General features: G+C 73.1%; 400 protein-coding genes, 3 tRNA genes, 7 pseudogenes and 1 riboswitch (2 of these 411 cut by a window edge). Of the genes and pseudogenes, 228 read left to right on the top strand and 182 right to left on the bottom strand.

The window, feature by feature from the left end:
• Positions 1-1,283, top strand: partial view of a phosphocholine-specific phospholipase C gene (locus AB5J87_RS06540; protein ID WP_369374957.1) — the 3' portion only. Its footprint begins 775 nt before the window's first position; 1,283 of the gene's 2,058 nt are visible here — the last part of the coding sequence; the start codon falls outside the window, past its left edge; the stop codon is at positions 1,281-1,283.
• A 206-nt stretch (positions 1,284-1,489) separates the two neighbouring features.
• A complete protein-coding gene (locus AB5J87_RS06535; RefSeq protein WP_369374955.1) occupies positions 1,490-2,896 on the top strand; it encodes an FAD-dependent oxidoreductase in 1,407 nt (468 codons plus the stop codon).
• 20 nt (positions 2,897-2,916) lie between these two features.
• On the opposite strand, the gene AB5J87_RS06530 is transcribed toward AB5J87_RS06535, so the two are convergent.
• Entirely contained in the window at positions 2,917-3,378 is a 462-nt protein-coding gene (locus tag AB5J87_RS06530) for a MarR family winged helix-turn-helix transcriptional regulator (protein WP_369374953.1), read from the bottom strand.
• A 189-nt stretch (positions 3,379-3,567) separates the two neighbouring features.
• Between AB5J87_RS06530 and AB5J87_RS06525 the strand changes: the two genes are divergently transcribed.
• From AB5J87_RS06525 to AB5J87_RS06505, 5 genes are all read left to right on the top strand, one after another.
• Positions 3,568-4,371: a CoA transferase subunit A gene (locus AB5J87_RS06525; RefSeq protein ID WP_369374951.1), complete on the top strand. Its 804-nt coding sequence runs from the start codon at positions 3,568-3,570 to the stop codon at positions 4,369-4,371.
• Positions 4,368-5,135 carry a CoA-transferase subunit beta gene (locus AB5J87_RS06520; protein WP_369374949.1) on the top strand — a complete coding sequence of 256 codons (768 nt, stop codon included), beginning with the start codon at positions 4,368-4,370 and terminating at the stop codon, positions 5,133-5,135. Before AB5J87_RS06525 ends, AB5J87_RS06520 begins: the two co-directional genes overlap by 4 nt.
• A gap of 141 nt (positions 5,136-5,276) precedes the next feature.
• Complete coding sequence (gene pcaH, locus AB5J87_RS06515; protein ID WP_369383371.1) at positions 5,277-5,945, top strand: protocatechuate 3,4-dioxygenase subunit beta; 669 nt, start codon at positions 5,277-5,279, stop codon at positions 5,943-5,945.
• Positions 5,942-6,481, top strand: coding sequence for a protocatechuate 3,4-dioxygenase subunit alpha (locus AB5J87_RS06510; RefSeq protein WP_369374947.1), 540 nt, complete (start codon positions 5,942-5,944; stop codon positions 6,479-6,481). Before pcaH ends, AB5J87_RS06510 begins: the two co-directional genes overlap by 4 nt.
• Entirely contained in the window at positions 6,468-7,604 is a 1,137-nt protein-coding gene (locus AB5J87_RS06505; protein WP_369374945.1) for an alpha/beta fold hydrolase, read from the top strand. The genes AB5J87_RS06510 and AB5J87_RS06505 overlap by 14 nt, the downstream gene beginning before the upstream one ends.
• Before the next feature lie 95 nt (positions 7,605-7,699).
• Here the strand turns inward: AB5J87_RS06505 and AB5J87_RS06500 are convergent, their stop codons facing one another.
• The 3 genes from AB5J87_RS06500 to AB5J87_RS06490 form a co-directional block, all read right to left on the bottom strand.
• A complete protein-coding gene (locus AB5J87_RS06500; RefSeq protein ID WP_369374943.1) occupies positions 7,700-8,470 on the bottom strand; it encodes a hypothetical protein in 771 nt (256 codons plus the stop codon).
• Positions 8,470-9,744: a VWA domain-containing protein gene (locus tag AB5J87_RS06495; protein ID WP_369374941.1), complete on the bottom strand. Its 1,275-nt coding sequence runs from the start codon at positions 9,742-9,744 to the stop codon at positions 8,470-8,472. The genes AB5J87_RS06500 and AB5J87_RS06495 overlap by 1 nt, the downstream gene beginning before the upstream one ends.
• Before the next feature lie 119 nt (positions 9,745-9,863).
• A complete protein-coding gene (locus AB5J87_RS06490; RefSeq protein ID WP_369374939.1) occupies positions 9,864-10,541 on the bottom strand; it encodes a helix-turn-helix domain-containing protein in 678 nt (225 codons plus the stop codon).
• Between the two features lie 290 nt (positions 10,542-10,831).
• Here AB5J87_RS06490 and AB5J87_RS06485 point away from each other — a divergent pair, with 290 nt between their 5' ends.
• The 4 genes from AB5J87_RS06485 to AB5J87_RS06470 all read left to right on the top strand — a co-directional run bounded on the left by AB5J87_RS06485 (position 10,832) and on the right by AB5J87_RS06470 (position 14,920).
• Positions 10,832-11,569 carry a hypothetical protein gene (locus AB5J87_RS06485; protein WP_369374937.1) on the top strand — a complete coding sequence of 246 codons (738 nt, stop codon included), beginning with the start codon at positions 10,832-10,834 and terminating at the stop codon, positions 11,567-11,569.
• 199 nt (positions 11,570-11,768) lie between these two features.
• Complete coding sequence (gene tdh, locus AB5J87_RS06480) at positions 11,769-12,797, top strand: L-threonine 3-dehydrogenase (protein ID WP_369374935.1); 1,029 nt, start codon at positions 11,769-11,771, stop codon at positions 12,795-12,797.
• 30 nt (positions 12,798-12,827) lie between these two features.
• The gene (locus AB5J87_RS06475; RefSeq protein WP_369374933.1) at positions 12,828-14,009 is read left to right on the top strand and encodes a glycine C-acetyltransferase; all 1,182 of its coding nucleotides are present in this window, start codon (positions 12,828-12,830) and stop codon (positions 14,007-14,009) included.
• Entirely contained in the window at positions 14,006-14,920 is a 915-nt protein-coding gene (locus tag AB5J87_RS06470) for a LysR family transcriptional regulator (RefSeq protein WP_369374931.1), read from the top strand. The genes AB5J87_RS06475 and AB5J87_RS06470 overlap by 4 nt, the downstream gene beginning before the upstream one ends.
• 66 nt (positions 14,921-14,986) lie before the next feature.
• Here AB5J87_RS06470 and AB5J87_RS06465 read toward each other — a convergent pair whose 3' ends face one another.
• Both AB5J87_RS06465 and AB5J87_RS06460 read right to left on the bottom strand, forming a co-directional pair.
• Positions 14,987-15,421 (bottom strand): hypothetical protein, encoded by a 435-nt coding sequence (locus AB5J87_RS06465; protein ID WP_369374929.1) that lies wholly within the window; start codon positions 15,419-15,421, stop codon positions 14,987-14,989.
• Complete coding sequence (locus tag AB5J87_RS06460; RefSeq protein ID WP_369374927.1) at positions 15,415-15,879, bottom strand: ATP-binding protein; 465 nt, start codon at positions 15,877-15,879, stop codon at positions 15,415-15,417. The genes AB5J87_RS06465 and AB5J87_RS06460 overlap by 7 nt, the downstream gene beginning before the upstream one ends.
• Positions 15,880-16,062: 183 nt before the next feature.
• Here AB5J87_RS06460 and AB5J87_RS06455 point away from each other — a divergent pair, with 183 nt between their 5' ends.
• Positions 16,063-16,923 (top strand): helix-turn-helix domain-containing protein, encoded by an 861-nt coding sequence (locus AB5J87_RS06455; protein ID WP_369374925.1) that lies wholly within the window; start codon positions 16,063-16,065, stop codon positions 16,921-16,923.
• The gene (locus tag AB5J87_RS06450; protein WP_369374923.1) at positions 16,924-17,160 is read left to right on the top strand and encodes a DUF397 domain-containing protein; all 237 of its coding nucleotides are present in this window, start codon (positions 16,924-16,926) and stop codon (positions 17,158-17,160) included. It begins immediately after the preceding gene.
• 72 nt (positions 17,161-17,232) lie between these two features.
• Here AB5J87_RS06450 and AB5J87_RS06445 read toward each other — a convergent pair whose 3' ends face one another.
• Positions 17,233-19,017 carry an FAD-dependent oxidoreductase gene (locus AB5J87_RS06445; RefSeq protein ID WP_369374921.1) on the bottom strand — a complete coding sequence of 595 codons (1,785 nt, stop codon included), beginning with the start codon at positions 19,015-19,017 and terminating at the stop codon, positions 17,233-17,235.
• Between the two features lie 147 nt (positions 19,018-19,164).
• On the opposite strand from AB5J87_RS06445, the gene AB5J87_RS06440 reads away from it, so the two are divergent.
• Both AB5J87_RS06440 and phsA read left to right on the top strand, forming a co-directional pair.
• On the top strand, positions 19,165-19,584 hold the full coding sequence (locus AB5J87_RS06440) for a YchJ family protein (protein ID WP_369374919.1): 420 nt from the start codon (positions 19,165-19,167) through the stop codon (positions 19,582-19,584).
• 71 nt (positions 19,585-19,655) lie between these two features.
• A complete protein-coding gene (phsA, locus tag AB5J87_RS06435; protein ID WP_369374917.1) occupies positions 19,656-21,569 on the top strand; it encodes an O-aminophenol oxidase PhsA in 1,914 nt (637 codons plus the stop codon).
• A gap of 131 nt (positions 21,570-21,700) precedes the next feature.
• Here phsA and AB5J87_RS06430 read toward each other — a convergent pair whose 3' ends face one another.
• Entirely contained in the window at positions 21,701-23,791 is a 2,091-nt protein-coding gene (locus AB5J87_RS06430) for a DHA2 family efflux MFS transporter permease subunit (protein ID WP_369374915.1), read from the bottom strand.
• A 72-nt stretch (positions 23,792-23,863) separates the two neighbouring features.
• A complete protein-coding gene (locus tag AB5J87_RS06425; protein ID WP_369374913.1) occupies positions 23,864-24,889 on the bottom strand; it encodes an urea transporter in 1,026 nt (341 codons plus the stop codon).
• 249 nt (positions 24,890-25,138) lie between these two features.
• Here AB5J87_RS06425 and AB5J87_RS06420 point away from each other — a divergent pair, with 249 nt between their 5' ends.
• On the top strand, positions 25,139-27,046 hold the full coding sequence (locus tag AB5J87_RS06420) for a long-chain fatty acid--CoA ligase (protein WP_369374911.1): 1,908 nt from the start codon (positions 25,139-25,141) through the stop codon (positions 27,044-27,046).
• Positions 27,047-27,108: 62 nt separating this feature from the next.
• On the opposite strand, the gene AB5J87_RS06415 is transcribed toward AB5J87_RS06420, so the two are convergent.
• Positions 27,109-28,407, bottom strand: coding sequence for a helix-turn-helix domain-containing protein (locus tag AB5J87_RS06415; protein ID WP_369374909.1), 1,299 nt, complete (start codon positions 28,405-28,407; stop codon positions 27,109-27,111).
• Between the two features lie 714 nt (positions 28,408-29,121).
• On the opposite strand from AB5J87_RS06415, the gene AB5J87_RS06410 reads away from it, so the two are divergent.
• The 17 genes from AB5J87_RS06410 to AB5J87_RS06330 are packed head-to-tail and all read left to right on the top strand — an operon-like array spanning position 29,122 to position 45,037.
• On the top strand, positions 29,122-30,618 hold the full coding sequence (locus AB5J87_RS06410; protein ID WP_369374907.1) for a DUF6801 domain-containing protein: 1,497 nt from the start codon (positions 29,122-29,124) through the stop codon (positions 30,616-30,618).
• Between the two features lie 14 nt (positions 30,619-30,632).
• The gene (locus AB5J87_RS06405; protein ID WP_369374905.1) at positions 30,633-31,604 is read left to right on the top strand and encodes an ABC transporter ATP-binding protein; all 972 of its coding nucleotides are present in this window, start codon (positions 30,633-30,635) and stop codon (positions 31,602-31,604) included.
• The gene (locus AB5J87_RS06400; RefSeq protein WP_369374903.1) at positions 31,601-32,431 is read left to right on the top strand and encodes an MlaE family ABC transporter permease; all 831 of its coding nucleotides are present in this window, start codon (positions 31,601-31,603) and stop codon (positions 32,429-32,431) included. The genes AB5J87_RS06405 and AB5J87_RS06400 overlap by 4 nt, the downstream gene beginning before the upstream one ends.
• 1 nt (position 32,432) lies before the next feature.
• On the top strand, positions 32,433-33,299 hold the full coding sequence (locus AB5J87_RS06395; RefSeq protein WP_369374900.1) for an MlaE family ABC transporter permease: 867 nt from the start codon (positions 32,433-32,435) through the stop codon (positions 33,297-33,299).
• Positions 33,296-34,612, top strand: coding sequence for an MCE family protein (locus AB5J87_RS06390; RefSeq protein WP_369374898.1), 1,317 nt, complete (start codon positions 33,296-33,298; stop codon positions 34,610-34,612). The genes AB5J87_RS06395 and AB5J87_RS06390 overlap by 4 nt, the downstream gene beginning before the upstream one ends.
• Positions 34,609-35,643 (top strand): MCE family protein, encoded by a 1,035-nt coding sequence (locus tag AB5J87_RS06385; RefSeq protein ID WP_369374896.1) that lies wholly within the window; start codon positions 34,609-34,611, stop codon positions 35,641-35,643. The genes AB5J87_RS06390 and AB5J87_RS06385 overlap by 4 nt, the downstream gene beginning before the upstream one ends.
• Positions 35,640-36,707 carry an MCE family protein gene (locus AB5J87_RS06380; protein WP_369374893.1) on the top strand — a complete coding sequence of 356 codons (1,068 nt, stop codon included), beginning with the start codon at positions 35,640-35,642 and terminating at the stop codon, positions 36,705-36,707. Before AB5J87_RS06385 ends, AB5J87_RS06380 begins: the two co-directional genes overlap by 4 nt.
• Positions 36,707-37,759: an MCE family protein gene (locus tag AB5J87_RS06375; protein ID WP_369374891.1), complete on the top strand. Its 1,053-nt coding sequence runs from the start codon at positions 36,707-36,709 to the stop codon at positions 37,757-37,759. The genes AB5J87_RS06380 and AB5J87_RS06375 overlap by 1 nt, the downstream gene beginning before the upstream one ends.
• Positions 37,756-38,904, top strand: a complete 1,149-nt coding sequence (locus tag AB5J87_RS06370) for an MCE family protein (RefSeq protein ID WP_369374889.1) — start codon at positions 37,756-37,758, stop codon at positions 38,902-38,904. Before AB5J87_RS06375 ends, AB5J87_RS06370 begins: the two co-directional genes overlap by 4 nt.
• Complete coding sequence (locus tag AB5J87_RS06365; RefSeq protein ID WP_369374887.1) at positions 38,901-40,130, top strand: MlaD family protein; 1,230 nt, start codon at positions 38,901-38,903, stop codon at positions 40,128-40,130. Before AB5J87_RS06370 ends, AB5J87_RS06365 begins: the two co-directional genes overlap by 4 nt.
• Entirely contained in the window at positions 40,127-40,639 is a 513-nt protein-coding gene (locus tag AB5J87_RS06360; RefSeq protein ID WP_369374885.1) for a hypothetical protein, read from the top strand. The genes AB5J87_RS06365 and AB5J87_RS06360 overlap by 4 nt, the downstream gene beginning before the upstream one ends.
• A gap of 8 nt (positions 40,640-40,647) precedes the next feature.
• Positions 40,648-41,208 (top strand): hypothetical protein, encoded by a 561-nt coding sequence (locus tag AB5J87_RS06355; RefSeq protein ID WP_369374883.1) that lies wholly within the window; start codon positions 40,648-40,650, stop codon positions 41,206-41,208.
• Positions 41,209-41,228: 20 nt separating this feature from the next.
• Positions 41,229-41,867 carry a hypothetical protein gene (locus AB5J87_RS06350; RefSeq protein WP_369374881.1) on the top strand — a complete coding sequence of 213 codons (639 nt, stop codon included), beginning with the start codon at positions 41,229-41,231 and terminating at the stop codon, positions 41,865-41,867.
• A 13-nt stretch (positions 41,868-41,880) separates the two neighbouring features.
• Positions 41,881-42,543, top strand: coding sequence for a hypothetical protein (locus tag AB5J87_RS06345; protein WP_369374878.1), 663 nt, complete (start codon positions 41,881-41,883; stop codon positions 42,541-42,543).
• Positions 42,544-42,574: 31 nt separating this feature from the next.
• The gene (locus AB5J87_RS06340) at positions 42,575-43,159 is read left to right on the top strand and encodes a hypothetical protein (RefSeq protein ID WP_369374876.1); all 585 of its coding nucleotides are present in this window, start codon (positions 42,575-42,577) and stop codon (positions 43,157-43,159) included.
• A gap of 49 nt (positions 43,160-43,208) precedes the next feature.
• The gene (locus AB5J87_RS06335) at positions 43,209-43,829 is read left to right on the top strand and encodes a DUF5819 family protein (RefSeq protein ID WP_369374874.1); all 621 of its coding nucleotides are present in this window, start codon (positions 43,209-43,211) and stop codon (positions 43,827-43,829) included.
• Positions 43,830-43,858: 29 nt separating this feature from the next.
• Positions 43,859-45,037: an HTTM domain-containing protein gene (locus tag AB5J87_RS06330; protein WP_369374872.1), complete on the top strand. Its 1,179-nt coding sequence runs from the start codon at positions 43,859-43,861 to the stop codon at positions 45,035-45,037.
• 26 nt (positions 45,038-45,063) lie between these two features.
• Here the strand turns inward: AB5J87_RS06330 and AB5J87_RS06325 are convergent, their stop codons facing one another.
• The gene (locus AB5J87_RS06325; RefSeq protein ID WP_369374870.1) at positions 45,064-46,449 is read right to left on the bottom strand and encodes a DUF6801 domain-containing protein; all 1,386 of its coding nucleotides are present in this window, start codon (positions 46,447-46,449) and stop codon (positions 45,064-45,066) included.
• A gap of 272 nt (positions 46,450-46,721) precedes the next feature.
• On the opposite strand from AB5J87_RS06325, the gene AB5J87_RS06320 reads away from it, so the two are divergent.
• Complete coding sequence (locus AB5J87_RS06320) at positions 46,722-47,726, top strand: DUF6801 domain-containing protein (RefSeq protein WP_369374868.1); 1,005 nt, start codon at positions 46,722-46,724, stop codon at positions 47,724-47,726.
• A gap of 69 nt (positions 47,727-47,795) precedes the next feature.
• Here the strand turns inward: AB5J87_RS06320 and AB5J87_RS06315 are convergent, their stop codons facing one another.
• Together AB5J87_RS06315 and AB5J87_RS06310 are read right to left on the bottom strand one after the other, a co-directional pair.
• The gene (locus AB5J87_RS06315; RefSeq protein WP_369374866.1) at positions 47,796-48,851 is read right to left on the bottom strand and encodes a DUF916 domain-containing protein; all 1,056 of its coding nucleotides are present in this window, start codon (positions 48,849-48,851) and stop codon (positions 47,796-47,798) included.
• A 102-nt stretch (positions 48,852-48,953) separates the two neighbouring features.
• Positions 48,954-50,195 carry a DUF6801 domain-containing protein gene (locus AB5J87_RS06310; protein WP_369374864.1) on the bottom strand — a complete coding sequence of 414 codons (1,242 nt, stop codon included), beginning with the start codon at positions 50,193-50,195 and terminating at the stop codon, positions 48,954-48,956.
• A gap of 752 nt (positions 50,196-50,947) precedes the next feature.
• On the opposite strand from AB5J87_RS06310, the gene AB5J87_RS06305 reads away from it, so the two are divergent.
• The 6 genes from AB5J87_RS06305 to AB5J87_RS06280 are packed head-to-tail and all read left to right on the top strand — an operon-like array spanning position 50,948 to position 65,790.
• Positions 50,948-57,862, top strand: coding sequence for an SDR family NAD(P)-dependent oxidoreductase (locus tag AB5J87_RS06305; RefSeq protein WP_369374862.1), 6,915 nt, complete (start codon positions 50,948-50,950; stop codon positions 57,860-57,862).
• Between the two features lies 1 nt (position 57,863).
• Positions 57,864-62,288 (top strand): beta-ketoacyl synthase N-terminal-like domain-containing protein, encoded by a 4,425-nt coding sequence (locus tag AB5J87_RS06300; RefSeq protein ID WP_369374859.1) that lies wholly within the window; start codon positions 57,864-57,866, stop codon positions 62,286-62,288.
• The gene (locus AB5J87_RS06295) at positions 62,285-62,638 is read left to right on the top strand and encodes a phosphopantetheine-binding protein (protein ID WP_369374857.1); all 354 of its coding nucleotides are present in this window, start codon (positions 62,285-62,287) and stop codon (positions 62,636-62,638) included. The genes AB5J87_RS06300 and AB5J87_RS06295 overlap by 4 nt, the downstream gene beginning before the upstream one ends.
• Entirely contained in the window at positions 62,629-63,504 is an 876-nt protein-coding gene (locus tag AB5J87_RS06290; RefSeq protein ID WP_369374855.1) for an alpha/beta fold hydrolase, read from the top strand. Before AB5J87_RS06295 ends, AB5J87_RS06290 begins: the two co-directional genes overlap by 10 nt.
• The gene (locus AB5J87_RS06285) at positions 63,501-64,745 is read left to right on the top strand and encodes a glycosyltransferase (protein ID WP_369374852.1); all 1,245 of its coding nucleotides are present in this window, start codon (positions 63,501-63,503) and stop codon (positions 64,743-64,745) included. The genes AB5J87_RS06290 and AB5J87_RS06285 overlap by 4 nt, the downstream gene beginning before the upstream one ends.
• Positions 64,732-65,790, top strand: coding sequence for a class I SAM-dependent methyltransferase (locus AB5J87_RS06280; protein WP_369374850.1), 1,059 nt, complete (start codon positions 64,732-64,734; stop codon positions 65,788-65,790). Before AB5J87_RS06285 ends, AB5J87_RS06280 begins: the two co-directional genes overlap by 14 nt.
• 77 nt (positions 65,791-65,867) lie before the next feature.
• On the opposite strand, the gene AB5J87_RS06275 is transcribed toward AB5J87_RS06280, so the two are convergent.
• A complete protein-coding gene (locus AB5J87_RS06275) occupies positions 65,868-66,938 on the bottom strand; it encodes an ATP-dependent DNA ligase (RefSeq protein ID WP_369374847.1) in 1,071 nt (356 codons plus the stop codon).
• A gap of 65 nt (positions 66,939-67,003) precedes the next feature.
• Between AB5J87_RS06275 and ligD the strand changes: the two genes are divergently transcribed.
• Positions 67,004-68,059: a non-homologous end-joining DNA ligase gene (gene ligD / locus AB5J87_RS06270; RefSeq protein WP_369374845.1), complete on the top strand. Its 1,056-nt coding sequence runs from the start codon at positions 67,004-67,006 to the stop codon at positions 68,057-68,059.
• A gap of 61 nt (positions 68,060-68,120) precedes the next feature.
• On the opposite strand, the gene AB5J87_RS06265 is transcribed toward ligD, so the two are convergent.
• Positions 68,121-68,858, bottom strand: coding sequence for an IclR family transcriptional regulator (locus AB5J87_RS06265; protein WP_369374843.1), 738 nt, complete (start codon positions 68,856-68,858; stop codon positions 68,121-68,123).
• Between the two features lie 274 nt (positions 68,859-69,132).
• On the opposite strand from AB5J87_RS06265, the gene AB5J87_RS06260 reads away from it, so the two are divergent.
• Positions 69,133-69,381 carry a WhiB family transcriptional regulator gene (locus AB5J87_RS06260; protein ID WP_369374841.1) on the top strand — a complete coding sequence of 83 codons (249 nt, stop codon included), beginning with the start codon at positions 69,133-69,135 and terminating at the stop codon, positions 69,379-69,381.
• Between the two features lie 125 nt (positions 69,382-69,506).
• On the opposite strand, the gene AB5J87_RS06255 is transcribed toward AB5J87_RS06260, so the two are convergent.
• From AB5J87_RS06255 to AB5J87_RS06245, 3 genes are all read right to left on the bottom strand, one after another.
• Positions 69,507-70,481, bottom strand: coding sequence for an acyl-ACP desaturase (locus AB5J87_RS06255; RefSeq protein ID WP_369374839.1), 975 nt, complete (start codon positions 70,479-70,481; stop codon positions 69,507-69,509).
• A gap of 227 nt (positions 70,482-70,708) precedes the next feature.
• Positions 70,709-72,352, bottom strand: coding sequence for an ABC-F family ATP-binding cassette domain-containing protein (locus AB5J87_RS06250; RefSeq protein WP_369374837.1), 1,644 nt, complete (start codon positions 72,350-72,352; stop codon positions 70,709-70,711).
• Positions 72,353-72,691: 339 nt separating this feature from the next.
• Positions 72,692-73,108, bottom strand: coding sequence for an SsgA family sporulation/cell division regulator (locus tag AB5J87_RS06245; protein WP_369374835.1), 417 nt, complete (start codon positions 73,106-73,108; stop codon positions 72,692-72,694).
• 256 nt (positions 73,109-73,364) lie between these two features.
• On the opposite strand from AB5J87_RS06245, the gene AB5J87_RS06240 reads away from it, so the two are divergent.
• Positions 73,365-74,462 carry a WD40/YVTN/BNR-like repeat-containing protein gene (locus AB5J87_RS06240; protein WP_369374833.1) on the top strand — a complete coding sequence of 366 codons (1,098 nt, stop codon included), beginning with the start codon at positions 73,365-73,367 and terminating at the stop codon, positions 74,460-74,462.
• A 45-nt stretch (positions 74,463-74,507) separates the two neighbouring features.
• Here AB5J87_RS06240 and AB5J87_RS06235 read toward each other — a convergent pair whose 3' ends face one another.
• Positions 74,508-74,810, bottom strand: a complete 303-nt coding sequence (locus AB5J87_RS06235) for a YciI family protein (protein WP_369374831.1) — start codon at positions 74,808-74,810, stop codon at positions 74,508-74,510.
• Positions 74,811-74,878: 68 nt separating this feature from the next.
• On the opposite strand from AB5J87_RS06235, the gene AB5J87_RS06230 reads away from it, so the two are divergent.
• Positions 74,879-75,577: an endonuclease V gene (locus AB5J87_RS06230; protein WP_369374829.1), complete on the top strand. Its 699-nt coding sequence runs from the start codon at positions 74,879-74,881 to the stop codon at positions 75,575-75,577.
• 111 nt (positions 75,578-75,688) lie between these two features.
• Here the strand turns inward: AB5J87_RS06230 and AB5J87_RS06225 are convergent, their stop codons facing one another.
• Positions 75,689-76,897: a trans-acting enoyl reductase family protein gene (locus AB5J87_RS06225; RefSeq protein WP_369374827.1), complete on the bottom strand. Its 1,209-nt coding sequence runs from the start codon at positions 76,895-76,897 to the stop codon at positions 75,689-75,691.
• A 158-nt stretch (positions 76,898-77,055) separates the two neighbouring features.
• Here AB5J87_RS06225 and AB5J87_RS06220 point away from each other — a divergent pair, with 158 nt between their 5' ends.
• From AB5J87_RS06220 to AB5J87_RS06205, 4 genes are read left to right on the top strand one after another with little or no spacing between them, the layout of a single operon-like run.
• On the top strand, positions 77,056-78,246 hold the full coding sequence (locus AB5J87_RS06220; protein ID WP_369374825.1) for a CaiB/BaiF CoA transferase family protein: 1,191 nt from the start codon (positions 77,056-77,058) through the stop codon (positions 78,244-78,246).
• Entirely contained in the window at positions 78,243-79,385 is a 1,143-nt protein-coding gene (locus tag AB5J87_RS06215; RefSeq protein ID WP_369374823.1) for an acyl-CoA dehydrogenase family protein, read from the top strand. Before AB5J87_RS06220 ends, AB5J87_RS06215 begins: the two co-directional genes overlap by 4 nt.
• Positions 79,386-79,407: 22 nt before the next feature.
• A complete protein-coding gene (locus AB5J87_RS06210) occupies positions 79,408-80,622 on the top strand; it encodes an acetyl-CoA C-acetyltransferase (RefSeq protein ID WP_369374821.1) in 1,215 nt (404 codons plus the stop codon).
• Positions 80,623-80,662: 40 nt separating this feature from the next.
• Positions 80,663-82,837, top strand: coding sequence for a 3-hydroxyacyl-CoA dehydrogenase NAD-binding domain-containing protein (locus AB5J87_RS06205; protein WP_369374819.1), 2,175 nt, complete (start codon positions 80,663-80,665; stop codon positions 82,835-82,837).
• Positions 82,838-82,957: 120 nt separating this feature from the next.
• Here the strand turns inward: AB5J87_RS06205 and AB5J87_RS06200 are convergent, their stop codons facing one another.
• Both AB5J87_RS06200 and sph read right to left on the bottom strand, forming a co-directional pair.
• Positions 82,958-83,695 carry a MerR family transcriptional regulator gene (locus AB5J87_RS06200; protein ID WP_369374816.1) on the bottom strand — a complete coding sequence of 246 codons (738 nt, stop codon included), beginning with the start codon at positions 83,693-83,695 and terminating at the stop codon, positions 82,958-82,960.
• Positions 83,696-83,792: 97 nt separating this feature from the next.
• Positions 83,793-84,785 carry a sphingomyelin phosphodiesterase gene (gene sph / locus AB5J87_RS06195; protein WP_369374814.1) on the bottom strand — a complete coding sequence of 331 codons (993 nt, stop codon included), beginning with the start codon at positions 84,783-84,785 and terminating at the stop codon, positions 83,793-83,795.
• A gap of 262 nt (positions 84,786-85,047) precedes the next feature.
• Between sph and AB5J87_RS06190 the strand changes: the two genes are divergently transcribed.
• Entirely contained in the window at positions 85,048-85,962 is a 915-nt protein-coding gene (locus tag AB5J87_RS06190; RefSeq protein ID WP_369374812.1) for an oxygenase MpaB family protein, read from the top strand.
• Here the strand turns inward: AB5J87_RS06190 and AB5J87_RS06185 are convergent.
• Both AB5J87_RS06185 and AB5J87_RS06180 read right to left on the bottom strand, forming a co-directional pair.
• Positions 85,925-86,956: a LacI family DNA-binding transcriptional regulator gene (locus tag AB5J87_RS06185; protein WP_369374810.1), complete on the bottom strand. Its 1,032-nt coding sequence runs from the start codon at positions 86,954-86,956 to the stop codon at positions 85,925-85,927. The two genes, AB5J87_RS06190 and AB5J87_RS06185, sit on opposite strands and share 38 nt — an antisense overlap.
• Positions 86,957-87,134: 178 nt before the next feature.
• Positions 87,135-88,631, bottom strand: a complete 1,497-nt coding sequence (locus tag AB5J87_RS06180; protein ID WP_369374808.1) for a M1 family metallopeptidase — start codon at positions 88,629-88,631, stop codon at positions 87,135-87,137.
• 191 nt (positions 88,632-88,822) lie between these two features.
• On the opposite strand from AB5J87_RS06180, the gene AB5J87_RS06175 reads away from it, so the two are divergent.
• Together AB5J87_RS06175 and AB5J87_RS06170 are read left to right on the top strand one after the other, a co-directional pair.
• Complete coding sequence (locus AB5J87_RS06175) at positions 88,823-90,817, top strand: Xaa-Pro dipeptidyl-peptidase (protein ID WP_369374806.1); 1,995 nt, start codon at positions 88,823-88,825, stop codon at positions 90,815-90,817.
• Complete coding sequence (locus AB5J87_RS06170; protein ID WP_369374804.1) at positions 90,814-92,088, top strand: M14 family metallocarboxypeptidase; 1,275 nt, start codon at positions 90,814-90,816, stop codon at positions 92,086-92,088. Before AB5J87_RS06175 ends, AB5J87_RS06170 begins: the two co-directional genes overlap by 4 nt.
• Before the next feature lie 15 nt (positions 92,089-92,103).
• On the opposite strand, the gene AB5J87_RS06165 is transcribed toward AB5J87_RS06170, so the two are convergent.
• Positions 92,104-93,033 (bottom strand): FAD-dependent oxidoreductase, encoded by a 930-nt coding sequence (locus tag AB5J87_RS06165; protein WP_369374802.1) that lies wholly within the window; start codon positions 93,031-93,033, stop codon positions 92,104-92,106.
• A gap of 66 nt (positions 93,034-93,099) precedes the next feature.
• Between AB5J87_RS06165 and AB5J87_RS06160 the strand changes: the two genes are divergently transcribed.
• From AB5J87_RS06160 to AB5J87_RS06135, 6 genes are all read left to right on the top strand, one after another.
• The gene (locus AB5J87_RS06160) at positions 93,100-94,116 is read left to right on the top strand and encodes an oxidoreductase (RefSeq protein ID WP_369374799.1); all 1,017 of its coding nucleotides are present in this window, start codon (positions 93,100-93,102) and stop codon (positions 94,114-94,116) included.
• A gap of 100 nt (positions 94,117-94,216) precedes the next feature.
• Positions 94,217-95,854: an ABC-F family ATP-binding cassette domain-containing protein gene (locus tag AB5J87_RS06155; RefSeq protein WP_369374797.1), complete on the top strand. Its 1,638-nt coding sequence runs from the start codon at positions 94,217-94,219 to the stop codon at positions 95,852-95,854.
• An 81-nt stretch (positions 95,855-95,935) separates the two neighbouring features.
• Entirely contained in the window at positions 95,936-97,063 is a 1,128-nt protein-coding gene (locus AB5J87_RS06150) for an ATP-binding protein (RefSeq protein ID WP_369374795.1), read from the top strand.
• Positions 97,060-97,752, top strand: coding sequence for a response regulator transcription factor (locus AB5J87_RS06145; protein ID WP_369374793.1), 693 nt, complete (start codon positions 97,060-97,062; stop codon positions 97,750-97,752). Before AB5J87_RS06150 ends, AB5J87_RS06145 begins: the two co-directional genes overlap by 4 nt.
• Before the next feature lie 136 nt (positions 97,753-97,888).
• Entirely contained in the window at positions 97,889-99,019 is a 1,131-nt protein-coding gene (gene wecB, locus AB5J87_RS06140; RefSeq protein WP_369374791.1) for a non-hydrolyzing UDP-N-acetylglucosamine 2-epimerase, read from the top strand.
• A gap of 157 nt (positions 99,020-99,176) precedes the next feature.
• A complete protein-coding gene (locus AB5J87_RS06135; RefSeq protein ID WP_369374789.1) occupies positions 99,177-100,505 on the top strand; it encodes a glycosyltransferase in 1,329 nt (442 codons plus the stop codon).
• A gap of 156 nt (positions 100,506-100,661) precedes the next feature.
• Here AB5J87_RS06135 and AB5J87_RS06130 read toward each other — a convergent pair whose 3' ends face one another.
• A complete protein-coding gene (locus AB5J87_RS06130; protein WP_369374787.1) occupies positions 100,662-103,040 on the bottom strand; it encodes a Tex family protein in 2,379 nt (792 codons plus the stop codon).
• 94 nt (positions 103,041-103,134) lie between these two features.
• Entirely contained in the window at positions 103,135-103,998 is an 864-nt protein-coding gene (locus AB5J87_RS06125; RefSeq protein ID WP_369374785.1) for a hypothetical protein, read from the bottom strand.
• Positions 103,999-104,115: 117 nt separating this feature from the next.
• On the opposite strand from AB5J87_RS06125, the gene AB5J87_RS06120 reads away from it, so the two are divergent.
• Both AB5J87_RS06120 and AB5J87_RS06115 read left to right on the top strand, forming a co-directional pair.
• Positions 104,116-105,075: a GlxA family transcriptional regulator gene (locus AB5J87_RS06120; RefSeq protein ID WP_369374783.1), complete on the top strand. Its 960-nt coding sequence runs from the start codon at positions 104,116-104,118 to the stop codon at positions 105,073-105,075.
• Positions 105,076-105,107: 32 nt separating this feature from the next.
• Positions 105,108-105,743 carry a DJ-1/PfpI family protein gene (locus AB5J87_RS06115; RefSeq protein WP_369374780.1) on the top strand — a complete coding sequence of 212 codons (636 nt, stop codon included), beginning with the start codon at positions 105,108-105,110 and terminating at the stop codon, positions 105,741-105,743.
• Here the strand turns inward: AB5J87_RS06115 and AB5J87_RS06110 are convergent.
• Positions 105,733-106,485: an enoyl-CoA hydratase/isomerase family protein gene (locus tag AB5J87_RS06110; RefSeq protein ID WP_369374778.1), complete on the bottom strand. Its 753-nt coding sequence runs from the start codon at positions 106,483-106,485 to the stop codon at positions 105,733-105,735. The genes AB5J87_RS06115 and AB5J87_RS06110 overlap by 11 nt on opposite strands.
• Before the next feature lie 74 nt (positions 106,486-106,559).
• Between AB5J87_RS06110 and AB5J87_RS06105 the strand changes: the two genes are divergently transcribed.
• Both AB5J87_RS06105 and AB5J87_RS06100 read left to right on the top strand, forming a co-directional pair.
• The gene (locus AB5J87_RS06105) at positions 106,560-107,195 is read left to right on the top strand and encodes an HdeD family acid-resistance protein (protein WP_369374776.1); all 636 of its coding nucleotides are present in this window, start codon (positions 106,560-106,562) and stop codon (positions 107,193-107,195) included.
• A 139-nt stretch (positions 107,196-107,334) separates the two neighbouring features.
• On the top strand, positions 107,335-107,835 hold the full coding sequence (locus AB5J87_RS06100; protein WP_369374774.1) for an ATP-binding protein: 501 nt from the start codon (positions 107,335-107,337) through the stop codon (positions 107,833-107,835).
• Here the strand turns inward: AB5J87_RS06100 and idi are convergent.
• Entirely contained in the window at positions 107,810-108,403 is a 594-nt protein-coding gene (idi, locus tag AB5J87_RS06095) for an isopentenyl-diphosphate Delta-isomerase (RefSeq protein ID WP_369374771.1), read from the bottom strand. The two genes, AB5J87_RS06100 and idi, sit on opposite strands and share 26 nt — an antisense overlap.
• A 198-nt stretch (positions 108,404-108,601) precedes the next feature.
• On the bottom strand, positions 108,602-109,543 hold the full coding sequence (locus AB5J87_RS06090; RefSeq protein ID WP_369374769.1) for a cation diffusion facilitator family transporter: 942 nt from the start codon (positions 109,541-109,543) through the stop codon (positions 108,602-108,604).
• A gap of 432 nt (positions 109,544-109,975) precedes the next feature.
• Here AB5J87_RS06090 and AB5J87_RS06085 point away from each other — a divergent pair, with 432 nt between their 5' ends.
• From AB5J87_RS06085 to AB5J87_RS05995, 19 genes are all read left to right on the top strand, one after another.
• Complete coding sequence (locus AB5J87_RS06085; protein WP_369383369.1) at positions 109,976-111,814, top strand: DUF5941 domain-containing protein; 1,839 nt, start codon at positions 109,976-109,978, stop codon at positions 111,812-111,814.
• The gene (locus AB5J87_RS06080; protein WP_369374767.1) at positions 111,811-112,548 is read left to right on the top strand and encodes a sugar phosphate nucleotidyltransferase; all 738 of its coding nucleotides are present in this window, start codon (positions 111,811-111,813) and stop codon (positions 112,546-112,548) included. Before AB5J87_RS06085 ends, AB5J87_RS06080 begins: the two co-directional genes overlap by 4 nt.
• Positions 112,536-113,597, top strand: coding sequence for an iron-containing alcohol dehydrogenase family protein (locus AB5J87_RS06075; RefSeq protein WP_369374764.1), 1,062 nt, complete (start codon positions 112,536-112,538; stop codon positions 113,595-113,597). Before AB5J87_RS06080 ends, AB5J87_RS06075 begins: the two co-directional genes overlap by 13 nt.
• Positions 113,575-114,354, top strand: a complete 780-nt coding sequence (locus AB5J87_RS06070) for a CDP-alcohol phosphatidyltransferase family protein (RefSeq protein ID WP_369374762.1) — start codon at positions 113,575-113,577, stop codon at positions 114,352-114,354. The genes AB5J87_RS06075 and AB5J87_RS06070 overlap by 23 nt, the downstream gene beginning before the upstream one ends.
• Positions 114,351-115,235, top strand: coding sequence for a glycosyltransferase family 2 protein (locus AB5J87_RS06065; protein ID WP_369374760.1), 885 nt, complete (start codon positions 114,351-114,353; stop codon positions 115,233-115,235). Before AB5J87_RS06070 ends, AB5J87_RS06065 begins: the two co-directional genes overlap by 4 nt.
• Before the next feature lie 108 nt (positions 115,236-115,343).
• Positions 115,344-116,225, top strand: a complete 882-nt coding sequence (locus AB5J87_RS06060) for an ABC transporter permease (protein WP_369374758.1) — start codon at positions 115,344-115,346, stop codon at positions 116,223-116,225.
• A gap of 13 nt (positions 116,226-116,238) precedes the next feature.
• The gene (locus AB5J87_RS06055) at positions 116,239-117,021 is read left to right on the top strand and encodes an ABC transporter ATP-binding protein (protein ID WP_369383367.1); all 783 of its coding nucleotides are present in this window, start codon (positions 116,239-116,241) and stop codon (positions 117,019-117,021) included.
• A gap of 429 nt (positions 117,022-117,450) precedes the next feature.
• Entirely contained in the window at positions 117,451-118,344 is an 894-nt protein-coding gene (hpnC, locus tag AB5J87_RS06050) for a squalene synthase HpnC (RefSeq protein ID WP_369374756.1), read from the top strand.
• The gene (gene hpnD / locus AB5J87_RS06045) at positions 118,341-119,291 is read left to right on the top strand and encodes a presqualene diphosphate synthase HpnD (protein ID WP_369374754.1); all 951 of its coding nucleotides are present in this window, start codon (positions 118,341-118,343) and stop codon (positions 119,289-119,291) included. The genes hpnC and hpnD overlap by 4 nt, the downstream gene beginning before the upstream one ends.
• A gap of 136 nt (positions 119,292-119,427) precedes the next feature.
• Entirely contained in the window at positions 119,428-120,810 is a 1,383-nt protein-coding gene (gene hpnE, locus AB5J87_RS06040) for a hydroxysqualene dehydroxylase HpnE (RefSeq protein ID WP_369374752.1), read from the top strand.
• Positions 120,807-121,910, top strand: coding sequence for a polyprenyl synthetase family protein (locus AB5J87_RS06035; RefSeq protein WP_369374750.1), 1,104 nt, complete (start codon positions 120,807-120,809; stop codon positions 121,908-121,910). The genes hpnE and AB5J87_RS06035 overlap by 4 nt, the downstream gene beginning before the upstream one ends.
• Before the next feature lie 114 nt (positions 121,911-122,024).
• Positions 122,025-124,022 carry a squalene--hopene cyclase gene (shc, locus tag AB5J87_RS06030; RefSeq protein ID WP_369374748.1) on the top strand — a complete coding sequence of 666 codons (1,998 nt, stop codon included), beginning with the start codon at positions 122,025-122,027 and terminating at the stop codon, positions 124,020-124,022.
• Positions 124,019-124,672: a 1-hydroxy-2-methyl-2-butenyl 4-diphosphate reductase gene (locus tag AB5J87_RS06025; protein WP_369374746.1), complete on the top strand. Its 654-nt coding sequence runs from the start codon at positions 124,019-124,021 to the stop codon at positions 124,670-124,672. Before shc ends, AB5J87_RS06025 begins: the two co-directional genes overlap by 4 nt.
• Positions 124,673-124,677: 5 nt before the next feature.
• Positions 124,678-125,700, top strand: coding sequence for an adenosyl-hopene transferase HpnH (gene hpnH, locus AB5J87_RS06020; protein WP_369374744.1), 1,023 nt, complete (start codon positions 124,678-124,680; stop codon positions 125,698-125,700).
• 4 nt (positions 125,701-125,704) lie between these two features.
• Positions 125,705-126,874: a flavodoxin-dependent (E)-4-hydroxy-3-methylbut-2-enyl-diphosphate synthase gene (ispG, locus tag AB5J87_RS06015; RefSeq protein WP_369374742.1), complete on the top strand. Its 1,170-nt coding sequence runs from the start codon at positions 125,705-125,707 to the stop codon at positions 126,872-126,874.
• 44 nt (positions 126,875-126,918) lie between these two features.
• Positions 126,919-128,826 (top strand): 1-deoxy-D-xylulose-5-phosphate synthase, encoded by a 1,908-nt coding sequence (gene dxs, locus AB5J87_RS06010; protein ID WP_369374740.1) that lies wholly within the window; start codon positions 126,919-126,921, stop codon positions 128,824-128,826.
• Positions 128,823-130,220, top strand: a complete 1,398-nt coding sequence (locus tag AB5J87_RS06005; RefSeq protein ID WP_369374738.1) for an aspartate aminotransferase family protein — start codon at positions 128,823-128,825, stop codon at positions 130,218-130,220. Before dxs ends, AB5J87_RS06005 begins: the two co-directional genes overlap by 4 nt.
• A 68-nt stretch (positions 130,221-130,288) precedes the next feature.
• Complete coding sequence (locus tag AB5J87_RS06000; protein WP_369374736.1) at positions 130,289-130,897, top strand: helix-turn-helix domain-containing protein; 609 nt, start codon at positions 130,289-130,291, stop codon at positions 130,895-130,897.
• 11 nt (positions 130,898-130,908) lie between these two features.
• A complete protein-coding gene (locus AB5J87_RS05995) occupies positions 130,909-131,055 on the top strand; it encodes a DUF6126 family protein (RefSeq protein WP_369374734.1) in 147 nt (48 codons plus the stop codon).
• A 28-nt stretch (positions 131,056-131,083) separates the two neighbouring features.
• On the opposite strand, the gene AB5J87_RS05990 is transcribed toward AB5J87_RS05995, so the two are convergent.
• On the bottom strand, positions 131,084-131,929 hold the full coding sequence (locus AB5J87_RS05990; protein ID WP_369374732.1) for a tyrosine-protein phosphatase: 846 nt from the start codon (positions 131,927-131,929) through the stop codon (positions 131,084-131,086).
• Between the two features lie 173 nt (positions 131,930-132,102).
• Here AB5J87_RS05990 and AB5J87_RS05985 point away from each other — a divergent pair, with 173 nt between their 5' ends.
• The 3 genes from AB5J87_RS05985 to AB5J87_RS05975 all read left to right on the top strand — a co-directional run bounded on the left by AB5J87_RS05985 (position 132,103) and on the right by AB5J87_RS05975 (position 136,639).
• Positions 132,103-134,208, top strand: coding sequence for an alpha-galactosidase (locus tag AB5J87_RS05985; RefSeq protein ID WP_369374730.1), 2,106 nt, complete (start codon positions 132,103-132,105; stop codon positions 134,206-134,208).
• 443 nt (positions 134,209-134,651) lie between these two features.
• Positions 134,652-134,815, top strand: a riboswitch (cyclic di-AMP (ydaO/yuaA leader).
• Positions 134,816-134,819: 4 nt separating this feature from the next.
• Positions 134,820-135,716, top strand: a complete 897-nt coding sequence (locus AB5J87_RS05980) for a peptidoglycan DD-metalloendopeptidase family protein (protein WP_369374728.1) — start codon at positions 134,820-134,822, stop codon at positions 135,714-135,716.
• Positions 135,717-135,847: 131 nt separating this feature from the next.
• Entirely contained in the window at positions 135,848-136,639 is a 792-nt protein-coding gene (locus tag AB5J87_RS05975; RefSeq protein WP_369374726.1) for an SGNH/GDSL hydrolase family protein, read from the top strand.
• Positions 136,640-136,690: 51 nt separating this feature from the next.
• On the opposite strand, the gene AB5J87_RS05970 is transcribed toward AB5J87_RS05975, so the two are convergent.
• The 4 genes and pseudogenes from AB5J87_RS05970 to AB5J87_RS05955 form a co-directional block, all read right to left on the bottom strand.
• A complete protein-coding gene (locus AB5J87_RS05970; RefSeq protein ID WP_369374724.1) occupies positions 136,691-137,683 on the bottom strand; it encodes an NAD-dependent epimerase/dehydratase family protein in 993 nt (330 codons plus the stop codon).
• Between the two features lie 126 nt (positions 137,684-137,809).
• Complete coding sequence (locus tag AB5J87_RS05965; protein ID WP_369374722.1) at positions 137,810-138,601, bottom strand: polysaccharide deacetylase family protein; 792 nt, start codon at positions 138,599-138,601, stop codon at positions 137,810-137,812.
• Positions 138,602-139,420: 819 nt separating this feature from the next.
• Positions 139,421-140,203, bottom strand: a pseudogene (locus AB5J87_RS05960) (pentapeptide repeat-containing protein); the annotation flags it as partial.
• Between the two features lie 515 nt (positions 140,204-140,718).
• On the bottom strand, positions 140,719-140,895 hold the full coding sequence (locus AB5J87_RS05955) for a hypothetical protein (protein ID WP_369374720.1): 177 nt from the start codon (positions 140,893-140,895) through the stop codon (positions 140,719-140,721).
• A gap of 147 nt (positions 140,896-141,042) precedes the next feature.
• Here AB5J87_RS05955 and AB5J87_RS05950 point away from each other — a divergent pair, with 147 nt between their 5' ends.
• The 7 genes from AB5J87_RS05950 to AB5J87_RS05920 all read left to right on the top strand — a co-directional run bounded on the left by AB5J87_RS05950 (position 141,043) and on the right by AB5J87_RS05920 (position 146,859).
• The gene (locus AB5J87_RS05950; RefSeq protein ID WP_369374718.1) at positions 141,043-141,483 is read left to right on the top strand and encodes a PPOX class F420-dependent oxidoreductase; all 441 of its coding nucleotides are present in this window, start codon (positions 141,043-141,045) and stop codon (positions 141,481-141,483) included.
• 107 nt (positions 141,484-141,590) lie between these two features.
• The gene (locus AB5J87_RS05945) at positions 141,591-142,784 is read left to right on the top strand and encodes an MBL fold metallo-hydrolase (protein WP_369374715.1); all 1,194 of its coding nucleotides are present in this window, start codon (positions 141,591-141,593) and stop codon (positions 142,782-142,784) included.
• Positions 142,785-142,980: 196 nt separating this feature from the next.
• Positions 142,981-144,882, top strand: a complete 1,902-nt coding sequence (locus AB5J87_RS05940) for a sensor histidine kinase (protein WP_369374713.1) — start codon at positions 142,981-142,983, stop codon at positions 144,880-144,882.
• Positions 144,883-144,889: 7 nt separating this feature from the next.
• The gene (locus tag AB5J87_RS05935) at positions 144,890-145,324 is read left to right on the top strand and encodes a roadblock/LC7 domain-containing protein (RefSeq protein ID WP_369374711.1); all 435 of its coding nucleotides are present in this window, start codon (positions 144,890-144,892) and stop codon (positions 145,322-145,324) included.
• A gap of 2 nt (positions 145,325-145,326) precedes the next feature.
• Positions 145,327-145,698 carry a DUF742 domain-containing protein gene (locus AB5J87_RS05930; protein WP_369374709.1) on the top strand — a complete coding sequence of 124 codons (372 nt, stop codon included), beginning with the start codon at positions 145,327-145,329 and terminating at the stop codon, positions 145,696-145,698.
• Complete coding sequence (locus AB5J87_RS05925) at positions 145,676-146,290, top strand: ATP/GTP-binding protein (protein ID WP_369374707.1); 615 nt, start codon at positions 145,676-145,678, stop codon at positions 146,288-146,290. Before AB5J87_RS05930 ends, AB5J87_RS05925 begins: the two co-directional genes overlap by 23 nt.
• Entirely contained in the window at positions 146,287-146,859 is a 573-nt protein-coding gene (locus AB5J87_RS05920; RefSeq protein ID WP_369374705.1) for a GAF domain-containing protein, read from the top strand. The genes AB5J87_RS05925 and AB5J87_RS05920 overlap by 4 nt, the downstream gene beginning before the upstream one ends.
• A gap of 26 nt (positions 146,860-146,885) precedes the next feature.
• Here AB5J87_RS05920 and AB5J87_RS05915 read toward each other — a convergent pair whose 3' ends face one another.
• Positions 146,886-148,091 (bottom strand): acyl-CoA dehydrogenase family protein, encoded by a 1,206-nt coding sequence (locus tag AB5J87_RS05915; protein WP_369374702.1) that lies wholly within the window; start codon positions 148,089-148,091, stop codon positions 146,886-146,888.
• Between the two features lie 610 nt (positions 148,092-148,701).
• Between AB5J87_RS05915 and AB5J87_RS05910 the strand changes: the two genes are divergently transcribed.
• The 3 genes from AB5J87_RS05910 (at position 148,702) to AB5J87_RS05900 (ending at position 152,423) form a co-directional block, all read left to right on the top strand.
• The gene (locus tag AB5J87_RS05910) at positions 148,702-149,886 is read left to right on the top strand and encodes a Gfo/Idh/MocA family protein (protein ID WP_369374700.1); all 1,185 of its coding nucleotides are present in this window, start codon (positions 148,702-148,704) and stop codon (positions 149,884-149,886) included.
• Between the two features lie 86 nt (positions 149,887-149,972).
• A tRNA-Pro gene (locus tag AB5J87_RS05905) sits at positions 149,973-150,049 on the top strand.
• Between the two features lie 151 nt (positions 150,050-150,200).
• A complete protein-coding gene (locus AB5J87_RS05900) occupies positions 150,201-152,423 on the top strand; it encodes an NADP-dependent isocitrate dehydrogenase (protein ID WP_369374698.1) in 2,223 nt (740 codons plus the stop codon).
• A 176-nt stretch (positions 152,424-152,599) separates the two neighbouring features.
• Here AB5J87_RS05900 and AB5J87_RS05895 read toward each other — a convergent pair whose 3' ends face one another.
• From AB5J87_RS05895 to AB5J87_RS05845, 11 genes are all read right to left on the bottom strand, one after another.
• Positions 152,600-153,856, bottom strand: coding sequence for an MFS transporter (locus AB5J87_RS05895; protein ID WP_369374695.1), 1,257 nt, complete (start codon positions 153,854-153,856; stop codon positions 152,600-152,602).
• Positions 153,857-153,967: 111 nt separating this feature from the next.
• Positions 153,968-154,330: an ArsR/SmtB family transcription factor gene (locus AB5J87_RS05890; RefSeq protein ID WP_369374693.1), complete on the bottom strand. Its 363-nt coding sequence runs from the start codon at positions 154,328-154,330 to the stop codon at positions 153,968-153,970.
• A 96-nt stretch (positions 154,331-154,426) separates the two neighbouring features.
• Positions 154,427-155,152 carry an SDR family NAD(P)-dependent oxidoreductase gene (locus AB5J87_RS05885; RefSeq protein WP_369374691.1) on the bottom strand — a complete coding sequence of 242 codons (726 nt, stop codon included), beginning with the start codon at positions 155,150-155,152 and terminating at the stop codon, positions 154,427-154,429.
• A 64-nt stretch (positions 155,153-155,216) separates the two neighbouring features.
• Entirely contained in the window at positions 155,217-156,593 is a 1,377-nt protein-coding gene (locus AB5J87_RS05880) for an aldehyde dehydrogenase family protein (RefSeq protein WP_369374689.1), read from the bottom strand.
• Positions 156,593-157,690, bottom strand: coding sequence for a phenazine biosynthesis protein (locus tag AB5J87_RS05875; RefSeq protein ID WP_369374687.1), 1,098 nt, complete (start codon positions 157,688-157,690; stop codon positions 156,593-156,595). The genes AB5J87_RS05880 and AB5J87_RS05875 overlap by 1 nt, the downstream gene beginning before the upstream one ends.
• 215 nt (positions 157,691-157,905) lie before the next feature.
• The gene (locus AB5J87_RS05870) at positions 157,906-158,778 is read right to left on the bottom strand and encodes an inositol monophosphatase family protein (protein WP_369374685.1); all 873 of its coding nucleotides are present in this window, start codon (positions 158,776-158,778) and stop codon (positions 157,906-157,908) included.
• A 4-nt stretch (positions 158,779-158,782) separates the two neighbouring features.
• Positions 158,783-159,640, bottom strand: coding sequence for an NAD(P)H-binding protein (locus tag AB5J87_RS05865; protein WP_369374682.1), 858 nt, complete (start codon positions 159,638-159,640; stop codon positions 158,783-158,785).
• A gap of 2 nt (positions 159,641-159,642) precedes the next feature.
• On the bottom strand, positions 159,643-160,329 hold the full coding sequence (locus AB5J87_RS05860) for an FmdE family protein (protein ID WP_369374680.1): 687 nt from the start codon (positions 160,327-160,329) through the stop codon (positions 159,643-159,645).
• Between the two features lie 58 nt (positions 160,330-160,387).
• Positions 160,388-161,005: a hypothetical protein gene (locus AB5J87_RS05855; RefSeq protein WP_369374678.1), complete on the bottom strand. Its 618-nt coding sequence runs from the start codon at positions 161,003-161,005 to the stop codon at positions 160,388-160,390.
• Positions 161,002-162,462 carry an adenylosuccinate lyase family protein gene (locus AB5J87_RS05850; RefSeq protein WP_369374676.1) on the bottom strand — a complete coding sequence of 487 codons (1,461 nt, stop codon included), beginning with the start codon at positions 162,460-162,462 and terminating at the stop codon, positions 161,002-161,004. The genes AB5J87_RS05855 and AB5J87_RS05850 overlap by 4 nt, the downstream gene beginning before the upstream one ends.
• A gap of 5 nt (positions 162,463-162,467) precedes the next feature.
• On the bottom strand, positions 162,468-163,685 hold the full coding sequence (locus AB5J87_RS05845) for a Glu/Leu/Phe/Val dehydrogenase dimerization domain-containing protein (protein WP_369374674.1): 1,218 nt from the start codon (positions 163,683-163,685) through the stop codon (positions 162,468-162,470).
• Between the two features lie 191 nt (positions 163,686-163,876).
• Between AB5J87_RS05845 and AB5J87_RS05840 the strand changes: the two genes are divergently transcribed.
• Positions 163,877-164,350 carry a MarR family winged helix-turn-helix transcriptional regulator gene (locus tag AB5J87_RS05840; RefSeq protein ID WP_369374672.1) on the top strand — a complete coding sequence of 158 codons (474 nt, stop codon included), beginning with the start codon at positions 163,877-163,879 and terminating at the stop codon, positions 164,348-164,350.
• Between the two features lie 396 nt (positions 164,351-164,746).
• On the opposite strand, the gene AB5J87_RS05835 is transcribed toward AB5J87_RS05840, so the two are convergent.
• Both AB5J87_RS05835 and AB5J87_RS05830 read right to left on the bottom strand, forming a co-directional pair.
• Positions 164,747-165,922: a nitric oxide synthase oxygenase gene (locus tag AB5J87_RS05835; protein WP_369374670.1), complete on the bottom strand. Its 1,176-nt coding sequence runs from the start codon at positions 165,920-165,922 to the stop codon at positions 164,747-164,749.
• A 520-nt stretch (positions 165,923-166,442) separates the two neighbouring features.
• Positions 166,443-166,539: transfer RNA gene (locus AB5J87_RS05830), tRNA-Arg, on the bottom strand.
• 222 nt (positions 166,540-166,761) lie between these two features.
• On the opposite strand from AB5J87_RS05830, the gene AB5J87_RS05825 reads away from it, so the two are divergent.
• Positions 166,762-167,436 (top strand): GDSL-type esterase/lipase family protein, encoded by a 675-nt coding sequence (locus AB5J87_RS05825; RefSeq protein ID WP_369374668.1) that lies wholly within the window; start codon positions 166,762-166,764, stop codon positions 167,434-167,436.
• Positions 167,437-167,527: 91 nt separating this feature from the next.
• The gene (locus tag AB5J87_RS05820) at positions 167,528-168,460 is read left to right on the top strand and encodes a phosphatidylglycerol lysyltransferase domain-containing protein (protein WP_369374666.1); all 933 of its coding nucleotides are present in this window, start codon (positions 167,528-167,530) and stop codon (positions 168,458-168,460) included.
• A gap of 52 nt (positions 168,461-168,512) precedes the next feature.
• Here AB5J87_RS05820 and AB5J87_RS05815 read toward each other — a convergent pair whose 3' ends face one another.
• From AB5J87_RS05815 to AB5J87_RS05805, 3 genes are all read right to left on the bottom strand, one after another.
• Positions 168,513-169,274 carry a BTAD domain-containing putative transcriptional regulator gene (locus AB5J87_RS05815; RefSeq protein WP_369374663.1) on the bottom strand — a complete coding sequence of 254 codons (762 nt, stop codon included), beginning with the start codon at positions 169,272-169,274 and terminating at the stop codon, positions 168,513-168,515.
• 232 nt (positions 169,275-169,506) lie between these two features.
• Positions 169,507-170,403: a hypothetical protein gene (locus AB5J87_RS05810; protein ID WP_369374660.1), complete on the bottom strand. Its 897-nt coding sequence runs from the start codon at positions 170,401-170,403 to the stop codon at positions 169,507-169,509.
• On the bottom strand, positions 170,400-171,410 hold the full coding sequence (locus tag AB5J87_RS05805) for an SPFH domain-containing protein (RefSeq protein ID WP_369374658.1): 1,011 nt from the start codon (positions 171,408-171,410) through the stop codon (positions 170,400-170,402). The genes AB5J87_RS05810 and AB5J87_RS05805 overlap by 4 nt, the downstream gene beginning before the upstream one ends.
• A gap of 816 nt (positions 171,411-172,226) precedes the next feature.
• On the opposite strand from AB5J87_RS05805, the gene AB5J87_RS05800 reads away from it, so the two are divergent.
• Positions 172,227-174,359: a TIM-barrel domain-containing protein gene (locus tag AB5J87_RS05800; protein ID WP_369383366.1), complete on the top strand. Its 2,133-nt coding sequence runs from the start codon at positions 172,227-172,229 to the stop codon at positions 174,357-174,359.
• Positions 174,360-174,436: 77 nt separating this feature from the next.
• Here the strand turns inward: AB5J87_RS05800 and AB5J87_RS05795 are convergent.
• From AB5J87_RS05795 to AB5J87_RS05785, 3 genes and pseudogenes are all read right to left on the bottom strand, one after another.
• Positions 174,437-174,550: pseudogene (locus AB5J87_RS05795) on the bottom strand (CGNR zinc finger domain-containing protein); the annotation flags it as partial.
• 82 nt (positions 174,551-174,632) lie between these two features.
• Positions 174,633-175,517, bottom strand: a complete 885-nt coding sequence (locus AB5J87_RS05790; RefSeq protein ID WP_369374655.1) for a DMT family transporter — start codon at positions 175,515-175,517, stop codon at positions 174,633-174,635.
• Complete coding sequence (locus AB5J87_RS05785; protein ID WP_369374653.1) at positions 175,514-176,419, bottom strand: phosphatase PAP2 family protein; 906 nt, start codon at positions 176,417-176,419, stop codon at positions 175,514-175,516. Before AB5J87_RS05785 ends, AB5J87_RS05790 begins: the two co-directional genes overlap by 4 nt.
• Before the next feature lie 169 nt (positions 176,420-176,588).
• Between AB5J87_RS05785 and AB5J87_RS05780 the strand changes: the two genes are divergently transcribed.
• Positions 176,589-177,188 (top strand): TetR/AcrR family transcriptional regulator, encoded by a 600-nt coding sequence (locus AB5J87_RS05780; RefSeq protein ID WP_369374651.1) that lies wholly within the window; start codon positions 176,589-176,591, stop codon positions 177,186-177,188.
• 28 nt (positions 177,189-177,216) lie between these two features.
• Here AB5J87_RS05780 and AB5J87_RS05775 read toward each other — a convergent pair whose 3' ends face one another.
• On the bottom strand, positions 177,217-177,996 hold the full coding sequence (locus AB5J87_RS05775) for a DeoR/GlpR family DNA-binding transcription regulator (RefSeq protein ID WP_369374649.1): 780 nt from the start codon (positions 177,994-177,996) through the stop codon (positions 177,217-177,219).
• Between the two features lie 148 nt (positions 177,997-178,144).
• On the opposite strand from AB5J87_RS05775, the gene AB5J87_RS05770 reads away from it, so the two are divergent.
• The 6 genes from AB5J87_RS05770 to AB5J87_RS05745 all read left to right on the top strand — a co-directional run bounded on the left by AB5J87_RS05770 (position 178,145) and on the right by AB5J87_RS05745 (position 184,222).
• Entirely contained in the window at positions 178,145-179,029 is an 885-nt protein-coding gene (locus AB5J87_RS05770; protein WP_369374647.1) for an SIS domain-containing protein, read from the top strand.
• A gap of 42 nt (positions 179,030-179,071) precedes the next feature.
• Entirely contained in the window at positions 179,072-179,929 is an 858-nt protein-coding gene (locus AB5J87_RS05765; RefSeq protein WP_369374645.1) for a ketose-bisphosphate aldolase, read from the top strand.
• A 155-nt stretch (positions 179,930-180,084) separates the two neighbouring features.
• Complete coding sequence (locus AB5J87_RS05760) at positions 180,085-181,305, top strand: cytochrome P450 (RefSeq protein ID WP_369374643.1); 1,221 nt, start codon at positions 180,085-180,087, stop codon at positions 181,303-181,305.
• 66 nt (positions 181,306-181,371) lie between these two features.
• Positions 181,372-182,127 carry a (Fe-S)-binding protein gene (locus tag AB5J87_RS05755; protein ID WP_369374641.1) on the top strand — a complete coding sequence of 252 codons (756 nt, stop codon included), beginning with the start codon at positions 181,372-181,374 and terminating at the stop codon, positions 182,125-182,127.
• A complete protein-coding gene (locus tag AB5J87_RS05750; RefSeq protein ID WP_369374639.1) occupies positions 182,124-183,542 on the top strand; it encodes a lactate utilization protein B in 1,419 nt (472 codons plus the stop codon). The genes AB5J87_RS05755 and AB5J87_RS05750 overlap by 4 nt, the downstream gene beginning before the upstream one ends.
• 50 nt (positions 183,543-183,592) lie before the next feature.
• A complete protein-coding gene (locus AB5J87_RS05745; protein ID WP_369374637.1) occupies positions 183,593-184,222 on the top strand; it encodes a lactate utilization protein C in 630 nt (209 codons plus the stop codon).
• Between the two features lie 27 nt (positions 184,223-184,249).
• Here AB5J87_RS05745 and AB5J87_RS05740 read toward each other — a convergent pair whose 3' ends face one another.
• The gene (locus AB5J87_RS05740; RefSeq protein ID WP_369383365.1) at positions 184,250-184,729 is read right to left on the bottom strand and encodes a DUF309 domain-containing protein; all 480 of its coding nucleotides are present in this window, start codon (positions 184,727-184,729) and stop codon (positions 184,250-184,252) included.
• Positions 184,730-184,837: 108 nt separating this feature from the next.
• Here AB5J87_RS05740 and AB5J87_RS05735 point away from each other — a divergent pair.
• Positions 184,838-184,911 (top strand) — tRNA-Pro (locus tag AB5J87_RS05735).
• Between the two features lie 177 nt (positions 184,912-185,088).
• Complete coding sequence (locus AB5J87_RS05730) at positions 185,089-186,906, top strand: ABC transporter ATP-binding protein (protein ID WP_369374634.1); 1,818 nt, start codon at positions 185,089-185,091, stop codon at positions 186,904-186,906.
• Between the two features lie 222 nt (positions 186,907-187,128).
• On the opposite strand, the gene AB5J87_RS05725 is transcribed toward AB5J87_RS05730, so the two are convergent.
• Positions 187,129-188,133 (bottom strand): AraC family transcriptional regulator, encoded by a 1,005-nt coding sequence (locus AB5J87_RS05725; protein WP_369374631.1) that lies wholly within the window; start codon positions 188,131-188,133, stop codon positions 187,129-187,131.
• 246 nt (positions 188,134-188,379) lie between these two features.
• On the opposite strand from AB5J87_RS05725, the gene AB5J87_RS05720 reads away from it, so the two are divergent.
• Complete coding sequence (locus AB5J87_RS05720) at positions 188,380-189,639, top strand: hypothetical protein (protein WP_369374629.1); 1,260 nt, start codon at positions 188,380-188,382, stop codon at positions 189,637-189,639.
• 27 nt (positions 189,640-189,666) lie between these two features.
• On the opposite strand, the gene AB5J87_RS05715 is transcribed toward AB5J87_RS05720, so the two are convergent.
• Genes AB5J87_RS05715 through AB5J87_RS05705 form a run of 3 tightly spaced genes read right to left on the bottom strand, consistent with a single transcriptional unit; the run spans position 189,667 to position 191,596 of the window.
• Positions 189,667-190,335 carry a phosphatase PAP2 family protein gene (locus AB5J87_RS05715; protein ID WP_369374626.1) on the bottom strand — a complete coding sequence of 223 codons (669 nt, stop codon included), beginning with the start codon at positions 190,333-190,335 and terminating at the stop codon, positions 189,667-189,669.
• Positions 190,332-190,913, bottom strand: coding sequence for a phosphatase PAP2 family protein (locus AB5J87_RS05710; protein ID WP_369374624.1), 582 nt, complete (start codon positions 190,911-190,913; stop codon positions 190,332-190,334). Before AB5J87_RS05710 ends, AB5J87_RS05715 begins: the two co-directional genes overlap by 4 nt.
• The gene (locus AB5J87_RS05705) at positions 190,913-191,596 is read right to left on the bottom strand and encodes a DedA family protein (protein ID WP_369374622.1); all 684 of its coding nucleotides are present in this window, start codon (positions 191,594-191,596) and stop codon (positions 190,913-190,915) included. The genes AB5J87_RS05710 and AB5J87_RS05705 overlap by 1 nt, the downstream gene beginning before the upstream one ends.
• Before the next feature lie 125 nt (positions 191,597-191,721).
• Between AB5J87_RS05705 and AB5J87_RS05700 the strand changes: the two genes are divergently transcribed.
• From AB5J87_RS05700 to AB5J87_RS05680, 5 genes are all read left to right on the top strand, one after another.
• Positions 191,722-192,231, top strand: coding sequence for a BlaI/MecI/CopY family transcriptional regulator (locus AB5J87_RS05700; RefSeq protein WP_369383363.1), 510 nt, complete (start codon positions 191,722-191,724; stop codon positions 192,229-192,231).
• Positions 192,228-193,160, top strand: a complete 933-nt coding sequence (locus AB5J87_RS05695) for a M56 family metallopeptidase (RefSeq protein WP_369374620.1) — start codon at positions 192,228-192,230, stop codon at positions 193,158-193,160. Before AB5J87_RS05700 ends, AB5J87_RS05695 begins: the two co-directional genes overlap by 4 nt.
• Before the next feature lie 148 nt (positions 193,161-193,308).
• Entirely contained in the window at positions 193,309-193,878 is a 570-nt protein-coding gene (locus tag AB5J87_RS05690; protein ID WP_369374617.1) for a DoxX family membrane protein, read from the top strand.
• A gap of 361 nt (positions 193,879-194,239) precedes the next feature.
• Positions 194,240-194,671, top strand: a complete 432-nt coding sequence (panD, locus tag AB5J87_RS05685) for an aspartate 1-decarboxylase (RefSeq protein WP_369374615.1) — start codon at positions 194,240-194,242, stop codon at positions 194,669-194,671.
• Between the two features lie 170 nt (positions 194,672-194,841).
• Positions 194,842-195,477, top strand: a complete 636-nt coding sequence (locus tag AB5J87_RS05680; RefSeq protein WP_369374613.1) for an aspartate/glutamate racemase family protein — start codon at positions 194,842-194,844, stop codon at positions 195,475-195,477.
• 64 nt (positions 195,478-195,541) lie between these two features.
• Here AB5J87_RS05680 and gndA read toward each other — a convergent pair whose 3' ends face one another.
• On the bottom strand, positions 195,542-196,984 hold the full coding sequence (gene gndA / locus AB5J87_RS05675; RefSeq protein ID WP_369374611.1) for an NADP-dependent phosphogluconate dehydrogenase: 1,443 nt from the start codon (positions 196,982-196,984) through the stop codon (positions 195,542-195,544).
• A 164-nt stretch (positions 196,985-197,148) separates the two neighbouring features.
• Between gndA and AB5J87_RS05670 the strand changes: the two genes are divergently transcribed.
• Complete coding sequence (locus tag AB5J87_RS05670) at positions 197,149-198,345, top strand: transglycosylase family protein (RefSeq protein ID WP_369374609.1); 1,197 nt, start codon at positions 197,149-197,151, stop codon at positions 198,343-198,345.
• Here AB5J87_RS05670 and AB5J87_RS05665 read toward each other — a convergent pair.
• Positions 198,335-199,276 (bottom strand): DMT family transporter, encoded by a 942-nt coding sequence (locus AB5J87_RS05665; RefSeq protein ID WP_369374607.1) that lies wholly within the window; start codon positions 199,274-199,276, stop codon positions 198,335-198,337. The two genes, AB5J87_RS05670 and AB5J87_RS05665, sit on opposite strands and share 11 nt — an antisense overlap.
• Before the next feature lie 297 nt (positions 199,277-199,573).
• On the opposite strand from AB5J87_RS05665, the gene AB5J87_RS05660 reads away from it, so the two are divergent.
• Positions 199,574-200,266, top strand: a complete 693-nt coding sequence (locus tag AB5J87_RS05660; RefSeq protein ID WP_369383362.1) for a (2Fe-2S)-binding protein — start codon at positions 199,574-199,576, stop codon at positions 200,264-200,266.
• 165 nt (positions 200,267-200,431) lie between these two features.
• Positions 200,432-201,967 carry an SDR family NAD(P)-dependent oxidoreductase gene (locus tag AB5J87_RS05655; RefSeq protein ID WP_369374605.1) on the top strand — a complete coding sequence of 512 codons (1,536 nt, stop codon included), beginning with the start codon at positions 200,432-200,434 and terminating at the stop codon, positions 201,965-201,967.
• A 257-nt stretch (positions 201,968-202,224) separates the two neighbouring features.
• Here the strand turns inward: AB5J87_RS05655 and AB5J87_RS05650 are convergent, their stop codons facing one another.
• The gene (locus AB5J87_RS05650; RefSeq protein WP_369383361.1) at positions 202,225-202,755 is read right to left on the bottom strand and encodes an inositol oxygenase family protein; all 531 of its coding nucleotides are present in this window, start codon (positions 202,753-202,755) and stop codon (positions 202,225-202,227) included.
• A 383-nt stretch (positions 202,756-203,138) separates the two neighbouring features.
• Here AB5J87_RS05650 and AB5J87_RS05645 point away from each other — a divergent pair, with 383 nt between their 5' ends.
• The 4 genes from AB5J87_RS05645 to AB5J87_RS05630 all read left to right on the top strand — a co-directional run bounded on the left by AB5J87_RS05645 (position 203,139) and on the right by AB5J87_RS05630 (position 207,704).
• Positions 203,139-203,312: a hypothetical protein gene (locus AB5J87_RS05645; RefSeq protein WP_369383772.1), complete on the top strand. Its 174-nt coding sequence runs from the start codon at positions 203,139-203,141 to the stop codon at positions 203,310-203,312.
• Positions 203,313-203,490: 178 nt separating this feature from the next.
• On the top strand, positions 203,491-204,726 hold the full coding sequence (locus AB5J87_RS05640; RefSeq protein WP_369374603.1) for a DUF6777 domain-containing protein: 1,236 nt from the start codon (positions 203,491-203,493) through the stop codon (positions 204,724-204,726).
• Positions 204,727-204,757: 31 nt separating this feature from the next.
• Positions 204,758-206,833, top strand: coding sequence for a SpoIIE family protein phosphatase (locus AB5J87_RS05635; protein ID WP_369374601.1), 2,076 nt, complete (start codon positions 204,758-204,760; stop codon positions 206,831-206,833).
• A gap of 10 nt (positions 206,834-206,843) precedes the next feature.
• Positions 206,844-207,704 (top strand): Fpg/Nei family DNA glycosylase, encoded by an 861-nt coding sequence (locus tag AB5J87_RS05630; RefSeq protein WP_369374590.1) that lies wholly within the window; start codon positions 206,844-206,846, stop codon positions 207,702-207,704.
• Positions 207,705-207,719: 15 nt separating this feature from the next.
• Here AB5J87_RS05630 and AB5J87_RS05625 read toward each other — a convergent pair whose 3' ends face one another.
• A complete protein-coding gene (locus AB5J87_RS05625) occupies positions 207,720-208,367 on the bottom strand; it encodes a zf-HC2 domain-containing protein (protein ID WP_369374585.1) in 648 nt (215 codons plus the stop codon).
• A 307-nt stretch (positions 208,368-208,674) separates the two neighbouring features.
• Between AB5J87_RS05625 and AB5J87_RS05620 the strand changes: the two genes are divergently transcribed.
• Positions 208,675-209,424 carry a LytR/AlgR family response regulator transcription factor gene (locus AB5J87_RS05620; RefSeq protein WP_369374583.1) on the top strand — a complete coding sequence of 250 codons (750 nt, stop codon included), beginning with the start codon at positions 208,675-208,677 and terminating at the stop codon, positions 209,422-209,424.
• Between the two features lie 29 nt (positions 209,425-209,453).
• Here AB5J87_RS05620 and AB5J87_RS05615 read toward each other — a convergent pair whose 3' ends face one another.
• Positions 209,454-209,945 carry a hypothetical protein gene (locus AB5J87_RS05615; RefSeq protein WP_369374581.1) on the bottom strand — a complete coding sequence of 164 codons (492 nt, stop codon included), beginning with the start codon at positions 209,943-209,945 and terminating at the stop codon, positions 209,454-209,456.
• Between the two features lie 120 nt (positions 209,946-210,065).
• On the opposite strand from AB5J87_RS05615, the gene AB5J87_RS05610 reads away from it, so the two are divergent.
• Entirely contained in the window at positions 210,066-210,254 is a 189-nt protein-coding gene (locus AB5J87_RS05610; protein WP_369374579.1) for a zf-HC2 domain-containing protein, read from the top strand.
• Here AB5J87_RS05610 and AB5J87_RS05605 read toward each other — a convergent pair.
• Positions 210,173-210,757, bottom strand: coding sequence for a sigma-70 family RNA polymerase sigma factor (locus AB5J87_RS05605; RefSeq protein ID WP_369374577.1), 585 nt, complete (start codon positions 210,755-210,757; stop codon positions 210,173-210,175). The genes AB5J87_RS05610 and AB5J87_RS05605 overlap by 82 nt on opposite strands.
• Positions 210,758-210,968: 211 nt before the next feature.
• Here AB5J87_RS05605 and AB5J87_RS05600 point away from each other — a divergent pair, with 211 nt between their 5' ends.
• Positions 210,969-212,174 carry a CapA family protein gene (locus tag AB5J87_RS05600; RefSeq protein WP_369374575.1) on the top strand — a complete coding sequence of 402 codons (1,206 nt, stop codon included), beginning with the start codon at positions 210,969-210,971 and terminating at the stop codon, positions 212,172-212,174.
• 27 nt (positions 212,175-212,201) lie between these two features.
• On the opposite strand, the gene AB5J87_RS05595 is transcribed toward AB5J87_RS05600, so the two are convergent.
• Positions 212,202-212,651 carry a universal stress protein gene (locus AB5J87_RS05595; protein WP_369374573.1) on the bottom strand — a complete coding sequence of 150 codons (450 nt, stop codon included), beginning with the start codon at positions 212,649-212,651 and terminating at the stop codon, positions 212,202-212,204.
• Between the two features lie 72 nt (positions 212,652-212,723).
• On the opposite strand from AB5J87_RS05595, the gene lysX reads away from it, so the two are divergent.
• Together lysX and AB5J87_RS05585 are read left to right on the top strand one after the other, a co-directional pair.
• Positions 212,724-216,011 (top strand): bifunctional lysylphosphatidylglycerol synthetase/lysine--tRNA ligase LysX, encoded by a 3,288-nt coding sequence (lysX, locus tag AB5J87_RS05590; RefSeq protein WP_369374571.1) that lies wholly within the window; start codon positions 212,724-212,726, stop codon positions 216,009-216,011.
• Between the two features lie 108 nt (positions 216,012-216,119).
• Positions 216,120-216,962, top strand: a complete 843-nt coding sequence (locus tag AB5J87_RS05585) for a polysaccharide deacetylase family protein (protein ID WP_369374569.1) — start codon at positions 216,120-216,122, stop codon at positions 216,960-216,962.
• Between the two features lie 22 nt (positions 216,963-216,984).
• Here AB5J87_RS05585 and AB5J87_RS05580 read toward each other — a convergent pair whose 3' ends face one another.
• Positions 216,985-217,644, bottom strand: a complete 660-nt coding sequence (locus tag AB5J87_RS05580; protein ID WP_369374567.1) for a class F sortase — start codon at positions 217,642-217,644, stop codon at positions 216,985-216,987.
• A 343-nt stretch (positions 217,645-217,987) separates the two neighbouring features.
• Between AB5J87_RS05580 and AB5J87_RS05575 the strand changes: the two genes are divergently transcribed.
• Positions 217,988-218,467 (top strand): hypothetical protein, encoded by a 480-nt coding sequence (locus AB5J87_RS05575; RefSeq protein ID WP_369374565.1) that lies wholly within the window; start codon positions 217,988-217,990, stop codon positions 218,465-218,467.
• Positions 218,468-218,560: 93 nt separating this feature from the next.
• Here the strand turns inward: AB5J87_RS05575 and AB5J87_RS05570 are convergent, their stop codons facing one another.
• From AB5J87_RS05570 to AB5J87_RS05560, 3 genes are all read right to left on the bottom strand, one after another.
• Entirely contained in the window at positions 218,561-219,121 is a 561-nt protein-coding gene (locus tag AB5J87_RS05570) for a hypothetical protein (protein ID WP_369374563.1), read from the bottom strand.
• A gap of 179 nt (positions 219,122-219,300) precedes the next feature.
• The gene (locus AB5J87_RS05565) at positions 219,301-220,065 is read right to left on the bottom strand and encodes a hypothetical protein (protein WP_369374561.1); all 765 of its coding nucleotides are present in this window, start codon (positions 220,063-220,065) and stop codon (positions 219,301-219,303) included.
• Between the two features lie 100 nt (positions 220,066-220,165).
• Positions 220,166-220,732: a hypothetical protein gene (locus AB5J87_RS05560; protein WP_369374559.1), complete on the bottom strand. Its 567-nt coding sequence runs from the start codon at positions 220,730-220,732 to the stop codon at positions 220,166-220,168.
• A 227-nt stretch (positions 220,733-220,959) separates the two neighbouring features.
• On the opposite strand from AB5J87_RS05560, the gene AB5J87_RS05555 reads away from it, so the two are divergent.
• The 3 genes from AB5J87_RS05555 to AB5J87_RS05545 all read left to right on the top strand — a co-directional run bounded on the left by AB5J87_RS05555 (position 220,960) and on the right by AB5J87_RS05545 (position 225,264).
• A complete protein-coding gene (locus tag AB5J87_RS05555) occupies positions 220,960-221,943 on the top strand; it encodes an SCO0930 family lipoprotein (protein ID WP_369374557.1) in 984 nt (327 codons plus the stop codon).
• A gap of 337 nt (positions 221,944-222,280) precedes the next feature.
• Positions 222,281-223,093, top strand: coding sequence for an SAM-dependent methyltransferase (locus tag AB5J87_RS05550; protein ID WP_369374555.1), 813 nt, complete (start codon positions 222,281-222,283; stop codon positions 223,091-223,093).
• A complete protein-coding gene (locus AB5J87_RS05545; protein ID WP_369374553.1) occupies positions 223,090-225,264 on the top strand; it encodes a putative bifunctional diguanylate cyclase/phosphodiesterase in 2,175 nt (724 codons plus the stop codon). Before AB5J87_RS05550 ends, AB5J87_RS05545 begins: the two co-directional genes overlap by 4 nt.
• Before the next feature lies 1 nt (position 225,265).
• Here AB5J87_RS05545 and AB5J87_RS05540 read toward each other — a convergent pair whose 3' ends face one another.
• Positions 225,266-226,171, bottom strand: coding sequence for a LysR family transcriptional regulator (locus AB5J87_RS05540; protein WP_369374551.1), 906 nt, complete (start codon positions 226,169-226,171; stop codon positions 225,266-225,268).
• A gap of 82 nt (positions 226,172-226,253) precedes the next feature.
• Here AB5J87_RS05540 and AB5J87_RS05535 point away from each other — a divergent pair, with 82 nt between their 5' ends.
• The 3 genes from AB5J87_RS05535 to AB5J87_RS05525 are packed head-to-tail and all read left to right on the top strand — an operon-like array spanning position 226,254 to position 229,672.
• Positions 226,254-226,961: a succinate dehydrogenase gene (locus AB5J87_RS05535; RefSeq protein ID WP_369374549.1), complete on the top strand. Its 708-nt coding sequence runs from the start codon at positions 226,254-226,256 to the stop codon at positions 226,959-226,961.
• A complete protein-coding gene (locus AB5J87_RS05530; protein WP_369374547.1) occupies positions 226,962-228,920 on the top strand; it encodes a fumarate reductase/succinate dehydrogenase flavoprotein subunit in 1,959 nt (652 codons plus the stop codon).
• Positions 228,917-229,672: a succinate dehydrogenase/fumarate reductase iron-sulfur subunit gene (locus AB5J87_RS05525; RefSeq protein ID WP_369374545.1), complete on the top strand. Its 756-nt coding sequence runs from the start codon at positions 228,917-228,919 to the stop codon at positions 229,670-229,672. Before AB5J87_RS05530 ends, AB5J87_RS05525 begins: the two co-directional genes overlap by 4 nt.
• 75 nt (positions 229,673-229,747) lie before the next feature.
• Here the strand turns inward: AB5J87_RS05525 and AB5J87_RS05520 are convergent, their stop codons facing one another.
• From AB5J87_RS05520 to AB5J87_RS05510, 3 genes are all read right to left on the bottom strand, one after another.
• Positions 229,748-230,419, bottom strand: a complete 672-nt coding sequence (locus AB5J87_RS05520; protein ID WP_369374543.1) for a hypothetical protein — start codon at positions 230,417-230,419, stop codon at positions 229,748-229,750.
• 198 nt (positions 230,420-230,617) lie between these two features.
• On the bottom strand, positions 230,618-232,984 hold the full coding sequence (locus tag AB5J87_RS05515; RefSeq protein WP_369374541.1) for an ATP-binding cassette domain-containing protein: 2,367 nt from the start codon (positions 232,982-232,984) through the stop codon (positions 230,618-230,620).
• 9 nt (positions 232,985-232,993) lie between these two features.
• The gene (locus AB5J87_RS05510) at positions 232,994-234,013 is read right to left on the bottom strand and encodes an MsnO8 family LLM class oxidoreductase (RefSeq protein ID WP_369374539.1); all 1,020 of its coding nucleotides are present in this window, start codon (positions 234,011-234,013) and stop codon (positions 232,994-232,996) included.
• 47 nt (positions 234,014-234,060) lie between these two features.
• Between AB5J87_RS05510 and AB5J87_RS05505 the strand changes: the two genes are divergently transcribed.
• Positions 234,061-234,549, top strand: coding sequence for a hypothetical protein (locus AB5J87_RS05505; RefSeq protein ID WP_369374537.1), 489 nt, complete (start codon positions 234,061-234,063; stop codon positions 234,547-234,549).
• Between the two features lie 52 nt (positions 234,550-234,601).
• Here the strand turns inward: AB5J87_RS05505 and AB5J87_RS05500 are convergent, their stop codons facing one another.
• Complete coding sequence (locus AB5J87_RS05500) at positions 234,602-234,823, bottom strand: dodecin (protein WP_369374535.1); 222 nt, start codon at positions 234,821-234,823, stop codon at positions 234,602-234,604.
• Positions 234,824-235,038: 215 nt separating this feature from the next.
• Here AB5J87_RS05500 and AB5J87_RS05495 point away from each other — a divergent pair, with 215 nt between their 5' ends.
• Positions 235,039-236,331 (top strand): extracellular solute-binding protein, encoded by a 1,293-nt coding sequence (locus AB5J87_RS05495; RefSeq protein WP_369374533.1) that lies wholly within the window; start codon positions 235,039-235,041, stop codon positions 236,329-236,331.
• Between the two features lie 102 nt (positions 236,332-236,433).
• On the opposite strand, the gene egtD is transcribed toward AB5J87_RS05495, so the two are convergent.
• From egtD to egtA, 4 genes are read right to left on the bottom strand one after another with little or no spacing between them, the layout of a single operon-like run.
• Positions 236,434-237,405, bottom strand: coding sequence for an L-histidine N(alpha)-methyltransferase (egtD, locus tag AB5J87_RS05490; protein WP_369374531.1), 972 nt, complete (start codon positions 237,403-237,405; stop codon positions 236,434-236,436).
• The gene (gene egtC, locus AB5J87_RS05485) at positions 237,378-238,157 is read right to left on the bottom strand and encodes an ergothioneine biosynthesis protein EgtC (protein ID WP_369374529.1); all 780 of its coding nucleotides are present in this window, start codon (positions 238,155-238,157) and stop codon (positions 237,378-237,380) included. The genes egtD and egtC overlap by 28 nt, the downstream gene beginning before the upstream one ends.
• A complete protein-coding gene (gene egtB / locus AB5J87_RS05480; protein WP_369374527.1) occupies positions 238,157-239,488 on the bottom strand; it encodes an ergothioneine biosynthesis protein EgtB in 1,332 nt (443 codons plus the stop codon). Before egtB ends, egtC begins: the two co-directional genes overlap by 1 nt.
• Positions 239,488-240,774: an ergothioneine biosynthesis glutamate--cysteine ligase EgtA gene (egtA, locus tag AB5J87_RS05475; protein ID WP_369374525.1), complete on the bottom strand. Its 1,287-nt coding sequence runs from the start codon at positions 240,772-240,774 to the stop codon at positions 239,488-239,490. Before egtA ends, egtB begins: the two co-directional genes overlap by 1 nt.
• A 98-nt stretch (positions 240,775-240,872) precedes the next feature.
• On the opposite strand from egtA, the gene AB5J87_RS05470 reads away from it, so the two are divergent.
• Positions 240,873-241,697: a TIGR02452 family protein gene (locus AB5J87_RS05470; protein ID WP_369374523.1), complete on the top strand. Its 825-nt coding sequence runs from the start codon at positions 240,873-240,875 to the stop codon at positions 241,695-241,697.
• A gap of 151 nt (positions 241,698-241,848) precedes the next feature.
• The gene (locus tag AB5J87_RS05465; RefSeq protein WP_369374521.1) at positions 241,849-242,889 is read left to right on the top strand and encodes a glycosyl hydrolase family 18 protein; all 1,041 of its coding nucleotides are present in this window, start codon (positions 241,849-241,851) and stop codon (positions 242,887-242,889) included.
• 84 nt (positions 242,890-242,973) lie between these two features.
• On the opposite strand, the gene AB5J87_RS05460 is transcribed toward AB5J87_RS05465, so the two are convergent.
• From AB5J87_RS05460 to AB5J87_RS05450, 3 genes are all read right to left on the bottom strand, one after another.
• Positions 242,974-243,402: a hypothetical protein gene (locus AB5J87_RS05460; RefSeq protein ID WP_369374519.1), complete on the bottom strand. Its 429-nt coding sequence runs from the start codon at positions 243,400-243,402 to the stop codon at positions 242,974-242,976.
• Positions 243,403-243,557: 155 nt separating this feature from the next.
• Positions 243,558-246,248, bottom strand: a complete 2,691-nt coding sequence (locus AB5J87_RS05455) for an exo-beta-D-glucosaminidase (RefSeq protein WP_369374517.1) — start codon at positions 246,246-246,248, stop codon at positions 243,558-243,560.
• 113 nt (positions 246,249-246,361) lie between these two features.
• Positions 246,362-247,546 carry an ROK family protein gene (locus AB5J87_RS05450; RefSeq protein WP_369374515.1) on the bottom strand — a complete coding sequence of 395 codons (1,185 nt, stop codon included), beginning with the start codon at positions 247,544-247,546 and terminating at the stop codon, positions 246,362-246,364.
• Between the two features lie 165 nt (positions 247,547-247,711).
• On the opposite strand from AB5J87_RS05450, the gene AB5J87_RS05445 reads away from it, so the two are divergent.
• Positions 247,712-249,160 (top strand): APC family permease, encoded by a 1,449-nt coding sequence (locus tag AB5J87_RS05445; RefSeq protein WP_369374513.1) that lies wholly within the window; start codon positions 247,712-247,714, stop codon positions 249,158-249,160.
• Positions 249,161-249,217: 57 nt separating this feature from the next.
• Here AB5J87_RS05445 and AB5J87_RS05440 read toward each other — a convergent pair whose 3' ends face one another.
• Entirely contained in the window at positions 249,218-250,726 is a 1,509-nt protein-coding gene (locus tag AB5J87_RS05440; protein ID WP_369374511.1) for a flotillin family protein, read from the bottom strand.
• Positions 250,727-250,871: 145 nt separating this feature from the next.
• Complete coding sequence (locus AB5J87_RS05435; protein ID WP_369374509.1) at positions 250,872-251,102, bottom strand: hypothetical protein; 231 nt, start codon at positions 251,100-251,102, stop codon at positions 250,872-250,874.
• 108 nt (positions 251,103-251,210) lie between these two features.
• On the opposite strand from AB5J87_RS05435, the gene AB5J87_RS05430 reads away from it, so the two are divergent.
• A complete protein-coding gene (locus AB5J87_RS05430) occupies positions 251,211-252,242 on the top strand; it encodes a LacI family DNA-binding transcriptional regulator (RefSeq protein ID WP_369374507.1) in 1,032 nt (343 codons plus the stop codon).
• A gap of 126 nt (positions 252,243-252,368) precedes the next feature.
• Entirely contained in the window at positions 252,369-252,632 is a 264-nt protein-coding gene (locus tag AB5J87_RS05425) for a hypothetical protein (protein WP_369374505.1), read from the top strand.
• Here AB5J87_RS05425 and AB5J87_RS05420 read toward each other — a convergent pair.
• Entirely contained in the window at positions 252,596-254,062 is a 1,467-nt protein-coding gene (locus AB5J87_RS05420; protein ID WP_369374503.1) for an IclR family transcriptional regulator C-terminal domain-containing protein, read from the bottom strand. The genes AB5J87_RS05425 and AB5J87_RS05420 overlap by 37 nt on opposite strands.
• A 133-nt stretch (positions 254,063-254,195) precedes the next feature.
• Here AB5J87_RS05420 and AB5J87_RS05415 point away from each other — a divergent pair, with 133 nt between their 5' ends.
• From AB5J87_RS05415 to AB5J87_RS05405, 3 genes are all read left to right on the top strand, one after another.
• Complete coding sequence (locus AB5J87_RS05415) at positions 254,196-255,380, top strand: acetyl-CoA C-acyltransferase (RefSeq protein WP_369374501.1); 1,185 nt, start codon at positions 254,196-254,198, stop codon at positions 255,378-255,380.
• A 235-nt stretch (positions 255,381-255,615) separates the two neighbouring features.
• On the top strand, positions 255,616-257,052 hold the full coding sequence (locus AB5J87_RS05410) for a benzaldehyde dehydrogenase (protein WP_369374499.1): 1,437 nt from the start codon (positions 255,616-255,618) through the stop codon (positions 257,050-257,052).
• Positions 257,053-257,184: 132 nt separating this feature from the next.
• Positions 257,185-258,108 (top strand): AEC family transporter, encoded by a 924-nt coding sequence (locus AB5J87_RS05405; protein WP_369374497.1) that lies wholly within the window; start codon positions 257,185-257,187, stop codon positions 258,106-258,108.
• A 5-nt stretch (positions 258,109-258,113) separates the two neighbouring features.
• Here AB5J87_RS05405 and trxA read toward each other — a convergent pair whose 3' ends face one another.
• Positions 258,114-258,509, bottom strand: a complete 396-nt coding sequence (trxA, locus tag AB5J87_RS05400) for a thioredoxin (protein ID WP_369374495.1) — start codon at positions 258,507-258,509, stop codon at positions 258,114-258,116.
• A 137-nt stretch (positions 258,510-258,646) separates the two neighbouring features.
• Between trxA and AB5J87_RS05395 the strand changes: the two genes are divergently transcribed.
• A complete protein-coding gene (locus AB5J87_RS05395) occupies positions 258,647-260,080 on the top strand; it encodes an NAD(P)/FAD-dependent oxidoreductase (protein ID WP_369374493.1) in 1,434 nt (477 codons plus the stop codon).
• Between the two features lie 21 nt (positions 260,081-260,101).
• Here AB5J87_RS05395 and AB5J87_RS05390 read toward each other — a convergent pair whose 3' ends face one another.
• On the bottom strand, positions 260,102-260,962 hold the full coding sequence (locus AB5J87_RS05390) for a nuclease (RefSeq protein WP_369383360.1): 861 nt from the start codon (positions 260,960-260,962) through the stop codon (positions 260,102-260,104).
• Between the two features lie 230 nt (positions 260,963-261,192).
• Between AB5J87_RS05390 and AB5J87_RS05385 the strand changes: the two genes are divergently transcribed.
• Together AB5J87_RS05385 and AB5J87_RS05380 are read left to right on the top strand one after the other, a co-directional pair.
• Positions 261,193-261,738, top strand: a complete 546-nt coding sequence (locus AB5J87_RS05385; protein ID WP_369374491.1) for a DUF1990 family protein — start codon at positions 261,193-261,195, stop codon at positions 261,736-261,738.
• 46 nt (positions 261,739-261,784) lie between these two features.
• Complete coding sequence (locus AB5J87_RS05380) at positions 261,785-262,264, top strand: GNAT family N-acetyltransferase (RefSeq protein ID WP_369374489.1); 480 nt, start codon at positions 261,785-261,787, stop codon at positions 262,262-262,264.
• 54 nt (positions 262,265-262,318) lie between these two features.
• On the opposite strand, the gene AB5J87_RS05375 is transcribed toward AB5J87_RS05380, so the two are convergent.
• The 3 genes from AB5J87_RS05375 to AB5J87_RS05365 all read right to left on the bottom strand — a co-directional run bounded on the left by AB5J87_RS05375 (position 262,319) and on the right by AB5J87_RS05365 (position 265,056).
• Complete coding sequence (locus AB5J87_RS05375; protein ID WP_369374487.1) at positions 262,319-263,368, bottom strand: M4 family metallopeptidase; 1,050 nt, start codon at positions 263,366-263,368, stop codon at positions 262,319-262,321.
• A gap of 130 nt (positions 263,369-263,498) precedes the next feature.
• Positions 263,499-264,581 carry a magnesium and cobalt transport protein CorA gene (locus AB5J87_RS05370; RefSeq protein ID WP_369374485.1) on the bottom strand — a complete coding sequence of 361 codons (1,083 nt, stop codon included), beginning with the start codon at positions 264,579-264,581 and terminating at the stop codon, positions 263,499-263,501.
• A gap of 124 nt (positions 264,582-264,705) precedes the next feature.
• Positions 264,706-265,056, bottom strand: coding sequence for a tetratricopeptide repeat protein (locus AB5J87_RS05365; protein WP_369374483.1), 351 nt, complete (start codon positions 265,054-265,056; stop codon positions 264,706-264,708).
• Positions 265,057-265,190: 134 nt separating this feature from the next.
• Here AB5J87_RS05365 and AB5J87_RS05360 point away from each other — a divergent pair, with 134 nt between their 5' ends.
• Both AB5J87_RS05360 and AB5J87_RS05355 read left to right on the top strand, forming a co-directional pair.
• On the top strand, positions 265,191-266,156 hold the full coding sequence (locus tag AB5J87_RS05360; RefSeq protein ID WP_369374481.1) for a pirin family protein: 966 nt from the start codon (positions 265,191-265,193) through the stop codon (positions 266,154-266,156).
• A gap of 224 nt (positions 266,157-266,380) precedes the next feature.
• A complete protein-coding gene (locus tag AB5J87_RS05355) occupies positions 266,381-267,106 on the top strand; it encodes a phosphatase PAP2 family protein (protein ID WP_369374479.1) in 726 nt (241 codons plus the stop codon).
• A 112-nt stretch (positions 267,107-267,218) separates the two neighbouring features.
• On the opposite strand, the gene AB5J87_RS05350 is transcribed toward AB5J87_RS05355, so the two are convergent.
• The 23 genes from AB5J87_RS05350 to AB5J87_RS05240 form a co-directional block, all read right to left on the bottom strand.
• Positions 267,219-268,562, bottom strand: coding sequence for a glutamate-1-semialdehyde 2,1-aminomutase (locus AB5J87_RS05350; protein WP_369374477.1), 1,344 nt, complete (start codon positions 268,560-268,562; stop codon positions 267,219-267,221).
• Between the two features lie 4 nt (positions 268,563-268,566).
• Positions 268,567-269,118, bottom strand: a complete 552-nt coding sequence (locus tag AB5J87_RS05345) for a dTDP-4-dehydrorhamnose 3,5-epimerase family protein (protein WP_369374475.1) — start codon at positions 269,116-269,118, stop codon at positions 268,567-268,569.
• Positions 269,115-270,344, bottom strand: a complete 1,230-nt coding sequence (locus AB5J87_RS05340; protein WP_369374473.1) for a polysaccharide pyruvyl transferase family protein — start codon at positions 270,342-270,344, stop codon at positions 269,115-269,117. Before AB5J87_RS05340 ends, AB5J87_RS05345 begins: the two co-directional genes overlap by 4 nt.
• Complete coding sequence (locus AB5J87_RS05335) at positions 270,341-271,288, bottom strand: glycosyltransferase family 2 protein (RefSeq protein WP_369374471.1); 948 nt, start codon at positions 271,286-271,288, stop codon at positions 270,341-270,343. The genes AB5J87_RS05340 and AB5J87_RS05335 overlap by 4 nt, the downstream gene beginning before the upstream one ends.
• Positions 271,285-272,595 carry a hypothetical protein gene (locus tag AB5J87_RS05330; protein WP_369383359.1) on the bottom strand — a complete coding sequence of 437 codons (1,311 nt, stop codon included), beginning with the start codon at positions 272,593-272,595 and terminating at the stop codon, positions 271,285-271,287. Before AB5J87_RS05330 ends, AB5J87_RS05335 begins: the two co-directional genes overlap by 4 nt.
• A gap of 5 nt (positions 272,596-272,600) precedes the next feature.
• A complete protein-coding gene (locus AB5J87_RS05325) occupies positions 272,601-273,875 on the bottom strand; it encodes a DUF4910 domain-containing protein (protein WP_369374469.1) in 1,275 nt (424 codons plus the stop codon).
• Positions 273,872-274,897: an NAD-dependent epimerase/dehydratase family protein gene (locus AB5J87_RS05320; RefSeq protein ID WP_369374467.1), complete on the bottom strand. Its 1,026-nt coding sequence runs from the start codon at positions 274,895-274,897 to the stop codon at positions 273,872-273,874. The genes AB5J87_RS05325 and AB5J87_RS05320 overlap by 4 nt, the downstream gene beginning before the upstream one ends.
• A gap of 3 nt (positions 274,898-274,900) precedes the next feature.
• Complete coding sequence (locus tag AB5J87_RS05315; protein ID WP_369374465.1) at positions 274,901-275,548, bottom strand: PIG-L deacetylase family protein; 648 nt, start codon at positions 275,546-275,548, stop codon at positions 274,901-274,903.
• Positions 275,545-276,354, bottom strand: a complete 810-nt coding sequence (locus AB5J87_RS05310) for a glucose-1-phosphate cytidylyltransferase (protein WP_369374463.1) — start codon at positions 276,352-276,354, stop codon at positions 275,545-275,547. The genes AB5J87_RS05315 and AB5J87_RS05310 overlap by 4 nt, the downstream gene beginning before the upstream one ends.
• On the bottom strand, positions 276,351-277,586 hold the full coding sequence (locus AB5J87_RS05305) for a methyltransferase domain-containing protein (RefSeq protein ID WP_369374461.1): 1,236 nt from the start codon (positions 277,584-277,586) through the stop codon (positions 276,351-276,353). The genes AB5J87_RS05310 and AB5J87_RS05305 overlap by 4 nt, the downstream gene beginning before the upstream one ends.
• Positions 277,583-278,824: a glycosyltransferase gene (locus tag AB5J87_RS05300; protein WP_369383358.1), complete on the bottom strand. Its 1,242-nt coding sequence runs from the start codon at positions 278,822-278,824 to the stop codon at positions 277,583-277,585. Before AB5J87_RS05300 ends, AB5J87_RS05305 begins: the two co-directional genes overlap by 4 nt.
• 8 nt (positions 278,825-278,832) lie before the next feature.
• On the bottom strand, positions 278,833-280,119 hold the full coding sequence (locus AB5J87_RS05295) for an O-antigen ligase domain-containing protein (protein WP_369374459.1): 1,287 nt from the start codon (positions 280,117-280,119) through the stop codon (positions 278,833-278,835).
• 1 nt (position 280,120) lies between these two features.
• A complete protein-coding gene (locus AB5J87_RS05290) occupies positions 280,121-281,650 on the bottom strand; it encodes a right-handed parallel beta-helix repeat-containing protein (protein WP_369374457.1) in 1,530 nt (509 codons plus the stop codon).
• 16 nt (positions 281,651-281,666) lie between these two features.
• On the bottom strand, positions 281,667-283,631 hold the full coding sequence (locus AB5J87_RS05285; RefSeq protein WP_369374455.1) for an alginate lyase family protein: 1,965 nt from the start codon (positions 283,629-283,631) through the stop codon (positions 281,667-281,669).
• On the bottom strand, positions 283,628-285,808 hold the full coding sequence (locus tag AB5J87_RS05280; RefSeq protein ID WP_369374453.1) for a bi-domain-containing oxidoreductase: 2,181 nt from the start codon (positions 285,806-285,808) through the stop codon (positions 283,628-283,630). The genes AB5J87_RS05285 and AB5J87_RS05280 overlap by 4 nt, the downstream gene beginning before the upstream one ends.
• Positions 285,809-285,824: 16 nt before the next feature.
• Positions 285,825-287,759 carry an asparagine synthase (glutamine-hydrolyzing) gene (asnB, locus tag AB5J87_RS05275; protein ID WP_369374451.1) on the bottom strand — a complete coding sequence of 645 codons (1,935 nt, stop codon included), beginning with the start codon at positions 287,757-287,759 and terminating at the stop codon, positions 285,825-285,827.
• A gap of 3 nt (positions 287,760-287,762) precedes the next feature.
• Complete coding sequence (locus AB5J87_RS05270) at positions 287,763-289,316, bottom strand: Wzz/FepE/Etk N-terminal domain-containing protein (RefSeq protein WP_369374449.1); 1,554 nt, start codon at positions 289,314-289,316, stop codon at positions 287,763-287,765.
• Positions 289,313-290,680, bottom strand: a complete 1,368-nt coding sequence (locus AB5J87_RS05265) for a Wzz/FepE/Etk N-terminal domain-containing protein (RefSeq protein ID WP_369374447.1) — start codon at positions 290,678-290,680, stop codon at positions 289,313-289,315. Before AB5J87_RS05265 ends, AB5J87_RS05270 begins: the two co-directional genes overlap by 4 nt.
• Positions 290,677-291,942, bottom strand: coding sequence for a glycosyltransferase family 4 protein (locus tag AB5J87_RS05260; RefSeq protein ID WP_369374445.1), 1,266 nt, complete (start codon positions 291,940-291,942; stop codon positions 290,677-290,679). The genes AB5J87_RS05265 and AB5J87_RS05260 overlap by 4 nt, the downstream gene beginning before the upstream one ends.
• Positions 291,932-293,248 carry a nucleotide sugar dehydrogenase gene (locus tag AB5J87_RS05255; protein ID WP_369374443.1) on the bottom strand — a complete coding sequence of 439 codons (1,317 nt, stop codon included), beginning with the start codon at positions 293,246-293,248 and terminating at the stop codon, positions 291,932-291,934. Before AB5J87_RS05255 ends, AB5J87_RS05260 begins: the two co-directional genes overlap by 11 nt.
• 82 nt (positions 293,249-293,330) lie before the next feature.
• Entirely contained in the window at positions 293,331-294,809 is a 1,479-nt protein-coding gene (locus tag AB5J87_RS05250) for a sugar transferase (protein ID WP_369374441.1), read from the bottom strand.
• 741 nt (positions 294,810-295,550) lie between these two features.
• Entirely contained in the window at positions 295,551-296,846 is a 1,296-nt protein-coding gene (locus AB5J87_RS05245) for a hypothetical protein (protein WP_369374439.1), read from the bottom strand.
• 143 nt (positions 296,847-296,989) lie between these two features.
• Positions 296,990-297,607 carry a TetR/AcrR family transcriptional regulator gene (locus AB5J87_RS05240; protein WP_369374437.1) on the bottom strand — a complete coding sequence of 206 codons (618 nt, stop codon included), beginning with the start codon at positions 297,605-297,607 and terminating at the stop codon, positions 296,990-296,992.
• 220 nt (positions 297,608-297,827) lie between these two features.
• Here AB5J87_RS05240 and AB5J87_RS05235 point away from each other — a divergent pair, with 220 nt between their 5' ends.
• From AB5J87_RS05235 to AB5J87_RS05200, 8 genes are all read left to right on the top strand, one after another.
• Positions 297,828-298,826 (top strand): fumarylacetoacetate hydrolase family protein, encoded by a 999-nt coding sequence (locus tag AB5J87_RS05235; RefSeq protein WP_369374435.1) that lies wholly within the window; start codon positions 297,828-297,830, stop codon positions 298,824-298,826.
• Positions 298,823-300,061, top strand: coding sequence for a thiolase family protein (locus AB5J87_RS05230; protein ID WP_369374433.1), 1,239 nt, complete (start codon positions 298,823-298,825; stop codon positions 300,059-300,061). The genes AB5J87_RS05235 and AB5J87_RS05230 overlap by 4 nt, the downstream gene beginning before the upstream one ends.
• Entirely contained in the window at positions 300,058-301,611 is a 1,554-nt protein-coding gene (locus tag AB5J87_RS05225) for an AMP-binding protein (RefSeq protein WP_369374431.1), read from the top strand. Before AB5J87_RS05230 ends, AB5J87_RS05225 begins: the two co-directional genes overlap by 4 nt.
• A gap of 6 nt (positions 301,612-301,617) precedes the next feature.
• Complete coding sequence (locus AB5J87_RS05220) at positions 301,618-302,418, top strand: cyclase family protein (protein WP_369374429.1); 801 nt, start codon at positions 301,618-301,620, stop codon at positions 302,416-302,418.
• 279 nt (positions 302,419-302,697) lie between these two features.
• Entirely contained in the window at positions 302,698-303,444 is a 747-nt protein-coding gene (locus AB5J87_RS05215) for a hypothetical protein (protein WP_369374427.1), read from the top strand.
• A gap of 198 nt (positions 303,445-303,642) precedes the next feature.
• A complete protein-coding gene (locus AB5J87_RS05210; protein WP_369374425.1) occupies positions 303,643-307,692 on the top strand; it encodes a type I polyketide synthase in 4,050 nt (1,349 codons plus the stop codon).
• A 78-nt stretch (positions 307,693-307,770) separates the two neighbouring features.
• Entirely contained in the window at positions 307,771-308,997 is a 1,227-nt protein-coding gene (gene ccrA / locus AB5J87_RS05205) for a crotonyl-CoA carboxylase/reductase (protein WP_369374423.1), read from the top strand.
• A 169-nt stretch (positions 308,998-309,166) separates the two neighbouring features.
• The gene (locus AB5J87_RS05200; protein WP_369374421.1) at positions 309,167-310,621 is read left to right on the top strand and encodes a glyceraldehyde-3-phosphate dehydrogenase; all 1,455 of its coding nucleotides are present in this window, start codon (positions 309,167-309,169) and stop codon (positions 310,619-310,621) included.
• A gap of 66 nt (positions 310,622-310,687) precedes the next feature.
• Here AB5J87_RS05200 and AB5J87_RS05195 read toward each other — a convergent pair whose 3' ends face one another.
• Positions 310,688-311,758 carry a hypothetical protein gene (locus AB5J87_RS05195; RefSeq protein WP_369374419.1) on the bottom strand — a complete coding sequence of 357 codons (1,071 nt, stop codon included), beginning with the start codon at positions 311,756-311,758 and terminating at the stop codon, positions 310,688-310,690.
• Between the two features lie 204 nt (positions 311,759-311,962).
• Here AB5J87_RS05195 and AB5J87_RS05190 point away from each other — a divergent pair, with 204 nt between their 5' ends.
• The 3 genes from AB5J87_RS05190 to AB5J87_RS05180 all read left to right on the top strand — a co-directional run bounded on the left by AB5J87_RS05190 (position 311,963) and on the right by AB5J87_RS05180 (position 315,288).
• Complete coding sequence (locus AB5J87_RS05190) at positions 311,963-312,130, top strand: hypothetical protein (protein ID WP_369374417.1); 168 nt, start codon at positions 311,963-311,965, stop codon at positions 312,128-312,130.
• Positions 312,131-312,183: 53 nt separating this feature from the next.
• Positions 312,184-315,087: a class IV lanthionine synthetase LanL gene (gene lanL / locus AB5J87_RS05185; RefSeq protein ID WP_369374415.1), complete on the top strand. Its 2,904-nt coding sequence runs from the start codon at positions 312,184-312,186 to the stop codon at positions 315,085-315,087.
• A gap of 75 nt (positions 315,088-315,162) precedes the next feature.
• Positions 315,163-315,288, top strand: coding sequence for an ALQxL family class IV lanthipeptide (locus tag AB5J87_RS05180; protein ID WP_369374413.1), 126 nt, complete (start codon positions 315,163-315,165; stop codon positions 315,286-315,288).
• Between the two features lie 52 nt (positions 315,289-315,340).
• Here the strand turns inward: AB5J87_RS05180 and AB5J87_RS05175 are convergent, their stop codons facing one another.
• Entirely contained in the window at positions 315,341-316,294 is a 954-nt protein-coding gene (locus AB5J87_RS05175) for a GlxA family transcriptional regulator (RefSeq protein ID WP_369374411.1), read from the bottom strand.
• A 222-nt stretch (positions 316,295-316,516) separates the two neighbouring features.
• Between AB5J87_RS05175 and AB5J87_RS05170 the strand changes: the two genes are divergently transcribed.
• Positions 316,517-317,005, top strand: a complete 489-nt coding sequence (locus AB5J87_RS05170; RefSeq protein ID WP_369374409.1) for a hypothetical protein — start codon at positions 316,517-316,519, stop codon at positions 317,003-317,005.
• Positions 317,006-317,023: 18 nt separating this feature from the next.
• Here AB5J87_RS05170 and AB5J87_RS05165 read toward each other — a convergent pair whose 3' ends face one another.
• Together AB5J87_RS05165 and AB5J87_RS05160 are read right to left on the bottom strand one after the other, a co-directional pair.
• On the bottom strand, positions 317,024-317,488 hold the full coding sequence (locus AB5J87_RS05165; RefSeq protein WP_369374407.1) for a cyclic nucleotide-binding domain-containing protein: 465 nt from the start codon (positions 317,486-317,488) through the stop codon (positions 317,024-317,026).
• 112 nt (positions 317,489-317,600) lie between these two features.
• Positions 317,601-318,248: a TetR/AcrR family transcriptional regulator gene (locus tag AB5J87_RS05160; protein ID WP_369374405.1), complete on the bottom strand. Its 648-nt coding sequence runs from the start codon at positions 318,246-318,248 to the stop codon at positions 317,601-317,603.
• A 173-nt stretch (positions 318,249-318,421) separates the two neighbouring features.
• Between AB5J87_RS05160 and wrbA the strand changes: the two genes are divergently transcribed.
• On the top strand, positions 318,422-319,018 hold the full coding sequence (gene wrbA / locus AB5J87_RS05155) for an NAD(P)H:quinone oxidoreductase (protein WP_369374403.1): 597 nt from the start codon (positions 318,422-318,424) through the stop codon (positions 319,016-319,018).
• 93 nt (positions 319,019-319,111) lie between these two features.
• Here the strand turns inward: wrbA and AB5J87_RS05150 are convergent, their stop codons facing one another.
• The 4 genes from AB5J87_RS05150 to AB5J87_RS05135 form a co-directional block, all read right to left on the bottom strand.
• Positions 319,112-319,504: a hypothetical protein gene (locus AB5J87_RS05150; protein WP_369374401.1), complete on the bottom strand. Its 393-nt coding sequence runs from the start codon at positions 319,502-319,504 to the stop codon at positions 319,112-319,114.
• A gap of 316 nt (positions 319,505-319,820) precedes the next feature.
• Positions 319,821-321,641 (bottom strand): alpha/beta hydrolase, encoded by a 1,821-nt coding sequence (locus AB5J87_RS05145; RefSeq protein ID WP_369374399.1) that lies wholly within the window; start codon positions 321,639-321,641, stop codon positions 319,821-319,823.
• A gap of 8 nt (positions 321,642-321,649) precedes the next feature.
• Positions 321,650-322,075, bottom strand: coding sequence for a hypothetical protein (locus AB5J87_RS05140; protein WP_369374397.1), 426 nt, complete (start codon positions 322,073-322,075; stop codon positions 321,650-321,652).
• A gap of 209 nt (positions 322,076-322,284) precedes the next feature.
• The gene (locus tag AB5J87_RS05135; RefSeq protein ID WP_369374395.1) at positions 322,285-323,247 is read right to left on the bottom strand and encodes an FG-GAP-like repeat-containing protein; all 963 of its coding nucleotides are present in this window, start codon (positions 323,245-323,247) and stop codon (positions 322,285-322,287) included.
• 282 nt (positions 323,248-323,529) lie between these two features.
• Here AB5J87_RS05135 and AB5J87_RS05130 point away from each other — a divergent pair, with 282 nt between their 5' ends.
• A complete protein-coding gene (locus tag AB5J87_RS05130) occupies positions 323,530-323,751 on the top strand; it encodes a hypothetical protein (protein ID WP_369374393.1) in 222 nt (73 codons plus the stop codon).
• Positions 323,752-323,765: 14 nt separating this feature from the next.
• Complete coding sequence (locus AB5J87_RS05125) at positions 323,766-324,194, top strand: VOC family protein (RefSeq protein WP_369374391.1); 429 nt, start codon at positions 323,766-323,768, stop codon at positions 324,192-324,194.
• A 123-nt stretch (positions 324,195-324,317) separates the two neighbouring features.
• Here AB5J87_RS05125 and AB5J87_RS05120 read toward each other — a convergent pair whose 3' ends face one another.
• From AB5J87_RS05120 to AB5J87_RS05075, 10 genes are all read right to left on the bottom strand, one after another.
• On the bottom strand, positions 324,318-324,716 hold the full coding sequence (locus tag AB5J87_RS05120; protein WP_369374389.1) for a hypothetical protein: 399 nt from the start codon (positions 324,714-324,716) through the stop codon (positions 324,318-324,320).
• Positions 324,717-324,823: 107 nt separating this feature from the next.
• Entirely contained in the window at positions 324,824-325,780 is a 957-nt protein-coding gene (locus tag AB5J87_RS05115) for an alpha/beta hydrolase (protein WP_369374387.1), read from the bottom strand.
• 152 nt (positions 325,781-325,932) lie between these two features.
• A complete protein-coding gene (locus AB5J87_RS05110; RefSeq protein WP_369374385.1) occupies positions 325,933-326,577 on the bottom strand; it encodes a TetR/AcrR family transcriptional regulator in 645 nt (214 codons plus the stop codon).
• 233 nt (positions 326,578-326,810) lie between these two features.
• Positions 326,811-327,644: a YwqG family protein gene (locus tag AB5J87_RS05105; RefSeq protein ID WP_369374383.1), complete on the bottom strand. Its 834-nt coding sequence runs from the start codon at positions 327,642-327,644 to the stop codon at positions 326,811-326,813.
• Positions 327,645-327,770: 126 nt separating this feature from the next.
• A complete protein-coding gene (locus AB5J87_RS05100) occupies positions 327,771-329,354 on the bottom strand; it encodes a sensor histidine kinase (RefSeq protein WP_369374381.1) in 1,584 nt (527 codons plus the stop codon).
• Positions 329,355-329,370: 16 nt separating this feature from the next.
• Positions 329,371-330,105 carry a response regulator transcription factor gene (locus AB5J87_RS05095; RefSeq protein WP_369374379.1) on the bottom strand — a complete coding sequence of 245 codons (735 nt, stop codon included), beginning with the start codon at positions 330,103-330,105 and terminating at the stop codon, positions 329,371-329,373.
• Positions 330,106-330,146: 41 nt separating this feature from the next.
• Positions 330,147-331,019: a hypothetical protein gene (locus AB5J87_RS05090; protein WP_369374377.1), complete on the bottom strand. Its 873-nt coding sequence runs from the start codon at positions 331,017-331,019 to the stop codon at positions 330,147-330,149.
• 29 nt (positions 331,020-331,048) lie between these two features.
• Positions 331,049-332,266: an ABC transporter permease gene (locus AB5J87_RS05085; RefSeq protein WP_369374375.1), complete on the bottom strand. Its 1,218-nt coding sequence runs from the start codon at positions 332,264-332,266 to the stop codon at positions 331,049-331,051.
• Positions 332,263-333,189, bottom strand: coding sequence for an ABC transporter ATP-binding protein (locus AB5J87_RS05080; protein WP_369374373.1), 927 nt, complete (start codon positions 333,187-333,189; stop codon positions 332,263-332,265). Before AB5J87_RS05080 ends, AB5J87_RS05085 begins: the two co-directional genes overlap by 4 nt.
• Positions 333,186-334,562 (bottom strand): efflux RND transporter periplasmic adaptor subunit, encoded by a 1,377-nt coding sequence (locus tag AB5J87_RS05075; protein ID WP_369374371.1) that lies wholly within the window; start codon positions 334,560-334,562, stop codon positions 333,186-333,188. The genes AB5J87_RS05080 and AB5J87_RS05075 overlap by 4 nt, the downstream gene beginning before the upstream one ends.
• Before the next feature lie 483 nt (positions 334,563-335,045).
• On the opposite strand from AB5J87_RS05075, the gene AB5J87_RS05070 reads away from it, so the two are divergent.
• Positions 335,046-335,669, top strand: a complete 624-nt coding sequence (locus AB5J87_RS05070; protein ID WP_369374369.1) for a hypothetical protein — start codon at positions 335,046-335,048, stop codon at positions 335,667-335,669.
• Between the two features lie 28 nt (positions 335,670-335,697).
• Here AB5J87_RS05070 and AB5J87_RS05065 read toward each other — a convergent pair whose 3' ends face one another.
• Positions 335,698-336,957 carry an MFS transporter gene (locus AB5J87_RS05065; RefSeq protein WP_369374367.1) on the bottom strand — a complete coding sequence of 420 codons (1,260 nt, stop codon included), beginning with the start codon at positions 336,955-336,957 and terminating at the stop codon, positions 335,698-335,700.
• Between the two features lie 131 nt (positions 336,958-337,088).
• Here AB5J87_RS05065 and AB5J87_RS05060 point away from each other — a divergent pair, with 131 nt between their 5' ends.
• Positions 337,089-337,679, top strand: a complete 591-nt coding sequence (locus tag AB5J87_RS05060) for an ABATE domain-containing protein (protein ID WP_369374365.1) — start codon at positions 337,089-337,091, stop codon at positions 337,677-337,679.
• Positions 337,680-337,714: 35 nt separating this feature from the next.
• On the opposite strand, the pseudogene AB5J87_RS05055 reads toward AB5J87_RS05060, so the two are convergent.
• Positions 337,715-337,879, bottom strand: a pseudogene (locus AB5J87_RS05055) (HAD family hydrolase); the annotation flags it as partial.
• 178 nt (positions 337,880-338,057) lie between these two features.
• Complete coding sequence (locus tag AB5J87_RS05050) at positions 338,058-338,438, bottom strand: hypothetical protein (protein ID WP_369374363.1); 381 nt, start codon at positions 338,436-338,438, stop codon at positions 338,058-338,060.
• A gap of 399 nt (positions 338,439-338,837) precedes the next feature.
• Between AB5J87_RS05050 and AB5J87_RS05045 the strand changes: the two genes are divergently transcribed.
• Genes AB5J87_RS05045 through AB5J87_RS05035 form a run of 3 tightly spaced genes read left to right on the top strand, consistent with a single transcriptional unit; the run spans position 338,838 to position 341,285 of the window.
• Positions 338,838-339,476, top strand: coding sequence for an ABC transporter permease (locus tag AB5J87_RS05045; RefSeq protein WP_369383357.1), 639 nt, complete (start codon positions 338,838-338,840; stop codon positions 339,474-339,476).
• 34 nt (positions 339,477-339,510) lie between these two features.
• Positions 339,511-340,185: an ABC transporter permease gene (locus AB5J87_RS05040; protein ID WP_369374361.1), complete on the top strand. Its 675-nt coding sequence runs from the start codon at positions 339,511-339,513 to the stop codon at positions 340,183-340,185.
• Entirely contained in the window at positions 340,182-341,285 is a 1,104-nt protein-coding gene (locus tag AB5J87_RS05035) for an ABC transporter substrate-binding protein (RefSeq protein WP_369374359.1), read from the top strand. Before AB5J87_RS05040 ends, AB5J87_RS05035 begins: the two co-directional genes overlap by 4 nt.
• Positions 341,286-341,314: 29 nt before the next feature.
• On the opposite strand, the gene AB5J87_RS05030 is transcribed toward AB5J87_RS05035, so the two are convergent.
• Positions 341,315-342,004, bottom strand: coding sequence for a GNAT family N-acetyltransferase (locus tag AB5J87_RS05030; RefSeq protein WP_369374357.1), 690 nt, complete (start codon positions 342,002-342,004; stop codon positions 341,315-341,317).
• A 165-nt stretch (positions 342,005-342,169) separates the two neighbouring features.
• Between AB5J87_RS05030 and AB5J87_RS05025 the strand changes: the two genes are divergently transcribed.
• The 3 genes from AB5J87_RS05025 (at position 342,170) to AB5J87_RS05015 (ending at position 344,372) form a co-directional block, all read left to right on the top strand.
• On the top strand, positions 342,170-342,877 hold the full coding sequence (locus AB5J87_RS05025; protein ID WP_369374355.1) for an RraA family protein: 708 nt from the start codon (positions 342,170-342,172) through the stop codon (positions 342,875-342,877).
• Between the two features lie 117 nt (positions 342,878-342,994).
• Positions 342,995-343,720 (top strand): ankyrin repeat domain-containing protein, encoded by a 726-nt coding sequence (locus AB5J87_RS05020; RefSeq protein ID WP_369374353.1) that lies wholly within the window; start codon positions 342,995-342,997, stop codon positions 343,718-343,720.
• Positions 343,721-343,832: 112 nt separating this feature from the next.
• Positions 343,833-344,372, top strand: coding sequence for a DinB family protein (locus AB5J87_RS05015; protein ID WP_369374351.1), 540 nt, complete (start codon positions 343,833-343,835; stop codon positions 344,370-344,372).
• A 67-nt stretch (positions 344,373-344,439) separates the two neighbouring features.
• Here the strand turns inward: AB5J87_RS05015 and AB5J87_RS05010 are convergent, their stop codons facing one another.
• From AB5J87_RS05010 to AB5J87_RS04995, 4 genes are all read right to left on the bottom strand, one after another.
• Positions 344,440-345,282: a hypothetical protein gene (locus AB5J87_RS05010; RefSeq protein WP_369374349.1), complete on the bottom strand. Its 843-nt coding sequence runs from the start codon at positions 345,280-345,282 to the stop codon at positions 344,440-344,442.
• A 34-nt stretch (positions 345,283-345,316) separates the two neighbouring features.
• Positions 345,317-346,066 carry a DUF6345 domain-containing protein gene (locus AB5J87_RS05005; RefSeq protein WP_369374347.1) on the bottom strand — a complete coding sequence of 250 codons (750 nt, stop codon included), beginning with the start codon at positions 346,064-346,066 and terminating at the stop codon, positions 345,317-345,319.
• A gap of 316 nt (positions 346,067-346,382) precedes the next feature.
• Positions 346,383-347,810 (bottom strand): sensor histidine kinase, encoded by a 1,428-nt coding sequence (locus AB5J87_RS05000; protein ID WP_369374345.1) that lies wholly within the window; start codon positions 347,808-347,810, stop codon positions 346,383-346,385.
• Entirely contained in the window at positions 347,803-348,480 is a 678-nt protein-coding gene (locus tag AB5J87_RS04995) for a response regulator transcription factor (RefSeq protein ID WP_369374343.1), read from the bottom strand. The genes AB5J87_RS05000 and AB5J87_RS04995 overlap by 8 nt, the downstream gene beginning before the upstream one ends.
• 134 nt (positions 348,481-348,614) lie before the next feature.
• Here AB5J87_RS04995 and AB5J87_RS04990 point away from each other — a divergent pair, with 134 nt between their 5' ends.
• Positions 348,615-349,211, top strand: a complete 597-nt coding sequence (locus AB5J87_RS04990) for a hypothetical protein (RefSeq protein WP_369374341.1) — start codon at positions 348,615-348,617, stop codon at positions 349,209-349,211.
• A gap of 321 nt (positions 349,212-349,532) precedes the next feature.
• Here AB5J87_RS04990 and AB5J87_RS04985 read toward each other — a convergent pair whose 3' ends face one another.
• Both AB5J87_RS04985 and AB5J87_RS04980 read right to left on the bottom strand, forming a co-directional pair.
• Entirely contained in the window at positions 349,533-349,799 is a 267-nt protein-coding gene (locus AB5J87_RS04985) for a hypothetical protein (RefSeq protein WP_369374339.1), read from the bottom strand.
• Positions 349,800-349,804: 5 nt separating this feature from the next.
• Positions 349,805-350,386, bottom strand: a complete 582-nt coding sequence (locus tag AB5J87_RS04980) for a DUF5994 family protein (protein WP_369374337.1) — start codon at positions 350,384-350,386, stop codon at positions 349,805-349,807.
• Positions 350,387-350,671: 285 nt separating this feature from the next.
• On the opposite strand from AB5J87_RS04980, the gene AB5J87_RS04975 reads away from it, so the two are divergent.
• The 3 genes from AB5J87_RS04975 to AB5J87_RS04965 all read left to right on the top strand — a co-directional run bounded on the left by AB5J87_RS04975 (position 350,672) and on the right by AB5J87_RS04965 (position 352,098).
• Positions 350,672-351,139, top strand: coding sequence for a DUF5994 family protein (locus tag AB5J87_RS04975; protein ID WP_369374335.1), 468 nt, complete (start codon positions 350,672-350,674; stop codon positions 351,137-351,139).
• A gap of 80 nt (positions 351,140-351,219) precedes the next feature.
• A complete protein-coding gene (locus AB5J87_RS04970; RefSeq protein ID WP_369374333.1) occupies positions 351,220-351,507 on the top strand; it encodes a hypothetical protein in 288 nt (95 codons plus the stop codon).
• 96 nt (positions 351,508-351,603) lie between these two features.
• Positions 351,604-352,098 (top strand): STAS domain-containing protein, encoded by a 495-nt coding sequence (locus tag AB5J87_RS04965; RefSeq protein ID WP_369374331.1) that lies wholly within the window; start codon positions 351,604-351,606, stop codon positions 352,096-352,098.
• Here the strand turns inward: AB5J87_RS04965 and AB5J87_RS04960 are convergent.
• Together AB5J87_RS04960 and AB5J87_RS04955 are read right to left on the bottom strand one after the other, a co-directional pair.
• Positions 352,079-352,795, bottom strand: coding sequence for an ANTAR domain-containing protein (locus AB5J87_RS04960; RefSeq protein ID WP_369374329.1), 717 nt, complete (start codon positions 352,793-352,795; stop codon positions 352,079-352,081). The genes AB5J87_RS04965 and AB5J87_RS04960 overlap by 20 nt on opposite strands.
• Before the next feature lie 86 nt (positions 352,796-352,881).
• A complete protein-coding gene (locus AB5J87_RS04955; RefSeq protein ID WP_369374327.1) occupies positions 352,882-353,640 on the bottom strand; it encodes an ANTAR domain-containing protein in 759 nt (252 codons plus the stop codon).
• A 65-nt stretch (positions 353,641-353,705) separates the two neighbouring features.
• Here AB5J87_RS04955 and AB5J87_RS04950 point away from each other — a divergent pair, with 65 nt between their 5' ends.
• Complete coding sequence (locus tag AB5J87_RS04950) at positions 353,706-354,044, top strand: hypothetical protein (RefSeq protein WP_369374325.1); 339 nt, start codon at positions 353,706-353,708, stop codon at positions 354,042-354,044.
• A gap of 62 nt (positions 354,045-354,106) precedes the next feature.
• On the opposite strand, the gene AB5J87_RS04945 is transcribed toward AB5J87_RS04950, so the two are convergent.
• Positions 354,107-355,270, bottom strand: coding sequence for a betaine/proline/choline family ABC transporter ATP-binding protein (locus AB5J87_RS04945; protein WP_369374323.1), 1,164 nt, complete (start codon positions 355,268-355,270; stop codon positions 354,107-354,109).
• 154 nt (positions 355,271-355,424) lie between these two features.
• Here AB5J87_RS04945 and AB5J87_RS04940 point away from each other — a divergent pair, with 154 nt between their 5' ends.
• The 15 genes from AB5J87_RS04940 (at position 355,425) to AB5J87_RS04870 (ending at position 371,062) form a co-directional block, all read left to right on the top strand.
• Positions 355,425-356,744: an alpha/beta fold hydrolase gene (locus tag AB5J87_RS04940; RefSeq protein WP_369374321.1), complete on the top strand. Its 1,320-nt coding sequence runs from the start codon at positions 355,425-355,427 to the stop codon at positions 356,742-356,744.
• 71 nt (positions 356,745-356,815) lie between these two features.
• Positions 356,816-357,556 (top strand): PIG-L deacetylase family protein, encoded by a 741-nt coding sequence (locus AB5J87_RS04935; protein ID WP_369374319.1) that lies wholly within the window; start codon positions 356,816-356,818, stop codon positions 357,554-357,556.
• Positions 357,557-357,587: 31 nt separating this feature from the next.
• Complete coding sequence (locus tag AB5J87_RS04930; RefSeq protein WP_369374317.1) at positions 357,588-358,172, top strand: helix-turn-helix domain-containing protein; 585 nt, start codon at positions 357,588-357,590, stop codon at positions 358,170-358,172.
• A 115-nt stretch (positions 358,173-358,287) separates the two neighbouring features.
• Positions 358,288-359,253, top strand: coding sequence for an NADPH:quinone oxidoreductase family protein (locus AB5J87_RS04925; RefSeq protein ID WP_369374315.1), 966 nt, complete (start codon positions 358,288-358,290; stop codon positions 359,251-359,253).
• Entirely contained in the window at positions 359,253-360,437 is a 1,185-nt protein-coding gene (locus AB5J87_RS04920; protein ID WP_369374313.1) for an acyl-CoA dehydrogenase family protein, read from the top strand. The genes AB5J87_RS04925 and AB5J87_RS04920 overlap by 1 nt, the downstream gene beginning before the upstream one ends.
• Positions 360,434-361,537 (top strand): acyl-CoA dehydrogenase family protein, encoded by a 1,104-nt coding sequence (locus AB5J87_RS04915; protein ID WP_369374311.1) that lies wholly within the window; start codon positions 360,434-360,436, stop codon positions 361,535-361,537. Before AB5J87_RS04920 ends, AB5J87_RS04915 begins: the two co-directional genes overlap by 4 nt.
• A 97-nt stretch (positions 361,538-361,634) precedes the next feature.
• Positions 361,635-363,239 carry an ABC transporter substrate-binding protein gene (locus AB5J87_RS04910; RefSeq protein ID WP_369374309.1) on the top strand — a complete coding sequence of 535 codons (1,605 nt, stop codon included), beginning with the start codon at positions 361,635-361,637 and terminating at the stop codon, positions 363,237-363,239.
• 23 nt (positions 363,240-363,262) lie between these two features.
• Positions 363,263-364,228 carry an ABC transporter permease gene (locus AB5J87_RS04905; protein WP_369374307.1) on the top strand — a complete coding sequence of 322 codons (966 nt, stop codon included), beginning with the start codon at positions 363,263-363,265 and terminating at the stop codon, positions 364,226-364,228.
• On the top strand, positions 364,221-365,111 hold the full coding sequence (locus AB5J87_RS04900; RefSeq protein ID WP_369374305.1) for an ABC transporter permease: 891 nt from the start codon (positions 364,221-364,223) through the stop codon (positions 365,109-365,111). Before AB5J87_RS04905 ends, AB5J87_RS04900 begins: the two co-directional genes overlap by 8 nt.
• 41 nt (positions 365,112-365,152) lie before the next feature.
• The gene (locus AB5J87_RS04895) at positions 365,153-366,064 is read left to right on the top strand and encodes an ABC transporter ATP-binding protein (protein ID WP_369383356.1); all 912 of its coding nucleotides are present in this window, start codon (positions 365,153-365,155) and stop codon (positions 366,062-366,064) included.
• Entirely contained in the window at positions 366,057-366,713 is a 657-nt protein-coding gene (locus tag AB5J87_RS04890) for an ABC transporter ATP-binding protein (RefSeq protein WP_369374303.1), read from the top strand. Before AB5J87_RS04895 ends, AB5J87_RS04890 begins: the two co-directional genes overlap by 8 nt.
• 153 nt (positions 366,714-366,866) lie before the next feature.
• Positions 366,867-367,733 (top strand): phosphatidylinositol-specific phospholipase C/glycerophosphodiester phosphodiesterase family protein, encoded by an 867-nt coding sequence (locus AB5J87_RS04885; RefSeq protein ID WP_369374301.1) that lies wholly within the window; start codon positions 366,867-366,869, stop codon positions 367,731-367,733.
• Positions 367,734-367,868: 135 nt separating this feature from the next.
• Positions 367,869-368,063: a hypothetical protein gene (locus AB5J87_RS04880; protein ID WP_369374299.1), complete on the top strand. Its 195-nt coding sequence runs from the start codon at positions 367,869-367,871 to the stop codon at positions 368,061-368,063.
• Positions 368,060-369,238, top strand: a complete 1,179-nt coding sequence (locus tag AB5J87_RS04875; protein ID WP_369374297.1) for a winged helix DNA-binding domain-containing protein — start codon at positions 368,060-368,062, stop codon at positions 369,236-369,238. Before AB5J87_RS04880 ends, AB5J87_RS04875 begins: the two co-directional genes overlap by 4 nt.
• 246 nt (positions 369,239-369,484) lie before the next feature.
• Positions 369,485-371,062, top strand: a complete 1,578-nt coding sequence (locus AB5J87_RS04870) for a hypothetical protein (RefSeq protein ID WP_369374295.1) — start codon at positions 369,485-369,487, stop codon at positions 371,060-371,062.
• Positions 371,063-371,073: 11 nt separating this feature from the next.
• Here AB5J87_RS04870 and AB5J87_RS04865 read toward each other — a convergent pair whose 3' ends face one another.
• The 5 genes from AB5J87_RS04865 to AB5J87_RS04845 form a co-directional block, all read right to left on the bottom strand.
• Positions 371,074-371,460: a DUF779 domain-containing protein gene (locus AB5J87_RS04865; protein WP_369374293.1), complete on the bottom strand. Its 387-nt coding sequence runs from the start codon at positions 371,458-371,460 to the stop codon at positions 371,074-371,076.
• 84 nt (positions 371,461-371,544) lie between these two features.
• Entirely contained in the window at positions 371,545-372,645 is a 1,101-nt protein-coding gene (locus AB5J87_RS04860; RefSeq protein ID WP_369374291.1) for a mechanosensitive ion channel family protein, read from the bottom strand.
• 288 nt (positions 372,646-372,933) lie between these two features.
• Positions 372,934-373,815 (bottom strand): DUF4436 family protein, encoded by an 882-nt coding sequence (locus AB5J87_RS04855; protein WP_369374289.1) that lies wholly within the window; start codon positions 373,813-373,815, stop codon positions 372,934-372,936.
• A gap of 2 nt (positions 373,816-373,817) precedes the next feature.
• Entirely contained in the window at positions 373,818-374,990 is a 1,173-nt protein-coding gene (locus AB5J87_RS04850) for an agmatine deiminase family protein (protein ID WP_369374287.1), read from the bottom strand.
• A 265-nt stretch (positions 374,991-375,255) separates the two neighbouring features.
• A complete protein-coding gene (locus AB5J87_RS04845; protein ID WP_369374285.1) occupies positions 375,256-375,882 on the bottom strand; it encodes a TetR/AcrR family transcriptional regulator in 627 nt (208 codons plus the stop codon).
• A gap of 199 nt (positions 375,883-376,081) precedes the next feature.
• Between AB5J87_RS04845 and AB5J87_RS04840 the strand changes: the two genes are divergently transcribed.
• From AB5J87_RS04840 to AB5J87_RS04790, 11 genes are all read left to right on the top strand, one after another.
• Entirely contained in the window at positions 376,082-376,663 is a 582-nt protein-coding gene (locus AB5J87_RS04840) for a TetR/AcrR family transcriptional regulator (protein WP_369374283.1), read from the top strand.
• 269 nt (positions 376,664-376,932) lie between these two features.
• The gene (ureA, locus tag AB5J87_RS04835; RefSeq protein ID WP_369374281.1) at positions 376,933-377,670 is read left to right on the top strand and encodes an urease subunit gamma; all 738 of its coding nucleotides are present in this window, start codon (positions 376,933-376,935) and stop codon (positions 377,668-377,670) included.
• Positions 377,667-379,403, top strand: coding sequence for an urease subunit alpha (locus tag AB5J87_RS04830; protein WP_369374279.1), 1,737 nt, complete (start codon positions 377,667-377,669; stop codon positions 379,401-379,403). Before ureA ends, AB5J87_RS04830 begins: the two co-directional genes overlap by 4 nt.
• A gap of 212 nt (positions 379,404-379,615) precedes the next feature.
• On the top strand, positions 379,616-380,638 hold the full coding sequence (locus AB5J87_RS04825) for an agmatine/peptidylarginine deiminase (RefSeq protein WP_369374277.1): 1,023 nt from the start codon (positions 379,616-379,618) through the stop codon (positions 380,636-380,638).
• Between the two features lie 94 nt (positions 380,639-380,732).
• The gene (locus tag AB5J87_RS04820; RefSeq protein ID WP_369374275.1) at positions 380,733-382,412 is read left to right on the top strand and encodes an ABC transporter substrate-binding protein; all 1,680 of its coding nucleotides are present in this window, start codon (positions 380,733-380,735) and stop codon (positions 382,410-382,412) included.
• Positions 382,409-383,377 (top strand): ABC transporter permease, encoded by a 969-nt coding sequence (locus AB5J87_RS04815; protein WP_369374273.1) that lies wholly within the window; start codon positions 382,409-382,411, stop codon positions 383,375-383,377. Before AB5J87_RS04820 ends, AB5J87_RS04815 begins: the two co-directional genes overlap by 4 nt.
• Positions 383,374-384,258 carry an ABC transporter permease gene (locus AB5J87_RS04810; protein ID WP_369374271.1) on the top strand — a complete coding sequence of 295 codons (885 nt, stop codon included), beginning with the start codon at positions 383,374-383,376 and terminating at the stop codon, positions 384,256-384,258. Before AB5J87_RS04815 ends, AB5J87_RS04810 begins: the two co-directional genes overlap by 4 nt.
• Positions 384,255-385,286, top strand: coding sequence for an ABC transporter ATP-binding protein (locus tag AB5J87_RS04805; protein WP_369374269.1), 1,032 nt, complete (start codon positions 384,255-384,257; stop codon positions 385,284-385,286). The genes AB5J87_RS04810 and AB5J87_RS04805 overlap by 4 nt, the downstream gene beginning before the upstream one ends.
• Complete coding sequence (locus AB5J87_RS04800; protein WP_369374267.1) at positions 385,279-386,130, top strand: ABC transporter ATP-binding protein; 852 nt, start codon at positions 385,279-385,281, stop codon at positions 386,128-386,130. The genes AB5J87_RS04805 and AB5J87_RS04800 overlap by 8 nt, the downstream gene beginning before the upstream one ends.
• A 12-nt stretch (positions 386,131-386,142) precedes the next feature.
• Positions 386,143-387,243, top strand: a complete 1,101-nt coding sequence (locus tag AB5J87_RS04795; RefSeq protein WP_369374265.1) for an agmatine/peptidylarginine deiminase — start codon at positions 386,143-386,145, stop codon at positions 387,241-387,243.
• Between the two features lie 189 nt (positions 387,244-387,432).
• Positions 387,433-388,392: a helix-turn-helix domain-containing protein gene (locus tag AB5J87_RS04790; RefSeq protein WP_369374263.1), complete on the top strand. Its 960-nt coding sequence runs from the start codon at positions 387,433-387,435 to the stop codon at positions 388,390-388,392.
• 22 nt (positions 388,393-388,414) lie between these two features.
• On the opposite strand, the gene AB5J87_RS04785 is transcribed toward AB5J87_RS04790, so the two are convergent.
• The 6 genes from AB5J87_RS04785 to AB5J87_RS04760 all read right to left on the bottom strand — a co-directional run bounded on the left by AB5J87_RS04785 (position 388,415) and on the right by AB5J87_RS04760 (position 394,376).
• On the bottom strand, positions 388,415-389,056 hold the full coding sequence (locus tag AB5J87_RS04785; protein WP_369383355.1) for an acetate uptake transporter family protein: 642 nt from the start codon (positions 389,054-389,056) through the stop codon (positions 388,415-388,417).
• Between the two features lie 185 nt (positions 389,057-389,241).
• Positions 389,242-391,119, bottom strand: a complete 1,878-nt coding sequence (locus AB5J87_RS04780) for an amidohydrolase (RefSeq protein WP_369383354.1) — start codon at positions 391,117-391,119, stop codon at positions 389,242-389,244.
• Between the two features lie 86 nt (positions 391,120-391,205).
• Positions 391,206-392,168, bottom strand: coding sequence for an alpha/beta hydrolase (locus tag AB5J87_RS04775; RefSeq protein ID WP_369374261.1), 963 nt, complete (start codon positions 392,166-392,168; stop codon positions 391,206-391,208).
• A gap of 99 nt (positions 392,169-392,267) precedes the next feature.
• Positions 392,268-393,098 carry an alpha/beta fold hydrolase gene (locus AB5J87_RS04770; RefSeq protein WP_369374259.1) on the bottom strand — a complete coding sequence of 277 codons (831 nt, stop codon included), beginning with the start codon at positions 393,096-393,098 and terminating at the stop codon, positions 392,268-392,270.
• A 118-nt stretch (positions 393,099-393,216) separates the two neighbouring features.
• Positions 393,217-393,708: a DoxX family membrane protein gene (locus tag AB5J87_RS04765; protein ID WP_369374257.1), complete on the bottom strand. Its 492-nt coding sequence runs from the start codon at positions 393,706-393,708 to the stop codon at positions 393,217-393,219.
• Between the two features lie 5 nt (positions 393,709-393,713).
• On the bottom strand, positions 393,714-394,376 hold the full coding sequence (locus AB5J87_RS04760; RefSeq protein ID WP_369374255.1) for a hydrolase: 663 nt from the start codon (positions 394,374-394,376) through the stop codon (positions 393,714-393,716).
• Positions 394,377-394,766: 390 nt separating this feature from the next.
• On the opposite strand from AB5J87_RS04760, the gene AB5J87_RS04755 reads away from it, so the two are divergent.
• Positions 394,767-395,441, top strand: coding sequence for a DUF4232 domain-containing protein (locus AB5J87_RS04755; protein ID WP_369374253.1), 675 nt, complete (start codon positions 394,767-394,769; stop codon positions 395,439-395,441).
• Between the two features lie 141 nt (positions 395,442-395,582).
• Here the strand turns inward: AB5J87_RS04755 and AB5J87_RS04750 are convergent, their stop codons facing one another.
• Both AB5J87_RS04750 and AB5J87_RS04745 read right to left on the bottom strand, forming a co-directional pair.
• Positions 395,583-397,334: an RICIN domain-containing protein gene (locus AB5J87_RS04750; protein WP_369374251.1), complete on the bottom strand. Its 1,752-nt coding sequence runs from the start codon at positions 397,332-397,334 to the stop codon at positions 395,583-395,585.
• Positions 397,335-397,667: 333 nt separating this feature from the next.
• Positions 397,668-398,768, bottom strand: a complete 1,101-nt coding sequence (locus tag AB5J87_RS04745; RefSeq protein ID WP_369374249.1) for an IS701 family transposase — start codon at positions 398,766-398,768, stop codon at positions 397,668-397,670.
• On the opposite strand from AB5J87_RS04745, the gene AB5J87_RS04740 reads away from it, so the two are divergent.
• The 5 genes from AB5J87_RS04740 (at position 398,769) to AB5J87_RS04720 (ending at position 401,722) form a co-directional block, all read left to right on the top strand.
• Positions 398,769-399,260 carry a phosphotransferase gene (locus tag AB5J87_RS04740; protein ID WP_369374247.1) on the top strand — a complete coding sequence of 164 codons (492 nt, stop codon included), beginning with the start codon at positions 398,769-398,771 and terminating at the stop codon, positions 399,258-399,260.
• A gap of 44 nt (positions 399,261-399,304) precedes the next feature.
• Positions 399,305-399,715: an FAD-binding protein gene (locus tag AB5J87_RS04735; protein ID WP_369374245.1), complete on the top strand. Its 411-nt coding sequence runs from the start codon at positions 399,305-399,307 to the stop codon at positions 399,713-399,715.
• A 335-nt stretch (positions 399,716-400,050) separates the two neighbouring features.
• The gene (locus tag AB5J87_RS04730) at positions 400,051-400,206 is read left to right on the top strand and encodes a hypothetical protein (RefSeq protein WP_369374243.1); all 156 of its coding nucleotides are present in this window, start codon (positions 400,051-400,053) and stop codon (positions 400,204-400,206) included.
• 32 nt (positions 400,207-400,238) lie between these two features.
• Positions 400,239-400,739, top strand: a complete 501-nt coding sequence (locus tag AB5J87_RS04725; protein ID WP_369374241.1) for a hypothetical protein — start codon at positions 400,239-400,241, stop codon at positions 400,737-400,739.
• 170 nt (positions 400,740-400,909) lie between these two features.
• Complete coding sequence (locus tag AB5J87_RS04720) at positions 400,910-401,722, top strand: SAM-dependent methyltransferase (protein ID WP_369374239.1); 813 nt, start codon at positions 400,910-400,912, stop codon at positions 401,720-401,722.
• Positions 401,723-401,741: 19 nt separating this feature from the next.
• On the opposite strand, the gene AB5J87_RS04715 is transcribed toward AB5J87_RS04720, so the two are convergent.
• Positions 401,742-402,710 carry a helix-turn-helix domain-containing protein gene (locus AB5J87_RS04715; RefSeq protein ID WP_369374237.1) on the bottom strand — a complete coding sequence of 323 codons (969 nt, stop codon included), beginning with the start codon at positions 402,708-402,710 and terminating at the stop codon, positions 401,742-401,744.
• 82 nt (positions 402,711-402,792) lie between these two features.
• On the bottom strand, positions 402,793-403,032 hold the full coding sequence (locus AB5J87_RS04710; RefSeq protein ID WP_369383353.1) for a DUF397 domain-containing protein: 240 nt from the start codon (positions 403,030-403,032) through the stop codon (positions 402,793-402,795).
• Between the two features lie 568 nt (positions 403,033-403,600).
• Here AB5J87_RS04710 and AB5J87_RS04705 point away from each other — a divergent pair.
• The 4 genes from AB5J87_RS04705 to AB5J87_RS04690 all read left to right on the top strand — a co-directional run bounded on the left by AB5J87_RS04705 (position 403,601) and on the right by AB5J87_RS04690 (position 409,911).
• A complete protein-coding gene (locus AB5J87_RS04705) occupies positions 403,601-404,884 on the top strand; it encodes an ammonium transporter (RefSeq protein ID WP_369374235.1) in 1,284 nt (427 codons plus the stop codon).
• Between the two features lie 549 nt (positions 404,885-405,433).
• Positions 405,434-408,247: a BTAD domain-containing putative transcriptional regulator gene (locus tag AB5J87_RS04700; protein WP_369374233.1), complete on the top strand. Its 2,814-nt coding sequence runs from the start codon at positions 405,434-405,436 to the stop codon at positions 408,245-408,247.
• A gap of 188 nt (positions 408,248-408,435) precedes the next feature.
• Positions 408,436-409,224, top strand: coding sequence for a M15 family metallopeptidase (locus AB5J87_RS04695; RefSeq protein WP_369374231.1), 789 nt, complete (start codon positions 408,436-408,438; stop codon positions 409,222-409,224).
• 144 nt (positions 409,225-409,368) lie between these two features.
• On the top strand, positions 409,369-409,911 hold the full coding sequence (locus AB5J87_RS04690; protein WP_369374229.1) for a DM13 domain-containing protein: 543 nt from the start codon (positions 409,369-409,371) through the stop codon (positions 409,909-409,911).
• A 130-nt stretch (positions 409,912-410,041) separates the two neighbouring features.
• Here AB5J87_RS04690 and glnII read toward each other — a convergent pair whose 3' ends face one another.
• From glnII to AB5J87_RS04670, 4 genes are all read right to left on the bottom strand, one after another.
• On the bottom strand, positions 410,042-411,061 hold the full coding sequence (gene glnII / locus AB5J87_RS04685; RefSeq protein WP_369374227.1) for a glutamine synthetase: 1,020 nt from the start codon (positions 411,059-411,061) through the stop codon (positions 410,042-410,044).
• A 180-nt stretch (positions 411,062-411,241) separates the two neighbouring features.
• A complete protein-coding gene (gene glsA / locus AB5J87_RS04680; protein WP_369374225.1) occupies positions 411,242-412,837 on the bottom strand; it encodes a glutaminase A in 1,596 nt (531 codons plus the stop codon).
• A 711-nt stretch (positions 412,838-413,548) separates the two neighbouring features.
• Entirely contained in the window at positions 413,549-416,425 is a 2,877-nt protein-coding gene (locus AB5J87_RS04675) for an AAA family ATPase (RefSeq protein WP_369374223.1), read from the bottom strand.
• Between the two features lie 508 nt (positions 416,426-416,933).
• Positions 416,934-417,875, bottom strand: a complete 942-nt coding sequence (locus AB5J87_RS04670; RefSeq protein ID WP_369374221.1) for an NAD(P)H-binding protein — start codon at positions 417,873-417,875, stop codon at positions 416,934-416,936.
• A 125-nt stretch (positions 417,876-418,000) separates the two neighbouring features.
• Here AB5J87_RS04670 and AB5J87_RS04665 point away from each other — a divergent pair, with 125 nt between their 5' ends.
• Entirely contained in the window at positions 418,001-418,612 is a 612-nt protein-coding gene (locus AB5J87_RS04665) for a TetR/AcrR family transcriptional regulator (protein WP_369374219.1), read from the top strand.
• Between the two features lie 79 nt (positions 418,613-418,691).
• Here the strand turns inward: AB5J87_RS04665 and AB5J87_RS04660 are convergent, their stop codons facing one another.
• Positions 418,692-419,366 carry a Pr6Pr family membrane protein gene (locus AB5J87_RS04660; RefSeq protein WP_369374217.1) on the bottom strand — a complete coding sequence of 225 codons (675 nt, stop codon included), beginning with the start codon at positions 419,364-419,366 and terminating at the stop codon, positions 418,692-418,694.
• 309 nt (positions 419,367-419,675) lie between these two features.
• Here AB5J87_RS04660 and AB5J87_RS04655 point away from each other — a divergent pair, with 309 nt between their 5' ends.
• Positions 419,676-420,344, top strand: coding sequence for a restriction endonuclease (locus tag AB5J87_RS04655; protein ID WP_369374215.1), 669 nt, complete (start codon positions 419,676-419,678; stop codon positions 420,342-420,344).
• Between the two features lie 204 nt (positions 420,345-420,548).
• Here AB5J87_RS04655 and AB5J87_RS04650 read toward each other — a convergent pair whose 3' ends face one another.
• Positions 420,549-421,115 (bottom strand): signal peptidase I, encoded by a 567-nt coding sequence (locus AB5J87_RS04650; RefSeq protein WP_369374213.1) that lies wholly within the window; start codon positions 421,113-421,115, stop codon positions 420,549-420,551.
• A 339-nt stretch (positions 421,116-421,454) separates the two neighbouring features.
• Here AB5J87_RS04650 and AB5J87_RS04645 point away from each other — a divergent pair, with 339 nt between their 5' ends.
• The 3 genes from AB5J87_RS04645 to AB5J87_RS04635 all read left to right on the top strand — a co-directional run bounded on the left by AB5J87_RS04645 (position 421,455) and on the right by AB5J87_RS04635 (position 424,937).
• Positions 421,455-422,108: a hypothetical protein gene (locus tag AB5J87_RS04645; RefSeq protein ID WP_369374211.1), complete on the top strand. Its 654-nt coding sequence runs from the start codon at positions 421,455-421,457 to the stop codon at positions 422,106-422,108.
• 241 nt (positions 422,109-422,349) lie between these two features.
• On the top strand, positions 422,350-423,090 hold the full coding sequence (locus AB5J87_RS04640) for a hypothetical protein (RefSeq protein WP_369374209.1): 741 nt from the start codon (positions 422,350-422,352) through the stop codon (positions 423,088-423,090).
• Entirely contained in the window at positions 423,087-424,937 is a 1,851-nt protein-coding gene (locus AB5J87_RS04635; protein WP_369374207.1) for a hypothetical protein, read from the top strand. Before AB5J87_RS04640 ends, AB5J87_RS04635 begins: the two co-directional genes overlap by 4 nt.
• Before the next feature lie 184 nt (positions 424,938-425,121).
• On the opposite strand, the gene AB5J87_RS04630 is transcribed toward AB5J87_RS04635, so the two are convergent.
• Positions 425,122-425,709, bottom strand: coding sequence for a hypothetical protein (locus AB5J87_RS04630; protein ID WP_369374205.1), 588 nt, complete (start codon positions 425,707-425,709; stop codon positions 425,122-425,124).
• A gap of 398 nt (positions 425,710-426,107) precedes the next feature.
• Here AB5J87_RS04630 and AB5J87_RS04625 point away from each other — a divergent pair, with 398 nt between their 5' ends.
• Positions 426,108-426,815, top strand: a complete 708-nt coding sequence (locus AB5J87_RS04625) for a response regulator (RefSeq protein WP_369374203.1) — start codon at positions 426,108-426,110, stop codon at positions 426,813-426,815.
• 301 nt (positions 426,816-427,116) lie between these two features.
• A complete protein-coding gene (locus AB5J87_RS04620) occupies positions 427,117-428,358 on the top strand; it encodes a sensor histidine kinase (protein WP_369374201.1) in 1,242 nt (413 codons plus the stop codon).
• Positions 428,359-429,002: 644 nt separating this feature from the next.
• On the opposite strand, the gene AB5J87_RS04615 is transcribed toward AB5J87_RS04620, so the two are convergent.
• Complete coding sequence (locus AB5J87_RS04615) at positions 429,003-429,881, bottom strand: helix-turn-helix transcriptional regulator (protein ID WP_369374199.1); 879 nt, start codon at positions 429,879-429,881, stop codon at positions 429,003-429,005.
• Positions 429,882-430,176: 295 nt separating this feature from the next.
• Here AB5J87_RS04615 and AB5J87_RS04610 point away from each other — a divergent pair, with 295 nt between their 5' ends.
• The 7 genes and pseudogenes from AB5J87_RS04610 to AB5J87_RS04580 all read left to right on the top strand — a co-directional run bounded on the left by AB5J87_RS04610 (position 430,177) and on the right by AB5J87_RS04580 (position 436,818).
• The gene (locus AB5J87_RS04610; RefSeq protein WP_369374197.1) at positions 430,177-430,620 is read left to right on the top strand and encodes a methylglyoxal synthase; all 444 of its coding nucleotides are present in this window, start codon (positions 430,177-430,179) and stop codon (positions 430,618-430,620) included.
• Positions 430,621-430,669: 49 nt separating this feature from the next.
• A complete protein-coding gene (galE, locus tag AB5J87_RS04605) occupies positions 430,670-431,653 on the top strand; it encodes a UDP-glucose 4-epimerase GalE (RefSeq protein WP_369374195.1) in 984 nt (327 codons plus the stop codon).
• 49 nt (positions 431,654-431,702) lie between these two features.
• On the top strand, positions 431,703-432,800 hold the full coding sequence (locus AB5J87_RS04600; RefSeq protein ID WP_369374193.1) for an NADH:flavin oxidoreductase/NADH oxidase: 1,098 nt from the start codon (positions 431,703-431,705) through the stop codon (positions 432,798-432,800).
• Positions 432,801-432,891: 91 nt separating this feature from the next.
• A complete protein-coding gene (gene fabG, locus AB5J87_RS04595) occupies positions 432,892-433,599 on the top strand; it encodes a 3-oxoacyl-ACP reductase FabG (RefSeq protein ID WP_369374191.1) in 708 nt (235 codons plus the stop codon).
• A 240-nt stretch (positions 433,600-433,839) separates the two neighbouring features.
• Complete coding sequence (locus AB5J87_RS04590; protein WP_369374189.1) at positions 433,840-434,958, top strand: competence/damage-inducible protein A; 1,119 nt, start codon at positions 433,840-433,842, stop codon at positions 434,956-434,958.
• Positions 434,959-434,967: 9 nt separating this feature from the next.
• A pseudogene (locus tag AB5J87_RS04585) lies at positions 434,968-435,182 on the top strand (FUSC family protein); the annotation flags it as partial.
• 286 nt (positions 435,183-435,468) lie between these two features.
• Positions 435,469-436,818 (top strand): lipase family protein, encoded by a 1,350-nt coding sequence (locus AB5J87_RS04580; protein WP_369374187.1) that lies wholly within the window; start codon positions 435,469-435,471, stop codon positions 436,816-436,818.
• Between the two features lie 516 nt (positions 436,819-437,334).
• Here AB5J87_RS04580 and AB5J87_RS04575 read toward each other — a convergent pair.
• The 4 genes and pseudogenes from AB5J87_RS04575 to AB5J87_RS04560 all read right to left on the bottom strand — a co-directional run.
• Positions 437,335-437,612, bottom strand: a pseudogene (locus AB5J87_RS04575) (transposase); the annotation flags it as partial.
• 399 nt (positions 437,613-438,011) lie between these two features.
• A pseudogene (locus tag AB5J87_RS04570) lies at positions 438,012-438,134 on the bottom strand (IS5/IS1182 family transposase); the annotation flags it as partial.
• A gap of 107 nt (positions 438,135-438,241) precedes the next feature.
• Positions 438,242-440,023: a reverse transcriptase domain-containing protein gene (locus tag AB5J87_RS04565; RefSeq protein WP_369374185.1), complete on the bottom strand. Its 1,782-nt coding sequence runs from the start codon at positions 440,021-440,023 to the stop codon at positions 438,242-438,244.
• A gap of 533 nt (positions 440,024-440,556) precedes the next feature.
• Positions 440,557-441,247: pseudogene (locus tag AB5J87_RS04560) on the bottom strand (IS5 family transposase); the annotation flags it as partial.
• Positions 441,248-441,327: 80 nt separating this feature from the next.
• Between AB5J87_RS04560 and AB5J87_RS04555 the strand changes: the two are divergent.
• Positions 441,328-442,338, top strand: coding sequence for a major capsid protein (locus AB5J87_RS04555; RefSeq protein ID WP_369374182.1), 1,011 nt, complete (start codon positions 441,328-441,330; stop codon positions 442,336-442,338).
• A 34-nt stretch (positions 442,339-442,372) separates the two neighbouring features.
• On the opposite strand, the gene AB5J87_RS04550 is transcribed toward AB5J87_RS04555, so the two are convergent.
• From AB5J87_RS04550 to AB5J87_RS04525, 6 genes are all read right to left on the bottom strand, one after another.
• Entirely contained in the window at positions 442,373-443,572 is a 1,200-nt protein-coding gene (locus tag AB5J87_RS04550) for an IS256 family transposase (protein ID WP_369383352.1), read from the bottom strand.
• Positions 443,573-443,761: 189 nt separating this feature from the next.
• Entirely contained in the window at positions 443,762-443,890 is a 129-nt protein-coding gene (locus tag AB5J87_RS04545; protein ID WP_369374180.1) for a hypothetical protein, read from the bottom strand.
• The gene (locus tag AB5J87_RS04540) at positions 443,887-444,384 is read right to left on the bottom strand and encodes a hypothetical protein (RefSeq protein WP_369374178.1); all 498 of its coding nucleotides are present in this window, start codon (positions 444,382-444,384) and stop codon (positions 443,887-443,889) included. The genes AB5J87_RS04545 and AB5J87_RS04540 overlap by 4 nt, the downstream gene beginning before the upstream one ends.
• Positions 444,385-444,422: 38 nt before the next feature.
• On the bottom strand, positions 444,423-444,641 hold the full coding sequence (locus AB5J87_RS04535) for a hypothetical protein (RefSeq protein WP_369374176.1): 219 nt from the start codon (positions 444,639-444,641) through the stop codon (positions 444,423-444,425).
• Positions 444,641-446,029: a hypothetical protein gene (locus AB5J87_RS04530; RefSeq protein ID WP_369374174.1), complete on the bottom strand. Its 1,389-nt coding sequence runs from the start codon at positions 446,027-446,029 to the stop codon at positions 444,641-444,643. Before AB5J87_RS04530 ends, AB5J87_RS04535 begins: the two co-directional genes overlap by 1 nt.
• Positions 446,029-446,634 carry a hypothetical protein gene (locus AB5J87_RS04525; RefSeq protein WP_369374172.1) on the bottom strand — a complete coding sequence of 202 codons (606 nt, stop codon included), beginning with the start codon at positions 446,632-446,634 and terminating at the stop codon, positions 446,029-446,031. Before AB5J87_RS04525 ends, AB5J87_RS04530 begins: the two co-directional genes overlap by 1 nt.
• Positions 446,635-446,841: 207 nt before the next feature.
• On the opposite strand from AB5J87_RS04525, the gene AB5J87_RS04520 reads away from it, so the two are divergent.
• Positions 446,842-447,711: a glycosyltransferase family 2 protein gene (locus AB5J87_RS04520; protein ID WP_369374170.1), complete on the top strand. Its 870-nt coding sequence runs from the start codon at positions 446,842-446,844 to the stop codon at positions 447,709-447,711.
• On the opposite strand, the gene AB5J87_RS04515 is transcribed toward AB5J87_RS04520, so the two are convergent.
• From AB5J87_RS04515 to AB5J87_RS04505, 3 genes are all read right to left on the bottom strand, one after another.
• Entirely contained in the window at positions 447,704-448,342 is a 639-nt protein-coding gene (locus tag AB5J87_RS04515; protein WP_369374168.1) for an NAD-dependent epimerase/dehydratase family protein, read from the bottom strand. The two genes, AB5J87_RS04520 and AB5J87_RS04515, sit on opposite strands and share 8 nt — an antisense overlap.
• 150 nt (positions 448,343-448,492) lie before the next feature.
• Positions 448,493-448,996, bottom strand: coding sequence for an ATP-binding protein (locus AB5J87_RS04510; protein WP_369374166.1), 504 nt, complete (start codon positions 448,994-448,996; stop codon positions 448,493-448,495).
• Positions 448,993-449,799, bottom strand: a complete 807-nt coding sequence (locus AB5J87_RS04505; RefSeq protein ID WP_369374163.1) for a TauD/TfdA family dioxygenase — start codon at positions 449,797-449,799, stop codon at positions 448,993-448,995. Before AB5J87_RS04505 ends, AB5J87_RS04510 begins: the two co-directional genes overlap by 4 nt.
• 171 nt (positions 449,800-449,970) lie before the next feature.
• Between AB5J87_RS04505 and AB5J87_RS04500 the strand changes: the two genes are divergently transcribed.
• Complete coding sequence (locus AB5J87_RS04500; protein WP_369374161.1) at positions 449,971-450,435, top strand: NUDIX domain-containing protein; 465 nt, start codon at positions 449,971-449,973, stop codon at positions 450,433-450,435.
• A 63-nt stretch (positions 450,436-450,498) separates the two neighbouring features.
• Positions 450,499-451,362, top strand: partial view of a helix-turn-helix domain-containing protein gene (locus AB5J87_RS04495; protein WP_369374159.1) — the 5' portion only. The gene runs 273 nt beyond the window's last position; only the first 864 of its 1,137 coding nucleotides appear in the window; its start codon is at positions 450,499-450,501; its stop codon lies off the right edge, out of view.

Below are 451,362 nucleotides of genomic sequence, written 5' to 3'. Positions count from 1 at the left end.
CCAAGCCCGGCGACGCGCTCTACGAGAAGGCGCGCACCGGCACCAACGCCAAGGCGGGCGACGGCCTCTTCGACGTCCTCAAGGCCGATGTGAAGGCCGGGAAGCTGCCGCAGATCTCCTGGATCGCCGCGCCCGAGGCGTTCACCGAGCACCCAAACTGGCCCGCCAACTACGGCGCCTGGTACATCTCCCAGGTGCTGGACGCGCTCACCTCCAACCCCGATGTGTGGGCGAAGACCGCGCTGTTCATCACGTACGACGAGAACGACGGCTTCTTCGACCACGTCGTGCCGCCGTTCCCGCCCTCCTCGGCCAACCAGGGGCTCTCCACGGTCTCGACCTCGGCCGACTACTACGGCGGCAGCATCGGCTACGCGGCCGGTGCCTACGGGCTGGGTCAGCGCGTCCCGATGCTCGTCGTCTCGCCCTGGTCCACCGGCGGCTACAGCTGCTCCGAGACCTTCGACCACACCTCGATCATCCGGTTCATGGAGCGCCGCTTCGGGGTCGCCGAGCCCAACATCTCGCCCTGGCGCCGCGCCATCTGCGGCGATCTGACCTCGGCGTTCGACTTCGGCAAGGCCAGCAGCGCGCCCGCCTCGCTGCCCTCCACCGCCGCCTATGTGCCGCCGGACCGCGACCGGCACCCCGACTTCGTGCCGGTGCCCCCGGCGACCGGCAGCATCCCCAGGCAGGAGCGCGGCTCGCGCCCGACCCGGCCGCTGCGGTACGCGCCGTACGTGGACGGCTCGGCGAGCGTCTCCACCGGCAAGTTCACGCTGACGTTCAGCGGCGGCGCCTCGGCGGGCGCCCAGTTCCTGGTCACCTCCGCCAACCGCACCGACGGGCCGTGGACGTACACCGCGGAGGCGGGCAAGACGCTCTTCGACGCCTGGAACACCACGTACTCCAAGGGCACCACGGACCTCACCGTCTTCGGCCCCAACGGCTTCCTGCGCGCCTTCCGCAACGCGGGCAGGACCGCGGGCGCCGAGGTGACGGCCCGGCACAACGCGGCCACCGGCAACCTCGACCTGACCCTGACCAACGCGGCCACCGCCACCGCGAAGCTCACCGTCACCAACGGGTACGGCGGCGCGTCCCAGGCGCTGAGCGTGGCGCCGGGCGCGACCGTCAAGTACACGGTCGACCTGTCGGCGAGCAGGCGCTGGTACGACGTGTCGGTGGTGGCCGCCGCCGACGCCACCTTCCTGCGCCGGTTCGCCGGACACGTCGAGACGGGTGCGGCGGGCGTCAGCGACCCGGCGATCCTGACGGCCTGACCCGTCCCGCGCGGCCGGACCGCCCCTTCACCGGGCGGCCCGGCCGACCCGCCGGTGTCTCACGCACCACCCGCACCACCACCTACCGCGTCTCCGCGAGCCAAGGACGGCTGGATCGGGCCAAAACGTATGACTCAGGCAGGTACCGGGCCATGCGGGCGCCATACTGGTCGGCCGGGGATCACGGCGGACGAGGGGGAAGCGCGTTGGCTGACACGGTGAACGGGACGGGCGCGGGGCGGCACGCCGTCGTCGTCGGGGCGAGCCTGGCGGGGCTGCTCGCGGCCCACGTGCTCGCGGAACACGCGGAGCGCGTCACGATCGTGGAGCGCGACCGGCTGCCCGAGGGGCCCGAGCCGCGCGCGGGAGTGCCGCAGAGCCGCCACACGCACGTACTGATCCCGGGCGGCCAGAGCGCCTACGAGACCCTGCTGCCCGGCTTCACCGAGGAGCTGCGGGAGCACGGCGCGCCCCGGGTCGGCACGCCCGACGACATCGTGCAGTGGCAGGCGGGCCGCTGGTTCCGCCGCACCGAGGAGACCGCCCACTTCGTCACCCCCACCCGGCCGCTCTTCGAATGGCTGGTGCGCCGCCGGGTGCTGGCCGGTTCCCGGATCGAGGTCGTCGACGGCACCGAGACCGTGGGGCTGATCGGCGACGCGGCCCGGGTGCGCGGAGTGCTGGTGCGCGAGCGCGGCCCGGCCGCCACCGGCCGCGAGCCCCGGCCGCTCACCGCCGACCTGGTGGTCGACGCCTCCGGGCGCGGCACCAGGGCCGCCGACTGGCTCACCCGCATCGGCGCCGAGCCGCCCGCCGAGGAGGTCCTGGAGACGGGCCTGGCCTACGCGAGCCGGATCTACCGCACAAACGGGGAGGCCCCCGGCGGCACCGACGCGCGGGGGCAGTTCGTCGTCCCCAACCCCGGCCAGACGTTCGGCGCGGTGGTGCTGCCGATCGAGCACGACCGGTGGACGGTCACGCTGTGGGGGCTGCGCGGCGCCGAACCCCCGCTGGACGACCGGGGGTTCACCGAGTACGCCGACCGCCTGCCGCACCCGGTGGTCCGCCGCTGGCTGGACGCGGCCAAGGCCGACACGTCCGCCCTCGCCTACCGCACCACCGCGAACGTGCGCCGCCGCTACGACCGGCCGGGCCGCCGCCCCGCCGGATTCCTGGCCACCGGCGACGCCCAGTGCGTCTTCAACCCGATCTACGGCCAGGGCATGACCGTCGCCGCCCTCAGCGCCCTCGCGCTGCGCGACGCGCTCGGTGAGCGCCGCCGCACCCCGACGACGCGGCGCGTGCAGCGGGCGATGTCCGCGGTGGTGCGGCAGGCGTGGGACATCTCGGCCGGGTCGGACAAGAACATGCCGACCGCGTCGGGCAGTGCCGCCCGCAGCACCGCCGCCGACCGGATCTCCGGGTGGTACCTGGGCCGGGTGGAGGCCCGCGCCCCCGGCGACCCGGAGGTGAGCCGGGCCTTCCGCGACGTGCTCTACCTGGTCCGCCCGGTCACCTCGCTGTTCGCCCCGCGCATCGCCCGGGCGGTGCTGTTCGGCCCGGTGCGGCCGGCCCCCTCGGAGCCGCCGGCGCGGCGCGAGGGCACCGGCTGACGGCGGCCCGCGCGAGCGCGTCAGCTGGCGCGGGCCTCCTCGCCGCCGGTGCGGAACCCCTCGGCCGCGTCGGCCACCCGGCGCAGCAGGTCGAGGAAGACGCCCTGCTCGGCGGGGGCCAGCGGGGCGAGGAAGACCTCGTTCATCGCGGCCGTGCGCGCCGTCAGCTCGCGGTGGGCGGCCAGCCCCTCCTCGGTGACGGTGAGCAGTGAGCGGCGGCCGTCGCGCGGGTCGCGCGCCTTGCGCAGCAGCCCGCGCCGGGTGAGCCGGGTGACCACCTCGGCGATGGTCGAACGGTCGAGGCCGACGCGCTCGCCCACGGTCCGCTGGTCCAGCCCCGGGGCGGCGACCAGGGTGTTGAGGACCGCGTACTGCGGTGAGGTGGTCTGCTCGGAGACCAGGGTGTTCCAGAGCAGGTAGTGGGCCTGCTGCAGGCGCCGGGCCAGATGTCCGGGATGGCCGCTCAAGTCGACTGCGGACACGGCGTGTTCCTCTCGTACGGCCGCGAACGGCGAGCGCTTTCGGTCAACCGTGGGCGGTCAAGTGTTCAGCATACGGTCGGTGTTGACCCATACCGCCCACCCGGTTAGCTTCGGAAGCGGAAGGTACTCAGTGCACTGACCAATCACTGAGCCTACCGCTACGGGGTAATCAGGGGGCAGGGGGAAGCAATGGCCGAAATCCGTGGGCTGCGGGACGCCGTGGCCGATCTGATCCACGACGGCGACACCGTCGCGATGGAGGGGTTCACCCACCTCATTCCGTTCGCGGCGGCCCATGAGGTCATCCGGCAGGGCATCACCGACCTGACGCTGATACGGATGACCCCGGACGTGATCTACGACCAGCTCATCGGCGCGGGTCTCGCCAAGAAGCTGGTGTTCTCCTGGGGCGGCAACCCCGGCGTCGGCTCGCTGCACCGCTTCCGCGACGCGGTCGAGAACGGCTGGCCGAGACCGCTGGAGCTGGACGAGCACAGCCACGCGGGCATGGCCAACCGCTATACGGCGGGCGCCTCCCGGCTGCCGTTCGCGCTCCTCAACGGCTACCGGGGCGGCGACCTGGGCCGCCGCTCGACAACGGTGTCAACGGTCAGCTGCCCCTTCACCGGCGAGGAGCTGGCGGCGGTCGCGGCCGTCAACCCGGACGTCACCGTGATCCACGCCCAGCAGGCCGACGCCGAGGGCAACGTCCAGCTCTGGGGGCTGGCCGGGGTGCAGAAGGAGGCGGTCCTCGCGGCCGACCGGGTCCTGGTCACCGTCGAGGAGCTCGTCGAGGAGCTGGAGCCGCGCCCCGGCGGGGTGGTGCTGCCCGGCTGGGTCGTCGACGCCGTCGCCTGGGTGCCGGGCGGCGCCCATCCGTCGTACGCGGCGGGGTACTCGGAGCGGGACAACGACTACTACCGCGAGTGGGACCGCGTCTCGCGCGACCGGGGCGCGTTCACCCAGTGGCTCAAGGAGTGTGTCACCGGATGAGGCCGGGACCGGGCCGGGACCCGCGCGCCGCCGACGCGGTGCTGGAGGTCAACGCGGCGCGGGCGCTCGCGCACGCGCGGACCTGCTTCGTCGGGATCGGCCTGCCGTCCACGGCGGCCAATCTCGCCCGGCGCGTCCACAACCCCGGCCTGGTCCTCGTCTACGAGTCCGGCGCGATCGGCGCCAAGCCGTCCCGGCTGCCGCTCTCCATCGGCGACGGCGAACTCGCCGAGACCGCCGACGCGGTCGTCCCGGTCCCCGAGCTGTTCGCCTACTGGCTCCAGGGCGGCCGGATCGACGTCGGCTTCCTCGGCGCCGCCCAGCTCGACCGGTACGCCAACATCAACACGACCCGGGTGGCCGGCGGCCCCGGCCGCCCGGACGTGCGGCTGCCGGGCGCGGGCGGCGCGCCCGAGATCGCGGCGCACTGCGGCGAAGTGCTGATCGTGCTGCGGCACTCGCCGCGCGCCTTCGTCGAACACCTCGACCACATCACCACACTGGGCCACGGCGGCGGCCCCGGCGACCGGGCCCGCCACGGGCTGCGCGGCCGGGGCCCGACCGCCGTCATCACCGACCTCGGCATCCTGCGCCCGGACCCGGCCACCGCCGAACTGGTCCTGGTGTGCGTGCACCCCGGGGTCACCGTCGAGCAGGTGCGCGCCGCGACCGGCTGGCGGCTGCGGACGGCCGAGCGGGTGGAGGTGACCGAGCCGCCCACCGAGACCGAACTGGTGGAGCTGAACGCACTGAAGTCGGCCTGATGAGGGCCTGTCCGCCCGTCCGTCCAGAGAGGAGAACGGATGACATCTCGTCAGCGGCACGGGGCGCTGCCCGGACTCGACCGGCACGTCACCGACCCGGACACCACCAGGTCCCGCACCGCCGCGCCGGACACCGCACGGATGCCGGGCACGATCCCCCCGTACGAGGGCGAGCCCCTGCGCCACCCCGCGCGCGCACCCGTACCGGTGCTCGACCCGGACGCCGTGGAGCTGTGGGGGCCGGTCTTCGGCCCCGCCGACGTGGGCGTCCTCGACCACGACCTGACCGCACGCCACCGGGGCGAGCCGCTCGGCGAGCGCATCACCGTCAGCGGGCGGGTCCTGGACGGCCGGGGGCGGCCGGTGGCCGGGCAGCTGGCCGAGATCTGGCAGGCCAATTCGGCCGGGCGCTACGCCCACGACCGCGATCGCCACCACGCGCCCCTGGACCCCCACTTCACCGGGGTGGGCCGCACCCTCACCGACGCGGACGGCCGGTACAGCTTCACCACCATCAGACCCGGCGCCTACCCGTGGGACCACTACCCCGGCGCCTGGCGCCCCGCGCACATCCACTTCTCGCTCTTCGGCACCGCCTTCACCCAGCGCCTGGTCACCCAGATGTACTTCCCCGGCGACCCGCTGCTCGCCCTCGACCCGATCCTCGACTCGGTGGGCGACCGGGCGCGCAACCGTCTGGTGGCGGCCTACGACCCGCAACTCTCGCGCCCGGAGCACTCGTTGGGCTACCGCTGGGACATCGTGCTGGACGGCCCGGCGGCCACCGCGTTCGAGGGGGGCGCCCGATGAAACCACCCCCACCGGCGGCGCGCCCCACCCCCGCCCAGACCATCGGCCCCTTCTACGGCCACGCCCTGCCCTTCCCGGGCGGCGCCGCGATGGCCCCGCCCGGCCACCCCGACACCGTCACCCTGCACGGACACGTCTACGACGGCGGGGGCGAGCCGGTGCCGGACGCGCTCCTGGAGTTCTGGCAGCCCGCGCCCGACGCGTCCCGGCGCGGCCGGCCCGGCTCGCTCGGCCGCGACGGCATCGCCTTCACGGGCTTCGGCCGGGTCCCCACGGACGCGGCCGGCCACTGGACCCTGCGCACCCTGCCGCCGGGCGGCGTGCCCTACCTCTCGGTCGCCGTCTTCGCCCGGGGACTGCGCCACCACCTGTTCACCCGGGTGTATCTGACGCCGGGTCCGGACCATCTGCTGGACTCCCTGGAGCCGGAGCTGCGCCGCACCCTGCTCGCCCGGCCCGACCCCGCCGCCCGGGGCCACCGCTTCGACATCCACCTCCGGGGCGAGAAGGAGACGGTCTTCCTTGAGTTCCGCTGAGCCCGCCGTGCCGCACCACCGCCAGGAGGGCCCGGCGGGCGGTCCGGCGCTGCTCCTGGGGCCCGCGCTGGGCACCTCCACCGCCGTCTGGGACGGCGTCGCGCCGGGGCTCGCGGCCACCCACCGGGTGGTGCGCTGGGACCTGCCCGGCCACGGCGGCTCGCCCGCCGCACCGGCCGGCCGCGCGGCCACCGTCGGCGCCCTGGCGGAGCTGGTGCTCCGGCTCGCGGACTCGCTGGGCATCCGCGCCTTCTCCTACGCGGGCGTCTCGCTGGGCGGGGCGGTGGGGATGTGGCTGGCCGCGCACCACCCCGACCGGGTGGACCGGCTCGCCGTGGTCTGCGCCTCCGCCGACTTCGGCGGGCGCGAGCCGTGGCGGGGGCGCGCCGCCGTGGTGCGGCGCGAGGGGCTGGAGCCGGTGGCGGCGGGCGCGGCCGGGCGGTGGTTCACGCCCGGCTTCGAGGCCCCGGGGCCGCTCGCGGACCTGCGGGCCACCGATCCGGCCGGATACGCGGCGGGGTGCGACGCGCTCGCCGCGTACGACCTGCGCACCGAGCTGAAGAAGATCGCGGCGCCGACGCTGGTGGTGGCCGGGCGGGCCGACCCGGTCACCCCGCCCGCGCACGCGCGCGAACTCGCCGACGCGGTACCGGGCTCCTCGCTGGTGGAGATCGCGGGCGCCTCCCACCTGGCTCCGGTGGAGCGGCCCGGGGCCGTACTGGACGCGCTGCGCGCCCACTTCGCCCCGCCGCCGGCGCACGGGGCGGCGATCCGCCGCGAGGTGCTGGGCGACGCGTACGTGGACCGGGCCGAGGCGCGGACCGACGCGTTCACGGGCCGCTTCCAGGACCTCGTCAACCGGTACGCCTGGGGCGAGGTCTGGGGCGATCCGACGCTCACCCGGCGCGAGCGCAGCCTGATCACGCTGACCGCGCTGGTGGCCCGGGGGCAGCTGGAGGAGCTCGCCCTGCACGTCCGGGCCGCGCGGCGCTGCGGACTCGCGCCGGAGGAGATCGGGGCGGCCCTGCTGCAGACCGCCGTGTACTGCGGGGTGCCCGCCGCCAACTCCGCCTTCGCGGTGGCCCAGCGGGTGCTGGCCGAGGGCGAGGCGCGGCGGGAGTGAGGACCCGTCCTGATGACCCGTCAGACGCTCCGCCCCCGACCCCCGCCGCCCGCCGGGGCGGGGGCGAGGGGCCGGGGCCGGGTCCTGATGATCCGTCAGGCGTTGCGCGGGACGTGTGCCGGGCGGCCCCGGCCGCGGGTCAGGGCGTAGCCCCCCACTCCGGCGAGTGCGGCGAGCACACCGCCGGCGCCCGTCCAGATCCAGCGGTCCGTCCACCAGCCCGACGACCAGCCGTCCTCGGGCTCGACCTTCGGCCCGCCCGCCCCGAGCGGGGTCGACAGGGAGCCGTCGACCGCCTGCGAGCCGCCGGTCTCCTTGGTGGTGGCCCGCAGCTCCGCCTTGACCGGCAGGCCCCGCTCGGTGGCGGGCAGCCCGACGGCCGTGAGCCGCACGTAGTAGCTGCCCGGCAGCGGGTCGGTGGACCAGCTGTCGGCCCAGGCCCGTACCGGTCGCAGGGTGCAGGACAGCGCCACGGTGGTGGCGTCGGCCGCCGCCGCGCGGGACTGCGCGCCGTACATGCACGGCTGGCGGCGGCGCAGCCCGTCGTACACGTCGATCCGCCAGGTCGTCGCCTGCTGGCGGCCGGTCGAGGGCAGGGTCACCGTCGCGTCGACGGCCGGCCGCTGCCCCGCGTCGGCCGGGAAGACCCAGTACAGGTAGTCGCCGCTGGAGGCGTCGGCGGTGGCCTTCTGCCCCTGCTCGACGGGGGTCGCGGTCCGGAAGGTGGTGCCCGCCACGGTCGGCGCGCCCTTGTCCTTGTCCTTGGTCGCGCTCGGCGACGGGGTGTCCGCCAGGGCGGGGGCCGCCGTGCCCAGCAGTGCGGCGCCGGTGAGCAGCGCCGCCGCCAGCATCCTCGTGGTACGCATCAGTTGGTCCTCCAGACAGCCACGCGCCAGCGCGAGATCCAGCCCCACAGCAGTCCGGCCAGGAAGCCGGTGAGCACCAGGGCGCCGAGCAGCCACCAGCCCCGGCCGAGGCCGAAGGCGGCGACGTCCGAGGGCTGGTCCGGGCCGTCCACGACGTCCACGGTCAGTTCGACGGGCATGCCCGGCGTGGTCTTCACCGACGCGGGCGCCGAGAAGGAGTTGCTGACCTGGAGGCAGACGGTCTCGACGGTGTTCTTGTCGGCGTCGTCCTTCGCCTTCGGCTTGGCGTAGCGCAGACCCGTGGAGATGAGGTCGGTGCGCCCGTCGCCGGCCTCGGAGCCGCGGACGATCTCCCGGCCGTGCCGGGTCACCGCGCGCAGCAGGACCCCGTAGTCGTTGTTGACGGCGCGGTCGGCGCCGATGCTGACGGCCGCGCGCAGCTCCTGGCCGGGCTTGACGTCCACCCGGTACCAGCGGTGCTCGCCGAACGTCTCGCGGTCGGTGTAGAGGCCGGGCTTGAGGCCGGGCGCGCTCTCGCAGCTCGCGGCGCCGTTGGTGGCCACCGGGACGGCCACCGGGTCGGCGGCGCGGTCCACCGACTGCTTGACGCGGTCCTTGAGTTCGTCCTTGTGCTTGACCGAGGTGTAGGTGCCGCCGGTCGCCTGCGCGATGCAGGTCAGCTGGTCGCGGGTCTTGGCGTCGGGGTTGAGGCCGAGCGTGTCGATCACCAGGTGGATGCCCTGGGCGGCGATGTCGCGGGCCACCTCGCACGGGTCGAGCGGGGCGCAGGTGTCCTCGCCGTCGGTGATGAGCACGATCCGGCGGGTCGTGTCGCCGCCCTTGAGGTCCTGCGCCGCGCCCTGGAGCGCCGGGCCGATCGGCGTCCAGCCGGTCGGGGCGAGGGTGGCGACGGCGGTCTTGGCCTCGGTGCGGTCGAGCGGCCCGACCGGGTACAGCTGGCGGGTGTCCTTGCAGCCGACCTTGCGGTCCTCGCCCGGGTAGTTGGCGCCGAGCGTGCGGATGCCGAGCTCGACCTCCGGCGGGACCGAGTCCAGTACGTCGTTGAACGCCTGCTTGGCCACGGAGATCCGGGACTGGCCGTCGATGTCGCGGGCCCGCATGGAGCCGCTGACGTCGAGCACCAGCTCGACCTTGGGTGCGGCCTTCTGCGCGGGTTGGCCGTCGGCCGCGACCGCGTCGGCCGGGAGGATACCGGTGGCGAGGGTGGCGAGCAGCGCGCACACCCCGGCCGCCAGCCGTTTTCTGGTGATCATCGCCGGATCCTATGGAAGGATCGGAGCACCGCCCAAATCCAGCGATCCGGCGCCCGGTTCCGTACGGGTTCGTCACCGCGGGGCGGACCGGCGCCCGGCGCGGGCGGTGGTGAGCGCCGTCAGGGGTCGTTGCGCCTGACGTTCTCCAGGAGCATGTCCAGCCACTCGGTGACCTTGTCCCGGTGCTTGTCCGTGGGGAGTTGGGCGGCCCGCCAGGCGATGCCGCGCACCCCGTGGTCCTGGAGCAGCCGCTCCAGCGGGTCCTGGCCGGCGGGGGAGCGGGCGTCGAGCTCCCGTTCGCGCTCCTGCTCGCGGGCGGCGAAGGTGTGCAGCAGCTCCTGCTCGGTGCGGAGCAGGGCGTCGGCGAGCGCCTCGCTGTCCTCGGCGGTGAGGTATCCGGCGTGCACCTTGAAGAAGCGCTGGATGGCGTCGCAGTGCTCCATGGTGGGGCGGCGGTCACCGTTGATGAGCGCGCCCGCCTGCTGCCGGGACATGCCGGCGCCGTCGGCGATCTCCTGCTGGGTGTAGGGGCGGCCGTTGGGTTTCAGCCGTGAGCGACGCAGCGCCGAGAACCGCTGCAGGAACCGGGCCTGGAGGTCGGGTTCACCGGCCGCACGGCCCTCCAGCAGGGCCGCGACGACCTCGGCGGGCACCCCCGATCCATCGGAGAGCTGGTGGACGTCGAAGACCTCGTCCTGGCTCATTCCGAGCTTGCGGGCCAGTTCGCCGACGCGGGCGGTGATGTCCACCAGGGGTCCCGCGGCCGTCGGTCCCGGATCCGAGAAGCCGTCCGTCACCAGTAATTCTCCTAGATCACACGAGTTGCTCCGCACAGCTCGGACACAGGGTGAAGCTGTCCGGAGGCTACTTGCTCCCCTACGATACGACCAGAACTTGCCACAGCTGTGGCGTATTTGAGGCGTTCTCGGGCTGGAATGCCACGATGGTTGACATCCTCTTGTGGGCGGGAGCAGGATCGCAGCACGGTGCGAAGATCGACCTCTGTGCCACGAGGACGGCCGGGGGACGGCAGGCGCACCGCGTGCCTGCAAGAGGAGTCGCGTTCTCGATGGTGAAAGATCCGTTGGTGAACAGGTCAGTAGGCCCCGTTCGAAAGAGCGGACGGGGTGTCACCGCCACCGCCACCGACCAGTGGGACGCCGAGACGCGTGCCTACCTCGACGACCACATCGCGATGATGGACGCGACGGACCTGCCGTCGTTCCTCGTCGACCGCAGCTGGAACGTCGTACACGCCAACCCCGCGTACGAGAAGCTCTTCAAGGCCGTCGGCCCGCACCCCACCGCGATGCCACGGGACAACTTCCTGCGCTTCGTCCTGTTCCACCCCCACGCGGGCTCCGTGCTCGCCCAGCACGAGACGGGTTGGTGCCTCCCCATGCTCGCGCAGCTCTCGTCCGCCCTGGAGAAGGACCCCCACGACCCCGAACTGCGGGCCGTGCGGCGGGAGATCGCCGACGACCCGCTGATGAGCGCGGCCTACCAGCAGGGCCTGCCGCACTGGATGCGCCAGGTCGGCCGGGCCGCCGTGCACCACGACGGGGCCGTGCGCGCCGTGCGCCACCCCGACCCGGGCTGGGACGCGGTGGAGTGCCGGGTCCTCGACGAGTCCTCCGGCACCCTGGGCGAGCTGGGCCTGCGCCGGGTGACGCTGGTGCTGCGGCGCGCCCCGGCCGCGCGTTCCCACGGCCCGGGGCCCGCCGTCGCCCGTCCGGTGGCGGCCGTCCGCCCGGCGGTCGCCGCCCGCCGCGGGCGCGGCCATCTGAGCGTGGTCCGCCCCGGCCCGGCCCCGGCGCCCAGCTGACGCCCGCGCCGCCCCGTCCCCCCGCTCGTACGGGCGTGAACGGTGGGCCGGGGGATGTCCGAGGGGCGCGCGTGAAGCTCGGCTGTTGGCCCGCTTAAGAAAACCTCGATGGACGCGAGAGGCTCCCGCTCGGCAGATTGGTGATCAGCCATGGAACCATGGCTTTCGCCCCTCTTTGTACGCCCGGGAGCCGCAGCCCATGAAGGCCCTTGTCAAGCAGCACGCCGAGCCCGGTCTCTGGCTGATGGACGTGCCGGAGCCCGAGACCGGCCCCGGCGATGTGCTGATCAAGGTGCTGCGCACCGGGATCTGCGGCACCGACCTGCACATCCGCTCCTGGGACGGCTGGGCGCAGGGCGCGGTGAAGACGCCCCTGGTCCTCGGCCACGAGTTCGTCGGCGAGGTGGCGGCGATCGGCGCGGACGTCCAGGACATCGCGGTCGGCGACCTGGTCAGCGGCGAGGGCCACCTGGTCTGCGGCAAGTGCCGCAACTGCCTGGCGGGCCGGCGCCACCTGTGCCGCTCCACCGTCGGCCTCGGGGTCGGCCGCGACGGCGCCTTCGCCGAGTACGTGGCGCTGCCCGCGAGCAACGTGTGGGTGCACCGCACCCCGGTCGACCTCGACGTCGCCGCGATCTTCGACCCGTTCGGCAACGCCGTGCACACCGCGCTCTCCTTCCCGCTGGTCGGCGAGGACGTGCTGATCACCGGCGCGGGCCCGATCGGCATCATGGCGGCGGCCGTGGCCAAGCACGCCGGCGCCCGCAACGTGGTGATCACCGACGTCAGCCCCGAGCGCCTGGAGCTGGCCCGCAAGGCGGGCGCCACGCTCGCGGTCAACGTGGCGGAGTCCTCCATCGCCGACGCCCAGCGCCGCCTCGGGCTGCGCGAGGGCTTCGACGTGGGCCTGGAGATGTCGGGCCGGGGCGAGGCCATGCGCGACATGATCGACAACATGACGCACGGCGGCAAGATCGCGATGCTCGGCCTGCCGGCGCAGGAGTTCCCCGTCGACTGGGCGAAGATCGTCACCTCGATGATCACGGTCAAGGGCATCTACGGCCGTGAGATGTTCGAGACGTGGTACGCGATGACGGTGCTGCTCGAAGGCGGCCTCGACCTCTCGCCGGTGATCACCGGCAGCTACTCCCACCGGGACTTCGACGCGGCCTTCGACGAGGCCGCCACCGCCCGCAGCGGCAAGATCATCCTCGACTGGACCGCCTGAGTCCGTTTCACGGCATCTAGGAGCCTGAGCATGTACGCGTCCGTCCGTGACGACCTCCAGAACACCCTCGACGAGATCCGCGAGGCCGGTCTCTTCAAGCCCGAGCGGGTGATCTCCACCCCGCAGAGCGCCTCGGTCTCGGTGCCCTCCGGCGAGGTGCTGAACTTCTGCGCCAACAACTACCTGGGCCTGGCCGACCACCCCGAGGTCGTCGCCGCAGCCAAGGAGGCGCTCGACCGCTGGGGCTACGGCATGGCCTCGGTCCGGTTCATCTGCGGCACCCAGGACGTCCACAAGGAGCTGGAGGCCCGTCTGTCGGCGTTCCTCGGCCAGGAGGACACGATCCTCTACTCGTCCTGCTTCGACGCCAACGGCGGTGTCTTCGAGACCCTCCTCGGCGCCGAGGACGCGGTGATCTCCGACGCCCTCAACCACGCCTCGATCATCGACGGCATCCGCCTCTCCAAGGCCGCCCGCCACCGCTACGCCAACCGCGACATGGCCGAGCTGGAGGCGAAGCTGAAGGAGGCGTCGGGCGCCCGCCGCCGTCTCATCGTCACCGACGGCGTCTTCTCCATGGACGGCTACGTGGCCCCCCTCCAGGAGATCTGCGACCTCGCCGACCGCTACGACGCCATGGTCATGGTCGACGACTCGCACGCGGTGGGCTTCGTGGGCCTCGGCGGCCGGGGCACCCCCGAGCTGCACGGCGTGATGGACCGCGTCGACATCATCACCGGCACCCTCGGCAAGGCCCTCGGCGGCGCCTCCGGCGGCTATGTGGCGGCCCGCGCCGAGATCGTCGCCCTGCTGCGCCAGCGCTCGCGCCCGTACCTCTTCTCCAACTCGCTCGCCCCGGTGATCGCCGCCGCCTCCCTCAAGGTCCTCGACCTGCTGGAGTCGGCGGGCGACCTGCGCGACAAGCTCGCCGCCAACACCGCGCTCTTCCGCACGCGGATGACCGAGGCGGGCTTCGAGATCCTGCCCGGCGACCACGCCATCGCCCCCGTCATGATCGGCGACGCCGCCGAGGCCGCCCGCATGGCCGAGCTGCTCCTGGAGCGCGGCGTGTACGTGATCGGGTTCTCCTACCCGGTCGTCCCGATGGGCGCGGCCCGCATCCGCGTCCAGCTCTCCGCGGCCCACTCCACCGAGGACGTGGAGCGGGCGGTGGCGGCGTTCACCGACGCTCGGGCGACAATGGCCGGGTGATCGACCCGCGCCGGCTCCGCATCCTGCGCGCCGCGGCGGACCACCGTACGGTGACCGCCGCGGCCGCAGCGCTCTATCTGACCCCCTCGGCCGTCTCCCAGCAGCTCGCCGCCCTGGAGCAGGAGACCGGCCACACGCTGCTGACCCGCAGCGGCAAGGGCGTACGGCTCACCGCGGCCGGCGAGATCCTGCTCGGGCACGCCAACGCGGTCCTGGAGCAGCTGGAGCGCGCCGAGGCGGAGCTGGCGGCGTACGCGGGCGGCGCGGCCGGGGACGTCACCGTCGCCGCCTTCGCCACCGGCATCGCCGAGGTGCTGGCCCCGGCCGTGGCGGGGCTGCGCGCCGAGCACCCGGCGATCCGGGTCCGGGTGCGGGACGCCGAGGGCGACGAGGCGCTGCCGCTGGTCCTGGACGGCGAGGCGGACGTGGCGCTGGCCGTGGAGTACCGGGGCGCCCCGCGCGCGGACGAGCGCCGTCTGGTGCGGGTCCCGCTCTACGCGGAGCCCTTCGACGCGGTGCTCCCGGCCGGGCACCCGCTCGCGGGGGAGTCCGAGGTGCGCCTCTCCGCCCTCGCCGAGGACGACTGGATCGGCCCCTACCCCGGCAACCCCTGCCACGACGTGGTGCTCCTCGCCTGCGAGCAGGCGGGCTTCGAGCCGCGGCTGCTGCACTCCTCGGACGACTTCCGCGCGGTGGCCGCCCTGGCGGGGGCGGGCGCGGGAGTCGCCCTGGTGCCGCGCTCGGCGCTGCTCGGGATGGAGCAGCGGGGCACGGTGGTGCGCCCGGTGGCGGGCCCGGCCGCGACCCGCCGGGTCTTCGCGGCGGTGCGCGGCGGGGCCGAGCACCACCCCCTGATCAGCCCGGTCCTGGCCGCCCTGGCCCGGGCGGCGCGAGGTCTGACGACCGGCTGAGCGCCGCGAGGGCGTCCGCGAAGGGGCCGGGAGCCACGTCCCAGCCGGGGTCGGCGAGCGAACAGATTACGTCCATGCCGGTGCCGTTCCAGTCAGCTGGCATACCACCAGGTACAGCGGGATCGGAGGGGTGTACGGGGCGGGGCCGTCGGGGCTGTGGATCAGCCGCCGTCCGGGCCGCTCCGGAACCCTGGCCTCCCGCGCGTAGTGCGCGGGGGAGGGCCAGGACAGCTCGTGGTCGGAGCCGCTGGGCACGATCCACCACCAGCAGTCGGCGTCGGCGAAGACGCACCCCGACCGGGGCAGCCGGGCCAGGACCCGGAAGCCGTACGGCGCGGGCACCCCGACCGCGTCGTGGCCGAGCGGCGCCGGGAGCGACGGCGGCAGCACCAGTCGGCTGCCGCCGGTCGCCCCGGCGCCCCCTTGCGGGCCAGGCCCCCGAGGCCCCCCAGCCTCCTCCTGGCCGCCTCTGGAAAGCAGAGTGTGCGGGCCCATCAGCATGTACGGCCCGCTCCGAGCCGGGCCCAGACGATCCGGCCCGGGCCGTGCGGCGCGTCGTGCGCGCCCCAGGCCACGCTGAGCGCGTCGACGAGGAGCAGTCCCCGGCCGCGCTCCTCGCCCTCGGCCGCGTCGCACAGGACGGGCCCGTCGCAGCCGTACCCCTGGTCCTTGACGGCGACCGTCAAGTGCCCGGCGCTGAAGGAGAGTTCGCAGGTGACACGGGTGCCCGCGGTGTGGACGACCGCGTTGGTGACGAGCTCGGAGATCACCAGCGCCGCCTCGTCGCCCAGCTCGTCGCCGAGCCCCCAGCGGACCGTGAGCTCCGCCGTGTGGCGGCGGGCCGCGGCGGCGGACTCGGGCCGGGCCGCGAGGTCGAAGGCGTACCGGCGGACGTCTGGGACGGGCAGGGCGGGGGCCGCGCCTATGAGCTGCGGGACGAGCGCATTTCCAGGTGCCACGACCGGTTCCTCACAGTGGGGAAGCGGCGTCGCGCGCGACAGCCGCATGTGCTGGCGTTCACCGACCTACCTTCCACCCATCCGTGACACTTGGCAAGGGGCACTCTGAAAAATGCAGAGTGCTGTGTTCTGGGCTGAGCCGACATGGCACACTGCTCGCAACAGGGTTAGGGGAGGTCTGACGTGAGTGAACCCCGGTCCGCCCCGACCGTGGGGCAGGTCGTGCTGGGCCGGCGTCTGCAGGACCTGCGTGAGCGCGCCGGTCTCCGCCGCGAGGAGGCCGCCAAGGTGCTCCGCGTCGCTCCCGCCACGATCCGCCGCATGGAGACGGCCGAGGTCGCGCTGAAGATCCCGTACGTCCAGCTGCTGCTCAAGGCGTACGGCATCGGGGAAGCGGAGACGGAAGGTTTCGTCGAGCTCGCCGAGGAGGCCAACAAGCCGGGCTGGTGGCAGCGCTTCCACGACATCCTGCCCGACTGGTTCAGCATGTACGTCAGCCTGGAGGGGGCCGCCTCACTCATCCGGACGTACGAGCCGCACTTCGTTCCCGGGCTGCTCCAGACCGAGGAGTACGCCCGCTCGGTGATGATCAGCGGCGCGCTCGGCCAGACCCGGGCCGCCGACATCGAGCGGCACGTCGCGCTGCGCATGGAGCGCCAGTCCCTGCTCACCCGGCCCGACGCGCCCAGGTTCTGGGTGATCATGGACGAGACGGTGGTCCGCCGACCGGTGGGCCCCCGCGCGGTGATGCGGGCCCAGCTCGACCGGCTCCTGGAGGCGGCCGAGCTGCCGCACGTGACGCTCCAGCTGGCCGAGTTCGCGACCGGCCACCACCCGGGAACGTACGGCCCGTTCGTCCTGTTCAGATTTGCCGTGCCGGAACTTCCGGACATGGTCTACAGCGAGTACCTGACCGGCGCGGTCTATCTGGACGCGCGCCCCGAGGTGGCGACCCACCTGGAGGTCATGGATCGCATGGCGGCCCAGGCCGCGACTGCACGACGCACGAAGGAGATCCTGGCGGATCTCCGCGAGGAGCTGTGAATGGATCACATATACAACGGAATGCCAGCCCGTGAGCTCGGGACCGAGGGCTGGCACAAGCCGTGGAGCGGCGGCAACGGCGGCAACTGCGTCGAGGCGATGAAGCTGGCCGACGGCCGGATCGCGATGCGGCAGTCGGCCGACCCGGAGGGCCCCGCTCTGATCTACACCAGCAACGAGATCGCCGCGTTCATCCGCGGCGCCAAGTCGGGCCAGGCCGACTTCCTGCTGACGTGATCCACCGGACGGCCGCCGCCCGCAGCCCCCTCGGGGCCGGGGCGGCGGCCGAGTCGTGCGGGGCCCCGGCCCTCAGCCCACGTCGAACACGTTGGGCAGCCCCAGACGGTGGCGGAAGCGGTCGTCGCGCTTGAGCAGATCCAGCTCCGGGGCGCTGTAGAGCGGGGTCACCGAGCAGCGCGGGGCGGGCGAACCGGTCCGCTCCAGCAGGGCGTTGGCGGCCAGCCGGCCCGAGGTGTTGGCGCCCTCCATCGTCGCCAGGTCGATCGGGACCGCCACGTAGTCCCCGGCCAGATAGAAGTTGGGGATCCGGGTGGCCGCCGAGGGGCGGTTGTGGAAGGTGCCCACCGGGTGGATGAGCAGTTCGTCCTCGTTCCTCGGGTCCGGGGTGCCGATGCCCAAGACGCCCGGGTCCAGGAACCACGAGTGCAGTCCGCCGTCGCTGAGCACCTGCTTGCCGGTGTCGTTGACGGCTGCCTTCAGCTGCGCCCACACCTCGCGCGCGACCTCCTCGCGGGTGCACTGCTTGGCCGTCTTCCCGTACAGCATCCCGGGCTTGTCCCACTCGGAGATGTCCACCGAGAGGCAGTCGGCCACCGTGCCGTCGCCGAAGTCGGCCCGGAAGTCGTGGTGCGGCCAGTGCTCGGCCTGGGCGATGGCGGTGAGCGACCAGGGCGAGTCGATGCAGTCGAAGTGGCCGTGCACACCGTCGGGCCGCTCGGTCAGATAGAACTGGATGCCCGTCATCCAGTCCGTCCGCAGCCGGTCGCAGCGGGCCAGCTGCGGGTCGGCGGCGCGCATGGCCGCGCTCCAGGTGGGCCGCGCGTGCTCGACCGGGAGCGCGCAGACGTAGTGGTCGGCGACGGCCGTGGTGCGCACCCCGGCCGGGTCCTCGACCACCGCCCCGGTCACCTTCCCGCCCGCGTACGTGAACTCCCGCAGCGCCGGGCCGACGCGGAACTCCACGCCGAGGGCGCGCAGCCGCGCCACCCAGGGGTCGATCCACGCCTCGTTGGTGGGGGCGTTGAGGATGCGGTCGAGGGGGCCGTCGGCGCCCCGGCCCAGCGCGTTGAAGACGAACGCCTCCAGGAGCGAGCCCACCGTGCGGGTGCTGGCCTCCTCCGCCTTGGTCGCCACGATGTTGCGGGTGACGCCGACGGCGAGGATGCGCTGGTACTCGTACGACATCTGCCCGGCCCGGGTGAAGGTCCACCAGGGCGTGGCCTCCCACTGCTCGTCGCGGCGCTCGTCGCAGCTGGTCAGGAAGGTGACGAAGCGGTCCGCGAAGTAGAGGGCCTCGCGGGCGGGCAGCCGCTGGAAGGTGCCGAGCAGCCCGGTCAGGGCGCGCCGCAGCGCGTCCAGGGTGAGCGGCTGCGGGGTGCCGGAGAGCGGCAGCGGCAGGCGCAGGTCCTCGTAGCCGGTCCGGGCGAACATCATCTCCTTGGGCGCCACCAGGTTGTCCCAGACGCCGTTGGCGTTGCCCGGGAAGGGGATGCGCCGCAGGGTGTCCGGCAGGTTGTGGTAGATGCCGGGGATGAACCGGAAGCCGTGCTCGGCCGGGAGCGGGCCGCGTCCGCCCCGGGCGCTGTCCGGCACGTCCATGCTGCGCGCCTTGCCGCCGAGCGCCCGGCGCTCGTAGAGCGTGACGCGGAAGCCGCGTTCGGCCAGCTCGTGCGCGGCGGTCAGGCCCGCGACCCCGCCGCCGAACACCGCGACCGACTGTCCCGCCCCGGCCGCGGCCGGGGCGGCGGTCGCCGCCGCGGCCAGTGGTGCCGCTTCGAGCCCGAGCGCGGTCGCCGCCCCGGCCACCGCCGTTCCGGCGACGAACGTGCGTCTCGTGCTGCCCGTACGCTCCATGGAGCCCCCTATTACCGGTGGTAACGGTCACGTCGGCGCAGGAGCATACGGTCGTGGCCGCGCGGGAGGAAGACACGGGCGGGGTCCGGGTGACGGCCGCGCCGGGCCGCTGCGCGCCGGATCGGGGCGTGTGGTCAGATGGGGGACATGGCTCGACGCACCTCCCGCCCCGCCCGCCCCACCACTCCCGCGGACTGCCCCTGTGGGCTGCCCGCGTCCTACGCCGAGTGCTGCGGGCGCTACCACTCGGGCCGGGCCGCCGCACCCACCGCCGAGGCGCTGATGCGCTCCCGCTTCAGCGCGTTCGCGGTCGGCGACGAGCCGTATCTGCTGCGCACCTGGCACCCCGACCACCGGCCCGGCCACCTCGGCCTGGACCCCGCCACCCGCTGGACCCGGCTGGAGATACTCGACACCGCCGACGGCAGCGCCTTCCACACGACCGGCACGGTCACCTTCCGCGCCCACTACACCCACGGCGGCACCGAGGACTCCCTGCACGAGCAGAGCCGTTTCGCGCGGCACGAGGGGGCCTGGGTGTACGTGGACGCGGTGTTCACGGACTGAACCGGGACGCGGCTCCTGGCGTCCTTTCCTGTGAAAGCGGTCCGTTTGGACCGGGATCAGGGGGAAATCGCATGTCTGACTTCGTAACGGACGAGATCACCCAGGACGACGCCGGCCCCGCGGGCGCGGTGGCGGGGGACGAACTCGTCCCGTACGCCGACCCGTTGCCCGTCCCCGCGGTGCTCAGGCCCGCCGCCGCCGATGTGCGGCGGGAGACCGAGATCGCGGTGCGCCCGGCCTGGGTGCGCCTGCACAGCCAACTGCCGCCCACCCTGATGTGGGGCTACGACGGCACCGTGCCCGGCCCCACCATCGAGGTCCGGCGCGGCGACCGCATCCGGATCGCCTGGACCAACCGGGTGCCGCGCGGCAGTGAGTACCCCGTCACCTCCGTCGAGGTGCCGCTGCGCCCGCAGGGCACCCCGCCCGCCACCACCGAACCCGGCCGCGGGGGCGCCGGGGCCAACCCGGACGTGGCCGCGCTGCCCGCCTGGACGGTGACCCACCTGCACGGCGCGCAGACCGGCGGCGGCAACGACGGCTGGGCCGACAACGCGGTGGGCGAGGGCGACGCCCAGCTCTCCGAATACCCCAACGACCACCAGGCCGTGCAGTGGTGGTACCACGACCACGCCATGAACATCACCCGGTTCAACGTGTACGCCGGGCTGGTCGGCACCTATCTGGTGCGCGACGACGAGGAGGACGCGCTGCGGCTGCCCGGCGGGGACCGCGAGCTGCCGCTGATCCTCGCCGACCGCAACCTCGACACCGACGAGGACGGCCGCCTCAACGGGCGGCTGCTGCACAAGACCGTCGTGGTCGACCCCAAGAACGCCGAGACGGGCCACCCGGTGTCGGCGCCCTTCACCGGCCCGTTCACCACCGTCAACGGCGCGATCTGGCCCCATCTGGACGCCGAGGCCGGCTGGTACCGGTTCCGGCTGGTCAACGCCTCCAACGCGCGCATCTACGACCTGGTGCTCATCGACGAGGACGGCGGCCCGGTACCGGGCGTGCTGCACCAGATCGGCAGCGACGGCGGACTGCTGCCCCGCCCGGTCGGCATCGACTTCGACGCGGCGCTGCCCACGCTGACCGTCGCCCCGGCCGAGCGCCTGGACCTGCTCCTCGACCTGCGCGGTCTGGAGGGGCGCAGCCTGCGCCTGGTCAACAAGGGCGCCGCCCGGCCCGCCGGGGTGGCGGACCCGGAGAACAACGTGCGCTATCCCCACGTCATGGAGTTCCGGGTGGGCGAGTGCGCCGAGCCCGACGCGTTCGTCCTGCCGCAGGTGCTGTCCGGCTCCTTCCGGCGGTACGAGCACGGGCAGGTGCACCACGGCCACCGGCTGGTCGTGCTCACTCCGCCCGGCACCGTCGGGGGCGGCGGCCATCCGGAGATCTGGGAGATGGCCGAGGTCACCGACGGGCAGACCGGGCCCCCGGCCGACGGGGTGATCCAGCTGCGGGGCGCCGACGGCGCGGTCAAGACCTACCGGCGGACCGCCCGCACCTTCAACGACGGCCTCGGATTCACCGTCGCCGAGGGCGACTTCGAGCAGTGGAGCTTCCTCAACCTCGGCGGCCCCACCCACCCGATGCACATCCACCTCGCCGACTTCCAGGTGATGGGCCGGGACGCGTACACCGTGGACGGCTTCGACCAGAAGCTCGGCGGCACCCGCGTCCCGGTGGCGTTCGACCCGACGCGGCCGGTCCCGACCGCGCCCAACGAGCAGGGCTACAAGGACGTGTTCCGCGTCCCGGCCGGGCAACTGCTGCGGGTGATGGGCCGGTTCGACGGGGCGTACGGGCGGTTCATGTACCACTGCCATCTGCTGGAGCACGAGGACATGGGCATGATGCGCCCGTTCGTGGTGGCCCCGCCCGAGGCGCTCAAGTTCGACCACATGGCCGGGCACGGCGGCCACGACGGGCACGACGGGCACGGGGAGCACGACGGCCACGGGGAGCACCAGGGCTGAACGCCCCGGGCGCGGCCGGTGCGCATCCGGTTGGTCCGAGGCCGGTCGGCCCGACATCGGTCGGCCCGACACCGGTCGGCCGGACTCCGGTCGGCCGGACGACGGTTTGCCGACCGTCGTCCGGCCGCCGGTCACGAGACGGTCGCGCCCGCCCGTTCCCGGCCCGCCGGGGGCAGCCCGTTCGCCAGGTCCTCGACGACCAGCCGCTTGGCGATGGTGTCGGCGGCGGCCCGCAGCTCCGGGCTGCGCGGGCGCCCCCGGTCCTTCTCCAGCTGCTCGTTGAGCCAGTGGGACCAGGACGCGGTGATCGCGTCCACCTCGCGGCGCCCGGCTCCCGTCAGCGTGAAGTAGGTGGCCTCGCGGCTCAGGAAGCCCTCGTCCACCATCCGGTCGAAGACCGGCACCAGCACCTCCGGCGGCACGTGGCGGCGGGCCGCGACCAGGCCGAGGCTGGCGTGGCCGGCCATCCTGGTGAACAGCTCCACCTGCATCACCGCCCAGGCGCCCGCCACATCGAGGCGGGTGTCCGAGTCGGCCACGATCCGGCGCGCGGTGTCCATGCCCGCGCCGCGCACGATCCGGCCGACGGCCACCTCCAGGAGCTTCTGCGAGTCGCCCGCGGAGGGGGAGGCGAAGCCCTCTCCCATGTCGGTGGAGGAGGAGCGGGCGGTGTCGCGCAGCTCCACCTGCTTGAGGAAGAGCGCGACGACGAACCCGACGGCGGCCACCGGCACGGTCCACAGGAACACGGTGTGCAGCGAGTCCGCGTATGCCTGGACGATCGGCCCGGCCGCCGCGCGCGGCAGCGACTTGAGGCCCTCGGGGGACTGGGCGGCCCGGCCGAGGGCCGCCGGGTCCGCGCCGCTCGCCTTCGCGGCGGCGGCCACCCCGTCGGCGAGGTGCGGCTTGAGGGTGTTGGCGTAGATGGTGCCGAAGACGGCCGTGCCGAAGGAGCTGCCCAGCGTACGGAAGAAGGTCACGCCGGAGGTGGCCGTGCCCAGGTCCGCGTAGTCGACGGTGTTCTGCACCGCGATCGTCAGGACCTGCATCGACAGGCCGATGCCGAGGCCGAGCACGAACATGTACAGCGACTCCAGCCAGGCGCCGCTGCCCGGACCCATCCGTGAGAGCAGGAACAGCCCCACGCCCATCACCAGCGACCCGGCGATCGGGAAGAGCCGGTACTGGCCGGTCTTGCTGACCACGTTGCCGCTGAAGACGGAGGCGATGAGCAGTCCGATGACCATCGGCAGGGTGCGCACGCCGGAGACCGTCGCCGAGTCGCCGTCCACGTACTGTAGGTAGGTCGGCAGGAACGTCATCGCGCCCAGCATCGCGAAGCCGACGATGAAGCTGAGCACCGAGCAGACGGTGAAGACGGGGTTGCGGAACAGCCGCATCGGCAGCATGGGTTCGGCGGCCCGGGTCTCGGCCCAGCAGAACAGGGCGAGGGCCGCCACACCGCCGGCGAAGAGCGCCACGATCGTCGGCGAGGACCAGCCGAACTCGTTGCCCCCCAGGCTGGTCGCCAGGATCAGGGCGCTCGCGCCCGCCGCGACCAGGCCGATGCCGAGGTAGTCGATGACGGGCTTGGCGGCCGAGCGGACGGAGGGGATGGTGCGGGCGGCGGCGATGACCACCAGGATCGCGATGGGGACGTTGACGTAGAACGCCCACCGCCAGCTGAGGTGGTCCGTGAACACCCCGCCCAGCAGCGGCCCGATGACGGTGGCGACACCGAACACCGCGCCGATGGCGCCCTGGTACTTGCCGCGCTCGCGCAGCGGGATCACATCGGCGATCAGCGCCATCGCGGTGACCATGAGGCCGCCCGCGCCGATGCCCTGCACCGCGCGCCAGGCGATCAGCAGCGACATGTTGGTCGCCAGGCCGCACAGGAACGAGCCGGTGATGAAGACGACGGCGGACACCTGGAAGACCAGCTTGCGGCCGAACAGGTCGCCGAACTTGCCGACCAGCGCGGTGGCGACGGTCTCCGCCAGCAGGTACGAGGTGACCACCCAGGACATGTGGGCGGCGCCGCCCAGGTCCGAGACGATGGTGGGCAGGGCGGTGCCGACGATGGTCTGGTCGAGCGCGGCGAGCAGCATCCCGAGCATGATCGTGCCGAAGACGATGTTCCGCTGGCGGACGTCCAGCACCGGTGGCGCGGCGGCTGCCGCGGGCGGCGCCGGGGGCGCGGTGTCGCTGGCTGTGGTCACACTGGCACCCTCACACCGGCGCAGGTGGGGCGCATGCCGTGTAGGCCGGGCGGGTGACCGTGCGCCCACCGGTCAGACGGCGTGCGGCCCCGGGTCCGGCGTCGCCGCCCGGACGGCGGCGGGTTCGGCGGGCGCCTCGGCGGCCGGTCGCCCGCCGAGGCGCCGCAGCCGCGGCAGCGCCGGTACGGCGGCCAGGAAGACCAGGGTGGTCAGGACGAAGGGCCAGGTGAACGGGTGGCCCCCGGCCGGGGCGAACACCGCGCTCAGCGCGGGACCGAGGACGGTGGCCGCCGCCGCGCCCACCACCGCGAAGCCCAGGCTCCAGCGGTCGGCGCTCAGCAGCGCCCCGCACAGGGCGATGGCGACGAGCACCGCGTTGTAGCCCATCGTGCCGTCGGCGATGTGCTCGGCCGGGGCGCCGAGCGCCCAGGCGGTGAGGATCCCCACGGCGCTTCCCGCGCAGGCCATCGCCCCCGCCAGCCGGTCGGCCGCGAAGATGCCGGCGAGGAAGATCAGCCCCACGTGCCACTGCGGCATCAGGAAGATCTGGGCGACATTGGCGAAGAAGCCGTGGACCACGTCGGACAGGCCGAGCTCGACCGGGCCCTCGGCGGCGCGCGCCAGTTCGGCGGGCCCCTCGCCGTGGTGCCACACCGCGCGGAAGCCCGGCGCCGCGATCGTCATGGCGCTGGCGGTGAGGCAGAACGGCAGGGTCAGGGCGGGCAGCCGCCAGGTCCCCAGCACCGTGGCGGCGGCGGCGCCGACCACCGTGACCACCGCGCAGCCGCCGGCCGCGAGCAGCGCCGTCGAGAGGTGCCCGGCGCCCAGGCAGACCGCGAAGCCGACCGCGACCAGACAGGCGTTGAACCCTTCGAGCCCGGCCGCGACCCGTCCGCGCTCCACGCCGAGCAGCCGGGCGGTGCCCGTTCCGACGGCGGTCCCCAGCAGTCCGTACAGCCCGTACCGCCAGCCCGCCACGAAGAGGCCCACGGAGAAGACGGCGCCGGTCAGCGCACTCGGTACGAAGTCGACCTGTGCCTGTCCGCGCAGCACGTGCACCCCGAACCGGCCCCAGCGCGCGATGCGCGACCGCCCCACCTGGTTCCTCCCGACGCTCGTGTTCCGTTGGCCCTGGGCACTGTAAGGGCGTGGGCGATCCGTGCGCCCTGGTCGAAACCTCCCAGGATCGCCGTGCGGTGACGGCAGGTCGTATGAGGCGGGGCGGACGGCGGCGGGCTTCGGCGGGCTCGGGGATTCCGGCGGACTTTTGCTGTAACCGGCGGTAAGTTAACTCCTCGGTAAGTTCCCCGCACCACTCCGCCCCGAGTCGCGAAGAGGAGCTCACGCATGGGTGTACGGAAGGATCCGAAGGCGGCCGGGCCGTGGGACGGGCTCGCCGGGCGGGCCCCGGTGGAGCTGGTGCGCGAGGGCGGGGCGGTCCGCGAGGTGCGCGTCGCGCCGCTGGCCGCGTCCGACGGCGGGGCCGCGGTCGCCGACATCCCGTTCGTCAACGCCGCCGAGGCGCCCGACGCGGTGGTCCTGCGGCGCAAGACCGACGGGCGGTGGCTGCCCGTCACCGCCGCCGCCTTCGCCCGTGAAGTCACCGACGTGGCCAAGGGGTTGACCGCCGCCGGGCTCGAACCCGGCGACCGGGTCGCCCTGATGTCGCGGACCCGCTACGAGTGGACCGTCCTCGACTTCGCCATCTGGGCGGCGGGCGGCGTCACCGTCCCCGTCTACCCCACCGCGTCGGCCGAGCAGATCGCCTGGATCCTCGCGGACTCCGGCGCCCGCGTGCTGATCGCCGAGACCCCGCAGAACGTGACGACCGCCGGGAAGGCCGCCGAGGACCGCCAGGTGTGGGTCCTGGACGACGGCGCCCTCGACCTGCTCACCCGCCTCGGCCGGGACGTGCCCGACGAGGTGCCCGCCGGGCGGCGGGCCGCGCTCGGCCCCGACTCGATCGCCACCCTCTGCTACACCTCCGGCACCACCGGCATGCCCAAGGGCTGCGTCCTCACCCACGGCAACCTGCACGCCGAGGCCGCCAACACGGTCGAGCTGCTGCACCCCGTCTTCAAGGCCCTGACCGGCCGGACCGCCTCGACCCTGCTGTTCCTGCCGCTCGCCCACGTCCTCGGCCGCGTCCTCCAGGTCTCCTGTCTGCTCGCCCGGATCGAGCTCGGCCACTGGCCCAGCATCAAGCCCGATGAACTGCGCCCGGAACTGCGGCGGTTCCGGCCGACCTTCCTCGTCGGCGTCCCGTACCTCTTCGAGAAGATCCACGACACCGGCCGGGCCACCGCCGAACGCATCGGCCGCGCCGCCTCCTTCGACCGCGCCGACCGCACGGCGGTGCGCTACGCCGAGGCCGCCCTGGCCCGGGCCCGGGGCACCGGACCGGGTCCCGGCCCCGGGCTGCGGCTCGCGCACGCCCTGTACGACCTGCTGGTCTACCGCCGCGTCCGCAAGGAGCTCGGCGGCCGGGTCCGGTACGCGCTCAGCGGCGGCTCGCCCCTGGACCGCGAGCTGAACCTGTTCTTCCACGCCGCCGGCATCGTCGTGTACGAGGGCTACGGGCTCACCGAGACCACCGCCGCCGCCGTCCTCACCCCGCCGCTCGCCCCGCGCCCCGGCACGGTGGGCCTGCCGGTGCCCGGCACAGCCGTGCGCACGGCCGACGACGGCGAGGTCCTCGTCAAGGGGCCGATCGTCTTCCGCGGCTACTGGAATGACCCGAAGCCGCCCCAACAGCCCGCCAGCGACGGCTGGTTGGCCACCGGTGACCTCGGCGGCTTCGACGACGACGGCTATCTCGCCATCACCGGCCGCAAGAAGGACATCCTGGTGACCTCCGGCGGCAAGAACGTCTCCCCGAGCCTGCTGGAGGACCGGCTGCGCAGCCGCCCGCCCGTCGGCCAGTGCCTGGTCGTCGGCGACAACCGCTCCTACGTCGCCGCGCTGATCACCCTGGACCCCGAGGCGCTGGCGCACTGGCTGGGCGTGCGCGGCCGGGCGAAGGACACCCCGGTCGAGGAGCTGGTGGCCGACCCGGATCTCCTCGCGTACGTCCAGCGGGCCGTCGACCACGCCAACCGGGCCGTCTCGCGCGCCGAGTCGATCCGCCGGTTCCGGCTGGTGGCGGGGGAGTTCACCGAGGCGAACGGACTGCTCACCCCGTCCCTGAAGATCAAACGGCAGGCGGTGGCCGCCGCGTACGCGGACGAGGTGGCGCGGCTGTACGGCGAAGCCTGAGCCGGCCGGGGCGCCCCGGCCGGTTTTTGGTCCGGGAGTGAGCAGAATTCCGGACGTTGTTGTCAGTGCTGGTCAGCGTTGGCGCCGGGGCGGGGGCGGGCGGGGCGCGGCGCGTTAACGTGGGTGCGCGGGCGGGCCGGTGGCGGCACGGCGGGACGGGCGGCGGCGCGCTCGCGCAGATGCATCGCCCGCAGCACGATCTCGGTCGCGAACCGGTGGTCGGGGTCGGTGAGCCGGCGCCCGAAGGCCGCGTCGAGGTTGCGCATGCGGTAGCGGACGGTCTGCGGGTGGATGTGCAGCACCTCGCCGATCTGCGCGGCGGTGCCGCGCGTGGCCAGCCAGGTGCGCAGCGTCTCGGTCAGCCGTTCCCGGCGGGTCGCGGTCTGGCCCTGGAGCGGGGAGAGCTCCCGGGCGGCGAGCTGTTCCAGCAGCGCCGGGTCGGACATCAGCAGCAGGGTGACGAGATGGTCGGAGGTGTGCACGACCGGGGTCTCCTCGATGATCCCGGCCAGCGCCAGGCCGAGCGCCTGGCGCGCCCAGCGCAGCGAGTCGGCCGCGCCCGAGGGCGGCACGGTCGGACCGGCCGCCGCGCGCGCCCCGCCCAGCGCCCGGACGAGCGCCTTGCGCCGCCCGGTGTCCAGGGCGCCCGGCACCAGCAGATACGGCTGGGGGTCGCCGAGGTCGAGCAGCATGTCGCCGTGGAGCGCGGTGCGGGCCGGGCGGGCCCCGGTGCTCAGCGCGACCAGGCTCACCTCCTCGGGCAGCTGCCAGCCCGCCCGCTCGGCGAGTTCGACCAGGGTGGCCCGGGGGGTGCCGCTGCCGGAGGCGATCAGCCGCAGGATCTTTCTTCGCAGCTCGTCGGGGTCCTCCCGGGCGGCGGCCCCGGCGTCCAGATAGCCCTCGCTGGCCAGCGCCTCCAGCTGGTCCATGTACGCGAAGAGGGTGTCCGCGAAGGAGAGCATGAAGACGGGGGAGAGGTTGTAGCGCTTGCCGACCTTCTTGGTGTGCCGCAGCGCGACCCGGGCGCCGACCCGGAACGTGCCGCGCAGGGTGTCCAGGCTGCGGCCCTGGAGCGCGGCGTAGCGGCCGAGCGTGCGGAACATCTCGTCCCGCAGCGGCGAGGGCACCGAGGGGCGCACCACCTGGTCGACGAAGATGGTCAGGCTCTGCTCGATCGCCGCGTGCGCGAACCGGCCGTGCGGGCCCGCGAAGACGTCCGCGTACTCCGGATAGACCCGGAGCACCTCGGCCTTGATCTCGTCCAGCAGCGGCGGGAGTTCGGGCCACATGATCGTGGCGAGCTCCCGGGGGATCGGTCCGAGCTGCTCTCCGGAGGCCCCGGTGTGGAGGGCGTTCGGCATGCGCTGTCCCTTTCACTGGCCGGGACGTACGGCTCGACGTTCGGCGCAAGTGGGCGACGCACCTGGGCCTGCTGCCGGGCCTACGTCAACGCACAACATCTGCAACATAGACCAGCCCGCGCCCGAAGGGCACCCGTGCGTACGGAGAAAAAGTCCGGACCGCGACGACTTCACGATCCGGCGCACACAAAGATGCCCGCCGGGGCGGGGGCGGGCAATCGGATTCCCGCAACAGGCCGGAAAACGTTGACCCATGTACGAATTTTCGGGAGCTGTTCACCGCGGCGCAATAACGTCGGTGCGCGTGGCGGTGGGCGCGGCCGGATTCGTCCGTCGCTTATTGCGCCGCCGGATTCCCCGCGCGTAGCGTCCTGGTGCCACGGGCCGACGCCCTCGCCGCCCCTCACGGCGAGCCCGCGGACGTCCGTTCCCCGGAGCGCGGCCCTCTGCCCCAAGGGCCGCGGTTCCCCGCGGGGCCCCGCGATCCGTCCCCCCGGACCGCGAGGCCCCGCACTTTCGCGCGCCCGCGATCCCTGCCCGCGTTGACAAAGCGAGCACCCGGAATTGTTGCGCCGGTGACAAATAACTCCCGGTCGGCGAAGCACGTGAAGATTCGCGCGGAAGCGGTATTGCGGCGCCGGGTTACCCGTACGTAACGTCACGGCGTCATCGGCTGTTCCCGGTGCGGGTCCGCTATTTCACAGGAGAAGAGCCATGAGTGGTGCATTCGACCGGCGCGGTGCGGCTTTGTCCGCCGCACCGGTCGTCGCGCTCGCGCTTCTCCTCGGTCTCGTCCCCGCGTCGGGGACGACCGCGCGGGACCGGGAGACCGGCGTTCAGGCCATTTACGACTGTGCGGCGGGCGCGGTGCGCGTGCCCGTCACCGTCTCCTTCGCCGGAGCGTATCCGCGCGAGGGCCGCCCCGGTGCGCCGAGTGCGACCGAACGGTTCTCCGTACGGCCGGAGTTGACTCCGCAGGCGCGGGCCGCGCTGCTGCCGCCCGGCGCCACCGAGGTCTCCGGCACGGCCCGGCTCTCGGTCGAGGCCGCCCAGAACGGCCGCTCGGCCCGGGCGGACTGGGCCGACCTCGACGCGCCCGCGGGAACGGAGCCGTCCTTCGCGGGCCCGGTGCCACCGGTGACCCTGCGCGAACCCGGCGAAGTCACGCTGACGGCAGGCGAGTTGACGCTGCTGCTCCGGGCGGCGCCGGGCTCGCCCGCGCCCACCGCCCCGGCGCCGGGCTCACCCACCGCCCCCGGCCCCACACCCCCCGCCGCCTCCGGCCCGGCCCCGGGCGCGTCGGCGGCGTCCACCGCCCCGGCCCCGGAGGCGTCCGGCACACCCCCCTCCCCGTCCCCGGCCGGCCCCGTCGAGGTGCGCTGCGCACCGGCCCGCAACCCGGGCCCCCTGCTGGCCCGTTGGACCGTACTCGGCGCGGAGCCGGGCGCCCCCGTCCCCAAGGACGGCGCCGCCCCGCCGCCCCCGATCCAGGTCGCCCCCCGCCCCCTGGCCGCCGCACCCGTCTGCCCGGCCGACCGCCCGACGGGCGAGCTGGACCGCAGCAGACTGCCCAAGCCGCCGCCGGGGGCCGTCGAGGGCAGCCTGGGGGCCTCGCTGTGCGTGGTGGCCGTCGGGTACGCCACCGTCCGTAAGCTGGGCAGCGCGATGGTCGTCAACGATCCGCGCGGCACCCCGGGCCTGCTCCACCTCGACCTCGGCCGGCGCACGGTCTCGGCCACCGACTACGACGAGTCGGACTCCGTCGGGGTGCTCGGCTTCCCCGACGCCGAATCCACCTTCCTCGTCTTCGGCTTCCAGCCCACCAGCGCCCGCATCACCTTCGAGCCGCAGGCGGTCACCGTGGTGAACGTCCGGCGCGGCCAGACCTTCACCACGACCGTCGCCTACCGGCAGTACCTGCGCGTCCACGACGTGCGCGTGGGCGGCACGCCCCTGGACGTCGGCCCGCGCTGCCGCACCGCGCGACCCGTCGACACCGTGCTCGGCGGCGCCTACGACTTCCTGACCGGCGGAGTGCTCGACGGCCGGATCACCATCCCCCCGTTCACCGGCTGCACCAGCCACGGCGAGGACCTGTCCCGTCTGTTCACCGCCGCCCTCTCCGGCCCGGACAACGCCGTCCGGATCCGCCAGGGCCGGCTCGCGGGCGCCGGGAGCGCCCCGCCCGTCCCCGAACTGCCCCAGCGCTGAGGAGCCGCGAAGCCATGGGAATCGACGTGGTCGTCGAGGGGCTGACCAAGACCTTCGGCCGTCAGAACATCTGGCAGGACGTCACGCTCACCCTGCCCGCCGGGGAGATCAGCGTGATGCTCGGCCCCTCCGGCACCGGCAAGACCGTCTTCCTGAAGGCGCTCGTCGGGCTGCTGCGCCCCGACCGGGGCCGGGTCCTGGTCGACGGCGTCGACATGGCGAACGGCCGGGAGCGGGACGTCTTCGAGGCGCGCAAGCTGTTCGGGCTGCTCTTCCAGGACGGCGCCCTGTTCGGCTCGATGAGCCTCTTCGACAACATCGCCTTCCCGCTGCGCGAACACACCCGCAAGAAGGAGCCGGAGATCCGGCGGATCGTCATGGAGCGCATGGAGACCGTCGGCCTCGCCGGCGCCGAGCGCAAGCTGCCCGGCGAGATCTCCGGCGGCATGCGCAAACGGGCCGGGCTCGCCCGCGCCCTGGTGCTCGACCCGCAGATCATCCTCTGCGACGAGCCGGACTCGGGCCTCGACCCGGTGCGCACCTCCTACCTCTCCCAGCTGCTCATCGACATCAACACCCGGCTCGACGCGACGATGCTGATCGTCACCCACAACATCGACATCGCGACCACGGTCCCCGACAACATGGGGATGCTGTTCTGCCGCGACCTCGTCGCGTTCGGGCCCCGCGAGGTGCTGCTGACCAGCGAGGAACCGGTCGTCGACCAGTTCCTCAACGGGCGCAGGGCCGGGCCGATCGGGATGGCCGAGGAGAAGGACCGGGCGACCATCGCCCAGGAGGCCGCGCACGGACTGATCGCCGGGCCGCCCGTCCCGCGCACGGTGGCCCCGCAGCTCCAGCCGACCCCGGGCCTGCCGCCGCGCCGCGCGGTCGAACGCCGCCGCGCCCGGGTGCGCGAGCTGCTGCACACCCTGCCGCCCGCGGCCCGCGCGGCCGTCGAGGCGGATCTGCGGAGCGCCGCGTGAGCGCCCCGGCGAAGCCGTCCGGCCCCGGGCCCGGCGCCGAGCCGCCGCCCCGGCCGCCGCTGCGGGCCCTGGAGCCGCTGCGCGAGACGGGCAGGCTGTTCGCGCTGAGCGGGAACGTGGTCCGCCTCACCTTCCGACGGCCCTTTCCCGCAAGGGAGTTCATCGAGCAGTTCTGGTTCATCGCCAGTGTGACCATCCTGCCCGCGATGCTGGTGACGATCCCGTTCGGCGCGGTCATCGCCCTCCAAGTGGGCTCCCTCATCCAGCAGTTCGGGGCGCAGTCCTTCACCGGCGGCGCCAGCGTCCTGGTCCTGGTGCAGCAGGCCAGCCCGCTCATCGTGTCGCTGCTGATCTCCGGGGTGGCGGGCTCGGCGATCTGCGCCGACCTCGGCTCGCGCACCATCCGCGAGGAGCTGGACGCCATGGCGGTGATGGGCGTCTCCCCGGTCCAGCGGCTGGTGGTGCCCCGGGTGCTCGCGGTGATGTCGGTCGGGCTGCTCCTGAACGGCCTGGTCTCCGTGGTCGGCACGCTCGGCGGCTACTTCTTCTCCGTGGTCATGCAGCACGGCACCCCGGGCGCCTACCTCTCCAGCTTCTCCGCCCTCGCCCAGCTCTCCGACCTGCTGATCGGCGAGTTCAAGGCGCTGGTCTTCGGGTTCATCGCCGGGGTGGTCGCCGCGTACCGGGGGCTGCGGCCCAAGGGCGGGCCGAAGGGGGTGGGCGACGCCGTGAACCAGTCGGTCGTCTTCACCTTCCTGCTCCTCTTCTTCGTGAACACGGTGCTCACCGCCCTCTACCTCCAGCTCGTACCGGCGAAGGGGCTGTGAGATGGCGCTGGTGGACCGGGTCCGGGCCCGGCGTCGCACGACGGGCACCCGCGAGCGGCGCCCGGGCCGGCTGCTGCGGCTGCTGGACCGCCCCGGCGACGAGCTCCTCTTCCATCTGCGCGCCCTCCTGTGGATCCCGCGCGCGGTGCGCCGCTACCCCAAGGAGATCCAGCGGCTGCTCGCCGAAGTCACCTTCGGCACCGGCGGGCTGAGCGTGATCGGCGGCACGGTCGGCGTGATGATCGGCATCACCGTCTTCACCGGTACGGTCGTCGGCCTCCAGGGGTACGCGGCGCTCAGCCAGATCGGCACCGACGCGTTCACCGGCTTCGTCTCCGCGTACTTCAACACCCGCGAGATCGCCCCGCTGGTCGCCGCGCTCTCCCTCTCCACCACCGTCGGCGCGGGCTTCACCGCCCAGCTCGGCGCGATGCGGATCAACGAGGAGGTGGACGCCCTGGAGAGCATGGGGGTGCGGTCGATGCCCTATCTCGTCTCCACCCGGATCGTCGCCGGCGCGCTGGCCATCGTCCCGCTGTACGGGATCGGGCTGCTCGGTTCGTACCTGGCCTCGCGTGCGGTCACCACCCTCTTCAACAACCAGTCCACCGGCACCTACGACCACTACTTCCACCTCTTCCTCGCCCCCGGCGACGTCCTCCTGTCGTTCGTGAAGGTGCTGGTCTTCAGCGTTCTGGTGATCATGGCGCACTGCTACTACGGCTTCCGGGCCGAAGGCGGCCCGGCCGGGGTGGGCGTGGCGGTCGGCCGCTCGGTGCGCACCGCGATCGTGCTGATCAGCGTCACCGACTTCTTCCTCAGCCTGGCGCTGTGGGGCGCCACCACCACGGTCAAGGTGGCGGGATGAGCGCGCCGGTGCGGGAGCGGCGGGCCGGGCGCCGGGCGCGGACCCGGCCGGACGACACCGCCCTCGCCCGCCGCCGCAGACTGGCCGGACTCGTCTACGTCCTGCTGCCCGTCCTGCTGATCCGGCTCTCCCTGGCCGTCTACCACCACGACTTCGAGCACACGGCCAGGGTGGTCGTGGAGACCGGCTCGGTCGGCAACGAGATGCGCCCGCAGGCCGATGTGAAGCTGCGGGGCGTGGTCATCGGGCGGGTCGACCGGATCGACACCGACGGGGACACCGCCCGCCTCACCCTCGCCCTGCGACCGGGCCAGCTGCGCCGGGTGCCCGCCGACGTGTCCGCGCGCCTGCTGCCCACCACCCTCTTCGGCCAGCGCTATGTGGCGCTCGTCCCGCCCGCGCACCCCTCCGGCCGCCCGCTCGCGCCCGGCAGCGTGATCCCCAAGGACCGCAGCCGGGACGCCGTCGAGCTGGACAGCGCGCTGGACAACCTGCTGCCGCTGCTCACCGCCGTACAGCCGCAGAAGCTGTCGGCGACGCTGACGGCCGTCTCGGACGCCCTGCGCGGACGCGGTTCCCGGCTCGGCGCCTCACTGGCCCAACTCGACGCCTACCTCGCCGAGTTGAACCCCGATCTGCCCGTCCTCAACCGGGACGTCGCCGAGTTCGTCCGGGTCAGCCAGGGGTACGCGCAGGCCGCGCCGGACATCGTCGACGCGCTCTACGACGCGACCACCACCAGCGCCACCCTCGCCGCCAAGCAGCGCGAACTGTCCGCGGTGTACGCGTCGGTGACCAGCTCCTCCCAGACCCTCACCGACTGGATCCGGCGGAACCGGGCCAACCTCATCCGGGTCACCGCCGCGGCCCGCCCCCCGCTCCAGATCTTCGGCGCGTACGCCCCGGCCTTCCCCTGCACGCTGCGGACCCTCGCCGACTTCGTCCCCGCGATGGACCGCGCCCTCGGCAAGGGCACCGACGAGCCCGGACTGCACGTCGACGTCACCGTGGTCCCGGACCGGGGCGCCTACCGGCCCGGCCAGGACACCCCGCGCTACACCGCCACCGACGGCCCCGCCTGCTACCCGGTGCCCTACGGCGGCCCCGCGGCGGGCCGCGCCCCGGCGGCCGTGGCCCCGGCCGCGCTCGCCGTGGTCGGCGGCGGACTCGGCCCCGCCAACTCGCCGCAGGAGAACACCCTGGTGAACGAGGTGCTGGCGGCCGGGGACGGAAAGCCGCCGGCCGCCCTGCCCGGCTGGTCCAGCGTGCTCACCGGGCCGCTGCTGCGCGGAGCGGAGGTGAGACTGCGGTGACCCGCTCCCCGCTCACCGGGCCGATCCTCAAGTCGGCGGTCTTCGTCCTGGTCACCGTGGTCGCCACCACCGCGCTGGCGCTCGGCATCAGCGGTACGGACTCGGGCGCGAAGGACTCGTACCGGGCCTGGTTCACCGACGCCACCGGAGTGGTCGCGGGCGACTCCGTACGCATCGCCGGCGTCAAGGTCGGCCGGGTGGAGTCGGTGGGCATCGTCCAGCGCCGGTACGCCGAGGTGCGGTTCTCGGTGGAGAAGGGCCGGGTACTGCCCGCCTCCAGCACCGCCGCCGTCAAGTACCTCAACATGGTCGGCCAGCGCTACATCGCCCTGGAGCGCGGCACCGGGCCGGTCGGGCAGCCGCCGCTGCGGCCCGGCGCCACCATCGCGCTGCGCCGCACCACGCCCGCCCTGGACCTCACCCAGCTGTTCAACGGCTTCCAGCCGCTCTTCCAGGCGCTCTCCCCGGCCGACACCAACAAGCTGGCCGCCTCGGTCGTCCAGGTCCTCCAGGGCGAGGGGCCCACCGTGGACAGCCTGGTCACCACCATCGGATCGGTCACCAGCACCCTGGCCGCCAAGGACGCGGTGATCGGCTCGGTGATCGGCAACCTCACCACCGTGCTGAACACCGTCAACACCCGCGAGGCGCGGGTCACCGGGCTCATCGACACCCTGGACGAGCTGGTGGCGGGCCTGTCCGGGGACCGCGAGCCCATCGGGGACGCGGTCAGCGCCCTCGCCGCGCTGACGACCAGCACCGCCGGACTGCTCGACGAGAGCCGCGCGCCGCTCCGGTCCGGCGTCGACCAGCTCGGCCGCGTCTCGGCCACCCTCGCCGACAACGGCACGCTCCTGGAACGCTTCCTTCAGCGCACCCCCGCCAAGATGCGGGCCGTCACCCGCCTCGCCTCGTACGGCTCCTGGCTCAACCTCTATCTGTGCGAGGCCACCGTCACCGGGGTCACCACCGACGACGGCAGCCCGCCCCCCACCGGCGTGGCGCTCAAGGACGAGAGGTGCCGCCGATGATCCGCCTACGGCCGCGGCGCGTCCGGCCCGGCCCGCGTCCGGCCCGCCGGCCGCTGAGCGAGCGGCACCCGGCGGCGATCGCGGTCGCCGGGCTGCTCACCATGACGCTGCTCGCCCTCCTCGTGTACCACGTCCGCTCGCTGCCCCTGATCGGCGGCGGCACCCACTACAGCGCCGACTTCAAGGAGGCCGCCGGGCTCCACCACGGCGACGACGTACGGGTGGCGGGCGTCAAGGTCGGCCAGGTCGACAGCGTCGGACTCGACGGACCCAAGGTGAAGGTCGCCTTCACCGTGAAGGACGCCTGGATCGGCGACGCCAGCACCGTGGGCATCGCCATCAAGACCCTGCTCGGCTCCAAGTACCTGGCCGTCGACCCGCGCGGCACCGCCGCCCAGAACCCGCACCACCGCATTCCGATCACCCGCACCACCTCCCCGTACGACGTGCTCGACGCGCTCAGCGGGCTCGGCGAGACCGTCGGCGCCCTCGACACCCGCACCCTGGCGCAGAGCTTCCGGTCGATCTCCACGGCCTTCGCCAACACCCCGCCGAACGTCTCCAAGGCCGTCGACGGGCTCGCCGGCCTGTCGCTGACCATCGCGAGCCGCGACGAGCAGATCACCCGGCTCCTCCAGGACAGCGACCGGATCACCCGGACCCTGGACGCCAAGAAGGACCGGGTGCGCGACCTGCTCACGAACGGCGGGCTGCTGCTCGACGAGGTCGGCCGCCGCCGGGCCGCGATCCGCACCCTGCTCACCGGCGCCCAGCAGCTCGGCGCCCAGCTCAGCGGGGTCGTCGCGGACAACGCGAACCGCCTCGGGCCCGCCCTCGACGCGCTCGACCGCGTCACCGACGTCCTGATGCGGAACAAGACGAGCCTCGACCGGATCCTGGCGCAGGCGGGCCCCTACTACCGCCTGGTCGGCAACACCCTGGGCAACGGCCGCTGGATGGACACCTATCTGTGCGGCCTGGTCCCCCGGAGCTATCTGCCCCCCGGCACCACTCCACCGGACGGCTGCATGCCTCCCAGACCCGGTAAGGGAGGCGGCAGTTGATGTCCCTTCGAACCGTGCTCCCCGCCCGCCGCGGCCTGCTCGCGCTCGGCCTGGCGTTCGTCCTGCTGGCCGCCGCGGCCACCGCCGTCGGCGTACGCGCGCTGGGCGGCGGCGACGGCCTGCGCGTCACCGCGTACTTCGACCGCACGGTCGGCGTGCACGAAGGGTCGGACCTGCGGGTCCTGGGCGTACGGGTCGGCAGCGTCGGCCGGATCCGGCCCGAGGGCACACGGGTGCGGGTCACGCTCAAGGTGCGCCCGGGCGTGCGGATACCGCGGCTGGTGCGGGCCGTGGTGGTCGCGCCCAGCGTCGTCTCGGGCCGCTTCGTCCAGCTCGCCCCCGCCTACAGCGGCAGCGGGCCGGTGCTGCGGGACGGCGAGGTCATCCCGGTGGAGCGGACCGCGACGCCGATGGAAATCGACGACCTGGCCGCCGGCGTCACCTCGCTCGCCCAGGCGCTCGGTCCCGGGGGCGCCAACAGCGACGGCGCCCTCGCCGGACTCATCGGCACCGGCGCCAGGAACCTCAAGGGCAACGGCGACGCGATCGGCCGCAGCATCCAGCAGCTCGGCGGCGCCGCCAAGGTGCTCGGCGGATCGGGCCCCCAACTCGTGCGGACCGTACGGCAACTCCAGTCCTTCGTCACCATGCTGAAGGAGAACGACACCACCGTGAGCACCACCGAGCGGCAGCTCGCCGACGTCACCACCTTCCTCGCCGGGGAGAAGGACGACCTGGCCGCCGCCCTCAAGCAGCTCGGGACGGCCCTCGGCCAGGTGCGCGCGTTCGTCCACGACAACCGGGGACGGCTCAAGAAGGACGTCGACAAACTCGCCGCGCTGACCCGCTCCCTCGTCGACCAGCGCACCTCCCTGGCCGAGGCCCTGGACACCCTCCCGCTGGCCGCCGCCAACCTGGAGAACGCCTACGACCCGGCCACCCGCACCATCGACGGGCGCGCCGACCTCAACGAGATCGCCACCCTGCCGCTGCCCGCCGCCGAGACCTTCGGCCGGGCGTCCGGGGCGCCGGGACAGGGCGGCGGGCGATGAGGCGCGCCACGGCACGGGCCGGGACCGCCCTGTGCGCGGTCGCCGTCGTCACCGGGCTCGCCCTGCTGCCCGGCGGCTGCACCCTGCCCTCGCTCGGCGGCGTCGAGGACCTGCCGCTGCCCGGCGGCGCCGCCCTCGGGAGCCACCCCTACCGCGTCACCGCCGTCTTCAAGGACGTCACCAGTCTCTTCCCGCAGTCCTCGGTCAAGGTCAACGACGTACCGGTGGGCCGCGTCGAGAAGATCACGGTGAGCCGCGGCGACTGGCTGGCCCACGTCACCATGAAGGTCAACGGCAAGGTCCGCCTGCCCGCCGACGCCTACGCCAACCTGGAGCAGTCCAGCCTGCTCGGCGAGAAGTACGTCCAGCTGATCGCGCCCGGCGACCTCGCGGCGCGCCCCGGCGCACCCGCCCGGCCCCGGACCGCGCAGCCGGCGGGACGGCTCGCCGACGGCGCGGTCATCCCCCTGGCGCGCACCAACCGCAACGCCGAGGTCGAGGAGGTGTTCGGCGCGCTGTCGATGCTCCTCAACGGCGGCGGCGTGCAGCAGATCAACACCATCACGCGCGAGCTGAACCGGGCCCTCGACGGCCGCCAGTCCTCGGCCCGCTCGGTCCTCACCCGGATCAGCGCGTTCGCCAGGAACCTCGACGCGCACCGGGGCGACCTCACCGGCGCGCTCGACGGCCTCGACCGGCTCTCGGCCACCCTGGCCGCCCGCGACACCGAGGTCGGCGCGGTACTCGACCGGCTCGGGCCCGGCCTCAAGGTCCTCCAGCAGCAGCGCGGTTCGCTCGTCACCATGCTCCGCGCGCTCGACACCCTCTCCGGCACGGCCGTGTCCACCGTCGACCGCACCAAGGACGACCTGGTGGCCGACCTGCGGGCCCTCGCCCCCACCCTCAAGGGGCTCGCCGACGCGGGCTCCGACCTGCCCGCCTCGCTCCAGGTGCTGCTGACCTACCCGTTCACCGACGAGGTCCTCAGCGGCGTCAAGGGCGACTACCTCAATGTGTACCTCAAGGTCGCCGCCCCGCCCGGCACCATGATCCTGCCCGCCGGAGCGGGCGCCACGGGCGGCACGGGCGCCGCCGCGCCCCCGCTGCCGCTTCCGGCCGTCCCCAGGGAAGGCGGCGCCCGGTGACCACCCCCGCCGTCCACCTCAAGAACCTCGCCTTCCTGCTGCTCGGCGCGCTGGTGCTGGGCTACATCGGGGTGACGTACGCGGACCTCGGCCGCTATGTCGGCGCCCCCGGCTCGTACACCGTACGCGTCGAACTCGCCGAGACGGGCGGACTGTTCACCGGCTCCGACGTCACCTACCGGGGCGTCGACGTCGGCCGGGTCCGCTCCATCGGGCTCACCGGCGACGGCGTGGAGGCGCGGCTCGCCATCAAGCACGGCACCCCGCCCATCCCCGCCGACCTGCGGGCCAAGGTGGCCGGGCTCTCGGCGGTCGGCGAGCAGTACCTGGACCTGCTGCCCCGCACCGACCACGGACCGTACCTGGGCGACGGCGACACGGTCGCCCGCGCCGACACCAGCACCCCCGCCCCGATCACCACCCTCCTGACGAGCGTCAACGACCTGGCCGCCTCCGTCCCCACGGACGAACTGCGCACCGCCGTCGACGAACTGGGCCGCTCCCTCTCCGGACAGGGCGCCAACCTCCAGGTGCTCCTGGACGCGGGCAGCGACTTCCTCAACTCCGCCGACCGGGCCCTGCCCGCCACCACCCGGCTGCTGGTGGACGGCGAGACCGTACTGAAGACCCAGGCCGACAGCGCCCGGGCGCTCACCTCCTTCGCCACCGGCGCCCGCCGGCTCGCCCGCCGGCTCAAGGACTCCGACTCCGACCTGCGCCGGGTCATCGACGAAACCCCGCGCACGGCCGAGGAGTTCACGGCGCTCCTGCACGACACCGACCCCGGTCTCAGCGTGCTCCTCGCGAACCTCACCACCACCTCCGAACTCCTGGTCACCCGGCAGCACGGCATCCAGGAGCTGATGGTGCGGCTGCCCCGCGCCGCCGCCGCGGGCGCCACCGCCGTCGGGCCCGGCGCGGCCGACTTCGGGCTGGTCACCACCTTCTTCCAGCCGCTGCCCTGCACGACCGGCTACGAGGGCACGCGGTACCGCGACGGCACCGACACCTCCGAGGGCCCGCCCGTGAACACGGCCGCCCGCTGCACGGCCCCGCCCGGCAGCGGCCAGAACGTGCGCGGCTCGGGCAACGCCCCCACCGCCCCGGTCCCGGCACCCGCCGTCCCCGGCTCGCTCGCGGGCCCGGGCCCCGGAGCGCTGGGCGCGCCCGCGCTGCCGCCGCACAGCCCGTCCGGCCTGGCCGGTCTGCTGGGGGTGGGGGAGTGAACCGGGCCCGGACCGGACGCGTACTGCTGCTCACCGCGCTCGCGCTCGCGCTGGCGCTGTGCGCGGTCTCCGGCTGGTCGTACGCGCGGGCCCGCGGCGACGGCGACCTCGCCCACGCCAGGAGCCGCGACGCCGCGCTCGCCGCCGGGCGGCGCGCGGTGGCCCGGCTCAACTCCCTGGACGGCGGCCGGGTCGACGCCGATCTCGCCGCCTGGCTCGACGTGACCACCGGCCCGCTGCGGGAGCAGCTGAGCGCGGAGCGCGCCAAGAGCGCCCAGGTGCTCAAGGAGCAGGGCACCACGACCCGGGCCCAGGTCACCGGCGCGGCCGTCACCGAGCTCGACGACCGGGCCGGGACCGCCCGGCTGATCGCGACCGTACGGATCGAGTCCACTCCCCGCAGCGGCGCACCGGTCACCGACCGCAAACGTTTCGAGACGGGCCTCGTGCGCACCGGCGGGGGCTGGAAGGTCGGCTCTCTGACGGCCGTCGCGGCCGGGACGGGGTGAGGGCGGACATGACGACGACGGAAGAGGCCCCCGGGACGCGGCCCCCGGCGATCGGACGGCCCGCGGCCCTCGCCCGCGCCCGGCGCGCCCTCGTACCCCTGCTCGTCGCGGTGCCGGCCGCCGTCAGCGGCGTCCTGCTCCTGCTGACCGCGCAGGCGCGGGACGCCCCGGCCGCAGCCAACCACGCGCTCACCGACCGCGCGGCCACCGATCAGGTGCTGGACGAGGTGGGCGGCGCGGTGAGCCGGGTGTTCAGCTACGGGCCCACCACGCTGGCCCGCACCCACGACGACGCCCGCGCGCTGCTCGGCGGGCGGGCGGCGAAGGAGTACGAGGAGCTGTTCCGCACGGTCCAGCAGCGGGTGCCGCAGCAGGGGCTGACGCTCACCACCCGCGTCTCCCGCGCCGGGGTCACCCGGCTCACGGACACCCACGCCGAACTGCTGCTCTTCCTCGACCAGACCAGCACCCGGCGCGGCGCGCAGGCGGCCACGGTGGCCGCGCAGCTCTCGGTGACCGCCGAACACACCGGCGGCCACTGGCGGATCACGGAGATCGAGGCCCGTTAGGGCGGGTGGGGGAGGTGCTCATGCGGCTCATGCCACGCAGGCCCGGGACGGGCGGGCCGGCGGCGGGACGGCGCGGGCGGCCGTCGTGGACGGCGGTGACCCTGCTCACCGCCGCCTCGGCCCTCGGCTGCGCCGTGTGGACCGGCGGTTCCTGGTACGCGGCGGCCCATGACGAGCGGGCCGCGTTCGCGGCGGCCAGGGACGAGGTGCTGCAGGCGGGCGAGCAGGGCGTACAGAACATGAACACCCTCGACCAGGGCGATCTGGCGCACGGCCTCGACCTCTGGGAGGAGTCGGCCACCGGCGACCTGCTCAAGGAACTCAAGGACAGCAGGACCCGGTTCGAGCAGCAGGTGCGCGCCGCCGGGACCACCACCACGGCCGAAGTGCTCTCCGGCGCCGTCACCGAACTCGACGAACGGGCGGGCCGCGCCCGGGTGATGGTCGCCCTGCGGATCACCGTCGTCGCGCCGGACCGCACGAGCGCCAAGGGCGGCGCGAGCACCTCGAAGGGGAGCGCCGGGGACGGCAGCGGGACCAAGGACAGCCGGATGCTTGGCGAACTGACCCGCACCCCGGAGGGCTGGAAGCTCAGCCGCCTCGGCCAGGCCCCCGTCGGTGACGCCGTCGCCCCCACACCCGCCCCCAGCGGCAGCTGACCCGGAGGCCACGATGTCGACCACCCGCCACCTCGTCAACCGGCGCCGCCGACTGGCCGCACTGCGGCCCGTCCCCGCGCCCCCGGCCGGGCGCGGACGGCCCGTGCGGCGGCCCCGGGCCGGGCGCCGGCCGACGCGGAGGGCCGCGGCGCCGCTCGTCCTGGCCGCCCTGACCGTGCTCCTGGCCGCGTTCGCCGTCCTCGCGCACGTCCGGGGAGAGGACCGGCGCAGCGGGGCGGACCGCCACAACACCGCGCTCGCGGACACCGCCCGCACCAGCGAGGTGAAGGGCGCGGTCGAGGACGCCGTCCAGCGGATCTTCTCCTACGACCACACCGACCCGGGCCGCGGCGACGCCGCAGCGCGGTCCGTGCTGACCGGGGCGGCGGTGGACCAGTACCGGGCGCTGATCGGGCCGGTGCGCCAACAGGGGCCGGGGCAGCGGCTGGTGCTGTCCACCACCGTCACCGACAGCGGTGTCGAGAGGGTCGACGGCGACCGGGCACGGGTCCTGGTCTTCGCCGACCAGAGCAGCACCCGCACCGGCAGGAGCGGCGGCACCACGGTCGCGGCGGCGATGTTCGCCGTCGACGCCGTCCAGCGGGACGGCGCCTGGCGGATCAGCTCCATCGACACCTTCCACCGCGCGGCCGACCCCCGCGCCGACCAGAAGTGAGCAGGGAGTGAGAGAGGGAGTGGGAGACGTGTTGTCCGGAGTTCCCCGCACGAGCGCACCTCCCCGGGGCCGGTACGGCCGGGCCGTCGCGGGGCTCGCCCTGCTCGCGGCCGTCGGCGCGTCGGCCGCCGGCTGCGGCTCCTCCGCGCAGCCCCCGCCCGAGGTCGACTGGGCGGACGGCGTCTGCGCGCACCTGGCCGACAGCGGCGCCCGCCTGGCCGTGCCCACGGTCGACCGCACCCGGCCGGCCCGCGCCCAGCAGCAGATGGTCGACTTCCTCCACGCGCTGGCCGACCGGCTCACCGCCCTGCGCACGGACATGGGCAAGGACGGCGCGCCGCCCGTCGAGGGGGCCGCCGCCGCGTACGGCACGGCGCTCGCCCACCTGGACAAGGCGCGCTCCTCCGTCGGCGACGCGGCGGGCAGGCTCGCGCGGGCGAAGGTGACCGACCAGAAGTCGCTGGGATCGGCGCTGGACGCGGCGGGAGCCTCGCTGCGGGCGGTGGCCCGGTACAAGGGACCGGCGGACGACCTGCGGTCGGTGCCGGAGCTGCGCAAGGCGTTCGACGACAACCCGGACTGCGCACGGGCCGACACCGCGGCCCAGGGAGGGTGAGGTCGCCACGATGGACGCGGCACCCGAACGCACCTCAGTGGTAGGCGAGTTGACGCGAGGTCAGCGGTTCGCCGTGGCGGGTGCCGCGGTGGCCGTCGCCGCGGGTCTGCTCGTCCACACCGGCGCGACCTTCCTCCATCTGGCCCCGCGCAACGCGGCCACCGACGCGATCGGCGCGAAAGTGGACTCGTACCTGGCGCCCGAGTTCATCCAGAGCTGGCAGCTGTTCGCCCCCGACATCACCAGGACCATGACGGCGGTCGCCGCGCGCGTCGAGCTGCGGACGGCGGACGGCACCGTGGCGACCGGCCGCTGGACGGACCTGACCGCCCAGGACCTGGCCGAACTGCACGGCAACCCGCTGCCCAGCCGGATCCGGCAGCAACTGGCCACCGCCTGGTCGACGTTCCTCACCACGCACGACGCGCAACAGCGGCCCGTGGGTCCCGTCGGCACCGACAGCGAGCGGTATCTGAAGCGGCTGGCGCTGTCCCGGATGCCCGCCACACCGCCCGGCGCGCGCGTCGAGCGGATCCAGTTCCGCTCCACCGACACCACCGTGCCCCCGCCGCCCTGGCGCCGCGCGGAGGTCCGCGCCGCGCCGGTGGTGCGGACCTATCCGTGGTGGCCGGTGGACACGGCCGACTTCGCGGAGGGGCACAGCTCGTGAGTGGTCAAATGGCGGGCGGCAAAGGCGGGTTGACGTACTCCCGCCTGTTCGGAGGAGCGCTGGACCGGGTGCTCGGGCGGGCGTGCGACGCGCGGGTGTGGGCCTACCAGAGCGCCGCCGTACGGATCGGGATGGGCGGGGTGTGGCTGCTGCTCCTGGTCCACGAGTTCTGGCGGCGCGAGAGGATCTGGGGACCGGACGCCCCCTGGAGCTGGCGGCTGGCGGAGGACTCGCTCGACCGCAGCCACGCGTTCAGCGTGCTGCGCTGGTCCGGCGGGCAGCTCTGGTTCGAGGTGTTCTACCTGCTGTCGGCGGCCGTCGCCGTGGCCCTGTTGCTCGGCTGGCGCACCCGTACGGCCTCGCTGCTCTTCCTGGTGAGCGTGCTGTCGCTGGACCACCGGAACGAGAACGTGCTGAACGCGGGCGACACCATCTTCCGCATCACCGCGATCTACCTGGTCTTCATGCGCGCCGGGCAGGTGTGGTCGCTGGACGCGCGGCGGCGCGGACGCCTCGCGGACGCCGACCGCCCGGACCGCACCGGGGTGGCCCTGTGGGCGGCCTGCGGCCTGGTCCTCACCGGCGCCACGCTGCTCGCGGTGCTCACCGGCGGCTGGGCGCTGCTGCTGTGGGGCTGCTGGGCGGGCCAGGCGGTGTGGCGCGGGGTGCGCGACCGTCCCGGCGCCCGCCGCACCCTGGAGCTGATCGGCCATGTGGTGCACAACGGCGCGGTGCTGATGCTGATGATCCAGGTGTGCCTGCTGTACGCGTCGGCGGGCTGGTACAAGATCCAGGGCGCCTCCTGGCAGGACGGGACCGCCGTCTACTGGTCGGCGGGCCTCGACTGGCTCGAACCGTACCCCGCGCTCTCGCACGCCCTCTCCTCGCACCCCTACACCGTGCTGGCGCTGACCTACGGCACGGTGCTGGTCCAGGTCGCCTTCCCGTTCAGCGTGCTCGACCGGCGGGTCAAGAACGTCCTGCTGGCGCTGCTCTTCGCCGAACACATCGGGATCGGCCTGCTGCTCGGGCTGCCGTACTTCTCGCTGTCGATGATCGTGGCGGACCTGGTGTTCCTGCCCACGGGCTTCCTGGTGGCGGTACGGGAGCGGGCCGCCGGGCTCGTGGCGCGGCGGCGGCGCCCGCCGTTGCCGGACCGCGACGAGCGGCCGGCCCCCGACGCGGACGGTGTGGGGGCCGGCCGGTGAATCCGTCCGGCGGGGAGAACGGGCGGTCACCCCTTCTTCGCGAGCGCCATGCCGATCGTGTTGCCGGGGCCCGAGGTGAACGCGCTGAGGATGTCGTTGAGCGCCCCGCAGTTCTTCAGCGGCGGCAGCGTGTACGTGCCCTTGAGGCTGCCCCCGCTCAGCGGGTCGAACTTGCCGTCCGAGGTGAGGTTGACCTCGGCCGGGGTGCCGGTGCCGCACTGGGCGCCGCCGCCGAGCGGGATGCCGAACACGGAGATCTGGGGCAGCTTCACGTACATGTTCGACTTGGCGGTGAGGTCACCCGCCGCGTTGAGCGTGCCGGACGTCCGGCCGACCTGCTGGAACTGGATCTTCGCGGTCGCGGGCAGGAACCCGAGGATCTGGAACTTGCCGCTGGTCGGGTCGAGCGTCAGATCGGCCTTGTACGAGCCGGAGGCGAGGTCGAAGTCGGCGTCGATGCCGCCGCTGAGGGCGGCGGTCCCGTTGGCCGCCTTGATCACCGAACTGCCGGTGAGGCCGTAACTGAGATGGATGGGCGGGTTGGGGTTGGTCGGGTTGGTCGGGTCCGTGGGGTTGGTCGGGTTCGTGGGATTGGTCGGGTTCGTGGGATTGGTGGGATTGGTCGGGTTGGTGGGGTCAGTCGGGTTGGTTGGGTTCGTGGGATTCGTAGGGTCGGTGGGGTTGGTTGGATTCGTTGGGCTGGTGGGGTTGGTCGGGTCCGTGGGGTTCGTTGGGTTGGTCGGGTTCGTAGGGTTGGTGGGGTTCGTAGGGTTGGTGTCGACGACCTTGAAGCGGTGGAGGGTCTTCTCGGTCGACGTGAGGGTGCACGCCGCGTCGAACGCGTCCTTGCCGGTGACCAGTTGGACCGGCTTGCCGTTGGCGTCGCGGGCGATCATGTCGTGCAGGGAGATGTTGTCGACGTCGATGCTGCCGTCCCCGACCTGGTCGAAGGTGAGGGAGGGCGCGTGGCCGGTGGCGACCACGGTGAAGTCGGCCGGCGGGCTGGGGATGTCGCCCTTGGCCACGTCGTTCTCGACCTTGATCCCGCTGAGCGGCCCGGACGGGGTGTTCACGGTGACGTCGGCGGTGGCCTTGCCCTCCAGCGTCTTGGCGCCCACCAGGGCGAGCCCCTGGGCCGCCCGGGAGCTGACCACGGTGCTGGCGGTGATCTCGAAGGCGGGGGTGGCCTGACCCTTCGGTATCTCGGCCGGGATGTCGGCGGTGATGGTGACGTGGATCGGGTCGGCGCCGATCAGCGGGAAGACGCAGGAGTAGTCCTGCGCCAGCGTCGCCGGTACCGCGGCGGCGGGCCCCGCGGCGGTCACCGACACCAGGGCGGCGACCACGCCGGTGGCGGCCGTGATGGCCAGGGCGGACACCGTGCCCTTGGCGCGTTTCCTCTGAATTCCCATGAGTTGCCTCTCGCGTCGGGGTCCTTTCGGCGGTTCGGCTGGGAAAACTACTGAGCGGTAGGGTGGGGGTCAAGGAGAAATTCCATACCGTGCGACCGGGAATTCCGAATTGGCACAACATGATGAGGGGGCCGGTCTTTTTTCGTCGTCCGGTGCGTGTTGCCGATGATTCACGGACGTATTTCCGGACGTGCGCGAATGGACCGTTGACCGTTCTCCGGGCGCCTCACTACCGTCCCTTGAGTATGGGAGTTCCTCACAGCAGGGCCAGGGTGAGATACGCGCTCGGCGGCTCGGCCGCGCTCGCGCTGACGGGCGGTGTGCTGCTCACCTGCGGGGCGGGGAGCGCGGTCGCCGTCGAGGCGCGGCTCTCGCAGACGTACGAGTGCGCCTTCCCCCTGATCGGCGCGGACCCCGTGAAGGTCGCGATCACCGCCGATCTGCCGGCCTCGGTCCCGGTCGGTACGCAGACGGGCCCGATCCGCATCGACGCGCTGTCGACGGTGAGCGCACGGGCGGCGCAGGGGCTGGTGGGGGCGAAGACCGTGGAGGGCGTCGCGTCCGCGAGCGCCACCGTGAACCTGCCGGGCGGGGCCCAGCTGGACGTGGGCGTCGACGCCGCCGTGGCCAAGGCCGACGTGCCGGGCCCGGCGAGGGATTTCGAGGTCCGCGCGTCGGGATCGGCCCCGTCGCTGTCGTTCCGTACGCCCGGCTCGGCCGCCATCGACGTCAACGCGATCACGCTGAAGCTGACGGCCCGGGACGCGACGGGCCGGGTGGTCCAACTCCCGCCGTACGGGGACGTGTTCGAGGCGCCGTGCGTGCTCAGGCCCGCCGACCAGAACCGGACCCTGCACCGGTTCACCGTCACCGGCGCGGGCCCGACCGGCCCGGCCTCCCCGAGCCCCACCGCCCCGACGCCGACCGGCCCCGCGCCCACCGCTTCCGCGCCGGGCTCCCCGGCCCCCTCGGGCCCGGCCCCGACCGGCCCCGCGCCGAGCGGCCCCGGAGGCACGTCGGGCCCCGCGGGCAGCACGCCTCCGTCCGGCACGGCGGGCGGCGCCGGAACGGGCGGGACGGGCACCACGGGCGGTGCGACCGGCACCGACCTCGTCACCCACGTCAACGGCCCCGGCGACGGCCGGGGCAGCCTCGCCGGTACCGGGACCTCGGCGGCGGGCCTGCTGCTCACCGGCGCCGGCCTCCTCGGCGCGGCGGGCATCGCGGCCGTGCACTGGCTGCCCGGGCGCATCCGGGGCGACGAGGAGGCCGAATAGGGCCGGTCGCCGCTTCCGGTCGTGGGGCGCCGTCCTGCGGGCGACGGCGGAACGTGACGACGGGCGGCCCTAGAGCGCGGCCCGTTCCCCGCGACCCGCCGCGCGGCGCCGCAGCACCAGCCATGCCGTCGCCCCGAGCACGACGAGTCCGGCGAGCGCCACGACCGTCCAGTTCACCGTGGCGTACCCGACCTCGGCGTTCTCGACCAGGTCGCCGCCCCGGTCGCTCGCGGTGACCTCGATGCTGCCCCAGTCCACGAGCGGTGGGCCGGACCACTTCTGGGTCACCTCGACGCGCTGGCCCGGCAGCAGTTCGGCGGGCAGCCGGTGGCCCGGGGGTTCGAAGGCCGTGTGCCCGAAGACGCCCTTGGCCCGCAGGTCCACCTGCGGCGAGAGCATCACGTTGCCGCTGTTGACCAGCGCGTACGAGATGGTCGCGGTCCGGTGGGCGCCGGGGACGAGCGGCGCGGCATAGCGGAACTTCACGTCCTCGATGCGCAGCCCCCGCGTACGCGCCCCGTTGACCTTGAGGTAGACCCGCGCCCCGACGGCCTGCTGGACGGCGACGCCGTTCCCGTCGGCCCGGCCCAGGTGGGTGTCGAGCGCGACGACCGCACCCGGGTGGTCGCCGGGCTCGGCGCCCTCGGGCACGGTGACCGTGAACGGGACGGTGACCTCGGCTCCCGGCGCGAGGGTCACCTGGGACCGGTCCAGGTGGGTCCAGGCGCCGACGCCGGTCATGCGCTCGTTCCGGCCGCGCACGGCGAAGCCGCCGTCGCGGGGCGTGTTGTAGCCGTCCGTCCCGTACAGCAGGAAGGTGGCGGGCCCGGCGCCGAGGTTCTTGACGGTCACCCGGTCGCGTACGGTCTCGCCCCGGTCCGCCGTCATCTTGAAGTACGCGCGCGCGGGCGCGCCGGGCCTGCCCTGCACCGGGAAGACCGACCAGCGGCCGTTGTCGGCGGCCCGCGCCGCCGTCGCGGGCAGGGCCGCGCACGCCAGCAGGAGGCCGAGTGCGAGGAGGAGCGGCCCCGCCCGCCGCCCGGTGCCGCGACTGCTCGGCGGGGTGCCGTGCCCGCTCGGCGGGACGCCGTCTCCGCTCGGCCGGGTGCGCTGCTTGCTGCTCATACGAAATCCCCTCCCACGAGAAATACGAGGAACGCGAGGAACGCGAGGAACGCGAGAAAGGGGCCGGTCGCGGGGTGCGACCGGCCCACGGGCAGGCGCGGCTCAGGTCAGGGTGAGGGTGAGCACGGCCTTGTAGTCGCCCGCCGCCGTACTCGCGGGGACGTTCAGCGACAGCGCGCCGTCCACGGTGAACTGGCCGCCGGTGGCGGTCGCGTCGGGCGCTCCGGCGAGGGTCGCGCCGACGGTGCCGACCTTGCCCTCGGTGCCGGGCACGCAGTTGCTCTTCGAGCCGGGCGCCGACACGCACGCGGGCTTCCAGCTCAGCTGGTCGGCGCTGATCGCCCCGGCCGTGCCGGTGAAGTCGGTGACCTTGCCGGTCAGCGACCAGCCGGTGGCGCCGTTGCGGGCGTCCTTGACGGTGACCGTCTGGAGGTTGCCGCTGGAGACCCCGGCCACGCCCTGGTCCACGGCGGACAGGGCCACGTTGTCACCGGGCTGGCTCATGGAGAGCGTGCCGGCCGCGGCCTTGACCTGGGTGCTCAGGTTCTGCTGGGCGGTCGAACCCGAGGGGGCGGTGGGGTTGGTCGGGTTGGTGGGGTTCGTAGGGTCAGTTGGGTTGGTGGGGTTCGTAGGGTTGGTCGGGTTCGTGGGATTCGTGGGGTTGGTCGGGTTCGTAGGGTTCGTGGGGTTGGTGGGGTTCGTCGGGTTCTTCGGTACGACCTTGAAGCTCGCCAGGACCTTGTCCGTCGACTTCAGCGTGCACGGCGCGTCGAACGTGTCCTTGCCCGTGACCAGCTGGATCGGCTTGCCGTTGGCGTCGCGCACGATCATGTCGTGCAGTCCGATGCCGTTCACCTCGATGCGGGCGTCGCCCGCGGTGTTGAAGGTGAGCGAAGGGGCGTTGCCCTTGGCGTTGACCGTGAAGTCGGCGGGCGGGCTGGGGATGTTGGTCTTGTCGACCGTGTTCTCGACGCTGATCCCGGAGAGCGGCCCGTCCGGTGTGTACACCGTGACGGTCGCCGTGGCCTTGCCTTCGAGCGTCTTGCCGCCGACGAGGCCGAGCCCCTGCGCCGCCCGCGCGCTGACCTTGGTGGCCGTGTTGACCGCGAAGGCGGGGGACGGTGTGCCGACCTCGATCTCGGTGGGGATCTCGGCCGTGATGGTGGCCTCGATGGGGTCGCTGCCGATCAGCGGGAACACGCAGTCGTACTGCTGGACGAGCTTGGCGGGCGCCGCCTGCGCGGTCCCGGCGCCCGCGAAGCCGAGCAGCCCCGCGACGACACCGCCCGCGGCGGCGACGGCCAGAGCGGATCTCGCCCCGGCCCGTTTGTGGTGAGCTCCCATGAGCTGCCTCTCGTGTGTTGTACGGACAGTGCGGAACTGACACGAAAACTCGCGTGAGGGCCTGTGAAGGGCGGAAAGTTCCGCGTTTCGGATGCGTAAACTACTTGCGAGTAGGTGGGCGGTCAAGGCATGGGATATGCAAGGGTGTTGGACCTCCCGGTGGATTCCCTTTCTTGTTACCGCGGTGAGTGCGCGGGCGGGACTTCTTGTCTTCTCGGTGCGTATTTCCGGGAGTTTTGAGTAATGCGCCTGGCGCGTTTCCCGGCCGCTGCGAGAATTCCGGAATTCCCGGTGCCGCAAAGAGTGGCGAGTGGGCGGGTTGGGGGCGTTTGGGCCGCTCTGCGGCGGCTCCCGTCCCCGACCGGCCGATCGCTCGGGCGCGATTGCAAAGTGATGGCACGTCAGATATGACGGAACGTCAGAGGAAGGTGGTGGGTGCCATGCGGAAGCCGTCGGCCCGCCGCCGTCATGCGCCCTGGCAGCCACACCTTCCGGTCGGTAAGGTCGGCCCCGGCCGTGCGGAAGCCGGCCGCGTCGACGCGCACGGCACCATGCCCTCCCGCAACTCCCGGCAGCGGTACGAGTCCTGGCACCAGCGCACTTCCCGGCGGCGTTACGTTCCCCGCGCCCGGCGGACCGGCACCGCCGCACGGCCCGGCCTCCGGCCGTCCGACGGGCCGGCCCCAGAGGTCCCCGCACGGCCCGCCGCCGGCACCCCCCTCACAGCTCCATCGGTCTGATTCGGAGTGTTCATGACGCCCGTAGCGCCGAACCCTGAACTTGTCATCGGAGTGAGTCCCTTCGGTGAGCCCGACCCCCGGCTCGTGGCAGCCGTCTGCCGGGCCGGGGGACTCGGCGTGCTGGACCTCGGCACGGGCGACCGCCGCGCGCGCGAGGCGCTCGGCCTCGTCGGGAGCTGGGCCGCCGGCGCCTTCGCCGTACGGGTCGGGGCGGCGTGCGCGCTGACGCCCGAGGAGGTCGCCGAGGAGTGCGGCGGCGCGCTCCCGCCGGTGGTGGTGCTCGCCGCCGACACCTGCTGGAACATTCGCCAACTGGCCGCTGAACATCGGGTGTTGGCCGAAGTGGCCGACCGGGCCGAGGCGTGCGCGGCGGCGGAAGGCGGTGCGTACGGGCTGATCGCGCGCGGCGCCGAGTGCGGCGGCCGGAGCGGCCGGCTCGGCACGTTCGTGCTGCTCCAGGCGCTGCTCGCGGACCCGGCGTACGACCTGCCGGTGTGGGCGTGCGGGGGCGTCGGGCCGCGCACGGCCGCCGCGGCCGTCATCGGCGGCGCGGCCGGGGTCGTCCTGGACGCCCAGCTCGCGCTGCTCGCGGAGTCCGGCCTGCCGGACGGCCCGGCGGCCCTGCTGCGGGCGATGGACGGCTCGGAGACGACGGTGGTGGACGGGGTGCGGGCCCTGCGCCGCCCCCGCGACGGCGGCGAACTCCCCGTCGGTCAGGACGGTTTCCTCGCCGCCGCCTTCGCCGAGCGCTGGGGCACGGTGTCCGCGACCGTACGGGGGATGCGCGAGGCGGTGGCGGCGGTGGCGGGGGGTGGTCCCGCGCCGACCCCGGGCGCGGTGGGAGGTGCGCCCGCGTCGCGCTCGGCGGCGGTCGAGGGTGTCCCGGCACCCACCCCGCCGACCGACCCCGACGCCCCCCAGTCCGCCCCCACCCCCGTATCCGGGATCCTCGGGGCGGGGTCCGCGATGGCGCGGGCGCTCGGGACGCGGTTGCCGGTGGTCCAGGGGCCCATGACGCGGGTCAGCGACCGCGCGGGCTTCGCGGCGGCCGTCGCCCGCGAAGGGGCGCTGCCGATGCTGGCGCTCGCCCTGTCCGACGGCGAGCGGAGTCGGGCCCTGCTGGAGCGGACCCGCGCCGAACTGGGCGCGCGCCCCTGGGGCGTGGGCATCCTCGGGTTCACCGACGGGCGGATCAGGGCCGAGCAGCTGGCGGCCGTCCGGGCGGTCCGGCCCACGCACGCGATCATCGCGGGCGGGCGGCCGTCGCAGGCGGCCGATCTGGAGGCGGCGGGCGTCAAGACGTTCCTGCACGTGCCGTCGGCGGCCCTGCTCGCCCAGTTCATTGACATGGGCATGCGTAGATTTGTCTTCGAAGGCGCCGAATGCGGCGGACACGTCGGCCCCCGCAACAGCTTTCCGCTGTGGGAGGCCCAACTCGCCGTCATCGAGGAGTACGCGGCCACCGCCCCCGGATCCGCGCGCGACTTCGAGGTCCTGCTCGCGGGCGGCATCCACGACGAGCGGTCGGCGGCCATGGCCGCCGCGCTCGCCGCCCCGCTCGCCGGGCACGGCGCCGCCGTCGGCGTCCTCATGGGCACCGCGTACCTGTTCACCGGCGAGGCCGTGGAGCACGGCGCCATCCGGCCGGCCTTCCAGCGCCGTCTGATCGCCGCCGAGGCCACCGCGCTCCTGGAGAGCGCCCCGGGCCACGCCACCCGGTGCGTGGCCAGCCCGTACACCGCCGACTACGCGGCCACCCGCGACCGGCTGCGCGCGGCCGGCACGCCCGAGCGGCAGGTGTGGGAGGAGCTGGAGCGGCTCAACATCGGACGGCTGCGCATCGCCAGCAAGGGCGTGGAGCGGGACGGGGACGAGCTGCGGCCCGTCCCCGAGCGGCGCCAGCTGGACGCCGGGATGTTCATGGCCGGAGAGGTGGCCGTGCTGCGCTCGGCGCCCACCACCGTCGCCGATCTGCACGACGCCGTGAGCCGGGGCGCCGCCGCCTTCGCGGAGCGCGCCGCCGCCCGGGTACGGGCGGATCTGGGCGCCGTCGGCGCGGCCCGCCCCGACGAGCCCGCGCCGCAGCCGCTCGACATCGCCGTCGTCGGCATGGCCTGCATGTTTCCCCAGGCCCCCGACCTGCCCACGTACTGGGCGAACGTCGTGGGCGGCGTCGACGCGGTGACCGAGGTGCCCGCCGACCGCTGGGACCCGGAGATCTACCACGACCCCACGGGCGAGCGCCCCGGGACGACCGCGTCGCGGTGGGGCGGGTTCCTGCCGCCGATCCCCTTCGACCCGTTCGCGTACGGCATCCCGCCCGCCTCCCTCGGCAGCGTCGAACCGGTGCAGCTGCTCGCCCTGGAGGCGGCCCGGCGGGCCCTCGACGACGCCGGGTACGGCGAGCGGCCGTTCGACCGCTCCCGTACGTCGGTGGTCTTCGGAGCCGAGTCCGGCAGCGACCTGTCCGGCGCGACCACCCTGCGCACCGTGCTGCCCGCCTATCTGGGCGAGATCCCGGCGGCCGTCGAGGAACAGCTGCCCAGGATCACCGAGGACTCCTTCCCCGGCATGCTCGCCAACGTGATCGCGGGCCGCATCGCCAACCGCCTCGACCTCGGCGGCGCCAACTACACGGTCGACGCCGCCTGCGCCTCCTCGCTCGCCGCGCTCGACGTCGCCTGCAAGGAACTGACCGCAGGGACCAGTGAGTTGGTGCTCTGCGGCGGCGCCGACCTGCACAACGGCATCAACGACTACCTGCTGTTCTCCTCGGTGCGCGCGCTCTCGCCGACCGGCCGCTCCCGTACGTTCGACGCCTCGGCCGACGGCACGGTCCTCGGCGAGGGCGTGGCCTGTGTGGTCCTGAAGCGGCTGGCCGACGCCGAACGGGACGGCGACCGGGTGTACGCCGTGGTCAAGGGCATCGGCAGCGCCAGCGACGGCCGCTCCCTCGGGCTCACCGCACCCCGTCCCGAGGGCCAGCGCGCCGCCCTGGAACGGGCCTACCGCGCGGCCGGGGTCGCCCCCGCCCAGGTCGGTCTGGTCGAGGCGCACGGCACCGGGACCGTGGTCGGCGACCGCACCGAACTCACCACGCTGACCGCGATGTTCAGCGAGTACGGCGCCGCTCCCGGCGGCTGCGCGCTCGGCTCGGTCAAGTCCCAGCTCGGCCACACCAAGTGCGCGGCGGGCCTGGCGGGCCTGATCAAGGCGGCGATGGCCCTGCACACCGGCATCACCCCGCCCACCCTCCACCTCGACGAGCCCAACGCCGCCTGGTCCGCCGGGAACAGCCCCTTCGTCTTCCACGACGAGGCCCGGCCCTGGGCGGCCCCGGCGGCCGAACGGTTCGCCGGGGTCAGCGCGTTCGGCTTCGGCGGCACCAACTTCCACGCGGTGCTCGCCGCCCATGACGCGGGCGCGCCCCCGGCCCACGGGTACGAGGTGTGGCCCGCCGAACTGTTCGTCTTCCGGGGCGCCGACGCCGAGGCGGCCGGGCGGGAGGCCCAGTGGCTGCTCGGTGAACTGGACCGCGGCCTGCGGCTGCGGGACGCGGCCCTCGCGGCGGCCCGGCGCGCCGAGGCGCGGACGGCGCCGGTGCGGCTCGCGGTCGTCGCGGGCGGCCTCGACGAGCTGCGGGACCTGCTGGGCAGGGCGCGGGCGGGGGAGCGGGCGCCGGGCGTGTTCTTCGCGGACGCTCCGGCCGGACCGCCCGGCGCCGAAGGGAAAGTGGCGTTCCTCTTCCCGGGCCAGGGCAGCCAGCGCCCCGGCATGCTCGCCGAGCTGGCGGTCGCCTTCCCGGAGGCCGCCCGGTACCTGCGGGAGGGCCGCGCGTACGCCGGGACGCTGTATCCGCCCAAGTCCTTCGACCCGGCGGACGCCGACCGCCGCCGCGACGCGCTCAAGGACACCCGCATGGCACAACCGGCCCTCGGCATCACAGGATTGACGGCCTGTCACGTCCTGGAGGGTGTCGGAGTCCGTCCCGACATGGCGGGCGGGCACTCCTACGGCGAACTGGTGGCGCTGGCCGCCGCCGGGGCGCTCGACCCCCGCGCGCTCCTCGACCTGAGCGCCCGCCGCGCCGCGGCCATCCTCGACGTCCTCGGGGACGACCCCGGAACCATGGCCGCCGTCGCGGCCACGGCCGCGGACGTCGAGCGCGTCCTGGCCGCGGCGGGCCTGGCGGACCACGTGGTCGCCGCGAACCGCAACGGCCCCCGGCAGACCATCGTCTCCGGCCCCACCGCCCTCGTGGCCGAGGCCACCGGACGGCTGCGGGACGCCGGACACACCGTACGGCGCCTCCCCGTCGCCTGCGCCTTCCACAGCCCGCTCGTCGCGGGCGCGGGCGCGCGCTTCGCCCCGGCCCTGGCCCGGCACACGGTCCGGGCGCCCGAGTTCCCCGTCTGGGCCAACCGGACCGCCGCCGCCTACCCCGCCGAGCCCGACGCCGTACGCGCGGAACTCGCCGCCCAGATCGGCTCCCCGGTCCGCTTCGCGGAACAGATCGAGGCGATGTACGCGGCGGGGGCGCGGGTCTTCGTCGAGACGGGCGCGGGCGCCGTGCTCACCGGGCTGGTCGGCGCGGTCCTCGGCGACCGCCCGCACCTGGCCGTCGCCTGCGAGCCGCGCCCCGGCGCCGGGCTACGCGGCTGGCTGGAGTCGCTGGCCCGGCTGGCGGTGGCGGGCGTGCCGGTGCGGCCCGGACGGCTGCTGCGGGGCCGGGGCGCGGCCACGGACCGCCCGGAGCCGCCCGGCTGGACGGTGGACGGCCAGCTCGTCCGCACCCGCGCGGGCGAGCCGCTGCCCGGAGCCCTGCAACCGGCCCGACGGGTCAGTCTGGAGACGAACACGGTGACGCGCCAGGGCGAGAGCGACCCCAAGGACGAGCTGATCTCGGACTTCCTGCGCACCACACGGGAGCTCGTCGCGGCCCAGCGGGACGTCCTGCTGGCGCACCTGGGGGCGGCGGGCGCCTCGTTCCCGCCGGTTCCGGCCGCGCGGGTGGCGGCGCCCGTCCCGGCACCGGCCGTGGCCCCCGAGCCGGTGGCGCGGCCCGCCGAGGCCGCCGGGGCCCGAGCCGGGGCCCCCGGCGAGGTCGACGTCGAGCAGGCCGTGCTCGCCGTCATCAGCGAACGGACCGGCTACCCGGTCGACATGATCGAGCCCGATCTCGACCTGGAGGCCGATCTGAGCATCGACTCCATCAAACGCACCGAGATCGTCGGCGAACTGGCCCGCCGCCTCGCGGGGACGCGCACCCTGGCCGACGAGGAGATGGAGGAGCTGTCCCGGGCGCGCACGGTCGCCGCGATCACGGCCTGGATCAACGCACAGGGGGCGGCGCCCGCGCCCCCCGCCGGTGAATCGGCTCCGGCCCGCGGACCGGCCGAGGCCGGCGAACCGGCTCCGGCCCGCGAACCCGCTCACGACGTGCCCGTCCCCGCCGCCGCCCCGCGCCGCTACACCCTGCGGCCGACGCCGCTCGCGCTGCCGCCCGCGCCGCCCGACGGGCTGCTCACCGGCAGGCGGTTCGCGCTGCTAGGCGGCCGGGAGGTCGCCGACGAGCTGGAGCGGCGGCTGGTACGGGCGGGCGCCGAGGTGTTCCCGTACGCCCCGGAACGGCGCCTCGACGAGAGCGACGGGCCGCTCGACGGGGTCTTCCACCTGGGCGCGGTCGCCCCCTCGGACGGCGCGGGCGCGCTGCTGCCGGGCGCGTACGAGGTGTTCCGCGCCGCCCTGGCCCTGGCACCCCGCTGGCTCGTCTGCGCCCGCACCGCCCCCGGGCCCGGCGCGGACGTCGGCGCCGGGCTGCACGGGCTGTTCCGGACCATCGGGCGGGAGTACGAGGAGGTGGCCGCGCGGGTCGTCGACCTCGAACCGGACGCGACGGCCGGGGAGTGGGCCGACATCCTGCTGTCCGAACTGGCCGCGCCCGACCGCGCCCCCGTCGTCGTGCGGAGCGCCACGGCCCGGCACGGGTTCGCGATGGCGGAGAGCGCTCCCGCGCCGCTCGCGCGGACCGGGGCCGGACCGGCCGGGGACGGGGCGGCGGAAGCGGCGGCGCTCGGGCTCGGCCGGGACTCGGTCGTCGTGCTCGCCGGGGGAGCGCGCGGGATCACCGCCGACCTCGCCGTGGCGCTGGCCTCCGCCGCGCGCTGCCGCATCGAACTCCTCGGCCGCACCGTCCCGCCGACCGGCCCCGAGGACCCGGACCTCGCCGCCGCCGTGGACGCGGCGGCCCTGCGGGCGGCGCTCGCCGCCCGGGGCGACCTGGCGCCCGCCGCGATCGAACACGAGGTGCGGGGCGTCCTCGCCGGGCGCGAAGTCGCCGACACCCTGGCCCGGTTGGAGCGCCTGGGCAGCCCCGCCGCGTACCGGGTCGTCGACATGTGCGACGCGACGGCCGTGACCCAGGCGGTCAAGGAGATCCAGGCGGAACACGGGCGCGTCGACGCCGTGGTGTACGCGGCCGGGGTGATCGAGGACCGGCTGATCGCCGAGAAGGACCCCGAGTCGTTCCGGCGCGTGTACACGACGAAGGTGGACGGCGCCCGCGCCCTGCTCGACGCGGTGGCCCAGCTGCCGCACGGGCCGCGCGCCGCCGTCCTGTTCGGCAGCGTCAGCGCCGTGCTCGGCAACCGGGGCCAGAGCGACTACGCCGCCGCGAACGACGCGCTCGCCGCGCTCGGGGAGCGCTGGGCGCGGCGCACCGGACGGCGGGCGCTGACCGTGCACTGGGGGCCGTGGGCGCCCTCGGACGCGCACGGCGGCATGGTCACCCCGCACCTCGCCCGCGAGTACGCCCGGCGCGGGGTGGTGCTCATCGACCGCGAGGAGGGCGTTCTCGCCCTGCTGCGCGAACTGGCCTGGGGCGAGGAGTCGGCCGGCTCCGTCGTCTACACCGCCGCGGAGCTGTGAGATGGCCGAGCCGAACGGCACGACGGCCCGTCAGATGCCGGTCGCGATCGTCGGGATGGCGGTGCTGCTGCCCGGGGCGCGGGACCTGGACGCCTACTGGCGCAACCTCGTCGACGGCGTGGACGCCATCGGCGAGGTGCCCGAGGGGCGCTGGGACGCGGAGTACTACGCGCCGGACGCCGCCGACCGCGCCGCCGACCGCGTGTACTGCCGGCGCGGCGGCTTCGTCGACGGGCTCGCCGGGATCGACGCCGCCCGGTTCGGCATCATGCCGAACTCCGTCGCGGACACCGAGCCCGACCAGCTGATCGCGCTCTCCGTGGCCGCCCGCGCGGTGGCCGACGCGGGCGGCGAGGAGCGGCTGCCCGACCGGGGCCGGGTCGGCGTGGTCCTCGGCCGGGGCGGCTACCTCGGCCCCGGCCTGGCCCGGCTCGACCAACGGGTGCGCACCGCACACCAGTTGACGCGCACGCTCGGGGAGCTGCTGCCGCACCTCGGACCCGATCAGCTCGACCGGGTCCGGGAGGCGTTCACCCGCACCCTGGGCCCCGCGCACCCCGAGGCGGCCATCGGGCTCGTCCCCAACCTCGCCGCCTCCCGCATCGCCCACCGCCTCGACCTGCGCGGGCCCGCCTACACCGTGGACGCGGCCTGCGCCTCCTCGCTGGTCGCCGTCGACCAGGCGGTGGCCGAACTGGCCTCGGGCCGCTGCGACCTGATGCTCGCGGGCGGGGTCCACCACTGCCACGACATCACGCTGTGGAGCGTCTTCGCCCAGCTGCGCGCGCTCTCCCCGAGCCAGCGGAGCCGCCCCTTCCACGCGGCGGCCGACGGCATCCTCATCGGGGAGGGCACCGGTGTGGTCGTCCTCAAGCGCCTCGCCGACGCCGAACGCGACGGCGACCGGATCTACGCGGTGGTCCGCGGCACCGGCGTCGCGGGCGACGGCCGTGCCGCCGGGCTGATGAACCCCGACCCCGGCGGGCAGGCCCGCGCCGTCCGGCAGGCGTGGCGGGCGGCCGGGCTCGACCCGCGCGCCCCCGGCGCGCTCGGCCTCCTGGAGGCCCACGGCACCGGCACCCCGGCGGGCGACACGGCCGAACTGGCCACCCTGGCCGAGGTGTTCGGGCCGCCCGGCGCCGACGGGGCGGAGCCGCCCGTGCCCATCGGCTCGGTGAAGTCGATGATCGGCCACTGCATGCCCGCCGCGGGCGTCGCCGGACTGGTCAAGGCCGCCCTCGCCGTCCACCACGCCACCCTGCCGCCCACCCTGCACTGCGAGGAACCGCACCCGGACCTCGCCCGCACCCGCTTCCGCCCGGCCGCTTCCGCCCGCCCCTGGGACGCCCCGCTGCGCCGGGCCGCCGTGAACGCGTTCGGCTTCGGCGGGATCAACGCCCATGTCGTCCTCGAACAGCCACCGGCCGCCGCCCCCGTCCCGCGCCGCGCCGCCGTCCACGAACCCGAGCGGGTGCTGCGCCTGGCCGCCGCGACCACCGAGGACCTGGCGCGGCTGCTCGACGGATCCGACCCTTCCGTACGGGAGCACGGCGCCGACGCGCACCCGGCGGCCGGGGCCGCCGTGCGCCTGGGCGTCGTGGACCCGACCGCCAAACGGCTCGCCCTGGCCCGCCGGGCGCTCGCCCAGGGCCGTCCCTGGCGCGGCCGGGGCGATGTGTGGTTCGCACCGGGGCCGCCACTGCTGGGGGCGTCCGGTGCGGGGCGCCTGGCCTTCGTCTTCCCTGGCCTGGAGGCCGAGTTCGCGCCGCGGGCGGACGAGGTGGCCGAGCACTTCGGGCTGCGGCTGCCCGGCCGCAGCCACACCGGGACCACCGATCTGGCCCGGCACGGCCTCGGGGTGCTGCGGGTCGCCCGGGTCCTGGACGAGGCCCTGCGGGCGATGGGGGTGCGGCCGGACGCGGTGGCCGGGCACAGCGTCGGCGAATGGGCGGCGATGATCGCGGGCGGGGTGTTCGCGGCCGACCGCGCGGACGCGTTCTTCGCGGCCGTCGACCCCGACTCGCTGCGGGTGCCGCCCCTGACGTTCGCGGCGATCGGCGCCCCCGCGCGGCGGGTGAGGGCCGCGCTCGCGGGCCGCACCGACCTCGTCCTGTCGCACGACAACTCCCCTAACCAGTCGATGGTGTGCGGGCCGCAGGCGCCGGTCGCGGAGTTCGTGGCGAGGCTGCGGGCCGAGCACGTGGTGTGCCAGGTGCTGCCGTTCCGCTCCGGCTTCCACACCCCGATGCTGGCGCCCTACCTCGGGCCGATCCGGGAGGGCGTGGACGCGGCGGACATCCGCCCGCCCCGGGTCCCGGTCTGGTCCGGCACCACCGCGTCCCCCTTCCCGCTCGCCCCGGACGCGGTGCGGGCCCTGTTCGTACGCCATCTGCTGGAGCCGGTGCGGTTCCGGGAGCTCGTCGAGGCGCTGTACGCGGCGGGCTTCCGCGCCTTCGTCCAGCTCGGCACCGGGCAGTTGACGTCCCTGATCGGCGACACCCTGGGGTCCCGCGACCATCTGGCCCTGGCGGCCGACTCGCCCAGGCGCGGCGGGCTCGCCCAGCTGCGCCGGGTGGCGACGGGGCTGTGGGCCGAGGGGTACGCCGTGTCGGACGCCGCCCTGCCGGGGCCGTCGGCATCGGGGCCCGCACCGGCCCCGGCGGCCTCGGGCCGCCCCGTCCCCCTGGACCTGGGCGCCGGGCTCGTCGCCCTGGACCCGGCCGCCCTGCGCGAACTGCGGGCCGAGCTCGCTCCCCGTACGGACCAACCCCCTTCAACCATCGGACGGTTGGGTGAGGACGTCATCCGCCGGTTCCCCGTCGCGGCCGAGCTCGACGCACTGCTCGCCGAGACCGCCGCCGGCGTCACGGCCGTGCTGGCGGCGGCGGACGCCCCGGCCGAGCGGCACACCCGGCTGAGGGTGTCCACCGAGGCCATGCCGCACCTCCTGGACCACTGCTTCTTCCCGCAGCGGCCCGGCTGGCCGGAGCTCGCCGACCGGCACCCCGTGGTGCCCGCCACCACCGTCCTGCACCATCTGATGGCCGCCGCCGAACAGGCCGCGCCCGGACGGTACGCCGTGGCCGCCCACGACGTACGCCTGGAGAAGTGGGTGACCGCGCTCCCGGCCGTCGACGTCACGGTCACCGCGCGGCCCGACGGACCGGACCGGATGGCCGTGGCGTTCGGGTCCTACGCCCGGGCGTCCGTGCGGCTCGCGCCCGCCTACCCGGCCCCGCCGACCGCGCCGCCGCCCGCCGTGGAGGGCGAGCGCGCCCCGGAGATCACCGCGGGGCAGCTGTACGAGGACCGGTGGATGTTCCACGGGCCCGCCTACCGGGGCGTGACCGCGCTCACCGGGATCGGGCCGCGCCACGTCCGGGGCACGATCACCGCGCCGGCCGCGCCCGGCGCGCTGCTCGACAACGTGGGCCAGCTCATCGGCTACTGGGTGATGTCGAGCAGACCCGCCCGGACCGTGGTCTTCCCCGTGGCCCTGGAAGCCGCCCGCTTCCACGCGCCGCACCCGCCCGCCGGAACCCCCGTCGAGTGCCACGCCGTGATCACCTCGCTCACCGACGACACCGTCCTCGCCGACGTCCGGCTGACCCTGCCCGACGGGACCGTGTGGGCGGAGCTCTCCGGCTGGCGCGACCGCCGCTTCTCCGGGCTCGACGCCCGCCGCGCCGGCGGGTACCCCGAACACCGGGCCCTGGCCGAGCCCCGGCCCGGCGGCTGGTGCCTGCTCCGGGACGCCTGGCCCGACCCGGCCTCGCGCGATCTGCTCACCCGGATGCAACTGGGCCGCGCCGAGCGGGAGTCGTACGCGGCGCGGCCACCGCGCGGGCGGCGGCAGTGGCTGCTGGGGCGGATCGCGGCCAAGGACGCCGTGCGCCAGTGGCTGTGGGCGCACGGCGAGGGCGGGGTGTTCCCGGCCGAGATCGAGATCGCCAACGAGGAGTCGGGCCGCCCGTACGCCAGGGGCACGCACGGCCGCGTGCTGCCCGCCCTCGACCTCTCCCTCGCCCACCGGGGAGACCTGGCGGTCGCCCTGGTGCGCCCGTCCGGCCCGGGCGGCGCCGTCGGCATCGACGTGGAGGCGATCGCCGACCGCGACCCCGGGACCCTGCGCACCGCCCTCGGCCCCCGCGAACGCGCCCTCCTCGCCGGGACCGCGGCCCGGACCGGGGAGCCGGAGGCCGTGTGGTTCACCCGGTTCTGGGCCGCCAAGGAGGCCGCGGCCAAGGCGGCGGGCACCGGGTTCGGCGGGCGCCCGCACGCCTTCGAGGTCACGGCGGCCGGACCCGGCGACCTCTCCGTCACCGCCGGGGGCCGCCGCCACCACGTCCACTGCACCCTCGTCGACCCCACCCATGTCGTGGCCTGGACCACGACTGCGACGACCCTCAAGGAGAGCACCCCGTGACCACCAGCGAACGGCCGCCCGGCCCCGCCCCGCTGGCGCCGCCGGACGAGGAGACCGTCCTCGCCGAGATCGCCGCCCTGATCGTGGAGGTCCTCGGCGAATACGCCCCCGACCCCGCCGACATCCGCCCCGAGACCCTCTTCGGCGACGACCTGGAGCTGGAGAGCATCGACCTCGTCATGCTCTCCGGCCACCTCCAGGAGCGGTACGGCGAACAGGTCAACTTCGCCGAGTTCGTGGCCGGTCTGGAGATCGACGAGGTCATCGCGCTCTCCGTGGGGCGGCTCGTCGACCATGTGCGGCACGCCCTCGGCGCTGCCCCCGAAGCCGGAGCCCGCCCATGGTCATGATCCGCGCCAACGGGCTCGGCCTGCACGTCCAGCGGCTGCGACCGCCCCGCCAACAGCCTCACGCCACCGTGGTGTTCGTGCACGGCGCCTTCATCGACAGCCTCGCCAGCTACTACTTCACCCTCGGCCCCCGGTTCGCCGAGGCCGGTTTCGACGCCGTCATGTACGACCTGCGCGGGCACGGCCGCAGCGAGCGCCCGCCGAGCGGCTACGCGCTCGACCAGTTCACCGCCGACCTCGACGCCCTGCTCGACGGGCTCGGCATCACCGACCCCGTCCACCTCGTCGGCAACTCCTTCGGCGGCACCGTCGCCCTGGACTTCGTGGTGCACCGGCCCGAGCGGGTCGCCAGCGTCACCGTCGTCGAGTCGGGGCCCGCCAGCCGGTCCTGGTCCGACACCATGACGTCGGCCCTGCGCCAGGCGGGCACCATGGACGACGACGAGGCGCTGCTCTGGTTCACCCAGCAGTACGGGACGCTCTCCTCGACCCGCACCGGCGACGCCCGCCACGACGCCCACATCCGCAGGCTCGGCCGGGCGGCGGCCCGCCTGGTGCGCTCCACCACCATCGCCGAGGACATGCCCACCGGACGGGTCCTCACCGACGCGCAACTGGGCGCGGTGCGCTGCCCGGTGCTCCTGGTCAACGGCCAGGAGGGCCTGGTGGCCGCCGAGTCCGCCCGGCTCAGCGCGCTGCTGCCGCACTGCCGGGTCGCGGTGGTGCCGGGGCAGAAGCACTCCGTCCTGGTGGAGGCGTCCGGGGCGGTCGGACGGCTCGCCCTGGACTGGGTCCGCGAACACGCCGCGGTCCCGGGCGCGGCGGGGCCGCCGTCCGGGCCGCGCGGCGCGGGGCCGGTCCGGTGAGCCGCTTCCTGTTCGTCGTGCCGCCGCTGACCGGGCACATCAACCCGGCCGCCGCCGTGGCCGCGGAGCTGGCCGCGCGCGGCCACGAGGTGGCCTGGGCGGGGCGGCCCGCGATCGTCGAGCGGCTGGCGGGGGAGCGGCCCCGGGTGTACGGGTGCGCCGGGCCCGACCACCTCGCCGGGCGCCCGCCGCAACTGCGCGGGGTCGCGGCGCTCAAGTTCCTGTGGGCCGACTTCCTGGGCCCGCTCGCCGAGGCGATGGCGCCCGGGGTGGCGGCGGCGATCACCGCCTTCCGGCCGGACCTGGTCGTCGCCGACCAGCAGACGGTGGCGGGTGCGCTGGTCGCCGAACGGCTCGGGGTGCCCTTCGCGACCTCCTCGACCACCTCCGCCGAGCTCACCGACAGCATGGCCGGGCTGCCGGGCGTGGACAGCTGGCTGACCGCGCTCCTCGCCCGGCTGCGCGAGCGCATCGGCGACCCGGCCGCCACCCACGACCCGCGCTTCTCCCCGCTGCTCACCCTCGCCTTCACCACCCCCGAGCTGACCGGCCCGTGTCTGACCCCGGGGACCGTACTGCGGTTCGTCGGACCCGCGCTGGCCGGCCGGCGGGCCCCCGCCGGGGACTTCCCCTGGCGGTGGCTGGACCTGGCGCCCGGCACGGCACCGGTGCTGATCACCCTGGGCACCGCCAACGCGGACGCGGGCGCCCGGTTCCTCGCCGAGAGCGTGGCGGCCGTACGGGCCAGGGCCGGGCGGCTGCGGGCGGTGGTGTGCGACCCGGGCGGGCTGCTCGGGGCCGTCGCCCCCGGGCCCGACGTCCTGGTGCGGCCGTCGCTGCCGCAGGTCGCCCTGCTGGAGCGGATGGCGGCGGTGGTGTGCCACGCCGGGCACAACACCGTCACCGAGTCGCTCTGGCACGGGGTGCCGCTGGTGGTGGCGCCGATCCGGGACGACCAGCCGGTCGTGGCGGCCCAGGTGGTGGGCGCCGGGGCCGGGGTCCGGGTCAAGTTCGCGCGGGCGGGCCGGGAGCGGATCGGCGCCGCCCTGGACGCGGTGGTGACCGACCCGGCCTACCGGGACGCGGCCCGCCGGATCCGGGACGCCTTCCGCGCCGCCGGGGGCGAGTCGGCCGCCGCCGCCCATCTGGAAGAGCTCGCCGCCGCGCCCGGACCGGCCGCCCGGACCGGCGCCATGACCCCCCTACCCCCGACCGAAGGGCACGCTCATGCCGGACAGTGAACGGATCGCCGAGCTCCGCCCGGCCTACCGGGAGGAGCTGGCCCGGGGCACCGGACGGTTCTTCCTGCCGCCGCGCACCGACTGCCCCTGGTGCCTGGGCCCGGGGCTGCGGCGCAAGCTGCGCACCACGGACCTCATCCAGGGCAAGCCGGGGGAGTTCGTCCTGGACGAGTGCACCGGTTGCGGCCACGTCTTCCAGAACCCCCGGCTGAGCCAGGACGGCCTGGACTTCTACTACCGGGACTTCTACGACGGCCTCGGCGCCGAGACGACGGCCAAGATGTTCGAGGGAAGCGGCAGCCGGAAGCGGTTCCGGGCCAGCGCCCGTGCGCTGCGGCGCCTGGCGCGGCCACGGCGCTGGCTGGACGTCGGCACCTCGCTCGGCCACTTCTGCGCCACCGCCCGCGAAGAGCTGCCGGACACCGCGTTCGACGGCCTGGACCTGGGGGAGGGCGTCGAGCTCGCGGCCAAGGAGGGCCGGATCGAGCAGGCGTACCGGGGTCTGTTCACCGAGCTCGCACAGGGCATGGCGGGCCGCTACGACGTGGTCAGCATGTTCCACTACCTGGAGCACACCCCCGACCCGCACGGCGAACTCGTCGCCGCCCACGCCGCGTTGGCGCCCGGCGGGCACCTGCTGATCGAGGTCCCGGACCCCGAGTCGCTCTCGGGACGGCTGCTCGGCCGGTACTGGCTGCCCTGGTTCCAGCCGCAGCACCTGAACATGATCCCGAGGCGCAACCTGTGCCGGCGGCTGCGCAGCCTCGGCTTCACGGTGGTGGTGGCCGAGCGGCGGGACGCCCACATCCCGGCGGACCTGGTCTGCGCGGCCTGGTTCCTGTTCGACCGGCTGCTGCCGCGCGACGACGCGCCCTGGCGCGCCGGCCGCCCGGGGCGCGGCGCGCGGGCCGCCCGGGTGGCGCTGGTCTGGGCGGCGCTGCCGTTCCTGCTGGCGGTGTACGGGCTGGACCGGCTGCTGAACCCGCTGGTGCGGCGCGGGCGGTTCGCCAACGCGTACCGGGTGATCGCCCGCCGCGACGGCTGAGGGCCGGCCCACGCGCCTCCCGCACCCCGGTCCGACCGCCTCCCGGCACTCCGGTCCGCGCGCCTCCCGTGCCCCGGTCAGCCGCCGGACAGGACCTCGGACAGGTCGTAGCCGACCGGCTCCTCCAGCTGGGCGTACGTACAGCCGCCGGGGTCGCGGTCCGGGCGCCAGCGGCGGAACTGGGCGGTGTGCCGGAAGCGGTCGCCCTCCATGTGGTCGTACGCCACCTCGCACACCCGCTCCGGGCGCAGCGCCACCCAGGACAGGTCCTTCTTGCCGGTCCAGCGGCTCTGCGCGCCCGGCAGCCGGGCACCCTCGTGGGCGGCGGCCTCCAGCCAGGCGGCCCACGGGTGCCCGCCGCCGACGGGGTCGTCCATCAGGAGCGGCGCCAGCTCCTCCACGAGCTCGGCCCGGCGCTTCATCGGGAAGGCCGCGCAGACGCCCACGTGCTGGAGGGCGCCCGTGTCGTCGTACAGACCGAGGAGCAGCGATCCGATCACCGGCCCGCTCTTGTGGAAGCGGTAGCCCGCGACCACGGCGTCGGCCGTGCGCTCGTGCTTGATCTTGTACATCAGCCGGGCGTCGGGCCGGTAGCGCAGGTCCAGGGGCTTGGCCACCACCCCGTCGAGCCCGGCGCCCTCGTAGCGGTCGAACCACTCCCGGGCCTCCTCGATGTCCGTGGTGGCCGGGGCCAGGTGCACCGGGGGCGTCACGCCCGCCAGCACCCGGGCCAGGGCCGCCCGGCGCTCGGCCAGCGGGGTGTCGAGCAGCGACGCGTCCGCCAGGGCCAGCAGGTCGAAGGCGACGAAGCTGGCCGGGGTCTGCTCGGCGAGCAGTCTCACCCGGGAGGCGGCCGGGTGGATGCGCTCGGTGAGCCGGTCGAAGTCGAGGCGGCCCCCGTGCACGATCACGATCTCGCCGTCCAGCACGCAGCGCGGCGGCAGCCGCTCGGCGAGCGCCCCGGCCAGCTCGGGGAAGTAGCGGGTCAGCGGCTTGCCGTTGCGGCTGCCGATGACGATCTCGGCGCCGTCGCGGTGCACGATCGCCCGGAACCCGTCCCACTTCGCCTCGTACTGCATCCCGGGCGGGATCTTGGCGACGGACTTGGCGAGCATCGGTTTCAGGGGTGGCATCACCGGCAGATCCATGTCTTGGATTCTCACCGGTACGGGCCGATATGCGCCATTTGCGGCGCCCGCCTACCGTGGCCTGCATGGGCACCAGCAAGGGCGAGGCCGTCGAGCTGGAGGTGGCCGGACGGACCGTCCGGCTCTCCAACCCGCACAAGGTGTACTTTCCGGAGCGCGGCTACACCAAGCTGGACGTGGCCGCGTACTACCTGGCCGTCGCCGACGGGATCGCCCGCGCCCTGCGCGACCGGCCGACCACCCTGGAGCGCTATCCCGACGGCGTGGACGGCGAGTCCTTCTTCCAGAAGCGCGCCCCGAAGAACCTGCCCGAGTGGATCCCCACCGCGCGGATCTCCTTCCCCAGCGGGCGCCACGCCGACGAGATCTGCCCGGCCGGACCCGCCGCCGTGCTGTGGGCCGCCAACCTGGGCTGTCTCACCTTCCACCCCTGGCCGGTCCGGCGCGCGGCCACCGACCACCCCGACGAGCTGCGGATCGACCTCGACCCCCAGCCCGGCACCGACTTCGACGACGCGGTGCCGGTCGCCCACGAACTGCGCGCCCTGCTCGACGAGTTCGGCATCCGGGGCTGGCCCAAGACGTCCGGCGGGCGCGGCATCCACGTGTTCGTGCCGATCGAGCCCCGCTGGACCTTCACCGAGGTGCGCCGCTGCGCCATCGCCATCGGCCGCGAGCTGGAGCGGCGCATGGCGGGCCGGGTCACCACCGCCTGGTGGAAGGAGGAGCGCGGCGAGCGGATCTTCGTCGACTACAACCAGACCGCCCGCGACCGCACCATCGCCTCCGCCTACTCGGTGCGCCCCAAGCCGCACGCCCCGGTCTCGGCGCCGCTGCGCTGGGAGGAGCTGGACGACGCGCACCCCCAGGACTTCGACCTGAAGACGATGCCCGCGCGGTACGCGGAGGCGGGCGACGTCCACGCGGACATGGAGGACCACGCCTTCGGTCTGGAGCCGCTGCTCGAACTCGCCGCCCGCGACGAGCACGAGCACGAACTCGGCGACCTGCCCTACCCGCCGGACTACCCCAAGATGCCGGGCGAGCCCAAGCGCGTGCAGCCGAGCCGGGCGAAGAAGGAGAAGGAGCAGGAGAAGGAGCAGGACCAGGGGCAGGAGTAGGGCGGAAAGGGCGGGCCCGGCGGGGACGGCTGAGACCGGGGCCGGGCAGCGCGGCCGGTCGTCACGGGCCGGGCGGGCGGCGCTCCGCCGGGGGCAGCAGCAGGATCTCCAGGGCCTGCGCACAGGCGCGGGCGCGGGCCAGGAACCAGCCCAGGCGCTCGTCGCCCAGCACGGCGGGCGCGGCCCGCAGCGACAGCGCGAAGCGGGCGTGGCCCGAGCGGTCGAGCACGGGCACGGCCAGCGTGCGCAGCCCGTACTCGGTCCCGGCGGCGCTCTCGCCCTCGTCGCGCGCGAAGCCGTCGGCCCGTACGTCCGCCGACTCCCGGTCCGGGGCGGCCGGTTCACCGGGCTTGGGCCAGGCCAGCAGCACCCGGCCGGGCGCGGTCGAGCGCAGCGGGCGGCGCAGCCCGGCCAGCGGCGGCACCGGGCCGCCCGCCACGGTCACCGCGTGCGGGCCGCTGCGCAGGGCGAGATCGGCGCGGGCCCCGGTGCGCGCGGCCAGGTCGGCCAGCTCCGGCGCGGCCAGATGGAGCCCGCGCTGGTGGTAGGAGAGGCGGCCGAGCTCGGTCATGGCGGGGCCGAGCCGGTAGCGCGCGGTGTGCGGGTCCTGCTCCAGGAAGCCCGCGCCGACCAGGGTGCGGGCCAGCCGGTGCGCGGTGGAGACGGGTAAGCCGAGGCGCCGGGAGAGGTCGGAGGCGCTCAGATCCGGACCGTTGTCGTGGAAGGCGTGCAGCACCTCCAGGGCGCGCTGCACCGCCTGCGCGCCGGTCGGTGTCCGCACGGTGGCGGCCTCGCTCATGTTCGACTCCCTGCCCGGGTCGTGATCGACGGAGGGCTCCACACTACGACCGGGGCAAGTGCCCTCCCGGGGCGGCCACATGGGTGGCCGAAATCGTCTGGGCGCGGGTGTCCGGGGGCCGTTGCGGGGCGGGGGAGCCGGGGGCGGGCGCACGCGCGCGGCGACCGTAACCGGCCAAAGGGAAGACCGGTCCGGTGATCGCTTGACGCGGGCGGTGAACGGCGTTCAACGATCATTGATGGGACGTTGATCCGGGCCCGCCAGCATGGTCGGCATGTCGATCAACACCACCATCGCCGGGCACGAACTGGCCTGGCAGGAGACCGCGCTGTGCGCCCAGGCGGGGCCGGAGTTCTTCTTCCCCGCCCCCGGGAGCTCGACGCGGGAGGCCAAGCAGCTCTGCGGCAGCTGTGAGGGACGGCAGGCGTGCCTTGAGTACGCGCTGGCGAACGACGAGCGGTTCGGCGTCTGGGGCGGCCTCTCCGAGCAGGAGAGACTGCAGCTCCAGCGCCGCCGGGGCTGAACCTCCCGCTGGGAGGTCCCGTCCGGCAGAGCCACGAGCCCGGCCGCTTCAGGAACGGCCGGGTTCCGCCGGCGGACGCGCGCGCCCGGTTCGGGGGCGGGCCGCGCGTCCGCGCCCCGGCGCCGTCACGCCTTGCCGCGCGCCACCATCCGGGCCCTGCGGGCGGCCAGCTTCTCGTCGAACTTGGCGGCCTCGGAGTCGAGCCCGCCCATGTAGAGGCCCAGCTCCTCCTGTGCGCGCAGACCGTCCGGGCCCAGCCCGTCGATGTCCATGACCTTCAGGAAGCGCAGCACCGGCTGGAGCACGTCGTCGTGGTGGATGCGCAGGTTGTAGATCTCGCCGATCGCCATCTGGGCCGCGGCCCGCTCGAAGCCCGGCATGCCGTGGCCGGGCATCCGGAAGCCCACGACCACGTCGCGCACCGCCTGCATGGTGAGGTCGGGGGCGAGCTCGAAGGCCGCTCCCAGCAGGTTGCGGTAGAAGACCATGTGCAGGTTCTCGTCGGTCGCGATGCGCGCCAGCATGCGGTCGCAGACCGGGTCGCCCGACTGGTGGCCGGTGTTGCGGTGCGAGATGCGGGTCGCGAGCTCCTGGAAGGCGACGTAGGCGACCGAGTGGAGCATCGAGTGGCGGTTGTCCGACTCGAAGCCCTCCGACATGTGCGCCATCCGGAACTGCTCCAGCTTGTCCGGGTCGACGGCGCGCGAGGCCAGCAGGTAGTCGCGCATCACGATGCCGTGCCGGCCCTCCTCGGCGGTCCAGCGGTGCACCCAGGTGCCCCAGGCGCCGTCGCGGCCGAAGAGGCTGGCGATCTCGTGGTGGTAGCTGGGGAGGTTGTCCTCGGTCAGCAGGTTCACCACGAGCGCGATCTTGCCTATGTCGGTGACCTTGGACTGCTGCGGCTCCCATGCCTCGCCGTCCTCGAAGAGCCCGGGGAAGTTGCGCGCGTCCGACCACGGCACGTAGTCGTGCGGCATCCAGTCCTTGGCCACCTTGAGATGCCGGTTGAGCTCCTTCTCGACGACCTCCTCCAGCGCGTACAGCAGTCGGGCGTCGGTCCACGCTGCCGAACTGCCGAGGTGGGGAGAGGTGATCGTCACGGGTGTGCTCCAGGGGACGGGGAGGGGACGGGTACCTACGGCTACGTAGGTTACGAGACCGTAGGTTAAGCGCGTGGTAAGCCCCAGCCAAGTCCCGCCCTCCTCCGAGCCGGCTACCCTCCGTGATGTCCGCAGGTGGCAGCCGTTCCCGGAGCCTCAAGTTCCGAATGGCGCACTCCGTTCGGAACCCCCCTCATCCCCGTCCCTCACCCCTCACCGCTCCCGCCTCAGCCCCAGCCCTCCACCTCCTCCGCGCTCCCGTCGCGCAGCGCGCCGCCGTCCAGCACCAGCCATCGGGTCACCCCGATCGACTTCAGGAACGGGATGTCGTGGCCCGCCACGATCAGCGCCCCCTCGAAGGCGGTCAGCGCCTCGGTGAGCCGGCGCACGCTCGCCATGTCCAGGTTGTTGGTCGGCTCGTCCAGCATCAGGAGCTGCGGGGCGGGCTCGGCGAGCAGCAGGGCCGCCAGCGAGGCGCGGAAGCGCTCGCCGCCCGAGAGCGTGCCCGCCGGGCGGTCGGCGCGGGCGCCCCGGAACAGGAACCGGGCCAGCCGCGCCCGGATCGCGTTGTCGGTGGCGCCCGGCGCGTAGCGCGCCACGTTCTGCGCCACGCTCAGCCGGTCGTCCAGGACGTCGAGACGCTGCGGCAGGAACCGCAGCGGCACCTGCGCCTCCGCCTCGCCCGCCACCGGCGCCAGCTGCCCGGCGAGGGTGCGCAGCAGCGTCGTCTTGCCCGCGCCGTTGCGCCCCACCAGGGCGATCCGCTCCGGACCCCGGATCTCCAGACTGCCCAACGGGCCGTCGGCGTGGGGGAGGTGGAGCTCGCGCAGGGTGAGCACGCCGCGGCCCGGCGGGACCTGGGTGCGGGGGAGCTCCACCCTGATCTCGTCGTCGTCGCGGACCGCCTCCACCGCCTCGTCCAGCCGCTCCCGGGCCTGGGCGAGGCGTTCGGTCTGGAGCGCGCGGTGCTTGCCCGCCGACACCTGCGCCTCGCTCCGGCGCGCATTCGCGATGATCTTCGGCACCCGCTTGTTGTCGTAGCTCTTCTGCCCGAACCGCCTGCGCCGCGCCAACTTGACGTGGGCGTCCGCGAGTTCGCGCTTCTGGCGCTGTACGTCCGCCTCGGCGTTGCGCACCATCCGCCCGGCCGCCTCCTGCTCCACGGCGAGCGCCTCCTCGTACATCGAGAAGTTGCCGCCGAACCAGGTGATCCCGCCGTCGTGCAGATCGGCGATCTGGTCGACCCGGTCCAGGAGTTCGCGGTCGTGGCTGACCACGAGCATCGCCTTCGACCAGCCCTCGACCGCCTCGTACAGCCGTCGGCGCGCGAACAGGTCGAGGTTGTTGGTCGGCTCGTCGAGCAGCAGGACGTCCGGGCGGCGCAGCAGCAGCGCGGCCAGGCGCAGCAGCACCGACTCGCCGCCGGACAGCTCGCCGACGGTCCGGTCGAGGCCGATGGAGGCGAGGCCGAGCTGGCCGAGCGCGGCATGGGCCCGCTCCTCCACGTCCCAGTCGTCGCCGACCGCCGTGAAGTGCTCCTCGCGGACGTCGCCCGCCTCGATGGCGTGCAGCGCGGCGCGGACGCGGTCGATGCCGAGCGCCTGGTCGACCCGGGCGCCGGTGGCCAGGGTGATGTTCTGCGGCAGGTATCCGATCTCGCCCGCCACGTTGATCCGGCCGTCGGAGGGCCGGAGTTCACCGGCGAGCAGCCGCAACAGGGTGGACTTGCCGGACCCGTTGAGGCCGATCAGTCCGGTGCGGCCGGGGCCGACGGCCAGGTGGAGGCCGTCGAAGAGAGCCGTGCCGTCGGCCCAGGTGAAGGAGAGGTCCGAGCAGCTGAGGTGCGTCGAGGACGTGGATGAGGTTGACATGGATGTCTCCCGGTTGCGAGGAAGTTCAGGGGCAACGGGAACTGAGACACCGGTGTCAGGGCATGAAGAAGGCCCTGGTCGCGGGGGGACGGCTCGGAGGCAGGTCACACCGTGCGCCACACGGAAGGGAGGGCGCGTATCGGTGTCTCAGATGCCTCAGAAGAGCAACGTCCTACTCCGATCAACGACAACAGGGCCGAGAAGAAGGTACGTCCGGGCCGGTCGGCGCCGCAATCGAATTAACACGGACCGGCTCGGCGGCCACCGCCCGGCGCACGGGGAGAGGGTGCGGGGCGGCGGCGTGGACGGTCCGGAGCCCCGCCGGACGGCGGGCGCCGCTCAGCAGGCGTCGCGCAGCAGCGCGGTGAGGTCGCCGTCCAGGTCGAGGTGGTGGTGCTCCTGGCCGGGGGGCACCAGGAGCTGGGTGCGCTTGAGGAAGCGGCGCAGCTCGGAGGTGCGGATGTGGACCATCGCGGTGCCCTCGGCGGCGTGGAACTCCAGCACCGTGCGGTCGAAGCCGTACGGCCGCACCCGCACGTCACCCATCCCGGCCGAGGTCTCCAGGCCCGTCTCCAGCAGCTCGCGCGCGAACGCCCAGCACACCTCCACCCCCTCCAGGGTGGCGGGCGCGGGGAAGACCATCCGCACCGCGTACGGATCCTCGCGGTCGTAGGTCAGCGTCGCGGGGACGATCTGGACCCGCGGGTCGGACGCGATCAGGCGGGCTTCGACGGCTTGCTCGATGACAGTGGACAACGCCCTGCTCCCCTAACCTCACGACCGGGTACTTCGTACTGCTGCTTCTTCCCTGCTGTTCACGAAGACGGCAGAAAACACGGTTGCGTGCACATGGGCGCGGGGTGAGCTGTGTCACCTGATCGCTACGTGTGCGTCACTTACCGGTGCGTCACCGCTTCGCCGGACGCGGTGCTTAACGGCTCCGGATTGATGGCGATACGGTCGAATTTCGCCCTCTGGACGGCCCCCGGGGCGTGGGCTAGCTTCCAGCGCCATGAGGTCCATGGGGAAGACGAGACGAATGCTGTCGGTGGGGCTGGGCGGGATCGCCCTGGCTGCGGCGCTGACCGCACCCGCCCAGGCGTACGGGCACGGGGACGGCCACGGGGACGGCGGTGCCGCGCCGCGCTGGCGGCCGGTGCCCACCGGCACCGACGCCCGGTTCCGGGGGCTCGCGGCGGTCAGCCGGAACACCGCCTGGGTGGCCGGCTCGAAGGGCACGGTGCTGCGCACCTCCGACGGCGGGCGCAGCTGGCGCGATGTGTCGCCCCCGGGCGCGGGCGGACTGGAGTTCCGCGACGTGGAGGCGTTCGACGCCCGGCGGGCCGTGGTGCTGGCCATCGGTGAGGGCGAGGCGTCCCGCGTCTACCGGACCGACGACGGCGGGGCGAGCTGGAAGGAGTCGTTCCGCAACACCGACCCGAGGGCCTTCTACGACTGCCTGACCTTCTTCGACCACCGGCACGGGCTCGCCGTGAGCGACCCGGTCGACGGCAAGTACCGCATCCTGTCCACGGCCGACGGCGGCCGGTCCTGGAAGGTGCTGCCGGACGCCGGGATGCCCGCGGCGCAGCCGGGCGAGGCCGGGTTCGCGGCCAGCGGCCAGTGCCTGGTGAGCTCCGGGCCGCGCGATGTGTGGCTGGCCACCGGCGGCGGCGCCACCGCGCGCGTCCTGCACTCCGGCGACCGGGGGCTGACCTGGACCGCGGCCCCGGCGGTGATCCCCGCCGGGGACCCGGCGCGCGGGGTCTTCGGGCTCGCCTTCCGCGACCGTACGCACGGACTCGCCGTCGGCGGCGACTACCGGGCCGGGGAGCCCTCGCCGCGGGCCGCCGCGGTCACCCGCGACGGAGGCCGCACCTGGCGGCCCGCGTCCGCGCCGGTCGCCGCCTACCGCTCGGGCGTCGCCTGGCTGCCGCACACCCGCGCGTCCGCCCTCGCCGTCGGCCCGACCGGCACGGACCTCACCACCGACGGCGGCCGGAGCTGGCGGACCGTGGACACCGGCTCGTACGACACCGTCGACTGCGCGCCCGACCGGGGCTGCTGGGCGGCCGGGGAGAAGGGGCGGGTCGCCAGGCTGGCCGACTGACTGCGCCGGTCCGCGCCCGGACAGCCGGGAACGGCCGCCCGGGGGCTACTGGGCGGGCAGTTCCTCGCGGAACGCCTCCAGTCCGGGCGCGGTCCTGGTGGCGAAGAACTGGGTGATCCGGTACGCGCAGACGCCGTTGACGCTGAAGGGGTCGCTCGCCACGATCTTCTCGATCGCCGCGCGGTCTTCCCCGGCGGCGAGGATGACCCCGCCCTCGCGCGGCTCCTTGCGGCCCGAGGCGAGGAAGACGCCCGCCGCGTACTGCCCGCCCAGCCACTCGACGTGCTCGGCCAGCAGGGCGTCCACGCGGTCGAGGGGGGCGGTGTAGGTCAGGTCCAGTATGAACATGATCGCCACCCTACGCCGCCCCCGCACCGCCCGTTGTGCGCCCCTGCCGACGCCCTAGGGTGGGGATCATGGCGACGCTCACGGAGATCCCCGAGGACTGGCCCGTCGACGAGGCGGGGGCGCTGGCGGTGCAGGACGCGCTGCGCGGCCGGGTCGTGCTGGACGAGCCCGGCCCGCCGCCCGGCACCGGACTGGTCACCGGCGTGGACGTGGCCTACGACGACGAGCGGGACGTCGTCGCGGCGGCGGCCGTCGTCCTGGACGCGGCGACGCTGGAGGTGGTGGAGGAGTCCACCGCCGTGGGCCGGGTCGCCTTCCCCTACGTACCGGGGCTGCTCGCCTTCCGCGAGATCCCGACGGTCCTGGCCGCGCTCGGCGCCCTGACCGCGGGCCCCGGACTGGTGGTCTGCGACGGGTACGGGCTGGCCCACCCGCGCCGCTTCGGCCTCGCCGCGCATCTGGGCGTGCTGACCGGCCTGCCGGTGATCGGCGTCGCCAAGAACCCGTTCACCTTCACCTACGAGCAGCCGGGCGCCGGGCGCGGCGAGAGCTCCGCGCTGCTGGACGCCGACGGTCTGGAGGTGGGCCGGGCCGTGCGCACCCAGCCCGCCGTGAAGCCGGTGTTCGTCTCGGTCGGCCACCGCGTGGACCTGGCCGGGGCGTGCGCGCACACGCTGGCGCTCACCCCGCGCTACCGCCTCCCCGAGACGACCCGCCGCGCGGACGCACTGTGCCGCGAGGCCCTGCGCACGGCGCTGCGGCCCTAGAGGCCGGCCCGCCCGTTCGGCGCGCGGCGGCACCGCCGAAGTGGGGCGTCCGGGCCGCGCGCTGGGCGAGCGCCCCCGATCCGGCGGGAACCGGCGGACCGGCCCTCGCGCTCAGCGGGCGTCGGCCACCCGGAAGCGCAGGCCCGCCGCCCGCAGCCGGGGCAGCAGGGCATCGCCCATCGCCGTCACCGTCGTCAACTGGCCCGCCAGCCGCGGGAGTTCGTCGAAGGCGAGGCTGAGGGCGCCCTCGGCCAGGATCTTGGCCGTCTCGCCGTACCCCGGGTCGCCGCCGGAGACCTCGGTGAAGACCCGGCGGCCACCGCCCTCGCCCACGAAGCGCAGCGAGAACCAGCTGCGGGCGCGCCGCTCCTCGTCGGGCCCGTTCCCCGGCTCGTAGCGGCCGATCACCCAGTTCCGTACGGGCGGCAGCTGGGCCGCGCCGAAGGCGAGGCCCGCGCCGGCCACCGCGCCCAGCGCCATCGGGAGCCGGCGGACGGCGGCGAAGTGGCGGTAGCGGAAGTCGGGGCCGTAGCGGGCGTTCGCGGTGGCCGAGCGGGCCACCACCACCGGGTCGAGGACCGGCAGCGGGAGCGCCCAGGCGCCGGTCTCGCGGCTGAAGTGCGGGGCGCCCAGCGGCGCCCGGGCCCGCCGGCCCACCAGCCGGGGCTCGTGCAGCCGCCGCTCGCGGGCGGCCCGCAGCAGCTGCGGGCCGCGGCCCATCGCGGTGAGCGCCGAGGCCAGGGTGCCGCCGGAGAAGGTGGCGGAGGTGCGCAGGAACCCGTCGACCCGCAGCGGTACGCCCTCGGGGAGCTGCTGGACCGTGAAGTACGCGCCGAGGTCGCTGGGCACCGAGTCGAAGCCGCACGCGTGCACCAGACGCGCCCCGGTCTCGCGGGCGCGGGCGTCGTGGCGGACGTACATGTCGTCCACGAACTCCGGCTCGCCGGTCAGGTCCAGGTAGTCGGTCCCGGCCTCGGCGCAGGCGGCGACCAGCGCCTCGCCGTACCAGACGTAGGGGCCGACGGTCGTGGCCACCACGCGGGTGGACGCGGCGAGCGCGCGCAGCGAGTCCGGGTCGGTGGAGTCGGCGACGACCAGCGCCGGTTCGGCGCCGCCGGGCGCGGCCCGGGCGAGCCGGTCGCGCAGCCGCTTCAGCTTGGTCTCGGAGCGCCCGGCCAGTGCCCAGCGGCACCCCTCGGGCACGTGCGCGGCCAGGTACTCCGCGGTGAGCGTGCCCACGAATCCCGTCGCCCCGAACAGCACGATGTCGTACGGCCGCGTCTCGCGCGCCGTCGACTCCTTCGCCGACCGCTCCACCATGTCCCTCCGCATCAGATCCGGCCGCCGTCGCGCGCCGTCGCCGGTGGCTGAGGCTAGCGTGGGACATGCGGCCACGGGTGATCAAGGGCCGGGCAAAAACCAAGCGCTTGCTCGCGCCAAGGGCTTGTGCGGAGTGGAACGTGTTCTTAGCATCACTGATGTTACATCAGTTGTGTCACAGTGCTGGGGGCTTGATGACAGGTACAGGGAACGGCCCGCTCACCGGTGTGCGCGTGGTCGAGCTGGCGGGCATCGGGCCCGGCCCGTTCGCCGCCATGCTCCTGGCCGACCTCGGTGCCGACGTCGTCCGCGTCGACCGCCCCGGCGGCGCCGGACTCGCCATCGACCCGGCCCACGACCTGACCAACCGCAACAAAAGGTCCGTACTGATCGACCTCAAGGCCCCGGACGGCCCCGCCCGCGTCCTCGACCTGGTCGAACGGGCGGACATCCTGATCGAGGGCTACCGCCCCGAGGTCGCCGAGCGCCTCGGCGTCGGGCCGCGGCACTGCCTGGCCCGCAACCCCCGGCTCGTCTACGGACGGATGACCGGCTGGGGCCAGGACGGGCCGCTCGCCCAGCGCGCCGGACACGACATCGCGTACATCGCGGTCACCGGCACCCTCGGCATGATCGGCCGCCCCGACGAGGGCCCCACGGTCCCCGCCAACCTCGTCGGCGACTACGCGGGCGGCTCGCTCTACCTCGTCGTCGGCGTCCTCGCCGCCCTCCAGCACGCGCGGACGCACGGCGAGGGCCAGGTCGTGGACGCGGCGATCGTCGACGGCGCCGCCCACCTCGCCACCATGATCCACGGAATGCTGGCGGCCGGCGGCTGGCAGGACCGGCGCGGCGCCAACCTGCTCGACGGGGGCTGCCCCTTCTACGGCACCTACGAGACCGCCGACGGCCAGTACATGGCGGTCGGCTCGCTGGAACAGCGCTTCTACGACGAGTTCGTCCGGCTGATCGGCCTGGCGGAGGTGGCCCCGGCCCGCAAGGACCTGGCCCGCTGGGGTGAGCTGCGCACCGCCATCGCCGAGCGGTTCCGCACCCGTACGCGCGCGGAGTGGACGGCCGTCTTCGAGGGGTCGGACGCCTGTGTGGCGCCGGTCCTCTCGCTGCGCGAGGCCCCCGCCCATCCCCATCTGGCCGCCCGCGCCACCTTCGTGGAGCACGGCGGTCTGACCCAGCCCGCGCCCGCCCCGCGCTTCTCGGCCACCCCGGGCTCGGTGCGCCGCCTGCCCGCCCTGCCCGGCGCCGACACGGCCGAGGTCGCCCGCGACTGGGGCGTCCCGGAGCTCACCGCGGCGCCGCACGCCAAGCCCATAGAGGAGAACGACAGTTGAAGCGGCAGATCTTCACCGCCGAGCACGACGCGTTCCGCGAGACGGTCCGCACCTTCCTCGCCAAGGAGGTCTCGCCGCACTACGAGCAGTGGGAGAAGGACGGAATCGTCTCCCGCGAGGTCTGGCTGGCCGCCGGGCGCCAGGGCCTGCTCGGCCTCGCGGTCGACGAGGAGTACGGGGGCGGCGGCGCCGCCGACTTCCGCTACGGCGTGGTCCTCGCCGAGGAGTTCACCCGGGCGGGCGCGGCGGGCCTGGCCATCGGGCTGCACAACGACATCATCGGCCCGTATCTGACCGGCCTCGCCACCGAGGAGCAGAAGCGGCGCTGGCTGCCCGGCTTCTGCGACGGCTCGCTGATCACCGCGATCGCCATGACCGAGCCCGGCGCGGGCTCCGACCTCCAGGGCATCGCCACCCACGCCGAGGACAAGGGCGACCACTGGCTGCTGAACGGCTCCAAGACGTTCATCTCCAACGGGATCCTCGCCGACCTGGTGGTCGTCGTCGCGAAGACCACGCCCGAGGGCGGCGCCCACGGCCTCTCCCTGCTGGTCGTCGAGCGCGGCGCGGACGGCTTCGAGCGGGGCCGCAACCTCGACAAGATCGGCCAGAAGGCCCAGGACACCGCCGAGCTGTTCTTCCACGACGTGCGCGTGCCCAAGGAGAACCTGCTGGGCGAGCTGAACGGCGCCTTCCTGCACCTGATGACCAACCTCGCCCAGGAGCGCATGGCCATCGCCGTGTCCGGGATCGCCGCCGCCGAACACCTCCTGGAGATCACCACCCAGTACGTCAAGGAGCGCGAGGCGTTCGGCCGCCCGCTCGCGACCAAGCAGCACATCCGCTTCGAGATCGCCGAGATGGCCACCGAGTGCGCCGTCACCCGCACGTTCGTCGACCGCTGCGTCGTCGATCACTCGAACGGGGAACTCGACGCCGTGCACGCCTCGATGGCCAAGTGGTGGGCCACCGAGCTGCAGAAGCGCGTCGCCGACCGCTGTCTGCAACTGCACGGCGGATACGGCTACATGACGGAGTACCCGGTCGCCCGTGCCTTCACCGACGGACGCATCCAGACCATCTACGGCGGGACCACCGAGATCATGAAGGAGATCATCGGCCGTTCCCTGCTCGGCTAACCCTGAAGTGAAAGGCTTTTCCGTGAGCACCGAAGCGTATGTGTACGACGCGATCCGCACCCCGCGCGGCCGGGGCAAGGCCAACGGCTCCCTGCACGGCACCAAGCCGATCGACCTGGTCGTCGGTCTGATCCACGAGATCCGCAGCCGCTTCCCCGGCCTCGACCCGGCGGCGATCGACGACATCGTCCTCGGCGTGGTCGGGCCGGTCGGCGACCAGGGCTCCGACATCGCCCGGATCGCGGCCATCGCCGCCGGGCTGCCGGACACGGTCGCCGGAGTCCAGGAGAACCGCTTCTGCGCCTCCGGCCTCGAAGCGGTCAACCTGGCCGCCGCCAAGGTCCGTTCGGGCTGGGAGGACCTGGTGCTCGCGGGCGGCGTGGAGTCCATGTCGCGGGTGCCGATGGCCTCCGACGGCGGCGCCTGGTTCGCCGACCCGATGACCAACTTCGACACCAACTTCGCCCCGCAGGGCATCGGCGCCGACCTCATCGCCACCATCGAGGGCTTCTCCCGCCGGGACGTCGACGAGTACGCGGCGCTCTCCCAGGAGCGGGCCGCCGAGGCGTGGAAGGACGGCCGGTTCGCCCGGTCCGTCGTCCCGGTGAAGGACCGCAACGGGCTGGTCGTCCTCGACCACGACGAGCACATGCGCCCCGGCACCACCGCCGACTCGCTCGCGGCGCTCAAGCCGTCGTTCGCCGCCATCGGCGAGATGGGCGGCTTCGACGCGGTGGCGCTCCAGAAGTACCACTGGGTGGAGCGGATCGACCACGTCCACCACGCGGGCAACTCCTCCGGCATCGTCGACGGCGCCGCCCTGGTCGCCATCGGCTCGCGCGAGGTCGGCGAGCGCTACGGGCTCACCCCGCGCGCCCGGATCGTCTCGGCGGCCGTCTCCGGCTCCGAGCCCACCATCATGCTCACCGGCCCCGCCCCCGCCACCCGCAAGGCGCTCGCCAAGGCCGGGCTGACCATCGACGACATCGACCTGGTCGAGATCAACGAGGCGTTCGCCGGAGTGGTGCTGCGCTTCGCCCGGGACATGGGCCTCCCGCTCGACAGGATCAACGTCAACGGCGGCGCCATCGCCATGGGCCACCCGCTGGGCGCCACCGGCGCGATGATCCTCGGCACGCTCGTCGACGAGCTGGAGCGCCGGGACCGGCGCTACGGCCTCGCCACGCTGTGCGTGGGCGGCGGCATGGGCATCGCCACCGTCGTCGAGCGTCTCTGACCGTCCCGTCCCGGCACCCCCTCATACGGAGATCTGAGCAATGACCGAAAGCACGACCATCCGCTGGGAGCAGGACGAGACCGGCGTCGTCACCCTCGTTCTGGACGACCCCAACCAGTCCGCCAACACCATGAACCAGGCGTTCAAGGACTCCATCGCGGCGATCGCCGACCGCGCCGAGGCCGAGAAGGACTCCATCCGGGGCATCATCTACACCTCGGCCAAGAAGACCTTCTTCGCGGGCGGCGACCTCAAGGACATGATCAGGGTCGGCCCCGAGAACGCCCAGCAGGCGTTCGACACCGGCACCGCCATCAAGGGCTCGCTGCGCCGCATCGAGACGCTGGGCAAGCCGGTCGTCGCCGCCATCAACGGCGCGGCCCTCGGCGGCGGTTACGAGATCGCGCTGGCCAGCCACCACCGCGTCGCCCTGGACGCTCCCGGCTCCAAGATCGGCCTGCCCGAGGTCACCCTCGGCCTGCTCCCGGCGGGCGGCGGCGTCACCCGTACCGTACGGCTGATGGGCATCGCGGACGCGCTGCTCAAGGTGCTGCTCCAGGGCACCCAGTACACCCCCGCGCGGGCGCTGGAGAACGGGCTGGTGCACGAGGTCGCGGCCACCCCCGAGGAGATGTTCGCCAAGGCCCGCGCCTTCATCGACGCCCACCCCGAGTCCCAGCAGCCCTGGGACGTCAAGGGCTACCGGATCCCGGGCGGCACCCCCTCGAACCCCAAGTTCGCCGCCAACCTCCCGGCCTTCCCGGCCAACTTGAAGAAGCAGCTGAACGGCGCCCCCTACCCGGCCCCGCGCAACATCCTGGCCGCCGCCGTCGAGGGCTCCCAGGTCGACTTCGAGACCGCGCTGACCATCGAGGCGCGCTACTTCACCGAGCTGGTCACCGGCCAGACCGCGAAGAACATGATCCAGGCGTTCTTCTTCGACCTCCAGGCCGTCAACTCCGGCGCCAACCGCCCCAAGGGCATCCAGCCCCGCCCGGTCCGCAAGGTCGCCGTGCTCGGCGCCGGCATGATGGGCGCGGGCATCGCCTACTCGTGCGCGCGCGCCGGCATCGAGGTCGTCCTCAAGGACGTCTCGGCGGAGGCCGCCCACAAGGGCAAGGCGTACTCGGAGAAGCTGCTCGCCAAGGCGCTCTCGCGGGGCCGCACCACCGAGGCCAAGCGCGACGAACTGCTCGCCCGCATCACGCCGACCGCCGACCCGCGCGACCTGGCGGGCTGCGACGCGGTGATCGAGGCGGTCTTCGAGAACACCGAGCTCAAGCACAAGGTGTTCCAGGAGATCCAGGACGTCGTCGAGCCGGACGCGCTGCTCTGCTCCAACACCTCGACCCTGCCGATCACCGGCCTCGCCGAGGGCGTCTCGCGCCAGGCCGACTTCATCGGGCTGCACTTCTTCTCGCCGGTCGACAAGATGCCGCTGGTCGAGATCATCAAGGGCGAGCGCACCGGCGACGAGGCGCTGGCCCGCGCCTTCGACCTGGTCCGCCAGATCAAGAAGACCCCGATCGTGGTCAACGACTCGCGCGGCTTCTTCACCTCCCGCGTCATCGGCCAGTTCATCAACGAGGGCGTGGCCATGCTCGGCGAGGGCGTCGAGCCCGCCTCCATCGAGCAGGCCGCGGGCCAGGCGGGCTACCCCGCCAAGGTGCTCTCGCTGATGGACGAGCTGACCCTGACCCTGCCGCGCAAGATCCGCGACGAGACGCGGCGCGCGGTCGAGGAGGCGGGCGGCGTCTGGCCCGGCCACCCGGCGGACGCGGTCATCGACCGCATGGTGGACGAGTTCGGCCGCCCCGGCCGCAGCGGCGGCGCGGGCTTCTACGAGTACGACGGCGACGGCAGGCGGGTGCGGCTGTGGCCGGGCCTGCGCGAGCACTTCGGGAAGCCGGGCGCGGACGTCCCCTTCGAGGACATGAAGGAGCGGATGCTCTTCGCGGAGTCCCTGGACACCGTCCGCCTCTTCGAGGAGGGCGTCCTCACCTCGGTGGCGGACGCCAACATCGGCTCCATCATGGGCATCGGCTTCCCGGCCTGGACGGGCGGCGTGATCCAGTACATCAACGGCTACGAGGGGGGTCTGCCGGGCTTCGTGGCCCGCGCCCGCGAGCTGGCCGAGCGCTACGGCGACCGGTTCCTGCCGCCCGCGCTGCTGGTGGAGAAGGCGGAGAAGGGCGAGAGGTTCGCCGACGCGTGAGGTCGCGCTCGCGCGCGGCGTGAGCCGGGAGAGGGGTGCGGGCGGGGGAGCGGATCCCCGGCCCGGCCCGCGCCCTCGGCGCGGCACACATGACGGGCGGGGGAGCGGATCCCCCGCCCGTCACTCGCTCTCCGCGCGGAACGCCGCCCGCAGCTCCTCCCTGAGCGAGCGCTGGAACGCGGTGACCAGCGCCTGCACCACCATCGGCTGCATATGGGCCGACAGCGACCGCATCGCCGCCACGTGGTCGGGGTCCGACTCCCGCTCCCGGTACGGGTTCCACACCTCGTCGCGGAAGAGCCGGGTCAGCTCGTGCGCGGCCGAGCGGGTGTGTTCGAGCAGCACGGTCCGGGCCGCCAGGATCGTCTCGTGGGCGATCGGCACGTCCAGCAGCTGCACCCCGAGCGCGAGCAGCCCCGGGTCCACCAGGAACGCCCCGGTCCCGCCCTCGGTGCGCTCCAGCACGCTCATCGCGGCCAGCCGGTCGAGGTCGGTGTCGGACAGCGCCCGCCCGGCCCGCCGCTCCAGCTCGGCCCGGGTGGTCTCCTCGGCGGCGTCCGGTGCCCAGGAGGCGACCACGGCCCGGTGGATGGCCAGGTCGTGCGCGCTCAGATCGGCCGGCAACTGCTCCAGGTACCGCTCGATGGCGGCCAGCGTCATGCCGTGGTGCTGCAACTCCTCGATGAGGGCGAGCCGGGACAGGTGCGCCGGGCCGTAGTGGCCGACCCGGCGCGGTCCGATCGCGGGCGGCGGCAGCAGCCCGCGCGTGCTGTAGAAACGGATGGTGCGTACGGTGACCCCGGCCCGCGCGGCCAGTTCGTCGACCGTCAGGGTCGGCTCCTCGGTCTCCGTCGCCATGGCGGTGCCTCGTTTCCCCGGGTGCGCGGACTGCGATGCAACAGTATTGCTGTCTCACCACTGTTGTCACCCACCCGGGTCAGCGGGCCACCGCGACTCAGCCGCCCGCGACCAGCGGGTAGTGGTCGGAGAGGTTGGTGTACGTGTAGCTCTTGCCCCAACTGCTCACGGTCCAGGGCGCCGACTCCTCCTTGACCACGTTGTTGTTCCAGCCCGAGGGCCGCGCGTGCCCCTGGTAGTGGAGCACGTAGTCCAGGTCCTCGCGGGCCTCGCCGGGGTAGCGGTAGGCGGCGATCGAGTTCTCGACGGTGTCGAACGAGTAGGTGTGGCCGGTGCGCGAGTCCGCCGCGACCAGTCCGCCGTCGGTGAGCATCGAGGCGTACTCGGAGCCGTGCGAGTCGACGTTCAGGTCACCGGCGAGCATGACCTGCTCGTTGGCCGGGATGTTCTTGGCGTCGAGGAACGACTTGACCGCCTTGAGCTGGAGCGAGCGGTCCTTGGCCGCCTCGCCCGCGCCGCAGCCGGAGTCGGTGGACTGCAGATGGGTGCCGACGACGTGCACCTTGGTGCCGTTGACGTTCAGGACGACGTACGCGATGCCCTTGTTGGACCACCAGTCGGCGCCGCAGGCGTCCTTGAAGATCATCTGCTCCTTGCGCACGATCGGCCACTTGCTGAGCACGGTGACGCCGCCGTCCTCGGGCGTGGTCGAGGAGTACGAACCGCTGGTGGCGTCCCAGCCGTCCTTGGACCGGCCGACGACCGGGGTCTGGTACGGGTACTGGGCGGCGGCGTTCCGCTTCAGCGCGTCCGAGGTGGTGTTGTCGAACGACTCCTGGAGCACGACCACGTCGTTGCCCTGGAAGAAGCCGGCGGCCGGTATGGCCTGCGCCCGGTGCTCCTGGCCCCAGTTGGGGTACAGGTTGGTGCTCATCATGAAGGTGTTGTACGTGAGGACCTTCAGCTTGGGCGTCTCCGCCGGGGCAGCGGTGGCGGCCGAGGCCGAGGGGGCGGCGGTGGCCAGCGTGACGGCCGTGAGCGCGGCGGCGAGGGCCGCGCCGGGGACACGGCGCAGAGCGGAGTGCGGCACAGAAAACTCCCGTGGGAAGAGTGGGGGGTTGGACTGGCGCGCACATCAAAGCAGCTGGAGTTACCTCGGGGTAACCGTCGTGCGACCACTGCCTTGACCGATTTCAATGATCAGAACAACAAGATCGGGACAATGGGGTCGAGGCGGTGGGGCGAGGCGGTGGGGCGGGGCTTGCGCGGGTGGGAGGCGGGGCGGTCGGGAAGTGGCCGTTGGGGTATCAGATATCAAAATATGTCATCTGATATCTGATATTCCTGGATGCATGAGCGAGAGCCGCACCTCCACCGCCCCCGACCCCATCCCGCCGCCCCCCGGCGGCGTCCTGTGGAGCCTCGCCGGGGACGTGCGGACGCTGCTCACGCTGCCCGCCGCGTTCACCCTCCAGGTGGCGCACCCGGCCGTCGGCGCCGGGGTCGACGAGCACTCGGTGTTCCGGACCGACCCCTGGGGCCGCGGCGAACGCTCGCTGCGCTCGCTCCAGCTGTGGGTCTACGGGGGAGAGGAGGCGGCCGAGGAGGGGCGGCGGCTGCGCGAGGTGCACCGGACCGTGCGGGGCACCGACCCCCGGGGCCGCCGCTACCACGCCCTCACCCCGGCCAACTACGCCTGGGTGCACGCCACCGGCTACCCCGTCTTCACCCACTCCCAGAAGTACCTCGGCCGCCCCTTCACCGAGGCCCAGGAGCGGCGGATGTACGCGGAGTGGCTGCGGGTCGGCCGGATCCTGGGGATCCGCGACCGGGACATGCCGCAGACCATCGAGGAGTTCTGGCCGTACTACCGCAAGGTGCTCGCCGACGAGATCGCCACCAACCCCGTGGTCGAGGAGCTGCTGTCGACCGGGGCGCGGGTGCCCGCCCCCGACCGGGGGCCGCTGCCCGTACGGCTGGTGCTGCGGCTGCTCTGGCCCGTGCTGCTGCCGCGCTATCTGCGCCTGCGGCGCTTCCTCTCCATCGGCTTCCTGCCGCCCGACGCGCGTGCGGCGCTGGGGCTCGAATGGAGCGACGCGCAGGAGCGGAAGCTGCGCCGGCTCGGCCGGGTGGTGCGGGCCGTCGTGCCCGTGCTGCCCGAGCGGCTGCGCTACCTCCCGCTCGCACGCAGGGCGCGGGCCCGCCGCCGGGCCGCCGCCCGCCGCCGGGTCACGCCGAGGCCCGCCGCACCAGCGCCGTCTCGGTGATCACCGAGCTCGGCCCCGGGCCCCCGTCGGCCGCGCCGCGCAGCAGCAGCCGCGCCATCAGCCGGCCCATCCCTTCTATGTCCTGGCGGACGGTGGTCAGCGGCGGGTCGGTCGTCTCGGCCACCCCGCTCATGTCGTCGAAGCCGACCACCGCCACGTCCTCGGGCACCCGGCGCCCGCGCTCGCGCAGCACGCGCAACGCACCCGACGCCATCAGGTCGTTGGCGGCGAACACCGCGTCCAGGTCCGGGCGCCGCTCCAGCAGCCGGGCCATCGCGCGGGCCCCGCTCTCCACCGTGAAGGCGCCCTCCTCCACCAGCTCCGCGGCCGGGCCGGGCAGCACGTCGCGGTAGCCGTCGAGCCGGTCGGTGGCCGAAGTCTGGTCGCGCGGGCCGCAGATGTGGGCGATCCGGGTGCGGCCGAGCGCGAGCAGATGGCGCACGGCCGCCCGCGCGCCGCCCCGGTTGTCGGCGTCCACGTACGCCACCGGCTCCTCGTCCGGTGCCACCGTCCAGCCCGGGCGGCCCCCGTACACCGTGGGCACCCGGGCGCGGCGGGCCATCGCGGGCAGCGGGTCGTCGGTGTGCAGCGAGAAGGCCAGCGCGCCGTCCACGTGGCCGCCCGCCAGATAGCGCGCGATCCGGTCGTAGTCGCCCGGCCCCTCCACCAGGAGCAGCACCAACTGGGTGTCGTGCGCGGTCAGTTCCTTGCTGATGCCCCGGATCTGCTGGGAGAAGAACGGATCGGAGAAGATCCGGACCTCCGGCTCGGCGATGATCACGGCGACGGCCTCGGTGCGCCGGGTCACCAGGGTGCGGGCGGCGTGGTTGGGCACGTAACCGAGCTCCTCGACCGCCCGGCGCACCTTGTCGACGAGCGGCGGCCGTACGCCCGTGCCGCCGTTGACCACCCGGGAGGCGGTGGCCCGGGAGACCCCGGCCCGCGCCGCGACGGCTTCCAGGGTGGGCCGGGACCCGGCGTACTGCTCGGTCAAGGCGGCTGCTCCTCGGGCGCGGCGGGTGCGCGGCGCACGGCGGTGCGCCGCGGCTCAGGCTAGCGGGTGCCAAGTCCCGTCCGAGGGCCGTCCGATGGTTGCCCGGCGCCGCCGGGGGCAGGCGCACACGGTGGGCGGGCGCGGGCTCCGCGGTCGCACCCGCCCACCGCGGACGGGATCAGCGGTGGTCGTGGATCGAGTTCGTCGCCGCGATCTTCTGCCAGGACTTGGGCTGGACCGCCCGCGCACCGGAGGCGAGCGCCACCCTCGCCTTCTTCGCGGCCGGGGCGCCCGGCCGCGTCGGCTGGTAGAGCCAGGTGTCGAAGAGCTGGGCGAGCGGCTTGCCCGACGCCTTCTCGGCGTACGCCACGAAGTCGCCGACGTTGGCGTTGCCGTACCGGTGGGCGGTGGGCCAGCCCTTGAGGATGGCGAAGAAGCTCTTGTCGCCGACCGCGTTGCGCAGCGCCTGGATCGCGAGCGCGCCCCGGTCGTAGACGGCCAGGTCGAACTGGTTGTCCGGGCCCGGGTCGCCCGGCTTGACCTTCCAGAACGGGTCGTCGGCCGGGTGCTGCGCGTACACGTAGTCCGCGAGCTCCTGCGCGGTGCCCTCGCCCTCCTTCTCCGACCAGAGCCACTGGGCGTAGCGGGCGAAGCCCTCGTTGTTCCAGATGTCCTTCCAGCCGTCGACCGAGACGCTGTCGCCGTACCACTGGTGGGCCAGTTCGTGGACGACCACCGAGACGTTGGCGCCGTTCGCGAACTGCTTGGGGCTGTAGTACGGCCGCGTCTGGGTCTCCAGGGCGAAGCCCGAGGTCACATTGGGCACATAGCCGCCGACCGAGTTGAAGGGGTAGGGGCCGTAGAGGCCGGTCAGCCACTCGGCGACCTCCTTGGTGCGCTCGACGCTGGCGCGCGCGGCGCCGTCGTTGTCACCGAGGTCCTTGCTGTACGCGTTGATGACCGGCAGCCCGTTGGCGAGCGTGTCGGTGGTGATGTCGAACTTGCCGATCGCCAGCGTCGTCAGATACGTGGCCTGCGGCTTGTTGGAGCGCCAGTTGTAGCGGGTCCAGCCGCGCGCCGAACTCTGCGACTGGAGCGTGCCGTTGCTGACCGCCTGGGTGCCGTCGGGCACCAGTACCGACACGTCGAAGGTGGCCTTGTCCAGCGGGTGGTCGTTGGAGGGGAACCACCAGACGGCCGAGTCGGGCTCCTGGGCCGCGACGCCGCCGTCCGGGGTGCGGTGCCAGGCCGTGTACCCGGCGATGCTGAGCTCGGACGGCTTGCCCGCGTACTTCACCACCACCGTGACCGACCGGCCCTTGGTGAGCGGCGCGGCCGGGGTGATCTCCAGCTCCTGGGTGCCGGACTTGGCGAACGTCGCCTTGGAGCCGTTGACCAGCACCTCGCTGACCTTGAGCCCGAAGTCGAGGTTGAAGCGGGAGAGGTTCTGGGTGGTGGTGGCGAGGATCGTGGCCGTGCCTTCGAGGAGGTCGGTGGCCGGCTGGTACTTCAGTCTCAGGTCGTAGTGGGAGACGTCGTAGCCGCCGTTGCCGCTGCTCGGGTAGTAGGGGTCGCCGATACCCGGCGCACCCGGGGTGAAGTCCGTGGCCGATGCCGGGATCGCCAGCAGCAGGGACGCGGCGAGCACGCTCGGGGCGATGATTTTGCGGTGCACGAGTGCTCCAAGTCGTCGGGGTGCACGATCTCTTCGGACCCTATTCAGCGCTCCGTGCGCGGGTCATGTCCATGGCCCCTCCTGTCACACGATCGCCATTGCGCCGACATGATGACTTGCCCGCACCGGGCTCACTTCTGGACCTTGTCTGCCCTCTTTTGCGCGGGAGTTGACAGGAGTAGCGTCCGCGCATGCCGATTGCTGCGCGGTCCATCCGCACGAGGTTTCGATCGCTCCGGTCGCCCGCCCGGGCGCGTCTGCTGGTCGTGGCGGTCGCCGCCGCCCTGACGGCCGTGTTCCTCACCCCGCTGGGCGCCCAGGCGGCCCGCGCCAAGGAGAGCCGGCCCGTCTACTCGTACGCGAACGCGATACGCGAGTCCGTCTGGGTCGACACCGGCCTCGACGAGGACCGCGACGGCCGCACCGACCGGGTCGCCGTCGACATAGTCCGCCCCCGCGAGCCCGCCGCGCAGGGCCGCCGGGTTCCGGTCATCATGGACGCCTCCCCGTACTACTCCTGCTGCGGGCGCGGCAACGAGAGCCAGCTCAAGACGTACGACGCCCAGGGCGACGTCGTCCAGATGCCGCTCTTCTACGACAACTACTTCGTCCCGCGCGGCTACGCCTTCATCGGCGTCGACCTGGCCGGAACCAATCGCTCGGACGGCTGCGTCGACATCGGCGGCCCCTCCGACGTGGCGTCCGCCAAGGCCGTCGTCGACTGGCTCAACGGCCGCGCCCGCGGCTACACCACCCGCACCGGCACCCAGCGCGCCGCGGCGAGCTGGAGCAACGGCCGCACCGGCATGATCGGCAAGAGCTGGGACGGCACCATAGCCAACGGCGTGGCCGCCACCGGGGTCGAGGGACTCAAGACGATCGTCCCGATCAGCTCCATATCCTCCTGGTACGACTACTACTTCGCCAAGGGCGCCCCGCTCTACGACTCCGGCCCCGACTGGCTCAGCAACTACGTCGAGAGCCCCCAGGCACAGGCCCACTGCGCCGCCGTGCAGCAGGAGCTCGTCGACGGGGCGCCGCGCACCGGCGACTGGACCCCGCTGTGGAGCGGGCGCGACTACGCGGCCGAGGCGGGCAAGGTCAGGGCGAGCGTCTTCGTCGTGCACGGCATGCAGGACCTGAACGTGCGCACCAAGAACTTCGGCCAGTGGTGGGACGCGCTGGCCGCGCACGGCGTCGAGCGCAAGATCTGGCTCTCCCAGACCGGCCACGTCGACCCCTTCGACTACCGCCGCGCGGACTGGGTCGCCACCCTCCACCAGTGGTTCGACCACTACCTCCTCGGCTACGACAACGGCATCGAGCGGCAGCCGATGGCCGACGTCGAGCGCCACCCCGACCAGTGGTCCACCGACCGGAGCTGGCCCCCGGCGGGCACCCGGGACGCCGTGCTGCGCCCGCTGCCCGGTGCCGCGCCCGGCGTGGGCGGCCTCGGCACCACCGCGGCGCCCGCGGGCGCGAGCGAGACGTTCACCGACGACCCCGCGGTCGACGAGACCGGCTGGGCCGCCGCCGTGGACCGGCCGACCGCCGAGAAGGCCGGGTTCCTCAGCAAGCCGCTCACCCAGGACCTGCGCCTGTCCGGCTCCTCCCGGGTCACCGTCACCGCCACCCCGACCACCACCAGCGCCCATCTCTCGGCGGTCCTGGTCGACCTCGGGCCGGACACCATCCGCGACTACGCGGGCGCGGGCGCGGGCATCCTCACCGGCACCGACCGCACCTGCTGGGGCGACAGCACCGCCGGGGACAGCGCCTGCTACAAGGTGACCAGCGCCGCCAAGAAGGCCGTCGACTACACGGTGTTCAGCCGGGGCTGGGCCGACCTCGGCCACTACGCGGGCGGCACCGGCCGTCCGCTCACCCCGGGCACGCCGTACACGATCACCCTCGACCTGCACGCCACCGACCACGTCGTCCCGGCCGGACACCGTCTCGCGCTGATCGTCGCGGGCACCGACCGGGACCTCATCGACCCGCCCGCCAGCCGTCCCACCCTCACCCTGGACCTCACCCGCACCGCCGCGAACCTGCCGCTGGTCGGCGGCGTGCGGGCGTTCGTGAAGGCCACCTCCGGCACGCCCGCCCGGGTCGCCCCGGCGCTCTCGCACCCGGCGGGCGTGGCGGGCCCGCGTCCGGCCACGCCGGTCCCGGGAGAACGGTGAGGGGCCGCACCCTGGTCCTGGGCCTGACCGGGGCCGCGCTCGCCGTGCCCCTGGTCACGGCCCCGGCCCGGGCCACCTCCGCCGAGCCCCGCACCGGCTTCGAGACGAGCGCCGGGGCGCGCTGGACCGGCCAGGACGAGGAGCAGGAGTTCCTGGCCGCCGTCGACCGGGGCAGCGACCGCGCCTCGGTGCGGCGGATCGGCACCACCAGCCAGGGCCGCCCGCTCCAGCTGGTCCGGGTCGGCACCGGGCGCACCCCCGGCCGGGTCCTGCTGGTGTGCAGCCAGCACGGTGACGAACCGGCGGGCCGCGAGGCGTGTCTGACCACCGTCCGCGACCTCGCGTTCGCCCGGGACCGGGCCACCCGGCAACTGCTGGCGCGCACCACGTTCTACGTGGTGCCGACCGCCAACCCGGACGGCCGGGCCGCCGGCACCCGCGTCAACGCCGAGGGCGTCGACGTCAACCGCGACCACATCGCGCTGCGGACGGCCGAGGCGCGGGCCGTGGCGGGCGTGCTGCGCGACGAGCACCCGGACGTCGTCTACGACCTGCACGAGTACGGGGCCACGCCCGGGTACTACGACAAGGACCTGTTCGACCTGTGGCCGCGCAACCTCAACACCGACGGCGCGGTGCACGAGGAGGCCCGGACGCTGTCGGCGGCGTACGTGCGCGCGGCGGCCCACGCGGACGGCTTCTCCACCGGCACCTACGGCATCTGGACCGACCCCGTCACCGGCGAACCCGTCAAACAGGTCGCGGGCGACGGTCAGGAGCGGATCCTGCGCAACACGGCGGGCATCAAGCACGCGGTGGGCCTGCTCGTCGAGAGCCGGGCCGACCCGGCCACCGACGCCGAACGGGCCGACCCGGCGGTCAACCGCAGACGCCGGGTGATCTCCCAGCTCAGCGGGGTGCGCGGGCTGCTCTCCTTCACCGCGGAGCGCACCGGCCGGATCGCGGCGGCCACCGGGGCCGCCCGGCTCGCCGGATACCGCGACCGGGGGCCGGTCTACCTCGGCGGGGCGGACAACGAACCCGCCACCGCCGGGCAGACCCTGGCCGACCCGCCCTGCGGCTACCGCCTCACCCCGGCCCAGTACGCCGAGGTCAAGGACCGGCTCGCGCTCCACGGCGTCCAGGTGCGGCGGTCCGGCGACGGCGCGTTCGTCCCGCTGCGCCAGTCGCTGCGGGCCCTCGTGCCGCTGCTGCTCGACGCCCGGGCGCAGTACGGGCTGACGGCGGCCGAACCCGTCACGCGCTGCTGAGCCGCGGCCGGGTCCTCAGCGGAGGGGAGCGCGGGAGGTGGCCAGGGCGGCTGCCTCCCGCGCACATCCCCAGGCCACCGTGACCCCGGCGCCGCCGTGGCCGTAGTGGTGCACCAACAGGCCGCCCGACGCGGTGCGTTCGGCCTCGATGCGCACCCCCGCGTCCCGTACCGGCCGCAGCCCCGCCCGGTGGGCCAGCACCCGCGCCCCGGCGATCTCCGGGCGCACCCGCGCGCACCGGGCCACGATCGCCGCGGCCGTGCGCGGGTCGGGGGCGAGGTCCCACTCGTCCTCGTGCGCGGTGCCGCCGAGCAGCAGCCCGTACGGCTGGGGGAAGAAGTAGGTGCTCTCGGCGCCGTGGTCGACGCTGGTGTACCACTCGCGCACCCCGGGGTTCTCCACGACCACCAACTGGCCCCGCACCGGCCGCACTCCCGGGTCCGGCACCAGCTCGCGGGCGCCGAGGCCCGTGCAGTTGACCACCACCGGCGCCGCGGGGAACGTGTCGGCCGCCCGGCTCTCCACGGTGCCGCCCGCCGCCTCCAGACGGCGGCGCAGCCAGGCCAGATGGACCGGCATGTCGATCAGCGGAAGCCGCGCGCGCACCCCCTCGGGGGTCTCGGCGAGCCCCGCCACCCGGGCCGCCCACGGCCCCAGTCCGGCGAGGCGCAGCCCGCCGTGCAGCCCCTCGACGAGCCGCACCCCGGTGCTCTCCGGCTCGGCGGCCAGCTCCTCGTAGACCCGCAGGGAGGCCAGCGCCCACGCGCCGACCCGGTCGGCGGGCTCGATGCGGTACGGCCACCACAGCGCCCCCGCCACCGCCGACGTCGTCTCCCCGGCCGGATCCCGGCTCCACACCCGCACCTGACGGCCGGACTCCGCGAGGACGACGGCCGTCGTCAGACCGATGACACCCGCACCCAGCACGATGATCTGATCGCTCATGCCCGGACGGTAGCGGAATGGGTGATGCCGTGCTCGGATCGGCCGACGGAGGGGAATACTCCCGGCATGTCTGCCGCGTACGCGTCCTTCGGACTGGCCCCCGCGATGCGGGCGGGCGAAGTCCCGGGCAACGGATCACCGCAGCTGCACCGCGAGTTCATGGACTTCGTCGTCGACGGCCGTCCCCTGCTGCTCCAGCTCGCCGACCTCGACGCCGTCTCGCCGCTCGCCGCCGACGTGCCGCCCGCCATCCTGAGCGCCCAGGTCAGCAGTCTGCTCCTGGAGTCCGAACCGCCGCTCGCCGACGGGCGGTACGTGGTGTACGCCTGCCCCGAGTGCGAGGACCTGGCGTGCGGCGCGGTCACCGCCGTCATCGAGCGGTCCGGGGACGACATCGTCTGGCGCGACTTCGCCTGGCAGACCGAGCCCGCGCTCGACCTGGAGCGCGACGGCTACCACGGGATAGGCCCGTTCCGCTTCCGCGCCGAGGAGTACAGAGCCGCCCTGGAACGGCTGCTCGCGGAGGAGCCGCCCCGGCGCCGGGTGCTGCTCATCGGCGCCCGCGCCGCCGTCCTCGGCAGACTCGCCGCCGCGCTGCGCTCCATCGGCATCGGCGCGGACATCGCCCACGACGTGACCCGCGCCAGCCCCGACGAGCTGACCACCTACGGCGCCGTCGCCTTCGGCCGGGCCGTCCCGGACGCCGAACGGGCGGCGGTGCGGGCCGCGTTCGCCCGCGCCCGCGCCCACCCGGCGTACGTGACCGGCCTGGCGCCCATCACCCCGCTCCTGGTCGCCCAGCTGGAACAGGCCCTGGACCGCACCCCGTTCGCCCAGCGCAGGCTGCTGGAGCTCGGCGCGAACCCCGAGGAGGCCCTGCTCACCGTCGGCGCGACCTGCCGGGTCCGGCTCACCGCGTACCGCCTCGACCGGCTGCACCGCCTCCACACCCGCGAGGTCCTCGACACGGTCCTCGACCCCGGTCGCCACCGCGTCCCGCTGGACGCGCGACTGATGCGCGGCGAGTCCTTCCTGGTGGCGCGGACCACCGGCGGGGTGATCACGACGGCGGTACGGAGCTGAAACGGTCCGCCGCGACGGGCCCCGCCCGGGCCGCCCGCCGCCCCGGCCCGGCGCCCGGTCTACGGGAGCCCGCCCGCACGCCAGTAGGATCGGCCACCTCATGACTGCCACACTCGTCGCCAAGGACCTCGCCGCCGGCCACGGCGACCGCACGCTCTTCGCCGGGCTCGACCTCGTCGTCGCCCCCGGCGACGTCATCGGCCTCGTCGGCGCCAACGGGGCCGGGAAGTCCTCCCTGCTCCGGCTGCTCGCCGGGCTCGACACGCCCGAGGAGGGCGAGCTGCGGCTCTCGCCGCCCGGCGCCAGTGTCGGCCACCTCCCGCAGGAGCCGGACCGGCGGCCCGGCGAGACCGTGCGCGCCTTCCTGCACCGGCGCACCGGGGTGGCCGACGCCCAGGCCGCCATGGACGCCGCCACCGAGGCGCTGGTCGAGGGCGCGCCCGGCAGCGACGACGCCTACGCGGAGAGCCTGGAGCGCTGGCTCGCGCTCGGCGGCGCCGACCTGGACGAGCGGGCCGAGGAAGTGGCCGGATCGCTGCGGCTGACCGTGGGCCTGGACCAGCCGATGACCGCGCTCTCCGGCGGCCAGGCCGCCCGCGCGGGGCTCGCCTCGCTGCTGCTCTCGCGCTATGACGTGTTCCTGCTCGACGAGCCGACCAACGACCTCGACCTGGACGGCCTAGAGCGCCTGGAGGCGTTCGTGAAGGGCCTGCGGGCGGGCACGGTCGTGGTCAGCCACGACCGCGAGTTCCTCACCCGCACGGTCACCAAGGTCCTCGAACTCGACCTCGCCCAGCAGCAGATCACCCTCTACGGCGGTGGCTACGAGGCGTACCTGGAGGAGCGGGCCACCGCCCGCCGCCACGCCCGCGAGGACTACGAGGAGTACGCGGACAAGAAGTCCGCCCTGGAGGGCCGCGCGCTGATGCAGCGCGGCTGGATGGACAAGGGCACCAAGAACGCCCGCCGCAAGGCCGGGGACAACGACAAGATCGGCCGCAAGTTCCGCAGCGACTCCAGTGAGAAGCAGGCGGCCAAGGCCCGTCAGACCCAGCGCATGATCGAGCGCCTGGACGTCGTCGACGAGCCCCGCAAGGAGTGGGAGCTGCGGATGGAGATCGCCTCCGCGCCCCGCTCGGGCGCGGTCGTGGCGGGCCTGGTCGGGGCCGAGGTCCGGCGCGGCGACTACACCTTCGGCCCGGCCACGCTCCAGATCGACTGGGCCGACCGCGTCGCGATCACCGGCGCCAACGGCGCGGGCAAGTCCACCCTGCTCGCCGCGCTCCTGGGCCGGCTGCCCCTGGACGCGGGCCGTGCCACGCTCGGCTCCGGCGTCGTGGTCGGCGAGGTCGACCAGGCGCGCGGGCTCTTCGTCGGCGAGCAGTCCCTGCTGGAGGCGTTCTGCGCGGCCGTCCCGGACACCGAGCCCGGCGACGTGCGCACCCTGCTCGCCAAGTTCGGGCTGCGCGCCGACCACGTGCTGCGCCCGGCCACCTCGCTCTCCCCGGGCGAGCGCACCCGGGCCGCCCTCGCCCTGCTCCAGGGCCGGGGCGTGAACCTGCTGGTCCTGGACGAGCCGACCAACCACCTCGACCTCCCGGCCATCGAGCAGCTGGAGTCCGCCCTCGACTCGTACACCGGCACCCTGCTCCTGGTCACCCACGACCGGCGGATGCTGGACGCGGTGCGCACCAACCGGCGCGTCGAGGTCGCCGACGGCAAGGTGACCGAGCACTGAGCCCCCGCCCCTCCCCACGCGGGCGGAGGCGCGGGCACGCCCTTGCGGCGGTGGCGGCCGGTCCGCGCGTACGGTGATCGCGTGGACCGCGCGCGCGACCGACTGCAGGCCGTCCTGGAGGCACTGCCCCGGGCGGCGATCGTGCAAGGCGGCGACGAGCACGTGGTCGCCGTCAACCGCCGCTTCGTCGAGATGTTCGACCTGGCGGAGGTCGACCACGCCCCGGGCGCCCCGCTGACGCCGGTGGTCGACGCGGTCGTCGCCCACTTCGCCGAGCGCCCGGCCTGGCTCGTGGAGGGCACCGCCGCCATCGTCGCCCGCCGGGTGCACCGGGCCGCCGAGGTCTCGCTGGTCGACGGCCGGACGGTGCGGCGGGACGTGGAGCCGCTCTTCGACCCGGACGGCAGACCGTTCGGCTCGCTGTGGACGGCCGAGGACATCACCGAGCAGAAGCGCCGCGAACACGCGCTGCGGCGCGACAACGAGGCGTTCGCGGAGCTCGCCCGCCGCCGCAACGAGTTCCTCGCCTCCGCCTCGCACAATCTGCGCACCCCGCTGACCTCGATCATCAGCTTCTGCGACCTGCTGGCCGACCCGGCCTCCGGCTCGCTCGGCCCCGACCAGCGCGCCTTCCTGGACACCATCCGCCGCAACGCGGTGCGGATGGCCTCCGTGGTCACCACCCTGCTCGACACCACCCGGATGCGGGCCCCGCAGCCGCTCCTGGAGTTCGGCCGGGTCGACGTCCCCCGGATGCTGGAGCACGCCGTCCTCGACCACGCGCCCGCGCTCGGCGCGGCGGACCTCTTCACCGTCCTGGACTGCGCTCCGGGACCGGCGCTGTACGGGGACGAGCACCGCCTGGAGCAGGTGCTGGCCAATCTGCTGGAGAACGCGGCCAAGTTCACCCCGCCCGGCGGCAGCGTCCGCGTCGAGGCCGCGCCGGACGGCGACAGCTGGCGGATCGCGGTCCGCGACACCGGCATCGGGGTGCCCGAGGAGTACCGGGAGGAGATCTTCGCCGGGTTCGTAAGGGCCCCCAACGCCGAACGCGGCGGCTACCCCGGCACCGGCCTCGGCCTCGCCTTCAGCCGCGACGTCGTGCGCCGCCACGGGGGCGACCTCGGCGTCACCGGCGCGCCCGGCGGGGGAGCGCTCTTCGTCGTGCGGCTGCCGGTCGACGGCCCCGGCGAGGAGGCGGCCGGATGACCCGGATCCTGATCGTCGAGGACGAGCCGGACGTGGCGGCGGCGCTGCGGGTGCTGCTGGGACGGGCCGGATACGAGGTGGTGGCCGCCGCCGACGGCCGCGAGGGGCTGCGCCGGCTCTTCGCGGACGCGCCCGACCTGATGGTGCTCGACATCGGGCTGCCCGGGCTCGACGGCTGGCAGGTGCTGGAGCGGACCCGGGACATGACCGATCTGCCGGTGCTGCTGCTGACCGCGCGCGGCGCCGAGAGCGACCGGGTGCGGGGGCTGCGCGCCGGGGCCGACGACTACCTGCCCAAACCGTTCGGCAACGAGGAGCTCCTCGCCCGGGTCGAGGCGCTGCTGCGGCGCGCCTCGCCCGCGCGCTGGGCCGGGGCCGCGCAGGACGAGTCGCTGCGGCTGGTGCCCGAGCGGCGCTCGGCGGTGTGGCGGGGCGAGGAGGTCCGCCTCAGCGACATCGAGTACCGGCTGCTCCAGGTGCTCGTCCGCAACCGGGGCCGGGTCGTCACCACCGACCAGCTCCTCGACCTGGTCTGGGACGACCCGCAGGGCATCGGCCGCGACCGGGTGAAGTTCGCGGTGCTGCGGGTGCGCCGCAAGCTGAAGGAGGCGGCGGACGGGCCGGACTCCGACCCGATCGAGGCGGTGCGGGGGATGGGCTACCGCTACCGGGGGGACCAAGGTCCCTGATCCCGGGCGGGCCGAAAGTCCTTGTTTTCCGGTGTGGGTGGTTTCGCAACCTTCGGGCAACCGAACGCTATCCGTCCGGGCAACGGACGAAGGCCACCTTGTGGGACGTCCTCGTCGGTCCGTCCCCGGAGTCCCCGTGTCTGCCCTGCCGCCCCGCAGCATCGCCGTCGTCCTCGGCACCCGCCCCGAGCTGGTCAAGCTCACCGAGCTGATCCGGCTGCTCGGACCCGCCGCGCACGTCGTGCACACCGGGCAGCACTACGACGAGGAGCTCTCCGGCCGCTTCCTCACCGACCTCGGCATCCCCGAGCCGACCTACCTCACCGGCATCGGCGGACAGCCCCGCGCGCTCCAGATCTCGGCGGGCCTCGCCCAGCTCGACGCGCTCTTCCTGGCCGAGCCGCCGCTCGCCGTGGTCGTCCAGGGCGACACCAACGCGTCGCTCGCCGGGGCGCTGGCCGCCAACGCGCGCGCCATCCCGCTGGTCCACGTCGAGGCCGGGCTGCGCAGCCACGACCGGAACATGCCCGAGGAGCACAACCGGATCCTGATCGACCGGCTCGCCGACGTGCTGTGCGCGGCCACCCCGGAGAACCGCGACAACCTGCTGGCCGAGGGGATCGACGCGGCGCTCGTACGGGTCACCGGCAACACCGTGGTCGAGGCGGTCCACAGCCAGCTGCCGGGCGCCGGCGCGCGGACCGCGCACCTGGACGGCCTGGGCCTGGTCCCGGACGGCTTCGTGCTGGCCACCGTGCACCGCCCGGAGAACACCGACGACGCCGCGGCCCTGCGCGCCATCCTCACCGAGCTGGCCGCGCTCGCCGCCGAGGTGCCGGTGGTCCTGCCGCTGCACCCGCGCACCCGGGCCCGGATCGAGGCGGCCGGTCTCGCCGGGCTGCTGGCGCCGCTGCGGGTGACCCGCCCGCTCGGCTACCGCGACTTCCTGGCCCTGGCCCGGCACGCGGCCCTGCTGGTCTCCGACTCCGGCGGCGTCCAGGAGGAGGTGACGGTGCTCGGCCGCCCGCTCGTGGTGGTCCGCAACTCCACCGAACGCCCCGAGGCGATGGCCGACTTCGCGACGCTGGTCGCGCCCGGCCCGGAGCTCGGACGCGCCGCCCGCGCGGCCCTGGCGCTCGGCCCGGCGGGCCGGGCCCGCCTCGCGGCCCTGCCGAGCCCGTTCGGCGACGGCCTCGCCTCGCAGCGGATCGTGGAGCTGCTGGGGGAGCTGGTCACGTCCCGCTCCGAGCTGTACGCGGCGGTGTAGGCGCGACCCTCCACCGCCCAGCCGCCCGCCCGGACGCCGTGGGCGCCCGTCCCGCGCCTTGCGCGCCCCTGCCTGGGCAGTCGCGCAGCGCGCCGTGAGCGCCACGCCGAAGCGCCCGGACGGCCCCTCCCCCCTCCCCGAACCACCGGAAAGCCGCATGTTCGACAGCCTCTTCATATTCCTCTTCCCGTTCCTCCTCCTGGCCTGCTTCCTCCTCTACTGGGCCGGGGCCCGGCACGCGTACCTGAACCGGCCGGAGGCCGAGGCCGGTGACTCCGCCGCGCTCGACTGGCACTTCTTCGTGCCGTGCCGGGACGAGGAGGCCGTGGTCGGCACGACCGTCTCCCAGCTGCGCGCCGACTTCCCGGCCGCCCACGTCTGGGTCATCGACGACGACAGCGACGACCGGACCGGGCTGATCGTCGCCGGGCTCGCCGAGGACGACCGGCGGGTCCACCTCGTACGCCGGGTGCGCCCCGAGGCCCGTACCGGCAAGGGCGACGCGCTGAACGCCGCGTACGACCAGCTCGGCGAGTTCCTGCCCGAGGGCGCCGACCGCGACCGCGTCGTGGTGTGCGTGGTGGACGCCGACGGGCGGCTGGACCCGCGCGCCCTCGAACTCGTCTCGGGCCCGGCCGCGTTCGGGGACCCGGAGGTCGGCGGGGTGCAGGTCAGCGTGCGGATGCGGAACGTGGACGACCCGCGCCCGCTGCCGGAGCGCGGCCGGGTGCGCAACGCCTTCGCCCGGGTGCTGGTCCGCGTCCAGGACATGGAGTTCGCGGTCTCCAACGCGGGCATGCAGCTGCTGCGCGTCCGCACCGGTTCGGTGGGGCTCGGCGGCAACGGCCAGTTCACCCGGCTCTCCGCGCTCGACCGGATCGCCGACGCCGAGCGCCGCCCGTGGCAGCGCGGCGCGCTCCTGGAGGACTACGAGCTCGGCCTGCACATGATCCTCGCGGGGTACCGCATCACCCACGTCGCCGACACCTGGGTCTCGCAGGAGGGCCTGCCGCACGCCCGGCGGCTGCTCACCCAGCGCACCCGCTGGGCGCAGGGCAACCTCCAGTGCGTGCGCTACGCCCCGCGCATCGTCTCGTCCCGCCACTACGGCGGCCGGGGCGTCCTGGAGACGCTGTACACCTTCTGCCAGCCGGTGGCGCACCTGTTCACGCTCGTGCTGATGGCGGCGATGCTGGTGCTGGGCGGGCTCGGCTCGCTCGCCCTGTGGCCGCTCACGCTGGGCCTGGCGGCGCTGGCCATCGGCCCGTTCGTGCTGTGGGGCCCGGTCTACCGCCGCGACCACGCCCCGGACGCCAAGCGCCTGACCGCGCTGCTGTGGGGCTTCGCGCTGTGGCTCTACGCGTACCACCTGTTCATCGTGTCCGCGCGCGCCTTCGTGCGGATGCTGCGGGGCCGCAACGGCTGGGCCAAGACCCGCCGCAACGCGGAGCAGGTCACCTCGGGCCCGGTGGCCCTGGAGGCGTGACCGCCGCCGCCACAGCGGGCAGCCGGAGTGGCGCGGGCGGGCACGGCGGCGCCCCGCCGACGGGTCGCCGCTCGCCCACCCGCACCGGTCGGGGGCTCGCCCGGACGCGGGACCGCCTCGGCGGACCCGCGGCCGGACTCACCCCACTGCGGGCGGTCAGCGACGGCCCTTCGGGTCGAGCAGGCCCGCCTTGCGCAGCGCGTCCGCCATCGCCCCGCCCGCCGGAGGCGGCGCGGACTGGCGGCCACCGCGGTCCCGGTTGCCGCCGCCACCGCCGCCCCGCTGCTGCTGGCGCTGCTGGGGAGGCCGCCCGCCCCGCTCCCGCTCCCGCTTCGGCCCGCCGCCCGAGGCGCCCGCTCCCGTCTCGTCGTTGAGCCGCAGCGTCAGCGAGATGCGCTTGCGCGGCACGTCGACGTCCAGGACCTTCACCCTGACGATGTCGCCGGGCTTGACCACCTCGCGCGGGTCCTTCACGAACTTGTCGGAGAGCGCCGAGACGTGCGCGAGCCCGTCCTGGTGCACACCGATGTCGATGAACGCGCCGAACGCCGCCACATTGGTGACCACGCCCTCCAGGACCATCCCCGGCTCCAGGTCGCCGATCTTCTCGACGCCCTCCTTGAAGGTGGCCGTCTTGAAGGCCGGACGCGGGTCGCGCCCCGGCTTCTCCAGCTCGCGCAGGATGTCGGTGACCGTCGGCAGACCGAAGGTCTCGTCCACGAACGCGTCCGGCCGCAGGGAGCGCAGCACCGCCGTGTTGCCGATGAGCGCCGCGACCTCGCTGCCCGACGTCTTCACCATCCGGCGCACCACCGGATACGCCTCGGGGTGCACGCTGGAGGAGTCCAGCGGGTCGTCGCCGCCGCGGATCCGCAGGAAGCCCGCACACTGCTCGTACGCCTTGGGGCCCAGCCGGGCCACGTCCTTGAGGGCCTTGCGGGAGCGGAAGGGGCCGTTGGCGTCGCGGTGGGCCACGATGTTCTCGGCGAGGCCGGAGCTGATGCCGGAGACCCGCGAGAGCAGCGGCGCGGACGCGGTGTTGACGTCCACCCCCACCCCGTTCACACAGTCCTCCACGACCGCGTCGAGCGAGCGGGAGAGCTTCACCTCGGAGAGGTCGTGCTGGTACTGGCCGACGCCGATGGACTTGGGGTCGATCTTCACCAGCTCGGCGAGCGGGTCCTGGAGGCGGCGGGCGATGGAGACCGCGCCGCGCAGCGACACGTCCATGCCGGGCAGCTCCTGGGAGGCGAACGCCGACGCCGAGTACACCGAGGCGCCCGCCTCGGAGACCATCACCTTGGTGAGCTTCAACTCCGGGTGCCTGGTGATGAGTTCACCGGCGAGCTTGTCGGTCTCGCGGGAGGCCGTGCCGTTGCCGATGGCGACCAGCTCCACCGCGTGCTCCTCGGCGAGCCGCGCCAGCTTCGCGAGCGCCTCGTCCCACCGGTTCGCCGGGACGTGCGGGTGGATCACGTCGGTCGCCACGACCTTGCCGGTGGCGTCCACGACGGCCACCTTCACGCCGGTGCGGAACCCGGGGTCCAGGCCCAGCGTCGCGCGCGTGCCGGCCGGGGCGGCGAGCAGCAGGTCGCGCAGGTTGGAGGCGAAGACCCGCACCGCCTCGTCCTCGGCGGCCGTGCGCAGCCGCAGCCGCAGGTCGATGCCGAGGTGGACCAGGATCCGGGTGCGCCACGCCCAACGGACGGTGTCCGCCAGCCACTTGTCGCCCGGACGGCCCCGGTCCGCGATGCCGAAGCGGCGGGCCACCATGTTCTCGTACGTCGAGGGGCCGGGGGCCTCGGAGGGCTCCTCGGGCTCCAGGACGAGGTCGAGGACGTCCTCCTTCTCGCCCCGCAGCATCGCCAGGACGCGGTGCGAGGGCAGCGCGGTGAACGGCTCGGCGAAGTCGAAGTAGTCGGCGAACTTGGCGCCCGCCTCCTCCTTGCCGGCACGCACCTTCGCGGTGAGCCGGCCCTTGGTCCACATGCGCTCGCGGACCTCGCCGATCAGGTCGGCGTCCTCCGAGAACCGCTCGGCGAGGATGGCGCGGGCGCCGTCCAGGGCCGCAGCCGGGTCGGCCACGCCCTTGTCCGCGTCCACGAAGGCCGCGGCGGCGGCCGTCGGGTCGGCCGTCGGGTCGGTCAGCAGGCCCTCGGCGAGCGGCTCCAGGCCCGCCTCGCGCGCGATCTGCGCCTTGGTGCGCCGCTTGGGCTTGAAGGGCAGGTAGATGTCCTCCAGGCGCGCCTTGGTGTCGGCGGCGCGGATCCGCCGCTCCAGCTCCTCGGTGAGCCTGCCCTGTTCGCGGACCGAGTCGAGGACCGCCGCGCGGCGGTCCTCCAGCTCGCGCAGATACCGCAGCCGCTCCTCCAGGGTGCGCAGCTGGGCGTCGTCGAGCATCTCGGTCGCTTCCTTGCGGTAGCGCGCGATGAACGGCACGGTCGATCCGCCGTCGAGCAGCTCGACCGCGGCCTTCACCTGCCGCTCCCGTACGCCGAGTTCCTCGGCGATCCTGCCTTCGATGGACGTCGTCACGATCCCGTACCGCCTTCTCGCAGAGCTTGAGGCGCCATTGTGGCAGGCGGCACCGACAAACTCCGGGCAGCCCCGGCCGCCCGGCCCCGACCGCTCAGCCCTTGCCGACGAGGTCGGCCGGGAACGCTCCGGCCGCCGCGGCCGTCATCAGCAGGCCCCGGGCCAGCTCGGTCAGCCGGGCCACGCCGTCCTCGCCGAGGAGTTCGTAGGGGGCGCGGTCGAGCCGGTCGGTGCGGTCCTCGATCGCGGCCCGCAGCGCCGTGCCCGCGTCGGTGAGCTCGCCCTCGGCGTCGAGCAGGCCGCGCCCGCGCAGCCGGCCGGCCGCCGCCTCCCAGTCGGCGCGCCGCCAGCCGCGCGAGCCCAGCACCCAGCGCGGCGCCATGCCCTTGCCGGTCGCGGTGTGGCTGACCAGCGCCTCCAGCGGGTCGAGCTCCGCGTCGAGCAGGGCCATGAGATGGCCGTCCCCGCGGTGTTCGCGCAGCAGGGTCGCCGCGTGCCAGTACGCCAGGTGGGCCTCCTCGGGCACCGGCAGGTCGGCGTGGGCGGCGTAGAGCGGGCGGGCGTGCGCGGTGCAGCCCTCGGCGGCGCGCAGGGCGAGCCGCGCCGCCTCGGCCATCTCGGCGGAGGCCAGCACCTCCTCGCCGAGCAGCCGCCGCAGGGTGGCGTCGGCGGCGCGCAGCCGGGCCGCCAGGACCTGCTCGGGGGAGGCGGTCCGCCACACGGCGGGCACGTGGGCGGCGACCAGTGCCGGGTTGAAGTTGTAGAAGGCGGCGGTGACGGTGCCGGGGCCGACCGCGCCCATGGCGGCGGCGCGCCCGGCGAAGTAGGCGGCGCGCTCGTCCGTGACGCCGAGGGCCGTGAGCTCCTTGGTGTAGTCGGCGGAGAAGTACACGGTCGAGTGGATCGGGTTGATCGCGTTGTGGCAGCGGCGGCCGGCGCGCGGCGGGAGAGACGTCATGCCTGCACGTTACCGACTGGTCGGTACGGAGTGAAGCCCCGGTGTGCGGGAGCCATGGCAGGAAAGGTGGGAAGCTCGTCATTGCGGACACGCGCGCGCCGCCGAAGAATCGTGGGCATGGCGAAGCGAACCGTCCTGGTCGTCCTCTTCGAGGACCTCCAGAGCCTGGATGTCACCGGCCCGCTGGAGGTCTTCACGGGCGCCGGCCGGTGCGCGGGCACCGACGAGGGCTACCGGGTCAGCACCGCCAGCCTGGACGGCGGCCCGGTGCGCACCTCCAGCGGCCTCCTCCTCGTACCCGACCGCGCCCTGGCCGGTGCGCCCGACCCGCACACCCTGCTGGTGCCGGGCGGCACCGGCACCCGCGACCCGGACCCGCGCCTCGTCGACTGGCTGCGCGGCCACGGACCCCGCGCCGAGCGGCTGGTCTCCGTCTGCACCGGCGCCGGGCTCCTGGCGGACGCCGGACTGCTGGACGGGCGCCGGGCCACCACCCACTGGGCGTACTGCGACGAGCTGGCGCGCCGCCACCCGCGCGTCACCGTCGACCCCGACCCCATCTATGTGCGCGACGGGAACGTGGCCACCTCGGCGGGGGTGACCGCGGGCATCGACCTCGCGCTCGCCCTGGTAGAGGAGGACCTCGGCCGCGAGGTCGCGCTGACCGTCGCCCGCCATCTCGTCGTCTTCCTGCGCAGGCCCGGCAACCAGGCCCAGTTCAGCGCCCAACTGGCCGCCCAGAGCGCCCGGCGCGAGCCGTTGCGCGAGGTGCAGCGGTGGATCAGCGAGCACCCCGGCGACGACCTCTCGGTGGAGTCGCTGGCGGCCCGGGCCCGGCTCTCGCCGCGCCACTTCGCCCGCGCCTTCCAGGCCGAGACGGGCCTGCCGCCCGGCCGGTACGTCGAGCGCGTACGGATCGAACACGCCCGGCGGCTCCTGGAGGAGACCTCCGGCGGCGTCGCCGAGGTCTCCCGGGCGGCCGGCTACGGCACCCCCGAGGCCATGCGCCGCGCCTTCGTCAAGACCCTCGGGACCGCGCCCGCCGAATACCGGCGCCGGTTCCACCCGTCCCACTGACGCCCCCATCGACGCCCCACGAGAGGAACCCCGTGCAGATCGCCGTCCTGCTCTACGACCGCTTCACCTCCCTGGACGCCATCGGCCCGTACGAGACGCTCTGCCGGCTGCCCGGCGCGGAGACCGTCTTCGTCGCGGCGAAGGCCGGTCCCGTCGTCAACGACCGCGGCAGCCTCCACCTGGTCGCCGAGAAGAGCCTGGCCGAGGTGGCGCGCCCGGACATCGTGGTCGTCCCCGGCGGGCCCGGCACCCGGGAGCTGGTGCGCGACGAGGTCCTCACCGGCTGGCTGCGCGCGGTGGACGCCACCACGACGTGGACCACCTCGGTGTGCACCGGCTCGCTGCTGCTGGCGGGCGCCGGGCTGCTCACCGGGCGCCGCGCCACCACCCACTGGCTCGCCTACGACGAACTGGCCGCGCTCGGCGCCGAGCCGACCGGCGAGCGGGTGGTGACCGACGGCAAGTACGTCACCGCCGCCGGGGTCTCCTCCGGCATCGACATGGGCCTGACCCTGGTCGGCAGGCTGGCCGGGGACGAGTACGCGCAGTCGGTGCAGCTGCTGACCGAGTACGACCCGCAGCCGCCCTACGACGCGGGCGCCCCGCACAAGGCCCCGGCCGACCTGGTGGCGCGGCTGCGGTCCGGCAAGCACGAGATCATGAAGTAGTCCAGCCGAAGCGCGGGGCCCGGCGCTCCAGGAACGCGGCGACGCCCTCGGCGGTGTCGCCGCTGCCGAGCGCCTGCTCCCGCCAGTGCGCGTCCCGGTCGGTGCGGCCGTCGGCGAACTCCTTGGCCGCGGCCTGGGTCAGCTGGGAGCGCGCGGCCAGGACCCGGGTGAACTCGGCCACCCGCTTGTCCAGTTCGCCCACCGGCAGCACCTCGTCCACCAGCCCGGTCCGCAGCGCCCGCGCCGAGTCGATCAACTCGGCCGAGAACAGCAGGTACTTGGCGGTCGAGGGGCCCACCAGGGCGGTCAGGCGCCGGGTGGAGGAGGAGGCGTAGACGATGCCGAGCCGGGCCGGGGTGATCCCGAACGAGGCGCCCTCCTCCGCGAACCGCAGGTCGCAGGCGGCGGCCAGCTGGCAGCCGCCGCCCACGCAGTAGCCGCGCACGGCCGCCAGCGTGGGCTTGGGGAACGCCGCGAGCGCCTCCTCGGCCCGTACGGCCAGGGACTGCGGGTCGTCGTCGGAGCGGGGCGCGCGCAGCGAGGAGATGTCGGCGCCGGCGCAGAAGGTCGGCCCGGCGCCGGTGAGCACCAGGGCCCGTACGGCCGGGTCGGCGGCCAGTGCGTCGAGCAGCGGCGGCAGCTCCCGCCACATCCGCGCGGTCATCGCGTTGCGCTTGGCGGGGTTGCTGATGACGACGGTGGCCACCCCGTCGGCCACGGTGTGCTCCAGCTGCGGCTCCATGCGCCGGATGCTATCCGGGCGGACCGCTCCTATGATCGGGAGGGGGCGCCCGGCGAGGCCGTGAGGAGACGCTGATGGCAGCACCCGCAAGCGCGACCACCACCACACGTGAGGGCAGGAAGCTGCGCCGCAGTTTCGGACGGCTCACCCTCCTCGGCGCGATCCTCGCGCTGGCGGGCCTGGTCGGGCTCGTCTACACCGGGGTGGCGACCCTGACGACCATGCTCCTGTTCGGCTGGCTGCTGCTGGTCGGCGGTGTGGTCGGGCTGCTGCACGCCATCCAGTCGCGCGGCGCGAACTTCTTCTGGCTCGGCGTGGTCGTCGCCGCCCTGAACATCGCCGCCGGTGTGGTGGTCATCCGCCGCCCCGAGGGCTCGGCCGAGGCGCTGACCATGTTCGCCGCGCTGCTCTTCCTGACCGGCGGGGTGTTCCGGCTCGCGGGCAGCGTGGTGGTGCGCGGGCCGCAGATGGGCTGGACCCTGGTGCAGGGCGCCTTCGGCGTGCTGCTGGGGGTGCTGGTGCTGGCCAGCTGGCCGAGCAGCAGCCGGTACGTCATCGGCTGCTTCTTCTCGCTGGGGCTGCTCTTCGACGGGCTCGGCCTGATCGCGCTGGGCGTGGGCGGGCGGCGGATCGTCGGCCTGGTGGCGGAGGCAGAGACACCCCCGCAAGCCATGGCAAAGCCGTCAGAAAGCGATCAGAAGCACGTGTAGAAGAGGCGTCGGCGGAAGACTTCGATCAGAAGGCGTCGATACGCGCTGACTTCTGTTCAGCCACCCGGTCCGGACCATCCCACTCCCAACACTCGTCACCAAGAGCCTGACAGCCGACTGCGAGGGTGGGTGCCGGAACATGGAGATCCGCGGGAGCGTGCCACCCGACGCCGCGCCGGCCAGGCCGCTCCCGTACGAGGGCGTCTGGCGCTTCACCGCCCCCGCCGTCGACGCCTCGGTCCCGCAGGCCCGGCACGCCGTGCGCGACCTGCTGGACCGGCAGGGCGTGCCCATCCACGACGACCTGGTGCAGGGGCTGCTCCTGATCGTCTCCGAGCTGGTCACCAACGCCGTGAAGCACGCGGCCCTGCTCTCCCCGCAGGTCGCCGTGGAGGTGGCCGTGGGCGCCGAGTGGATCCGGGTCTCGGTGGAGGACAACCACCCGTACCGGCCGAAGGCGCTGGAGACCGACTACGGGCAGACCGGCGGGCGCGGGCTGCTGCTCGTCCGCGAGATCACCTGCGAGGCGGGCGGGGCGTGCGACGTGGAGCAGACGGCGAGCGGCGGCAAGATCATCTGGGTGGCGCTGCCGCTCGCCCCGGTGACCGGCGCGATCACCAGCCCGCGGCAGGCCCCGTGAGCTCGCGGACCGCGGGCCGGGCCGCGTCCATGACCGTCATGAACCAGGCGGAGAAGGTGGCCCGGTCGCGCAGCGCGGTCAGCTCCTGCGGCGAGACGAAGGCGGTCTCGTAGACCTCCTCCGGGTCCGGCTTCACCGGCGCCTGCACCAGGCCGACGAAGAGGTGGTTGTACTCCTGCTCCACCAGGCCCGACTCGGGGTCCGGGTGGTTGTAGCGCACGGTGCCCGCCTCGGCGAGCAGCGACGGCGAGATGCCCAGCTCCTCGTGGGTGCGCCGGGCCGCCGCCGCGAACGGGGACTCGCCGGGGTAGGGGTGCCCGCAGCAGGTGTTCGACCAGACGCCGGGGGAGTGGTACTTGCCGAGGGCGCGGCGCTGGAGCAGCAGCTTGCCCGACGGGTCGAAGAGGAAGACGGAGAAGGCCCGGTGCAGTCGGCCCGGGGCCTGGTGGGCGGAGAGCTTCTCCGCGGTGCCGATGGTATTGCCGCTCTCGTCGACCAGTTCGAGCAAGATCTCTTCGGTGGTCCCGTTCGACGAGCTGTTCGCCGTAGTGGCTGGTGTGGTCGGCATAACCATCCTTCGCTTCGGTCCTCGGCTGCCAAGTCTGCCGTACAAAAGCGGCGTCTTCGCACTGCGACGGGCGGCACGCGTCCGTAATGCGTCGGCCGCGCGAACCCGTCGAAGCATGGATCGTGCCCAGCCGCCCCGGCCGGCATTCATCGAACATGTGGGCGAGTGGCGTTTCCGGAAGGCGCCGTCCGGCGCCGCTCAGTGGCAGAGGCGGGCCTCGTGGGCCGCGTGTCCGCCGGGCTCCAGCTGGAAGGTGCAGTGCTCCACGTCGAAGTGGTCGCCCAGGCAGCCCTGGAGGTCGTGGAGCAGCTTCTCGTGGCCCGCCGGATCCAGCGCCTCCTGGTCGACCACCACATGCGCGGAGAGCACCGGCAACCCCGAGGTGATCGTCCAGGCGTGCAGGTCATGGACGTCCTCGACCCCGTCGAGCGCCACGATGTGGGCCCGCACCTCGGCCATGTCGACGCCCTTGGGCGCCGCCTCCAGGAGGACGTTCAGCGTCTCCCGCAGCAGCTTCACGGTCCTGGGGACGATCATGAGACCGATCACCAGCGAGGCGATCGGGTCGGCGGCCTGCCACCCGGTCGACAGGATGATCACGGCCGAAACCAGTACGGCCACCGAGCCCAGCGCGTCGGCCAGCACCTCCAAGAACGCGCCGCGCACGTTCAGGCTCTCCCGCTGGCCGCGGACCAGCAGCGAGAGCGAGACCATGTTGGCGACCAGACCGATCAGGCCGAAAACGATGGTCGTGGAGCCCGAGGTGTCGGCGGGCTCGACGAACCGCTGAACCGCCTCGTACAGGACATATCCGCCGACACCGAGCAGCAGCAGGCAGTTGGCGAGCGCCGCCAGGATCTCCGCGCGGGCGTAGCCGAACGTCCGGTTGTGACCGGCCGGGCGGTTGGCGAAGTGGATGGCGAGCAGCGCCATCGCGAGCCCCAGGGCGTCCGTCGCCATGTGCGCGGCGTCGGCGACCAGGGCCAGCGAGTCGGCCACCAGGCCGCCGACGATCTCGACCACCATCACGCCCAGCGTGATCCCGAGGGCCACCCGCAGCCGCCCCCGGTACGCCGCCGCGGCCGTCCCGGTGGGCGGCGGCCCGCCGTGGGTGTGTCCGTGGTCGTGCCCAGCGCCCATGGAAGGCCACCTCTCAGATTCCTGGCATAGGTGTGCGATCGGCGTACGAGGGGTCAGTGAACTACGGGTGGGGGGTATCGGGCAACACGGCACTGAACACCGTTGTCATCTGCTCTGACCTGTGGAAACGTCCATCCGGCCCGGACCGCGGGGGCGTCGCAGGTCAGAGCGCCGGACGGCTGTTCGCGGCGCACCGGGCGCCCGGTGCGCACAGCAGGGGGGCGGTTTGTGGGCCGCGCCCTTGATCGACGATGATGATCCACGCGGCCGGACCCCCTGCCGCAGGGCCCGATCGGGGCGTAAACGGGCAATGAACTCCCGGTTCCACGCATCCGATAGCCTCCCGATAGCCTCTGCCGACGTGCCGCCCGCCGCTTGTGCCGGGCCGGGCCGCCGGACATCCGCCATGTCAGCTCCAAGGAGTGAGTTCGTCTGTCGACCGCCATCCTGACCGGACTCCCGGTCCCCGGGTCGCAGCTCGGACCCGAGCTGCGCTCGCTGGGCTTCGACGTACGGTCCGCCCAGCGGCCCGAGGACCTGCCCGGCCTGCTCGCCGAGGTCCCGCACGGTGAGCGGGTCGCCCTGGTCGACCCGTCCTTCGTGGGCCACACCCACGCCCTGCGCCTCGCCCTGACCGACCCGCGCTTCCCGGCGGCGGCGGTCACCGGCGCCCTGACCGTCCAGGCGGAGGCCCGCCCCGCGCTCACGCGCGCGCTCGCGGACCTCGCCGGACCGCCCGCGCCGGCCGCCCCCGGCGCCTCGGTCGCGGTGAACGCCCCGGCCACCGGCACCGGCGTCCTCACCGACCGCGTCGCCGCCGCCCTGGCGGACACCGGCGTCGCCGTGCACCGCCCCGAGCTCGGCTCGCTGGTGGCCACCGTGCCCGCCGGGCCCGAGGCCGCCTTCGCCGCCCGCAGGGCCGTGGACGCGGTGGACGACGAGGCGGTGCGGCTGCGCACCGCGGTCAAGTCCCGCGACGGGTTCTTCACCACCTTCTGCATCAGCCCGTACTCGCGCTACCTCGCCCGCTGGTGCGCGCGCCGCGGCCTCACCCCCAACCAGGTCACCACCGCCTCGCTGCTCACCGCGCTGATCGCGGCCGGCTGCGCGGCGACCGGCACCCGGGGCGGCTTCGTCGCGGCGGGCGTGCTGCTGCTCTTCTCCTTCGTCCTGGACTGCACCGACGGGCAGCTCGCCCGCTACTCGCTGCAGTACTCGACGCTCGGCGCCTGGCTGGACGCGACCTTCGACCGGGCCAAGGAGTACGCGTACTACGCGGGCCTCGCCCTCGGCGCGGCCCGCGGCGGCGACGACGTGTGGGCGCTGGCGCTCGGCGCGATGGTCCTGCAGACCTGCCGCCACGTCGTCGACTTCTCGTTCAACGAGGCCAACCACGACGCCACCGCCAACACCAGCCCCACCGCCGCCCTCTCCGGCAAGCTCGACTCGGTCGGCTGGACGGTCTGGGTGCGCCGGATGATCGTGCTGCCGATCGGCGAGCGCTGGGCGATGATCGCGGTCCTGACCGCCGTCACCACCCCCCGCACCGTCTTCTACGCGCTCCTCGTCGGCTGCGCCTTCGCGGCGACCTACACCACGGCCGGGCGCGTGCTGCGCTCGCTCACCCGCCGCGCGACCCGCACCGACCGGGCCGCCCAGGCCCTGGCCGACCTGGCCGACAGCGGCCCGCTGGCGGAGCTCTTCGCCAAGGCCGCCCCGATCCGCAAGGGCGCCTGGACCGCCCCCGTGCTCGCCCTGCTGGGTGCGGCGGCGGTGGTGGCCGCGGCCCTCACCCAGGACCTCGACGGCCCTTACGTGATCGTCGCCGCGGCGCTGTACGCGGTGTTCGCCGGAGCCGCCGTGAGCCGCCCCCTCAAGGGCGCCCTCGACTGGCTGGTCCCGCCCTTCTTCCGGGCCGCCGAGTACTGCACGGTCCTGGTCCTCGCCGCCCGCTCCGAGGTGGACGGCGCCCTGCCCGCGGCCTTCGGGCTGGTGGCCGCGGTCGCCTACCATCACTACGACACGGTCTACCGCATCAAGGGGGGCTCGGGCGCGCCGCCGCGCTGGCTGGTGCGCCTGGCCGCGGGCCACGAGGGCCGCACGCTGGTGGTCGCGGCCCTGGTCGCCGCGCTCGCCGACCGCGGCACCGACCTCACCCGGGCGCTCACCGCCCTGGCGGTGGCCGTCGCGCTCCTGGTGGTCGTGGAGTCCATCCGCTTCTGGGTGTCCTCCGGAGCCCCCGCAGTACATGACGAAGGAGAACCCGCATGATCGGCCTCGTACTCGCAGCCGGTGCCGGACGGCGTCTGCGCCCCTACACCGACACGCTCCCGAAGGCCCTCGTGCCCGTCGACGGCGACACCACGATCCTGGACCTGACGCTGGGCAACTTCGCCGAGATCGGTCTCACCGAGGTCGCGATCATCGTCGGCTACCAGAAGGAGGCCGTCTACGAGCGCAAGGCGGCCCTTGAGGCGAAGTACGGCCTCAAGCTGACCCTGATCGACAACGACAAGGCCGAGGAGTGGAACAACGCCTACTCCCTGTGGTGCGGCCGTGACTCGATCAAGCACGACGTGATCCTCGCCAACGGCGACACCGTGCACCCGGTCTCCGTCGAGAAGACGCTGCTGGCCGCGCGCGGCGACGGCAAGAGGATCATCCTCGCCCTCGACACGGCGAAGAGCCTCGCCGACGAGGAGATGAAGGTCATCGTGGACGCCGAGAAGGGCGTCCAGAAGATCACCAAGCTGATGGACCCGGCGACGGCCACCGGTGAGTACATCGGCGTCACCCTCATCGAGGGCGAGGCGGCCGACGAGCTCGCCGACGCGCTGAAGACCACCTTCGAGCGCGACCCCGACCTCTACTACGAGGACGGCTACCAGGAGCTCGTCAACCGCGGCTTCAAGATCGACGTCGCGCCGATCGGCGAGGTCTCGTGGGTCGAGATCGACAACCACGACGACCTCGCGAAGGGCCGTGAGATCGCGTGCCAGTACTGACCCGGCTCATCCCGTCGCCGGTCGTCGTCGACATCAGCCGGGGCGCCCTCGACGACCTGGCGGGCCTCCTGGCCGACCAGCGGATCTCGGCCTCCGGCAAGCTGGCGATCGCGGTCAGCGGCGGCTCGGGCCAGGCGCTGAGCGAGAAGCTGGCGCCGGTGCTGCCGGGCGCCGACTGGTACCCGGTGGCCGACGGCACCATCGACTCCGCCGTGCAGCTGGCCGACGACATCAAGGGCAAGCGGTACGACGCGGTCGTCGGACTCGGCGGCGGCAAGATCATCGACGTGGCGAAGTACGCCGCGGCGCGGGTCGGGCTGCCCATGGTCGCGGTCGCCACCAACCTCTCGCACGACGGCATCTGCTCGCCGGTCTCCATCCTGGACAACGACAACGGGCGCGGCTCCTACGGCGTGCCCACGCCCATCGCGATGGTGATCGACCTCGACGTCATCCGCGAGGCACCGGTCCGGTTCGTCCGCTCGGGCATCGGCGACGTCATCTCCAACATCTCGGCGATCGCCGACTGGGAGCTGTCGCACCAGGTCAACGGCGAACCGGTGGACGGCCTGGCCGCCGCCATGGCCCGGACCGCCGGCGAGTCGGTGCTGCGCCACCCCGGCGGCGTGGGCGACGACGAGTTCCTCACCGTGCTGTCGGAGGCGCTGGTGCTCTCCGGCATCGCCATGTCGATCAGCGGTGACACCCGGCCGTCCTCGGGCGCCTGCCACGAGATCAGCCACGCCTTCGACCTGCTCCACCCCAAACGCTCCGCGCTCCACGGCGAGCAGGTCGGCCTCGGCGCCGCCTTCGCGATGCACCTGCGCGGCGCCGGCGAGCAGAGCGGCCTCTTCGCGGAGGTGCTGCGCCGGCACGGTCTGCCGGTCCTGCCCACCGAAATCGGCTTCTCCGCCGACGAGTTCGTCCGGGCCGTGGCCTACGCGCCGCAGACCCGGCCGGGCCGTTTCACGATCCTGGAACACCTCAACCTGTCCGCAGACCAGATCAAGGACGCTTACGCCGACTATGCAAAAGCCATCGGTAGCTGAACTCCGCCCGGTCGTCCACCCCCCGGGCGTCAAGGACCGGCGGAGCGGCGAGCACTGGGGCGGCCGGCTCTACATGCGCGAGGTCTCGCTGCGCGTCGACCGGCACCTGGTGACCACGCGGGTCACGCCCAACCAGCTGACCTATGTGATGACCGTCGCCGCGGCCTTCGCGGCCCCGGCCCTGCTGGTGCCCGGGATCTGGGGCGCCGTGCTCGGCGTGGTGATGGCGCAGGTCTATCTGCTCCTCGACTGCGTCGACGGCGAGGTCGCCCGCTGGAAGAAGCAGTACTCGATGGTCGGCGTCTACGTGGACCGGGTCGCGGCCTATGTGCTCGACGCCGCGGTCCTCGTCGGCTTCGGACTGCGCGCCGCCGACATCTGGGGCACCGGCCGCATCGACTGGCTGTGGGCCTTCCTGGGCACCCTGGCCGCCCTCGGAGCCGTACTGATCAAGTCCGAGACCGACCTCGTCGGCGTCGCCCGCCACCAGCAGGGCATGCCGCCGGTCAAGGAGACGGCGTCCGAGCCGCGCTCGTCCGGCATGGCGCTCGCCCGCCGGGCCGCCGGGGCGCTCAAGTTCCACCGCCTGGTCATGGGCATCGAGGCGACCCTGCTGATCCTGGTCATCGCGATCGTGGACCACGTCCGCGGCGACCTGTACTTCTCCCGGCTCGGCGTCGCGGTGCTCGCGGGCATCGCGCTGCTCCAGTCGGTACTGCACCTGGTGTCCATCCTCGCCTCCAGCAGGCTCAAGTGAGCGCCCCGACGAAGGTCGGCGCGGTCGTCATCACCATGGGCAACCGCCCCGAGGAGCTGCGCGCGCTGCTCGACTCGGTGGCCAAGCAGGACGGCGACCGGATCGAGGTCGTCGTGGTCGGCAACGGCGCCCCGGTCCCGGACGTCCCGGCGGGCGTGCGGACCGTGGAGCTGCCCGAGAACCTGGGCATCCCGGGCGGGCGCAACGTCGGCATCGAGGCGTTCGGCCCGTCCGGCGCCGAGATGGACGTCCTGCTCTTCCTGGACGACGACGGTCTGCTGCCCAGCCCCGACACGGCCGAGCTGTGCCGTCGGGCCTTCGCCGACGACCCGGAGCTCGGCATCATCAGCTTCCGGATCGCCGACCCGGAGACCGGTGTCACCCAGCGCCGCCACGTGCCGCGGCTGCGCGCCTCGGACCCGATGCGCTCCTCGCGCGTGACGACCTTCCTCGGCGGCGCCAACGCCGTGCGCACCAAGGTCCTCGCGGAGGTCGGCGGGCTGCCCGACGAGTTCTTCTACGCCCACGAGGAGACCGATCTGGCCTGGCGGGCGCTGGACGCCGGCTGGATGATCGACTACCGCGCGGACATGGTCCTGCACCACCCGACGACGGCCCCCTCCCGGCACGCGGTCTACCACCGGATGGTGGCCCGCAACCGGGTCTGGCTGGCCCGGCGGAACCTGCCGGCCCCGCTGGTCCCCGTCTACCTCGGGGTCTGGATGCTGCTCACGCTCGCCAGGAAGCCCTCCGGGCCCGCGCTCAAGGCGTGGTTCGGCGGCTTCAAGGAGGGCTGGACCACACCGTGCGGACCGCGGCGCCCCATGAAGTGGCGCACGGTCTGGCGGCTGACCCGGCTGGGCCGTCCGCCCGTCATCTGACACCCTCGGGTCCGGGCACCTCGGGTCCGGACCCTTCGGGCGCGGACCGTCGGGCCCCGCGCAATCGGGTCATCGGGCGAACTTCATTGAAAGCGAAAGTTTCCACTTGTGAGTGAGACAACTCTGTCCCCGGCGGACCTCGCCGCCAAGCACGGCCTGGCGGTGAGCGGCGCCCGGCCTGGGCTGTTCGAGTACTGCCGCCAGCTGTGGGGCCGGCGCCACTTCATCCTGTCGTTCTCGCAGGCGAAGCTGACCGCCCAGTACAGCCAGGCCAAGCTCGGCCAGATCTGGCAGGTGGCCACCCCGCTGCTCAACGCGCTGGTCTACTACTTCATCTTCGGCATCCTGATGAACGCCAAGCGCGGCATCGCCTCGGACGTCTACATCCCGTTCCTGGTGACCGGCGTGTTCGTCTTCACCTTCACCCAGAACTCGGTGATGGCGGGCGTCCGGGCGATCTCCGGCAACCTGGGCCTGGTGCGCGCGCTGCACTTCCCGCGCGCCTCGCTGCCGATCTCCTTCGCGCTCCAGCAGCTCCAGCAGCTGCTGTTCTCGATGATCGTGCTGGTGCTCGTGGTGGTCGCGTCGGGCACCAGGCCGATGGCGTCGTGGGCGCTGATGGTGCCGGTCCTGGCGCTCCAGTTCGTGTTCAACACCGGGCTGGCGATGATCATGGCCAGGCTCGGCAGCAAGACCCCGGACCTGGCCCAGCTGATGCCGTTCATCCTGCGCACCTGGATGTACGCCTCGGGCGTCATGTTCAGCATCAAGGTGGTCCTGCAGGGCAAGCCGCACTGGCTGGCGCAGGTCCTCCAGGTGAACCCCGCGGCCGTCTACATGGACCTGGCCCGGTTCGCCATGATCGACGGCTACGGTGCCCACAACCTGCCGCCGCACGTGTGGCTGGTGGCGGTCGGCTGGGCCGTCGTCGTGGGCGTCGCGGGCTTCGTGTACTTCTGGAAGGCAGAGGAGCAGTACGGCCGTGGCTGAGGACAACATCCGGATCGCCGACGAGAGCGGCGAGCGCATCCCCACCGTCATCGCCGACGACGTGCACATCGTGTACACGGTCAACGGCGCGGGCGGCGGCCGGGGCAGCGCCACCGCGGCGCTCAGCCGGATCGTGGGACGCGACAAGGGCGAGTCCCGGGGCATGCGGAAGGTGCACGCGGTCCGGGGCGTCTCGTTCACCGCGTACCGCGGCGAGGCGATCGGCCTGATCGGCACCAACGGCTCGGGCAAGTCCACCCTGCTGCGGGCCATCGCGGGGCTGCTGCCCCCGGCCAAGGGCCGGGTGTACACCAACGGCCAGCCGTCGCTGCTCGGCGTCAACGCCGCGCTGATGAACGAGCTGACCGGCGAGCGCAACGTGATCCTGGGCGGCCTGGCCATGGGCATGTCGCGCGAGGAGGTCAAGGAGCGGTACGAGGAGATCGTCGACTTCTCCGGCATCAACGAGAAGGGCGACTTCATCACCCTGCCGATGCGCACGTACTCCTCGGGCATGGCGGCCCGGCTGCGGTTCTCCATCGCCGCGGCCAAGGACCACGACGTGCTGATGATCGACGAGGCGCTGGCCACCGGTGACCGGAAGTTCCAGATCCGCTCCGAGGAGCGCATCCGCGAGCTGCGCAAGCACGCGGGCACGGTCTTCCTGGTCAGCCACAGCATCGGCTCCATCCGGGACACCTGCAACCGGGTGCTCTGGCTGGAGCGCGGCGAGCTCCTGATGGACGGCCCCACCGACGAGGTCGTCAAGGCGTACCAGAAGGAAACCGGCCGCTGACAGCCGGTCACCGTGCGAAAGATCACGAATGCCCCCGCCGGGCAACCCGGGCGGGGGCATTCGCGTCCTCGGGGGCGGCCCGGGACGCGGCCGTGAATGTCAAGGCTCCGTCAAGTCGCCTGCGCCGGGGGAAGGTTGGCGCGGATTGAAGTGTTCTTGTAATGCGCTCAACACCCCGACGTGTTGTCAGGCGTTGTACAACGTAAGCTGTACCGGTGTTGATCGTGACGGACGGGCGGGACCGCCCCGGGCGCCTCCCGAGGGAGCCGTCGCCCACTCGGGAGGTCCGGCGGCGTGTCCGAAATAGGGTCTTTTGGGTCGGCGGTGTAGAACGGGAGATGTGACGGCCATGGCTACGGGAAATCTCCAGCTGCGAGAGACTTCCGCCGTTCCCGTACCGGGCGGCCCTCGGTGACGGACGTCCGGGACGTGCGCACCGACCCCCCTTCGCGCACCACGCTCGACAAGGCCACGCAGGAGAACTTCCCGGTGGCCCCCTTCTTTCTGCCGCGCGCCTGGCGCGCGGACCTGATGGCGGTGTACGGCTACGCCCGCCTGGTCGACGACATCGGCGACGGCGACCTGGCCCCCGGCGGCGCGGACGCCCGCCACCTCGGTGTGAGCGGGGCCGACGCGGACGACCGGCTGGTCATGCTGGACGCCTTCGAGGCGGATCTGCGCCGCGTCTTCGACGCCACCCCGCACCACCCGCTGCTCCGGGCCCTGCAGCCGACCGTGCGCCGCCACTCGATCGGCCCCGAGCCGTTCCTCGGGCTGATCGCGGCGAACCGGCAGGACCAGCGGGTCAGGCGGTACGAGACCTATGAGGACCTGGTCGCCTACTGCGAACTCTCGGCCAATCCGGTGGGCCGCCTGGTCCTGGCGATCACCGGCACCGAGAGCCCCGAGCGCGTCCGGCGCTCCGACGCCGTGTGCACGGCCCTCCAGATCGTCGAGCACCTCCAGGACGTCGCCGAGGACCTCGCCCGGGACCGGATCTACCTGCCCGCCGAGGACATGCGGCGGTTCCAGGTCACGGAGGCCGACCTGGCCGCCGAGCACGCGGGCGCGTCCGTGCGCGCCCTGGTCGCGTTCGAAGCGGAACGCGCCGGACAGTTGCTGAATGAAGGCACCTCCCTGGTGGGTAGCGTCCACGGCAGACTCAAGCTGTTGCTGGCCGGATTCGTGGCCGGGGGGTGCGCCGCGCTGGACGCGGTGGCGGCTGCCGGCCACGACGTACTCCCTGGACCGCCGAAGCCCGCCAAGTCCAGTCTGCTGCGCGAAGTGGGAGCCGTGTTGCGCAGAGCGCGTAGAGAGGGGTGAGCCGGACCGTGGAACCACACGCACACGTGTCCGCGCCGGTGCAGGCCGCGTACAGCTACTGCGAGGCCGTGACCGGACAGCAGGCGCGCAATTTCGCGTACGGCATTCGGCTGCTGCCGACCGACAAGCGCCAGGCGATGTCCGCGCTCTACGCGTTCTCGCGGCGCGTCGACGACATCGGCGACGGCTCGCTGGCCGCCGAGGTGAAGAAGGAGCGCCTGGAGGAGACCCGGGCGCTGCTCGCCCGGATCGCCGGGGGCGGGGTCGAGGAGGACGACACCGACCCGGTCGCGGTGGCGCTCGCGGACGCGGCGCGCCGCTTCCCGATCCCGCTGGACGGGCTCCACGAGCTCATCGACGGCGTCCTGATGGACGTGCACGGCGAGACCTACGAGACCTGGGACGACCTGAAGGTCTACTGCCGGTGTGTCGCCGGTGCGATCGGCCGGCTCTCGCTGGGCGTGTTCGGTACACAACCGGGCGCACCGGGCGCCGAGCGCGCCGCGGAGTACGCCGACACGCTGGGCCTCGCCCTCCAACTCACCAACATCCTGCGCGACGTTCGCGAGGACGCGGGCAACGGGCGCACCTATCTGCCCGCCGACGACCTGGCGAAGTTCGGCTGCGCGGCGGGGTTCCACACCCCGGTGCCGCCGCCCGGCTCCGACTTCGCGGGCCTGGTCCACTTCGAGGTGCGGCGCGCCCGGGCCCTGTTCGCCGAGGGCTACCGGCTGCTGCCCATGCTCGACCGGCGCAGTGGCGCCTGCGTCGCCGCGATGGCCGGAATCTATCGCCGGCTGCTCGACCGCATCGAGCGCGACCCCGAGGCCGTGCTGCGCGGCCGGGTCTCGCTGCCCGGCCGGGAGAAGGCGTACGTGGCGGTACGCGGACTGTCCGGGCTCGACACCCGCACCGTCTCCCGGCAGACCGCCAAGAGGCGCGCCTGATGGCCCATGGGCACCTGGACGTGCGGCCGAGAAGCATTACGCCCCCGCCGTGTGCAACCCCCGCTCCGGCCGGGGCGTCCCTGACTGCGACGGCCGGGCGTGCGCACGACACCGGCACGGCCGGAGGGGAGGGCGCATGACGACCCCGCAGGCCGAACACGCGGTGGTGGTCGGCGGCGGCCTCGCCGGGATCACCACCGCCCTCGAACTGGCCGACGCCGGACTCGGCGTCACCCTGGTCGAGGGCCGCCCGCGCCTGGGCGGACTCGCCTTCTCCTTCCGGCGCGGCGAACTCGACGTCGACAACGGCCAGCACGTCTACCTGCGCTGCTGCACCGCCTACCGGTGGTTCCTCGACCGGGTCGGGGGCGCCCACCTGGCGCCGCTGCAGCGCCGCCTCGACGTGCCCGTCCTGGACGTCGCCCACCCCCGCGGGCCCCGGCTCGGCCGACTGCGCCGATCGGCCCTGCCCGTACCGCTCCACCTGGCCCGCAGCCTGGCGACCTATCCGCACCTCTCGCTCGCCGAGCGCTCCTCGGTCGGGCGCGCCGCACTCGCGCTCAAGCGGCTCGACCCGGCCGACCCGGCGCTCGACGGCATCGACTTCGCCACCTGGCTCGGCCGCCACGGCCAGTCCGACCGCACCGTCGAGGCGCTGTGGGACCTGGTCGGCGTGGCGACCCTGAACGCGACGGCCCCGCACGCCTCGCTGGGGCTCGCCGCCATGGTCTTCAAGACCGGCCTGCTCTCCGAGCCGGGCGCCGCCGACATCGGCTGGGCGCACGTCCCGCTGGGCGAGCTCCACGACACGCTGGCCCGCAAGGCACTGGCCGCGGCCGGAGTGCGGGTGCTGACCCGCACCAAGGTCGGCGAGCTGTCCCGGACCGAGAGCGGCGGCTGGCGCATCGAGGCCGGCGGCGACACGCTGGACGCCGACGCCGTGGTCCTCGCCGTGCCGCAGCGCGAGGCGTACGACCTGCTGCCGCAGGGCGCGCTGGACGACCCCGGCAAGCTGCTCGACATCGGCACCGCGCCGATCCTCAACCTCCATGTCGTCTACGACCGCAAGGTGCTGCGGCAGCCGTTCTTCGCCGCGCTCGGCAGCCCCGTGCAGTGGGTCTTCGACCGCACCGAGTCCTCCGGGCTCACCGGCGGCGGCCAGTACCTGGCGGTGTCCCAGTCGGCCGCCCAGGACGAGATCGACGAGCCGGTCGCCGCGCTGCGCGCCCGCTACCTGCCCGAGCTCGAACGGCTGCTGCCCGCCGCGCGCGGCGCGGGCGTGCGGGACTTCTTCGTGACCCGGGAGCGGACAGCGACGTTCGCCCCCACCCCCGGCGTGGGACGGCTGCGGCCGGCCGCGCGCACCAATGCGCCCGGGCTGTACCTGGCGGGCGCGTGGACCGCCACCGGCTGGCCCGCGACGATGGAGAGCGCCGTACGCAGCGGGTTCAGCGCCGCGGGCGCGGCCCTCTCCCTGCTCGGCCGGTCCCACGTCCATCCGCTTCAGGAGGCGGCATGACCGTTAGCAGCACTGGAACTAGAGGAGAGACCGTGCCGACTGTGCCTTCGGCGAACTCGGCTGTCGACACCGTGGACGTCGCCGCCCTTCTGGAGCGCGGGCGGACGCTGTCCACGCCGGTGCTGCGCACGGCCGTGGACCGGCTCGCGGCCCCCATGGACACCGTCGCCGCCTACCACTTCGGATGGATCGACGCCCAGGGCAACCCGGCGGACGGCGACGGCGGCAAGGCCGTGCGCCCCGCGCTCGCGCTGCTGTCCGCCGAGGCGGCCGGGGCCCGGCCCGAGGTCGGCGTGCCCGGCGCGGTCGCGGTCGAGCTGGTGCACAACTTCTCCCTGCTCCACGACGACCTGATGGACGGCGACGAGCAGCGCCGCCACCGCGACACGGTGTGGAAGGTGCACGGCCCGGCGCAGGCGATCCTCGTCGGCGACGCGCTCTTCGCGCTGGCCAACGAGGTCCTGCTGGAGCTCGGCACGGTCGAGGCCGGGCGCGCCACGCGCCGGCTGACCACCGCCACCCGCAAGCTCATCGACGGCCAGGCCCAGGACATCAGCTACGAGCACCGCGAGCGGGTCACCGTCGAGGAGTGCCTGGAGATGGAGGGCAACAAGACGGGCGCCCTGCTCGCCTGCGCCTGCTCCATCGGCGCGGTGCTCGGCGGCGCCGACGACCGCACGGCCGACACGCTGGAGGCGTACGGCTACCACCTCGGCCTCGCCTTCCAAGCCGTCGACGACCTGCTCGGCATCTGGGGCGACCCGGAGGCCACGGGCAAGCAGACCTGGAGCGATCTGCGCCAGCGCAAGAAGTCCCTGCCGGTGGTCGCCGCGCTGGCGGCGGGCGGCCCGGCCTCGGAGCGGCTGGGCGAACTGCTCGCCGCCGACGCGAAGAGCAATGACTTCGACAGCTTCTCCGAGCAGGAGTTCGCCACCCGGGCGGCGCTGATCGAGGAGGCGGGCGGCCGGGAGTGGACCTCCCAGGAGGCCCGCAGGCAGCACGCGGTGGCCATCGAGGCGCTCAGCGCCGTCGACATGCCGGAACGGGTGCGGGCGCAGCTCGTCGCGCTCGCCGACTTCGTCGTCGTACGAAAGAGATGATCGCCATTCCCCGATGACACGACGTCGCCGGAGCGGGCCCGTGAGGCCGGGCCGCGTCCGACGGAGACCCCAGCACAGCAGAAGTACCAACTGCACTTGCATTAAGGGGAAGCCATGACAGCGACGACCGACGGAAGCGCCGGGGCCACGCGGCCCCGGGGCGCCGCGGCCAGCGAAGCGACCGCACCACCTCCCGGCGCCGACGCGGTGCTGGCCGCCGCCCGGCGGGCCGCCGAGCGCGGCGCCGAGCACCTGCTCGGCAGGCAGGACGCCCAGGGCTGGTGGAAGGGCGACCTGGAGACCAACGTCACCATGGACGCCGAGGACCTGCTGCTCCGTCAGTTCCTCGGCATCCAGGACGAGAAGACCGTACAGGCCGCCGCGCTCTTCATCCGCGGCGAGCAGAGCGCGGACGGCACCTGGGCCACCTTCTACGGCGGTCCGCCCGAACTCTCCGCCACCGTCGAGGCGTACGTGGCGCTGCGGCTCGCCGGGGACCTGCCGGAGGACCCGCACATGGCGCGCGCCTCGGCCTGGGTCAGAAGCCAGGGCGGCATCGCCCGCTGCCGCGTCTTCACCCGGATCTGGCTGGCCCTGTTCGGCTGGTGGAAATGGGACGACCTGCCGGAGCTGCCGCCCGAACTGCTCTTCCTGCCCAAGTGGTTCCCGCTCAACATCTACGACTTCGGCTGCTGGGCCCGCCAGACGATCGTGCCGCTCACGGTGGTCTCCGCCAAGCGGCCGGTGCGGCCCGCGCCCTTCGCCCTCGACGAGCTCCACAGCGACGCGCGCGACCCCGACCCCGCCCGGAAGTCCGCCCCCGCCACCAGCTGGCACGGCGCCTTCCAGCGGCTGGACAAGGCCCTGCACCTCTACCACCGCGTCGCCCCGCGCAAGGTGCGCCGGGCCGCCATGAACACCGCGGCCCGCTGGATCGTCGAGCGGCAGGAGAACGACGGCTGCTGGGGCGGGATCCAGCCGCCCGCCGTCTACTCGGTGATCGCCCTGCACCTGCTCGGCTACGACCTCCAGCACCCGGTGATGCGCGCGGGGCTGGAGTCCCTGGACCGGTTCGCGGTGTGGCGCGAGGACGGCGCCCGGATGATCGAGGCGTGCCAGTCCCCGGTGTGGGACACCTGTCTGGCCACCATCGCGCTGGCCGACGCGGGGCTGCCCGCCGACCATCCGGCCCTGGTCAAGGCCGTCGACTGGATGCTCGACGAGGAGATCGTCCGGCCCGGCGACTGGGCGGTGCGCAAGCCCCAACTGCCGCCCGGCGGCTGGGCGTTCGAGTTCCACAACGACAACTACCCGGACATCGACGACACCGCCGAGGTGGTGCTCGCGCTGCGCCGGGTGCGCCACCCCGACCCCGACCGGGTCGAGGGCGCGATCGCCCGGGCCGAGCGCTGGACGCTCGGGATGCAGTCCCGCAACGGGGCCTGGGGCGCCTTCGACGCCGACAACACCAGCCCGTTCCCGAACCGGCTGCCGTTCTGCGACTTCGGCGAGGTCATCGACCCGCCGTCGGCCGACGTCACCGCGCACGTGGTGGAGATGCTGGCCGTCGAGGGCCGCTCCCACGACCCGCGCACCCGGCGGGGCATCGAGTGGCTGCTCGCCGAACAGGAGCCGTTCGGCGCCTGGTTCGGCCGCTGGGGCGTCAACTACGTCTACGGCACCGGCTCGGTGGTCCCGGCCCTGACCGCCGCCGGACTGCCCCTGTCGCACCCCGCGATCCGGCGGGCCGTGCGCTGGCTGGAGTCGGTGCAGAACGACGACGGTGGCTGGGGCGAGGACCTGCGCTCCTACCGCGAGGAGAAGTGGATCGGGCACGGCGCCTCGACCGCCTCCCAGACCGCCTGGGCGCTCCTCGCGCTGCTGGCGGCGGGGGAGCGGGAGAGCGAGGCGGTCGAGCGGGGCGTCGCCCATCTCGCCGCGACCCAGCGGGAGGACGGCTCCTGGGACGAGCCGTACTTCACGGGCACCGGCTTCCCCTGGGACTTCTCGATCAACTACCACCTCTACCGCCAGGTCTTCCCGCTCACCGCACTCGGCCGCTACGTCCATGGAGAACCGTTCTCCCCCGGCGGTCGCAAGGGGATCCGATGAACCTCGGACCCGGTGTCCCCGAACCCGCCCCGCTGCTGGTCTCCTGCGCCCTCACCATCGAGGAGCTGGCACTGCGCAGCGGCGGCCGGGGCCGCACCCCCGGCCAGGTGGTGACGGTGCTGCGCAGCGGCATGGGGCCCCAGGCCGCCGAGCGGGCCGTGCTGCGCGGCCTCGGCTCGGCGGGGCACCAGGAGGCGGCCGTGATCGCCTCCGGATTCTGCGCCGGCCTGGCCCCCGGGATGCACCCCGGTGACCTGGTCGTCGCCCAAGAGACCCGCGACCCGCGCGGCACGACTCCATGCGTGGGTACGGAGGTGCTGGCCAAGGCGCTCAGTGCGGCGCTGCCCGGCCGTACCGTGCACACCGGTCCGCTCATCGGCTCCGATCACATCGTCCGGGGTCAGGAGCGGTCCGAGCTGCGCGCCACCGGGGCGATCGCCGTGGACATGGAGTCCGCGGCGACGCTGTGGAGCGCGGTGAGGGCAGGAGAGCGCCCGGTTGCGGCCGTACGGGTGGTCGTGGACGCTCCAGAACATGAACTCGTCCGGATTGGCACGGTACGCGGTGGAATATCGGCTTTCCGCGTTCTTCGTGCCGTCCTTCCCGCTTTCTTTGAATGGCACCGTTCTTTGCCGCTCCCCAGGAGGTGAGCCAGATGGCCATGCCGCTTCGCCAGTCCATCAGGGTCGGGACCTATCTCTTTGAACAGAAGCTCCGCAAGCGAGAGAAGTTCCCGCTCATCGTCGAGCTGGAGCCGCTCTTCGCCTGCAATCTGAAGTGCGAGGGCTGTGGAAAGATCCAGCACCCGGCCGGGGTCCTGAAGCAGCGCATGCCGGTGGCCCAGGCCGTGGGAGCGGTGCTGGAGTCGGGCGCCCCCATGGTCTCCATCGCGGGCGGCGAGCCACTGATGCACCCTCAGATCGACGAGATCGTGCGCCAGTTGGTGGCGAAGAAGAAGTACGTCTTCCTCTGCACCAACGCCCTGCTCCTGCGCAAGAAGCTGGAGAAGTTCACCCCGTCCCCGTACTTCGCGTTCGCCGTGCACATCGACGGGCTGCGCGAGCGGCACGACGAGTCGGTGGCGAAGGAGGGGGTGTTCGACGAGGCGGTGGCGGCGATCAAGGAGGCCAAGCGCCGCGGCTTCCGGGTCACCACCAACTCCACCTTCTTCAACACCGACACCCCGCAGACCATCATCGAGGTGCTCAACTTCCTCAACGACGACCTCCAGGTCGACGAGATGATGATCTCGCCCGCGTACGCCTACGAGAAGGCGCCCGACCAGGAGCACTTCCTGGGCGTCGAGCAGACCCGCGAGCTCTTCAAGAAGGCGTTCTCCGGCGGCAACCGGCGCCGCTGGCGGCTCAACCACTCACCGCTCTTCCTGGACTTCCTGGAGGGCAAGGCGGACTTCCCGTGCACGGCGTGGGCGATCCCCAACTACTCGCTCTTCGGCTGGCAGCGGCCCTGCTACCTGATGAGCGACGGGTACGTGCCCACGTACCGCCAGCTCGTCGAGGAGACGGACTGGGACAAGTACGGCCGGGGCAAGGACGACCGGTGCGCCAACTGCATGGCGCACTGCGGCTACGAGCCCACCGCCGTGCTGGCGACCATGGGGTCCCTCAAGGAGTCGCTGCGCGCGGTCCGCGAGACCGTGCAGGGAAACCGCGGGTGACGTGATGGACGCCCAAGGACCGGTATCCCTGGGTCTTCCGACGCCACCGGCCCGGCCGCTCGCGATGCGCCGCACCTCGCGGCGCATCCAGGTCGGGACGGTGGCCGTCGGGGGCGGCGCCCCCGTTTCGGTGCAGTCGATGACGACGACGCGTACGTCGGACATTGGTGCGACGTTGCAGCAGATCGCGGAGTTGACGGCGTCGGGTTGTCAGATCGTGCGGGTGGCGTGTCCGACGCAGGATGATGCGGATGCGTTGGCGACGATTGCGAAGAAGTCGCAGATTCCGGTGATCGCGGATATTCATTTCCAGCCGAAGTATGTGTTCGCGGCGATTGATGCCGGGTGTGCGGCGGTGCGGGTGAATCCGGGGAACATCAAGCAGTTCGACGACAAGGTGAAGGAGATCGCGCGGGCGGCGAGGGATGCGGGGACTCCGATCCGTATCGGGGTGAACGCGGGTTCGCTGGATGCGCGGCTGCTGAGGAAGTACGGGAGGGCGACGCCGGAGGCGCTGGTGGAGTCGGCGCTGTGGGAGGCGTCGCTGTTCGAGGAGCATGGTTTCCGGGACATCAAGATCTCGGTGAAGCACAACGATCCGGTGGTGATGGTCGAGGCGTACCGTCAGCTGGCGGCGCGGTGTGACTATCCGTTGCATCTGGGGGTGACGGAGGCGGGTCCGGCGTTCCAGGGGACGGTCAAGTCGGCGGTGGCGTTCGGGGCGCTGCTGAGTCAGGGGATCGGTGACACGATCCGGGTTTCCCTGTCGGCGCCGCCGGCGGAGGAGATCAAGGTGGGGATCCAGATCCTGGAGTCGTTGAATCTGCGGCAGCGGCGTCTGGAGATCGTGTCGTGTCCGTCGTGCGGGCGTGCGCAGGTGGATGTGTACAAGCTGGCGGAGGAGGTCACGGCGGGTCTGGAGGGTATGGAGGTGCCTTTGCGGGTCGCGGTGATGGGGTGTGTGGTGAATGGTCCGGGTGAGGCGCGTGAGGCTGATCTGGGTGTGGCGTCGGGGAACGGCAAGGGGCAGATCTTCGTGAAGGGCGAGGTCATCAAGACGGTGCCCGAGTCGAAGATCGTGGAGACGCTGATCGAGGAGGCGATGAAGATCGCCGAGCAGATGGAGAAGGACGGCGTGACCTCCGGCGAGCCGTGCGTCACCGCGCGGGGCTGACCGGCACCACCGAGAGCTGAACGGGATCCGAAGGGGGCTCCAGCGTGACGATCTTGGAGAATGTTCGGGGGCCGCACGACCTACGGGCGCTGAAGAGCGCCGAACTCGCCGAGCTGTCCCGGGAGATCAGGGAGTTCCTGATCCACGCGGTGGCACGGACCGGGGGCCATCTGGGGCCCAATCTGGGGGTGGTGGAGCTCTCCATCGCCCTGCACCGGTCCTTCGACTCACCCGTCGACCGCATCCTGTGGGACACCGGCCACCAGAGCTATGTGCACAAACTCCTCACCGGACGGCAGGACTTCTCGAAACTGCGCTCCAAGGGCGGGCTCTCCGGCTACCCCTCGCGCGCCGAGTCCGAGCACGACGTCATCGAGAACAGCCACGCCTCCACCGTGCTGGGCTGGGCCGACGGCCTCGCCAAGGCCAACCAGGTGCGCGGCCGGGCCGCCCACGTCGTCGCCGTCATCGGCGACGGGGCACTCACCGGCGGCATGGCCTGGGAGGCCCTCAACAACATCGCGGCGGCCCGCGACCGGCCGCTGATCATCGTCGTCAACGACAACGAGCGCTCCTACGGACCCACCATCGGCGGCCTCGCCAACCATCTGGCCACCCTGCGCACCACCGACGGCTACGAGCGCTTCCTGTCCTGGGGCAAACAGGTCCTCCAGCAGACGCCGGTGGTGGGGCGCCCGCTGTACGAGTCGCTGCACGGCGCCAAGAAGGGCTTCAAGGACGCGTTCGCGCCGCAGGGCATGTTCGAGGACCTGGGGCTGAAGTACCTGGGGCCCATCGACGGTCACGACATCGAGGCCGTCGAGTCGGCGCTGCGGCGCGCCAAGCGCTTCCACGGCCCGGTCCTGGTGCACTGCCTCACCGAGAAGGGGCGCGGCTACCAGCCCGCCCTGGACGACGAGGCCGACCGCTTCCACGCCGTCGGCGCCATGGACCCGCTGACCTGTCTGCCGCTGGCCCCGGCCGGCGGCCCCTCCTGGACCTCGGTCTTCGGCAGCGAGCTGGCCGCGCTCGGCGAGGAGCGCGAGGACGTCGTGGCGATCACCGCCGCGATGCTGCACCCCACCGGGCTCACCGCGTTCGCCGAGCGCTTCCCGGACCGGGTGTGGGACGTCGGGATCGCCGAGCAGCACGCGGCCGTCTCGGCGGCGGGCCTGGCCACCGGCGGGCTGCACCCGGTGGTCGCCGTCTACGCCACCTTCCTCAACCGCGCCTTCGACCAGGTGCTGATGGACGTGGCCCTGCACAGGTGCGGGGTGACGTTCGTGCTGGACCGGGCCGGGGTCACCGGGGTCGACGGCGCCTCCCACAACGGCATGTGGGACCTCTCCGTACTCCAGGTCGTGCCCGGACTGCGCATCGCCGCCCCGCGCGACGCGGCCCAGCTGCGGGCCCAGCTGCGCGAGGCCGTCGACGTCGATGACGCCCCGACCGTGCTGCGGTTCCCCAAGGAGTCGGTCGGCCCGGACGTCCCGGCCCTCGGACGGATCGGCGCGATGGACGTGCTGCGCCGCGACGAGGACGCCGACGTGCTGCTCGTCGCGGTCGGGGTGCTCGCGCCCGTCTGCCTCCAGGCCGCCGAGCTGCTTTCCGGGCGCGGCATCGGCTGCACGGTGGTGGACCCGCGCTGGGTCAAGCCCGTCGACGAGCAGCTGGCGCCGCTGGCCGCGCGGCACGCGCTGGTCGCGGTCGCGGAGGACAACAGCCGCACCGGGGGCGTCGGCTGGGCCGTCGGGCAGGCGCTGCGGGACGCCGGGGTGGACACCCCGCTGCGCACCTTCGGCATCCCCGAGCAGTTCCTCGCGCACGCCAAGCGCGCCGAGGTGCTCGCGGACATCGGGCTCACCCCGGTGGAGATCGCGGGACGGATCAGCGCCGCGCTGGCGGCGCGCCAGGACGCCGCCGCGGCGGCCGAGAAGGAGAACGACGGATGACCGACGGCGAACCCAAGGGCTTCGACCTGGCCCGGCTCCTCGCCGAGCGCGGCGCGGAGCGGTACGAGCTGCACGGCAGATACCTCAACCACCAGCTGCCGCGCATGCTGCACACCATCGGCTTCGACAAGGTCTACGAGCGGGCCGAGGGCGCGTACTTCTGGGACGAGAAGGGCCAGGACTACCTGGACATGCTCGCCGGCTTCGGGGTGATGGGGCTGGGCCGCCACCACCCCGTCGTCCGCAAGGCGCTGCACGACGTGCTGGACGCCTCGCTCGCCGACCTCACCCGCTTCGACTGCCAGCCGCTGCCCGGCCTGCTGGCCGAGAAGCTGCTGGCGCACAGCCCGCACCTGGACCGGGTCTTCTTCGGCAACAGCGGCACGGAGGCGGTGGAGACCGCCCTGAAGTTCGCCCGGTACGCCACCGGCAGGCCCAGGGTCCTCTACTGCACGCACGCCTTCCACGGGCTGACCACCGGCTCCCTGTCGGTCAACGGCGAGTCGGGGTTCCGCGACGGCTTCGCCCCGCTGCTGCCCGACACGGCGGTCGCGCTGGGCGATCTCGACGCGCTGGAGCGGGAGTTGAAGAAGGGCGACGTGGCCGCCCTGATCGTCGAGCCGATCCAGGGCAAGGGCGTGCACGAGGCGCCGCCCGGCTATCTGCGAGCCGCCCAGGAGCTGCTCCACCGGCACAAGGCGCTCCTGATCGCGGACGAGGTCCAGACGGGCCTGGGCCGCACCGGCGACTTCTACGCGTACCAGCACGAGAGCGGCGTCGAGCCGGACCTGCTGTGCGTGGCCAAGGCGCTCTCCGGCGGCTATGTGCCGGTGGGGGCGACCCTGGGCAAGGAGTGGATCTTCAAGAAGGTGTACTCGTCGATGGACCGCGTCCTGGTCCACTCGGCGAGCTTCGGCTCCAACGCCCAGGCGATGGCGGCCGGGCTGGCCGTGCTCTCGGTGATGGAGGACGAGGGCGTCGTCGCCAACGCCCGGGCCACCGGCGCGCTCCTGAAGTCCCGCCTCGCCGCGCTGGTCGACCGCTACGAGCTGCTGCACGACGTGCGCGGGCGCGGGCTGATGGTGGGCATCGAGTTCGGCAAGCCCTCCTCGATCCGGCTGCGCGGACGCTGGACCATGCTCCAGGCGGCCCGCAAGGGCCTCTTCGCGCAGATGGTCGTGGTGCCGCTGCTCCAGCGCCACCGCATCCTCACCCAGGTCTCCGGCGACCACCTGGAGGTCATCAAGCTCATCCCGCCGCTGACGATCGGCGAACGCGAGGTGGACCGCTTCGTCGAGGCGTTCACCGCCGTGATGGAGGACGCCCACGGTGGCGGCGGACTGATGTGGGACTTCGGCCGGACACTGGTGAAGCAGGCGGTGGCCAACCGCTAGGTGCTCGGGAATTTGCCTCTGGGGCAAAAAGTTTGCCCCAGAGGCAAGAATCCGGCTGAATGGGGTGCATGAGCACTCCCGCCGAAGGCGTCGGGGAGCCGTCCGGACCGGCGCTTCCCGATGTCGCCCCGCGCCTGCGTGACCTGCGGCGGCGCCGCGGTCTGACCCTGGAGGCCGCCGCTCCCAGGGCCGGGCTCTCGCCCGCGCACCTCTCCCGTCTGGAGACGGGCGCCCGCCAGCCCTCGCTGCCGATGCTGCTGGCGCTCGCCCGTACCTACGGTACGACGGTTTCCGAGCTGCTGGGTGAGATGCCGCCCGAGCGCGAGCCGGTGATCCGGGGCGGCCGGGCCGAGCCCGCCGAGGCCGACGGCTGGACCTACCACCGGGCCGGGCACTCCGGCCGGGCCATGCAGGCCCTGCGGGTGCAGGTCCCGTACGGCACCCAGCGCGAGCTCGTCCGAGTCCACCCCGGTGAGGAGTGGCTCTACGTCCTGTCCGGGCGGCTGCGGCTGGGCCTGGGCGATGCCGTGCACGAACTCGACCCCGGTGACAGCGCGCACTTCGACTCGCTCACCCCGCACCGGATCTCCGCCGTCTCGCACGGCGGGGCCGAGTTCCTGTTCGTCCACACCCTGCTCCAGAGCCCCGATCCGCATCCGCACCACCCGCACGGCTGAGAGGTACGCACATGTCGCAGAACTCGTCGGGACCCTCCGGAGCGAGCACCCAGGAGACGAAGTTCCCCCGGGGCCTGGTGGTCCGGCTCTTCGCCTATCTGATCGCGGGCCACATCTTCGCGGCCTTCCTCTATCTCCTGTTCACCGTCGGCAAGTGAGCGCCCCCGGGGCGCTGCCGCACGGGCTCTAGACCGCGTCCTCGACGAGGCGGTCGCGCAGCCGCTCGCGGGTCTCGGGGGAGAGCCCGAGCCCCTCGGCGAGATAGCGGTCGGTGGTGCCCCAGGTCTCCTCGATCGTGTCGAAGGCGGCGCGCAGATACTCGGCGCGGGCGTCGAAGAGGGGGTTGAGCAGCTCCACCACCTCGGCGCTCAGCCCGGCCGGGGAGCTGTCGCTGCGGTGCATCTTGTAGCGGCGGTGCGGGTCGTTGGACTTGAGGTAGTCCGCCTCGATGGCGTCCCGCTCGACGCCCACCGCGAGCAGCGAGACCGCGATGGAGAGCCCGGCGCGGTCCTTGCCGGCCGCGCAGTGCATCAGCGCCGGGACGCTGTCCTCGGCGAGCGCGTGCAGCACCCGGCTGTGCTCGGCGGTGCGCTGCCGGATGATCGTGCGGTACGAGTCGGCCATCCGGTCGGCGCCGCGGCTGCCGGAGAGGACCGACCGCAGCTGGTCGAGGTCGCCGTCGCGGACCATCTTCCAGAACTCCGCCCCGTCGGCGGGGTCGGTCAGCGGTATGTTCACGTTGCGCACGCCCGGCAGCTCGACGTCGGGGCCTTCCAGGCGCTGGTCGGCCGCGTTGCGGAAGTCGAAGACGGTGTGCAGGCCGAGGCCGGCGAGGAAGGCCGCGTCCGCCGCCGTCGCGTGCGCCAGGTGACCGCTGCGGAAGAGTCGGCCGTGCCGCACCTGGCGGCCGTCGACGGTCGGGAGTCCGCCCACATCACGGAAGTTGCGCACCCCGGAGAGCTCGGGTTCGGTCGAATCGGTCGAAGGGGCCTGCGGAGTCTGCTGGGTCACGGGGGCTCCTGATGTGGTCATAGACGCTCGCGCTGGATCATCCCGACGATACGACATGGATTCCCGGGGCAATCATCTCGGCGGACCGGCGGGAAAGCGACCCCCGCGCACCCGTTGCCCCGGCTGGCCCCGGCCCCCGATCCTGTCTCTGGTGTTCGTGCCTGTTCGTATGTGCGCGGAATTGAGGGATCGCGATGATCGAAACCGGTGGCGGGGGAGGGCTCTGGCTCCTCACGGGCCGCACCAGTGGTTATGCCCTGCACCTCACGGACCGTGCGGAACTGCTGCACCTGCACTGGGGCCCCCGGCTGACGCTCGCGGACGCCGAGGAACTGGCCGCCGAGCCGCAGCGGCCCCCCTGGCCCTTCGAGTCACCACTGGATGGCCGGGAGGAGTACGTGGTGGAGGGCGGCCCCCGGTTCGTGCGCCCGGCGCTCTCCGTGCGGACCCCGGACGTACGGGGGACGCAGTGGCGCTTCGAGGGCGTGCGGGTGGACGCGGACGCCGACGAACTGCGCCTGCGCTTCACCGACCCCGTGCACCGGCTCGGGATCACCCTGCACTACCGGATGCGCGACGACAGCGATGTGGTCGAGCGCTGGACCACCCTGCGCCACGAGGGCGCGCCCGGCGACCCGCACGTGGAGGTGCTGCGCGCCGACGCCGCCGTCTGGACCCTGCCCGCGCGGGACGGCTGGCGCCTCGGCCAGCTGCACGGCCGCTGGGCCGCCGAATCCCGGCTCGTGCGCTCCCCGCTCACCCCCGGCGACAAGGTCCTCGGCAGCCGCCGGGGCCACACCGGCCACCAGCACCTGCCGTGGGTGGCCCTGGACGCCGAGGGCGCCGCCACCGAGGAGAGCGGCGAGGTGTACGGCTGCGCCCTCGGCTGGTCCGGGTCCTGGCGCATCGCCGTACAGCACCTGCCGGACGGCGGGGTGCAGATCGGCGGGGGCGCCGGGTACGACGACTCCGGGCTGCTGTCGCTGGCGCCCGGCGAGTCGTACACCAGCCCCGTCTTCGCCGGGCTGTGGAGCGCCGGCGGCTTCGGCGGCGCCAGCCGGGAGTGGCACGCCTGGCAGCTGGCCCGGGTCGTCCCGGACGCCGGGCGCACCCGGCCGGTGCTCTTCAACTCCTGGGAGGCGACCGGGTTCGACATCGGCGAGCCGCAGCAGCGCGCGCTCGCGCGGCGGGCCGCCGCGCTGGGCGTGGAGCTCTTCGTCGTCGACGACGGCTGGTTCGGCGCCCGCACCCACGACGGGGCCGGACTCGGCGACTGGACGCCCAACCCGGACCGCTTCCCCGGCGGTCTGGGGCCGCTCGCCGACGAAGTGCACGCGCTGGGCATGGAGTTCGGGATCTGGGTGGAGCCGGAGATGGTCAACCCGGACAGCGCCCTGTACCGGGCCCACCCGGAGTGGGTGCAGCACCACCCCGGGCGCGCCCGGACCGAGTTCCGCAACCAGCTGGTGCTCAACCTGGCCCGCCCGGACGTGCGGGAACACCTCTGGGAGCAGCTGGACGGCCTGCTGTCGGGCGCGCCCGTCGACTATGTGAAGTGGGACTTCAACCGCTGCTTCACGGACGCGGGCTGGCCCGGCGAGGCGTATCCGGCGCGGCTGTGGACCGCGCACGTGCACGGGCTGTACGGCCTGCTGGACCGGCTGCGGGCGGCCCACCCCCGGGTCGCCTTCGAGTCCTGCTCGGGCGGCGGCGGCCGGATCGACCTGGGGATCCTCTCCCGTACGGACCAGGTGTGGACCTCCGACAACACCGACCCGCTGGACCGGCTCGCCATCCAGCACGGCTTCAGCCAGCTGCACCCGGCCCGGGTGATGGCCGCCTGGGTCACCGACAGCCCCAACACCCAGCTCAACGGCCGCCGCAGCAGTCTGCGGTTCCGGTTCGTCAGCGCGATGGCCGGGGTGCTGGGCATCGGCGGCGACCTCACCCGCTGGAGCGAGGCCGAACTCGCCGAGGCGCGCGACTGGGTGGCGCTGTACAAGGAGATCCGCGAGGTGGTGCAGCTCGGTGCCCAGTACCGGCTGCGCGCGCCGAGCGGCGGGCTGAGCGCCGTCCAGTACGTGCGGGGCGGGGAATCCGTCGTCCTCGCGCACCTCCAGGCCCAGCACCACGGGGAGCGGCCCCCGCCCGTACGGCTGCGCGGTCTGGATCCGGCGGCGGCCTACCGCTGCGAGGAGACCGGGGCCGTGCACGGGGGAGCGGTATTGCTGCACCGGGGCCTGGAGACGGGGCTGCGGGGCGATCTCGACGCGGCGGTGTTCCGGTTCCGGCGGGTGTGAGCGGATCAAGGAAAGCGAATTCAAGATCCGAATGCGGTGGAGATCCGCGGCGACCGCCTCGGGTGATTTCCCCGGGTGTTTTCCCGGAGCGAGATGCTCGCCAAAACTGGACAGAACGGGGCGTTGGTGTGCATGGCGGATGAATCAGGGTGGAACTTTCGCCCGGATTGGGCGATTTGACAAAACCTGTCCATCTCCCCGGCGGGACGGGGAGGTTGCCCGTGAGCAGCGTCATATCCGTGACGTTCCGTGGTGGCGGCCCCGAATGAATTCCCCCGTCCGGCCGGGCCTGTTGAGAGTTCCGGTCGACGCAGGGTGACCGCAATTCCCCGGTCAATTACGGGCCGGGAATGCGGACGGCGAATGGGCACTTGTCGCGGCCCGCCGTACTCGCTTACGGTCACCGCAATCCGGGTGGACCGCCGAATCCTGCCACCGTCCGGAATCCGCACTCATCCACGCCCGGCAGGAGCGGGGGACCCAGGTAGTCGCCGTACCGGAATTCCGGCACGGCTCGGGGTGAAGCCGGAGCGCCGCACTCGGTGCCGAGGCCGGGCATCTCCCGCCCGAACCCGACAGCTCACCTCGCAGGCGCCGGAGAGGAATCCGCCATGCCCGCGAAGGGTAAGCACCGCCGTCCCAAGTCCAGCCCCGTCACCCGGGGCATGGTCGCCGCCGGCACCGGCGGCGCCGCACTCGCCATCCCGCTGCTCGGTGCCACCGGCGCGCACGCCGCCGCCAAGCCGGCCGCCCCCGTCGCCGCGCCGCAGACCGTCCGCGCCGCCGCTCCGGCCGCGGCCCAGCAGGCCGCCCCCGCCACGTACGAGGTGAAGTCCGGCGACTGCCTCTCCCGGATCGCCGAGGACCACCGGCTCGGCGACTGGCACCGGCTCTACCGGGACAACCGTGACGTCGTCGGCGCCGACCCGTCGCTGATCCGGCCGGGCATGAAGCTGACCCTCGGCGCCAAGCCCCGGGCCGCCGCCCCGCAGGACACCGCGCGCACGTCCGCCGAGCGGGCCCCGGCCACGGACCCGTCCGCCTCCGGGGCGGCCCCGGCCGAGGCCGCGACCACGGCCACCACCGGCCAGGGCACCGCCTCCGGCTTCCGCGCCCCGCTCGACAGCGTCAGCATCGGCACCCCCTACCGCATGGCCGGGTCGATGTGGTCCAGCGGCTACCACACCGGCGTGGACTTCGCGGCGGAGACCGGCACCCCGGTGAAGGCCGTCGGCGCGGGCACGGTCGTCTCGGCGGGCTGGGGCGGCGCGTACGGCAACCAGGTCGTCGTCCGGCACGCCGACGGCATGTACTCCCAGTACGCCCACCTCTCCCAGCTCGCGGTGGCCGAGGGGCAGAGCGTCACCGAGGGGCAGCAGCTCGGGCTCTCCGGCGCGACCGGCAACGTGACCGGCCCGCACCTCCACTTCGAGATCCGCACGACCCCCGACTACGGCTCGGACGTGGACCCGCTGGCCTACCTCCGCCAGCAGGGCGCCAGCCTCTGACACCCCGTCATCAAGTGCGCTCCCGGTCCGTATTCCCGTCGGCGAAAACTGACCGGGTGGCCTATATCACCCCTCGTCAACCCCTCCTTACGGTCGCGTAGGTCACATCCGTAAGGGAAAGATATGGTCTCGTGGCAGACGATTCGAGATCATTCAGCAGCGGTACGTTCGGGTCGTACACGGCGATCGGCGACAGCTTCACGGAAGGCGTCGGCGACCCCGGCCCGGACGGGGCGTTCGTCGGGTGGGCGGACAGGTTCGCCGTGCTACTGGCAGACCAGCGACCGGAGGGGGCCTTTCGCTACGCCAATCTCGCGGTCCGCGGCAGGCTCCTCGACCAGATCGTCGAGGAGCAGGTGCCGCGGGCCAAGGAGCTCGCGCCCGACCTGGTGAGCTTCTGCGCGGGCGGCAACGACATCATCCGGCCGGGCAGCGATCCGGACGACGTGGCCGAGCGCTTCGAACGCGCGGTGGCCGATCTGAAGAGCGCGATCCCCACGGTCATGGTGACCACCGGGTTCGACACGCGCGGGGTGCCCGTCTTCAAGCACCTGCGGGGCAAGGTCGCCACCTACACCGCGCACGTGCGGTCCATCGCCGACCGCTACGACTGCCCGGTGCTCGACCTGTGGTCGCTGAAGTCCGTGCAGGACCGGCGCGCCTGGGACGACGACCGGCTGCACCTGTCGCCGGAGGGGCACACCCGGGTCGCGCTGCGCGCCGCCCAGGTGCTCGGCCTCGACGTGCCGGCCGACCCCGACCAGGAGTGGCCCCCGATGCCGCCGCGCAACACCCTCGAAGTGCGGCGCGACGACATCCACTGGGCGCGCGAGCACCTGGTGCCGTGGATCGGACGGCGGCTGCGGGGTGAGAGCTCGGGCGACCACGTGGAGCCCAAGCGCCCCGACCTGCTGCCCCTCTGACGGACCGTCACGGCGGACGCACGGCTCGGCACCCGGGCTCCGGACGGGCCCTCAGCCGTGCAGCAGCGCGCGCTCCGTCTCCGGGTCGAGTCCGACCCGGGGACGGTCCGGCCGCTGCGGCGCCTCGCCGCCGATCGACTCCAGCCACGCCCAGGTGTCCGCGACCGTCTCCGCGACGGGCCGGCAGCGCAGCCCCGACAGCACGGCCTTCCACACGTTCGAGCGGTGCATCGTGTCGTAGAGCTCGCCCGGCGGGATCCACACCGGCAGATGGTTCCACGGCTCGACCCCGGCGGCCAGCACCGGCTCCGGGTCCGTCCAGCGCAGCTCGGCCGCGCCCCCGGTGACCCGCGCGCACGCTTCGAGCAGCTCGCCCATGGTGGTGTGGTCCTGCGGGCAGACCAGGTTGTACGGGCCGCAGAGCCCGAAGTCGGCGGCGCTGACGATCCACTCCGCCAGATCGCGCACGTCGATGAACTGCACCGCCAGCTCGCGCGGCCCCGGGGCGAGCACCGCGCCGCCGCGCGCCATGCGGCCCAGCCACCACGGCAGCCGGCCGATGTTCTCCCAGGGCCCCAGGATCAGCCCGGCGCGCACCAGCAGCGACCGCTCCGGCCCGAACTCCTGGACCGCCGCCAGCTCGCCGCCCCGCTTGGCCCGCGCGTAGTCCACCTCGCCCCCGTCGTCGGGCGAGCCCTCGACCAGGGGCGCGCTCTCGTCGGCCCCGGCCGGGCTCGGGTGCGCGTACACCGACCGGCTCGACACGTACACGTACCGGGCCGCGCGGCCCTGTGCCAGCAGCCGTGCCGCGTCCCGGACCGCCGACGGCGCGCCCGACCAGGTGTCCACCACCACGTCCCACCGCCCGTCGGCGAGCGCGGCCAGACCGCCCTCGGCGGTCCGGTCGCCGTGCAGCGCGGTCACTCCCTCGGGCGGCTCGTGGCGGCCCCGGTGGAAGACGGTCACCTCGTGCCCGCGTGCCCGCGCGGCCTCGGCGACGGCCCGGCCGACGAACTCCGTCCCACCCAGTATCAGCAGCTTCATGCGGCAACTGTGCACGGCGGCAACGGTCCTGAGAACCGTTGCACGCCGAGGGCGGAATCCGCCGAGGGCGATCGCCGCCCGGCCGCGGCGGCGCGGGGCGCGGGCGCGCGGGGGAGGGGCGGGTGCTCAGGGGCGGTAGAGCTGGCCCGGCTTGGGTGCCGCCGGGGCGAGCAGCTGGGGCACGGTCACGAAGGTGAAGCCGCGCTCCTTGAGGGCGTCGATGATCCCGGGCACGGCGGGCACGGTCCCGTCGTAGATGTCGTGCAGCAGGATGATGCCGTCGCGGCCGGCCTGGTCGAGGATCCGCTCGGTGATCAGCGCCGAGTCATTGGTGGAGTAGTCCTTGGCGGTGGCGCTCCACAGGATCTGGGAGAGCCCCAGCTCCTTGCTGACCTTGGTGACCTCCTTGTTGGTACGGCCCTGCGGGGGCCGCATCAGGACCGGCTCGCGGCCGGTGAGCTCCGCCACCGCCTGCTGGGTCCTGTCGAGCTCCTCGCGTATCTCGGCGGGCTTCAGCTTGTCCAGACGCTCGTGCGACCAGGTGTGGTTGGCGACCTCATGGCCCTCCTTGGCGATGCGGCGCACGGTGTCGGGGTACTTCTCGACGTGGTTGCGGCCGAGCAGGAAGAAGGTGGCGGGCACCTTCTTCTCCTTGAGGGTGTCGAGCAGTTGGGGCGTCTTGGGGCCCGGCCCGGCGTCGAAGGTCAGGGCTATGCACTTGGCCTTGTGGCAGTCCACCCCGCTCGTCGCCGCGCTCTGGGCGACGGCCTTGCCGTCCAGCGCGTCGGTGCGGGCGGAGCGCGGCGAGACGGCGTTGTCGCCGCAGCCCGTGAGCGTCAGCCCGAGCGCGGCCACGGCGACCAGCGCGGCGGCGGCCCGCCCCCGTCCCCGACGGACTTCGGACTTGCTGCTGCGCATGGCGCGACTCTCCTTCGGCGTGGACAAGAACATGTCCCGGACTATACGCGAGGTGTATACACGCAATTCATAGTGGGGTGGGTCGGGCGCCCGCCGACCGTGGGGGACGGCGGTGGCCGTCCGGTCGTACGGGGACGGCGGCGCGGCTGTACGGGGGCGCGACCTGGCCGTACGGCGTTGCCGGCCCGGCTGTAGGGGGACGGTGACCAGGCCATGTGGCGTCGGCGACCTGGCCGTACGGGGACGGTGGCCAGGCCGTACGGGGATGGCTGCCCAGCCGTACGGGGACGGCGGTGCGAGCCCGGCGCGCGGCGGGCGCCGACGTCACTTCTGGCCGGACGCCGCCGGGCCCGAACCCTTGCGCCGGGTCGTGGCCCGGCGCTGCGCCGCCGCGGCGCGGGCCGCCGCGAGCTGTGCGGCGGCCGCGTCCTTGCGGCGGGAGCCACCGCCGTTCCTGCCACCGGCGGGGGCCGCCTCCGGGCCGCCGCCCTTGCGGCCGGGCTGAGCGGCGCCTTCGTTCTTACGGCCGGGCCGCGCGGCGTTCTCGTTCGTGGGGCCGGATTGCGCGGTGTTCCCGTTCTTGCGGCCGGGCTGCGCGGAGTCGGCGCCCTTGCGGCCGGGGCGGCCGGTGTCGGCGTCCTTGCGCCTGCCGTGGCCCTGGCCCTGCCCGTCACCCTGATTCCGGGCCCGGCCCTTCCCCTTCTCCTGGCCCTTGGACGCGTCGCCCGCCGGGCCCTTGCGGCCCGGACGCGTCGCCGCCCCGGCCCTGCCGTCGGTGCGGTCCGGTACGGGCGCGGGCAGCGGAGTCCGCTCGGTGCTCCAGTGGGACGGGCGCTCCAGGCCCGCCGGCAGCAGCGTGCCCGCGTCGCCGTGGGCCGCGTTCACCTGCGTCTGGGTGAGGAAGAGGACGTCGCGGAGGTCGACCCCGGCCAGCTGGGCGTCCCGGAAGTCCGCGCCGATCACGTCCGCGAGGTGCAGATCGGCGCCGCTGAGGTCCGCCGCGATCAGATACGCGCCGCGCAGATCGGCGCCGCGCAGGTCAGCGCCCGGCAGCCGGGCCCCGAACAGGTCGGCGCCGCGCCGGTCCTGCTTGCGGCCCCGCACCTGGGCGCGCACCAGCTCGCTGGTGAGCAGCAGCACCTCGTTCACCTCGGCCCGGTGCGCCGCCACGTCCAGCTTGAGCAGCGTGTCCACATCGCTGAGGGTGAGCCGCTCGATCCGCTCCAGCTCCGCCTTGACGCGGCCGTGCAGCGGCCGGGCCGCCGGGCGGGCCAGCGCGTCCGTCAGGTACCAGAGCAGCTCGTGCAGCTGGCGCATCACCGGGAGCGCGGCGAACATCTCGCGCGAGCCCTCCGGGCTCTCGCGCCAGTTCCGGCCGACAAAGGTGACCTGGGAGATCTTCTGGCCCGCGCCGAAGCAGTCGTACACCGTGCACCCCTGGAAGCCCTTGGGGCGCAGCTTGTCGTGGATGCCGCAGCGGAAGTCCGGCCGGAGGTTGGGGCAGGGGTCCCCGGCCTCCTTGTCGATGGCGAAGTCCGTGGACCGCGAGAACGCCAGCGCCACACAGCACAGGCCGAAGCAGTTGGCGCAGTCGGCCCGCAGCGCTGAGCGGTCGCCCGCCGCGCCCGGGGCCTGCTCGCGCGCGGGGTTCTCGGTCTTCTCGGACAAGGCGGGTGGTCTCCTGTGCTGTCGATCTGCCCGGCCGGGACCGCCGCGAAGGGCGCCCAGCGGGCCCCGCGCGGCCCGGCCGACCGCCGGGAAACGTCCCGAACGGGCAGCTCAAGCCTAATGGCCGAGACGGCCCCGGGGCCGCCCGGGCGCGACGGGGGAAGGAAGGGGGGCTGGTGGCGCGGGAGAGGTGAGAGGCCGGTGGGGCGGGAGAGGCTGGGTTCCGGTGGCGCGGAAGCGCCGAGGGGGCTGGCTACGCGGAAGCAGGGAAGGGGCTGCTGGCGCGGAAGGGGCTGGGTTCCGGCGGCGCGGAAGCGTCGAGCGGGCTGGCTACGCGGAACCAGCGAAGGGGCCGGTGGCGCGGAAGCGCCGAGTGGGCCGGTGACGCGGACGCTGTGAGGCAGCCGGTGCCCCGGAAGGAGCGAGGGCGGGAGCGGCGACGCGCCGGGTTACGCCGCCTCGTCCAGTTCGCCCGTCGTGGCCGCCGCCCACACCGTGAGCAGTCGCTCGTACTCCTCCGCGGGCCAGCCGTCGGCGTCCGCGCTCTCGACGAGATCGCGGATCGCCGCGTTCGCGGCTTCGGCGTCCGGCAGTACGGAACCAGGGTGCTCGACGGAAGTGGACATGCTTCCAGCCTAAGCGCACGGTCCGACAATCGGCCCCGATCCCGCACTGCCAGGTCCATCACACTGCCCCCCGCCCGTCGTCACACCACCTCCACGCCACGCGCGCGCGTGCGGGAATCCGCGGTGCGCGTGCGCTGTTTCCCTGCCATGACGCGATTCGACGCAGCCGAGGAAGCCCTGTTGAAGCTGGTCGCCGCCGAGGACGGCGGTGTCCTGGCCACGCTCAAGCGCGACGGGCGGCCCCAGCTCTCCAATGTGAACCACGCCTACTACCCGGCCGAGGGAGTGATCAAGGTCTCCCTCACCGACGACCGCGCCAAGACGAAGAACCTGCGCCGCGACCCCCGCGCCAGCTACCACGTCACCAGCGCCGACCGCTGGGCCTGGACCGTGGCCGAGGGCACCGCGGACCTCTCCCCGGTCGCCGCCGACCCGCACGACGCCACGGTGGAGGAGCTGATCGCGCTCTACCGGGACGTCCGCGGCGAGCACCCCGACTGGGACGAGTACCGCCGGGTGATGGTCCAGGATCGGCGCGTGGTGCTGCGGCTGCGCGTCGAACACGTCTACGGGCAGCCCCGGCGCTGACCGCGGACGCGGCCGTCCCGTACGGGTCGCCGCCGCGTAACGGCACCGTTCCCGCGTTGTCGTACCCGCCGCACATAATGGAACGACCCCGAACCCCAGGAGGTGCCGTGACCGGCGCTGGTTCTCTGCTCCCACTCCGCTCCCGGCTGCGCGGGCTGCGGCCCGACGCCTTCGGGGCCGACCCGGCGGGGGAGCGCCTGGAGCGGATCCGCCGCTCGCCGAACTTCGCGGACGGGGTCTTCCAGAACCCGGAGGGCGCGCGGACGCGGCCCTCCGGCTCGATGCTGGAGTTCGCGAAGATCTACTTCGAGAAGGAGCAGCGCGCCCGCCGCGCGCCGGTGGGCAACATCCCGGTGCACGCGACGACGCTGGCCGACCTCGCCAAGCCGCCCGCCACCGGGCTGCGGCTCACCTGGATGGGGCACTCCAGCGTCCTCGCGGAGATCGACGGCCGCCGGGTGCTCTTCGACCCGGTGTGGGGCGAGCGCTGTTCGCCCTTCGCCTTCGCCGGGCCCAAGCGCCTCCACCCGGTCCCGGTGCCGCTCGCCGCGCTCGGCCCGGTCGACGTGGTGGTCATCTCGCACGACCACTACGACCACCTGGACCTCCCCACCATCCGCGCCCTGGCGGGCACGGGGACGGTGTTCGCGGTGCCGCTCGGCGTCGGCGCCCATCTGGAGCTGTGGGGCGTCCCGGCCGACCGCATCCACGAGCTGGACTGGAACGAGTCGACCAAGGTCGACGGGATCACCCTGACCGCCACCCCCGCGCGCCACTTCTGCGGCCGGGGCCTGCGCAACCAGCAGCACACGCTGTGGGCGTCCTGGGTCGTCACCGGCCCCGAGCACCGGATCTACCACAGCGGCGACACCGGCTATTTCAGCGGTTTCGCGAAGATCGGCGCGGAGCACGGCCCGTTCGACGCCACGATGATCCAGATCGGGGCGTACAGCGAATTCTGGCCGGACATCCATATGACTCCGGCCGAAGGCATGCGCGCCCACCTCGACCTCCAGGGCGGCCGGCCGCACGGCGTGCTCCTCCCGATCCACTGGGGCACCTTCAACCTCGCGCCCCACCCGTGGGCCGAGCCGGGCGAGGGCACGGTGGCCGCGGCCGGGGCGGCGGGCGCCGGGGTCGCACTGCCGATTCCGGGCGAGCCCTTCGAGCCGACCTCGGAAAACGTGCCTTCGGCACCCTGGTGGCGCCCCGTCGCGGAGCCGCCGCCGGGCGGCTGGCCGGCGCATGCGCGGCGGCCCGCGAAGGCCGGCGAGCCGGAGGCGGCACCCGCCGTTTCCTAGAACGAGATTCGAGTTTTCGCGTCGGTGTACGAGGCGTCATACCAGAGCGGGACGCGGTAGGGGGAACTTTTCCAACTGCGTTCCGAGGGCGAGGGGTTGACCACTACGGTGAGTGGTCGACGATCAACGCGGCTCCACATGGGTTGAGTTGGATCCGCCTCCACGATCTCTGGGACCCCACGTACCGAGGACGCAGATGTCTCATCTTCGCGCACCCGCCGCGCGGTCCGACCGCCGCGAGGGCGGGCGGCACGGACGCTCCGCACACCGGCCGCAGCCCTCGGCCGCGCCCGCGGGCACCCCGGCTCCCTCGGGCAGGCCGCCCGGCGGGCAGCGCCCGGCCGCAGAGAGCCGGATACGGCCCCAGTTGCTGCGCACCGCCGTGCTGCCCACCGTGGTCGCCGTGCTGTGCGGCATCACGGCCGTCGTCTTCACCCTCCACTCCACCGGCGCCCACCCCTCCCGGCTGCTGTGGGCGGCGCTCGCGGGCGTCGCCGTGCTCGCGTGCGCCTCGGTGGCCGCCGCCGCCGTGGGCGCCGACCGGACCGCCAAGACCGTACTCGGCCGGGCCAACGGGCTGCGCCGCGACAGCGCCCGCTCCGCCGCCGACCTGCGTACGGTGGTGGAGGGGCTGCGCCGCGGCGAGGGCCCCCCGGCCCGCCACCCGCTCGCCCAACTGCCCACCGGCGCGGACGAGTTCGCCCTGCTCTCGCACGAGCTGACGCGCTCCCACGAGGCCGCCGTGGCCGCCGTGGTGCAGGCGTCCCAGCTCTCCAGCAGCGTCGGCAACGAGCAGAAGGTCGAGGTCTTCGTCAACCTGGCCCGTCGGCTCCAGTCCCTCGTGCACCGCGAGATCCAGCTCCTGGACGAGCTGGAGAACGAGGTCGAGGACCCCGAGCTGCTCAAGGGCCTCTTCCACGTCGACCACCTCGCCACCCGCATCCGCCGGCACGCGGAGAACCTCGCGGTGCTCGGCGGCGCCATCTCCCGCCGCCAGTGGTCCCACCCGGTGACCATGACCGAGGTGCTGCGCTCCTCGATCGCCGAGGTCGAGCAGTACCCCCGGGTCAAGCTGGTGCCGCCGATCGACGGCACCCTGCGCGGCCACGCGGTCGCCGACGTCATCCACCTCCTCGCCGAACTCGTCGAGAACGCCACGCTGTTCTCCGCCCCGCACACCCAGGTGCTGCTCCGGGCCCAGCTGGTGACGGCCGGGCTCGCCGTCGAGGTGGAGGACCGGGGTCTGGGCATGCCGGTCACCGAGCAGAACAAGATGAACGCGTTGCTCTCGGACCCCGATCAGGTGAATGTCGCCCACCTCCTCCAGGACGGCCGCATCGGCCTCTTCGTGGTCTCCGCGCTGGCCCGCAGACACGGCATCGCGGTCCGGCTGCAGACCAACATCTACGGCGGCGTCCAAGCGGTCCTGGTGCTGCCGCAGGGGCTGCTCGGCGCCAGCACCGAGAGCGCCAAGGACGGGCAGTCGGACGAGCGCGCCGCCGTCGCCGAGCCCGCCCGCGCGCCCCTGCCCGCCGCTGGTCAGACCCCCTCGGCGGCACCGGCCGCGGCCCCCGCGCCCCCGCCTTCGGCGGCGCCCGCCGCCCCGCCCGCGCCCGTCCACCGCACCCCCGCGCACGGCACCGCGCTGCCGCCCCTGCCCCGCCAGCCGCGGGAGGGCGACACCGTCTCGGTGAACGGCACCGCCCCGCTGCCGGTGCGCGCCGCCCACGAGGAGCGGCCCACCCCGGCCGCCGCCCCGCCCGGTCTGCACCTGGGACCGGGGGGCGCCGCGCCCGCCCCGATACCCGCCATGAACGGTACGGTGCGGGCCGCGGCGGGCCGTCCGGATCTGCCCCGCCGCCGCAGCCAGGAGCACCTGGTCCCGCAGCTGCGGGACGCTCCGGCCGCGCGCAAGGAGGACGAACACGCCCTGCACGACCCGGGGTTGATGGCGGCGTTCCAGCGGGGCATCGGCCTCGCCGAGTCGCAGCCCGCCCCGCACGATCTCCCCGCAGCACCGCAGCCGCACCCGCCCCACCCCGCCCGTCCGTTGCACCACCCCCGCATGGAAACCGACGTCGAACACTCCAAGGAGTAGATGCACCATGGCGAGCGATGCGCCGACCGGACACGTCTCGGATCTCGACTGGCTGCTCAGCGGACTGGTCCAGCGTGTGCCGTATACACGCAACGCGGTCCTGCTCTCCTCCGACGGGCTGGTGAAGTCGGTCCACGGTCTGGACGTCGACAGCGCCGACCACATGGCGGCCCTCGCCTCCGGGCTGTACTCGCTGGGCCGCAGTGCGGGGGCCCGGTTCGGGGACGGCGGCGAGGTGCGCCAGGTGGTGGTGGAGCTGGACTCCACCCTGCTGTTCGTCTCCACGGCCGGCTCGGGCACCTGTCTGGCGGTGCTGGCCGGCCGCGAGGCGGACGCCGCGGTGCTGGGGTACGAGATGGCGATGCTGGTGAAGAGCGTGCGGCCCTACCTCGTGACGCCCGCCCGGCAGGGTGCCGGGACCCCGAGCGCCACGAGGCACTGAGCGTGCCCGCCCCGCAGGACGGACCATGGCTCGACGACGCGGCCGGGCGGCTGATCCGCCCGTACACCGTGAGCAACGGGCGCACCCGGCCCACCGCCACCCTGGACCTGCTCTCCCAGGTGATGGCGACCGGCCAGCCGCCCGAGACCCCGCTCGGCCCCGAGCACTCCCAGGCGCTCGGGCTGTGCGAGGGGCCCACCTCGGTGGCCGAGATCGCGGCGCATCTGCGGCTGCCCGCGGTCGTCACCAAGGTGCTGCTTTCCGACCTGGTGGACTGCGGGGCGGTGACGGCCCGCGCGCCCCGCTTCCACCACACACCCACCGACCGATCTCTGCTGGAGGCAGTGCTCGATGGCCTACGACGACGGCTCTGACGTCAGCCCCGCCGTGGATCTCTTCCCCACCGCGCTGAAGATCCTCGTCGCCGGCGGCTTCGGGGTCGGCAAGACGACCTTCGTGGGCGCGGTCAGCGAGATCGAACCGCTCTCGACCGAGGAGCTGCTCACCACGGTCAGCGTGGCGCACGACAGCCTCGAAGGGGTGGAGTCCAAGACCACCACGACGGTCGCCATGGACTTCGGGCGCATCACGCTCGACGACCGGCACGTCCTGTACCTGTTCGGCACGCCGGGACAGGAGCGGTTCTGGTTCATGTGGGACGAGCTCTCCGAGGGCGCGCTGGGTGCGGTGATCCTCGCCGACACCCGGCGCCTGGAGGACTGCTTCTCCGCCGTGGACTTCTTCGAGCGGCGCGGGATCGGCTTCCTCGTCGCCGTGAACGAGTTCGACGGGGCCTACCGCTACACCCCGGACGAGGTCCGCTCGGCCATAGACCTCAAGCCGGAGGTTCCGGTCGTGCTGTGCGACGCCCGCATCGGCAGCTCGGGCATCGGGACCCTGGTCACCCTGGTCCAGCACCTGCTGGCCACCTTCCCGGCCGCCACCAGCCATGGAGCGCACACATGACGTACGACCCGACCGGCCATCTGCTGCTCACGCCCATCGACCGGGAGGCTCCCGTCCGCGTGCAGCGGCTGCGCCAGCTCGGCATGGGAGAGCATGCCGATCCCGCCTTCGACGAGTTCGCCCACAAACTCGCGGAGGTCACCGCCGCGCCCTATTCGATGGTGAACTTCATCGACGAGAAGCAGCAGTTCTTCGCCGGGCTGCACACCCCGGACGGGGCGCACGCGGACACCGATCTCAACGCGGTGGCCGCGTCCTCGGGCGGGGTCAGCCGGATCATGGCCCGCGACCACGGCTACTGCCCGCACGTGGTGGTGCGGCGCAAGGCGCTGGTGCTGGAGGACGTCTGCGACTATCCGCGCTTCGCCGGGAACCCGGTGGTCGACGAGATCGGCATCCGGTCCTATCTGGGCGCCCCGCTGATCGACCGCACCGGCATCGCGCTCGGCACCATCTGCGTGGTGGACACCGAGCCGCGGCCGTGGGGCCGGGCGGGGCTGGAGACGATCAAGTCGATGGCCGCCGAGCTGATCGAGCAGATCCACCGCCGGGAGGACGGCGGCTACTGACCGCCGCCCCTCCGGCCGGTGCCCGGTCAGTGGGCCGCCGCGAGCTCCTCCGTGCGCACGACGTCGGAGAGCCGCTGTGACCACTGGCCCTTCGTCGTTCCCAGGGCCACCTCCGCCAGCCGCAGCAGCTGGACGTCCGAGGTGCCCGCCGGGGCGAAGATGTGGTGCGCGTCCCGCAGGTACCGCTCGATCGGGCGGTCGGTGAAGAGCCCGGCCGCCGCGTGGATCTCCATGGCGTTGCGGGCCGAGTCGAGTGCCGACTCGACGTTGACCACCTTGGCGTTCATCAGCTCCGCGTCGCACGGCAGCCCCTGGTCCAGCAGATGGACCGCGTGGTAGGCGGCGAGCCGCGCGGTCATCAGCCGGGACTGGAGCTGGCCCAGCTTGATCTTCACATTGGGGAGTTCGTGCAGGGGCTTGCCGTAGCGGATCCGCTCGGTGCAGAACCGGCTGGTCTCCTCCAGGATCGCCCGGTGGATGCCGAGCGACACGGCGGTGAGGTTGGCGCGGCCGTAGAGCACGCTGGAGGAGTAGGCGACCGCGAGTCCGTCGCCCTCCTCGCCCAGGCGGCTCTCGGCCGGGACCCGGCAGTTGTCGAAGCGGAGCTCGCCGAAGCCGAAGCCGTGCAGCCCCATCGTCTCCCGCTCCGGGCCGACCGTGCACCCGGGGCGGTCGGCCTCGACCAGGAACGCGGTGAGGCCGGTGGAGCCGGGGCCGGTGCGCACCACCACGCCGTGCAGATCGCCGACGTGGCTGTTGCCCACGTAGACCTTCTGGCCGTTGAGGACGTAGTCGTCGCCGTCGCGGACCGCGCTCGCCGTCATCCCGAGGACGTGGCCGCCGGAATCGGGTTCGGTGACCGCGATCGTCGGCAGGCAGTCGCCCGAGGCGATGGCCGGAAGCCACTGCTTCTTCTGCTCCTCGCTGCCGAAGTGCACGATCTTGGCCACGCCCAGCTGGGACGCCTGCGCCATGGCGCCCATGGCGCCGCTGACCCGGCTCAACTCCTCGATGATGATGGTCTTTCCGAGGTGTCCGGCGCCCAGTCCGCCGTATGCGGGGCTCACGGTCGCGCCTATCCAGCCCTGGCGGGCGATGAGGCGCGAGAGGTCGTACTGGACGGACCGCGCCGCCTCCATCGCCGCTATCCGGGGCCGGACTTCGTGTTCCGCGAACTGCCGCACGCTCTCCCGTAGTTGGTGGTGCAGGCGGCTGCTGAAGTATCCGTCCATGGCGAGCCCTCCTCCGCGAAACGCCTGCTCGCTTCTCTGTTCGAGCAGGTGGTGCATCGGCAGTGGTCCCCGTCCCGATAGGCCGACCTCATCATGTTGTTGATCACTGAGTGGCGCTACAACGTCATCGTCAACTTTGGCTGAAACACGGCGTGTTGACGTTGGATTACTGGTGTGTTGTGTGAGGTTGGCCGCCTCGGTTCCACTCGGTTGGCATTCCCCCGATACGCGTTTCTGCCACATGCCAAGGGCAAAGGTTTCGTGGGCATATGGCACTCAGGGACAGCTTTCGGTCCCGGATGGGCACTTCCCTGGCATTCGGGGGCGTCCGGGAGGCGCGGGAGTGCCGCCCGCGAACGCATTCGGAACGCCACCGCCCGCCCCCGGCGGGCCCCGCGCCTGTGCGAACCTGATCGCTTCGCCCCGCGACGACCGGGCCGCGTTCCGGACCAGCGCGTTGAGGTGCGGCCAGGCGGCAGCGGCGCGAAATGGTTGTTCCCGGCGCACACCCCGGCGCGTGTCACCGGATCGGGCGCCGATGACACCATCGGGGCACCGGGCACCTCCGGAGCGCCGGGCCCGTACCGCCCAGACCGTAAGGAAGTTGACCATGACCGACCTCCGTATCGGCGTCCTCGGCTTCGGCCTGCGCGGCAGTCTCGCGCGCGTGGCCCACCGGCCCGGCCGCGGCAGCGCCGTGACCGCGCTCGCCGACCACGACCCCCGGGCCCGCGCGGAGGCGGCCGGGGCCTTCCCGGAAGCCGCGATCGTGGCCGACCACCGCAAGGTCGTCGAGGACCCCGACGTCGACGCCCTGCTGATCCTCACCCCCGACCACACCCACGCCGACATCGCCTGCGAGGCCATGCGGACCGGCAAGGCCGTCTTCGTCGAGAAGCCGCTGGACATCTCCGTCGAGCGCTGCGACCGGATCCTGCGCACCGCGTACGAGACGGGCGCGCGGCTGTACGTCGGGCACAACATGCGCCACATGCCGGTGGTCCGGCTGATGCGGGACCTCGTCGAGGCCGGGACCATCGGCACGGTCAAGACGGTCTGGGTGCGCCACTTCGTCGGCTACGGCGGCGACTGGTACTTCAAGGACTGGCACGCCCAGCGCGAGTACACCACCGGGCTGCTGCTGCAGAAGGCCGCCCACGACATCGACGTGCTGCACTGGCTGGCCGGCGGCTACGCGCGCGACGTGCAGGCCATGGGCGACCTGATGGTCTACGGCGACAACCCGCACCGGCGGGCGCCCGGCGAGCCCAAGGCCGACGACTGGTACACCAAGGACGGCCACTGGCCGCCGCACACCCAGCGGGCCCTGAACCCCGTGATCGACATCGAGGACGTCTCGCTGCTGAACATGCGCCTCGACAACGGCGTGCTCGCCGCCTACCAGCAGTGCCACTTCACCCCGGACTACTGGCGCAACTACACGGTGATCGGCGACGCGGGCCGGCTGGAGAACTTCGGGGACGGGCCGGGCAGCCGGGTCAAGGTGTGGAACGCACGGCGCTCGCACTTCCGGGAGGAGCCCGACGAGACCCACGAGGTGGCGCCCGCGCCGGACGACTCGGGGCACGGCGGGGCCGACCCGCTGCTGATCGACGAGTTCGTGCGCTTCGCGCGCGAGGGCGGGCGCACCGACACCTCGCCGGTGGCGGCCCGGATGGCGGTGGCGGCGGGCTACCAGGCCACGATGTCGCTGCGCGACGGCGGCACGCCCCGCCGGGTGGAGCCGCTCGATCCCGGCCTCGCGGCCTATTTCGCGGCCGGTCAGCGGCGCTGACCGAAAGGCGTTCGTGACCACCGGTAGAAGTGCGGTATTGTTCTCGTGCACGTTCGGCCGGGGGAAACCCCAGGTCAGACGGGCATCGGGACGTGGCGCAGCTTGGTAGCGCACTTGACTGGGGGTCAAGGGGTCGCAGGTTCAAATCCTGTCGTCCCGACCAGCGTTTTCGCAGGTCGGAAGCCGTCTTCTCCATCGGAGAAGGCGGCTTTCCGTGCGTTCGGGCCAATGCCTGGCAGGGCCCTGTCGGGGCCGGGCCCGTCACGAGATATCTTGATGTCGAGCAATGTTGCATACGTGGAGTGGAGCACCCGGTGACTGACTCGACCATCATCTACACCCACACTGACGAGGCGCCCGCGCTGGCGACGTACTCGTTCCTGCCTGTGGTCCAGGCGTATGCCTCGACGGCCGGGGTCACTGTGGAGACGCGGGACATCTCGCTGGCCGGGCGGATCATCGCCCACTTCCCGGAGTACCTCCAGGAGGAGCAGCGCATCGCCGACGCCCTCGCCGAGCTCGGCGAGCTGGCGAAGACGCCCGACGCCAACATCATCAAGCTGCCGAACATCTCGGCCTCCATCCCGCAGCTCAAGGCCGCCGTCGCCGAGCTGCAGGCGCAGGGCTACGCGCTGCCGGCCTACCCGGACGACCCGAAGACCGACGAGGAGCGCGACATCCGCGCCCGCTACGACAAGGTCAAGGGCAGCGCCGTGAACCCGGTGCTGCGCGAGGGCAACTCCGACCGCCGCGCCCCCGCCTCGGTGAAGAACTACGCCAAGGCCCACCCGCACCGCATGGGCGCCTGGACCCCCGAGTCCAAGACGAACGTGGCGACCATGGGCGAGAACGACTTCCGCTCCACGGAGAAGTCCGCGGTCGTCGCCGCGGCCGGCTCGCTCCGCATCGAGCTGGCGGCCGAGGACGGCACCACCACGGTGCTGCGCGAGTCCGTACCGGTCCTGGCGGGCGAGGTCGTCGACGCCTCCGTGATGCGCGTGGCCGCGCTCCGGACCTTCCTGGCCGCGCAGATCGAGCGCGCCAAGGCCGAGGGCGTGCTGTTCTCGGTGCACCTCAAGGCCACGATGATGAAGGTCTCCGACCCGATCGTCTTCGGTCACGTGGTCCGCGCGTTCTTCCCGGAGACCTTCGCGAAGTACGGCGAGGCGCTCGTCGCCGCCGGCCTGTCCCCGAACGACGGCCTCGGCACCATCCTCAAGGGCCTGGACGGCGTGCCCCACCTGGGTGCCGAGATCAAGGAGTCCTTCGAGGCGGAGCTCGCCGCGGGCCCGGCGCTCGCCATGGTCGACTCCGACAAGGGCATCACCAACCTGCACGTCCCGAGCGACGTCATCGTGGACGCCTCCATGCCCGCGATGATCCGCACCTCGGGCCACATGTGGGGCCCGGACGGCCAGGAGGCCGACACGCTCGCCGTCCTGCCGGACAGCAGCTACTCCGGTGTCTACCAGGTCGTCATCGACGACTGCCGCGCCCACGGCGCCTTCGACCCGGCCACCATGGGCTCGGTCCCCAACGTCGGTCTGATGGCGCAGAAGGCCGAGGAGTACGGCAGCCACGACAAGACCTTCGAGATCGCCGCCGCGGGCACCGTCCGCGTCGTCGACGCCGACGGCAACGTCGTCCTGGAGCAGCCGGTCGCCGAGGGCGACATCTTCCGCATGTGCCAGACCAAGGACCTGCCGATCCAGGACTGGGTCAAGCTGGCCGTCACCCGCGCCCGCGCCACCGGCGACCCGGCCGTCTTCTGGCTGGACGCCGAGCGCGCCCACGACGCCGTGCTGATCGGGAAGGTCCGCACCTACCTCGCCGAGCACGACACCGAGGGCCTGGAGATCAAGGTCATGTCCCCGGTCGAGGCGACCGCGTTCTCCCTGGAGCGCATCCGCCGCGGCGAGAACACGATCTCCGTCACCGGCAACGTGCTGCGCGACTACCTGACCGACCTGTTCCCGATCTTGGAGCTGGGCACCAGCGCCAAGATGCTCTCGGTGGTCCCGCTGATGAACGGCGGCGGCCTCTTCGAGACGGGCGCCGGCGGCTCCGCCCCCAAGCACGTCCAGCAGCTGGTCAAGGAGAACTACCTGCGCTGGGACAGCCTGGGCGAGTTCCTGGCCCTCGCGGTGAGCTTCGAGCACCTGGCCACCACCAAGGGCAACGCCCGCGCCCAGGTCCTGGCCGACACCCTGGACCGCGCCACCGGCACCTTCCTCAACGAGGACAAGTCGCCGAGCCGCAAGCTGGGCGGCATCGACAACCGCGGCAGCCACTTCTACCTGGCCCTGTACTGGGCCCAGGAGCTGGCCAAGCAGACCGAGGACGCGCAGCTCGCCGAGGCGTTCGCGGCGCTGGCCAAGACGCTGGCCGAGCAGGAGGAGACCATCGTCGGCGAGCTGATCGCCGTCCAGGGCTCCCCGGCCGAGATCGGCGGCTACTACCAGCCCGACGCGGAGAAGGCGGCGGCCGTCATGCGTCCGTCGGCGACCCTGAACCAGGCGCTCGCCACCCTCGCCTGATCCCGCGGTCCGTACGTCCGTACCTCCGTACGGGCATCGGCGCGTGATCCCGCCCCGGCCGGTTCCTCCGGCCGGGGCGGTCGCGTCTCCACCGGCGGCCCGGACGCGGCCGTGGGGCCCCGCCGCCCTCTCCGGCGGCGCCGCTCACGGGTGCGGGCAGCGGCCCCGACGGCCCCTCACCCGGTGGCCGCAGCCGTCCGGCGCGCCTCTGCGGGGGCGGGCTCCGCCGCGCTTGCGACCGGCCAGACCCGGGCCGCCGCGCCCGCCGCCCCCAGCGCGATCAGCCCCAGCACCCCCGCCGTCACCGGCACTCCCACCCCCGCCGCCAGCCAGCCCGCCAGCGGATACGTCAGCAGCCAGCAGCCGTGCGAGAGGGAGAACTGGGCGGCGAACGCGGCCGGGAGGTCGGCGGTGTCCGTGCACCGGCGGATCAGCCGCCCGCCCGGGGTGAGCACCGCCGAACCGGCCGCCCCGATCACCGCCCAGGTCACCAGGACCCCGGCCCAGCTCCACCGTCCGGCCGGGGCGAGCGTGGTGAGGGCGACCGCGGCCAGCACGCCCGGCAGCGCGAAGCCCGCCGGAAGCATCACCGCGCGGTCACCGGCCCGGGCCAGCAGCCCGGGGAGCAGCAGCGCGGCGGCCATCGAGCCGGCCCCGTAGGCCCCGAGGGCGAGCGAGACGGCGCCCGCGGGCTCGTGGAAGTGGCCCCGGACCACCACGACCGTGTTGACGAACACCATCGCCCCGGCCGCCGCGACCGCCAGGTCCAGGGCGAGCAGCGCCCGCAGCCGACGGCTCGCCCAGAACAGCCGGACCCCGGAGGCGGACTTGGCGAAGGCGCCGCCGGTGCGCGGCGCGGGCGCCATGCGGGGCAGCACCGCCGAGACCACGAGCGAGGCCGAGGCGAGGAAGCCCAGGGTGGTCCCGGCGAACAGCCAGTCGTAGCCGACCACGGTCAGCAGCAGGGCGGCCAGGGCGGGGCTGAGCAGGCTCTCCAGGTCGTAGGCGAGCCGGGACAGGGAGAGCGCGTGGGTGTAGTCGCGCTCGGCGGGCAGGACCTCGGGGATGACCGCCTGGAAGACCGGGGTGAAGGCGGCGGAGGCGGCCTGGAGCAGGAAGATCAGTACGTAGACCTGCCAGACCTGGGAGACGAACGGCAGGGCGAGGGCGACGCAGGCGCGGGTCAGGTCGCTCGCCACGAGCAGCGCCCGGCGCGGGATCCGGTGGGCGTGGGCGCCGACGAGCGGGGCCACCGTCACGTACGCGACCATCTTGATCGCCAGTGCCGTGCCGAGCACCGCCGAGGCGTGGCCGCCCGCCAGGTCGTACGCGAGGAGGCCGAGCGCCACGGTGGCCAGGCCGGTGCCGACGAGCGCGACCACCTGGGCGGTGAAGAGGTGGCGGTAGGTGCGGTTGCGCAGTGCGGACAGCATGGGTTCCGTCCCGGGGCGCGAGAAGGTGCTGGGACGCCCATCGTAGCCAATGCGTGCGTACGTATGCACATGTTGGGGCCGGCGGCGTCCCGGCGGTCCCGGCGGGGCGGGTCAGTCGTGCGGGGGGAGGGCGCCGAGCTGGTGGTCGGCGACGTTCAGCGCCTCGTCGACGAGCCGGCGCAGATGGCCGTGGCGCAGCGAGTAGACCACCCGGCGGCCGTCCTTGCGGGTCGTCACCAGACCGGCCAGCCGCAGCTTGGCCAGGTGCTGGCTCACCGAGGGGCGGGCCGCCCCGCACACCTCGGTGAGGGTGGTGACATCGGCCTCGCCGCCGCCGAGCTCGCGCAGCAGCGCGAGCCGGGTGCGGTCGGCGAGCAGGGCGAGCACGGAGACCGCGGTGTCCAGGAGGGCGTCGTCGCCCACCGTCCGCGGATGCGAGGGGTGCGCATCTGACACCTGCTTGCTTGCGCTCATGCGCACATCGTAGAGGTCCGGGCGGCGCCGGACCCCGGCTCGGCGCCGGCCGCCGGACCCCCCCGCCCGCGCCCCCGTGTCCGGCGCGCCCGGCCTTCAGCGGGTGGGTATCACGCCCCCGTCGACCCGGACCACCTGACCGGTGATGTGCCGGGCGCCCGGTGAGGCGAGGAAGCGGACCACGTGGGCCATGTCCTGCGGCTCCCCGGCCCGGCCCAGCATCGTCTCGGCGACCCGGGCCTCGTGGAACTGGTCCGAGCGCCGGTCGCGGAAGAACTCGGTGCGGTCGACATAGCCCGGGGCCACCACGTTGCAGGTCACCCCGCGCGGGCCGAGCTGGCGGGCGACGAAGATGTTCCAGCTGTTCATGGCCGCCTTCGCCGCCCCGTACGAACCCGCGCCCCGGTCGGCCGCGAAGGAGCTGATGTTGACCACCGCCCCACCGGGGGCGAGCTGCTTGTCGACCGCGGCCGTGGTGAGCACCGCGCCCAGCAGATTGGCGTCCAGATTGGCCCGCCACCGCTCGGCCAGCGCGCGCAGGTCGCCCGCGGGCGGGGCGTCGAACTCCCGGTTGCCCCCGGCGTTGTTGACCAGTACGTGCAGCGTGTCCGGCAGCTCCGCGCGGAACGCCTCCAGCTGTTCGGGATCGGTGACGTCGCAGGCGAGCGGGGTCACCCGGCCGCCCAGCTCCTCGGCGGCCCGCTTCAGCACGTCCTCGCGGCGGCCACTGATGACGACGTGGTCGCCGTCGGCGAGGAACGCCGCCGCGATCGCCTTGCCGATGCCGGTGCCGCCACCGGTCACCAGGACGGTTCGAGTCATCTCCACACGCTCCAGGGTTCGTTGCCGCGGTTGTGAGGTGTACGGGTGGGACCGGCCGGGCCGGTCAGAGGGCGGTCCCGAAGGCCCGGGCCTCCATCAGTTCATGGCTGAGAAAGCCGTCGTGCGGACTGGTGCGGCCCGCGGTGTACGTGGGGATCGGCCCGAGCAGCACCTTGCGGATCGACCGCTCCCGCAGCGCCTCGCGCGCCAGCCGTTCGTCGCCGCCGAGGATGGTGAGCGCGAGCGTGTCCCTGAGCGGCCCGAAGCCCTCCTCGCGCCGCCACGGCAGGATCCACACGCACGGGAAGGAGAGCTCGATGCGCGAGCCGGGGTGGCCGGAGCTGTCGCAGAGCAGCACGGCGGGCCGCAGCGCCCCCGAGCCGTCGCCGAGGTCGGCCACCGGCCCGTCCGGGTACAGCGGCGCGGCCACGTCGACCGCCCCCGCCAGAGCGCCCGCCAGATGCTCCCGCAGCGCCCGCGCCTCGGCGAGCGGCAGCACCGGCACCTGCGCGTGCGGCGACTGCGGCGGCGCCGCGGTGAGCCCGGACAGGCGCTCGGCGACGGCGGCGGCGAGCGCGGCCGGGTCGGCGTCGGTGAAGACGGCCGTCGCGTTGGTGCAGCGCATCCCCGCGTCGTAGCCCACCGAGCGGCAGATCACGTCCACGGTCTGCTCGGTGATGGCGCCGGTGTGCAGCAGCTTGGAGCGGCCGGGCCCGCGCAGGACGACCCGGCGGTCCCCTCCGTACCGCCGGGCCGCCGCGTCCCCGCCGAACACCAGGCTCAGATCGGCCGCCTCCACCAGGGCGTCCCCGGTGGCGTGGCTGCCCGGCAGCAGGGAGAGGTAGTGCGGGGCGACCCCCGCGTCCAGGAGCGCGGCGATCATCCGCGCCGGGGTGAACGGGTCCCGCGTCCCCGGCCGCACCACCAGCCGGTACCCGCAGGCCAGCGCGGTCAGCCACTGGGTGTGCGTACCGGGGTTGTTGCTGGGCGCGATGACGGCCAGCACGTCCCCGCGGCGCGTCCACACGGTGGAGATCTCGCCGGGCGCGGGCGTCTGGGCGACCCCGGCCGGGCGCTCGGCGAGGAACCGCGCGCCGACCGCCGCGAACGTCTCGGCGACGTCCCGCAGGGAGTGCCGGGCGACCCCGACCGGTACTCCGGCGACCCGGGACTGGAGCTCGCAGTACGCCTGCGGGGAGAGCCCGCCCAGGGTGCCGGTCTCGAAGAGCCGGCCCGCCTGCGCGATCCGCTCCGGCTCCGGCGGGCGCTCCTCACCGGCGCGCGCGTCGGCGACGGTGAGCCGGGCCAGCAGCGGCGGGGCGAGGTGGACGACGGCCAGCGGGGTGCCGTCCACCCCGGCGAGCCGGACCCGCTCCGCGGACTGCCGGGGCAGCCCCGCGCGGATCAGCGGGATCTCGTACAGGTCCTTGGCCTCGGCCATCAGTAGACCCCCTCGACCACGGAGGTGGTGGCCGACTCGTACGGGCGCACCCCGGAGACCTCGATGCCCGCGAAGCCGTCGGCCGGGGCCCGGCGGGTGGCGAGGTCGCGCTCCAGGGTGGGCGGGGTGAAGTAGTCCCGGGTCAGTACGGTGATGACGACCCGGCCCTCCTCGTCCACGGCCACGGACCGGTCCGGCCGTTCGGGGTCGACCAGGTCGACGACGGTGTACGGGTGGAACGGGCGGAAGACGCAGCGGGCCGCGTCGCCGGGGCGCGGGGTGCGCTGCGGGGCCACGCCCATCATCGTGTTCCCGTACGCCCCGGCCAGGGTGGCCTCGGGGAACAGCTCCTCGTCCAGCAGGCGCAGGGTTTCGTCGTCCATGCTGGTGCCGCCCCAGATGATCCCGCGCACGCTGTCGCGCAGCGGCCCGAAGACGTCCTCGCGGCCACTGATGGTCTCCAGGATGCGCGGGGTGCTGGAGACGCACCTGATGTCCTGGGTGCTCAGCACCTCCTTGACCTGGTCGAGGATGTGGCCGACATAGCGCCGGAACTCGTCCTGGCGGCCCTCGGCCACGCAGCGCCGCACCCAGCGCGGGTCCAGGTCGACGAAGTAGCAGAGCTGGCCGCGCAGTTCGGAGAGGCTGCCGATGTTCTTGGCCATCACGTGCGGGCCGGTGGGGCCGATGTGCAGCCAGTTGCCCTCGCCGGAGGGGAAGCCCTGCTCGTCGAGCATCCGGCTCTGCCACTCCACGTTGCGGCGCCGGGAGGCCGCGTCCACGATCCGCTTGGGCGAGCCGGTGGCGCCGCCCGACTCGTAGATCCCGTACCGCACGCCGGGCGCGCTGCCGCGCGGCACCAGGCTGTCGGCGGGTATCCGGCTCCAGTCGACCGGGACGTCCGCGAAGAGCCGCAGGTCCGCCAGGCACTGCACATCGGTGCGCGGGTCGAAGGAGAAGCCCTTGGCGCGCTCGACCCAGTAGGGGCTGCCGGTCAGCGGCGAGAAGTGCCACTCCATGGTCGCGCGGACGAGGTCGTCGATGTCGGGGGACTGGTCGAGCGGGGGCTCGAACAAGGAACTGAAGTCGTCGGCCATGTCGTTCGGTCCTGTCCGTTCTCTACGTCTTCGCGTGGACGCGGCCATCGGCGGCCGTGTGTAGCACAGTTGACTGATTGTCAGAGCTGCTGATTGTTGGCAGTATGTTGAGTGCGGGAAGGGGCGTCAAGACTGTCCGTGCGCCGGTGGGGAGCCGGCCGTGCGGGAGTGGCGCCCTGTCGGGCCGGGGCCCCGGATGCCCCTCGCCCGACGGCTCAGGGCTCGGCCCGGGACGGCATCGGGCGGGCCCTGGGGCCGCCGCCGGAGACGAAGCCGTGGACGGCGAACGCGGTCAGCAGGGTCCGGGTCAGCGGCGGGCGGCAGATCACCGCGAGCGCCACGGGCCCCGCCCCGCCGCCGGGACCGGGCGGCACCTCCTCCCGCGCCAGCCGGGTCACCTGGAGCCCCGCCGCCTCGGCCACCCGGAACAGCGCCTCGTCGCCCCACTCCCAGGGCCCCCGCGCGTGGATGTAGGCGTCCGCGTCCCCCTGCACCACCGCCAGCGTCTTCGCCCCGGCCGAGCCCATCGGCACCAGCTCGGCGCCGGTCTGGCGGACCACGGTACGGGCGAACGCGGCCGGATTCCTGGTGTCGACCAGCACCCGGGGGCGCTGCCGGGGCCCCCGGGCGGCGCGGCGCCGGGCCGCGTCCCGGTCCGCCGTGCAGACCACCTCGGCCAGGGCGGGAACCGCCACGGCCGAGGCCACCACGCCCCGCTCGCGCTCCCACAGCGCGAGCCGCACCGACCAGTCCGGGTCGCCCGGACCGTGGTACTCCTCGGTCGAGTCCAGCGGCTCGACCAGCCACACCCGGCGTCTGCGCAGCGCCTCCGGCCCCCGGTCGGCGGGCCCGGTCAGCACCCCGTCCCGCGGATAGCGCGCCCGGATCCGGTTGCGCAGCAGCAGCCCGGACCAGGTGTGACCGAGCTGGGCCAGCCGGGCGCCGCCCGGGCCGAGGCCGTTCTCGTGCTGCATCCGCAGATCGAGCAGCAGCCGTCCGGCGGCCACCGTCGCCCGGGCGGCGAAGCCCGCGGCGAGGAAGTCGTCGGCCACCACGGTCCGTTCCGCGGAGTGCGAAGCGGTGGGCATCGGCTCAGCCTCCCGAGTCCGGCAGGAAGTGGTGCAGGTTCGCCTTCAGGAAGTCGGCCACCGGGCGCGGCTCGTGGCCCGTGACCCGGCGCACGTCGTCCGTCACCGACTGGCCGGCCCCCGCCCGGAACTGCCCGAAGAGCGCGCCCAGTTCGGCCTCCCACGGCCGGTGCTCCCGGGCCAGCCAGCGCGCCAGCTCCGGCCCGGTCGGCTCCTCGGCGGCCACCTGCGCGCCCGTCAGCTCCGCCAGCAGCGCCGCGAGCTCCCCGAAGGAGGGCGCGGCCGGGCCGGTCGGGGCGTAGGTGCGGCCCTCGTGCCCCGGCTCGGTCAGCACGCGCGCGGCCATCTCGGCCACGTCGCTCTCGTCGACCAGGCCCACGCCCCGCCCGCCCGCCGGGTCGACGAGCACCCCGCGCCGCCGCACGTCCGGAGCGTAGTGGCGGACCAGCTCCTGCATCGGGTAGTTGGGCGACAGGATCGTGTACGGCAGCCCCCGCCGGGCGAGGTGGCGGTCGCTGATCCAGTGGTGCCGGGCCCCCGGCGCCGGGCTGTCCTCCCGTACGGCCGCGGGCCACGGCGACAGCTTCACCAGCCGGGCGCCGGCGTCGGCCGCCGCGTCGGCGGCGGTGTTGTGGCACTCGATCCGGCAGGCGGAGGCCAGGAAGACGCTCTCGCACCCCCGCGCGCCCGCCCGCACCGAGTCCGGGTCGGCCAGGTCCCCGGGGACCACCCGCACGCCCGGCCCGGCCGGGGACCCCGCGAGGTCCCCGGCCAGGACGGCCACCGGCACGTCCCGCTCCCGCAGCGCACGGACCACCAGGTGGCCGAGCCCGTCCGCCGCGCCGATCACCAGGACCGACATCGTCAGTGCTTGTGCTCGTGGTGGTGGCCGTGCTGGTGCTTGTGGCTCTGCGGATGGTGCCCGTGGTCGCCGTGGCCCTCGGGCAGCACCCCGCCGTGCGCGGCGAGGTGGCAGGCCGGGCAGACCATCCGGCCGCGGTGGTCGTGCAGCGTCTCCACACTGGTGGGTTCGCCGCAGTCGACGCAGAGGTCGGTGCGGGCGAGGTGCTTGACGCCGGGCGCCGCGGACTCCACCTCCTCGACGCTGAGGATCTCCTCGGCGGGCACGCTCAGCAGCCCCTTGATCCGCTCGCCCTGGAGCCGGGCGAAGGTCTCGCCCTCCTCCACGGTCGCGGTGCCGTCCTCCACCCGGGCGGCCAGCGCCCAGATCTCCTCGGTGCGGAAGACGATGCTGTCGGCCTTGGCCCGTACCCGTACGCCCGTGGAGCCGTCGCGCTCCCACAGCGTGAACACGTTGCGGCCCGCGTCCTCGTGGATGAGGGTGCGCTTGCCGTAGGTACAGCCCGTCAGCACCTGGAGCGCGTCGACGGCGCAGGCGTCGGTCTCGGAGACCAGGACCAGCGGCGTGGCCGGGTCCTTCAGGTCGAGGGCGGTGAGCGCGGCCTCGGCGACCCGGACGCCGAAGGCGGCGCCGGGGCATTCGTGGCCGTGGAAGCGGACGACGTCGTTGTATGCCTGGGTGCGATCCATGACGACCTCTTTACGGAGTGGGCGAAGAAGTGGACGGAAACGGCCCGGCCGGGGCCGGTCAGGCTCCGGGCCGGCGCATGCCGGGCAGCGGCGGGACGATCCGGACGGTGGCCTCACGCTCGTTGTCGCCCTCGAAGAACGCCCGCAGCACGGGGCGGTGCAGATCGACGACGGAGAGGATGAACGTCCACTGCCCGGACTCGGCCGCCAGCACCCGGTCCAGGTGCGTGCAGGTGTCGCGGGCCGGATCGTGCGGCCACGGCACCCGGTGGGTGTGGTAGTTGCCGAAGAGCACCCAGCCCGCGTCGTCGCAGGCGTCGTCGATGTCCATCAGCTCGCGCGGATCGGCGATCCAGCCGCGCTGGTCCATCGGCGTCTCGGACGGGATGGCGTGCTCCTCGACGACCTCGTCCATCCGGGCGCGGTGGCCGCTGTCGTGGCGGAGGTTGACGATCAGCGGGAAGACCGAACCGACCTGGATGGAGTCCCCGGCGGGGCGGCCCGCGAGCATCCCGAACGCCTTGCGCTCCTGGGTCTCGCCGTCCAGGTAGTGGCCGGTGAACTTGCGTACCGCGTGGGCCACCACGCTGGAGTAGAGCGGGCGCGGGAAGACGATCTCGCGGGCCCGGGATATCTCGCCCGCGTCCGGGCCGGCGGTGGCCGGTGCGGCGTTCACCGGGCGTCGCCGCCGTCCGCCCGCGCCGTGCCGTCCAGGTACGCGCGGGCCTTCGCCACCGCCCGGCCGGTCAGGGCGGCCGACTGGCCGAGGTAGGTCGTCGGGTCGAAGATCTCGTCCAGCGCCGCCGCGTCGAGCGGCGCGCCCGCCAGACCGTCGCGGCCGGTCGCCTCGCGCATGGAGGTGCCGTTCTCCCGGGCGGCCTGGACGAGTTCGTAGACGTACTCGTGGGCGGTCTGCTTGCCGATGTGCTTGCCGAGGGCCAGCATCAGCTTCTCGGTGGCGATCTGCTCGGCGACGGCGGCGACATTGGTACGGATGCGCTCGGGCCGCACCGCCAGACCGCCCACCAGGTGCGAGACGATCTCGCAGGCGGAGAGGGCGTAGTGGGAGGCGTCGGGGACACAGGCCCATTCGATGCGCAGGCTGCGCGAGTCGCGCTCGTGGTCGCCGCCCATGCACGCCAGCGCGTTGGCCATCTGCGCGGCCGTGAGCCGGGCCATCACCACGGCCTGCTCGCACGCCTCGGGGTTGCGCTTGTGCGGCATCGTGCTGCTGCCGACCTGGCCGTGCCGCCAGCCGATCTCCAGCTCGCCGAACTCGGGGCGGGACAGCGTGCGCACCTCGTCCCCGATGCGGCCCATGGTCCCGGCCACCATCGCCAGGCACGACACGAACTCCACGACCCGGTCGCGCGAGACGTGCCAGCCGACCGCCGGCGCCGCGAGCCCCAGCCGCGCGGCGAACGTGTCCAGGAGCGGCAGCGCCAGCTCGCCGAATCCGGCCATGGTGCCGACGCCGCCGAACAGCTGCACCGCCAGCACCCGGGGCCGCAGCTGCTCGATGCGTTCCAGGTGCCGCAGGACCTCGTCCAGCCAGCCGGCGATCTTGATGCCGAAGCCCATCGGCAGCGCGGGCTGGGCGTGGGTGCGGCCGAGGGCGACCGTGGTGGCGTTCTCCTCGGCGAGCTCGGCGAGCCGGCCCGCGAGGGAGCGCAGCAGCCGCTCCAGCTCGTCCAGCACCTCGCGCATCTCCAGCACCTGGGAGGTGTCCTGGATGTCCTGCGTGGTGGCGCCGTAGTGCACGTACTCGCCCGCGCCGCCCTCGCAGGAAGCCTGGAACACCCGCAGGAAGGCGACCAGCGAGTGGCTGGTGCGGCGGATCTCCGCCGAGATCGCGGGCAGGTCGAGCCGGTCCACCCGGGCGGCTTCCGCGATCATCTTGGCGGCGTTCGCCGGGATGATGCCCAGCTCGCCCTGGCTCAGGGCGAGCGCCGCCTCCACGTCGAGCCACCGTTGGTAACGACATCGGTCGCAGAAGATCCGGTGGCTGGCGGGTGTGCTGTACCGGTGGCCGTAGAACCGGGAGTCGGTGATGTGACTGCGTAAATGGGCGCACTCGGTGGGCTCCGGGCCGGGCCCGGCGGCGGGGGTGCTGGTGGCGGACGCGGTCGTCATGGCGGTCACCTCTCGGACTTCAGCGGAGTACGGACGGAACGCCCCCGGCTGCCGCGCGGTGCGGTGCGGGCCGGGCGGTAGGGGCTGGCGCCGTACGGCTTCTCGCCGGGCGCCACGATCGCCGACGCCGCGATGTCGGAGGCCACCTGACGGGGGCTCACCCCGCGGTCGCGGGCGCCGCTGAGGATGTCCCCGACGAGCTCGCGCATCATCGTGCCGATGGTGTCGAGCACCTCCGGCGCGGTCGGTGTGGTGCGCGGACCGAAGAGCGCCTCCATCGACGCCGAGCCGCCGATCCCGCCGATGAAGTCGGGCACGACCAGCACGCCCCGGTCGAGCAGCAGCTGCTCGGCGGTGCCGCTGAGGCCGCAGTTGGCGCCGACGGCCACGACCGGCACCGGCAGCAGCGCCGCCCGCTCGGCCGTCACCGCGTCCTCGCCGCCCGCCAGGACCAGTACGTCGGCGGGGAGCTCCAGGAGCGCCTCGCGGGGCAGCCGCATCGGCTCCGCCAGCATGCCCTGGACGGGGCGGCGCTGGTCGAGGGTGAGCATGCGGGCGATGTCGAGCCCGCGCGGGTCGACCGCGCAGCCGTACTCGTCGGCGACGACGGTGATGCGGACCCCGGCCTCCAGCAGGGCCAGGGCGGCGGCCCGGCCGAGGTTGCCGAAGCCCTGGAGGGCGACGCTGACCTCGCTGTCGCGGCGGCCGGTGTGGGCGGTGGCGGCGAGCGCGCTGTGGGCGAGCGCCTGCCCGGCCCGGCGCTGGCCGAGGGTGAGCAGTCCGACGCGGGTGTTCAGCAGGTCCATCCGGGCCCGGAAGTCGCGGTCGTCGAGGCGCTGGGCGTGCCGGACGGCGATCTTGGCCGAGCCGATGCCGAGGGCGGCGGCGATGCGGTCCAGCTCCTCGAACCGGGTGCCCATGTCGCAGCCCATGCTGAAGCGGGTGCCGAGCTCGTCGGCGAGGAAGGCGACGAAGCGGCGCAGGACCTCCTGGCGCCCGGGGCCGCGCGGGTCGTAGGCGATGCCGCACTTGGCACCGTCGACGTTGACCCCGAGCACGCGCTGCTTGAGCGTCATGCGCCCCGCGAGGGTCATGAGGGTCTCGGCGGTGAGCCCGGCCTGCATGCGGCACCCGCCCGCCGCGAGGCGGCAGTCGGTGGCGTCGTACACCAGGTAGCCGGGACAGTGCTCGACGGGATCGACGTACTCGATGATGCTGACCATGGTTCCCCCGTAGGTCATGAAGATCGCGCGGAACAGAAGCGCGCAGATTCGAGCAAGATAGATTGTCTGCTACAGTGACAATCAGTGTTTCTGTCGGATCGGGAGCATGGCCGACCGGTGACTTGGCAGTCAAGGGGCCCGATAAGAGGCCCTCATGATGGACCGTCACCACTGGAGGGTGAACCGAAGAAGTGGTGACGAAGAGGGAACCGGACAGTGGGACACCGCCGTTGTTCCAGGGGTTGCAAAGCTGGCACGGCTTCCTCCTCCGCAAGGCCGGCCAGCGGTTCACCGAGCAGGCCGAGCAGGCGCTCACCCATCTGAACATCACGCTCCGTCAGTTCGGCGTGCTGAACGTGGTGGACTCCGAGCCCGGGATCAACCAGCGGATGGTCGGACAGACCCTGCGGATCGACCGGACGACCATCGTGGGGCTCGTCGACGACCTGGAGAGCAAGAACCTGCTGGAGCGCCGGCGGGGTGCTGACCGGCGGACGTTCGCGCTCTTCCTCACCGATCGCGGCAGCCTGTGCTTGCGCGATGCGGGCGACCTGATGGTCAAGGTCCATGAATCGTTCCTGCAGCCCCTGTCGGCGGCCGAGCGCGATGTGCTGCGTGAGCTGATGCAACGCCTCGCCGTCGCGGAGGAGACCCCGGGCCTCTAGCCCGGCCCGGTCGCCCGCAGCTGTCGCTCGACATCAAGTCCCTTGCCGTCGAGGCGTTTTGACGATCCGTCAGGTCATGACGCGCTGTCACTCTTGCGTATCATGCGCAATTGCGCCAAGCTGGCCGTGGAGTCGTGAGAGGACCCTTCCCCGGCCGACCGCACTCCGGCGGACCGCCCACTCCGCCGAGCGTTCTGCCCGAGGTGTCACCGCCCCCTGTCGGGGGCGTGGCCCTCGTGCACACCAGGCGGTTCGGGCCCGCGGGCCCCGTCGCCACCGGACGGGAGTACGACGACATCTCCGTCTCCCAGTGGACCCCGCCGTACGCACCGGTCGCCCGGCCCGCCTACGTACTCCCGTACCCCAGCGGCCACCGGGCGCCCGTCGCGGTGTCCGTCAGGGGGTCCGGCGAATCGATTCGCCCCGGGCCCGGGCGGCTGCCTCCGGATGATGCGCGAAGCAGGGCCGCAATTCGGCGGTGTCGTAGGTGCGGTGGAAGACCTCGGTCGTCGCGCTCGACATGGGGGGAACGATCCAGCTCCAGTCGGCCGGCACCGTGCGCCCTTTGCGCTCTTCGCGCTCCAGATGGGTCACGAAACGCCTGGACTCGGCGTGGTGGTCCGCCATGGTGACGCCCGCGCGGTCGAAGGAGTGCAGCACGGCGCGGTTCAGCTCGACCAGCGCGCGGTCCTTCCACAGCGTCCGGTCGTCGCTGGTGTCCAGGCCGAGGCGGCGGGCGATCCGGGGCAGCAGGTCGTAGCGGTCGGTGTCGGCCAGGTTGCGCGCGCCGATCTCGGTCCCCATGTACCAGCCGTTGAAGGGGGCCGCCGGATAGTGGATGCCGCCGATCTCCAGACACATCCCGGAGATCGCGGGCACCGCGTGCCAGCGCAGCCCCCACTCGCCGCCCCAGCCGTCCTCGGGATGCTCCAGCGCCACCTCCAGGACCGCGTCGGCGGGCAGCTCGAAGACGCGCGGCTTGTCGTCGACGCCCTCCACGACCAGCGGCAGCACGTCGAAGGCGGTGTGCGGACCGCCCGGCCAGCCCAGGCGCAGCGCGAGATCGGTCAGCCCGGCGTTGCGCGGGTCACCCAGCACCGAGCCGTCGGCGGTGCGGTAGCCCGCGTACCGGATCAGCTGCTCGTTCCAGATGCGCGGCGCCGCACGCCCCGGCGCCTCCGGGGCGAACACCGTGATCAGCGGGCGGATGCGGCCCCCGTTGGCGGCCCGGCGCAGATGCTCCGCGCACGCCTCGGCCACCGGCTCGGCATCGGTGAGGTGGCGCAGGTCGCGCACCCGCAGCGAGCGCCAGTACAGCCGCCCTATGCACCGGTTGCTGTTGCGCCACGCCACCCGCGCCCCGAACACCAGCTCCTCGGAGGTGTGGCGATAGGTGCCCGTCGCCCGGATCTCCTCACGTATCTCCGCCAGCCGCCCCTCCGGAGCGCCGAGGCCCGGTTCCTCCGAGCGGTGCAGCCGCACGAAATCGGCCGCCTCCCGCCACAGCGCGGCCCCGGCCGCGTCCGGGCCGGGGCCCGTCGGCCGCTTCGGCCTGCTCAGGAACTTCCTCATCACGCGCACCTCCGGGCCCAACGACGGACGATCGGTGGCGCCGATGATGCCCGCGAACCGACGGCGCCGGACGCCGGTTGCGAAGCAGTGGTGGGCAATGGCGTGTTCGCATCGGGCGATGACCGCTTTCGACCGGGTGCGCGCTTCTGCGCCGTACGACGAGCGGCCGTGAATCCGAGGGGCCGTACGCGGAAGGGCCCTACGGCGCAAGGCCGTACGCCGAGCGGCCGAAGCCCGAGCGGCGCGCTCCGCTCCGGCCCGCCCGGGACGGCCGCGCCCCCGCCCCACCGGTACGGCCGGGCCGCCGCCCGGCCCGCCCGGTCCACGGGCGAGCCGGCGGGCGGGGCCCGGCCGCTCGGTCACAGCCAGCTCCACGGGCGTACCGGCCCCCGCGGTCCGCCGCGCGACCTCATGAGCCGTCTCTCGCGCGTCCGTTCCGGCGGCCGGATCGGTCACCACCGCGGTGGACGGCGGACGGGCTCATCGGCGGACACCTCGGCGCGCCCGGCGAACTGTGCTGTGGCGGAGAGGGCGGGAGTCGAACCCGCGCGGGCCACTGGTGCTGCCCGGTCCGGACCGCGTCCGGAGCCCCGACGGACCTCTTCGGGTACCTCTCCCGTCGGCGTACGGATGGATCCTCGCGGTGGCCGCTGAGACCGCGCTGAGACCCCGCTGAGACGGGCGTCTCACCCGGCGGATCCGCCGACGGCGCCCCCGCCCCCGCCGAGGTGGCCCGATCCGCCCCGGCCCGGCCGCCGCCGCGCCCCGCCCGGTTGACTCGGCCGGGCCGGGGTCACTACGACGGCAGCGCGGGGTTGAGCGAAAGGCTGGGCTGTGCGATGGAGGACGCCGATCCGCGCTGTCTGCGGCCGGGCGAGGCCCGGGACCTGCTGGCCGGGCCCGACTGGCGGCGGGCCGTGGTCCTCAGCGGGCAGGAGGGCAGACTCGCCCGGGGCGCCGCCGTCCCCGGCTACCGGCCCCGGGTCTGGCCGGACCGGGTGGCCCGGGCGCTGCGCGAGGCCCGGCCCGGTCTCGCCTGCCTCCTGGTGCAGGCCCGGCGCGAACTCGTGCTCGCCGAGGTCCGCTCCCGCCAGCTCGCCCAGGCGGTCGCCTTCCGGGCCGACCTGGCGCTGCTCGCCTGCGGCGGTCCGGACGTGCGGGCGCGCGGCTTCGACGCGGACGTGGTGGAGAGCGAACTCAGCCGAATTCTGGCCTCGTTGAAAGAGGCACGGTGCGGGCATACGGTGGTGGTCAGCCCGCCGGACTGGGCCGCCTCCGGACAGGTGCCCGCCGCCCTGCGCGACCGGATCCGCGCGCGCCAGCGCCTGCTGGTGGAGCGGCTGAACATAGTGACGCTCCGTCATGGGGCTCTGTACGTCGACCTGATGGAGCAGCGCGGGACGGCCGACCCGGCCGGACTGTGGGGCCCGCAGCCGGGCCGCCTCAACAGCCGGGGCCACGCGGTGGCCGCGGCGGCGGTGGTACGGGCGCTGGCGGCGCGGCTCCCGGGATAGCGGAGAACGGGCTGAGACCGCGCTGAGACGGCGGCGTCAGGGGTGTGGAACGCGCGGCTGCGACGATGCGCTCACGACAGGGGGGAATGTCATGAGCGTCGGCAGCTTCGCCGTGGACCGCGGCGACACGATATCGGGAGCCCTGCGCGCCTACGGCGACAATCCGAGCGCGTTCCTCACGAGGGGCCAGGGAAACGAGTGCTTCACGGTGGCGGGCAAGGAGGGAGTCATTCCCTATCGGGCGCGCGGTGGATATCTCCATCAGACCGGGGGAGTGATAGCCCCGGACGACGCCCAGGAGGGACTGCTGCGGGCTTTCGTGGAATTCGCCGGTGAGCACCGCCGCAAGGCGGTCGCCACCCGGCTGCGCCGCCCCGACGCCGAACTCTTCGCCCGCTGCGGCTTCACGGTGAACCAGGCGGGCTCCTCGTACTCGGTCTACCTGCCCGAATTCCGCCTCGCCGGACCCCGCCTGGCCGAACTGCGCGAGACGGTGTCCGGGGCGTGGGCGGCGGGCCTGACCGCCGGGGAAGTGGCGCACGAGGACATCGCGGACCGGATCCGCGAGTGGGGCGGGCGCGAAGGGGCGGGTCCGCGAAGGGTGTTCGCCGGGCGCGTCGGGGACCGGGTCGTCGCGTACGTCGCGTACGTGCCGGTCCTCGGCTCCCGCCCCGGCTGGCTGCACCAGGCGGCGCGGACGGCGCCGGGTACCGCGCCCGGCGCCCTGGCGGCCGTCGGCCTCGAAGCCGTACGGGTCTTCTCGGCCGAGCGGGCGCAGTGGCTGCACCTCGGGTTCACCCCGCTGGCCGGGCTCGGCGCGCAGTACGAGGTGGGCACGCCGGGCCGGGCGGCGGCCCGGCTGCTGCGGGCGCTGGCCGGCCGTGCCGGGCACCCGTCGGCCCGGCGCCTGGCCCACCAGCGGATCTGGGACCCGCACCTGATGCAGCCCGGCTATCTGGCCTGGCGCGGCCGGGCCGCCGCCGAGGCCCTCGGCCAACTGCTGCGCCCGGCCCGGGCATTGTGACGTCCGGAGCCTTCCAGGGGCGCGGCAGCGGGCGGTGCGGGGCCGGGCGCGGTCAGATGGCGGCGGGCTCTCTGCGCAGGATGTCCTGGAAGCGGGCGCGCAGCGCGTCCCCGGGCTCCAGGCCCAGGTGGTGCGAGAGGCGCTGCCGGGTGCGGTGGTAGGCGTCGAGCGCCTCGGCCTGGCGGCCCGACCGGTACAGCGCGGTGATGAGCTGCTCGCAGAACCGCTCGCGCAGCGGGTACTGCGTGTGCAGCTGCTGGAGCTCGGTGACCACTTCGCGGTGCCTGCCCAGGTCGAGCTGGGCGTCGAAGAGGTGCTCGTACGCCATCAGCCGCACCTCGGTGAGCCGGGTGTAGGCGAGCCGGCTGATCATGCCCTGGCCGGTGTCGACCAGCGCGGGCCCGCGCCACAGCGCCAGCGCCTCGGTGAGCAGGCGCACCACCCGCTCCGGCCCGACCCGGCGGGCGGCGGTGGCCTGCCGGACCAGGGCGGTGAACAGGGCGGCGTCCACGTCCCGTTCGGGCAGGGAGAGCGCATAGCCGAAACCGGACGTCTGGATCAGGCCGCGCGGCCCGTCGCGGCCGGTGCGGGACTCGACGATGCGGCGCAGCCGGGCCACATGGCCCTGCAGCGAGTTCTCCGCGTTGCGGGGCAGGTGCTCGCCCCACAGCTCGTCGATGAGATCGTGACGTGAGACCGGCCGGTTCGGCGAAAGGGCGAGCGCGGCGACGATCGCGCGTAATTTCTCGCCGGGAATCCGGAACGTGTGATGGCCGTCGGTGATTTCCAGAGATCCGAGCAGACGAACTTTCAACGTGCTTCCCCCGTGCTTCGTGCTGGAATCCTTCGACTCCGCCGACGCCGGACCAGGATCTTCCGGCGGTGCCGGCGGATATTGATGATCACCGCTCGAAGAGCGGTGATCTTACCCCGTGACGAACATGAAAGAAGCGTATTTCTCGGTCCTTACAGGGTCAACGTCATTACTGGCCGGTGCACGGGTGTGAGGGGGCTCACGGGGGTCCGGTGACGGCGGTGGCCGCGGGTCAGCCGACCAGGCGCAGCGCCGTCTCCGACCGTCCCACGCACACCGTCTGACCCCATGTCAGCTCCAGTGCGTCGGACTCGATCCCGTCACCGAACGCCACCAGCCGGTCCGACTCGACGCTGACCCGCAGCCGCTCGTCCCCCTCAAGTGCCCCTTCCACCAGGGAGGTTCCGGTGGTGGGGGAGGGCCATGCCTCCCGTACGAACCAGATCAGCCGGTCCTCGGCCGGGCCCGGCAGGGCGAGCGCGCTGCCGCGCTGCTGCCACAGCGAGCGCAGCCAGCCCGTCGCCCCGGTCCCGGTGCCGACCAGCAGGCCCGAGGACGCCTGCGCCTCGCCCGGTGCGTCCGGCTCGTCGGGGCCGAGGCGGTAGCGGGCGGTCTGGTGGCCGGGCGGGCCCAGATAGATCTCGTTGAGCGCGAGCAGCCGCTGGGTGTCGTCCGCGACCGCCTCCACCATGGTCAGCTCGTCGGCGCCGGTGGCGGAGAGTGCGGCGGGCAGCAGCCGGGCCGCGTCGGAGGGGCGGTGGCGCACCAGGACGCCCGCGTTGCGGCCGGGGTCCGCGTCGATGCCCACCACCGGCTGGCCGCGCAGGTACTTGGCCGCGTTGGCCACCAGACCGTCCTGCCCGACCACCACCACGACGTCCTCGGGGGCGAACAGGAACCGGTCCAGGTCCGCGCGCTCCACGCGCGAGCGGCGCCACTGCAGCGGCACCGCCGCGTCGACCTCGGCCAGCGCGCGCCGGGCGCGCCGGTGCCGCTCGGCCACCTCGTCGAGCGAGCGCCCGCGCGAGGCCAGGAAGAACGCGGCCTGGCCGTGGGTGCCGTGCCGGGCCAGCAACTCCTCGTACTCCGTGGTGCGGTGGACGACCACGGCGCGCGGCGCGAGGCTCACCCGCGCTCCCCGTCGGCGCGGCCCAGCCTGGCGAGCAGACCGGTCAGGACGTCCGGGGAGACGGTGAGGCTGTCGATGCGGGGCAGGTTCTCGGCGAGACGGGCGGCGGTCAGCGCGTTCAGGGTCGCCGGGGTGCTCTCGCCGTGCACCCGCAGCCAGGCGGCCTGGGCCTCGGCCCGCGCCTCGCCGGTGGTGCGCGCCGCCTCGGCCTGCGCCTCGGCGAGCCGTACCGTGCGGGCCGCCTCGGCGCGGGCGCGCACGGCGTCGGCCGCCGCGTCCTCCTCGGCCTCGCGGCGGGCGTTGGTGCCGCGCTGCTCGACCAACTGCTCTTCCCTGCGGGCCAGTTCGATGCGGCTGGCCAGTTCGTTCTCGGCGATGGCGCGCTCCCGCTCGACGGCGACGGCCCGGCGCTCGTAGGTCGCCCGGTCGGCCTCCTGCTGGATCTGCTCGCGGGCGGGGGTGCGCAGCGCCCGCTCCACCTCCGGCTCGGGCCGCACGGCGACCACCCGGACCGCCACCACCTCGATGCCGGTGGCGGGCAGCCTGGGCTCGGCCGCGAGGCCCTCGGCGATCCGCTCCCGCACCGAGGCGACCCCGTCGACCAGGGCCGCCGCCAGCGGGGTGCGCGCCAGGGTGTCCAGGGCGCGCTCCTGGGCGGTCTCGGTGAGCAGGGTGGACAGCTGCTCCAGCGGGGCGCCGCGCCAGGCCCCGGTGTCGGGGTCGACGGAGAAGTCGAGCCGGGCGGCGGCGACGGCCGGGTCGCTGATCCGGTAGGTCACCGTCGCCTGCACGGTGACGTCCTGGAAGTCGGCGGTGCGGGCGTGGAAGGCCATCGACAACTCCCGGTCGTCGACCGGCACTTCGGAGAGCGCGGCGGTCAGCGGCCGGAACCAGAAGCTCAGTCCCGGGCCGTCGTGGACGAGCCTGCCCTGGCGGTGGTGGCGGATGTGGGCGGTGGGCGCGCTGCGCAGATGGCGCCAGCCGAACCGCCGGTCGATGTCGGCCATGGAAGGCCCCCCTTCGGTTTTCGTCAGCGCGACGATATCGGCCTCCCCGAATATCGTCAAGGTGACGCAATGGATCAACTCGCGCCGCTCGCACACCGGGTCGGGGCTCGGGCTTTACCTGTCCGGTATCCGCGAAGGCGTTGACATGTACTGGCCTCGTCATGAATCTTGATGCTCGAAAATCCATCGTTCCAAGCATTAATGCGCACGCGTTGCTCACTTCGTTGTTCGGAACCAGCTCGGTACGGGCGACTCGGTACGAACGGAGAACACTCCTTGCGGAAACTTCGCCACCGCCAGGGGAGACTGGCCGCCGCCGTGCTCGCGGCGGCCTCACTCACCCTGACCGCGCTCACCGTCCCCGCCGCCTCGGCGGCGGACGGCGCCCCCGGCGCCACCCCTCCCGCCGGCACCCTCGACTCCGCCTCCAAGAGCCTGACGTGGCAGAGCCCCGTCTATCCCAAGGGCACGGTCGGCTCGCCCGACAAGTGCGGCACGGCCGCCGAGGACCCCGCCAACGCCGTCTGCGCCCGCTTCGACCTGACGGTCGACGCCCCGGCCGGGCAGTGGGACGACAACCCGGAGGGCGGTGTCCCCGTATCCATCCAGTGGGAGAAGCCCACCGACGACTTCGACCTCTACATCTACGACTCGGCCGGCAAGAAGGTCGCCGAGAGCGCCGGCACAGCCGACCCCGAGGCCACCGTCATCCCCAAGGCGTCGGGCACGTACCACGTGGTCGTCGTGCCCTACGACGTGCACGACAACTCCTTCACCGGCAAGGCGTACCTGCCCGAGCCGAGCGACGCAGGGAACCTGACCGCCTTCTCGGGGCGCGACGGGACGTACGAGATCGCGGCGGGCGCCCTCAAGGCGCGCGCCGAGTTCTTCGCCGACGACACCCTGCGCCTCCAGGCGTCGCCGGACGGCGTCCTCGCCGACCCGCCCGGCAGCCGGATGATCCAGCACCGGCCCACGCCCCAGCGCGGCACCCGCTCCTTCGACGCCGGCACCTACTACGGCGTCCGCGCCAAGGGCACGGTCCTGCGCGTCTACAAGAAGCCGCTGCGGTTCGGCCTCTACAAGGCCGACAACCGCACCCCCATCTGGCAGGAGGCCGACCCGCTGCGCTGGACCGGCGGCGGGCTGCGCCAGAGCCTCGCGCGCGGCGCCGACGAGCAGTTCTTCGGCGGCGGCGAGCAGAACGGCAGCTTCTCGCACCGCGACCAGGTGATGAACGTCGGCAACAACACCAACTGGAACGAGGGCGGCTGGAACAACTCCCAGCCGTTCTACGTCTCCTCGGCGGGCTACGGCGTCTTCCGCAACACCATGACGCCCGGCGTCTACGACTTCGGGCCCCGGGTCCGCACCGGCCAGCAGGAACGGCGCCTGGACGCCTACTACTTCACCGGTGACGTGAAGTCCGTGATCGGCAAGTACACCTCCCTGGTGGGCAAGCCGTTCATGCCGCCGGTCTACGGCCTCGAACCCGGCGACTCCGACTGCTACCTGCACAACGCCAACCGGGGCGAGCGCCACACCCTGGACGCGCTCAAGGTCGCCGACGGCTACACCCAGAACCAGATGCCGCTCGGCTGGATGCTCGTCAACGACGGCTACGGCTGCGGCTACGAGAACCTCGCCGAGACCGGTCAGGGCCTGAACGCGCACAACGCCCAGCTGGGGCTGTGGACCCAGGACGGCCTCGACAAGCTCGCCGACCAGGTCAAGGCGGGCCAGCGGGTCGCCAAGCTGGACGTGGCCTGGGTCGGCAACGGCTACGGCTTCGCCCTCGACGGCTGCGACAAGGCGAAGGCCGGGATCGAGGACAACAGCGACGCCCGCGGCTTCGTCTGGCTGCCGGTCTCCTGGGCGGGCGCCCAGCGCTGCGGCGTCCTGTGGAGCGGCGACCAGAAGCTGAGCTGGGACTACATCCGCTGGCAGATCCCCACCTACGCGGGCGCCACGCTCTCCGGCATCGCCTACAACACCGGTGACGTGGGCAGCATCTACGGCCACGACCCGAAGATGTACGCCCGCGACCTCCAGTGGAAGGCGTTCCTGCCCGCCATCATGACCATGGACGGCTGGTCGAGCGACCTCACCACCAAGAAGCCGCACGACCAGCAGCCCTGGCTGGACGGCGAGCCGTACACCTCCATCAACCGCAAGTACCTCCAGCTCAAGGAGCGGCTCATCCCGTACATGTACGGGCTCTCCAAGGAGGCCACGAAGACCGGCGTCGGCGCGGTCCGGCCGCTCTCCCTGGAGTACCCGGACGACCCCAACACCCTGGGTGCGAACGCCAAGTACGAGTTCCTGGCGGGCCCCGACTTCCTGGTCGCCCCGGTCTACAGCGACACCGAGGTGCGCGACGGCATCTACCTGCCGAAGGGCACCTGGACGGACTACTGGACCGGCAAGACCTACCAGGGGCCGACCACGGTCAACGGCTACAAGGCGCCGCTCGACACCCTCCCGCTGTTCGTCCGGGGCGGCTCGATCGTCCCGATGTGGCCCAAGGGCACGCTGTCCTGGCAGACCCGCGACAAGGGCGAGCTGGACTACGACATCTACCCGCAGACGGGGAAGTCCTCCTACACGCTGTACGAGGACGACGGCGTCACCCGGCAGTTCGCCCAGGGCGCCTCGGCCACCCAGAAGGTCCAGGTCCACACCGCAGGCCGGGCCTCGGTCATCCAGGTCGGCCCGAGCGTGGGCAGCTACAGCGGCAAGCCCGCCACCCGCGCGTACCGCTTCACCGTGCACGCGAAGTCCGCGCCCGGTGTCGTCACGGCGGGCGGTGAGCGGCTGCGCCACTACGGCTCCGCGCAGGAGCTGGCGGCGGCGGGGCAGGGCTGGTTCTACGACGCCGCGACCGGTGTGACGGAGGTGAAGACGGCCTCGATCGCGACCTCGCGCGGCTTCGCGGTCACGCTCGGCTGATCCGGTCCGAAAGCTGATCCGGTCCGAGAGCAGGGGCCGCACCGGAATTCCCGGTGCGGCCCTTCGCCGTCGGCGCGTCAGTGGGGCGGCGCCGGGTGGGTGCGCGCGTAGTGGCGGCGGGCGCGGTCGCGGTTGCCGCAGTCGCCCGAGCTGCACCAGCGCCGGGTGCCCCCGCGCGTACGGTCCAGGAAGAACCAGCCTGGGCGCGGTGGCGACGACGGCCCTGCTCAGGGCGGTGGCGGGGTGAGGGGCCGCCGCCGGGGCGCCCCCGGATCAGACCGGCACGCGGGCCGGCTCCGGGGCGCGCGGGGCCGGGACCTGCGGGGGCTCCGCGCCGGTCAGCATGAGCACACCGCGCGCGGCCACCGCCGCCGCTGCCGCCGCCGTGAGCCAGCCCAGCGGTCCGCCGTGGAAGCGCTCGCCGAGCAGGGCCACGCCGATGACGGCGGCGGCGGCCGGGTTGGCCAGGTTCACCACGGCCAGCGGCGCGGCCAGTCCGCCGCGGAAGGCGGCCTGCGACAGCAGCAGCCCGCCCACCGCGAACGCCGCCACGATCAGGGCCAGCAGCGCCGTCTGCCACCAGGCCATCGGCCCGCCCGGCAGTTCCCGGGCGAGCGAGGCGGTGACGGTCTGGGTGAGCGCGGAGGCCACGCCCGAGGCGACACCGGAGGCGGTCGCGTGGCCGAGGCCGACGCGGCCCGAGCCCGCCCCGGCCCGGGAGGCCGCCGCGATCAGCAGCGCGGTGGCCGCCGCGACGGCGAGCCCCTCGCGCAGGCTGAGCGCGTCGCCGGGCGTCGCGGGCCCGGTCACGGCGATCAGGGCGGTGAGCCCCGCCAGCGTCCAGGCGGCGCCGCGCCACTCGCGCCGGGTGACCCGGCGGTGCTGGTAGTACGCGCCGATGGGCAGCGCCGCGACCAGCGTGAGCGCGCCCAGCGGCTGCACCAGGGTGAGCGGTCCGTAGTGCAGCGCGGCCACGTGCGTCAGGGCGCCGGCCGCGTTGAGCCCGACGGCCCACCACCACTGGGGCCGGGCCAGCAGGGCGGCCAGTCCGCCGCCCCCGTCGGCGGCGGCCAGCCGGGACTGGGCGACGGCCGCGAGCGCGTACCCGGCGGCCGAGCCGAGCGAGAGCAGGACGGCGAGGAAGGCGGACTCGTTCATCGCAGCGCCTCCGCGAGCACGGGTGCGTCGGCGGATTCGGAGACGAGGCCCGTGCGCCCGGAGGTCAGGGCGGATTCCGGGGCATGGGCGGTTTCGGGGGCCGCGTCGGGCCGGGGCGCGGGGGCGCGGTGCACCCGTACGGCGACGGTGCGGCCGTCGCGCACCCGCTCCGGGCGCGGCACGAGGAAGAGGGCGGCGCCGAGCAGCGCGGTCGCCACGAGCGCGTCCAGCCAGTAGTGGTTGGCGGTGCCGACGATCACCAGCAGGGTGAGCACCGGGTGCAGCAGCCACAGCCACCGCCAGCGGCCCCTGACCGCGGTGATCAGGCCGATCGCCACCATCAGCGCCCAGCCGAAGTGCAGCGAGGGCATCGCCGCGAACTGGTTGGCCATGGTGTCGGTGTCGGGCGTCGCCGCGTACACCGACGGCCCGTACACCTGCGCGGTGTCCACGAGCCCGGCCGAGGCCAGCATCCGGGGCGGCGCCAGCGGCAGCAGGATGTGCAGGGCGAGCGCGGCCGTGGTCACCAGGGCCAGGACCCGGCGGGACCAGAGGTAGTGGGCGGGGCGGCGCACGTACAGCCAGACCAGGAACGCGATCGTCGCGGGGAAGTGGACGGTGGCGTAGAAGGTGTTGGCGACGCGGACCAGCGTCTCGTCGTGGAGCAGGAGGCTCTGCACCGCGCCCTCGCCGGGCAGGTGCAGCGCGCGCTCCCAGTCCCAGACGCGGTCGGCGTTGTGGAAGGCGCGGGTCTCGTGCCCGTTCGCCAGCCGGCGGCCGAACTTGTACACGACGAAGAGCGCGGTCACGAGCAGCAGCTCGCGCACCAGGGGCGGCCGGGGGGTACCGGTCGTCTCCGGTCCAGTGGGACGGCGGGTCCCTGGACGTATACCGGCAGCCATTCTCCGGCCCCTCTGAGACGGGATTTCGAGCAGAAATCGGACAAGCAAACGTAGGAAGGCTAGATCGGATTTCATCGAGACGCAAACGTCTCGATACGTTTGCGTCTCGGTTGAGCGGGGCCTACTCTCGGATGTGCACCAGCACTGCCCCACGCACCGGAGGGACGCGATGTCGACGCAGGCCGCGACGGCCGCCGCACGCCGCAGCAAGCTCAGCCCCGAGCGGGAGCGGGAGCTGTACGAGGCGGTGCTCGACCTGCTGCGCGAAGGCGGCTACGACGCCGTCACCATGGAGGGCGTCGCCGCCCGCACCAAGTGCGGCAAGGCCACCCTCTACCGGCAGTGGAAGTCGAAGCCCCTCCTGGTCACGGCCGCGCTCGGGAACAGCCGCTGCTCGTTCTTCACCGGCATCGACACCGGGACGCTGGCGGGCGACCTGCGCGAGGCGGCCCGCGCGGCCTCCCGCCGCAAGGGCCGCGACTCCGAGCTGATGGAGGCCGTCGGCCAGGCGTATGTGATGCACCCCGACCTGCGCGACTCGCTGCGCGACGCCTTCCTGAACCCGGAGATCGCCGCGCTCGACGCGATGCTGCGGCGCGGCGTCGAGCGCGGCGAGGTGGCGGCGGACAACCGCGCCATCGGGTTCGTGGCCCCCGCGTTCATGGGCGTCCTGCGGGTGGAGCGCCTCTTCGAGGACCGTTTCGCCGGGGAGGACGCGTTCCTGACGTTCCTGGAGGCGGTCCTGCTCCCGGCGCTCGGCCTGGACTGACGCTCCGTCATATGGCCGCGCCGGGCGGTCAGACGGCCAGTACGGTCACGCCCGCCTCGGTGAACCGCGCGACCGTCTCGTCCGGGACGCCGCTGTCCGTGACCAGCGTGCCCACCTGGCCGGTGGGGCAGATCCGGGCGAAGGTCCGCCGCCCCAGCTTCGTCGAGTCCGCGGCCACCACCACCCGCTCGGCCCGCTCGCACAGCAGCCGGTTGATGCCCGCCTCGTCCTCGTCGTGCGCGGTCGCGCCGTGCGCCACGTCGAACGCGCCGACCCCGAGCACCGCCACGTCCATGGTGATCTGGTTCAGTACGCCCCCGGCCAGCGGCCCGGTGAGCTCGTAGGACTGCGGCCGGGCGACCCCGCCGGTCACCACGATCTTGAACTGGGGCCGTACGGCCAGCTCGTTGGCGATGTTCAGGGCGTTGGTGACGATCGTCAACGCCGGTGACCCGGAGGCCAGTTCGGGCCGGACCGCGAGGGCGCGGGCCACCTCGGTGGTGGTCGTGCCGCCGGTCAGGCCCACCGCCTCGCCGGGGGCGATCAGATCGGCCACCGCCTTCGCGATGCGCTGCTTCTCGGACGCCTGCCGGGCCGTCTTGTACCGCAGCGGCAGCTCGTACGAGACCCCGTGCACGACCGCGCCGCCCCGGGTCCGCACCAGCATCTGCTGCTCGGCGAGCTGGTCGAAGTCGCGGCGGATGGTCGCGGCGGAGACCCCGAGGGCCGTCGCCGCCTCCTCGACGTCCAGCCGGCCCTGCTCCACGAGCAGTTCGAGCAGCTCCTGCCAGCGGGCGTCGCGCGACATCCGGACCCTCTTCTCTCCCGTGCACTGGCGGCCATCCGAGCGCCGTCACCGTCAGTGATGACTTTAACCCACCCGTAGATGCTTGATTGTGCTTGAAAGCTAGCTATATTTTGCACAAACACGCATTCAGAGTGAGTGGGAGCCCGGCATGAGCCATGTCGAGAACGAACTCAGCAGCCAGCCCGAGTGCTGGAAGCGGGCCGCCGAGCTGGCGGTGCACCACAAGGACGCGCTCCCGGCGCCGGGGGAGCGGGTCGCGATCGTCGGCTGCGGCACCTCCCTCTTCATGGCGCAGGCCGTCGCCGCGCTGCGGGAGTCCTCGGGCCAGGGCGAGACCGACGCCTTCGCCGCCTCCGAGTACCCCCTGGGCCGCGGCTACGACCGGGTGGTCGCCCTCACCCGCTCCGGCACCACCACCGAGGTCCTGGAGCTGCTCGGCCGGGTGCGCGGCCAGGCCCGCACCACCGCCGTCACCGCCGACCCCGACACCCCGGTGATGCGGGCCGCCGACGACGTCGTGGTGCTGGAGTTCGCGGACGAGGAGTCCGTCGTCCAGACCCGCTTCGCCACCACCGCGCTCACCCTGCTCCGCGCCCACCTCGGGCTCCACACCGAGCAGGCGGTGGCCGACGCGCGCACCGCGCTGGCCGAACCGCTGCCCGAAGGGCTCGTCGGGCGCGGCCAGTTCACGTTCCTGGGGCGCGGCTGGACCGTCGGACTCGCCCAGGAGGCCGCGCTGAAGATGCGCGAGGCGTCGCTCTCCTGGACCGAGGCGTACCCGGCCATGGAGTACCGCCACGGCCCGATCAGCATCTCCACCGGCACCACCGCCACCTGGATGTTCGGCGAGGCGCCCGAAGGACTCGCCGAGCAGGTCCGGGCCACCGGCGCCCAGTGGGTGGCCGGACACCTCGACCCGCTCGCCGAACTGGTGCGGGCCCAGCGCCTGGCCGTCGCCGTGGCCGCCGCCCGGGGCCTGGACCCGGACCGCCCGCGCCACCTCACCCGCTCGGTGATCCTCGACGGCTCCTGACCCCAGCCGCACGCATCCGGAAGAAGAGGACAGGGAAGCACGATGCCACTCGCCCAGACCGGGGCCCTGGTCACCGAGGCCGCGGCCAAGCGCCGGGCCGTCGCCGCCTTCAACATCATCACGCTGGAGCACGCCGAGGCCGTCATCGCGGGCGCCGAGGCCGCCCGGTCGCCGGTCGTCCTCCAGATCAGCGAGAACGCGGTGAAGTTCCGCTACGGACGGGTCCTGCCGCTCGCCCGGGCCGCCGTCGCCGCGGCCGAGGCCGCCGCCGTGCCCGTCGCGCTCCACCTCGACCACGTCAAGCGCGACGACCTGCTGCGGCAGGCGGCCGACGCCGGGTTCAGCTCGGTGATGTACGACGGGGGCCAGCTCCCGTACGAGCAGAACCTCGCCGCGACCCGGGCCGCCGCCGATTGGGCGCACACCCAGGGCCTGTGGATCGAGGCCGAACTGGGCGAGGTGGGCGGCAAGGACGGACAGCCGCCGCTGGACGCGCACGCGCCCGGCGCCCGCACCGACCCCGAGCAGGCGCGCGCCTTCGTCGCCGAAACCGGTGTCGACGCGCTCGCCGTCGCCATCGGCAGCGTCCACGCGATGACCACCCGCACGGCCACCCTGGACCACGCGCTGCTGGCCCGGCTCGACGGGGCGCTGAACGTGCCGCTGGTGCTCCACGGCTCGTCCGGGGTCCCCGACGAGGAGCTGGCGGCGGCGGTCGCCGGCGGCATGGCCAAGATCAACATCGGTACGGCGCTGAACCTCGCCATGACCGACGCGATCCGCGCGTACCTCGCCGCCAACCCGGCGGCGGTGGACGCCCGCAGCTACCTCACGGTGGGCCGCCAGGCGATGGCCGACACCGTCACCCGGCTCATCGGGGTGCTGGCCGCGGACGGCTGACGCGCCGGGCACGGCCGCCGGGTCCCCTTCCCCGGGCCCGGCGGCCGTTCACGGGCGCCGAAAACGGTCCCCGCGCCCGCGATCCGCCCACACGGGGCACTTCCGGCCCTACCGGTGCTCTTCCGCCCCGGCGGCGCTTCGTACACGATGAGCGTGTGGACAGGCATGGGCACGCACGGCTCGACGCGCTCCAGCGCGACCCCTATCCGCACTACGCGCGCGCCCGTCGCGCCGAAGGGCTGACCTTCGTCCCCGAACTGGACGCCTGGCTGGTCGCCCGCGACGCCGACGTACGGGAAGTGCTGCGCCGCCCCGAGGCGTTCTCCTCCGCCAACACCCTGCGGCCGGACGTGATCCCGGGCCCGGCGGTCATGGCCGAACTCGGCACCGGCTTCGGCGGGCGCCCGGTCGTCGTCACCTCGGACGGCCCCCACCACCACCGGCTGCGCGCGCCCCTCGTCCACGGCCTCTCCCCGGCCCGGGTGGCCGCCGTCCTGCCGTACGCGGCCGAGCGCGCGGCCGAACTGGTCGACGCGTTCGCGGCGCGCGGGCGCGTCGAGCTCATGGGGGAGTTCGCGACCCGGCTGCCCGGCGAGGTCATCGGCCGGCTGATCGGCCTGGACCCGGTGGACGTGCCCGTCGCCGTGCACGGCGGCAACCGGGCCGAGGAGCTGCTGTTCCGCCCGCTGGAGGAGACCGAGCAGATCGCCGCCGCCCGCGACGTGGTGACCATGCAGCACCTGCTGGACACCTATCTGCGGGCCAGACGGGCCCGGCCGCGCGACGACCTGTGCACCGCGCTGCTCACCGCGCTCGCGCCCGGCACCGGGGAACTCACCCTGGAGGAGCGCCACGAACTCGTCTCCCACCTCCAGAACTTCCTCCTCGCCGGCCATCTGACGACCACCGCCCAGATCGGCACCACGGTCCTGCACCTGCTGCGCCACCGCCCCCAGTGGGAGCTGCTCTGCGAGAAGCCCGAGCTGATCCCCGCCGCGATCGAGGAGGCACTGCGCTACGACACGGCGCTCCAGGGCTTCCGCCGCATCACCACCCGACCGGTCCTGCTCTCCGGCACCGAACTGCCCACCGGCGCCTCGGTGTTCGTGGCGTTCGGCGCGGCCAACCGGGACGCCCGCCGCCACGACCGCCCCGACGTCTTCGACATCACCCGCAAGCCCTCCCGCCACCTCTCCTTCGGCCACGGCACCCACGGCTGCCCCGGCTCCCAGCTGGCCCGCGAACAGCTGCGCCTGACCGTGGACCTGCTCACCCGCCGACTGCCGGGCCTGCGGCTGCCCGAGGACGGACCGCCCCTCACCATGCGGCCCACGATGATCCACCGCTCGCCCGAGGAGCTGCACCTGGTGTGGTGAGCCCCGGGCGCGCCGGGCGCCCGACGCGGGGTCGCCGGGCCGCGGACCACCGCCTATCCTCCGATCATGCGTGTCGCCCTCTTCGTCACCTGCGTCAACGACGCGCTGTACCCGGCCACGGGCATCGCGACGGTGAGACTCCTCGAACGCCTCGGCGTGGAGGTCGACTTCCCGCCCGCCCAGACGTGCTGCGGACAGGCCCAGTACAACACCGGCTACCGCCACGAGACCGAGCCGCTGGTGCGCCGGATGGGTACGGTCTTCGAGGGGTACGACCACGTGGTCACCCCGTCCGGCTCCTGCGCGGCGATGGTCCGCGAGAACTACCCGCGCATCGCGCGCCGCGCCGCCGCCGAAGGCCGCGGCGACGGGCTCGGGGCGATCGCGGACTCGCTCGTCCCGCGCGTCCACGAGCTGTCGGAGTTCCTGGTCGACGTCCTCGGCGTCACCGACGTCGGCGCGTACTTCCCGCACACCGTCACCTACCACCCGTCCTGCCACGGCCTGCGCACGCTCGGGCTCGGGGAACGGCCGCGCAGGCTCCTCGAAGCCGTCCGGGGCCTCGAACTGCGGGAGCTGCCCGGCGCCGAGGAGTGCTGCGGCTTCGGCGGCACCTTCGCCCTCAAGAACCCCGACGTCTCGGCGGCCATGGGCGCCGACAAGGCCGACCACGCGCTGGCCACCGGCGCCGAGGTGCTGTGCGGCGCCGACAGCTCCTGCCTGATGCACCTGGACGGCATCCTGCGCCGCCGCGGCAGCCCGCTGCGCCCGCTGCACCTCGCCGAGATCCTGGCCGCCACCGAAGGGGAGCCCCACGTATGAGCGGCACGTTCGTCGGCATGCCCGCGTTCCCCGCGGCGGCCAGGGACGCGGTCCACGACCCGACCCTGCGCGCCACCCTGCGGCACGCCACCCACACCATCCGCGACAAACGCGCCAGGGCGGTCGCCGAACTCCCCGACTGGCAGCGGCTGCGCGAGGCCGGGAAGCGCGTCAAGGACCACACCCTGCGCCATCTCGACCGCTATCTGCTCCAGTTGGAGGAGTCCGTCGTACTGGCCGGGGGCACCGTGCACTGGGCGGCCGACGCCGACGAGGCCAACCGCATCGTCGCGGACCTGGTGAAGGCCACCGGCGAGCGCGAGGTCGTGAAGGTCAAGTCCATGGCCACCCAGGAGATCGGCCTCAACGAGGCACTCGCCGCCGAGGGCATCACCGCGTACGAGACGGACCTCGCCGAACTGATCGTGCAGCTCGGCCACGACCGGCCCTCCCACATCCTGGTGCCCGCCATCCACCGCAACCGGGGCGAGATCCGCGACATCTTCCGCGCCGAGATGGGCGCGTGGGGCCGCCCCGCCCCCGACGGCCTCGGCGACAGCCCCGCCGAGCTTGCCGAGGCGGCCCGGCTGCATCTGCGCGAGAAGTTCCTGCGCGCCAGGGTGGGGGTCTCCGGCGCCAACTTCATGGTCGCCGAGACCGGCACCCTCGTCGTCCTGGAGTCCGAGGGCAACGGCCGGATGTGCCTGACCCTGCCCGAGACCCTGATCTCCGTCGTCGGCATCGAGAAGACCGTCCCGACCTGGCGGGACCTGGAAATCTTCCTCCAGACGCTGCCGCGCTCCTCCACGGCCGAGCGGATGAACCCGTACACCAGCATGTGGACCGGCACGGCGGACGGGGACGGGCCCTCGGTCTTCCACCTCGTCCTGCTCGACAACGGCCGCACCGACACCCTCGCCGACGAGGTCGGCCGCCAGGCCCTGCGCTGCATCCGCTGCTCGGCCTGCCTCAACGTGTGCCCGGTCTACGAACGGGCGGGCGGCCATGCGTACGGATCGGTCTACCCCGGCCCGATCGGGGCGATCCTCAGCCCCCAACTGCGCGGCACCACCAGCGAGATCGACGCCTCCCTGCCCTACGCCTCCTCGCTCTGCGGCGCCTGTTACGAGGTGTGCCCGGTCGCCATCGACATCCCCGAGGTACTGGTCCACCTGCGCGAGCGGGTGGCGCGGCAGGGCGGCCCGGGGCACCGGGTGGAGAAGGCGGCGATGAAGGCGGCGAGTTGGGCGATGGACCGCCCGGCGGTGCTGGCCGCAGCGGAACGGGCGGCGACCCGCACCCGCCGCCTCCACCTCGCACGCCTGCCGGGCGCGGGGGCCTGGACGGCCGAGCGCGAGCTGCCCCGGATCCCGGAGAAGTCGTTCCGGGACTGGTGGAAGGAGCGGGAGGAATGAGCGGCCGAAGGCCGGACCCCACCCCCAGGTTCCCGTACGAAGGTGCCCGTATGAACTCCCGCGACCGCGTGCTGGCCCGGATCCGCAGCGCCCTCGCGGGTGCCCCCGACGCTCCCGCGGGGCCGCGCGACTACCTGGCCGCGCACGTCCCGGACGATCCCGCCGCCGTGCTCGACCTGCTCCACGAGAACCTGGCCGACTACCGCGCCCTCGTCCACCGCACGGACGGTGCGGGCCTGCCGGGGCTGCTGGCACGGCTGCTCGCCGCGCGCGGCTCGGCCACGGTCCTGGTCCCGCCCGGCCTGCCCCCGCAGTGGCTCGCCGGGACGGCCGCGACGCGCGTCGCGGACCGGGCGCACTCCACCGCCGCCGAACTCGACGAGGTCGACAGCGTCGTCACGGGCTGCGCCCTCGCCATCGCCGAGACCGGCACGATCGTCCTGGACGGCGGACCGGACCAGGGCAGACGCCGCATCACGCTCATTCCGGACCACCACGTCTGCGTGGTCCGCGCCCCCGAGCAGATCGTCGCGTCCGTACCGCAGGCGATGGAACGCCTCGATCCGGGGCGCCCGCTCACCTGGATCTCCGGGCCGTCCGCGACCAGCGACATCGAACTGGACCGGGTGGAGGGCGTCCACGGCCCCCGCACCCTGGAGGTCGTCCTGGTGGTGTCCTGACCGCGCCCACCCCGCCCTGACGGGGCGTCAGCGCGACCCGGTGAGCCGGGGCGCCTCGGCGCGGGCGTCGACCGGCCCCGGCAGCCGGGCCGTGAGCGCCTCGGCCCAGGCCGTCAGCGCGCCGAGGTCGATCCCGTACAGCGGTACCCCCACGTACCGCCCCAGCGAGTCGGTGCCCCGGGCGAGCAGCGCGGCGCCGCCCGTGGCGTTGCCGCGCGCGGCGTGCGTGAGGCCCACCGCGAGCTGGGCGAGCCCCCGCCACAGCTCGCGCTCGCCCTGCGGCCGCGACTTCCACGCGTCCTCGAACACCTCGTGCGCGTGGAACGGCATCCCCGCGTCGAGCAGCCGCTGCCCCTCCCGCACGGTCTCCTCGGGCGAGCGCACCACCCCCTCGGGCTGGCGCTCCACGCCCGGCGCGCCATAGGGCAGCGGCCGCCCGAGCCCGTCCCTGGGCCGGGCGTTGCGCGCCCGCCCCTCGCCGTCCCGGTCCCGACGCGAAGAAGTCACCATGCGTCCATTGTCCCCGAGACCGTTCCCCGTTCCGGAACACCGCCCTGAGTGAGGTATGGTTCTCATGCACGAGCGGCCAGGGGAAACCCCAGGTCAGACGGGCATCGGGACGTGGCGCAGCTTGGTAGCGCACTTGACTGGGGGTCAAGGGGTCGCAGGTTCAAATCCTGTCGTCCCGACTCGAAAGAGTCGTAGGCCGAGGGCCGTACCGGAGGAATCCGGTACGGCCCTCGGCCTTTTCCCGCGCTCCCGCCCGCACCGTCCCGGGTGACCGGCGCAAAACGCGTGGACCGGGCGGGGGCCGCCGCGGGACACTCCCTGTGCTCACCTGCCGGTCCGAAAGCACAGGGTTGGGGATGGGATCACCTGAATCGCACGAGGGACTGCCGAGCAAGGGCTCGGTGATCGTCGCCCTTCGGTACTACGGACGGGAACTCGCCCGGCTGCGGCGCCTGACCGCACCGGCGATGCTGCTGCCCGCGCTCGGCAACATCGGGATCCAGTACGTCGCGCCACTGATCGTCGCCAAGCTCGTCGGCCGGATCGCCGGGGACGGCGGCGGCCTCACCCTCGGCCCGGCCCTCCCGTACGTCCTCGGCTTCGCCGGTGTGCTGCTCTTGTCGGAGACGCTGTGGCGCATCGGGCTGCACTGTCTGAACCGCCTGGACGCCCGGGGCGTCGAGCACCTGTATGTCATCGGCATGGACGAGCTGTTCGCCAAGGACGCCGCCTTCTTCCACGACAACTTCGCCGGATCGCTGACCAAACGGGTCCTCAGCTTCGCCTCCCGGTTCGAGGACGTCGTCGACACGCTCACGTTCAACGTGGTCGGCAGCTTCGTACCGCTGCTCTTCGCGTCGGTCGTGCTGTGGCAGTACGACCCGCTGCTGGTGGCCGGACTCCTGGTGCTGATCGCGCTCACCGCGCTCGGCGTCTCCCCGCTGATCCGGCGCCGCCAGGCGCTGGTCGCCGAGCGCGAGCGGGCCATCGCCCGGATGTCCGGCCACGTCGCCGACAGCCTGATGAACATGGACACGGTCCGCTCGTTCGCCGCCGAGCCGCGCGAGGCCGCCGAGCACCGGTCCCGGGTCGCCGAATCACGCCGGCTCACCCTGCGCTCCTGGGACTACGGCAACCTGCGCATCGACACCCTGGTCGCGCCGATGTCCGTCCTCACCAACGTGCTGGGCCTGCTGCTGGCCCTCACCCTCGGCGGCGGACGGCACGGCGTCGAGGCGGTCATCGTCGCCTTCACCTACTACGCCAGCGCGACACGGATCATGTTCGAGTTCAACCAGATCTACCGCCGGCTGGAAAGCTCCATGACCGAGGCCGCGCAATTCACCGAACTGCTGCTGGAGCCGCCGACCGTACTCGACCCGCCCGCCCCCGAGCCCCTGCCGACCCGGGGCGCCGAGGTGCGCTTCGAGCGCGTCACCTTCGCCCACGGCGGCGCCGAGCCGCTCTTCGAGGGCCTCGACCTGGCCGTCCCGCACGGCACCAAGATCGGTCTGGTGGGCCGGTCCGGCGGCGGCAAGACCACACTGACCCGGCTCCTGCTGCGCATGACGGACATCGACGCGGGCCGCATCCTGATCGGCGGCCAGGACATCAGCCGGCTGCGCCAGGGCGAACTGCGCAGCCTGATGGCGTACGTGCCGCAGGACCCGGCGATGTTCCACCGCAGCCTGCGGGAGAACATCGCGTTCGCCCGGCCCGACGCCACCGACGCGCAGATCCGCCGGGCCGCCGAGGCGGCGCACGTCACCGAGTTCGCCGACGCGCTGCCCGACGGCTTCGACACCATGGTGGGCGAGCGCGGGGTGAAGCTCTCCGGCGGCCAGCGCCAGCGGGTCGCCCTGGCCCGGGCGATCCTGCGCGACGCCCCGATCCTGCTGCTCGACGAGGCGACCAGCGCGCTGGACTCCGAGAGCGAGATCCTCGTCCAGGACGCGCTGTGGCGGCTGATGGAGGGCCGTACGGCCCTGGTGGTGGCCCACCGGCTGAGCACGGTGGCCACCATGGACCGCCTGGTCGTCCTGGACCGGGGCCGCATCGTCGAACAGGGCAGCCACCAGGACCTGCTCGCCACCGGCGGCGCGTACGCCAAGCTGTGGAAGCACCAGTCGGGCGGTTTCCTGGACGGCTCGCCGGAGGGCGCGGCGCGGAGCTGAGTCCGCGGACGGGGGCGGCGGATCCGCCGGTCGCAACTGCGGGCTGCCCCCGGCTCAGCGGGGGGAGCTGATCTGGCCCGGGAACAGCCCGCGTTGCCGTCGACGACGGTGCCGACACCGTGCCACGGTTCCCGGGCACGGTGCTGAAACCGTATCGCCGGGGCGGCCCGCCGCCGAGCCGGGTTGCGTGGCCGTTTCACGCACTGGTGGCGACGGGTGTGGTCAGGGGGTTCCCAGGGTCTGGGAGGGGAGTTCGCCGTAGCGCCTGCGGTAGCCGTCCGCGAAGCGGCCCAGATGGGTGAAGCCCCAGCGGTAGGCGGACTCGCCCACGGTGAGCCGGTGGGGTTCGCTCTCGCGCAGCTCCGCGTGGACCCGGGCCATCCGGACGTCACGCAGATACGCCATCGGGGACATGCCCATGTGGCGGCGGAAGCCCTCCTGGAGCCAGCGGGCGCCGACCTGCGCTATGCCCGCGAGCTCGGTCGTGGTGAACGGGTGCTCGGGGCGGGCCTGTATCGCGTCCACCACCCGCTTGACCGGGCCCGGCGGCGCGGCGCGGGCCGGCTTGTCGAGCTCGTCGCGGTAGCGGTGCCCGGTGGCCAGGAGCAGCCCCGTCAGCAGCGCGTCGCGCAACTGGGCCGCCATCAGCGGGTGGCTCAGCGAGCCGTGCTCGTTGTCCATCTCCTGGACGACCAGACCCACCAGCCGGGCCCAGCTCAGCCCCGGTCCCCGGGTGAGGTCGAGTTCGGGCGACAGGTGCATCCCGGCCGGGACCGAACGGTCCAGCAGCGTCTCCAGATGGCGCTCCAGCTCCGGGGCGCCGATCTTCACCGCGAACAGGCGGCAGTCGCGGTTCCACCGCTCCAGCTCCGTCGTGCCGTACGGATGGAACACGGCACCCTGCTCGGGCGTCGCCGTGGCGGAGCCCCGGCCGCCCTGCCGCCAGGAGAGCTGCCCCGAGACGGGCAGGTCGACGTGGTAGGAGCCCAGGTCGCCGAAGCGCATCCGGACGTCGGCGCCGCAGCGCAGGTCGCCCACGGTGACCGGCCCCAGCCGCACCACCTCGAAGGCGGCCTCCAGCCCGTGGTCGCGGTCCACCAGATCGATGGAGTTCGCGTAGAACGTCTCACCGATCGCCTGCCGGGCCTCGTCGAGGTCCCGGGTCCGGATCGAGTGCCGGGGCGCCGGTACCACCGGCCGCTCCCGTGTCTGCCAAGTCGCCTGCATGGGGCACATCTTCCCGGTGCGCGGGCCCGGCCGTCACCTCCCGGGCGGCCGGGCCCGACGGGTGCCCGACGCATTCCGGCCCCCGGCCCCGCCCCTTCCGACATGTCCGGCCCCGCCCGTCAATTACCGGGAAATGTGGTGAACGAGTCGTACGCTGAGGCGGTTATCGGCCAACGGTAATGGGGTCGATTCCACCATTCCCCGGCCCGTGCGTCAGGGTCCGCGGGGCGACCGGCGGGAGAGGCGATGCGCGAGATCAGCCGAAGGGGACTGCTGGGGGCCGGACTTGGTGTCGCGGCGGCGGCCGGCGCCGCCGGTCTCGCCGGGTGCGGCACGGCCGGGCCGGACGGCGCGCAGTCCCCGGTACCACCGCCGGGCAACGGCCCCGGCCATCCGGCCGCCCCCAACGCCCCGGCGAAACCGCAGGCCAGGCTGATCGGTGACGGCTCGACGGCCGATACGGGAGAGCAGCCGCACCAGCCCGGGAAGCCGGTGCCGCTCGAAGCCGGGCAGACCCCGCCGCAGTTCGTGGTCTTCTCCTGGGACGGGGCCGGAGAAGTCGGCAACGGCCTCTTTCCGCGCTTTCTGGAACTGGCCCGCAATCACGGCGCCTCGATGACGTTCTTCCTTTCCGGGCTCTATCTGCTGCCCGAATCCCAGAAGTCCCGGTACCGCCCGCCCAACAATCCGGTCGGCGCCTCCGACATCGGCTATCTCACCGACGAACACGTGCGCGAGACGCTGAAATACGTCACCGAGGCGTGGTACGACGGACACGAGATCGGCACGCACTTCAACGGCCACTTCTGCGGCGGCGCCGGGTCGGTGGCCCACTGGTCGTCCGACCAGTGGAACAGCGAGATCGAGCAGGCCGTCTCCTTCGTCACCGAATGGCGCACCAACACCGGCCGGCACGACCTGCCGCCGCTCCCGTTCGACTACCGCAAGGAACTCGTCGGCGGCCGCACGCCGTGTCTGCTGGGCCAGAACAACCTGCTGCCGACGGCGAAGCGGCTCGGCTGGCGCTACGACGCCTCCTCGCCCGGTGGCCTCCAGCGCTGGCCGGACAAGCGGCTGGGCGTCTGGGACCTGCCCCTGCAAGGCGTGCCCTTCCCCGGCCACTCCTTCGAGGTCCTGTCGATGGACTACAACATCCTGGCCAACCAGTCGAAGAACACCACCCGCGGCATGCCCTCGCGCTACCCGGGCTGGCGCGAGCAGGCGACCGGCTCCTACCTCGCCGGGTTCCAGCGCGCGTACGAGACCAACCGGGCGCCCTTCTTCATCGGCAACCACTTCGAGGAGTGGAACGGCGGGATCTACATGGACGCCGTCGAGGAGGCGCTGAAGGCGATGGCGGGGAAGCCGGACGTACGCCTCGTCTCCTTCCGGCAGTTCGTCGACTGGCTCGACGCGCAGAACCCCCGGGTGCTGGACCGGCTGCGCGCCCTGGAGGTGGGCCAGGCCCCACCGGGCGGCTGGAACGCCTACTTCAAGGCGGCGTGAGCCCCGAGCGCCGTCCGCGCCCCGTGCTCACCGCGGCCGGTGGCCGTGGATCCGCTCTCCGTCCCCCTCCTCGGTACGCACGCGGGGCGCGGCCACCACGGCCGCGAGGGTCAGCCAGAGCGCCGCGAACAGCCAGCCGCCGAGCACATCGCTCGGCCAGTGCACCCCGAGGTAGATCCGGGAGAGGCCGACCGCCGCGCCCCACGCCAGGATCAGCACGGCGGCCGGGCGGGTGGAGGCGGTGTGGCCGCGACTGGCCACCGCCCACACCAGCAGGCCCGCCGTCAGCGCGGACGTGGTGGAGTGGCCGGACGGGAAGGAGTGGCCGGACGCCGGGGTGGCCCAGTCGGCCAGGGCCGGGCGGGGACGGGCGACGGCGGTCATCACCCCGTACCGCACGGCCTGGCCCAGGGCGAGGACGGCGAGGGCGCCGGCGGCGGCGCACAGCCGCCCCCGGGCGTCGCGCCCGGCCAGCAGCCCGGCGCCGACGGCCAGCAGATAGGGGAGCGGCCCGGTGCCGGTCGCGGTGAGCGCGCGGGTCGCCGCCAGCGCGACCGGCGGCCGGTGGCCGACGCTCCAGACGTGCAGGGCCCCGTCGCCGGGCAGCGGTGCCCCGTCCCGTACGGCGACGGCCACCGTGAGCAGGACGAAGAGCAGCAGGCAGAGCGCCGCGCCGGCGAGCCGGGCCCGGGTCACCTGGCGGTCACCAGCGGGCGCAGCCGGGTGGTGCCGAGGCGCTCGACCAGCGGGGTGGCCCGGCGCGCGAGCAGCGCGAGGACCAGGGCGGCCACCGCGCCCACCAGCAGGCCGACCGCGATGTCGTGCGGGTAGTGGGCGCCGATCCAGACCCGGGAGGCGGCCATCAGCAGGGCGGCGGGCACCGCGATCGCGCCGAGCAGCCGGTCGGTGAGCAGCAGGGCGACGGCGGCTGCCGCGGCGATCGCGGCGTGGTTGCTGGGGAAGGACCAGTCGCCCAGGGGCGGACACGCCTCCACGGTCACCACGTGCAGGGTCCGGCAGGGGCGCTGTTCCTGGACGGCCATCTTGAAGACGTCGTTGAGCGCGTAGGCCGCGACCACCACCAGGGGGGCCGCCAGCGCGGTGGCCAGCCGTGCGCCGCCCCTCGCGCGGGCCCGCCACCAGGCCAGGACCATCAGGACCGCGAAGAGCCCCAGACCGTAGTCGGACCAGAGGCGGACGGCGGTGTCCAGCGGGCCCGGGGCGTCCTGCGCGAGTTCGGTGACCCAGGTGTAGAGCCCGTTGTCGAAGTGCATCAGCGGGCGTCCTCGGTGGTGGTGCGGGCGGTGGCGGCACGGGCCCGGCGGGCGCGCAGGACCTCCAGGGCGAGCGGGGTGAGCGAGACGGCCACGACCAGCGCGACCAACGGCAGCAGATAGCGGTCCACGTTGGGGATGGAGGAGCCCAGCGCGTAACCGCCGAGCACCAGGCCGACGGTCCACACCGCGCCGCCCGCGATCTGCCACAGCGTGAACACCCGGGCCGGGACGCCGAGGGCGCCCGCCAGCGGGTTGAGCACGGTGCGGACGATGGGCACGAAGCGGGCCAGCACGATCGCCTTGGCCTGGCCGTACTTCGCGAGCAGCTCCTCGGCGCGGGCCGCACCCTCGTGGAGCTTGCGGGAGCGGCTGCGGGCGAGCAGGGTCCGGCCGCCGCGCCGCCCGATCCAGAAACCGGCCTGGGCGCCGACGAGCGCGCCCGCGACGGCCGCGAGCAGGACCTGGGGCAGCGACAGGGACACCGGCCCGTCCTCGCCGGGCACGCACAGCAGCCCGGCCGTGAACAGCAGTGAGTCGCCGGGCAGGAAGAAGCCGACGAGCAGCCCGGTCTCGGCGAACAGCACGACGGCGATGCCGATCGCGCCGAAGGCGGAGAGGAGCGAGCCCGCGTCCAGCACGTTCACGGCCTGCGGGGCGGCGGCGAACAGGGGTACGGCCATGGCGGTGGGCCCTCCCATAATGGTCTGCGGATCCCGGGCAGCGCCGGGCCCGACTGACTACAGTGGTGTAGACGGTCTACAGAACTGTAGACGAAAGATCCTGGAGGAACGTTCCCATGGGCGTCATGGACGGGCCCGGCCACGGCGCCGACCGCGCGGAAAGCGACGCGCGGCGGCCCGCCGGGGAACTGGAGGCGGGAGTCCTCGCCGCGCTCTGGGCGGCCGACGGCCCGCTCACACCCGGCGAGGTCCAGAGCGCGCTCGGCGGCAGCCTGGCGCGCACCACGGTGACCACGATCCTCACCCGGCTGTACGAGAAGGGCGCCCTCACCCGGGGCCGCTCCGGCCGGGGCTTCGCCTACACCCCCACCGAGGACTCGCCCGGCCTCACCGCCCGCCGGATGCACACCGAACTCGCCAAGGACGAGGACCGCTCCACGGTCCTCGCCCGGTTCGTCTCCCAGCTCAGCGACGAGGACGAGCGGCTGCTGCGCGCCCTGCTCGACGGCGGCGACCACGGACAGGGCGACACCCACGGCCACTCGGCCGCACCCGCCGAGGCGATATCCGGCGAACGCGACCGCTCCGGCCGGACCCGCCCCGGCCGCACGCTCCCCGGAGGTGACCGGGGATGATCTTCGTGGTGTGGATCCCGCTGCTGGTGCCGTTCCTGGCCGTGCCGGTCGCGCGACGGCTCGCCGAGGCCCTGCCGCCCCGGCCCGCCGCCTGGCTGCTGACCGGAGCCTCGGCCGGTCTCGCCCTCTGCTCGGCCGCCGCCCTCGCGCTCCTGGCCACCGCCGGAGCCCTGCGCCTGCCGTTCGTGGCCGCCCTCGGCCATCTGGTGACCCCGCTCGCCGCACTGCCCGACGCCCTCGCGCTCCCCGCCGCCTGCGCCGCCACCGCGCTGCTGGCCCTCAGCGCGCTCGCCCTGGCCCGCACCGCCCGACGCCAGGTCCGCGAAGTACGCGCCGCCCACCGCCGCCTCGCGCCCGCCACCGGTGAGCTCGCCGTGCTGCGCGACCCCAGCCCGGACGCGTACGCGCTGCCCGGCCGACCCGGCCGCATCGTCGTCACCACCGGGATGCTGCACGCCCTCCAACCGGCCGAGCGCGAGGCCCTGTTCGCCCATGAGCGCGCCCATCTGCGCGGCCGACACCACCTCTTCCTCGCCGCCGCCGAACTCGCCGCGCATCTGCACCCCGCGCTGCGCGCCCTGCGCGCCCCGCTCGAATTCGCCCTGGAGCGGTGCGCCGACGAGGCCGCCGCCCGAGCCGTCGGCGACCGCGCCGTCGCGGCCCGCGCCATCGGCCGTGCCGCCCTCGCCGGCCGGGCCGGCGGCGCGGCGCCCCGGCCGCGCGCGGTGCTCGCGGCAGCCGCGGGACCCGTGCCGCGCCGGGTCGCCGCCCTGCTCGACCGGGGCCCGGCCGCCCTCCCGCCGCTCTCGCGCGGGGCCCGGCTGATCGCGGTCGCCCTGCTGGCCTGCCTCGGCGCCTCCACCGTCTCCGCCCTCGACGCCGCGGCCGATCTGCACGGCGGCATCGAGACGGCCCAGGGCGAGGGCTGACCCGCCCGTCGGCCTCGGGCGAACCCCAATGGCCCAGCAACGCTGAGACCCGCCGCCGCGCGCCCGCGAGAGTGGAACCCGTACGTACGGGAACGCGTGCACGGAGCAGTGCACCGGGCACCGGTCGACGGCCATCGCGGAGGCAGCCATGACATGCATCAACCGGCGGGACCTCGGACTGCTGGTCCTGCGGGTGGGCACCGGCGCCGTCCTCGCGGCACACGGCACGCAGAAACTCTTCGGCTGGTTCGGCGGCGGCGGCCTGGACGGCACGGCCGCCGCCATGGAACACATGGGGTTCCGGCCCGGCAAGCAGAGCGCGGTCGCCGCCGGGCTCGGCGAGGCGGGCGGCGGCGCGCTGCTCGCCCTGGGCCTGGCGACCCCCGTCGCGGGAGCGGCGGCGGCCGGGGCCATGGCGGGCGCGGTCGCGGTGCACGCCCCGGCCGGTTTCTTCACGGCGAAGGGCGGCTTCGAGTACCCGGCGTTCCTCGGCTTCACGGCCGCCGCGATCGGCATCGCCGGGGCCGGACGCTACTCACTGGACCACGCCAGCGGCCACGTGGTGGACCGCCCGTGGACGGTGGCGCTGGCGTTCCTGGGCAGCGCGGCAGCCGCCGCCGCGGTGGTCGGCCGCCGGGCCAAGGAGCGGGACGAGGCCGACGACGAGGCAGCGCGAGCGGAGCGGGACGGGGCGGCGGAGCCGGATCCGGCGGGGTGACGGGTGGTGGCTGTCGGGTGACAGCTGACAGCTGACGGGTGACGGCTGTCGGGTGACAGGTGACAGGTGACAGGTGACAGCTGTCGGGTGACGGCTGACAGGTGACAGCTGACGCCGTCTGTCCGCCCACCTGCTGTCCGACGCTGTCCGACCATTCGCCTGCCGCCTGCCGCCTGCCGCCTGCCGCCTGCCGCCTGCCGCCTGCCGCCATTCGCCTGCCGCCCCCCTGTGGGCCCCGCCGCTTCGCACCCCACCCCGGCCCCACCCCGGCCCCGTCCCGCCCCCGCCGCCCCGTACGCTGTCAGGCGACGGCGCGTACCCCGACCGGGGGCGCGACCCTTTGTCCGGCGGGAGTGACGCTTTGCTGCGCACCATGTTCAAGTCCAAGATCCACCGTGCCACCGTGACCCAGGCCGACCTCCACTACGTGGGGTCCGTCACGGTCGACGCCGAGTTGATGGAAGCCGCCGATCTGCTGCCCGGCGAGCTCGTCCACATCGTCGATATCGACAATGGCGCCCGCCTGGAGACCTATGTCATCGAGGGCGAGCGCGGCTCCGGTGTCATCGGCATCAACGGCGCCGCCGCCCATCTCGTCCACCCCGGCGACCTGGTGATCCTCATCAGCTACGCCCAGGTCGACGACGCCGAGGCGCGCACCCTGCGGCCCAGCGTGGTGCACGTCGACGCCGACAACCGCATCGTCGAGCTCGGCACGGACGCCTCCGCCCCGGTGCCCGGCACCGACCAGCGCCGCAGCCCGCAGGCCGTGGCCCCCGACGCCCACTCGTAGTACCGACGTACCGACGTACCGATGCGCCGACGTACCGACGTATCGATGTACTGATCGGTACCGATCCGGGAGACCGTCATGAGCGCCGCACCCGCTGTCCCCGACACCCCCGCTGCCCCCGACGTCCCCGGTGCCCGGCCGCAGGGTCCTTCGGTGCGGGGCGGTGAGCTGTGAGCACGCTCGCGCTGCTGCACACCTCGGCGGTGCACGTGCCCGTCTTCGACGCGCTGCGCGACGAGGACCACCCGGGCCTGGAGCTGCGCCACCTCGTGTACGAGGAACTGCTGGGCCGGGCCCGCGAGTCGGGCCCGGCCGCCGTGGCCGGGGCCACCCGCGACGTGATCGCGCGGGCGCTGGAGGAGGGCGTGACGGCGGTGCTGTGCACCTGCTCGTCGATCGGCGCCGTCGCCGAGGAGGCCGGGGCCGAACTCGGCGTACCCGTCCTGCGGTCGGACCGTCCGATGGCCGCGGCGGCCGTCGCGCACGGCCCGGACATCGTCGTGCTGGCGACCGTGGAGTCCACCGTCGGCCCCACCACGGAGCTGATCCGCGAGGAGGCCGCCGCTGCGGGCCGGGAGATCTCGGTGCGCACGGTGGTCGCCGACCGGGCCTGGCCCCACTTCGAGAAGGGCGACCTGGAGGGGTACTACCGGGTGGTCGCCGAGGAGCTGGAGGCCATCGTGGAGGGGGACGTCATCGTCCTCGCCCAGGGGTCGATGGCCCCGGCCGCCCAGTACGTCGCGTCCTCGGTCCCGGTCCTGTCCAGCCCGCGCCTGGGCCTCGCGGCGGCGGCCTCTCTGGTGTGAGCACGCTGGTGTGAGCTCTCCGGTGTGAGTGGCCGCCGCCCGGGCGGGAGTCGGAGGCGGGCCGTCAGCCGGCCGTGACCTCGCTGCGGTCGTCGCCCCACAGCGTGTGGAACGAGCCCTCCCGGTCGACCCGGCGGTAGGTGTGCGCGCCGAAGAAGTCCCGCTGCCCCTGGGTGAGGGCGGCGGGCAGCCGCTCCGCGCGCAGCGCGTCGTAGTGGGCGAGCGCCGCCGAGAAGCCCGGTACCGGCACCCCGCCGCGCACCGCCGCGGCGACCACCGCGCGCCAGTCGTCCTGCGCCGCCCCGATCTCCTCGCCGAACCGCTTGTCCGCCAGCAGGCTCACCAGCTCCGGCTCGGCGTCGTAGGCGGCCCGGATGCGGTCCAGGAAGGCCGCCCGGATGATGCACCCGGCCCGCCAGATCGACGCCACCGACCCGAGGTCCACGTCCCAGCCGTACTGCTCGCTGCCCGCGCGGATCTGGTGGAAGCCCTGGGCGTACGACACGATCTTCGAGGCGTACAGCGCCTGCTCCACCTGGGCCGCGAACGCCTCCGCGGCCTTCTCGTCCAGCGGCTCCGGCGTGGGTCCGGCGAGCGTGCGCGAGACCTCGCGCAGGTCCGCGTGGCCGGAGAGGGAGCGCGCGAACACCGCCTCGGCGATGCCGGAGACCGGCACCCCCAGGTCCAGGGCGATCTGCACGGTCCAGCGCCCGGTGCCCTTCTGCTCGGCCCGGTCCGCCACCACGTCGACGAACGGCCCGCCGGTGGCCGCGTCCACATGGGCGAGCACCTCCGCCGTGATCTCGATCAGATACGAGTCGAGGCGGCCGGTGTTCCAGCCGCGGAAGGTCTCCGCGATCTTGGCGGGGGAGTACCCGGCGACCGCGCGCAGCAGGTGGTACGCCTCGGCGATGAGCTGCATGTCGGCGTACTCGATGCCGTTGTGCACCATCTTCACGAAGTGGCCCGCGCCGTCCGGGCCCACGTGGGTGACGCAGGGGGTGCCGTCCGGGGCCCGCGCCGCGATCCGCTCCAGGAGCGGCCCGAGCGACGCGTACGACTCGGCCGAGCCGCCCGGCATGATGCTCGGGCCGTGCAGCGCGCCCTCCTCGCCGCCGGAGACGCCCGCCCCCACGAAGTGGATGCCGCGCTCGCGCAGTTCGCGCTCGCGGCGCCGGGTGTCCTCGAAGTGGGCGTTGCCGCCGTCGATGATGACGTCGCCCTCTTCGAGCAGCGGGGCGAACTCCTCGATCACCGCGTCCGTGGCCTCACCCGCCTTCACCATGACGACCAGCCTGCGGGGCCGTTCCAGCGCCGCCACGAACTCCTCGGCGCTCTCGGCGGGTACGAACCGCCCCTCCTCGCCGAACTCCTCCACCAGCGCCCGGGTCTTGGCGGCCGTCCTGTTGTGGACCGCCACGGTGAGGCCGTTGCGCGCGAAGTTGCGGGCGAGGTTGCGCCCCATGACGGCGAGTCCGGTCACGCCGATCTGGGCTGTTCCGCTCATGGCTCTGCTCCTCGATTCCTCGGGTGCGCTGCTCGATCAACCCTACGGAAGTCCGCAAGTCGCGCGAGTCGGCCCGTATTCCCTCGAAGCAGGGGTACGCACTCTTGTCACGGTCCGTTCAGAGCCCCTACTTTGGCTGCTCCTGACGCGTTCTAGGGGGACCCATGTCCGTACGCGGGCGGCACCGCCGGTACCAGCCGAGCCGGATCAACCGGGCGTCGCTGACGGTGACGGCGGGCGGGGCGGGGATGGCGCTGCCGCTGATCGGGGCGGGCGCCGCGCACGCGGCCTCGATGGACGTGTGGGACAAGGTCGCGGCCTGCGAGTCCACCGCCAACTGGAAGATCAACACCGGTAACGGCTATTACGGCGGGCTCCAGTTCAGCCAGTCGACCTGGGTGGCCTACGGCGGGCGGCAGTACGCCCCGCGCGCCGACCTGGCCTCCCGCGGCGAACAGGTCGCCGTCGCCGAGAAGGTGCTGAAGGCACAGGGGCCGGGCGCCTGGCCGGTCTGCTCGGGCGAGGCCGGGCTGACCCGCGCCGCGGCGCACCCGGCGTCCGCGCACCCCGCCTCCGCGCACCCCGCCCAGGCGTCCGCCACGCACCACGCGCCCGCGCCGAAGCCGCAGACGCGCAGGGCCACCCCGCAGACCGATCCCACCAAGGCCCCCGGCAAGCGCGAGGGCTACACGGTGGTGCGCGGCGACTCGCTCTCCAAGATCGCCCACACCGAGCACGTCAGGGGCGGCTGGCACGAGCTGTACACCGCGAACCGCCAGGTCGTCGGCCCGAACCCGGACCTGATCCTGCCCGGCCAGCGCCTCGCGCTCCCGGACACCGCCGCCCCGCCGAAGGCCCGCCCGGTCCCGGTGCGGCGGCCCGCCGCCAAGCAGCCGGCGAAGAAGCCCGCCCCGCACAAGGAACACCCCAAGGCGACCCCGGCCACCCATCGGACCGGCGCCATGACCGCCCCCGTCGACGCGTCTCCCAGCACCCCGTACCACAAGGCCGGTTCGTCCTGGGCGAGCGGCTACCACACGGGTGTCGACTTCCCCGTGTCCACCGGTACGTCGGTACGGGCCGTGGCCACCGGCAAGGTGGTGGAGGCGGGCTGGGGCGGCAGCTACGGCTACCAGGTGGTCATCCGGCACGCCGACGGCAAGTACAGCCAGTACGGCCATCTGTCGGCCGTCAACGTACGGGCCGGGCAGCAGGTGAACAGCGGCCAGCGCATCGGCCGTTCCGGCTCCACCGGCAACGCCACCGGCCCGCATCTGCACTTCGAGATCCGCACCGGCCCGGCCTACGGGTCGGACGTGGACCCGCTGGCCTATCTGCGGGCGGGCGGCGTCAGCCTCTGATCAGCCGCTGGCGGTCGTTCTGGGCGCTGCTGTGCTGTTCGGCGCTCGTGCCCGGCGCCGGGATGCCCGGCAGCGTGGTGTGCGCGGTCTGCGTGCGTGAGCCGCGCGCCGGGGTGCTCATCCGCTCGGTGGTGAGCAGGATCAGCCCGCCCGCCGCCACCACCCCGCTGGCCAGCGCGATGACGAGTCCGGTCGTGCCGTACCGGAACTCCTCGCCGAAGAGCGTCAGTCCGACGGTCGCGGCGACCACCGGGTTGACCACGGTGACCGTGGCCAGCGGCGCGGCCAGTCCGGCGCCCCGGTAGGAAGCCTGCGAGATCAGCAGCCCGGCCGCCGCGAGCACCGCTATGGCGAGCAGGCTGGGCGTCTCGCCGAGCTTGAGCCCCGCGTCCCAGTCGTCGGCCACGAGCTTGGTGAAGACCGAGGCCATGCCGAACGAGATGCCCGCGGCGGCGGCCAGCAGCACACTGCGCAGCACCGGCCGGTGCGCCGCGCGCGAGACCAGGAAGAGCACCCCCATCGCGCCGAGCGTCGCCCCGGCCAGCAGCAGGCGCCGGCCGCCGCCGAGCGCGTCGGCGTCCGAGTCGGTGGTCAGGGCCAGCAGTCCGGCCAGCCCGGCCGTCGCCATGATCGCGCCGCGCCAGGCCGCCGCGCCCGCCTTGCGGCGGACGAAGACCGCGGCCATGGGCAGCGCGAAGACTATGGTCAGCGCGCCGAGCGGCTGGACGAGGGTGAGCGGGCCGCAGGCGAGCGCCACCACATGGAGCAGCGCGCCGAGCCCGTTGAGTGCCACCGAGACCCACCAGGCGCCCTGGCGCAAGTACGTGCTGTCGGAGGTGGCCGCGGCCACGCGCTCCTGGACGATCGCCGCGGCCGCGTAGGCGACGGCGGAGACCAGGGACAGCAGCACGGACAGGGCGAGGGCACTCATGCATCCACGATCTCTCGCGAACGGCTCCACGTCGTCGTCCTTGAGACCGCATTGACACGTACTGCCATAGGAGTACGCGTCTACTCCAGAAGTCGTCCATACATCGGGCATTAGGTACAACTGCTGGTAGATGGGGGTGTGATGAGCTGTTCGGAAGAGGGGCCGAAGTAGGGGTTCCGGTTAGTAGTCGAACGTAAGTTCGGCTAAAAATCTGCAAGAATCACGGCGGCTCCGGCGCCGCCGCGCCATGTTTCACCGAGGAGCGCGCCCCGGGGCGCAAAAGGAGCGGACACAGTGGTGGATCTCGCGGCCGTCGCGTCCGTGGGCGGGTTCTTCGCGCTGCGCACCGGAACACCGGACCCCGGCCACCGCCCGCTCGCCCGGCTCTACGCGGGCGAGGACGCCCCGCTGACGGCCCGCGTCGACACCGTACGGGAGCGGCTGCACGCCCCCGAGCGCCGCGCCGCCGCCTCCATCGCCCACCTCGGCCTGGTCGCCCGGCTCTGGTCGGTCGCGCTGGGGTCGGCGGCCCTGCACGGCGAACTGCCCGACCTCGATCCGGCCGCGCTGCGCTGGGACGGCGGCCGGGGCGCCCCCGACGACCTGGTGCTCGACACGGAGCGCACGCTGCCGGGCACCGTCGCGCAGCTGCGCGCGAGCGTCCAGGAGGCCCACCTCGTCCCGCTGGCCGAGGCGGTCCGGCGCGACACCCCGCTCCCTTACGGACTGCTGTGGGGGAACGCCGGTTCCGCGCTCGCCGGGGCGGTGCGCGAACTGCACGGCTGGGCGCGGCGCGCGGGCCGCCCCGACGTCGCCCGCCGGGCCCGCGCGCTCGGCGCCGGACTCCTCGCCCACCCCGACCTCGCGGGCACCGGCACCCTGCTCCCCGGCCCCGCCTTCCGGCGCCGCAGCTGCTGCCTCTACTACCGCGTCCCGGGCGGCGGGCTCTGCGGCGACTGCGTCTTCGACCGCCCGCCGGTACGCGCCTGACCACCGGGTCGCGGGCCGCTTGAGCAGGGGCCGGCCGCCGGCCCGCGTCAGGGGCTGATCACCGGCGCGGTTTGGTGTGCGGCGCCCTCGCTCCGTACGATTCCGCTTTTGGGAACTTCCACGCGCGGGCGAGACCGCACACATGACCGAGGAACGGCGACGGCGATGACGGTGACAGAGGACATCCAGGACCAGGAGTACGGTCCCGGCATCGGCCAGGAGCCCGCCGAACCCGAGACCGAGTACGGCCCCGGCATCGACCCGGAGCGGCTCGCCGTCTGCCTGAGCGTGCTGGACGAGCTCGACGGGATCGAGGTCGACCACCCGGACGCGATCGCCGTGCGCCGGGCCACCGCCGCGATCTACCGGACCGTGAAGCAGCGCCGCCGCCAGGAGCGCCGGGCCGCCAAGACCGCCCACGACAAGGCCGTCACCGAGGCGACCGCCACCGGCTCCGCCGAGCGCATCGACGACGAGACCGAGGGCATCCTGCCGTCCTCGGCGACCCCGACGGGCGAGATCGCCGGCATACTCCAGCGCCCGCGCTCCTGCTACATCTGCAAGTCGCGGTACGTCGAGGTCGACTACTTCTACCACCAGCTCTGCCAGCCCTGCGCCGCCGAGAACCGCTCCCGCCGCGAGGCCCGCACCGACCTCACCGGCAAGCACGCGCTGCTCACCGGCGGCCGGGCCAAGATCGGCATGTACATCGCGCTGCGGCTGCTGCGCGACGGCGCCCACACCACCATCACCACCCGCTTCCCCAAGGACGCCATCCGCCGCTTCAAGGCGATGGAGGACTCGGCGGACTGGATGCACCGCCTGGAGGTCGTCGGCATCGACCTGCGCGACCCGGCGCAGGTGGTCGCCCTGGCCGAGCAGACCGCCGAGCGGGGTCCGCTGGACATCCTGATCAACAACGCCACCCAGACCGTGCGCCGGCTGCCCACCGCGTACGCGGCCCTCGTCGACGGCGAGAGCGCCCCGCTGCCCGCCGGCGAGCTGCCCGCGCACCACGTCATCGGCGCCTTCAACTCCGGCGCGGTCGGTGACCTCGGCGGTCCGGTCGCGCTGCCGGTCGGCGCCTCCGGCATCGAGGCCCAGCGGGTCGCCGACCTCGCGCTGGTCGCGGGCAACGCCACCATCGCCAAGCACCTCGACGGCACCGCCATCGACGCGGGCGGCCTGCTCCCGGACGTCGTCCACACCAACACCTGGGTGCAGTCCATCGACCAGATCTCCCCGGTCGAACTGCTGGAGACCCAGCTGTGCAACTACACCGCGCCGTTCATCCTGATCAGCATGCTCCGCCCGGCGATGGCCGACGCCGCCCGCAAGGCGCCGAACGGCCGCGCCTACGTGGTGAACGTCTCCGCCATGGAGGGCGTGTTCAGCCGCGGCTACAAGGGCGCCGGGCACCCCAACACCAACGCCGCCAAGGCCGCCATGAACATGGTCACCCGCACCAGCGGGCAGGAGATGTTCGAGACCGACAAGATCCTGATGACCTCGGTCGACACCGGCTGGATCACCGACGAGCGCCCGCACCACGACAAGCTGCGGCTGGCCGAGGAGGGCTTCCACGCCCCGCTCGACCTGGTCGACGGCGCGGCCCGGGTCTATGACCCGATCGTGCGCGGCGAGGCGGGCGAGGACCTGCACAGCGTCTTCATGAAGGACTACGCGCCGGGCAAGTGGTAGTCGCCCGCGGCGCCCGCGGCGGGTGAACGCGCACGCGAAAGTGGCCGGGCTCCTTCGGGGGAGTCCGGCCACTTTCGCGTAGCCGTGGGGCGGTGTGGGGTGGTGTGGGGCGGTCGTCGGGCGTTTGTGCGTCGGTGGTCAGACGTTGTGCGTCAGCTGTCAGCTGTCAGCTGTCAGCTGTCAGCTGTCAGTCGTTAATCGTCAGCCGTCAGCCGTCAGCCGTCAGCCGTCAGCCGTCAGCCGTCAGCAGTCAGCCGTCAGCCGACCCCGGCACCCCCGTGCCGCCCCGCCACCAGTTCCAGGACCGGCCGCCAGTCCTCCAGTACCCCCACGTCGAGCCCCACGACCTTTCCGGCGTCGTCGGCCTGGCGCAGGGTGAGGGCCGCCTCCGCCTCCGGGTCGAGCGCGAAGGCGTCGGCCTCCTCGGGGGTCATCAGTCCGCCCTGGGCCCGCAGGGTCAGTTCGCTCTGGGGCGAGAGCGTCCGGTCGGGCTCGACGGCCGCGAGGTAGCGCTTGGCCGGAACGTGCAGTTCCACCAGCCGGGCCACCCGCGCCCCCAGCAGTGGGCGCACCGCGTCGGCTGCGTGCGCCGCGTGCCCGGCGTCATCACCCGGACGGAGCAGATGCCCCAGATCGTGGACGAGCCCCGCGACCTGGAGTTCCTTGTCACTCGGATGGGCGCGGCGCAGCAGATGGGCGGTCTGCAGCGCGTGATCGTGCAGATCGACCGGATCGCCGCTGCGGTCCGGTGTGTCCCAGGCGTCCCGGCAGGCGTACAGCAGGTCCATCAGTTCCGTGACGGACCGGGGCCGACTCGGCAGATCCACGTGAACTCCTCCTGGGGTGGCGGCCGACGCCGAACAGCAGATCATGGCCGGATGAACACCGTGTTGAACGCACGGCGAAGGAAAGTTGACGCAAAGGAAGTGGCCCCATCGAGCGGGGCCCCGCTCATTTGGTTACTCTGACCCTGACGGAAGCCATCAAAGGATCGACCGGTCCTCGATGCCCGTTCCGGAACCGGCCCGCAAACTGGGCCGTGCTTCCGACAGAGTGTCGGCGCCACCGCGTCCGAATTGCCCCTGCCCCCTGCCCCATTGGACGGCCGGCGACCGGGAAGAGACCGGAGCCGCCGGCGCGACCAGGGTTACGCGACACAGAGGAGTGCGCGGTGACACCAGAGATGACAGAACGCGAACAGCGGACACCGGAACGCGGCGGCGACCGGCCGGGCCGGCCGGAGAAGCTCCGCAACCTCGAGGTCTGGGCCCGTTCGGCCCCCATCCGGCTGGCCGGTTACGAGGACGACCTCGCCGAGCCGCACATCCTGCCTGGCATCGACTGATCCGATCCCGCGCGAGCTGTGCCCCTGTGCCCCCTGTTCCGGCAGGGGGCACCACTCGTTCCGGTGCGGCGCGAGGTCCCGCCGAAGCCCACACGTATGCCGGTCGTCCGCTTGCGGGACCGGTCGGCATCCGGCAGACAATAAGGGATATCTCGGGGCGAAAAGGTGGGAGATTCACGTGCGCCCGACCACGCGCCGGTTCACCCTGGCGGCAGCCGTCATGTCCATCGGAGTCTTCGTCACCGCCTGCGGCGGCGACAGCGGCAACAGCGCCTCCGGCGAGAAGGAGCTGTTCCTGCAGCCGGTCGCCGCGTCCGGCCCCGACCCCTTCACGGAGTCGACGGCCAAGTCGGCCCGGCCGCTGACGCCCTCCCAGCCGCCGCCCAACACCCCCAGCAGCCCCACGGCGACCGTGCAGGCCATCCGGGCCGTGTCCGGCTCCACCCCCGGTCTCTACGGCGGCACCCAGTCGGTCTCCAGCTGCGACGTGGAGCAGCAGATCCGGTTCCTGCGCGCCGACGGGGCGAAGGCGCGGGCGTTCTCCGAGACCGCCGGGATCAACCCGGACGACCTGCCCTCCTTCCTGCGCGGCCTCACCCCGGTGGTGCTGCGCGCCGACACCCGGGTCACCAACCACGGCTACAAGGACGGCCGGGCCACCGCCTTCCAGTCGGTGCTCCAGGCGGGCACCGCCGTGATGGTCGACGACCACGGCAGCCCGCGCGTGCGCTGTGCCTGCGGCAATCCGCTGACCCCGCCCGTCGCCACCCGGGGAGCCGCCTCGCGCGGCCAGTCCTGGCCCGGCTACCAGCCGCAGCGGACCGTGGTCATCAACCGCACCACCAACATCGTCAACAGCCTGATCATCGTGAACGTCATCAACAACACCTGGATCGAGCGGCCCACCGGTGACCACGGCATGCACGACCGCGAGCGGCCCGACATCCAGATCGACCCGACGGCGCCCGTGGTGACCGACTCGCCGAGCGCGCCGGTGAGCCCGGACCAGTCCAGCCCGGCCGTCTCGCCGAGCGAGTCCACGCCGTCGACGTCGAGCACCTCGCCGAGCGTCAACTGCCCGAGCCCGGCCCCGACGGTGACCGTCACCGGTTCGCCCTCGCCGCTCCAGCCCGGTGGCACCGCGCCGAGCACGTCGCCCGCGCCGTCCGGCTGCCCGACCGCGACGGTCACCGTCGCTCCCCGGGCGAAGAGTTCGCCGCCCGCGCCGCCGAGCCCGTCCCAGCCGTCGCAGCAGATCGTGCCGCAGCCCTCGACCGAGCTGCCGACGCTGCCCTCCGAGCCGCCGCCGGTCTTCCCGCCGGAGCCGACCGGAGGCGGCGGCAACACGACCGACATGCCCACCGGGACCTCGGACTTCGACACCGAGTTCCCGCTGGACGCCAGGCTGACCTGACCGGACGCTCCCGATCCGCCCAGAGATCGGAATGACGATGGACGAGTGGCCCGCACCCCCCGGTCTGAGCCTCGCCCTCAACCGGATGGGCACCTTCGACTGGGACCTCGGCACCGGGCAGCTGCACATGGACCCGTCGGCGCTCGCCGTCTTCGACATGGAGCCGGACGAGTACGACGGCCGCCCGGAGACGCTGGGCAGCCGGGTGCCCCCGGCCGAGGGCGCCCGGCTCGACGCGCTGGTCTCGCAGGCGCTCAAGAGCGGCAGCGTCCACTACGGCGTCTACTTCCGGGTGCGGATGCGCGACGGCACCACCCGCTGGGCGCACACCCAGGGCTGTGTGCGGCGCGATCCGACCGGGCGTCCGCACCGCATCATCGGCGTCGTCCGCGAGGCGGCCCAGGAGCTCGCCGAGTCCGCCGCCCGACCGGCGGTCGACGACGCGGACCACCGGCGCCGCACCAGTGTGGTGGACCGCACCACGGCCGCGCTGGCCCACGCCCGTACCGTGCAGGACGTCATCGACGTGCTGAAGGGCTCGCGCGGCCTGGAGCACCTGGGCGCCACCAGCCTGGTGATGGGCCTGCTGGAGGCGGGCCGGATCCATCTGGTCGCCGAGGGCCCCGAGGGCAGCTTCGTGCCGGGCACGCGCTGGACCAGGGTCGACGAGCAGTACCCGATGAGCGAGGTGGTGCGCACCCTCGCGCCCCGCTTCATCCAGACCCCGGACGACTTCGCCCGGTCCTACCCCCGGCTGTGGCCGCACATCAGCGGCCTCGGGATCACCGCCGCCGCGTATCTGCCGCTGATCGCCCAGGCCCGCCCGATCGGCGCGCTCGGTCTGCTCTACAGCGACAAGACGGGTTTCACCGCCGACGAGCGCAACCTCCTGCTGGCGCTGGGCAGTTCCATCGCGCAGAGCATCCAGCGCGCGGTCCTGTACGAGCAGGAGCACGACCTGGCCGAGGGGCTCCAGCAGGCCATGCTGCCGCGCCGCATCCCCGAGGTGCCCGGCGCCCAGATCGCCGTCCGCTACCGCTCGGCCCGCCTCGGCCGGGACATCGGCGGCGACTGGTACGACGTCATCCCGCTGCCCGGCGGCCGGGTCGGCGCGGTCATCGGCGACGTCCAGGGCCATGACACGCACGCCGCCGCCGTGATGGGCCAGCTGCGGATCGTGCTGCGCGCCTACGCCGCCGAGGGGCACACCCCGGCCACCGTGATGGCGCGCGCCTCGGTGTTCCTGCACGAACTGGACACGGACCGCTTCGCGACCTGCACCTACGCCGAGGCCGACCTCTCCACCGGCGTCGTCCAGATCGTGCGGGCCGGACACATGGACCCGCTGCTGCGGTACGCCGACGGCAGCTGCCGCAGGATCCCGGTGGAGGGCGGTCTTCCGCTGGGCCTCTCGGCCGAGTTCGGCCGGCTCGAATACCCGGTCTCCACCCTTGAGCTGGACCCCGGCCAGACCCTGCTGTTCTACACCGACGGACTGGTGGAGCTGCCCGGCGCCGACCTCGACGACGGGATGCAGCTGCTGGCCTCGGTGGTCCGCTCCGGCCCCGCCGACCTCCAGGAGCTCGCCGACCGGCTCTGCGACGTGGTCGACGACCGGGCCGGGGACGACGACGTGGCGCTGCTGCTCCTGCGGCGGCGCGCCCTGGAGGCCCCGCGCAGCGGCGGCCGGCTCCAGCAGCACGTGGCGCAGAACGACCCGGAGGCGCTGCGCTCCTCGCGCCACATGATCCGGGCGGCGGTACGGGCCTGGGGCGCCCGGGAGCGCGCGGACGAGATCGAGCTGGCGGCCGACGAGCTCATCACCAACGCGCTGATGCACACCGACGGCGGGGCCCTGGTGACCGTACGGGTGCTGGCCGGTCCGGAGCGGCGGATGCGGGTCGAGGTGGAGGACCGCTCCAGCGCGCTGCCCCGGCGCCGGGAGGCGGGCGAGTCCGGGGTGTCGGGGCGCGGTCTGATGCTGGTGGACCGGCTGGCGGACGTGTGGGGAGTGGAGTCGCGGGGCGGCGGCAAGTGCGTGTGGTGCGAGTTCGTGGTGCCGGAGCGCGGTGCCACGCCGTCGGCCCCGCCCGGCACCTCCGGCTAATCTGGGCGTTATGCCGGAATTGCCCGAAGTGGAAGCGCTCCGCGACTTCCTCACCGCACACGCCGTCGGGCGGCGCGTCGAGCGTGCCCTGCCGGTCGCGATCAGCGTGCTGAAGACGTACGACCCGCCGCTCGACGCCCTCGCGGGCCGCACGGTCACCGCCGTCGGACGGTACGGCAAGTTCCTCGACCTCGACGCCGACGGGCTGCACCTGGTCGTCCATCTGGCCCGGGCCGGGTGGCTGCGCTGGTACGACACGCTGCCCGCCGCGCCGCCGCGCCCCGGCAGGGGGCCGCTGGCCCTGCGGGTCGCGCTCTCGGGCGGGGCCGGGTTCGACCTGACCGAGGCCGGCACCCGCAAGGGCCTGGCCGCCCATCTCGTCCACGACCCGGCGCTGGTGCCCGGCGTCGCCCGGCTCGGCCCCGATCCGCTGGGCGACGACTTCGGCCGCGACCGGCTGGCCGCGCTGCTGTCGGGGGAGCGGCGCCAGATCAAGGGCGCCCTGCGCGACCAGTCGCTCATCGCCGGGATCGGCAACGCCTACAGCGACGAGATCCTGCACGTCGCCCGCATGTCCCCGTTCAAGCCCGTCGGACAGCTCACCGACGAGGAGGTCACCACGCTGTACGAGGCGGTGCGCACCACCCTCGCCGACGCGGTGGAGCGCTCGCGCGGGCTCGCGGCGGGCAGCCTCAAGGCGGAGAAGAAGAGCGGGATGCGGGTGCACGGCCGCACCGGCGAGCCCTGCCCCGTCTGCGGGGACGTGGTCCGCGAGGTGTCCTTCGCGGACTCCTCGCTCCAGTACTGCGCCACCTGCCAGACCGGCGGCAAGATCCTCGCCGACCGGCGGACGTCCAAGTTCCTCAAGTAGCGCGCGGGGCCCCGGTCATCCCGCTCTGGTGAGGGTCGCGAGCCGGTCCCCGCCCCGGGTGCGCACCTCGAAGCGCGCGATGTCGGCGGGGGCCAGCGCGGACGCGCCCCGCATCCGCACCGGCGCCCCGTCCCGTACCGCCCAGGTCGCCACCGTGTTCTCCTCGCCGCCGCGGCCCACCGCGACCAGCGTGCACACCGCCGGTCCGCGCACCCCGTCCACGTCGAGGCCGATGTCGGTGCCGAAGGCCGCGGGCGCCGCCGCCAGGGTGGCCGTCACGCCGGGCGCCGTGGTGGACGCCGCCCAGTGCGGCGAGGCGGCCCCCGGCTCCAGCGCCAGCGCCGCGAACGGCGCGCCCGCCACCAGCGCCGCCACCGCCGTCAGCAGGGCCACCCGCCGCCCGCGCTGCGCCCGGCGCCGTGCGCCCACCACGCCGAGCACCGAGGGGAGCAGACCGGGCGAGGGGGCGGCGACCGGGTCCACCCCGGCGGGCGTCCAGCGCAGATACGCGGCGAGCAGCGCCTCCACGCTCCCGAGCTCGTCCAGCAGGCGCGCGCAGTGCGCGCAGCCCGCCAGATGCTCCTCGAAGCGGAAGGTGTCGACGGCGCCGAGCACGCCGAGCGCATACGCCCCGACGTCACGGTGGAGTTCCAGCGGCCTCATGCCGTCAGGTACGCAGACGACGCCCCAATCACTCACCACCCGCCCCCGAAGCCGCGGGGGGCGATGCACGCCGGTTGGCAGCGTCTCCGCAAGGGTCGCAAGGGCCGTGAGGACGCCGGACTCACTCAGCCTTCGAGTTCGCGGACGCCGACGATCTGGCCGTCCATCTGGAAAAGCCGGAGACCGAGGAGCTGCTGAGCGAAAAGACACCGAAGAAGAACGGAGCCGTCAGGTCCAGAACCGGTAGGCACAACTTCGGACACCTGATGGGTCCCAGGGAGTGGGCGGGTCACTAGAATCCCACCGCATGCTGCGCGTACTGGCCGTGGACGACGAAGCCCCCGCACTCGAGGAGCTGCTGTACCTCCTGCGTCGCGACCCGCGGATCCGCAGTGCCGAGGGGGCCACCGGGGCCACCGAGGCGCTGCGGCTGATCGGGGGTGCGGTCGAGGCCGGGGCGGACGGTGGGCAGGGCGTCGACGTGGTCTTCCTCGACATCCACATGGCGGGGCTCACCGGTCTGGACATCGCGCGGCTGCTCGCCGGGTTCGCCCGGCCGCCGCTGATCGTCTTCGTCACCGCCCACGAGGGCTTCGCCGTACGGGCCTTCGACCTCAAGGCGGTGGACTACGTCCTCAAGCCGGTCCGCCGGGAACGGCTGGCCGAGGCGGTGCGTAGGGTGGCGGAGCTGGCGGGGGAGCGCACGGGCGCCGGGGCGGCGGCCGACCACATCCCGGTGGAACTCGGTGGAGTCACCCGGTTCCTCGCCGTGGCCGACATCGCGTACGCCGAAGCGCAGGGCGACTACGCGCGGCTGCACACCGCCGACGGCAGCCATCTGGTGCGCGTCCCGCTCTCCACCCTGGAGGACCGCTGGCGCGAGCACGGGTTCGTGCGCATACACCGCAGCCACTTGGTGGCGCTGGCCAGGATCGACGAACTGCGCCTGGAGGCGGGCGCGATGAGCGTCCGCGTCGGCGCGGCCGAGCTCCCCGTCAGCCGTCGCCACGCCCGTACCCTGCGCGACCGTCTGATGCGCCGCGGCGCTCGCCACTGACCCTGCGGGCCAACGTTATTGATGATCAATCAGAAGAGGTGGATCGCCAGATGTCCCAGTGGCAGGCCGAGTTCCCACGCCGGGGTCCACACCCGCGGCTCGTCCACGGTCTCGGCGCGCGGGTCGACCCCGCCCGGCACCACCGCGTCCAGGTCCGCGGCCAGCAGCTCGGTCTCCTCCAGCCACCGCCAGGCGCTGTGGGCCAGCGCGAGGTCGGGGCCGGACCCGGTCGCCTCCCGCTCCTTGAGGCGCTCGCGGACCCAGTCGTGCCAGGGCCGTCCCGCCGCCGTCAGCGAACTCCACTCGTCGAGCCGCGCCACCACCCGTGCGCCGCCGACCGCCCCGTCGGACAGGAAGATCGTCAACGCCAAGGCGTTGCGTCCGGCCCTGAATTCGAGCGTGGTCGGCGGCATCAGATCGCCGGTGCGCAGTAATTCGTCGGCGATGTACTCCGCGTACATCCATGCCATCGGCACCAGCAGCTCGCCACCACTGGTCCCGTTCGTACCCTCCGGACGCATTCCGTCTCGCCTCTTTCATCGACTGTCCAGGCGCTCCAGGGAGCTCCAGGGAGCATTGAACCGGGGGCGCGCGCCCGCCGTGGCCAGAAGGGCAGGATCCGTCGTCCCCGAGGGGTGCCCATGCATGTGCGGCAACTGCTCGGCGGTTACGTCCTGGGCGCCCTGGCGCCGGAGGACGACCGCCGTGTCGCCGGGCATCTGCGCGGCTGCGCGGCGTGCCGCGCGGCCTACCTGGAGGTCGCCGAGACGGCCTCGCTGCTGGCCCTGCTCCGTGTGGAGGACCTGGCGGACGGGTCGCCGGACGCATAGCCCGGCAGGACCCGCGCCAGGGCCCGAAGAGCATAGTACGAACGGGACTTGACGGTCCCGCACGGCACCCCCAGGGCTTCGGCGGCCTCGGCGACGCTGAGCCCCCGGAAGTAGATCTGGGTCAGCACCGCCCGGTGCTCCGGGCTGAGCGTGCGCACCGCGTCCCGTACGTCGAGCGCCGCCGCCGACCGCTCGGCGTGGTCCTCCTGCGCCTCGGCGCGGCTGTCGAGCACGGCGTCGTGCACCTCGACCGGCCGCGCCCGCCGCCCCCGCCGGGCGTCGATCGCCAGCCGCCGGCCGACCGTGAAGAGCCACGGCCGCATCGAGGCGTACGGGCCCTCGAACGCCTCGGGGTGCTGCCAGGCCCGGACCAGCGTCTCCTGCAGCAGGTCCTCGGCGCGCTGCCGGTCGCCGTAGGTCAGGCCCAGCAGGAAGTGCAGCAGGGCGGGTCCGTGCTCGCGCTGGAGCGCCGCCAGATCGGGCTCGCGGGTGTACTTGCTCACCTTGGTGTTCCCCTTCCCGAGAAGTCCGCAGGCCGCAGCCCGTATCCGAGCGCACTCGGGCGGGAAGGGACAGCGGCCCGACCGCGACATGCGACGAACGGTCGAATGGAGCGGCGAATGGTGCGGCGAACGGTCCAAGAATCGGATCAAATATGCATTATATGGACAACTGATAGTCCATCAGGCATTCCCGACCCTGGAGCCCGGTGCCATGACCAGGACCACGAGCCGGCGGACGGCGGCCCTCGCGGCGCTCGCCCTCGCCGCCGCAGGCTGTACCGCACAGCGCCCGGGCCCCGAGCGCCCGCCCCGCCACGAGGAGTCCGAGCGCCCCGGCGCACCCTCGTCGGCGGGCGGCCCGGCGGCCGGGCCCCGACCGTTCACGCTGGTCGCCACCGGTGACGTACTGCCGCACTCCTCCACCATCGAGCGCGCGGCGGCCGACGCGGGCGGGGACGGCTACGACTTCCGCCCGATGCTCGCCGGGGTCCGGCCGGTCATCTCCCGGGCGGACCTGGCGATCTGTCACATGGAGACGGTGTACGGACCGGACGGCGGGCCCTTCACCGGCTATCCCGCGTTCAAGTCGCCCCCGCAGGTGGCCGCCGCGCTCAAGGACACCGGGTACGACTCCTGCTCCACGGCGTCCAACCACACCCTCGACGACGGGGCCGACGGCATCGCGCGGACCCTGAGCGCCTTTGACAAGGCCGGGCTCAAGCACACCGGCTCCGGGCGCACCGCCCAGGAATCCGCCGCCCCCGCCCTGCTGGAGGCGGGCGGCGCCCGGGTCGCCCAGCTGGCCTACACCTACGACACCAACGGCTACCCCATGCCGGACGGGCAGCCCTGGGCGGTCCACCTCATCGACGAGGAGCGGATCGTCGCGGACGCGCGGGCGGCCCGCAGGGCCGGGGCGGACGTGGTCGTGGTCAGCCTGCACTGGGGCACCGAGTGGCAGACCGAGCCCGACGAGCGGCAGCTGGGCCTCGGCCGGGCCCTCACCGCCTCCCGGACCGACGGCCGCCCCGACATCGACCTGATCCTGGGCACGCACGCCCACATCCCGCAGGCGTACGAGAAGGTCAACGGGACCTGGATCGTCTACGGGGAGGGCGACCAGATCGCCGGGGAGATGTTCAACGACTCGGGCGCGCGCGACGCCCGGGGCAACATGAGCTCCATCGCCCGCTTCACCTTCGCCCCGCCCGCGCGGGCCGGGGCGCGCTGGGAGGTCACCAAGGCGGAGTTCATCCCCCAGTGGGTCGACCCGGAGCGAGGCCGGGTGATCGACCTGCCCGCGGCCCTGAAGGAGTCGCCGGACCGCGAGGACTACCGCGCGACCGAGGCCCAGATCCGCGAGGCGGTACTGAGCCGCGGGGCGGCCCGGGACGGCCTGACGATGGCGGTGCGGTAGGGTCCGGGCCCAGGGGTCGGGCCGGGGCTACGGCACCACCGTCACCGGCCAGCGGCCCGCCTTCACCAGCCGGACCGCCACCGACCCGACGATGCGGTGGCCCGCCGACTCCGAGGCGCCCACCACGACCGCGTCCGCCTTCAGCTCGTCCGCCGCCGTCACCAGGCCCCCGTAGGCATCGCCCCGGAACGTGTGGAACTCCCAGCGGACGGTCCAGATGTCCCGCACCCGCTCGGCGGCGGAGCGGATCTCCTCGGCCAGGTTCTCGGCGATCTCGCCCGTGGTCTCCGCGACCGGCGCGCCCAGCGCGGCCCCGGCCGCCAGCACGGGCTGGACGTAGACCACCGCGAGCAGCGCGTTCTGCCGCCGGGCCAGGCCGCCCGCGTACGACGCCGCCCGCAGGGAGGATTCGGAGCCGTCCACTCCTACGACGATGACCTTGGGCCCGTCGGTACCGCGTTCGAAGGCTGTTGTCACAGTTCGAGGCTAACGCCACGCCGGGCACCGTCCGACAGGCGGCCCGGCGCGGCGCTCCCTAGAGTGCAAGGCATGAGTGTCACCGAGGGGGCGCCCCAGGCCGCCCGGGAGCGGACGGCCGCACGGCCGCCGTTCCTGAGCCGGGTGCCGGAGGCGTTCGCCCTGTTCTTCGGCGCGCTCGGGCTGTACTGCGGGGCCATCTCCCTGCTGCCCGCGCTGCGCCACTGGGCGGCCCCGGTGTCCTGGTTCCTGGACCGCGTCACCGTCCCGGTCAGCGCCAACCTCGCGTACGCGGTCTTCCTGCTGCTGCTCGCCGCGGCCATCGGCGCGCGCAAGAAGGTCGCCTGGTGGCTGGTGGTGGCCTATCTGGGGCTGCTGTTCCTCGCCGACGTGCTGCTGCTGGCCGTCGCCGAGTGGTCCTGGATCGCCAACGGCCTGGTGTGCGGGGCCGCGCTCGTGCTGCTGATCGTGGCGCGCGGCGAGTTCTACGCCGAGACCCGGCGCGGCGCCGTCCACCGCTCGCTGCTCGTCCTGGTCCTCGGGCTGGCGGCGGGCGTGCTGGCCGGGTGGGGCCTGGTCGAGATCTTCCCCGGGACGCTGCCGCGCGGCCAGCGGCTGCTCTGGGCCACCAACCGGGTGTTCGGCGGCCTCGCCTCCGGCGGCCAGTTCGACGGCCGCCCGCCCCGCCCGCTCTTCTTCTTCCTCGGTCTGTTCGGTGCGATCGCCCTGCTCAGCGCGGCCACCACGCTCTTCCGCTCACAGCGCATGGAGGCCGCGCTGCACGGCGACGAGGAGCCCCGCATCCGGGCGCTGCTCGGCGCGTACGGCCAGGGCGACTCGCTCGGCTACTTCGCCACCCGCCGCGACAAGGCCGTGGTGTTCTCGCCGAGCGGCAAGGCGGCCGTCACCTACCGGGTGGAGGCCGGGGTCGCGCTGGCCAGCGGCGACCCGGTGGGCGACCGCGAGGCGTGGGGGCCCGCCATCGCCGCCTGGCTGGACGTGGCCCGCAAGTACGCCTGGGCGCCCGCCGTGATGGGCGCCTCCGAGGAGGGCGCCACCGTCTACGCCCGGCACGGCCTGAGCGCCATGCAACTCGGCGACGAGGCGATCCTGCACGTGGCCAGGTTCGACCTGGACGGCCGCGAGATGCGGGTCACCCGGCAGGCCGTCCACCGCGTCGCCCGCACCGGCGCCACCACCCGTATCCGACGCCACTCGGCGCTCTCCGACGAGGAGATGGGGCAGATCGTCGATCGGGCCGACGCCTGGCGCGACACCGAGACCGAACGCGGCTTCTCGATGGCGCTCGACCGGCTCGGCGACCCGGCCGACGGGGACTGCCTGCTGGTGGAGGCGTTCGACGACGGGGGTCGGCTCATCGCGCTGCTGTCGTTCGTGCCGTGGGGCCCGGACGGCATCTCGCTCGACCTGATGCGGCGCGACCGCAGCGCGCCCAACGGCGTCATGGAGTTCATGGTGGCCGAGCTCTGCGCGTACGCGCCCAAGCTCGGGGTGCGGCGGATCTCGCTCAACTTCGCGGTGTTCCGCTCGGCCTTCGAGGAGGGGGCCCGGATCGGCGCGGGCCCGGTGCTGCGGCTGTGGCGCAGGCTGCTGCTGTTCTTCTCCAAGTGGTGGCAGCTGGAGGCGCTGTACCGGTCGAACGTGAAGTACCAGCCGCAGTGGTTCCCGCGCTTCCTCTGCTACGGCGACGCGGGCTCGCTGGCCCGGGTGGGCCTGGCCTCCGGCATCGCCGAGGGCTTCGTCTCCGTACCCAGTCTGCGCAAGCTCTGGGGCAAGGGGCACCCCCGGGGCGTCACCAGCCCGGTCACCACCGAGGGCCTGCCCTCCATCGAGGCGCTCGGCCTGGCCGGGGGCGCCGCCGAGGGCGCGGGGGAGCGGCAGCTGCCCGAGCAGGTGCGGGTGCGCCACCGCAAGCTGGAGCGGCTGCGCGCCGAGGGCACCGAGCCGTACCCCGTCCTCGTCCCGGCCCGCACCCACACCGTGGCGGAGCTGCGCGCCGCCGGGAAGGGCACGGACGCGACGGTCGCCGGGCGGGTGCTGGCCGTACGCGACTTCGGCGGCGTCGTCTTCGTGGTGCTGCGCGACTGGTCCGGCGACCTCCAGCTGGCGCTGACCCGCGACGGCACGGGCGCGGCGGTCCTGGACCGCTTCACCCACGACGTCGACCTCGGCGACCACGTCACGGCCACCGGCGCCACCGGCACCACGGCCAGGGGCGAGTACTCCCTCTTCGTCGCCTCCTGGCAGATGACCGGCAAGTGCCTGCGCCCGCTGCCCGACAAGCGGCGCGGCCTGGCCGACCCCGAGGCGCGGGTGCGCCGGCGCTATCTCGACCTGGTGGCCCGGCCCGAGGCGCGGGAGGTGGTCCGGGCCCGCTCCACCGCCGTCCAGGCGCTGCGCCAGGGGCTGCTGGACCGCGGCTACCTGGAGGTCGAGACGCCGATGCTCCAGCAGATCCACGGCGGCGCCAACGCCCGCCCCTTCACCACCCACATCAACGCCTACGACCTGGACCTCTATCTGCGGATCGCGCCCGAGCTCTACCTCAAGCGGCTGTGCGTGGGCGGCGTCGAGAAGGTCTTCGAGATGGGCCGCACCTTCCGCAACGAGGGCGTCTCGTACAAGCACAACCCCGAGTTCACGATGCTGGAGGCGTACCAGGCGTACGCGGACTACGACGTGATGCTCGACCTGACCCGCGAGCTCATCCAGGGTGCGGCCACCGCCGCGTTCGGGGCGCCGGTGGCGCGCAAGGCGGGCCCCGACGGACGGCTCGTCGAGCACGACATCTCCGGAGCCTGGCCGGTCCGGACGATGTACGGGGCGATCTCCGAGGCGCTGGGCGAGGAGGTCGACGCGGACACCGACGAGCGGACCCTGCGGCGACTCTGCGACCGGGCCGGGGTCCCGCACACGCCCGAGAACACCCGGGGCGACGTGGCCCTGGAGATGTACGAGCGGCTGGTCGAGGAGAAGACCCAGCTGCCCACCTTCTACAAGGACTTCCCCACCGACGTCTCCCCGCTCACCCGCCAGCACCGCCACGACCCCCGGCTCGCCGAGCGCTGGGACCTGGTCGCCTTCGGCACCGAACTGGGCACCGCCTACTCGGAGTTGACCGACCCGGTGGAGCAGCGCCGTCGGCTCACCGCGCAGTCGCTGCTGGCGGCGGGCGGCGACCCGGAGGCGATGGAGCTGGACGAGGAGTTCCTGGACGCCCTGGAGTACGCGATGCCGCCCACCGGCGGACTGGGCATCGGGGTGGACCGGCTCGTCATGTTCCTCACCGGTCTGACGATCCGTGAGACCCTGCCGTTCCCGCTGGTGCGCCGCCACTGACCCCACGCTCCGTGCCGCCCGGCCCCGGGTGCGTCCCAACGGGTGTTTTCGGCGGCGCGGGCGGTGTGCTTCAGCCGTGCGGGCCGCGCGCCGTGCGAGCCATGGGTCATGAAAAAGGATGAGAAGCAGCCCGGGCGGCGCACGCTCCTGCGCGTCGGCGCCTGTCTGGGAGCCGCCGCCACCCTGCGCCTGCTGACCGCCGAGGACACCGGCGTGCCGGAGACGGGGGCCGCCCGGCCCGCCGCGGGCCCCCAGGCGGCGGCGCCCCGGCTGAAGTCCACCGCGTACCGGCTGGCCCCGATGACCGGCGAGGCACCGGCCCAGTACCGCACGGCGCTGCCGCCGGTGCGGCGCCGGCCGTTCCTGCGCATGCCGCAGCTCGGCCCCGACACCATGGTGCTCACGTTCGACGACGGCCCGGACCCGCGCTACACCCCGCAGATCCTGCGCACCCTGCGCGAGTTCGACGTGCGCGCCATGTTCTTCGTCTGCGGCGAGATGGCCACCGACAACCGCGACCTGCTGCGCGAGATGCGGGACGACGGGCATGTGGTCGGCAACCACTCCTGGACCCACCCGCTGCTCATCAAGATGTCCTGGGCGGCCGTGCGCGACGAGATGACCCGCACCAGCGAGGTGATCGACGAGGTGCTGGGGGAGCGCCCGCAGTGGTTCCGCGCGCCGTACGGCGCCTGGAACCGCAACTCGTTCGAGATCGGTGCCGAACTCGGCATGGAGCCGATGGGCTGGACCGTCGACACCCTCGACTGGACCACCCCCGGCACCCCCACCATCGTGCGCCGGGTCCTGGCGGGCGCCGCCCCCGGTGTCGTGGTGCTCTCGCACGACGCCGGGGGCGACCGCTCGCAGAGCGTGGCCGCGCTGCGCACCTATCTGCCCCGGCTGCTCACCGCCGGCTACACCCTGCGCGTACCGCCCAAGCGGCGCTGACCGGGGGCCGGGCCCGGCCGGTTCAGCGGACGGCCACCATACGGGCGAAGACCACCACGTTGCCGTCGTAGCCCCGGGCCTTGGTGAAGCCGCCGCCGCAGGTGATCACCCGCAGCTCCGGGTGCCCGGTGTCGCCGTACACCCGGGCACCCGGGAAGTTGTTCTTGTCGTAGACCTCGACGCCGTAGATCTCGAAGACCGCCACCCGCCCGTCGTAGCGGGTCACCTCGATGTGGTTGCCCTTCTTGAGCGAGCCCAGGCCGTAGAAGACGGCGGGGCCGCGCACGGTGTCGACGTGGCCGACCATCACGGCGGTGCCGCGCTGGCCGGGCGAGATCGCGTTCTGGTACCAGCCCGCGAGGTTGGGGTCGTCCGGCGGCGGCGCCTGCACCCAGCCGTCCACGTCCAGGCCCACCTCGATCACCGGGGCGTCGACCTTGATCCCGTCGATCCTGATCCGGGAGACCGCCGCGTAAGGCAGGGGCTCGACCGGGGCGACCGTGGCGGCGGGGACGAAGACCTCGGGACGGCCGCTCAGCGCCGCCGCGGCGGCGGGCTGCGGCGGGCCCATCGTGACGTCCGCGCCGTTCCGCACCAGAGCCAGGCCGGTCAGCATCACCAGGGCCAGCGCTCCCCACGGCGACCGTCTGCGACGCTCCGAGCCGCCCTCTTCGTGACCCATCTCGCTCCCTCCAAAGCCCTCCGGTGCCACCTGTAGGCACGGTAAGCGCGGCCCCGCACTCCGGCGATCAGAGAGGGGCGAACGGGTGGCGGACGCACGGGCGGTGGTCCTCGGGGACGTCCGCGTGACCCATCCGGTGTCATCGGTCGGACAATCTTTCTGACGGTCTGTGACCTGCGGGTCCGTCAGATTCGGGGCCCACCGGGCGGCGTGTCGGCTCACCAGGGTGGACCAGCGCCGACATGCGGGGGCGAGGACGTGCGGTGAGGGTTCGTCATGGGAGGCGTACTCGTCGAATTTCCCGGAGCACGGCTTTGGGGCGCCCTCCCTCGGAGGTTCAACCATGCGTGCTGCACGCGCTCTCCCGGTGGCCGTGGCCGCCTTCGCGGCGGTGGGGCTCTCCGCCCCGATGGCCGCCGCCAACTTCGGTCCGAGCAACGTCACCGTCAGCCCGAACGCGGTGCACCCGGGTGCCCAGCTGACCATCCAGGCCAACGGCTGCGGGCACGGCGGCATCGTCACGTCGAACGCGTTCCAGACGACGTCCCTCTCGGCCGGGGACACCGGATTCGCCACGGCGAGAATCCACGACCACGTCACCCCCGGCTCGTACAACCTGTCGGTCCGGTGCAACGACAACCCGCGGACGGAGACGCGCAGTTTCACCGTGCTCCCCGGCCGCGGGGCGATGGGCGGCCTCGGCGGCGCGGCCGGCCCGACACAGACCGAGATGGCGGTCGGCGGCTCCCTGGTGGCGCTCTCCGCCATCGGCGGTGCCGTGTTCGTCGCGCGGCGCCGCCGCACGGTCGGCGGACGGATCTGACCGGCCGAACCTCCCGGACAGAGCCGAACCGCCGGTCGCCCCGAGTCCTGGCCAGGACTCGGGGCGACCGGCGGTTCAGGGTGCGGGCGGGCGCTAGTGCTCGCCGCCGTTGCGGCGGCGCAGATAGACCAGGACGCCGCCGCCCGCCGCGGCGACCAGCGCCAGGCCGATGGCGATCTCGCCCTTGTCGATGCCGTCGGAGGTGCCGCCGAGCCCGCCGCGCACTCCGCGCGCCGGGACGCTGGTGGTGCTGATGGTGGGCCGGCCGGTCGGGCGGATCGGCACCGGGGTGCCGCCCGTGATCGTCAGATCGGTGGTGCCCCGCTCGCCGCCGCACATGAAGGTCACGGTGTAGGTGGCACCGCGCTTGGCGTCGGAGTCGACCTGGGCGGTCGTCGAGCTGTTGGGGGAGATGGTCACCGTACTGAAGACAGCGGAGGAGGCCGTGGCGGTGGAGGGGCACCCGGTGACGTTCAGCGTGACGGTGCCGCCGGGAGCGATGGTGGAGGGGGTCACGCTGAACCCGAACGACGTGATGTTGCTGCCGTGCGCGCGGCCGCCGTCGGCGGACGGGGCGGCGAGGGCCGCGGGGCCGGTGAGGGTGAGCACCGCGGCTCCCAGCAGGGTGGCGGATCCGATGCGTATCGCGCCCATGGACAGTCCTCCGGGTCCCCGAGGCGCACCGCGGAATCGATTTCCGCATGGAGAGGGAAATACACCTCGATGCCGGACACGCTAGGAGCGGGGTGTCCCGGTCGCGATCGGTGTCCGGCGAATGGGGCATTCCGTTCCCCCGCCCGGCGCAGCCTTCGGCGTGTCGCGCTTGAGGCGGCTCACTTCAGCACATCGGGGAAGAGGTCGTAGAACGGCTGGGCGGTGGCCGAGATGCCCCGGCCGAAGGGGGCGTCGAAGTCCCAGATCAGGAAGAGCAGGAAGGCGATGAGCACGCTGAAGAGCCCGGCCACCAGCAGCTCGCGCGGGGTGCGGCGGATCTGCAGGGTGAAGATGAGGCCGACGGTGACGACGGCGCCGACGATCAGGCCGAACCAGACGACCCCGGGCATGGTGTCCCCGGCGCCCTGTCCGCGCGAGGTGCGGGCGTCGTCGACGGCGGCCACCTGGTCGACCAGCGGCTGGTACGCCTGTGCCTCGTGGTCGTTGGCGGGCACGTAGTCGGTGACGTCCCGGCGCAGCTGGTTCAGCAGCACGTCGCCCTTGTCGCCGAGTTCGCCCGCGACGGTCATGTGGTGCCACTCGGAGTCGACGACGTAGGTGACGTACGAGTCGACGTCGGCGCGGATGCGCTCGCGGACCTGGGCCGGGTAGACCTGGACGCGCTCGCTGATCTCGTGCAGGGCCTGCGCCTCCTGGCGGACGGTCTCCGAGGCCCCGCCCCGGGCCTCCCAGACGCCCGCGATGGCCAGACCGAGGACGATCGCGTAGACCACGCCGATCATCATCGTCATGTACTCCATGACGTCCGGGGTCTGGGAGGGATCGTCGTCGTCGCTGATGCGGCGGTTGTTGACGACGACGATGGTGAGGACGACGGCGCACGCGGCGGCCATCGCCAGGGTGAGGACGAACCAGTCCTTCAAGGGGGAAACCTCCGGAAAGGGCGCGCCCCGACGGGGGCGCGGGACTGCGGCATCGGGCGGGCGGTGGGGCGGCGGACGGGCGCGGACGGGACGGCGGCCCCTAGCGCGACGACCGCGGCCGGAGCACCGCCACGGCGAACACCGCGGGCGCGGTGATCAGCAGGGTGAACGTCACCGTGGACAGTCCGCCCGAGGGCCTCTTGTGCACCGGCGCCCGGTAGTGCGGCAGCGCGAGCGGCCGGGGCGCGGCCGAGGGGCCGGGGGCGGGCGGCGGCGCGGGCTTCGGCGGCACGGCGGGCGGCGCGGGCCTCGGCGGCACCGGCTTGGGCACCGGTGGGGGCGGCGCCGGCACCACGGGCGGCGGCGGCACGGGTTTCGGCGGACGCGGCGTCGGCGGGACCGGGGCCGGGCGGTGCGGCGGCACGGGGGGCGGCGGCGCCGGGTGGTGCGGCGGCGGCTTGGGCGGTTGCCTGGTGGGGGTCGGGGTGGGAGTGGGCGTCGGGGGGCAGTGGCCCCCGGCCACCGCCACCGACCAGCCGTTCCCGTTGCCGCCGGGCACCGACGCGTACGCGCAGGCGTCCGCGCGCGCGTGCGGCGCGGGCGCCGCCAGCAGCAGGGCCAACGCCGTGGCCGAGAGCAGCCGTTGTGCCATGTGGGATGCGTGCACGTCGAGGATCATCGGGCTCCGCGCGCCGCGTCACCATGCGACCGGCGGGGATTCCCCCAATGGGGGGACCTTGTTCGGATTTGCGTTTGGAACGCGCTCGGGGCGATTCGGGGCGCCGGGAAAATTCTTTCGCGGGCGTTGAACACGGGAGGGCCCCTGACCCGTACCTAGGGCCATGAACGGCGCATCCAGGCGCCACAACCGATACAGGATCAACGGGAGTTGACATGGCTACCTGGCGCAACGCCTCGCTCGCGGTGACGGCGGCGGCAGTACTGGCACTCACGGCGACGGCGTGCGGTCAGGACAAGGGAAGCGGCTCGCCGAAGGCGCAGTCGGCGGGCAACGCCGCCCCGGCCGCGGGCAGCGGAAACGGGTACGGATACGGCGACGCGGGCTACGGCGCGGGGTCCGGGACCGCCAACCAGGCGGCGGCCAAGACGGCCGGGCAGCTCACGGTGTGGGACAGCAAGGAGCTCGGCAAGGTGGTGACCGACAGCGCCGGGTTCACGCTCTACCGCTTCGACAAGGACACCGCGAGTCCGCCGAAGTCGAATTGCGAGGGCGACTGCGCGAAGCTGTGGCCCGCCGTGCCCGCGGGCAGCGTCACCGAGGCGCCCGGCACCGATTCCGGCCTCATCGGCGAGGTCGCCCGCGCCGACGGCAGCAAGCAGCTGACGATCGCCGGCTGGCCGATGTACCGCTACGCCAAGGACACCAAGGCGGGCGACGCCAACGGGCAGGGCGTCGGCGGCACCTGGCACGCCGCCGCCCCCGACGGCAAGAAGGCGGCGCCCTCGGCGGACGGCTCCGGGGCCGGGTCCCAGGAGCAGGCGCCCGCCATGAACATGAAGGGGCTGTCGGTCCGGGACGACGCCAAACTGGGCAAGATCATCGTGGATGCGCGCGGCATGACCGTGTACCGCTTCAAGAAGGACTCCGCCTGGCCCATGAAGTCCGCCTGCACCGGCGCCTGCCTCAAGAAGTGGCCCGCGGTCGCGCCCGTGGAGAAGGCGAACACCGAGGGCATCGCCCTCAAGGGGTTCGTCACCTTCGACCGGCCCGACGGGGTCGAGCAGCAGTCCATCACCTGCTGGCCGGTCTACACGTTCTCCGGCGACGCCAAGCCCGGTGACACCCATGGCCAGGGCGTGGGCGGCACCTGGTACGCGGTCTCTCCCGAGGGCAAGATGATCGGAGCCGCCAAGTAGCCGCCACGTAGTCGCCGAGCAGCCGTCGCGCGGTCGCCCGGCCGTCGTCGGGCAGCCGTCCGGAAGCTGTCGGAGAGTCGTCGTCGCGCAAGTCACCGGGAATCCCGGGAAGCCCCCCAGGCCGTCGGCCCGTCACCGTGTCCCCCGCGCGGTGGCGGGTTCGACGTGCGTTTCGGGGGGTCTTTCGAAGAGTGTGACAGGTGGCGGGTGTGACCAATAACGGATCGGCATTTTCCGTTTTTACTCGCCCTCTTGGCTGACGATCAGTAGCCTCAGCTCGAACACTGACCATGCACATGGCCACCACACCCCCCGCGGCGAGTTGTTGGAGACATAGATGGAGCGTCCTGCCTGGGCCCCGACGGGCATCGACATCTCGGTCCCGAGTGTGTCCCGCATCTACGACTACTACCTGGGCGGCTCGCACAATTTCGAGGTGGACCGGGAAGCCGCGCGCAAGGCCATGGAGTTCATCCCCGGACTGCCCAAGGTGATGCAGGCGAACCGGGCGTTCATGCGGCGGGCCGTGCGATTCGCGCAGGACGAGGGAATCACGCAATTTCTGGACATCGGCTCCGGCATCCCGACTTTCGGAAACGTCCACGAGGTCGCCCAGCGGGCCAATCCCGAGGCGCGGGTCGTCTACGTCGACCACGACCCGGTGGCCGTCGCCCACAGCCGGGCGGTGCTGGCCGGCAACGACCGGGCCGGGATCGTCGCCGCCGATCTGCGCAAGCCCCACGACATCCTGACCAGCCCCGAGGTGGAGCGGCTGATCGACCCGGAGCGGCCGGTCGCGCTGCTGCTCGTCGCGGTGCTGCACTTCCTGGAGGACGAGGACGACCCGCGCGCCGCGGTGGCCGAGCTGCGCGACGCGCTCGCCCCGGGCAGCCTGCTGATCCTCACCCACGCCGCGTACGAGGGCATCCCGCTCAGCGAGGACCGCGCGGGCGGCGCGGTGGGGGTCTACCGCAACATCCGCAACCCGCTGGTCATGCGCACCAGCGAGGAGATCGCCCGGTTCTTCGACGGCTTCGAGATGGTCGCGCCCGGACTGGTGCAGATGCCGATGTGGCGCCCGGAGACCTCGCCCGAACAGGAGGATCCGTACGCCTTCTCCGGGTTCGCCGGCGTGGGGCGCACCGCGTGAGCACGCCCATCCGGACGGACGGGCAGCCGGTCGATCCCGACGGTCCCGAGTCCCGGCTCAGACGGTTCGCCACCATATGGAGCCGGGCGATCTTCCCGGTGACCGCGACCTCGCTGACTCGCCCCGAGTTCGAGAGCCATCTCGTCCCGCTGGCCCGCCGGCTCATCGACGCGCTGCACCGCCGCCACTTCGACCCGGCGCCCGCGTACGAGATCGGCGCCGCGCTCGTCCGCGCGCACTGCACCGACCCGGACGCGCTCAGCCGCACCCTGGGCGTGGTCGACTCCTACCTCGTCCTGTACTGCGGTACGGGCGGGGAGCTGCGGCCCGAGGAGGCGCGGGCCCGCTGCGCCCGCCTCCAGCACGCGCTGGCCGCCGGGTTCGCCCAGGCGCTGCGCGAGCGGACCCTCACCGAGCAGGAGGCCATCGCCCGCTCGGCGCTCTCCGCGCGCAGCGCCGCCGAGGAGGCGCTGCACACCACCGAGGCCCGGTTCCGAGCGGTCTTCGAGGGCGCGGCCGTCGGCATCGGCATCGCCGACCTCGAAGGCCGCGTCCTGGAGGTCAACGAGACGCTGACCCGGATGTTCGGCGGCGTCGAGGGCCAGATCCGCAGCCGCAACGTCAGCGAGTGGGTGCACCCCGAGGACGCCCCGCAGGTGTGGAAGCTGTACGAGGAGCTGGTCCGGGGCGACCGCGACCACTACCGGGTCGAGAAGCCGTACTACCGGGGTGACGGCACCGTCCTGTGGACCAATCTGACGGTCTCGCTGCTGCGCGACGCCGAGGGCCGCCCCCAGTACCAGCTGGCCCTGCTGGAGGACACCACCGAGCGGCGGCTGCTCAACCTGCGGCTGCGCTACGAGGCCACCCACGACGCCCTGACCGGGCTGCCCAACCGCACCCTCTTCTTCGAGCGCCTGGACAAGGCGCTCGCGGCCGGGGGCGACCGCCGCTTCGCGCTCTGCTATCTGGACCTGGACGGCTTCAAGGCCGTCAACGACAGCCTCGGCCACTCGGCGGGCGACCGGCTCCTGGTGGAGGTCGCCGACCGGCTGCAGAGCTGTGCGACCGGGCCCGGCGAGATGGTGGCGCGGCTGGGCGGCGACGAGTTCGTGGCCCTGACCACGGGCAGCGAGACCGTGCGCGAGGTCGACGAACTGGCCTCGCGGATCCTCAACGTGCTCTCCGCGCCGATCCGTCTGGAGGGCCGCGAGCTCACCGTGCGCGGCTCGATCGGCGTCGTCGAGGGCCCGGCGGGCGAGCGCAACGCGGCCGAGGTGCTGCGCAGCGCCGACATCACGATGTACCGGGCGAAGGCGGCCGGGGGCAACCGGTTCGAGCGCGCCGACCCGGAGGCCGACGCCCGCGCGATCACCCGGCACGGGCTCACCAACGCGCTGCCGGCGGCGCTGGAGCGCGGTGAGTTCTTCATCGAGTACCAGCCGCTGGTGCACCTGAACGACGGCAGTGTGCACGGGGCCGAGGCGCTGGTGCGCTGGTCGCACCCGCAGCACGGGGTGCTCGGCCCGGACCGGTTCATCCCGCTCGCCGAGCACACCGGGCTGATCGTGCCGCTCGGGCGCTGGGTGATGGAGGAGTCGGTGCGCCAGGCGCGGTTCTGGCAGGAGCGGCACCCGGGGGCGCGGGCCGGCGGCCCGCTGCGGGTCAACGTGAACCTCTCGCCGACCCAGCTGCACCACCCGGGGCTGGTGGCCGACACGGTGGAGGTGCTGGAGCGCTCGGGTCTGGAGCCGGGCGCGCTGTGCCTGGAGGTCACCGAGTCCGCGCTGATCGGGGCGGACGACGATCTGCTGAAGCCGCTGCGCCAGCTCGCCGAGATGGGGGTGGACATCGCCCTCGACGACTTCGGCACGGGCTACTCCAACCTGGCCAATCTGCGCCGGCTGCCGGTGAGCGTGCTCAAGCTGGATCGTTCCTTCACCCAGTCCATGCAGCAGCATCCGGCGGACCCGGTCGACATCAAGATCGTCGAGGGGATCGTGTCGCTGGCCCACAGCCTCGAACTGGCCGTGACCGTCGAGGGCGTGGAGACCGGGGCCCAGGCCGAGCAGCTGCGCGAGCTGGGCTGCGACACCGCGCAGGGCTGGTACTACGCCCGCCCCGGCGCGCCCGACCGCATCCACGCGCTGGCCCTCACGGACGCCGTCTGAACTACCGCCGCCGAGGGGCCGGGTCCGCCCCGGCCCGCAGCAGGACCCGCTGCAACTCCCGCGCGGCGCGCGGCGGGTCCACGTCGCTGCGGTGGGCCAGCGCGATCGTACGGCGCAGCCCCGGGCGCTCCAGCGGGGTCACCCGCAGATCGGCGGCCCGCCCGGCCACCATGCTGGGCACCACCGCGATGCCGAGCCCGGCGCGGACGAAGCCGAGCACCGCGTCCATCTCGCCGCCCTCGACCGTGAACACCGGCTCGAAGCCCTCGGCGCGGCAGGCGTTGACGGTGAGTTCGCGCAGGTCGTAGCCGTGCCGGAACATCACGAGCGGTGCGTCGCGCAGATCGCGGACGCGCACCCGGCCGTCGGTGCCGGGCGCGGGCGCGGCGGCGGCCGACACCACCACCAGGTCCTCGTGGAACAGCTCGACGGTGGTGAGCGCGGGCGAGCCGGGCGGCAGCGGCAGCACCACCAGCGCGAGGTCGAGGGCGCCGCGCGCCAGCTCCCGTACGAGGTCGTGCGAGCCGCCCTCCTCGATCAGGAGCTGGATGCCGGGGTGGCGGTCGTGGAAGGCGCGCAGTACGTCGGGGAGCAGCCCGGTGCACAGGCTCGGGGTGGCGCCGAGGCGGACCCGGCCGCGCCGCAGCTGGGCCAGCTCCTGCACCTCGATGCGGGCGGTGTCGGCGTCGGCCAGGATGCGGCGGGCCAGCGGCAGCAGGGCCTCGCCCGCGTCGGTGAGCGCGATGTTGCCCCGGGCGCGGCTGAACAGCTCGGCGCCCAGCTCCTTCTCCAGCGCCCTGATCTGCTGGGAGAGGGAGGGCTGGGCGACGTGCACCTGCTCGGCGGCGCGGGTGAAGTGGCGGGTCTCGGCGACGGCCACGAAGTACAGGAGCTGCTGGAACTGCATGGTTCATCATAGGCCATGGCTATGGAAATGACCGTATTCATGTCTTGGACCTCTCGGGACCTCCGGCCCTAGCGTCTATGACATGGCTCTGGCAACGCGGACGGACCGAAAACCGTCCTTGACGCGCACCGTGTGGGACTCGACCGTCGGCAAGAAGACGGTCATGGCCGTCAGCGGACTGATCATGCTGACGTACCTCGCCGTCCACATGTTCGGCAACCTCAAGATCTTCTTCGGTGCGGGCGACTTCAACGGGTACGCGCACTGGCTGCGCACCATCGGTGAGCCGTTCCTGCACTACGAGTGGGCGCTGTGGATCATCCGGGTGGTGCTGGTCGCCGCCGTCGTGGCGCACGCGGTCTCCGCGTACCAGCTGAGCCGGCGCGACATCCGGGCCCGCCCCCAGGGCTACGTCCACAAGCGGCCCCGGGCCACCTACGCCACCCGCACCATGCGCTGGGGCGGGATCATCCTCGGGCTCTTCATCGTCTGGCACGTCCTCGACCTGACGACCGGGACCGTGCACTCCGGCGGCTTCCAGACCGGGCACCCCTACCAGAACGTGATCGACACCTTCTCCACCTGGTACGGCAACACGATCTACATCGTGGCGATGCTCGCCCTCGGCCTGCACGTCCACCACGGCTTCTGGAGCGCGGCCCAGACCCTGGGCGCGGGCAGCGCGGCCCGCGACCGGATCCTCAAGGCCCTCGCGGGCGCCCTCGCGCTGGTACTGACCCTCGGCTTCATCGCCGTACCCGTCGCCGTCATGACCGGAGTGGTGAGCTGAATGACCCCGTCCATCGACTACGCGCGCTACGCGCTCGGCGAGCCGATCGCCGACACCAAGGCCCCCACCGGGCCCGTCGCCGAGCGCTGGGACACCCGGCGCTTCGAGGCGAAGCTGGTCAACCCCGCCAACCGCCGCAAGCACACCGTGATCGTGGTCGGCACCGGACTCGCGGGCGGCTCGGCCGGGGCGACCCTGGCCGAACAGGGCTACCACGTCGTCCAGTTCTGCTTCCAGGACTCCCCGCGCCGCGCCCACTCCATCGCCGCCCAGGGCGGCATCAACGCGGCCAAGAACTACCGCAACGACGGCGACTCCATCCACCGCCTCTTCTACGACACGGTCAAGGGCGGCGACTTCCGCGCCCGCGAGTCCAACGTCCACCGCCTCGCCCAGATCTCGGTGGAGATCATCGACCAGTGCGTGGCCCAGGGCGTGCCCTTCGCCCGCGAGTACGGCGGGCTCCTCGACACCCGCTCCTTCGGCGGCGTCCAGGTCTCCCGTACGTTCTACGCCCGCGGCCAGACCGGACAGCAGCTGCTGCTCGGCGCCTACCAGGCCCTGTCGCGGCAGATCGCCGCCGGGAACGTGGAGCTGCACGCCCGCACCGAGATGCTCGACCTGATCGTGGTGGACGGCCGGGCGCGCGGCATCGTCGCCCGCGACCTGGTCACCGGCCGCGTCGACACCTACTTCGCGGACGCGGTGGTGCTCGCCTCCGGCGGCTACGGCAACGTCTTCTACCTCTCCACCAACGCGATGAACTCCAACGCGACGGCGGTGTGGCGGGCCCACCGGCGCGGCGCCTACTTCGCCAACCCCTGCTTCACCCAGATCCACCCCACCTGCATCCCGCGCACCGGCGAGCACCAGTCCAAGCTGACCCTGATGAGCGAGTCGCTGCGCAACGACGGCCGCATCTGGGTGCCGAAGGCCAAGGGCGACACCCGCCCGGCCGCCGAGATCCCCGAGGACGAGCGCGACTACTACCTGGAGCGGATCTACCCCTCCTTCGGCAACCTCGTCCCGCGCGACATCGCCTCGCGCGCCGCCAAGAACGTCTGCGACGAGGGGCGCGGCGTCGGCCCCGGCGGCCAGGGCGTCTACCTCGACTTCGCCGACGCCGTCGCGCGGATGGGACGGGAGAAGGTAGAGGAGAAGTACGGCAACCTCTTCGAGATGTACGAGCGGATCACCGCCGAGGACCCGTACGAGGTGCCGATGCGGATCTACCCCGCCGTGCACTACACGATGGGCGGGCTGTGGGTCGACTACGACCTCCAGACCACCGTCCCCGGCCTGTTCGCCATCGGGGAGGCCAACTTCTCCGACCACGGCGCCAACCGGCTCGGCGCCTCGGCCCTGATGCAGGGCCTGGCCGACGGCTACTTCGTGCTCCCCTCCACCATCAACGACTACCTGGCGCGCCACCCGCACCAGGAGCCGGTCACCGCCGGGCACCCGGCCGTCGTGGAGGCGGTCGCCGAGACCGAGGACCGGCTGAACCTGCTGCTCGCCGTGGACGGCGACCGCACCCCCGACTCCTTCCACCGCGAACTCGGCGAACTCATGTGGGAGTACTGCGGGATGGCCCGCACCGAGGAGGGGCTGCGCAAGGCGCTGGAGCGGATCCCCGAGATCCGCGAGGAGTTCTGGCGCCGCATCAAGGTCCCGGGCACCGGCGAGGAGTTCAACCAGTCGCTGGAGAAGGCCAACCGCATCGTCGACTACCTGGAGCTGGCCGAGCTGATGTGCCTCGACGCGCTGCACCGCGCCGAGTCCTGCGGCGGCCACTTCCGCGAGGAGTCCCAGACCCCGGACGGCGAGGCGGCCCGGCGCGACGAGGAGTTCTCGTACGCCGCCGCCTGGGAGTTCCGGGAGACCGGCGCCGCCCCCGTCCTGCACAAGGAAGACCTCGTCTTCGAGTACGTCCACCCCACCCAGCGGAGCTACGCATGAAGCTCACCCTGCGCGTCTGGCGGCAGCGGAACGCCGACGCCGACGGAGCGATGTCCACCTACGAAGTCGACGGCATCTCGGCCGACATGTCCTTCCTGGAGATGCTCGACACGCTCAACGAGGAGCTCATCCTCGGCGGCGAGGACCCGGTCGCCTTCGACCACGACTGCCGCGAGGGCATCTGCGGCGCGTGCAGCCTCGTCATCAACGGCGACGCGCACGGGCCCGAGCGCACCACCACCTGCCAGCTGCACATGAGGGCCTTCCGGGACGGCGACACCATCGACGTCGAGCCGTGGCGGGCCGCCGCCTTCCCGGTCGTCAAGGACCTGGTGGTGGACCGCTCGGCCTTCGACCGGATCATCCAGGCGGGCGGCTACATCAGCGCCCCGACCGGAGCCGCGCCCGAGGCGCACGCGACCCCGGTGCCCAAGCCGGACGCCGACTCCGCCTTCGAGCACGCCGAGTGCATCGGCTGCGGCGCGTGCGTGGCGGCCTGCCCCAACGGCTCGGCCATGCTCTTCACCTCGGCCAAGGTCAACCACCTCAACGTGCTGCCGCAGGGCGCGCCCGAGCGCGAGACGCGGGTGCTCGACATGGTGGGGCAGATGGACGCGGAGGGGTTCGGCGGCTGCACCCTCACCGGCGAGTGCGCCACGGCCTGCCCCAAGGGCATCCCGCTGCCGTCGATCGCGGCGATGAACCGGGAGTGGCTGCGCGCGACCAGGAAGGCGAAGAAGGTCGGCCGCTGAGAAGCAGCTTCGGCGGCCGTGCGCGGGGCCGTGCCCCGGGCCGTGGGCCCGGGGCACGGGCCGTCTCCGTACCGGTCAGCCGGTCACGGTGATCTGCTGGGCGGAGTCGGTGGTGTCCGTGACGTCGTAGGCGGCGCTGAAGGTCGCGGTCTGGTTGCCCGTCGGGCAGAGGAAGCCGCCCGTGCCGGTGGCCGCCACGGGCGCGTTCGCGAGGGTCAGCCTGGACGGCGTGCCGTTGGTCCAGGAGCCGTTGACGCTGGTCGGGCCGCCGGGCGAGGCGGTGAGCGTACAGCTGGCCAGTCCGCTCGTCTTGATGACGACACCGCCCTTGGGCATGGTGAGCGCGGCCGAGACGGGCGAGCCGTTCTGGGCGGAGATGCTCCACTGGCCGTTGGTGGCGTTGCTGGTGACCGTCACGCCGACGCCGAAGATGCTGGTGGTGCAGCCGCTGAAGGTCGGCGGGTTGATGGCGGCGGAGACGGGACCGGCGGCGTTGTGGTTGCCGGGGGCGGCCGGGACCTTGTTGGTGGCCGTGCCGTTGGGGAGCGACGCGGAGACCGTGCAGGTCATGGTGGTGGAGCCGGCCGTGAAGGTGGCCTTGCCGTTGAGCTTGGCGGCGAAGGAGTGGCCGGCCGGGTTCACGGTGGTGGAGCCGGGTGCGACGGCGCCGGCGGCGGTGGCGCCGAGGGTGAGCGCGGCAGCGGCGGCCACGAGGGCGGCGGGCACGCGGAATCTGCGGGTTGCCATGGGGGACTCCTCGTTCGAATGGCTTCGATGGGGTGGGGGTGCGAGGAGGAACTGGGGTGACGTCAACCCTTGTGAACTTGAGAGTAAGTCCGCTTTTGCGGAGCGAACAGCCGCGTATCCGCCATGAATTGACGGACCGTCAGCTTGTTGTGCGGGACGGTTCTGCTACTGATCGCGGCGCCCCGGGCGCCCCCGGCCTCAGATCCCGAGCGCCTTCGCCAGGTACGGGGCCGTGCGCCCGGTCCCCGCCGAGGCGACCTCGCGCGGCGGACCCGCCGCCACGATCCGGCCGCCCTCGTCGCCGCCGCCCGGACCCAGGTCCACCACCCAGTCCGCGCCCGCCACCACCGTCATGTCGTGCTCGACCACCACCACCGAGTGGCCCGCGTCGACCAGCCCGTGCAACTGGCGCAGCAGCACCTCCACATCGGCCGGGTGCAGCCCGGTCGTGGGCTCGTCCAGCAGGTACAGGGTGTGCTCCCGCCGTACCCGCTGGAGCTCGGACGCCAGCTTGATGCGCTGGGCCTCGCCGCCCGAGAGCTCGGTGGCGGGCTGCCCGAGCCGCAGATAGCCGAGGCCCACGTCGAGCAGCGCGGCGAGGCTGCGGGCGGCGGCCGGGGTGTCCGCGAAGAACTCCGCCGCCGCCTCCACCGTCAGGTCCAGCACCTCGGCGATGGTGCGGCCCCGGTGGGTGACCTCCAGGGTCTCCGGGTTGTACCGGGCGCCGTGGCAGTCCGGGCAGGGCGTGTACGTGCTCGGCAGGAACAGGAGCTCCACCGAGACGAACCCCTCGCCCTGGCAGGTCTCGCAGCGCCCGCCGGGCACGTTGAAGGAGAACCGGCCCGCCTTGTAGCCGCGCTCGCGCGCCTGGCCGGTGGCGGTGAAGAGCTTGCGCACGACGTCGAAGAGACCGGTGTACGTCGCCAGGTTGGACCGGGGGGTGCGGCCGATCGGCTTCTGATCCACCGTCACCAGCCGCCCCACGCCCGGCAGTTCCCCGGTGATCTCGCCGACCAGGGTGGACTTGCCGGAGCCCGAGACGCCGGTGACGGCCGTGAACGTGCCCAGCGGCAGCTCGGCGGTGAGCCCGCGCAGATTGTGCCGGGTCACCGGGCCGACCGTCAGCAGCCCCTTCGGCGTGCGCACCTCGCGCACCGGCGCCGGGGCGCGGTCGAAGAGGAAGCGGCGGGTCTGCGACGCGGCGACCCGTGCCAGCTCCCGCGGCGGCCCGCTGTGCAGCACCCGGCCGCCGTGGACACCGGCGTACGGGCCCACGTCCACCAGCCAGTCGGCGTGCCGCACCACGTCGAGGTGGTGCTCCACCACGAACACCGAGTTCCCGGCGGCCTTGAGGCGGTCGAGGACCGTGAGGAGGGCCTCCGTGTCGGCCGGGTGCAGCCCCGCCGACGGCTCGTCCAGCACGTACACCACGCCGAAGAGCCCCGACCGCAGCTGGGTGGCAAGGCGCAGCCGCTGGAGCTCTCCGGCCGAGAGGGTGGGCGCCGTCCGGTCCAGGCTGAGATAGCCCAGGCCCAGCTCGGTGACGGGGTCGATCCGGCCGAGCAGGTCGGCCGTCAGCACCTCGGCGGCCGGTCCGCCGTCGGCGGAGCGCAGCACGTCGGCGAGGGAGGCGAGCGGCAGCGCGGCCAGTTCGGCGATGGTGCGGCCCGCGAAGGTGACCGCGAGCGCCTCCGGGCGCAGCCGGCTGCCGCCGCACGCCTCGCACCGCGCCGAGGTGAGGAACCGCTCCGCCTTGGCCCGCAGCGTCGCGCTCCTGCTCTCGGCGAACGTCTTCATCACATAGTGCCGGGCGCTCATGTACGTGCCCTGGTAGGGGCGTTGGATGCGGTCGGCCTCGCGCACCGGGTGCACGGTGACCACCGGCTGCTCGTCCGTGAACAGGATCCACTCGCGGTCGGCCGGGTCCAGTTCGCGCCAGGGCCGGTCCACGTCGTAGCCGAGCGCGTCGAGCACGTCGCGCAGGTTCTTGCCCTGCCAGGCGCCCGGCCAGGCCGCGATCGCGCCGTCCCGGACCGACCGGGACGGGTCGGGGACCAGCAGCTCCTCGGTGGTGCGGTGGACCCGGCCGAGGCCGTGGCAGCGCGGGCAGGCACCGGCGGCCGTGTTGGCCGAGAAGGCGTCGGAGTCGAGCCGCCCGGCCCCCGGCGGATAGGTGCCCGCGCGCGAGAACAGCATCCGCAGCGAGTTGGAGAGCGTGGTGACCGTGCCGACCGAGGAGCGGGAGGTCGGCGAGGAGCGGCGCTGCTCCAGCGAGACGGCGGGCGGCAGCCCCGAGATCTCCGCCACCTTCGGCGCGCCCACCTGGTGGATGAGCCGGCGGGCGTAGGGCGCCACCGACTCGAAGTAGCGGCGCTGCGCCTCGGCGTAGAGGGTGCCGAAGGCCAGCGAGGACTTGCCCGAGCCGGAGACGCCGGTGAACACGGCGAGCGCGCCCCGGGGGATGTCGACGTCGACCCCGCGCAGATTGTGCTCACGGGCGCCCCGCACCCGTACGTACGGGTCGTGGGCGGGGTCGGTTTCGGTCGGTCCGGCGGGGCTCGGCATACCGGAATTCTAGGCTCCGCCGCCGCCGAGGCCGGCGAGCCGGGCGAGCCGCCGGTAGGAGTCCAGCATCGCGGCCCGGTCGTACGTACTGGTGGTGACCAGGAACTCGTCGGCCGCGCTGCGCGAGAGCAGCTTCTCCAGGGCGTCGGCCACCTCGTCCTCGGTGCCGTACAGCTGGCCGCGCAGCGCCTCCTCGTACAGGCCGCGCTCCCGGTCCGTCATCGCGCGTGCCTCGATCTCCTCGGCGGGGGAGAGCGGCGGGAACTCGCCCCGGGTGCGCGAGTACGCCGTGGACCAGGCTTCCGGCAGCAGGATGCGGCGGGCCGCCCCGGTGGTGGCGGCGACCGCGACCGTGCCGGAGAGCACGACATGGGGCCGCTCGCTCCACGCGGAGGGGCGGAAGGCGTCGCGGTAGTCGTCGACGGCGCGCAGCATCGCGTCCTCGCCGCGCACGTTCGCGATCACCAGGGGGAGGCCCGCCGAGGCGGCCAGCGCCGCGCCCTGCCCGGTGGCGAGGACGAAGGCGGGCACCCGCAGCCCCTCCGCCGGACGGGCGTGGACCTGGGGGTGTGCGGTCTGGGTGCCGTCGAAGTAGCCGAGCAGCTCGGTGAGCTGCCCCGCGAAGTCGTCGGCGTCGTCCTTGCCCCGGCCGAGCGCGCGGCGGATGCCGCCGGTGAACCCCACCGAGCGGCCGAGGCCCATGTCGACGCGGCCGGGGAAGAGGGCTTCGAGCACCCCGAACTGCTCAGCCACCACCAGCGGTTGGTGGTTGGGGAGCATCACCCCGCCGGTGCCCACCCGGATCGTGCTGGTCGCGGCGGCCACCGCCGCCGCCAGCACGGTCGGCGCGGAGCCCGCCACCCCGGGCACGCCGTGGTGCTCCGACACCCAGAACCGGTGGTAGCCGAGCCGTTCGGCCTCCCGGGCGAAGGCGACAGTGTCCCGCAGGGCGGCCGGGCCGTCGTGGCCCGCGCGGATCCGGGAACGGTCCAGGACGGAGAAGCGCGTCGACGCGATCACTGAGGTCACACAAGGTTCAACAGCTGTGCCGGGCCAGGATTCCCTAGGCTGGGCACATGACGGAAAACAGCAGGCCACTGGCCGTGTTCGACCTGGACGGCACGCTCGCGGACAGCGGTCACCGCCAGCACTTCCTGGAGGGCGCCACCCGTGACTGGAAGGCGTTCTTCGCGGCGGCCCCGGCCGACCCGCCGCTGGAGCGGGGTGTGGCCCTGTGCCTCGCCTCGGCCGGGGAGTGCGAGGTCGTCTACCTCACCGGCAGGCCCGAGCGCTGCCGCCGGGACACGCTGGCGTGGCTGGCCGCGCAGGGGCTGCCCGCCGGGGCCCTCCACATGCGGCCCGACGCCGACCGCAGGCCCGCCCGCACCACCAAGCTGGAGGCCCTGCGCCGGATCGCCGCGGGCCGCGCGGTGCGGATGCTGGTGGACGACGACGAGCTGGTGTGCGACGCCGCCGAGCGGGCGGGCTTCCGGGTCGTACGGGCGCGGTGGGCGGCCGGCTCCGAGGCGCTGAAGGACGCCCAGGAGCGGGAGGGGCGCACCTGACGGGCGCGGGCCGCGCGGGCCCGCCGCCCGTGCGGCGTCCGGGCCGGGCCGGTCAGAGCTCCTGGTCGTCGTCGAGCCGGAAACCGACCTTCATCCCGACCTGGTAGTGCGCGATCTGCCCGTTCTCGATGTGGCCGCGCACCTGGACCACCTCGACCCAGTCGAGGTTGCGCAGGGTCTGGGCGGCGCGGGCCACACCGTTGCGGATGGCCTGGTCGACGCCCTCGTGCGAGGTGCCGACGATCTCGGTGACGCGGTACGTGTGCTGGGACATGCGGGGGCACTCCTCTTCGTCGCGTCCTTCCACCGTGCCCCACCTCGCCCCGGTCCGCGAGGCGTCGGCCGCCGGGCCGGTCGCCGGGGCGGGCGCGGGCCTCGGTTCCGTAACGGGGCTTGACCGGCCCATTGGTACAGACCAAAATCAGCCGCACCCGAACTAGCCGCCCGTGCTTCCCCCAAGAGCCGTCTGCGCTTTCCCCACGTCGGGTCATGACTGCCCGTGCCGTGAAGCAGAAGGTGACCTCCGTGAAGTACCGGTTCGTCCATGCCTCCGTCGTGTTCGCCACGGCCCTCGCGCTCGGCGGGTGCGGGGTCCTGCCGGGGATGGGGGACGACTCCTCGAAGACCACCGTGACCGTCTGGCTGATGAAGGACAGCGCCTCCGACGACTTCGTCCAGCGGTTCACCCGGGAGTTCCAGCGCGAGCACCCCTCGATCAAGCTCGACGTCCGCGTCCAGGAGTGGACCGGCATCGGCCCCAAGGTCTCCGCCGCGCTCAAGACGGGCGAGGCGCCCGACGTAATCGAGGTCGGCAACACCCAGGTCGCCCAGTACGCGGCCAGCGGCGGACTGCTCGACCTCACCCTGGAGTCGCTGCGCGACTGGGGCAGCAAGGACTGGCTGCCCGGCCTCGCCCAGCCCGGCAACGTCGACGGGGTGCAGTACGGCATCCCCTGGTACGCGGCCAACCGCGTCGTCATCTACAACAAGGACCTCTTCGAGGCGGCCGGGCTCACCAAGGCGCCCAGGACCCGCTCGGAGTGGCTGAGCGACACCGCCGAGCTCAACACCGGCGCCACCCAGGGCATCTACCTCGCCGGACAGGACTGGTACACCCTCGCCGGGTTCATCTGGGACGAGGGCGGCGAGCTGGCCCAGGAGAGCGCGGGCGACTGGACCGGCACCCTCGCCACCCCGGCCGCGCTGCGCGGCATGGACTTCTACCGCCGCCTCCAGGCCCTCGGCAACGGCCCCAAGAACGCCGACGAGGCCACGCCCCCGCAGGCCGAGGTGTTCGCCAAGGGCAAGGTCGCCCAGATCATCGCGGTCCCCGGCACCGCCAAGGCGATCCAGAAGGCCAACCCCGCCCTCGCTGGCAAGCTGGGCTACTTCCCCGTCCCGGGCAAGACGGCCGCCGAGCCCGGCGCGGTGTTCACCGGCGGCTCGGACCTGATCGTGCCCAAGCGCTCCTCCCACCGCACCGAGGCCGTCGAGGTGGTCAAGGCGCTCGCCGACACCAAGTGGCAGCAGGACCTCGCCGCGACCATGAGCTACGTGCCGAACAAGCCCGCGCTCGCGGCGGCCGTCGAGAACCAAGAGGGCACGGCCGCGATGGCGCAGGGCGCCGCCCGGGGCCGGGCCACCCCCAACTCGCCCCAGTGGGCCGCCGTCGAGGCCGACAACCCGATCAAGCCGTACATGACGGCCGTGCTCACGGGCGCCGACCCCAGGGCGGCGGCGAAGACGGCGTCCTCGCGGATCACCTCGCTGCTGTTCCCCTGAGCGCCTGCCCCGGCAGCCCAGCTCGGCCCGGGTCCCGGCGCTCGGCGCGCCCGCCCGGGCCCCCTCCGCGACGCGTCTCGCGCGGAGGGGGCCCCGGGCGGCTCAGCCCGCCGTCGCCAGGGAGAGCGCGAACCGGCCCGCGGCATCCGTCCACCAGTGGGTGACCGTCAGCCCGGCGGCGGCCAGTTCGGCGCGCACGCCCTCGCGGCGGAACTTCGCCGAGACCTCGGTGCGCAGCTCCTCGCCCTCCTCGAAGCGGACCACCAGATCCAGTTCGGGGATCTTCACCGTGACGTCGGCCCGGGCCCGCAGCCGCATCTCGATCCACTCGTGCTCGGCGTCCCAGCGCGCCACGTGCGTGAAGTCGTCGAGGTCGAAGTCGGCGCCGAGCTCGCGGTCGATGACGGCCAGCACGTTCTTGTTGAACTCGGCCGTCACCCCCCGCGCGTCGTCGTACGCCCGGACCAGGACCCGCTCCTCCTTCACCAGGTCGGTGCCGAGCAGCAGCGCGTCGCCCGGCTCCAGCACCGCCGCGACCGAGGCCAGGAACTCCGCGCGCTCGGCGGGCAGCAGATTGCCGATGGTGCCGCCCAGGAACACCACCAGGCGCGGGCCCGGGGTGGCGGGCAGCGCCAGCGGCCGGGTGAAGTCGGCGATCAGGGCGTGCACGTCGAGCTTCGGCCGCTCCTCGATGAGGGCCGTGGCCGCCCCGGTCAGCGCGCTCTCGCTGACGTCCACCGGGATGTACGTGAGCGGGTCCGGCAGGGCGTCGAGCAGCAGCCGGGTCTTCTCGGAGGAGCCCGAGCCCAGTTCGACCAGGGTGCGGGCGCCGGACGCGGCGGCGATCTCGGCGGCCCGCGCGGTGAGGATCTCCCGCTCGGCGCGGGTGGGGTAGTACTCGTCGAGCCGGGTGATCTCCTCGAAGAGCTCGCTGCCCCGCGCGTCGTAGAACCACTTGGGCGGCAGGGTCTTCGGGGTGCCGGTCAGTCCGTGCAGCACATCGGCGCGCAGCGCGGCCCCGGTCGCGTCCTCGGGCAAGGCGCGGGTCAGCTGGAACGGGTGGGACTGGTGCACGAGGAAGGCTCCTTGAGGGGGGTCAGCAGTACATCGGCGCGGGTGGCGACCAGCAGCGTGCGGTCGGGGACCTCGCGCCAGCGCGGATCGTCGTCGTACGGCTCGGAGGCGACCACCGTGCGGTCGCCCGGTACGGAGAGGTGGCAGAGGGTGTCGCCCCACGTCGTCGCGGCGATCGTGGTGCCGTCGGTGAGCAGCAGGTTCAGCCGGGAGCCGGGGGCCGCCGCGGCCACCTCGGCCACGGTGTCGGCGAGCGCCCGGCCCGGGTCGTCGCCCGCCCGCAGCCGGCGCAGCACCAGTGCCCACACCAGCGCGGAGTCGCAGCGCGCTTCGAGGCGCAGCAGCTCCTCGGCGGGCAGCGCGGCGGCGAGCGGCGCGAGCGAGCCGGGCCAGCCCCTGACCGCCCCGTTGTGGCTGAACAGCCAGTTCCCGGCGGCGAAGGGGGCGGCGGCTGCCTCGCCGTCGGCGCCCGCCTCGGTGGCGTCGCGCACCGCGGCGAGCAGGGCGCCGGAGCGCACCACCCGGGCCAGGTCCGCGAACGAGAGGTCGGCCCACACCGGCCCGGTCCGCCGGTAGCGCCCCGGCACCGGATCGCCCTGCGCGTACCAGCCGACGCCGAAGCCGTCCGCGTTGACCGTCCCGTACCGCTGGCGGCGCGGTGCCCAGGACTGCCGGTACAGCGCGTGCGGCGGGGCCACCAGGAGCTCGCCGAGGGCCACCGGCGGTCCCGCGTAGGCGAGGTGACGGCACATCAGGCGTCCCTCGCGGTCCGGAACCCGGCGAAGATCTGGCGGCGCACCGGAAGGTCCCAGTTGCGGAAGGTGCCCCGGCAGGCCACCTGGTCCACGGCGAACGAACCGCCGCGCAGCACCTTGTGGTCGGGCCCGAAGAACACCTCCGAGTACTCGCGGTAGGGGAACGCCACGAAGCCCGGATAGGGCATGAAGTCGCTGGACGTCCACTCCCACACGTCACCGATCAGCTGGCGCACGCCCAGCGGGGAGGCGCCCGCCGGATACGCCCCGGCGGGGGCGGGCCGCAGATGGCGCTGGCCCAGGTTGGCGTGGTCCGAGGTGGGGTCGGCGTCGCCCCAGGGGTAGCGCCGCGAGCGCCCGGACACCGGGTCGAAGCGGGCCGCCTTCTCCCACTCCTCCTCGGTGGGCAGCCGCCGCCCGGCCCAGCGGGCGTAGGCGTCCGCCTCGTACCAGCTCACGTGCAGCACCGGCTCGTCCAGCGGTACGGGCTCGGTCACCCCGAACCGCCGCCGCAGCCACTCGCCGCCCTCCCGGCGCCAGAACAGCGGCGCGGTCAGCTCGTGGCGGCGCACCATGGCCCAGCCCTTCGGCTCCCACCAGCGCTCGTCGCCGTAGCCGCCGTCCTCGATGAACCGCAGATAGGCGCCGCAGGTCACCGGCGTGGTGTCGAGGTGGAAGGCCGGGACGATCCGGTGGTGGGCGGGCCGCTCGTTGTCCAGCGCCCACGGCTCGGCGGTGGTGCCCATGGTGAACGGGCCGCCGGGGACTAGGACTTCGGCGGGCAGGCCGGTGGTGGAGGCGTCCGGCGGCTCGGGCGCGGAGAGCGCGGGCGGGCCGCTGCGCAGCTGATGGGTGATCAGCATGGTCTCGTCGTGCTGCTGTTCGTGCTGGGCGATCATCCCGAAGGCGAACGCCGAGTCGACCAGGCGCGGACCGCCCCGCAGCGGGGTGCTCTCCAGGACGTCCAGCGCCCGGCCGCGCACCTCCGCCGCGTAGCGGCGCGCCTCGGCGGGGGAGAGCAGCGGCAGTGAGGGGCGGGTGGCGCGGGGGTGCTCGAAGGCGTCGTACAGCGAGTCGATCTCGGGGCGTATCGCGTCACGCCCGGCGACCGCCCGCAGCAGCCACTGCTCCTCCTGGTTGCCGATGTGCGCCAGGTCCCACACCAGCGGGGACATCAGGGGCGAGTGCTGGGCGGTGAGGTCGTGGTCGTCGACGCAGGACGTGAGCGTCGCGGTGCGCGCCCGCGCGGTGGTGAGCGCGGTCAGGGCGCGCTCGCGCAGCGCCTCGGGATCGATGAGGTCCGCTCCGGTGGGTTCGGGGCCGGTCATCAGTGGTGGTCCTTCCCGGGGGCGAGGGCGGACGAGGTGTCCGCGGGGGTGAGGCCCCGTGCGACGTGGCGGTCCGTGAAGGCGGCGACCGCCCGCTGGACCTCGGGGGTGGCGCCGAGCCGGGGCAGCGCTTCGAGCGCCGCCGCGAAGCAGAGCTCGGCCGCCTCCCGCAGCTCGGTGTCGGCGAGCCCGCTGCGGGCCGCGTCGAGCCAGAGCGGATTGCGCGGCGCGGGCAGCGCACCCGCCCTCTCCGCGAGGGACTTGACGGCGCGGTAGGCGGTCTCGGCGGCGGCCTGGTCGTCGAAGAGCGCGGCGGTCACGGCGAGCGGGACGATCCAGCCGTCCTCGCCGGGCTGCGCGTCGATCATGCGCAGCTCCAGGTGGCCGCGCGGCCGGACCGGCGGGAAGAGCGTGGTCAGGTGGTAGGCCAGGTCCTCACGGGTGGGGCGGCCGGGCCCGTCGGCGCGCAGCCACTCGCGGAAGGTGAGTCCCGGCGGCGCGTCCCACGGCCCGTCCGCGCGGCGCACGCACATCACCGGGGAGTCCAGGACGTGCGCCGCCCAGGCGGCCCGGGGCTCGGCGTCCAGCGGCGGCGCGAGGGCGCGGACCGGGTCGATGGTGGCCCACACGGCCTGCCGGGCGGACCGCCAGCCGGTGGGTCTGCCGTCCCGGTAGGGGGAGTTGGCGAACGCGGCCACCAGGACCGCGCCGAGCAGATGGGCCAGCCGCCAGCGCCGGCCGAACCCCAGGGGGCCGGGCTCCTCGTGCCCGGCGTCCACACAGACCTGCACGGACGCCGAGGCGCACATCATGGCGCGCCCGGCGGGGCCGGTGCGGTCGAAGTGGGCTTCCATCGCGTCGTAGCGGGGCTGGTGCAGATAGCGGCGCGGTGGCTGCCAGGGGTCCTGGCCGAAGCCGGCGAGGGTGAGGTCCCGGGTGCGCAGGAGTCCGCGGACGGCCGTCAGATCGGCCGATACGGAGTCGATGCACTCCATCAGGGATTCGGCGGGTAGCGAGCTGAGCTCCAGCTGGCCGCCGGGTTCGACGGTGAGGGCCGATCGCAGGTGCAGCGCGCTCAAGGCGGCGTAGGCGTCGGCCAGTCGGTGGTGCTGGACGGGGGACCGGGCATCGTGCAGATCATGGACGAGCCATTCCACTTCCACCCCGATCCTGCGGGGTGGGCCGGTCTTGAAGCAGATACATCGAAGCAGATCATCCGCTTCCGTTTCGGTGAACGGTGTTGTCAACACGGTCGCTTCCCCAACTCGGGGGCTCTTTCGGTGCACTGTCCCACCTAAGCCACTGCCGTCATCTCGCACAAGAGTGCCCAACCGGACGGAAAGTATGTTGCGGGAGGGTCGTCCCGGCGTCAACGATGCTGGATATGAGTGCACGACTGCGCGACCTCGCGCGCCACACCGTGGAGATCACCGAAGCCGGCGCGTACGGGACGCCCGCCGGGTCCGCGGTCTCGATCGCCGCCTGGCTGACGGCGTCCATCGACGGAACCCGGCTGTACGGACCGGGCCCGGTGCCGGTGACGCCCGCCACCGACGGTTCCAGCGTACGCGCGGTCACCGGCGAGAGCAGCCTGGAGGCGGCCCGGCGCATGGTCGCGGCGGCCCCGGGCGAGGTGGCCGTGCTGAACTTCGCCTCCGCGCGCAACCCCGGCGGCGGCTTCCTGAACGGGGCGCAGGCCCAGGAGGAGGCGCTGTGCCGCGCCTCCGCGCTGTACGCGACGCTGCTGACGGTGCCCGGGTTCTACGAGCACCACCGCGCCGACCGCGACGTCTTCTACAGCGACCGGGTGGTCCACTCGCCGGGTGTGCCGGTCTTCCGGGACGACCGCGGCCGGCTCCTGGACGAGCCGTTCCGGGTCGGCTTCCTCACCTCGCCCGCGCCCAACGCGGGAGTGATCCGCCAACGCACCCCGCACGCCGTGGACCGGATCCCCGCGGCGCTGGTGGGCCGGGCCGAGCGGGTCCTGGAGACGGCCGCCGCCTGCGGCTACCGGCGCCTGGTGCTCGGGGCCTGGGGCTGCGGGGTGTTCCGCAACGACCCGGAGCGGGTGGCGGGCGCCTTCCATGCGCATCTGACGGGGCGGGGCCGGTTCGCCCGCCACTTCGACGAGACCGTCTTCGCCGTCCTGGACCGGACGCCGGGCCGGACGACCCTGGGGGCGTTCGAGCGGGTGTTCGCCGAAGCCTGACGGGCCGGGCCGGGGCCAGGCCCGACCACTGCCGACCCGGCGGGTCGACACGGCTGCGCCGACGGGCGGCCCGGCACACTGCCCGGTCCCCGTTGCGCCGCCCGGCGCAGTCCGCCCGGCGGGGCACGGCCGCCCCGGGCAGGCTCGGCGCATGATCGTCCGCGTTCTGGCGGCCCTCTGCGCCGCCCTGCTCGCCCTGCTCACGAGCCCGCCCGCCGCCTTCGCCGAAGAGCCCGCCCCGCCCGGGACCGTCTCGGCCTGGCTGCCCTACTGGGACCAGGAGGGCGCCTACCAGGACGCCCTGCGCCACGCCGCCCAGCTGCACACCGTCAGCCCGTTCTGGTACCGGGCGGTCGCCGCCGAGCGGGTGGACGGCCACCCGGGCGCGGGCGACCGGCGCGTCGTCGACGGGCTGCACGCGGCCGGGATCGCGGTGGTGCCGACCGTCATGGAGACGATGGAGCCCGGCGTCCTCGCCGCGATCCTCGCCGACCCGGCCCGCCGCGCCGCCCACGTCGACACCCTCGTGGGCATCGTCCGCGGCCATGCCTACGACGGCCTCGACATCGACTACGAGTCGATCGCCCCGACCGGCGACGCCGCCTACCAGGCGGTACGGGCGGACTACGCGGCCTTCGTCACCGGGCTCTGCGCCCGCCTGCACGCCCTCGCCAAGAAGTGCGTCAGCACCGTCTCGCCGCAGACCGCCGCCACCGGCCGGATCTGGGACTACGCGGCGCTCGGCCGGGCCGCCGACCGGGTGCGGATCATGGCGTACGACCGGCACTGGTCGGGCGGCGACCCGGGCCCGCTGGCCGGGGTCGACTGGTACGAGGAGATCCTGCGCCGGGCCACCGCGCTGATCCCGGCCGACCGCATCGAGCTGGCGCTGCCCGGCTACGGCTGGGACTGGCCCGCGGGCGGCGGCGCCCGGGCCCGGCACGTCACCTGGCGCGAGGCGGAGGCGCTGCGCAAGGCCCAGGGCGCGCCCTACGCCCTGGACCCGGTCTCCAAGACGCCCCACTTCACCTACCGGGACGCGAACGGCACCGCCCGCGAGGTCTGGTACCAGGACGCCCGGGGCGTCGAGGCGTGCCTGCCCCTGCTCGCCCGGTACGGCGTGCGGGGCACTTCCCTGTGGGCGCTGGACTTCGAGGACCCGGCGCTGTGGCCGGTGCTCGCGAGGACCTGATCGAGGCGCGCGGCCGGCCGTGCCCGGGACGACGGGAGCCCCCGCCCGGCGGACCGGGCGGGGGCTCCGCGAAGTGCGGTGCGGTCAGCTCCAGTTCGCCCACGCCTTGATGGTGTGCGGCTTGCCCTTGAGGCTGATGCGCAGGTAGTACCCGTTGGCCGTGGCGACGTTCGCCGAGGCCGACACGGTCTGACCGGTGCAGTAGTGGTAGCTGGACTGCGCCATGACGTGCTTGTCCTTGGTGCGGACGAGCTGGACCCTGACCTGTGTGCCGTCGCCGCCGTTCCAGCACTGCGCGCTCGCGCTCACATGGCGGCCGGTGGGCACGAAGTCGCCGGTCGGCCAGTAGGTGGTGGGCTTGTGGGTGTAGGGCCCCCACTGGCCGCTCGAAAGCGCCGTCACCGAGGTGGTGGGGTGGCTGGTGGGTGCGGCGGTCGCCGCGGTGGTGGCGGCGAGGCTGCCGCCCAGCGCCAGCGCCGCGGCGCTCACGGCGGCACTCCTGCGTACGTTCACGGTTGTTCCCCCTTGGGTTCTCCACGGCCGAATCCCGGCCGTGGAGAACGCTAGGGAATCCGCCGCGCGCCTTCGTCAAACCGCCGGTTGAACCGGCGGTCAACCCTCGCGGTACGCGGCGCCCCGGGTCGAACTCGCGCGGTACGTCGGGGGTTTCACCCCGGGACGGTGGCGGTCGGGGTGTTCCAGCCGGAGACGCGCACTCGGGGCGCGGAGCCGTGCAGGTCGGCCGTGCGGTAGGTGGCCGTGAGGGTCGCCGACTCGCCCGGCCACAGGGTGACCTGATTGTCGGACCAGCGCGCCGGCAGCACCGGGGTGCCCCGCCCGTCCACCAGATGGGCGTCGGTGAGCAGCGCCGGGGCCCGGCCCGCGCCGGTGCGGGTGAGCGTCACGGTGGTGGTGGAGGTGCCCGCGTCCGTGGTGGTGGAGGCGGTCGCCCGCACCTCCGCGCGGGCCATCGAGCCGAGCCCCGTCAGATCGGCGTAGCCCGTGGTGGGGGTGTGGTACCAGTCGGTGTGCTCGTAGTCGAGGACGTCGGGCCTGGTGGAGAGCCAGTACACATTGCGGCTGACCTCCTTGCCGGAGGCGTCGGTGAGCAGCAGTCGGGCCAGATACGTGGGAGAGAGGCCGGTGACGTCCGCCGGCAGGGTCAGCGCGGTGGTGCTCGCGCCGTCGCCGCCCACCCGCACCCCGCTCACCGTGCGGTCGTACTTCTGGGTGCCGTCGGTGTGGAAGAGCGTCACCCGGGCGGTGAGTCCGGTGGCGGGTGCGTGGCGGTTGTTGACCACGGAGACCGCGCGGTTGTCGTACCCGTACTGGACGTGGAGCGGCTCATTGGCCTTCTTGGCACCGAAGTAGGCGCCGCCCTGGTCGAGGTAACGGTCCGTCAGCTGCCAGTGCAGCGAGGTCCAGCCGCTGTTGAACATCCAGTAGACGACCCCGGTGGCGGGCTTGGCGGGGTCCTTGGCGTTGCGGCCGTACGCCTCGAACTGGGCGCGCACGTTCTCGTACTGGGCGAGCTGCGCCTTGCGCACATAGTCGTCGAGGCCGCTCGGGGGGCCGTAGCGGCCGGCCAGCGCGTCGTCGTACAGCTTGAGGGTGGCGAAGGCGGCCGAGGGGGAGCGGTGGTACTGCTTGGCCGACGGGTCCTTCCAGAGGGTGTCCAGCTCGGCGGGGGAGAGCATCCGGCGCAGGGTGTCCAGGGTGGGGACGTCGGGTCCGGCGCTGGTCTCCGAGTTGAAGCCGGTGGCCCCGCCCTCCTGCTTGTTGTACCAGTAGTTCGGCGGCACCCAGTCGTAGGGGCCGGACATCTTCATGCCCGAACGGCCGTTCAGGGGCGCGGAGTTGTCCGACGCGGCGGCCACCACCGGGGTCGGCCAGTCGGCCGCCCGCAGCGCGTCCACATAGGTCTTCTCGATGGTCCGGTCGGGGGCGAAGTCGCTGCCGATCAGGAACGAGACCACACTGGGGTGGTCGCGCAGCCGGGCCGCCTCGGCGGCCATCGACGCCGCCGCGACCGGGTAGTCGGCGGCGGTCCACTTGTCGCCCGGCTCGCCGCCGTTGACCTGCCCCTCCCACTTGTCGCAGCACTCCCAGCCCGGCATGGTCAGCACGCCGTAGCGGTCGGCCAGGTCGAAGAACTCGTCGGGCTCGATGTGGCCCTCCAGCCGGATGGTGTTCAGGCCGAGGTCGAGCGCGTACCGCAGCCGGTCCTCCGCGTAGCCGCGGTCCCAGCGCAGGAACTCGTCCGGGGACCAGCCGCCGCCCTTGATCAGCAGCGGGCGCCCGTTCACGGAGTACTGGCGGGCGCCGTCGGCGTTGAGGGGGGCCTTGACGTCGCGGACGCCGAACGACTCGTGCGCCGTGTCCGAGGCGGCGCCGGAGACCGTGGCGGTGAGGTCGAGGTCGTACAGCGCCTGCTCGCCCATGCCCGCGGGCCACCACACGCGCGGCGCGGAGAGGCGCAGTTGGGGGAAGGCGCCGGGGGTGAAGGCGACGGTCTTCGTCTCGTGCGCGGCGAGCGCCACGTCCTGGCTGAAGGAGACCGCGCCGATGGTGCCGGAGACGGTGGCCGTCACCGGGCCCGCCGTGTCGTTGCGGGCCCGCGCCTTCACGGTCAGGTCGGCGCTAGCCAGGGAGGGCACGGCCAGCGCGGTCACCACGTGCGCGTCCCGCAGGGCCACCGGGCCGCCGCGCCGGACCACCACGTCGCGGACGATCCCCATGTTCTCGTCGGGCGGCGGCTGGAGCCAGTCGATCCACCCCATGGTGAGGTTCTTGCGGGGGTCGTTGGGCCGGACCCGGAAGGCGACCGTGTTGGTGCCGGGACGGACCAGGGAGGTGATGTCCAGCTCGTGCCGGGTGTACGCGCCGGAGACGGTGGCGGCGTCCGCGACCTGCTGCCCGTCCACGTACACGTCGGCCGCCGAGATCACCCCGCTGAAGTCGAGGTAGGTCCGCGCCGAGGTGTCGGCGACGGTGAAGTCGGAGCGGTACCACCAGGGCACGGCGAAGTCGGCGGCGGGAATGCGCTTCTGCTGGGTGGAGTAGAAGGGGTCGGGGTGGTCGCCGTGGGCGAGCAGGGCCGCCAGCACGGTCGAGCGCGCTCCCGCCGGGTACCACCCCGGGGTGGGATATCCGGGCCGCGAGACGGCCGAGGGCGGGTCGGTGACCTTGGCGGTGGACTGGATCGCGTACCCGGTGAGCGCGGTGGCCGAGGGGGCGGTCGGCGCACGGGCGGCGGGAGTTGCCGAGGAGGTGCCTTGCGTCAGGGCCAGCGCGAGGCCGAGCGCGACGGCGGCGGCGGTCCGGCGGCGGATTCGGAGGGCGGGACGGCGGTGGAACACGGTGGTCTCCCAGGGGGTCCGGTCGGACGGCCGCGCTGCGCACTGGTGGGGAGCGTACTGGTTAAGAATCTTTACTAATTCGACTCCGACGGTAGAGATGTGAGCGAAGCATGTCAACGACCGCCGGGGGTGTGCGTCCGTCGCTCGAAGGTCAGGTCCCGCGCCGTGTCCAGCGCCGTCGCCACCGCGCCCAGCAGCACCGCGTCCTCGCCGAGCCCGCTGGGCGCCACCTTCGGCCGCAGCGGCGTCAGCGTGCGCAGCGTCTCCCGTACGGTCCGCAGCAGCAGGTCCGCGCTGTGGCCGACGCCCCCGCCGAGCACCACGAGGTCCGGGTCGAGCACGGCCGCCACCGCCGCCACGGTGTGCGCGAGCCGCTCGCCCTCCAGTTCGACCGCCTTGACGGCGGCCGGGTCCCCGGCCCGGGCGGCGGTGAAGACGTCCTTGGCGGTGAGCGGTCCGGCCATGCCGTGCTCCCGGGCCGCCGCCACCACCGCGTCCCCCGAGACCGCGTCCTCCAGGGTGTCCGGCTTCTGCCGTCCGGGCCACGGCAGGAAGCCGATCTCGCCCGCGCCGCCGTGCGCGCCGGTGAAGAGCCGGCCCTCGCTCACCACGCCCATGCCGAGACCGGTGCCGATCATCACGTAGACGAAGAGGCGGCTGCCCGCGCCGACCCCGAAGGTGTACTCGCCGAGCGCCGCGAGGTTGGCGTCGTTGTGCACCGCCAGCGGCAGGCCGAGCCCGTCGCGCATCCGGTCGAAGAGGCCGGGGCGGCCCCAGCCCGGCAGGTGCTGGGCGTAGCGCACCCGGCGCTTCTCCTCGTCGTACACCCCGGGAGTGCCGACGACCGCCTGGACGACCTTGGCGGCCGGCACCCCGGACCCGGCGACCAGCTGGTGGGCGGTGGTGACCACGAGGTCGGCCATGGTGTTCGAGGTGCGGGCCTGGTTGCGGACCTCGGAGCGGGCCACCACCGTGCCGTCCAGATCGGCGAGGGCCACCCGCAGCCAGGCCCGGCCGATGTCGATGCCCAGCGCGTAACCCGCGGTCGGGTCCGGGGCGTAGAGGACGGCGGAGCGACCCCGCTCGGGGGTGTGCGTACCCGCCTCGCGGACCAGGCCGGTGGCGGCGAGCGCGGCCAGCGCGCTGGAGACCGTCGGCTTGGACAGACCGCTCTCCCGGGCCAGTTGGGCCCGCGACGCCGGACCGCCGCTGCGCAGCCGGTCGAGCAGCAGCCGCTCGTTGCTGTTTCGCTGACGCTGGGGGTTCCAGGGCTGTTCACCCTCGTCGCTGCTGGTCATCGCATCATTCTCACGCATCGCTCCCGACGGTTTCCCGGCGACCTCTTGACGCCCAAAGTAAAGGTACTTAACTTGAGCACGCCCGACGCCGGGGCGCACCCCCGCACTGGCCGGGAACGCCCGCCCCCCCAACCCCGTTCCCCGCGTCCCCAGGGAGGTCCACCCGTGTCCGGAACCCCGCCCGAGCCCGGCGGTTTCGTCCGCCGCATCGGACTCTTCCAGGCCACCGCCATCAACATGAGCCAGATGTGCGGCATCGGCCCGTTCGTCACCATCCCGCTGATGGTCGCCGCCTTCGGCGGGCCGCAGGCGGTCATCGGATTCCTCGCCGGAGCCGTCCTCGCCCTCGCCGACGGGCTGATCTGGGCCGAACTCGGCGCCGCCATGCCCGGCTCCGGCGGCAGTTACGTCTATCTGCGCCAGGCGTTCCAGTACCGCTCCGGACGGCTGATGCCGTTCCTCTTCGTGTGGACGGCGATGCTCTTCATCCCGCTCATCATGTCCACCGGCGTGGTCGGCTTCGTCCAGTACCTCGGCTACCTCGCCCCCGACCTGGGGAAGACCGGCGGCGACCTGGTGGGGCTCGGCGTGATCGCGCTGGTCGTGCTGCTGCTGTGGCGCGGCATCGAGCACATCGCGCGGATCACCGCCGTCATGTGGGTCGTGATGATCGCCTCGGTGACCCTGGTCATCGTCGCCTGTGCCACCCACTTCAGCGCCGACCGCGCCTTCACCTACCCCTCCGGCGCCTTCGAACTCACCAGCAACCACTTCTGGCTCGGCTTCGCCGCGGGCCTGACCATCGGCATCTACGACTACCTCGGCTACAACACCACCGCGTACATGGGCGCCGAGATCAAGGACCCCGGCCGCACCCTGCCGCGCTCCGTCGTCTACTCCATCCTCGGCATCATGGCCATCTACCTGCTCCTGCAGATCGGCACCCTCGGCGTCATCGACTGGCAGCGGATGACCGACCCCGGCGACATCGCCTCCACCTCGGTGGCCTCCGCCGTCCTGGAGAAGACCTGGGGCAAGGGCGCCGCCGACGTCGTCACGGTGCTCATCCTCGTCACCGCGTTCGCCTCCGTCTTCACCGGGCTGCTCGGCGGCTCCCGGGTGCCCTACGACGCGGCCCGCGACCGCGTCTTCTTCCGCCCGTACGCCAGGCTCCACCCCCGCCACCGCTTCCCCACCCTGGGCCTGGCCACCATGGGCGTCATCACGGCGGTCGGCTTCCTCATCGGCCGCCACACCGACCTCGCCACCCTCATCCAGCTGCTCACCACGGTGATGGTGCTGGTCCAGGCGCTCGCGCAGATCGTCGCCCTCACGGTCCTGCGCCGCCGCCGTCCGGAGCTGCCCCGCCCCTACCGGATGTGGCTCTACCCGCTGCCGAGCCTGGTCGCCCTGGTCGGCTGGCTGGTGATCTACGGATACGCGGACAGGAACTCGCCGGGCCGCCACCCCATCGAGTGGTCGCTGGCCTGGCTGGCGCTGGGGTGCGTGGCGTTCGTGGTGTGGGCGCGGTTCGAGAAGGTGTGGCCGTTCGGGCCGCACGAGATACGGGAGGAGTACGCGGCGGACCCGGTGCCGGACGCGGCCGGGGCCTGACGCGGAACGGCCCCCGCCCGGAATCCGGACGGGGGCCGACCGCTCCCGCACCCAGGGCTACCTGTCGTCCTCCTCGCCGATCGGGATGGACGTCGAGACCGCCGCGCCCCGCCCGTTGAGCCCGGGGCCGCCGGCCGGGGAGGCGGCGCCGGGCGCCGGGGAGGCGTTCTGGTTCATCGACGCCAGCAGCTGACGGGCCAGCCCCAGACCCGTACCGCCCATCGTCAGCGCCTTGGCGAACATCTCCGACATGCCCTCGGCGCCGTTGAGGAGCACCATGTGCTCCACATTGCCGAACGCGCCCGCGCCCGCCTCCACGATCCGGGGCCAGTTCTCGGCCAGTTGCTGGGCGACCACGGCCTCCTGGTTCTCCGCCAGGGCCGCCGCCCGCGCCTTGATCGCCTCGGCCTCGGCCAGGCCCTTGGCCCGGGCCGACTCGGCCTCCGCCAGGCCCTTGGCCTGGGTCGCCGCCGCCTCGGCCTCACCGGTCGCCCGGGTCGCCTTCGCCGCGGCCAGACCGCGCGCCTCGGTGGCCTGGGCCTCGGCCGCCGCGGCGGCCTTCACCCGGGTCGCCTCGGCCGCCGACGCCAGCTCCGTCTCCTTCGCCTTGGCCTGCGCGGCCGAGATCCGCGCGTCCCGCTCGGCCTCGGCCATTGTCCGCTTCTGGTACGCCTGCGCGTCCGCGGGCTTGCGCACGTCAGCCTGGAGCTGCTGTTCGCGGCGGTGCGCCTCCAGTTCGGCCACCCGGGTCTCCTCGACGACGACCTCCTGGCGGGCCGCCGCGTCCGCCAGCGGACCGGCCTGCTGGGACTTGGCGGCTGCCTTGTCCCGCTCGGCCTGGTAGCCCGCCTGGAGGATCTCGCTGTCCCGGGTCGCCTCCGACATCCGGGCGAACGCCTGCTGTTCGGCCTCGGTGGCCAGCAGGTTCGCCTCGGCCTGCGCGATCCGCGCGTCCCGCTGCACGGCCGCCGCGTGCGGCATCGCCAGGTTCTTGATGTACCCGGTCGGGTCCTCGATCTCGTGGATCTGCAGCGAGTCGACGATCAGCCCGAGCTTCTCCATCTCCGTACCGCAGGCGGCCCGTGTCTGACCGGTGAGCTTCTCCCGGTCGCGGATCATGTCCTCGACCGTCAACCCGCCCACGATGGAACGCAGATGACCGGCGAAGACGTTGTGGACGCGCTCCGACATCATCTTCTGCTGGTCCAGGAAACGCCGGCCGGCGTTGGCGATCGACACGAAGTCGTCACCGACCTTGAAGATGACCACGCCCCGCACCCGCAGCGGGATGCCCTGGTGCGTCACGCAGTCCACCGACAGCTCGGTCTCGTTGAGGTCGAGGGACAGCTTCCGGACGGCCTGCACACCCGGCAGGACGAGCGTGCCGCGCCCGGTGACGATCCGGAATCCCATGCCCTCGCCGAGACCCTCGGTCTTGTGCTTGGAGCCGGAGATGATGAGTGCTTCGTTCGGTTCGGCCACCCGCCACATGAGCTTGAACAGACCGACCAGAACGATGATGGCGGCGAGAACGAGCCCCGCCGCGACGCCGACGACCATCGGCATGCGCCCCCTTCGAAGCGGTGCCGTGCGGCACCGACGAAGGGAGTGTGCTCCTGCCGGGGGCGATCGAGAAGACGTTGACGATTCCTTGTCGCCATCTTGATACGGCCAGGTGACAGCGGTGCGCCCGGCCCTCCCGGGGCCCGGATCAACCCCCGTACGCCGCCGACACGTAGACGGTCCGGGGCGGCAGGTACTCCACCACCGTCACCACCGTCCCCGGCTCCAACCGGTCGCCCGGCACCGCCGGATAGGCCAGGAAGTGCTCCGCGCCGCCCCGGATCCGGACGATCACCTCGCCCACCAGACCCGGCCCGATCCTGCCGGTCACCCGCCCGAGCAGACCCACCATGTAGTCGTCCCCCGCACCGCTGTCCATGCCCGTGCCCCTCCCCGTCCGGGGGAGCGTATATCCGGTTGCGCCCCGGCGGAGTTCGGCCATCCGCCCGTCGGGGCGGGCCGCGCTTCTGCAAGGATGCCGAACGCGATGAGCGATACAGCGAAGCAGCCCCGGCAGCCCGCCGAACGTCCCGTCCCGACCAGCGCCGACGTGGCGCGGCTGGCCGGAGTCTCGCGCGCGACGGTGAGCTACGTCCTCAACAACACCTCGGCCGTACGCATCAGCGAGCCCACCCGGGTGCGGGTGCGCGAGGCCGCCGAACAGCTCGGCTATGTGCCGCACGCCGCCGCCCGCAGCCTGCGCGCCGGGCACACCCGGATCGTGCTGCTGCCCAGCGCCAGCCAGCCGCTCGGCCCCCTCTACTGCCGCTTCTTCGACGAACTCCAGTGGGGGCTGCGGCGGCTGGACTACACCGTGGTGCAGTACGGCAGCCTCGGCCTCGGCGCGGAGGAGGCCGCCCGCGCCTGGGCGGAGCTGCGCCCGGTCGCGGTGATCTCGCTGGGCGAGATCGAACTCACCCCGCACGGCGTCGAGTTGCTGAAGCGGTCCGGGGCGCGGGCCGTCGTCACCCTCGGCCCCCGCCGGGTGGAGGGCGCGCACTCGCTGGTGATGGACCAGCGCGAGATAGGCCGGTGCGCGGTCGGCCATCTGCTGGAGCGCGGCCACCGCCGCATCGGCGTGGTGGTCCCCTCCGACCCGGCCCTGCACTTCTTCGCCGGACCGCGCCTGGCGGGCGCGCGCGAGGCCGCCTCCGGCACGGCCGCGGTGGTCGAGCCGCTGGACATGGCGTACGCGGAGGACTCCGCCGCCGGCCTCGCCCGCCGCTGGCGGGGGCTCGGCCTGGACGCGGTGTACGCGTATAACGACGAGTACGCGATGCTCCTGATGCGCGCGCTCCAGGACGCGGGGGTGGAGGTGCCCGCCGAGGCGGCCGTGGTCGGCGCCGACGACTTGCTCCTGGGCAGCCTGCTGCGCCCCCGCCTCAGCACGGTCCACGTCGAGATGATCGCGGGCCGGCGCCTGGCGGAGCTGGTCGACGCGGTGGTCCGCGACCCCTCCTCGGTGCGCGACCGGCGGGACCTGATGGGCGCCAGCGTGGTGTGCCGGGAATCCAGCTGAACGCCCCGGGCCGGGCACGGGGGCGGCGGCCGAGTGCCCCCGGCGGGCGGCGGGGCGGGGGAAATTCCGGCCGGTCAGGGAGTGGCAGCCGGGCGAGCGGCCCCCGCCACGCCTAGCGTGCGCCCCATGGAACCGCACCCCGCGCGCTTCGAGATCCTCATCGTCCCCGCCCACGTCGACAGCCGTGGCACCGCGTCCGTGGCCGACAGCGCCGTCCGCTCCGCGGTGGTCGGGGCGACCGGCGAGGTGGGCGAGACCGGCTACCCGCGCTACGCCGGGCACGGCCTGGTCGCCGACATCGACCCCGCCACCCGTACCGTCGAGGCGCTCCTGGTGGACGGCGCCGAGCTCGACTACGGTCTGACCGCGCTGATCGCGCCGCCGGAGTGAGCCAGGGCGGCCAGGTCCGCCTCGACCAGCGCGGCCGTCGCCCGCAGCGGCGCCAGCAGGGCGAGCAGCATCTCGGCGGCCGTGCCGCGCCCGGCGGGCTGGGCCACGTTCAGCGCGGCCACCACCCGGCCGTCGGCGCCGCGCACCGGCACGGCCAGTGAGCGGAGCCCCTCCTCCAGCTCCTCGGCGACCAGCGCGTGGCCGTTCGCGGCGACCCGCTCCAGGATCCGGGCGAGCTCGGCGGGCGAGGTCACGGTGTTCGGGGTGAGCGCGGGGAGCCCGGCGGGCAGCGGCGGGCGCCGCTCGGGCGCCAGCGCGGCGAGCAGCACCCGCCCCATCGAGGTGGCGTACGCCGGGAACCGGGTCCCCACCGTGATGTCGATGCTCATGATCCGTACGGTCGGCACCCGCGCCACATAGCGGATGTCGGCCCCGTCCAGCACGGCCATCGACGCGGACTCGCCGGTCCGCGCCACCAGCCGGGCGAGGTGGGGCTGGGCGACCTCGGCGGGCCCGAGCGCCGAGAGGCGGGCGCAGCCCAGCTCCAGGACCCGGGGGAGCAGCCGGTAGCGCTGCCCGGCGCAGTGCGCGTATTCCAGGTGGACCAGGGTGAGCAGGGAGCGCCGGACCGTGGCCCGGGCCAGACCGGTCGCCGCGGAGACCTCCGACAGCGTCAGCCCGTCGCCCCGGTCGCCGCCGAGCGCCACCAGTACGGCCAGCCCCCGGGCGAGCGACTGGAGGAAGCCGGGGCCCAGTTCGCGCTTGAGCGCCAGGGAGCCGTCGGCGCGGCGGACCGGGTCCGGGTCCGCCGCGCGGGGCGCCGCCAGGGCCCGCTCCATCGCCCGCGCCGTCGCCCGCAGCGGCTGCGGCACCTCGCCCGGCGGACGGGGGCCGGTCCGGCCGAGCACGCTCACCGCGCACACCGTGCGTCCCGCCGCGTCCCGTACCGGCACCGCCGCCGCCAGCAGCCCGTCGCCCGCCGCCCACCGGGAGGCGGCGGCGGGGAACGGCGCGCCCGGGGGCAGCCCCCGCTCCGGCAGGAGGTCGCCCACGCGCAGCGCCGGGGCCACCGTGCGGCGGCGCGGGGTGCGCAGCACGACCCGGGCGCCCGCCCCGTCCGGCACGGCCACGAAGACCGATTCGTCCAGCTCGTCGGCGAGCCGCGCGGCGAGCGGGCCGAGCGCGGCCGGGAGCCCGCAGCCGCGCAGATAGGCGCCGGACAGCTCCATCAGGCGCGGCGCGAGGGTCACTTCCCGGCCGTCCGCGCGCACCAGACCCAGCCGGTCCAGGGTCGCCACCACCCGGTCGACGGTGGCCCGGGCGAGCCCCGTGGACCGTACGAGAGCACCGCGATCGGCGTCCCGGGCGGCCAGCGCCCGCAGCACCGCGAGGCCGCGCTCCAGCGGGCCGACGGGCGGTTCTTCGGACACGGGTCCTCCAAGGGCCGTTGACAGCGCGCGGGGGCGGGCCGAGACTCGGGCTTGATTCTGAACCAAAGTTCACTGGGCGAACAGGGCGCGTCGCGCACCACGCGGGCGGGGCCGACCGGCGGGAGAGAGACCGATGAGCATCCGGGACGTGTACATCGTCGACGCCGTGCGCACCCCGATCGGCAAGTTCGGGGGAGCGCTCGCCGGAGTGCGGCCCGACGACCTCGCCGCGCACGTGGTCCGCTCGCTCGTCGCCCGCTCGCCCGAGCTCGACCCGGCCCGCGTCGACGACGTGTACTTCGGCGACGCCAACGGGGCCGGGGAGGACAACCGCGATGTGGCCCGGATGGCCGTCCTGCTCGCGGGGCTGCCGGTCACCGTGCCCGGGGTCACCGTCAACCGGCTGTGCGGCTCGGGCCTGGAGGCCGTGATCCAGGCGGCCCGCGCGATCGCGGTGGGCGACGCGCACCTCGCGATCGCGGGCGGCGTCGAGTCGATGTCCCGGGCGCCCTGGGTGGTGCAGAAGCCCGAGCGCGCCTTCCCGGCGGGCCACCAGCAGCTCTGGTCGACCACGCTCGGCTGGCGGATGACCAACCCGCGGATGCCCGAGGAGTGGACGGTGGCACTGGGCGAGGGGGCCGAACTCATCGCGGACCGCCACTCCCTGACGCGCGATCAGCAGGACGCCTTCGCCCTCGACAGCCACCGCAAGGCCGCCGACGCCTGGGCCAAGGGGCTCTACGACGACGAGGTCGTCCCGTACGAGGGCGTCGACCTGGTCCGCGACGAGTGTGTGCGCGAGTCCACCTCCATGGAGGCGCTCGCCCGGCTCAAGCCCGCCTTCCGGCCGGACGGTTCGGTGACCGCCGGGAACTCCTCGCCCCTCAACGACGGCGCCGCGGCCCTGCTGCTCGTCGACGAGGAGGGGCTGCGCGCCACCGGCCGCGAACCGCTCGCCCGGATCCGCGCGTCGGCCGTGACCGGCATCGAGCCGCAGCTCTTCGGGCTCGGCCCCGTCGAGGCGGTGCGCAGCGCGCTGGCAAAGGCGGGCCGCAGCCTGGGCGAGCTGAGCGTCTTCGAGCTCAACGAGGCGTTCGCCGCGCAGGCGCTGGGGTGTCTGGCGCAGTGGCCCGAGCTGGACCCCGGCGTCGTCAACCCGCGCGGCGGCGCCCTCGCCATCGGCCATCCGCTCGGCGCCTCGGGCGCCCGGCTCGCCGGGGCGGTGGCCCGCCAACTGGCCGCCGCCGGTTCGGGCGTGGGGCTGGCCGCACTCTGCATCGGCGTCGGCCAGGGGCTGGCGCTCGTCCTGGAGCGCTGAGCCCGGGTCTCCTCAACCGTACGGGCCGCGCCCGCCCATGACGGCCCATCGGGTGCGGGTGGGCCGTACGGTTCTGGTGTGCACGACTAGGATGTTTGCGCGTTCAACCGGATGTCCGTGCGCCCGGGTGCACGGACACCGCACGCGACGGCCCGGAACCGCCGCGCACCGCACGGGACTTCCCACCGGTCCGGGCCCGCCCCGGGTCCGCCATGAGTGAGACTGGAGATCCTCCATGACCCTGCTCGACCCCAAGACCTGGCAGGAGCGCACGCTGTCGGGGGGTGAGTACGAGGTCACCGAGCCCGCCACCGGAGAGGCCCTGGGCGCGATCACCCTGGCCACGGCCGCGGACATCGCGGACGCCGTGGCGACGGCCCGCGCGGCGCAGCCCGGCTGGGCGCGCAGCCCGCACCTCGCCCGCGCGGCCGTACTGCGCCGGGCGGGCGACCTGTTCGCCGCGTACGCGGACGAACTGGGCGAGTGGCTGGTGCGCGAGTCCGGCTCGGTCCCCGGCAAGGCGGGCTTCGAGCTGCACGTCGCCGCCCAGGAGTGCTACGAGGCCGCCGCGCTCGCCTCGCGCCCGCTGGGCGAGGTGCTGCCCAGCGAGGAGCCCCGGCTCAGCTTCACCCGCCGGGTGCCGGTCGGGGTGGCCGGGGTCATCGCGCCGTTCAACGCCCCGCTGATCCTCTCCATCCGCTCCGTGGCCCCCGCCCTCGCGCTCGGCAACGCCGTCGTGCTCAAGCCCGATCCGCGCACCGCGGTCTGCGGCGGCCTCGCGCTCGCCGCGATATTCGCCGAGGCGGGGCTGCCCGAGGGTCTGCTGCACGTCCTGCCCGGCGGCGCCGGGGCGGGGCGGGCCCTGGTGGCCGACCCGGGCGTCCCGGTCATCTCCTTCACCGGCTCCACCGCCGCCGGGCGCGCGGTGGGCGAGACGGCCGGACGGCTGCTCAAGCGCGTCCACCTGGAGCTCGGCGGCAACTCCGCGCTCGTGGTCCTGGAGGACGCCGACATCGAGGGCGCGGTCGCCCAGGCGTCCTGGGGCTCCTTCTTCCACCAGGGCCAGATCTGCATGACCACCGGCCGCCACCTGGTGCACGCCTCGCTGTACGAGGAGTACGTGGAGCGCCTCGCGGCCAGGGCCGACGCGCTGGCCGTCGGCGACCCCTACCGCGAGCAGGTCCACCTGGGCCCGATCATCGACCGGGACCAACTGGCCAAGATCCACGGCCTGGTGGAGGCCAGCACCGCCCAGGGCGCCCGGGTCGCCGCGGGCGGCACCCACCGCGACCTCTTCTACCGCCCCACCGTCCTCGCGGACGCGGGCGACGACTGCCCGGCGTACCGGGAGGAGGTGTTCGGACCGGTCGCCCCCGTACGGGCCTTCCGCACCCTGGACGAGGCCGCGGCCCTGGCCGCCGACGGACCGTACGGACTCTCCCTGGGCATCGTCACCCGGGACACGGCCCTCGGCCTGGAGCTCGCCGACCGCATCCCCACGGGCATCGCCCACATCAACGACCAGACGGTCAACGACGAGGCGGTGGCCCCCTTCGGCGGCATCGCGGCGTCCGGGACGGGCGCCCGGTTCGGCGGGGCGTCCAACATCGAGGCGTTCACGGACCTGCGCTGGACGACGGTGCGCCGCGAGCCGGCGGGCCACGCGTTCTAGGAGCCGGTGCGGACGGACCCCGGTCTCCGGGAGCCGGTACGGACCGCCCGCGGTCTCCGGGCGTCGGTGCGGACCGCCCGCGGTCGCACACCCTCCCGACCGTCCGTTCGGGGCACGGCATACGCTGGCGCGGTGCACTCAGTGATCACTGGCTTCCTCCCCATCTGGGCACTCACGGCGTGCGGCTGGGGTGCGGGGCGCCACAACGTGCTGGGTGCCCAGGCCCAGCACGTCCTCGGCCGGTTCGCGTTCACCTTCGCGATGCCCTCGCTGCTGTTCCTGACGATGTCCCGCTCCCACCCGGGCGATCTGGCCCGCCCGGGTGTGGCGGCCTTCGCCGTCAGCCTCTGCGCGGTCTTCGCGGCCGGACTCCTCGTCAGCCGCTGGACGTTCCGGCGCAAGCGCGGCGAACAGGCGATAGGCGCGATGGCCGCGTCCTATGTGAACTCGGCGAACCTGGGCATCCCGGTCGCCGTGCACGTCCTGCACGACACCTCGTTCATCGTCGCCGCCGCGCTCTTCCAGATGCTCTTCATCACCCCGCTGATCCTGGTGCTGATCGAGCTGGACGCCCAGCGCGGCGCCCGCGAGCGCTGGACGCGCATCCTGCAACTGCCGCTGCGCAACCCGGTGATCGGGGCCTCGGCGTGCGGCCTGCTGCTCGCCGGGCTCGATGTGGGCGTGCCCGCCACCCTGGCCTCGCCGCTCCAGACCCTCGGCGGCGCCGCCGTGCCCTCGGCGCTCTTCGCGCTCGGCATGTCACTGAACACCCGTGCCCGGGCCGGCGCCGACGGGCGGGCCGAGCGGCTGATCCTGGTGGGTCTGAAGGTCGCCGTCCAGCCGCTGCTCGCCTACGCCCTGGGGCGGTGGGCCTTCGGCCTCGACGGGCACGCGCTGTTCGCGGTCGTGCTGTGCGCGGGCCTGCCCACCGCCCAGAACGCGTTCATCTTCGCGTCCGAGTACTCCCTGGACACCGAACTGCCCAGGGACACCGTGCTGCTCTCGACGCTGCTGTCGATGGTGTCGCTGTCGTTCATCGCCTGGCAGCTGGGCTGAGCGGGCTACTCCGCCTTGCCGCCCTGCTTGGCCTGCTCGGCCTCCTGCGCCTGCGCGACGGACTTGCGGACCTCGTCCATGTCCAGCGCCCGCGCCTGGCCGATGACGTCCTCCAGCGCCGTCTCCGGCAGCGCGCCCGGCTGCGAGAAGATCGCCACGTTGTCGCGCACGATCATCAGGGTCGGGATCGAGCGGATCTCGAACGCCGCCGCCAGCTCCTGCTGGGCCTCGGTGTCCACCTTGGCGAAGACCAGGTCGCCGTGGCGCTCGGAGGCGGCCTCGTAGACCGGGCCGAACTGCCGGCACGGTCCGCACCAGGAGGCCCAGAAGTCGATCAGGACGAATTCGTTGTCCGACACGACCTGGTCGAAGTTCTCCTTGGTCAGCTCCACAGTCGCCATCACGCACTCCCTCTTCCTGGCCTCACCGTGAAGCCGTCTCGCACAACGGCGGTCGCCGTTGTGGTATTCCGTACGTTTTCCGCTGCCCCACGCATGCCCTTGTGGCCCCGGCGTACTCCTCGCACCAGACTGTGCCCATGACGGAAGCAGTGGAGTACGACGTAGTGGTGCTGGGAGCGGGACCGGTCGGGGAGAACGTCGCCGACCGGGTGCGCGCGGCGGGGCTGAGCGCCGCGGTGGTGGAGAGCGAACTGGTGGGGGGTGAGTGCTCGTACTGGGCGTGCATGCCCAGCAAGGCGCTGCTGCGGCCGGTGATCGCCCGGGCCGACGCCCGCAGGGTGCCGGGCCTGCGCCCCTTCGTGGGCGGCCCGCTGGACACGGGCGAGGTCCTGGCGCACCGGGACGAGTACGCCTCGCACTGGAAGGACGACGGCCAGGTGGACTGGCTGGACTCGATCGGCGCCCACCTCTACCGGGGCCACGGGCGGCTGTACGGCACCCGCAAGGTCGAGGTCACCAGCCCCGAGGGCGAGCACCACGTCCTGGTCGCCCGGCACGCGGTCGCGGTCTGCGTGGGCAGCCGCGCGGTCGTGCCCGACCTGCCGGGCGTGGCCACCGCCCGCCCCTGGACCAGCCGGGAGGCCACCAGCGCGCAGGAGGTGCCGGGCCGGCTGGTGGTCGTGGGCGGGGGAGTGGTCGGCGTCGAGATGGCCACCGCCTGGCAGGCGCTCGGGTCGCGGGTGACGGTCCTGGTGCGCGGCGGCGGGCTGCTGCCGAAGATGGAGCCGTTCGCGGGCGAGCTGGTCGCCGAGGCCCTCACCGAGGCGGGCGCGGAGGTCCGTACAGGTGTCTCGGTCGCCGAGGTCGTACGGGAGGACGGCGGCGGCCCGCTCACCGTCGTCCTGGACGGCGGCGAGCGGATCGAGGCGGACGAGATCCTCTTCGCCACCGGCCGCGCCCCGCGCACCGACGACATCGGCCTGGACACCGTCGGCCTGGAGCCCGGCGCGTGGCTGCCGGTCGACGAGTCCTGCAAGGTGTCGGGGAGCGACTGGCTGTACGCGGTCGGCGATGTGAACCACCGCGCGCTCCTCACCCACCAGGGCAAGTACCAGGCGCGGATCGCGGGCGCCGCGATCGCCGCGCGGGCGGCCGGGGTCCCGCTCCTGGAGACCGACGCCTGGGGCGCCCACAGCGCCACCGCCGACCGCGCCGCCGTCCCCCAGGTCGTCTTCACCGACCCGGAGGCCGCCTCGGCCGGGCTCACCCTTGCCGAGGCCGAGGCGGCCGGCCACCGGGTCCGCGCCGTCGACAAGGACCTGGGGTCGGTGGCGGGGGCCGGTCTGTACGCGGACGGCTACCGGGGCCGCGCCCGGATGGTGGTCGACCTGGACCGCGAGGTCCTGCTCGGCGTCACCTTCGTCGGCCCCGGGGTGGGCGAGCTGATCCACTCGGCGACGATCGCGGTCGCCGCCGAGGTGCCGCTGGCCCGGCTGTGGCACGCGGTCCCGGCGTACCCCACGATCAGCGAGATCTGGCTGCGCCTGCTGGAGGCGTACCGGGACCAGTAGGACGGCCGGTCCGGCGCGCCGTCAGCTCTCGTCGAAGACCAGGTTCTCCGGGGGCTCGGTGAGCCGGACCGTCTGGTCGGTGACCTCCACGATCGTGGACAGCTGGGTGAACTGGCCCCTGGAGACGACCAGGAGGCGGTCGGGGCGCTGGTCGAGGAACGCCTTGAACCCGGCCAGCGAGGGGTCGCCGGCGCCGAGCACGAGATAGTCGGCGAGGCGCCGGAAGAGCTTGGGCAGCACCACCGCGGTCTCCGTGAGCGACGCCAGGCCGTCGATCTTGGCGCCCGTGGTGGTGAGGTCCACCGGCCACAGCCCCTCGGCTGCGGTGCGCGCCTCCTGGACGGCGGTGGTCATCGCGGCGCGCAGCTCGACGAACAGCTTGGTGTAGTACGTCGGGTAGGCGAGCCCGGCCGCCAACTGGCTCAGGTTCGCGGTCCGTTGCAGCAGCGCCGCGTCCACGAAGTGCTGCTGTCCGCTGGGGGCGGGCGCCGGACCGGTGCCCGCCAGGGCGACACAGCGGCCGTGCAGGTCCGCGCCCCGGGTGAGGACGAACCCGGGCGCCTGGGCGGGCTCGGACGCGGTGACCGTGCCGTGGGCGTCGCGCAGCACGGAGGTGAAGCCGAGCGCGGCGGTCAGCGCGTCCGCCGCCGCGTCCGCGAACGGCGGCGGCTGGTGCAGTTCGCGGCCGTGCGCGGGGATGTAGTGGGTCTCCAGGCTGTCGATGCCGTCGAGCCGCAGCTGGGCACCGCCGGTGCGGTTGCGCCGCACCCGGTGGGGCCCGGGGACCAGGTCCCACTGGGCGGGGTCGGCGGGGTGGAAGCGGACGGAGTCGCCGTCCGGCCGGGCTCCGGTGACCCGGTAGGTTCCTTCGATCACGAGCATTCCCACGACGGCCTCCTCAGCTCGCACACCGGGTACCTCCAGCATCCTGCGTCCGGCCGTCCGGGGCGCCCGCCGGTGGCGATACCTACGGTCCGGCGGGCCCCGGCGCGCACCCCGGTGTACGGCGTTGCGCGTACTCCGCGTCCGCCTGCCGACCCGCCTTGTTGAACGCGTTCAGGGGGCGTTAGGTTCGACGTGGACTTGAACACGTTCAGAACGGAGGTGCGGTGATGGCCCTCGCCGCCCCGCACGGCCTCGCCGAGGTTCCCGCGTTCACCTATCCCGAGGTCGGCGCCACGGCCCGGTTCCGGCTCCCGGCCGGCTACCACCACCTCCGGCACCGGGTGAGAATCGGCCATGGTCCCGACGTACTGCGGCGCGCGGGGGCCGCCATCACCGACTGGCGCATGCACCGGGCCCTGGGGGTGGGCGTGGATTCGCCCGCCGAGCGGGCCGCGCCGGGCGTTCCCGTCACCATCCGGCTCGGTGCGGGCGCCTTCGCGGCGAAGGCGCCGTGCCGGGTGGTGTGGACGGCGGACGAGCCGCACCGCGTGGGCTTCGCGTACGGCACGCTGCCGGGGCATCCGGAGTGCGGCGAGGAGGCGTTCCTGGTCGAGCTGGACCGGCACGACGGGGTCTGGTTCACCGTCACCGCCTTCAGCCACCCGGCGAGCCGCTGGACCCGCCTCGCCGGACCGCTGGTGCCCGTCGGCCAGCGCCTGTACGCCCGCCGCTGCGGAGTGGTCCTGCGACGGCTGGTGCGCGAAGGGGCGTGAGGGGTGGGGGTGGCTCGCGGCCCCGGCGGTGAGTAATACTCCCTCTATGACTTCACACATTACGAGTCGGGGTGGCGAGCCGGTGCTGATCCGCCGCGCGGTCGCCCGGGACGCCCAGCGGCTCACCCGGCTCGTCCGCTCCTCGCGCGCCTACGAGGGCCCCTACGCCGCCATGGTCGCGGGCTACCGGGTGGGGCCCGACTACATCGAGACCCACGAGGTGCACGCGGCGGTCGGCGCCGACGACCGGGTGCTCGGCTTCTACGCCCTGCTGCTCGCCCCGCCCGAGCTGGACCTGATGTTCGTCGCCGACGACGCCCAGGGGCTCGGCATCGGGCGCCGGCTCGTCGACCACATGACGGGCCGGGCGCGCGCCGCCGGGCTCGACCGCGTGCGGGTGGTGGCCCATCCGCCCGCCGAGGGCTTCTACCGCAGCGTGGGCGCCCGGCGCACCGGCACGGCCCCGGCCCGGCCGCCCGCGGTGCTGTGGGACCGGCCGGAGCTGGAGTTCCCGATCGGGGTGTGAGCGGGTCGGGGCGCGAGCGGGCGCGCGGTCCGCGCCCGCTCGCGGTCCGCGCCGTCAGGTGCTCGGCACGCCCACCTGGCTCCACGCCTTCAGCACGGCCTGGATCTCGTCGCCCTCGCCGTACAGGCTCCGGGCGGTCGCGGCCGTGAGGCGGGCGAACGCCGCGAAGTCCGCGTCGCTCGCCAGCTCGCCGCCGGTCAGCGTGGCGTACCAGATCTTCCCGGCCCGCTCCCACGCGTTGCCGCCCAGCGCCGAGGCCACCAGGTAGAAGGCGTGGTTGGGGATGCCGGAGTTGATGTGCACGCCGCCGTTGTCGCGGCCGGTCCGGACGTAGTCGTCCATGGTGGCGGGCTGCGGGTCCTTGCCGAGCTGCGGGTCGTCGTACGCCGTTCCCGGCGCCTTCATCGAGCGCAGCGCCTCCCCGTGGATGTGGGGCCCGAGCAGCCCCTGGCCGATGAGCCAGTCGGCCTGGTCGGCGGTCTGGCCCAGCGCGTACTGCTTGATGAGTGAGCCGAACACGTCGGAGAGCGACTCGTTGAGCGCGCCGGACTGCCCGAAGTACTCCAGGTTGGCGGTGTACTGCGTGACGCCGTGGGTGAGTTCGTGGCCGATGACGTCGACCGAGGTGGTGAAGTCGACGAACAGCTCGCCGTCCCCGTCGCCGAACACCATCTGCTCGCCGTTCCAGAAGGCGTTGTCGTACTTCTCGCCGTAGTGGACCGTGGCGTTGAGCGGCAGGCCGGAGTCGTCGATCGAGTGGCGGCCGTACGCCTTCAGATACAGCTCGAAAGTGGCACCCAGCCCGGCGTGCGCGCGGTTGACGGTGGCGTCCTGGGAGGGCTGGTCGGTCTCGGAGTGCACCTTGGAGCCGGGCAGCGTCTCCTGGCCCTTGGCGTCGTAGACGGTCCGGACGGGCTTGTCGGACGCGGTGCCGCCGGACGGGGCGAGGCCACGCACGGTGGTGATCCGGCGCCGGGTGCGCTGGAGCGCGTCGTGCTCCAGGGTGCGGCGGGCTGGCTCGAAGGTGGCGGGGTCCTCGGCCTGCGCGAGTTTGTCGAGGACGTGTGGCGGGACGATCGTGCAGAACACGGTGTTGGTCTCCATGCCGAGCAATGTGGCACAGCGTGACGGCAACAGTGAGTCGAGTAGTCGAGTTGGCTGAAAATCGGTGGCGGAGTCGGAGCGCCCGGTTCCTACGGAGGGTGACGAACGGACGCCCCGGGCAACCGCCCGGTCAGAGCCAGCCGTTGCGGCGGAAACCCCGGTGGATGGCGAAGCACGCCAGCGCCATGACGGCGAGGGCGAGGGGATACCCGTAACGCCAGTGGAGCTCCGGCATGTTGTCGAAGTTCATGCCGTAGATCCCGCACACCATCGTCGGCACCGCGACGATCGCCGCCCACGCGGTGATCTTGCGCATGTCCTCGTTCTGGGCGACCGTCACCTGGGCCAGATGTGCCTGGAGTATGGAGTCGAGCAGCGCGTCGAAGGCGGTGATCTGCTCGCCGACCCGGGCCAGATGGTCGCAGACGTCACGGAAGTACGGCTGGGTGTCGGCGCCGACCGGCGGCACCGGGGCGGCGGCCAGCGCCTGGAGCGGCCGGTACAGCGGGGTCACCGCCCGCTTGAACTCCAGGAGTTCGCGCTTGAGCTGGTAGATGCGGCCCGCGTCGGCGCGCCCGGCGGAGTCGCTGAACACGGCGGTCTCGACGGCGTCCATGTCGTCCTGCATCGCGTCGACGACCACCAGGTAGTCGTCCACGACGTGGTCCGCGATGGCGTGCAGCACCGCGGCCGGGCCCTTGGCGAGCTGGTCCGGGGACTTCTCCAGGTCCTCGCGCAGCGGCCCCAGCGAACCGTGCCTGCCGTGCCGCACGGTGACCACGAAGTCGGGCCCCGCGAAGACCATCAGCTCCCCGGTCCCGACGACCTCGCTGGTGGCGGTGAGCTCCTCGTGCTCGACGTAGCCGACGGTCTTGAAGACCGCGAAGAGCACGTCGTCGTACGGCTGGATCTTCGGCCGCTGGTGCGCCCGCACCGCGTCCTCGACGGCGAGCGGGTGCAGGTCGAAGAGCGCGGCGATCCCGGCGAACTCCTCGGTGGCGGGCTCGTGCAGCCCGACCCAGACGAACCCCTCGCCCGCCTTGCGGACCCGCCGCACGGCCTCGTCGACGGGGCAGTCGCCGGGCTGGCGCACGCCGTCGCGGTACACGACGCAGTTCACCACGGCGCTGCCCAGCGGCGAGCGGGCGGGGTGGCTGAGGTCGACCGTACGGCGGTACGCGCGGCGCACCGCCCTGCGGAGGTTGCGGATCATGGGCACGGCGGTCAGTGTGCCATGCGCGGCCGTGCGGGCCGCCGGGCCTCGGGCGTGGGCATGTTCACACCCCGCCGGGGCGCGGGCGCGGGCCCGCCGCGCCGCGCCCCCGCCGGACCGGGGCTCACATCCCGGCGGCCACGTCCCCGTCGAAGGCGGCGGCGAGCCGCAGATAGCGGGCGGCGTCCGCGGTCCGCCCCTGGCGCTCCAGGGTGCGGCCGAGCATCAGCGTGGCGTAGTGCTCGACGGGGTCGCGCTCCAGCACCGCGCGCAGCTCCGCCTCCGCCTTCTTGAGCCGGGCGGAGTGGTAGTAGGCGCGGGCCAGCAGCAGCCGCGGCGCCACCTGCTCGGGCACCTCCTCGACGATGCCGGTCAGGATGTCCACGGCCGGCACGTACTCCTTGGCCTCGAAGAACAGCCGGGCGCGGTCCCAGCGCTCCGCCGTGCTCCCGTGCGAGTAGTAGGTGTCGCCCACAACGGTTCCTCTCTCTGCGGTCACTCCGATCGTCTTACGGGTCCGGGAACGCCCGCCGTTCATTGAAAATTCCACAACAGACTGGCCGTGGGAGCCGTGCCCCCGCGGCCCCCGGGGGGAATAGGTTGAGCGGCATGAGCAATCTCGATCGTCAAGCCGCCCTCTCGGTCTGCGGCGGCCGTGGCTTCGTGGTCGCCGAGCCGGTGCGCGAGCTGCTGTCGCCGAAGACCGTCAAACTCGGCGAGTCCACCGAGGTCCGCCGTCTGCTCCCCAACCTCGGCCGCCGGATGGTCGGGGCCTGGGCCTTCGTCGACCACTACGGCCCCGACGACATCGCCGACGAGCCCGGCATGCAGGTGCCGCCGCATCCGCACATGGGGCTCCAGACGGTGAGCTGGCTGCACGAGGGCGAGGTCCTGCACCGCGACAGCCTCGGCAGCCTCCAGACGGTCCGCCCGCGCGAACTGGGTCTGATGACCTCGGGGCGGGCCATCAGCCACTCCGAGGAGAGCCCCCGCCCGCACGCCCGCTTCCTGCACGGCGCCCAGCTGTGGGTCGCCCTGCCCGACGCCCACCGCCACACCGAGCCGCACTTCCAGCACCACACGGACCTGCCGGTGGTGACAGCCCCCGGCCTCTCGGCCACGGTGATCCTGGGCGAACTCGACGGCGCGGCCTCGCCCGGCACCGTCTACACCCCGCTGGTCGGCGCCGACCTGACCCTGGCGGCCGGGGCCGAGCAGTCCCTGCCGCTGGACGCCGACTTCGAGTACGCGGTCCTCTCGATGTCCGGCGAGGCCCGGGTGGACGGGGTGCCGGTGCTCCCCGGCTCCATGCTCTACCTCGGCTGCGGACGCACCGAACTCCCGCTGCACGCCGCCTCGGACGCCTCCCTCATGCTGCTCGGCGGCGAGCCGTTCGAGGAGGAGATCGTGATGTGGTGGAACTTCATCGGGCGCTCCCAGGCGGACATCGAGCAGGCGCGTGCGCAGTGGGCGGAGGGCAGCCGCTTCGGCGAGGTGAAGGGGTACGACGGAGACCGGCTGGCCGCCCCGGAGCTCCCGCCGGTACCGCTCAAGCCCCGGGGGCGGGTGCGCTGAACCGGGCACCCACCGGTCGGTTCTCGCCATCGGTGGCTCAACTGCCGCTGTTTCACGCCCAGTTGGCTCGGCTCGGGCGTCCCGGACCGCCCGACCGCCGTATGTGCGGCCGGGCCGTTGGCTAGGGTGGCGCGTGGAGACCGGCCCCGATGCCCGGGGCCGCGACGGCCGCAGGGGCCGACGGCTCCCGCGCGGGCCGGGGCAGAGACGACGGGGGGTCGTCGGTGGGGAGTGGGCGCCAGCGGACGCCGGAGGCAGCTTCGACCGGCGCACTGCCCCAGCGGCTGCGCGCCTGGCTCGCGCCGGTCGCGGTGCTCGCCGCGCTGGTGGTCGCCGCGCTCGGCATCGGCTACGCCGACCACCACGAGTACGGCACGGTGGACAGGTGGTTCATCCAGCCGACCACCGACCCCGTGCGCCCGCCGTGGCGGCGCGTCGCGCTCGTCCTGGACTTCCTGGGGGAGCCCGCCGGGTCGGCGCTGGTGGTCGCGGCCGTGGTGACGGGCTGCCTGCTGCTGCGGCGTCCGCGCGCGGCGGTGCTCGCCGTGGCGGGCTCCGGGGTGGCCGTGGCGACGGCGACGCTGCTCAAACACGTGGTGGGACGCACCATCCACGGCGACGGCAACCTCTCCTACCCCAGCGGGCACACCGCGTTCGCCACCGCGCTGGCCCTCGTCGTGGCGCTGCTCGCGACCGACCGGCTCGGCCTCGGCAGGACGGCCGGTGTCGCCCTCGTGCTCGCCGCCGCGCTGGCCGCCGGTGCCGCCATGGGCTGGGCGCAGGTCGTCCTCGGCGCGCACTACCCCACCGACGCCCTGGGCGGCTGGTGCACGGCGCTGGCGGTGGTCCCGGCGACCGGGTGGCTGGTCGACCGGGTGGCCGACCGGCCGCCCCGGCCGCCGGACCACCGCCTCGACGACCGGACGGCCGACGCCCGGCCGTCGGCGTGAACACCGCCGGCGGCCGGGGCCGCGCCTTGCGGCGAAGGTGTCCCTTCACCCCGTACGGCGAAGGCGCCACCTCACCTCGTGCGGCGACGTCCCGCCGTACGGCGGCCTCGCCTCACGCCAGGCGGCGGAACACCGGTTTCACCGGCCGCCCGCCCTGCCAGGGGGTGGGATCACCTGCGTCCAGGGCCTTCCGGTACACCGCGCACGCCTCGGCCACCACTTCGACCGTGTGGTCGATGTCGGCGTCGTCGAGCGCGCTGCTCACCACGAACGACGGCGCCAGCACCCCGCCCGCGAGCAGTTGGCGCAGGAACAGCGTGCGGTACTCCTGCGAGGGCCGCAGGTTCCCGTCCAGGGTGGCGAAGACCAGGTTGCTGGCCCGGCCCCGGACGAGGACGTGCTCGCCGACGCCCATTCCGGCCGCGGCGGCGCGGACCCCGGCGGCCAGCCGGTCGCCCAGGGCGTGCAGCCGCGCGGTGACGCCCTCCTCCACATAGGTGCTCTGGACGGCCATCGCGGCGGCCAGCGAGTGCGTCTCCGCGCCGTGCGTGGTCGACAGCAGGAAGACCCGCTCGCGGGTGTCGCGCAGCCCGCCGAGCTCCATCAGGTCGCGGCGCCCCGCCAGCGCGGAGACGGCGAACCCGTTGCCGAGCGCCTTGCCGAACGTGGAGAGGTCGGGCACCACGCCGTACAGGCCCTGGGCGCCCGCCGCCGACCAGCGCAGACCGGTGATCATCTCGTCGAAGACCAGGACGCAGCCGTGCCGGTCGGCCAGCTCGCGCAGTCCGGCGAGGTAGCCGGGCGGCGGCTCGCTCTGCGTGGCGGGTTCGAGGATCAGACAGGCGATCTCGCCCCGGTGCCGGTCGAGCAACTGCTCGGTGGCGGCCAGGTCCCCGTACGGGAAGGAGACGGTCAGGTCGGTGGTGGTCGCCGGGATGCCCGCGGCCATCGGCGTGGTGGCGATGAACCAGTCGTCGACGGAGAAGAACGGATGGTCGGCGCAGATCGCCACCCGCGCCCGCCCGGTGGCCGCGCGGGCCAGCCGCACCGCGGCGGTGGTGGCGTCGGAGCCGTTCTTCGCGAACTTCACCATCTCGGCGGTCGGCACGGTGGCCAGGAAGCGCTCGGCCGCCTCGACCTCCACTATGGACGGTCTGGCGAAGTTGCTGCCGCGGTCGAGCTCCCGCCGCACCGCCTCGACCACGCGCGGGTGGGCGTGGCCGAGGCTGACCGACCGAAGACCGGAGCCGTACTCGATGTAGCGGTTGCCGTCGACGTCCCACACATGGGCGCCGCGGCCGTGGCTGATGACCGGGGCCAGACCCTCGGGATACTGGTCGTCGCCCTTGGCGTAGGTGTGGGCGCCGCCGGGGATCATCGCGTGCAGCCGTTCGTTCGCCCTCCGTGACCGGGGCAGGTGGAACTCTTCGGTGTGTGCAGTGTGTTCGCTGTCCATGGCCTCACCTCATCTGTTGCTTCAGGACCTCCGCAAGGTTTGGGGCCTCCCGGTCACGCGGGGAGACGGAAGTGACCGGCAGCGGCCACGGAATGGCGAGTTCCGGGTCGTCGAAGGCGATCGTCACGTCTTCGGCCGGATCATGCGGCCGGTCGATCCGGTACGAGGTGTCGGCGGTCTCCGTCAGGGCCTGGAAGCCGTGCGCGCAGCCCGCCGGGATGTACAGGGTGGCCTGCGTCTCGCCGGACAGCTCGAAGAAGGCGCGGCCCAGATAGGTCGGCGAGTCCGCCCGCAGGTCCACGACGACATCGAAGATCCTCCCGTACGAGCAGCGCACGAGCTTGGCCTCCCCGGCGCCGGAGCGCAGGTGCAGACCGCGCAGCACGCCCCGGGCCGAGCGGGACACGCTGTCCTGGAGGAAGGCGTGCGGATCCAGGCCGGCCGAGCGCACCACGTCGGCGTCGAAGGTGCGGCAGAAGAAGCCGCGCTCGTCGGCGTAGGGCGTCGGCTCGAACAGGAACGCCCCGTCGATCGTGGGGACTTCGGTCACCTTCATGTGCTCTCCCGCTGCGCGTGTGCGTGGTCGGTCGCCGCGAACAGCACCGAGTCCAGGGCGGCGAACTGGTCGTCCAGCTGCCGTACGGCGGCCTGGTTGCGCTCGACGAGGGTCTCGCGCAGCTCGGCCGACTGCTTCTCCAGCGACCGGAACTGCTCCAGCAGCCGGTCGGCGTCGACCGCGCGCGCCGGATGGCAGTACGCGCCGAGGCCCATCCGGTCCATGAGCGCGTCGCTCTTGGCCGCATAGGTCAGGGCGAGCGTCGGCGTGCCGGTCTTCAGGGCGCAGATCAGGTTGTGGTAGCGGGTCGCCACCACGGTGTCGGCGGCGGCCATCTCCGTCATCAGATCGGCCAGTGAGGCCGGTTCGGCGGCGGTGAGCAGCGGCGAGCCGACCGCTTCCAGGATCGCGGTGACCACCGGCCGGTCGACCCCGTCACCGGTGAGCAGCCGGACCGGCCGGCCCGCCTCGACCAGCGCGCGCACGAAACGGATCGTCCCGTCGAGGTAGCGCCGGTGGATCTCCTCGGCCTGCGCCCGGTCGTCGTTGCCGCCGTGGAAGGCCATCACCCCGACGCAGACCAGGCCCGGGGTTCCGGGAGGGCCGGCCGGGGGAGCGGGCAGGGCGAACGCCACGTCCGGGTAGACCTCGTCGCGCGAGGTGTCCACGCCCATCGCCCGCATGGCGGCGCGGGACGGGGCGTCCCGGTAGGAGCGGTAGGCGGCCAGCCGCCCCGACCAGCGCACCAGGGCGCGGGTCGGCCGGTCGCGGATCTCGGCGGCGCCGACGCTGACCAGCGCGACCCTGGTGCCGAACGCCCGGCCGGAGGCGCAGAGCAGGAACAGCGCGTACGGGAAGCCCCACGGCCGCAGCGGCAGGGTGGCCTCCAGGACGCCCATCCCCGGCACGATCACCACGTCGTGCCGCCGCACCCAGGAGGCGGTGCGGAAGACGTCGACGAGCTTGCCCGCCGCCTTGCCCGCGACCGCGCCCGCGCGCGACGCGGTCCGGTACTCGCCGCGGTACCAGTGCAGCCGTGTCGCGGCGATCCCGAACCGCGCCCGGACCGCCTCGGGGCCGCCGCACAGCGCGTCCACGACCGCCTCCGGGTGCCGGGCGCGCACATATCCGAGGACGGCCTCCAGCGACCCGTCGTTGCCGAGGTTGCCGGAGCCGAGCAGCCCGAACACCCCGACCCTCAAAGGGCGTCGGCGCACGGACGTCATGGCCGCCGCCCCTCGCGCCCGGCGACGACGGCGTCGATGTCGACGTCGATGCGGCCGGGGTCGACGGGGGCGCGGTCCTCGACCCGCTCGCCCGCGCCCGGCCGGGCCCGGCTGGCCATCCACGCCGACAGATGGCGGTAGCAGGCGCGCCGGTCGGCCGAGGAGAGCGGCGCCCGCCGGATCGCCGCGACGAAGCCCGCGACGTACTCGGCCAGCAGCCGGGGCGTCGGGTGGAGCGGGCCCGCCCGGCGCGGGTCCAGGTTGACGCACCGGGCGCGCTTGGAGGGGTTCGCCCGCTCGGCGCGGGTGGGGTGGTCGCGGCGGAAGTACAGCAGCTCCGGCACCTGGTGGAAGCGCCCGTGCAGGGCGATCTCGGCGACGAAGGTGCGGTCCGCGTGGTGGTAGCTGTCGAGCGGCTTCACCCGGCGCAGCACGTCGGCACGGAGCACCCCGTAGAAGTCGTCGCCGCCGGGCTCGAAGAGCAGACCGCGCAAGCGCTCCGGCGCGCGCGGCGAATCCGTGGAGATCTTGTACTCGTAGGGGACCTTCAGCCGCCCGTCGCCGTCGATCACCGCCTGGTCGGAGTGGGCGAGGATCACGTCCGGCCGCTCGTCCAGCGCCTCCACACAGCGCCGCAGCAGGTCCCGGGCGTACAGGTCGTCGTGCGAGGCCCACTTGAAGAGCTCGCCGCGGGACTGGGCGAACACCCGGTTGTGGTTCGGGGTGGCGCCGATGTTGCGGGGCAGGCGCAGATAGCGGATGCGCGAGTCCTTCGCGGCGTAGCGGCGGCAGAGGTCCTCGGTCCCGTCGGTCGAGGCGTTGTCGGAGATGACCAGCTCGAAGTCCTCGTACGTCTGGCCGAGCAGCGCGTCGAGCGACTCGGCCAGGTACTCCTCGCCGTTGTACACGGGCAGGCCGATGCTCAGCCTGGGGTGGGCGGTCATGGGGTCCTCACTTCGGGGATGGTTTGGTGATGGTGCGCGCGCAGGGCGCCGCGCAGGTGCAGCCACCACACGGCCGAGCTGCCGACGGTGGCGGTGGCGACGCCCCAGGCCGAGCCGGCCGTGCCCGCCAGGGCCGCCCCGCCGAGCCCGCCGCTGACGTAGCAGACGGAGGCGATCAGCTGGCAGCGCAGGCTGAGCCGGGCCGCGCCGAGCGCCCGCAGCCCGGCCGCCGCGCCGGTGCCGAGGCCCGCGCCCGCGACGGCGAGGGTGACCGGCAGGACGAGGTGCGAGGAGGCGTGCCAGACGCTGCCCAGCGCCAGTTCGCCGAGCCGGTCGGGCATCACCAGGAGCGCCCCGCCCCACAGCAGTGCCGCGGCGGCCTGCCCGCCGCCCAGCATCAGACAGAACGAGCCGAGGCGGTGCGGGGCCTGCCGCAGCACGCGCGCCGCCTCCGGGACCGTGACCAGCGACAGCCCCATCAGTACGGCGAGGAACGGGCCGAGCAGCAGTTCGGCGCCGCGCACCGCGCCGACCGCGCTGACCCCGACGATCACACCGAGCCCGTACGCCCGCAGCTGGCTCGCGCCGCTGAGGCTGACGTTCTCGACCAGATAGCGGTAGCCCAGGTCGCGCTGTTCGCGCAGCCACCCCCGCGCCTCGGCGGGGCGGGGGCGGATGCCGCTCTGGAGGCAGCCGTAGGCCGCGGCCACCCCGGCGGAGGCGCCCCAGGCGAGCACGAAGGCGGCCACGCTGTCCACCTGGGCCGCCACCACCAGGGCCGGGACGAGGGCGACGCCCCACACGACGTCGTTGACGAACGCCTTCTGCCCGGCGCCGGACGCGAAGAACGCGTACCGCCAGGAGTCCTGGAGCAGCAGCGCGGGCAGCACGACGCCCAGGACGGTGAACGCGGGCCCCACGCTGCCGCCCAGGCAGAGCCCGACCGCCAGGCACACCGCGCCGAGCGCGGTGCCGACGCCGAGCGCGGTCCCCGACGAGCGGGCCACCGCCGCGCGCCAGGACTCCCGCGGCACGGCGCTGAAGCGGACCACCAGCGGGTCGGTGGCCAGCCCCCGGGAGACGTTGAGCACCACGCCGTAGGTCACCCACACCAGGCTGAAGACGCCGAACGCGGCCGGCCCCAGCGAGCGCGCCACATAGATGCCCACCGCGAAGTTGGACATGCTGGAGGCCGCCTGGTCGGCCAGGCCCCAGGACAGCCGGCCGAACATGGCCCGCTTGGCGGTCGACCGGGCGGGCCCCGCCTGGGCCGCCGCGGCCATCGTCTCCTCGCTCTCCGCGGTCATCCGCGTCACGCCTTGATCAGATCGGCGCCGCGCAGCGCGTCGGCCGCGGCGGCGACGGTCTCGAACGGCAGCCCGGACCGTTCGGCGACGTCCAGCAGCGAGCACTCGCCGTCGGAGAGGCTGAGCACCCACAACATGGCCATCTGCGCCTCTTTGGTGTCGCTGCGGCCACCGAGCGCGTCGTACAGCCCGCGCCGCCCCAACTGCGGCTCGCCGTACGGGCTGAGGTTGACGTACCGCCGGTTGCGGTCGAGTACGGAGAACGCCTCGCGGCACACCGCCAGGGTGTCCGCCATCGCCTCCGGGGAGACGAAGTCCGGGTTGTCGGCCGAGGTGTGGTACTCGGGATACCCGGCGTACGGGGTCCGGCTGAGCGAGCCCACGCCGAGGTCGAACCCGGGCGAGCAGTACTGCCGCTCGTCATAGCCGTACGGAGTGAACTCCTTGATCTGGTGCGGGCGTTCGGACTCCGCGAGGACGTGCCGCAGCACCCGGTCGATCTCCGCGTCGCCGCGCCTGCTCTGCTTGTACGTCAACTGCCCCCGGTCACCGGCGCAGGCCAGCACCAGACCGTGCTTGACCCGGTCGATCCGCTCCGCGTTGCGGGCCAGCCAGGTGATCGCCCCGATGGTGCCGGGCGCGAAGACGAACCGGTAGGTGTAGTGGGGGTTCCGCTCCGCGAGCGCCCTGGCCAGGAACACCGCCACCGCGATGCCGGCCAGGTTGTCGTTGGCCAGCGACGGATGGCAGACGTGGCAGGAGACGATCACCTCGTCGGCGGTCCGGCCGGGCACGACGTGCTCGGCGTAGGTGAGGTGGCCGTCGGCGAGCGTGGAGTCGACGCACACCTCGTAGTCGCCCTCGGGCAGCGCGTCCAGGGTCTCCTGGGCCAGGCAGAAACCCCATTCCGGCTGGTAGTAGCTGGTGCGGTACGGCACCCAGGCCGGGTGCTCCGGCAGGGTGTGCAGATGCGGGCGCAGTTCGGCCAGCGGCATGGTCGCCGACACCGGCACGCTGTAGCCGAGCACGTGCAGGCTGGACGCGGCGAAGTCGACGACCCGGCGGCCCGAGGCGTCGGCGACGTACGCGTCCTTGATGTTCCACTCCTGCGGAACCGTCCAGTCGAGCACCTGCGTCCCCGTCGCCACCTCGTGGACCTGGAGCGGAACGTACTCCCCGACGATGTCCAGGGTGGCGCGCACACCGTCGCCGGTGATGCTCCGGCACAGCGGGTACAGCCGTTCCACCAGGGCGTGCATCTGTGCGCCGACCGTGGTCATCGGCGCCACCGCAGGGTGTCGTCGACGGTGCCCGCCCCGGAGGCCGCGCGCAGCACGGCCAGACGGGTGAAGCGCTGCTCGAAGCCCTCCTTGGTCAGCCCGAACTCGCGGTAGGCGTCGGCGAGTTCGCGCGCGCCCCGCTCGACCGTCCACTCGCAGTCGAAGCCGGGGACCGCCGCGCGGAAGCGGGAGAAGTCCACGCGGTAGGAGCGCGGGTCGGCGCCGTTCTCCCCGGTGATCCGCACCTTCGCCCCGGACACCGCGTCGGCCACCCGCTCGGCTATCTCGGCCACCGTGACGTTGTTGGTCTCGCTGCCGATGTTGAACGCCCGGTCGTGCACCGCCTCGCGCGGCGCCTCCAGCGCGGCCGTGAAGGCCCGCGCGATGTCGGCCGCGTGCACCAGCGGGCGCCAGGGGGTGCCGTCGGAGAGCACCAGGACCTCGCCGGAGAGCAGCGCGTGGCCCACCAGGTTGTTCAGGACGATGTCCGCGCGCAGCCGGGGGGAGTAGCCGAAGGCGGTGGCGTTGCGCATGTACACCGGGCTGAAGTCGCCGTCGGCCAGATCGTGCAGATCGCCCTCCACCCGCACCTTGGACTCCGCGTACGGCGTCACCGGCCGCAGCGGGGCGTCCTCGGCCACCAGCTCGCCGCCGCCCGCGGCCCCGTACACCGAGCACGTCGAGGCGTACAGGAAGCGCCGCACACCGGCCTCGCGGGCCAGCCGCGCCAGCCGTACGGACGCGTGGTGGTTGATGTCGTAGGTGAGCTCGGGCGCCAGCGAGCCCAGCGGGTCGTTGGAGAGCGCGGCCAGATGGATCACGGCGTCCACCCCGGCCACGTGCTCGGCCGTGACGTCCCGCAGGTCCACCCGGTGTCCGGCCGGGTCGGCGGGCGGCGGGCCCAGGACGCAGTCGGCGAAGAGGCCGGAGTCGAGCCCGACGACCTCGTGCCCGGCCGCGGCCAGGACCGGGGCCATCACGGTGCCCAGGTAGCCCTGGTGTCCGGTCAGCAGTACGCGCAAGGTTCATTCCCCCAGGTCGAGAGTGAGTTTGGTGACGGCGAACGCCTCGGCGTAACGCGCGTGGCATTCGATACCGCGGATGCGTGCGAGGCCCAGGAAAGCCTCCCGGTCGTACCAGGGCCGGTGCCGCTGCGAGGGGTAGTGCTCCTGCAGCAGCCGCACCTTCTCCTCGGCGGTCTCGGTCGACAGCGGCTGGTAGGCCACCGGGCGGCCGAGGTCCCCGTCCCACTTGACGATCTCGTAGCCGAGCACGAGGTGGTCGCGGAACGCGGTGGGCACCAGCCGCGCCAGGCCCCGGTGGTCCTGGTGCGCGTCGTCGGTGCGCGGCGCCAGGATCAGGTCCGGCTCGCACCGCGAGCGCAGCTCCTCCACCGCGGCCTTGGCCTCCTCCCACCGCGCGGGCAGCCGTCCGTCCGGCAACTTCAGCACGGTCAGGCCGAGTTCGGCACCCGGGCAGAAGGCGGCCAGCGCGGCCCGCTCCTCCTCCTCGCGCTCGCTGCCGCCGCCGGAGAGCACCAGCGCCTCGACGCGCACGCCCGGATGCGCGCGGCACAGGGTGAGCAGGGTGCCGCCCGCGCCGATGGCGATGTCGTCGCAGTGGGCGCCGACCGCGACGATCCGGTCCAGGCGTCCGGTGCCGAGCCGGATCACGCGGTCCTCGCTCTGGTGCCCGCGTCCGCGCCGCCGCGCTCCCACACGGCCCACGGGCGGTCGCCCCGGGCGTAGGAGGCGTCGAGCGCGGCCCGCTCCTTGACGGTGTCGGTCGGCTTCCAGAAACCGCGGTGCTGGTGCGCCACCAGCCGTCCCTGCTTGGCCAGTCCGGTGCATCCGTCGGCCACCAGGTCGCCGTTCTCGGGGATGTGGTCGAAGACCTCCTGGCGCAGCACGAAGTAGCCGCCGTTCTCCCACAGCGGCAGCTCGCCGACCGCGGTGATGCCCCCCACCAGGCCGTCGTCGCCCAGCTCCACGCAGTGGAACGAGGACTGCGGCGGGACCACCATCATCGACGCGCCGGCGTCGCGCCGCTCGAACCGGTCGATCATCTCCGGCAGCGGGGCGTCGGTGAGCACGTCGGCGTAGTTGGCGAGGAACATCTCGTCGCCGTCCAGATGGTGCCGCACCCGGCGCAGCCGCTCGCCGATGGGCGACTCGGTGCCGGTCTGCGCGAAGGTGATCTTCCAGTCGGCGATGTCGGTGGACAGCAGGTCGACGCGCCCGTTGGACAGGACGAAGTCGTTGGACGTCGTCTCCTGGTAGTTGAGGAAGAAGTCCTTGATGTGATGGGCCCCGTATCCCAGGCACAGGATGAACTCCTTGTGCCCGAAGTACGCGTAGTAGCGCATGACGTGCCAGATCAGCGGCCGGGGTCCGACCATCGCCATCGGTTTGGGCATGTCGTCGGAGTCACCGTTGCGCATGCGCAGCCCGTAACCGCCGCAGAAAAGAACGACCTTCATGACTTCGCCTCGACAATGCTCAGTTCCGGTATGGGGAAGACCAGTCGGCCGCCCCACTCGTGCACATAGGACAGCTGCTCGACCAGTTCGGCCCGCAGGTTCCACGGCAGGATCAGGACGTAGTCCGGCTTGTCCGCGGCGATCCGCTCGGGCGCGAGGACGGGAATCCGGGTGCCCGGGGTGAACCTGCCGTGCTTGTAGGGGTTGCGGTCGACCGTGTACGCGAGCAGGTCGGGCCGGATGCCGCAGTGGTTGAGCAGGGTGTTGCCCTTGCCGGGGGCGCCGTAGCCGACCACCGTCTCACCGCGCTCGGCCGCCTCGATCAGGAACTTGAGGAGGTCGCGGCGCACCTTGGCCACCCGCGCGGAGAACTCGGTGTACCCGGACAGCTCCTGGAGCCCGGCCGCCTTCTCCCGGTCCAGCACCTCGGCCACCTGCCGGCTCGGCGCGCCCGCCACCTCGGCCGGCCGGGCCCACAGCCGGATCGAGCCGCCGTGCGTGGGCAGCAGCTCGACGTCCACGAGGGTGAGCCCGCCGCTCGCCAGCGCCCGCGCGGCGGCGGCGACCGTGTAGTACTGGAAGTGCTCGTGGTAGATCGTGTCGTACTGGTTCTCCTCGATCAGGGTCAGCAGGTGCTGCACCTCGATGGAGACCCAGCCGTCGTCGGCGACCAGGGCGCGCAGCCCCTGGGTGAACCCGACCACGTCGGGGATGTGCGCGTACACGTTGTTGGCGACCACCAGGTCCGCCGGGCCGTGCTCGGCGCGGACGGCCGCGCCGGTGCCGGGCCCCAGGAACTCGGTGAGCGTGGGCACGCCCGCCTCGCGCGCGGCGGCTCCGACGTTCACCGACGGCTCGATGCCCAGGCAGCGGATCCCCCGGTCCACGACGTGCCGCAGCAGATATCCGTCGTTGCTGGCGACCTCGACCACGAAGGCGTCGGGGCCGAGCCCCACCCGCTCCACCGCGCCGGCGACGAAGGCGCGCGCGTGCTCCACCCACGACGTCGAGTACGAGGAGAAGTACGCGTACTCGCTGAACGTGTCCTCCGGCGTGATCAGCGGCGGGATCTGCGCCAGCCAGCAGTCGGTGCAGACCCGCAGGTGCAGCGGATACGCGGGCTCCGCGAGATCCAGTTGTTCCGCGGCGAGGAAGCTCTCGCACGGTGGCGTCGCCCCGAGGTCGACGACGCTCGCCATCGCCTCCGAGCCGCACAGTCGGCAATGTGTCATTTACTGCCCCCATCCCCCCTGCCCGCGCGGACGTCCCCGTCGCGAGCATGTGCTGACCGACCCGCGATCGCGGTCCGGTACTCCTCCACCAGGCGCTCCAGGCCGACGGCCGGGCTGAAGCCCCGCTCGTACCGGCTCCGGGCCGCCCGGCCCATCTCCTGGTTGACGGCCGGTCCGGCCGTGATCCGGCGCAGGCACGACGCCAGCGAGGCGGCCTCGCCCGGCCGGTGCAGCAGCCCGGTCACCCCGTCCTCGACGAGTTCGGTGAAGGCGCCGTGCCCGGCGGCGACGACCGGGACGCCCGCCGCCATCGCCTCCACCACCACCAGGCCGAACGCCTCCAGCCACGTCGAGGGGGCCACCACGGCGACCGAGCGGGCGACGGCCCGCCGGCACTGGTCCGTGTCGTACAGGCCGACGAACCGCACGTCGTCGCGGCCCGCCGCCCACGCGGTGACCTCCGCCTCCAGCGGTCCCGTTCCGGCGATCACGAGCGGCACGCCCACCCCGCCGTCGGCGGCGAGCGCGTCCCAGGCGGCCATCAGCAGCCGTACGCCCTTGGCCTCCGCGAGCCGCCCCAGATACAGCACGTGCTCGCCGTCGCCCTCCCGGTGCACGCCCGGCTCGGGCACGAAGTTGTGCTTCACGGCCAGCCGCTCCGCCGGCATGCCCGCCCGCACCAGCACGTCGCGCTGCGCCGCGGAGATGCAGAAGAACCGCTCCACGCCGGACCACCAGCGGCGCCGGTTGACCGACAGGCTGACCGCGAGCGGCACCGTCGCGAGCCGGGAGCCGCGGTAGCAGCCGTGCCGCACGGCGGGCAGCGGCGTCGCGCCCACGCACTCGGTGCAGGGCGCGCCGTCCCGCTGGAGCGTGCCGGGCGGGCACACCTGGGTGTAGTTGTGCAGGGTGGCGACGGCGGGCACCCCGGCGTCGGCGCACGCGGCGAGCACCGCGGGCGACAGCAGCGGGAAGACGTTGTGGACGTGGACCACGTCCGGCCGCTCGGCGCGCAGCCGGGCGGCCAGCTCCTTGCGGACCGCCGGGTTCCAGGGCACGAGCAGCGGCAGCGCGGCCTTGGACGGCAGCGAGCGCGCTGCGATGTCGTCGCTGCGCCGCTCGAAGAGGCCGACCCGGTGGCCCGCCGCGCGCAGCAGCTCCACTTCCTGGTCGACGACCTTGTTCTCCCCGCTCGGCTGCGCCGAGGAGTAGCGGTTGTGCACCACGAGGACGTGCATGGTGGGGGTCACCTCCGATCCCGGGTCCAGCGCGGGACGTGTCGTCGGGGAACTGCGGATGCCGACGGGGCCGTGGCCGCGCCGGGTGCCGCCAGCAGGGAGGCGGCGACGGTCAGATGCAGCAGGTACGGCGAGGCGTCACCCAGCCCGGCCTCGGTGTACGAGGCGATCGCGCAGTAGCTGATCAGGAAGATCGCGCAGGCCCTCGACAGCGACGGCGGGCGCAGCAGCGCGACGCCGCCCAGGACCAGGAAGACCGCCGCCACCAGGCCGATCCCGGCCAGGCCCTGCTCGTTGTAGACGGCCAGCCAGCTGTTGTCGATGGGCAGCCCGCCGAACGACTTGTCGCCCAGGCCCACCCCGAACACCTGCTCCACGGGCGTCCGGGGCGCGGCCAGCAGGGCGTCCCAGACCTTGGCCCGGCCGGTGAGGCTGGAGAAGTTCTCCTTGTCCTGGCCGCGCAGGAACCATGCCTGGAGCAGGGAGCTGAGCGCCACCGCGGCCACCAGGGCGCACAGCACCGCCCAGGAGAAGAAGCGGCGGGCGGCGGCGCTGGTCAGCACGAGCGAGCCGATCGCCAGCAGCAGACCGATGATCAGGCCGAGCGTGGCCGTGCGGGTGTGGGTGAGCACGAGCAGGACGAGCGAGGGCACGATGACCAGCGCGGCGCTCTTCCGGTCGGTCTCGCGGCCCAGCAGGAGCAGCACGCTCAGCCCGATGATCACCGCCGCGTACTGGCCGATCTGCGGCGGTGTGAGCGGCCACAGCGCGCCGACCAGACGTCCGCCGTAGAGGTCGGGCAGGGCCGCGCCCGGGGAGACGAGCAGCCCGGCGGCCACCGAGCCGAGGACGGCGAAGTACATGCGGATGTGGTGCCGCACGAACGTCGAGCCGCCGTCCCACCAGCGGCTGAGCAGCCACAGCGTGGCGACGAACAGCATCAGCCGGCCGCACCGGAACAGCGCGCCGAACCCGGACTCCAGATGCGCGCTGGAGATCAGGCTCGGCACCAGCAGCAGCGTGAGCAGCAGCAGGAACGAGCTGGAGCGGATGCGCAGCCGCAGGTTGACGGCGAGCGCCAGCGCGAACGCGGCGACCAGCGAACCCATGGTGACCAGCTGGATCAGGGAGCGCGGCAGCGGCACGATGGTCTTCGCCCCGGTGGAGCCGAGCGTGTTGAGGATCAGCAGCCCCCAGACGATCCCGACCGCCCTCGGCGCCCCGGCCGGGCGCGGGGCGGCCTCCGTCCGCCCGTCGCCGGTGTCCGGTCCGCCGCGCATCGCGTGCCGGTCCATCTCAACCACCCGCCGCCGGGGTGAAGGTGCTCCCCAGGTCCTGCTGGTAGGGAGTGCTCTGCCACTGCACGAAGTCGAGGACCCGGCTCGGGTCGTGGACGGTGAACTTCCACGGCCCGATGTAGGTGTTGTCGTGCCAGCGGTTCTGCTGCTTGAGGGTGATGGAGTCCGCCACCCGCTCGCCCTGGTACGGCGACCAGTCCGGGTAGGTGCCGTAGTTGGCCAGCACCGCCATGCGGTCGCACTTGGCCGTGCAGTCGACGACGGAGGTGTCCAGCAGGAAGCGGTTGTCGTGGATGTCCACCCGCTGGGTCTTCCACCGGCAGTCCGTGTAGAGCGGCGCGCTCGTGATCGCCGGACGCGCGCACCGGTCGGCGTGCGGCACCAGCAGGGTGCAGTCGCCGGAGGAGGTGTTGGCCGGGCTGTTGCAGAACCGGTCGGCGTTCTCCCACAGGGTGATGCCGGACCAGTTGTTCTCCAGCACGTTCCGATAGATCTCGATCTTGTTGGTGCGGGCCTTGATCCGTGGCTCGCCGCCGGACTCGGAGAGGTAGATGGTCGGATACGGGAACGAGTCGCCCCGGTCGGCGTACTTGCGGCCCTCCACCCAGTTGTTGCGCCGGATCGTGTTGTCGCGGATGACCGCGTTGTAGCTGGTCTCATAGATGAGCGCGGCCCCGTCGTTGGCTTCGAGCACGTTGTTCTCGATGCGGAAGTCGTTGTTGTTGGTGTCCGCCCACAGCCCGGGCCCGCGGTTGTCGTGCACCCAGTTGCCGCGTACGTCCGCGCCGTTGACGGCCCAGAACTTGGCGCCCCCGGTGCAGCCGCAGCCCGGCTTGCGCCGCTCCCAGTCGTCGGTGTTGTTGCCGACGATCTCGTTGCCCTCGATCACCAGGCCGGTGAGGGGCGCGCCGTCCTTGTACGCGTTGAGGCCGTACTGGCCGTTGCCGCGCAGGCAGTTGGCGCGCACCTGCTGACGGGCCCCGGCCATCAGCGCGGCGCCGGAGTTGTGCTGGATCGCCGAGTGCTCGACGACCCACCCGTCGGCCGAATCGTGGTTGACCACGCCCTCGTTCTGCGGCGCGGTGAAGCCCTGGACGGTCAGATAGCGCAGGGTGACGTCCTGGGCGGTGCCGCCGAACGCGTACTGGTTGGTCCCCCGGCCGTCGAGCACCGCGCCGGGCGCACCGATATAGGTGTCCCCGTCCTTGGGCACGACCTGGGCGTAGCGGTCCGGCGCCAGCCGGTGCGTGCCCGGCCCCAGCCAGAACGTGGTGTGCGCCGGGCTGCTCTTGGTCTTCGTGGCGAGGTCGCCCGCCGTCGCCGGGTCGACCTCCACCGCGCCCGCCGGTGCCCGCGCGGGCCCGGCCGGCGGCTTGGCGCAGACCCGGGCCACGGACGTGGACGTGGACAGCCGGTCGGTCGGCTGCGCCGCGGGGTCGCCCGGCGTGCTGGTGCAGCCGGTCGCCGCCGGCAGGGCGAGCGTCAGCAGCGCCGCGGGCAGCGCCCAGTGCCGCCACATGATCCCCACGTGTCCTCCCTCCGCCCTAGCCGTGGAATCCGAGTACGGTCGTGAACTCCCGCGCCCCGTCGGCGAATCCGGTGCCGACCAGCGTGGTGGCGGGCTCCTTGCGCCCGAACCCCGGGGAGTACCAGCCCAGCGGCGGCTCGCTCTCGCCGCGGTGCGCCCGCCAGCGCAGCTGGCCGGGCAGTTCGAGCACCGCCGAGCGGTCCTCGCCGTCCCGGGTCCAGGTGAGCTCCGCCCGGTTCTCCACCAGCTCCACGGCGATCGCCGGGCCCAGGTGGAACGCCAGGCGCACCTCGCGGCGGCCGTCGCCGCGCACCTCGTCCACCACCCGCAACTGCCGTGTCACGGCGGTCAGTTCCACCCGTCGCCGATGGGTGGCGGACCGGTAGCCGTCGTGCTCGGCCGACCAGCGGGCCACCCCCGACCCGCCGGACGTGTCGGCGGCCAGGACGCGGCTGCGGGCGTGCCGGGTCCACAGGAACGGGCCGCCGGAGAGCGACTGGTCCTCGCCGTCCAGCTCCAGCGTGTTGTGGCCCAGCGTCGAGCGGAAGTAGCGCCGCCACTCGGGCTGCCCGTGGTAGCAGTACGTGCCCGGGTCGGCGAGCACGTCGACGCCGTCGTGCCGCACCTCAAGCGACAGCGCGTCCGCGTGGGCGTGCGCGGCGATCGACAGGAAGCCGTGCGGGCCGCCGTCGCACCGGCACCAGATCTCTCCCGGGCCGCGCAGAACGGTGAGCCCCGCGTCCGCGAAGTGCCCGGGGCGGCTCGCCGGGCGGGTCACCGCCGGTACCGATCCCGCCTTGCCGTACGGGCGGACCAGCGCGGCCAGCAGCGGGGTGCGCACATCGGTGCCGGGCACCCGTGGCCACCAGGCGAGCCGGCCGAACACCGCGCCGCCGGTGGCGAGCAGTGAGCCCCACCGGTCGGTGCCCGCGCCGTCCACGACCAGCCCGTACCCGTCGTCCGCGTCGCCCTGGCGCGGTGGCCGCAACCGGTTGTCCACCACGGCCGCGAGCGCGTCCGTCATCCGCAGCAGCACCAGCCGTACGGTCGACGGGACCGGGACACCGGCCGCGTCCGCCTCGGCCAGCGCGGCCAGCCCGAGTTCGAGGACCAGCCCGTGGTACTCGGTGGCCAGTTCGCGGTTGAGCCCGGAGGGGAAGGTGTTGGCGCGCAGGTGCCGCTCCAGCGAGCGCAGCGCGTCGGCGCGCCAGCGCGCGGAGGAGGGGAACCACCCGAACGCGCAGGCCGCGGCGAACTGCCCGGCGGCCTCGGCGACGACGTGGTTGTTGGCCGAGGACCCCCGGCTGGGGAAGGCGGCCAGCCAGCGCTGGTGGTGCCAGATCTGGTTCCGGGCCACCGGGTTCTCCTCGAACAGGTCGGCCGCGCCCGGCCAGCCGTCCAGCAGGCGGCGGATCCACACCCAGGACACCAGCCGGATGCCCAGCTCGATGCCGCTGATCCAGTGCACCCCGCGCAGCGGGGGGTTGGCCGTCCACCACAGCCGCAGATGCCCGGCGACCCGCTCGGCGTACCGCTCGTCGCCGGTGACCGCGTAGGCGGCGGCGAGCACCGTGAGGTACTGGTGCCGGGACGGCTCCCAGATCTGCTTGATGTCGCCGACCGCGTCCTCGTCGCGGTAAGGCACGTCGAAGGCGTACCCCCAGGGGGCCCGGCGGCCCGTCCTCGGGTCGCACCACCAGTCCGGATCCACCAGGTCGTGGCGGTCCACCCCGAAGAACTCGGCGTGCCCCTCCATCAGCCGGTCCGCCTCGGCCACCAGGCGCTTCGCGGCGTCCGGCGGCACCGCGGCGATCGCCCCGGCGGGCAGGACCGCGGTGAACCGGGCGCCGGTCACGGCCGGGCACTCGGGCCGCTCCGACCGCCAGCGGCGCCGGCGCAGCGCGTCGCCCGCCCGGCCGCCGACCTCCCGCGGCCCCATCCGGGACAGCCGCCGCAGGTACCAGGCCGCGCTCATGGTCATCGGGCCGCCGCCAGCGTCACCGGTGCGCCCTCGGCCAGGCTCCGGTGCACGGCGAGGGTGGCCGCGGTGGTGGCGACCAGCGACTCCAGCGGCACCGGCATCGGCCCACCCGTCCGCACGGCCCGCACGAACGCGGCCAGTTCGGCGTTCTGCCCCTTGTCCCGGGCCTTGGGCAGATGCGAACTCACCCACTTCTTGCGGCTGTGCACCGAGGCGCGCACGAAGTCGTCGAGCCGCAGCACCTTCCCGTCGGCCACGAGGTCCAGCGTCTCCTTGGGGAAGCCGGGCGCGCCGGTGGTCACATAGCTGAGGGTGGCGGTGGAGCCGTCGGGGTAGCCCAGCACGATCTGGAGGTCCTCGTTGCCGGGCGCGGCCACCGCGTACACCGACACCGGGTCGGCGCCGAGCAGCCAGCTCGCCGTGTCGATGAAGTGGCCGCCCTCGCCCGCGAACCGCGAGCCCTCGGTGCCCTGCTGGAGGTACCAGCTGCCGTGCGCGAGACGGCCCGCGTTGATCAGGTAGCGCAGGCTCGCCGGACCGGTCCGGTCGCCGAACTGCGTCCTGGCCTCCTGCAGCAGCGGGGCGAACCGGCGGTTGAAGCCCACCTGGAGCCGGTCGTTGCCGGACTCCTCGACCGCCGCGAGCACGGCGGCCAGCTCGTCCTCGTCGAGCGCCAGCGGCTTCTCCACGAACACGGTCTTGCCCGCCAGCAGCGCCTTGCGGGCCAGCTCGGCGTGCGAGCTGTGCCGGGTGACCACGAACACCGCGTCGATGGACTTGTCGCCCAGCACGCCGTCGAGGTCGGTGGTCGCCCCGGTGAAGCCGAACTTGCGCTGCGCGTTGGCCGCCGAGAGCGCCGTCGTGGTGACGACCGTCGACAGCTCGACGCCCTCGCGCCGGGCCAGGTGCGGCAGCAGCATCGAGGTGGCGTAGTTGCCCGCGCCGACGAAGGCGAGCCGCACCGGCCCCCGCACGGACCGCGCCGGAGCGGACGTCGCCTTCACGGCGGGCACGGCCACCACCGGCGCCTGCGTCTGGACCGCCTCCCGCGGCTGTCCCGGATAGCGGAACAGCACGGCCACGGCCTTGAGTTCGCCGTCCTTCAGACTCCGGTACGTCTCCACCGCGTCGTCGAAGTCGGCGACGTGGGAGACCAGCGGCTCCACGTCGATGCGGCCCCGCGCGGCGAGATCGAGGAAGCACGCCAGGTTGCGGCGCTCGGTCCAGCGCACATAGCCGATCGGGTAGTCCCGCCCCTCCAGCTCGTACTCCGGGTCGTAGCGGCCGGGCCCGTAGGAGCGGGAGAACCGGACGTCGAGCTCCTTCTCGTAGTACGCGTTCCACGGCAGGTCCAGGCGGCACTTGCCGATGTCGACGACCCGGCCCCGGTCCCGGCAGAGCCGGGCGGCCAGCTCCACCGGCTGGTTGCTGCCGCCCCCGGCGGCCAGATACACCTGGTCCACGCCGTGGCCGCCGGTCAGCTCGGCGACGGCGCTCTCCACGGCGGCGGACTCGGGGTCGCCGCAGGCCGCGGCGCCCAGCCGGGTGGCCAGCTCGCAGCGGACCGGGTCGGGGTCGACCCCGACGACCCGGGCGCCCGCGGCGGTGAGGAGCTGCACCACCAGCTGCCCGATCAGCCCCAGCCCGATGACCAGGGCCACGTCGCCCAGCTGGGGCTCGCCGCGGCGCACGCCCTGCAGCGCGATCGACCCGACGGTGCCGAAGGCCGCGTGGCGCGGCGCCAGCCCGTCCGGTACCGGGGTGTAGAGGTTCTTCGGCACCCAGTTCAGCTCGGCGTGCAGCGCGTGCTCGTTGCCCGCGCAGGCCACCAGGTCGCCGGGCTTCACGTCGTCGACACCGCCGCCGACCTGCTCGACCACCCCGCACAGCGAGTAGCCCAGCGGGGTGTAGGAGTCCAGCTTGCCCATCACCTTGCGGTAGGTGGCGGGCACCCCGTTGGTGGCCACGCTCTGCATGACCTTGGCCACCTGGTCGGGGCGGGAGCGGGCCTTGCCGAGCATCGACATGCCCGCCTCGGACACCTTCATCATCTCGGTGCCGGTGGATATCAGCGAGAAGGCGCTGCGGACCAGCACCCCGCCCGGCTTGCATCCGGGCACCGGCACGTCGAGCACCGCCAGCTCGCCGCTCTTGTAGTTCTGTACGACCTGTTTCACCGAAGTCCTCTTGTTTCTACGCCGTCACGGGGGAGTGCTGGCCGGACCCGGAGGTCGCGCCGCGATACCAGTACTCCAGGGTCAGCACGTGCCACAGATGTTTGGAGAAGTCCCGCTGCCCGGCAGCGTCCTCGGCCACCAGCCGCGCCAGCGCGTCACGGCGCAGGAACCCGGAGCGGACGAGTTCGCCGTCGTTGATGACCTCGCGCACCAGCGGCGCGAGGTCCCGGCTCATCCAGGCGCGCAGCGGGGCGCTGAACAAGCCCTTGGGCCGGTACACGATCTCGCGGGGCAGGACCGAGGTGGCGGCCTCCTTCAGGACAGCCTTGCCCTGCCGGCCCACGATCTTGCGGTCGCCGGGCACGGCGAACGCCGCCCGGACCACGTCGACGTCCACGTACGGCACCCGCACCTCGGTGGAGGCGGCCATGCTGGAGCGGTCGGTGTACGCCAGGTTCAGCCCCGGCAGGAACATCCGGGCGTCGCCCAGGCACATGCGGTTGACGAAGTCGTCGAGGTCGTTGTCCCCGTAGACGTCCGCGTGCTCGGTCAGGACGTCGTCGACCGTCCCGGCCAGGTCCGGATCGATCAGGGCGAGCAGCTCGTCCTGGTCGTACATGGTGTAGCTGCGCCGGAACGCGGTCTCCTCCGGCAGCTCGGCGAAGGAGAGGAACCGCTTGGCGAACCGCACCGACCGGAACCCCCGGCGGGCGGTGGCGACCGGCAGCCGGTCCACGGCCGCGAACACCCCGCGCCGCAGCGGCCGGGGCACGCGCTGGTAGCGCAGCGCCAGCAGATTGGCCAGGTGCTTGCGGTACCCCGCGAACAGCTCGTCGGCGCCCATCCCCGAGAGCAGCACCTTGACCCCGGCCTCCCGGGCGGCCGAGCAGATCAGATACGTGTTGATCGCGGCCGGGTCGCCGATCGGCTCGTCCAGGTGGTACGTCATCCGGGGCAGCAGGTCGAGCACGTTCGGCGCGATCTCGATCTCGTGCAGGTCGACGCCGAACCGCTCGGCCACCTGCCGGGCGTAGCGCAGATCGTCCGGCATCGCCTCGAACTTGGCGTCCTCGGCGCGGAACCCGATCGTGTAGGCGGAGATCCCGGGCTGGTGGCGGGCCGCCAGCGCGGTCAGATAGCTGGAGTCGAGACCGCCGGAGAGGAACGTGGCCACGGGGACGTCGGAGAGCAGGTGCCGCCGGGTCGACTCCTCGACGACGGCGGCCAGGTCCGGCCGCTCGCCGCTGCGGGCCCGTTCCCGGCCCTCGGCGGCGACGTCCTTCAGGTTCCAGTACTTCCCGCGCTCCACCCGGCCGTCGGGCCGCATCCGCAGCCAGCTCCCCGGCGGCAGCTTCTCCGCCTCGCGAAAGGCGCAGCGCGAGTCCGGCACCCAGTAGTACAGGAGAGAGGCCACCAGCGCCGCCGGGTCCACCTGGAGCGATCCGCCGGTGACGGCGGCCAGCGCCTTCAGCTCGGAGGCGAACACCAGCCCCTCGCCGCGCCGCAGCAGGAACAGCGGCTTGATGCCGAGCTGGTCGCGGGCCAGCACCAGTTCACCGGTCCGCTCGTCGAAGACCGCGAACGCGAACATGCCGCGCAGCCGGGGCAGACAGTCCGTGCCCCAGCGCCGCCAGGCTTCCAGCAGCACCTCGGTGTCGGAGGTGCCGCGGAAGCGCACCCCGGCGGCGGCCAGCTCGGCCCGCAGCTGGGGCGCGTTGTAGAGCTCGCCGTTGTACGTGAGGACGAGACCGCCCGAGACCATCGGCTGGGCGCCCGTCTCGGACAGGTCGATGATGGCCAGCCGACGGTGGCCCAGCTGTACTTCGCCGTCCCCCGCGGGATGGCCGTAGCGGCCCGCGCCGTCCGGCCCGCGATGGGCGAGGGTGTCGGTGAGCCGGTCGGTGACGGCCTTCCCGTCCGGCCACCGGTACGTGCCTGCGATGCCACACATGATCTACCGCGCCTCCTGGTCGCTGTCCGGGACCCGCGCGGCCCATCGGGGCAGCCGCTCCGTCCGCCGCCGGCCTTCCCCCACCGCCTGGACGGGGTGGGAGGCGGCCCCCTCGTTCTGCCGGGCCTGCCCGTTGTGGCCGCGCGGCGCCGTGGGCGGCCCGTCCCACAGCGTGCCGTCGGTCCGGTCGCGCGGATCGGGGTCGATGAGCACCACACCGATCACCGGCACGCCCAGCTCGGCCAGTTGCCGCGCCACGGTGTGCAGCCAGGCGGCACTGCCGTGCCCGGCCCGTACGACCAGCACGGTCCGGGCGCCGAGGTGGGGAAGGTCGATCCAGGTCGCGCCGGGCGCCACCGAACCGACGCCGAACCGGCGCTCCTCGGGCGAGCCGCCCCGGGCGCGCTCCCCGCTGACCACGGTCGGGCCCCCCGGCCCGGCGCTGTCGGCGAGCGGCAGCCCGGGCAGCCCGTCCACGATCGCCACCGGTCCGTCCGCCGCCAGCGCCTCGGCCAGGGCCAGGGCGATGGCGCCGGTGCTGCGGGCGCAGCCCAGTTCCAGCAGCGACAGCGGTTCCGAGGAGCCGCGCACGGTACGGGCCAGTGTCGTGGTGAGCCGTTCGCGGGCCGCCCGGGTCCGGCGGCGCTGCCACAGCCGGCCGAGCCGCGAGGACGCGGGCAGCTCGGAGATGACCGAGGCGCCCAGATGGGCCGCGATGTCCCGGCGCAGCACGGGCCGGTCCGCCACCACCGCGCCGACCGAGGCCACCACCAGCCCGAGGACGAGCCCCAGGACGAGGCCGATCACGGCGCTGGTGAGCGCGGACTTGGACACGGAGTGCCGCACCACGCGCGGGGCGTCCACGATCTGCGTTCCGGCGATGAGCTTGGGCGTGCCGGTCCGCGCCTCGGCGGCGCGCTCGTCGAAGTCGGTGATCCGCGCGGTGAGTTCGGCGCGGCGGGCGAAGAGCGTCTCGATGTTCGCCGACGCCTTCGGGTCGCTGCCCGGGGTGCGGGACCCGATTGACTTGTTGACCTGGGCGAGCTCGGTGCGCATCCGGTCGCGCTGGTCGAGCAGGGCCTGCGCCTCGGCGTTGGCGGTGTCCCGCATGCGCTTCACGTGGTCCGCGACGAACGCGTCGGCCAGCGCCTTGGCCCGGGCCACCGCCTGTGCGTCGCTGTCGCCGGTCACGGTGATCTGCATCAGGTTGTTGGTCAGCCCGGCGCCGTGGTACTGGCCGATGAAGTCCTCCGGTCTGTCGGGGGACTTGAGGGCCCGCAGGGCCTCTTCGGCGATCCGGGTGGTGCCCAGCAGCGCGACATCCGTACGGATCAGCGTTCCGGGGTCGTTGGGCTGGTCCTCCTGATGGGTGACGAGCACCTTGGTCACCGCGGTCGGCGGCGGGGGCATGAGGACGGTCATGGCCGCGCCGATCAGCAGACCGAGCAGCGCCATGGTGGCCCACAGGCGGCGGCGCCTGCGGACGGCCACCACCAGGGGCTGAAGATCGATCAGCGGAGCCGCGGCCGACGTCTGTGCAGTGCTGTCGGTCGTCACCCGTTCCCCCCCTGCGCGTGGCCGGGAACCGCGAGCGCCGGAGCGCTGTCGTCCGGCGACCGGCCGGGCGACCGCGCCGGACGGGCCCGGACCGTGGTGGCGACGACGACGCCGACGACCTCGTGCCCCGCGTCGGCGCACGCCTCCGCGACACCGGCGAGCTCGTCCGCGGTCCAGCTGCCGGGGCTGAGCACGACCACGGCACCGGACTCGGTGTCGCGGTCCGGCACCAGAGGCTGGGACACGGTGACGTCCACCACCCGCAGCAGAGGGCCGTTCTTCGCCTCGGCGACCAGCTCCGCCGCCGCCCGGCGGGCGGTCTCGTCGCCGTCGGGGACGACGACCAGCAGCCGCCGGGGCGCGGGCAGTCGCTCCCGCAGGCGGTCGCACACCCGCCGGTAGCGGATCTGTCTGCCCGCCTCGTCGCCGGAGAGCCGGGGGCTGGGCAGGTCCCACCGGGTGTCGGTGCCGAGCAGCCGGCGCAGCACGGCCCGGCGGCCGTGGCTCTCCGGCCGGGGCGCGGACCGCTCGTCGAGCACGTCGACGGCGCCCAGCAGCGCCGAGCCCAGCGCGGTGGTGATCTCCCCTTCGGAGCGCAGCCGCCGGTTCATCCGCGCGGCGGTCAGATGACCGATGATCCCGAGCAGCAGGAACAGCAGCGCGCCGCCGACGAGGAGTTGGGTGCGGGTGGGTGGGGCCTCGCTGGTCGGCCGGGGCGCGGGCCCCATGACGACCATCCCGGCCTTGCTGCTCGCCGGGTTCACCTGGTCCAGTTTCTTCATGGCCTCTTGCAGCGCGGTGCGCAGTTTTTCGAGTTCGGTGCGGGCCTGCACGCTCTCCACGGTCCGGCCGGGGTCGGCCGCGTTGGCCAGCTCGGTGATGCGGCGGTTGGTCTGCTCCACCTGCTGGCGCAGGGAATCGGGCCCGGCCGCGGTGTCCGGTTCGCTGCTGTCGCCCGCGAGCCGGGCGGCGAACGAGACGAACTGCTGGGCCACCTGGTCGGCGAGCCGCTGCGAGCTTCCCGGGTTGTCGGCGGTGCCGGAGATCTTGAGGATGTTGCCGTCGGCGGCCTTGGCGCTCACATGGGAGCGCAGTTCGGCGCCGCTGACGCCGGACCAGCCGAGCGTGGCGGCGGCGCGGTCCACCACCGCCGAGCTGGTGGCGATCTCCGCCTGGGTCAGGAGCTCGCGCTCCTCCCACTGCCCGGGCAGCAGGACCGACACGGAGGCGGTGTAGCGGGGCGGGAACAGCAGCGAGCCGCCGTACCCGACGAGCGCGCCCAGCACGGTGAGGACGGCGAGGAGCCTCCAGCGCCGACGGAGGATCCGTCCCACCGTGACCAGGCGGATGGTGTCGTCGCTCAACGGCGCGGCCTCTTCCCTGCCCGGGCCCGGCCGCCCGCCGCCACCGGGGCGCGGTCGCCGCAGGCCGCGGTGTACGCGGCGAGCAGCGCGGTCTGCGAGTTCCGCCAGGAGAGCTCGCCGCCGATCCGCTCCTGACCGGTCTTGCCCATCCGGGCCCGCCGGTCCGGGTCGTCCAGGAGCAGCTCGATGAGCCCGGCGAACTCGGCCTCGTCGTTGGCGGACGCGTAGACGGCGGCGTCACCGGCGGAGACCCGCGCCTCCCGCAGGTCGAACGAGACGATCGGGCGGCCCATCGCCATGTACTCCAGGACCTTGTTCATGGTCGACACGTTGTTGAGCGGGTTGCGCGGGTCGGGGGAGAGGCACACGTCGGCGGTGGACAGGTAGCGCACCAGATCGGCGTCCGGGATGCGCCCGGTGAACTGCACCTGGTCGGAGAGGCCGAGCCGCCCGGAGAGCTCCACCATCGCGTCGAAGGCGTCGCCGGAGCCGACGAACACGGCGTGCCAGTCGGTCCGCCCGCGCTCGTCGCGCAGCTTCGCCAGGGCCCGCAGGGCGTAGTCCACGCCGTCCTGGGGGCCCATGACACCGAGGTAGCAGAGCAGATGCGGTTTGCCGCGCTTCAACTCCGGCTCGGGCGGCACCGGTTGGAACCGGTCGGTCTGGGGCGCGCTGCGGACCACGAAGACGTCCTGCGGCCGTCGCCCGCCCCGGCGCACCGCGACGTCCCGGTAGCTCTCGTTGGTGGCGAGCACGACGTCGGCGGCCCGGTAGGTCATCCGCTCCAGCGCGCACACGCCCCGGTAGAGCAGGTCCTGGCCCCGGTCGAACCGGGACAGGTACAGCTCGGGCACCAGGTCGTGCTGGTCGAAGACGAACCGGGCGCCGCGCCGCTTGAGCCACAGCGCGGGCAGGAACAGCAGGTCCGGCGGGTTGCAGGCGTGGACGACGTCGACCGGGCCGACCTTGCGGGCCAGCCGGGCCGTGTGCCACAGCGCCGTGCCGTACTCCCGCAGATAGCCGGCCGGTCCGCCGGTGGCGGCGCGCAGCGGGTAGCGGTGGATCCGCACCCCGTCGATCTCCGCCTCCGCCTCCGTGTCCCGCTTGCTGCCCCGGGGGCAGATGACGTGGACCTCCCAGCCCGCGTCGCGCAGGGTCGTGCACTCCTGCCACACCCGCCGGTCGAACGGCACCGACAGGTTCTCCACCAGAATCAGCGCACGCCGATTCCGCCGGTCCTCACGTATTGCGTCACCAAGCAAGGCCCACGTACCCAGGTTCGGCCCGGCGCCTGTCGGCGTCGGGAAGGCGGATGAGGTCGATCAGCAGCGGGCCGTCACCGTGCGGCAGCGCCGAGAGCACGGCCGGGTCCCCGGTCCCGACCAGACACACCTCGGCGTGCCCCAGTACGTCGTCGACGGAGTCCGCGAGCAGCTGCGCGAGGTGCGGCAGCCGGGTCTCGATGTACTCGCGGTTGGCGCCGATCAGCCGGGACAGGCTCACATTGGCGTCGTAGATCCGCAGGTCGTACCCCTTGCCGTGGAGCCGCTCGGCCAGCTCGACGAGCGGGCTCTCCCGCAGGTCGTCGGTGCCGGGTTTGAACGACAGCCCGAACAGGCCCACCCGGCGCTTGCCGGTGCGCTCCACCAGGTCCACCGCGCGCTGGAGGTGGTCGGAGTTGGAGGGCAGCACATGGGCGAGGATGGGGACGGAGACATCGGCGCGCCGGGCCGCGTGGACCAGGCTGCGCAGGTCCTTGGGCAGGCAGGAGCCGCCGAAGGCGAAGCCGGGCCGCAGATAGGCGGGGCTGATGTTCAGCTTGCGGTCGGCCAGGAAGACGTCCATCACCTGGTGCGAGTCCACGCCGAGCGCCTGGCACACCGCGCCCAGCTCGTTGGCGAAGCCGATCTTGAGACCGTGGAAGGCGTTGTCCGCGTACTTGATGGCCTCGGCCGTCGGGACCGGCACCCGGAACACCTCGCCGGGCAGGCCCTCGTAGAGCGCGAGCACCGCGTCGCCGCTGGCCGCGTCCAGTTCGCCGATGACGGTCTTGGGCGGGTCGAAGAAGTCCTTGACGCTGGTGCCCTCGCGCAGGAACTCCGGGTTGACCGCGACGCCGAAGTCCACCCCGGCCGTGCCGCCGACGCTCTTCTCCAGGATCGGCACCAGCAGGTTGAGACAGGTGCCCGGGAGCATGGTGCTGCGGAACACCACGGTGTGGCGTCCGCCGCGCTCGGCCAGCGCGGCACCGATCTCCTCGGTCACCCGCTCCAAGTAGGTCGTGCACAGGCTGCCGTTGGCCTCCGACGGGGTGCCCACACAGATCAGGGACACCTCGCTGCCCCGGATCGCCTCGCGCACGTCGCGGGTGGCGCGCAGCGCCCCGCTCCGCACGACCTCGGCGGTGAGCTCGCCGATCCGCTCCTCGACCACCGGTGCCTTGCCGTCGTTGACCAGGTCGACCTTGACCTGGTTGACGTCCACCCCGATGACCTCGTGCCCCATGCTGGCCAGGCACGCGGCCGACACACAGCCCACGTAGCCGAGCCCGAAAACGCTGATTCTCATGACCCGTCCCTCCCCCCGGGCAGACCCCGGCGGCCTGCGCTCCACACGTTCACGGGACCGGTGAACCGCCGTCCCCCGCGCATCAGTAGGCCCCCTGCCCGTAGAGCACCGCACGCAGTGTCTTCCACAGGATCACCGTGTCCAGGGCGAGCGACCAGTCCTCCACGTACCGCAGGTCGAGGCGGACCGCCTCCTCCCACGGCAGGTCGCTGCGTCCGCTGATCTGCCACAGACCGGTGAGGCCGGGCTTGACCAGCAGCCGCCGCCGGATGTCCGGGCCGTACGCGGCGGACTCCTCCGGCAGCGGGGGGCGCGGGCCGACGAGCGACATCGACCCGGTCAGTACGTTGAACAGCTGCGGGAGCTCGTCGATCGAGTACCGGCGCAGCACCGCCCCCACCCGGGTCACCCGGGGGTCGCGGCGGAGCTTGAACAGCAGACCGGCGCCCTCGTTGAGGTCGGCCAGCTCGGCGCGCGCCCGGTCGGCTCCCGCGACCATGGTGCGGAACTTGAGGATGGTGAACTCCCGCCCGTCCTTGCCCACTCGGCGCTGGCGGTAGAACGCGCCGCCCCGGCTGTCCGCCAGCACCAGCAGCCCCACGAGCAGCATCAGCGGCGCGAACAGCACGATCAGGAGCGCGGAGCCCAGCCGGTCGACGACCCCCTTGACCGCCCGGCGGCCACCGGTGAACGTCGGCATGCTGACCCGCAGCAGCGGGATCCCGAGCACCGCGTCCACGTGCAGCCGGGGGCCCGCCACCTCCATCAGCACGGGTGCCACGACCATCTCGGCGTCGCTGCCCTCCAGGTTCCAGGCCAGCCGCTGGAGCCGGTCCGGTGACCAGTGCGGGTCCGGGGTGACCGCCACGACCCGGTAGCGGTCGCGGCGGACGTGGCCCGCGACGTCGGCCAGTTGGCCGACGACCGGCACACCGTCCAGCTCCTCGCCGTCGAGCCGGGGGCCGTCCGTGGTGCACACGGCGTCCACCCGCCAGCCGAGGTGCGGGAACTTGCGGGTGCGGGTGATCAGGTCGCGTACGGTGGCCGGGCTTCCGGCGGCGAGGACCGGGCGCAGGCAGTGGCCCTCCTTGCGCTGCCGGTGCAGCCGCAGCCGCAGGAGGTAGCGCGCGGTCATCGTGGTGAGCCCGATCGCGGGGATCGCGACGAAGATCCAGAGCTTGATGTTGCGCGAGGTCAGGGCGATCCCGCCGAGCGCCAGCACGACGGCCGCGGTGAACAGCGCGCGGCCGAGCCGGCGGAACTCCTCGGCGCCCTGGCCGAGTACGGCGGGCGCCCACGCCCGGCTCACCGTCAGGGTCGCCAGCACCAGCAGTTCGGTGCCGAAGGTGAGGATGCCCCACTTCTCATGCCAGTTGGCGGCGTCGCGGGCCCCGAAGAAGTTGCCGATCGACAGGACGACCAAGGCGGTGGCCAGGGTGTCGCTGGTGATCACGGCCCGGCGGTAGCGCTGTTCCCAGTCGTTCGCGGACTGGCCGAGCGTGCCGTTCGCAGGCGGTCTTCGCGTCGGTGGAAACGGGCTGGCCACTCCTCCCTGTTGCACGGGACCCCCCCAGGTCGCCGGTTGTTCCACGTGTTCGCCCAACACTGTTCCTCCCCCCTTCGGGAGGCCCCCGCCCCCCGCCCGGTTTCTCCCTCGGGACGTGCACGCCCCCCGCGCGTCACATCCCGGCTATTCAGTGCTAGTTGAACGATCCGGCCAGGTGGCAGCGGCTCCGCGGGCACCGGTCGGATGGTCGAAGTGCGGGGAACCCGGCGCGACCTCGGGTGCTCCCCGCACCCGGGCCCGCCTTCGGGCTCCAGGAATTGATCACTTCCTCACGTCCTGCGCCGGGACGCGACTTGCGGCTGTACCCGGCGCCGGATCTGTAGATCGTTCTCTGGTTGCCTCGTAGCTGAGCGGCTGGGCTCGGACTCTAGACCATCGAACGCCGTATGTAGAGGGGATGTGTGCAATTTGTGCTCAGCTTTGAGACGGGATCGATCGGCTGTTGATCACCCCTGCGCAGGGGGTGTGACCAGCGATGCCCCAGCTAAGCGGAGTGATCCAATCAGCCTGACGTGGGCGTGAGTTGATCACATCGGTGCCCGACGGCATGGCCAAAAGTGAGCGTCCCCGATCGGGCGCCCCGGAGCGCGCGCCGGGGCGGCGTGTGAAGGATGGGGGAGGAGGTGCGGAGAAGTACGGCTGGGGTCGGGAGCGCGGACCCCGTCCGATCGGTCGATGTCTCACCGCGGGCCGTCGATGCCCGAACGCGTCCGACCTTCGGCGAAGCTGGTTCAGCTACCGGACCCGCGACCACATCACGGAACCCGCCACCGCCACCGCCGCGACCAACGCGAGCACCCCGGCGACCCGCTCGCGGCGGGTGTGCGCGGGTACGGGCGGCAGCACCGGGAACGACGGGTCCCGGGGTGCCTCGGCGGGGGTGTGCGCCGGGCGCGAGGCGGCCCGCCGCCGGGCGCCGCGCAGCACCCGGTGCAGGGCGAGCGGCGGCACGAGGGGGAGCGCGGCGGCGCATCCGGACCAGCCGGGCAGGTGGAGCGCGGCCACGGCGAGGAGGACGGCCGCGTACCCGGCCAGGACCACCGGCGCGCCCGCCCGGGGGTGGGCGATCAGGGGGCGCAGCGCGGCCCGGCCCGGCCGGGCCAGCGCCTCAAGGGTCTCGGCGAGCACCGCGAGGCGCTCGTCCCCGGGCCGTGCGGCGGCCTGCCGGCGGGCCCGGGCCGCGGCCGTGCGCGCGGTGGGGGAGAGCTTCAGGAGCAGCCGGGCGTCGTGCCGCTGCATCTGGGCCGCGGTGGGTACGGCCTCGTCCCCGGCGCACCGCTCGGCATGCCGGGCCTGGGGCGAACCCGGGGCCAACCGGCTTATCCGCGCGACCAGTTCGGGGACCCGGCGACGGCGGTCGGGCTGCTCCAGGGGGTCGGCGCCGAGGCACAGGTCGGCGTACGCGGAGAGCAGCCCGACGTCCTGCGGGAAGGCGTCCAGACCGTCCCGGAAGGCCGCCTCGGCGCGCTCGTCGTGGCCGTCGTCACCCTCGGCGGCGTGGGCCCGGCCCAGCACGGCGTAGAGGCGGGGGTGGGGGCCGTGGGTGAAGAGCGCGCGCTCGGTGCGCCGCCGGGCCTCGGTCAGCCGTCCGTCGCGCAGCAGCTCCTCCGCCTCGGAGGCGGCCCGTGCCAGGGCCTCGGCCTCGGTGGCGGGGGCCGCGTCGGCGGCGGAGACCGCCTGGGCGGCAACCTCGGTGGCGGCCCAGGCCAGAGCCGCGGCCTCGGCAGGGGAGGCCGCTTCAGCGGCGGAGACGGCATCGGCGGCGGAGGCCGCGCGGGCCGCAGGGGCCACGTGGGCAGTGGCGAGCGCCCCTGTCGCGGAGGGTGTGCCGGCGGCGGAGACCGCCTCGTCGGCGGAGCCCGCTTCAGCCACGGAGACCGCCTGTGCCGCAGAGGCCGCCCCGGTCGCGGAGGGCGCCTCCGCCGCCGTCTCGGCGTCGGCCCCGGCCCGCACCCCGGTGTCCGCCTGCGGCGGCGTCCCGGCTTCCGGCTCCGGGCGCGCCGAGCTCTTCTCCTGCCCCTTGGCCTGCATGCTTCCCCACCCCTGCGGATGCCCCGAGCGGTTCGGGCGCCACATCCGTTCAGTGTGCAACTATCATGCCTGCGGCCGGACCGGTCAAACGGCGGCGGCCGGACCTCCCGGCACCGGCCCCGCCCCCGGCTCCACGCCCCGCCTCACGCCCCGGCCGCGCCCCCCGGCTCCGCGCCCGCCCGGGCCGTCGCCAGGGCGAACAGCTGCTTGAGGGCGGCGAACGCCCCCTCGCGGTCCACCAGGCCGTCGAGGTGGTGCAGGGTGTGCACACCGATGCCGCTGCCGAACACGATCGACGCCAGGCTCTTGGCGTCCGGCAGGCCCGGGGCCGCCGCCGCGATCCGCTCCAGATAGCCGACCCAGACCCGGCGGGTCTGCTCGTACCCCCGGACGTAGGCGTCCCGCAGCGGCCCCGCGTCGCGCAGCACCTCGGGCAGCACCGTCGCGAACACCCGGCCGCAGGGCGCGTCCATCACCGCCAGGTGCGCGTCCACGAGCAGGCCGAAGGAGAGCGGGCCGGACGCGGGCAGCCGTCGGCGGTACTCCTCCTCCGCCGCACCGAACGCCTGCTCGATGACCTCGACGATCAGCCCGTCCTTGGAGCCGAAGTGCCAGGCGACCGAGCCCCGGCTGATGCCCGCCCGGTCGGCCACCGCCTGCACGGACGCGGCGCGCGGGCCCGCCCGGGCGACCAGCTCGGTGGCCGCCTCCAGCAGACGGCGGCGGCTCTCCCGCGCGGACTCCTCACGTCGACCGGCCATACGGGGATTCTTCCACACGGCACCCAACCGCCCCAGGGCGTACGGCCGTCGGGGCGCGGGTGGCCGGAAACACCGATCATGTCCGGGCCCTTGACGGTCTATGTCGGACGTCCAACGATTGGACGGGCGTCCAGTTTTGGCTGGATGGCCACCCCGGTGCGCCTCGGCCACCGCGCACCGCGCTGCTTCGGCCCACACCTCGTCACGATGGGGAGACGTCATGCGCCTGGTCACCTTCGAACGGAAGTCGACGCCCGGACGGCAGTGCGTCGGCGCGCTGCTGGACGGCGACGCCACTGTGCTCGACCTCAACTCGGCCGACCCCGACGACACGGCCTTCGACTCGATGCGCGCCCTGATCGACTCCGGCGAGCGCGGCCTCGACCGGGCCCGCGAGCTGTGTGCGCGCCGCCCCGGCCACAGCCTGCTCACCCGTGACGCCGTGCGGCTGCGGGCGCCCCTGCCCCGCCCGGCCCGGCTGCGGGACTGCGGCCTGTTCATCGCCCATCTGGAGTCCGGATTACGTGAGTTGGCCCGCCGCCAGGCGGCGGCCTCCGAGGACCCCGAGGGCGAGTTCGAGCGCTTGATGGCGAGCGGCCGGTTCGACCTCAACCCGCTCTTCCGCGAGCGGGTCATGTACTACACGGCCGACCACCTCTCGGTCAGCGGCCCCGAGGACGTGATCACGGCACCGGCCGGGGCGCAGGAGCTCGACTACGAGCTGGAGTTCGCGGCCGTGGTGGGCCGCGGCGGCCGGGAGGTGAAGCCGGGCGCGGCGGGGGAGCACGTCTTCGGCTACACCGTCTTCAACGACTGGAGCGCGCGCGACCTCCAGGTCCAGTTGATGCGGGCCGGTGTCGGGCCGTGCGAGGGCAAGGACTTCGCCGGGTCCAACACGCTGGGCCCGTGCATCGTCACCCGGGACGAGCTGACCGACCCGTACGCCCTGACCATGACCGCCCGGGTCAACGGCGAGGAGTGGTCGCGCGGCGCCACCGACGGGATGCACCACAGCTTCGAGGACGCGATCGTCCAGCTCAGCCGGGACCGGGCGGTGCACGCGGGAGACGTCATCGGCTCCGGCACCGTCCCCTCCGGCACCGGCTTCGACCTGGCCCGCTCCCTCAAGGACGGGGACGTGGTGGAGCTGGAGGTCGACCGGATCGGCGTGCTGCGCAACACCGTGCGCATCCCCGCGCCCGCCGCCGACCGCGCATGAGCGAGGCATACGTCCTGGCCGTGGGCCGCACCCCGTACGGCAGGTTCCCGGAGCTCGGGGTCGGCGCGCTCGCGGCCGAGGCGCTGACGCTGTGCCTGGCCGACGGGGGCGCGCGGCCGTCCGCCATCGACGGGGTGTTCTTCGCCAACGCCACCCAAGGGGCCCTGGAGGGACAGCATCTGATACGAGGTCAGGTGGCCTTGCGGGGGAGCGGGCTGGACGGGGTGCCGGTCTTCAACGTGGAGAACGCCTGCGCCTCCGGTGCCACCGCCGTCCACCTCGCGGCCACGGCGGTCCGCGCGGGCGAGATGGACGTGGCGCTCGCCCTGGGCGCCGAGAAGATGTACGGGGCCGACGCGGAGCGCACCCGCGAGGCGTTCCACGGGGGCCTCGACGTCGCCCGCTGGGAGGCCGAACTCAAGGCGCTGCGGGAGGCCGCCGGGGCCGCCGCCGCCCCGCCCGGGCTGCGGTCGGTGTTCATGGACGTGTACGCGGCGCTCGCCGCCGACCACCGGCGGCGCCACCCCGAGTGCACCCCGGCGCGGCTCGCCGCCGTCACCGTCAAGAACCGGCGGCACGCCGCGCTCAACCCCCGCGCCACCCACCGCGATCCGCTCACCGTCGAGCAGGTGCTGGCCGCGCGCGAGATCGCGGCCCCGCTGACGCTCCCCATGTGCGCGCCCATCGGAGACGGCGCCGCGGCGGCCCTGGTGTGCTCGGCGTCGGCGGTGCGCCGGCTCGGCGCGCGCCGCGCCGTACGGATCCGGGCGAGCGTGGTCGCCTCCGGCACCGGGCGCGAACTGGGCGACGAGGCACGGCAGATCACCCGGCGCGCCTCGGACAGCGCCTACGAGCGGGCGGGCCTCGGACCCGGGGACGTCTCGCTCGCGGAAGTGCACGACGCCACCGCCGTCGGAGAGGTCCTCCAGCTCGAAGCGCTGCGGCTGGTGGGGCCCGGCGAGGGCGCGCTCGCCGCCGAGCGCGGCGAGACGGCGCTCGGCGGGCGGCTCCCGGTGAACACCTCCGGCGGCCTGGAGTGCAACGGCCACCCCGTCGGCGCCACCGGCATCGGGCAGGTGGGCGAGCTGGTCGCGCAGCTGCGCGGCGAGGCGGGCGCCCGGCAGGTGCCGGACGCCCGGATCGGGCTCGCGGAGAACGGCGGCGGGTTCCTGGGCTTCGAGGAGGCGGCTGCCGCCGTACTCGTCCTGGAGGCGCCGCGGGGGAGGCACCGATGACCGGTTCCGCGAACATCGCCGCCCTGCTGCACCGCACGGCCGGGGCGCGGCCGGACGCCCCGGCGGTCTGCGAGGGCGCCGCCGTCCTGCGCGACTACCGGCAGCTGGCCGGGCGCGCCCGGGCGGTGGGCGCCGCGCTGCGGCACACCTACGGGCTGGCTCCGGGCGACCGGGTGGCGCTGGCGATGCGCAACACGCCGTACTACCCGGAGGTCCTGTTCGGGGTGTGGTGGGCCGGGCTGGTGGCCACGCCGATGAACGCCCAGCTGCACCCCAAGGAGTTCGCCCAGCAGATCGACGACTGCGGGGCCCGGGTGTGCGTGGCCACCGGCGAACTGGCGGGCGCGCTGCGCGAACAGGGGCTCGGGGCCACGGTGCTGACCACCGTGGAGACGCTGGTGCGCCGCGCCGGGCAGGTCCCGGCCGGGCCGCCCGCCGAGGTGCGGCCCGGCGACCCCGCCTGGCTGTTCTACACGAGCGGCACCACCGGCCGCCCCAAGGGCGCCACCCTCACCCACCGCAATGTGGCGGCGGCCACCGAGTGCGCCCTCACCGACATCGGGCCCGGCATCGACGCCGCCTTCCTGCACATCGCGCCCCTGTCGCACGCGGGCGGGCTCTTCGGGCTGGCCACGGTCGCCCGGGGGCGGCCCCAGGTGTTCCCCCGCGACGGCGTGGTGGACGCGCACACCCTCGACGAGGCGCTGCGCGCGTTCGGGCCCGCGGTGTTCTTCGCGGTCCCCACGATGCTGCGCCGCCTCCTGGACCCGGCGCTGCTGCCGGACGGGCTGCTCGACCGGGTCCACCACGTCCTGTACGGCGGCGCGCCCATGTACACGGCCGATCTGCGCGCGGCCGTCGCCCGGTTCGGGGCCGAGCGCCTCTGGCAGGGGTACGGCCAGGGCGAGACGCCCGCCACCATCACCCATCTGCGCCCCGAGGACCACACGGGCACGTACGACGAGGCGCTGGGACGGCGTCTGGCGAGCGTGGGCCGGGTGCGCACCGGCGTGGAGGTGCGGATCGTGGACGCGGACGGCGTACCGGTGCCGCCCGGCACCACCGGCGAGGTGACGGTGCGGGGCGAGACGGTGATGGCGGGCTACTGGAACGATCCCGGGGCCACCGCCCGCGCCCTGCGCGGCGGTTGGCTGCACACCGGTGACCTGGGCCGGTTCGACGTCGACGGCTACCTCACCCTGGTCGACCGGGCCAAGGACCTGATCATCGCCGGGGGCTCCAACATCTATCCGCGCGAGGTGGAGGAGGCGCTGCTGCGCCATCCGGCGGTCGCCGAGGCCGCGGTGGTGGGCGCCCCCGACCCCGAGTGGGGCGAACTCCCGGTCGCCTTCGTGGTGGCGGTGGACGGCTGCCCGGTCACCGCCGCCGAGCTGGAGGGCCACTGCCTGGGCGAGCTGGGCCGGTTCAAGCGACCGCGCGCGTACCGCTTCGTGCCCGCGCTGCCCAAGAACTCCTACGGAAAGGTGCTCAAGACCGAACTGACGGGGCCGATCCGCCCGGTCCCGGACGCCGAACGTGAGAGAGGCTGAGCTGAGATGAGCCGCATCGTCGACCTGACCTCCCCCCTGGACCCCCGCGACCTCGACCTCCTGCCGCCCGACATGTCCGAGCTGGCGCTGGTGGTGGCGCCGCGCATCGACTACCACCCGCACGACGTCTGGGGGCGCGCGTTCATGGTCGCGTCCTTCGGCTGCGACCCCGACGACCTGCCCGGCCGCGAGGGACCGGCGGGCGAGGTCATGCACGAGATCAGCACCCACTGCGGTACGCACGTGGACGCGCCGCTGCACAGCGGCCGGCTCTGCGAGGGCCGCCCGTCGCGCACGATCAGCGACTTCACCCTGGACGAGCTGTACCGGCCGGGGATGGTCCTGGACGTACGGCCCTGGGCCGAGCCCGGGGCGGCGATCGCGGTGAAGGCGCTGGAGCGGGCGGTCGAGGCGACGGGCCGGGAGATCGAGCCGGGCGACGCGGTGCTCATCCGCACCGGCCAGGAGCGCTATGCGCTGGGGCAGCCCGAGTACTTCGCCTACCCCGGCATGTCGGGCGAGGGCACCCGCTACCTCACCGGCCGGGGCGCCACCGTGCTGGGCACGGACGCCATCGGCTGGGACCGGCCGATCCCCGCGATGCGCCGGGCGTTCGAGGAGACCGGGGACCCGGCGCACATCTGGGACGGCCACTACGCCATCCAGGGCAAGGAGGCGCTGATCGTCCAGCAGCTGGTGAACCTGGCCGCGCTGCCGCCGACCGGCTTCATGGTGGGCTTCTTCCCGCTGAAGCTGACCGGTACGAGCGCGGCGCCCGCGCGGGCGGTGGCGTTCGTGGCCGAGTAACGCACGCAAAAAGCGTCAGATCCCCGCAGTCCCGGACGGCCCGGCCGCCCGGGACCGCGGTGCGTTGCGGCCGGGGTCCGGGGAGCGCCGGTGCCGGGAATGCACGGGGTTCCCGGCGGTAACCGTAAAGCGGACCGGATTCACCGCCGCCACCCGTGTGGGCCGCGTCACCCGCGGCGACGTCTTTCGGCTGGCCGAATGTCAACTGTCGCCCACCGGTCACGCATTGACTGTGCGTGGACACGAATTGTAGTGTTACTTATCGGTAGGGTGGTGCGCATGCCTAATCCCGGCATTCTCTGTGATCAGGTGCTGTCGCAGATGCGGCCGCTGATCGAATCCGTGGTGAACGAAGTGCAGATCCGGGCACTGGAGGATTCGACCGTCGCGGTAATCGACGACAGGAATACTGCGGCCAATACGCTGGACGCCCTGGTGGAACAGGCGGAGAGTTCCGTCCATTTCCTCGTTCCCCCCGCGGCGGACGCGGTTTCCGTGGTCGGCAGGGCGCTCGGCACCCTCGCCGGACGCGCCGGCGAAGGGCCGCGGGTGCGGATCCTCGCCGACCCGGACATGGCCGGCGAGCTGCGCCCGGCCCGGTTCGGCGCACCCCCCGAGAGCGTCGAGATCCGCCTGGCCGCCGCCGGGGTGCGGCACGCCGCCGTGGTCGTCGACCGGCGGGTGGCGCTGGTGCGGTCGCCGGGCGCGGCCACCGGCCCCGAGGCGTCCCTCGTCCGCGCGCCCGGAGTGGTGCGGGCGCTCGACGACATCATGCTGACCGCCTGGCAGCGGGCCGCCCCGCTGGCGAAGTTCCAGCGCCTCCAGGAATGCCTCGGCCGCGACTCCGGGATCCGGATACTGAAGCTGCTGAGCGACGGCTGCACGGATGAGGCCGCCGCCCGCGAACTGGAGATGTCGGTGCGCACCTATCGCCGCCGGGTCGCCGACATCATGCGCCTTCTGGACGCCCGCTCCCGTTTTCAGGCCGGAGTCCTGGCATCCAGCATGGGCTTGTTTCTCACTTAGGTCGCCGGTGTTTCGCGCACATCACATGAAGTGCGGACTGAGGCAGCAACCTGTCATCCACGACCGGTATTTCCGAACGCCCTGGCAATTAGCTGACGGGGCGTTGAACATTCCCGGGCGGAATTGCCAGAGTCGAAGGACGATCCCGTGCGGTCGACCGCCGCGCGAACCGCCCGACCGAAGGAAGCCACGTACACCATGGGTCAACACAGCCCGGTGCCGCCTGCACCGATCGCGATCGTCGGAATCGCCTGCCGCGTCCCCGGCGCCGACGGTCCGGACGCCTTCTGGCGGCTCCTGACCGACGAGGTCTGCTCGGTCGAGGACGTCCCGGCGGTCCGCTTCGGGCGGCCGTACGAGATCCCCGGCGCGCGCGTGCGCGCGGGACTCCTCAAGGACGTGGACCGGTTCGACGCCGAGTACTTCAGCATCTCGCCCCGGGAAGCGGCGGGCATGGACCCGCAGCAGCGCCTCTTCATGGAGACCGTCTGGGAGGCGCTCGACGACGCCGGGCAGAACGCCGCCGACCTCGCGGGCACCCGCACCGGGGTCTACGTCGGCACCACCAACGTCCACTACTGGGACCTCCAGCAGGCCCTCGGCGCCCCCGACATCCACGCCTCCCTCGGCGCCGGATCCCGCTCCACCACCACCGGCCGCGTCCAGTTCGCGCTCGGCGCCACCGGCCCCGGCCTCTCCGTCGACACCGCCTGCTCCTCCTCGCTGACCGCCATCGCGCTCGCCTGCCAGAGCCTGCGCAGCGGCGAGTCCACGCTGGCCGTCGCGGGCGGCTCCCAGCTGCTGCTCGCCAACACCGAGAACCACGGGTTCGTGGACGCCGACGTGTTCGCCGACAACTGCAAGTTCGGTGACGCCGCCGCCGACGGCTTCGTCTTCAGCGAGGGCGTCGGCGTGGTCCTGCTCAAGCCACTGGACCGGGCCCTCGCCGACGGCGACCCGGTGCGCGCGGTGATCCGGGGCTGGGCCATGAACAACGACGGCGCCGGCAGCGACACCATGATGAACCCGGCCCTCGGCGGCCAGCGCCAGATGCTCGAACTCGCCTACGAGCACGCGGGCCTCGACCTGGCCGAGGTGGACTACATCGAGGCACACGGCACCGGCACCCGCGCGGGCGACCCCGTGGAGCTCGGCGCGATCGCCGCCGCCCTGGACGGCCGGCGCACCGGCGCGCCCCTGCTGGTCGGCTCCGTGAAGAGCAACCTCGGCCACACCGGCGCCGCCGCCGGAGTCCTCGGCCTCATCAAGACCGTCCTGGCCCTCCAGCACCGTACGGTTCCGCGCAGCCTCCACCTCACCGAGCGCACCCCGGCCGTCGACTGGGACGGCGCGGGCCTGGACGTCCCGCACCGGGCCGCCGTACCGCTGGCGGCCGAGGGCCGCGAACTGACCGCCGGGGTCAGCGGGTTCGGGGTCTCCGGCACGAACGTGCACATCGTGCTCGCCGAGGCCGGGGAGCACACCGGCGGCGTCCGGGGCCCCGAGCCCGCGGAGCACGGCCCCGGACACCTCCTCGCGCTCTCCGCCGCCTCGCCCGAGGCGCTGCGGCAGCGGATCGCGGACGTCGCCGCCCACCTGGAGCCCGGCGGCGCGGGCCGCGCGGACCCGGTCGCGGACCTCTGCCACACCGCCGCCGTGCGCCGCCCGCACCACGACTGCCGGATCGCCGTGACCGGCGGCGACGCGGACGCACTCGCCGGGCGGCTGCGCGAGGCGCTGGCCGAGGACCGCGCCACCGGCCGCGCGGGCCGCCCCCGGATCGCGTTCGTCTTCTCCGGCCACGGCTCCCAGTGGATCGGCATGGGCCGCGGGCTGATGGAGTCCTCACCCGCCTTCAGCGCCGCCCTGGCCCGCTGCGACGAGGCCGTGCGCGGTGAGACGGGCTGGTCGGTCGTCGACCGGCTCACCGACGGCAGCGACCTGGTCGGCGAGACCGTCGCCGTCGTGCACCCCGTGCTCTGGGCGATCCAGGTCGCGCTCGCCGAGACCTGGCGCGCCTGGGGCGTGGAGCCGGACGTGGTCATCGGCCACAGCATGGGCGAGTCCGCCGCCGCCTGCGTGGCGGGCGCCCTCGACCTGGCCGACGCGGCGGCCGTGGTGTGCCGCCGCGCGCGGCTGATCCGCGACCGGGTCGCCGGGCGCGGCACCATGTCGGTGGCCGCGCTGAGCGCCGCCGACGCCGAACGGCTCATCGCCGACCTCGCCGTCGACGTCTCGGTCGCGGCCAGCAACGGGCCGCGCACCACCGTCCTCGCCGGTGAGGTCGAGGGCATCGAGAAGATCAAGGCCGAACTGGACGCCCGGGACGTCTTCTGCCGGGTGATGAGGGCCGAAGCCGCCTCGCACTGCGCCCAGATGGACCCCCTGCTCGACGAACTCGCCGCCGAACTGGCCCACCTCACCCCGCGCCCCGGCACCGTACCGCTGCGCTCCACGGTCACCGGCGAGCTGATGGACGGCGCCGGGCTCGACGCCGCGTACTGGACCCGCAACATCCGCGGCCGGGTCCACTTCCACGAGGCCGTCCTCAGCACCGCGCTCGAAGCCGACACGGTGTTCGTGGAGATCAGCCCGCACCCGATCCTGTCGGGCGCGGTGCAGGACTCGCTGGCCGAGGCCGCGCTGCCCGGCTCCGCCATCGCCTCCCTCGTACGCGACGAACCCGAGCGCGAGACCCTGCTGACCCACCTCGGCCGCCTCTACGAGACGGGCGCGCCGGTGGACTGGAACGGGCTCTACGGGGGCGGTCGTTGCGTGCCCCTGCCGTCCTACCCCTGGCAGCGCGAGAGCTACTGGGTGGAGGACCTGGAGGCGCTGGCGAGCGTCCATGACTTCCGCCTGGACGACCCCGGCTCGCCCTTCCTGGCCGACGCCCCGGCGCAGGGCCCCGCGCTGCTGCACGGACCCGCGTTCGCGGAGGCCGCCCGCCTCGCGGCCCTGGAGCGCGCGGACGGTGGCGCGGTGGTGCTGAGCGAGGTCACGGTCAAGGACGCGCTGGCCGTACGGGCCGGATCCGCGCCCGTCATGACCGTCACCCTCACGCCCGACGAGAGCGGGGAGCGCCTGGGCTTCCGGGTCACCGGGAAGGCGGACGGCGTGGAGAGCGAGCACGCCACCGGCACCGCGGCAGTGCTGCCCGGCCTCGCCCCCGCCGTACGCGAGCCCGTGGCCCGCACCCTTGAGCGCTGCTCCGAACGCCTCGACCCGGCCGTCTTCTACGCCCGGACGGCCGTCGTCAAGGAGCTCTTCCCGGTCCTGGACGAACTGTGGCTCGGGCCCGGCGAGGCGATCGGCCGGCTTCGCCGCCCGGACACGCTCGCGCCGCACCCGGCCCACCCCGTCCATCCGGCGCTCCTGGCCGCCGCCTCCCAGCCGGCCCTGGCCCTGCTGCCGGACCTGGCGTACCTGACCGAGCACATCGCCGAAGTCACCGTGCGCGGCGGCCAGTCGGACGTGATGTGGAGCCACTGCCGCATCGCGGAGGCCACCCCTGACGGGCTGCTCCTCCTGGACATGGCCCTGCTCGACGAGGCCGGCGCCCTGGTGGCCGAGGCGCGCGGGATGCGGATGCGCCGGGCCGGAGCGGCGGTGGACACCACGCAGGGCGCGGAGCACGAGACACCGGGCGCGGAGAACGAGATGCCGAACGCGCAGAACGGGACGACGGACACCGCGCCCGCCCGGCAGCCGGAACCGGCCGCGCGGCTCGGCGCGGACAACGGCATCGAGCTCACCGGTGAACTGCGCCTGACCGATCCGGGCAGCGGCTTCGTCGTCGAACTGCGGGGGAGCCTGCGGATCTCGACGGGGACGGCCGGTGGCGCCGCGGCGGCGGTGACGGCGGCCCCCCTCACCGTACGAGCAGCGGCACCGGTACCAGCGCCGGCACCGGCTCCGGTCGCGGCTCCGGTCCAAGTGGCCGTCGCCGCACCCGTGGTGGCCGCCCCCACCGATGCGGTGGGCGTGCCCGCCGACGGCTCGCCGTCCGCCGACCGGCCCGTCGCCGACCGCGTGGCGGAGCACGTCGCGGCGGTGCTCAAGATGCGCGTCGCCAGGCTCGATGTGAACAAGCGCTTCAGCCAGCTCGGCATGGACTCGCTCATGGCCACCGAGCTGCGCAAGCGGCTGGAGCGGGAGCTGGGCGTCACGCTCGCCCCGACCCGGCTGGCGCGGGAGACGACGACCGCTTCCCTGGCCCGGGAGCTCACGGCGGACGTCACGGCGTAGCGGCGGAGTCGACCGACGGGGGACGGCCCGCCCGGCGCACGCATGACACACACTCAGAAACACAAGGTGGAGGAAGAGTTGACGAAGGACCTGTACGACATCGGCCAGTTGCCCCCGCTCGGCGAGGTGCCCGCACGGATGCACGCGTCGGTCATCCGTCCGGAGCGCTACGGTCCGCCGGAGCAGGGCTTCGCCATGGAGGTCGTCGACGTGCCCCCGGTGGGCCGCGGTCAGGTGCTCGTGTACGTGATGGCCGCGGGCATCAACTACAACAACGTATGGGCCTCGCTCGGCTACCCGTACGACGTGATCGCCGGCCGCAAGAAGGCGGGGGCGACCGAGGACTTCCACATCGGCGGCTCCGAGGGCTCCGGGATCGTGTGGGCCGTCGGCGCGGGCGTCACCTCGGTGAAGGTCGGCGACGAGGTGATGCTCTCGGGGTGCACCTGGGACGAGCGGGCCGAGGACATCCGGATGGGCGCCGACCCGATGACCTCGGCCACCCAGAACGCCTGGGGGTACGAGACCAACTACGGCTCGTTCGCGCAGTACGCGCTGGTCGACGACTACCAGTGCCACCCCAAGCCCGCCAACCTCGGCTGGGAGGAGGCCGCGTGCTTCCTGCTGACCGGGGCGACCGCCTACCGCCAGCTGTGCGGCTGGGCGCCGCACACCGTGGAGCCCGGCGACCCGGTGCTGGTCTGGGGCGGCGCGGGCGGCCTCGGCTCGATGGCGATCCAGATCACCCGCATCCGGGGCGGTGTGCCGATCGCGGTGGTCTCCGACGAGGAGCGCGGCAAGCACTGCCTGGAGCTCGGCGCCGAGGGGTACATCAACCGCAACGACTTCGACCACTGGGGCAGGCTCCCGGACACCACCGACGGCGCGGCCATGGGCAAGTGGCTGCAGGGCGCGCGGGCGTTCGGGGCGCGGTTCTGGGAGATACTCGGCGAGCGCCGGGCCCCGCGGATCGTGCTGGAGCACAGCGGGCAGAACACCATCCCCACCTCGATGTACCTGTGCGACACGGCGGGCATGGTGGTCATCTGCGGCGGCACCAGCGGCTACAACGGCGATGTGGACCTGCGGTTCCTGTGGATGCGTCAGAAGCGGCTGCAGGGCTCGCACTTCGCGAACATCCGCCAGTGCCGCCAGGTGATCGAGCTCGCCGCGAGCGGCAAGCTCGACCCGTGCCTGTCGTGGACCGGTGACTTCGCGGACACGGGCCTCGCCCACCAGCTCATGTACGAGAACAGGCACCCGTCGGGAAACATGGCGGTCCGCGTCAACCACGTCACCGGCTGACCGGCTCGGCACCGGCAGGCCCGGGGACCCGTCGGCGCGGACTCGGTCACGCTCCGCGTCCGTACGGGTCCCCCGGGTGATGATCCGGGCGGTACGGGGGTCCCCCCTTGAGCGATCATCACACCGGGGGGTTACCATCTGAGCGCCGCCTAGCTCGAAAGATACGCCTGTGACTGTCAATGACGACTCGTTCACTAACTGGAAGAACCGCGAGGAGATTGCGGAGTCGATGATCCCGATCATCGGGAAGCTGCACCGGGAGCGGGACGTCACCGTCCTCCTCCACAGCCGCTCCCTGGTGAACAAGTCGGTGGTCAGCATCCTCAAGACCCACCGATTCGCCCGGCAGATCGACGGTGAGGAGCTCTCGGTCACCGAGACGCTGCCGTTCCTGAAGGCCCTCACGACGCTCGACCTCGGCCCTTCGCAGATCGACATCGGCATGCTCGCCGCCACCTACAAGGCCGACGACCGCGGTCTGTCGGTGGAGGAGTTCACCGCGGGTGCCGTCGTCGGCGCCACCGGTGAGAACAAGGTGGAGCGCTGCGAGCCCCGCGACGTCGTCCTGTACGGCTTCGGCCGCATCGGCCGCCTCGTCGCCCGGCTGCTCATCGAGAAGGCCGGCTCCGGCAACGGACTGCGGCTGCGCGCCATCGTCGTCCGCCAGGGCGGCGACCAGGACATCGTCAAGCGCGCCTCGCTGCTGCGCCGCGACTCGATCCACGGCCAGTTCCAGGGCACCATCACCGTCGACGAGGAGCGCAGCACCATCCTCGCCAACGGCAACGAGATCAAGGTGATCTACGCCAACGACCCGTCCGAGGTCGACTACACGGCGTACGGCATCAACAACGCCATCCTGATCGACAACACCGGCAAGTGGCGCGACCGCGCGGGCCTCTCCAAGCACCTGCGCCCCGGCATCGACAAGGTCGTCCTGACCGCGCCCGGCAAGGGCGACGTGCCCAACATCGTGCACGGCGTCAACCACGACATGATCAAGCCGGACGAGAAGATCCTGTCCTGCGCCTCCTGCACCACCAACGCGATCGTCCCGCCGCTGAAGGCGATGGCGGACGAGTACGGCGTGCTCCGCGGCCACGTGGAGACCGTCCACTCGTTCACCAACGACCAGAACCTGCTGGACAACTACCACAGCTCCGACCGCCGAGGCCGCTCCGCGCCGCTCAACATGGTGATCACGGAGACCGGTGCCGCCTCGGCCGTCGCCAAGGCGCTGCCGGAGCTGAAGGCGCCCATCACGGGCAGCTCGATCCGCGTCCCGGTCCCGGACGTCTCGATCGCGATCCTCAGCCTGCGCCTCGGCCGCGAGGCCGACCGCGAGGAGGTGCTGGACTACCTGCGCGAGGTGTCGCTGACCTCGCCGCTGAAGCGCCAGATCGACTTCACCAACGCCCCCGACGCCGTCTCCAGCGACTTCATCGGCTCGCGCCACGCCTCGATCGTCGACGCGGGCGCCACCAAGGTCGACGGCGACAACGCGATCCTCTACCTCTGGTACGACAACGAGTTCGGCTACTCGTGCCAGGTCATCCGGGTCGTGCAGCACGTCTCCGGGGTGGAGTACCCGACCTACCCGGCTCCGGTGGCCCACTCGGTCTGATCCCGGCGCACGTCCGCCCGGCCCGGTGCCCCGCCTCGCGCGGGCACCGGGCCGGGCGTCCGCCGTTCAGGGGCTCTGGTCCACCGGGCCGCCCCCGGCGCCGTCCGGCGCCCGCGTGCCCTCCTCCGGCTCGGTCAGCCCGGCCCGCTCGGCGAGCGCGCCGCCCTGGAAGCGGCTCTCGGCGCCCAGCTCCTCCAGCAGCTCCGCGATGTGGCGCCGACAGGTGCGCAGCGACATCCCCATGCGCCGGGCGATCACCTCGTCCTTGGCGCCCTCGGCCAGCAGCCCGGCCAGCGCCCGCCGCAGGCTCTGCCCCACCTCCTTGTACGCGGCACCGCCGCCGCCCCGGAACGGTGTCGCCGCCGACCAGCGCTGGTCGAAGACGCGGCACAGATAGGCCACCACATCGGGGTCGCGGACCAGTACCGCGCCCTCGCCCGAGCCGCCGTCGGCGCGCCGGGGCAGGAACGCCACCGACCGGTCGAACACCACGGCCCGGTCCGGCAGTTCGGCCGCCGTACGGTACTGCGCGCCCGCCTCGGTCAGCGTCTCCACATATCCCTGGGTGGCCAGGCTGGCCCGGGCCGAGTGCTGGTACAGGGTGCGCATCCGCACCCCGCGCCGCAGCATCGCCAGATCCCGGTCGAGGGCGTCCCCGAGCCGGTGCGGGGAGCGCCCGCCGCCGGGCTGGACGCTGAACACCTCCTCGCGGCAGCGGGCCGACTCCTCGGTGAGCATCGCGGACGCGGCGGCCAGGTCGGGCAGCAGGTCCATGCCCTCGCGGTGGTCCCGGGCGCGCCGGGCGGCCCGGTAGAGGGGCATCAGGGAGTGCAGTTCGTCGCGTACCGACTGGGCCTCGGCGGCGGCCCGCGCCAAGTGCGACTCCACCGGACCGAGCGCCTCCGCCGCGGCGGCGTCCGGGCTGACCGGTATCAGCTCCTCCGGTCTGCCCGGAGCCGGTCTCAGCAGCCGGAGCCGCAGCAGGGTGCGGCAGGCCGCCTCGACCTCCTCCCCGCTCAGCCCGGGGAGCCCCGGCGCCCCGGCCGGCCGCTTGAGGCTCCCCTGCGAGAGCACGTACTCGAAGACGGCGACGGCCCGCTCGTCCAATGGCGGGAGACCGGTCGATTGTGTCCCCATTGACATGCTTTACCCCCGAAACGCGACCCTGCGACTTTCGTGTCATGCAGGGTATTGCCAGGTCAAGGCGCTGGACCAAGGGGGCGCGTCAGGATGAACTTTGGGCGTCGGACCGGGGCGAACCCCGCCAGGCCGACATTTCGAGCGGATCCGCCGAGCGCGGAGTCCCGCCACGCCCCGCACTCCCCACCCAGGAGCCGTCCCATGCGCGCAGCCGTCCGCAGCCTTCTCGTCCTGACCGTGCTCCTGGCCGGCGCGAGCGCCGTCACCGCGCACGGCGGACCCGTGGCGGACGGGGGCACCGCTCCCCGCCAGGTCGTGGAACTCATGGACACCAGCTGGGGCGACGACTACGTCCGTCCCGAGAGCTGAGCCCCGAGAGCTGAGTCCCGCGCCACCGACGAGGAAGACGAGGCCGCGCGCACGTGCCGTCCCTGCCCGAAACCCCGTTCGCGTCCGGCTCCGGCTCCGGCTCCGGCTCCGGCTCCGGCTCCGGCTCCGGACCGCGCCGGGCGCACGCCGAACGCCCGGCGGACCGCGCCCTGCTCCCCGACCTCGTACACGCGGTGATCGCGCGGTCCGCGGCGGCGGGGCGGCCCGGGCCGTGGAGCGTGCGGCCCGAGGCGTTCTGGTGCCACGTCGTCCCCGCCGGGGGCGTCCGGCGGGCACAGGGCTGGAAGCTCCACGTCTCGGCCACCCCGCTGGCGGCCCCGCTCACCCTCGCCCGGGCGGCCGAGGTGCTGATCGCCCACCGCGCGGCGTTCAAGTTCGCCAAGAGCCCGGCGTGCGTGGCCGCGCTGGCCTCCGGGCGCTCCGCACGCGGCGGGGGCGGCAAGTTCCTCACCGTCTATCCGGCCGACGACGCCCAGTTCCGGCTGCTGGCCGAGGAGTTGCACACGGCCACGCTGGGGCTGCCGGGCCCGGCGGTCCTCTCCGACCGCCGCTATCTGCCCGACAGCCAGGTCTTCTACCGGTACGGGGTGTTCGCGGGCGTGCCGGAGCAGACCCCCGACGGCCACTACGCCACCCGGCTCACCGACCCGGCGGGACGCCCGGTCGAGGACGAGCGCAATGCCTGGTTCAGCCCGCCGCGGTGGGCGGGCGACCCGTTCCCTGACCGTCCCGCCGCGCCGGTCCGCAGCACCGCCACGGCCAGACCCGTCCTGCTCAACGACCGCTATCTGGTGCGCGGCGCGATCCAGCACTCCAACAAGGGCGGGGTCTTCCGGGCCGAGGACACCACCACCGGCGCCCAGGTCGTCGTCAAACAGGCGCGGCCCCACGTCGGCGCGGGCCTGGAAGGGCTGGACGTACGGGACCTGCTGCGCCGGGAGGCGGCGCTGCTCGACCGCTTCGGCCGGGCCCGCCCGGGGCTCGTGCCACGGGTGGTGGAGGCGTTCGAGCAGCAGGGCAGCACGTTCCTGGCCGCCGAGACCGTACCCGGGGCGACCCTGCGGCGCACCGTCGCCGAGCGCCTGGCCCGGGACGGCGCGGCCTGCCCCGACACGGCGACGGCCGACGCGCTGGTGCGCGGCCTGCTCGAACTGGTCGCCACCGCCCATGGGTTGGACGTCACCCTGCACGACTTCAACCCCAACAACGTCATGGTCACGCCGGCCGGACGGCTCCTCCTGATCGACCTGGAGATGGCCGCCCGCGAGGGCGAGCGCTGGGTGCTCGGCGCCACGCCCGGCTACACCGCGCCCGAACTGCGCGCCGCCGAGCAGGTGGCCCCCGCGTTCGCGCCGAGCGCCGACCTGTACGCGTTGGGCGCGACCGTGCTGCACGCGCTCAGCGGCACGGACCCGCTGTTCGCCCCGGACCGCCCGCGCGCCGGAGCCCGCCCGGACGAGGTGCGGGTGACCGCGCTGGTGGACCTCCTGGCCCGCGACCAGCCCGCCGTACGGAGGTACGCCCCGCTGATACGGGGGCTGATGCGGGACGAGCCGGGGGAGCGCTGGACGCTGGAGAGGGCCGGGCGGTTCGCGGCCGAGGCACCGACGGCGGCCCCCGGGCCCGCACCCTCCGGGGAGCACCGACCCGCACACCCCGCACCCCCCGGTGCGCGGGCACCGCGCTCCCCGCACCCCGACGACGTCACCCCCACCCCGGCCCGTCTCCTCCAGGACGGTCTGGCCCACCTCCTCGCCACCATGCGGCCCGGCCACGCCGAACGGCTCTGGCCGTCCGACTCCTTCGGCGAGACCTGCGACCCGGTGGCCGTGCACCACGGTTCGGCGGGCGGCGTCGCCGTACTCGCCAGAGCCCTGCACCACTGGGGCGACGGGCCCGCCGCACCGGACCTCACCCGCGACGAGCTGCGCGAGGGCCTGCGTACGGCCGCCCGATGGACGGCGGACCGGCTCGACCAGCTGCCGGGCACGCTGCCCGGCCTGCACTTCGGGCGCTCCGGAACGGCCTGGGCCCTGCTCGACGCCGCCGGGGCGCTCGACGACGGCGAGCTGGCCGAGCGGGCCGTACGGCTCGCCCTGACGCTCCCCGTCGAGTGGCCCAACCCCGACGTGTGCCACGGCGCGGCCGGATCCGGCCTCACCCAGCTGCACTTCTGGCGCACCACCGGCGACCCCCGCTTCCTCGACCGTGCGGCCCGGGCCGCCGAAGGCGTACTGGCGGCGGCCCGGCGCACCCCGGAAGGCGTCTTCTGGCCGGTGCCGGAGGACTTCGACTCCACGCTCGCGGGCGCCTGGCACTACGGCTTCGCCCACGGCGTGGCCGGGGTCGGCGCCTTCCTGCTGCTGGCGGCCGAGGCCACCGGGGAGGGGCGGATGCGGGACGCGGCCGTGGAGGCGGGCGCCACCCTCGCCACGGCCGCCCGGCGGCGGCCCGCGGGCACGCTGTGGCCGGTCGACCGGGCCCGCCACCTCAGCGACTCCCCGGACCTGGCCCGCCACTGGTGCAACGGCTCGTCCGGGGTCGCCACCTTCCTCGTACGGCTTCGTGCGGCCACCGGCGGGCGGGACCCCGAGCTGCTGGACCTGGTCGACGGCGCGGCCCGGGCCGTCGAGGCGGGCCGGACGACGGACGGCCCCGCCGCCTGCCACGGTCTGGTCGGCAACGCCGAGTTCCTGCTCGACGCCGCCGCGCTGACCGGCGACCGGCGCCACCGCGCGGGCGCCGAGCGCATGGTCGAGCAGCTGGCCGTGCGGGCCGTGCGGTACGACGGCCGGTTCCTGGTGCCGGACGACAGCCGCCGGGCGGTGCTCGCCGAGTACGCCACCGGCCTGGCCGGCAGCCTCTCGCTGCTGCTGCGCCTGCGGTTCGGCGGACCCCGGGCCTGGCTGCCCGAGGGCGCACGCGCCCACCCCTGAGTGTCCGGTGGCCGTCGGCCACCGGCGGCCGGTCCCGCCCGGGACCGGTCTCACCTCCCGACGAAGGAGACCGCCATGACCGAGTTCGACATCGACGCCCTCCAGGTCCTGCCCGAGGACGTCCGCACCGAGGACGCGCGCGGCGAGGAGCACGCCGCCGCGCTGATCACCGCCTGCCGCATCCACACCAGCGGCTGCTGACGGGCCGTCCGGGGCGGGGCGGGGAGCCCCGCCCCGGCGGTCGTCCGCCGGATCAGCGCCCGGACCGGTCCTGGAACGCGCGCCGGTAGGCGTGCGGACTGGTGCCGGTGATCCGCCGGAACCGCTCGCGGAAGGCGGTCGGCGAGCCGAAGCCGACCTGGGCCGCGATCCGGTCGACCGGGTGCCCGGTGCTCTCCAGCAGGTGCTGCGCCTGCCGGACGCGGGCCCGGTGCAGCCACTGGAGCGGCGAGGTCCCGGTGTGCTCGCGAAAGCGCCGGTTCAGCGTCCGTACGCTCATCCCGGCCCGCGCGGCGATGTCGTCGAGGGAGAGCTCGTGCCGCGCGTTCTCCTCCAGCCACCGCATCAGCGGTTCGAGCACCGACCCGCGTGGGGCGGGCGGCTGCTCGTGGACGATGAACTGCGCCTGCCCGCCGTCGCGTTCCAGCGGCATCACGGACAGCCGGGCGGCGTCGGCGGCGACCGCCGAGCCGTGGTCGCGGCGGATCACGTGCAGACACAGGTCGAGCCCGGCCGCCGCGCCCGCCGAGGTCAGGAACTGGCCGTTGTCGACGTAGAGCACATCGGCGTCCACCTCGACGGCCGGGTGCCGGGCGGCCAGCAGCGGGGCGGCCAGCCAGTGGGTGGTGGCCCGCCGCCCGTCGAGCAGCCCGGTGGCGGCGAGCACGAAGGCACCCACGCAGACCGACATGATCCGGGTGCCCCGCGCGGCGGCCTCGCGCAGCGCGTCGAGCACCTGCGGGGGCACGGGCGCCGCCGGGTCCGCCGTCCCCGGCAGCACGATGGTGTCGGCGTCGGCGAGCGCCGACAGCGGCCACGGCGGCCGGAGCGTGAACGCCCCCGCGTCGATCTCGCCCCCGGGCCCGCAGACGCGTACGCGGTAGGCGGGCCGTCCGTCGGGCAGCCGGGCGCGCCCGAAGACCTCGACGGGGGTGGACAGGTCGAAGGGGATGACCCCGTCGAGCGCGAGAACGGCCACGGTGTGCATGGCGCGATCGTAGAGCTGGGACGGAATACGGCCAAGCGGCGCAAGCAGCCCCAAAGGCGCAGGTGGATGTGCCGACATCGGAGAAGGAAGGTCTCCACCAGCACTTTCCGCTTCTTGGCCGTAATCCGTTGGAACCTGGCAATCCAGCCGCTTCTTGATCGCTGTCGGGGGCGGCTAGCCTCGACCCCGCACCGCCCGCCCCTCCCGAGGAAACGCCCTCCCGTGACCAAGTTCCTGCTGGCCGTCCACGTCCTGGCGGCCATCCTCACCGTCGGCCCGGTGGCCGTCGCCGCCAGCATGTTCCCGCCGCTGGCCCGCCGCGCCGCGGCCATGCCCGGCGACCCGGCCGGGCTCGGCGCGCTCACCGCCGTGCACCGGATCTGCCGGGTGTACGCGCTGGTGGCGGTGGCCGTGCCGGTCTTCGGCCTGTCCACTGCCAACAGCATGCACGTGCTCGGCAGCGCCTGGCTGATCTCCTCGATCGTGCTGACCGTGCTCGCCGCCGCCGTGCTCGGTGCGCTGATCCTGCCCCGCCAGGCAGCGGCCCTCGCGGCCCTCACCGAGCACGACGGCTCGCCGGGCGAGTCCGACCCCGAGCCGGTGCGGAGCGCGTCGCGCCGACTCGCGATGTCCACCGGGGTGTTCAACCTGCTCTGGGCCGTGGTGACGGTACTGATGATCGTCCGCCCGGGCTCCACCACGGGGGCCTGAGCAGCCGCCGCGCTCTGCTCACACCCCGCTGCCGCTCCCGTACGGCCCGTACAGGTCGAGGAGGCGGACGCGGGAGGCGTGCAGCCGGTGGGCGAGCACGCGTCCCACCCAGCCGCCGACCGCCGAGGCGAAGACCGGATCGGCCGCCATGAGGTCGCGGACGAGGGGCGCGTCGAACTCGTACGCGTGCACCGGCGTCTTCGCCTGCGCGCCCAGCTGCCACACATAGGGCCGGAAGAGCCAGGACCAGCCCACCAGCTCGTCGGAGCAGAGCGTCTCGATCACGGCCGGGCGCCGCCCGGGTATGCGCATGTCGAGCGTGACGGTGCCGGACCGCAGGACCCAGAACCGGTCCGCGTGACCGCCCTCGTTGAAAAGGCGAGTATCGGCGGCGAACTCGACCTCGCGAGCGAGCCCGGTGAGCCGACTGCGGTGTTCCTCGGGCAGGGCACTGGTGAGCCGGGGGAGCGCGGGGGTGCTCATGGGCGGCCTCCTTCTCGGATCCACCTCCAGTGTCACTCGCACAACGGGGAACCGTCGTTTTCGGCCGGTGGGGAGCCCTTGGGGCGCACCGCCTGACCTGCGGACTGTCCGTTCAGTGGCCGGGCCGGTCGGCCCGGTCGGGCTGCTCCGGTCCGTCGGCGGGCCCGTTCGGCAGTCCGAGGAGCAGTGCGTCGATCCCGGCCTTGATGCGCTCGGGGCCGGCCCCGTGGGCCCGGAGGTGCTCGAAGAGGCTGGGGACGAAGGGGGCGAGCAGCAGGTGGGCCAGCACTTCCGGGTCGCCCCCGGGCCGGGCGAGGCGCAGCAGCATGGAGACGTGGGTGTGCATCGTGGCGTACACCCCGCTGCTGTACCGGGCGCGGGGCGAGGCGGCCTCGGCCAGCTGCATGATCTCGCGCTTCTCGGCGACGCGGTCGGCGAGCGCGTGCAGGAAGGCGCGCAGCCGGTCGGTCGGCGGGGCGTCGGGCCCGAGCGGCGGCGGCCCGGACAGGAACGCCTGCTGGAAGCGCTTCTCGCTGTCGTCGAGCAGGGCGAGGAGCAGCTGGCTGACATCGCCGAACCGGCGGTAGACGGTGCCGACGCCCATGCCGGCGGCGTGTGCGACGGCGTTCATGGTGACGGCCGGCGGGCCCTGCTCGGCGACCAGCCGCGCCGCCGCGTCGAGGATCTTCCGCCGGTTGCGGGCGGCGTCCGCGCGCTCCGGCGGGGCCTGGCCCGTGACGGTGAGTTCGGTGCGGCTCATGCTCCGAGGCTAGCGGAGAGATGTCCGCTTGGTTCCCGGAACCCCTTGCAAAGCGGATGAGTATCCGTTTAACTCAAGCCATGGAAACGGATTGGTATCCGGTTCCTCGCCCGACGGACGTTGGTGCTGCCCGGGCGGTTTCTGCACAGTCTCAGCTTGGGAGGGGCCTCGTCATGAGTGCCAAGGTTGCGGTCGTCTACTACTCGGCCACGGGCAATGTCCACCAGCTTGCCAAGGCGATCGCCGAGGGCGCGGAGAAGGCGGGCGCCGAGGTCCGGCTGCGCCGGGTCCCCGAGCTCGCCCCGGACGCGGCGATCGACGCCAACCCGGCGTGGCGCCAGCACGTCGACGCCGTCGCCAAGGACGTCGAGGTGGCCACGCTCGACGACATCGAGTGGGCCAACGCGTACGCCTTCGGTTCGCCGACCCGTTACGGCAACATCGCCGCCCAGCTGAAGCAGTTCATCGACACGACGGGCGGCCTGTGGTCGCGCGGCGTCATGGCCGACAAGCCCGCCACGGGCTTCACCAGCGCCCACAACAAGCACGGCGGCAACGAGTCGACGACGCTCGCGCTGTACAACACGTTCCACCACTGGGGCTCGCTCATCGTCGCCCCCGGCTACACCGACCCGGTCGTCTACGGCGCCGGCGGCAACCCGTACGGCACGGCCCACCACGGCTCCGAGGCGGTCGCCGAGGAGACCCTGATCGCCGCCCGCTACCAGGGCGAGCGCCTGGCCAAGATCACGGCCCGCCTGCACGGCTGAGCGGCCTGACCCAGGGGACAGGGGTGTACGGGTGCGGGGGCACCGGTACACCCCTGCGGGGTTGCCGCACCTCGCCGCGGGCCACCGGGGCCGCTAGGAGTGCTTGACCGTCTGGCCTTCGGGGACCCGGTAGCAACCGGAGGTGACTTCGATGCCGATGCTCGGGGTGGCCCGCCCGCTGTAGCCGACGACCCAGACACTCATCTTCTTGGAGTCGTTGTCGGCCACGAGGTTGAGGTTCTTGTTCGCGCTGTTGTCACGGTAGGACCGCTTGAGCACCCAGCCCCCGGTGCCGAGCTTCTCCTTGAGATTGTTCATGGCGACGTCGTTGTCCGCGCCGGACGTCGGCTTGAAGTTCCACGGGTGGTAGACCTGGAAGTAGGTGGCCGGGTCCTTGCCGGCACACGCCTTCACCCCCGGCCCCGGCTCGGAAGCCGCGCCCGCCACCCCGATCAGGTCGTAGATCGCACTGGAAACGGCTTTCACGGCGGCGACCGCCTCATCGGTACGAGCCGTACCCGAATCCGGAATCCCCGAGGCGGGGGCTGATGTCCCACCGGTCGAGGCGTTGGGGGAGTCCGGGCTTTCGTCGTCGTTCATGCCACATCCACTGAGAAGAAGACCGGTCAGTACGAGGGGAAACAGGGCGAAGCCCGGGCGACGCGGACGCCAGGTGGGGAGCGGTGCGCGGAGCATGCGTGTCCTTGGGCTTGGTCGGTTGCGTGGCGGGGGTGGGTAACGACGGCCGGGCAACGTTCTCTCGTGGCGCGGACGGCGCGCGTGCCGTCCGGGCGGGCGCTGGTCAGCGGGGAGCGGTGACATCGCCGTACTCGCCGACCACGACGAGCGCCTGGTTCTTCAGGGCCGTCGTGTCCTCGTTCCAGTACTGGCTGTGGCCGTGCGCTCCATCGGTTCCGGTGGGGCCGCTGCCCTCAGCGTGTGTGTTCATCTGGTGTGCGCCGAAGGCTTCGTCGCTGGGGATGACGAAGACGCCGCCGCCGAGTCTCCACTGGCTGCCACCATGACCCCAGCGTCCGATGTCGGGGACCTTGTCCCCGTCCGCTTCCTCGTTCCACACGTGCCCCTTCGGTACGTCCATCTCGTCGGCCGAACCTACCTTGACACCAGGGCTCCCGGCGAAGATCACGTCGCCCGCGTTGAGGTCGCCGGTCTGGGCCGCCGCTCCGATGAGGGTGGTTCCGTACGAGTGGCCGATGGCCGTTCGGTGGGCTGCGCCGGAGCCGCCGTGCGAGGCGTCGAGCCCGTCCATGAACTGTCGGTAGGCGGGTGCCCCGTCGTAGGCGTAGTGCTCGAAGGGCGAGTCCTTGACGATGTCCTGCGGGGCCTCGTAACCGAGCCAGGTGATGGTGGACACGGAAGCGCCCGGTGCGGCCTGCTGGGTCTCGCGCCACAGTCTGGTCATTCGGTCCATGTTGCCCTCGATGTTGCTGAGGTTCGACGTAGTGCCGGGCACGTACACGGCCTGGTGTTGCGCGGTGTCCGGGTTTCCGTTGGCCACGATGGCCCGGCCGTTTCCCTCCGGGCTGAAACCGAGCAGATACGCTTCGGGCAGCCCGCCCTCGCCGGTCTGGTCGAACCGGGTCCGGATGGCGTCCATTCCCTTGAGGGACGCTTGCAGATGCCGGTACTCGTCGCCGTACCTCCTGTCCCACGTCATCCACTCGTCGGTGTGCACCTTGGAGGGGAACGTACCGGCGGTGATCCACGTCCATTCGTTGGCGGGCGGCTTCGGGATCGCGTCCAGTTCCGTCTGGTACTGGCCGTGCCTCTCGTCCAGAAGGATGCGGTTGGCCTCATCCCGCGCGGCGGCGGGCAGGCCGTCGAGCGCGCCGACCGTGTCGGGCCGCAGAGAGGTCCAGGCTGCCTGCTGCTCGGGGGTGAGCCCCTTCCACCAGTCGGCGTTGGCCCGGGGACTGCCGTCCTTCGGCGGCTGCTGCATGGCGTCCAAGTAGTGCTTGCCCGCTGCTCGTACGCCTTCGGTGTCCTTGCCCGCATCGGCCCAGTCGCTGTCGGACACGACCAGGTCGTCGTCCGCCTTGAGCCTGCGCAGCTGCGGGGCCCACTTCTGGTCCGCCTCCGTGGCCTCCGCAAGGGCTTCGGCGATGCGGTTGGCGATGTCCCTGGCGATCGCGTAGTGGGGATTGGGATCGATGTTCGCCGCCTGCTGCTGGACCGCTCGGGATGTCGCGTCCGTCGTGCCCTTCGCGGAACCGGGTGGGGGCGGTGACCCACCCGGGTTCTCGCCCGCTGCGGGATAGGCCACCGAGCCGTCGGCCCCCACGGTGAATTCGCGCTCGGCCGCCTCGGAGAGCGCCCGCTTCAGTTTGTCCTGCGCGGGGCGCAGATCCGCCGTGAAGGCGTGGAGAGCGGTGCCGACCAAGCCGCACTCGACCTCGACGTAGTGGAAATCCCTGGCCACTTCCCGCAGTTGGGCGACCGCGGCATCGTAGGTTCTGCCCCCCAGGGTCTTGTGCATCTCGACGATGATGCGCCGTTCCAGCGCGTCCTTGGCCCGGCCGGCCGTATCGCTGGTGGAACGGTATCCGCCGGCTGCCTCCTCGAACTCGTGCAGCTTGAGGGTCTTGAGTGCCTCGAGGTCCATGGCTCAGGTCACTTTCCCTCGCCGCCGACGGGCGGGGTGTCCTGGTACTGCTTCCCCAACTCCACGAAGAGGCCCTTGATGTTGTCGTCGGTCAGGAGAAGGTCGTTGCCTGCCCGCTGCAGGGCTCCCTGCAAGGAGGCGCAGCGTCCGGACAGCTTGTCCAAGTACGACTGCCAGCTCTGGTAGACCTCGGACTGTGCCGCGGCGCTTTCGGCCCTGCCTCCGGTGGCCAGCCCCTGCTGGCCGGTCTCCAGCGTGGTGAGCGCCTTCTTCAACTCGCCGCCCAGGCCTCCGACGGCGCTGCCCGCCGCGGTCCACGCGGCTTTGCTGGACTTGACGTCCGCCTTGCCTTCACCGGCCCCGGCCAACTGCATGCGGGCACCACCCGCCGCACCGTCCTTGAGGCGCGCCCACTCCTCGTCGAACAAGCCCACCCGTCCTCCTCGCACCCGCGCCCGGTCCGTGCCGCGTGTCGCCTTCGTCGACGGGCACGAGGTCAGGGGGAGTCGCGGGGCGGATCATGAGTACGCGTACTCATGATCGTGGCCGTTCGGCCTCCGGGTTGGCCGGTACGCCCGTAGGGCCGTATCCCACACGCTGTGGGGTACGGCCCTACGGTTGTTGCTTGCGGCCCGCGTACGGGTCAGAACATCAGGCGGTACGTGTTCCAGCCGCTGTTGCCGATCTTCACCCGCTGCTTGAACGGGGACTTGGCGTCGCCCGTCCCCTTGTACAGGTAGAGCGCGCCCGCGCTGTCGCGGCCGAGGAGGTCGGGCTTGCCGTCGAGGTTGACGTCGCCGCTGGAGAGGATCGTGTTGTAGGTGTTCCAGCCGCCGCCGATCTTCGTGCGGGCCTCGAACGGGGACTTGTGGTTGCCGGTGCCCTTGTACAGCCACAGGGTGCCCGCCCGGTCGCGGGCGACGATGTCGGCCTTGCCGTCGCCGGTCAGGTCGCCGTTGCCGGCGATCTGGGTGTACTGGCCCCAGCCGCCGCCGACCTTGTAGCGCGAGGTCAGCTTGCCGTTGCCGTACCCGAGGTACAGGTAGAGCGTGCCGGACTTGTCGCGGGCGAGCAGGTCGGCGCTCTTGGCGCCGCCGAGGTTGCCCGGGGAGAGGACCTTGTCGTAGATGTTCCAGCCGCCGCCGACGCGGAACTCGTCCTCCACCTCGTCACCGGCGTAACGCAGGTTGCCGTTGTAGTCCCAGCTCCACATGCCGTCGGCGGTGCCGTCGGCGTTGTTGTCGACGAGCGTGGCGCTCTTGAGACGCGGCATGGGGCCGAGTTCGATGCGCTCGGTGAAGCCGCCCTTGCCGTTCGGCAGGTACATCCAGCTCCAGTCCGAGCGGTCCACGCCGAACAGCGGGTGGAAGGTGAAGTCCTCGTCCCCCGCCTCGGCGGACGGCGCGGCGGCCAGACCGTTACGGGACTTGGTGTCCTTCGCGTCCTTGGTGCCCTTGGCGTTCTGGGCGGCCTCGAAGGCGGAGGGGGTGTGCGGGGCGTCGGCGGCGACCGCGGTGGTACCGGTGCCGACGAGGGCGGCGGTGATCGCCGCGGCAGCGACACGGACGGCTATGCGCCCGCGCGTACGGCCAGTGGTTGTGGCCACGTATGTCTCCATGGGGTTGCAAAGAGTGCGCGGAGCGTCGGTGTGCACACCAGGTGGGTGGCACGTGTTGACGCATCACGCGATCACCGCGATCTTTTTACATAAATTTTTACATGTCAAGGGGTTGGAACGTGTACGGGGGGTGTCGCGGGGGCGCGATCTCGATGGAGGGCGTTCTGGGATGCGCGGCGCCGTGCCGCGCACCCGGGGCGTTAGGGCCGGGCACTCCGGGGCACCCGTCCTCAACGACCTTGTGCGCAGTCGAACTTCGGAGGTACAGCCATGGGTCTGGGCGGATGCATTCTGCTGATAGCCGTCGGCGCGATTCTCACCTTCGCCGTCGACTGGCATGTGCAGGGCATGAACATCCACGTCGCCGGTCTGATCCTGATGGCGGTCGGCATCATCGGCACCGGTGCCTACGTGAGCATCTTCAAGCGCCGCCGTCTCCAGGCCCCGCCGCCCGCCGCGCCGGTGGTCGAAGAAGACCGTCGGTACTACTGAGGGCGGGAGCGGAGATGGAGCCCTTGTCGAAGAAGGTGACGACGGAATCCACGGGGCTGGTACGCGCCGGTGTCCTGGCCCTGGACTGCGCCGAGCCGGAGGCTCTGGCCGAGTTCTACGCCCGGCTGCTCGGCGCCGAAACCCCCACCGAGCGCGGCGCCGAACGCATCGCGATCACCGGCCGGAACGGTACGCGCATGGCCTTCCGCCGTGACCACGGCGCCGCCCCCAACAGCTGGCCCCGCCCCGACGACTCCCAGCAGGCGCACCTCGAACTGCTGGTGGCCCGAGTGGACATGGACGCGGTGGAACGCCAGATCATCGCTCTCGGCGGTCGCCCTCTGGACACGAAGGACAACAGCGGCCTGCACGACGCCCGCCTCTACTCGGATCCGGCGGGGCACCCGTTCTCGCTGATCAGCCTGTTGGTGGACGACGAGTGAACCGGGCGTGCCCGATCCCGGACATGCCCGATGGGCCCGCACGCGGAGCGTCGTGCGGGCCCATCGGGAGGGGCCGATCGGGACCCCGTGGGAGGGGCCGATCGGGACCCCGTCGGGGGCGGGTCAGCCGCGGATCCACAGCCCGGTGAGCGAGATGACGCCCGAGGGGACGGGGGAGAAGTCGATTTCCGTGTTGGGGAGAAAGTAGGGGTCGGGGTCGGTGGGCGTCGGCGTCGGCGCGATTCCGCAGGACCCATCGGTGTAGCAGTACCGGATCCGGATGTAGTTGCTGCCACTGGTGATCTTGGATGTCCAGAACCCCGACGTCGTCAGGTCGTCGTACCCGGGGTTGGTGTAGCAGATGGTCCCGTGGTAACGGGTGTATTGGTGAACGTAGTTGCTGGATGTGCAGCCCGTGGAGCCGGTGAAGGGCTGCGCCGTCTGTGCGCCGGCGCTGCCCGCCCCGACGAGGAGCAAGGTGGCCGCGGCGGCACCCGTGAGGGCCTGGCTCGACTTCTTCATGCGTTTCCCCTTACTGGCTGGTTGCTTGAACCCGTTGGACCGGGGGCGGTTTGTCTGCGGACAGGTGACATGTCCGGCAACCCCTCAGTGGCGTGCCTGACAACCACTCAGCGGAACGAGGGGTGTTCGACGGTGTGGGGGGTCGGCCCGTTCTCCGCTTGCCCGGCGAGGAGGTGGCGGCTGAGGAATTCCACCTCGGCCTCCACGGTCTGTTCGTGACCGCCCAGGAAGGGTTCGTAGTGGCCGCCCCGCAGACGTACGAGCTCACCGCGCGGTGCTCGCCGCGCGGCGGCGGCGGAGGGGGCGGCGGGCGCCGACTGGTCCTGGTCGCCGACGACGACCAGCAGGGGGCACTGGACGCGGGCGGCGTGGCGGCCGGGCCGGTAGATCATGAGCCGCAGCACGGTACGGGCCGCGGCCTCCTGCTGCCACTCCGGGTAGGCGTTGCCGGGGTTGAGCGCCCGGTCGCCGTCCAGGCCGTCCGGGGTGGTGAGGAGCGCGACGGTGCCGGGTTCGCCCGCGAGAGGTATCAGCAGGGGCGGTCGGCCGAGGAGTTGGCCCACGGCGTCGAGCAGGGCCCTGCCGGTCGTACGCAGTGCCGCGAGCGGGGTCTGATGGCGGGTCGCGCTGCGCGCGGCCACCGGCCCGTCCGTGAGGGGTGTCTGCGCGATCGCCGCCGCCAGTTGCGGGTTGCGTGCCGCGACGGGGAAGACGTGGCCGCCCGACAGGGAGAACCCCCAGATCGCGAGTCTCGCGGGATCGACTTCCGGCAGTGCCGCAGCGCAGGCGAGTGCGGCTTGCCAGTCGGCCAATTGCCCTCCGGTGCGCACTACTTGGCGGGGCTGTCCGTCACTCTCGCCCAAGTGTCGGTAGTCGAAGGCGAGGACGGAGAATCCCGCGTCGTGGAATCGGCCGGCGAAGGGGTCGGTTCCGGCTTCCTTGGTCACGGCGCCACCGGCGGCCATGATCACGCAGGCGCCGTTGGTGCCCGGGTAGTGCCAGGCGGCGCACTGCGCGCCGCCGCTGATGAAGTGGACCTTCTGCCGCTCCACGGACGTGCTCACGTAGACCTCCGAGTGGACGAGGCTGACCTCTCGCTGAAGTGAACCACGTGGTTCACAAGCTGTCCATGTCGATCAAGGGGGCGTGTTCAGGCGCCAGTTGGTGGGGTGGAGGGGGGAGGGGTGCGGGCGCGGGGCCCACTCCGCGTGCCGGGCTACGTGCCGGCTGCCTCCTCCCGCTCCAAGGCTCGCGCCAACGCCTCGAACCCGGCCGCGATGCCGCCCGTGTCCGCGCTGGTCCGCGCGTCCACGAGGAAGCCCCTCAACGCGGCCAGAACCATCTCGGCGACCTCCAACTTGCGCTGTTCGGACCAGCGTTCCGGGCATACGGAGAGCAGGACCGGCAGATACTGGGACGAGGCCCCTCGGCCGAGCTCCGCGTAACGCTCCGGGTCGTACATCGCCAGCCCTATGGCCTGCTCCAGCACCAGCGCCTCGCGCCCCACCAGGTCCGGCCACACCGCACGCACCCACTCCGCCAGGGTGCGCCGGGTGGCACCGTCGGTGGCGGCGGTCCGCGCCTGGTCCACGCGCTTCTCGCGCAGCGCGTGCACGGCCTGCTTGAGCAGGTCGTCGGCCCCGTCGAAGTGGTAGAGCAGCACCTTGTGCGTCGTCCCGGCCGCCCGTGCGGCACGCCGGAGCGAGAAGTCGACGAGCCCGTTGACGGCGAGGTCGTCCGTGACCCGCTCCAGCAGCTCCCGCCGTCTGGCCTCGCCACGCGGGGTCCCCGTCGATCGCCGGTAACCCGCCTGCTTCGATGCGCCGTGGTCGGCGGAGGTGTCCATGGGGACAGCTTCCACGATCAGTACTGTCTCCGGAGCGCGTCACATCGCCGGGGAGTGACTACCGGCCCCTGGTGGCGGCGGTGCGTGCAGTGGGAACGCGGCGCAGCGGGAACGGGATGCAGCCGTCCGGACGGGGCGGGCGGGCCCGGTCCGGGTGCCTGCGGACCCAGCGTCACCAGGGCCGGGGCCGCCGCTCGGATCCCGTTCCAGCGCGGCGCAAGTGGGCGCCCCGGCCGCATCCCCGCCCCTCAACAGCACTGCATCGTGGCCACCGCCCGGTCGAAGCGGCGGTCGGCCAGGTCCTGGGGCCGGATGAGCCAGTACAGGGTGCCGCAGTCGCCCCACATCATGTCGGCGTCGTCGTCGGTGTCGAACTGCGCGAGCAGGACCCAGCGTTCGGCCTCCTCGGCGACCCGGGGGTCGTCCCAGGCCACGCTCCCGCCGAGGATGCCGTGGGCGACCTCGTGCTCGACCGGGTTCTGCACCGGATCCGCGTGGCCGCCTATCTGGTGCCCCGAGCCCGAGGAGTGGTCGTACAGCGCGTCGGTGAAGTCCTCGGGCCAGCCGTCGTCGAGGGCGTCCTTCGGCAGGGCCGAGCGCATGACGGGGTGCCACACGTCGGGAGCCGTGGGCTCCACCCGGACCGTCAGGGGCACTTCCGGGTAGGCGTCGAGGCCCTCGGGGACGGCTCGTTCGGTGACCGGCGTGCCCGCCGGCACGTACACCAGCCGCGCCCCGGCCCAGGTGTCCGGCTCGCCGGGCGACACGTAGGCGTCCCCGGCGTCGATCTGCCCGTCGAAGTAGAAGAACAGCAGGCTGCCGTCGGCGGGCAACGGGATGTCCAGGGCGCGGCCGGGTATGACCGAGCAGTCGACACCGGCCACGAACGACAGCGGTCCGTGTCCCGGCCACACCGGCCACGCCTCGCCCTCCGGCAGGGCGGGCAGGCCGCCGAGCCGGCCGGCGATCGCGTCGTCCCCGGTCGCCTTGGCCAGTTGGGCGCCGGGACGCAGCAGGGCGAGCCACCTTTCGGCCAGGTCGGCAGGCAGGTGCGTACGGGCGATGTCGTGCAGTGAGGTCATGTCGTTCATCATGGACGACGCCACTGACAATGCCCTCCGGAAGACTCCGGGCCTACGCGCGGGGACCGCGTCCCGCCCCGCGCTGAGGTGGAGCGGCGCCGGGAGCCGCCCCCGGGTGCTCGGGGATCACGTGCTCGATCTCGGCGCCGCCACCGAGGAGTTGACCGTCCCCGCGGCTGTCTCCGCGGCCGTCTCCGAGGCTGCCTCCGCCGTCGCCGTCGCGGCCGTCAGCGACACCCGGAACACCGCCCCCTCGCCCGGCGCGGTCTCCAGCTCCACCCGGCCGCCGTGGGCCTGGACCAGGGCCGAGGCGATGGCCAGGCCGAGGCCCGCGCCGCCGCCGGCCTGGCGGCTGCGGGAGGCGTCGACGCGGTAGAAGCGTTCGAAGACCCGGGCCGCCTGTTCGGGGGCGAGACCGGGGCCCGAGTCGGCGACCTCGATGACGCCGTCGCCGCCCGCGCTGCCGACCCCGATCCGTACGGGAGAGCCCGGCGGGGTGTGGGCGACGGCGTTGCCGACGAGGTTGGCCACCACTTGGCGCAGCCTGGCCTCGTCGCCGAGCACCGGGGCGGGTCCGGGCGCACCCCTGCCGCCCGGTCCGGTGAGGGTGACCTCGCGGGCCGGGTCGAGGGCCTTCGTGTCGTGCAGGGCGTCCACCGCCAGGGTGCGCAGGTCCATCGGGGCGAGCTGGAGCGGGCGTTGCTCGTCCATGCGGACCAGGGTGAGGAGGTCCTCGACCAGACCGCCCAGGCGCACCGCCTCGCTCTCGATGCGCGCCATCGTGCGCTTGACGTCCGCCTCGTCGGGGAGCGCGCCCATCCGGTACAGCTCCGCGAAGCCCCGGATTCCGGCGAGCGGAGTGCGCAGCTCGTGGCTGGCGTCCGCGACGAAGCGCCGCATCTGCTCCTCCGACTCGGCGCGTGCGGCGAACGCCGACTCCAGTTGCGCCAGCATCCCGTTGAGCGCGCTGGTCAGCCGGCCCGCCTCGGTACGCGGTGAGGCGTCCGGCATCCGGTGCGAGAGCGGGCGTCCGGCGGCGATCTCCGCCGCGGTGGCCTCGATGCGGCGCAGCGGGCGGAGCCCGGCCCGTACCGCGAACCAGCCCGCCACGCCGAGCAGCAGTGCCACGACGACACCGATGATCTGGAAGGCGGTGGCCAGGTGGTCGACGGTGGAGGAGACCTCCTCCAGGGGCGCCGCGACGACCACTCCGGCCGGGATCGCCGGGTCGCCGCTGTCCACCGGCACGATCAACATCCGCCAGCTGCCGCCGCCGTGGTCGCTGGGCACTTCGAACGGCTTGCCCAGACGGCTCCGGAGCGCCTTCGCGTCCATCACCGGCCACAGCGGCCGGGGGTCACCGGCGGCGACGGGCTGGCGGAACTGCTCGGTGACCGTGCCGTCGTCGGCGGCGAACGCGATCACGTACTGGCTGGGCAGCCACGCCCGGCCGCCGCCCGCCCGGCCCGCGTGCGGCGTCGGGGTGCCCTCGACGCCGACGCGGTGCGCCACCGAGTCCCCGAACCGGTTCAGCTGCTGGTCCACGCGCTGCACCAGCTGGCTGCGGACCGAGCTGAGCACCACGGTGTCGCTCACGGTCAGCCCGAGCGCGACCATGGCCAGGGCGAGCAGGACGAGCCGGGAGCGCAGCGACAGCGCGGAGAGGCGGCGCGGCAGCCGCCCGAGGCGCGCGCGGAGGTGTCTGAGCATGGGGCGGGCACCTCGGTCAGGACTGCGGGCGGCGCAGCACATAGCCGATGCCGCGCACGGTGTGGATGAGCTTGGGTGCGCCGTCGGCGCCGGAGTCGACCTTGCGGCGTACGTAGGAGATGTACGACTCGACGATGCTGAGGTCACCGCCGAAGTCGTACGCCCACACATGGTCGAGGATCTGCGGCTTGGACACGACTCGGTCGGCGTTGGCCATCAGATAGGCGAGCAGTTTGAACTCGGTGGGGGAGAGCGAGACGGGCCGCCCCGCGCGCAGCACCTGGTGGCCGACCGGGTCGAGCTCCAGGTCTCCGGCCACCAAGCGGCCGTCGCCGCTGGGACCGCCGGTGCGGCGCAGGATGGCGCGGATCCGGGCGATCAGCTCCTCCAGGCTGAACGGTTTGGTGACGTAGTCGTCGCCGCCCGCCGTCAGCCCGCTGATCTTGTCGTCGACGCCGTCCTTGGCGGTGAGGAAGAGCACCGGCAGATGGTCCGGCCCCGGCCCGCCGCCGGTCTCCTCGCGGAGCCTGCGTACGACGGCGAAGCCGGTCATGTCGGGCAGCATCACATCGAGCACCACCAGGTCGGGGCGCTCCTGGGCGACGGCCGCGAGCGCGTCGGCCCCGGTGGCCGCCGAGGCGACCTTGAAGCCGACGAACCGCAGGGAGGCCGAGAGCAGCTCCCTGATGTTGGGCTCGTCGTCGACGACCAGCAGGCTCGCCTCGGGCGTGGCCGTGTCCGTCGGGGCCATCGGGTTCCTCCTCGTGGCGGCGTGGGGCGGTGGGCGCGCGGTCAGCCCCGGCCACCGCCGAAGCCGCTCGCGCCGCCCTGGGTGACGGTGGTCGCCGCGACGTCCCCGGAGGCATTCTGACTGCCGCGCACGGTCACCGTCTGGCCCGGCCGCAGATCGGACACCTTGCCGCTCTTGGACTCGGTGACCTGGGTGCTGCCGCCCGTGGTGACCTTGACGATGTTGCCCTGGGCGTCGGTGACGTAGATGGTGCTGCCGTCGACGAGCTTCACGGTACCGATGGTCAGTCCGCCGGCCGCGCCCGGGCCGGTGCCGCCGCCCGAGCGCTGGCCTCCCTGGCCGTTCTGTCCGGTGCCGGTGCCGGTGCCGGTGCCGGTGCCGGTTCCCGTGCCGGTGCCGGTTCCCGTGCCCTGACGCTGGCCGGTCTGCCCGCCTTGCCCGGTCTGGCCGGAACCGAAGCCGAATCCGGTTCGCCCGCCGCCCTGCGCGGAGCCGCCGCGCGCCCCGGCCGCGGCGGCGCGCTGGCCGCCCGACGACGAGTCCGGGTTCTGGTTCTTCTCGACCAGGGCGCCCGCGGTGAACGCGAGCCCCGCCACCAGTCCGCCGGAGAGCAGCAGCGTCAGCCAGGGCAGCTGGCGCCGGGGCGGCGCACTGAGTTCGGCTGAAATGTCCCGGGTGTCCGGTGGTTCGGCGAGGATGTCCTCGGGGCTGCCGGGGCTGCCGGGGCTGCCAGTGACAGTGGGGTCAGTGGGATCACCATGGCCAGTGAGGCCACCGGGGCTGCCGGGGCCGCCCGCCCCGCCTTGACCGCCCGCACCACTCGGGCCGCCAGCACCGTCAGCACCATTCGCCCCACCACGACTCCCGCCCTCCTGGGCGCCCGGGCTCTCCAAAATTTCGGCTTTGCCGAACATTTCCGTTTCTCCCTGTCCGTACATGGGGTTCACTCGTGCCGCAGGGCTTCGATGGGCCGCAGGCTCGCGGCCCGGTTGGCCGGGTAGCCGCCGAAGAACAGCCCGATGGCCACGGCGATCGCGAACGCGCCGACGACCGATTCGGGGATGATCACCGGCTTGATGCCGACGATCGTGAAGTGCGAGCCGATCAGCCCCGCCGCGACGCCGAGCCCGCCGCCGATCAGCGAGAGCAGGGTCGACTCGGCCAGGAACTGCCCGAGGATGACGCCCCGGGGTGCGCCGATCGCCTTGCGGATGCCGATCTCACGGGTCCGCTCGGTCACCGTCACCAGCATGATGTTGGTGATGCCGATCCCGCCGACGAGCAGGGAGATCGCCGCCACCGCGCCGAGCAGCACCGTGAACGTCTTGTTGGTGTCCGCCTGGGTGGTGAGCAGGGACGCCTGGCTGCTGACCCGGAAGTCGAGCGCGTTCGGGTCCTTGATGCCGTGCCGGCTCATCAGGACGGTGGTGATCTCGTTCTGCGCCGGCGTCGTCGCGTCGGCCGACTTGGCCTCGACGAGGATCTGGCCGATCGAGCCGAAGCCGGTGAACGCGTTCTGCACGGTGGGCAGCGGCGCCACCACCACGTCGTCCGGGTCCTGGAACCCGGTGCCGCCCTTGGTGGCGAGGACCCCGACGACGGTGAACGGGGTGCCGCCGAGCGTCATCTTCTTGCCGACGGGGTCCACCGTGCCGAACACGTCGGTCGCCGTCGTCGAGCCGATCACGGCCACCTTGCGCGAGCCGAGCACGTCGTCGGCGCTGAAGTAGTCGCCCTTGGCCACCTTGCTGTTGGACGCCTTGAAGTACGCCGGGTAGGTGCCCACGACCTGGCTGACCGTGTGCGACGTGCCCTCGTACAGTGCGGTCTGGGAGGTGGTGGTCTCGGGGGCTACGGACTCGACGTGGGGTGCGGACGCGGGGTCGGCGAGCGCCCGGGCGTCCTCCACGGTGAGCGGCTTGGTGGCGGTGGCGCCGGAGGAGCGCGCGCCGCCGAAGCCGCCGCCGGACGAGACGGTGAGCGCGTTGGTGCCGAGCTTCTCGATCGAGTCCTTCACGGCCTGCGAGGAGCCGTTGCCGACGGCGAGCAGCACGATGACGGCGGCCACGCCGATCAGCACCCCGAGCATGGTCAGGGCGGAGCGCACCTTGTTCGCCGCGAGCCCGCCGAAGGCGAAGCGCAGCGTCTCGAACGGGTTCACCGGCCGCCTCCGACCAGGGTGTCGCTTCCGGTCAGGGCGTCGTTCTCGCGCAGGGCGGGCGGCGGGCCGTCCACGGGTGCCTGGCGCACGTCCTCGACGATCCTTCCGTCGACGAGCCGCACGACCCGCTTGGCGTGCCGGGCCACCTCGTCCTCGTGGGTGATGAGCACGACGGTGCGCCCGGCCGCGTTGAGCCGGTCCACCACGGCGAGCACCTCTTCGGTGCTGTGGCTGTCGAGGTTGCCGGTGGGTTCGTCGGCGAGGAGCATCGCGGGCGCGGTGACCAGGGCGCGGGCGACGGCGACGCGCTGCTGCTGGCCGCCGGAGAGCTCGTTGGGGCGGTGGTCCATCCGGTCGGCGAGCCCGACCATCGTCAGCGCGGCCTCGGCCCGTCGGCGCCGCTCGGCGGGCTTCACACCCGCGTACGCCAGCGGCAGTTCGACCTGTGCCAGCGCGGGGGTGCGCGGGACGAGGTTGAACGACTGGAAGACGAAACCGATCTTGCGGTTGCGTACGAGCGAGAGCTGGCGCTCGTCGAGGCCGCCGACGTGGATGCCGTCGAGCAGATACCGCCCGGAGGTGGGTACGTCGAGGCAGCCCAGGATGTTCATGAGGGTCGACTTGCCGGAGCCGGAGCTGCCCATCACGGCGACGAAGTCGCCCTGCTCGACGACGAGTTCGACCCCGAGGGCCCGGCCGGTCACCGGGTCGGCGGGGCCGCTGAGGGCGTGCACGGCGGCGTCGCCGTGCCCGTACGTCTTGATCAGCGAACGCACCTCGATGACGGGCGCCGGGGCCCACGGCCCGGTGTCGGTCCGTGTGTCGGTGAGGGGCACGGGCAGGTTGGCCGCCGCTCTGTGCGGCCACTGGCGCAAGGCCGTGAGGGCGCGCGACCAGGTGGGAGGCTTCAGGGAAGGGGTCATCCGCGGCCACCTCCGCCGCCACCGGTACGGAAGCCACCGCCCGCGCCGCCCGCGCCGCCGCCACGGGTGCGCCCGGCGCCGCCGCCCAAGCCGCCGGGGAAGGCACCGCTGGGGAAGCCGCCGTTGCCCGACGCGGACACGCTGGCCAGCTGCACCTTGGCGCCCTCGCTCAGACCGCTGAGGATCTGGTCGGCGCTGTCGCCCTCCAGGCCGACGGTGACCGGGGTGCGCTGGGTGGTGCCGTCGTCGTTGACCACGGTGACCGTGCGGTTGGCGCCGGTGCCGCTGACGGCGGCGGTCGGCACCGACAGGGCACCGGACGCCTCGCCGGTGACGACCTGGATGCTCGCGCTCAGTCCCGTACGCAGGTTCGAGGTGGGACTGGTGATGGTGAGGGTGGCCGCGTACTGGACGGCGCTGCCGGAGCTGTTGCCGCCCCCGCCGCCTCCGCCGGAGCCCGATCCGCTGCTGACGGGCAGTGAACTGACCGACAGGACCTTGGCGTTCAGGACCGTGCCCGACTCGGCGTTGAGCGTGACGGTGGCGGCCTGGCCGGGCTTCAGCTTGAGTGCGTCGGCCTCGGAGAAGTTCGCGGTGACCTGCATGCCGGAGGGGTTGGTGAGGACGACGAAGCCGGAGAGCGCGGAGGAGGAACCGGAGCTGGTGGAGCCTGAGTTGGAGCCGCTCGCGGACCCGCCGCCGCTCCCGCCGGCCGTGCTGTTGCCGCCGGTTCCGGAGACGGTGTCTCCGGTCTTGGCGGACACGGACGCGACGGTCCCGGCCACGGGGGCGCGGAGGGTGGTGCCGTCGACCGCGCGCTGCGCCGCGTCCACGGCGTTCTGGGCCTGGGTGAGCTGCGCCTCGGCCTGCGCGAGCTGGGCGGGGTCGACGGTGGGAGAGGGGGTGGGGGTGGGCGCGGTGTTGGCGGAGCCGCGCGAGGAGGAGCCGCCCGACCCGGAGCCGGATCCGGTGCTCGTGCTCGGCTGGCCTTCCTGCACCTTGGTGAGGTTGGCCTGGGCCGCCGTCAGCGACGCCTCGTCCTGGGCGAGGGTCTCCTTGGCGGCGGTCGCGTCCACCTTGCCGAGGAGTTGGCCGCGGCTGACCTTGTCGCCCGGTTTGACGTTGACCTGGGTGAGCTTGCCGCCGGTGGTGAAGTTCACCCCGGCGTCGCTCGGCGAGGACAGCGAACCGGAGCCGGACACGGTGGCGAGGACCGTGCCCTTGGCGACCGTGACGGTCCTGGCGTCGGCCCGCGCGGAACTGTCGCTGTGGCTGGTCACCGCCGAGTAGGCGCCACCGGCGCCCGCCAGGACGGCGACACCGAGCACCGAGTTGATCAGGACGGCTTTGCGCTGTCGTGGGAGCACCTTCATGACGGCGGATCCTGGCGGCTCGCACTGAGGAACGCCTGGGAGATTCCTTGGAGTTTCCTGGGAGTGCGAGGGCCGGAGAAACCTCGCATTACGGGTACGAGGTGGCGCAACGGGCCGCCACTGGTGCTCCGGGGGCCCCGTGTGGGGTGGGACGTTCAGGGAACTCCCAGGTTTTCCCCCGGAAGCGCCCATGCGGGTGCGGTTCAGTCATGGGTCGCGTCGGGGGTGTTCCCGGTCGGGGGGTGTACGCACTCGAAGGGGACCGTCGTCAGCCCCCGGCGCACCAAGCCCCACCCCGCGACGCCGGTCGCGCGCACCCCGCCGTACCCGGCACGTCGTACCAAGCCTGACGTACCAAGCCCGCTGTACCGACCTCGCCGTACCGATGCCGCCCTGCGAAGCAAGCCGTACCGACCTCGCCGTATCCAGCCCGCCGTACCAACCCTGCCCCACCGAGCCCGCAGCACCGAGGAGACACCGGACATGACCTGGACCAAGAGCCGGCCCGCGACCGCACGCGCCGCCATCCTCGTGCGGGCCGCGGTGTCCGCCGGGGCCGTGACGGCGTGCGGGCTGCTGCTCGCGGCGTGCTCATCGTCGACGGCCGCGACCAGCGCGGACGCGAAGCCGGGAGCTTCCGCCTCCGCGTCCGCTTCGGCCGGGGGGAAGGGGATGGACGCGTACCGCCAGTGCCTGGCGCAGCACGGCGTGACGCCGGCACCCCGGCCGAGCGGCAGCGGACGCCCGAAGGGCGCGGGCCGCCCCAGCGATGGCACGCGGCGCCCGGGTGGAGGGGGCTTCGGCGGCTTCGGGGGCGGGGCGTCAGCCGACCCCGCCCGGCAGCAGGCGGCCCAGGCGTGCGCGAGCCTGCGCCCGCAGTTCAACGGCCGCGGCGGTGGAGCCGACAGTACGGCGATGAAGGCGTTCACGAGCTGCCTGAAGGATCACGGAGTGGTGCTGCCGTCGGCGTCCCCGGGGGCGGGGGGCGGCCGACGCGGCTTCAACACGTCGGACCCCAAGTCGGCGCAGGCGTACGAGGTGTGCAAGGCGCTGCTGCCGCAGCGGCGGTCCGGGGCGCCGTCGCCTTCGGCGAGCCCGACGGCTTGAGGCGGGCGGGGCGACCCGTTCCGGCGGGTCAGGTGCGCCGGGCGGCGGAGCGGCCCACGGCTGAGGAGGGGGCGTCGGCCGGGCGGGGATCACTGGTGGTCCGGGCGGTCGTGGTCCCCGTACCGCGCCGGATCAGCCGGTGGCCCAGCTCGCCGACGAGCAGGCCGGTGGCGATGACGGCGGCTGCCGGGAGGCCGAGACGGTTCACGGAGACCACGTCGTCGAGCAGAAAGCCGCCGATGATCGGTGCGAGCGATACGCCGATGTAGTTGGCGGAGGAGCTCAGCGAGATCGAGAGCTGGGAGGCGGCGGGGTTCACGCCGACGAGCCGGTGCTGGATCGGTACGAGCATGGCCCAGCCGCACGCACCCCACACCACGACGGCGACGAAGGCCGTCACGAGGTGACGGCTGGTCCAAGGGGTGGTGAGGAAGACGAGGACGGCGGTGACGCCCGCGGTGTTGATGACGACGCGGTTGCCGAACGCGTCGGTGAGCCGCCCGGCGGACAGGTTGCCCGCCACGGCGGCGCCGCCCCAGGCGAACAGCAACCACGCGAGGGTGGTGCCGTCGCCGTGGGTGGCCGGTCGGAAGACCTGGCTGACGTAGGTGTAGAGGACGAAGAGACCGCTGTACGAGATGAGCAGCAGGAGCAGGGTGAGGGTGATCCGCGCGTCGGTGAGCGGGGAGAGCCGCTGCTTGAACGGTACGGCGGGTGGGCGCGGGACGGCGGGCAGTCCGACGAGGACGGCGACCGCGGCGAGCGCGCCGACGGCGGCCACGAACATCATGGTGCCGCGCCAGTCGGCGATGCCGCTGATGGCGGTGCCGATGGGCGAGCCGAGGGCGGTGGCGGCGCTGAGGCCGCCGAAGAGGACGGAGAGGGCGGTCGCGCGCCGCTCGGGTCCGGCGAGGGCGACGACGGCGCCCGCGGCGGTCGGGGTGAACATGGCGCCGCCGAGCGCCGCGACGACGCGGAAGGCCATGGCCGTCTCGAAGGTGGGGGCGAGGCCGGTGCCGATGTTGCCCGCGACGAAGACGGCAAGCCCGCCGAGGAGCAGTGCCTTGCGCGACGCCCGGCCGGCGACCGAGGCCACGAGTGGCGACAGGATCGCGTACGCCAGGGCGTAGGCGCTGATGAGTTGGGCGCTGGTGGGGACGTCGACGTCCAAGTCGTCGGCGACGCCGGGCAGGATGCCGGCCACCACGAAGCTGTCGGTGCCGATGGCGAACATGCCGATGGCGAGCGCGAGGAAGCGGACGTTGAGGTGCTTGTCGGTAGGTGTCATGGGTGGTTCCTGGGTGGATACTCGCACGGCGAACGACGCTCCTAACGGAGAAGGTGTTGGTTTTCCGTTACATATCAACGGCGTGACGGTACGTCGGCTCACGGTAAATCTCAACTGATACCGTGAGGAGCATGGACGCTGCCGAACGACTCCCCACACCACAGGGCCCCGCCCCGGGCGAGGCCGAACACGACTCGCTGGCGCTGGTCAACACGGAGTACGCACTGCCGGGCGGGCCGTACGAGGGCCTGCCGGACGGGGTGGCGGCGGGCCGGTGGCTACGAGAACGCGGGTTCGGTGGGGCGGGGAAGGTGACCCAGGCGGAACTGCGGCGCCTCCGCATGCTGCGTGAGGCCGTGAGGGCGGTCTTCAGCGCGCACATCGCGGGCGAAGGCCCTGATGACCGGTCCCTGAAGTGCGTCAACGAGGCGCTGGCTGCGGCACCGGGCGTACGCGAACTGACGTGGAGCGCGGAGGGCCCGCGACTGGCGGTACGGGAGCGGTCGGGGACGCGGATGGAGGCGGTGCTGACGCAACTGGCGGAGGACGGTGCGGAGTTGCTGACCGGCGAGTCGGCCACCAAACTCTCGGCGTGCGGGGCCCAGGGCTGCACCCGCCTGTTCATCCGAGCCCACGCGGCCCGCCGCTGGTGCTCGGACCGCTGCGGGAACCGGGTTCGGGCGGCTCGGCATTATGGGGGGCGGGGGAGGGGGGTGGAGTGATGTGACTGGGCGGACGCCTCCCGCCCCGCTGCTCGGCCTGGTTTGAGCGCGTCCGCGTTGTCCCGGCCTTGAGCGACGACAGCGCCGACCAGGGCGGCAACGGTGTGAAGTGGGACCCCGAGCCAGTCCGCCCACGCCGCACAGTAGCGGTCGTCACGGACGAGTGTCTCGCCGATGTCGAAGGCCACTGCGCGGATCATGGGCGGGATCTTACGGGGCGGCGGCGAGGTGATGGAGCACGCCGATCGCCCCGGAACCCGTGAGCAAGCCCTGACCCCCGGCACCCGAACCGGCGTCCCAGCAGGCAGGCATCAGCGGCCACGGTCCACCCCAAGTGGCCCCACCCCAGCAGTCCCCGGCACCGCCCGAACGCGCCCCTCACCGCCCCCGCCCCCGGTCCAACGTCGCCCGCATCGCATCCATGATCTCCTGGCGCGCCGCCCGGAACGCGCGGCGCGCCTCTGCGCAGCCGGGTGTCTCGTACGTGGCCCCCGCCATCACCGCGTCCCGGTAGTCGCCCAGCGCCCTCGTCGCCGCCCGCGCCCGTGTGACGACCTCCGCGGGAGCGACGAGCTCCAGCTCGTACTGGCGCGCGTACACCGCGTTGTCCTGGATCGCGGGCCTGGCCTGTTCGGCCCGATCCTCCGGCGCGGCCGTGAGGGAACGGCTGGCCAGCGAAATCGCATCCCGCGCGAGCGTCGCCGCGTCCAGATAACGGGCGTACGCCGTACGTAACTCGCTCCGCTCCTGTTCACCCAAGTTGCGTCTCCACCGGGACCGCTCGGCCAACAACGTGCTGCCCATCCCGATCAACGCACCCATGGCCGTCCCCACCACCGTCGCCCACTCCATGGCCGGAGGATAGGGAACACCCCCTCGCGACGACACCCGCTCCCACACCCCCCGTGGCGGCGGCCCGCCTTCCGGTTCGCCAAAGGGGCACGTCACCGTCCCGCGCCGCCCGCCCCCCCCCGCTGAGCGCGGCCACACCCCCGCCCCGGCAGCGGCACCCACTCAGCCCATCCCCCCGCGCGCCCACCCCATCCCCCGCGATCCAATGAACACGTGACCGCCGGACAGCTCACCGCGACCCTCGCCGCGCCGCCGGCCCCGCACGACGCCGCCGCGCCGCACGACTGTCTCGCGCGCAACGAGTGGATCTGCGGCCAGTACCTCTCCACCCGCCGTCACATCCTCTGGGACGCCGTCGTCCAGCATCTCCAGCTGACCGCCGTCTCCGTCGTGATCGGGCTCGCCATCGCCCTCCCGCTCGCGGTCGCCGCGCGGCGGTGGAGGTGGGCCGCCGGGCCCGTTCTCGGGGTCACCACCGTCCTCTACACCATCCCCTCCCTCGCGATGTTCTCCCTGCTCCTGCCGGTGTACGGGCTCTCGGCCACCCTCGTCGTCGCCGGGCTGGTGCTGTACTCGCTCACCCTCCTCGTACGCAACATCCTCGCCGGACTGCGTGCCGTGCCCGAGGACACGCGGCAGGCCGCGCGCGGCATGGGATACGGGCCCGTACGGCTGCTGCTCTCCGTCGAGCTGCCGCTCGCGCTGCCCGCCGCCATGGCCGGGCTGCGGATCGCGACCGTCTCCGCCGTCTCCCTCGTCACCGTCGGCGCCATCGTCGGCTACGGCGGCCTCGGCAACCTCATCTACTCCGGCATGAACACCTACTTCAAGGCGCAGGTCCTCACCGCGTCCGTGCTGTGCGTGGTCATCGCCGTCGTCGCCGACCTCGTACTCCTGCTGGCCCAACGCCTCCTCACCCCCTGGACCCGGGCGGTACGCGCATGAGCACCTGCACCCCCCGGACCCGGGCGGGCCGCCCATGACCACCCTCTCCGACGCCTGGTCCTGGCTCACCACCTCCGCCCACTGGCACGGCGAGAACGGCATCGCCCACCGCCTCGGCGAGCACCTCTGGCTCACCGCGCTCTGCCTCCTCATCAGCTGTCTCATCGCCCTGCCCGTGGCCCTCGTCCTCGGGCACCTCGGCAGAGGCGGGGCGCTGGCCGTCAACCTCTCCAACATCGGCCGGGCCGTCCCCACCTTCGCCGTCCTCGTACTCCTCCTGCTCACCCCGCTCGGGCGGCACGGGGAAGCGCCGACCATCGTCGCCCTCGTCCTCTTCGCCGTACCGCCGCTCCTCACCAACGCGTACGTCGGGATGCGCGGGGTCGACGGCGATGTCGTGCGGGCCGCCCGGGGCATGGGCATGACCGGCGGCCAGATGCTGTGGCGCGTCGAACTGCCCCTCGCGCTGCCGCTCGTCCTCACCGGCGTACGGATCGCCGCCGTCCAGCTCGTCGCCACCGCCACCCTCGCCGCGCTGGCGGGCGGCGGCGGGCTCGGGCGGATCATCACCGCCGGGTTCAACCTCGCCTCGACCCCGCAGGTCGTCGCGGGTGCCGTGCTCGTCGCCGTCTTCGCGCTGCTCGTGGAGGCGCTCTTCGAGATCGCCCAGCGGCTCGCACCCTTCTGGGCGAGGGGCGGCCCCGGATGACAGCCTTTCGGCTCACCGCCAAATCCCGGCCCGCCGCAGAACCCCGGCCCAACGCCGAACTCCGGCCCGCCGCGGAACTCCGGCCCACCGCCGCAGCCCGGCCCACGGCCAAAGCCGGGCCCATCGCACAGACCCGCCACACCCGGCGCCCCCACCACACCCGCCTCGCCGCACTGCTCGCCGCAGCCGCCCTCACCGCCACCGCCTGCACCACCGGCCCCACCCTCGAAAACCAGGGCAGCGTCACCGCCCCGCCCGGCGACAGCAAACACCTCACCATCGGCACCGCCGGATTCACCGAGAGCGACCTCCTCGCCCAGATGTACGCCCTCCTCCTCGACCGCGCCGGCTACCGCACCAAGATCCTCTCCGTCACCAACCGCGAGCTCTACGAACCCGCCCTGGAGGCCGGGCAGATCGACGTCGTGCCCGAGTACGCGGCCACCTTCGCCGACTGGCTCAACGCCAAGGCGCACGGGCCCGACGCGCCCGCCGTCGGCTCGCCCGACCTGATCACCACCATGACCGCGCTGCGGGCCCTCGCCACCCCGCGCGGCCTCACCGTCCTCGACCCCGGCAGGGCCGTCGACCAGAACGCCTTCGCCGTCGCCGCCGACTACGCCCGCGCGCACCGACTCCGCACCCTCAGCGACCTCGGCGCCGCCGAACTGCCCGTACGGCTCGCGGCGGGCGACGAATGCGTCCAACGCCCGTACTGCGAACCGGGGTTGAAGAAGACGTACGGCATCAACATCACTGCCGTCGACCCCAAAGGCGTAGGAACCACTCAGTCCAAACAAGCCGTACAGAACGGGCAGGACCAGATGGTCCTCACCACGACGACGGACGCCACCCTCGACGCGTTCGGGCTCGTCCTCCTCGCCGACGACAAGCACCTCCAGAACGCCGACTACATCGTGCCCGTCGTCAACCGGGCCCGCGCGGGCAGCGAAGGCGTGACCAAGGCCCTCGGCGCGCTGAACACGGTCCTCACCACCGCCGACCTGGCCGACCTCAACCGGCAGGTGGACAGCTGGCGGCGGCTTCCCTCGGACGTGGCCAGGAACTACCTGGTGTCGAAGGGCCTCATCGGGCCCTGAAGAGACGGATCAGGCCCTGACGAGGCGCATCAGGCCCGGAAGAGACGGTCCCGCAGCCGGTCCTTGCCCCGGCGGTGCAGCCGGTGCTGCACCCGGCCGAGACCGTGGTCCTGCGGCTGGTCGTCGAGCAGTTCCTCCAGATGCTCCTGCACCCGGACGTGGACGTGGACGTCGTGCCAGCCGTCCGCGTGGAGCTGGGCGCTGCGCCGGGTGCTCTCGATGTCGAACCCCGACTTCAGCGCGACCCGGCAGGCCGACTCGTTCGCCGTCGGGTGCGCGATCTCGATCCGGTGCAGCCCGACCGTGTCCAGCGCCCACGACGCCAGCGCCGTCACGGCCGCGGGCGTCACGCCCTGGCCCCGCAGCGAGGGCAGGATCCAGTACCGGCAGTCCGCGCGGCCCACCGCCAAGTCGATGCTGCACAAGGCGATCCAGCCGATCAGCGCGCCGTCATGCGCCCGCACCACCGCCCAGTGCGCGTCCGTCTCCGCGCGCCAGCCCTGGCGCCAGCGCGCGATCCAGCCCCGGGTCTCGATCTCGCAGTCCGCGCGCCGCCGCGTCCAGTGCTGGATCGCCGGATCCTGGTACGCCTCGTAAACGAACGGCGCGTCGGAAAGTTCCCAGGGCCGCAGGAACACGCCGGCGGACACCGGGATGGCGGGTTGATCGGAGCGGCCGAGACGTCCCGCCGGGACGACCGCAGGGACCAGCTGGGGCATGCGCCCCATCATGGCAGCGGACCGCTCCCGAAGGGGGCGGTCCCGGCGGACAGGACGGGCGATTTCTCATACGACACGCCGTCCACGCCGACCAGTTGACAGCGACAATGAGGCGGACGAGGCCAGGGGACGCGACGGGCCGGAGAGACGAGAGGGGCCAGAGAAATGGATCACGAGGAGCTCGGCAGCAGGTTCGCGGCACTGACCACCGCGCACATCGCGGACGCGTGTCTACGCGCGCGCGTGCCGGTGCGCTGCGCACCGCCGGCCGTACGCGCGGCGGTGGCGGGCGGCCGTGTCGCCGGGCGCGTCGCACCCGCCCGCCACACGGGCAGCGTCGACATCTTCCTTGAGGCGTACGAGCAGGCCGCGCCCGGTGACGTACTCGTCGTCGACAACGGCGGACGGCTCGACGAAGCCTGCGTCGGTGACCTCGTCGTCCTGGAGGCCGTCGACGCGGGTCTCTCCGGCGTGGTGATCTGGGGCCTGCACCGCGACACGGCCGACATCCGCGCCATCGGGCTGCCCGTGTTCAGCGCGGGCGCCACGCCGACCGGCCCCCAGCGTCTGGACGGGCGCGCCAAGGACGCCCTGGAAGCGGCCACGGTGGGGGAGTGGACGGTCGGCCGCGCGGACATCGTCCTGGGCGACGACGACGGCGTGCTGTTCGTCCCCGCCGACCGCCTCGGTGAACTCCTCGCGCTCGCCGAGATCATCCGGGACACCGAACGACGCCAGGCCGAACGCATCCGCGACGGCGAGTCCCTGCGCTCCCAGGTCCACTTCGACCGCTACCTCGCCGACCGCCGGGACAACCCCGCCCTCACGTTCCGCGAGCACCTGCGGGCCGTCGGCGGCGCCATCGAGGAGTGACGCGCCGGGCCCGGCACCCCCTCGACCACGAGCCGGGCGCGCGGCCGTGATACGTACACCTACTGACGATACGTACACGTACTACGTACGTACGCGAGGAAGGGACGGGCGTCCACGATGCTGATCGGTACGCAGGAGCCGCTGGCCGTCGAGGTGGCGACGGCCATCCGCACCGGGGACCTCCGGCGCCTCCAGGAACTCCTGGCAGAGCATCCCGGACTCGCCGGGGCCCGGCTGGGCGACGAGCTGATGAACCGCACCCTGCTGCACATCGCCACCGACTGGCCGGGCCACTGCCCCAACGGCCCGGCGGTCGTGGCCGCCCTCGTCGCGGCGGGCGCCGACGTCGGCGCCCGCTTCACCGGCCCGCACGCCGAGACGCCCCTGCACTGGGCGGCCAGCTGCGACGACGTACCCGTCCTGGACGCCCTGCTCGACCTCGGCGCGGACATCGAGGCGGACGGCTCCGTCATCGCGGGCGGCACGGCCATCGGCGACGCCGTCGCCTTCGGCCAATGGCGGGCCGCCCGCCGCCTCCTCGAACGCGGCGCCCGCACCACCCTCTGGCAGGCGGCCGGACTCGGCGAACTCGACCGGGTGGCCGCCCACTTCACCCCCGGCGCCACACCGGTGACCCCCGCCGAAGTCACCGAGGCCCTCTGGTGCGCCTGCCACGGCGGCAGCCGCCCCACCGCCGCCTACCTCCTGGAGCGGGGCGGCGACCTCAACTGGGTCGGCTACGACGAACTCACCCCGCTCGACGCGGCGGCCCGCTCGGGCCATGACGAGATGGCGCGGTGGCTGCGGGGCCTTGGAGCCCGGTCGGCCGAAGAGCCCACCTGACACGGCCCCGGCCCGGCCCCGATCCCAGCCCGAACCCGTCCGTCGGCCAGGGATTCGCTCGCCGCGCCGTCGGAACCGTGCGTTGTCAGTGGTGCGTGCGAAGGTGGTGGGCATGAACGAGACCCCGCGACACGCACCGGACGGGCGGCCCATCCCGCCCCCGCACGCCGACGAACGGACCATGCTGGAAAGCTGGCTGGACTTCCAGCGGGCCACGCTCGCGCTCAAGTGCGCCGGGCTCGACGACGACCAGTTGCGGACGGCTTCCGTCGAGCCGTCGGCGATGACGCTCCTCGGGCTCGTCCAGCACATGGCGGAGATCGAGCGGAACTGGTTCCAGCGGGTCTTCGCGGGTCAGGACATACCGTTCCTGTTCGGCAAGGAAGGGGACGCCGGTTTCGCCCTCGTGCCCGGACAGGGCATCGACGACGCGCTGACGCTGTGGCGCGCCGAGGTCGACATCAGCCGTCAGCTCATCGCCGACGCCACGCTGGACGAGTCCGGCCTCCTCTCCGCCGACAACGCGGCGGTCCTGGGTGACCCGAGCGTGTCCCTGCGCTGGATCCTCATCCACATGATCGAGGAGTACGCCCGGCACAACGGGCACGCCGACCTGATCAGGGAGCGGATCGACGGGACGACCGGCACCTGATCTCCGCCGTCTGATTCCCGGCACCTGATCTCCGGCACCTGATTCCCGCACGGCACCACCGCCTGCGCTACACCCCTTCCGGCGGCGGGTCCGGGCGGTTCAGGTTCGGAACGATCCGGTCCAGGTCCCACGCGTGGGCGCGCGGCAGCGGCAGGTCCTCCCCGTAGCGGTTCAGGTAGCGCACCGGCTTGCGGCCCATGCCCTCCGTCGTCGGCGCGTACACGACCCGTACCGCGGGATAGACGTCCAGGACGAAGCCGACGGCGGTGGAGTGCGTGATCCCGGCCTCCACGGACTCGGGTTCGGCGCCCTCCAGGTCCGGGGGCCGCCAGTCCTGGTCGACGCGGTGGGCCAGCGCGCGGAGCTCCTCGACCGCCGGGCCCGGCAGTTCGGGCCAGTGCAGTTGGAGGTGGCCGACACGCCGGTCCCCGGTGAGGCCGAGGACGCAGCCGGACTGCCAGACGGGGTGGCCGTCCACGAGCCTGCCGAGGTGCGCGTACCGGTTGCCGGGCTCGGGCTCTTCGAGCTCCGCGCGGCCCGACTCCGCGTCGAAGGCGGCCACTTGGGTCTGTTCGCGCACGATCCCCTCGTCACCGATCTCCGCCTCCGGCACGCCCAGTGAGACGAGCACGGCACGGCAGCTGCGCAGCAGCTCCTCGTCGGGGCCGTCGAACACCCCCAGTTCGCGTCCCACGCCGAAGCGGTTGTCCTGCACGAAGTACGTCAGCGAGTCCAGCCGCCTGCTGAACAGCGTGTCGCGGGACCGGACGCCGATCATGTTCTGGGCCCCGCCGCTCTGCTCGACGGCGTCGAAGCTCAGCCCCAGCGCCGATTCACCGAGCTCGCGCAGCCGCGTGACCTCGGCGTCGTCGCTGTAGTCGCCGTAGCCCTGTCCACTGGGCGAAGTCATCGTTCGGCCTCCAGGAATGCCACCGGTCCGCCGCTCACCGGGTCCGCCACTTCCAGGCGAACCAGGCGGGAGTGAAGTTGAAGGTGCTGTGCACGCCGATCGTCTCGTTGTCGCGCCGCCAGATGGCGTCCGAGCGCGACTCGCCGGCCGCCAGGGCCACGGCGCTGCACCCCGACTGGATGTCGATGGTGCCCGAGTCCATCCAGGCGTCGCCGACGCTCTGGTGCGGGAAGAACCAGAAGGCGCCGGTGGCCCGGATCGCGAAGACGATTCCCCGGTCGGCGCTGTCCAGCGTGTCCGCCGACAGGTTTCCCGAATGCCCCAGCGCGATGTGCATGCCCTGGAATACGGGGAACCAGGAGTTCGCCAGCGAGACGAGGTCCATCGGGCAGCTGGCGTCGATCACCGCGTACTGTATTCCGTTGCGCGAGTTTCCCCAGCGGATCTCCTTTCCGATGGTGATGACATTCGGTTGGCCGAACCGCCCGCACACCACCAGGAAATCGGGATCGGTGGCCTGGGGCGACCGTTGGCATATCCCGTGGCCGGTGAAGAAATACAGCTCGACGAGATCGCTGCCGCCCTGCGGTTCGAGATCGCCGCCGCCCGTCTCGCGGAAGTCGGAGCCCCAGACGTCCCTGTTCTCCCAGTGGCTGAAGAGCTGGTGGCCCGCCATCTGGAACACCGCGGCGAACCCGCGGGCCTCGGGAATGGTGGCCGGGAGGTCGGGCCCCCCGCACCCATTGGGAACGTAGTCGCGAACAGCGCCTGTGGAGAATCGCATCCGGAATCACCTGCGTCCCTCGGGCAGCGGGCCATATCCCGTACACCGCTGCCAATGATTCGGTGTCACGCGCCCGTCCATGATGCTTTTCCGGCAAGGAACCGGCAAGCCCGTTGTCCGAATGGAACAGAGAAATCCGGATGAGGTGAAGGGTTACGGGCCGTAAGTGGCGGGCCAACGGTCAAGTGCCGCCTTTTGTCGCGCACTTCTTCGGCCGGTCCCCTTCGGCCGGTCCCTTTGGATCGGCCCCTTTGGGGCAGTCCCCTCCCCGAGCCGGCTCGCTGCCGCTGCCGCCTTCACCCGGAGGCGGCCCGCCTCACGATCCGCCGTCGGCCGAGGGCGGTGCCGACGGCAACCGGACCTCGAAGGCCGCGCCCGCGTCCGGCGCGCCGCTCACGGTGAGCGTGCCGCCGTGCCGCTCCACCACATCGCGGGCGATGGCCAGGCCGAGCCCCGCCCCGCCCTCGTCCCGGCTGCGGGCGTCGTCGAGCCGTACGAACCGCTCGAAGACGTGCTCGCGCTCGGCGTCCGGCACTCCGCAGCCGTCGTCGGTGACGGTGAGGACGGCCCGCCCGCCCTCGGCGCGGAGCCGGACGACGACCTCGGCGACGGCGTGCCGCTGGGCGTTGTCCAGCAAGTTGCCGAGGACCCGGGCCAGTTGGGCCCGGTTGCCGTCGACCGCGAACCCGTCCGACGCGGAGGGGACGTCGGCCGCGGGAGCGACTCGGTCGGCCGGGGCGCGCCGGGCGAGCTCCTCGCGTACCAGGGAAGCCAGGTCGACCCGGGTGGTCGGCGGCCGTTCACCGGCATCGAGCCGGGCCAGCAGGAGCAGGTCGGCGGCGAGGTCCTGGAGCCGTACGGTGTCCTCGATCGCGCCGCTGACCAGCTCGCCCCACAGCGCCGGATCGGGATGGGCCTGGGCCACCTCCAGCTGGGTGCGCAGCACGGTGATCGGGCTGCGCAGCTCGTGCGAGGCGTCCGCGATGAAGCGGCGCTGCCGGATCCCGGACGCCTCCAGCCGGTCCAGCGTGGCGTTCACCGTCACCGCGAGCCGCGCGATCTCGTCCCCGCTCGCCGGGACCGGCACCCGGCGGTGCAGCTCGCGGTCGCCGATCTCGGCCACCTCGGCGCGGATCGCCTCCACGGGCCGCAGCGCCCACCCCGTCACCCGCCAGGTCACCAGCGCGACGGTGAGCACCAGCAGCGGCACCGCGACCACCAGCGCGGCCGTGATGGTCTCGTCCGCCGTGTCGGCCTGCCGCAGCGAGGTGCCCGCGTACACGGTGACCAGGCCGTGCGGCGTCGTCGTGGTGACCTGCACGACCCGCTGGCGGTGCTCCTCGCGGGTGCGCCCGCCGTTCCAGGTGTCCCGGACCGTACCCGGCCCGTCGGGGCGCGCGGCGGACAGGGCGGGGCGGCCGAGGAGGTTGGGGCTCGCGGCGAGCACCCGGCCGTCGGCATCGACGACCTGGAGGAAGTCCGCGCCGCGTTCCGGCGCCAGCACCGGTCCCAGCCGCCCGCCGGCCGCGAGACCGGCGGTGAGCACGGCCTGCCGCTCGGCGTCCGCCTGGGCGTCGCGCACGAGGTTCTGCCGGAGCAGGCCGAGCAGCCCGAGCGAGGCGACGCCGAGCGCCAGCGCCACCACGAGCGAGGCGCCCAGGGTGGCCCGGGCCCGTACGGAACGCGGGCGCAGCCGCCGCAGCCGCCCCCGGCGCGCCGCCGGGGCCCCGGGCGGCTCAGCCACCGTCGGCCGCCAGCCGGTAGCCCGCGCCCCGGACGGTCTCCACGGCGCCGCGCCCGAACGGCGCGTCTATCTTGCGGCGCAGGGCGCTGACGTGGACCTCCACCACATTGAGGTCGCCCTCGTACGCGGTGTCCCACACCGCGCCCAGGATCTCCCGCTTGGGCACCACCTCTCCGGCCCGCCGCGCCAGTTGCAGCAGTACCGCGAACTCGCGCGAGGTCAGCCGGACTTCCGTGCCGCCCCGCAGACAGCGCTGCGCCGCCGGGTCCACCACGAGATCGCCGAACTCCATGACCGGCGGCTCCCGCCGCCCCGTACGCCGGGCCAGGGCGCGCAGCCGGGCGACCAGCACGACGTACGAGAACGGCTTGGACAGGAAGTCGTCCGCGCCGGTGTCGAGCGCCTCCGCCTCGTCGTACTCGCCGTCCTTGGCGGTCAGCATCAGGATGCCCGACTCGCACCCGGCCGCCCGCAGCCGCGCGCAGACCCGGTAGCCGTTGAGGCCCGGCAGCATGATGTCGAGGACGATCACGTCGTAGTCGTGCTCGCCCGCCAGCCACAGGCCGCGCGGGCCGTCGTGGGCGACGTCGACGGAGAAGCCCTCCGCGCCCAGCCCGCGCTGCAGCGCCGCTGCCAGGCGCCGTTCGTCCTCCACCACCAGTACCCGCATGGGCCAAGGCTCTCAGGTCCCGCCGCCGTATTGCTGAAGAGATCTTCAGGTGGCTTCAGCGGGGCTTCAGGATCCGGCGCGCACGATCTGCCGCAGCCGGGCGCGACGCCCGCGACGAAGCGAGGAGCAGGCAGATGACCGAACCCCAGCCCAGGCCGCCCGAGCCCCCGGGAGGTCCGGACGAACAGACGGCGGCCACCCCGGCCGTCGCGTCCAAGGGGCGGCGAGGCGGCCGGGTCGGCCGGCTGGTCCGGCACGGCCGAGCGAGGTGGGTGGCCCTGGGGGTCGTCGTCCTGCTCGGCGGCGGTCTCGCGGTCGCGGCGGTGGCCGCGCACGACCACCACCACGGACGCGCCTGGGCCCGCCACGCCTTCGAGGACCGGGGCCGCTACTTCGGCGGCGGGCCGGGCGAGGACCGCGCCGGGCCGCAGCGCCACCCCGGCGGTCCCGGCGGCCAGGAGCGGGGCGCGCCCGGCCGCGGGCCCTTCGGCGGGGGAGCCCCCGTGCCGCTGCCCGCGCTCTCGGCGGCGCAGGCCGTCGACAAGGCGACGGCCGCGGTCCCCGGCGGCAAGGTCGAGTCGCTGCGGGTCGTCGCGCAGCAGGGCGGCGGCAGCGCCTGGCAGGCGGTCGTGCTGGGCACCGACGGCGTCCGCCACGCCGTGACGCTCTCCGGTACGGACGGCGCCGTCACGGGCAACACCGTCGTCGGGGACCCGAGGACCACCGGCTGAGACCACCGGCCGGTGACCGCGTACCGACCGCGGCCACCGGCCGGTGTCACGGACCGCTTCCCCGACGCGTGGCGGTCCGCCTCGGCGTCGGTCACGCCCGGCGGCGCACGGCGCGGTCCGCGGCGGGCCGGCGCATGTCCCCCCGCCCGGCCGAGGCGTTGGAGGAGGATCGCGCGGATGCCGAGGTCGCCGGTCCGTCTCCGACGGGTCTCGTGATGACGCGCCGGCCCGGCTGCCGGGCCGGCGCCCGATCCCGAAGAGGCCCCGTGGAGAAGGCGAACCGTGCCGATCCTCGACGGATTCCGGCTCATGTGCGCCGCATCAGTGCTCGTGCCGGATCCTGCGCCGGGGACGCAGTCGTCCTCGGCCCCCGTCCCGCTGGTCGCGGCGGGTGGGGGCGGCAGGCGGCTGGGACCGACCGGGGACCGGCTGTGCGGCACTGCCGGGATCACCCCGGCGGCCGGGCGCGAACCGGCTGTAGCGGTGCAGGGCGATCCGCTCGGTGTGCTGGGCGTTGAGCCGGTGGATCAGGCGTGCCGCGCCGATGACCAGCAGCACCATGACGAGGATGGTGAGGGCCGTGGTCATGGCGCTCACATCCCCACCAGGAGGCGGCTGGGCCGGTCCGGCCCGCCGACGCGGGGCGACGGGGCGCCGCCCTCGGACTCCCAGGCGTTCTCGGGGTCCTGCGGCCGGTCGCCCGCCAGAGCGCCATGGCGGGCTTCCTCCGCCGCGACGAGCGCGGCGGCGGTCAGCGCCTGCCCCGTGCTGGCCGCCGCCGCGGCCATCAGCCGGGCGGCGGCCGGGGCGCTGGTCCGCGGAGGGACGACCAGCAGGTCCCAGCGGCCGACCGAGTAGGACAGCAGGAGCAGCTCGTACGGATCCAGTTCGGTGAACCAGCCGGCCTTCACCACATGCCCGTGCACCGGGATCCTGCGCGGGATGACGGGCCAGTGCCGGGGATTGACGGCGATCCGGGTGATCCGGGCCCACGCCGGGTCCAAAACGTCTACCAGCGCGGGAAGTTCGCTCAGCAGGTCGCGGGAGCGGGGCCACCAGGCTCCGTCCAGAAGCCCACGGGCGGCGCCGGGGGCCTTCAGCGAGAGGCGGGCGGGCGGTGTCGGGGCTGCTGGGGTCCCGGGCCGTGGCCCGGTCGGGTCGATGGTTGCGGACATCACGCGGACCCGTCTCCGGACGGCCATCCGTGGGCGGCGGTCCGGTGTCTTCGCTCGCCAAGAACGACCCCGGCGACAGGCCGGGGTGCGAAGTGCTCTCGGTATCTCCAGCGTACTCCTGGCGGCCGCTCGGGCGGGGCGGAGCGACGACCGGAGGGTGATCGCCCGGTGAACATCGTTCGGAGTAGGGTGGAACAACGGCTTCCGATCAGCCGCTCGACCACACCGATCCCCGTACCGGCGCCACGGCGACGTGTCGACGCACCCGCAGGCAGGCGAACCACCATGGCGCACACCGACACCCCCACCCCCTCGGGACTCCTTCCGGACGCCGTGCACCGGGTGGTGAATCCCGGAACGGCACTCCTGCGGCTGGAGACCACCCGGTCCCGCGAAGGGGTCCTCGACGGCGCGTGGTGGCCGCGCTCCCGCGACATCGCGGCGGAACTGCCGGCTCTGATCAGCGTGTTGACCGAGCACCTCGGCCCCATCACACGGGTCGGACTCGACGCCACCGCCTGGCGGGGAATCACGACCCGCCTGTTGATCGATGGCCGGGTCGTGCACCTCGACTCCTTCCCGGTCGGTGACGACACCCTCCTCGTCACCCGTGGCGACAGCGATCACTTCTCGCTGCTCGTGGTCCCTCCGGACACGACCGCCGACGCCGCGCGCACCGCGATGGCCCGGGCGGTGCACGCCGACAACACCACTCCGGCCGCGCAGCTCCTCGTCGCGCCCCTCCCCGGCTGAGGCCGTCGCGGCGGCACGCGCGGCGAGCGGGCCGGGCGCCGGGAGCGTTTGGACGCGCCGATCCCGGCCACTCGGTGGGTATGTCCAGACGCTACGGCGGAAACCCCGCCGCCACGATCATCCTTGTCGTCGCCGACATCACCGCGGTGATCCTGATCCTGTGGATCGCCTTCTTCCTGCTGGACGCCAACACCGGAAACGATCTGGTGTCCTGGGTCCACCACGCGGCGAACTGGCTCTCGGGCTGGGCGCGCGACATGTTCGACGTCGACTCGGACAATTGGCGCACCGTGCTCAACTACGGTCTGCCCGCGGTGGTCTACCTGCTGGTCGGCCACGCCGTGGCGGGCCGGGTCAACCGCTCGTAGCCGGGCTGTCCGCGAGCGCGGGACAGGACTAGGGTGTGGGCAGCGCCCCAGCCCCCGGCAGCGTGCCGATCCGCTCCGAGGAGGACCAGGGTGCCCATGAGTCCCCGATCTCGTCCCTCGCCCGCCGACGCGCCCCGCCCGCGATCCGCAGGCGAAGGCACCCGTACGTCCGCGCGCGGGCGCGGTTCGCCGCCTTCGCCACCGCTCCGTGTCATCGAGGGGCGCACGGTCGTCACCGTCAGAGGACGTCTTGACCTCACGACTGTTCCCGGGCTGCGCGAGCGCCTTCTGCGGGTGTCCCACGGTCCCGGAAGCCCCTTGGTCCTCGACCTGTCGGGGATGACCTCCTGCGACGCCCTCGGCCTCGGACTGTTCGTCGCCACCGCGCGCCGGGCCCGCTCCTTCGGCGGCGCCCTGTGCCTGCTCGCGCCGAGTCCCGGTGCCGTCACGGTGCTGGGCGCCGCCGGGCTGACCCGGCTCCTGCACGTCCACCCCGACCGCGGCACCGTGGCGGGGGCCGCGCTCGCCGCGCCCGCCCCGCGGTTCGGGAATACGGCGCCGACGGCGGAGTTCAGCCGCCGAGCCCCTTGAGCGGCTCCGAGCCGTCGATGAAGGCACGGGCCAGGTCGGACAGTCGGCGGTTGTGCGCGCCGGCGTAGCCGCGCAAGGTGCTGAATGCCTGCTCCATGTCGACGCCCTGGCGCTCGGCGAGCTTCCCCTTCGCCTGCTCGATCAGGATCCGGCTGGTCAGGGCCGTTTGCAGCTGCTCGTTGAGGGCGGTGCTGCGCTGGCTCGTGCGGTGCTGGAGAAGACTGATGGTGGCCACGTCCGCCATGGCCTGGGCGACGGGGATGGCCGACGGGTCGAAGGAGCCGGGGTCGGCGCGGAAGAGGTTGAGCGCGCCCACGACTTCGTCGCGCAGGCGCATCGGCAGGGCCTGGACGGAGCGGAAGCCGCTCTGCTGGGCCAAGGCGGTGAAGCGCGGCCAGCGGGTCACCTCCTTGTCCAGGTCGGGGACGGTCACGGGAGCGCCGGTGCGGAAGCAGGTCAGGCACGGGCCTTGGTCGTTCTGGAGCTGGAAGAGCTCCAGCAGGCGTACGCGTTCGTCGGAGGCGGCCATGACGCGGAGGGCGCCTTCGCGGTCCGCGAGCAGTACGCCCGCGGCGCCCGCACCGAGCAGCCCGACGCACCGGTCTGTCAGCAGGCGCAGGAAGTCGATGAGGTCGAAGTCGGCGACGAGGTTGTCGGCCAGCTCGACGAATGTCTTGGCCAGGAGCTGCTCATGCATGGCGACACCCTTTGTTGAGACCGGTTCCAGGGGGGACGGGGATCGGCGGACGGGGCGGGCGGCACCGGGACGCCCGTGCGGACGCGTCAGCCGCCATCACGCGGATCCCCGTCCGGGTCGGGCGGCAGGCGGAGCCGGTGGGCCACCACGTCGGCGGCCACTTCGGCGAGGCGCAGGCCCGTGGCGTACGCGTGGGTGCGCAGCCGGACGAAGGCGACCTCGACGCCGACGCCGAGCTGGACCATGAGGATGCCGGTCGCCTGGTCGATCTCGGCGCGGTAGCGGCCCAGATCCTCTCGACGGCCGTCCGGGGACGGGTCATCGGCTCGCGCTCCCGATTCGTCGATCCGCGCATCCAGGAGTACGAGCGTGGTGAAGTCGGCGAATGCCAGGGCATCGGCCAGTGCCTCCGGACTCAGCTCGACGGGCACGCGGGAGTACAGATCCAGGACTCCGGGACTGATCGCACCGATCTGGAGGGGGAGCGCGAACACCGCGCGTATCCCGGCCTCCAGGGCGGCGTCGGCGAACACCGGCCAGCATTCCTGAAGCGGGCTGGTCCGCAGATCCGGTGCCAGGACGGCGCAGCCGCGCGCGAAGGCATCGACGCACGGCCCTTCACCCAGGGTGAGCTGAAGTTCTTCGAGCCGCTCGCTCACGGTGTCGGTGCTGCACAGAGGATGGCTGGCCGTGTGCGGCTGCATCGCCGACACCCCGGCCCCGCCGACCGGCAACGCCGCCACGGCCGCGCTGCACACGTCCACCACACCGATCCGGGCACCGCGCAGCGCCGCCTGCTCCGCCACCTGGTTGTGGATGCGCGCCGACCGGTTGCCCGTCGCCATGGGACACACCGTCCCTCCGCCGAGTGGAGCTCGGATCGTGCGTCGCTGCCGGACGTTCGGCGGTCGTGGCCGAAGCGCCGTCCGCCGCCGTCACGTCCTCCCCTCCGGTGAAGCCGGTACCGGACAGGGCTGGGGTGAGCGGGTGCAGGGGGATCGGCGCCCATGACCGGGCCTTCGGGCCGGAGGGGGAGTCCTGGATTTCGCGGGGTCCGGGCGACGTACTGCTGCCGGCCGGCACGGTCAAGGGCGTCGACGTGGCCGCGCGAAAGGTGTACGTGTCCCGGACGAAGGAAGAGATCAAGAACGCTCCGGAGTTCGACAAGGAAAAGCACCTGGGCGATGCGGACTACCACCAGAGCCTTGGCACGTATTACCAGACCCCGCGCAACACGCCCCGGATGTAAGGGGCTTCATGGGTGGCGGCCACTTGGAATTCCGGGCGACCGCCACCTGCACGATCCGGCGCCTACGCATCGGCGACCGAGTCGAAGTCCACCTCCTCCCGCGCCACTCCCTGGGCGTCCGCGTCCACCGATCTGCGCAGGGCCTCGTGGAGTTTCGCGGGGGTCAGGACGCCCACGAAGCGGGCGCCGTCCAGGACCGCGACCCAGCCCGCGTCGTACTGGAGCATCTCGCTGAACGCCTGCTTCAGGGGCGCCCCGACCGGCACCCACGCCTCCATCCGCCGGGCCAGGTCCGCGACCGTGCCGGAGGCGCCGGCCAGCGACAGCTCCTCCGTGGCGACCCAGCCGTGCAGCTCGCCCGAGGCGTTGAGGACCACCGCCCAGCGCGCCTCGCCCTCGCGCAGCCGGGCCGCGGCGACCGCCACCGGCTCGTCCAGGCGCGCCACCGGCGGCTGTTCCAGGTCGGCCTCCTCGACCTCGGTGACCGACAGCCGCTTCAGCCCCCGGTCCGCGCCCACGAACTGCGCCACGTACGAGGTCGCGGGCGCGCCGAGGACCGCCGCCGGGGTGTCGAACTGCTCGATGCGGCCCTGCCCGTACACCGCGATGCGGTCGCCCATCCGTACCGCCTCCTCGATGTCGTGCGTCACCAGCAGAACCGTCTTGCGCACCGTCGCCTGAAGACTCAGGAACTCGTTCTGCAGCCGCTCGCGCACCACCGGGTCCACCGCCCCGAACGGCTCGTCCATCAGCAGCACCGGCGGGTCCGCCGCCAGCGCCCGTGCCACCCCGACGCGCTGGCGCTGCCCGCCGGAGAGCTGGGCCGGGTAGCGGGCGCCGAACACCTTGGGGTCGAGGCCGACCAGATCGAGCAGCTCCGCCGCCCGCGCCCGCGCCTTCGCCCGTTTCCAGCCGACCAGCGCCGGTACGGTCGCGGTGTTGTCCAGGACCGTGCGGTGGGGGAAGAGGCCGACCTGCTGGATGACGTAGCCGATCCGGCGCCGCAGCTTCACGGGGTCGACCGAGGCGATGTCCTCGCCGTCCACCAGGATGCGGCCCGAGGTGGGCTCGATCAGTCGGTTCACCATCATCATGGTGGTCGTCTTGCCGCAGCCGGACGGGCCGACCAGGGTGACCAGTTCTCCCTCGGCCACCTCGAAGGACAGCCCGTCGACGGCGCTGGTGCCATCCGGGTACACCTTGCTGACCTGCTCGAACCGGATCATGGACCCACGCTAGGAGCCCGGCGGCCCGCGCGCACACGGACCGCCGCCGGGGGAGTACACCTCGGCGGCGCGCCGCGCGCCCGGTGTGATCCACTGGGGACCGGCCGGACCCACGACGCAGAGCGCACGCCCACCACCCAGAGCAGGAGCCCCCTTGACCACCGCAGCCGCGCCCGCCTACCGCCAGCCCGGGACCGTTCTGGTCGACCACCGCTTCGACGTGCCCCTGGACCACGCCCGCCCCGACGGCGAGCGCATCTCGCTCCACGCGCGCGAGGTCGTCGCCGCCGACCGCGCGGCCGACCGGGAGCGGCTGCCGTGGCTGCTGTACCTGGAGGGCGGGCCGGGCTTCGGCGCGCGGCGGTTCATCGGGCAGCAGGCATGGCTGGGGCGGGCCCTGCGCGACTTCCGGGTGCTGCTGCTCGACCAGCGCGGCACGGGGCTGTCCACCCCCGCCGACCGCCAGAGCCTGCCGCTGCGCGGCGGTCCGCGCGAACAGGCCGACTATCTGACCCACTTCCGCGCCGACTCCATCGTCAAGGACTGCGAGCTGATCCGCCGCGAGCTCACCGGCGGTGCCCCCTGGACCGTCCTCGGCCAGAGCTTCGGCGGCTTCTGCGCCACCCACTACCTCTCCACCGCCCCCCAGGGGCTGGCCGCCGTGCTGATCACCGGCGGTCTGCCGTCGCTCGACGGGCACGCGGACGACGTGTACCGGGCGGCCGGTCCCCGTGTCGAGCGCAAGAACGCCGCGTACTACGAGCGCTACCCCCAGGACGTCGCCCACGTACGCCGGATCACCGAGTTCCTGGCCGCCGACCGGCGGGTCCTGAGCAGCGGATACGTGCTGACCCCGGCGGCCTTCCAGTCGCTCGGCCTGCTGCTGGGCAGCGGCGACGGCCCGCACCAGCTGCACTACCTGCTGGAGGGCGCGCTGGTGCGCACGGCCGGCGGGACCGCGCTCTCCGACGCCTTCCAGGAGAACGCGCACGCCGCCCTCTCCTTCGCCGGACACCCGCTCTACGCGGTGCTGCACGAGGCGTGCTACGCCCAGGACGCCCGCCCCACCGACTGGTCCGCCGAACGGGTGCGCGCCGAGTTCCCGCAGTTCTGCGCGGAGAAGGCGCTGGCCGGGGACGGCCCGGTGCTGTTCACCGGCGAGTCCGTGCACCCCTGGCACTTCGAGACCGACCCCGCGCTGCGCCCGCTGCGCGAGAGCGCCGGGCTGCTCGCCGCGCACACCGACTGGACCCCGCTGTACGACCCGGCCGCGCTGGCCGCCAACGAGGTCCCGGTGGCCGCCGCCGTCTACCACGACGACATGTACGTGGACACCGAGCACTCCCTGCGCACCGCCCGCGCCGTTCGGGGCCTGCGCACCTGGGTCACCGACGAGTACGAGCACGACGGCGTCCGGGCCGGCGGCCCCCGCGTACTGGACCGGCTGCTCGCCCTGGTGCGCGGCGAGATCTGAGGCCCGGGGCGGGGGTCCGGGCGGCGGTCGACCGCGGCGCGCGAAGATCGTCGGGATCGTAAGCTGCCCTCATGACAGAGCAGTTGGAGCAGTTGCAGGAGATGCCCGACGACTGGCGGCGCGCGCTGGCGGTCGTCGCCCACCCCGACGACCTGGAGTACGGTTGCGCCGCGGCGATCGCGGGCTGGACCGACAGCGGCAAGGAGGTCACCTACGTCCTGGCGACCCGGGGCGAGGCGGGCATCGACGGCATCGCGCCCGCCGAGTGCGCACCCCTGCGGGAGGCGGAGCAGCGGGCGAGCGCGGCCGTGGTGGGCGTCTCGGCGGTCGAGTTCCTGGACCACCGGGACGGTGTGATCGAGTACGGCCTGGGGCTGCGCCGGGACATCGCCGCCGCCATCCGCCGCCACCGCCCCGAACTGGTCCTCACGCTCAACCACCGCGACACCTGGGGCGGCGTCGTCTGGAACACCCCCGACCACCGCGCGGTGGGCCGGGCCACCCTGGACGCGGCCGGGGACGCCGGAAACCGCTGGATCTTCCCCGAGCTCACCGAGCGGGGCCTGGCGCCCTGGAACGGGGTGCGCTGGGTCGCGGTGGCCGGATCGACCTCGCCCACGCACGCGGTCGACGCGACGGCGGGCCTGGAGCGGTCGGTGGACTCGCTCCTGGAGCACCGCAGTTACATCGAGGGGCTGACCGAGGAGGACCCGGAGACGTACTGCCGCACCTTCCTCACCGAGAACGCCCGGCGCGCCTCCGAGCGGTTCGGGGGACGTCCGGCGGTCACCTTCGAGGTCTTCCCGCGTTGACAACCGCGGTTGCCGATCCTGCAATGTCCCCATGAGCGAAGACCGCGACCTCGACGACGTGCTGACCGAAGTGGGCCCCCGGCTGCGCCGCATCCGCAAGGAGCGCGGGGCCACGCTCGGGGATCTGTCGGCGGCCACCGGGATCTCCGTCTCCACGCTCTCCCGGCTGGAGTCCGGCAACCGGCGGCCCAGCCTGGAGCTGCTGCTGCCGATCGCCCGCGCCCATCAGGTGCCGCTCGACGACCTGGTGGGCGCGCCGCCCGTCGGCGATCCGCGGGTACGGGCGAAGCCGATCGTGCGGGGGAGCAAGACCATGGTGCCCCTGACCCGCCAGCCCGGCGGGCTCCAGGCGTACAAGGTGGTGGACCGGGCGACGGGGGTGGAGCCCGAGCCGAGGATCCACGAGGGGTACGAATGGCTGTACGTGCTGGCGGGCAGGCTGCGGCTGGTGCTGGGCGACAACGACGTGGTGCTGGGGGCGGGTGAGGCGGCCGAGTTCGACACCCGGCTGCCGCACTGGTTCGGGCCGGCCGGGGAGGCTCCGGTGGAGTATCTGAGCCTGTTCGGGCCCCAGGGGGAGCGGATGCACGTACGGGCGCGGCCCCGGCAGGGGTAGCCGGGGCGCGGGCCGTCCTGTTGGCGGTTGCCTGTTCCCTCAGCGGCAAGCGACCGCTTAGTATGCCGGGGCAAGGGTACGCAGCCGTACCGCCTACAGCGCGTGGAGGCCCCGAATGCAGGCATGGCGAGTGCACGAGAACGGCGAGCCCCGCGAGGTCATGCGCCTCGACGAGGTCGACCCGCCCGCCCCGGGCCCGGGGCAGGTGCTGCTCAAGGTGCGCGCCGCGAACATCAACTTCCCGGACGCGCTGCTCTGCCGGGGCGAGTACCAGGTCAGGCCGCCGCTGCCGTTCACCCCCGGCGTGGAGATCTGCGGCGAGACCGAGGGCGGGCGGCGCGTCATCGCCAACCCCGTGCTGCCCTACGGCGGGCTCGCCGAGTACGTCGTCGCCGACGAGGGCGCGCTGCTGCCCGCGCCCGAGGCGCTGGACGACGCCGAGGCCGCCGCCCTGCACGTCGGCTACCAGACCGGCATGTTCGGGCTGCACCGACGGGCCCGCCTCCAGAAGGGCGAGACGCTGCTGGTGCACGCCGCCGCCGGGGGTGTGGGCAGCGCGGCCGTCCAGCTCGGCAAGGCGGCCGGGGCCACCGTCATCGGTGTGGTCGGCGGCGCCGACAAGGCCCGCATCGCCCGCGAGCTGGGCTGCGACCTGGTCATCGACCGGCGCACCGACGACCTCGTGGCCGCCGTCAAGGAGGCCACCGGCGGACGCGGCGCCGATGTCATCTACGACCCGGTCGGCGGCGACGCCTACGCCAAGTCGGCCAAGTGCGTGGCCTTCGAGGGGCGCATCCTGGTCGTCGGGTTCGCCAGCGGCAGCATTCCGGCCCCCGCGCTCAACCATGCGCTGGTGAAGAACTACTCGATCGTGGGCCTGCACTGGGGGCTGTACGCGCAGAAGGACCCGGCGTCGATCCTGCGCTGCCACCAGCAGCTCACCGAGCTGGCCGCCGAGGGCGCGGTCAAGCCGCTGATCAGTGAGCGGGTGACGCTGAGGGACGCGGCCGACGCCGTCCAGCGCGTCGCCGACGGCGCCACCACCGGCCGGGTCGTGGTCGTGCCGGAAGGAGCTCGGTGATGAGCGTCGGCGCCGACGAACTGCTCGGCCTCGTAAGGGAGTTGCTGGCATCGCATCCGCCCGCCACCACCGGGCCCGGCGACTTCCTCAAGGCGCGCTTCGACGCCGGGCTCGCCTGGGTGCACTACCCGGCCGGCCTCGGCGGGCTCGGGGCGCCGCGCTCGCTCCAGCCGGTCGTCGACGCCGCGCTCGAAGCGGCCGGGGCGCCCGACAACGACCCGCGCCGGATCGGGATCGGCCTCGGCATGGCCGCGCCGACGATCCTCGCCCACGGCACGGAGGAGCAGAAGCGGCGGTTCCTGCGCCCGCTGTGGACGGGCGAGGAGGTGTGGTGCCAGCTGTTCAGCGAGCCCGGCGCCGGATCCGACCTCGCCGCCCTCGGCACCCGGGCGGTGCGGGACGGCGACGGCTGGCGGGTCGACGGGCAGAAGGTGTGGACCTCCAGCGCCCATCTGGCCCGCTGGGCCATCCTGATCGCCCGCACCGACCCGGACCTCCCCAAGCACCAGGGCATCACCTACTTCGTCTGCGACATGACCGACCCGGGCGTCGAGGTGCGCCCGCTGCGCCAGATCACCGGCGAGGCCGAGTTCAACGAGGTGTTCCTCACCGGCGTCCGCATCCCCGACGCCCACCGCCTGGGCGCGGTCGGCGAGGGCTGGCAGGTCGCCCGGACCACCCTGATGAACGAGCGGGTCTCCATCGGCGGCATGCGCCGCCCCCGCGAGGGCGGGATGATCGCGCCGGTCGCCGAGGTCTGGCGCGAGCGCCCGGAGCTGCGCACCCACGACCTGCACCAGCGGCTGCTCACGCTGTGGGTGGAGGCGGAGGTCGCCCGGCTCACCGGTGAGCGGCTGCGCCAGCAGCTCGCCGCGGGCCGCCCCGGCCCCGAGGGCTCGGGCATGAAGCTGTCGTTCGCCCGGCTGAACCAGGAGATCAGCGGTCTGGAGGTGGAACTCCTGGGCGAGGAGGGGCTGTTGTACTCCGACTGGACCATGCGCCGCCCCGAGCTGGTCGACTTCACCGGCCGCGACGCCGGATACCGGTATCTGCGCTCCAAGGGCAACTCCATCGAGGGCGGCACCAGCGAGGTGCTCCTGAACATCGTCGCCGAGCGCGTCCTGGGGCTGCCCGCCGAGCCGCGCAGCGACAAGGACACCGCCTGGAAGGACCTGGCCCGATGACCGAGACCACCCCCGATCTGCTCTACTCCGAGGCCGAGGAGGACCTGCGGGCCGCCGTGCGCTCGCTGCTCGGCGACCGGGCGGAGCCCGCCTCGGTACTGGCCCGCGCCGAGGCGGGCACCCCCTACGAGGGGCCGCTGTGGCACGCGCTCGGCGCGGAGATGGGCCTGGCCGGACTGCTCGTCCCGGAGAAGCTGGGCGGCCAGGGCGCCGGGCACCGCGAGGCGGCCGTGGTCCTGGAGGAGATCGGCCGGTCCGTCGCGCCCGTGCCGTATCTGACCAGCTCCGTCATCGCCACCGAGACCCTGCTCGGCCTCGACACCGAGTCCCCTCAAGTCGCCTCGCTGCTGTCCGAGTTGGCGGCCGGACGCCGTACGGCCGCGCTGGCCCTGCCGTTCTCCTGCGGGCCCGACTCGCCGCAGGAGCGCGAGGAGCTGGACGGGACGGTGAGCGCGGTGGCGGACGGCGCCACCGCCGACGTCCTGCTCGTCCCGACCGGCCGGGGGCTGTACGCGGTGGAGGCGGCCGGGGCCGGTGTCGCGCGCGAGCCGCTCACCCCGCTCGACCTCACCCGGCCGCTGGCCGCGCTGGCCTTCGACGGAGCGGGCGGCACAGTGCTCGCGGACGCCGGGACGGGCCGGGCGGCGGTGCGGCGCGGGCTGCTCGCCGGGGCCGGGCTGCTCGCCTCCGAGCAGCTGGGCGTCGCCGAGTGGTGTCTGACCAGTACCGTCGCGTACGTCCGGGACCGCAAGCAGTTCAACCGGCCGGTCGGCTCGTTCCAGGCGCTCAAGCACCGGCTGGCGCAGCTGTGGCTGGAGGTCGTCTCCGCGCGGGCCGCCGCCCGCGCCGCCGCCGACGCGCTCGCCACCGCGAGCCCGGACGCGCCGCTCTCGGTGGCGGTCGCGCAGGCGTACTGCTCCGGGGTCGCGGTGCGCGCGGCCGAGGAGTGCGTGCAACTGCACGGCGGCATCGGCATGACCTGGGAGCACCCGGCGCACCTGTACCTCAAGCGGGCCAAGTCGGCGCAGCTGGCGCTGGGTTCGGCCGGCGAGTACCGGGCGGCCGTGGCGGAGCTCGTGGGGTTGCCCGGACCGTCATAGCTCGCACGGAGTGTCCCGTTTTTGACCAGCCCTTTGCGCGCTGTTTAAATGCGATCTGTTCGCAGTAACAGTTGATCTTCAACAAGGGGTGTGGGGCATGGCCGCCCGATCGATGCGCGGGGCGATACGGGGAGCGGGCGCCGCGGCGCTGGCCGGAGCACTGGCCGTCACCGCGTCCGCCTGCTCCAGCCCCGGCGGGGGCGGGTCGGGGAAGGGCGGGGACTCGGCCGTCGTCGGCATCGCCTACGAACCCGAGACCCTGAGCCCGCTCCTGGGCTACGGCAAGGACGGCAACTCCAAGATCTTCGACGGACTGCTGACGCTCGACGCGCGGATGGGCCTCAAGCCCGCGCTCGCCGTCGCCCTGCCCGAGGTGAGCGCCGACCGGCTCACCTACACGTACAAGCTGCGCCAGGGCGTGAAGTTCAGCGACGGGCGGCCCTTCACGGCCAAGGACGTCGTCTTCACCTACACGACCATCCTCGACCCGAAGACCAACAATCCCTCCAAGGGCGAGCTCGACGCCGTCAAGGAGGTCAGGGCGAGCGGCGACGACACGGTGGTCTTCACCCTGAAGTACCCCTACGCGCCGTTCGCGCAGCGCACCGTGCTGCCCGTCGTGCCCGAGCACATCGCGGGCAAGCAGGACGTGAACACCGGCGACTTCGCCACCGCCCCCGTGGGCACCGGGCCGTACAAGCTCGTCAAGTGGTCCAGGAGCGAGAAGATCGCGTTCGAGGCCAACCCGGGGTACTGGGGCGGCGCGCCGAAGGTGAAGAAGTTCACCATGGCGATCATCAAGGACGACGACGTGCGCGCCACCCGGCTGCGCTCCGGCGACCTCGACGGCGCCATCCTGCCGCCCAACCTCGCCGAGGGCTTCGCGAAGGACCAGCACAAGAAGACCTACGCGGCGAAGACCTACGACTACCGCAACGTCACCCTGCCCACCGGCAACAAGGTCACCGGCGACACCGCCGTGCGCCGCGCGCTCGACCTCGCCGTGGACCGCGCGGCGATGGTCGACAAGATCCTCGACGGCGCGGGCAAGCCCGCCTACGGGCCGGTGCCCACCGGCAGCCCCTGGTTCGCGGCGGGCACCGAGCGGCCCCACGACCTGGCCGCCGCCAAGAAGATCCTGGACGAGGCGGGCTGGAAGCCCGGCTCCGACGGCATCCGCGAGAAGGACGGCGTGCGCGCCGCGTTCCCGCTCTGGTACCTCTCCGGCGACAAGCTCCGCCAGGACCACGCCCTCGCCTACGCCTCCGACGCCAAGAAGGCGGGCGTCGACATCACCACCCAGGCCGGTACGTGGGAGGTCATCGAGCCCCGGATGAAGGAGGAGGCGGTCCTCGCGGGCGGCGGCTCGCCCGGCGACCCCGACTTCGACCAGTACACGCTCCTCAACTCCTCCCTCGCGGGCGACGGCTTCAACAACATGGCCCACTACGCCAACGAGACCGTCGACAAGGCGCTCGACGAGGGCCGCAAGAGCGGTGACACCGCCGCCCGCAGGAGCGCGTACGACAGCATCCAGCGCGAACTGGTCAAGAACCCCGGCTACACCTTCCTCACCCACATCGACCACCTCTACGTCGTGAACGACCGCTGGGACGGCCTGACCACCCAGACCGAACCGCACGACCACGGCCTCGCCTCCGGACCCTGGTGGAACGTCGAGACCTGGGCGCCCAAGAAGTGAGCCGCCGCCTCCCCTGGGGGCCGATGGCACGGATGGCGGGGCGGCGGCTCCTGTTCGCCGCCCCCGTCCTGCTGGTGGTGACCTTCGGCGTCTTCGCCGTGGCCGCCGCCTCCCCCTTCGACCCGGTCAAGGCGTACGCCGGCACGGCCGGTCTCACCGCCTCCCAGCACGACCTCGACCAGCTGCGCGCCAACCTCGGCGCCGACCAGGGGCTGGTGTCGCGCTGGTGGGAGTGGCTGACCGGCGCCCTCACCGGCGACCTCGGCGACTCCAGCGTGCTGCGCCGGCCCGTCGCCGACGCCATCGGCGAACGGCTGGGCTGGTCCGTGCTGCTGGCCGCCACCGCGTTCCTGGTCGCCGTCGTCCTCGGCACCGCACTCGGCGTGCTCGCCGCGCGCCGCACCGGCGGACCGCTCGACCGCTGCGTCACCTCCGCCGCGTACACCCTGGAGGCCGCGCCCGCCTTCTGGCTCGGGCTGCTCGCCATCTGGTTCTTCGCCGTCCAGCTGGACGCGCTGCCCGCCGGAGGACTCACCGACACCGCCAGCACCACCGTCTCCTTCGACCAGGTGGCCCGCCATCTGGTGCTCCCCGCCGCCGTCCTCGGCGTCTCCCAGCTGCCCTGGTTCACCCTGTACGTACGCCAGGGCGTCGCCGACGCGCTGGAGGAGGACCCGGTGCGCGGCGCCCGCGCGCGCGGCCTGAGCGAGCGGACCGTGCTGCTCGGGCACGCCCTGCGCTCGGGCCTGCTGCCGATGCTGACCCTCGTCGGCTCGCGGGTGCCCGAACTCATCACCGGCGCGCTGCTGGTCGAGACCGTGTTCAGCTGGCCCGGCATCGCCGCCGCCACCGTCCAGGCCGCCACCTCCGTGGACTTCCCGCTGCTCGCCGCGCTCACCGTGCTGGCCACCGCCGCCGTGCTGCTCGGCAACCTCCTCTCCGACCTGCTGTACGGGATCGCCGACCCGAGGGTGGGCTTCGATGGCTGACACCGCCTCCGGCACCGCCGCCGCCACCCAGTGGCGGGCGCGCGGGCGCTCCGGCCGCTCCACCCGGACCCTGCGGGTGCGGGCCTCGGCCCTGACCGTCGCGGCGGCGGTGCTCGCCGTGCTCCTCGTACCACCGCTGGTCCAGCTCGACCAGCAGGCCGTCGACCTGTCGCACAAGCTGCTTCCGCCTTCCTGGGAGCACCCGTTCGGCACCGACGACGTGGGCCGCGACCTGCTGCTGCGCTGTGTGTACGGGCTGCGGATCTCGCTGCTCGTCGGCGTCGTCGCGGCGCTCGCGGCCACCGTCGTGGGCACCGCCGTGGGCGCGCTCGCCGGGGCCCTGGGCGGCTGGACGGACCGGCTGGTGATGCGGCTCGTCGACGTGTTCTCCTCGGTGCCGCACCTGCTGCTGGGGATCTTCGTGGTGGCGATGTTCCGCCCCGGCGTGGGGCCGGTGATCGCGTCCGTCGCGGTCACGCACTGGCTCTCCACCGCCCGGATCGTCCGCGCCGAGGTGCTGTCCCTGCGCACCCGCCCCTACATCGACGCGGCCGTCTCCGGCGGCTCCTCCCGACTGCGGGTGACGGTCCGTCACCTGCTGCCGGGGGTGCTGCCGCAGGCCGGGCTCGCCGCCGTGCTGATGGTGCCGCACGCGATGTGGCACGAGTCGGCGCTCTCTTTCCTCGGCCTCGGCCTGCCCAGCCACCAGGCCAGCCTCGGCAACCTGGTCCAGTCGGCACGCGGCTCGCTGCTCGCCGGGCACTGGTGGCCCACGCTCTTCCCGGGCCTGCTGCTGATCGTGCCGACCCTGGCGGTGGCCGGTCTGGCCGGAGCCTGGCGCGAACGCCTCAACCCGCGCCGCCGATCGGAGCTGACGCTGTGACCACGGTCCTGGCCGCGCGCGGCCTCTCGGTGCGCTTCCGGATGCGCGGCGGCCACTACGTCAGCGCCGTCACCGACGCCTCCTTCGACCTGGCGGCGGGCGAGTGCCTGGCCCTGGTCGGCGAGAGCGGCTGCGGCAAGTCGGTCCTCGCCTCCGCCCTGCTCGGCCTGCTGCCGGGCAACGCGGAGACCGCCGGAAGCGCCGTCCTGCACGGCGGCGGCGCCCCCCTCGACCTGCTCACCGCCGACGAACGCACCCTGGCCCGCACCGTACGGGGCCGCCGCGTCGGCCTCGTCCCGCAGAGCCCGGCCGCGCACCTCACCCCCGTACGGACCGTGCGCGCCCAGCTCGCCGAGACCCTGCGCGAGCTCACCGGCACCCCGCGGCGCGAGCTGCCCGCGGCCACCGAGGCGGCGGCCGAACGGGCCGCGTTCCCGCCCGGCCACCTCGACCGCTACCCGCACGAGCTCTCCGGCGGCCTCGCCCAGCGCGCCGCGACCGCGCTGGCGCTGGTCGGGGACGCGCCGCTGCTGCTCGCCGACGAACCCACCACCGGCCTCGACCGCGACCTGGTGGAGCGCACCGCCGACGAACTGCGCCGCACCGCCGACGACGGCCGCGCCCTGCTGATGATCACCCACGACCTCGCGGCGGCCCGGCGGATCGCCGACCGGGTCGCCGTGATGTACGCGGGCCGCATCGTCGAACTCGCCGACGCGGCCTCGTATTTCGGTGAGCCGGGACCCCGTCACCCGTATGCTCGGGGCCTGCTCGACGCGCTCCCGGAACGGGCCTTCGCCCCCATTCCCGGAATGCCGCCCGAACTGGGCGATCTCCCTACGGGCTGCGCGTTCGCCCCCCGCTGCGCACGGGCCACCGCCCTGTGCGGCACCCCGCCGCCGTTCGACGGCGAGGTCGCCTGCCACCACCCGGAGGAGCCCGGCCGTGCTTGAGCTGAAGGACATCACCGCCGGGTACGAGCGCGAGCGGCCCGTGGTCCGCTCGGTGAGCCTGTCCGTCGCCCCCGGCGAGGCGGTGGGCCTGCTCGGGCCCAGCGGCTGCGGCAAGTCCACCCTGGCCCGGGTCGCGGCCCTGCTGCACCGTCCCGACGGCGGCACGGTCACCCTCGACGGCACCCGGGTCACCGAGTGGCGCCACCGCGCCCCGCGCGCGCTGCGCACCACCGTGGGGGTCGTCTTCCAGTCGCCGCGCCTGGCCGCCGACCCCCGGCTGCGGCTGCGCGAGATCGTCGCCGAGCCGCTGCGGGCGAACGGCCGCCGCATCGAGGTGCGCGAGCGCGTGGACGAACTGGCCGAGCTGGTGGGCCTGGGCGGCGACCTGCTCAACCGCCGTCCGCACGAGGTCAGCGACGGCCAGCTCCAGCGCGCCTGTCTGGCCCGCGCCCTGGTGCTGCGCCCGCGCCTGCTGGTGTGCGACGAGATGACGGCGATGCTGGACGCGTCGACGACGGCGGCCCTGGTGGCCACCGTCGAGCGCTACCGCACGGCCACCGGCGCCGCCCTCCTCACGGTGGGCCACGACCGCACGCTCCTGACGCGCTGGTGCGACCGGACGGCGGGCTGGGACGAGCTCGGACGGTAGCGGCGGGCGGAGCGGGCGGCCGTCGCCGCCCCGGTGACGGCCCGGCGAAGTACCGGCCAACTCTCGGCCCGCACCTGCCCGTTGCCCCCGGCGCGCGGCCATACTCGGTGCCGTCCCGCCGTCCGTCGTCCCACCGCCCCCGGGAGAGTTCCCATGGCTCGACTGACCCGCCGCAGTGCCGTCGCCGCCCTGGCCGCGGCAGCCGCAAGCGCCGCCATCGCGCCCACCGCCGCCGCGGCCGACCGCGCCGGCGGTCGCCCCACCGGGCCGAGACCGCTGCGCAGGACCCACGCGCACAACGACTACGAGCACCCGCACCCCCTCTTCGACGCCCTGGCACACGGGTTCACCAGCGTCGAGGCCGACATCTACCTGGTGGACGGGCAGCTCCTGGTGGCCCACGACCCGGCCGGCCTCGACCCCACCCGCACCCTCGAAAGGCTCTACCTCGACCCGCTGCTGGCCCGGGTGCGCGCCAACCGCGGCTCGGTGTACCGGGGTTACCACCACTCCGTACAACTGCTCGTCGACATCAAGGCCGACGGCGCCGCCGCCTATCTGGAGCTCGACCGGCGGCTGCGCCCGTACCGCGAGATGCTCAGCCGGTACGGGCACGGGCGGGTGTCGACCGGCGCCGTCACCCCGGTGATCTCCGGCGACCGCGCCGCCCGGGTGCCGATGGAGGCGCAGCGGGTGCGCCACGCGTTCTACGACGGACGGCTCGACGACCTGGGCACCGCCGCCACCGCCGCCTTCATCCCACTGATCAGCAGCAACTGGACGGAGAGCTTCAGCTGGCTGGGCGCCGGGCCGTTCCCGCCCGCCGAGCGGCAGAAGCTGCGGCAGATCGTGGCGCGGGCCCACGCGCACCGCCAGCGCGTACGGTTCTGGGCCACCCCGGACCTGGCCGGGCCGGAGCGGGACGCGCTCTGGACGGAGCTGCTCGCCGCCGACGTCGACTACCTCAACACCGACGACCTGGCCGGCCTGGAGGCGTTCCTGCGGGCCCACGGCGAGTAGCCCGGCCCCCGCCCGCCCGTCGTCACCCGCAGTCAACACCCGTACGGCGGACACGCCATGCGTCCGAATGGCCCGCCTCCTCCGTCACACTGGCGGCCGAATGCCCGAAATGGGGCGCGGTGGAGGAGGCTGGCCATGGCCATTTCGATCTCGGTGGTGCTGCTGCTCGTGGTGCTGGCGGTGATCTTCCTGCGCACCGGCGGACTCAAGGCGTCGCACGCGGTGGTCTGTGTCCTGCTCGGGTTCTTCCTCGCCGGGACGAGCCTCGCGCCCACGATCCACGACAGCCTGAACGCCACGGCCGGAGTGGTCGGTAGCCTCAGACCATGACGGCTGCCCGACCGAAGATCACCGCGGCCCAGCGGCGCGCCCGCCTCGGCTCCCGCCACCTGCTCGCCCCGGCCGCCCGCGCCGCCGCGCCCGAGCAGGTCGCGCGGGCGCTGGTGGCGCTGCACGCCACCGACCCGGCCACCGTGTACCTCTCGGTCGCCGCCCGGTCGGCCGCGGCGTCGGTCGCCGAGCTGGAGCGCGCGCTGTACGAGGACCACGCGCTGGTGCGGATGCTCTGCATGCGCCGCACCATGTTCGTGCTGCCAGCCGAGCTCGCCCCGGTCGCCGACGCGGGCGCGGCGCGGGCCGTCGCGGTGCGCGAGCGCAAGGGCCTGGCGAAGGTGATCGAGGAGCAACTGGGCCTGGGTGCACAGTGGTTCGCCGCCACCCAGGAGGAGGTGCTGGCCGCCCTCGCGGCCCGGGGCGAGGCGACCGCCGCCCAGCTCGCCGAGGACGTGCCCGCGCTGCGCGCCCAGATCGTCCAGGCCGCGGGCAAGCCGTACGAGGCGAGGCCCCGCATCACCAGCCGCTTCCTGGGGGTGCTGGCCGCCGAGGGGCGCATCCGGCGCGGGCGCCCGCTGGGCACCTGGGCCTCCAGCCAGTTCCGCTGGACGGTCGCCGAGCCGCACCCGGAGCTGCCCGCCGCCGAGGCCAGGACCGAACTGGTCACGCGCTACCTCGACGCGTTCGGACCCGCCACCACCGAGGACGTGAAGTGGTGGACGGGGTGGACGCTCACCGACACCCGCAAGGCGCTGGCCGGGTCCGGCGCGGTCGAGGTCGACCTCGACGAGGGGCCCGGCCACGCCCTGCCCGGCTCGCTCGCGGCGCCGCCCGACCGCGGCCCCTGGGCCGCGCTGCTGCCGGGCCTCGACCCGACCCCGATGGGCTGGCGCCACCGCGACTGGTACCTCGACACCGCCCACCGGGCCGAACTCTTCGACAACACCGGCAACATCGGCCCGTCGCTGTGGTGGAGCGGGCGGATCGTGGGCGGCTGGGCACAGCGGGCGGACGGCGAGATCGCCACCCATGTCTTCGAGGACGTGGCCGACCTGGGCGCGGACGCCACGGCTGCGATCGCCGCGGAGGCGGAGCGGCTGGCGGAGTTCTTCGGCGACGTACGCATCCGCCCGAGCTTCCGCACGCCGCTCGAAAGGCGGCTCTCGGCCTGAGCGCGTGCTGGTCAACCGCCGTGTGTGCGGCGGCGGTTCACGGGCGGCTGCGGTGGACCGGCCCGTCCCGCCGGCCCGTCCGGCCGGTCCTGGGCCGATCATGAAACGTGTGTGAAGCCGCCCGACTTTGCATGGACACTTCACGAACACGGCTCTAGCGTCGGGCCCCGGCGCGACACCCGATGTACGCACCACCCGTACGTCACCGACGTACGCGGCGGTGCCGTACGCGACCGGAGGAGCCGTATGTTGTCCCGCAGAGCGCTCGCCCGCGCACTGGCCCTGACGCTCACCGCCGCCGCGAGCGCCCTCACGGGCCCGGCCGGCGGCGCCCGGGCCACCGAGATACCCAAGGCGCCCGGCCACCGCCTGGTCAGCCAGTACGAGGGCGCGCCCGCCACCGCCCGGCCCGTGCCCGGCGCGGCCCCCGCCCAGAACCCGCACCTCGCCCCCAACGGGCGCAGCGGGATGCACGGCGACTCGTGGGGCAGCGGCACCCACCCCTACCCGGGGCCGCTCGGCCGCGACCCGCAGGTCACCAGCGAGCGGATCGCCGCGCTCGGCGGCGAGTGCGCCACCGCCACCTTCGACGCGGCCGGGCGGCTGATCACCGTCTGCGGCACCTTCCAGGGTTTCCTGCTCAAGCTCCTCGACCCGCGCACCCTCGCCACGCTCGCCGAGTACCAGCTGCCGCAGCGCTCCTCGACGGTCGAGGCGATCACCCGGCTCGACTTCTCGAAGATCTTCAAGGACACCTCCGGCGGAGCGTACTTCTACCTCGACGACCGGGACCGGGTGGTCCTGGCCGACTCCCGCCACCACGTCCTGCGCCTCGCGCACGAGCAGGCCGCCGACGGGAGCTGGCGGTTCGTCGTCGACGACGACTGGAACCTGAGCGCGGTGGTCCCGCACGACTGCGTCAGCTGGACCAACCTCTTCCCGAGCGGCGTCTGCGACCCGGTCACCTCGGTGATGCCGGACTGGCAGGGCCGCATCTGGTGGGTGACCCGGCTCGGCCGGGTGGGCACGATCGACCCGGACAGCGGGCGCGTCCGCTCCGTCCAGCTGCCGGGGGAGGAGATCCAGAACTCCTTCTCGGTGGCCGAGGACGGCGTCTCCATCGTCTCCGACCACGCCCTGTACAGCTTCGAGGCGGACGCCGGGGGCACCCCGGTGGTGCGCTGGCGCCAGACGTACGACCGGGGCACCGGCACCAAACCCGGCTCGGTGAACCAGGGTTCGGGCACCACGCCCGACCTCTTCGGCGACGGCTACGCGGCCATCACCGACAACGCCGACGACCGGATGAACGTGGTCGTCTACCGGCGGGGCGCGGACGTCCCCGACGACCGGCGGCTGGTCTGCGAGGTCCCCGTCTTCGGGGCCGGGCACTCCACCACCGACAACTCCCTGATCACCTGGGGCAACAGCATCGTCGTCGAGAACAACTACGGCTACGAGAACCTCACCTCGCTCACCTTCGGCCGGAGCGTGGTGGGCGGGGTGACCCGCATCGACGTGCGCCCCGACGGCAGCGGCTGCGACACGGTGTGGCAGAGCGACGTCAAGTCGCCGTCGACCGTTCCCAAGCTCTCCACGGCCAACGGCCTGCTCTACTTCTACGAGAAGGAGCCCAACGCCCTCGGCGTCGACGCCTGGTACCTGACCGCCGTCGACTTCCGCACCGGCGAGGTCCGCTGGCGCCGTCTGACCGGGACGGGAGCGGCGTACGACAACAACTGGGCGCCCATCACCCTCGGCCCGGACGGCACCGCGTACATCGGTGTGTTCAACGGGATGGTGGCGGTGCGCGACGGCGGCTGAGGGCGGGGCCTTCAGCGCAGGCGCGAGCGGATGAGGAAGCGCACGCCTTCCGGCGCCTCCAGCGAGAAGCCGCTGCCCCGGCCCTCGACCACGTCCACGATCAGCCGGGTGTGCCGCCACACCTCGTCCTGTGCCGCCGAGATCCAGAACGGCACGGGCTCCTCGACCCCCTCCACCACGAGGGATTCGAGGAGCACGTCGGAGCCTCCCGTACGGAACTCGCCGTCCGGGTAGCACATCGGCGCGCTGCCGTCGCAGCAGCCGCCGGACTGATGGAACATCAAAGGACCGTGCGCGGAGCGCAGTTGACGGATCAGTGCGACGGCCGCCGGGGTGAGCTCCACGCGTGCGTGGTCGGGCTGCTGGGGTGTCCCCACGGTCTCGCGCGGCTCCGACATGACGACCACGGCCCTTCGGGATGGGTGCGGTACCGGCCCGGCCCAGCCAAGCACGGGCCGGGTTGCAGCCACGTTGCGCGCGGCCTAGCCCTGCACTTCCCACCGGGCGCTGTCGGACGCCTCGCGCTGGTGCGGAACGGGGACGCCGGGCCGGGGCTCGTCGTGGTGGAGGGAGACGGTGCGGGTGGGGGCGGGGATCGAGATGCCCTCCGCCCGGTAGCGCTGGTGCAGGCGCTTGATGAACTCGTGCTTGATCCGGTACTGGTCGCTGAACTCGCCCACGCCCAGGATCACCGTGAAGTTGATCCGCGAATCCGCGAAGGTGTGGAAGCGGACCGCCGCCTCGTGGTGGGGGAGCGCGCCGGTGATGTCCGTCATCACGGTGTTGATGACGTCGAGCGTCACCCGCTCCACGTGCTCCAGGTCGCTCTCGTACCCCACCCCCACCTGGACCAGGATCGACAACTCCTGCTCCGGGCGCGAGAAGTTGGTCATGTTGGTGCGGGCGAGCCGTGCGTTGGGGATGATGACGAGGTTGTTCGACAGGTTGCGCACCACGGTGTTGCGCCAGTTGATGTCGACGACGTACCCCTCCTCCCCGCTGCTCAGCCGCATGTAGTCACCGGGCTGCACGGTCTTGGACGCCAGGATGTGCACCCCGGCGAACAGGTTGGCGAGGGTGTCCTGGAGCGCCAGCGCGACCGCCAGACCACCCACGCCCAGGGCGGTGAGCAGCGGCGCGATGGAGATGCCGAGGGTGTCGAGCGCCACCAGCGCGCCCATCGCCAGGACCACGACCCGGGTGATGTTGACGAAGATGGTGGCCGAACCGGCCACCCCGGTGCGGGACGCGGCCACCGACTGCACCAGGTCGGCGATGACCCGGGCCGCGGTGAGGGTGACGACCAGGATGAGGACGGCGGTGAGCGTGTGGTTGGTGATCGCCGCGAGCCGTTTGGTGAGCGGCAGTACGGAGGCCGCCGCCGCGGCGCCCGCGACCACGGCCGCCCAGGGGGCGACGGTGCGCAGCGCGTCGACGATGATGTCGTCCCCGCGCCACTTGGTCCGCAGCGCGTGCCGCCCGAGCCAGCGCAGCAGGGCCCGCAGCAGCACGGCCGCCACGAGGCCCGCGGCCATCGATATGGCGGCCACCACCCAGTCGTGCAGGACCAGTTCCCGGGTCAACGGACGTCCTCCGGGGCGTGCGGGGAGTGGAGGGGTCCGGGGGCCGCCACCGGCCGGGCTATGCGATGTGTCGCCATCTTGTCACCTGTCAGATCGTGTTGCGTGGTGCTCGGTCCGGGTCGGCGTACCCGTGGGTACGCGCCGCGAACGGGCGCCATCCTGCCCCATCGCCGCCACGCCCTCGCAGGTGGGCCGCACTTCTCGGACACACCGAACGGCCGCCTCGAAGGAGGCGGCCGTTCCGCGGTCGGGCATGGGGTGGACGGGTCGGCGCCCCGCCCCGGGGCTTCAGGGTGTCTCGTCCGGGCCCGGCGGTGGCCCCTCCGCCCGTACCGCGCTGACGACCACCACGATCACACAGAAGGCGATCAGGGTCTCCGCCCAGAAGAACGCGAGGTAGTCGAGCAGACTGCCGATGGGCGGCGCGCCCGGCGCGGTGTTGCGGAAGGCGGCCAGGGCGAAGAGCGTGGCGGCCATCCAGCCCAGCGCGGGCCAGGTCAGGCCCTTGCGGCGGCGTACGAGATACCAGCCGCCCATCAGGACGGCACCGGTCAGGGCCCACATCGCGGCCATCATGAACAGGACGAACACGAGGGAGCTGGTGGAACGCACCGCGTCCACCGAGAAGACCGCCGTGCCGCTGTCCTCCGAGGCGTCGACCCCGAGCGCGAACAGCGCGTCGCGGTTGGAGAGCGTCATCCGCACGGGCACGCTCCGGCCGCCCTGCACCGCGGAGAACTCCAGCTCCGTCGCGTACGAGTCGAAGGGGTAGTCCGTGATCGGACCGCCCGTCAGCGCCACCGGCACGTCGATGCTGGAGAGGCGGCTGTGGGCGCGGAAGGAGAGGTCGCCGCGGACGGCGGGCGAGGTCTGCAGCGTCAGGTCCTCGACGGGCGAGAGACCGCCCGCCTCCGCGAGGGCGCCGCGCGGGGTGACCTGGATGCGCAGGACCAGCTCGCGGGCGGTCGCGTCGACGCGCTGCACGGCGGCGTCGATGTCGACCCGGTCGCGGACCGGCTCGGCGGGCGCCGCCGTGTGCCGGGCGCCCAGGCCCTGGCGCTCCCCGTACTGGAGCCAGAGTCCGCACGCCCCGGCCACCAGGAGGGCGAGGACCACTGGCACCACGGCGAGGAGGCCGCTGCGGGGCCGGTCGCGTCGGGTCCCGGTCATGCTCAGGCGGCCGGCTTGCCGGGCTGGTCGTGGGTGGAGCAGTGGATCCCACCGCCACCGGAGGCGATGGCGTCGATCTGCACCTGCACGACGTCCCGCTTGGGGAAGTGCTCCTGGAGGATCGACTTGGCCCGCGCGTCCGCCTGCTTGTCGCCGAACTTCGGCAGGAAGACGGAGTCGTTGGCGATGTAGAAGTTGGCGTAGGTGGACACGAAGTCGTCGCCCTTGCCGGTGATCTTGTCGAGGTCGGGCTGGGGCAGGTCGATGATCTCGAACCGGCGGCCCCGGGCGTCGGTCGTCCTGCTCAGCACCGAACGGGCCTGGTCGGCCGAGCGGGACCAGGAGTCCGGGGGAGTGTCCGGGTGCGCCCGGTCGAGGAGGACGACGCCGGGGGCGGTGAAGCGCACGAGGCTGTCCACGTGCGCGTCGGTGATGTCCTTGCCGCGGACGCCCGCCAGCCAGACCACCTTCCGCACACCGAGGGTCCGGATGAGCTCGGCCTCGATCTGGTCCCGGCTCTTGCCGCGGTTGCGGTTGTCGTTGACGATCGAGCTCTCGGTGATCAGGAGGGTCCCCTCCCCGTCGGTCTCGAACGAGCCGCCCTCGGCGACGAGCGGCGCCTGCTCGCGGTCGATCCGGTACTTGGCCAGCAGCTTGCGGCCCACCTGGGCGTCGTTGGTGTGCTCCTGCTTGTTGCCCCAGCCGTTGAAGTTGAAGTCGATGCCGAGGAGCCCGCCCTTGTCCTCGACGAAGACGGGGACGGTGTCCCGGGCCCACAGGTCGTCGACCGGGAGCGGGATGACCTCGACCTTCGAGCCGCAGGCCCGCTGCGCCGCCGACACCTGGTCCGGGCGCGCCATCATCACCACGGCCTCGTACTCCCCGACGGCACGGGCGATGCGGGCGATGTCCTCGCGCACGTAGGGCAGGTCCTGCCCCCAGACGGAGGGGAGGGCCGGCCACGACATGAACGTACGTGTGTGGCTCTCCCACTCGGCGCCGAAGCGCCGGCCGCCGCCCGCGCCGGGGGACGCCTTCGACGCCTTGGGGCCGGTGGTCTCACCGGCCTCGGCGGAGTCCTCGGGGCTGCAGGCCGTGGCGCCCAGGGCGAGCGCGCCGCCGACGCCGGCGAAGGTGCGCAGGGCGGTGCGCCGGGTGGGGAAGTGGGGGGACACGTGGTGCTCCGATCGTCAGCTGCTGAAGCTATCCGGCCGCCGCGGCCGGGTCGTGGTGACGCGCGGGACGGCGGGCGGCGCGGGCCATGGCTTCACACGGGCGGCGGCGCGGCGACCGGCTGTCCGAGCGATCGCGCGAGTACCGCACCGAGGCCCGCGTGGGGATGGCCAGGAACCTCACTCTGGCACTGACTGAATTTTCAGTCAACTCTGGATCTTCCTCATCCGAGGGCGGGCACCGGGCCCGGAGTGCCGTCCGGGCCGGTCAGCGCAGGGGGTGGGTGCCCGATGCCGCGACCCGGGCCGGGTTCCGGATCCGCAGCGAGCCGACCTCCGCGCGGATTGCCTCCCGCAGCAGCGCACGGGCGTGGCCGACCGGCAGCCCGCCGATCAGCCAGCGGGTGCTCAGCCCCTCCAGGAGGATGGTGAGCCGCTCGGCGGCGGCGGTCGGAGCGCCCCTGGGCGCGCCGGGCGCCGCGTCCGCGAGCAGGTCCGCGACCTCCCGCGTCCACTCCCCGCTCGCCTGCTCAAGACCCTCGCGCAGCTCGGGCTCGAAGACCGCGCCGCTGCGCAGCTCGCCCCAGGCGACGCGCTTCTCGCGCACCTCGGGCACGTCCTGGAGCTGGTGCAGCAGCCGGTCCTCCAGTTCGCGCACCCGGTCCTCCGGCCCGGCCGGCTCCGACGCCGGGCGGCGGGCGTCGCGCTCCGCCCGGTCCCCGATGAAGTGCAGGGTGTGCCGCAGCAGCCGGGCGCGGTCCCCGAAGTGGTAGTAGACGAGGGCCTTGGAGACCCCGGCCTCCGCCGCCAGTTCCTCCACCCGCAGGCCCCGGACCCCGCGCCGGGCGATGACCCGGGCCGCCGCCTCCAGGATCCCCGTCTTCCGGTCCCTCACCCGGTGCTCCTTCGCACGGTCGTGCCACCTCGTCCTTCGATATCCGTTGTCGTTGACTGAAACTTTAGTCAATGGGTAGGGCGGGTGGGGTGCACTTCGCTCTCCCGTGGGGGCGGAGGGGGCAGGCGACGCTGGTGGGGCGCAGGTGCCCCGGGGGACTCGGGCACGCGGGTCCCGGCGGTCCGGATAGGGTTCTGACATGGCGTCTCGCAGTACTCAGATCCTCGAAGCAGCCGCACGGGTCATCGCCCGGCGCGGGGTCCGCGGTCTTCGCGTGGAGGAACTGGCGGAGGAGGCCGGTGTCTCCACCGGCCTGATCTACTACCACTTCAAGGACCGCACCGGCGTCCTGCGCCAGACACTGGAGTTCATCAACGACCGCGCCGAGCGGTACACCACGGCCCAGGATCCCGACGAGGAGCCGCTGGGCCCGCGCGAGGAACTCGACCAGGTCCTCCTCCTGGAGCTCCAGGACACCCCGGAAGTACGGGAGAACAGCACCGCCTGGGGCGAGTTGCGGGCGAGCGCCGTCTTCGACCCCGTTCTGCGCGAGGACCTGGCCCGGGCCACGCTGGTGTGGGTGCAGGAAGTGGCCGCCCTGCTGGGGCAGGTGCACCCGCTCGCGCCCGCCGCCACGCTCGCCGCGTCGGCCGAGCGGCTCACGGCCCTGCTCGAAGGGCTGAGCATGCGCTGGCTCAGCGGCGGCCTCGCCATCGGCCACGCCCGCGCGCTGATGACGGACGCGATCGAGGTGGAGCTGACCCACCTGCGTCGGCCCTAGCCGTACCGGCGCGGCACCCTCCGTACGCCTGTGGGCGCTTTCCCCTACGCGGGGGAGAGCGCCCACAGGCGTGATTGCGCGCCAGATCTTGACTGAAAATTCAGTCAGTGCCACAGTGTGCTCACGCCGGGCCCCCGTCGCCCCGCTCGCCCGACGCCGAGCCGCCACGGACCAACCCACAGGACCCGGCCCCTCGCTCTCTCCCCGTCCCGGCCCTGTCCGCGGGGGAGGAAGGAAGCACTCATGTACGTCAGGTACGCGAGGCCGACATGCCACTGACCCCCACCGAGCGGGACCGGCTCCTGCTGTTCACCGCCGCTGAGCTGGCGCGGGCGCGCCGGGCGCGCGGGTTGCGGCTCAATGTGCCCGAGGCGACGGCGCTGATCGCGGACACCGTCTGCGAGGCGGCCCGCGACGGCCTGCGCCTCGCCGAGGCGATCGACCGGGCACGCGCGGTCCTGGGGCCGGACGACGTGCTGCCCGGTGTCGTCGGAGTCGTCACCGAGATCCAGGTCGAGGCCGTCTTCGACGACGGCAGTCGACTCGCCGCCGTCGCCGATCCGTTCGGCGCGGTGGAGCGCGATGCCGACGCTCCGGGGGCGGTGCTGCCGGGGCCGCAGGGGCCGGATCGTGAGCCGGTGGTGCGGCTTGTGGTGCGTAATACGGCGTCGGTGCCGGTGAGTGTGACGTCGCACTTTCATTTCTTCGAGGTGAATCCGCGGTTGGAGTTCGACCGGGGTGCGGCGTACGGGATGCGGTTGTGTGTGCCGGCGGGGTCGTCGGTGCGGTTCGATCCGGGGGGTGTGGCGGAGGTGGGTCTGGTGCCGGTCGGTGGTGCGCGGGTGGCGATCGGTTTCGCGGGGTTGGTGGATGGTCCGCTGGATGCTCCGGGGGCCAGGGAAGAGGCGTTGCGCAGGGCCGCGGCCTGCGGCTACCTCGGCGCTGCCGTTCCTGTCGTCCCTGCCGTCCCTGTCGTTCCTGTCGTTCCGGAAGGTGAAACCGTATGAGCAGGCCGACTCGCCACAGCGACCACTGCGCGCCCGGGTACAGCCGCCACATCGACCCGCACGAATACGCCTTGGTGCACGGCCCGCGCGCCGGTGACCGGGTACGGCTGGGCGACTCCGGGCTCGTCGTGCGCGTCGAGTCCGACTCCCAGCTTCCGGGGGACGAGTTCCTGGCGGGGTTCGGGAAGACGGCGCGTGACGGGCTGCACCTCAAGGCGGCGGCGGTCCGCGATACGTGTGACCTCGTGATCAGCAACGTCGTGGTGATCGACGCGGTGCTGGGCATCCGGAAGGTGTCGATCGGGATCCGGGAGGGCCGTATCCACGCCATCGGGCGGGCGGGCAACCCGGACACGCTCGACGGGGTGGACATCGTCGTCGGCACGGGCACGACGATGATCTCCGGAGAGGGGTTGATCGCCACCGCCGGGGCCGTCGACACCCATGTCCACATGCTCTCCCCCCGGATCATGGAAGCGTCCCTTTCGAGCGGGGTCACCACGCTCATCGGCCAGGAAACGGGGCCGAGTTGGGGTGTGGGCGTCAATTCTCCGTGGGCGTTGCGTCATGTGTTCAACGCGTTTGATGCGTGGCCGGTGAATGTGGGGTTTTTGGGGCGGGGTTCGTCGTCGGTGGGGGCGCCGTTGGTGGAGGCGTTGGTGGAGGGGGGTGCGTGTGGGTTCAAGGTGCATGAGGACATGGGGGCGCATGCGCGGGCGTTGGATACGGCGTTGCGGGTGGCGGAGGAGCACGATGTGCAGGTGGCGTTGCACAGTGACGGGCTGAATGAGTGTCTGTCGGTGGAGGACACGCTGCGGGTGCTGGAGGGGCGGACGGTTCACGCGTTCCACATCGAGGGGTGTGGGGGTGGTCATGTGCCCAATGTGTTGAAGATGGCGGGGGTGGCGAACGTGATCGGCTCGTCGACGAATCCGACGCTGCCGTTCGGGCGGGATGCGGTGGCGGAGCATTACGGGATGATCGTGTCGGTGCACGGGCTGAAGCCGGATCTGCCGGGGGACGCGGCGATGGCGCGGGACCGGATCCGGGCGGGCACGATGGGTGCGGAGGATGTGCTGCACGATGTGGGGGCGATCGGGATCACCTCCTCGGACGCGCAGGGGATGGGGCGGGCCGGGGAGACGGTGCGGCGCACGTTCGCGATGGCGGCGAAGATGAAGGCGGAGCTGGGCCCGCTGGAGGGGGACGGGGAGGGTGACGACAACGCGCGGGTGCTGCGGTATATCGCGAAGCTGACGGTGAATCCGGCGATCGCGCACGGGCTGGCGCACGAGGTCGGTTCGCTGGAGGTGGGCAGGCTGGCGGATGTGGTGCTGTGGCGGCCGTCGTTCTTCGGTGCCAAGCCGCAGATGGTCCTGAAGGCCGGTTTTCCCGCGTGGGGGGTGACGGGGGATCCGAACGCGGCGACCGATACGTGTGAGCCGTTGGTGCTGGGGCCGTTGTTCGGGGCGCACGGGGCGACGGCCGCGGATCTGTCGGTGGCGTTCGTGGCCGGGGCCGCGCTGGAGGCGGGCGGGGATGTGATGCCGACCCGGCGGCGCCGGGTCGCGGTGCGCGGCACCCGTGGCATCGGTCCCGCCGACCTCCTGCTCAACTCCCGGACCGGGGCGGTGGACGTGGACGGTGCCACCGGTCTGGTCACCCTCGACGGCGACCCCCTGCGCTCCGAACCCGCCGACACCGTCACCCTCAACCGCCTCTACTTCCTCTGAGTTGTCCTTCCTCTGAGCTGTCTCTGAGCCTCCTCTGGGTGGCACGCGCACGAGCCGAGCAGTGCGAGGACCGGCGCGGACTTCTAGGCATGCCGATATGCCGACACCCGACCTACCGGCACCCCCACATCGCGACTTCCCGACTGAACATTTCGTCAAGAGTGCCCAGCACGTCGAACGTCTTCCCTTCCGTCCAACGAAAGAGCCTGATGATGACCGGTTTCCGTATGCCCGCCGAGTGGGACGAGCACGAGGGCTGCCTGATGGCCTGGCCGACCCGTACGGATCTGTGGGACGACGTGCTCCCCGCCGTGCAGCGGGAGTACGCCGAAGTGGCGCGCGCCGTCGCCCGGTTCGAGCCCGTCACCATGGTCGCGCCGCCCGGGTACGCCGACGATGTCCGCGCGCACCTCGGGAGTGACGCCGTGGACGTCACCGTCGTCGAACTTCCCCTCGACGATTCCTGGTTCCGCGACTCCGCCCCGCTGTTCGTGCTCGACGGCGACGGCCGGCGCGCCGGTGTCGACTTCCGCTTCAACGCCTGGGGCCGCAAGCACCACCCCTATGACTCCGACGACCGGGTCAGCGCCCTGCTCCTGGAGCACCTCGGCGTCGAACGCGTCGCGTCCGGGATGATCCTGGAAGGCGGTGCCATCACGGTGGACGGCGAAGGCACCCTCATCACCACCGAGCAGTGCCTGCTGCACCCCAACCGCAACCCGGACATGAGCAGGGAGCGGATCGAGGCCGAGCTGAGGGAACGGCTCGGCGTCGAGAAGGTGATCTGGCTGCCCTACGGCGGACTGCTGGACACCGAGACCGACGGCCACGTCGACGGGGTCTGCGCCTTCGCCGCCCCCGCCAGGGTGGTGGTCTCCCTGCCCGACGACCCCGCGCACCCCGACTACGCCCGGATGCGCGCCAACCGCGCCGTCCTGGAGGTGTCGACCGACGCCAAGGGGAGGCCGCTGGAGATCGTCGACGTGCCCCAGACCGCGTTCGCCGAGGTCGCGGGGCGTGAGGTCGAGGTCTCGTACCTGAACTACTACGTGGCCAACGGGGGTGTCGTCGTCCCGGTCGCCGGTGTGGCCCAGGACGCCGCCGCACTCGACGTCCTCGCCGGAGTCTTCCCGGACCGCGAGGTCGTGGGCGTTCCCGCGCCGGGGATCGCGTACGGCGGTGGGGGAGTCCACTGCATCACCCAGCAGTTCCCGGCGGCCCGCCCCCGGGCGTGACACGGGCGGCCCGCCCGGGGCCGTGACCGTACGGGCCCCCGCCGCCAGGGGCCCGGCGCCCCCTCCCACCCCCGTACCGAAAGAGAGCGCGACGATGAGCACCGCACCGCCCCCACCTCGCCTCCCCGTACGCCGCTCCAAACGGGCGGTCCTCGCCCCGCTCGTCGCGCTCGTCTGCGTCGTCGCGCTCGCGGCCTGCGCCGGGCCGCCGCGCGGGGCGGCCGACGGCACCGACGCCTCGTTCGTGCTCTCGGCCGGGACCGCCGGGGCCAAGGGGGACGTCGACTCGTTCAGCTGGGCCGTCTACGCCGAACCGCCCACGCTCGACTACACGATGGCGTTCGACTACCCGCAGAACACGATCCTCGCCAACGTGTGCGAGAGCCTGATGCGCTGGACGCCCCAGCTCACGCTCGAACCGGGACTCGCCCGCAGGGCGACCAACCCCGACCCCCTGACCTGGGTGTACGACCTGCGGCCCGGAGTGCGCTTCCACGACGGGCGGACCATGACCGCCGACGACGCCGTCTTCAGCCTCGACCGGCAGCGGGACCCGAAGAACGCCGCGGCCTGGGCGCAGAACTTCGAGAACGTCTCCGCCGTCCGCAAGACCGGGCCCCTCCAGGTGACCGTCACGCTCAAACGGCCGGACTCGCAGTTCCCCCAGTACATGGCGACCGCCGCGGGCGTCGTCGCCTCCCGGGCCGGGGTGACCGCGGCGGGCCCCGACTACGGCACCTCGGGCGGGCTCGCCTGCACCGGCCCGTTCAGCCTCGGCACCTGGCGCAAGGGCCAGTCGCTGGAACTGCGGCGCTTCGACGGCTACTGGGGCACCCGCGCCAAGGCCCGCAAGGTCGTCTTCCGCTTCCTCACCGACGCGTCCGCCCGCACCAACGCCCTGCTCAGGGGCGAGGCCGACGGGGGCTATCTCATCCCGACCGAGAGCTACGAACGGCTGCGGCACAGCGGAGCCGGCACCCTCTACTTCGGCGAGGGCCTGAGCACCGTCAACCTCGGCATCACCGACATGAAGGGCCCGCTCGGCGACGTCCGGGTGCGCCGCGCGCTCTCCCTCGCCCTGGACCGGCCCGGCTTCGTGCACGCCGGGCTCGGCGGCGCGGGCCGCCCCACCAGCTCCCTCACCACCCGCGCCGTGTGGGCGGGCGCCCCGCCCGGGGTGCGCGAGGCGGCCTTCGGCCAACTGCCCGCCACCGGGCGGGACATCGGGCGGGCGAAGGCGCTCGTCAAGGAGGCCGGTGCCACCGGGAAGACCCTGACCGTCGCCACCAGCTCCATCGGCCAGGACGTCTCGCTGCTGGCCACCGCGGTCCAGGCCGCGGGCACCGAGATCGGGCTGCGCGTCACCCTCAAGTCCGTTGCCCCCAACGCCTTCACCGCGCTGTTCACCGACCCGGCGGCCCGCGAGGGCATCGACGCCTTCCCCCTCACCTACTACGACTCCATCACCGACCCGCTCGACTTCCTGACGAACTTCAAGACCGGCGCCTACCTCAACTTCTCCGGGTTCAGCGACAAGGCGTACGACGCGCTCACGGAACGGGCCACCGCCACGTACGACAAGGAACAGCGCCTCGGTGTCGAAGCCCGGCTCCAGAAGTACGCCGCCGAGCAACTGCCCTGGATACCGGTCGCGGAGTGGCCCACCGCCCTCTTCCTGAACAAGCGCCTCACGGGTGCGCCCACCACCATCTCGTACATGTACTACCCGTGGGCCGCCGGGATCGGCGCCGCGCGTCCGGGGACCGCCCCGTGAACCTCCTCGACTTCCTGAGATTCGCCGCGCGGCGCACCACGGAGATGGTGCTCACCCTCCTCGTCGCCTCGTTCGTCGTCTTCGGCGCGATGTATCTGGCCCCCGGCAGCCCCGCGAGCTTCCTGCTCTCCGGGCGCTCGGCCTCGCCCGAGGCGCTGGCCGCCGTCAACGCCCGCTACCACCTGCGAGACCCGTTCGCCGAGCGGTATCTGCACTGGCTCGGCGACATGGTCCGCGGCGACTTCGGCCGTTCCCTCACCTATCGCACCGAGGTCTCCCGGCTGCTCGCCGACCGGCTGCCCACCACCCTGCTGCTCACCGTGATGGCGCTGGTCATGGTCGTCGCCGTCGGCCTCGTGCTCGGCCGGATCGCCGCCGTGCGCGGCGGCGCCACCGACACCGCCGTGCTGCTTGCCACCACCCTCGCCGTCGGCACCCCGTCCTTCGTCGCCGCCGTACTGCTCCAGGGCCTGTTCTCCGTACGCCTCGGCTGGTTCCCCAGCAGCGGCGCGGGCGACGGGTTCCTCGACCAGGTGTGGCACCTGGCGCTGCCCTCGGTCGCCCTCGCGCTCTATCTGATCGGCATGCTCGCCCGGGTCACCCGTACCGCCATGCTCGAAGCCCTCGACAGCGAACACGTCACGGTGGCGCGCGCCCGGGGCGTGCCCGAGCGGCTGGTGATCCGCCGCCATGTACTGCGCAACGCGCTCGGGACCGTCCTCACCACCGGCGGACTCATCGTCTCCACCCTGCTGGTCTGCACGATCCTGGTGGAGACGGCCTTCAGCGTCGGCGGCATCGGGCAGCTCCTCGAACTGGCCACCACCACCAAGGACTTCCCGACCGTGCAAGCCGTCTCCCTGATCGTCGTGGGCCTCTTCATGGCCGTGAACCTGCTGGTCGACCTGGCGCTGCCGCTCGTCGACCCGCGGATCACCCTCGGGACGCGGGGGGCCGCCCTGTGACCACCGCGACCGGTACCGCGTCCGCCACCGCCCTCGTCCGCCGCCCCGGCCTCACCAGACTCCGGTCCGCTGCGCGGAGTTCCCCCCTCCACCTCGGCTGCCTCGGCTTCGTCGCCCTCGTGGTCCTCGCGGCCCTGTGCGCGCCCTGGCTGGCTCCGCACGACCCCAACACCGTCGACCTCGGCTCCGCGCTCGCCGGACCCTCCGGCGACCACCCCCTCGGCGTCGACGCCTCGGGCCGCGACACGCTCTCCCGGCTGCTGCTCGGGGCGCGCACCTCGCTGCTCGGGCCGCTCGGGGTGGTCGTGTTCTCCACCCTCGCGGGCGTCGCCGTCGGCACCGTCGCCGCCTGGCGCGGCGGCTGGCTGGACTCCGTCCTGTCCCGCTCCACCGAACTGGTCTTCGCCTTCCCGGGCATGCTGCTCGCGATCCTGGTGATCTCGGTCTACGGGGAAGGGCTGCTCGCCCCCGTCATGGCGCTGGGCCTGGCCTATCTGCCGTACGTCAGCCGGCTCACCCGCTCGCTGGTCCTCGCCGAGCGCGCCCGCCCGTACGTCAGCGCGTACGCCGTCCAGGGGCACTCGGCCGTGTGGATCTGTCTGCGCCACGTCCTGCCCAACGTCGCACCCGTCGTCCTCGCCCAGTCCACCATCAACTTCGGCTACGCGCTGATGGACCTGGCCGGGCTGTCCTTCCTCGGGCTCGGCGTACCGCCGCTGACCCCCGACTGGGGACGGATGGTCTTCGACGGCCAGACCGCCATCCAGCACGGCTACCCGCTCTCCGCGATCTGGCCGTGCGTCCTCGTCGTCCTCACCGTCGTCGCCTTCAACGTGGTCGGCGAGCGCTGGGCCGACCGCGTCGCCAGGAGGGCCCGATGACCCCGCCCACCGCATCCGCCACCCCACCGCCCGCCTCCGCGCCGGTGCCCACGCTCGACGTACGGGGGCTGCGGCTCACCCTTCCCGGCGCCGCCCGGCCGGTCCTCGACGGCGTCGACCTCACCGTGGGGCCGGGCGAGACCGTCGCCCTCGTGGGGGAGTCGGGCTCGGGCAAGTCCCTCACCTCGCGCGGCGCGCTCGGGCTCCTCCCGCCCGGTGCCCGCGCGGAAGGCGCCGTACTCGTCGAGGGCGAGGACGTCCTGGGCGCCCCGCCCGACCGGCTGCGCGCCCTGCGGACCGGCACCCTCGCCATGGTCTTCCAGGACCCCCGGGCCACCCTCAACCCCCTGCGCCGCATCGGTGACTTCCTCACCGAGGGGGTACGGGCCGGCGGGCGGATGGACGAGAAGGCCGCCGGGGCGCGCGCCCTCGAACTGCTGACGGCGGTCGGCCTGGACGCGGGCGTCCTGCGCAAGTTCCCCCACCAGCTGTCGGGCGGCATGCTCCAGCGCGTGGTGATCGCGGCGGCGCTGATGGGCGACCCCGCCCTCCTCCTCGCCGACGAACCGACCACCGCGCTCGACGTCACCACCCAGGCCGAGGTGATCGCCCTCCTCACCCGGCTGCGCGCCACCTTCCGCACGGGCCTGCTGTTCGTCACGCACGACCTCGAACTCGCGGCGGCGATCAGCGACCGCGTCTACGTCATGTACGCCGGGCGGATCGCCGAAACCGGCCCCGCCGACGTGCTGTTCGAGCGCCCCCGGCACCCGTACACGGCCGCCCTGCTCGCCTGCACGCCCCGGCCCACCACGCCGGGCGGACGGCTCGCCGCCATCCCCGGACAGCCCCCGGACCCGCGCACCGCCCTGGCGGGCTGCGCCTTCGCGGCCCGCTGCGCCCTGGCGAGCGACCTCTGCCGGGAGACGGCCCCGCGGGCGCGCCCGGCCCCGGGCCGGTCCGACCACCACGCCGCCTGCCACCACAGCGAACGGCTCGCGCACGAAGGAGCGGCCCTCGATGCCTGAATCCCCTCCGTCCCCCGAACCGCTGCTGCGGGCGGCCGGTCTGAGCCGCAGCTTCGGCGCGCTCCGAGCGGTGGACGACGTCTCGTTCACCCTGCCCGAGGGCGGCTCGCTGGGCATCGTCGGAGGATCCGGCTCCGGCAAGACGACCACCGCCCGCATCGTCGTGGGCCTGGAACGCGCCGACGCCGGGGAGGTACGGCTGCGGGGCCGGGTCCGGCCCGCGCGGGCGCGCGGGCGGGCCGAGCGGCTGGCCCGGGCCCGCGAGGTGCAGATGGTCTTCCAGGACCCCTACCTCTCCCTCGACCCGCGCACCAGCGTCGAACGCGTCCTGCGCGAGACCCTGCGCCTGCACTTCCCCGACCGGGACCCCGCGCCCCGCGTCCGCGAACTCCTCGACCAGGTCGGCCTCGGCGCCCGCGCCGCCGACGCGACTCCCCGCCGGCTCTCCGGCGGCCAGCGCCAGCGCGTCGCCATCGCCCGCGCGCTCGCCGTGGAACCGGCCGTCCTCGTCCTGGACGAGGCGGTCGCCGCCCTGGACGTGTCCGTACAGGCCCAGATCCTCAACCTGCTCGCCGACATCCGCGCCGAGACCACGGTCGGCTGTCTCTTCATCACCCACGACCTCGGCGTGGTCCGGTGCGTCACCGACGAGCTGCTCGTCATGCACCGGGGCCGCGTCGTCGAGTCCGGCGCCACCGCGCGGGTACTGGCGGCGCCGCGACACCCGTACACCCGGCTGCTCATGGACTCGGTGCCGCGCCCCGGCTGGAACCCGGAGCGGATCGCCGCCGCCCGTCAGGAGCTGTCCCGCCCGCAGTCCACCCCCACACCCCAGGAGGCATGAATGATCCCAGGCATGAACCGACGAGGCTTTCTCGCGGCGGCCGGGCTGACCGCCGCCGGCGCCGCGCTCGCCACCACGACGTCCGGGACCGCCCGGGCCGCCGCGGGCCCCTTCCGGGTCCCGGCCGAGGACGGCCGCCACACCCGCACCTGGATGGCCTGGCCCGACAGCACCTCCATCTGGGGCGGCGCGCTGAGCGGCGTCCAGGCCGACATCGCCCTGATCGCCCGCACCGTCGCGAAGTACGAGCCGGTGGTGGTGTGCGCCAACTCCGGCAGCGCCGCCAAGGCCCGCTCGATGTGCGGCTCCACCGTCACCGTGCTCTCCTCGATCCCCGTCGACGACTGCTGGATGCGCGACACCGGGCCCGTCTTCCGCACCGACGGGGCCGGGGGCCTGGACGCGGTCGGGCTCAGCTTCAACGGCTGGGGCAACAAGCAGACGCACGCCAAGGACGCCCTGGTCGCCGAGCGGATAGCCGCCTGGACCGGGGTCGCCTTCACCCGCGCCGCCCTGGTCGGCGAGGGCGGCGCCGTCGAACAGGACGGCTCCGGCACGCTGATGGCCACCCGCAGCAGTCTGGTGAACCGCAACCGCAACCCCGGGCTGTCGGAGAGCCGGATCGCGGCGGCCCTGTGCGACGCGTACGGCGCGTCCAAGGTGATCTGGTTCGACGGGGTGCGCGGCCAGGACATCACCGACGACCACGTCGACGCCACGTCCCGCTTCCTGTCCCCCGGCGAGGCGCTGGTGCAGATGCCGCTGTCCACGGACACCGACGTGTACGCGCGCGACGCCCGCCAGCAGTACGCGACCCTGTCCGCCGCGACGACCTCGACGGGCGGCCCGATCGACACGATGAGCCTCCAGGGCCCGGACTACGACAAGATCCGCTCCACCAACCGGGACTTCCTCGCCTCGTACGCCAACTACTACCTCTGCAACGGGGCCGTGATCAGCGGCCAGTTCGGCGACACCCGGGCGGACGCGGCGGCCCGCGCCACCCTGGCCCGCCTCTACCCCGACCGCAGGATCGAACAGCTCGACATCGACCGCCTGGGCACCGGAGGCGGCGGCATCCACTGCGTCACCCAGCAGCAGCCGGTGGTGTGAGGCCGCCGGGTGCCCGGCCGGGGGAACACCCCGGCCGGGCACCCGGACATGCTCCCGGACGGCGCGGCCGGACACCGGGGGCGACGTACGGCATGGTCATCACACCGGTCATGTGACGGATGGCCGCGGCGCCGCCCCGCCGGAGAGTGGGAGCGGAACGCACGCACCGCACCGCACTCGGAGTCACCCATGGCCGTCGTCCTCTCCACCGCGACCCTGGCCCCGTCCCAACGGGCCGACTACTGGCACGACCTGGTGTCCGGCACCTTCATCCCGCTCGACGTCGAACTCCACGAACCGGAGCCCTCGGCCGGGACGATCTCCAGCGAACGGCTCGGCCCGCTCCAGATCTCCGTCGTCGAGGCGGGCCCCCAGGCCGTGTCGCGCAGCGCCCGCCGGATCTCGCAGGGCGGCGAGGAGTATCTGACGGTCACCCTGCAGCACCGCGGCACCGCCCGGCTCACCCAGGACGGGCGCCAGGTCCTGGTGGCACCCGGCACCTTCACCTGCTCGGACGCGGCCCGGCCCTACCGCCGGGAACAGCCCGACGACTTCCGCTTCACGGCGTTCCGGATGCCCAAGCAGGGCCTCGGCGTCGGGGACGGCGAGCTGCGCGCGGTCACCGGAACGCTGTTCCACGCGCACTCCGGCACCGCCGGGCTGGTCGCCGGATATCTGCACAGGCTCGCCCAGCAGGCCGCCGGATTCGACGCGTACACCGGCCACCAGCTCGCCCTGACCGCCGCCGACCTGCTGTCGGTGCTGATCCACGAGCGGCGGGGCCGCCTCGACCCGCGGGCACCGGAGGCGGCGCGGGGGATGCTGGCCCGCGTCAAGGAGTACGTCCTGAGCAACCTCGGCGACTCCGGGCTCACCCCGGAGCGGATCGCCGCCGCACACCACGTCTCGGTCCGCCACCTCCACCAACTCTTCCGCTCCGACGGAACCACCGTGGGCCGGTGGATCCACCGCGAACGGCTGGAGCGCTGCCGCGCGGAGCTGTCGCGGCGGCGCGGCCCGGCGCCGGTGGTGTCGGCGGTGGCCCAGCGCTGGGGTTTCGTGAGCCCCTCCCACTTCAGCCGGGCCTTTCGGACGGCGTACGGGATGTCGCCACGGGAGTGGCAGTCGGCGGCCCGGGCCGAGGGCTGACCGGAGCCGCCGTCCCCGCCGCTCACAGGGTGCGGCGCACGCCCGCCTGCCGCTCCAGGTTCCGCAGCTGCACGGCCAGGCCGCCCTCGACCGCGTGGTGCGCCGGACCGCTGCGGCCGACCGGCAGCACCTCCTCGCCGCGCATGTCCTCCAGGAGGAGCGCGAACGCCGTGTACGTGGCGACCAGCGCCACCACGATCCCGAAGGCCCCGGCCGTGCGGGTGAGCCACTCCGCCCCGGTCAGCCCGGCCAGGCCGGTCGCCGCCCAGCGGGGCAGCGAGACGACCAGCACGAGCCACAGCGCGCGTTTGGGCCCGGTCACCGCGACCATCAGGGCGCCGAAGCAGAGGAAGGCCAGGTTGAACACCCCGAGCACCTCGTGCCCCCCGGCCGCACCGGTGCCCGTCACCAGCGCGTACGCCAGCCAGCTGCCCGCGAACGTGCCCATCAGGGTCGCGGCGATGACGTCCCGGGCGCCGAAGGCGATGATGCCGACGAGGAACTGGAGGACGAAGGCGGGCAGCACGCACAGGGCGACGGCCCGGCGTGCCGAAGGGTCGAAGACACCGAGCTGCTGACAGGCCGTCAGCATGGACCCGATCGCCACGGTGAAGAAGCCGAGCGGCATCGGCGAGGCGACGGGACGCAGGGTGATCCGCGTCATCGCCCGCAGATCCGGCTCGAAGTGGCGCCCGACCGCGTCGGAGGCGTCGGACGCGTCGGAGGGGGTGCCGGAGGTGGTCGGGCCGGCGGGCTCGGCGGCCTGCGTGGGCCCGGTGGGGGCCGTCGAGCCCGCGCCGGGGACCGGCTCGGTGGGGTAGGTGCTCATCTGCTGCTGGGACTCCTCGTTCAATGCGCGAAGCACGGGTCGACCGGGTCCGCCGGAAACGGACCGGCGGCGGTGCCGTCGCGTGCCGCCCGCCAGTGGCGGTGCCGCTCCGACTCGGCGACCACCTCCGCCATCGCGTCGGCCTGCCGGGCCCCGGCCGCCGCGTACCCGCCGAAGTGCGCGACGGGACTCCACACCGGGCTGACCGGCGGGAGCGTCTCGTCGAGGCCCGTGTATTCGGCCTCGGCGTGGACGATGCGTCCGCCGACGACCGTGAGCACCGACTCGATGTCGGGAATGACGGCCTCCGGCACGGTGAAGTAGTCGTGCGACAGGACGGCGAGATCGGCGTAGAACCCCTCGCGGAGCATGCCCTTGACCTCGTCCTCCCCGGTCAGCCGCGCCCCGCCCCGCGTGTACAGGTCGAGGGCCTCCGCCCGGCCGAGCAGGTTCGCGGCCGGGTGGAGCGGAGTGCCGCCGACCGTGCGACCGCTCACCAGCCAGTGCAGCGCCACCCAGGGGTTGTACGAGGAGACGCGGGTGGCGTCCGTCCCGGCGGCGACGGTCAGTCCGCGCTCCAGCATGGCCCGGACCGGCGGGGTGCGGCGCGCGGCCTCGGCGCCGTACCGGTCGACGAAGACGCCGCCCTGGAACGACATCCGGTTCTGCACGGAGACGGCGCCGCCGAGGGCGGCGATGCGGTCCAGGCTGTGGTCGGAGACGGTCTCGGCGTGGTCGAAGAGCCAGCGGTTCCCGGCCGGGAACAGGCCCTGCACCGCCAGTTTCTCGAAGACCGCCAGATCGCGGCGGATGGTCTCGTCGTAGGTGGCGTGCAGCCGGAAGCCCCAGCCGTTCTCCGCCAGCAGCCGCACCGCCTGCTCGAACTCCGCCTCGTAGCCCGGTTCGAGCTGGGGGCGCGGCTCGGCGAAGTTCTCGAAGTCGGCGGCGGCCCAGGTCAGGTTCTCCCCGGCACCGGCCAGCCGCAGCCACTCGTCGCCGTCGCCGGGCCGGACGGTCTGCGTCCAGCGCCGCAGGTCGGCGAGCTCCTGCCCGGCCGTCTGCGGGAACAGGTAGTAGGCGATGCGCAGCGACAGTTCGCCCGAGCGGGCCAGGTCGGTGACGGTGGCGTAGTTGTCGGGGAAGTTCTGGAAGCCGCCCGCCGCGTCGAGCGCCGAGGTGAGGCCGAAGCGGTTGAGCTCCTTGAGGAAGTGGCGGGTGGAGGTGCGCCGTTCGGCCTCGTCCAGGGCCGGGGCCTTGGCCAGCGTCGAGTAGAGGACGAGGGCGCTGGGCGCCGCGAGCAGGACCCCGGTCGGCTCGCCGTCCCGGCCGCGCACGATCTGGCCGCCGCGCGGGTCGGGGGTGTCGCGGGTGTATCCGGCGGCCCGTACGGCGGCCCGGTTCAGCAGCGCCGACTGGTACAGGTGCAGGACGAAGACGGGGGTGTCGGGCGCGGCGGCGTTCAGCTCCGCGACCGTCGGCATGCGGCGCTCCGCGAACTGCTCGGGCGTCCAGCCCCCGACGACCCGGATCCACTGGCCCTTGGGGGTGCGCCCGGCCTGCTCGCGCAGCATGGCCAGGGCCCGGCGCAGGCTGCGCACACCGTCCCAGCGCAGCTCCAGCACGTAGTTCAGACCGCCCCGGATGACGTGGAGGTGCGAGTCGTTGAGGCCGGGCACCACCCGGCGGCCCAGCGCGTCGACGACCCTCGTGGCGGGGCCGACGAGCCCGGCCAGCTCGTGGTCGTCGTCGCCGAGCGCGAGGATCCGGCCGTCGCGGACGGCGACCGCGCGGGCCCCGGGCCGCCGGGGATCCCCGGTGAACACCTTCGCGTTGCGCACCAGGAGGTCGGCCGTGCCCTCGCCGGACCCGTCGGCGGGACGCACCCCGGCGACGGGCATGCTCGTCGTGCCGCTCGCCCGCCCGGACCCGCTGGTGTACGGGGAACCACCCGCGGGACCGGGCCCGTTCGTACGCGTCGCCCCGCTCATGCCAGGGCCTCCCGCAGGGTGGCGACCGCGAGGCCGATCGCGAACCGCGCGGCCCGCGTCTCGCGCAGCGCGTTCAGCATCACGAAGTCGTGGATGGTGCCGAGCGCGCGCACGGCGGTCACCGGCACCCCGGCGGCGCGCAGCCGGGCCGCGTACGCCTCGCCCTCGTCGCGCAGCACATCGGCCTCGGCGGTGACGACCAGGGCCGGGGGCAGCCCGGTGAGCTGCTCGGTGGTGGCGCGCAGCGGGGAGACGGTGATCAGGTCCCGCTCGGCCGCGTCGGTCGTGTACTGGTCCCAGAACCAGCGCATCGCCTCGCGGCGCAGGAAGTAGCCCTCGGCGAACTGCCGGTAGGAGTCGGTGTCGAAGGAGGCGTCGGTCACCGGGTAGAAGAGGACCTGCTGGACGAAGCGCACGTCGCCGCGCTCCTTGGCCATGAGGGTGAGGGCGGCGCTCATGTTGCCGCCGACCGAGTCCCCGGCGACGGCGAGCCGACCGCCGTCGAGGCCGTGGTGGCCGCCGTGTTCGCCGACCCAGCGCGCCACCGCGTACGCCTGCTCGACGGCCACCGGGTAGCGGGCCTCGGGGGAGAGGTCGTACTCGGGGAAGACCACGGCCGCCCCGGTGCCGACGGCGAGGTCGCGCACCAGCCGGTCGTGGGTGCGGGCGTTGCCGAAGACCCAGCCCGCGCCGTGGACGTAGAGGACGACGGGGAGGGGGCCGCTCGCCCCGCGCGGGCGCACGACGCGGGTGCGGACCTCGCCGGTGGGGCCGCCGGGGAGGCTCAGCCACTCCTCGTCGACGGGCGGCAGCACGACGCCTTCGGCGTGCTCGGGGTTCTGGACGTCGTCCACGGCCGCGCGGCCCTCGGCGACGGGGAGTTCGTACAGGAACGGCGGCTCGGCGGTGGCCTCGGCGAAGGCCCGGGCGGCGGGCTCCAGGACCGGCTGGTTCGACATGGTGGTGCTCCGGAAGTGAGGGGTGGTTGCGGGGGAGCCGCGCCGGTGGCCGCGCCCCGTTGGGGGCGGCCACCGGCACGGAGGACCGGTCGGGCGCGGTCAGCCGAGGAAGGCGAGCAGCGCCGAGTTGACCTCGGCGGCGTGTGTCCACAGCAGGCCGTGCGGCCCGCCGGGGATCACCTTCAGCTCGGCACCGGCGATGGCGCGCGCCAGCGGTACGGCGGTGGAGTCGATGGGCAGGGTGCGGTCGGCGTCGCCGTGGATGATCAGCGTGGGGACGTCGATGGCCGGCAGGTCCGCGCGGAAGTCGGTCAGCCACGCCCGGACGCAGTCGAGGGTGCCCTTGGCGGAGGCTCCGGCGGCGACGTTCCAACTGGCCCGGACGGCCTGCTCGCTGATCCGCTCGCCGCCCAGCACGTCGGTGTTGTAGAAGTCGGCGAGGAAGTCGGTCAGGAACGCGAAGCGGTCCGCGCGGATCGCCTCCTCGATGCCCCGGAACACCGAGCCGTCGACCCCGGCGGGGTTGTCGTCGGTCTTCAGCAGGAACGGCGGGACGACGCCGATGAGGACGGCCTTGGCGACCCGGCCGGAGCCGTAGGTGCCCAGGTACCGGGTCACTTCGCCGGTGCCCATGGAGAACCCGGCGAGGACGGCGTCGCGCAGGTCGAGGGTGGTGAGCACCCGGTCGAGGTCGGCGGCGAAGGTGTCGTAGTCGTAGCCGTCGGCGGGCTGGTCGGAACGCCCGAAGCCGCGCCGGTCGTAGGTGATGACCCGGTACCCGGCGTCCAGGAGCGCGGCGGTCTGCCGCTCCCACGAGGCCCCGTTCAGCGGCCAGCCGTGGATCAGCACGACGGGCTGCCCGGTGCCGTGGTCCTCGTAGTAGAGCTCTACGGGGGCGGAGTTGCCTTCGGCGGCCTTGATGTACGGCATGTGCGGGTTCCTGTTTTCTGTGGAGAAACGGTTTGCGGGGAAAGGGCGTTGACGGTGGGTCCGGCCGCGCGGCACCGGGGGACGTGCGCGGGCGGCCGGACCCGGTGCGCACCCGGCGTCAGACGGCCGGGGCGCGGTGCAGGACGAGCCGGGTGAGGAGGCCGCTGCCGACTCCGGCGGCGAGCACGAGGGCCGTCCACCACAGCGGGTACGGGGTGAGGCCGAGCGCCCGGTCCAGGGACCAGGCCCCGGGCCCGGTGGCCGCGAGCGCGGCGGCGGTGCCGATCAGGACGAACGGGTACTCATAGCCGTCGTTCTGCACCCACAGGCCGTTGTGCCACTTCACGGTGAGGGCGACGGTCATGACGCCGATGGCCCCGGTCGCGGCGAGCGGCGTCAGCAGTCCGGCGGCCAGCAGCAGGCCGGAGCCGATCTGGCCGCCGCCCGCCGCGAGCGCGGTGAGCGCGCCGCCGCGGAAGCCGTCCGCGCGGAACTCGCGGGTGCCGCCGTCGAGTCCCGAGCCGCCGAGGTGGCGGCTGATCTTCTGTACGCCGTGACTGCCGATGAGCAGGCCCACCAGCAGCCGCAGGACGAGGAGGCCGAGGTCCACGGAGGTCAGCCGGCCGCGTGCGCGCCGATGACGGCCTGCGCGTACACGACACCCAGGCCGTACGCGCCCGCGTGCTCCTTGACGATGTCCATGACGGTGCCGTACGTCTCCTGGCGGGCCCAGTCGCGCTGGAGCTCCAGGAGGACCTGGACCCAGGTCACGGGGACCGCGCCGGCCGCGATCATCCGCTGCAGCGCGTGCTCGTGGGCGGCCGGGCTGACGCCGCCGGAGGCGTCGGACACCACGTACACCTCGTACCCCTGCTCCAGCGCGGACAGGGCGGGCAGCACCAGGCAGACCTCGGTCCACAGGCCCGACAGCACGATCTTCCTGCGGCCGGTGGCCCGGACCGCCTCGACGAGGGACTCGTCCTCCCAGGCGTTCATGCTGGTGCGGTCGATGGCCTGCTGGCCCGGGAACACGGCGGCGAGCTGCGGCAGCAGCGGACCGGAGAAGGACTCGGCGGCGACGGTGGTCAGCACGGCCGGGACGCCGAACGCGCGCGCGGCCTTGGCGAGGCCGACCGTGCTGTTGACGATCGCGGCGCGGTCACCGCTGCCGGTGCCGAAGAACATCTGCGGCTGGTGGTCGACGAAGAGCATGACCGAGTTGTCGGGCGTGAGGAGGTCGGCGCTGGGGGCGGCGTGCACGCGCGAGATGTCGAACATGAGGGGGCCTTTCACAAAAGCGGCAATCAGTAAGGGTGTTGCGCAAGGGTGTGGTGCGGGGGAGCGGCCGGCCCGCCCGGTCGGGCGGGCCTGGCCACGACCTGAACGTAGGTCCGGGAGGCGGGGCGGAGTTGCCCGTCCGTGCCCGGTGTCTTGCCCGTGAGCGCACGGGCGCCGTGGCCGCCGCTTGGCCGCGCGGTACGGGTGTGTGGGGTGTCTGTCACACCTGTAACAGGAATGTAGTAGCGGGAGGTTGGACGGAACGTTTGGCTGGGTGGGGCCGCTCTTGTAGATCAGAAGGCCGGCTCGCCCCGGTCAGGCGGACGCGTACACCTCGTACCGTCCCGCTCGGGGCGGGCGGCGTCCCCGATCGACAGTGAGGAACCCACCATGCGCGTCCACCAGCTCTCCTTCGCCGCCCTGGCGATCGCGGCGGGTCTCTCGCTCACGGCCTGCCAGAGCGACGACGACGGCAAGGCGCGGAGCGACCCGTCGGCCGCGTCCTCCGCCTCCACGGGCGGCGCGGGTACGGGCGGCGCGGACCAGGGCGGCGGCGCGTCGGCCGGGCAGGGTACGGGCGGGAAGAGCTCGGGCGGGCAGGGCGCGACCGGCGCCAATGGATCGGGCGGCAGCGGCTCGGCGTCCGAACTGGGCAAGTGCCGCACCGCCGACCTGCAGATCACGGCGAAGGACAGGACCATCACCGGCGACGACGGCACGGTCGTGGTGTCGCTCAGGAACCGGAGCGGCCACAGCTGCGCGATCTCCGGCTACGCGGGCGTCGACCTGAAGACCAGCGCGGGCTCGCTGTCGGCGAAGCGCACCGGCGCCAAGTCCCCCTCGGTGGTGCTCAAGAACGGCGAGTCGATCGACTTCGGCATCAGCTACCCGAGGAACGACTCGGGCGGCTCCGGCATCCGCGTCACGGGCCTGCTGGTGACCCCGCCGAACGAGACGCACACGGCCACCCTCCACTGGCCGGGCGCCCCTTCCCTGCCGATCACGGAAAACGGCGGCACCCCGGTGAAGGTGGGGCCGATCGGGAGTGCGGGCCAGGGCGGCTGACGGGGTGCCGGGCGGCGGCGGGCGCCAGGCCGGGACGTCTGGATCCGGCCGCGGCCCCCGTGGGCGCACCGGCCGCCGGACGACCGGCGCGGCTGACCGCTCTCCGTGCGGCGGACGCGGTGTGCCCGCCGCCCCGGGAGGTCAGGACTGCCACATCAGCCAGGGGTCGTCCCGGCAGTCCTGCTGGAGCACCGGCTCGTTCTCCCGCGCGCCCGCGCGGGCCCCGGCACACTTGCCGCTGTTGACGTTGACCAGCTGCCAGGCCCGGTACGCGCTGCGGTAGCGCAGGGTCCAGAACTGGTCGGGGAACAGCCCCTGCCGGTCCCCGCACAGGTAGTGGGTGACGGCGACGTCGTTGTCGACCCTGGCTCCCTGCACGGACAGGCACAGGCCGCTGAACCGGTTGCGGATCGAGTAGACGGCGGGCGGACCGGCCGCCTCCCGGGTGAGGTGCCACTGCTGCTCGGGGCCGGCACCGCAACCGGCCTGGATCATGCCGTCCGCCGGGGTCTGGCTGCCCGCCGGGACGGACAGGCACAGATGGCTTCCGGCGTTCGACAGCCGGAACAGACCGTTGGGCGCGTCCGGGACGTCGGGCCCACCGGTGGGGGCCGGTTTCCCGTCCGAGGGGGTGGGCTTCGGCGTGGTCGCCGGGAGGGGCGGCGCGACGAAGCCGCCTCCGCGGGCGGGCGTCGGCGCGGCTGTCGGCGGCGGCCCGCTCGGCGGTGTCGCGGGCGGCGAGGACGGGCCGGTGGGCGGTGCGGCGGCCGGGGTCGGTGTCAGGCTCGCGCGGGGGGAGGGCGGCTGGTACTGCACGAGGTGCGGTCGGCCCCCTTGCGCGAGGGGTGCGGGCGGGGGTGTGGCGGGCCCCTGCCGCTGCACGACGACGACGGCCGTCACGGCGGACACCGCGATCGCCAGGACCGTGCACACGGCGAGGACGGCCGTCAGCACCAGCGACGAGCGGACCGGCCTGCCGGGCGGGGCGGCGATGACGATCTGCCCGGCCGCACCCGGCAGCACCGGTGACGGCTGCGTGAGGGCGTACGGCAGGGGCGGCAAGGGCGTCTGCGCGATCACGCGGGCCGTGGACGGACGGTCGGTCCGCTCCAGGACGACGCCCTGCAGCGGCAGTTCCGCGTCCTCCCGGTGCTCCAGCCACAGGCGCTCCACCTCGTCCCCGAGGTGGGCCAGTCCGTCGGCGGTCCGCGCCAGCGCCAGCACCAGTTCGGTGCCCGCCGCCGCGGACCCGGCGGATCCGGCGGGCAGGGCGGCCCGGCTCTCCGCCCGAGCGCGCCCGAGGACCTTCCGGGCCCCGCCGTGGAGCGAGCGCACGGCTTCCAGCTGTCGCAGGGCCCGGTCCACGAGGCCGTCCGCCGCCTCGGGGTCGGGTGCGCCGTCCGGCGCGGCGGCGGGCCCGGGGGCCTGATCGGCAGTGCCGGACGCCGTACCCGGCTCCGAGGCGTCCGCCGCCCGGGAGGCGTCCGTGCTCCCGAGCAGGGTGCTCACCAGGGCGAGGAGGCTGCGTACGAGCCCTTCCGCCTCGGCGAGATCGGCTTCGGCGCGCCGCAGCGCCTCGTCGAGCTTCACGCCCGGTCCCGCCTCCGCCTCGGCGACGAGCGCCGCCTCGTGCAGCCGGTGGGCCCGCTGGAGCAGCGTCTGGCGTCCGCGGCCGTCGCGCACCCGGTCGCGCACGACGGAGTTGAGTCTGCCGAGCGGGATGATCCGGGCGCCGCTGCGGTAGTCGCTCCACATCGTCTTGCCGCCGCCGTAGCGCTGGGCGAGCTCACGGACCGTCAGTTCGGCGGTGAGGTCCCCCAGGAATCCGGCCAGGGCGTCCGCTGCTCGCGTCGCGCCCTTCGGTGTGCCCTGTGGTCGGCCTGTTCTGCCCATGGTCGGTTCCCCCGTTGTCCGCGGACAACCCCGCTTGTCCGCTTCCGTCCCCCGGTTGACCTGCGCCGATCACCTCGGGGCCGCGCGGCCAACTGCACTCCGTGGCAGTGTCGGGCCACGGAACGCCACCAGGGAACACCTGTTCCCGGGTGCCGTCCAGCGCATGGCCTGCCGTTGGCTTGATTGCGTCGCTCGAACGGCGTGCCCGCGGCTCACTCGTCCGACGGCCCGGAGGCGTGCGGTGCGGCACAGGGGAACACACCGCACGGCTCCGGCGCGCCGAGCGCGGGCAGCGCGAACCGGTGGATCGCCAGGCATGAGGAGCGCCGCCCCTCAGCTCCTGTGCCGCCGCCCCTTCCCCCGGGGCTCGCGCTCCTCCGCCTCCAGTACGGACACCGCGTGGGCCGCCGAGGCCAGCGTCACATGGCGGTGCCAGCCCGCGTACGAGCGACCGGTGAAGTCCCGGATTCCGAGGCGGTCGGTGGTCTCGCGGAAGTCGTGGTCGGCGCGCCGCACCAGTCGGCTCAGCCGCATCAGGGTGGGCAGCCGGGTCTCCGTCAGGTCCGTGAGCCACAGCTCCACCTCGCCCTGGCGGCGGTTCTCCGCCACTCCCAGCAGGGCCAGCTCTCCCGGCCCCGCCAACTGCCGCACGGCGGGCGAGGGGCGGACGCGGAGCTTGGTGGTGAGGCGCATCGGCCGCTCGCCCACGAGATCGCGCCCCGGCAGCGGGGCCGGGCGCATCCGGTCCCGGGCGGCGGTCATGATCTGGCCGGCCTGCTGGACCTCGGGCGTGCGTCCCTGGAGCGCGGGGTCGGTCACGGTGAGCTGGACCGCGCCGTTCATCCGGGCGAGGAACGGCACGCCCGCGGCCCGGAACGCGGCGATGGTGGAGGCCAGGTCCATGTGCCGGGCGTCCAGGACGACCGGCCGCTGCGGCAGCCCCCAGTGGCTCGCCGTCTCCACCGCCGCCTCCACCGCCCAGTCGCCCAGGGTGCGGTCGCCGAGGTCGTCGGGGATGGACGCCTGGCGGCGGCGCACGCGGTCGTTGAGCCAGGAGGGCGACAGGTGCAGCCGCCAGTTCAGGGGCACGCTGATGCGCTCGTTGGCGGACCACACCCCCACCGCCTGCTGGGCGTTGACGAGCTGGCCCAGCTCGGAGACGAACTGCCGGTCCACCCCGACCGAGTTCTCCCCGGTCTTCGGGATGACCATCGGCCGCACCACGTACGCCAGGGGCGGATGCAGCCGGGTGATGTGCCGGGCCAGCGAGCGGCGCACCGGAACCCAGTCCCAGGTCGAGTCGCTGACGAAGTGGTGCAGGCTCTGCTCGGTGGCCGAACCGCCGAAGAGGGCCGCCATGTTGCGGGTCGACCGGCGCCCCTTCGCTCCGAGCCGTGCGGTCTCGCCGCCCAACTCGACTACTACGAAGCCCATGTGGACCACTTCGGCGGCGCGGACAGCGTCCCCGTCCGCGAGGCGCTGGCGCTGCTGCGCGACGGGCTGCCGCCCGAGCCGGAGCGGCCCAGCCTGCTGTGGGGCGACGCCCGCCTGGGCAACCTGATGTTCTCCGGGGTGGCCCCCGTGGCCCTACTGGACTGGGAGATGGCCTTCCTCGGCCCGGGCGAGGCCGACCTCGGCTGGGACCTCTACCTCGACCGCCACCTCAGCGAGGGCGTCGGCGCACCCCGGCTGCCGGGGCTGCCCGGCCGCGCGGAGACGATCCGCCGCTACGAGGAGCTGGCCGGGCGGCCCGTCGCCGCGCACATGGACTGGTACGAGGTGTTCGCGGGCTTCCGGTTCGCCCTGATCGCCTCCCGGGTGGGCCGGCTCCTGGTCGAGCACGGTCTGGTGGCCGCCGAGGCGGACGTGCCGCTCGCCCGCAACGCCGCCAACCTGCTCGCCCGCACCCTGCGCCCGCTGGGCTGAGTGCCCGTGCTTCCCCCCACGTCCAACCCGCCCCACTCCTACGCATGTTCCGACCCGTTCGGAGAGGCCGCCCCATGGAAACCCATCAGCACCGCACCGACGCCCTGGTCGTCGGCAGCGGTTACGCCGGATCGATCGCGGCCCTGCGCCTGGCCGAGGCCGGGGTCGCCACGATCGTGCTGGAGCGCGGTCGCCGCTGGCAGGTAGCCGCCGACGGCGACACGTTCGCCACCCAGCACCGGCCCGACGGTCGATGTGCTCGGAGCGCGGAACGGTGTTGTCCCGCCGGACGACCGCCCGCGACCGGGGCTCCCAGGCCGCCTTCCGGGCCGTCTTCCGGGCCGTCGACGACCGTGCCGGGACCGCGCACGCACCGGCGTGCGCCCTGGTTGACAGCCGCTTACCAGCCTCGTCGACGGGCTGGGGGAATCTTTGCGATATCGCCTCAACTCTGATCGACGCGTGCGGACCGCTTCCGTGTCATGACCGCAAAGCTTCGCATTGCGATCGATTCTGATCACGGTGTCCAGTGCATCGAGAATGAGTTTTCACGGGGCGCTTGATGGCCTTCAGCACCCAAATGTGCGCGGTAGCTTTTCCGCGGGCTCCGGTTGAGGGCCCGCCTGGGGAAGTGCTCCAACACGCCCCCAGGGACGTTCAGTTCGAAGGAAACATGCGAATGATCGAACCGCTCCGCCGAGGGCGTCTTCAGCTGCCCTCCGGGCCGTTTCACGGTACCAGCCCCCACCTCGCCCCCGACGGACCCCACGACGGCCCGGGAGGTCAGGCGATGGTCCGGCTGAGTGCGCCGATCGCGGGATTCGTCCTGCTGTGGACCCTCGTCAAAGGCTCCGCCATAGCCCCGGCCGAGTCCGCCCACATCGTCACGATGCTCGGCTTCACCTGGCACGCCGGGGTGAACGTGACATGGAACCCCGGCAGTTAGGGCCCGCCGCCATGAGGAGTGCCCCCATGCCCATGACCTCCCTACCGGACGTGCCGTTGGGCAGCACGCCCCTTCCCCGCGACGTACGGGCGGCACCCGCTCGCGTCGCCGCGGACCTCGGCTTCAGCGCCTTCGCCGAGCGGAACCAGTCCCGTTACGGGCACTACGTCACCGCACGCCTCTCGGCGGACCGGCGCGTGCTGACCGTGGTGCCCGCCACCCTGGCTCACGCCCGCAGGCACTGGGACTGGCTGCTCAGCCGTCCGAGCCCGGCGGCCGACGTCTGGGAAGAGCTCCGCTACCAGGTGCGGCGCCAGAGCGAGCAGGCCCCGACCCGCGACGCGCGGGTGGCCGCCCTGTACTACCGCCTGCCGGAGACCAGCGCGGACAGCGTGCTGCTCTGCTGCCGACTCGGCCTGGCGATCCGCGAGGCCGCCGAGCTCATGGGGCTGGAGCGCCCCGCCGTCGAGGCCGGACTCCGCGTCGCGAGGCGGGTGCTCCCCCCGGTGCACGTGGGGAGGAGGTGCTCCTGACGCACATCTGAACCACAGCCGCGCGGAAGTTCGCCGGCGGTACTCCGTCCGCTCGCATCGCGCCACCGTGCGTCACCGTTCACTCCTCCCGGCGGTGGCGCACGGTGTGCTGCACTCCTAGGATGTGAGCTCCACTTGAGCGCGGCGGAACCGGTGAGGGGACAAGTCCGTTGGCGGAGCAGAAGCATGTGGTCGATCTCTCGGTGCCCAGCGCGGCGCGGATGTACGACTGGCTGCTGGGGGGCAGCAACAACTACGAAGTCGACCGGGAAGCCTGCGAGTTGCTTCTCGAAGTCGCGCCCACCTCGCGCGAAATCGCCCTGAACAACCGGTGGTTCCTGCAGCGGGTGGTCCGGGTGCTCGCCCAGGAGCACGGGATCAGGCAGTTCATCGACTTCGGCTCCGGTCTGCCGACGCAGCGCAATGTGCACCAGATCGCCCAGGAGGTCGACCCCGAGGCGCACGTCGTCTACATCGACAACGACCCCGTCGTCCTGGCGCTCGGCCAGTCGCTGCTCGACGAGAACCGCAACACCGCGATCCTGTCGGTCGACATGACGGACACCGACCGGATCTTCGCGGACCGGGAGTTGAACCGGCTCATCGACTTCTCCGAGCCCACGGCCGCCCTGTTCATCTCCGTGCTGCACTGCCTGCCCGACAGCGCCGGCCCCGAGGCACTGGTCCGGCGGGTCGCCGACAGACTCGTACCCGGCAGCTTCGTCGTGGTCTGCCAGCTCGTCAGCGACGATCCAAAGGTCCGCGACGGCGTCACCGAGCTGATGCGGGTGCAGACCCACGGCAACTGGGGGCGCGTCCGCGAGAAGTCGGACGTGGACGCGATCTTCACCGGCTTCCTCACGCAGGAGCCGGGTCTCGTCGATGTGACCGACTGGCGTCCCGACTCCGAGCTCCAGCAGAGCCAGCGCAGCATCGAGTGGACCGAGTACGGCGGGCTGGGGAAGGTCCCGCCCCGGGAGTAGGTCAACTCCCGCCGAGCGGCTACGAGTAGCGCCTGATGGCCTTGTCCAGCATCTGGCGGCTCTTCGCCGGGGAGGCGCACCCCTCGCCCTGGATGCGCAGGAGCAGCTGCAGGTGCCGTTCGTAGTCGTTCTGCCGCCGGGTCGGAGGCTTGACCGGGCCGCCGGTCTGCCTCGGCGGTCTCGTGAAGTAGTCCGCCTTCTCGTACCCCTCGGCGTACACGAAGTCGGGCAGACCGCCCCGGCCGAACTGCAGCTGCGCCATGGAACCGGCCATGGCCGCCGCGTTGCCCGCGATCATCCGGCCCGAGAGGAGGAACCGGATGGTGATGTGCGGCAGATCGGCCATGTTCCGCAGGTGGACCATCTGGTCGCGCATCGTCCGCTTGGTCCCGGCCTTGCGGCCGAGCACGGACTGGTCCAGCAGGAAGATGCACCCCGGGGGATCGGCCTGCCCGAACACCCGCTCCTGACGTTCGAGCCGCTGCGCCAGGCGCAGCTCCACCTCGGGGCCGTCCCACTCGTGCAGATGCAGACCGGTGCGGACGATGTGGGTGGTGTAGTCCGGTGTCTGGAGGAGTCCCGGCACCAGACGGACGTCGTACGTCGTGATGTGGATCGCCATCGATTCGAGGCCGAGGAGCCGGTGGATGTAGTCCGGCGTGCAGTCGGAGAACCGGTGCTGAAACCATTCGGGTTCCTGGGCGCGCGAGAGGAGCATCAGCAGCTCGTCCCGCTTCTGCGGGCCGAGTTGGAAGAACTCGATCACCGCCTCGACCGTGCGCCGTACGGGAGTGGTCTCCGCGGTCTCCAGCCGGTGGACCGTCGGAGTGGACACGTGGATCCCCTTCGCGACGTCCTTCATCGTGAGTTTCGCGGCTTCGCGCAGATTCCTGACGGTGCGTCCCAGTAGGGTGTTCGCCGCCGTCTTGGTCCAGTCTGGCCCGGAGGGCCGGGCCAGACGGACTATGGAATCCGAGTCCGCAGACACACTTGCTCCTCACCGAGGTGTCACCTGTTCATGGTGGCACGCCGGGGGAAGCGGTGGCAGTCGAACTGCTGTCTTCCGCTGGTCAGTTGGCATCCGCGAGGGCGTCGAACTCGCCATTCTTCGCGCCGTCGAGGAACGATTCCATCTCGGCGCGGGTGAAGATCAACGCGGGCCCGCCGGGGTCGGTCGAGTTGCGCAGGGCCACACCCCCGTGGGGCAGCCCGACGGCCTCGACGCACGTGCCGTTGGCCTCACTCCTGCGGCTCTTGACCCAGGTGCCGGGGATGAGGGCGGCGGACATGCCGTTGGTGTAGTTCTGCATCGCGGACACTCCCTTGATGTTCGATAATCCCACGTCAGCGCTTCCTTTTCGGGGCCGCAGGGATCAGCCCAGGCGGGGGCCTCATGAAATCCCGTCATGAAATTTCATGCTGCGGCGTGCACGGAATTCTAGCCGCCACAAATCGAACAAGACTGTCCCACGAAAGGGTGGAGCGGGGGTCCGTGCCGCGCTGATCGCCGAGGGGAACAGGCTCACCGCCGACGCCGGTGGTGTTCACCGGCCGCACCCGGCGAAGGCGTACCGCCCGCCGGGCCGAAGGCATACCTCCGCGCTACCGAAGTGTTTCTCCGGCGCGGCGGAATGGGGCTGTCCAGCCGGGCGGGCACTTGGTGTCATGTCATTCCGGGCAGGGCGGTGGGGCGGCGCACCGGCGTCGCGCACATGCTCCGGCAGGTCCCGGAGAAGCTGAGCCGATCCCTTGCGCCGACCGCTTTCCGTGGCGGGCGCTCAGCCATGCCCGGTGCCGCGCACCGACAGAAAGCCGCACGTCACCGACCCGCACGGTCCGGGGCGGTCGGATCCACCAATCCACTAGGAGAGTCTCGCTGTGAACGCCGCAGATACCGCGTTCGTCCTGATCAGTGCCGCGCTCGTCATGTTGATGACGCCCGGTCTGGCTTTGTTCTACGGCGGTATGGTCCGGGCGAAGAGCGCCCTCAACATGCTCATGATGTCGTTCATCTCGCTGGGTATCGTCAGTGTGCTGTGGGTGCTGTACGGGTACTCGCTGGCCTTCGGGGACGACCTGGGGGGCGGGCTGGTCGGCAATTTCGACCACGTCGGTCTCAAGGGCATCACGGCCGACACCCTCACCGGTGGCAAGGAGGGTATTCCGGTCTTCGCGTTCGCGCTGTTCCAGCTGGCGTTCGCGATCATCACCCCCGCCCTGATGAGCGGGGCCCTGGCCGACCGCGTGAAGTTCAGTGCCTGGGCGCTGTTCATCGCGCTGTGGGTGTCGCTGGTCTACTTCCCGATCGCCCACTGGGTGTGGGCGGTGGACGGCTGGCTGTTCAAACTCAAGGTCATCGACTTCGCCGGCGGTACGGCCGTCCACATCAGCTCCGGTGTGGGCGCGCTCGCCGCGGTGCTCGTGGTGGGCAAGCGCATCGGCTTCCGGCAGGAGACGATGCGTCCGCACAGCCTGCCGCTGACGATGCTCGGCGCCGGGCTGCTGTGGTTCGGCTGGTTCGGCTTCAACGCCGGCTCCGCGCTCTCCGCGAACGGCGTGGCCGCGAGCATGGCTCTGAACACCCAGGTCGCGGCGGGTGCGGGCATGCTCGGCTGGCTGGCCTTCGAGCGCATACGGCGTGGTGCGTTCACCACGGTCGGCGCCGCTTCCGGAGCGGTGGCGGGACTGGTGGGCATCACGCCCGCCGGTGCCAACGTGAACGTCTTCGGCGCACTGGCCATCGGTGTGGCCGCCGGTGTGCTCTGCTCCTGGGCCGTGGGCCTGAAGCACAAGCTGGGCATCGACGACTCGCTGGACGTCGTCGGCGTCCACCTCGTGGGCGGCCTGGTCGGCACCCTGCTCGTCGGAGTGCTCGCCATCGACGGCGTCGGCGGCACGGCGCAGCTCGGCAGGCAGGCCGTCGGGGCGTTCTCCGTCATGGTGTTCTCGTTCGTCATGTCCTGGGCGATCGCGACCTTCGTGGACGTGACGATCGGGTTCCGGGCGGTCGAGCGGGACGAGACCCGCGGTGTCGACCAGGCGTTCCACGCCGAGAGCGCCTATGACTTCAAGGTCCTGGACGGCTCCCCGGCCGGACTCGGGGCGGCTCTCGCGTCCGGCGCGGCCGACGGCCGGACGCCGGACCCCAAGCCGGTCGGCTGACGCGGTCGGACCCGCCCGTCTCCCGCACGGACGCCACCGCGCGCGGGTGCGGGCGAGGCCATCGGCGCCCGGTACGCATCTCCGTACCGGGCACCGGTGTTGCCGACGGGGGAGGGCCGGGCGTACGCGGTGCGGACGACCGGCAGCCGTTTCGCGCCAGGAGCGCGCGTCCCCGTGCGTTCCCCGGGTTCCCACTCCTCGTCTGCCACCGGCTGAGGGGGTTTCGTCGTTGTGGTGGCTTTATAGGCGTAGTGTTCGTATTTCGGACGGTTGGGCGGGGTGGGAACGCGTATGGGGTAGCCTCCTCGTCATCCCGCTCGGGCCTGGGGTGACCAGCGGGGATGCGCGGGGGCGCGGCAACGGGGCGGGCGCGCCCGGGTCGTCGCCGCGCGCCGTGGCCCGTGTGGACCGGGTGGTGCGGAGCCGCCGAGAAGCGTGCGAACGGCACGCCATCAGCTGTGCGTGAGGAATGCGTCACGCCATGACATCCGTGGATCGCGAGGTCCGCTGACAGGGGTACGGCAACCGGTGGACGGACTGAGGATCGCAGTGCTGGGGCCCCTTCGGGCCTGGCGCGACGGCCGTGAGCTGCCAACGGGCCCGGCGCAGCAGCGAGCCGTACTGGCTTCTCTGGCGCTGCGCCGCGGCCGGGTCGTCCCGGTGCCGGACCTCCTGGAGGACATCTGGGGATGGGATCCGCCCGCCAGTGCCGCCGTGGCGCTGCGCAACCACGTTTTCCGGCTCCGGGCCGCGCTGGAGCCCGATCCCCGCACCCCGGCCGTCCTGGTCTCGGAATCGGGCGGCTACGCGCTGCGGCTGGACGGGGCGGCCCTGGACGCGAGCGTGTGCGAACGGCTCAAGGCGGAGGCCGAGCGGGCCCGGGACGCAGGGGAGCACGAGCAGGCCGTCCGGCTGCTCAAAGAGGCCCTGGCCCTGTGGGAGGGCACCGCGCTCACCGGTGTGCCCGGGAACTTCGCCGAGCGGCAGCGCCAGCGGCTCACCGAGACCAAACTCGCCCTGCACGAGAGCCAACTGGGCCTGGAGCTGCGGCTGGGGCGGCACGCCGAAGCGATGGCCGAGCTGTCGTCCCTGGCGGACGAGTACCCGATGCGCGAAGGGCTGCGCGCACTGCACATGCTCGCCCTCTACCGCTGCGGACGACAGGGTGACGCCCTGGCCGCGTACGGCGCGACCCGCCGTTTCCTGTCCGAGGAGATCGGTGTCGAGCCGGGCCCCGACCTCGCCGCCCTGCACCAGCGCATCCTGCGGTCCGACCCGGGCCTTGACCTGTCGTCCCCCGTGACCGTTCCGGACGACGACCACGGGGGCGCGCCGGGCCGGATCCGGCCCGCCCAGCTCCCGCCGGTCGCCCCCGACTTCACCGGCCGTACGCAAGAGGCCGAGCGCGTCGGCCGCGCGCTCGCCGGAGCCGCCGAGCAGACCGGCCACGCCGCCACCGTGTGCGTCGTCCACGGCATGGGGGGCGTCGGCAAGACGACCCTGGCCGTCCACGCGGGCCACGCCGTACGGGAACGCTTCCCCGACGGCCAGCTCTACGCCGACCTGCGCGGAGCCAGCCGTACGCCCCTTGAGCCGGAAGCCGTCCAGCGGTCGTTCCTGATCGCCCTGGGGGTCTCGCCGCAGAGCATCCCGACGGATGCCGCCGAGCGCACCGCCCTCTACCGGTCCCAGCTGGACGGGCGGCGCCTCCTGCTGCTGCTCGACAACGCTGTCGGCGCGGAGCAGGTCCAGCCGCTGCTGCCGGCGACACCCAGGTGCGCCACCCTGGTCACCAGCCGCACCCCGCTGATGGGGCTCCCCGTCACCAGCCGCACCGCGCTGGAGCCCTTCAGCGAAGCGGAGGCGCTCGCACTGCTGGAACGGATCGCGGGCCCGGAGCGGCTGCCCAAGGAGCCGGAGGCGGCGCGCGGGCTGGTGCGCGCCTGCGGTTTCCTGCCGCTCGCCGTACGCATCGCCGCGTCGCGGCTCGCCGCCAGACCGCGGTGGAGCATCTCCGCGCTGGCGGCGCGGCTGGCGGACTCCGCGCGGCGCCTCGACGAACTCCAGGCGGGCGGCCTCGCCGTCGAAGCGGCCTTCGAGCTCGGGTACGCGTCCCTGAACGGCCCCGCGGCCCGCGCCTTCCGGCTCCTGGCCGTTCCCGAGACGGTGGACCTCACGCTCGGGCCCGCGGCAGCGCTCCTGGACACTACGCAGGACAGGGCCGAGGAGGTCATGGAGGAACTGGCCGACGCCGGTGTGCTGGAGTCGTTCGAGCCGGGCCACTACCGCTACCACGACCTGCTCAAGCTCTTCGCCCGCCATCGCTCGCTCAAGGCCGACGCGGCGCACGAACGACAGGACGCCCTCAACCGGCTGGCCAGTCTCCACCTGCGCGCCGTGAGCCGTGCCCTGCGCACCGTCAGCCCGGACAGCCGGCTGACCAAGGCCGTGGATCCGCGGCTCGCGGTCGGGCCGCGCTTCGCCGACCACGACGCGGCGCAGAGCTGGATGATCAAAGAGATCGACAACGTCCTGTGCGTCGCCGCACAGATCGCGGACGACGCCGACGGACCCGTGCGCGCCGCCGACGCGCGCGTCGTCGGACGTACGCTGGTCCTGCTCACCTACGTCAGCGACCACGACGTGCCCTGGGGCTCCTTCACCTCGCTCGGCCACATGCTGCTCGACGAGGCGGAGATGGGCGACGACCTCCCCGGCGTCGTCAACGCGTGCGCGATCCTGGCCCTCGCCCACGCGGCGGCCGGACGGTACGGACAAGCCCGGGACTGTGCCCGGCGGGGCTACGAGACCGCCGCCTCCCAGGAACCCGACATCCGCCACCACCTCGCCCACATCCAGGGCGTGGTCATCGCCGCGGACACCACGTCCGCCGAGGACCAGGCGGCGTACTTCGCCCACGCCGCCGAACTCAGCCGGGCCGCGGGTGACCCGTGCTTCGAGGCCCAGTGCCTCCTGGGGCTGATCACGACCCATCTGGCGCGCAGACAGCCCGCGCAGGCGGTGCCCCACTGCCACCAGATGCTCGCGCTCGGCCGGACGACCGGCAGCGCCTTCGGCAGCGCGCTCGCACATCGCCACCTCGGACAGGCCCTCCACGACCTCGGCCGTCCGGGCGAGGCCGTGGAGCAGTACACGCGGGCCCTGGTGCTGTGCGACGCGCACTACATGCCGGTGCAGCGCGCCCGCTCCCTGCTGGGCCTGGCCCGGGCCGAACACGACGACGGCCGCCTCGCCGAGGCCCGGTCCCACGCGGTCGAGGCGCTCCCACTGCTCGCCGGCGCGGACCAGCGTGCCGCCGCGCAACTGATCCGGAGCATCACGGAGGCCGAAGCGGGGACCTGAACGGCCGAGGTGCGACCGAGTTGCCCGCGCCCCCTCCCGGCGGCTCGGGGGCGTACGTGTGGCGGTCTCGTCGAGAGTGGCCGATGAGCGGTGTCTTACCGGGTAGTTACGAGAGTCTTGCGGCGAACCAGGAGTATCGCCAAATGCCAACCGGCACCAAGACGTTGGCCGACTCGGAACGGAAACCCATGAACAAGCGAACCACCCTGCTCGCAGCCGCCGGAGCGCTGCTGAGCGCCGGCTCCCTCGCACCTGTCGCCCAGGCGGCGCCCGCGCCGAAGGCACCGGCGGACTTCGTCGCGCTCGACTCCGTCGACAGCTCGATCCTCCAGGAGATGCGCTACGCCACCCACGTCAATTTCGTCGGGCGCCGCATCGACGGCTACCGCCAGCCCCTCTGCATCCTGACCAGGCCGGCGGCCGAGGCACTGCACCGGGCGCAGCGGACGCTGCTCGCGCAGGGGTATTCGCTGAAGGTGTACGACTGCTACCGGCCCCAGCGGGCCGTCGACCACTTCGTGCGGTGGGCCAAGGACCTCACGGACACCCGTATGAAGGCGGAGTTCTACCCCCAGGTCGCGAAGGACCGGCTGTTCGCGGACGGCTACATCGCGGAGAAGTCGGGCCACAGCAGGGGCAGCACGATGGACCTGACGATCGTCGAACTGAACACGCCCACTCCCCACGCCGCACCGGCCCGGCCCGCCGGACCCTGCTACGCGCCCCAGGACCAGCGGCGCCCCGACGACTCCGTCGACATGGGCACGGGCTTCGACTGCTTCGACCCCCTGTCCCACACGGACAACCCGCGGATCCAGGGTGCGCAGAAGGCCAACCGGCAGTTCCTGAAGACCACCTTGGCCGCCGAGGGATTCGTCAACCTGCCCGAGGAGTGGTGGCACTACACCTACCAGCCGGAGACGTACCCCCAGACCTACTTCGACTTCCCCGTGGCTCGCGGGTCGGTCTCCCACTGACACCCACCCGGGGCGCGGATCGCTTCCGCGCCCCGGTCCGCCCGGCCACGGCGTAAGACATCCGTCATCACTGCGGGTATGGCGCCGTGGCCGGGCTTCCGCGTTGAATCGATCAAGATGCACGACCGAGGGAGAAGGACCGGCATGACGCCACGCACGCGAGCCCGCCGCAGGATCGTCGTCACCGCCCTGGTGGCCACCGTGGCGGTGGTGGGCGCCGGGCTCTACTGGTTCCAGCCGTGGAAGCTGTGGCAGGACGAGACGGTCCGGGAAGCCCTGCCCGGCGCCTCGCGGCAGGCGGGCGCGCACACGTCCGGCCGTGGGGGAGCCGCCCCGCGCACCCTCGCGGACGGGACTCTGATCAGCCACGAGCACAGCACCAGCGGCAGCGTGAGGATCGTGCGGCTCGCGGACGGCTCCCGCGTTCTGCGGCTGGAGAACCTCGACACCAGCAACGGCCCCGACCTGCGCGTCTGGCTCACCGACGCACCGGTGAGGGAGGGGGTGGGCGGCTGGCGGGTGTTCGACGACGGCAAGCACGTGAGCCTCGGAGAGCTCAAGGGCAACAAGGGCGACCAGAACTACGCCGTTCCGCCCGGGGTGAACCTCGCCGACTACACCAGCGTCACCATCTGGTGCGACCGCTTCGACGTCTCCTTCGGGGCGGCGGCGCTGCGGTCCCTCTGATCGCGCGGATCAGCAATCAGCGCGGACCATCGGCCAGTGCGGATCATCCACTGGCACGGATCAACAACAGCACCCACGAAGTCCGGCCCCGGCGGTATTCCGCCGGGGCCGGACCTCTTGGGGAGGGCGATCAGATGAGGCCGGTCTCTTCGAGGGCGGTGCAGCAGGTGTCGACGATGAGGCGGGTCACCACGTACGGGTCGACGTTGGCGTTGGGGCGGCGGTCCTCGATGTAGCCCTTGCCGTCCCGCTGGACCTGCCAGGGGATGCGGACGGAGGCGCCGCGGTCGGAGACCCCGTACGAGTACTCGTTCCACGGGGCGGTCTCGTGCAGGCCGGTGAGCCGGTCGTCGATGCCCGCGCCGTAGTTCTTGACGTGGTCGAGCGGCTTGGAGCCCTCGCCGAGGGCTTCGCACGCGGCGACGATGGCGGCGTAGCTCTGACGCATGGTGTTGGTGGAGAAGTTGGTGTGCGCGCCCGCGCCGTTCCAGTCGCCCTTGACCGGCTTGGGGTCGAGCGTGACGGTGACTCCGTACTCCTCGGCGGTGCGGTAGAGCAGCCAGCGCGCGATCCACAGCTGGTCGGAGACCTCCAGCGGGCCGACCGGGCCGACCTGGAACTCCCACTGGCCCGGCATGACTTCGGCGTTGATCCCGGAGATGCTCAGACCGGCCGTCAGACAGCGCTCCAGGTGCTTCTCGACGATCTGACGGCCGAAGATCTCATCGGCGCCGACGCCGCAGTAGTAGCCGCCCTGGGCGGCCGGGAAGCCGCCGACCGGGAAGCCCAGCGGACGGGTGCCGTCGAAGAACGTGTACTCCTGCTCGATGCCGAAGACGGGGGCGTGGGCGGCGAACCGGTCGGAGACCGGAGCGAGTTCGGCCCGGGTGTTGGAGTGGTGGGGCGTGCCGTCGGTGTTGAGGACTTCGCACAGCACCAGCACGTTGTCGCCGCCGCGGATCGGGTCGGGGCAGATGAACGCCGGCTCCAGTACGCGGTCGGACGCGTGGCCCGCGGCCTGGTTGGTGCTGGAGCCGTCGAAGCCCCACGTGGTCGGCTCGGCGCCGGTGGGCAGGACCTTCGTCTTGGAGCGCAGTTTGGCGGTGGGGGAGGTGCCGTCGATCCAGATGTATTCGGCGAGGTAGTTCATGTGGGTCTTTCTCTCAGTGGCCGGAGCGGGGGTCCCGCTCCGGGGTCGGGTCCTCGGCCGACGGGGGTGGCTGTCGCCGCCAGTGGGGCGTGGCGACTTCCCCGGGCCGGTGGTCGGTGCCGCGGGTGGGTCCGGGCGGCTGCCGGACGCCTGGCGGCAGTGAGTGGCTCAAGTGGTGTGTCAGGCGGGCTTCCTGGCGGTGCCGGGCACCGCCGCGAGGGCACTGCTCGCCCGCTTCAGCGCGTCGAGTACGGGGGAGTGCCCGCTGCTCTCCGCGTCGGACAGGGGTGTTCCGCCCCACCGGTCGACGGCGCGGACATCGGCTCCTTGCTCCAGCAGATGGGCGACGACGGGAAGGTGCCCTTCGGAGGCCGCCAGATGGAGTGCCGTGCGCCCGTCGTAGTCGGCGGCCGACGCGGGAACCCCCGAGGCCAGAGAGGTCCGCACGCCGTCGAGATCGCCCTTGCTCGCCGACCACAGCAGGCGGATGGTGCCCTCGATGGCCGTCTGGTCCTTCTTGAGCCGGGGGTCCCGCTTGCCCTTGGAGTCACCGCTCACGAGGGAGTCGTACACGTGGAAGTTGTACTTCTCGACCAGTTGCCTGCAGAACTCGATGCCCCGCACGGAGTTGCCCAGACGGTCCAGCCGCGGCGACCAGATGGCGATTCCCATCACCTGCGGGACGACCAGCAGCAGACCGCCCGACACACCGCTCTTGGCGGGGAGGCCGATGGTGAAGGCGAACTCGCCGGAGTAGTCGTACATCCCGCACGAGGACATCAGCGACAGGCACTTCTGCACCGAGTCGGTGGAGAAGACGCGGTCGCCCGAGAGCGGCACCGTCCCCCCGTTGGCCAAGGTGGCGGCGACCGATGCCAGGGCCGTGGAGTCGAGCTCGACCGAGCAGCACTGGAAGTAGAACTCCAGGGTCTCGGTCAGATCGGTGCCCTCCGGGAAGGCCCCGTGCTCGCGCATGAAGTACCCGAGGGCGAAGTTGCGGTCGGCCGTCTGCCGCTCCGACAGGTAGACGGCGTTGTTGAACCCGACGGACCCACCGCCCGCCAGACGCCGCCACGTCTCCGCCACGAAGTCGTAGCGGTCGGCGATGTCGAGGGACGGCTCGATGAGTGAACAACTCATGATGGCGCCCGAGTTGATCATCGGGTTGTGCGGCAGCCCGTGGCTGTTGACGGTCAGTTCGTTGAAGCCGAGTCCGCTGGGCTCCCGGCCCACGTGCTGGTGGACGACGTCGGCGCCGTGCCTCTCCAGCGTGAGGCAGTAGTTGATCGGCTTGCAGACCGACTGGACGCAGAAGGGCACCCCGGCATCACCGATGGAGAACCGCTGCCCGTCCACCGTGCACACGGATATGGCGAACTGGTCCGGTGCCACCCTTTCGAGCTGGGGGATGTAGTCGGCGACGGCGCCGCCCCGTTCGGGCACCAGCCGCTCGTAGATCTCGCCGATGTCCGCGACGAACGAAGGGAAGTCGGGAATGACGAGGTCCCCGGTGATGGCACGGGCCAGCAGCCGGCCGTTGCGCTCGCAGAGCGCCGCGAACTGCGCCAGGTCCAGACGCCCCGCGTCGCCCTCGGAGTCTCCCGGCGACGTCCAGCCCTCCTTGACGCGCGGATCGTCCGGAGCGATGCCGGACTGCTGGAGCCGTGTCGCGATCTCCACGCGGGAGATGCGGCCGTCCGCGTCCTTCTTGAACGAGTCGAAGAGGTCCCGGACGCTGCCGGGATCACCGGCTGCCCCGGCGCCATCGCTCCGCATGGGTGTGGCGGCGCGGGGTGTGCTCCGGTCCTGGCCCCCGCTCCCCGTTCTGGCCATGGCGACACCTGCTTTCGTTGGGGGTTTCTGTGATGCTCGTCCGCAAACCCACCGTCGGGCCGTGGGTTTGCGTGACGACAGGAGGACGTACGCGGGTCAATCGCGTCCCTCCGACCGGGACCCGCGGCGACCAAGTGGGAATCGGCCGGGTCCGGTGAGCAGTGGTGAAGCGCTGCCCGTGGTCCGACTTCATCAATTCCGCGCAGCTGTTTCAAGCCAGGAAGAGACACTCCCGATAACCCTTGGGTGCCTTGGCGGTCGGCCCCCGGTCCGTGTTTCGGTGCGGCGGATTTCCTACGGGGGCGGGGACCGGCGGGACCTGTCGGTTCCACGCGTGGTGTGTCGGTGCGGTGTGTGGTCGTCCGCGGTCGGCGTGGTCAGGATGCTGCCCCCGCCGATCGGCCCGACGGAACGTTTGCGGGACCGGCCCCGGCGGGAGGGCTCATGGAAACGGCCGCAGCCGGGCGGGGACGGCCGGCTGCGGCCAAAGAGGTGAAACCCATGGGGTCTGAACTCCTGTGCCCCGGGGCCGCGTTCGCGTCCCCGGGGCACAGGCCGTCCGGAAATGGGCTGGTGGCGGGCCGGGACCCGCACACCCGGCGCCGGTGGAGCAGGGTTCTCGGAGGCGTTGGGAGCCTCCCGGACCCGCAGGCGTCAGATCGCCCGGGTCAGCGCCTCGGCGAGTCCGGGGCGGCCGTTGATGCCGAGCTTGCGGTAGACACTGGTGAGGTGTACCTCCACCGTGCGCAGACCCACGAAGAGGTGCCCGGCGATGGCCCGGTTGGTCATGCCCTGGGCGGCGAGGTCCGCCACGCGCCGCTCGGTGGGTGTCAGGGCGTCCACTCCGCGGAAGGCCGGGCTGCGCGGCCGGTCGCCCAGCGCCCGGAGTTCGGCCAGCGCACCCTCCGCCACGACGGTCGCGCCGATCTCGTGTGCGACGCTGACGGCCTGCTGCAAGTGGGTACGCGCCCGCGCGAGGTCCCCGGCCTCGCGCGCTCGGGCGCCGAGGTCCGCGGCGGCTCGGGCGTAGTCGTACTTGGCCGTCGTTCCTTCGAGCAGCTCGACCGCCGAGTGCAGCGTGGTGAGTCCTTCGGCGCCGCCGGTGACCAGGCCCAGCGCCCGCAGCGCGATGCCCTCGGACGCGCGAACGCCCCATTGGCGGGCGAGCGACACCTCCTCCCGCGCCAGCGTCAGAGCGGCCTCGTGCTCGCCCAGGGCGGCGTGTGCCAGGGCGGCCTCCGAGCGCCAGGCCAGCACGCCCGCCCCCGCGAGTCCTCGCGCGGTGGTCCGGTGCCCGCAGAGGAGGAAGTCGGCCAGGGCCTCTCGTACATGGCCCTGGGCCAGCCGCAGACGTCCGCGCGACAACAGCACGTGATCGTTGATCCAATGCCCCTGGAGGTCACCGGTGAGCCAGCGCTGTTCGAGCTGTGCGGCCTCCTCCAACTCGCCCTGTTTGGTGAGCGCGTCCACGAGGGCGCCGGCGGCGGCGACACTGCGGGCGTTGGCGCGGTCCACACCGATCTCGCCGAGCGCCTCCAACGTGGCCTGGGCGTCGGCCCGGCACTCCCGCACCTGCCCGAGCCGGATGCGCATGGCCGCGCGGGCACTGACGGCGTACGCGTAGGCGAGGGCCGAGCCCCGGGTGCGTGCCTCGTCGACGGCGGCGTTGGCGTACGAGAAGCCCAACTCCGCCTCTCCCGCTGCCCCGAGGGCGATGATGGCGCCCAGGTAGACGGTGGACTCCTCGTCGGGGCGCATCCCGTGGTCCAGGGCCAGCCGGGCCATGGAGACGACCTGCTCGGGCTCCTCGCCCGCCATCAGGGCGCGCAGGCTGAGCAGGGCGGCCAGCGGATGCACCGCGCCGCTCTGCCCGGCGTCGGAGAGCCGGAGCTCCTGGAGCCGGGAGCGTACGGACGCGGCCGAGCCGGGCAGGGACACGCTGCCGTACAGGAAGTCCACCTCCAGTCCCAGAGCCTGTACGGGATCCAGCGGGCGCAGCTCCGCACTGGTGCTCCGGAGCACCGCCAGCGCCTCGGAGTAGCGGTCCAGTGTGCAGAGCGCCCGGGACAGGGCGCGGGCGGCGTCCGCCCGTTCCGCCGTGTCCCGGGACAGTTCGAGGCCGCGCTGGAGGTGGTTGATGGCATCGGACAGGTCGAAGGTGAGTTCCGTCCGGCCGAGGCCGATCAGTGCGGTGGCCCGGGAGCCGTCGTCGAGCTTCTCGCGCAGGGCGCGCCGGAACAGGGCGACGGCGTCCCCGTGGCGGGAGTCCTCCCGGGCGAGCGCTGCCGCCGCCTGGAGGACGTCGGCCGCGCCGGGCACCCCCACGGGCGCCCGGCGGAGGTGGGCCGCCGCGCTCTCCAGCGGGGCGTCCTGGGCGAGCATCAGACGCGCTGCCCGGGCGTGCAGTTCCTGGCGCCGGCTGGGCGCGACCTCTTCAGCGAAGGCGGAGGCCAAGAGAGGGCTCACGAAGGCCACCTCTTCGTCGGTACACGTCATCAACCCGGCCCGGACGAGGCCCCGCACGGCGTCCTGGGCCCCTCCCTCGGTCAGTGCCGCCACCCCGGCGAGGAGCACGGTGTCGGCGGACCCGTCGAGCACCACCAACGCCTGGGCCACCGCGAGTGCGTCGGAACCGCAGTTCCTGATCAGGCCGTGCACGGCGCGTCCCACTCCGGCAGGGGTGTGCCGAGTGAGTTCGCCCGCGGTCCGGGCGTCGAACGGCGCACCCGCGGAACGCAGCGCGCGCAAAAGGGAGTTGAGAAGGAACAGGTTCCCGCCCGTCGCGGTGCGGCACGCGGCGGCGAAGGACGGTGACACCTCCGTGCCCAGGACGTGCGCGGCCACGGCCGTGACGGCGCCCTCGTCGAGCGGGCGCAGGGTGAGCTGGTGCCGGAAGAGCTGCGCCACCGCCCCCGCCGTGTCCGCGCCGTCACCGGCGGCCTCCGGGCCGAGCGAGGCCAGGACGACCACCGGCAGGTTCGCCATGCGCCGCAGGAGGAAGTGCAGCCAGCGCAGGGAGTCGCGGTCGGCCCACTGGAGGTCTTCGACGACCAGCAGCAGCCTGCCCTTCGCGGCGAGGTTCACCACCAACCAGTACAGGCCGCGCAGGAGTTCGTCGTCCTGGCCGTCGGCGTACGGGACACCGTGGCTCCGCTCCGGTCCGGAGCCGGTCAGCAGGGAGGCGGCCACTCCGGCGCGTCCCGACAGCGGGGACGTCGCCGTTCCCTCCTCCTCGTCCAGGACGAGGTGCTCGAAGAGCTGGCGGACGACGCCGAAGGCGAATCCGCTCTCCATGGCGTCCCCCGACGCCGACACGACGGTGTCGCCCTCTTCCCGGACCTCCTCCACGACCGCCCGCAGCAGGGCGCTCTTCCCGCTGCCCGCGTTCCCGCGGACGAGTACGGCCGTGCTGGGGGCGGTGTGCGGGCTGAGCAGCGCCTTGACGGCGTCGAGCTCCCGTTCTCTGCCGGGCAGGACACCGGAGGGCCGGTGGTTGGCGTGCTGGGCAGGGGGAGTGACCGTATGCAGCACGGTCAGCTGGGGTCGGGGTGGAGGTGCGGCACCCTCGCCGCCTTCCCGCCCGGCGGTTTGGTTGCCAGGAGGAAGGGGTGTGGGTGGCGTCAGAGGGACAACGTTTTTCGGGGCGGTGGGCAGCAAGACGACTCAGAGGTGTGAGAGGGACGGTTGGTCGTGCCACTGCGCCGTGCGGGTCTGTCGAGCTCGGTCCGTACGCATGGGCGGGCGTCACGGTGGGGCCGTGCCGCACTGTCGGTGGCGCCGATGCGGTGAGGTGCGGACCGGTGGTTGATGCCGTCCACGCCGTCTCCCGCATGACACGGAATTATGCAAAGCCGCTGGCCACAAGCGCGTAACTTGTACGTAAGTAACGGCTCGTACGGGCATGGTCACGGCATGCTTACGGGTCCGCGCATGCCGATGACAGGAGTGCGGCAGCGGTGGAGGGGCTGCTGTTCGGCCGCCGGGACTCGGCCCGAGGCCCCCGCCCGGGACCACCGGCCGTCCTCGCGTGCAGGCCGCGTCACCGTATGTCCCGTCCTCGCTCCACGTGGTCGCGGAAGGAGCGGGCGGGGCGGCCGGTCATGCGGTGGACGGCGTCGGTGACACGGTCCTCCGACCCTTCCGCGATGGCCCGGTCCATGGCGGCCAGCAGGGCGGCGAATTCCTGCGGGATCTGCGCCGCGAGGCGGTCGCGCATCTGCTCGTAGGAGAGCCGGTGGTGCGTCACGTGCTGTCCGGTGACCTCGCCGATGATGCCGGCGACGCTGTCGTAGCTGAGTGTTTCCGGCCCGGTGAGAACGAGGTCGGTGTTGGGGGCGTGTTCGTCGGTGAGGGCGTGGAAGGCGACGGCCGCGATGTCGTCGGCGTCGACGAAGCCCAGCCGGCCGGCGTCGGTGGCGCTCCAGATGCCGCCGTGTGCGCGGATGCCGTCGGCGTGCGCGTGCGTGCCGGTGAAGTTCTGCATGAACCAGGAGGGCCGCAGCACCGCCCACTGGTCGAACAGGCCGGGCAGGGCCCGGTGCACCAGGCCCACGGCCGGGCCGCCCTCGGGGATGGCCGAGGAGCTCAGGAGTACGGCGCGGCGCACCCCGGCGGCACGGGCCAGCCGCAGGAACGGCAGCATGACGGCCGCCGGGTCGGGGTCGCCCGGGGGCGGGACGAGGTACAGCCGGTCGACTCCGTCGAGCGCGGTGGTGTGCGTGGCCGGATCGGACCAGTCGAAGGCGACCGGCTCGGCGCCCGCGACCGGTGCGGCGCGGCGGCTGGCGGCCTTCACCGGGTGGCCGGCGGCCGTGAGCAGTGCGGTGAGGCGGCTGCCGGTGGTGCCGGTGGCGCCGATGACGAGGGCGGCGGGGCCGCCGTTCACCGACTGCTCGTCCTTGACGTCGCCGGTCTTGAGGTCGCAGGTCTCGGGTTCGCCGGTGGAGGTGGAGGTGGAGGTGGAGGTCGACGGTACGGGCATGGGTATCCTTCATCTCGTAGAATACGGACCGCTGGTCCGTTTGGATGATATGGACCCACGGTCCGTTTTGCAATTGACCGATCGAGGCTCGAAGGATCGAAGACTCGAAGGAACGAAGGAGTCGCATGGCTGAGCGCGCACCCCGCAAGGACGCCGTACGCAACCGAGCGGCCGTGCTGGCAGCCGCCGACACCCTCTTCGCCCGCCACGGGAGCCCCGGGGACCTCACGATGGGCGACATCGCGGAAGCGGCCGGGGTGGGCAAGGGAACGCTCTTCCGTGCCTTCGGTGACCGGGCCGGACTGCTGCGCGAGCTGTACGCGGCGCGGCTCCAGCCTCTGTGGGAGGCCGTCGAGTCCGGGCCGTCGCCGCTCGGGCCCGGCACCCCGCCGCGGGAGCGCGTCCCCGCGCTGCTCGACGCGCTGCTGTGCTTCAAGCTCGACAACCGGAGCCTCGCGCTCGCCCTGGAGGAGGGGGGCAGCGGGAGCAGCCCGTACCGGGCGGACCACTACGAGCGGTGGCGAGAGGTGCTGAGTGCCGCACTGGCCGAGATCCCCGGCCTCGCCGAGAGCGACTTCACCGCGCATGTGCTGCTGGCGGCCGTACGGGCCGACCTCGTCGAGCACTTGGCCGGGAGCGAGGGGGTGCCGCGCGAGTCCTTGCGGGCGCGGCTGGCCGGGTTCACGGCCCAGCTGATCGGTTCGGGCCGCCCGCCGGGTGTGCCGGCGGACGGCTGACCGCGCCCGGTGCTCGCTGCCGTCGGGGAGGGACTTGGGGGCGCGCCCGTCCGGCCGTCTCAGGTTCAGGCAGTCATCTTCAGGTGGTCATCGCGTCCCGGTCACGGCTGTCGCGCCCGCTGACACCGGTACCGCCGCCCCCACCCCTCTTGTGGCGCGCGTTGACGTACAGGACGAGCAGCGACGCCATCCCCGTGAAGGCCACCGTGATGATCACCGACCAGGTCGCGACGTGCGCGTAGCCGCCCGGCTCGCGGGGGTCGAGGAAGTCGTACGGGTACCACCCCACGTGCGGCCCGCGCAGCAGCGAGTAGGCGAGGTAGAGCAGCGGGAAGGCCAGCCACGGCAGGGCCCGGGTCCAGGGGATGCGGCGCGCCGGAGGACGCAGCAGCCAGTCGGCGAGGAACGCGGCCGGGATGACGCCGTGCACCACGTTGTTGGCCCAGATGATCGTGTTCGCGTCGATGGTCCCGGCGAGCAGGGCCCAGTACACCACTCCAGTGATCACCAGATAGAGGGTGGCGGCACCGCGCAGCAGATCGGGAACCGGCCGGGTGCCGCGCAACAGGGCCAGCCCACCGGTGAGCAGGACGGCGGCGCCGAGGAGGTTGGAGAGATTGGTGAAGTAGGAGATCCAGTTCGCCGCACCCTCGTCGGTGTGCGTCGCCCGATCGAACGAGGCGGAAAGAGCGGCGACGCCCAACAGCGCCAGCCCTATTTTGGCCGAACCTTCCAGCTTGGTGCTTAGAGACATGACGTGGATGTTACTTGCGTGTAGGGCGAGGGAAGGCTGGGCGGCGCTTCGGGGGCGGTCGGCCGGGGCGGGGGCCGCCCCGGCCCCGTTCGCCCTGGCCCGTCTGGATGTGGCAACAGCCGTCGTCACTGACCACGCCCCGGATCAGGCGCTGTCGGCAGACGCTGCGATCCGCGGCGAGTCCACTCGAGAACACCCGTTAATGACGTGGAGGCCGGAAAGAGCCTCTTGGCGGAGGGACTGAGCCTCCCCACACTGCCAACAGATCGGGGGACGGGGGAGAGCGGTATGCCACAGGGCAAGAGGCGAATGAGTAGGGCTCGTCGGCAACGACTGCTGCGCCGCCGCACCGGAACCGCTGCAGCAGTGCTCGCCGTCTCCCTGTTCGTCTTCTGGCAGCACGTGTGGCTGCTCGTCGCGCTCGTGGTCGCCGCGATTCTAAGCGCGGGTGGCTGGTTCCTCTGGCGAGCACATCGCAGAGAGCGGGAGGGCGACCGGACCTGGAGGGAGCAGGACCGGCGCATGGAGCTCGAACGTTCCATGACGGCCATCGACGCCATGAGCTGGCAGGACTTCGAGCAGTACGTGGCCGAGCTGTGCCGGCGCGACGGCTGCACCGGGGTACGCGTGGTCGGCGGCTCCGGCGACCTGGCTGCCGACGTCCTGGGCTGCTTGCCCGACGGCCGCAGGCTGGTCGTCCAGGTCAAGCACTACGCTCCCCACCGGAAGGTCCCCAGCGGTGATGTGCAGAAGTTCGTCGGTATGGCGTTTGCCGAACACCACGCGGATGTCGCCCTGTTCGTCGCGACCTGTGAGTACAGCGCCAGCGCCCGCCAGCTCGCGCTCAAACACCACATCGTGGCCCTCAACCGCGACCTGTTCGGATCCTGGAACAGCGGCGCACCTCTTCCTTCCTTGCTTGGCCTCGGAGGAACGGGCGCAGGGCCGGAGCACCGCCGACGGCCGCGCAGGGCATGAAGCCGAATGGGACGGAGATGCGCAGAAGACCACCCACGCCGGCCCAGAAGACCCCCACCGTCGCTGACGCTCACGAACCGGGCCGACCGAAAGGCGCCCGACCGGCAAAACGCCAGGCCAGGCGCCCCTCCTCGTACCCCTGGAAGAAGCCCGGCTTCTTCGCCGCGCAAGACACGAGCATGCCCGGCCTGCCCGGCGGGGATGTCACCTGGGCGCGGGCCCCGCCGTGCGGCGGTCAGCGCTCCGATAGCGGGCCGTGGCCCGCAGTTGCCTGACGGCGAATGCGGTCAGGAACAGCCCGAGGAGTGCTGACGCGAGTCCGATGGGTCCGATGCGGTTGACGGCCATCGCGACGGTCCCCGCCTTGGGCAAGCTGGTGGCGACCTCGGCGTACGTGCCGATTCCCGAGTTGAGGTGGATCTTCCAGGGGTCGGTGGCGTCGTTGTGGTCGCCCTTGGTCTCCAGGGTGAGCTGGTTGCCGTAGTCCGACTTCGTGATGCGCCAGACGCGGTGGACGACGGGGTTGCCGTCCTTCGGCTTCCACGGGTCAGGGGGCATGAACGCGATCACCATGCCCTCCCTCACGGCTTGGTGGGGGATCGGCTTGGTGACGGCCAGGGCGCCCTGGGGCATGCCCGGTGCCATCGACCCGGTGAGGATCGGGACGTACCGCAGTCCCTGGACCTTCCAGGCGACGGCTGCGCCGATCACGCCCACGACGAGCACCGCGGTCAGCAGGGTCCCGAGCAGGCTCAGGGTCTTCCTGAGCACCCGGAATTTCCTGGAGGGCCCGGATGCGTTACGTGTTTCACCCATACCGCACACCGTAAACGCGCCACGGGAAAATTCTCCTTTCGGCATCGAAGGGGGTTACGTAAGTCTGCGAAGGGTTTACTTTCGGACCGTCGGAGGGCCTGTTGCGCAGACTTACGGCCTGTTCCGGAAGCCTTTTTGACGCCGACCGGAAACCATGGTGGGGCGGTCTGCGGCATTCGTTGTCGATAGCCGTGATGTGTCATTTTTCCTCGTTCCTTGAAGCTAGTTTTGATCTTGCTTGAATCCATTTCCCTTCGGCCCTGCGGGGTCGTATTCCCCTTAGGCGGAGAAGAGATGACTGACCACCGCATTGATGCCGCAGAGCTCGCAGAGGATGGCGCCGCCTCCCGCAAGGGCAAGCGCAGGCTGGTCGCGGGCACCGCCCTGCTGGCCGGTACCGCGCTGCTCGCTGCCGGTGGCTACGCGGCCTACACCTCCAACGCCACCATCCAGTCGGGCAAGTTCTCGGTCACCGACAAGCCGGGTGACGGCGAGGAGGGTGCGGATGCCGAGCTGGCGCTGAAAGCCAACGGCAAGTCCAACACCACGCTGAACCTTTCGCTCACCGATCTGGCGAACAAGTCCGGCGCCTCCGTCACCGACAAGGTGACCTTCACCAACAGCGGCAAGGACACCACCATCACCAACCTGTCGCTGGCGACCGTGGCGGCCAACGTCGCGAAGGGGTCCCCCGACGGCAAGGCGGATGACCTGATGAAGGCGCTCACCGTGACCTTCACGCCGGACGACACGGAGAACAACCAGCCGGTCACCACCACGCTCGACCAACTGGCCGCCACGCCGGACCAGTTCAACCAGAAGGTCGCGCTCAAGGGCGACGCCAAGTCCGCCTGGACGGTCAAGGTCTCGGCCGCCGACGACCTGACCGCCGCAGCCAAGCAGGCCCTCGACAACGTCTCCCTCACCTTCACCGGCACCGGCGAGTGAGCCTCGCCAAGGGCCCGGACCAGGCCCGCTAGCCCCGATCCGGGCCTGTGAACCGGTGGGCCGGCTGCCGTGCTGGAGCTGCCGGTGTTCCCGTAGCCGGGACGCCGGCAGCTCCGCTTGCCCGCTCCCGCCACCGGGGTCACCGGGGTCACCGGGCGGCACAGCCTACGACCAACGCCGCTCCCACGGCTTCGGACTCTCTGCACACGGCACATCGAAAGGCTCTTTGAGGATGACGAGGATGAACCGGCGGTGCCTGGCGAAAGCCGGCGCCCTGGCCGCTGGGACGACTGGCGTCCTGTTCGCGGGGGTCGCCCCGGTGCAGGCGGCCCCGCCCGCGGCGGCTGCCGACCGGGTCGAGATCCAGGAGGGACCCGGCGTGTCCTGGCAGGCCGACACGGCCCTGCAGCTGGGCGAACGTGCCACCCGCTACCTCGACGTGGTCTCCGGGCACAACGCCCCCGTCCAGCTGGCGAGTTCACTGGCCGCGACCGGTACCCTAGCCGATGCCCAGGGTCTGCACGCCGGAGTCCGCGTCTGCACCCAGCCCTGGTCCGCCGGCGGCAGCTGCTCCGGCCGGGCGACCACCCTGCTCGCGGCGGACACCCCCCTCAGCACCTCCTTCGCGCTCGCCACGGACAGCCTCCCCGCACACGGCACGGCCCATCTCCAGCTCGCCTTCTCGGTGCCCAAGGCTCCCTCCCGGCCGCTGGACGGTACCTCGGCCCGCGTCACCCTCCACGTCACCGCGACCGGCGGCACGGGTGCCACCACACCTGCCGGAACCGGCGTACCCGGGGGAACGGGGGATCGCCCTGCCTCCGGCAACCTCGCCTCCACCGGCGCCGACTTGTGGCCCTACGCCGTTCTCGCGGCCGGCCTCTTCGCCGCCGGCACCGTCCTCGCCACCGTCAGACGCCGCCGGGCCCAGCACCCCGACACCACCACTCCCACTGGCACCGGACCGGAGGCCACCGCATGAACACCCCCCGCCCTGCCCGCCGCCGCACCATCACGGCCCTCACCGCCGGTGCCGCGGCCCTGAGCGCGGTAGCCCTCATCACCAACGGCGCCTACGGCGCTCACACCTCCAACGCCGTCACCACAACCGGCCCCTTTTCCGTGGCCCCCGAGGATGTCGGCAACACCTGCACCCCGCAGGCCGGCTTCACTCATTGCCAGGTCTGCGACTACACCGGCCGGCAGCAGGACCTCACCGTCCCCACTTCGGTGGACACGTTCGATGTCTCCATGTGGGCCGCCGCCGGCGGGGGGAAGGGCTCGATGGCCGGTGGTGGTGGCGGCTACAGCCACGGCACCCTGGCCGTCACCCCCGGCCAGCAGCTCCACCTGGCCGTGGGCGGCGGAGGCGGTACCGCGAACTATGCGAGCGGTGGTGGGGGGATGAGCATCCTGTGGAAGGACACCAACACCCCCCTCCTCATCGCCGGCGGTGGGGGCGGCGCCGCCGCCGGTTTCAGCGGTGGCCCTGGAGGCGGCCGCAGCGGTGGCACCGGCGGCGGTAAGGGCGGTGGTGGTGGCGGTGGCAACCAAGGCGGACACGGCAGCACCGGCGGTGGTGGCAACGGTGGCAACGGTGGCAGCAACGGCAGCAACGGCAGCGACAGCACCGGCCCGGGCGGCGGTAGCCGCGGCGGTATCGGCATCGGCGGCGGCAGCGGCGGCGGCGCCGGCGCTCAGATGTACGGCGGCGGCGGCGGATACAGCGGCGGCGGAAACGGCGGCGCCAGCGGTGGCGGTGGCGGTGGCTACGGTGGCGGTGGCGGTGGCGGTGACAACGGCGGCGGCGGCAGCAAGGGCGTCGGCGCCGGTGGCGGTGGCGGAGGTTTCGCCGCGGGGCCGGATGTGTCGGGGGGCATGACGAAAGCCGCCACCGGTGGGACTCCCCCGGAGACCGGTTCCCCGTTCTACGCCAAGGGGATCGGCCAGAGCAAGGGCGGCGCCAAGGGCGGCGACGGGCGGGTGGTGATCCAGTGGAAGGAGCAGAGAGAGCAGACTCCCGCCGCTCCGGGGATCACCGTCTCTGCCGACGGGGACGCGGCGGGGCCGCGTCCGGTGATCTCGGGGTCGGGCGAGCCGGGGGCGAAGGTGAAGCTGACCGACAGCCTGGAGGGCCTGCTCGCCCAGGAGCTGTCGGTAGGCCGGGACGGCACGTGGTCCTACACCCCCGACAAGGACCTGACGGTGGGAGCCCACGAGCTGGCCGCTGCCCAGACCACGGCGGGCGGGACCTCTCCCACCGCGACCCGCGGTTTCACGGTGGCGCCAGCGGTGGACGAGCGGCAGATCACGGTGCGGCAGGTCGGAGAACTGGAGCTGGGGCAGGGCCGGTCGGGGCTGGTGTACGCGGCGCTGAGCTCGGAGAAGCGAGTGTCGACGGGGAAGGTGAAGCACACGGTGGAGACGCCCGAGGGGTTCGTGTTCACGGGGCGGGTCACCTACGGCGACGGGCGTCCGGAGGATTTCCGGCAACAGCGCGGGCCCAAGAGCGTGGAGGGGGTCTCGGTCTCCGGGGACGGGCGGACGGCGACCTTCGAGCGGGAGGTGCACCTCAACGACGGTGTGAACGGCACGTCGTGGTCCAACTACGCTTTCGAGGTCAAGGCTCAGCAGGACGCTCCGGTGGGTGTCCACACCGACGGGCAGATCGTCGTGGGCCGGCATGACCTGGCCCCGCTGGTCATCGGGGTGCTCGCCGCCGACAAGGCCGTACCGGGCCAGGTCGGCCCGCAGCGCCTGCCGTCTTCCGTCCCCTCTGTGCCGGGGAGGCAGGAGGGTTCCGACGGGCCCACCCCGCGCACACCGTGAATCTGCTGGTCAGCAGGGGGCGTTGACGTCGTTGCGATGGGGGTGCGGGCGGCGGGGGCGGCCGAGCTTGTTTCGCTGACGGTTGGCGGTGCGGGCGGCCTGGACAAGGGCGAGTCGGTGGAAGTCGTCCCGGCCCGGCCGCATCGAAGAGGACGCGCGACACGTGGGCCGCACCGGTCGGCCGCTACTTGGTGACGGCGGCTGCCCTCGTGGCCGGTGGCACCTCGACGGCCCGTTTCGCCTTGTCCGTGGCGCGCCCTCCCGCCTTGCTCCCCACGGCTTCGAGGAAGCCCTTCTTCCGGGCGAGTTGGAGGTGGGACTTCACGGTGCCCAGCGAGCGTCCGGTGATGGTCACGAGCTTCCGTACGGGCGAGCGCTCGCCGGACTCGGCAAGCCGTTCGTACCGCAGCGCCAGGGCCGCCAGGTAGGCGTCCGTGGGGCGCTGCGCGCCCGTCAGGTGGGCGTCGACGTGCTCGGCGAGGGGGTATTTCTCCCGCTCGGCCGGTGCTGTACCGCTCTGCTGGAAAGAGTGGGCCTCCCTGGCGGGATTGAGCTCCCGGAGCACGGTGGTGGTGATGCCGCGTGCCTGCGCGGCGGGGTCGCCGCCGTCGGTGGGGCGGATGACCAGATGGGTGGGGGCCGTCGCGGTGGAGTCCGTGCGGAAGCGGCACCAGACCTCGAAGTTGCCGTGCGCGATCTCCCCGCGGGTCCAGGCGCCTTCGCCGGATGCGTCGACGGCCAGTTCTCCCAGCCATTCAGGTGTCTCATCCATACCTCCCATCGTACACAGCTAGACCTGACAATCCCGGCCATCTGTTGTGGTCTTCGGGCTCGGCGTCCTGGGGGCGTGTGGCCCGTGCGGTTACGGGGTGGCGGGGAGGAGGGGGAGGGAATCGCAGGGCCATTCTCTGTGGGCCGCGGTGTCGCGTTCGTTCCTGAGATCACTCCCGGGCGTCCTCCTCGGGTGTGGCTTCCGCCTCAAGAGGTCGGCCTGACTTGACCTATCCGGCTGGGTCATGTCTAGATGGATTGAAGGGTGGGGAAGGTCGGCGGCAGGGGGCCGGCGGGGTGCGCCGCCGATCCGGCTGCGTCTTGGCAGCCGCCCCCTAGGGGGCCGCGACAGGCTCAGTACGGTCGAATGTGACGAGGAGCAGGATGATCCGGGTCTTGGTGACGGATGACGAACCGCTGGTGCGGTTCGGGCTGCGGGCGCTGCTGGATGCCACGGAAGGTATCGAGGTGGTCGCCGAGGCCGGTGACGGCGTGGAGGCGGTGGCCCTGGCGTGCGAGCTGGTCCCGGACCTCGTGCTCATGGATCTGCGGATGCCGCGCCTGGACGGCATCGGGGCCACCCGGCGCCTGCTGGCTCTGCCGAACCCGCCAGCGGTGCTGGTCCTGACGACGTTCGATGCGCACGACGGTGTGGTCGAGGCGCTCCAGGCCGGTGCGAGTGGCTACCTGCTCAAGGACGCGCCCCCGGAGCAGGTGGCCAGTGCCATCCGTGTGGTCGCGGCCGGCGGCACCGTGCTGGCGCAGGCGTCCGCTGCCCGCCTGGCGCACGAGGCACGGGCGGGAGGCGCGCTTGCGCCGGGCCGGATACCGGCCGAGCAGCGCGATCGCCTGGACAACCTGAACGGAACGCTGCGCGATGTCCTGTGCCACCTCGGCGAGGGCCTGTCCAATGCGCAGATCGCCCAGCGGATGTACATGACCGAAGGCACGGTCAAGGCGTACGTGTCCCGGCTGCTGGCGGCCCTGAAGCTGAACAACCGCACCCAGGCGGCGATCCTGGCCCACCATGCCGGCCTGCTGAGCGGGGGCAGCGACGCGGGTGCCTCCGACCCCGACCGGCCAGGACCTGGCCGGGTGCTGGCCTGAAGGCGTCCGCCGATGCGCGGCGCGGCCGGTGAGAGTCCTGTGGGCCGGACGCCGACCGGGCGAGCAGGAGCGCCGCACGCCATAGGGGCGTGGGACTGCGGCGGCTGTGACGCACGCCCTGTCCACGGCCTGCGGACTCCGCCGGTGCGGACGGAGGGTCACACACGCGGGGCCCTGCGTGGCTCCGGGCGCCCTGGCCTGTGGCGCCTGGCCGCCGGTGCCGTTTCTGTCGCTGGCTGGATCACGTCGGTGGCCGCCCCGGGGGGCGCGGCCCGCACGTTCGCGTGGAAGGAAGTGGAGCATGACCGTGGAGGAACTCGGACGCGAGAGCGTCACCGCCGGGTGGCGTCCGGTAGGCACGTTCGAGCGGCTCTACTTCGCCGTGCGGGCCCCGCTGCGCGGATCGCGGTGGAGCGGCATCGACGTACTGGTCGTCACCGCGCTGGTCGGCCAGACGCTGCACATCGCCCTCCAGCGGATACCGGGAATCCTGAGCGCTGTCATGCCCAGCGTGGCCATCGGGATCCTGGTGGCCGGCTCCTTCCTCTGGCGCCGGAAGGCTCCTTTTGCGGTGGCCCTGCTGTCGCTGGCAGGGCTCGTGTTCAACGGGGCCCGCGTGCCCGTCTTCTTCGCCCTGTACGCGTTGGCGAAATACGGTGGTCGCCGCCGTTTCAGCGCGATCCTCTGCTGTGTCGCCGCCTACATACCCCTGACCATTTTCATGCCAGGAGGAATGGGGATCGGCTCCGTGATAACCACAGAGAGTGACACGGAGGACATCCTGTCCACGTCCGTGCTGATGGCGCTTCCCGTCCTCAGCGGGCTGGGCGCCGCGGCCTACGAGGAAACGATCCAGGCCCTCCACGCACGGGAAAGGCTTCTCGAAGTGGAACGCGAGCGGCGAGTCGGGGAGGAGAAGATGGCGGAGCGCCTGGCGCTGGCCCGGGAGATGCACGACGTCCTGGGCCACCGCATCGCCATCATCGCCCTGCACGCCGGAGCCCTGGAGATGGTGGTGCGAGGACACCGCCCGCAGGGAAGGGAGCTGGCGCGCTCCGTCGGGGACACGGCGCGAGCCGCCATGCGGGACCTGCGTGCGGTGCTTTCGACCCTTCGGGGCCCCTCCGAGGCTCCGACGGTCGGGAGCGAACTGAGTGACCTGGACGAACTCATCGCCACCGTCCGATCCTCGGGCCTGGACGTATCCTTCGCCCTGACGAGCCGCAAAGCCCAGGAAGACATCGGCCGCGACATCTGTCTCGCCATATATCGCATGATTCAGGAATCCCTGACGAATGTGCTCAAATACGCGCCGGACTCCCGCGTATCCATAATCCTGTCCATTGACCGGAAAACATCCGTCTGCATCACCAATACGGTGCCAGGACGGCCGGTGAACCACCCCGGCAGGCAGGCATTTCCTGGCGGAGGGTTCGGCCTTCTCGGCCTTCAGGAAAGGGTCCGCTCCTTGGGCGGCACCTTCTCCGCCGGACCCACAGCAGAAGGCGGATGGCGGGTACGGGCCCTCATACCCGGCCCCTGACCCCTCCGCTCGGAGCCCAAGCGCCCCGAACACCGCAAAGGCGCCGTAGCGCATCCGCTCCTGCTGGCTGCGGTACCCCCCCGCGCCGGTTCGTCGGAACAGATACGACCGGCGTGCGCGACGCGGCTGAGGTGTGCCCCGCCCCCTGCTGGTCGAAAAGGAGCCGCGTGCACGAGAGTCCTCGGGCGGCTCGGCCCGGACAGGGCAGCCGTCCGACCGTGCCGCCGCCGCGGTGGCTTTCATGAAGGAGCGGAATGACTCCGGCCCCGAGCGTGGTCGAGTCTCTGTCTCGGGTCGGTGTCTCAGGCGTGGGGTGGCGTGGACAGCCGTGCCACGGCAGGAGAAGCAGTGGCCGACACGGCTTCTCGCCCCTACGACTCGGTGCCTCCGGCCGGCGCACCCGTGTGGCGGCCAGGTGTGGACCCCGTGGGGCAGCTGGACCAGTCCTGGAACCGCGGACGGGAGCGGGCCTGCAGTCCTCGAACCGGGCGTGGGCTCCGGCGCAGGGCGAAGGCCCGGCCCAGCCGCGGGCCGGGCGCGGTCAGCCGTACCGCTGAGCCCCCGGGCAGGGGGCCAGGGCGGCGCCCGTGTCCCGGTGGTGAAGGGGGCCCTGCCTGGCGACGGGCCGGAGCGGATGCGCGGCATCAGCGTGCTGCCTCGCCCTTGGCTGACATGTCGGTCGGGGCGGATTTCCGGGTGATGACGACGAATCGCAGGTCGGTGCGTTGGACCGGTAGCAGGACGTGGCTGGCCACTTCGACGTCGGTATGGCCGTGGACGGGCAGGCGCAGCCGGAAGCGGTGTCCGTCACGGTGTTCGACCACGTCGTGTTCCTGGGCCCAGATGCGGCGGCAGTCGGCGTCCTGGGCCAGGATCTCTTCGAGCAGGGCCCCGACGGGAGAGCGCCAGCCGTCCCGGTGGGCAGCCATCCGGAGCATGCCGAGATAGACGCGGGCACAGTTGTCTTCCCAGTCCATGAGCTGCTGGCGGGCCTCGGAAGACAGAAGGGCCCAGCGCATCAGGTTCGCGCGGTCCCCGGCCGACCAAGGGAACCACTGAGTCATCGTCGAATTGGCCGCCACGATGTTCCAGGATCGATCCGACAGGTAGGCCGGGTGCGGCGCCTGGTTCTCCAGTAGTTCCAGGACCGCCGGGTTCACGTGCTGAGGTTGGGCTGTTCCGTCGGGGGGCCTGCGGCCCGTGACGCCGAGGAAGAGGGTGAGGGTCTCGGCGTCGGTGAGCTGGAGCGCGGCTGCCACACGGGTCAGGAACCGGTCGGAGAAGTTCCGCTGCTGGCCCGACTCCAGGGCGCGGTACCAGCCTTCACTGACACCGGTGAGCCGGCCCATGTCGGCCTGGGACAAGCAGGCGCTGGAGCGCTGTGCCGTGCCGTGCAGTTCACGAATGCTCCGCCGGTCGATACGTTTGCGCCACGCGCGCAGCAGGTGCGCAACGGATCTTCCATCCAAAGTCGGCCCCGCCGTCGGATAGTTATGGATGGCGTCCTGACTTTCGTTATGCATGACATTCCATTCGGCTGGCGGGTGCCGCCGGATTCGGAGACTCACGGTACTTCATAAGTGCCTTCCTGGCTTGGTGCATTGGTGATCTGCTCGTGCGGGGCAGGAGCTCCGAGCCTATCTCCGTGGGGAGCGCAACTCTCAGTGCCGGAAGAGCGAGTGAAGCTCCCTCTCGTGCATGGTTGGTTCCCGGGCGCCGGGCTTTCCGCTCTCTGGATCGGAACGTCTCCTCTCAATCCTCCCGAGGTCGAAGGGGTTTGGTGTGCCCTCAGGTAATTTCATTGGAGAGGAACGGTGTATGCCTATTCATGGGGGACCGTCGAAGACGCGCTCTGGGGCAGCCATCGCGCTGGTGGCGCACGATGCGAAGAAGGCGGAGCTCATTTCCTGGGCCGGTCGCCATCAAGACGTCCTGAAGAGATGCCGCTTGGTGGCGACCCGCACGACGGGCGCACAGCTGGCGGCCGAGGTGAGGCTGGCGGCCGACTGTGTGGAGAGCGGGCCGCTGGGAGGCGACCAGCAGATCGGCGCGATGATCGTGGAAGGAAAGATCGCCATGGTGGTCTTCTTCACCGACCCACTGAGCGCGCATGCGCATGACTGCGATGTGCGGGCACTTCTGCGGCTCGCGGTCGTGCACAACGTACCGATCGCGCCGAATCCGGCCAGTGCCGACCTGCTGCTCTCCGACCTCGTGCACGACGTCCACGGCACCGGCCCGGCGAAGCTCGACGTCGCGTGAGCCGCGTCGTGTTCCTGAAGGAAGACACACTGTTGAAGGGCGTGCACATATGAAGGTCTGGCTTGTGGCGGGCGGCGCCGGCTACATCGGCAGCCACGTCGTGAAGGCCATGTACGACGCCGGGGAGAACGTCGTCGTACTGGACGACCTCTCCACCGGAGCCGAGCACAACGTGCCCGACCGGGTCCCGCTCATCGTCGGGAACATCCTGGACGAACACACGCTGGCTGGGGTGTTCGAGGATCACCAGGTGGAGGGCGTGGTCAATCTGGTGGCTCGAACCCAGGTCGGCGAGTCCGTGGAACTGCCGCTGGCGCACTACCACCAGAACGTCGAGGGGTTCCGGGTCCTGCTGGCGGCCATGCAGCGGGCCGGGGTGCGCAAGCTGGTGTATTCCTCCAGTGCCTCGGTGTACGGCATGCCGGACGTGGACCTGGTCACCGAGGACACCCCCTGTGCGCCGATGAGCCCGTACGGGCAGACGAAGCTGATCGGTGAATGGCTCGGCGAGGCGGCCCACCACGCGTTCGGCATGGACGTCATCAACCTGCGCTACTTCAACGTCGCCGGTGCCGCGGCGCCGCACATGACGGACAAGCGAGTCCTGAACCTGGTGCCGATGGTCTTCGAGAAGCTCACCGCCGGCCTGCCGCCCGAGATCTTCGGGGACGACTACTCGACCCCGGACGGCACCTGCGTACGCGACTACATCCATGTCGCGGACATCGCCTCCGCCCACCTGGCGGCCACCCGATTCCTGCGCGAGCAGCACGGCGTGGCCCGGACCTTCAACGTGGGCCAGGGCCGCGGGCTGTCAGTACGGGAACTGATCGAGGTCATCACCATGGTCACCGGCCACACCGCGGAACCCGTGGTGACCGCGCGCCGGCCCGGCGACCCGGCCAAGGTCGTCGCGGATGCCACCCCCATCCAGCGGGAGCTGGGCTGGACGGCCCGCCACAGCGTCGTCGACATGGTCGCCTCCGCCTGGCAGGGCTGGTGCCTGCGGCACCCCGAAGCCCGACCCGCTTGATCCCTGTCCTCCCCACCTCTGACTCTTCTTACCGGCAAGGCGGTTCACGATGAGCATTCTCTTTTCTCCCCTCACCCTGCGCGGGCTGACGATCCCCAACCGGGCCTGGATGGCGCCGATGTGCCAGTACCAGGCCGAAGCCACCGGGCCGCAGGCCGGGGTGGTCAACGACTGGCACCTGCAGCACCTGATGTCCCGGGCGGCCGGCGGCGCGGGACTGATCATGCTGGAGGCCACCGCCGTCGCGCCCGAGGGGCGGATCACTCCCTGGTGTCTGGGCCTGTGGAACGAGACCCAGGCCAAGGCGCTCAAGCGCGTGGTGCGGTTCCTGGAGGACCACGGGGTCGTACCCGCCATCCAGCTCGCGCACTCCGGACGCAAGGGATCGGCCGACGCTCCCTGGCGCGGCGGTATGCCCGTCGCCCCCGCCGATGGCGGCTGGAGCACCATCGGCCCCAGTCCCGTGGCCTACGGCTCCTTTCCCGCCCCGCAGGAACTGACCAACCAGCAGATCCAGCAACTGGTAAGGAAGTTCGCCGAGGCCGCGGAGCGGGCCCTGGAGATCGGGTTCAAGGTCGCCGAAGTGCACGGCGCCCACGGCTTCCTGATCAACTCCTTCCTGTCCCCGTTCAGCAACCACCGCACCGACACCTACGGCGGCAGTTTCGAGAACCGGCTGCGCTTCCCCCTGGAAGTCGTCGACGCGGTGCGTGCGGTGTGGCCGGACGAACTGCCCGTCTTCTTCCGCACCTCGGCCACCGACTGGCTGTACGCCGAAAACCCCCACGACGCGCGCCGGGGCTGGGACGGCGAGGACACCGTCCGCCTGGCCAGGGAACTCCTGGTGCACGGAGTGGACTTGCTGGACGTCTCCAGCGGCGGCATCGCCCACGACGCCAAGATCACGGCCGGGCCCGGCTACCAGGTCCCCTACGCCGCCGCGGTGCGGGCCCGGACCGACCTGGCGGTTGGCGCCGTCGGCCTCATCAGCGAGGCACGGCAGGCCGAGAGCATCCTGGCCACCGGCCAGGCCGATGCCGTACTGCTGGGCCGGGAACTGCTGCGCGACCCCTACTGGCCCCAGCGCGCCGCCCGACAGCTCGGCGGCACCACGCGCTGGCCCGATTCCTACGGCTACGCCGTCTGACACGCCCTGACCGCAGGCGGGAGGGGAGGCGGCTCGCCAAAGGCTGCCTCCCCTCCCGCCACCGGCGTTCCCCTATTCGAGCGAGGATCTTGTGAACCGTTCCGTTCTGATCACCGGCGGCAACCGCGGCATCGGGCTGGCGATAGCCCGCGCCTTCGCCGCCGCCGGAGACAACGTGGCCGTCACCTACCGCACTGCCCCGCCCCCGGACCCCGGCCTGCTGGCCGTGCCCTGCGACGTCACCAGCACCACCGCTGTGGACACGGCGTTCACCACCGTCGAAGAAGCACACGGGAGCGTTGAGGTGCTGGTCGCGAACGCGGGGATCACCGCGGACGGTCTGCTGCTCGGGATGAGCGAGACCGCCTTCACCAGGGTGATCGACACCAACCTCACCGGTGCCTTCCGGGTCGCCAAACGGGCCGCCCGCCCCATGCTGCGGGCCCGCAACGGGCGCATGATCTTCCTGTCCTCCGTCATCGGCGCCACCGGGGCAGCCGGGCAGGCCAACTACGCCGCATCCAAAGCCGGCATGACCGCGATGGCCCGTTCCATCGCCCGGGAACTCGGCTCCCGCAACATCACCGCGAACGTCATCGCCCCCGGCCTCGTCACCACCGACATGACTGCCGACCTTCCCGAAGGCCATCACACCGACCTGCTCGCCCGCATCCCCCTGGGGCGCGCGGCAGAACCCGACGAGATCGCCCGGGCCGCCCTGTTCTTCGCCGGCCCGGACGCCGCCGCGATCAACGGCACCGTCCTGACCATCGACGGCGGCCTCAGCTCCGGCCTGTAAAACACCGTAATCCACCACAGTCCCTGACAAGAAGAACCGCCCGGACATGGTCGGCAACAGCATCCTGTTCGCCCTCACCAGCCACAGCCGGCGCGGTGACACACGCCGCCCCACCGGCTGCTACCGCATGCCGTTCCCCGTCACCGCCGACATGGTCGCCGATGCCCTGCGCGCTCTGGACCGGCCCGCCTGGCCACGCACGTCCGTGACCCTTCTTCCTCCGTTTGGAGAATCTCGCCCGTGACCCTTCTTCCCCACCGTCGTACGGCCTGTGTCGTCACTGTCGGCGACGAACTCCTGCGCGGTGACATCACCGACACCAACGGCACCGAGGCCAGCCGGATCCTCGCCGCCCGCTCGATCACCACCCGTTCCCGTCACACGGTTGCCGACCGGACCTGTGACATCGCCCAGGCCCTGACCCAGGGCCTGGCGGGCGACGATCTCGTCGTCGTGATCGGCGGCCTGGGACCCACCTCGGACGACGTCACCCGTTTCGCCGTCGCCGACGCCCTGGGCGTGCCCGTCGTCGAGAATCTCCCCGTCTGGCAGTCGATCCTCGACCGCCTCGACAGCTTCGGCATTCCAGCGCATCCCGACAACCGCCGCCAGGCCCAGTTCCCGGAGGGCGGCATCCCGCTGCCCAACGACAACGGCACCGCCTGGGGAGCCCACATCCCCGTCGCCGGCCGCTACGTCCTGGTCCTGCCCGGCCCGCCCAGGGAATGCCTGCCCATGCTCGAATCAGCCCTCGACAACCTCGGATGGCACACATGCCACCCCGAGCCGCTACGGTGGCGCGTCCTGGGACTGCACGAGCCCGACGTCGCCACCCGCATCGACGCCCTCCTGGCCCTTAACCCCGGCCAGGCATCCGTCAGTTACCGCTGGGCCTATCCCTACGTCGACATTACCCTGCACGCCGCACCGGAACAGGACCTGCGCCTCGCCGCGCAGATCAATCACGCCCTCGACGGCCACATCGTCAGCACGGACCACACCAGCGCACTCGAACAACTCCGGAACGCTGAATTCCCGTACGAGCTGTACATCCATGACCGCCTCACCCACGGACGCTTCTCCCACATACTGGGAGCCCCTGCCCACCCCGAGGCGTCGCTCGGCGCCATCGAGGTCGAGGCCATGGGCATCTGGGAGGGGGGATCGCCCCAGGACCACTCCGGGTCCGTCCGAATGTTGTGCGACGTGGCCGTCCAGCAGGACAGCCGCCGATACGAGATGGTGCAGCCCAACCTCGGCACGGAAATCCTGGACTGCGCAGCCGAGTTCATCGCCTGGTCCATCCTGCGCGCCCTCGCGACCCTCCACATCAAACCCGACCCCTCGCCACACAATTGACCAAGGTTCGCGTGGATCCAGCGCGCACTGCACTGCGTCCACGCCCGCACGTCTGAAGCCGCGGCCCGCCCGGCTGGCTCGCCGACTGCGGACTCGGCCCGGTGTGTCGCTGAACTGGAGCTGCTGCTGGGCCGGGTCAGGCTTTCGGTGGCGTCGCTGGTGCACCCGTTCACTCCGCTGGGGCCCGTAGAGCGCGGGCCCGTCAGGTGATCGAGCCGCTGGACCGGTAACCACGTCCAGGCCGAACACCGACGCCTCCCTCCCGCCGCCGACCAGGCCAACTACAAACTCACCGCCTGAACAACGACCTCACCGGAGAAGAGCCGCACCCTAAGGGAATCGGCGGAGCGGGTCACTGACTCACCCGCCGTTGGTCCCGTGAAGAGTCTGGCGCACTCTGGTCAACTGGCGTGTGCCTTTGTTAGGTTGCGCCGGAACCAACCTTTGGCCACTCCTCCTTCGGGCCGTAGCGGTCATCTCTTTGATCCGCTTACACCGTTGGGGAGAGTCATGCGTAAGTTCAGAGTGTGGCACGCCGGGATCACGGGCGTCGTCGCCCTCGCCGTCGCCGCCGTGCCCACTGTCGCGTCCGGCGTTCAGGAGCGGCCCTCGTCGACGACTGCCGGGAGCGACGCGTTCTACACCTACAACGGCAGCAAGCCGCTGTCCTCGTACAGTCCCGGGGACGTGCTCAAGGTCCGGACGCTGCCGTACCACGTCCTGGGTATCGCGACCCCCCTCCAGGCGACGCAACTGCTCTACCGCACCACCGACGCGCAGGGCCACCCGTCCGCAGGCGTGACCTCCGTGCTGCGCAGCCCTGCTGGCGACGGCCGCAAGGTCGTGTCGTACCAGTCGTTCTACGACTCGCTCGACCCCGAAGACGGTCCGTCCCGGGCGGTCGCGGGCGACGTCAAGCTGCCCGGCGGCTTGATCGCGAACGGCGAGTCCACGCTCGTGGCGCCGCTCCTGCTGTCCGGCTACGACGTCGTCCTCCCCGACACCGAGGGTCAGGCCGCCCACCTCACGGCCTCCCGCGAGTACGGGTACAACACGCTGGACTCCCTGCGTGCGGCTTCCAGCGCGGAGTCGCGCACCGGCATCAGTACCGATGCGCGCGTCGGCCTCATGGGTTACTCCGGCGGCGCCGTCGCAACCAACTGGGCCGCTTCCCTCGCGCCCACGTACGCCCCTGACGTCAACAAGCGCCTGGTGGGATACGCCGAGGGCGGGGTCCTCGTGAAGCCCTCGCACATCCTCAGGTACATCGAAGGCAGTCAGGTGTGGTCCGGACTCATCCCGGAGTTGCTCATCGGGCAAGCGCGTTCGTACGACTTCGACCTCAAGAAGTACCTGAACGACTACGGCAAGCGGCTGGTCGACGAGCACCAGCACTCCTCGATCGCCGACGTGCTTGGCCACTACCCCGGTCTGACGTGGAAGAAGATGGCGAAGCCGGAGTACGCGAACCCGAACTCCGTACCCGAGCTCGTCGAGGCGGTCAACAAGTCCAACCTCGGCCTGGCACCGACCCCGACCGTCCCCGGCTACATCGGTCAGGGCAATGCCGGCTTCCTGGAGGGAACCACGAGCAACATCGCGGGCATCGGCTCGGGCGACGGCATCACGGTCGCCGGGGACACACGGGCGCTGGCGCGGAAGTACTGCGCCGAGGGCGACGCCGCGGTCTGGTACCAGCAGTACGACGTCCTCAGCCACTTGACCGCGCCCACGGCCACGGTGCCCACCGCGCTCGCCTGGCTGCGCGCCCGGTTCGCCGGCGAGGAGGGCCCGTCCTCCTGCGGCAGCATCGCCGAAGGCAACTCACTTGCGGCTGACGAGACGGTCCCCGCCGGATGACAGCGTCGCACCCTGGACGCCGATCCTGGACCTCTATCAGATGCTCCATGAGGTCGGGGAGTACCACGGTCTGCCATTCCGGAAGTCGGCTGCGGTGTTTCGTCCGCACATTGGCATCGCCTACTCCCACCGTGCCTTGCCCACGGACAGGATCCGCGACCTCGGACGTTCGCTTCACTCGGCTGGTGCCGTCGGCGCCGACGGCACCAGCCCGGACACCGCATGCCCCTCAGCCTCGCTGGATTACGGGACGACTCTTAGGGCCGCTGCGGGAACTCGTCCCTGTGGACACTATGAGTGGGCCGGCCGAAAGGCGCCTGACCGGGAAAACCCCAGGTCAGGCGCATTTTTCTGGGTCCCTAGAAGAAGCCCAGCTTCTTCGCCGAGTACGAGACGAGCAAGTTCTTCGTCTGTTGGTGGTACAGGCCGGATAAGCCGTTGAACAGCCAGAATGGCGGCCATGGAGTCGGCCGGAAGGAGGCTGGTCCGCATATGGTCCGGATCTTGGTCGCCGACGTTGCCGGGCCGCAGCAGCGCGGCCACCGGCTCTCCGGACCCGGCTGGGCTGTGGTCGACGAACGCGACGAGCGGATGGTGGCTGAAGGTCTTCTTCCAGGTCGCGGTGGCGTCCTGTTTGTCGGAGTGTGCAAGGACGAGCATGCCGTCGATGTCCACGATCACCTGCCCGTCGGCGGCAGGAGCGTTCGCCCCGGCCAGTTCCCAGACGCGCGCGACCGTACCTCGGCCCGCGCCGACCGGATCGCAGTGAGCGCCTTCGGGCCTGCTGCGGCGAGGGTTCGAGAGCGGCGCGGCGTCCGTGCTTCAGGTCGGCGAGACACCCTTCGGCCTCCATGACCGCCGTCGACACGACGCGCTTGCGCCTGGCTGAGCCGCCGGAACCCGTGGACCGCCTCGCTTGCCACTGCCTGTCGGTCACTGTTTCCCCTGGAGCCCTCTGAAATTACTGGTGTCGACGATAGGGGTGACCACTGATATTCGGATGCGCAACCCGAGGCGCCGACGAGGGCTAATTACCGCGCCGGTCGGTACGAGCCGCCCTCGGAGACCTCCTTTCCGCTCGATCCACGAGGGTGTCGTTGCATCCTCAAGCACGTCCCGCCGAGCGCTCTAATCGCCATCCGCTCCGCCTGCTACTTGGAGAGGTGAGAGCGCCTTCTATCGTCTAACTGGCCCTAACAAAGGCGTTGGACGTGGCGGTGGGTGATCAGGCAGACGGCGAGGCCGAGGAAGGCTTCGTGGATGTCGTCGCGTCGTTCCCATCGGATGCGGAGGCGGCGGAAGCCGTGGAGCCAGGAGGATGGGTGGGCCGCGCGGCGAGGTGCCCGCCGAAGGCGAGTCCTTTTCCGCACGGCCTCCCGCCGAACCGGACATGACGGTTTCCTGTCATCCGGCTCTCCAGTGACTACTGCGTGAGTGGTTTAACAGCTCGCTCCGAATGGATTCGGTCATGGCAAGTATCGCAAGCCACAACCGTTTTGCGGCGTCGATGAAGCATGACGCGCGCCCAGTCAGATGGCTGCCATCCGGCATGCGCGAGGTCGGCGAGTGCACGGACATGGTGAACCTGAACATTGCCCCTGCTTCCGCAGATCTCGCAGGTATCCGCAAGGAGTCTCGCGACGAGTTCCTTCTGCGGATAGTCCACCCGGACCGGCTCGCGGTCGACGACTTCTGCCGTCCGCTGCCGTTGGAGTGGAATGCCACCGAACCGTGCGACCAGTGGTTTCCTGTTCTTCCGTTCAATTCGGGCTTCGAAAGCAACGCGAGGCCCGTTCGGTGTCTCGAAGGTGGTTTTGTACTTCGCCGCCATCTTTGAAACTGTTGAACGGTGTTTTCCTGCCAGGGTCTTGAGCATCGAGGTCTCCATGACCCATCGCAGGCGGTGCAGCCGGTGGACGTCCCCGGCCAACAGGTAGTACTGGACGATTCCCCGATAGACGGTCCCGAAGGTGGCGATGATGGCGTGGTCGTCGCTGTTCAACAGGGCCGGTTGTTTCGCGGGTTTTCCGCGATCAAGATACGGGGAACATTTGGCCTTGATCACATCCAGCGGGACTCGCAGCGCGATCTGTCCGTTGACCGCTCGACGGCCGCGGGTGACCTTGTTGCTGTTCTGCTGAGTGGTGATCTCGTAGCCGAGGAACCGTGCCGCCTGGGTTCTGGCATGGGTGATCAGCGTCTTATCCTGGGAGAGTTCTAGCTTGAGTTCGTCACGCAAGAACTCGGCCAGACGCTGCTTGATTTCTTCGGCTTCGGCCTTCGGTCCGGTGAACCCGAGCAAGTGGTCATCGGCGTAACGGACATAGCGCAGTCGCCTGTACTCCGGATCATCCGGGTCGGAGCTTGGCAGACTGTGCATGTGCTGACGCAGCCGTCGGGCTTCCGCCCTGTCGCCGCGCCGGCGTGCCCGTGCCAGCACATTCGCCACCATGAGGTATTCCAGGTTACGAGCCCGGCGTTCCCCTCGGGTGTATTCCGGAATAAGAACCTTCTCGACGAACTCATCCAACTTGTGCAGGTAGATGTTGGACAGGATCGGGGAAGCCACTCCGCCTTGCGGCGCTCCGGAGAGCGTGGCTCCCCACCTCCAGTCCTCTACGTATCCGGCCGTCAGCATGTTGCGCACCAGCCGAAGGAAGCGGTTGTCGTGAATCTTCTCGCCGAGGGTCGAGAGCAGAACCTCATGGTCCAGGCTCCCGAAACAGTCGGCGATGTCTCCCTCAACGAACCAGGAAGTCCCGGTCCAGGTATGACCCACCTCGCGCAAGGCGGTGTGGCATCCCTTTCGGGGCCGGAACCCGTGAGAGTGGTTGGAGAACGACGGCTCGTAATACGCTTCCAGTAGGAGGCGCACCACTTCACCAACGAGCTTGTCCGACCACGTCGGCAGTCCCAGCGGCCGCGTTTTCCCGTTCTTCTTCGGGATGTTCACGCGGCGTACTGGACGGAATCGGTAACGCTCGTGGCGTATCGCATCAATGATGCGTTCGATCTTCCGTTGGGACATGCCGTCCACTGTTTCCCTCGTGACTCCGGGTGTCATCGCGCCATGGTTAGCGTAGATGCGCCCGTAAGCCAGCAGATATAACTGCGGGTTGGACATCTGCCGATACAGTTCGTCACACGACAGACCACGCCTGCCGCGCTCACGCAGGACACCCAGCACCGTTTCGGCGCTCTGCATTTCGCATACCTCCCGAGTCTCGGGCGTCCGAATCACCTGGCCCCCTTCGCCCTGCGGACGGCTTTCCCGTCCTCCCTGGCCGGGCGTTGCTCCGGCGACTACTACGGGGCCTCCGTCGCCATAGGACTCGCGTCCCGTAGGCGATCCCACGTTCGTCTCTGCTGTACGTCATAGCGCGACGTAGGCGTCCCATTCATCTCCTTGAATGCCCTCGCTGGGCATCGCTCCGCGCTCCGGAAGTGCACCGGATAACGATCGGTCCAGTGCAGAGCGCGGCGCCGGTTTCAGTCGTCTTTCCGGCGGATGGGAACTTGCATCTTCTGGAGATTGGGCTTCAAGCAATCCAGCCTTCGCCATATCGCGCGGGCCACCCAGCACACCGTCCCTGACAACTGAGCCCGGTCACTGGTTTTCTGACATTCTGTTGTCCCCTTCACCTTTCGGATCCAGGTAAGTCATCTGGCCCAGAAACCTCCTTCCGAGTTCCTCCCGGCTGAACCGGGGATACAAACAGAGCGCCACGTGGCGCACATGGTCCGTTCGACGACCCAGCGGAAGGTGCCCAGGCCGGTGCCGTGCGGCTCGCCTCGTCGGGCGATGACGGGACGGATCCCGCGCTGCCACAGGAGCCGGCGGTATTTGTCGTGGTCGTAGCCGCGGTCGGCAAAGAGCATGTCGGGGCGTCTGCGTGGGCGGCCGACGAGGCCCGCCAGGCGGGGATCTTGTCCAGTAAGGGCAGGAGCTGGGTGATGTCGTTGCGGTTTCCGCCGGTCAGCGACACCGCCAGCGGGATGCCCTGGCCGTCGGTGAGGATGTGGTGTTTGCTGCCCGGGCGTGCGCGGTCGACCGGGCTGGGTCCGCTTTTGGGCCTCTGCGTGCGGCCCTGACGTGGGAGGAGTCGATCACCGCCCGGGACCAGTCGAGCTGGTTCTTCGACCGCAGCTTGTTCAGCAGCAGCTGGTGCAGCTGGTCCCAGACGCCGGCTTCGTTCCAGGCGGCCAGGCGCCGCCAGCAGGTCATGCCCGAGCCGAAGCCGAGCTCCTGCGGCAGATACTCCCACTGGATCCCGGTGTGCAGGACGAACAGGATCCCGCACAGGGCCTGCCGGTCAGGCACGCGTGGACGCCCTTCCACCTGCTTCAACGGCGGCTCGGGCAGCAACGGCTCGATGAGCGACCACAGTTCGTCCGACACGATCCACGGCCGCGACTGACGCTTCCCCATGACCACATCAACGAGCGATCAAGCCGACAGTCACATGATCAAACCACTTTTGTTAGAGCCAGTAAGGGAGCTTCTCGACCATGCTCGACGCACTGCTGCGCGACATCGACGCCACCGACGTCAACGCCTTCGCGCGGACCATCATCACCCCGGCCGACTACGAGCTGACGCGGTCTGTCGTCCCGGAACGGCGCCTGAACGGCGTCAAGTTCCGTGTCCGAAGCTCCAAGCGGCGGGTCAACGCCGCGAAGTTCCGGGCGTACGACACGTCCACGGCGGTGGCCCGCCGTCAGGCCGAGCGCATCATCACCGAGGGTCTCCTGCCGCCCGTCGGCCAGAAGCTGCTCGTCGGTGAACTGGAGCAGATCCTCCTCGACACCGCCCGGGGCGCCGACACGAGTGACTTCGTGGAAGCCCTGTACGACGACATCGAGCGGCACATCGAGTCCATCCACAACCGGATGGAGCTGGCGGCCGGTGGCCTGCTTGCCACCGGGCGGTTCACGCTGAACGGCGAGAACGGGCTGACCCTGGAGGCCGACTTCGGTGTCCCGGCCGCCAACATGCCGACGGCCCCGAAGCCGTGGAGCGATCCGACCAGTGACCCGATCGCGGACGAGCGGCGGTGGATCGAGTACCTGCGGTCGATCGGCGCACCGACCCCCGAGCGCGTGATCACCTCGTACAAGGCCCAGGCGACCCTCGCGGGCAATGCCGCCTACAGGGCCGCGTACTACGGCAGCGTGAGCGGCTCCAGCATCCCGACGGCAGTCCTGTCCCCGAACGAGGTGGAGGTCGTGCGATCCCGGTACAACCTCCCGCCGATCACGCCATACGACGTGCAGATCCCCGTCGATGACGTCTATCAGCGGGCGCTGCCCGAGAACCTGTGGGTGCTGGTCCCGCCGGACCCGCAGTCGTGGGCCGAGACCCAGTACGGCGTGACCGCCGAGTCCCTGGTGCTGTCGCGCGGCACGAACCCGGCGATCACCCGCGAGGACGCTCCGGGCATCGTCGTGACCACCGGCTACACGGACGACCCGGTCTCCGTGTGGTCCAAGGGATCGGCCGTCGCGATGCCGGTGATGTAGGGCGTGTCAGTGACTCCGTGTAAGTCCTGGGGTTTCAGTTGAGGGTAATACGGTCCTGGAAGTAGATCGAGAACGCGTTCAGTGCCGCTTTCCAGTGCGGCGCGACGTGTGTCTTGCTGCGCGTCTTGGGCTCGATCAGCTCACGGATGGCCAGGTAGAGCACCTTGACCGCGGCCTGCTCGGTCGAGAAGTGGCCGCGGTTTCGGGTGACTTTACGTAGCCGCGCGTTGATCGACTCGATCATGTTGGTGCTGTAAATCACCTTCCTGATCTCGGGCGGGAACGCCAGGTAGGGCACGAAGTCCTGCCATGCCTGGGACCAAGTGCGAACCACAGCGGGGTACTTGCGTCCCAGGTCAGAGGTGGTGAACTCCTCCATGGCCTGCTCGGCGGCCTGTTCGGTCGGCGCCGTGTAGATCTTCCGTAGCGCCGGCACGAGCTTGCCGTGGTCGGCCTTCGACGCGTATCGGAGAGAGGCCCTCACCAAGTGGATCACGCATGTTTGAACAGTCGTTCGAGGCCAGGCGGCGTTGATGGCGTCCGGCAGCCCCGGGAGCCCGTCGCAGCAGGCAACGAGCACGTCCTCAACTCCGCGCGCTTTCAACTCGCCCAGGATCGTGAGCCACTGGCGGGCGCCCTCGCCGTCCTTGCCGATCCACAGGCCGAGGACATGCTTGCAGCCGTCCAGGTCGACGCCGGCTGCGAGATAGACGGGACGATTTGCCACCTTGCCGTCCCGCACCTTGATCCACAGCGCGTCGATGTAAACGACCGGCCACAGCGAGTCCAGCGGCCGTGACTGCCACGCTGTGATCTCGTCGTTGACCGCGTCGGTCACCTTCGAGATGAGGTCCGGCGAGACGTCGGTGCCGTACATCTTCGCCAGATAGGACCGGATGTCGCGCACGGACATGCCGCGGGCGTAGAGCGCCAGGACCTGCTCGTCGAAGCCGGACAACCGGCGGGCGTTCTTCGGAACGATTCCCGGTTCGAAGTCGCCATTGCGGTCGCGCGGCACCTCCACCTCGACCGGGCCGACGTCAGTGAGGACGGTCTTCGCGGCCGTGCCGTTCCGACTGTTGCCCGAACCGCGGCCGACCGGATCGCCCTTCTCATAGCCGAGATGCTCTCTCATCTCGGCCTGCAGAGCCCGCTCGAGCAGGGCCTTGGACAACTGCTGCAGCAGCCCGCCCTCCCCGGCCAGCGGGGCACCAGCGGCGTCCGCGGAGTCCATCAGCTGCTCGACCAGAGCGTCGACCTGCTCAGCAAGGACCGTCTCACCGGCAGCGGGCTCGGATATATGGGTCTCAGTCACGCGATCTTGCCTTTCCGGAGGGACGGGGCCAGACAGAACCCGCCACACTCTCAGATCACGGACTTACACGATCTTCCGGACACGCCCCGCGGAGGCCGGGGCCGCCTTCTACGCCTGGCGCCGCAGCAGTGCGACGAGGCGGTGCCATAGCCGCACCGGCAGGGAGGTCGAGCCGCCGCCGAGCGTGAGCGCGTGGACCGGCTCGGGTTTGTCCTTGGCGGTGTTGTCTGGGCTCATGTGCGCTGCTCCTTGTTCACGGCCACGCCGGAGGTGTGGGCCTGTCCGGAGTCGCCGCCGTTCTTGTCCGACAGCATGTCGACGGACGCGGTGAGGCGGGTCCGGTAGAACCCTGGCACGCAGCCGATGGTGACCGTGGCCTTCTTCGTGACGTTGATGCCGGGGGCTGCCTGGTAGGCGGCGCGGTTCTGCTCTGCCCAAGTTCCGCTGGCGGTCCGCTTGTTGAGGATCACGGTCAGTTCGTGGCGCAGGACGGCGGCCCGGCAGACGGCGTCGGCGTATCCGGTGATGCGTCCGCTGGTTACGTACGGCTCGGAGATCCGCTGGGTGTAGCGGCCGAGCAGCACATTGCCGGAGTAGGTGACGCCTTTGTCGGAGGTCCCCGAGCTGCTGCTGGAGGAGCAGCCGCTGCCCTCGGCCCCCAGAGTGACGGCCAGGGCGGCGGTGGTGGCTAGGCAGTTGAGGGCGTGGCGTATTCGCGGGTCTGTGCGCATGACGGGCTCCTGGTCCTGGAGGAGAGAGGAAGGGGCGGTCAGCTGAAGACGTGGAGGAGGGCCCAGACGAAGCCGAACCAGAGACCGGCGATCACCAGCAGTGCGAGGGCGGCGGCGACCAGCGCGGGGCCGATGCGCTCGCTGGCCCGCTCTTTCGCCTCGGCCTTCGCTTTCTCCTCGTCCAGCCGGGCCTGCTGGGCCTTCCAGCAGCTGTGGCAGTGGAAGCCGGGCCCGGCGTGCGGTATGTGGCTCTCCATCACAACGCCCCGCGTCTGGAGGGAAGGCGGCCGGGGACGCCGTCTGGACGTTGGCCGTCGCGGAATGCCTTGAGGTGGCCTGCGGCCCGGCCGGCCCCGTCTCGGCGCATGGCGGTCTGGCCGAGGTCGGCCAGGCGCGGCAGGAACGCGACGTCGAGTTGTTCCACGGGGTGCAGCAGCCCCTTCGAGCAGGTCTTGGCCGCCCACACCGTGCAGGTGGCGCGCGGGTAGGCGGGGTTGACGCCGATCTCCCCCTTGGGCAGGAAGCCGTTGAAGGGGGTGGGGATGCCTTCGGTGTTCCAGTAGTTCCAGGCTTCCAGCGCCTTGGCGTGCTCCAGACAGGCGTAGAGCTGGGGGTAGCGGTCCATGATCCGCATCTCGCGGAACAGGAGCTGCCCCATCAGGCCGGGCGCGGCATCGGTGAGCGCGGCGAAGGACCGGCGGCGGAAGGTGAAGGCCGCCGCCTCTTCGCCCGGATCGAGTGCGAGGCACGCGAAGAGGTGGGACAGGCGGCGCCGGGTGTACTCGGCCGCGCCTGCTGCGAGGGAGGGGTCGATCTGTCCGGTCAGCGCGGTCAGCTGCTGGTGGTCGGGGTGGAAGCGGGCGAGGTCGAACAGCTGGTCCATGCCGTCGACCGCCGCGTGGGCCAGGTGCTTGTAGAGCCGGTTGTTCAGCTCCCCGCGCTCGGCGTACGCCCTCGTCTGTGCGGTGGTGGAGTGGAGCATCAGGTACTCGGACAGCACTTCGAAGTACAGGTAGCCCAGGAACGGGATGTGGGGGACGGCCGCGGCGAGCTGGTCGGTGAACACGGCGGCCGGGGTCTGGGTGCCGGACGCGTTGGCCAGGGCGAGGTCGAGGAACGGCGCGGCGGCCCGCAGCCGGGCCATGACCGTGCGGCGCAGGTGCTCTTCTTCGGCCGGGGTCAAAAACGCCGCGTGCTGGAGGTGCGTGCGCAGGTGGATGGGGCCCAGGCGCAGGTAGTCGATGCCCTTGGGCGGGACCGGGGCGTCGGGGGTGATCTCGATGACCAGCGTGTCGGTGTGCGGCTTGGTCTCCAGGAGGTACTGGCCGAGGTTGTGGGGGCGCAGCCCGTCCGGCTCGGGGGTGAGGGGGGCGCAGTACAGGGCGGCGACGAGGCAGCCCGAGGACGCGTACAGGTGTCCGCTGGCACGGATCGCGTCGAGGGCGACGGTGGTGTGCATCAGGCGGATGGGGCCGCCACCGGTGAGAGTGCGGGTCATCGCGTTGTCCCGCAGGAGCCAGCCGTGGGGAGCGTCGGCAAGGCGCTGGCTCCACTCGGCGGGGCTTTCTGCGAGCCCGGCCGGAGCCGGGACGGGCGGGATGGGGAGGGTGTGGTCGATGTGGGCGTGATCCCATGCGGTGTCCATCAGAACCGCTCTCCTTTCGCAGGTGTGGTGAAGAGTCGGCAGGCGTCGTCCATCGCCTGTTGGTGGGGGGCGCCGTTGAGGCGGGCCCGTTCGCTGCGGATCACCAGTTCGAAGGCGACCGTGGGCAGCCAGGCCGGGGCGGCGGCGCGAAGCCGGGTGAGGTCGGGCCACCAGCGCTTGAGGGGCAGGCGGTAGCGGTCCAGGGCGTCAGCCGTCTTCAGCAGGTCGACCAGGTGCGGGGCCTGCTGGTAGGCGCGGCTCTGGGGACGGGTGAACGCCTCGTGGGGCACGTCGTGGAGGCGGATGGCCACCGCCGCCCGGACCAGGGAGCGGACGGGCAGGTCCTGGCCGAGGACGGTGAGGACCGTGTCGCTGTGGCGCTGGAGCCACAGGGCGGCCCGCCGGCCGTGCCCGGTATCGGCCCGGTCGTGGTGGCGCCGGCAGTCGTGGACGGCCGCGGCCAGGCACAGGGCTGCCGCGTCGTCTGGGCTGAGCTGGTGGTGCTGGGCCAGGAGATCGGCCAGCACGCAGACACGGCCCTGGTGCCGGATGCCGTGGAGGGAGTCGGCCAGCCGGGGGTCGGCGAACCAGGCGGACTCCGGCACAAAGCGACGCCGAGGTTGTGGGAGGGTGAACGGCATGGGCGCGAGCGCGGGCGTGGGCCGGTTCTGGGCGATCCAGTCCACGGTGGCCTGATCCAGGTACTGGTGGGCCGGAAGCGACCGCTGAACCGCCCTCTCGTGCAGGGACGCTGGGGCAGGCCGCGGCGTTCGTGCTGAGGACACGGGACTCCTCGAAAGGATGAAGAGACGTTGGTGGGCATCAAGGTGGGCGTGGCCGTGCTGACCATGGGGACGCGGCCCAAGGAACTCGCCGAGCTCCTGGCATCGGTCGAGGCCCAGACGGTCAAGCCCGCGCGGACCGTACTCGTCGGCAACGGCTGCACGCTCCCTGCCGATCTGCCCGGCTGGGTCGAGCGGGTGGAGCTGGCCGAGAACCTCGGGGTCACCGGCGGCCGCAACGTCGCGCTGGAGCATCTGCGGGACGTCGACGTGGTCGTGGACCTCGATGACGACGGGCTGCTGGTCGCCGACGACGTCATCGCCCGCATCAGCGACCTGTACGAGAACGACCCCACGCTGGGGATCGTGAGCTTCCGTATCGCGGATGAGAGCGGCATCACCCAGCGCCGCCACGTCCCGCGGCTTCGCGCCGGTGACCCGATGCAGGGCGGCGAGGTCACCACCTTCCTCGGCGGCGGCCACGCGCTGTCGAACCGCATGCTGCGCCAGGTCGGCGACTGGCCCCAGACGTTCTTCTTCGCCCACGAGGAGACCGACATGGCCTGGCGGGCACTGGATGGAGGGTGGCGGGTCGTGTACGAGCCGCAGCTCCTGCTCCAGCACCCCCGCACCTCCCCGGCCCGGCACACGTTCTTCTACCGGATGACCGCCCGCAACCGCGTCTACCTGGCCCGCCGCCACCTGCCCGCTCCTCTCGTGCCCGTCTACCTCGGTACGTGGATCGCCCTGACCGTGGCCCGCACCCGCGACCTGGCCGGGCTGAGGGCGTGGTTTTCGGGGTTCGCCGAAGGCTGGCGCACCCCGTGCGGCCGACGGCAGCCGATGCGCTGGCGCACCGTGTGGCGCATGACCCGGCTCGGCCGCCCGCCGGTCATCTAGCGACCGGAGTGGCCGGTGTGGGGTGCAGCCAGTCCGGGATGGCATCGGGGGACGCGGCGAGCCAGGCCGCGTACCGGGCAATGCCCTCTTCGACCGTGATGCCCGGCTGCCAGCCCAGCACCGTCCGCATCCGCTCGACGCTGGCGTAGCCGCCCTCCGGGTCGCCCGGCGGCATCGGTGCCGAGATGAGCGTGGTGCCGGGGTAGCGCGCGGAAACGAGCTCGGCGACCTGGCGGATGGTGGTGGCGGTGCCCGTGCCGATGTTCACCGTCTCGTTGTGCGCGCCCTGGGCGACCAGGGCGTGCAGGGTGGCGGTGGCGATGGCGTCCAGCGGGCGCCGGGTGCACGCGGCGACATCCGCGAGGGCGGCAGCGTGGATCACGTAGTCGCAGCCGGGCACGACCGTGGGCATCAGCCTCGGGTCCGCGATGTCCCCGATGATGAAGTCCGGGCCCAGCGGGTCGATGCCGAACCGGCGCCGGTAGACGTCCGGGGGGTAGGCGTCGAGCTTGCACACCGAGACGGGGCGCGCCCCGGCCTGCCGCAGCCGCGCGACGATGCGGCTGCCGATCAGCCCACCGGCCCCCGTGACCAGCACGGTCTTTCCGGCAAGGTGCTGTTCGAGAGACATGGGACGTCCTTCACGCCGGGAGGGAGATCTCGTTGGGGTTGCTGCGGGCGCCGACCGGCCTCGGGGACCGGTCGGCGCCGTTGTCCGCCCGGCCGACTGCCAGTGGGAACGGGCGGAGCTTGGGGCGCCGTGGCGCACTTCGGGCCGGGCTCACCGCAGGGCTCCGGCGAGTGCGATGCCCTCGGACACGATCCGCAGGCGCGGGCGCGCTCTCGCCGTCTGGCTCTGGGGGCGGGCGTCCGACGTGGCGGCCGGGAGCTGTGGGGGGACATCGAACGCGGCCCACACCTTCTTGCCCCCGGGCGTGAGGTCGGATCCCCAGCGGTCGGCGAAGACGTTCACCAAGAGGAGCCCGCGCCCGGACTCCGTCTCCGCCGGGTCGCAGGTGTCGGGAGGCGCGGGGAGCGTCCGGCTGCTGTCGTGGACGACGAGGAGCAGTCTGTCCTCGTCGAGGTAGAGGCCGAGGGTGATCGGTCCTTCGGTGTGTACGACCGCGTTGGTGATCAGTTCGGAGGCGACGAGCTTGATGGCCTCCCGTGTGTTCTGCTCCAGCGTCAGGCCCCAGGCGTCGAGCTGGATCAGGATCCGGTCGCGGGCGAAGGCCACGGACTCCGGTGCCGCGGGGGTGGCGAAGCGGGCATGGCGGCTGGTCATGACACTCCCTCCGGGGACGGAGGGCGGGGAGCGGCCGGGGCCGGGGCCGGCGGGAAGCCGGGCGGGAGAGGGAGGAGCGGGGCGAGAGGTTCGCCCAGGGCGCGCCAGCACAGGCGGTCACCGGTGAAGGCGTTGCGGGCGTGGAGCCAGCGAGTGTTGTCCAGGAGGTAGCCCTGCCCGAGGGCGAGCGGCAGGTTGATCTGGTGCCGGTTGATGGCGGCGAGCAGCTGGGGCACGTGGGGTGTGAGGAGCGGGCTCCAGCGGGCCAGGGCGTCGGTGCGCAGCCGTAGTACGACCCGGTCGGCGTGCGGGGTGAACACCTGGCCGTTGTGGCCTTCGCCGCCGCCGAAGTACGCGCTGCGTGGGGTGGACAGCTGCTCCAGCGCCTCCGGTCGGTGCGCGGCGAGGTCGGCGTGGACGGCCTGGCCATCGGTGAGCAGGCATTCCCCGCCCCGGGCGGCCGGGTGCGCGCACACCAGGAGCATGAGACGGGGCGGCAGGGGGAGGCCGGAGCGTTCGGTGTGGGCGGCCAGTTCACTGGAGGTGAGACCCGCGTACGCGGTCTGGTGGGCGTGGCGCCGGGTGTCGTAGATGGTGGTCAGCCCGTCGGGGTCGCTGTCCCGGTGCGGCGTGATCTCCATGATGCGCTCGGTGAAGCGCAGCACCGCGGCGCGGGTGGCCAGCCCCTCCACGGTGACCAGCCCGGCCTCCCGGAGATGGTCGGCGAGCACGCTCACGGGGGTGTGCGTGGCCGAGAGGAAGGCAGGGGCGCTGCTGGCTGGGGCCCGCAGGGCGTGGGGCATCACGAATCTCCTTCGCTGGGTGGGGGCGGGTCCACTGTTCGCGCCCGGTCGGCGGCCGGTAAAGCGACAACCTGTCGACTCGGACAAGTCCGGCAGAACGCGGTGGAGTTGGGTGCGGCGTGCTACGTTCCGATCGCCCCTTGCACGTGCTGCTGGACGAGGACGACCGTCATGACGTACACGCCGCCGCTGTGGCCCGTTTCCGTGAAGGGCGTGGCCCTCGACAGTCGGGGTCGCGTCCTGCTTCTGAAGAACGAGCGGGCCGAGTGGGAACTGCCGGGCGGGCGACTGGAGATCGGCACCCACGACGGCACCCAGGCCCCTGATAAGAGTCCCGAGGCGGCGCTGGAGCGGGAGATCCTGGAGGAGACCGGCTGGAGCGTGAAGGCCGGCCAGCTTCTTGACGGCGGCACCTGGATCTACGAGCCGATCCCCGGACGGCGGGTCCTGATCGTCACCTACGGGTGCACCGTCCAGACGCCAGACTTGCCGCCGGTCCTCAGCCACGAGCACAAGAGCATCGGCCTGTTCGCCGCCGATGAGGTGCCGGAGCTGACCATGCCGGAGGGGTACAAGCAGTCGATCGCCGCCTGGTACCGGTTCCTGGGCGGTGGCCCGGACAACACGCGCGGGTAGTGCGACGTGCCTCGGGGTGAACTCGCCGCACCAGACGGCCCCGGTGCGGGTACCGGGCGGCCGGTGGCGCGGCATGCGGCCTGGCGCTGGGCGACCGGCCAGGCACAGCACGTCCTGGCGACCGGCCACCTCGGCAAGATCCTGCGCCTGTTCCGCGCGGTCCACGGGCTGAACCAGGCGGAGCTGGGGCAGCTGCTCGGCTACGACAAGACGTACGTGTCTGCGATCGAACTGGGCAAACGGACCGTGGACGACGTCGGCTCGCGGCGGCGCATCGCCGACCAGCTGCGGCTGCCGCCCCACGTGCTCGGGATCACCGATGTCGCGGACACCGATCACCGGGCGATGGTCGCGTTCGGCGAGTCCACGGTGCGCCTGGCGGAGATCGCCCGCCAGTCCGGGCATGCCACCGAAGCCGTCGCTGAGCTCTGGCCGCTGGTCGCCCGGTTGGAAGCGCGTCTGGATGACGGGCACTGCGAGCGGGAGGTTCTGCACCTGCTGGCTCAGGCCCGGGTCGGTCTCGGTGTGGCTCTGGGTAACGTCCTGCCCGAGGAGCGTCTGGCCGTGGCCGCGCGCTGGACCGGCAAGAGCCTGCCCATCGCCCGCCACTTCGCCGACCGGGCCTTCTCCTCGTCCGTGCTGCGGATGCACGGCAACGAGCTCCGCAAGGCCGGGATGCAGGGCGCCGCTGTCGACCGCCTTCAGCACGCCGCCGCCCTCGCCCCCACCCCCGCGGCGAGGGCCGCTGTCCTCCCGCTCCTGGCCCGCGCCGCAGGCGCTCTGGGGGACAGCGCGTTGTTCGACGAGGTGGTGAGCGAGGCGGAGGTGCTGCTGGAGGAGGTGGAGCACACCTCGCTGGCCAACCCGTACGCGCTGCACGAGATCCGGCTGCGCGGCCTGGTTGCGACGGGACGGGCGGACATCGCC

Origin of the sequence: Streptomyces sp. cg36 (genome assembly GCF_041080675.1) — a bacterium.
Lineage (GTDB): Bacteria > Actinomycetota > Actinomycetes > Streptomycetales > Streptomycetaceae > Streptomyces.
Note: the sequence above shows the minus strand (reverse complement) of the source record. Positions and strands in the feature narration are given on the sequence as shown.

Excerpts from the sequence above, each read along its gene's own strand:
- AB5J87_RS06525 (WP_369374951.1), top strand. The coding sequence starts at position 3,568 with ATGGCCGAAATCCGTGGGCTGCGGGACGCCGTGGCCGATCTGATCCAC.
- AB5J87_RS06520 (WP_369374949.1), top strand. The coding sequence starts at position 4,368 with ATGAGGCCGGGACCGGGCCGGGACCCGCGCGCCGCCGACGCGGTGCTG.
- pcaH (WP_369383371.1), top strand. The coding sequence starts at position 5,277 with ATGCCGGGCACGATCCCCCCGTACGAGGGCGAGCCCCTGCGCCACCCC.
- AB5J87_RS06510 (WP_369374947.1), top strand. The coding sequence starts at position 5,942 with ATGAAACCACCCCCACCGGCGGCGCGCCCCACCCCCGCCCAGACCATC.
- AB5J87_RS06500 (WP_369374943.1), bottom strand. The coding sequence starts at position 8,470 with ATGCGTACCACGAGGATGCTGGCGGCGGCGCTGCTCACCGGCGCCGCA.
- AB5J87_RS06495 (WP_369374941.1), bottom strand. The coding sequence starts at position 9,744 with ATGATCACCAGAAAACGGCTGGCGGCCGGGGTGTGCGCGCTGCTCGCC.
- tdh (WP_369374935.1), top strand. The coding sequence starts at position 11,769 with ATGAAGGCCCTTGTCAAGCAGCACGCCGAGCCCGGTCTCTGGCTGATG.
- AB5J87_RS06475 (WP_369374933.1), top strand. The coding sequence starts at position 12,828 with ATGTACGCGTCCGTCCGTGACGACCTCCAGAACACCCTCGACGAGATC.
- AB5J87_RS06465 (WP_369374929.1), bottom strand. The coding sequence starts at position 15,421 with ATGCTGATGGGCCCGCACACTCTGCTTTCCAGAGGCGGCCAGGAGGAG.
- AB5J87_RS06450 (WP_369374923.1), top strand. The coding sequence starts at position 16,924 with ATGGATCACATATACAACGGAATGCCAGCCCGTGAGCTCGGGACCGAG.
- AB5J87_RS06445 (WP_369374921.1), bottom strand. The coding sequence starts at position 19,017 with ATGGAGCGTACGGGCAGCACGAGACGCACGTTCGTCGCCGGAACGGCG.
- AB5J87_RS06440 (WP_369374919.1), top strand. The coding sequence starts at position 19,165 with ATGGCTCGACGCACCTCCCGCCCCGCCCGCCCCACCACTCCCGCGGAC.
- phsA (WP_369374917.1), top strand. The coding sequence starts at position 19,656 with ATGTCTGACTTCGTAACGGACGAGATCACCCAGGACGACGCCGGCCCC.
- AB5J87_RS06420 (WP_369374911.1), top strand. The coding sequence starts at position 25,139 with ATGGGTGTACGGAAGGATCCGAAGGCGGCCGGGCCGTGGGACGGGCTC.
- AB5J87_RS06415 (WP_369374909.1), bottom strand. The coding sequence starts at position 28,407 with ATGCCGAACGCCCTCCACACCGGGGCCTCCGGAGAGCAGCTCGGACCG.
- AB5J87_RS06410 (WP_369374907.1), top strand. The coding sequence starts at position 29,122 with ATGAGTGGTGCATTCGACCGGCGCGGTGCGGCTTTGTCCGCCGCACCG.
- AB5J87_RS06405 (WP_369374905.1), top strand. The coding sequence starts at position 30,633 with ATGGGAATCGACGTGGTCGTCGAGGGGCTGACCAAGACCTTCGGCCGT.
- AB5J87_RS06395 (WP_369374900.1), top strand. The coding sequence starts at position 32,433 with ATGGCGCTGGTGGACCGGGTCCGGGCCCGGCGTCGCACGACGGGCACC.
- AB5J87_RS06390 (WP_369374898.1), top strand. The coding sequence starts at position 33,296 with ATGAGCGCGCCGGTGCGGGAGCGGCGGGCCGGGCGCCGGGCGCGGACC.
- AB5J87_RS06380 (WP_369374893.1), top strand. The coding sequence starts at position 35,640 with ATGATCCGCCTACGGCCGCGGCGCGTCCGGCCCGGCCCGCGTCCGGCC.
- AB5J87_RS06375 (WP_369374891.1), top strand. The coding sequence starts at position 36,707 with ATGTCCCTTCGAACCGTGCTCCCCGCCCGCCGCGGCCTGCTCGCGCTC.
- AB5J87_RS06370 (WP_369374889.1), top strand. The coding sequence starts at position 37,756 with ATGAGGCGCGCCACGGCACGGGCCGGGACCGCCCTGTGCGCGGTCGCC.
- AB5J87_RS06355 (WP_369374883.1), top strand. The coding sequence starts at position 40,648 with ATGACGACGACGGAAGAGGCCCCCGGGACGCGGCCCCCGGCGATCGGA.
- AB5J87_RS06350 (WP_369374881.1), top strand. The coding sequence starts at position 41,229 with ATGCGGCTCATGCCACGCAGGCCCGGGACGGGCGGGCCGGCGGCGGGA.
- AB5J87_RS06345 (WP_369374878.1), top strand. The coding sequence starts at position 41,881 with ATGTCGACCACCCGCCACCTCGTCAACCGGCGCCGCCGACTGGCCGCA.
- AB5J87_RS06325 (WP_369374870.1), bottom strand. The coding sequence starts at position 46,449 with ATGGGAATTCAGAGGAAACGCGCCAAGGGCACGGTGTCCGCCCTGGCC.
- AB5J87_RS06315 (WP_369374866.1), bottom strand. The coding sequence starts at position 48,851 with ATGAGCAGCAAGCAGCGCACCCGGCCGAGCGGAGACGGCGTCCCGCCG.
- AB5J87_RS06310 (WP_369374864.1), bottom strand. The coding sequence starts at position 50,195 with ATGGGAGCTCACCACAAACGGGCCGGGGCGAGATCCGCTCTGGCCGTC.
- AB5J87_RS06305 (WP_369374862.1), top strand. The coding sequence starts at position 50,948 with ATGACGCCCGTAGCGCCGAACCCTGAACTTGTCATCGGAGTGAGTCCC.
- AB5J87_RS06300 (WP_369374859.1), top strand. The coding sequence starts at position 57,864 with ATGGCCGAGCCGAACGGCACGACGGCCCGTCAGATGCCGGTCGCGATC.
- AB5J87_RS06290 (WP_369374855.1), top strand. The coding sequence starts at position 62,629 with ATGGTCATGATCCGCGCCAACGGGCTCGGCCTGCACGTCCAGCGGCTG.
- AB5J87_RS06280 (WP_369374850.1), top strand. The coding sequence starts at position 64,732 with ATGCCGGACAGTGAACGGATCGCCGAGCTCCGCCCGGCCTACCGGGAG.
- AB5J87_RS06275 (WP_369374847.1), bottom strand. The coding sequence starts at position 66,938 with ATGGATCTGCCGGTGATGCCACCCCTGAAACCGATGCTCGCCAAGTCC.
- ligD (WP_369374845.1), top strand. The coding sequence starts at position 67,004 with ATGGGCACCAGCAAGGGCGAGGCCGTCGAGCTGGAGGTGGCCGGACGG.
- AB5J87_RS06265 (WP_369374843.1), bottom strand. The coding sequence starts at position 68,858 with ATGAGCGAGGCCGCCACCGTGCGGACACCGACCGGCGCGCAGGCGGTG.
- AB5J87_RS06260 (WP_369374841.1), top strand. The coding sequence starts at position 69,133 with ATGTCGATCAACACCACCATCGCCGGGCACGAACTGGCCTGGCAGGAG.
- AB5J87_RS06250 (WP_369374837.1), bottom strand. The coding sequence starts at position 72,352 with ATGTCAACCTCATCCACGTCCTCGACGCACCTCAGCTGCTCGGACCTC.
- AB5J87_RS06240 (WP_369374833.1), top strand. The coding sequence starts at position 73,365 with ATGAGGTCCATGGGGAAGACGAGACGAATGCTGTCGGTGGGGCTGGGC.
- AB5J87_RS06235 (WP_369374831.1), bottom strand. The coding sequence starts at position 74,810 with ATGTTCATACTGGACCTGACCTACACCGCCCCCCTCGACCGCGTGGAC.
- AB5J87_RS06230 (WP_369374829.1), top strand. The coding sequence starts at position 74,879 with ATGGCGACGCTCACGGAGATCCCCGAGGACTGGCCCGTCGACGAGGCG.
- AB5J87_RS06225 (WP_369374827.1), bottom strand. The coding sequence starts at position 76,897 with ATGGTGGAGCGGTCGGCGAAGGAGTCGACGGCGCGCGAGACGCGGCCG.
- AB5J87_RS06220 (WP_369374825.1), top strand. The coding sequence starts at position 77,056 with ATGTTACATCAGTTGTGTCACAGTGCTGGGGGCTTGATGACAGGTACA.
- AB5J87_RS06205 (WP_369374819.1), top strand. The coding sequence starts at position 80,663 with ATGACCGAAAGCACGACCATCCGCTGGGAGCAGGACGAGACCGGCGTC.
- AB5J87_RS06200 (WP_369374816.1), bottom strand. The coding sequence starts at position 83,695 with ATGGCGACGGAGACCGAGGAGCCGACCCTGACGGTCGACGAACTGGCC.
- AB5J87_RS06190 (WP_369374812.1), top strand. The coding sequence starts at position 85,048 with ATGAGCGAGAGCCGCACCTCCACCGCCCCCGACCCCATCCCGCCGCCC.
- AB5J87_RS06175 (WP_369374806.1), top strand. The coding sequence starts at position 88,823 with ATGCCGATTGCTGCGCGGTCCATCCGCACGAGGTTTCGATCGCTCCGG.
- AB5J87_RS06165 (WP_369374802.1), bottom strand. The coding sequence starts at position 93,033 with ATGAGCGATCAGATCATCGTGCTGGGTGCGGGTGTCATCGGTCTGACG.
- AB5J87_RS06160 (WP_369374799.1), top strand. The coding sequence starts at position 93,100 with ATGTCTGCCGCGTACGCGTCCTTCGGACTGGCCCCCGCGATGCGGGCG.
- AB5J87_RS06155 (WP_369374797.1), top strand. The coding sequence starts at position 94,217 with ATGACTGCCACACTCGTCGCCAAGGACCTCGCCGCCGGCCACGGCGAC.
- AB5J87_RS06145 (WP_369374793.1), top strand. The coding sequence starts at position 97,060 with ATGACCCGGATCCTGATCGTCGAGGACGAGCCGGACGTGGCGGCGGCG.
- AB5J87_RS06135 (WP_369374789.1), top strand. The coding sequence starts at position 99,177 with ATGTTCGACAGCCTCTTCATATTCCTCTTCCCGTTCCTCCTCCTGGCC.
- AB5J87_RS06125 (WP_369374785.1), bottom strand. The coding sequence starts at position 103,998 with ATGACGTCTCTCCCGCCGCGCGCCGGCCGCCGCTGCCACAACGCGATC.
- AB5J87_RS06120 (WP_369374783.1), top strand. The coding sequence starts at position 104,116 with ATGGCGAAGCGAACCGTCCTGGTCGTCCTCTTCGAGGACCTCCAGAGC.
- AB5J87_RS06110 (WP_369374778.1), bottom strand. The coding sequence starts at position 106,485 with ATGGAGCCGCAGCTGGAGCACACCGTGGCCGACGGGGTGGCCACCGTC.
- AB5J87_RS06105 (WP_369374776.1), top strand. The coding sequence starts at position 106,560 with ATGGCAGCACCCGCAAGCGCGACCACCACCACACGTGAGGGCAGGAAG.
- AB5J87_RS06100 (WP_369374774.1), top strand. The coding sequence starts at position 107,335 with ATGGAGATCCGCGGGAGCGTGCCACCCGACGCCGCGCCGGCCAGGCCG.
- idi (WP_369374771.1), bottom strand. The coding sequence starts at position 108,403 with ATGCCGACCACACCAGCCACTACGGCGAACAGCTCGTCGAACGGGACC.
- AB5J87_RS06090 (WP_369374769.1), bottom strand. The coding sequence starts at position 109,543 with ATGGGCGCTGGGCACGACCACGGACACACCCACGGCGGGCCGCCGCCC.
- AB5J87_RS06080 (WP_369374767.1), top strand. The coding sequence starts at position 111,811 with ATGATCGGCCTCGTACTCGCAGCCGGTGCCGGACGGCGTCTGCGCCCC.
- AB5J87_RS06070 (WP_369374762.1), top strand. The coding sequence starts at position 113,575 with ATGCAAAAGCCATCGGTAGCTGAACTCCGCCCGGTCGTCCACCCCCCG.
- hpnE (WP_369374752.1), top strand. The coding sequence starts at position 119,428 with ATGACGACCCCGCAGGCCGAACACGCGGTGGTGGTCGGCGGCGGCCTC.
- AB5J87_RS06035 (WP_369374750.1), top strand. The coding sequence starts at position 120,807 with ATGACCGTTAGCAGCACTGGAACTAGAGGAGAGACCGTGCCGACTGTG.
- shc (WP_369374748.1), top strand. The coding sequence starts at position 122,025 with ATGACAGCGACGACCGACGGAAGCGCCGGGGCCACGCGGCCCCGGGGC.
- AB5J87_RS06025 (WP_369374746.1), top strand. The coding sequence starts at position 124,019 with ATGAACCTCGGACCCGGTGTCCCCGAACCCGCCCCGCTGCTGGTCTCC.
- hpnH (WP_369374744.1), top strand. The coding sequence starts at position 124,678 with ATGGCCATGCCGCTTCGCCAGTCCATCAGGGTCGGGACCTATCTCTTT.
- ispG (WP_369374742.1), top strand. The coding sequence starts at position 125,705 with ATGGACGCCCAAGGACCGGTATCCCTGGGTCTTCCGACGCCACCGGCC.
- AB5J87_RS06005 (WP_369374738.1), top strand. The coding sequence starts at position 128,823 with ATGACCGACGGCGAACCCAAGGGCTTCGACCTGGCCCGGCTCCTCGCC.
- AB5J87_RS06000 (WP_369374736.1), top strand. The coding sequence starts at position 130,289 with ATGAGCACTCCCGCCGAAGGCGTCGGGGAGCCGTCCGGACCGGCGCTT.
- AB5J87_RS05995 (WP_369374734.1), top strand. The coding sequence starts at position 130,909 with ATGTCGCAGAACTCGTCGGGACCCTCCGGAGCGAGCACCCAGGAGACG.
- AB5J87_RS05990 (WP_369374732.1), bottom strand. The coding sequence starts at position 131,929 with ATGACCACATCAGGAGCCCCCGTGACCCAGCAGACTCCGCAGGCCCCT.
- AB5J87_RS05985 (WP_369374730.1), top strand. The coding sequence starts at position 132,103 with ATGATCGAAACCGGTGGCGGGGGAGGGCTCTGGCTCCTCACGGGCCGC.
- AB5J87_RS05980 (WP_369374728.1), top strand. The coding sequence starts at position 134,820 with ATGCCCGCGAAGGGTAAGCACCGCCGTCCCAAGTCCAGCCCCGTCACC.
- AB5J87_RS05970 (WP_369374724.1), bottom strand. The coding sequence starts at position 137,683 with ATGAAGCTGCTGATACTGGGTGGGACGGAGTTCGTCGGCCGGGCCGTC.
- AB5J87_RS05965 (WP_369374722.1), bottom strand. The coding sequence starts at position 138,601 with ATGCGCAGCAGCAAGTCCGAAGTCCGTCGGGGACGGGGGCGGGCCGCC.
- AB5J87_RS05955 (WP_369374720.1), bottom strand. The coding sequence starts at position 140,895 with ATGTCCACTTCCGTCGAGCACCCTGGTTCCGTACTGCCGGACGCCGAA.
- AB5J87_RS05950 (WP_369374718.1), top strand. The coding sequence starts at position 141,043 with ATGACGCGATTCGACGCAGCCGAGGAAGCCCTGTTGAAGCTGGTCGCC.
- AB5J87_RS05940 (WP_369374713.1), top strand. The coding sequence starts at position 142,981 with ATGTCTCATCTTCGCGCACCCGCCGCGCGGTCCGACCGCCGCGAGGGC.
- AB5J87_RS05935 (WP_369374711.1), top strand. The coding sequence starts at position 144,890 with ATGGCGAGCGATGCGCCGACCGGACACGTCTCGGATCTCGACTGGCTG.
- AB5J87_RS05925 (WP_369374707.1), top strand. The coding sequence starts at position 145,676 with ATGGCCTACGACGACGGCTCTGACGTCAGCCCCGCCGTGGATCTCTTC.
- AB5J87_RS05920 (WP_369374705.1), top strand. The coding sequence starts at position 146,287 with ATGACGTACGACCCGACCGGCCATCTGCTGCTCACGCCCATCGACCGG.
- AB5J87_RS05915 (WP_369374702.1), bottom strand. The coding sequence starts at position 148,091 with ATGGACGGATACTTCAGCAGCCGCCTGCACCACCAACTACGGGAGAGC.
- AB5J87_RS05910 (WP_369374700.1), top strand. The coding sequence starts at position 148,702 with ATGACCGACCTCCGTATCGGCGTCCTCGGCTTCGGCCTGCGCGGCAGT.
- AB5J87_RS05895 (WP_369374695.1), bottom strand. The coding sequence starts at position 153,856 with ATGCTGTCCGCACTGCGCAACCGCACCTACCGCCACCTCTTCACCGCC.
- AB5J87_RS05890 (WP_369374693.1), bottom strand. The coding sequence starts at position 154,330 with ATGAGCGCAAGCAAGCAGGTGTCAGATGCGCACCCCTCGCATCCGCGG.
- AB5J87_RS05885 (WP_369374691.1), bottom strand. The coding sequence starts at position 155,152 with ATGACTCGAACCGTCCTGGTGACCGGTGGCGGCACCGGCATCGGCAAG.
- AB5J87_RS05880 (WP_369374689.1), bottom strand. The coding sequence starts at position 156,593 with ATGGCCGAGGCCAAGGACCTGTACGAGATCCCGCTGATCCGCGCGGGG.
- AB5J87_RS05875 (WP_369374687.1), bottom strand. The coding sequence starts at position 157,690 with ATGGCCGACGACTTCAGTTCCTTGTTCGAGCCCCCGCTCGACCAGTCC.
- AB5J87_RS05870 (WP_369374685.1), bottom strand. The coding sequence starts at position 158,778 with ATGCCCACCGCTTCGCACTCCGCGGAACGGACCGTGGTGGCCGACGAC.
- AB5J87_RS05865 (WP_369374682.1), bottom strand. The coding sequence starts at position 159,640 with ATGTCGGTCCTGGTGATCGGCGCGGCGGACGGGCTCGGCCACCTGGTG.
- AB5J87_RS05860 (WP_369374680.1), bottom strand. The coding sequence starts at position 160,329 with ATGGATCGCACCCAGGCATACAACGACGTCGTCCGCTTCCACGGCCAC.
- AB5J87_RS05850 (WP_369374676.1), bottom strand. The coding sequence starts at position 162,462 with ATGACGACCGCGTCCGCCACCAGCACCCCCGCCGCCGGGCCCGGCCCG.
- AB5J87_RS05845 (WP_369374674.1), bottom strand. The coding sequence starts at position 163,685 with ATGGTCAGCATCATCGAGTACGTCGATCCCGTCGAGCACTGTCCCGGC.
- AB5J87_RS05835 (WP_369374670.1), bottom strand. The coding sequence starts at position 165,922 with ATGAGGAAGTTCCTGAGCAGGCCGAAGCGGCCGACGGGCCCCGGCCCG.
- AB5J87_RS05825 (WP_369374668.1), top strand. The coding sequence starts at position 166,762 with ATGGAGGACGCCGATCCGCGCTGTCTGCGGCCGGGCGAGGCCCGGGAC.
- AB5J87_RS05820 (WP_369374666.1), top strand. The coding sequence starts at position 167,528 with ATGAGCGTCGGCAGCTTCGCCGTGGACCGCGGCGACACGATATCGGGA.
- AB5J87_RS05805 (WP_369374658.1), bottom strand. The coding sequence starts at position 171,410 with ATGGCCGACATCGACCGGCGGTTCGGCTGGCGCCATCTGCGCAGCGCG.
- AB5J87_RS05790 (WP_369374655.1), bottom strand. The coding sequence starts at position 175,517 with ATGAACGAGTCCGCCTTCCTCGCCGTCCTGCTCTCGCTCGGCTCGGCC.
- AB5J87_RS05785 (WP_369374653.1), bottom strand. The coding sequence starts at position 176,419 with ATGGCTGCCGGTATACGTCCAGGGACCCGCCGTCCCACTGGACCGGAG.
- AB5J87_RS05780 (WP_369374651.1), top strand. The coding sequence starts at position 176,589 with ATGTCGACGCAGGCCGCGACGGCCGCCGCACGCCGCAGCAAGCTCAGC.
- AB5J87_RS05775 (WP_369374649.1), bottom strand. The coding sequence starts at position 177,996 with ATGTCGCGCGACGCCCGCTGGCAGGAGCTGCTCGAACTGCTCGTGGAG.
- AB5J87_RS05770 (WP_369374647.1), top strand. The coding sequence starts at position 178,145 with ATGAGCCATGTCGAGAACGAACTCAGCAGCCAGCCCGAGTGCTGGAAG.
- AB5J87_RS05765 (WP_369374645.1), top strand. The coding sequence starts at position 179,072 with ATGCCACTCGCCCAGACCGGGGCCCTGGTCACCGAGGCCGCGGCCAAG.
- AB5J87_RS05755 (WP_369374641.1), top strand. The coding sequence starts at position 181,372 with ATGCGTGTCGCCCTCTTCGTCACCTGCGTCAACGACGCGCTGTACCCG.
- AB5J87_RS05750 (WP_369374639.1), top strand. The coding sequence starts at position 182,124 with ATGAGCGGCACGTTCGTCGGCATGCCCGCGTTCCCCGCGGCGGCCAGG.
- AB5J87_RS05745 (WP_369374637.1), top strand. The coding sequence starts at position 183,593 with ATGAACTCCCGCGACCGCGTGCTGGCCCGGATCCGCAGCGCCCTCGCG.
- AB5J87_RS05730 (WP_369374634.1), top strand. The coding sequence starts at position 185,089 with ATGGGATCACCTGAATCGCACGAGGGACTGCCGAGCAAGGGCTCGGTG.
- AB5J87_RS05725 (WP_369374631.1), bottom strand. The coding sequence starts at position 188,133 with ATGCAGGCGACTTGGCAGACACGGGAGCGGCCGGTGGTACCGGCGCCC.
- AB5J87_RS05720 (WP_369374629.1), top strand. The coding sequence starts at position 188,380 with ATGCGCGAGATCAGCCGAAGGGGACTGCTGGGGGCCGGACTTGGTGTC.
- AB5J87_RS05710 (WP_369374624.1), bottom strand. The coding sequence starts at position 190,913 with ATGCACTTCGACAACGGGCTCTACACCTGGGTCACCGAACTCGCGCAG.
- AB5J87_RS05705 (WP_369374622.1), bottom strand. The coding sequence starts at position 191,596 with ATGGCCGTACCCCTGTTCGCCGCCGCCCCGCAGGCCGTGAACGTGCTG.
- AB5J87_RS05700 (WP_369383363.1), top strand. The coding sequence starts at position 191,722 with ATGGACGGGCCCGGCCACGGCGCCGACCGCGCGGAAAGCGACGCGCGG.
- AB5J87_RS05695 (WP_369374620.1), top strand. The coding sequence starts at position 192,228 with ATGATCTTCGTGGTGTGGATCCCGCTGCTGGTGCCGTTCCTGGCCGTG.
- AB5J87_RS05690 (WP_369374617.1), top strand. The coding sequence starts at position 193,309 with ATGACATGCATCAACCGGCGGGACCTCGGACTGCTGGTCCTGCGGGTG.
- gndA (WP_369374611.1), bottom strand. The coding sequence starts at position 196,984 with ATGAGCGGAACAGCCCAGATCGGCGTGACCGGACTCGCCGTCATGGGG.
- AB5J87_RS05670 (WP_369374609.1), top strand. The coding sequence starts at position 197,149 with ATGTCCGTACGCGGGCGGCACCGCCGGTACCAGCCGAGCCGGATCAAC.
- AB5J87_RS05665 (WP_369374607.1), bottom strand. The coding sequence starts at position 199,276 with ATGAGTGCCCTCGCCCTGTCCGTGCTGCTGTCCCTGGTCTCCGCCGTC.
- AB5J87_RS05655 (WP_369374605.1), top strand. The coding sequence starts at position 200,432 with ATGACGGTGACAGAGGACATCCAGGACCAGGAGTACGGTCCCGGCATC.
- AB5J87_RS05650 (WP_369383361.1), bottom strand. The coding sequence starts at position 202,755 with ATGGACCTGCTGTACGCCTGCCGGGACGCCTGGGACACACCGGACCGC.
- AB5J87_RS05635 (WP_369374601.1), top strand. The coding sequence starts at position 204,758 with ATGACGATGGACGAGTGGCCCGCACCCCCCGGTCTGAGCCTCGCCCTC.
- AB5J87_RS05630 (WP_369374590.1), top strand. The coding sequence starts at position 206,844 with ATGCCGGAATTGCCCGAAGTGGAAGCGCTCCGCGACTTCCTCACCGCA.
- AB5J87_RS05625 (WP_369374585.1), bottom strand. The coding sequence starts at position 208,367 with ATGAGGCCGCTGGAACTCCACCGTGACGTCGGGGCGTATGCGCTCGGC.
- AB5J87_RS05620 (WP_369374583.1), top strand. The coding sequence starts at position 208,675 with ATGCTGCGCGTACTGGCCGTGGACGACGAAGCCCCCGCACTCGAGGAG.
- AB5J87_RS05615 (WP_369374581.1), bottom strand. The coding sequence starts at position 209,945 with ATGCGTCCGGAGGGTACGAACGGGACCAGTGGTGGCGAGCTGCTGGTG.
- AB5J87_RS05610 (WP_369374579.1), top strand. The coding sequence starts at position 210,066 with ATGCATGTGCGGCAACTGCTCGGCGGTTACGTCCTGGGCGCCCTGGCG.
- AB5J87_RS05600 (WP_369374575.1), top strand. The coding sequence starts at position 210,969 with ATGACCAGGACCACGAGCCGGCGGACGGCGGCCCTCGCGGCGCTCGCC.
- lysX (WP_369374571.1), top strand. The coding sequence starts at position 212,724 with ATGAGTGTCACCGAGGGGGCGCCCCAGGCCGCCCGGGAGCGGACGGCC.
- AB5J87_RS05585 (WP_369374569.1), top strand. The coding sequence starts at position 216,120 with ATGAAAAAGGATGAGAAGCAGCCCGGGCGGCGCACGCTCCTGCGCGTC.
- AB5J87_RS05580 (WP_369374567.1), bottom strand. The coding sequence starts at position 217,644 with ATGGGTCACGAAGAGGGCGGCTCGGAGCGTCGCAGACGGTCGCCGTGG.
- AB5J87_RS05575 (WP_369374565.1), top strand. The coding sequence starts at position 217,988 with ATGCGTGCTGCACGCGCTCTCCCGGTGGCCGTGGCCGCCTTCGCGGCG.
- AB5J87_RS05570 (WP_369374563.1), bottom strand. The coding sequence starts at position 219,121 with ATGGGCGCGATACGCATCGGATCCGCCACCCTGCTGGGAGCCGCGGTG.
- AB5J87_RS05555 (WP_369374557.1), top strand. The coding sequence starts at position 220,960 with ATGGCTACCTGGCGCAACGCCTCGCTCGCGGTGACGGCGGCGGCAGTA.
- AB5J87_RS05550 (WP_369374555.1), top strand. The coding sequence starts at position 222,281 with ATGGAGCGTCCTGCCTGGGCCCCGACGGGCATCGACATCTCGGTCCCG.
- AB5J87_RS05540 (WP_369374551.1), bottom strand. The coding sequence starts at position 226,171 with ATGCAGTTCCAGCAGCTCCTGTACTTCGTGGCCGTCGCCGAGACCCGC.
- AB5J87_RS05535 (WP_369374549.1), top strand. The coding sequence starts at position 226,254 with ATGGCTCTGGCAACGCGGACGGACCGAAAACCGTCCTTGACGCGCACC.
- AB5J87_RS05530 (WP_369374547.1), top strand. The coding sequence starts at position 226,962 with ATGACCCCGTCCATCGACTACGCGCGCTACGCGCTCGGCGAGCCGATC.
- AB5J87_RS05525 (WP_369374545.1), top strand. The coding sequence starts at position 228,917 with ATGAAGCTCACCCTGCGCGTCTGGCGGCAGCGGAACGCCGACGCCGAC.
- AB5J87_RS05520 (WP_369374543.1), bottom strand. The coding sequence starts at position 230,419 with ATGGCAACCCGCAGATTCCGCGTGCCCGCCGCCCTCGTGGCCGCCGCT.
- AB5J87_RS05515 (WP_369374541.1), bottom strand. The coding sequence starts at position 232,984 with ATGCCGAGCCCCGCCGGACCGACCGAAACCGACCCCGCCCACGACCCG.
- AB5J87_RS05505 (WP_369374537.1), top strand. The coding sequence starts at position 234,061 with ATGACGGAAAACAGCAGGCCACTGGCCGTGTTCGACCTGGACGGCACG.
- AB5J87_RS05500 (WP_369374535.1), bottom strand. The coding sequence starts at position 234,823 with ATGTCCCAGCACACGTACCGCGTCACCGAGATCGTCGGCACCTCGCAC.
- AB5J87_RS05495 (WP_369374533.1), top strand. The coding sequence starts at position 235,039 with ATGACTGCCCGTGCCGTGAAGCAGAAGGTGACCTCCGTGAAGTACCGG.
- egtC (WP_369374529.1), bottom strand. The coding sequence starts at position 238,157 with ATGTGCCGTCACCTCGCCTACGCGGGACCGCCGGTGGCCCTCGGCGAG.
- egtB (WP_369374527.1), bottom strand. The coding sequence starts at position 239,488 with ATGACCGGCCCCGAACCCACCGGAGCGGACCTCATCGATCCCGAGGCG.
- AB5J87_RS05470 (WP_369374523.1), top strand. The coding sequence starts at position 240,873 with ATGAGTGCACGACTGCGCGACCTCGCGCGCCACACCGTGGAGATCACC.
- AB5J87_RS05465 (WP_369374521.1), top strand. The coding sequence starts at position 241,849 with ATGATCGTCCGCGTTCTGGCGGCCCTCTGCGCCGCCCTGCTCGCCCTG.
- AB5J87_RS05450 (WP_369374515.1), bottom strand. The coding sequence starts at position 247,546 with ATGACCAGCAGCGACGAGGGTGAACAGCCCTGGAACCCCCAGCGTCAG.
- AB5J87_RS05440 (WP_369374511.1), bottom strand. The coding sequence starts at position 250,726 with ATGCCGATGGTCGTCGGCGTCGCGGCGGGGCTCGTTCTCGCCGCCATC.
- AB5J87_RS05435 (WP_369374509.1), bottom strand. The coding sequence starts at position 251,102 with ATGGACAGCGGTGCGGGGGACGACTACATGGTGGGTCTGCTCGGGCGG.
- AB5J87_RS05430 (WP_369374507.1), top strand. The coding sequence starts at position 251,211 with ATGAGCGATACAGCGAAGCAGCCCCGGCAGCCCGCCGAACGTCCCGTC.
- AB5J87_RS05425 (WP_369374505.1), top strand. The coding sequence starts at position 252,369 with ATGGAACCGCACCCCGCGCGCTTCGAGATCCTCATCGTCCCCGCCCAC.
- AB5J87_RS05415 (WP_369374501.1), top strand. The coding sequence starts at position 254,196 with ATGAGCATCCGGGACGTGTACATCGTCGACGCCGTGCGCACCCCGATC.
- AB5J87_RS05410 (WP_369374499.1), top strand. The coding sequence starts at position 255,616 with ATGACCCTGCTCGACCCCAAGACCTGGCAGGAGCGCACGCTGTCGGGG.
- trxA (WP_369374495.1), bottom strand. The coding sequence starts at position 258,509 with ATGGCGACTGTGGAGCTGACCAAGGAGAACTTCGACCAGGTCGTGTCG.
- AB5J87_RS05395 (WP_369374493.1), top strand. The coding sequence starts at position 258,647 with ATGACGGAAGCAGTGGAGTACGACGTAGTGGTGCTGGGAGCGGGACCG.
- AB5J87_RS05390 (WP_369383360.1), bottom strand. The coding sequence starts at position 260,962 with ATGCTCGTGATCGAAGGAACCTACCGGGTCACCGGAGCCCGGCCGGAC.
- AB5J87_RS05385 (WP_369374491.1), top strand. The coding sequence starts at position 261,193 with ATGGCCCTCGCCGCCCCGCACGGCCTCGCCGAGGTTCCCGCGTTCACC.
- AB5J87_RS05380 (WP_369374489.1), top strand. The coding sequence starts at position 261,785 with ATGACTTCACACATTACGAGTCGGGGTGGCGAGCCGGTGCTGATCCGC.
- AB5J87_RS05375 (WP_369374487.1), bottom strand. The coding sequence starts at position 263,368 with ATGGAGACCAACACCGTGTTCTGCACGATCGTCCCGCCACACGTCCTC.
- AB5J87_RS05370 (WP_369374485.1), bottom strand. The coding sequence starts at position 264,581 with ATGATCCGCAACCTCCGCAGGGCGGTGCGCCGCGCGTACCGCCGTACG.
- AB5J87_RS05360 (WP_369374481.1), top strand. The coding sequence starts at position 265,191 with ATGAGCAATCTCGATCGTCAAGCCGCCCTCTCGGTCTGCGGCGGCCGT.
- AB5J87_RS05350 (WP_369374477.1), bottom strand. The coding sequence starts at position 268,562 with ATGGACAGCGAACACACTGCACACACCGAAGAGTTCCACCTGCCCCGG.
- AB5J87_RS05345 (WP_369374475.1), bottom strand. The coding sequence starts at position 269,118 with ATGAAGGTGACCGAAGTCCCCACGATCGACGGGGCGTTCCTGTTCGAG.
- AB5J87_RS05340 (WP_369374473.1), bottom strand. The coding sequence starts at position 270,344 with ATGACGTCCGTGCGCCGACGCCCTTTGAGGGTCGGGGTGTTCGGGCTG.
- AB5J87_RS05335 (WP_369374471.1), bottom strand. The coding sequence starts at position 271,288 with ATGACCGCCCACCCCAGGCTGAGCATCGGCCTGCCCGTGTACAACGGC.
- AB5J87_RS05330 (WP_369383359.1), bottom strand. The coding sequence starts at position 272,595 with ATGACCGCGGAGAGCGAGGAGACGATGGCCGCGGCGGCCCAGGCGGGG.
- AB5J87_RS05325 (WP_369374469.1), bottom strand. The coding sequence starts at position 273,875 with ATGACCACGGTCGGCGCACAGATGCACGCCCTGGTGGAACGGCTGTAC.
- AB5J87_RS05310 (WP_369374463.1), bottom strand. The coding sequence starts at position 276,354 with ATGAAGGTCGTTCTTTTCTGCGGCGGTTACGGGCTGCGCATGCGCAAC.
- AB5J87_RS05305 (WP_369374461.1), bottom strand. The coding sequence starts at position 277,586 with ATGACACATTGCCGACTGTGCGGCTCGGAGGCGATGGCGAGCGTCGTC.
- AB5J87_RS05300 (WP_369383358.1), bottom strand. The coding sequence starts at position 278,824 with ATGCACGTCCTCGTGGTGCACAACCGCTACTCCTCGGCGCAGCCGAGC.
- AB5J87_RS05295 (WP_369374459.1), bottom strand. The coding sequence starts at position 280,119 with ATGGACCGGCACGCGATGCGCGGCGGACCGGACACCGGCGACGGGCGG.
- AB5J87_RS05285 (WP_369374455.1), bottom strand. The coding sequence starts at position 283,631 with ATGACCATGAGCGCGGCCTGGTACCTGCGGCGGCTGTCCCGGATGGGG.
- asnB (WP_369374451.1), bottom strand. The coding sequence starts at position 287,759 with ATGTGTGGCATCGCAGGCACGTACCGGTGGCCGGACGGGAAGGCCGTC.
- AB5J87_RS05255 (WP_369374443.1), bottom strand. The coding sequence starts at position 293,248 with ATGAGAATCAGCGTTTTCGGGCTCGGCTACGTGGGCTGTGTGTCGGCC.
- AB5J87_RS05245 (WP_369374439.1), bottom strand. The coding sequence starts at position 296,846 with ATGCAGGCCAAGGGGCAGGAGAAGAGCTCGGCGCGCCCGGAGCCGGAA.
- AB5J87_RS05240 (WP_369374437.1), bottom strand. The coding sequence starts at position 297,607 with ATGGCCGGTCGACGTGAGGAGTCCGCGCGGGAGAGCCGCCGCCGTCTG.
- AB5J87_RS05235 (WP_369374435.1), top strand. The coding sequence starts at position 297,828 with ATGCGCCTGGTCACCTTCGAACGGAAGTCGACGCCCGGACGGCAGTGC.
- AB5J87_RS05230 (WP_369374433.1), top strand. The coding sequence starts at position 298,823 with ATGAGCGAGGCATACGTCCTGGCCGTGGGCCGCACCCCGTACGGCAGG.
- AB5J87_RS05225 (WP_369374431.1), top strand. The coding sequence starts at position 300,058 with ATGACCGGTTCCGCGAACATCGCCGCCCTGCTGCACCGCACGGCCGGG.
- AB5J87_RS05220 (WP_369374429.1), top strand. The coding sequence starts at position 301,618 with ATGAGCCGCATCGTCGACCTGACCTCCCCCCTGGACCCCCGCGACCTC.
- AB5J87_RS05215 (WP_369374427.1), top strand. The coding sequence starts at position 302,698 with ATGCCTAATCCCGGCATTCTCTGTGATCAGGTGCTGTCGCAGATGCGG.
- AB5J87_RS05210 (WP_369374425.1), top strand. The coding sequence starts at position 303,643 with ATGGGTCAACACAGCCCGGTGCCGCCTGCACCGATCGCGATCGTCGGA.
- AB5J87_RS05195 (WP_369374419.1), bottom strand. The coding sequence starts at position 311,758 with ATGGGGACACAATCGACCGGTCTCCCGCCATTGGACGAGCGGGCCGTC.
- AB5J87_RS05190 (WP_369374417.1), top strand. The coding sequence starts at position 311,963 with ATGCGCGCAGCCGTCCGCAGCCTTCTCGTCCTGACCGTGCTCCTGGCC.
- AB5J87_RS05180 (WP_369374413.1), top strand. The coding sequence starts at position 315,163 with ATGACCGAGTTCGACATCGACGCCCTCCAGGTCCTGCCCGAGGACGTC.
- AB5J87_RS05175 (WP_369374411.1), bottom strand. The coding sequence starts at position 316,294 with ATGCACACCGTGGCCGTTCTCGCGCTCGACGGGGTCATCCCCTTCGAC.
- AB5J87_RS05165 (WP_369374407.1), bottom strand. The coding sequence starts at position 317,488 with ATGAGCACCCCCGCGCTCCCCCGGCTCACCAGTGCCCTGCCCGAGGAA.
- AB5J87_RS05160 (WP_369374405.1), bottom strand. The coding sequence starts at position 318,248 with ATGAGCCGCACCGAACTCACCGTCACGGGCCAGGCCCCGCCGGAGCGC.
- wrbA (WP_369374403.1), top strand. The coding sequence starts at position 318,422 with ATGAGTGCCAAGGTTGCGGTCGTCTACTACTCGGCCACGGGCAATGTC.
- AB5J87_RS05145 (WP_369374399.1), bottom strand. The coding sequence starts at position 321,641 with ATGGACCTCGAGGCACTCAAGACCCTCAAGCTGCACGAGTTCGAGGAG.
- AB5J87_RS05130 (WP_369374393.1), top strand. The coding sequence starts at position 323,530 with ATGGGTCTGGGCGGATGCATTCTGCTGATAGCCGTCGGCGCGATTCTC.
- AB5J87_RS05125 (WP_369374391.1), top strand. The coding sequence starts at position 323,766 with ATGGAGCCCTTGTCGAAGAAGGTGACGACGGAATCCACGGGGCTGGTA.
- AB5J87_RS05120 (WP_369374389.1), bottom strand. The coding sequence starts at position 324,716 with ATGAAGAAGTCGAGCCAGGCCCTCACGGGTGCCGCCGCGGCCACCTTG.
- AB5J87_RS05105 (WP_369374383.1), bottom strand. The coding sequence starts at position 327,644 with ATGACCTCACTGCACGACATCGCCCGTACGCACCTGCCTGCCGACCTG.
- AB5J87_RS05100 (WP_369374381.1), bottom strand. The coding sequence starts at position 329,354 with ATGCTCAGACACCTCCGCGCGCGCCTCGGGCGGCTGCCGCGCCGCCTC.
- AB5J87_RS05095 (WP_369374379.1), bottom strand. The coding sequence starts at position 330,105 with ATGGCCCCGACGGACACGGCCACGCCCGAGGCGAGCCTGCTGGTCGTC.
- AB5J87_RS05090 (WP_369374377.1), bottom strand. The coding sequence starts at position 331,019 with ATGTTCGGCAAAGCCGAAATTTTGGAGAGCCCGGGCGCCCAGGAGGGC.
- AB5J87_RS05080 (WP_369374373.1), bottom strand. The coding sequence starts at position 333,189 with ATGACCCCTTCCCTGAAGCCTCCCACCTGGTCGCGCGCCCTCACGGCC.
- AB5J87_RS05075 (WP_369374371.1), bottom strand. The coding sequence starts at position 334,562 with ATGAAGGTGCTCCCACGACAGCGCAAAGCCGTCCTGATCAACTCGGTG.
- AB5J87_RS05070 (WP_369374369.1), top strand. The coding sequence starts at position 335,046 with ATGACCTGGACCAAGAGCCGGCCCGCGACCGCACGCGCCGCCATCCTC.
- AB5J87_RS05065 (WP_369374367.1), bottom strand. The coding sequence starts at position 336,957 with ATGACACCTACCGACAAGCACCTCAACGTCCGCTTCCTCGCGCTCGCC.
- AB5J87_RS05060 (WP_369374365.1), top strand. The coding sequence starts at position 337,089 with ATGGACGCTGCCGAACGACTCCCCACACCACAGGGCCCCGCCCCGGGC.
- AB5J87_RS05040 (WP_369374361.1), top strand. The coding sequence starts at position 339,511 with ATGACCACCCTCTCCGACGCCTGGTCCTGGCTCACCACCTCCGCCCAC.
- AB5J87_RS05035 (WP_369374359.1), top strand. The coding sequence starts at position 340,182 with ATGACAGCCTTTCGGCTCACCGCCAAATCCCGGCCCGCCGCAGAACCC.
- AB5J87_RS05030 (WP_369374357.1), bottom strand. The coding sequence starts at position 342,004 with ATGCCCCAGCTGGTCCCTGCGGTCGTCCCGGCGGGACGTCTCGGCCGC.
- AB5J87_RS05025 (WP_369374355.1), top strand. The coding sequence starts at position 342,170 with ATGGATCACGAGGAGCTCGGCAGCAGGTTCGCGGCACTGACCACCGCG.
- AB5J87_RS05020 (WP_369374353.1), top strand. The coding sequence starts at position 342,995 with ATGCTGATCGGTACGCAGGAGCCGCTGGCCGTCGAGGTGGCGACGGCC.
- AB5J87_RS05015 (WP_369374351.1), top strand. The coding sequence starts at position 343,833 with ATGAACGAGACCCCGCGACACGCACCGGACGGGCGGCCCATCCCGCCC.
- AB5J87_RS05010 (WP_369374349.1), bottom strand. The coding sequence starts at position 345,282 with ATGACTTCGCCCAGTGGACAGGGCTACGGCGACTACAGCGACGACGCC.
- AB5J87_RS05005 (WP_369374347.1), bottom strand. The coding sequence starts at position 346,066 with ATGCGATTCTCCACAGGCGCTGTTCGCGACTACGTTCCCAATGGGTGC.
- AB5J87_RS04995 (WP_369374343.1), bottom strand. The coding sequence starts at position 348,480 with ATGCGGGTACTGGTGGTGGAGGACGAACGGCGCCTGGCAGCGGCGCTG.
- AB5J87_RS04990 (WP_369374341.1), top strand. The coding sequence starts at position 348,615 with ATGACCGAACCCCAGCCCAGGCCGCCCGAGCCCCCGGGAGGTCCGGAC.
- AB5J87_RS04985 (WP_369374339.1), bottom strand. The coding sequence starts at position 349,799 with ATGACCACGGCCCTCACCATCCTCGTCATGGTGCTGCTGGTCATCGGC.
- AB5J87_RS04980 (WP_369374337.1), bottom strand. The coding sequence starts at position 350,386 with ATGTCCGCAACCATCGACCCGACCGGGCCACGGCCCGGGACCCCAGCA.
- AB5J87_RS04975 (WP_369374335.1), top strand. The coding sequence starts at position 350,672 with ATGGCGCACACCGACACCCCCACCCCCTCGGGACTCCTTCCGGACGCC.
- AB5J87_RS04970 (WP_369374333.1), top strand. The coding sequence starts at position 351,220 with ATGTCCAGACGCTACGGCGGAAACCCCGCCGCCACGATCATCCTTGTC.
- AB5J87_RS04965 (WP_369374331.1), top strand. The coding sequence starts at position 351,604 with ATGAGTCCCCGATCTCGTCCCTCGCCCGCCGACGCGCCCCGCCCGCGA.
- AB5J87_RS04960 (WP_369374329.1), bottom strand. The coding sequence starts at position 352,795 with ATGCATGAGCAGCTCCTGGCCAAGACATTCGTCGAGCTGGCCGACAAC.
- AB5J87_RS04955 (WP_369374327.1), bottom strand. The coding sequence starts at position 353,640 with ATGGCGACGGGCAACCGGTCGGCGCGCATCCACAACCAGGTGGCGGAG.
- AB5J87_RS04945 (WP_369374323.1), bottom strand. The coding sequence starts at position 355,270 with ATGATCCGGTTCGAGCAGGTCAGCAAGGTGTACCCGGATGGCACCAGC.
- AB5J87_RS04935 (WP_369374319.1), top strand. The coding sequence starts at position 356,816 with ATGACAGAGCAGTTGGAGCAGTTGCAGGAGATGCCCGACGACTGGCGG.
- AB5J87_RS04930 (WP_369374317.1), top strand. The coding sequence starts at position 357,588 with ATGAGCGAAGACCGCGACCTCGACGACGTGCTGACCGAAGTGGGCCCC.
- AB5J87_RS04925 (WP_369374315.1), top strand. The coding sequence starts at position 358,288 with ATGCAGGCATGGCGAGTGCACGAGAACGGCGAGCCCCGCGAGGTCATG.
- AB5J87_RS04920 (WP_369374313.1), top strand. The coding sequence starts at position 359,253 with ATGAGCGTCGGCGCCGACGAACTGCTCGGCCTCGTAAGGGAGTTGCTG.
- AB5J87_RS04915 (WP_369374311.1), top strand. The coding sequence starts at position 360,434 with ATGACCGAGACCACCCCCGATCTGCTCTACTCCGAGGCCGAGGAGGAC.
- AB5J87_RS04910 (WP_369374309.1), top strand. The coding sequence starts at position 361,635 with ATGGCCGCCCGATCGATGCGCGGGGCGATACGGGGAGCGGGCGCCGCG.
- AB5J87_RS04905 (WP_369374307.1), top strand. The coding sequence starts at position 363,263 with ATGGCACGGATGGCGGGGCGGCGGCTCCTGTTCGCCGCCCCCGTCCTG.
- AB5J87_RS04900 (WP_369374305.1), top strand. The coding sequence starts at position 364,221 with ATGGCTGACACCGCCTCCGGCACCGCCGCCGCCACCCAGTGGCGGGCG.
- AB5J87_RS04895 (WP_369383356.1), top strand. The coding sequence starts at position 365,153 with ATGCGCGGCGGCCACTACGTCAGCGCCGTCACCGACGCCTCCTTCGAC.
- AB5J87_RS04885 (WP_369374301.1), top strand. The coding sequence starts at position 366,867 with ATGGCTCGACTGACCCGCCGCAGTGCCGTCGCCGCCCTGGCCGCGGCA.
- AB5J87_RS04880 (WP_369374299.1), top strand. The coding sequence starts at position 367,869 with ATGGCCATTTCGATCTCGGTGGTGCTGCTGCTCGTGGTGCTGGCGGTG.
- AB5J87_RS04875 (WP_369374297.1), top strand. The coding sequence starts at position 368,060 with ATGACGGCTGCCCGACCGAAGATCACCGCGGCCCAGCGGCGCGCCCGC.
- AB5J87_RS04870 (WP_369374295.1), top strand. The coding sequence starts at position 369,485 with ATGTTGTCCCGCAGAGCGCTCGCCCGCGCACTGGCCCTGACGCTCACC.
- AB5J87_RS04865 (WP_369374293.1), bottom strand. The coding sequence starts at position 371,460 with ATGTCGGAGCCGCGCGAGACCGTGGGGACACCCCAGCAGCCCGACCAC.
- AB5J87_RS04855 (WP_369374289.1), bottom strand. The coding sequence starts at position 373,815 with ATGACCGGGACCCGACGCGACCGGCCCCGCAGCGGCCTCCTCGCCGTG.
- AB5J87_RS04840 (WP_369374283.1), top strand. The coding sequence starts at position 376,082 with ATGGCGTCTCGCAGTACTCAGATCCTCGAAGCAGCCGCACGGGTCATC.
- ureA (WP_369374281.1), top strand. The coding sequence starts at position 376,933 with ATGCCACTGACCCCCACCGAGCGGGACCGGCTCCTGCTGTTCACCGCC.
- AB5J87_RS04830 (WP_369374279.1), top strand. The coding sequence starts at position 377,667 with ATGAGCAGGCCGACTCGCCACAGCGACCACTGCGCGCCCGGGTACAGC.
- AB5J87_RS04825 (WP_369374277.1), top strand. The coding sequence starts at position 379,616 with ATGACCGGTTTCCGTATGCCCGCCGAGTGGGACGAGCACGAGGGCTGC.
- AB5J87_RS04820 (WP_369374275.1), top strand. The coding sequence starts at position 380,733 with ATGAGCACCGCACCGCCCCCACCTCGCCTCCCCGTACGCCGCTCCAAA.
- AB5J87_RS04805 (WP_369374269.1), top strand. The coding sequence starts at position 384,255 with ATGACCCCGCCCACCGCATCCGCCACCCCACCGCCCGCCTCCGCGCCG.
- AB5J87_RS04800 (WP_369374267.1), top strand. The coding sequence starts at position 385,279 with ATGCCTGAATCCCCTCCGTCCCCCGAACCGCTGCTGCGGGCGGCCGGT.
- AB5J87_RS04795 (WP_369374265.1), top strand. The coding sequence starts at position 386,143 with ATGAACCGACGAGGCTTTCTCGCGGCGGCCGGGCTGACCGCCGCCGGC.
- AB5J87_RS04790 (WP_369374263.1), top strand. The coding sequence starts at position 387,433 with ATGGCCGTCGTCCTCTCCACCGCGACCCTGGCCCCGTCCCAACGGGCC.
- AB5J87_RS04785 (WP_369383355.1), bottom strand. The coding sequence starts at position 389,056 with ATGACGCGGATCACCCTGCGTCCCGTCGCCTCGCCGATGCCGCTCGGC.
- AB5J87_RS04780 (WP_369383354.1), bottom strand. The coding sequence starts at position 391,119 with ATGCCCGTCGCCGGGGTGCGTCCCGCCGACGGGTCCGGCGAGGGCACG.
- AB5J87_RS04775 (WP_369374261.1), bottom strand. The coding sequence starts at position 392,168 with ATGTCGAACCAGCCGGTCCTGGAGCCCGCCGCCCGGGCCTTCGCCGAG.
- AB5J87_RS04770 (WP_369374259.1), bottom strand. The coding sequence starts at position 393,098 with ATGCCGTACATCAAGGCCGCCGAAGGCAACTCCGCCCCCGTAGAGCTC.
- AB5J87_RS04760 (WP_369374255.1), bottom strand. The coding sequence starts at position 394,376 with ATGTTCGACATCTCGCGCGTGCACGCCGCCCCCAGCGCCGACCTCCTC.
- AB5J87_RS04755 (WP_369374253.1), top strand. The coding sequence starts at position 394,767 with ATGCGCGTCCACCAGCTCTCCTTCGCCGCCCTGGCGATCGCGGCGGGT.
- AB5J87_RS04750 (WP_369374251.1), bottom strand. The coding sequence starts at position 397,334 with ATGGGCAGAACAGGCCGACCACAGGGCACACCGAAGGGCGCGACGCGA.
- AB5J87_RS04745 (WP_369374249.1), bottom strand. The coding sequence starts at position 398,768 with ATGGGCTTCGTAGTAGTCGAGTTGGGCGGCGAGACCGCACGGCTCGGA.
- AB5J87_RS04735 (WP_369374245.1), top strand. The coding sequence starts at position 399,305 with ATGTTCCGACCCGTTCGGAGAGGCCGCCCCATGGAAACCCATCAGCAC.
- AB5J87_RS04730 (WP_369374243.1), top strand. The coding sequence starts at position 400,051 with ATGGTCCGGCTGAGTGCGCCGATCGCGGGATTCGTCCTGCTGTGGACC.
- AB5J87_RS04725 (WP_369374241.1), top strand. The coding sequence starts at position 400,239 with ATGACCTCCCTACCGGACGTGCCGTTGGGCAGCACGCCCCTTCCCCGC.
- AB5J87_RS04710 (WP_369383353.1), bottom strand. The coding sequence starts at position 403,032 with ATGCAGAACTACACCAACGGCATGTCCGCCGCCCTCATCCCCGGCACC.
- AB5J87_RS04695 (WP_369374231.1), top strand. The coding sequence starts at position 408,436 with ATGAACAAGCGAACCACCCTGCTCGCAGCCGCCGGAGCGCTGCTGAGC.
- AB5J87_RS04690 (WP_369374229.1), top strand. The coding sequence starts at position 409,369 with ATGACGCCACGCACGCGAGCCCGCCGCAGGATCGTCGTCACCGCCCTG.
- glnII (WP_369374227.1), bottom strand. The coding sequence starts at position 411,061 with ATGAACTACCTCGCCGAATACATCTGGATCGACGGCACCTCCCCCACC.
- glsA (WP_369374225.1), bottom strand. The coding sequence starts at position 412,837 with ATGCGGAGCGATGGCGCCGGGGCAGCCGGTGATCCCGGCAGCGTCCGG.
- AB5J87_RS04670 (WP_369374221.1), bottom strand. The coding sequence starts at position 417,875 with ATGCCCGTACCGTCGACCTCCACCTCCACCTCCACCTCCACCGGCGAA.
- AB5J87_RS04665 (WP_369374219.1), top strand. The coding sequence starts at position 418,001 with ATGGCTGAGCGCGCACCCCGCAAGGACGCCGTACGCAACCGAGCGGCC.
- AB5J87_RS04660 (WP_369374217.1), bottom strand. The coding sequence starts at position 419,366 with ATGTCTCTAAGCACCAAGCTGGAAGGTTCGGCCAAAATAGGGCTGGCG.
- AB5J87_RS04655 (WP_369374215.1), top strand. The coding sequence starts at position 419,676 with ATGAGTAGGGCTCGTCGGCAACGACTGCTGCGCCGCCGCACCGGAACC.
- AB5J87_RS04645 (WP_369374211.1), top strand. The coding sequence starts at position 421,455 with ATGACTGACCACCGCATTGATGCCGCAGAGCTCGCAGAGGATGGCGCC.
- AB5J87_RS04640 (WP_369374209.1), top strand. The coding sequence starts at position 422,350 with ATGAACCGGCGGTGCCTGGCGAAAGCCGGCGCCCTGGCCGCTGGGACG.
- AB5J87_RS04635 (WP_369374207.1), top strand. The coding sequence starts at position 423,087 with ATGAACACCCCCCGCCCTGCCCGCCGCCGCACCATCACGGCCCTCACC.
- AB5J87_RS04630 (WP_369374205.1), bottom strand. The coding sequence starts at position 425,709 with ATGGATGAGACACCTGAATGGCTGGGAGAACTGGCCGTCGACGCATCC.
- AB5J87_RS04620 (WP_369374201.1), top strand. The coding sequence starts at position 427,117 with ATGACCGTGGAGGAACTCGGACGCGAGAGCGTCACCGCCGGGTGGCGT.
- AB5J87_RS04615 (WP_369374199.1), bottom strand. The coding sequence starts at position 429,881 with ATGCATAACGAAAGTCAGGACGCCATCCATAACTATCCGACGGCGGGG.
- AB5J87_RS04610 (WP_369374197.1), top strand. The coding sequence starts at position 430,177 with ATGCCTATTCATGGGGGACCGTCGAAGACGCGCTCTGGGGCAGCCATC.
- galE (WP_369374195.1), top strand. The coding sequence starts at position 430,670 with ATGAAGGTCTGGCTTGTGGCGGGCGGCGCCGGCTACATCGGCAGCCAC.
- AB5J87_RS04600 (WP_369374193.1), top strand. The coding sequence starts at position 431,703 with ATGAGCATTCTCTTTTCTCCCCTCACCCTGCGCGGGCTGACGATCCCC.
- AB5J87_RS04580 (WP_369374187.1), top strand. The coding sequence starts at position 435,469 with ATGCGTAAGTTCAGAGTGTGGCACGCCGGGATCACGGGCGTCGTCGCC.
- AB5J87_RS04565 (WP_369374185.1), bottom strand. The coding sequence starts at position 440,023 with ATGCAGAGCGCCGAAACGGTGCTGGGTGTCCTGCGTGAGCGCGGCAGG.
- AB5J87_RS04555 (WP_369374182.1), top strand. The coding sequence starts at position 441,328 with ATGCTCGACGCACTGCTGCGCGACATCGACGCCACCGACGTCAACGCC.
- AB5J87_RS04550 (WP_369383352.1), bottom strand. The coding sequence starts at position 443,572 with ATGGACTCCGCGGACGCCGCTGGTGCCCCGCTGGCCGGGGAGGGCGGG.
- AB5J87_RS04545 (WP_369374180.1), bottom strand. The coding sequence starts at position 443,890 with ATGAGCCCAGACAACACCGCCAAGGACAAACCCGAGCCGGTCCACGCG.
- AB5J87_RS04540 (WP_369374178.1), bottom strand. The coding sequence starts at position 444,384 with ATGCGCACAGACCCGCGAATACGCCACGCCCTCAACTGCCTAGCCACC.
- AB5J87_RS04535 (WP_369374176.1), bottom strand. The coding sequence starts at position 444,641 with ATGGAGAGCCACATACCGCACGCCGGGCCCGGCTTCCACTGCCACAGC.
- AB5J87_RS04530 (WP_369374174.1), bottom strand. The coding sequence starts at position 446,029 with ATGGACACCGCATGGGATCACGCCCACATCGACCACACCCTCCCCATC.
- AB5J87_RS04515 (WP_369374168.1), bottom strand. The coding sequence starts at position 448,342 with ATGTCTCTCGAACAGCACCTTGCCGGAAAGACCGTGCTGGTCACGGGG.
- AB5J87_RS04510 (WP_369374166.1), bottom strand. The coding sequence starts at position 448,996 with ATGACCAGCCGCCATGCCCGCTTCGCCACCCCCGCGGCACCGGAGTCC.
- AB5J87_RS04505 (WP_369374163.1), bottom strand. The coding sequence starts at position 449,799 with ATGCCCCACGCCCTGCGGGCCCCAGCCAGCAGCGCCCCTGCCTTCCTC.
- AB5J87_RS04500 (WP_369374161.1), top strand. The coding sequence starts at position 449,971 with ATGACGTACACGCCGCCGCTGTGGCCCGTTTCCGTGAAGGGCGTGGCC.